Annotated in this window: 418 protein-coding genes, 1 other RNA gene and 5 pseudogenes (1 of these 424 running past the window's edge); 239 read left to right on the top strand and 185 right to left on the bottom strand. The window is 59.9% G+C overall.

The window, feature by feature from the left end:
- Positions 1-94: 94 nt before the first annotated feature.
- The 6 genes from AOA60_RS21860 to prlC form a co-directional block, all read right to left on the bottom strand.
- Positions 95-1,153 (bottom strand): PA0069 family radical SAM protein, encoded by a 1,059-nt coding sequence (locus tag AOA60_RS21860; RefSeq protein ID WP_099586182.1) that lies wholly within the window; start codon positions 1,151-1,153, stop codon positions 95-97.
- A gap of 81 nt (positions 1,154-1,234) precedes the next feature.
- Positions 1,235-2,533 (bottom strand): cytochrome c, encoded by a 1,299-nt coding sequence (locus AOA60_RS21855; protein ID WP_099586181.1) that lies wholly within the window; start codon positions 2,531-2,533, stop codon positions 1,235-1,237.
- Positions 2,534-2,545: 12 nt separating this feature from the next.
- A complete protein-coding gene (locus AOA60_RS21850) occupies positions 2,546-4,330 on the bottom strand; it encodes a GMC family oxidoreductase (RefSeq protein WP_099586180.1) in 1,785 nt (594 codons plus the stop codon).
- 2 nt (positions 4,331-4,332) lie between these two features.
- The gene (locus tag AOA60_RS21845; RefSeq protein WP_099586179.1) at positions 4,333-5,085 is read right to left on the bottom strand and encodes a gluconate 2-dehydrogenase subunit 3 family protein; all 753 of its coding nucleotides are present in this window, start codon (positions 5,083-5,085) and stop codon (positions 4,333-4,335) included.
- Positions 5,086-5,346: 261 nt separating this feature from the next.
- A complete protein-coding gene (locus tag AOA60_RS21840) occupies positions 5,347-5,622 on the bottom strand; it encodes a YheV family putative zinc ribbon protein (RefSeq protein WP_010207776.1) in 276 nt (91 codons plus the stop codon).
- Positions 5,619-7,718, bottom strand: a complete 2,100-nt coding sequence (gene prlC, locus AOA60_RS21835) for an oligopeptidase A (protein ID WP_178075385.1) — start codon at positions 7,716-7,718, stop codon at positions 5,619-5,621. Before prlC ends, AOA60_RS21840 begins: the two co-directional genes overlap by 4 nt.
- Before the next feature lie 54 nt (positions 7,719-7,772).
- On the opposite strand from prlC, the gene AOA60_RS21830 reads away from it, so the two are divergent.
- Both AOA60_RS21830 and AOA60_RS21825 read left to right on the top strand, forming a co-directional pair.
- A complete protein-coding gene (locus AOA60_RS21830; protein ID WP_099586177.1) occupies positions 7,773-8,315 on the top strand; it encodes a gamma carbonic anhydrase family protein in 543 nt (180 codons plus the stop codon).
- The gene (locus AOA60_RS21825) at positions 8,312-8,971 is read left to right on the top strand and encodes an HAD family hydrolase (protein WP_099586176.1); all 660 of its coding nucleotides are present in this window, start codon (positions 8,312-8,314) and stop codon (positions 8,969-8,971) included. Before AOA60_RS21830 ends, AOA60_RS21825 begins: the two co-directional genes overlap by 4 nt.
- Here AOA60_RS21825 and AOA60_RS21820 read toward each other — a convergent pair.
- Positions 8,947-10,089 (bottom strand): aminopeptidase, encoded by a 1,143-nt coding sequence (locus AOA60_RS21820; RefSeq protein WP_099586175.1) that lies wholly within the window; start codon positions 10,087-10,089, stop codon positions 8,947-8,949. The two genes, AOA60_RS21825 and AOA60_RS21820, sit on opposite strands and share 25 nt — an antisense overlap.
- A gap of 73 nt (positions 10,090-10,162) precedes the next feature.
- On the opposite strand from AOA60_RS21820, the gene AOA60_RS21815 reads away from it, so the two are divergent.
- A complete protein-coding gene (locus AOA60_RS21815; RefSeq protein ID WP_099586174.1) occupies positions 10,163-10,585 on the top strand; it encodes a hypothetical protein in 423 nt (140 codons plus the stop codon).
- On the opposite strand, the gene AOA60_RS21810 is transcribed toward AOA60_RS21815, so the two are convergent.
- Positions 10,586-10,825, bottom strand: a complete 240-nt coding sequence (locus tag AOA60_RS21810; protein WP_034110558.1) for a DUF1161 domain-containing protein — start codon at positions 10,823-10,825, stop codon at positions 10,586-10,588.
- 207 nt (positions 10,826-11,032) lie between these two features.
- Entirely contained in the window at positions 11,033-11,464 is a 432-nt protein-coding gene (locus tag AOA60_RS21805; protein ID WP_099586173.1) for an OsmC family protein, read from the bottom strand.
- A 220-nt stretch (positions 11,465-11,684) separates the two neighbouring features.
- On the opposite strand from AOA60_RS21805, the gene AOA60_RS21800 reads away from it, so the two are divergent.
- Positions 11,685-12,686: an LLM class flavin-dependent oxidoreductase gene (locus tag AOA60_RS21800; RefSeq protein ID WP_099586172.1), complete on the top strand. Its 1,002-nt coding sequence runs from the start codon at positions 11,685-11,687 to the stop codon at positions 12,684-12,686.
- 60 nt (positions 12,687-12,746) lie between these two features.
- Here AOA60_RS21800 and AOA60_RS21795 read toward each other — a convergent pair whose 3' ends face one another.
- Positions 12,747-12,971 carry a DUF1161 domain-containing protein gene (locus AOA60_RS21795; RefSeq protein WP_032885104.1) on the bottom strand — a complete coding sequence of 75 codons (225 nt, stop codon included), beginning with the start codon at positions 12,969-12,971 and terminating at the stop codon, positions 12,747-12,749.
- Between the two features lie 116 nt (positions 12,972-13,087).
- Complete coding sequence (locus tag AOA60_RS21790) at positions 13,088-13,303, bottom strand: dodecin (RefSeq protein WP_032885105.1); 216 nt, start codon at positions 13,301-13,303, stop codon at positions 13,088-13,090.
- Between the two features lie 155 nt (positions 13,304-13,458).
- On the opposite strand from AOA60_RS21790, the gene AOA60_RS21785 reads away from it, so the two are divergent.
- Positions 13,459-13,785 (top strand): YqjD family protein, encoded by a 327-nt coding sequence (locus AOA60_RS21785; RefSeq protein ID WP_003170746.1) that lies wholly within the window; start codon positions 13,459-13,461, stop codon positions 13,783-13,785.
- On the opposite strand, the gene AOA60_RS21780 is transcribed toward AOA60_RS21785, so the two are convergent.
- A complete protein-coding gene (locus tag AOA60_RS21780) occupies positions 13,782-14,693 on the bottom strand; it encodes a LysR family transcriptional regulator (RefSeq protein ID WP_099586171.1) in 912 nt (303 codons plus the stop codon). The two genes, AOA60_RS21785 and AOA60_RS21780, sit on opposite strands and share 4 nt — an antisense overlap.
- 110 nt (positions 14,694-14,803) lie before the next feature.
- On the opposite strand from AOA60_RS21780, the gene trpB reads away from it, so the two are divergent.
- The 4 genes from trpB to AOA60_RS21760 all read left to right on the top strand — a co-directional run bounded on the left by trpB (position 14,804) and on the right by AOA60_RS21760 (position 19,244).
- Positions 14,804-16,030 (top strand): tryptophan synthase subunit beta, encoded by a 1,227-nt coding sequence (trpB, locus tag AOA60_RS21775; RefSeq protein WP_099586170.1) that lies wholly within the window; start codon positions 14,804-14,806, stop codon positions 16,028-16,030.
- Positions 16,030-16,839 carry a tryptophan synthase subunit alpha gene (trpA, locus tag AOA60_RS21770; RefSeq protein ID WP_099586169.1) on the top strand — a complete coding sequence of 270 codons (810 nt, stop codon included), beginning with the start codon at positions 16,030-16,032 and terminating at the stop codon, positions 16,837-16,839. Before trpB ends, trpA begins: the two co-directional genes overlap by 1 nt.
- Before the next feature lie 135 nt (positions 16,840-16,974).
- Entirely contained in the window at positions 16,975-17,415 is a 441-nt protein-coding gene (locus AOA60_RS21765; protein WP_099586168.1) for an anti-virulence regulator CigR family protein, read from the top strand.
- Positions 17,416-17,585: 170 nt separating this feature from the next.
- Entirely contained in the window at positions 17,586-19,244 is a 1,659-nt protein-coding gene (locus tag AOA60_RS21760) for a BBE domain-containing protein (RefSeq protein WP_099586167.1), read from the top strand.
- A 37-nt stretch (positions 19,245-19,281) separates the two neighbouring features.
- Here the strand turns inward: AOA60_RS21760 and AOA60_RS21755 are convergent, their stop codons facing one another.
- The 6 genes from AOA60_RS21755 to AOA60_RS21730 form a co-directional block, all read right to left on the bottom strand.
- A complete protein-coding gene (locus tag AOA60_RS21755) occupies positions 19,282-20,586 on the bottom strand; it encodes an MFS transporter (protein ID WP_099586166.1) in 1,305 nt (434 codons plus the stop codon).
- A gap of 113 nt (positions 20,587-20,699) precedes the next feature.
- Entirely contained in the window at positions 20,700-21,848 is a 1,149-nt protein-coding gene (gene dgoD, locus AOA60_RS21750) for a galactonate dehydratase (RefSeq protein ID WP_099586165.1), read from the bottom strand.
- A 48-nt stretch (positions 21,849-21,896) separates the two neighbouring features.
- Positions 21,897-22,517: a 2-dehydro-3-deoxy-6-phosphogalactonate aldolase gene (locus tag AOA60_RS21745; protein ID WP_099586164.1), complete on the bottom strand. Its 621-nt coding sequence runs from the start codon at positions 22,515-22,517 to the stop codon at positions 21,897-21,899.
- A 1-nt stretch (position 22,518) separates the two neighbouring features.
- A complete protein-coding gene (locus tag AOA60_RS21740; protein WP_099586163.1) occupies positions 22,519-23,478 on the bottom strand; it encodes a 2-dehydro-3-deoxygalactonokinase in 960 nt (319 codons plus the stop codon).
- A gap of 96 nt (positions 23,479-23,574) precedes the next feature.
- Complete coding sequence (locus AOA60_RS21735) at positions 23,575-23,904, bottom strand: DOPA 4,5-dioxygenase family protein (protein ID WP_099586162.1); 330 nt, start codon at positions 23,902-23,904, stop codon at positions 23,575-23,577.
- Positions 23,905-23,935: 31 nt separating this feature from the next.
- A complete protein-coding gene (locus AOA60_RS21730; protein ID WP_099586161.1) occupies positions 23,936-24,886 on the bottom strand; it encodes a LysR family transcriptional regulator in 951 nt (316 codons plus the stop codon).
- 103 nt (positions 24,887-24,989) lie between these two features.
- Between AOA60_RS21730 and betC the strand changes: the two genes are divergently transcribed.
- The 3 genes from betC to AOA60_RS21715 all read left to right on the top strand — a co-directional run bounded on the left by betC (position 24,990) and on the right by AOA60_RS21715 (position 29,291).
- Positions 24,990-26,504 carry a choline-sulfatase gene (gene betC, locus AOA60_RS21725; protein ID WP_099586160.1) on the top strand — a complete coding sequence of 505 codons (1,515 nt, stop codon included), beginning with the start codon at positions 24,990-24,992 and terminating at the stop codon, positions 26,502-26,504.
- A 16-nt stretch (positions 26,505-26,520) separates the two neighbouring features.
- Positions 26,521-27,435, top strand: a complete 915-nt coding sequence (gene choX, locus AOA60_RS21720; protein WP_099586159.1) for a choline ABC transporter substrate-binding protein — start codon at positions 26,521-26,523, stop codon at positions 27,433-27,435.
- A gap of 287 nt (positions 27,436-27,722) precedes the next feature.
- The gene (locus AOA60_RS21715; protein WP_099586158.1) at positions 27,723-29,291 is read left to right on the top strand and encodes a SulP family inorganic anion transporter; all 1,569 of its coding nucleotides are present in this window, start codon (positions 27,723-27,725) and stop codon (positions 29,289-29,291) included.
- A 16-nt stretch (positions 29,292-29,307) separates the two neighbouring features.
- Here AOA60_RS21715 and aroE read toward each other — a convergent pair whose 3' ends face one another.
- Positions 29,308-30,126: a shikimate dehydrogenase gene (gene aroE, locus AOA60_RS21710; RefSeq protein ID WP_099586157.1), complete on the bottom strand. Its 819-nt coding sequence runs from the start codon at positions 30,124-30,126 to the stop codon at positions 29,308-29,310.
- The gene (gene hemF / locus AOA60_RS21705) at positions 30,126-31,058 is read right to left on the bottom strand and encodes an oxygen-dependent coproporphyrinogen oxidase (RefSeq protein ID WP_099586156.1); all 933 of its coding nucleotides are present in this window, start codon (positions 31,056-31,058) and stop codon (positions 30,126-30,128) included. Before hemF ends, aroE begins: the two co-directional genes overlap by 1 nt.
- A gap of 159 nt (positions 31,059-31,217) precedes the next feature.
- Between hemF and AOA60_RS21700 the strand changes: the two genes are divergently transcribed.
- Entirely contained in the window at positions 31,218-32,195 is a 978-nt protein-coding gene (locus tag AOA60_RS21700; protein ID WP_099586155.1) for a quinone oxidoreductase, read from the top strand.
- A gap of 99 nt (positions 32,196-32,294) precedes the next feature.
- Here AOA60_RS21700 and AOA60_RS21695 read toward each other — a convergent pair whose 3' ends face one another.
- From AOA60_RS21695 to AOA60_RS21685, 3 genes are all read right to left on the bottom strand, one after another.
- On the bottom strand, positions 32,295-32,852 hold the full coding sequence (locus tag AOA60_RS21695; RefSeq protein WP_099586154.1) for an L-threonylcarbamoyladenylate synthase: 558 nt from the start codon (positions 32,850-32,852) through the stop codon (positions 32,295-32,297).
- 54 nt (positions 32,853-32,906) lie between these two features.
- Complete coding sequence (gene dprA, locus AOA60_RS21690; RefSeq protein WP_099586153.1) at positions 32,907-34,001, bottom strand: DNA-processing protein DprA; 1,095 nt, start codon at positions 33,999-34,001, stop codon at positions 32,907-32,909.
- A gap of 63 nt (positions 34,002-34,064) precedes the next feature.
- Positions 34,065-34,832 carry a peptidoglycan-binding protein gene (locus AOA60_RS21685; protein ID WP_099586152.1) on the bottom strand — a complete coding sequence of 256 codons (768 nt, stop codon included), beginning with the start codon at positions 34,830-34,832 and terminating at the stop codon, positions 34,065-34,067.
- A gap of 135 nt (positions 34,833-34,967) precedes the next feature.
- Between AOA60_RS21685 and def the strand changes: the two genes are divergently transcribed.
- The 5 genes from def (at position 34,968) to AOA60_RS21660 (ending at position 39,531) form a co-directional block, all read left to right on the top strand.
- Positions 34,968-35,474 carry a peptide deformylase gene (def, locus tag AOA60_RS21680; RefSeq protein ID WP_099586151.1) on the top strand — a complete coding sequence of 169 codons (507 nt, stop codon included), beginning with the start codon at positions 34,968-34,970 and terminating at the stop codon, positions 35,472-35,474.
- A gap of 69 nt (positions 35,475-35,543) precedes the next feature.
- Positions 35,544-36,497, top strand: a complete 954-nt coding sequence (gene fmt, locus AOA60_RS21675) for a methionyl-tRNA formyltransferase (protein WP_099586150.1) — start codon at positions 35,544-35,546, stop codon at positions 36,495-36,497.
- Entirely contained in the window at positions 36,494-37,804 is a 1,311-nt protein-coding gene (gene rsmB, locus AOA60_RS21670; RefSeq protein ID WP_099586149.1) for a 16S rRNA (cytosine(967)-C(5))-methyltransferase RsmB, read from the top strand. Before fmt ends, rsmB begins: the two co-directional genes overlap by 4 nt.
- 23 nt (positions 37,805-37,827) lie before the next feature.
- A complete protein-coding gene (gene trkA / locus AOA60_RS21665; protein ID WP_099586148.1) occupies positions 37,828-39,201 on the top strand; it encodes a Trk system potassium transporter TrkA in 1,374 nt (457 codons plus the stop codon).
- An 18-nt stretch (positions 39,202-39,219) separates the two neighbouring features.
- Positions 39,220-39,531, top strand: coding sequence for a lipopolysaccharide assembly protein LapB (locus tag AOA60_RS21660; RefSeq protein WP_099586147.1), 312 nt, complete (start codon positions 39,220-39,222; stop codon positions 39,529-39,531).
- 135 nt (positions 39,532-39,666) lie between these two features.
- Here the strand turns inward: AOA60_RS21660 and AOA60_RS21655 are convergent, their stop codons facing one another.
- Entirely contained in the window at positions 39,667-40,554 is an 888-nt protein-coding gene (locus AOA60_RS21655; protein WP_099586146.1) for a lysophospholipid acyltransferase, read from the bottom strand.
- Between the two features lie 40 nt (positions 40,555-40,594).
- On the bottom strand, positions 40,595-41,152 hold the full coding sequence (locus AOA60_RS21650; protein WP_099586145.1) for a DNA-3-methyladenine glycosylase I: 558 nt from the start codon (positions 41,150-41,152) through the stop codon (positions 40,595-40,597).
- 81 nt (positions 41,153-41,233) lie between these two features.
- Between AOA60_RS21650 and glyQ the strand changes: the two genes are divergently transcribed.
- The 4 genes from glyQ (at position 41,234) to AOA60_RS21630 (ending at position 45,631) form a co-directional block, all read left to right on the top strand.
- Positions 41,234-42,187 carry a glycine--tRNA ligase subunit alpha gene (gene glyQ, locus AOA60_RS21645; RefSeq protein WP_003213601.1) on the top strand — a complete coding sequence of 318 codons (954 nt, stop codon included), beginning with the start codon at positions 41,234-41,236 and terminating at the stop codon, positions 42,185-42,187.
- Complete coding sequence (gene glyS / locus AOA60_RS21640) at positions 42,184-44,238, top strand: glycine--tRNA ligase subunit beta (protein WP_099586144.1); 2,055 nt, start codon at positions 42,184-42,186, stop codon at positions 44,236-44,238. The genes glyQ and glyS overlap by 4 nt, the downstream gene beginning before the upstream one ends.
- A 2-nt stretch (positions 44,239-44,240) precedes the next feature.
- Entirely contained in the window at positions 44,241-44,777 is a 537-nt protein-coding gene (gene gmhB, locus AOA60_RS21635; RefSeq protein ID WP_178075384.1) for a D-glycero-beta-D-manno-heptose 1,7-bisphosphate 7-phosphatase, read from the top strand.
- Between the two features lie 83 nt (positions 44,778-44,860).
- On the top strand, positions 44,861-45,631 hold the full coding sequence (locus AOA60_RS21630) for a 1-acyl-sn-glycerol-3-phosphate acyltransferase (RefSeq protein ID WP_017528685.1): 771 nt from the start codon (positions 44,861-44,863) through the stop codon (positions 45,629-45,631).
- 179 nt (positions 45,632-45,810) lie between these two features.
- On the opposite strand, the gene AOA60_RS21625 is transcribed toward AOA60_RS21630, so the two are convergent.
- A complete protein-coding gene (locus tag AOA60_RS21625; RefSeq protein ID WP_099586143.1) occupies positions 45,811-48,093 on the bottom strand; it encodes a CHASE2 domain-containing protein in 2,283 nt (760 codons plus the stop codon).
- A gap of 377 nt (positions 48,094-48,470) precedes the next feature.
- Between AOA60_RS21625 and AOA60_RS21620 the strand changes: the two genes are divergently transcribed.
- Positions 48,471-49,193, top strand: a complete 723-nt coding sequence (locus AOA60_RS21620; RefSeq protein WP_099586142.1) for a response regulator transcription factor — start codon at positions 48,471-48,473, stop codon at positions 49,191-49,193.
- Positions 49,194-49,298: 105 nt separating this feature from the next.
- On the opposite strand, the gene gyrB is transcribed toward AOA60_RS21620, so the two are convergent.
- Genes gyrB through dnaA form a run of 4 tightly spaced genes read right to left on the bottom strand, consistent with a single transcriptional unit; the run spans position 49,299 to position 55,507 of the window.
- A complete protein-coding gene (gene gyrB / locus AOA60_RS21615) occupies positions 49,299-51,716 on the bottom strand; it encodes a DNA topoisomerase (ATP-hydrolyzing) subunit B (protein ID WP_099586141.1) in 2,418 nt (805 codons plus the stop codon).
- Positions 51,717-51,720: 4 nt separating this feature from the next.
- On the bottom strand, positions 51,721-52,824 hold the full coding sequence (gene recF / locus AOA60_RS21610) for a DNA replication/repair protein RecF (protein WP_099586140.1): 1,104 nt from the start codon (positions 52,822-52,824) through the stop codon (positions 51,721-51,723).
- Between the two features lie 20 nt (positions 52,825-52,844).
- Positions 52,845-53,948 (bottom strand): DNA polymerase III subunit beta, encoded by a 1,104-nt coding sequence (gene dnaN, locus AOA60_RS21605; protein WP_005783345.1) that lies wholly within the window; start codon positions 53,946-53,948, stop codon positions 52,845-52,847.
- 38 nt (positions 53,949-53,986) lie between these two features.
- Positions 53,987-55,507: a chromosomal replication initiator protein DnaA gene (gene dnaA, locus AOA60_RS21600; protein ID WP_099586139.1), complete on the bottom strand. Its 1,521-nt coding sequence runs from the start codon at positions 55,505-55,507 to the stop codon at positions 53,987-53,989.
- A gap of 586 nt (positions 55,508-56,093) precedes the next feature.
- On the opposite strand from dnaA, the gene rpmH reads away from it, so the two are divergent.
- The 5 genes from rpmH (at position 56,094) to mnmE (ending at position 60,022) form a co-directional block, all read left to right on the top strand.
- Positions 56,094-56,228: a 50S ribosomal protein L34 gene (gene rpmH, locus AOA60_RS21595; protein WP_003213577.1), complete on the top strand. Its 135-nt coding sequence runs from the start codon at positions 56,094-56,096 to the stop codon at positions 56,226-56,228.
- A gap of 16 nt (positions 56,229-56,244) precedes the next feature.
- Complete coding sequence (rnpA, locus tag AOA60_RS21590; protein WP_053128141.1) at positions 56,245-56,649, top strand: ribonuclease P protein component; 405 nt, start codon at positions 56,245-56,247, stop codon at positions 56,647-56,649.
- A complete protein-coding gene (gene yidD / locus AOA60_RS21585) occupies positions 56,642-56,887 on the top strand; it encodes a membrane protein insertion efficiency factor YidD (RefSeq protein ID WP_010207715.1) in 246 nt (81 codons plus the stop codon). Before rnpA ends, yidD begins: the two co-directional genes overlap by 8 nt.
- A gap of 2 nt (positions 56,888-56,889) precedes the next feature.
- Positions 56,890-58,572: a membrane protein insertase YidC gene (gene yidC / locus AOA60_RS21580; protein WP_099586138.1), complete on the top strand. Its 1,683-nt coding sequence runs from the start codon at positions 56,890-56,892 to the stop codon at positions 58,570-58,572.
- Between the two features lie 79 nt (positions 58,573-58,651).
- The gene (mnmE, locus tag AOA60_RS21575; protein WP_099586137.1) at positions 58,652-60,022 is read left to right on the top strand and encodes a tRNA uridine-5-carboxymethylaminomethyl(34) synthesis GTPase MnmE; all 1,371 of its coding nucleotides are present in this window, start codon (positions 58,652-58,654) and stop codon (positions 60,020-60,022) included.
- A gap of 19 nt (positions 60,023-60,041) precedes the next feature.
- Here the strand turns inward: mnmE and AOA60_RS21570 are convergent, their stop codons facing one another.
- The 3 genes from AOA60_RS21570 to AOA60_RS21560 all read right to left on the bottom strand — a co-directional run bounded on the left by AOA60_RS21570 (position 60,042) and on the right by AOA60_RS21560 (position 64,027).
- On the bottom strand, positions 60,042-62,483 hold the full coding sequence (locus AOA60_RS21570) for a TonB-dependent siderophore receptor (protein ID WP_099586136.1): 2,442 nt from the start codon (positions 62,481-62,483) through the stop codon (positions 60,042-60,044).
- Positions 62,484-62,576: 93 nt separating this feature from the next.
- A complete protein-coding gene (locus AOA60_RS21565; RefSeq protein ID WP_099586135.1) occupies positions 62,577-63,521 on the bottom strand; it encodes a FecR domain-containing protein in 945 nt (314 codons plus the stop codon).
- Positions 63,521-64,027, bottom strand: a complete 507-nt coding sequence (locus AOA60_RS21560) for a sigma-70 family RNA polymerase sigma factor (protein ID WP_099586134.1) — start codon at positions 64,025-64,027, stop codon at positions 63,521-63,523. The genes AOA60_RS21565 and AOA60_RS21560 overlap by 1 nt, the downstream gene beginning before the upstream one ends.
- 566 nt (positions 64,028-64,593) lie before the next feature.
- Between AOA60_RS21560 and mnmG the strand changes: the two genes are divergently transcribed.
- The 22 genes from mnmG to AOA60_RS21450 all read left to right on the top strand — a co-directional run bounded on the left by mnmG (position 64,594) and on the right by AOA60_RS21450 (position 89,357).
- Complete coding sequence (gene mnmG / locus AOA60_RS21555) at positions 64,594-66,486, top strand: tRNA uridine-5-carboxymethylaminomethyl(34) synthesis enzyme MnmG (protein ID WP_099586248.1); 1,893 nt, start codon at positions 64,594-64,596, stop codon at positions 66,484-66,486.
- The gene (rsmG, locus tag AOA60_RS21550) at positions 66,483-67,127 is read left to right on the top strand and encodes a 16S rRNA (guanine(527)-N(7))-methyltransferase RsmG (RefSeq protein WP_099586133.1); all 645 of its coding nucleotides are present in this window, start codon (positions 66,483-66,485) and stop codon (positions 67,125-67,127) included. The genes mnmG and rsmG overlap by 4 nt, the downstream gene beginning before the upstream one ends.
- 18 nt (positions 67,128-67,145) lie before the next feature.
- On the top strand, positions 67,146-67,943 hold the full coding sequence (locus tag AOA60_RS21545) for a ParA family protein (RefSeq protein WP_032885161.1): 798 nt from the start codon (positions 67,146-67,148) through the stop codon (positions 67,941-67,943).
- Positions 67,944-67,952: 9 nt separating this feature from the next.
- Positions 67,953-68,825 (top strand): ParB/RepB/Spo0J family partition protein, encoded by an 873-nt coding sequence (locus tag AOA60_RS21540; protein ID WP_017135124.1) that lies wholly within the window; start codon positions 67,953-67,955, stop codon positions 68,823-68,825.
- A gap of 148 nt (positions 68,826-68,973) precedes the next feature.
- Positions 68,974-69,381, top strand: a complete 408-nt coding sequence (locus AOA60_RS21535) for a F0F1 ATP synthase subunit I (RefSeq protein ID WP_010565865.1) — start codon at positions 68,974-68,976, stop codon at positions 69,379-69,381.
- Between the two features lie 16 nt (positions 69,382-69,397).
- Entirely contained in the window at positions 69,398-70,267 is an 870-nt protein-coding gene (gene atpB, locus AOA60_RS21530) for a F0F1 ATP synthase subunit A (RefSeq protein WP_099586132.1), read from the top strand.
- A gap of 133 nt (positions 70,268-70,400) precedes the next feature.
- On the top strand, positions 70,401-70,658 hold the full coding sequence (gene atpE, locus AOA60_RS21525; protein WP_002555987.1) for a F0F1 ATP synthase subunit C: 258 nt from the start codon (positions 70,401-70,403) through the stop codon (positions 70,656-70,658).
- A 56-nt stretch (positions 70,659-70,714) separates the two neighbouring features.
- Positions 70,715-71,185, top strand: coding sequence for a F0F1 ATP synthase subunit B (locus AOA60_RS21520; protein WP_008439543.1), 471 nt, complete (start codon positions 70,715-70,717; stop codon positions 71,183-71,185).
- Positions 71,186-71,197: 12 nt separating this feature from the next.
- Positions 71,198-71,734, top strand: a complete 537-nt coding sequence (locus AOA60_RS21515; RefSeq protein WP_017528669.1) for a F0F1 ATP synthase subunit delta — start codon at positions 71,198-71,200, stop codon at positions 71,732-71,734.
- 21 nt (positions 71,735-71,755) lie between these two features.
- Positions 71,756-73,300 (top strand): F0F1 ATP synthase subunit alpha, encoded by a 1,545-nt coding sequence (gene atpA / locus AOA60_RS21510; RefSeq protein WP_003177064.1) that lies wholly within the window; start codon positions 71,756-71,758, stop codon positions 73,298-73,300.
- Between the two features lie 50 nt (positions 73,301-73,350).
- Positions 73,351-74,211 carry a F0F1 ATP synthase subunit gamma gene (gene atpG, locus AOA60_RS21505; protein ID WP_010565870.1) on the top strand — a complete coding sequence of 287 codons (861 nt, stop codon included), beginning with the start codon at positions 73,351-73,353 and terminating at the stop codon, positions 74,209-74,211.
- Between the two features lie 27 nt (positions 74,212-74,238).
- Positions 74,239-75,615 (top strand): F0F1 ATP synthase subunit beta, encoded by a 1,377-nt coding sequence (gene atpD / locus AOA60_RS21500; RefSeq protein ID WP_003177062.1) that lies wholly within the window; start codon positions 74,239-74,241, stop codon positions 75,613-75,615.
- A 44-nt stretch (positions 75,616-75,659) separates the two neighbouring features.
- Positions 75,660-76,076 carry a F0F1 ATP synthase subunit epsilon gene (locus tag AOA60_RS21495; RefSeq protein WP_032885166.1) on the top strand — a complete coding sequence of 139 codons (417 nt, stop codon included), beginning with the start codon at positions 75,660-75,662 and terminating at the stop codon, positions 76,074-76,076.
- Between the two features lie 123 nt (positions 76,077-76,199).
- The gene (gene glmU / locus AOA60_RS21490; protein ID WP_099586131.1) at positions 76,200-77,567 is read left to right on the top strand and encodes a bifunctional UDP-N-acetylglucosamine diphosphorylase/glucosamine-1-phosphate N-acetyltransferase GlmU; all 1,368 of its coding nucleotides are present in this window, start codon (positions 76,200-76,202) and stop codon (positions 77,565-77,567) included.
- 226 nt (positions 77,568-77,793) lie between these two features.
- Entirely contained in the window at positions 77,794-78,561 is a 768-nt protein-coding gene (locus AOA60_RS21485; protein ID WP_099586130.1) for a DeoR/GlpR family DNA-binding transcription regulator, read from the top strand.
- Positions 78,562-78,571: 10 nt separating this feature from the next.
- A complete protein-coding gene (gene glmS / locus AOA60_RS21480) occupies positions 78,572-80,404 on the top strand; it encodes a glutamine--fructose-6-phosphate transaminase (isomerizing) (RefSeq protein ID WP_099586129.1) in 1,833 nt (610 codons plus the stop codon).
- 283 nt (positions 80,405-80,687) lie between these two features.
- Positions 80,688-81,542, top strand: a complete 855-nt coding sequence (locus AOA60_RS21475; RefSeq protein WP_099586128.1) for a TnsA endonuclease N-terminal domain-containing protein — start codon at positions 80,688-80,690, stop codon at positions 81,540-81,542.
- Positions 81,539-83,707 (top strand): Mu transposase C-terminal domain-containing protein, encoded by a 2,169-nt coding sequence (locus tag AOA60_RS21470; protein WP_099586127.1) that lies wholly within the window; start codon positions 81,539-81,541, stop codon positions 83,705-83,707. Before AOA60_RS21475 ends, AOA60_RS21470 begins: the two co-directional genes overlap by 4 nt.
- Positions 83,704-85,164, top strand: coding sequence for an ATP-binding protein (locus AOA60_RS21465; protein ID WP_083182132.1), 1,461 nt, complete (start codon positions 83,704-83,706; stop codon positions 85,162-85,164). Before AOA60_RS21470 ends, AOA60_RS21465 begins: the two co-directional genes overlap by 4 nt.
- Before the next feature lie 15 nt (positions 85,165-85,179).
- Complete coding sequence (locus AOA60_RS21460; RefSeq protein ID WP_099586126.1) at positions 85,180-86,847, top strand: TnsD family Tn7-like transposition protein; 1,668 nt, start codon at positions 85,180-85,182, stop codon at positions 86,845-86,847.
- Between the two features lie 358 nt (positions 86,848-87,205).
- Positions 87,206-88,837 (top strand): TniQ family protein, encoded by a 1,632-nt coding sequence (locus AOA60_RS21455; protein ID WP_256592859.1) that lies wholly within the window; start codon positions 87,206-87,208, stop codon positions 88,835-88,837.
- Positions 88,838-89,024: 187 nt separating this feature from the next.
- Entirely contained in the window at positions 89,025-89,357 is a 333-nt protein-coding gene (locus tag AOA60_RS21450) for a DUF2790 domain-containing protein (protein WP_039593249.1), read from the top strand.
- Positions 89,358-89,662: 305 nt separating this feature from the next.
- On the opposite strand, the gene AOA60_RS21440 is transcribed toward AOA60_RS21450, so the two are convergent.
- From AOA60_RS21440 to AOA60_RS21420, 6 genes are all read right to left on the bottom strand, one after another.
- Positions 89,663-90,130 carry a DUF411 domain-containing protein gene (locus AOA60_RS21440; protein ID WP_039593193.1) on the bottom strand — a complete coding sequence of 156 codons (468 nt, stop codon included), beginning with the start codon at positions 90,128-90,130 and terminating at the stop codon, positions 89,663-89,665.
- Positions 90,120-90,923 (bottom strand): cytochrome c, encoded by an 804-nt coding sequence (locus AOA60_RS21435; RefSeq protein WP_099586124.1) that lies wholly within the window; start codon positions 90,921-90,923, stop codon positions 90,120-90,122. The genes AOA60_RS21440 and AOA60_RS21435 overlap by 11 nt, the downstream gene beginning before the upstream one ends.
- A 9-nt stretch (positions 90,924-90,932) precedes the next feature.
- Entirely contained in the window at positions 90,933-91,907 is a 975-nt protein-coding gene (locus AOA60_RS21430) for a copper resistance protein B (protein WP_178075383.1), read from the bottom strand.
- Positions 91,879-92,127: a hypothetical protein gene (locus tag AOA60_RS32300; protein WP_143522470.1), complete on the bottom strand. Its 249-nt coding sequence runs from the start codon at positions 92,125-92,127 to the stop codon at positions 91,879-91,881. The genes AOA60_RS21430 and AOA60_RS32300 overlap by 29 nt, the downstream gene beginning before the upstream one ends.
- A gap of 12 nt (positions 92,128-92,139) precedes the next feature.
- Positions 92,140-94,125 (bottom strand): copper resistance system multicopper oxidase, encoded by a 1,986-nt coding sequence (locus AOA60_RS21425; RefSeq protein ID WP_099586123.1) that lies wholly within the window; start codon positions 94,123-94,125, stop codon positions 92,140-92,142.
- A gap of 177 nt (positions 94,126-94,302) precedes the next feature.
- The gene (locus AOA60_RS21420; protein ID WP_019816895.1) at positions 94,303-94,509 is read right to left on the bottom strand and encodes a co-regulatory protein PtrA N-terminal domain-containing protein; all 207 of its coding nucleotides are present in this window, start codon (positions 94,507-94,509) and stop codon (positions 94,303-94,305) included.
- A gap of 324 nt (positions 94,510-94,833) precedes the next feature.
- Between AOA60_RS21420 and flgB the strand changes: the two genes are divergently transcribed.
- Complete coding sequence (flgB, locus tag AOA60_RS21415; RefSeq protein ID WP_099586122.1) at positions 94,834-95,247, top strand: flagellar basal body rod protein FlgB; 414 nt, start codon at positions 94,834-94,836, stop codon at positions 95,245-95,247.
- A 110-nt stretch (positions 95,248-95,357) separates the two neighbouring features.
- On the opposite strand, the gene AOA60_RS21410 is transcribed toward flgB, so the two are convergent.
- The 4 genes from AOA60_RS21410 to AOA60_RS21395 all read right to left on the bottom strand — a co-directional run bounded on the left by AOA60_RS21410 (position 95,358) and on the right by AOA60_RS21395 (position 99,252).
- On the bottom strand, positions 95,358-95,558 hold the full coding sequence (locus AOA60_RS21410) for a heavy-metal-associated domain-containing protein (protein ID WP_099586121.1): 201 nt from the start codon (positions 95,556-95,558) through the stop codon (positions 95,358-95,360).
- A gap of 111 nt (positions 95,559-95,669) precedes the next feature.
- Positions 95,670-98,027, bottom strand: coding sequence for a heavy metal translocating P-type ATPase (locus AOA60_RS21405; RefSeq protein ID WP_099586120.1), 2,358 nt, complete (start codon positions 98,025-98,027; stop codon positions 95,670-95,672).
- Positions 98,028-98,208: 181 nt separating this feature from the next.
- Complete coding sequence (locus AOA60_RS21400; protein ID WP_099586119.1) at positions 98,209-98,742, bottom strand: plastocyanin/azurin family copper-binding protein; 534 nt, start codon at positions 98,740-98,742, stop codon at positions 98,209-98,211.
- A gap of 156 nt (positions 98,743-98,898) precedes the next feature.
- Positions 98,899-99,252: a co-regulatory protein PtrA N-terminal domain-containing protein gene (locus AOA60_RS21395; RefSeq protein ID WP_099586118.1), complete on the bottom strand. Its 354-nt coding sequence runs from the start codon at positions 99,250-99,252 to the stop codon at positions 98,899-98,901.
- Between the two features lie 204 nt (positions 99,253-99,456).
- Between AOA60_RS21395 and AOA60_RS21390 the strand changes: the two genes are divergently transcribed.
- The 12 genes from AOA60_RS21390 (at position 99,457) to AOA60_RS21335 (ending at position 114,625) form a co-directional block, all read left to right on the top strand.
- Positions 99,457-100,143: a heavy metal response regulator transcription factor gene (locus tag AOA60_RS21390; RefSeq protein WP_019816984.1), complete on the top strand. Its 687-nt coding sequence runs from the start codon at positions 99,457-99,459 to the stop codon at positions 100,141-100,143.
- Entirely contained in the window at positions 100,143-101,531 is a 1,389-nt protein-coding gene (locus AOA60_RS21385) for a heavy metal sensor histidine kinase (protein ID WP_099586117.1), read from the top strand. Before AOA60_RS21390 ends, AOA60_RS21385 begins: the two co-directional genes overlap by 1 nt.
- A gap of 360 nt (positions 101,532-101,891) precedes the next feature.
- Positions 101,892-102,275 (top strand): copper homeostasis periplasmic binding protein CopC, encoded by a 384-nt coding sequence (copC, locus tag AOA60_RS21380; RefSeq protein WP_024014909.1) that lies wholly within the window; start codon positions 101,892-101,894, stop codon positions 102,273-102,275.
- Between the two features lie 3 nt (positions 102,276-102,278).
- Complete coding sequence (gene copD, locus AOA60_RS21375) at positions 102,279-103,217, top strand: copper homeostasis membrane protein CopD (RefSeq protein WP_024014908.1); 939 nt, start codon at positions 102,279-102,281, stop codon at positions 103,215-103,217.
- Between the two features lie 73 nt (positions 103,218-103,290).
- Positions 103,291-103,632, top strand: coding sequence for a hypothetical protein (locus AOA60_RS21370; protein ID WP_080377434.1), 342 nt, complete (start codon positions 103,291-103,293; stop codon positions 103,630-103,632).
- A 100-nt stretch (positions 103,633-103,732) separates the two neighbouring features.
- The gene (locus AOA60_RS21365) at positions 103,733-104,989 is read left to right on the top strand and encodes a TolC family protein (RefSeq protein ID WP_099586116.1); all 1,257 of its coding nucleotides are present in this window, start codon (positions 103,733-103,735) and stop codon (positions 104,987-104,989) included.
- Positions 104,986-106,467 (top strand): efflux RND transporter periplasmic adaptor subunit, encoded by a 1,482-nt coding sequence (locus tag AOA60_RS21360; RefSeq protein WP_099586115.1) that lies wholly within the window; start codon positions 104,986-104,988, stop codon positions 106,465-106,467. The genes AOA60_RS21365 and AOA60_RS21360 overlap by 4 nt, the downstream gene beginning before the upstream one ends.
- Entirely contained in the window at positions 106,464-109,607 is a 3,144-nt protein-coding gene (locus AOA60_RS21355; protein ID WP_099586114.1) for an efflux RND transporter permease subunit, read from the top strand. The genes AOA60_RS21360 and AOA60_RS21355 overlap by 4 nt, the downstream gene beginning before the upstream one ends.
- 353 nt (positions 109,608-109,960) lie before the next feature.
- Positions 109,961-111,127: an SAVED domain-containing protein gene (locus AOA60_RS21350; RefSeq protein ID WP_099586113.1), complete on the top strand. Its 1,167-nt coding sequence runs from the start codon at positions 109,961-109,963 to the stop codon at positions 111,125-111,127.
- A complete protein-coding gene (locus tag AOA60_RS21345; RefSeq protein WP_033897209.1) occupies positions 111,128-112,378 on the top strand; it encodes a nucleotidyltransferase in 1,251 nt (416 codons plus the stop codon).
- Complete coding sequence (locus tag AOA60_RS21340) at positions 112,362-114,146, top strand: ThiF family adenylyltransferase (protein WP_099586112.1); 1,785 nt, start codon at positions 112,362-112,364, stop codon at positions 114,144-114,146. Before AOA60_RS21345 ends, AOA60_RS21340 begins: the two co-directional genes overlap by 17 nt.
- On the top strand, positions 114,143-114,625 hold the full coding sequence (locus tag AOA60_RS21335) for a Mov34/MPN/PAD-1 family protein (RefSeq protein WP_034115605.1): 483 nt from the start codon (positions 114,143-114,145) through the stop codon (positions 114,623-114,625). Before AOA60_RS21340 ends, AOA60_RS21335 begins: the two co-directional genes overlap by 4 nt.
- Positions 114,626-114,653: 28 nt before the next feature.
- Here the strand turns inward: AOA60_RS21335 and AOA60_RS21330 are convergent, their stop codons facing one another.
- A complete protein-coding gene (locus AOA60_RS21330; RefSeq protein ID WP_034115604.1) occupies positions 114,654-115,202 on the bottom strand; it encodes a 3'-5' exonuclease in 549 nt (182 codons plus the stop codon).
- A gap of 218 nt (positions 115,203-115,420) precedes the next feature.
- Here AOA60_RS21330 and AOA60_RS21325 point away from each other — a divergent pair, with 218 nt between their 5' ends.
- The 4 genes from AOA60_RS21325 to AOA60_RS21310 all read left to right on the top strand — a co-directional run bounded on the left by AOA60_RS21325 (position 115,421) and on the right by AOA60_RS21310 (position 117,885).
- A complete protein-coding gene (locus AOA60_RS21325) occupies positions 115,421-116,059 on the top strand; it encodes an antitoxin Xre/MbcA/ParS toxin-binding domain-containing protein (protein ID WP_256592858.1) in 639 nt (212 codons plus the stop codon).
- Positions 116,060-116,428: 369 nt separating this feature from the next.
- Positions 116,429-116,821: a hypothetical protein gene (locus AOA60_RS21320; RefSeq protein WP_070411934.1), complete on the top strand. Its 393-nt coding sequence runs from the start codon at positions 116,429-116,431 to the stop codon at positions 116,819-116,821.
- Positions 116,822-117,084: 263 nt separating this feature from the next.
- The gene (locus AOA60_RS21315; RefSeq protein WP_099586245.1) at positions 117,085-117,450 is read left to right on the top strand and encodes a hypothetical protein; all 366 of its coding nucleotides are present in this window, start codon (positions 117,085-117,087) and stop codon (positions 117,448-117,450) included.
- A gap of 210 nt (positions 117,451-117,660) precedes the next feature.
- On the top strand, positions 117,661-117,885 hold the full coding sequence (locus tag AOA60_RS21310) for a hypothetical protein (protein WP_178075382.1): 225 nt from the start codon (positions 117,661-117,663) through the stop codon (positions 117,883-117,885).
- A 7-nt stretch (positions 117,886-117,892) separates the two neighbouring features.
- On the opposite strand, the gene pbpC is transcribed toward AOA60_RS21310, so the two are convergent.
- From pbpC to AOA60_RS21270, 8 genes are all read right to left on the bottom strand, one after another.
- Positions 117,893-120,190, bottom strand: coding sequence for a penicillin-binding protein 1C (gene pbpC / locus AOA60_RS21305; RefSeq protein ID WP_099586111.1), 2,298 nt, complete (start codon positions 120,188-120,190; stop codon positions 117,893-117,895).
- Entirely contained in the window at positions 120,171-125,975 is a 5,805-nt protein-coding gene (locus tag AOA60_RS21300; RefSeq protein ID WP_099586244.1) for an alpha-2-macroglobulin, read from the bottom strand. Before AOA60_RS21300 ends, pbpC begins: the two co-directional genes overlap by 20 nt.
- A gap of 203 nt (positions 125,976-126,178) precedes the next feature.
- Positions 126,179-127,111, bottom strand: a complete 933-nt coding sequence (locus tag AOA60_RS21295; RefSeq protein WP_032885177.1) for a phosphatidate cytidylyltransferase — start codon at positions 127,109-127,111, stop codon at positions 126,179-126,181.
- A 1-nt stretch (position 127,112) separates the two neighbouring features.
- The gene (locus tag AOA60_RS21290; protein WP_099586110.1) at positions 127,113-127,733 is read right to left on the bottom strand and encodes a 1-acyl-sn-glycerol-3-phosphate acyltransferase; all 621 of its coding nucleotides are present in this window, start codon (positions 127,731-127,733) and stop codon (positions 127,113-127,115) included.
- 9 nt (positions 127,734-127,742) lie between these two features.
- Entirely contained in the window at positions 127,743-128,186 is a 444-nt protein-coding gene (locus tag AOA60_RS21285; RefSeq protein WP_099586109.1) for a hypothetical protein, read from the bottom strand.
- Complete coding sequence (locus AOA60_RS21280; protein ID WP_099586108.1) at positions 128,176-129,474, bottom strand: phosphatase PAP2/dual specificity phosphatase family protein; 1,299 nt, start codon at positions 129,472-129,474, stop codon at positions 128,176-128,178. The genes AOA60_RS21285 and AOA60_RS21280 overlap by 11 nt, the downstream gene beginning before the upstream one ends.
- A gap of 2 nt (positions 129,475-129,476) precedes the next feature.
- Entirely contained in the window at positions 129,477-131,231 is a 1,755-nt protein-coding gene (locus AOA60_RS21275) for a bifunctional alpha/beta hydrolase/class I SAM-dependent methyltransferase (protein ID WP_099586107.1), read from the bottom strand.
- 10 nt (positions 131,232-131,241) lie between these two features.
- The gene (locus AOA60_RS21270; protein ID WP_099586106.1) at positions 131,242-131,859 is read right to left on the bottom strand and encodes a CDP-alcohol phosphatidyltransferase family protein; all 618 of its coding nucleotides are present in this window, start codon (positions 131,857-131,859) and stop codon (positions 131,242-131,244) included.
- 227 nt (positions 131,860-132,086) lie between these two features.
- On the opposite strand from AOA60_RS21270, the gene hflK (AOA60_RS21265) reads away from it, so the two are divergent.
- The 8 genes from hflK (AOA60_RS21265) to cfaB all read left to right on the top strand — a co-directional run bounded on the left by hflK (AOA60_RS21265) (position 132,087) and on the right by cfaB (position 141,234).
- The gene (gene hflK, locus AOA60_RS21265; RefSeq protein ID WP_099586105.1) at positions 132,087-133,991 is read left to right on the top strand and encodes a protease modulator HflK; all 1,905 of its coding nucleotides are present in this window, start codon (positions 132,087-132,089) and stop codon (positions 133,989-133,991) included.
- Between the two features lie 12 nt (positions 133,992-134,003).
- Positions 134,004-134,990, top strand: a complete 987-nt coding sequence (gene hflC / locus AOA60_RS21260; RefSeq protein WP_099586104.1) for a protease modulator HflC — start codon at positions 134,004-134,006, stop codon at positions 134,988-134,990.
- On the top strand, positions 134,987-136,021 hold the full coding sequence (gene hflK, locus AOA60_RS21255) for a protease modulator HflK (protein WP_099586103.1): 1,035 nt from the start codon (positions 134,987-134,989) through the stop codon (positions 136,019-136,021). The genes hflC and hflK (AOA60_RS21255) overlap by 4 nt, the downstream gene beginning before the upstream one ends.
- A complete protein-coding gene (locus tag AOA60_RS21250) occupies positions 136,018-137,904 on the top strand; it encodes a cation-translocating P-type ATPase (protein ID WP_099586102.1) in 1,887 nt (628 codons plus the stop codon). Before hflK (AOA60_RS21255) ends, AOA60_RS21250 begins: the two co-directional genes overlap by 4 nt.
- 117 nt (positions 137,905-138,021) lie before the next feature.
- On the top strand, positions 138,022-138,273 hold the full coding sequence (locus tag AOA60_RS21245; protein WP_099586101.1) for a hypothetical protein: 252 nt from the start codon (positions 138,022-138,024) through the stop codon (positions 138,271-138,273).
- Between the two features lie 65 nt (positions 138,274-138,338).
- Complete coding sequence (locus AOA60_RS21240) at positions 138,339-139,184, top strand: DUF692 domain-containing protein (RefSeq protein ID WP_099586100.1); 846 nt, start codon at positions 138,339-138,341, stop codon at positions 139,182-139,184.
- Entirely contained in the window at positions 139,175-139,963 is a 789-nt protein-coding gene (locus AOA60_RS21235; protein WP_099586099.1) for a DNA-binding domain-containing protein, read from the top strand. Before AOA60_RS21240 ends, AOA60_RS21235 begins: the two co-directional genes overlap by 10 nt.
- 86 nt (positions 139,964-140,049) lie before the next feature.
- On the top strand, positions 140,050-141,234 hold the full coding sequence (cfaB, locus tag AOA60_RS21230; RefSeq protein ID WP_099586098.1) for a C17 cyclopropane fatty acid synthase CfaB: 1,185 nt from the start codon (positions 140,050-140,052) through the stop codon (positions 141,232-141,234).
- 46 nt (positions 141,235-141,280) lie between these two features.
- On the opposite strand, the gene cls is transcribed toward cfaB, so the two are convergent.
- On the bottom strand, positions 141,281-142,720 hold the full coding sequence (gene cls, locus AOA60_RS21225) for a cardiolipin synthase (protein ID WP_099586097.1): 1,440 nt from the start codon (positions 142,718-142,720) through the stop codon (positions 141,281-141,283).
- 130 nt (positions 142,721-142,850) lie between these two features.
- Here cls and AOA60_RS21220 point away from each other — a divergent pair, with 130 nt between their 5' ends.
- Positions 142,851-143,372 (top strand): DUF3617 domain-containing protein, encoded by a 522-nt coding sequence (locus tag AOA60_RS21220; protein WP_099586096.1) that lies wholly within the window; start codon positions 142,851-142,853, stop codon positions 143,370-143,372.
- Here the strand turns inward: AOA60_RS21220 and AOA60_RS21215 are convergent.
- The 7 genes from AOA60_RS21215 to folE2 are packed head-to-tail and all read right to left on the bottom strand — an operon-like array spanning position 143,369 to position 148,988.
- A complete protein-coding gene (locus tag AOA60_RS21215) occupies positions 143,369-144,706 on the bottom strand; it encodes a dihydroorotase (protein ID WP_099586095.1) in 1,338 nt (445 codons plus the stop codon). The two genes, AOA60_RS21220 and AOA60_RS21215, sit on opposite strands and share 4 nt — an antisense overlap.
- A gap of 3 nt (positions 144,707-144,709) precedes the next feature.
- Entirely contained in the window at positions 144,710-145,270 is a 561-nt protein-coding gene (locus AOA60_RS21210) for a DapH/DapD/GlmU-related protein (RefSeq protein WP_048721911.1), read from the bottom strand.
- Positions 145,267-145,680, bottom strand: a complete 414-nt coding sequence (gene hisI, locus AOA60_RS21205; protein ID WP_099586094.1) for a phosphoribosyl-AMP cyclohydrolase — start codon at positions 145,678-145,680, stop codon at positions 145,267-145,269. The genes AOA60_RS21210 and hisI overlap by 4 nt, the downstream gene beginning before the upstream one ends.
- Positions 145,677-146,555 carry a metal ABC transporter substrate-binding protein gene (locus AOA60_RS21200; RefSeq protein WP_099586093.1) on the bottom strand — a complete coding sequence of 293 codons (879 nt, stop codon included), beginning with the start codon at positions 146,553-146,555 and terminating at the stop codon, positions 145,677-145,679. The genes hisI and AOA60_RS21200 overlap by 4 nt, the downstream gene beginning before the upstream one ends.
- Before the next feature lie 11 nt (positions 146,556-146,566).
- The gene (locus tag AOA60_RS21195) at positions 146,567-147,433 is read right to left on the bottom strand and encodes a metal ABC transporter permease (RefSeq protein ID WP_099586092.1); all 867 of its coding nucleotides are present in this window, start codon (positions 147,431-147,433) and stop codon (positions 146,567-146,569) included.
- Positions 147,433-148,101, bottom strand: coding sequence for a metal ABC transporter ATP-binding protein (locus AOA60_RS21190; protein WP_099586091.1), 669 nt, complete (start codon positions 148,099-148,101; stop codon positions 147,433-147,435). The genes AOA60_RS21195 and AOA60_RS21190 overlap by 1 nt, the downstream gene beginning before the upstream one ends.
- On the bottom strand, positions 148,098-148,988 hold the full coding sequence (gene folE2, locus AOA60_RS21185) for a GTP cyclohydrolase FolE2 (RefSeq protein WP_099586090.1): 891 nt from the start codon (positions 148,986-148,988) through the stop codon (positions 148,098-148,100). The genes AOA60_RS21190 and folE2 overlap by 4 nt, the downstream gene beginning before the upstream one ends.
- 128 nt (positions 148,989-149,116) lie before the next feature.
- Here folE2 and AOA60_RS21180 point away from each other — a divergent pair, with 128 nt between their 5' ends.
- On the top strand, positions 149,117-150,328 hold the full coding sequence (locus AOA60_RS21180; RefSeq protein WP_099586089.1) for an N-acetylmuramoyl-L-alanine amidase: 1,212 nt from the start codon (positions 149,117-149,119) through the stop codon (positions 150,326-150,328).
- Here AOA60_RS21180 and AOA60_RS21175 read toward each other — a convergent pair.
- Positions 150,325-150,693 (bottom strand): glutamine synthetase, encoded by a 369-nt coding sequence (locus AOA60_RS21175; RefSeq protein WP_099586088.1) that lies wholly within the window; start codon positions 150,691-150,693, stop codon positions 150,325-150,327. The two genes, AOA60_RS21180 and AOA60_RS21175, sit on opposite strands and share 4 nt — an antisense overlap.
- A gap of 126 nt (positions 150,694-150,819) precedes the next feature.
- Here AOA60_RS21175 and AOA60_RS33075 point away from each other — a divergent pair, with 126 nt between their 5' ends.
- The 4 genes from AOA60_RS33075 to AOA60_RS21160 are packed head-to-tail and all read left to right on the top strand — an operon-like array spanning position 150,820 to position 153,843.
- Entirely contained in the window at positions 150,820-150,987 is a 168-nt protein-coding gene (locus AOA60_RS33075) for a hypothetical protein (protein WP_178075380.1), read from the top strand.
- Positions 150,987-152,192: a zinc metallochaperone GTPase ZigA gene (gene zigA / locus AOA60_RS21170; RefSeq protein ID WP_099586087.1), complete on the top strand. Its 1,206-nt coding sequence runs from the start codon at positions 150,987-150,989 to the stop codon at positions 152,190-152,192. Before AOA60_RS33075 ends, zigA begins: the two co-directional genes overlap by 1 nt.
- A complete protein-coding gene (locus AOA60_RS21165) occupies positions 152,192-152,836 on the top strand; it encodes a DUF1826 domain-containing protein (protein ID WP_099586086.1) in 645 nt (214 codons plus the stop codon). The genes zigA and AOA60_RS21165 overlap by 1 nt, the downstream gene beginning before the upstream one ends.
- 44 nt (positions 152,837-152,880) lie before the next feature.
- Complete coding sequence (locus AOA60_RS21160; protein ID WP_099586243.1) at positions 152,881-153,843, top strand: GTP-binding protein; 963 nt, start codon at positions 152,881-152,883, stop codon at positions 153,841-153,843.
- On the opposite strand, the gene AOA60_RS21155 is transcribed toward AOA60_RS21160, so the two are convergent.
- Complete coding sequence (locus tag AOA60_RS21155) at positions 153,837-154,232, bottom strand: DUF3301 domain-containing protein (protein ID WP_099586085.1); 396 nt, start codon at positions 154,230-154,232, stop codon at positions 153,837-153,839. The two genes, AOA60_RS21160 and AOA60_RS21155, sit on opposite strands and share 7 nt — an antisense overlap.
- Before the next feature lie 117 nt (positions 154,233-154,349).
- On the opposite strand from AOA60_RS21155, the gene pdxY reads away from it, so the two are divergent.
- Positions 154,350-155,222, top strand: coding sequence for a pyridoxal kinase PdxY (pdxY, locus tag AOA60_RS21150; RefSeq protein WP_099586084.1), 873 nt, complete (start codon positions 154,350-154,352; stop codon positions 155,220-155,222).
- Positions 155,223-155,301: 79 nt separating this feature from the next.
- On the opposite strand, the gene AOA60_RS21145 is transcribed toward pdxY, so the two are convergent.
- A complete protein-coding gene (locus AOA60_RS21145) occupies positions 155,302-155,778 on the bottom strand; it encodes an acyl-CoA thioesterase (protein WP_028618540.1) in 477 nt (158 codons plus the stop codon).
- 291 nt (positions 155,779-156,069) lie between these two features.
- Here AOA60_RS21145 and AOA60_RS21140 point away from each other — a divergent pair, with 291 nt between their 5' ends.
- A complete protein-coding gene (locus AOA60_RS21140) occupies positions 156,070-157,833 on the top strand; it encodes a cation:proton antiporter (protein WP_099586083.1) in 1,764 nt (587 codons plus the stop codon).
- 57 nt (positions 157,834-157,890) lie between these two features.
- Here the strand turns inward: AOA60_RS21140 and AOA60_RS21135 are convergent, their stop codons facing one another.
- The 3 genes from AOA60_RS21135 to uvrD form a co-directional block, all read right to left on the bottom strand.
- Positions 157,891-158,298: an SMI1/KNR4 family protein gene (locus tag AOA60_RS21135; RefSeq protein ID WP_099586082.1), complete on the bottom strand. Its 408-nt coding sequence runs from the start codon at positions 158,296-158,298 to the stop codon at positions 157,891-157,893.
- Positions 158,299-158,439: 141 nt separating this feature from the next.
- On the bottom strand, positions 158,440-159,309 hold the full coding sequence (locus AOA60_RS21130) for a Tim44 domain-containing protein (protein WP_099586081.1): 870 nt from the start codon (positions 159,307-159,309) through the stop codon (positions 158,440-158,442).
- 189 nt (positions 159,310-159,498) lie between these two features.
- On the bottom strand, positions 159,499-161,682 hold the full coding sequence (uvrD, locus tag AOA60_RS21125; protein ID WP_099586080.1) for a DNA helicase II: 2,184 nt from the start codon (positions 161,680-161,682) through the stop codon (positions 159,499-159,501).
- Between the two features lie 278 nt (positions 161,683-161,960).
- Here uvrD and AOA60_RS21120 point away from each other — a divergent pair, with 278 nt between their 5' ends.
- The 3 genes from AOA60_RS21120 to AOA60_RS21110 all read left to right on the top strand — a co-directional run bounded on the left by AOA60_RS21120 (position 161,961) and on the right by AOA60_RS21110 (position 166,208).
- Entirely contained in the window at positions 161,961-164,834 is a 2,874-nt protein-coding gene (locus tag AOA60_RS21120) for an EAL domain-containing protein (RefSeq protein WP_099586079.1), read from the top strand.
- A 161-nt stretch (positions 164,835-164,995) separates the two neighbouring features.
- Positions 164,996-165,862, top strand: coding sequence for a transcriptional regulator HexR (gene hexR, locus AOA60_RS21115; protein WP_003177007.1), 867 nt, complete (start codon positions 164,996-164,998; stop codon positions 165,860-165,862).
- Positions 165,863-166,010: 148 nt separating this feature from the next.
- Positions 166,011-166,208, top strand: coding sequence for a PA3496 family putative envelope integrity protein (locus tag AOA60_RS21110; protein WP_099586078.1), 198 nt, complete (start codon positions 166,011-166,013; stop codon positions 166,206-166,208).
- On the opposite strand, the gene AOA60_RS21105 is transcribed toward AOA60_RS21110, so the two are convergent.
- Positions 166,138-167,112 carry a LysR family transcriptional regulator gene (locus tag AOA60_RS21105; RefSeq protein ID WP_099586077.1) on the bottom strand — a complete coding sequence of 325 codons (975 nt, stop codon included), beginning with the start codon at positions 167,110-167,112 and terminating at the stop codon, positions 166,138-166,140. The genes AOA60_RS21110 and AOA60_RS21105 overlap by 71 nt on opposite strands.
- Before the next feature lie 195 nt (positions 167,113-167,307).
- Here AOA60_RS21105 and AOA60_RS21100 point away from each other — a divergent pair, with 195 nt between their 5' ends.
- Positions 167,308-168,723: an acetyl-CoA carboxylase biotin carboxylase subunit gene (locus tag AOA60_RS21100; RefSeq protein WP_003213442.1), complete on the top strand. Its 1,416-nt coding sequence runs from the start codon at positions 167,308-167,310 to the stop codon at positions 168,721-168,723.
- Positions 168,724-168,734: 11 nt separating this feature from the next.
- Entirely contained in the window at positions 168,735-170,543 is a 1,809-nt protein-coding gene (gene oadA, locus AOA60_RS21095) for a sodium-extruding oxaloacetate decarboxylase subunit alpha (RefSeq protein ID WP_099586076.1), read from the top strand.
- An 84-nt stretch (positions 170,544-170,627) separates the two neighbouring features.
- Here the strand turns inward: oadA and AOA60_RS21090 are convergent, their stop codons facing one another.
- From AOA60_RS21090 to AOA60_RS21080, 3 genes are all read right to left on the bottom strand, one after another.
- Positions 170,628-171,938 (bottom strand): autotransporter domain-containing protein, encoded by a 1,311-nt coding sequence (locus tag AOA60_RS21090; protein ID WP_099586075.1) that lies wholly within the window; start codon positions 171,936-171,938, stop codon positions 170,628-170,630.
- A 145-nt stretch (positions 171,939-172,083) separates the two neighbouring features.
- Entirely contained in the window at positions 172,084-172,854 is a 771-nt protein-coding gene (locus AOA60_RS21085; protein ID WP_099586074.1) for an amino acid ABC transporter permease, read from the bottom strand.
- Positions 172,851-173,672, bottom strand: a complete 822-nt coding sequence (locus AOA60_RS21080) for an ABC transporter substrate-binding protein (protein ID WP_099586073.1) — start codon at positions 173,670-173,672, stop codon at positions 172,851-172,853. The genes AOA60_RS21085 and AOA60_RS21080 overlap by 4 nt, the downstream gene beginning before the upstream one ends.
- Before the next feature lie 112 nt (positions 173,673-173,784).
- On the opposite strand from AOA60_RS21080, the gene AOA60_RS21075 reads away from it, so the two are divergent.
- The gene (locus AOA60_RS21075; protein ID WP_099586072.1) at positions 173,785-174,681 is read left to right on the top strand and encodes a homocysteine S-methyltransferase family protein; all 897 of its coding nucleotides are present in this window, start codon (positions 173,785-173,787) and stop codon (positions 174,679-174,681) included.
- 3 nt (positions 174,682-174,684) lie between these two features.
- On the opposite strand, the gene AOA60_RS21070 is transcribed toward AOA60_RS21075, so the two are convergent.
- From AOA60_RS21070 to AOA60_RS21060, 3 genes are read right to left on the bottom strand one after another with little or no spacing between them, the layout of a single operon-like run.
- Complete coding sequence (locus AOA60_RS21070; RefSeq protein ID WP_099586071.1) at positions 174,685-175,359, bottom strand: GNAT family N-acetyltransferase; 675 nt, start codon at positions 175,357-175,359, stop codon at positions 174,685-174,687.
- A 10-nt stretch (positions 175,360-175,369) separates the two neighbouring features.
- Complete coding sequence (locus tag AOA60_RS21065) at positions 175,370-175,816, bottom strand: GNAT family N-acetyltransferase (RefSeq protein ID WP_099586070.1); 447 nt, start codon at positions 175,814-175,816, stop codon at positions 175,370-175,372.
- Positions 175,813-176,451: an FMN-binding negative transcriptional regulator gene (locus AOA60_RS21060; protein WP_099586069.1), complete on the bottom strand. Its 639-nt coding sequence runs from the start codon at positions 176,449-176,451 to the stop codon at positions 175,813-175,815. The genes AOA60_RS21065 and AOA60_RS21060 overlap by 4 nt, the downstream gene beginning before the upstream one ends.
- A gap of 90 nt (positions 176,452-176,541) precedes the next feature.
- Here AOA60_RS21060 and AOA60_RS21055 point away from each other — a divergent pair, with 90 nt between their 5' ends.
- Positions 176,542-178,089: a PLP-dependent aminotransferase family protein gene (locus AOA60_RS21055; RefSeq protein ID WP_099586068.1), complete on the top strand. Its 1,548-nt coding sequence runs from the start codon at positions 176,542-176,544 to the stop codon at positions 178,087-178,089.
- 40 nt (positions 178,090-178,129) lie between these two features.
- Here the strand turns inward: AOA60_RS21055 and AOA60_RS21050 are convergent, their stop codons facing one another.
- From AOA60_RS21050 to aspA, 3 genes are all read right to left on the bottom strand, one after another.
- The gene (locus AOA60_RS21050; protein ID WP_099586067.1) at positions 178,130-179,116 is read right to left on the bottom strand and encodes an asparaginase; all 987 of its coding nucleotides are present in this window, start codon (positions 179,114-179,116) and stop codon (positions 178,130-178,132) included.
- A 77-nt stretch (positions 179,117-179,193) separates the two neighbouring features.
- Positions 179,194-180,639 carry a sodium:alanine symporter family protein gene (locus tag AOA60_RS21045; RefSeq protein ID WP_099586066.1) on the bottom strand — a complete coding sequence of 482 codons (1,446 nt, stop codon included), beginning with the start codon at positions 180,637-180,639 and terminating at the stop codon, positions 179,194-179,196.
- 390 nt (positions 180,640-181,029) lie between these two features.
- Positions 181,030-182,454 carry an aspartate ammonia-lyase gene (gene aspA / locus AOA60_RS21040; RefSeq protein ID WP_032884466.1) on the bottom strand — a complete coding sequence of 475 codons (1,425 nt, stop codon included), beginning with the start codon at positions 182,452-182,454 and terminating at the stop codon, positions 181,030-181,032.
- Between the two features lie 182 nt (positions 182,455-182,636).
- Between aspA and AOA60_RS21035 the strand changes: the two genes are divergently transcribed.
- The 5 genes from AOA60_RS21035 (at position 182,637) to AOA60_RS21015 (ending at position 186,814) form a co-directional block, all read left to right on the top strand.
- Positions 182,637-183,545, top strand: coding sequence for a LysR substrate-binding domain-containing protein (locus tag AOA60_RS21035; RefSeq protein WP_053127569.1), 909 nt, complete (start codon positions 182,637-182,639; stop codon positions 183,543-183,545).
- Between the two features lie 716 nt (positions 183,546-184,261).
- Positions 184,262-184,753, top strand: coding sequence for a 5-(carboxyamino)imidazole ribonucleotide mutase (gene purE / locus AOA60_RS21030; protein ID WP_003176980.1), 492 nt, complete (start codon positions 184,262-184,264; stop codon positions 184,751-184,753).
- Between the two features lie 11 nt (positions 184,754-184,764).
- The gene (locus AOA60_RS21025) at positions 184,765-185,850 is read left to right on the top strand and encodes a 5-(carboxyamino)imidazole ribonucleotide synthase (RefSeq protein WP_099586065.1); all 1,086 of its coding nucleotides are present in this window, start codon (positions 184,765-184,767) and stop codon (positions 185,848-185,850) included.
- A 104-nt stretch (positions 185,851-185,954) separates the two neighbouring features.
- Complete coding sequence (locus AOA60_RS21020; RefSeq protein ID WP_099586064.1) at positions 185,955-186,200, top strand: GlsB/YeaQ/YmgE family stress response membrane protein; 246 nt, start codon at positions 185,955-185,957, stop codon at positions 186,198-186,200.
- A gap of 77 nt (positions 186,201-186,277) precedes the next feature.
- A complete protein-coding gene (locus tag AOA60_RS21015; RefSeq protein ID WP_099586063.1) occupies positions 186,278-186,814 on the top strand; it encodes a DUF3299 domain-containing protein in 537 nt (178 codons plus the stop codon).
- Between the two features lie 55 nt (positions 186,815-186,869).
- Here AOA60_RS21015 and AOA60_RS21010 read toward each other — a convergent pair whose 3' ends face one another.
- Both AOA60_RS21010 and AOA60_RS21005 read right to left on the bottom strand, forming a co-directional pair.
- Positions 186,870-187,769, bottom strand: a complete 900-nt coding sequence (locus AOA60_RS21010; RefSeq protein WP_099586062.1) for a D-hexose-6-phosphate mutarotase — start codon at positions 187,767-187,769, stop codon at positions 186,870-186,872.
- Positions 187,770-187,826: 57 nt separating this feature from the next.
- On the bottom strand, positions 187,827-188,231 hold the full coding sequence (locus tag AOA60_RS21005) for an acyl-CoA thioesterase (RefSeq protein ID WP_003176975.1): 405 nt from the start codon (positions 188,229-188,231) through the stop codon (positions 187,827-187,829).
- 241 nt (positions 188,232-188,472) lie between these two features.
- Here AOA60_RS21005 and AOA60_RS21000 point away from each other — a divergent pair, with 241 nt between their 5' ends.
- From AOA60_RS21000 to AOA60_RS20955, 10 genes are all read left to right on the top strand, one after another.
- The gene (locus AOA60_RS21000; RefSeq protein WP_099586061.1) at positions 188,473-189,762 is read left to right on the top strand and encodes an MFS transporter; all 1,290 of its coding nucleotides are present in this window, start codon (positions 188,473-188,475) and stop codon (positions 189,760-189,762) included.
- Between the two features lie 246 nt (positions 189,763-190,008).
- The gene (locus AOA60_RS20995; protein ID WP_099586060.1) at positions 190,009-190,995 is read left to right on the top strand and encodes a phosphate ABC transporter substrate-binding protein PstS; all 987 of its coding nucleotides are present in this window, start codon (positions 190,009-190,011) and stop codon (positions 190,993-190,995) included.
- Between the two features lie 384 nt (positions 190,996-191,379).
- Positions 191,380-193,413: an ABC transporter permease subunit gene (locus AOA60_RS20990; protein ID WP_178075390.1), complete on the top strand. Its 2,034-nt coding sequence runs from the start codon at positions 191,380-191,382 to the stop codon at positions 193,411-193,413.
- Between the two features lie 15 nt (positions 193,414-193,428).
- Positions 193,429-195,099 (top strand): phosphate ABC transporter permease PstA, encoded by a 1,671-nt coding sequence (pstA, locus tag AOA60_RS20985; protein ID WP_099586058.1) that lies wholly within the window; start codon positions 193,429-193,431, stop codon positions 195,097-195,099.
- Positions 195,100-195,217: 118 nt separating this feature from the next.
- On the top strand, positions 195,218-196,051 hold the full coding sequence (pstB, locus tag AOA60_RS20980) for a phosphate ABC transporter ATP-binding protein PstB (protein ID WP_027608247.1): 834 nt from the start codon (positions 195,218-195,220) through the stop codon (positions 196,049-196,051).
- Between the two features lie 70 nt (positions 196,052-196,121).
- Positions 196,122-196,883 carry a phosphate signaling complex protein PhoU gene (phoU, locus tag AOA60_RS20975; protein WP_053127580.1) on the top strand — a complete coding sequence of 254 codons (762 nt, stop codon included), beginning with the start codon at positions 196,122-196,124 and terminating at the stop codon, positions 196,881-196,883.
- A gap of 168 nt (positions 196,884-197,051) precedes the next feature.
- Positions 197,052-197,960 (top strand): response regulator, encoded by a 909-nt coding sequence (locus tag AOA60_RS20970; RefSeq protein WP_099586057.1) that lies wholly within the window; start codon positions 197,052-197,054, stop codon positions 197,958-197,960.
- Between the two features lie 187 nt (positions 197,961-198,147).
- Entirely contained in the window at positions 198,148-198,471 is a 324-nt protein-coding gene (locus AOA60_RS20965) for a type II toxin-antitoxin system RelE/ParE family toxin (protein ID WP_099586056.1), read from the top strand.
- A 3-nt stretch (positions 198,472-198,474) separates the two neighbouring features.
- Entirely contained in the window at positions 198,475-198,774 is a 300-nt protein-coding gene (locus tag AOA60_RS20960; protein WP_099586055.1) for a helix-turn-helix domain-containing protein, read from the top strand.
- Between the two features lie 55 nt (positions 198,775-198,829).
- Positions 198,830-199,501 (top strand): peptidoglycan DD-metalloendopeptidase family protein, encoded by a 672-nt coding sequence (locus tag AOA60_RS20955; protein ID WP_099586054.1) that lies wholly within the window; start codon positions 198,830-198,832, stop codon positions 199,499-199,501.
- 3 nt (positions 199,502-199,504) lie between these two features.
- Here AOA60_RS20955 and AOA60_RS20950 read toward each other — a convergent pair whose 3' ends face one another.
- From AOA60_RS20950 to phoB, 3 genes are all read right to left on the bottom strand, one after another.
- The gene (locus tag AOA60_RS20950) at positions 199,505-200,845 is read right to left on the bottom strand and encodes a hemolysin family protein (RefSeq protein WP_099586053.1); all 1,341 of its coding nucleotides are present in this window, start codon (positions 200,843-200,845) and stop codon (positions 199,505-199,507) included.
- Positions 200,846-201,053: 208 nt separating this feature from the next.
- Positions 201,054-202,340, bottom strand: coding sequence for a phosphate regulon sensor histidine kinase PhoR (gene phoR, locus AOA60_RS20945; protein ID WP_178117271.1), 1,287 nt, complete (start codon positions 202,338-202,340; stop codon positions 201,054-201,056).
- Positions 202,341-202,422: 82 nt separating this feature from the next.
- The gene (gene phoB / locus AOA60_RS20940) at positions 202,423-203,112 is read right to left on the bottom strand and encodes a phosphate regulon transcriptional regulator PhoB (RefSeq protein WP_003231714.1); all 690 of its coding nucleotides are present in this window, start codon (positions 203,110-203,112) and stop codon (positions 202,423-202,425) included.
- Between the two features lie 155 nt (positions 203,113-203,267).
- Here phoB and AOA60_RS20935 point away from each other — a divergent pair, with 155 nt between their 5' ends.
- A complete protein-coding gene (locus AOA60_RS20935) occupies positions 203,268-203,648 on the top strand; it encodes a hypothetical protein (RefSeq protein ID WP_099586051.1) in 381 nt (126 codons plus the stop codon).
- 113 nt (positions 203,649-203,761) lie between these two features.
- Here AOA60_RS20935 and ubiA read toward each other — a convergent pair whose 3' ends face one another.
- Together ubiA and AOA60_RS20925 are read right to left on the bottom strand one after the other, a co-directional pair.
- Positions 203,762-204,652 (bottom strand): 4-hydroxybenzoate octaprenyltransferase, encoded by an 891-nt coding sequence (gene ubiA, locus AOA60_RS20930; protein ID WP_099586050.1) that lies wholly within the window; start codon positions 204,650-204,652, stop codon positions 203,762-203,764.
- Complete coding sequence (locus tag AOA60_RS20925) at positions 204,652-205,215, bottom strand: chorismate lyase (RefSeq protein WP_099586049.1); 564 nt, start codon at positions 205,213-205,215, stop codon at positions 204,652-204,654. The genes ubiA and AOA60_RS20925 overlap by 1 nt, the downstream gene beginning before the upstream one ends.
- Positions 205,216-205,411: 196 nt before the next feature.
- On the opposite strand from AOA60_RS20925, the gene AOA60_RS20920 reads away from it, so the two are divergent.
- The 3 genes from AOA60_RS20920 (at position 205,412) to AOA60_RS20910 (ending at position 207,232) form a co-directional block, all read left to right on the top strand.
- Positions 205,412-205,579, top strand: coding sequence for a rubredoxin (locus AOA60_RS20920; RefSeq protein ID WP_003213373.1), 168 nt, complete (start codon positions 205,412-205,414; stop codon positions 205,577-205,579).
- Positions 205,580-205,616: 37 nt separating this feature from the next.
- Positions 205,617-206,765, top strand: coding sequence for an NAD(P)/FAD-dependent oxidoreductase (locus AOA60_RS20915; protein WP_099586048.1), 1,149 nt, complete (start codon positions 205,617-205,619; stop codon positions 206,763-206,765).
- 191 nt (positions 206,766-206,956) lie between these two features.
- A complete protein-coding gene (locus AOA60_RS20910; RefSeq protein WP_003176958.1) occupies positions 206,957-207,232 on the top strand; it encodes an HU family DNA-binding protein in 276 nt (91 codons plus the stop codon).
- A gap of 100 nt (positions 207,233-207,332) precedes the next feature.
- Here AOA60_RS20910 and AOA60_RS20905 read toward each other — a convergent pair whose 3' ends face one another.
- The 14 genes from AOA60_RS20905 to tssA all read right to left on the bottom strand — a co-directional run bounded on the left by AOA60_RS20905 (position 207,333) and on the right by tssA (position 229,754).
- On the bottom strand, positions 207,333-207,932 hold the full coding sequence (locus tag AOA60_RS20905) for a hypothetical protein (RefSeq protein WP_099586047.1): 600 nt from the start codon (positions 207,930-207,932) through the stop codon (positions 207,333-207,335).
- A gap of 19 nt (positions 207,933-207,951) precedes the next feature.
- The gene (locus tag AOA60_RS20900) at positions 207,952-212,406 is read right to left on the bottom strand and encodes an RHS repeat-associated core domain-containing protein (protein ID WP_256592857.1); all 4,455 of its coding nucleotides are present in this window, start codon (positions 212,404-212,406) and stop codon (positions 207,952-207,954) included.
- 201 nt (positions 212,407-212,607) lie between these two features.
- Complete coding sequence (locus AOA60_RS20895) at positions 212,608-213,066, bottom strand: hypothetical protein (RefSeq protein WP_099586046.1); 459 nt, start codon at positions 213,064-213,066, stop codon at positions 212,608-212,610.
- Positions 213,060-217,421: an RHS repeat-associated core domain-containing protein gene (locus tag AOA60_RS20890; protein ID WP_099586045.1), complete on the bottom strand. Its 4,362-nt coding sequence runs from the start codon at positions 217,419-217,421 to the stop codon at positions 213,060-213,062. Before AOA60_RS20890 ends, AOA60_RS20895 begins: the two co-directional genes overlap by 7 nt.
- A 12-nt stretch (positions 217,422-217,433) precedes the next feature.
- A complete protein-coding gene (locus AOA60_RS20885) occupies positions 217,434-217,868 on the bottom strand; it encodes a DcrB-related protein (protein WP_099586044.1) in 435 nt (144 codons plus the stop codon).
- Between the two features lie 15 nt (positions 217,869-217,883).
- Complete coding sequence (locus tag AOA60_RS20880) at positions 217,884-219,824, bottom strand: type VI secretion system Vgr family protein (protein WP_099586043.1); 1,941 nt, start codon at positions 219,822-219,824, stop codon at positions 217,884-217,886.
- Positions 219,825-219,910: 86 nt separating this feature from the next.
- Positions 219,911-222,565, bottom strand: coding sequence for a type VI secretion system ATPase TssH (gene tssH / locus AOA60_RS20875; protein ID WP_099586042.1), 2,655 nt, complete (start codon positions 222,563-222,565; stop codon positions 219,911-219,913).
- Entirely contained in the window at positions 222,558-223,601 is a 1,044-nt protein-coding gene (gene tssG / locus AOA60_RS20870; RefSeq protein WP_099586041.1) for a type VI secretion system baseplate subunit TssG, read from the bottom strand. The genes tssH and tssG overlap by 8 nt, the downstream gene beginning before the upstream one ends.
- On the bottom strand, positions 223,565-225,424 hold the full coding sequence (gene tssF / locus AOA60_RS20865; protein WP_099586040.1) for a type VI secretion system baseplate subunit TssF: 1,860 nt from the start codon (positions 225,422-225,424) through the stop codon (positions 223,565-223,567). The genes tssG and tssF overlap by 37 nt, the downstream gene beginning before the upstream one ends.
- A complete protein-coding gene (gene tssE / locus AOA60_RS20860; protein ID WP_005792513.1) occupies positions 225,421-225,936 on the bottom strand; it encodes a type VI secretion system baseplate subunit TssE in 516 nt (171 codons plus the stop codon). Before tssE ends, tssF begins: the two co-directional genes overlap by 4 nt.
- A gap of 78 nt (positions 225,937-226,014) precedes the next feature.
- Positions 226,015-226,503: a type VI secretion system tube protein Hcp gene (locus tag AOA60_RS20855; RefSeq protein ID WP_017735732.1), complete on the bottom strand. Its 489-nt coding sequence runs from the start codon at positions 226,501-226,503 to the stop codon at positions 226,015-226,017.
- A gap of 171 nt (positions 226,504-226,674) precedes the next feature.
- Complete coding sequence (gene tssC, locus AOA60_RS20850) at positions 226,675-228,171, bottom strand: type VI secretion system contractile sheath large subunit (RefSeq protein WP_099586039.1); 1,497 nt, start codon at positions 228,169-228,171, stop codon at positions 226,675-226,677.
- A gap of 2 nt (positions 228,172-228,173) precedes the next feature.
- Positions 228,174-228,680: a type VI secretion system contractile sheath small subunit gene (gene tssB, locus AOA60_RS20845; protein ID WP_017135823.1), complete on the bottom strand. Its 507-nt coding sequence runs from the start codon at positions 228,678-228,680 to the stop codon at positions 228,174-228,176.
- Between the two features lie 54 nt (positions 228,681-228,734).
- Positions 228,735-229,754, bottom strand: a complete 1,020-nt coding sequence (tssA, locus tag AOA60_RS20840) for a type VI secretion system protein TssA (RefSeq protein ID WP_099586038.1) — start codon at positions 229,752-229,754, stop codon at positions 228,735-228,737.
- A gap of 394 nt (positions 229,755-230,148) precedes the next feature.
- Between tssA and tagH the strand changes: the two genes are divergently transcribed.
- The 13 genes from tagH (at position 230,149) to AOA60_RS20775 (ending at position 247,684) form a co-directional block, all read left to right on the top strand.
- The gene (tagH, locus tag AOA60_RS20835) at positions 230,149-231,519 is read left to right on the top strand and encodes a type VI secretion system-associated FHA domain protein TagH (RefSeq protein ID WP_099586037.1); all 1,371 of its coding nucleotides are present in this window, start codon (positions 230,149-230,151) and stop codon (positions 231,517-231,519) included.
- 56 nt (positions 231,520-231,575) lie between these two features.
- The gene (gene tssJ, locus AOA60_RS20830) at positions 231,576-232,085 is read left to right on the top strand and encodes a type VI secretion system lipoprotein TssJ (RefSeq protein ID WP_099586036.1); all 510 of its coding nucleotides are present in this window, start codon (positions 231,576-231,578) and stop codon (positions 232,083-232,085) included.
- 18 nt (positions 232,086-232,103) lie between these two features.
- Positions 232,104-233,438, top strand: coding sequence for a type VI secretion system baseplate subunit TssK (gene tssK, locus AOA60_RS20825; protein WP_099586035.1), 1,335 nt, complete (start codon positions 232,104-232,106; stop codon positions 233,436-233,438).
- Between the two features lie 6 nt (positions 233,439-233,444).
- On the top strand, positions 233,445-234,734 hold the full coding sequence (locus AOA60_RS20820; RefSeq protein ID WP_099586034.1) for a DotU family type VI secretion system protein: 1,290 nt from the start codon (positions 233,445-233,447) through the stop codon (positions 234,732-234,734).
- Entirely contained in the window at positions 234,731-238,231 is a 3,501-nt protein-coding gene (tssM, locus tag AOA60_RS20815) for a type VI secretion system membrane subunit TssM (RefSeq protein ID WP_099586033.1), read from the top strand. Before AOA60_RS20820 ends, tssM begins: the two co-directional genes overlap by 4 nt.
- Positions 238,228-238,881 carry a type VI secretion system-associated protein TagF gene (gene tagF / locus AOA60_RS20810; protein ID WP_099586032.1) on the top strand — a complete coding sequence of 218 codons (654 nt, stop codon included), beginning with the start codon at positions 238,228-238,230 and terminating at the stop codon, positions 238,879-238,881. Before tssM ends, tagF begins: the two co-directional genes overlap by 4 nt.
- Positions 238,882-239,601, top strand: a complete 720-nt coding sequence (locus tag AOA60_RS20805) for a PP2C family serine/threonine-protein phosphatase (RefSeq protein ID WP_099586031.1) — start codon at positions 238,882-238,884, stop codon at positions 239,599-239,601. It abuts the gene before it with no gap.
- Positions 239,598-242,576, top strand: a complete 2,979-nt coding sequence (locus tag AOA60_RS20800) for a serine/threonine-protein kinase (protein WP_099586030.1) — start codon at positions 239,598-239,600, stop codon at positions 242,574-242,576. The genes AOA60_RS20805 and AOA60_RS20800 overlap by 4 nt, the downstream gene beginning before the upstream one ends.
- Complete coding sequence (locus tag AOA60_RS20795) at positions 242,576-243,280, top strand: ABC transporter ATP-binding protein (RefSeq protein WP_099586029.1); 705 nt, start codon at positions 242,576-242,578, stop codon at positions 243,278-243,280. Before AOA60_RS20800 ends, AOA60_RS20795 begins: the two co-directional genes overlap by 1 nt.
- On the top strand, positions 243,280-244,464 hold the full coding sequence (locus AOA60_RS20790) for an ABC transporter permease (protein WP_099586028.1): 1,185 nt from the start codon (positions 243,280-243,282) through the stop codon (positions 244,462-244,464). Before AOA60_RS20795 ends, AOA60_RS20790 begins: the two co-directional genes overlap by 1 nt.
- On the top strand, positions 244,457-246,169 hold the full coding sequence (locus AOA60_RS20785) for an SUMF1/EgtB/PvdO family nonheme iron enzyme (protein WP_099586027.1): 1,713 nt from the start codon (positions 244,457-244,459) through the stop codon (positions 246,167-246,169). The genes AOA60_RS20790 and AOA60_RS20785 overlap by 8 nt, the downstream gene beginning before the upstream one ends.
- A gap of 83 nt (positions 246,170-246,252) precedes the next feature.
- On the top strand, positions 246,253-247,182 hold the full coding sequence (tagQ, locus tag AOA60_RS20780) for a type VI secretion system-associated lipoprotein TagQ (protein ID WP_099586026.1): 930 nt from the start codon (positions 246,253-246,255) through the stop codon (positions 247,180-247,182).
- Positions 247,183-247,306: 124 nt separating this feature from the next.
- On the top strand, positions 247,307-247,684 hold the full coding sequence (locus AOA60_RS20775; RefSeq protein WP_099586242.1) for a helicase: 378 nt from the start codon (positions 247,307-247,309) through the stop codon (positions 247,682-247,684).
- 115 nt (positions 247,685-247,799) lie between these two features.
- On the opposite strand, the gene AOA60_RS20770 is transcribed toward AOA60_RS20775, so the two are convergent.
- The 6 genes from AOA60_RS20770 to exbB form a co-directional block, all read right to left on the bottom strand.
- Positions 247,800-249,200, bottom strand: a complete 1,401-nt coding sequence (locus AOA60_RS20770) for an aminoacyl-tRNA deacylase and HDOD domain-containing protein (RefSeq protein ID WP_099586025.1) — start codon at positions 249,198-249,200, stop codon at positions 247,800-247,802.
- Between the two features lie 77 nt (positions 249,201-249,277).
- Complete coding sequence (gene recG, locus AOA60_RS20765) at positions 249,278-251,353, bottom strand: ATP-dependent DNA helicase RecG (protein WP_099586241.1); 2,076 nt, start codon at positions 251,351-251,353, stop codon at positions 249,278-249,280.
- A gap of 8 nt (positions 251,354-251,361) precedes the next feature.
- Entirely contained in the window at positions 251,362-252,282 is a 921-nt protein-coding gene (locus tag AOA60_RS20760; protein ID WP_003213305.1) for a hydrogen peroxide-inducible genes activator, read from the bottom strand.
- A gap of 142 nt (positions 252,283-252,424) precedes the next feature.
- A complete protein-coding gene (locus tag AOA60_RS20755) occupies positions 252,425-253,174 on the bottom strand; it encodes an energy transducer TonB (protein WP_099586024.1) in 750 nt (249 codons plus the stop codon).
- Positions 253,171-253,596, bottom strand: a complete 426-nt coding sequence (exbD, locus tag AOA60_RS20750; protein ID WP_032884416.1) for a TonB system transport protein ExbD — start codon at positions 253,594-253,596, stop codon at positions 253,171-253,173. Before exbD ends, AOA60_RS20755 begins: the two co-directional genes overlap by 4 nt.
- Before the next feature lie 6 nt (positions 253,597-253,602).
- Positions 253,603-254,571, bottom strand: coding sequence for a tonB-system energizer ExbB (exbB, locus tag AOA60_RS20745; protein WP_099586023.1), 969 nt, complete (start codon positions 254,569-254,571; stop codon positions 253,603-253,605).
- Positions 254,572-254,759: 188 nt separating this feature from the next.
- Here exbB and AOA60_RS20740 point away from each other — a divergent pair, with 188 nt between their 5' ends.
- Positions 254,760-255,617 (top strand): SDR family oxidoreductase, encoded by an 858-nt coding sequence (locus AOA60_RS20740; RefSeq protein WP_099586022.1) that lies wholly within the window; start codon positions 254,760-254,762, stop codon positions 255,615-255,617.
- Between the two features lie 115 nt (positions 255,618-255,732).
- Here the strand turns inward: AOA60_RS20740 and AOA60_RS20735 are convergent.
- From AOA60_RS20735 to AOA60_RS20705, 7 genes and pseudogenes are all read right to left on the bottom strand, one after another.
- A pseudogene (locus AOA60_RS20735) lies at positions 255,733-256,304 on the bottom strand (transposase).
- Between the two features lie 94 nt (positions 256,305-256,398).
- Positions 256,399-257,142 carry a hypothetical protein gene (locus AOA60_RS20730; RefSeq protein WP_099586021.1) on the bottom strand — a complete coding sequence of 248 codons (744 nt, stop codon included), beginning with the start codon at positions 257,140-257,142 and terminating at the stop codon, positions 256,399-256,401.
- Positions 257,143-257,198: 56 nt separating this feature from the next.
- Entirely contained in the window at positions 257,199-257,579 is a 381-nt protein-coding gene (locus AOA60_RS20725) for a RidA family protein (protein WP_003176922.1), read from the bottom strand.
- A gap of 25 nt (positions 257,580-257,604) precedes the next feature.
- Positions 257,605-259,710 (bottom strand): bifunctional GTP diphosphokinase/guanosine-3',5'-bis pyrophosphate 3'-pyrophosphohydrolase, encoded by a 2,106-nt coding sequence (spoT, locus tag AOA60_RS20720; protein WP_032884411.1) that lies wholly within the window; start codon positions 259,708-259,710, stop codon positions 257,605-257,607.
- Between the two features lie 60 nt (positions 259,711-259,770).
- Entirely contained in the window at positions 259,771-260,034 is a 264-nt protein-coding gene (gene rpoZ, locus AOA60_RS20715; RefSeq protein ID WP_017735757.1) for a DNA-directed RNA polymerase subunit omega, read from the bottom strand.
- A 167-nt stretch (positions 260,035-260,201) separates the two neighbouring features.
- On the bottom strand, positions 260,202-260,822 hold the full coding sequence (gene gmk / locus AOA60_RS20710; protein WP_092355860.1) for a guanylate kinase: 621 nt from the start codon (positions 260,820-260,822) through the stop codon (positions 260,202-260,204).
- Between the two features lie 10 nt (positions 260,823-260,832).
- Entirely contained in the window at positions 260,833-261,696 is an 864-nt protein-coding gene (locus AOA60_RS20705; RefSeq protein ID WP_099586020.1) for a YicC/YloC family endoribonuclease, read from the bottom strand.
- Between the two features lie 198 nt (positions 261,697-261,894).
- Here AOA60_RS20705 and rph point away from each other — a divergent pair, with 198 nt between their 5' ends.
- Together rph and AOA60_RS20695 are read left to right on the top strand one after the other, a co-directional pair.
- Positions 261,895-262,617 (top strand): ribonuclease PH, encoded by a 723-nt coding sequence (gene rph / locus AOA60_RS20700; protein WP_016975928.1) that lies wholly within the window; start codon positions 261,895-261,897, stop codon positions 262,615-262,617.
- A 22-nt stretch (positions 262,618-262,639) separates the two neighbouring features.
- Positions 262,640-263,008 (top strand): DUF4870 domain-containing protein, encoded by a 369-nt coding sequence (locus AOA60_RS20695; protein ID WP_032884406.1) that lies wholly within the window; start codon positions 262,640-262,642, stop codon positions 263,006-263,008.
- 59 nt (positions 263,009-263,067) lie between these two features.
- On the opposite strand, the gene AOA60_RS20690 is transcribed toward AOA60_RS20695, so the two are convergent.
- Positions 263,068-263,847: an exodeoxyribonuclease III gene (locus tag AOA60_RS20690; protein WP_003195493.1), complete on the bottom strand. Its 780-nt coding sequence runs from the start codon at positions 263,845-263,847 to the stop codon at positions 263,068-263,070.
- 82 nt (positions 263,848-263,929) lie between these two features.
- Between AOA60_RS20690 and pyrE the strand changes: the two genes are divergently transcribed.
- The gene (gene pyrE, locus AOA60_RS20685) at positions 263,930-264,574 is read left to right on the top strand and encodes an orotate phosphoribosyltransferase (protein ID WP_099586019.1); all 645 of its coding nucleotides are present in this window, start codon (positions 263,930-263,932) and stop codon (positions 264,572-264,574) included.
- Between the two features lie 56 nt (positions 264,575-264,630).
- Here pyrE and argB read toward each other — a convergent pair whose 3' ends face one another.
- The 5 genes and pseudogenes from argB to coaBC all read right to left on the bottom strand — a co-directional run bounded on the left by argB (position 264,631) and on the right by coaBC (position 268,887).
- Entirely contained in the window at positions 264,631-265,536 is a 906-nt protein-coding gene (gene argB, locus AOA60_RS20680; protein WP_015886532.1) for an acetylglutamate kinase, read from the bottom strand.
- 19 nt (positions 265,537-265,555) lie between these two features.
- Positions 265,556-266,977: pseudogene (locus AOA60_RS20675) on the bottom strand (phosphomannomutase/phosphoglucomutase); the annotation flags it as partial.
- Entirely contained in the window at positions 266,950-267,150 is a 201-nt protein-coding gene (locus tag AOA60_RS20670; protein WP_099586017.1) for a hypothetical protein, read from the bottom strand. The pseudogene AOA60_RS20675 and the gene AOA60_RS20670, both read right to left, overlap by 28 nt.
- 67 nt (positions 267,151-267,217) lie before the next feature.
- On the bottom strand, positions 267,218-267,673 hold the full coding sequence (gene dut / locus AOA60_RS20665; protein ID WP_032884403.1) for a dUTP diphosphatase: 456 nt from the start codon (positions 267,671-267,673) through the stop codon (positions 267,218-267,220).
- A 5-nt stretch (positions 267,674-267,678) separates the two neighbouring features.
- A complete protein-coding gene (coaBC, locus tag AOA60_RS20660; RefSeq protein ID WP_099586016.1) occupies positions 267,679-268,887 on the bottom strand; it encodes a bifunctional phosphopantothenoylcysteine decarboxylase/phosphopantothenate--cysteine ligase CoaBC in 1,209 nt (402 codons plus the stop codon).
- Between the two features lie 143 nt (positions 268,888-269,030).
- Between coaBC and radC the strand changes: the two genes are divergently transcribed.
- Positions 269,031-269,705 (top strand): DNA repair protein RadC, encoded by a 675-nt coding sequence (radC, locus tag AOA60_RS20655; RefSeq protein WP_099586015.1) that lies wholly within the window; start codon positions 269,031-269,033, stop codon positions 269,703-269,705.
- 29 nt (positions 269,706-269,734) lie between these two features.
- Here the strand turns inward: radC and AOA60_RS20650 are convergent, their stop codons facing one another.
- Positions 269,735-271,327, bottom strand: a complete 1,593-nt coding sequence (locus AOA60_RS20650) for an ABC transporter substrate-binding protein (protein ID WP_099586014.1) — start codon at positions 271,325-271,327, stop codon at positions 269,735-269,737.
- A 458-nt stretch (positions 271,328-271,785) separates the two neighbouring features.
- On the opposite strand from AOA60_RS20650, the gene rpmB reads away from it, so the two are divergent.
- Together rpmB and rpmG are read left to right on the top strand one after the other, a co-directional pair.
- Entirely contained in the window at positions 271,786-272,019 is a 234-nt protein-coding gene (rpmB, locus tag AOA60_RS20645) for a 50S ribosomal protein L28 (RefSeq protein WP_003176907.1), read from the top strand.
- Between the two features lie 11 nt (positions 272,020-272,030).
- Positions 272,031-272,186, top strand: a complete 156-nt coding sequence (rpmG, locus tag AOA60_RS20640; RefSeq protein ID WP_003176906.1) for a 50S ribosomal protein L33 — start codon at positions 272,031-272,033, stop codon at positions 272,184-272,186.
- Positions 272,187-272,258: 72 nt separating this feature from the next.
- Here rpmG and AOA60_RS20635 read toward each other — a convergent pair whose 3' ends face one another.
- A complete protein-coding gene (locus tag AOA60_RS20635) occupies positions 272,259-272,621 on the bottom strand; it encodes a cupin domain-containing protein (protein WP_099586013.1) in 363 nt (120 codons plus the stop codon).
- 230 nt (positions 272,622-272,851) lie between these two features.
- Here AOA60_RS20635 and AOA60_RS20630 point away from each other — a divergent pair, with 230 nt between their 5' ends.
- Both AOA60_RS20630 and AOA60_RS20625 read left to right on the top strand, forming a co-directional pair.
- Entirely contained in the window at positions 272,852-274,345 is a 1,494-nt protein-coding gene (locus tag AOA60_RS20630) for an aldehyde dehydrogenase (RefSeq protein ID WP_099586012.1), read from the top strand.
- Positions 274,346-274,494: 149 nt separating this feature from the next.
- Entirely contained in the window at positions 274,495-275,637 is a 1,143-nt protein-coding gene (locus tag AOA60_RS20625; protein WP_099586011.1) for an MFS transporter, read from the top strand.
- A 60-nt stretch (positions 275,638-275,697) separates the two neighbouring features.
- Here AOA60_RS20625 and AOA60_RS20620 read toward each other — a convergent pair whose 3' ends face one another.
- Together AOA60_RS20620 and AOA60_RS20615 are read right to left on the bottom strand one after the other, a co-directional pair.
- A complete protein-coding gene (locus AOA60_RS20620; protein WP_099586010.1) occupies positions 275,698-277,263 on the bottom strand; it encodes a phospholipase D family protein in 1,566 nt (521 codons plus the stop codon).
- A 62-nt stretch (positions 277,264-277,325) separates the two neighbouring features.
- Entirely contained in the window at positions 277,326-278,750 is a 1,425-nt protein-coding gene (locus AOA60_RS20615; RefSeq protein WP_099586009.1) for a PLP-dependent aminotransferase family protein, read from the bottom strand.
- A 166-nt stretch (positions 278,751-278,916) separates the two neighbouring features.
- Between AOA60_RS20615 and AOA60_RS20610 the strand changes: the two genes are divergently transcribed.
- A complete protein-coding gene (locus tag AOA60_RS20610; RefSeq protein WP_099586008.1) occupies positions 278,917-279,141 on the top strand; it encodes a DUF1127 domain-containing protein in 225 nt (74 codons plus the stop codon).
- Here the strand turns inward: AOA60_RS20610 and AOA60_RS20605 are convergent, their stop codons facing one another.
- On the bottom strand, positions 279,142-280,434 hold the full coding sequence (locus AOA60_RS20605; protein ID WP_099586007.1) for an FAD-binding oxidoreductase: 1,293 nt from the start codon (positions 280,432-280,434) through the stop codon (positions 279,142-279,144).
- Between the two features lie 115 nt (positions 280,435-280,549).
- Here AOA60_RS20605 and AOA60_RS20600 point away from each other — a divergent pair, with 115 nt between their 5' ends.
- Complete coding sequence (locus AOA60_RS20600; RefSeq protein ID WP_099586006.1) at positions 280,550-280,903, top strand: YkgJ family cysteine cluster protein; 354 nt, start codon at positions 280,550-280,552, stop codon at positions 280,901-280,903.
- 26 nt (positions 280,904-280,929) lie between these two features.
- Here the strand turns inward: AOA60_RS20600 and AOA60_RS20595 are convergent, their stop codons facing one another.
- Positions 280,930-281,418 carry an Lrp/AsnC ligand binding domain-containing protein gene (locus tag AOA60_RS20595; protein ID WP_003176896.1) on the bottom strand — a complete coding sequence of 163 codons (489 nt, stop codon included), beginning with the start codon at positions 281,416-281,418 and terminating at the stop codon, positions 280,930-280,932.
- Positions 281,419-281,573: 155 nt separating this feature from the next.
- Here AOA60_RS20595 and dadA point away from each other — a divergent pair, with 155 nt between their 5' ends.
- The 6 genes from dadA (at position 281,574) to AOA60_RS20565 (ending at position 287,672) form a co-directional block, all read left to right on the top strand.
- Complete coding sequence (gene dadA / locus AOA60_RS20590; protein ID WP_099586005.1) at positions 281,574-282,875, top strand: D-amino acid dehydrogenase; 1,302 nt, start codon at positions 281,574-281,576, stop codon at positions 282,873-282,875.
- Entirely contained in the window at positions 282,847-283,200 is a 354-nt protein-coding gene (locus AOA60_RS20585) for a RidA family protein (RefSeq protein WP_099586004.1), read from the top strand. Before dadA ends, AOA60_RS20585 begins: the two co-directional genes overlap by 29 nt.
- 79 nt (positions 283,201-283,279) lie before the next feature.
- Entirely contained in the window at positions 283,280-284,353 is a 1,074-nt protein-coding gene (alr, locus tag AOA60_RS20580; RefSeq protein WP_099586003.1) for an alanine racemase, read from the top strand.
- A gap of 116 nt (positions 284,354-284,469) precedes the next feature.
- Positions 284,470-285,018 carry a cupin domain-containing protein gene (locus AOA60_RS20575; RefSeq protein ID WP_005792468.1) on the top strand — a complete coding sequence of 183 codons (549 nt, stop codon included), beginning with the start codon at positions 284,470-284,472 and terminating at the stop codon, positions 285,016-285,018.
- Between the two features lie 181 nt (positions 285,019-285,199).
- Complete coding sequence (locus AOA60_RS20570) at positions 285,200-285,613, top strand: cytochrome c5 family protein (protein ID WP_099586002.1); 414 nt, start codon at positions 285,200-285,202, stop codon at positions 285,611-285,613.
- Between the two features lie 136 nt (positions 285,614-285,749).
- Positions 285,750-287,672 carry an acetyl-CoA hydrolase/transferase C-terminal domain-containing protein gene (locus tag AOA60_RS20565; RefSeq protein WP_099586001.1) on the top strand — a complete coding sequence of 641 codons (1,923 nt, stop codon included), beginning with the start codon at positions 285,750-285,752 and terminating at the stop codon, positions 287,670-287,672.
- 59 nt (positions 287,673-287,731) lie between these two features.
- Here the strand turns inward: AOA60_RS20565 and AOA60_RS20560 are convergent, their stop codons facing one another.
- Positions 287,732-288,304, bottom strand: coding sequence for a xanthine phosphoribosyltransferase (locus AOA60_RS20560; RefSeq protein ID WP_071485175.1), 573 nt, complete (start codon positions 288,302-288,304; stop codon positions 287,732-287,734).
- Between the two features lie 58 nt (positions 288,305-288,362).
- Entirely contained in the window at positions 288,363-290,372 is a 2,010-nt protein-coding gene (gene rep, locus AOA60_RS20555) for a DNA helicase Rep (protein ID WP_099586000.1), read from the bottom strand.
- Positions 290,373-290,639: 267 nt separating this feature from the next.
- Between rep and AOA60_RS20550 the strand changes: the two genes are divergently transcribed.
- On the top strand, positions 290,640-292,307 hold the full coding sequence (locus tag AOA60_RS20550; RefSeq protein ID WP_099585999.1) for a bifunctional diguanylate cyclase/phosphodiesterase: 1,668 nt from the start codon (positions 290,640-290,642) through the stop codon (positions 292,305-292,307).
- A gap of 35 nt (positions 292,308-292,342) precedes the next feature.
- Here AOA60_RS20550 and AOA60_RS20545 read toward each other — a convergent pair whose 3' ends face one another.
- Complete coding sequence (locus AOA60_RS20545; protein ID WP_099585998.1) at positions 292,343-293,746, bottom strand: NorM family multidrug efflux MATE transporter; 1,404 nt, start codon at positions 293,744-293,746, stop codon at positions 292,343-292,345.
- Between the two features lie 151 nt (positions 293,747-293,897).
- Between AOA60_RS20545 and AOA60_RS20540 the strand changes: the two genes are divergently transcribed.
- Together AOA60_RS20540 and AOA60_RS20535 are read left to right on the top strand one after the other, a co-directional pair.
- Positions 293,898-294,818 (top strand): LysR substrate-binding domain-containing protein, encoded by a 921-nt coding sequence (locus tag AOA60_RS20540; protein WP_099585997.1) that lies wholly within the window; start codon positions 293,898-293,900, stop codon positions 294,816-294,818.
- A gap of 177 nt (positions 294,819-294,995) precedes the next feature.
- Positions 294,996-296,972, top strand: coding sequence for a methyl-accepting chemotaxis protein (locus AOA60_RS20535; RefSeq protein WP_099585996.1), 1,977 nt, complete (start codon positions 294,996-294,998; stop codon positions 296,970-296,972).
- 36 nt (positions 296,973-297,008) lie between these two features.
- Here AOA60_RS20535 and AOA60_RS20530 read toward each other — a convergent pair.
- Positions 297,009-297,866: pseudogene (locus AOA60_RS20530) on the bottom strand (YifB family Mg chelatase-like AAA ATPase); the annotation flags it as partial.
- 43 nt (positions 297,867-297,909) lie between these two features.
- Here AOA60_RS20530 and AOA60_RS20525 point away from each other — a divergent pair.
- From AOA60_RS20525 to AOA60_RS20510, 4 genes are all read left to right on the top strand, one after another.
- On the top strand, positions 297,910-299,670 hold the full coding sequence (locus AOA60_RS20525; protein ID WP_158235043.1) for a recombinase family protein: 1,761 nt from the start codon (positions 297,910-297,912) through the stop codon (positions 299,668-299,670).
- Positions 299,671-299,886: 216 nt separating this feature from the next.
- Positions 299,887-300,273: a DUF1778 domain-containing protein gene (locus AOA60_RS20520; protein ID WP_099585994.1), complete on the top strand. Its 387-nt coding sequence runs from the start codon at positions 299,887-299,889 to the stop codon at positions 300,271-300,273.
- On the top strand, positions 300,270-301,274 hold the full coding sequence (locus AOA60_RS20515) for a relaxase/mobilization nuclease domain-containing protein (RefSeq protein ID WP_099585993.1): 1,005 nt from the start codon (positions 300,270-300,272) through the stop codon (positions 301,272-301,274). The genes AOA60_RS20520 and AOA60_RS20515 overlap by 4 nt, the downstream gene beginning before the upstream one ends.
- 153 nt (positions 301,275-301,427) lie before the next feature.
- A complete protein-coding gene (locus tag AOA60_RS20510; protein WP_158235042.1) occupies positions 301,428-302,384 on the top strand; it encodes a replication initiation protein in 957 nt (318 codons plus the stop codon).
- A 140-nt stretch (positions 302,385-302,524) separates the two neighbouring features.
- Here AOA60_RS20510 and AOA60_RS20505 read toward each other — a convergent pair whose 3' ends face one another.
- The 4 genes and pseudogenes from AOA60_RS20505 to AOA60_RS20490 form a co-directional block, all read right to left on the bottom strand.
- Positions 302,525-303,955, bottom strand: a complete 1,431-nt coding sequence (locus AOA60_RS20505) for a hypothetical protein (RefSeq protein WP_099585991.1) — start codon at positions 303,953-303,955, stop codon at positions 302,525-302,527.
- A gap of 142 nt (positions 303,956-304,097) precedes the next feature.
- Positions 304,098-306,425 (bottom strand): AAA family ATPase, encoded by a 2,328-nt coding sequence (locus AOA60_RS20500; protein WP_099585990.1) that lies wholly within the window; start codon positions 306,423-306,425, stop codon positions 304,098-304,100.
- 183 nt (positions 306,426-306,608) lie between these two features.
- Positions 306,609-307,253 (bottom strand): annotated as a pseudogene (locus AOA60_RS20495) (magnesium chelatase domain-containing protein); the annotation flags it as partial.
- 141 nt (positions 307,254-307,394) lie between these two features.
- Positions 307,395-307,655, bottom strand: coding sequence for an accessory factor UbiK family protein (locus tag AOA60_RS20490; protein ID WP_099585989.1), 261 nt, complete (start codon positions 307,653-307,655; stop codon positions 307,395-307,397).
- A 422-nt stretch (positions 307,656-308,077) separates the two neighbouring features.
- Between AOA60_RS20490 and glnK the strand changes: the two genes are divergently transcribed.
- The 4 genes from glnK to sutA all read left to right on the top strand — a co-directional run bounded on the left by glnK (position 308,078) and on the right by sutA (position 310,855).
- On the top strand, positions 308,078-308,416 hold the full coding sequence (gene glnK, locus AOA60_RS20485) for a P-II family nitrogen regulator (protein ID WP_002555808.1): 339 nt from the start codon (positions 308,078-308,080) through the stop codon (positions 308,414-308,416).
- Between the two features lie 34 nt (positions 308,417-308,450).
- Entirely contained in the window at positions 308,451-309,788 is a 1,338-nt protein-coding gene (locus AOA60_RS20480) for an ammonium transporter (RefSeq protein WP_032884369.1), read from the top strand.
- Positions 309,789-310,000: 212 nt separating this feature from the next.
- Positions 310,001-310,426: a secondary thiamine-phosphate synthase enzyme YjbQ gene (locus tag AOA60_RS20475; protein WP_099585988.1), complete on the top strand. Its 426-nt coding sequence runs from the start codon at positions 310,001-310,003 to the stop codon at positions 310,424-310,426.
- 102 nt (positions 310,427-310,528) lie between these two features.
- On the top strand, positions 310,529-310,855 hold the full coding sequence (gene sutA / locus AOA60_RS20470; RefSeq protein ID WP_032884367.1) for a transcriptional regulator SutA: 327 nt from the start codon (positions 310,529-310,531) through the stop codon (positions 310,853-310,855).
- A 122-nt stretch (positions 310,856-310,977) separates the two neighbouring features.
- On the opposite strand, the gene AOA60_RS20465 is transcribed toward sutA, so the two are convergent.
- Genes AOA60_RS20465 through AOA60_RS20440 form a run of 6 tightly spaced genes read right to left on the bottom strand, consistent with a single transcriptional unit; the run spans position 310,978 to position 315,563 of the window.
- Positions 310,978-311,673 (bottom strand): HAD family hydrolase, encoded by a 696-nt coding sequence (locus AOA60_RS20465; RefSeq protein ID WP_099585987.1) that lies wholly within the window; start codon positions 311,671-311,673, stop codon positions 310,978-310,980.
- Positions 311,670-312,569, bottom strand: a complete 900-nt coding sequence (gene xerC, locus AOA60_RS20460; RefSeq protein WP_099585986.1) for a tyrosine recombinase XerC — start codon at positions 312,567-312,569, stop codon at positions 311,670-311,672. Before xerC ends, AOA60_RS20465 begins: the two co-directional genes overlap by 4 nt.
- Positions 312,570-312,571: 2 nt before the next feature.
- Complete coding sequence (locus tag AOA60_RS20455) at positions 312,572-313,288, bottom strand: DUF484 family protein (RefSeq protein ID WP_099585985.1); 717 nt, start codon at positions 313,286-313,288, stop codon at positions 312,572-312,574.
- A gap of 13 nt (positions 313,289-313,301) precedes the next feature.
- Positions 313,302-314,132: a diaminopimelate epimerase gene (gene dapF, locus AOA60_RS20450; RefSeq protein ID WP_099585984.1), complete on the bottom strand. Its 831-nt coding sequence runs from the start codon at positions 314,130-314,132 to the stop codon at positions 313,302-313,304.
- 3 nt (positions 314,133-314,135) lie between these two features.
- Positions 314,136-315,383, bottom strand: a complete 1,248-nt coding sequence (gene lysA, locus AOA60_RS20445; protein ID WP_099585983.1) for a diaminopimelate decarboxylase — start codon at positions 315,381-315,383, stop codon at positions 314,136-314,138.
- Positions 315,384-315,392: 9 nt separating this feature from the next.
- Positions 315,393-315,563, bottom strand: coding sequence for a lipoprotein (locus AOA60_RS20440; protein ID WP_010207449.1), 171 nt, complete (start codon positions 315,561-315,563; stop codon positions 315,393-315,395).
- A gap of 238 nt (positions 315,564-315,801) precedes the next feature.
- Here AOA60_RS20440 and cyaY point away from each other — a divergent pair, with 238 nt between their 5' ends.
- From cyaY to rnk, 3 genes are all read left to right on the top strand, one after another.
- Complete coding sequence (gene cyaY, locus AOA60_RS20435; RefSeq protein WP_099585982.1) at positions 315,802-316,134, top strand: iron donor protein CyaY; 333 nt, start codon at positions 315,802-315,804, stop codon at positions 316,132-316,134.
- Between the two features lie 2 nt (positions 316,135-316,136).
- Positions 316,137-316,355 carry a DUF1289 domain-containing protein gene (locus AOA60_RS20430; protein WP_099586240.1) on the top strand — a complete coding sequence of 73 codons (219 nt, stop codon included), beginning with the start codon at positions 316,137-316,139 and terminating at the stop codon, positions 316,353-316,355.
- 131 nt (positions 316,356-316,486) lie between these two features.
- The gene (gene rnk / locus AOA60_RS20425) at positions 316,487-316,900 is read left to right on the top strand and encodes a nucleoside diphosphate kinase regulator (RefSeq protein WP_099585981.1); all 414 of its coding nucleotides are present in this window, start codon (positions 316,487-316,489) and stop codon (positions 316,898-316,900) included.
- Here rnk and AOA60_RS20420 read toward each other — a convergent pair.
- The 3 genes from AOA60_RS20420 to AOA60_RS20410 all read right to left on the bottom strand — a co-directional run bounded on the left by AOA60_RS20420 (position 316,897) and on the right by AOA60_RS20410 (position 320,540).
- A complete protein-coding gene (locus AOA60_RS20420; protein ID WP_099585980.1) occupies positions 316,897-319,737 on the bottom strand; it encodes a class I adenylate cyclase in 2,841 nt (946 codons plus the stop codon). The two genes, rnk and AOA60_RS20420, sit on opposite strands and share 4 nt — an antisense overlap.
- Positions 319,738-319,905: 168 nt before the next feature.
- Positions 319,906-320,160, bottom strand: coding sequence for a TIGR02647 family protein (locus AOA60_RS20415; protein ID WP_099585979.1), 255 nt, complete (start codon positions 320,158-320,160; stop codon positions 319,906-319,908).
- A gap of 95 nt (positions 320,161-320,255) precedes the next feature.
- Complete coding sequence (locus AOA60_RS20410; protein WP_099585978.1) at positions 320,256-320,540, bottom strand: hypothetical protein; 285 nt, start codon at positions 320,538-320,540, stop codon at positions 320,256-320,258.
- A gap of 125 nt (positions 320,541-320,665) precedes the next feature.
- Here AOA60_RS20410 and AOA60_RS20405 point away from each other — a divergent pair, with 125 nt between their 5' ends.
- Positions 320,666-321,325 (top strand): glutathione S-transferase family protein, encoded by a 660-nt coding sequence (locus AOA60_RS20405; RefSeq protein WP_099585977.1) that lies wholly within the window; start codon positions 320,666-320,668, stop codon positions 321,323-321,325.
- Positions 321,326-321,417: 92 nt separating this feature from the next.
- Here the strand turns inward: AOA60_RS20405 and argH are convergent, their stop codons facing one another.
- Entirely contained in the window at positions 321,418-322,812 is a 1,395-nt protein-coding gene (gene argH, locus AOA60_RS20400; protein ID WP_099585976.1) for an argininosuccinate lyase, read from the bottom strand.
- 503 nt (positions 322,813-323,315) lie between these two features.
- On the opposite strand from argH, the gene AOA60_RS20395 reads away from it, so the two are divergent.
- From AOA60_RS20395 to rsd, 7 genes are all read left to right on the top strand, one after another.
- Positions 323,316-324,062, top strand: a complete 747-nt coding sequence (locus tag AOA60_RS20395; protein ID WP_099585975.1) for a LytTR family DNA-binding domain-containing protein — start codon at positions 323,316-323,318, stop codon at positions 324,060-324,062.
- A 138-nt stretch (positions 324,063-324,200) separates the two neighbouring features.
- Complete coding sequence (gene hemC / locus AOA60_RS20390; RefSeq protein ID WP_099585974.1) at positions 324,201-325,142, top strand: hydroxymethylbilane synthase; 942 nt, start codon at positions 324,201-324,203, stop codon at positions 325,140-325,142.
- Positions 325,139-325,900: a uroporphyrinogen-III synthase gene (locus AOA60_RS34005; RefSeq protein WP_256592856.1), complete on the top strand. Its 762-nt coding sequence runs from the start codon at positions 325,139-325,141 to the stop codon at positions 325,898-325,900. Before hemC ends, AOA60_RS34005 begins: the two co-directional genes overlap by 4 nt.
- Before the next feature lie 18 nt (positions 325,901-325,918).
- The gene (locus AOA60_RS34000) at positions 325,919-327,046 is read left to right on the top strand and encodes a uroporphyrinogen-III C-methyltransferase (protein WP_256592855.1); all 1,128 of its coding nucleotides are present in this window, start codon (positions 325,919-325,921) and stop codon (positions 327,044-327,046) included.
- 5 nt (positions 327,047-327,051) lie between these two features.
- Positions 327,052-328,293, top strand: a complete 1,242-nt coding sequence (locus AOA60_RS20380; protein ID WP_099585973.1) for a heme biosynthesis protein HemY — start codon at positions 327,052-327,054, stop codon at positions 328,291-328,293.
- Between the two features lie 235 nt (positions 328,294-328,528).
- Entirely contained in the window at positions 328,529-329,050 is a 522-nt protein-coding gene (locus tag AOA60_RS20375) for a disulfide bond formation protein B (protein WP_099585972.1), read from the top strand.
- Between the two features lie 213 nt (positions 329,051-329,263).
- Complete coding sequence (gene rsd, locus AOA60_RS20370; protein WP_099585971.1) at positions 329,264-329,722, top strand: sigma D regulator; 459 nt, start codon at positions 329,264-329,266, stop codon at positions 329,720-329,722.
- Positions 329,723-329,775: 53 nt separating this feature from the next.
- Here the strand turns inward: rsd and AOA60_RS20365 are convergent, their stop codons facing one another.
- Entirely contained in the window at positions 329,776-330,453 is a 678-nt protein-coding gene (locus AOA60_RS20365; protein WP_099585970.1) for an FKBP-type peptidyl-prolyl cis-trans isomerase, read from the bottom strand.
- A 192-nt stretch (positions 330,454-330,645) separates the two neighbouring features.
- Here AOA60_RS20365 and AOA60_RS20360 point away from each other — a divergent pair, with 192 nt between their 5' ends.
- The gene (locus AOA60_RS20360; RefSeq protein ID WP_099585969.1) at positions 330,646-331,542 is read left to right on the top strand and encodes an AlgP family protein; all 897 of its coding nucleotides are present in this window, start codon (positions 330,646-330,648) and stop codon (positions 331,540-331,542) included.
- On the opposite strand, the gene AOA60_RS20355 is transcribed toward AOA60_RS20360, so the two are convergent.
- Positions 331,539-332,006, bottom strand: coding sequence for a TIGR02444 family protein (locus AOA60_RS20355; RefSeq protein WP_099585968.1), 468 nt, complete (start codon positions 332,004-332,006; stop codon positions 331,539-331,541). The genes AOA60_RS20360 and AOA60_RS20355 overlap by 4 nt on opposite strands.
- Before the next feature lie 50 nt (positions 332,007-332,056).
- Here AOA60_RS20355 and AOA60_RS20350 point away from each other — a divergent pair, with 50 nt between their 5' ends.
- From AOA60_RS20350 to AOA60_RS20340, 3 genes are all read left to right on the top strand, one after another.
- Positions 332,057-333,967, top strand: coding sequence for an ATP-binding cassette domain-containing protein (locus AOA60_RS20350; RefSeq protein WP_099585967.1), 1,911 nt, complete (start codon positions 332,057-332,059; stop codon positions 333,965-333,967).
- Complete coding sequence (locus AOA60_RS20345) at positions 333,967-334,539, top strand: mechanosensitive ion channel family protein (RefSeq protein WP_099585966.1); 573 nt, start codon at positions 333,967-333,969, stop codon at positions 334,537-334,539. The genes AOA60_RS20350 and AOA60_RS20345 overlap by 1 nt, the downstream gene beginning before the upstream one ends.
- 88 nt (positions 334,540-334,627) lie before the next feature.
- Positions 334,628-335,260: a LysE family transporter gene (locus tag AOA60_RS20340; protein WP_099585965.1), complete on the top strand. Its 633-nt coding sequence runs from the start codon at positions 334,628-334,630 to the stop codon at positions 335,258-335,260.
- An 80-nt stretch (positions 335,261-335,340) separates the two neighbouring features.
- Here the strand turns inward: AOA60_RS20340 and AOA60_RS20335 are convergent, their stop codons facing one another.
- The 4 genes from AOA60_RS20335 to AOA60_RS20320 are packed head-to-tail and all read right to left on the bottom strand — an operon-like array spanning position 335,341 to position 338,481.
- Positions 335,341-336,081: a penicillin-binding protein activator LpoB gene (locus tag AOA60_RS20335; protein ID WP_099585964.1), complete on the bottom strand. Its 741-nt coding sequence runs from the start codon at positions 336,079-336,081 to the stop codon at positions 335,341-335,343.
- Between the two features lie 3 nt (positions 336,082-336,084).
- A complete protein-coding gene (gene lpoB, locus AOA60_RS20330; RefSeq protein WP_099585963.1) occupies positions 336,085-336,672 on the bottom strand; it encodes a penicillin-binding protein activator LpoB in 588 nt (195 codons plus the stop codon).
- A 29-nt stretch (positions 336,673-336,701) separates the two neighbouring features.
- Positions 336,702-337,073, bottom strand: a complete 372-nt coding sequence (locus tag AOA60_RS20325; RefSeq protein ID WP_099585962.1) for a YcfL family protein — start codon at positions 337,071-337,073, stop codon at positions 336,702-336,704.
- Positions 337,074-337,083: 10 nt separating this feature from the next.
- Positions 337,084-338,481: a COG3014 family protein gene (locus AOA60_RS20320; RefSeq protein WP_099585961.1), complete on the bottom strand. Its 1,398-nt coding sequence runs from the start codon at positions 338,479-338,481 to the stop codon at positions 337,084-337,086.
- 266 nt (positions 338,482-338,747) lie between these two features.
- Here AOA60_RS20320 and AOA60_RS20315 point away from each other — a divergent pair, with 266 nt between their 5' ends.
- The gene (locus AOA60_RS20315) at positions 338,748-340,643 is read left to right on the top strand and encodes a cytochrome c/FTR1 family iron permease (protein ID WP_099585960.1); all 1,896 of its coding nucleotides are present in this window, start codon (positions 338,748-338,750) and stop codon (positions 340,641-340,643) included.
- A gap of 2 nt (positions 340,644-340,645) precedes the next feature.
- On the top strand, positions 340,646-341,101 hold the full coding sequence (locus AOA60_RS20310) for a YaiI/YqxD family protein (RefSeq protein WP_099585959.1): 456 nt from the start codon (positions 340,646-340,648) through the stop codon (positions 341,099-341,101).
- Positions 341,102-341,173: 72 nt separating this feature from the next.
- Here the strand turns inward: AOA60_RS20310 and elbB are convergent, their stop codons facing one another.
- Positions 341,174-341,839, bottom strand: a complete 666-nt coding sequence (elbB, locus tag AOA60_RS20305) for an isoprenoid biosynthesis glyoxalase ElbB (protein ID WP_099585958.1) — start codon at positions 341,837-341,839, stop codon at positions 341,174-341,176.
- Positions 341,840-341,955: 116 nt separating this feature from the next.
- On the opposite strand from elbB, the gene AOA60_RS20300 reads away from it, so the two are divergent.
- Positions 341,956-343,191, top strand: a complete 1,236-nt coding sequence (locus AOA60_RS20300) for a sterol desaturase family protein (protein ID WP_099585957.1) — start codon at positions 341,956-341,958, stop codon at positions 343,189-343,191.
- On the opposite strand, the gene AOA60_RS20295 is transcribed toward AOA60_RS20300, so the two are convergent.
- Positions 343,172-343,807, bottom strand: coding sequence for a DedA family protein (locus AOA60_RS20295; RefSeq protein ID WP_099585956.1), 636 nt, complete (start codon positions 343,805-343,807; stop codon positions 343,172-343,174). The genes AOA60_RS20300 and AOA60_RS20295 overlap by 20 nt on opposite strands.
- Positions 343,808-344,014: 207 nt before the next feature.
- On the opposite strand from AOA60_RS20295, the gene hemB reads away from it, so the two are divergent.
- Complete coding sequence (gene hemB / locus AOA60_RS20290) at positions 344,015-345,028, top strand: porphobilinogen synthase (protein ID WP_099585955.1); 1,014 nt, start codon at positions 344,015-344,017, stop codon at positions 345,026-345,028.
- A gap of 18 nt (positions 345,029-345,046) precedes the next feature.
- Entirely contained in the window at positions 345,047-347,269 is a 2,223-nt protein-coding gene (gene ppk1, locus AOA60_RS20285) for a polyphosphate kinase 1 (RefSeq protein ID WP_099585954.1), read from the top strand.
- 90 nt (positions 347,270-347,359) lie between these two features.
- On the opposite strand, the gene ppx is transcribed toward ppk1, so the two are convergent.
- Positions 347,360-348,862, bottom strand: coding sequence for an exopolyphosphatase (ppx, locus tag AOA60_RS20280; protein WP_160385030.1), 1,503 nt, complete (start codon positions 348,860-348,862; stop codon positions 347,360-347,362).
- A 446-nt stretch (positions 348,863-349,308) separates the two neighbouring features.
- Here ppx and AOA60_RS20275 point away from each other — a divergent pair, with 446 nt between their 5' ends.
- The 4 genes from AOA60_RS20275 to AOA60_RS20260 all read left to right on the top strand — a co-directional run bounded on the left by AOA60_RS20275 (position 349,309) and on the right by AOA60_RS20260 (position 353,810).
- Entirely contained in the window at positions 349,309-349,965 is a 657-nt protein-coding gene (locus tag AOA60_RS20275) for a DUF1120 domain-containing protein (protein ID WP_099585952.1), read from the top strand.
- A gap of 123 nt (positions 349,966-350,088) precedes the next feature.
- Positions 350,089-350,778 (top strand): fimbria/pilus chaperone family protein, encoded by a 690-nt coding sequence (locus AOA60_RS20270; RefSeq protein WP_256592861.1) that lies wholly within the window; start codon positions 350,089-350,091, stop codon positions 350,776-350,778.
- Positions 350,779-350,785: 7 nt separating this feature from the next.
- Complete coding sequence (locus AOA60_RS20265; protein ID WP_099585950.1) at positions 350,786-353,287, top strand: fimbria/pilus outer membrane usher protein; 2,502 nt, start codon at positions 350,786-350,788, stop codon at positions 353,285-353,287.
- Positions 353,277-353,810 (top strand): hypothetical protein, encoded by a 534-nt coding sequence (locus tag AOA60_RS20260; protein WP_099585949.1) that lies wholly within the window; start codon positions 353,277-353,279, stop codon positions 353,808-353,810. The genes AOA60_RS20265 and AOA60_RS20260 overlap by 11 nt, the downstream gene beginning before the upstream one ends.
- Here the strand turns inward: AOA60_RS20260 and AOA60_RS20255 are convergent.
- Genes AOA60_RS20255 through AOA60_RS20240 form a run of 4 tightly spaced genes read right to left on the bottom strand, consistent with a single transcriptional unit; the run spans position 353,782 to position 356,625 of the window.
- Positions 353,782-354,519 (bottom strand): amino acid ABC transporter ATP-binding protein, encoded by a 738-nt coding sequence (locus tag AOA60_RS20255; RefSeq protein WP_099585948.1) that lies wholly within the window; start codon positions 354,517-354,519, stop codon positions 353,782-353,784. The genes AOA60_RS20260 and AOA60_RS20255 overlap by 29 nt on opposite strands.
- Entirely contained in the window at positions 354,506-355,156 is a 651-nt protein-coding gene (locus tag AOA60_RS20250) for an amino acid ABC transporter permease (RefSeq protein WP_099585947.1), read from the bottom strand. Before AOA60_RS20250 ends, AOA60_RS20255 begins: the two co-directional genes overlap by 14 nt.
- Positions 355,153-355,821, bottom strand: coding sequence for an amino acid ABC transporter permease (locus tag AOA60_RS20245; RefSeq protein WP_017736949.1), 669 nt, complete (start codon positions 355,819-355,821; stop codon positions 355,153-355,155). Before AOA60_RS20245 ends, AOA60_RS20250 begins: the two co-directional genes overlap by 4 nt.
- A gap of 18 nt (positions 355,822-355,839) precedes the next feature.
- Complete coding sequence (locus tag AOA60_RS20240) at positions 355,840-356,625, bottom strand: transporter substrate-binding domain-containing protein (RefSeq protein WP_099585946.1); 786 nt, start codon at positions 356,623-356,625, stop codon at positions 355,840-355,842.
- A 255-nt stretch (positions 356,626-356,880) separates the two neighbouring features.
- On the opposite strand from AOA60_RS20240, the gene AOA60_RS20235 reads away from it, so the two are divergent.
- From AOA60_RS20235 to AOA60_RS20215, 5 genes are all read left to right on the top strand, one after another.
- A complete protein-coding gene (locus AOA60_RS20235; protein WP_099585945.1) occupies positions 356,881-357,576 on the top strand; it encodes a FadR/GntR family transcriptional regulator in 696 nt (231 codons plus the stop codon).
- Positions 357,577-357,697: 121 nt separating this feature from the next.
- Positions 357,698-358,027, top strand: a complete 330-nt coding sequence (gene trxA, locus AOA60_RS20230; RefSeq protein ID WP_099585944.1) for a thioredoxin TrxA — start codon at positions 357,698-357,700, stop codon at positions 358,025-358,027.
- Between the two features lie 235 nt (positions 358,028-358,262).
- Entirely contained in the window at positions 358,263-359,522 is a 1,260-nt protein-coding gene (rho, locus tag AOA60_RS20225; RefSeq protein ID WP_003176825.1) for a transcription termination factor Rho, read from the top strand.
- Between the two features lie 156 nt (positions 359,523-359,678).
- Positions 359,679-361,145, top strand: coding sequence for a 4-hydroxy-3-polyprenylbenzoate decarboxylase (gene ubiD / locus AOA60_RS20220; protein ID WP_038444369.1), 1,467 nt, complete (start codon positions 359,679-359,681; stop codon positions 361,143-361,145).
- A complete protein-coding gene (locus AOA60_RS20215; protein WP_099585943.1) occupies positions 361,145-362,113 on the top strand; it encodes a CDP-6-deoxy-delta-3,4-glucoseen reductase in 969 nt (322 codons plus the stop codon). The genes ubiD and AOA60_RS20215 overlap by 1 nt, the downstream gene beginning before the upstream one ends.
- Here AOA60_RS20215 and AOA60_RS20210 read toward each other — a convergent pair.
- Positions 362,110-362,592 (bottom strand): sn-glycerol-3-phosphate transporter, encoded by a 483-nt coding sequence (locus AOA60_RS20210; protein WP_099585942.1) that lies wholly within the window; start codon positions 362,590-362,592, stop codon positions 362,110-362,112. The two genes, AOA60_RS20215 and AOA60_RS20210, sit on opposite strands and share 4 nt — an antisense overlap.
- 328 nt (positions 362,593-362,920) lie before the next feature.
- On the opposite strand from AOA60_RS20210, the gene AOA60_RS20205 reads away from it, so the two are divergent.
- Positions 362,921-365,308 (top strand): TonB-dependent siderophore receptor, encoded by a 2,388-nt coding sequence (locus AOA60_RS20205; RefSeq protein WP_099585941.1) that lies wholly within the window; start codon positions 362,921-362,923, stop codon positions 365,306-365,308.
- Between the two features lie 27 nt (positions 365,309-365,335).
- Positions 365,336-365,989, top strand: coding sequence for a gamma-glutamylcyclotransferase (locus AOA60_RS20200; RefSeq protein ID WP_099585940.1), 654 nt, complete (start codon positions 365,336-365,338; stop codon positions 365,987-365,989).
- Here AOA60_RS20200 and glpT read toward each other — a convergent pair.
- Together glpT and AOA60_RS20190 are read right to left on the bottom strand one after the other, a co-directional pair.
- Positions 365,986-367,323 carry a glycerol-3-phosphate transporter gene (gene glpT / locus AOA60_RS20195; RefSeq protein WP_099585939.1) on the bottom strand — a complete coding sequence of 446 codons (1,338 nt, stop codon included), beginning with the start codon at positions 367,321-367,323 and terminating at the stop codon, positions 365,986-365,988. The genes AOA60_RS20200 and glpT overlap by 4 nt on opposite strands.
- A 294-nt stretch (positions 367,324-367,617) precedes the next feature.
- Positions 367,618-368,595 (bottom strand): NADPH:quinone oxidoreductase family protein, encoded by a 978-nt coding sequence (locus tag AOA60_RS20190; RefSeq protein ID WP_099585938.1) that lies wholly within the window; start codon positions 368,593-368,595, stop codon positions 367,618-367,620.
- 149 nt (positions 368,596-368,744) lie between these two features.
- On the opposite strand from AOA60_RS20190, the gene AOA60_RS20185 reads away from it, so the two are divergent.
- Positions 368,745-369,152, top strand: a complete 408-nt coding sequence (locus AOA60_RS20185; protein WP_099585937.1) for a flagellar basal body-associated protein FliL — start codon at positions 368,745-368,747, stop codon at positions 369,150-369,152.
- On the opposite strand, the gene AOA60_RS20180 is transcribed toward AOA60_RS20185, so the two are convergent.
- A complete protein-coding gene (locus AOA60_RS20180; protein WP_099585936.1) occupies positions 369,142-371,121 on the bottom strand; it encodes an acyltransferase family protein in 1,980 nt (659 codons plus the stop codon). The genes AOA60_RS20185 and AOA60_RS20180 overlap by 11 nt on opposite strands.
- A gap of 102 nt (positions 371,122-371,223) precedes the next feature.
- The gene (locus AOA60_RS20175) at positions 371,224-371,673 is read right to left on the bottom strand and encodes an EVE domain-containing protein (protein ID WP_099585935.1); all 450 of its coding nucleotides are present in this window, start codon (positions 371,671-371,673) and stop codon (positions 371,224-371,226) included.
- A gap of 194 nt (positions 371,674-371,867) precedes the next feature.
- On the opposite strand from AOA60_RS20175, the gene AOA60_RS33070 reads away from it, so the two are divergent.
- Complete coding sequence (locus AOA60_RS33070; protein WP_010207387.1) at positions 371,868-372,017, top strand: hypothetical protein; 150 nt, start codon at positions 371,868-371,870, stop codon at positions 372,015-372,017.
- A gap of 7 nt (positions 372,018-372,024) precedes the next feature.
- Here AOA60_RS33070 and AOA60_RS20165 read toward each other — a convergent pair whose 3' ends face one another.
- From AOA60_RS20165 to AOA60_RS20150, 4 genes are all read right to left on the bottom strand, one after another.
- On the bottom strand, positions 372,025-372,654 hold the full coding sequence (locus AOA60_RS20165) for a 5-formyltetrahydrofolate cyclo-ligase (RefSeq protein WP_099585934.1): 630 nt from the start codon (positions 372,652-372,654) through the stop codon (positions 372,025-372,027).
- Positions 372,655-372,712: 58 nt separating this feature from the next.
- Positions 372,713-372,891, bottom strand: a non-coding RNA gene (ssrS, locus tag AOA60_RS20160) — 6S RNA.
- Positions 372,892-372,921: 30 nt separating this feature from the next.
- Positions 372,922-373,239, bottom strand: coding sequence for a cell division protein ZapA (locus AOA60_RS20155; RefSeq protein WP_027608375.1), 318 nt, complete (start codon positions 373,237-373,239; stop codon positions 372,922-372,924).
- Positions 373,236-373,445, bottom strand: a complete 210-nt coding sequence (locus AOA60_RS20150) for a TIGR02449 family protein (protein ID WP_007982902.1) — start codon at positions 373,443-373,445, stop codon at positions 373,236-373,238. The genes AOA60_RS20155 and AOA60_RS20150 overlap by 4 nt, the downstream gene beginning before the upstream one ends.
- 139 nt (positions 373,446-373,584) lie before the next feature.
- Between AOA60_RS20150 and AOA60_RS20145 the strand changes: the two genes are divergently transcribed.
- The 9 genes from AOA60_RS20145 (at position 373,585) to gcvH (ending at position 383,009) form a co-directional block, all read left to right on the top strand.
- On the top strand, positions 373,585-374,142 hold the full coding sequence (locus tag AOA60_RS20145; RefSeq protein WP_099585933.1) for a YecA family protein: 558 nt from the start codon (positions 373,585-373,587) through the stop codon (positions 374,140-374,142).
- Positions 374,143-374,179: 37 nt separating this feature from the next.
- Positions 374,180-375,502, top strand: a complete 1,323-nt coding sequence (gene pepP, locus AOA60_RS20140; protein ID WP_099585932.1) for a Xaa-Pro aminopeptidase — start codon at positions 374,180-374,182, stop codon at positions 375,500-375,502.
- Positions 375,499-376,686 carry a 2-octaprenyl-6-methoxyphenyl hydroxylase gene (gene ubiH, locus AOA60_RS20135; RefSeq protein WP_099585931.1) on the top strand — a complete coding sequence of 396 codons (1,188 nt, stop codon included), beginning with the start codon at positions 375,499-375,501 and terminating at the stop codon, positions 376,684-376,686. Before pepP ends, ubiH begins: the two co-directional genes overlap by 4 nt.
- A complete protein-coding gene (locus AOA60_RS20130) occupies positions 376,679-377,164 on the top strand; it encodes a DUF4442 domain-containing protein (protein WP_099585930.1) in 486 nt (161 codons plus the stop codon). Before ubiH ends, AOA60_RS20130 begins: the two co-directional genes overlap by 8 nt.
- Before the next feature lie 9 nt (positions 377,165-377,173).
- Positions 377,174-378,397 (top strand): 2-octaprenyl-3-methyl-6-methoxy-1,4-benzoquinol hydroxylase, encoded by a 1,224-nt coding sequence (locus AOA60_RS20125; RefSeq protein WP_178075389.1) that lies wholly within the window; start codon positions 377,174-377,176, stop codon positions 378,395-378,397.
- Between the two features lie 170 nt (positions 378,398-378,567).
- On the top strand, positions 378,568-379,572 hold the full coding sequence (locus AOA60_RS20120) for an extracellular solute-binding protein (RefSeq protein WP_099585928.1): 1,005 nt from the start codon (positions 378,568-378,570) through the stop codon (positions 379,570-379,572).
- A gap of 164 nt (positions 379,573-379,736) precedes the next feature.
- The gene (locus AOA60_RS20115; RefSeq protein ID WP_099585927.1) at positions 379,737-381,335 is read left to right on the top strand and encodes an iron ABC transporter permease; all 1,599 of its coding nucleotides are present in this window, start codon (positions 379,737-379,739) and stop codon (positions 381,333-381,335) included.
- 156 nt (positions 381,336-381,491) lie between these two features.
- The gene (gene gcvT, locus AOA60_RS20110; RefSeq protein ID WP_099585926.1) at positions 381,492-382,574 is read left to right on the top strand and encodes a glycine cleavage system aminomethyltransferase GcvT; all 1,083 of its coding nucleotides are present in this window, start codon (positions 381,492-381,494) and stop codon (positions 382,572-382,574) included.
- Between the two features lie 51 nt (positions 382,575-382,625).
- Complete coding sequence (gene gcvH / locus AOA60_RS20105; RefSeq protein ID WP_099585925.1) at positions 382,626-383,009, top strand: glycine cleavage system protein GcvH; 384 nt, start codon at positions 382,626-382,628, stop codon at positions 383,007-383,009.
- A 53-nt stretch (positions 383,010-383,062) separates the two neighbouring features.
- Here gcvH and AOA60_RS20100 read toward each other — a convergent pair whose 3' ends face one another.
- The 6 genes from AOA60_RS20100 to AOA60_RS20075 all read right to left on the bottom strand — a co-directional run bounded on the left by AOA60_RS20100 (position 383,063) and on the right by AOA60_RS20075 (position 388,310).
- Positions 383,063-384,205, bottom strand: a complete 1,143-nt coding sequence (locus AOA60_RS20100) for a DegT/DnrJ/EryC1/StrS aminotransferase family protein (RefSeq protein ID WP_099585924.1) — start codon at positions 384,203-384,205, stop codon at positions 383,063-383,065.
- A gap of 164 nt (positions 384,206-384,369) precedes the next feature.
- Positions 384,370-384,684 carry a DUF2388 domain-containing protein gene (locus tag AOA60_RS20095; RefSeq protein ID WP_003176799.1) on the bottom strand — a complete coding sequence of 105 codons (315 nt, stop codon included), beginning with the start codon at positions 384,682-384,684 and terminating at the stop codon, positions 384,370-384,372.
- Positions 384,685-384,753: 69 nt separating this feature from the next.
- Positions 384,754-385,200, bottom strand: coding sequence for an NfeD family protein (locus AOA60_RS20090; RefSeq protein WP_099585923.1), 447 nt, complete (start codon positions 385,198-385,200; stop codon positions 384,754-384,756).
- Between the two features lie 10 nt (positions 385,201-385,210).
- Entirely contained in the window at positions 385,211-386,131 is a 921-nt protein-coding gene (locus tag AOA60_RS20085; protein ID WP_032884271.1) for an SPFH domain-containing protein, read from the bottom strand.
- Positions 386,132-386,208: 77 nt separating this feature from the next.
- Complete coding sequence (locus AOA60_RS20080) at positions 386,209-387,888, bottom strand: GspE/PulE family protein (RefSeq protein WP_099585922.1); 1,680 nt, start codon at positions 387,886-387,888, stop codon at positions 386,209-386,211.
- An 83-nt stretch (positions 387,889-387,971) separates the two neighbouring features.
- The gene (locus AOA60_RS20075) at positions 387,972-388,310 is read right to left on the bottom strand and encodes a hypothetical protein (RefSeq protein WP_099585921.1); all 339 of its coding nucleotides are present in this window, start codon (positions 388,308-388,310) and stop codon (positions 387,972-387,974) included.
- 127 nt (positions 388,311-388,437) lie between these two features.
- Between AOA60_RS20075 and AOA60_RS20070 the strand changes: the two genes are divergently transcribed.
- Positions 388,438-388,908, top strand: a complete 471-nt coding sequence (locus AOA60_RS20070; protein WP_033897555.1) for an Lrp/AsnC family transcriptional regulator — start codon at positions 388,438-388,440, stop codon at positions 388,906-388,908.
- 84 nt (positions 388,909-388,992) lie between these two features.
- Here AOA60_RS20070 and AOA60_RS20065 read toward each other — a convergent pair whose 3' ends face one another.
- Entirely contained in the window at positions 388,993-390,360 is a 1,368-nt protein-coding gene (locus tag AOA60_RS20065) for an inorganic triphosphatase (RefSeq protein ID WP_099585920.1), read from the bottom strand.
- A 158-nt stretch (positions 390,361-390,518) separates the two neighbouring features.
- Here AOA60_RS20065 and argE point away from each other — a divergent pair, with 158 nt between their 5' ends.
- Positions 390,519-391,667 carry an acetylornithine deacetylase gene (gene argE, locus AOA60_RS20060; RefSeq protein ID WP_099585919.1) on the top strand — a complete coding sequence of 383 codons (1,149 nt, stop codon included), beginning with the start codon at positions 390,519-390,521 and terminating at the stop codon, positions 391,665-391,667.
- A 135-nt stretch (positions 391,668-391,802) separates the two neighbouring features.
- The gene (gene argA, locus AOA60_RS20055) at positions 391,803-393,104 is read left to right on the top strand and encodes an amino-acid N-acetyltransferase (RefSeq protein ID WP_099585918.1); all 1,302 of its coding nucleotides are present in this window, start codon (positions 391,803-391,805) and stop codon (positions 393,102-393,104) included.
- Between the two features lie 172 nt (positions 393,105-393,276).
- Here argA and tauA read toward each other — a convergent pair.
- Positions 393,277-393,450 (bottom strand): annotated as a pseudogene (gene tauA / locus AOA60_RS20050) (taurine ABC transporter substrate-binding protein); the annotation flags it as partial.
- A gap of 370 nt (positions 393,451-393,820) precedes the next feature.
- Here tauA and AOA60_RS20045 point away from each other — a divergent pair.
- The 8 genes from AOA60_RS20045 (at position 393,821) to AOA60_RS20010 (ending at position 401,118) form a co-directional block, all read left to right on the top strand.
- Positions 393,821-395,227: an OprD family porin gene (locus AOA60_RS20045; RefSeq protein ID WP_099585917.1), complete on the top strand. Its 1,407-nt coding sequence runs from the start codon at positions 393,821-393,823 to the stop codon at positions 395,225-395,227.
- A gap of 273 nt (positions 395,228-395,500) precedes the next feature.
- Positions 395,501-396,139 carry a peroxiredoxin gene (locus AOA60_RS20040; protein WP_016978988.1) on the top strand — a complete coding sequence of 213 codons (639 nt, stop codon included), beginning with the start codon at positions 395,501-395,503 and terminating at the stop codon, positions 396,137-396,139.
- Between the two features lie 304 nt (positions 396,140-396,443).
- On the top strand, positions 396,444-397,037 hold the full coding sequence (gene ssuE / locus AOA60_RS20035; protein WP_099585916.1) for an NADPH-dependent FMN reductase: 594 nt from the start codon (positions 396,444-396,446) through the stop codon (positions 397,035-397,037).
- Positions 397,038-397,130: 93 nt separating this feature from the next.
- Positions 397,131-398,099 carry a sulfonate ABC transporter substrate-binding protein gene (locus tag AOA60_RS20030; RefSeq protein ID WP_099585915.1) on the top strand — a complete coding sequence of 323 codons (969 nt, stop codon included), beginning with the start codon at positions 397,131-397,133 and terminating at the stop codon, positions 398,097-398,099.
- 25 nt (positions 398,100-398,124) lie between these two features.
- Entirely contained in the window at positions 398,125-399,273 is a 1,149-nt protein-coding gene (gene ssuD / locus AOA60_RS20025; RefSeq protein ID WP_099585914.1) for an FMNH2-dependent alkanesulfonate monooxygenase, read from the top strand.
- A 9-nt stretch (positions 399,274-399,282) separates the two neighbouring features.
- Positions 399,283-400,071 (top strand): aliphatic sulfonate ABC transporter permease SsuC, encoded by a 789-nt coding sequence (ssuC, locus tag AOA60_RS20020; protein WP_099585913.1) that lies wholly within the window; start codon positions 399,283-399,285, stop codon positions 400,069-400,071.
- Complete coding sequence (gene ssuB / locus AOA60_RS20015) at positions 400,068-400,874, top strand: aliphatic sulfonates ABC transporter ATP-binding protein (RefSeq protein WP_032884247.1); 807 nt, start codon at positions 400,068-400,070, stop codon at positions 400,872-400,874. The genes ssuC and ssuB overlap by 4 nt, the downstream gene beginning before the upstream one ends.
- A gap of 28 nt (positions 400,875-400,902) precedes the next feature.
- The gene (locus AOA60_RS20010; RefSeq protein WP_003176783.1) at positions 400,903-401,118 is read left to right on the top strand and encodes a molybdopterin-binding protein; all 216 of its coding nucleotides are present in this window, start codon (positions 400,903-400,905) and stop codon (positions 401,116-401,118) included.
- A 115-nt stretch (positions 401,119-401,233) separates the two neighbouring features.
- On the opposite strand, the gene AOA60_RS20005 is transcribed toward AOA60_RS20010, so the two are convergent.
- Positions 401,234-401,863 carry a TetR/AcrR family transcriptional regulator gene (locus AOA60_RS20005; RefSeq protein ID WP_099585912.1) on the bottom strand — a complete coding sequence of 210 codons (630 nt, stop codon included), beginning with the start codon at positions 401,861-401,863 and terminating at the stop codon, positions 401,234-401,236.
- Between the two features lie 461 nt (positions 401,864-402,324).
- Entirely contained in the window at positions 402,325-403,701 is a 1,377-nt protein-coding gene (locus tag AOA60_RS20000) for a glutamine synthetase family protein (protein ID WP_003213894.1), read from the bottom strand.
- 278 nt (positions 403,702-403,979) lie between these two features.
- On the opposite strand from AOA60_RS20000, the gene AOA60_RS19995 reads away from it, so the two are divergent.
- The 8 genes from AOA60_RS19995 to AOA60_RS19960 all read left to right on the top strand — a co-directional run bounded on the left by AOA60_RS19995 (position 403,980) and on the right by AOA60_RS19960 (position 412,508).
- Positions 403,980-404,219, top strand: coding sequence for a hypothetical protein (locus AOA60_RS19995; protein ID WP_099585911.1), 240 nt, complete (start codon positions 403,980-403,982; stop codon positions 404,217-404,219).
- 79 nt (positions 404,220-404,298) lie between these two features.
- A complete protein-coding gene (locus tag AOA60_RS19990) occupies positions 404,299-405,657 on the top strand; it encodes a glutamine synthetase family protein (RefSeq protein ID WP_099585910.1) in 1,359 nt (452 codons plus the stop codon).
- Between the two features lie 57 nt (positions 405,658-405,714).
- Entirely contained in the window at positions 405,715-407,079 is a 1,365-nt protein-coding gene (locus tag AOA60_RS19985; RefSeq protein WP_099585909.1) for an aspartate aminotransferase family protein, read from the top strand.
- 83 nt (positions 407,080-407,162) lie between these two features.
- The gene (locus AOA60_RS19980; protein ID WP_099586239.1) at positions 407,163-408,257 is read left to right on the top strand and encodes a polyamine ABC transporter substrate-binding protein; all 1,095 of its coding nucleotides are present in this window, start codon (positions 407,163-407,165) and stop codon (positions 408,255-408,257) included.
- Between the two features lie 148 nt (positions 408,258-408,405).
- Positions 408,406-409,500, top strand: coding sequence for a polyamine ABC transporter substrate-binding protein (locus AOA60_RS19975; protein ID WP_099585908.1), 1,095 nt, complete (start codon positions 408,406-408,408; stop codon positions 409,498-409,500).
- Positions 409,501-409,567: 67 nt separating this feature from the next.
- A complete protein-coding gene (locus tag AOA60_RS19970; protein WP_003195240.1) occupies positions 409,568-410,710 on the top strand; it encodes an ABC transporter ATP-binding protein in 1,143 nt (380 codons plus the stop codon).
- Positions 410,707-411,627 (top strand): ABC transporter permease subunit, encoded by a 921-nt coding sequence (locus AOA60_RS19965; RefSeq protein ID WP_099585907.1) that lies wholly within the window; start codon positions 410,707-410,709, stop codon positions 411,625-411,627. Before AOA60_RS19970 ends, AOA60_RS19965 begins: the two co-directional genes overlap by 4 nt.
- Entirely contained in the window at positions 411,624-412,508 is an 885-nt protein-coding gene (locus tag AOA60_RS19960; protein WP_099585906.1) for an ABC transporter permease subunit, read from the top strand. The genes AOA60_RS19965 and AOA60_RS19960 overlap by 4 nt, the downstream gene beginning before the upstream one ends.
- 121 nt (positions 412,509-412,629) lie before the next feature.
- Here the strand turns inward: AOA60_RS19960 and AOA60_RS19955 are convergent, their stop codons facing one another.
- Entirely contained in the window at positions 412,630-413,268 is a 639-nt protein-coding gene (locus tag AOA60_RS19955) for an HD domain-containing protein (RefSeq protein ID WP_099585905.1), read from the bottom strand.
- Positions 413,269-413,509: 241 nt separating this feature from the next.
- Here AOA60_RS19955 and AOA60_RS19945 point away from each other — a divergent pair, with 241 nt between their 5' ends.
- A complete protein-coding gene (locus AOA60_RS19945; RefSeq protein ID WP_099585904.1) occupies positions 413,510-414,520 on the top strand; it encodes a GlxA family transcriptional regulator in 1,011 nt (336 codons plus the stop codon).
- Between the two features lie 15 nt (positions 414,521-414,535).
- On the opposite strand, the gene AOA60_RS19940 is transcribed toward AOA60_RS19945, so the two are convergent.
- Both AOA60_RS19940 and AOA60_RS19935 read right to left on the bottom strand, forming a co-directional pair.
- Positions 414,536-416,890, bottom strand: a complete 2,355-nt coding sequence (locus AOA60_RS19940; RefSeq protein ID WP_099585903.1) for a penicillin acylase family protein — start codon at positions 416,888-416,890, stop codon at positions 414,536-414,538.
- 27 nt (positions 416,891-416,917) lie between these two features.
- Entirely contained in the window at positions 416,918-417,493 is a 576-nt protein-coding gene (locus AOA60_RS19935; RefSeq protein WP_099585902.1) for a DUF6436 domain-containing protein, read from the bottom strand.
- A gap of 104 nt (positions 417,494-417,597) precedes the next feature.
- Between AOA60_RS19935 and AOA60_RS19930 the strand changes: the two genes are divergently transcribed.
- Positions 417,598-418,539, top strand: coding sequence for an alpha/beta hydrolase (locus AOA60_RS19930; protein ID WP_099585901.1), 942 nt, complete (start codon positions 417,598-417,600; stop codon positions 418,537-418,539).
- Between the two features lie 43 nt (positions 418,540-418,582).
- On the opposite strand, the gene AOA60_RS19925 is transcribed toward AOA60_RS19930, so the two are convergent.
- The gene (locus AOA60_RS19925; RefSeq protein WP_099585900.1) at positions 418,583-419,335 is read right to left on the bottom strand and encodes a DUF2059 domain-containing protein; all 753 of its coding nucleotides are present in this window, start codon (positions 419,333-419,335) and stop codon (positions 418,583-418,585) included.
- Positions 419,336-419,466: 131 nt separating this feature from the next.
- Here AOA60_RS19925 and AOA60_RS19920 point away from each other — a divergent pair, with 131 nt between their 5' ends.
- Positions 419,467-420,099: a 2OG-Fe(II) oxygenase gene (locus AOA60_RS19920; protein WP_099585899.1), complete on the top strand. Its 633-nt coding sequence runs from the start codon at positions 419,467-419,469 to the stop codon at positions 420,097-420,099.
- 2 nt (positions 420,100-420,101) lie between these two features.
- Positions 420,102-420,584: a DUF523 domain-containing protein gene (locus AOA60_RS19915; protein WP_099585898.1), complete on the top strand. Its 483-nt coding sequence runs from the start codon at positions 420,102-420,104 to the stop codon at positions 420,582-420,584.
- Here AOA60_RS19915 and AOA60_RS19910 read toward each other — a convergent pair.
- Complete coding sequence (locus AOA60_RS19910) at positions 420,535-421,059, bottom strand: transporter substrate-binding domain-containing protein (RefSeq protein ID WP_099585897.1); 525 nt, start codon at positions 421,057-421,059, stop codon at positions 420,535-420,537. The genes AOA60_RS19915 and AOA60_RS19910 overlap by 50 nt on opposite strands.
- Before the next feature lie 134 nt (positions 421,060-421,193).
- Between AOA60_RS19910 and AOA60_RS19905 the strand changes: the two genes are divergently transcribed.
- Positions 421,194-421,634: a DUF4399 domain-containing protein gene (locus AOA60_RS19905; protein ID WP_099585896.1), complete on the top strand. Its 441-nt coding sequence runs from the start codon at positions 421,194-421,196 to the stop codon at positions 421,632-421,634.
- Between the two features lie 67 nt (positions 421,635-421,701).
- Here the strand turns inward: AOA60_RS19905 and serA are convergent, their stop codons facing one another.
- Complete coding sequence (gene serA / locus AOA60_RS19900; RefSeq protein ID WP_003176761.1) at positions 421,702-422,931, bottom strand: phosphoglycerate dehydrogenase; 1,230 nt, start codon at positions 422,929-422,931, stop codon at positions 421,702-421,704.
- A 204-nt stretch (positions 422,932-423,135) separates the two neighbouring features.
- Here serA and AOA60_RS19890 point away from each other — a divergent pair, with 204 nt between their 5' ends.
- The 4 genes from AOA60_RS19890 to AOA60_RS19875 all read left to right on the top strand — a co-directional run bounded on the left by AOA60_RS19890 (position 423,136) and on the right by AOA60_RS19875 (position 427,325).
- Positions 423,136-424,530, top strand: a complete 1,395-nt coding sequence (locus tag AOA60_RS19890; RefSeq protein ID WP_099585895.1) for an FAD-binding oxidoreductase — start codon at positions 423,136-423,138, stop codon at positions 424,528-424,530.
- A gap of 11 nt (positions 424,531-424,541) precedes the next feature.
- The gene (locus AOA60_RS19885) at positions 424,542-425,207 is read left to right on the top strand and encodes a fumarylacetoacetate hydrolase family protein (RefSeq protein WP_099585894.1); all 666 of its coding nucleotides are present in this window, start codon (positions 424,542-424,544) and stop codon (positions 425,205-425,207) included.
- A 155-nt stretch (positions 425,208-425,362) separates the two neighbouring features.
- Entirely contained in the window at positions 425,363-426,289 is a 927-nt protein-coding gene (locus AOA60_RS19880; RefSeq protein WP_099585893.1) for an SdiA-regulated domain-containing protein, read from the top strand.
- A 121-nt stretch (positions 426,290-426,410) separates the two neighbouring features.
- Positions 426,411-427,325, top strand: a complete 915-nt coding sequence (locus tag AOA60_RS19875; RefSeq protein WP_099585892.1) for an SdiA-regulated domain-containing protein — start codon at positions 426,411-426,413, stop codon at positions 427,323-427,325.
- A 27-nt stretch (positions 427,326-427,352) separates the two neighbouring features.
- Here AOA60_RS19875 and rpiA read toward each other — a convergent pair whose 3' ends face one another.
- Positions 427,353-428,024 (bottom strand): ribose-5-phosphate isomerase RpiA, encoded by a 672-nt coding sequence (rpiA, locus tag AOA60_RS19870; RefSeq protein WP_099585891.1) that lies wholly within the window; start codon positions 428,022-428,024, stop codon positions 427,353-427,355.
- A gap of 136 nt (positions 428,025-428,160) precedes the next feature.
- On the opposite strand from rpiA, the gene ilvA reads away from it, so the two are divergent.
- Positions 428,161-429,675 (top strand): threonine ammonia-lyase, biosynthetic, encoded by a 1,515-nt coding sequence (gene ilvA / locus AOA60_RS19865; RefSeq protein WP_099585890.1) that lies wholly within the window; start codon positions 428,161-428,163, stop codon positions 429,673-429,675.
- A gap of 42 nt (positions 429,676-429,717) precedes the next feature.
- A complete protein-coding gene (locus AOA60_RS19860; protein WP_099585889.1) occupies positions 429,718-430,131 on the top strand; it encodes a DUF2269 family protein in 414 nt (137 codons plus the stop codon).
- A gap of 100 nt (positions 430,132-430,231) precedes the next feature.
- On the opposite strand, the gene AOA60_RS19855 is transcribed toward AOA60_RS19860, so the two are convergent.
- The gene (locus tag AOA60_RS19855; RefSeq protein ID WP_099585888.1) at positions 430,232-430,888 is read right to left on the bottom strand and encodes an HAD family phosphatase; all 657 of its coding nucleotides are present in this window, start codon (positions 430,886-430,888) and stop codon (positions 430,232-430,234) included.
- A 143-nt stretch (positions 430,889-431,031) separates the two neighbouring features.
- On the opposite strand from AOA60_RS19855, the gene AOA60_RS19850 reads away from it, so the two are divergent.
- Positions 431,032-431,511 carry an RNA pyrophosphohydrolase gene (locus AOA60_RS19850; RefSeq protein ID WP_049713461.1) on the top strand — a complete coding sequence of 160 codons (480 nt, stop codon included), beginning with the start codon at positions 431,032-431,034 and terminating at the stop codon, positions 431,509-431,511.
- Between the two features lie 22 nt (positions 431,512-431,533).
- Positions 431,534-433,813: a phosphoenolpyruvate--protein phosphotransferase gene (gene ptsP / locus AOA60_RS19845; RefSeq protein ID WP_032884201.1), complete on the top strand. Its 2,280-nt coding sequence runs from the start codon at positions 431,534-431,536 to the stop codon at positions 433,811-433,813.
- A gap of 99 nt (positions 433,814-433,912) precedes the next feature.
- On the opposite strand, the gene AOA60_RS19840 is transcribed toward ptsP, so the two are convergent.
- A complete protein-coding gene (locus AOA60_RS19840) occupies positions 433,913-434,659 on the bottom strand; it encodes an NRDE family protein (RefSeq protein ID WP_099585887.1) in 747 nt (248 codons plus the stop codon).
- A gap of 122 nt (positions 434,660-434,781) precedes the next feature.
- Between AOA60_RS19840 and AOA60_RS19835 the strand changes: the two genes are divergently transcribed.
- The 3 genes from AOA60_RS19835 to AOA60_RS19825 all read left to right on the top strand — a co-directional run bounded on the left by AOA60_RS19835 (position 434,782) and on the right by AOA60_RS19825 (position 437,329).
- Entirely contained in the window at positions 434,782-435,564 is a 783-nt protein-coding gene (locus tag AOA60_RS19835) for a sulfite exporter TauE/SafE family protein (RefSeq protein ID WP_032884198.1), read from the top strand.
- A 65-nt stretch (positions 435,565-435,629) separates the two neighbouring features.
- Entirely contained in the window at positions 435,630-436,442 is an 813-nt protein-coding gene (gene lgt / locus AOA60_RS19830) for a prolipoprotein diacylglyceryl transferase (RefSeq protein WP_099585886.1), read from the top strand.
- Positions 436,443-436,495: 53 nt separating this feature from the next.
- Entirely contained in the window at positions 436,496-437,329 is an 834-nt protein-coding gene (locus tag AOA60_RS19825; RefSeq protein WP_099585885.1) for a thymidylate synthase, read from the top strand.
- A 142-nt stretch (positions 437,330-437,471) separates the two neighbouring features.
- Here AOA60_RS19825 and cadR read toward each other — a convergent pair whose 3' ends face one another.
- Positions 437,472-437,912, bottom strand: a complete 441-nt coding sequence (gene cadR, locus AOA60_RS19820; protein ID WP_099585884.1) for a Cd(II)/Pb(II)-responsive transcriptional regulator — start codon at positions 437,910-437,912, stop codon at positions 437,472-437,474.
- Positions 437,913-437,997: 85 nt separating this feature from the next.
- Here cadR and AOA60_RS19815 point away from each other — a divergent pair, with 85 nt between their 5' ends.
- The 7 genes from AOA60_RS19815 to AOA60_RS19785 all read left to right on the top strand — a co-directional run bounded on the left by AOA60_RS19815 (position 437,998) and on the right by AOA60_RS19785 (position 446,945).
- Positions 437,998-440,244, top strand: a complete 2,247-nt coding sequence (locus AOA60_RS19815; RefSeq protein ID WP_099585883.1) for a heavy metal translocating P-type ATPase — start codon at positions 437,998-438,000, stop codon at positions 440,242-440,244.
- A 16-nt stretch (positions 440,245-440,260) separates the two neighbouring features.
- The gene (locus AOA60_RS19810) at positions 440,261-441,124 is read left to right on the top strand and encodes a LysR family transcriptional regulator (RefSeq protein WP_099585882.1); all 864 of its coding nucleotides are present in this window, start codon (positions 440,261-440,263) and stop codon (positions 441,122-441,124) included.
- 186 nt (positions 441,125-441,310) lie between these two features.
- Entirely contained in the window at positions 441,311-442,375 is a 1,065-nt protein-coding gene (locus AOA60_RS19805; RefSeq protein WP_099585881.1) for a putative 2-aminoethylphosphonate ABC transporter ATP-binding protein, read from the top strand.
- A gap of 1 nt (position 442,376) precedes the next feature.
- On the top strand, positions 442,377-444,083 hold the full coding sequence (locus tag AOA60_RS19800; protein WP_099585880.1) for a putative 2-aminoethylphosphonate ABC transporter permease subunit: 1,707 nt from the start codon (positions 442,377-442,379) through the stop codon (positions 444,081-444,083).
- A gap of 19 nt (positions 444,084-444,102) precedes the next feature.
- Positions 444,103-445,125 carry a putative 2-aminoethylphosphonate ABC transporter substrate-binding protein gene (locus AOA60_RS19795; RefSeq protein WP_099585879.1) on the top strand — a complete coding sequence of 341 codons (1,023 nt, stop codon included), beginning with the start codon at positions 444,103-444,105 and terminating at the stop codon, positions 445,123-445,125.
- Between the two features lie 123 nt (positions 445,126-445,248).
- Positions 445,249-446,373 (top strand): TIGR03364 family FAD-dependent oxidoreductase, encoded by a 1,125-nt coding sequence (locus AOA60_RS19790; RefSeq protein WP_099585878.1) that lies wholly within the window; start codon positions 445,249-445,251, stop codon positions 446,371-446,373.
- Positions 446,373-446,945 carry a phosphonate degradation HD-domain oxygenase gene (locus AOA60_RS19785; RefSeq protein ID WP_099586238.1) on the top strand — a complete coding sequence of 191 codons (573 nt, stop codon included), beginning with the start codon at positions 446,373-446,375 and terminating at the stop codon, positions 446,943-446,945. The genes AOA60_RS19790 and AOA60_RS19785 overlap by 1 nt, the downstream gene beginning before the upstream one ends.
- Here AOA60_RS19785 and AOA60_RS19780 read toward each other — a convergent pair.
- Together AOA60_RS19780 and AOA60_RS19775 are read right to left on the bottom strand one after the other, a co-directional pair.
- Positions 446,924-448,291, bottom strand: a complete 1,368-nt coding sequence (locus AOA60_RS19780) for a DUF3482 domain-containing protein (protein ID WP_099585877.1) — start codon at positions 448,289-448,291, stop codon at positions 446,924-446,926. The genes AOA60_RS19785 and AOA60_RS19780 overlap by 22 nt on opposite strands.
- Entirely contained in the window at positions 448,284-449,654 is a 1,371-nt protein-coding gene (locus tag AOA60_RS19775; protein WP_099585876.1) for a DUF2868 domain-containing protein, read from the bottom strand. Before AOA60_RS19775 ends, AOA60_RS19780 begins: the two co-directional genes overlap by 8 nt.
- Positions 449,655-449,723: 69 nt before the next feature.
- Between AOA60_RS19775 and AOA60_RS19770 the strand changes: the two genes are divergently transcribed.
- Positions 449,724-450,236, top strand: a complete 513-nt coding sequence (locus tag AOA60_RS19770; RefSeq protein ID WP_099585875.1) for a dihydrofolate reductase — start codon at positions 449,724-449,726, stop codon at positions 450,234-450,236.
- A gap of 77 nt (positions 450,237-450,313) precedes the next feature.
- Here the strand turns inward: AOA60_RS19770 and AOA60_RS19765 are convergent, their stop codons facing one another.
- Positions 450,314-451,705: an L-cystine transporter gene (locus AOA60_RS19765; RefSeq protein ID WP_099585874.1), complete on the bottom strand. Its 1,392-nt coding sequence runs from the start codon at positions 451,703-451,705 to the stop codon at positions 450,314-450,316.
- A gap of 242 nt (positions 451,706-451,947) precedes the next feature.
- On the opposite strand from AOA60_RS19765, the gene AOA60_RS19760 reads away from it, so the two are divergent.
- The 4 genes from AOA60_RS19760 to AOA60_RS19745 form a co-directional block, all read left to right on the top strand.
- The gene (locus AOA60_RS19760) at positions 451,948-453,009 is read left to right on the top strand and encodes a phosphorylcholine phosphatase (RefSeq protein ID WP_099585873.1); all 1,062 of its coding nucleotides are present in this window, start codon (positions 451,948-451,950) and stop codon (positions 453,007-453,009) included.
- A gap of 206 nt (positions 453,010-453,215) precedes the next feature.
- The gene (locus tag AOA60_RS19755; RefSeq protein WP_099585872.1) at positions 453,216-453,749 is read left to right on the top strand and encodes an RNA polymerase sigma factor; all 534 of its coding nucleotides are present in this window, start codon (positions 453,216-453,218) and stop codon (positions 453,747-453,749) included.
- Positions 453,746-454,693 (top strand): FecR family protein, encoded by a 948-nt coding sequence (locus AOA60_RS19750; protein ID WP_099585871.1) that lies wholly within the window; start codon positions 453,746-453,748, stop codon positions 454,691-454,693. Before AOA60_RS19755 ends, AOA60_RS19750 begins: the two co-directional genes overlap by 4 nt.
- Positions 454,694-454,825: 132 nt before the next feature.
- Positions 454,826-455,877, top strand: partial view of a TonB-dependent siderophore receptor gene (locus tag AOA60_RS19745; RefSeq protein ID WP_099585870.1) — the beginning only. It continues 1,390 nt past the right edge of the window; 1,052 of the gene's 2,442 nt are visible here — the first part of the coding sequence; it begins with the start codon at positions 454,826-454,828; its stop codon lies off the right edge, out of view.

Raw genomic sequence — 455,877 nt, 5'->3', positions numbered from 1 at the left:
TAACTCAAACTGAATGAACCGCTCTAGATCGCGGGTTTCAGTGATGTCAAAACGCGACTATTCCTACAAGCAAGGTGCATTCTTGCTGATCAGTCTACAACAATGCCATCTGTCTGCCCGGTGGACAGAACGCCGTGCAATCCAGGTTGAATCCTTCACGGCGATTGAGCCCCAGGCGTTTGATCGCCTTGCTGAAACGCTGGGCCAGCAAATCGGCGAACGGCCCTTCGCCCCGCATGCGCACGCCGAAGCGGCTGTCATACACCTCACCACCGCGCACCTGCCGAACCAGGCTCATTACATGGGCCGCACGCTGCGGATAATGGGCTGCCAGCCACTCTTCAAACAGCGGCGCCACCTCCAGCGGCAAGCGCAGCATCATGTACGCCGCACTCTGCGCACCAGCGGCGTGCGCTTCGGTCAGCAGGCTTTCCAGTTCACTGTCGTTGATCATCGGGATCATCGGCGAGCACAGCACGCCCACCGGAATCCCCGCCTCACGCATCACCCGGATCGCTCGCAACCGCGCCTTGGGCGCGGCGGTGCGCGGTTCCAGGATGCGCTTGAGCTCATCGTCCAGGCTGGTGAGGCTGATCATCACCGCCACCAGGCGCTGGCGGGCCAACTCGGTGAGCAGGTCGAGATCACGCAGGATCAGCGAACCCTTGGTGATGATGGTCACCGGGTGTCGGTAGCGCAGCAACACTTCGAGGGTCTGCCGCGTGATGTTGTATTCGCGCTCGATGGGCTGGTACGGGTCGGTATTGGAACCCAGGTTGATCGGCGCACACACGTAGCCGGGCTTGGACAGCTGCTGCTCCAGCACATCGGCCGCATTGCTCTTGGCGATCAGTCTGGTTTCGAAATCCAGCCCCGGTGACATGTCCCAATAGGCATGGCTGGGCCGCGCATAGCAGTAGATGCAGCCATGCTCGCAACCGCGATACGGGTTGATCGAGCGATCAAACGGCAGGTCCGGCGAGGTATTGCGGGTGATGATGGTCTTGGCCGTCTCAATACGCACTTCGGTGCCCTGGGTCGGCGGCACTTCCTGGTACCAGCCGTCGTCCTCGGCCACGCTGACCGTTGGCGCAAAGCGGTTGTGCAGGTTGGTGGCCGTGCCCCGGCCACGGGGCGGCAACGGCGTAGACATAAAAGCGCCTCGATACTGTTTTTATATACAGTATCGAGGCGCGAGGTGTCTGACCAGTGCCGTTTGGCGGCCAGCCAGGATTTAGTGCTTTTGCGTGGCCTGCCCCAAATCATCGCCCGAAGTGGTGCGCATATCGTTCTTGCGCAGGTCGGCGACGTCGCTGGCGTTCACTGGCGCACCTTTGTTGCCCCAGCTGCCACGGATGAAACTGACCACGTCGGCGACTTCCTGGTCCGACAGGCGCCAGGCAAACGCCGGCATGGTGAAGGTCGACGGCGCCGCGTGCGTAGCCGGCAAAGTGCCGCCGTTCAACACAATGTTGATCAACGAGGTGGCATCCGCCGTCTGCACTACCGGGTTACCCGCCAGGGCCGGGAACACCCGTGTATAGCCATGGCCATCGGTTCGGTGGCAGGCCGCGCAGTTGTCGATATACACCGAGGCACCCCGCTGGCTGTCATCGCCTTTCCACAGCGCCTGGGCTACCTGCTTGTCGTACACATGGGGCTGATCCTGGGGATCGACCGCCGGCAGGCTCTTGAGGTAACGGGCGATAGCGGTCAGGTCGTCTTGCGACATGTACTGCATGCTGTGGACGACCACGTCGCTCATGCCACCAAACACCGCGCTGCGATCACTGCGACCGGTCTTGAGGAATTGCACCAGCTGCTCCTCGCTCCAGCTGCCGAGGCCGTCCTTGTGGTCGCCACGCAAGCTCTTGGCGATCCAACCTTCCAACGGCGCACTGCCGGACAGGAACGCGGTGCCATCGGTAGCACTCAGGGCTTTTTCCTGCATGGTCAGGGCACGCGGTGTATGGCACGCGCCGCAGTGGCCTAAACCTTCCACCAGGTAGGCGCCACGGCCGATAACCGGGTCAATCGCTGCCTCAGCCGGTGTATCCGCCACTTCAGGGGCAAACATCCAACGCCACGCCGCCAACGGCCAACGCATGCTCAAGGGCCACGGAATGTCGCTGTCCTTGTTGTCTTGGGCAACGGGTTCCACACCCTTCATGAAGTACGCATACAGCGCCTGCATATCGCTGTCGCTGACACGCGCATAAGACGGATAGGGCATCGCCGGGTAAAGCGTACTACCGCTTTTGGCGACACCATGGCGCACGGCCTTGTCGAAGTCGTCGAAGCTGTAGTCGCCCAGGCCGGTCTTGTCCGGGGTGATATTGGTGGAGTAGATCACGCCAATCGGGGTTTCCATCGGCAGCCCACCCGCAAAGGGTTTGCCACCCTTGGCAGTGTGGCAGGCCACGCAGTCACCGGCGCGGGCCAGGTATTCGCCCTGCTGGATCAGGTCGGTTTCGGCAGCGCTTATGGAGCAACTGCTGAGCAGCGCCAACGTCGCGATAACAAATGCTTTCATGGTCATCGCTCCTTATGCCTGAACCAGTGGGCCGGGGTTTTTCAGGTACTGCTCACGGATCGCCCGAGCCGACCAGTAGGTCAGCGCCGCCACCAGGCCAGTAGGGTTGTAGCCCAGGCCCTGTGGGAAAGCGGACGCGCCTGGGACAAACACGTTGTGTACATCCCAGCTCTGCAGGTAACGGTTCAACGCACTGGTTTTCGGGTCGGTGCCCATGATCGCGCCACCGTTGAGGTGGGTGGTCTGGTAGGACGCAGTGTTGAAATGCTCACCGACTTTTTTACCAAGTACCGCAATGGCCTTGGGGTTCATCGCTTGGGCGACCTTGCCCATTTTCTCGACCATGAAGCGGTTCATCTTGATGTCGTTTTCCTGCCAATCGAACGTCATCCGCAGCAGCGGCAAGCCGTAGGCATCGCGGTAAACCGGGTCCAGATCCAGGTAGTTGCCACGGTAGGATTGATGGGCGCCGTGGGCATCCATCGACACCTGATGGGTGTAGTAATCGGCGGTGGCGCGCTTCCACGCACTGCCCCAGGCCGGGGTGCCAGGCGGGTTGGACGTCCCGGCAATCGGCCGGCTGCCGGCCTGGTTGACCCACATCGGCGAACCGCCCACAAAGCCATGGGGCCCATGGTCGAAGTTGTCCGCGTTGAAGTCGTCCATCGCCACGCCATTACCGCCCGCGCCGATGAAGTTGTTGGTGTGAGTGTCTTTGTCGAAAAAGGCTTTGATGGTGGCCATGTTCTGGTAGGCGAAGTTGCGGCCCACCACGCCTTCATTGGTGATCGGGTCGTACGGCTTGCCGATGCCCGACAGCAGCATCAGCCGCACGTTGTGGAACTGGAACGCGCCGAGGATCACCAAGTCCGCCGGCTGCTCGATTTCGCGTCCTTGGGCGTCGATATAGGTCACGCCCGTGGCTTTCTTCTTGGTGCTGTCGAGGTTGACCTTGAGCACGTGGGAATTGGGGCGCAGTTCGAAGTTCGGCACCTGGCGCAAGGCCGGCAGGATGTTCACGTTCGGCGAGGCCTTGGAGTACATGTAGCACACGTAGCCACTGCAAAAACCGCAGAAGTTGCACGGCCCCATTTGCGCGCCGTAAGGGTTGGTGTAAGGCCCCGAGGTGTTGGCCGAGGGCAGGTTGTAGGGTTTGTAACCCACGTCGGCAGCCGCTTTCTGAAACAGCTGTGCGGAGACGGTGTTTTTCTGCGCCTGCAACGGAAACGGGTTGGAGCGATCTGGCGCGTAAGGGTTGCCGCCACGGCCTTCGCCCACCAGTTGGCCTTTGACGGTCCAGGCTTGGCCGGAGGTGCCGAAGACCTTTTCCGCGTAGTCGAAGAACGGCTCCAGTTCTTCATAGCTGACGCCGAAGTCCTGGATGGTCATGTCCTTGGGAATGAAATTTTTCCCGTAGCGTTCTTCGTAATGGCTGCGCATGCGCAGCTCGATCGGGTCGACACGAAAGTGCACACCCGACCAGTGCAAACCCGCGCCGCCCACGCCATTACCCGGCAAAAAAGCACCGAGCTGACGGTTAGGCAGGGCGACGTCATTCACGCTGTGGCGAATGGTCACCGTTTCCTTGGAGATGTCCTGGAAGAGTTTCTTGCGCACGCTGTAGGTCAATTCGTCGATGACCTGGGGATAGTTGCCGTCCGGGTACGTGTCCTGCATCGGGCCGCGCTCCAGCGCCAGCACGTTGAGGCCCGCCTCCGTCAGCTCCTTGGCCATGATCGCGCCAGTCCAGCCGAAGCCTACGATCACTGCATCCACTTTCTTCATGATGGTCGCCACGGTTATGCCCTCTCGCCACGGATGGAAACAGCCGGGAAGGGGTATTGCTCGTTGCGTTCCACCCAATCCATAAAGTCGGCGCGGGCGCCGGGGAAGCCGATCATGGTCCAGCCGACCATGCCTTTATTGCCCCCGTGGATCGGGTCGCAGAAGAAGCCTTCCTTGGTGTTTTGCAGTAACAGGTTGAAGAACATCTTTGGCGGCACCGCCTCGAAATGCGCCGTTACTTCACTGCCGCCAGCCTCTAGACGGCGCAGCATATCGTCTCGGGTAGCGCTGTCTTGCGCAGCAAAAGCTTTACCGTTGAAGGCTTTCGACCAGGCATCCGTCGCAGCAATGCCCAGGCGATAGATCTCTTTGGGTACCAACTTGCTCTGCCAGCCCATCTCTGGCGCAGCGTCGGCGTTGAACGGACCTTGCATGAACCACAGCGCGCCACTGGCATACGGCGTGTTCATCTGACGGTCGATGTATTCCGGCGCACCGGCTTCCAGGGCACCTGGGCCTTGGGCGTCGGCGGGGATCAAGCGCTCGACGGCGGCGTTGATAAACGCCCATTCTTCTGCGGTGAAATAGCTTGGCTCGTAGGCCTTGTCGCTCGCCGCAGGCTTGGCCGGCGCGGCCTGGGCAGGCTCAGGCGTGGCCATCAATATCGAGCCGCCAAGGCCGGTACTGGCAACCGTGACCACCGGGATCAAGGTCAAGGATTTGCGCAAAAAGTCACGCCGGGGGTTGTCTTGATCTTGATCAGACATGGGTGCACCTCATCATGTGGTCACGGGTTTATTCGGTCGCTTCTGGGGAGCGGCTCGTCTATTTTTGGCAATCAATGGTTACAAATGATAGCAGGCTAAGGATGTGGAGAACGGATTCAACGACCTAAGTCGAATAAACGCAGGCAAAAAAATGTGGAAGGGGGCTTGGCTCCGATAGCGGTGGGTCAGCCGATACATAGGCTGCCTGACACTGCGCTATCGGGGGCAAGCCCCCTCCCACATTAGGTGTGCGTGAAACTTTTAGTCTTTTTTCAGCTTCGGGTTCGGAAAGAATTGCACTGCCTGAACCTTGGGATCCGCCGGCGCTTTGAGTGCCGAGGTATTGACCCGCGTCCCCAGCTCCTTAGGCACTGACAGCCCTTGATCATTCAAGGTGTCGGTATAGCCACAGGCCACGCATTCGCGGTGCGGCACGTTGTCCTCGGTCCACATTTTCAGCTTGTCCGGCTCGCTGCACGCCGGGCAGACCGCCCCGGCGATGAATTGTTTTTTGGTAATCACAGGCCCTTCACTCATGCTGCCGCGTCCTCACTCAGGCCGCTGTGGCGCAAGAGTGCGTCAATCGACGGTTCGCGTCCGCGGAAGTCGACGAACAGCACCATCGGCGCCTGTGAACCACCACGGGCCAGGATCGCCTCGCGGAATGCACGACCGGTGTCAGCGTTGAGTACGCCGTCCTCTTCGAACTTGGAAAAGGCATCCGCCGACAGCACTTCTGCCCACTTGTAGCTGTAGTAACCAGCCGCATAACCACCGGCGAAGATGTGCGCAAAGCTGTTGGGGAAGCGGTTGTAGGCCGGCGGACGCATGACCGACACCTCGTCGCGTACGCCTTCCAACACCTGCGCCACGCTGCGGCCATCACCATGGGTGGCGTGCATTTCGAAGTCAAATAACGAAAACTCCAGCTGGCGCACCATCATCAGGCCGGACTGGAAATTCTTCGCCGCGAGCATTTTTTGCAGCAGGTCCTGGGGCAGCGGCTCACCGCTTTCATAATGGCCGGAGATCAGCGCCAGGCCTTCTGGCTCCCAGCACCAGTTCTCCATGAATTGGCTCGGCAACTCCACCGCATCCCAGGCCACCCCGTTGATGCCGGACACGCCGGCGTGTTCGACGCGGGTCAGCAGGTGATGCAGGCCGTGGCCGAATTCGTGGAACAGCGTGGTGACTTCATCGTGGGTCAGCAGGGCAGGCTTGCCGCTGTCAGCCGGGGTGAAGTTGCACACCAGATTGGCCACCGGGCTTTGCAGCACACCGTCAACGGTGCGACGACGGTCGCGGGCGCCGTCCATCCAGGCACCGCCACGCTTGTTGGCGCGGGCGTAAAGGTCAAAGAAGAAGCGGCCGACGTGCTGGCCGTTTTCCTTGATTTCAAACAGGCGAACATCCGGGTGCCAGGTGTCGAAGCCTTTCTGCTCGGCGATCTCGATGCCATACAGGCGCTGCACAATGGCGAATAGGCCGCCCAGCACTTTGTCGATCGGAAAGTAGGCGCGCAGGGCTTCCTGGGACACGCTGTAGCGCTGCTCGCGCAGTTTTTCGCCGTAGAAACCGCTGTCCCAGCTTTGCAGGTCGGCGCAACCTTGTTCGGCGGCGTAGGCCTTGAGCTGTTGCAGATCCTGGGCGGCAAACGGCTTGCTGCGCTTGGCCAGGTCGCGCAGGAAACTCAGGACCTGATCGCTGGATTCAGCCATTTTGGTGGCCAGGCTCAGTTCGGAGAACGACGCGAAACCGAGCAGTTGCGCCAGTTCCTGACGCAGGTCGAGGATCTGTTCCATCACCGGGCCGTTATCGTTCTGACCGGCATTCGGGCCTTGGTCCGACGCACGAGTGCAATAGGCCGCGTAGATTTCTTCACGCAGGGCCCGGTCGTGGGCGTAGGTCATCACCGCGTAGTAGCTGGGAAATTCCAGGGTGATCAGCCAGCCGTCGAGGCCTTTGGCCTGTGCGGCAGCAGCCATTTGCGCCTTGGCCGAGTCGGTCAGGCCGGCGAGCGTAGCCTCATCGGTGACATGTTTGGTCCAGGCCTGGGTGGCGTCCAACAGTTGGTTGGAGAACTTGCTGCCCAGCTCGGAAAGTTTGCTCTGCACTTCGGCATAACGCTTCTGCTGCTCAGGTGGCAGGTCAATGCCCGACAGGCGGAAATCGCGCAGGGAGTGCTCAAGAATGGTTTTTTGCGCCACGTCGAAACCGGCGGCTTCGGGGCTGTTAGCCAAGGCTTCGAAGGCCTGGAACAGCTCGCGGTTCTGGCCCATTTCGGTGGAATACGCGCTCAATGCGGGCAGGCAGCTTTCATAGGCCTCGCGCAATTCGGCGCTGTTGCACACCGCGTTGAGATGGCTGACCGGGCTCCAGGCGGCGCCCAGGCGGTCATTCAGTTCGTCCATGGCCAGTACCAGCCCGGCCCATGTCGGATTTTTACCCTGGCTTTGCAGGATGCCTGCGATGGCAACGCGGTTGTCGGCGAGGATCTGTTCGATGGCCGGCTGCACGTGCTCGGCACGGATCGCCGAGAACGGCGGCAGGTCGTAGGACTGCAGAAGAGGGTTGTTCGCGCTCACGGTTGGCACCTTGGCTGAAGAAACATGTAAGAACAAAGATGGGGCCATCTTAATTACAATCAACGCCCACCGCAGCTATCAGCAGAAGAGAGAGAGGCTATCGTGACCCTTCGCACCTATCAGAACCACACGCCAACCCTGGGCGCCGGGGCTTTTGTCGATATTTCGGCGGTGGTGATCGGCGATGTCGAAATCGGCACCGACAGCTCGGTTTGGCCGCTGACCGTGATTCGCGGCGACATGCACCGCATCCGCATCGGTGCGCGCACCAGCGTGCAGGATGGCTGCGTGCTGCACATCACCCACGCCGGCCCCTTCAATCCTGATGGTTTCCCGCTGCTGATCGGCGACGACGTGACCATCGCTCACAAAGTCATGCTGCATGGTTGCACCGTGGGCAACCGCATCCTGATCGGCATGGGCAGTATCGTGATGGACGGCGCCGTGGTGGAAGACGACGTGATCATAGGCGCCGGCAGCCTGGTGCCGCCAGGCAAGAAACTCGACAGCGGCTTCTTGTATGTGGGCAGCCCGGTTAAACAGGTCCGGGCGCTGACTGACAAGGAGCGCGCCTTTTTCACCTACAGCGCCGCGAACTACGTGAAGCTCAAAGACCTGCACCTGGCTGAAGGATTTGACCAATGAGCCTGCCTTACCAAACCGTGTTGTTCGACCTGGACGGCACCCTCACCGATCCACGCGAGGGCATCACCCGCTCGATCCAGTATGCCCTCGGCAAACTGGGCATCGACGAGCCGGACCTGACCAAACTCGAACACTTCATCGGCCCGCCGTTGCTGCAAGCGTTCATGCAGTTCTACGCCTTCGATGAAGCCAAGGCCTGGGAGGCGGTGAATTTTTACCGCGAGCGCTTCAAAGCCACGGGGCTGTATGAAAACCGCGTGTTCGACGGGGTGACGCCGCTGCTGGAAGACTTGAGCAGCCAGGGCCGCCAGCTGTACGTAGCCACCTCCAAGCCGTGGGAATTTGCCCGTGAAATCGCCCGACATTTCGACTTTGCCAAGCACTTCAAGGTGATCTACGGCAGCGAATTGGACGGGACGCGGACCAACAAGGTCGAGCTGATCGCGCATCTGATGTGCGAGGAAGACCTGGACCCGGCCACGACCTTGATGATTGGTGATCGCAAGCACGACCTGATCGGAGCGCGTAGCAATGGGCTGGATTCGGCGGCCGTCGGTTATGGGTTTGGCAGCTTTGAAGAGTTGAATGCCGAAGCGCCGACCTGGCACTTTGAGACGTTGGCAGAGATGCATCAGGCGTTTTTGCAGCGGGCTTGAGGCCGCCGCCCCCTCCCACATTTTTGAAAGGTGTACGCCGGACAAGGTGGGAGGGGGCTTGCCCGATGAGTCCCTAAAGATCCCCCCCCCGCCAACTGCCTCAACGCCGCCTTGCGCTGCGCCACCGGCAATCCACCCAACGTCTCCACCGCCGCATAGAACTTCACCCAATCCCCGCCTTCGCGCGCAAACAACGCCGCAAACGCCGGCACCCACTGGTCATACAGCCCGAACGGCAGCAGCCGCGCGTTGTTCATCGGCAGGTTGATCCAGGCGTCATAACGCTTGTCGCCACTCCACTGGCTGTCGCGCATCTGCCGGTACTCACGGCGCAAGTGCTCGAATTCGGCCGCCTTGGCCCGGCGCATCGACTCGGCAGACAGCGGCTGCGCGTAGAGTTTTTCCAGGCGTTTGCGCGTGTCGAGGATCAGTTGGATAAACTGGTCACGCTGCTTCAACGTCAAATTGCTCAGAGGCCCCAAACCACGGGCGGCGCGCCATTGTCGGGTACCTTCCTGCTCGACAAAGCTGGCAAATGATTCGTTGAACTCCGTGTCGTCCTTCACATAAAAACGCTGGTGCGCGAGCTCATGAAAAATCAGCGTGGCCAGGCGTTCATCACCCCAATGCATCATCGAACTGATGATCGGGTCATTGAACCAACCCAGCGTGGAATAGGCTTCGACCCCGCCAATCGACACATCCATGCCTTGCTGACGCAACAACGCCGCCTCACCCCGTGCGGCACCTTGGCTGTAATAACCGCGATAAGCCACGCAACCGGCAATGGGGAAGCAGTGATTTTCAGGAGACAGGGAAAATTCCTGCGTGGCGAAGACATTCCAGACCACATAAGGCCGGCCAATATCGGCGTACAGCCGGTAACTCTGGTTGTCAGGCAGGTGCAGGTGCTCGCTGGCGAAGGTTCGCGCTTTTTGGGATTGGGTGAGATGCTCGCGCAGTTGCTGCGGGCGGGATGGGTCAGCGACGACCTCTGAAACGGGCTCTCGAGCCTGCAACAGCTGCCACTGGCCACCCGCCAATTGGCTGTAGTAGCTGACACTGGAACAGCCACTGAGCAGCAACACCATCAACCCTGGAAGAAAACGCCTGACCATACCTGACTGCTCTTGGCTGATGGGTTCGTGTTTATACTGACCGAGATACCCGTCCTGTCATCGAGTGCCTGTCATGCGTCAGCTCTTGCTTTGCGTCGCCGCCTTGTTCATCAGCGCCTGTACGTCAACCCCGATGCCTCCCGCCGATCCGCAACAAGCATGGGTTGATTTTGCCACGCCAACGCCGGGCGCCAAGCTGGTGATGGCACAGCGCCTGGACGGCAAGAACCTTAACGACGGACGCTACTTCCAAGTCCCGCCTGGCGGCCACGAGCTGATGGTACGTTTTGATTTTGAAGTGCCTACGGGCGGAAATTTCAGCAGTTTTGGCCAAACGACCGAGCGAACCTGCTTCATTACGCTGCAGTACGACCATTTCGAAGCAGGCCAACGTTATCGCCTGGAAGGACGCTCGTTGGGCTACACGCCGAATATCCGCCTGTATAACGCCGCCCGCCAGTTACTGGCTGAAGAGCGCAGCGTGAACTGCCTCTGATCAGTCGTTATTTTTTTGGTAGACGATCGCCTTGGTGCCGTTCTCACAACTGCCGACGACCATGGCTACGTCGTGCTTATCAGCTTCTTCTTTGCTGACGATCTCCAGGGTGTAGGACGGCACCGCGTTAGCCTGGATCTTGACCTCGATCTCTTTCCTGAGCTCTTCACAATCTTTCGGCGCGGCCACGGCCGAAGTGGCCAACACACCGCAGATGATCGCCAAGGCAAAACGTTTCATGTGTGAAGCTCCCTGAATGCACTGCGCACGGGTGTGCGCCTAGGCTGCATATGGCTATTCGACCACAGTTTGGAATCACGAGTTCTGATTTAACGCAGAACTGAATGTAGGAGGGGGCTTGCTTCCGATAACGGTGGATCAGTCGACATTTATATGACTGAAAGACCGCTATCGGGGCAAGCCCCCTCCCACAGTGGACCTACGCGGTCAGTTGACCAGCGTGGCGTCCAGGCTGATTGTTGCATTCAACACTTTGGACACCGGGCAGCCTTCCTTCGCCTTCTTGCTTAGCTCATCGAACTGCGCCTGGCTCGCGCCTGGGATCTTGGCTTTCAGGATCAGGTGCACAGCCGTAATAGCAAAGCCGCCATCGACCTGGTCCAGCGTCACTTCGGCCTGGGTGTCGATGCTGTCAGCCTTGAGCCCCGCATCGCCCAGAATCATGGAAAACGCCATGGAGAAACAGCCGGCATGCGCCGCACCAATCAGTTCTTCCGGGTTAGTACCCTTGCCGCCTTCAAAACGTGCCTTGAAGCCGTAGGGCGCTTCGCGCAACACGCCGGTTTCCGTGGAGATAGACCCCAGGCCCGTCTTCAGGTCACCTTCCCAATGCGCGGATGCTTTTTTAACGATACTCATAGCGGTCTCCTCGAACGGTGGTTTTGCGTCAGTAAGGGTTCTGAGGATAGACCGCTTGGCAAAGTTCATCTTCTTGTCGGAGAAACCTAGCAATCCAGTAGGAAATTTCTACTCAGCTATTGAATCTCGGGTATATGCCCTCATTGCATAGAGCATGCACATGAAGCGGCAGGTTTTGGATCGTCTAAAAAGCCTGCGCCCCTATTGGAGAAGCAGGCTTATGAAATCGCTGTCCGACGTGAAGTTCTCGACCCTCGACCTGGTGCCCGTGCGGGCCAATGGCAGCGTGGCGCAGTCGCTGCGCAATTCCCTGGACCTGGCCCAGCACGTGGAAAAGTTTGGCTACAACCGTTTTTGGGTGGCTGAACACCACAATATGGACGGCATCGCCAGCTCGGCCACCTCGGTGTTGCTGGGTTATCTGGCGGGCGGTACGTCGACGATCCGCGTCGGCTCCGGTGGCGTGATGCTGCCCAACCACGCGCCGCTGGTGATCGCCGAACAGTTCGGCACCCTGGAAAGCCTCTACCCCGGCCGTATCGATCTGGGCCTGGGCCGTGCGCCGGGTTCCGATCAAATGACCGCGCGCGCTCTGCGCAGAGAACGCTCCGGCAGCGCCGATGAGTTCCCTGAAGATGTTGCCGAGCTGATGGCCTACCTGGGCCCACGGACACCCGACCAACGCATCATTGCCGTACCCGGCACCGGCACCAACGTGCCGGTCTGGTTGCTCGGTTCCAGCCTGTTCAGCGCACAACTGGCAGGCGAGCGGGGTTTGCCCTACGCCTTCGCCTCCCATTTCGCACCTCGCCTGATGCACGAAGCGATTCGCGTGTACCGCAATCACTTCAAACCATCGGCGGTGCTGGACAAGCCCTATGTGATGCTCGGCATTCCGCTGGTGGCCGCTGACACCGATGAACAGGCCGACTACCTGGCCACCTCGGTGTACCAACGCATCCTCGCGTTGATGCGCGGGCAAAGCCTGGTGCAGCGCCCGCCGGTCGATACCATGGACGGCCTGTGGCTGCCCCATGAGAAAGATGCGGTGGGAAGCTTCCTCGGCCTGGCAATGGTCGGCAGCCCGGCGAAGATCCGCGCCAAACTGGAGGTGTTGATCGAGCAAACCGGCGCCGACGAGCTGATCTTTACCAGCGACCTGTATGAACACGCCGACCGGATTCATTCCTACGAGCTGCTGGCGCAGTTGATGAAGGGCTAAAACCCAGGCGAAAAAAAAACCGACGCACCTGCGTCGGTTTTTTATGTCTGAAACACGCAATCACCCGCGTTTGTAGACGATTTCCTTGGTGCCGCCTTCACAGCTACCGACCACTTTAGCGTCGGTCGAGGCGCCTTTATCCACCACTTCCAGCGAATAACCCGAAGCGCCCTTGGCGTCGATTTTCGCGGCAATTTCGCTTTTCAGCTCGTCACAAGGCTTGCCTGCCGCCAGGGCTGTGCCGGCAATGCTCAACAAACCTACCGCTAACAGGAACTTCTTCATCCGTTACTTTCCTTGCGCTGATCAAAAAGAGCGTGCCGACGCTTGTGGCGTCGGCACCCATTGGTTGTAGCGCAGGTTATGGCAATCGGCCAGCGGGCAAAGTTCAACTCGCCCGATCAACTACTGGCAATTCGGAACCCCACCTTGAGGGTGACCTGGTAGTGGGCCACCTTGCCGTTTTCGATATGCCCGCGGGTTTCAGTCACCTCAAACCACTCCAGATGCTTGATGCTCTTGTTGGCTTCAGCAATGGCATTGTTGATGGCGTCCTCGATACTCGTGGTCGATGAGCCAACCAATTCGACTTTCTTGTAGGTGTGGTGATCACTCATGGCAGTTCTCCTAGGGTCGTTAAGCAAGCGTAGCAGTCAATGTTCGTACTGCTTCTGGCGGCCATTCCTACTCGAAAGTTCAGATTTACTGCACTTTCTGAAACCGCTGGAGTCGGTATCTACACACGCCACTCAATCACTTCAGGAGAGTCCACATGGCCAACACTTCTTTACGCAAAGCGTCGCTGGAAAGCATGGAAGCCGAGATTTCGAGCCTGCTCAAGTCCCTTGAAAGCCTCAAGGACGATGCGTCGGATGAGTCGCGCAAAACCTTGAAGGCCCTGAAAAGCAATGCCGAGAATGCCCTCAAGCACTCCCGCCACCTGATCAGCGACGCCTATGAAGAAAGCAAAGTCAAAATCCGTGAAACCGGTGTCGCTACCCGGGATTACGCGCAAGAGCACCCATGGACTACAGCCGGTGTGGCTGTCGGTGCATTGGGCCTGCTCGCCGCTTATCTGCTGTGCAAGCGTGGTGACTAACTTCCCGGCTGGCTCCCCGGCTGGCGCGAAAGCTCAGCCTTGAGCCACTGCGCCAGTTGCCCGGCGCGCCCGTCTGCGGCGCGTTTGGGCAGCCACAATGCCAGGTGCGCCGGGGTTTCACTGAAACCCCACGGCGCCACCAGCCGACCTGCACGCACGTCCTCGGCCACCAACGGCTGCGGCGCGATCGCCACACCCAGCCCGGCCACTGCTGCTTCCAGCAAATAATACAAATGCTCAAAACCCTGGCCGTGTTTCAACGCGCCGGGTTCGATGCCGTGTTGCTGCGCCCAACTGGGCCAGGCTTGGGGGCGCGAGGTCGTGTGCAGCAGCGCTTCGCCACATAAAGACGAGGCGGGCGCCTGGCGCAGCCGTTCGTAACCGTTGAAGCGCGGGCTCATCACCGGGCCGATGCGCTCACTGGTCAGCTCATACACCTGCATGTCCGCCGGCCACGGTGGCTCGGCGAAAACCAGCAGGGCATCCAGGCCGGGGCGCCGAGGATCAAGGTCGCCGTCACCTGCTGACAGGTGCAGGCGCAAGTCCGGCAAGTCTGAGTTCAAACGCCCCAAGCGCGGGATCAGCCAGCGCGCCAGCAAACTCCCCGAGCAGCCGAGCACAAACGGCGCGTCGGCGCTGGCCTGGGTCAGTTCGGCGCATACATCCCTCAACCGCTCGAATGCCTCGAAGCTGGCATCCCGTAGCCGAACGCCGGAATCTGTGAGTTTAAGGCCGCGCCCGTCTTTGATGAACAGACTGACCCCCAAGTGTTCCTCAAGCACCTTCAACTGTCGGCTGACTGCTCCGTGAGTCACGTGCAACTGCTCAGCCGCTTGGCTGACACTGTTGAGCCGCGCGGTGGCTTCAAACGCGCGCAGGGCATTGAGGGGTGGAAGGTCTCGGCTCATCTGTGAGTTTTCCTGACAGGTTACGGCGATCTTATCGGTTTTCAGTCGGGAGCGTCAGGGGTAGAGTGGCCCTCATTGTCAGTTACACACCTTTTTTCCTGGAGCGTCCCATGACTCAGTCCCAGACCGATCTACGCAACGGCCCTGACGCCAGCGGCCTGTTTGGCGCATTCGGCGGCCGCTACGTTGCCGAAACCCTGATGCCGTTGATCCTCGACCTGGCCCGCGAATACGAAGCGGCCAAGATCGATCCGGCATTCAACGAGGAATTGGCCTACTTCCAGCGCGACTATGTGGGCCGTCCAAGCCCGCTGTATTTCGCCGAGCGCCTGACTGAGTTCTGCGGCGGCGCCAAGATCTACCTCAAGCGCGAAGAGCTCAACCACACCGGCGCGCACAAGATCAACAACTGCATCGGCCAGATCCTGCTGGCGCGGCGCATGGGCAAAAAACGCATCATTGCCGAGACCGGCGCCGGCATGCACGGTGTGGCCACCGCCACCGTCGCCGCGCGTTTCGGCCTGCAATGCGTGATCTACATGGGCACCACCGACATCGAGCGCCAGCAGGCCAACGTGTTCCGCATGAAGCTGCTGGGCGCCGAAGTGATCCCGGTGGTTGCCGGCACCGGCACCCTGAAAGACGCCATGAACGAAGCGCTGCGTGACTGGGTGACCAACGTCGACGACACCTTCTACCTGATCGGCACCGTGGCCGGTCCACACCCGTACCCGGCGATGGTGCGCGACTTCCAGGCCGTGATCGGCAAGGAAACCCGCACCCAGCTGCAAGCCCAGGAAGGCCGCCTGCCGGACAGCCTCGTGGCGTGCATCGGCGGCGGTTCCAACGCCATGGGCCTGTTCCACCCGTTCCTGGACGACACCAGCGTCGAGATCATCGGCGTGGAAGCCGCCGGCCACGGCATCGAAACCGGCAAGCACGCGGCCAGCCTCAACGGTGGCGTACCGGGTGTACTGCACGGTAACCGTACCTTCCTGCTGCAGGACGACGACGGCCAGATCATCGACGCCCACTCGATTTCCGCCGGCCTGGATTACCCTGGCATCGGCCCGGAACACGCCTGGTTGCACGACATCGGCCGCGTCCAGTACACCTCGGTGACCGACGACGAAGCGCTGGATGCCTTCCACAAATGCTGCCGCCTGGAAGGGATTATCCCTGCCCTGGAAAGCGCCCATGCCCTGGCCGAAGTGTTCAAACGCGCACCGGCCCTGCCCAAGGATCACCTGATGGTGGTCAACCTGTCCGGCCGTGGCGACAAAGACATGCAGACCGTGATGCACCATATGGAACAGTCCCAGCAGGAGAAACACTGATGAGCCGCCTGCAAACGCGCTTTGACCAACTCAAAGAACAAAACCGCGCCGCCCTGGTGACCTTCGTCACCGCTGGCGACCCTGGCTATGACACGTCCCTGGCAATCCTCAAGGGCCTGCCGGCCGCCGGCGCCGATGTGATCGAGCTGGGCATGCCCTTCACCGATCCGATGGCCGACGGCCCAGCCATCCAGTTGGCCAACATCCGGGCGTTGGAAGCCAAGCAGAACCTGCTGAAAACCCTGCAGATGGTTCGCGAGTTCCGCAAAGACAACAACGACACCCCGCTGGTGTTGATGGGCTACTTCAACCCGATCCACAAATACGGCGTGCCCACGTTCATCGCCGACGCCAAGGAAGCCGGTGTCGACGGCCTGATCGTGGTCGACATGCCCCCGGAACATAACGGCGAGCTGTGCGACCCGGCCCAGGCGGCAGGTATCGACTTTATCCGCCTGACCACGCCGACCACCGACGACGTGCGCCTGCCGACCGTCCTCAACGGCAGCTCCGGTTTTGTGTACTACGTCTCGGTGGCCGGTGTGACCGGCGCCGGTGCAGCCACCCTGGAGCACGTCGAAGAAGCCGTGGCCCGCCTGCGCCGCCATACCGACCTGCCGATTAGCATCGGTTTTGGTATCCGCACGCCGGAACAAGCCGCGGCCATCGCTCGCCTGGCGGACGGTGTGGTAGTGGGATCAGCGTTGATCGATCACATCGCCAATGCCAGCAACAACCAGCAAGCCATCGACGGGGTGTTGAGCCATTGCGCGGCGCTGTCGGAAGGTGTGCGTAACGCCCGTAAGTAAGCGCCATGTAGCCAGAGGTAAAGTTCCTGATACAGAGGAATCAACTCGGCGCTTCACGGCCTAAACAGCAAGACCAAGGGATTTCGAACTGCGTTCGACGTCCCTTTTTTGTTTGTGTGCCCTGAGGAATACCCGATGAAAATGCCCAAAACCGTGATTGCAGGTCTTGGCGTGCTGGTGCTTGGCGCCAGCGCTCTGGTGCAAGCCGCGCCGCCTGACCAGCGAGGTGATGACCGTGGCGGCCCGCAAGGCCAGCACGAGCAACGGGGCGACGACCATCGTGGCCCACAGGCCAACCGTCGCGGCGGCCCACCCCAGGACTTCGGCCCGGTGCGCCAGATCATCCACGACAACCATGGCCAGTTCTCCCGGGGCGTACCGCCGCCGCCAAATGTGCGCCTGGTTCGCGGCGAGCCACTGCCTCGCGGCTATTACGGCGAACGCCTGGACAACCGCGCCCTGGCCCGCCTGCCGGTGTACCAGGGTTACGAATGGCGCCGTTCGGGACCGGATGTGGTGTTGATTGCTGTGGGTACAGGCATCGTCTACGAGATTCTGGACGGTGTGCTGAACTGACCGAATAACCTCTCGAATGTCCGCTAGGCTTGAAGGGTGAGCGTTTTGCTCACCCTTCAACGCACTTCATGCCTCTTGCCGTCTAACCACCTCGCAAGCCCCACATTCCTTGCCTCCCGGTCGTTAAGTTAGCTGCATCAGAAGTCATCCTTGGCTCTCAGGAGTACATCATGGCATTTGATCTCATCACCGCTTCGGACCGCCGCCACACCACTCTGCAGAAAGGCTTCAACCTGCGCTGGCCACTGGGCAACGTTCAGGGCCAATCGTCACCCAATGGCGCCAACCTGATTTACCTCTGCTACAGCCCCCAGGACATCATCGACGCTGCAGCACAGGCGTTGGCGGTTCCCAACGGGCGGATTACCGTGCGCAGCGGCGGCCACTGCTACGAGGGATTTGTCGCCAACAAAATGCCCGATTCCCCCGGCGAAGTGTTGTCGATTCTGGATATCGGGCAGATGAACCAACTGGCCTATGACCCGAATGGGCAAATCGAGTCTCAACTGGTGACGGGCTTGCCCTATCGCTATGCCTTTCGCCTGGAAGCCGGCGGCCAGAACTGGGATGCCTATGTCGCGCTGTACAAACTGGCGGGCAAGACGCTGCCGGGCGGCTCGTGTTATTCGGTCGGGCTGGGCGGGCATATTTGCGGGGGCGGCTACGGGCTGTTGTCACGCAAACACGGGCTGGTCTGCGACTGGCTGGACGGCGTCGACATGCTGGTACCCAATACCCAGGGCAACGGACTGATACCGCTGCACGTCTGCCGTGACAGCACGGATCCAGACGAACTCAACCTGTTCGCCGCATGCTGCGGTGCGGGGGGCGGCCAGTTCGGCATCATTACCAGCTATTACTTCAAGGCATTGCCGGACGCCCCCAAAGAGGTGCTTTGGCTGGTGCTGGAATGGGACTGGGCGCTATTGACCAAGCCGGCACTCGACAACCTGTTGGCCGCCTATCAGCTGTGGTTTGCCAACAATCAGAGCAACCCGGACACCTGGGGGCTGGCGACCAAGCTAGAGATGCGCCATCAGCACACGGGCAACCTGACGCTGGGCATCCACTACGTGGACAAGGATGGCGAACTCAACGACCAGGCACCTTTCGACGATTTCGTCACCCGGATGCTCGCCGCCATTGCACTGCCCGCCACCGAATCTCTGGTGCCGTTTCACGTAATCCACCTGCCGCGCGGCAGTGCCGGCGGGCGCACCATCAATGCCTTACCCGCTGCGCGGGACGCTGCTCGGCGCCTGGATTGGCTGCCGTGTCAGCAGGCATTGAATGGCTCGGGGGATAACCAACGTGGCCGGTATAAGTCGGCCTACCAAAAAGGAGGGTTTACACCCCAGGTGCTGCAAGCCATATGGGACACGTTAACCCTGGACGACCCCGATAACGACCTGACCCAGAGCCTGATCCAGATCCAATCCTTTGGAGGGCGCATCAATGATCCCGCTCCGGGAGTACGTCGAGAATCGTCGGCGGCGCAGCGCTCCTCTTATTTGAAGTGGCAACCGCAATGTTATTGGCGCGATGCCAGCGCCGCCTCGGACCAGGCTCACGCACGTTGGATCCAGGGGCTTTATTTCAGCGCTTTTGCCAATGACGGCGGCGTGCCGATCAACAGCGAGTTCGAGGGTTGCTACATCAATTACCCGGACCTGGACATGACGCACCTTGGTGGCAACCCCGCCAATGCCAAAAACCCCCATTGGTACCGCATCTTCTTTCCGAATCTGATCATCGAAAGCCGCCTGCGGCGTACCAAACAGCGCTGGGACCCGTTGAATGTGTTCCGCAACGAGATGTCGGTGCCGTAATCCAAAAAAGAAGGGCGACCCTGGGGTCGCCCTTCTTTTACAACTGGATCCGTTCGACCTTGCCCACCAGCAGGATGTAGGACAACGCCCCAAGCAACGCCAGCACCGCAATATAGGTAATCGCTGGCGCGAACGAATCGCCGCTGGCCAGAAAACCAATCACGATCGGCGTGGCAATCGCGGACAGGTTGCCGATGAAGTTGAACACGCCCCCCGTCAGGCCCAGCAACCGTGCCGGTGCCAGGGTCGACACCAGTGACCAGGTAATCGACGCCAGGCCGTTACCAAAGAACGCCACCGCCAGGAACGCGATCACCCATGCGGTTGAGTCCACATAGTTGGCGCCGATGATTGCTGTGGAAATCAACAACCCGCCAATGATCGGCAACTTACGCGCAAAGCCTACCGACGCACCCCGGCGAATCAGCCAGTCGGAAAAAATCCCCGAGCACAGCACACCCACGAACGCAGCCAGGAACGGCAGCGATGCCAGCAAACCGGACTTGATGAAGTCCATGCCGCGATATTTCACCAGGTAGGTTGGGAACCAGGTCAGGAAGAACCACAGGGTAGAGTTGAGGCAGAACTGCCCCAGGTAGATACCCCAGAGTTTGCGCTTGCTCAGCACGATGCCCAGGTCGACCCAGCTGAACGGCGCCTTGACGGTTTGCGCCTGCATATCCACCAGGCCACCACCGTCGCGGATCAGTTGGATTTCAGCCTCGTTGGCGCCTTTGAAGTCCTTTGGCTCGCGGTACACCGCGTACCAGATCGCCGCCCACAAAATACCGACGCCACCGGTGACGACAAACACCATGTGCCAGCCGTAATAGTGTTGCAGCCAGGCCAGTACGGGCGTGAGGAACGCCAGCCCGACAAACTGCCCGGAGGTGTAGAAACCGATCGCCGTCGCGCGCTCGCGCTCAGGGAACCAGGTGGTGACCACGCGGCTGTTGATCGGGTAGGCCGGGGCTTCCAGCGCACCCACAGCCATGCGCAGTACAAACAGCGCAATGAAGCTGGCGGCGAAACCGAGCATCACGGTCGCGATGGACCACAACAGCAAGGCGGCGGTGTAGAGGATGCGCGGCGGCACGCGGTCCACCAGCCAGCCGCCGGGGATCTGCATGGCAGCGTAGGTCCAGCCGAACGCGGAGAAAATCAGGCCGACGTGCACCGGGTCGATCCCCAACTCACTGGTCAACGCCGGCGCGGCAATCGACAGGTTGCTGCGATCGAGGTAGTTGATAACCACGGTGATAAACAGCAACACCATGATGAAGTAGCGCTTTCGGGTAGGCGTGACTAAAGGCGCCTGTCCGGTGAGGGATTCAGGGTGCATGGGGGTTGCCTCTTCTTATGTTTATTGAGGTGGGCCTTCTGAAGAAACCGGATCAAGTGTGGGAGGGGGCAAGCCCCCTCCCACATTCTTGAGCGTGTTCTTTCAGGCAGAAATCACCACTCGGCAAAGCTGCCGTCGGCATGGCGCCAGATCGGGTTGCGCCAGCGGTGGCCGATAGCCGCGCGTTCGATCACGTATTCCTCGTTGATCTCAATGCCCAGGCCCGGCCCGTTGGGGATCTTCACGAAGCCCTTGTCGTAGTCGAACACGCCTGGATCACGCACGTAGTCGAGCAAGTCGTTGCTCTCGTTGTAGTGAATGCCCAGGCTTTGCTCCTGGATAAACGCGTTGTAGCAAACCGCGTCCAGTTGCAGGCAAGCCGCCAGGGCGATCGGGCCCAGCGGGCAGTGCAGGGCCAGGGCCACGTCGTAGGCTTCGGCCATGTTGGCGATCTTGCGGGTTTCGGTGATGCCGCCGGCGTGGGAGGCGTCCGGCTGGATGATGTCGACGTAGCCTTCGCTGAGCACGCGCTTGAAGTCCCACCGTGAGAACAGGCGCTCGCCCAGGGCAATCGGCGTGCTGGTCAGCGGTGCGAGTTCCTTGAGCGCTTCGTAGTTTTCGCTGAGCACCGGTTCTTCGATAAACATCAGTTTGTACGGGTCCAGTTCTTTCATCAGGACCTTGGCCATGGGCTTGTGCACCCGGCCATGGAAGTCGACGCCGATACCCACGTTAGGGCCGACCGCATCTCGCACGGCCGCCACGTTGGCCAAGGCAAGGTCGACTTTTTCGAAGCTGTCGACGAACTGCAGTTCTTCGGTGCCGTTCATTTTCACGGCGGTAAAACCGCGAGCCACGGCCTCTTTGGCAGCGCGAGCGGTGTCGGCCGGACGGTCGCCGCCGATCCACGAGTACACGCGGATCTTGTCGCGCACCTGGCCGCCCAGCAGGTCGCTGACGGACACACCGAGGGCCTTGCCCTTGATGTCCCACAGCGCCTGGTCGATACCGGCGAGGGCGCTCATGTGCACGGCGCCGCCACGGTAAAAGCCGCCGCGATAGAGCACGGTCCAGATGTCTTCGATATTGCGTGGGTCTTTGCCGATCAGGTAGTCAGACAATTCTTCAACCGCAGCCGCCACGGTGTGTGCGCGGCCTTCGACCACGGGCTCACCCCAGCCGGTCACGCCCTGGTCGGTCTCGACCTTGAGGAAGCACCAGCGCGGCGGGACGATATAGGTCGTCAGTTTGGTGATTTTCATCTGTTATCTCTCTTATAGATGCGGCGCCTGTGGGCGCGGAACTTGATATCAGCTCAGGGCTTTCCAGGCGGCGACATAAGCCTGGGCACGGCTCGCTACCTGATCCACTGTCATACCCGGCTTGAACAACCCGGAACCCAGCCCGAACCCCTTGGCGCCGGCGTCGGTAAACACCTGCATGTTGTCCGGGGTAATGCCGCCTACCGGCAACAGCAGCGTGCCCGCCGGCAGTACCGCCAACCACGCCTTGATCACCGCCGGGCCCATTTGCTCGGCTGGGAACAACTTCAACACGTCGGCGCCTTCGGCGAGGGCCGCAAAGGCTTCGGTCGGCGTGGCCACACCCGGCGACAGGTAAAGGCCCGCCGCTTTGGCGGCGCGCAACACCTTGGCATCGCTGTGGGGCATGACGATCACTTGGCCGCCAGCCGCTTTGACCTGCCCGACCTGTTCGGGTGTCAACACCGTGCCGGCACCGATCAGGCAATCGGCGGGCAGGCTGTCGCGCAGGGTGCGGATGCTGGTGTACGGGTCCGGCGAATTCAGCGGGACTTCGATCACGCGGAAACCGGCGTCATACAACACCCGGCCGACCGCCTGGGCTTCATCCGGGCGCAGGCCGCGCAGGATTGCGATCAAACCGTTTTGTGCGAGTGCTTGCTTGAGCATGTCAGGCCTCCGATACAGGTTGAACCAGCCCGGCCGCCACGGCCAGTTGCCACAGGCCGCGCTCGGTGGCTTCCTGCGCCAGGCTGACGTGGGCGAAGCCGCAAAGGGCGAGGGCGCGTTGATAGCGGGCGCACAGCGGTGCGGCGCCCACCAGAATGATGGGGGTCTTGCGGGCACTGGCCGGCAGGCCGGCGAGTTCGTGGCCGATCAACAGGCCAGACAGATAATCGGGCTGCTGGTCGCCAGCGAGTTCCCTGGTGAGCCCCAGGGTGCGGGCGCTGAACAAGGTCGACAGCACGCCGCGCTGGCCGTCTTGGGACAACGCCACGTGCACGCCGCGGTCAAAGGCGTCGGCCTGGAAGGCTTCGGGGGTCTTTTGGGTGCGGCCGAGGATGCTGTGCTTGCTCAGCACGGCGAAGACTTCACCGGTCATGAACGTATCGAAGTGAGTGATACGGCCATCGACGACCTCGACCCACTTGGAGTGGCTGCCCGGCAGGCCAATCAACACTTCAGCGCCCAGACCCTGCAGCACGCCCAGCACTTGGGTTTCTTCGCCGCGCATCACATTGGGCAAACCGACCTGCTCGATCACACCCGGCACGATGTGCACATCGACACCGCGCAGGCTGCGCACGGTATGCAGAGCCTGGCCGAGGCTGGCGACATCGACCGGAGTATTGCGATAAGCCGCTTCGCTCCAGCCTTGGGCGCTGCCGACCATACCGCAAGCAATCACCGGCAAGCCGGGTTGGGCGTCGAGCCAGTCACCGCATGCCGCGTCGAAGGCCAATTCAAAACCGTCACTGCAACGCACGCCGGCGATGTCCCGGGGCTCACTGGGCAAATGCATGATGCCCGACGCCAGCGAGCGTTGTTCCAACACCACGCCAGCGGGGCCGAGTTTGTAAGCACGAAGGGAGCTGGTCCCCCAATCGAGCGCGATCAATTGCGCCTGCATCGCTTCACCTGAGTTCAGAGCGGATGCGGCGAATATAAACCTATGGGCGAGAAAGTCTCAATATATAAATATCAATCCCACATTCAGGGACAAAATTTAAGAAAAGGCTGACAAGTTCAGGTCACGCATGGCGCCCATCCAGATCGCGTAGTCGGTGTGATCCTTCAAATCGTCGCCGGTATCCGGGTGCAGGAACACCACCAAGCCGTCGCGATGGATCACCAGCCACGGCAGCACGACGCCGATGTATTCGGCGTCGAATGCCAATTGGCAACTCCAGTCCGGGTGCGGGCCGACGGGCTTTTCGTGTACACGCCCCATGCGCAGCGGGAAGAGTTTGGCAGCGTCTTCGCACAGGGTGCGCGCCTGCTCAAGGGTGTTTGCGTCAAAGTAGATATGGGCGTGATAGCCCTTGATACGTTGCATGACGGACTCCGGATCCAATATGCGCCAAATCCTAGACCGCAATCGACGGCAGGGCCAGCCCGGTCAACGACTGCGCGCTGCTGGCCTGCTCGGCCACCAGCCACTCGACAAAACGCTCGACCAACTGCCCCCGGCGTTTGCGCTGGGGCTGTACCACGTAGTAGCCGAAACGTGAGATCACGGTGTCGCTGATCGGTCGGCACAGCCAGTTCTGCTCCAGCAGGTTATCCACCAAATGGCGCCAGCCGATGGCCACGCCCTGGCCGGCAATCGCCGCCTGGATCAGCAGGGTGTAGTTGTCGAAGCGCAGCTGGCCGGGGGTGGGCGCCGCGGTGATGCCCAGCTCGCGGAACACGCCGCTCCAGTCGAACCACTGGCTGTTGTTTTCCTGGCGCAGGTGCAGCAGCGGCACATCGTGCAAGTTCTGCAGGGTCAGTGGTGCGGGTTGCGCCTTGAGCCACTGCGGGCTGCACACCGGAAACACTTCCTCATTGAACAGCCACAGGCTGTCGCCCTGCTTGAAACGGCCGTCGCCAAACAGCACCGCCACGTCAATGTCGCTGCGCAGGGTCGCGTGGTTGCGTTCACTGGTCACCAGGCTCACATCGACCTGAGGATTGGCCTGGTGGAAGCGGTGCAGGCGCGGCATCAGCCAGTAGGCGGCGAAGGCGAAGTCGGTGGCCACTTGCAGCACTTCGTGCTGGTCCTGCTGGGTGATGGCGCTGAGGCCCTGATTGATGCTCTGCAGGCCACCTTGCACGTGCTCGAACAGCAGGGCGCCGGCGTCCGTCAGTTCGATACCGCGATAGATGCGATCAAACAGGCGCACCGCCAGCTGTTCTTCGAGGCGCTTGATCTGCTGGCTGATCGCGGGCTGGGTGGTGCCCAGCTCCATCGCGGCGGCGGTAAAACTGCGATGGCGTGCCGCCGCTTCAAATGCGCGCAGCAGGTCGAGAGACAGGTCACCCAGGGACTCATACATAAGCTGTGCTTATCCTAGACATTGCTTTTTATGGGCTTTACCCCATTTTCAATGGGCCGCATGCTCATTCGCATAAACACCGCCTATGGAATGCCGAGAACCCATGAAGCGCAAGAACATTCTTTTCATCATGGCCGATCAAATGGCCGCGCCGATGCTGCCGTTCTACGGATCTTCCCCGATCAAGCTGCCAAATCTCAGCCGCCTCGCCGAACAAGGCGTGGTGTTCGACGCTGCCTATTGCAATAGCCCACTGTGCGCGCCGTCGCGCTTCACCTTGGTCAGCGGCCAATTGCCGAGCAAGATCGGCGCCTACGATAATGCGGCGGATTTGCCCGCCGATGTACCGACTTATGCCCACTACCTGCGGCGCCTCGGCTACCGCACGGCGCTGTCGGGCAAGATGCACTTCTGCGGGCCGGACCAGTTGCACGGCTATGAAGAACGCCTGACCAGCGACATCTACCCCGCTGACTACGGCTGGGCGGTGAACTGGGATGAGCCGGACGTGCGCCCAAGTTGGTATCACAATATGTCCTCGGTACTGCAAGCCGGTCCCTGCGTGCGCACCAATCAGCTGGATTTCGACGAAGAGGTGGTGTTCAAGGCTCAACAGTACCTGTTCGACCATATTCGTGAAGACGGCGACCAGCCGTTCTGCCTGACCGTGTCGATGACCCATCCCCACGACCCGTACACGATTCCCAAGCCATTCTGGGATCTGTACGACGACAACGACATCCCGTTGCCTGCAACACCCGCGCAAGCTGATCTCGACCCGCATTCCCAACGCCTACTCAAGGTCTACGACCTATGGGACAAGCCGCTGCCTGTGGATAAGATCCGGGATGCGCGCCGGGCTTACTTCGGTGCCTGCAGCTACATCGACAGCAATGTCGGCAAGCTGCTGCAAACCCTGCAAGACACCGGCCTGGCCGACGACACCATCATCGTGTTCTCCGGTGACCACGGCGACATGCTCGGCGAGCGCGGCCTCTGGTACAAAATGCACTGGTTTGAAATGGCCGCCCGCGTGCCGCTGCTGGTCTGTGCACCGGGGCAGTTTGCGGCGGGCCGCGTTTCCCACGCGGTGTCCACCGCCGACCTGCTGCCGACCCTGGTGGAACTGGCCGGCGGCGAACTCGACCCACACCTGCCACTGGATGGCCGCTCACTGGTCCCGCACTTGCAAGGGCAGGGCGGGCACGACGAAGTGTTTGGCGAGTACATGGCCGAAGGCACCATCAGCCCGCTGATGATGATTCGCCGGGGCGCCTATAAATTCATCTACAGCGAAGACGATCCCTGCCTGCTGTTCGATGTGCACAACGACCCGCACGAGCAGGAAGATCTCAGCCAGTCACCGCAGCATCGGTCACTGTTCGAGGCGTTTTTAAGTGAAGCGCGGGCCAAATGGGACATCCCGGCGATCCACCAGCAGGTGCTCGCCAGCCAACGCCGTCGGCGCCTGGTATTCGAGGCGCTGACCCAAGGCAAGCTGAAGAGCTGGGATCACCAGCCACTGGTAGACGCCAGTCAGCAGTACATGCGCAACCATATCGACCTCGATGACCTGGAGCGCAAGGCACGTTATCCACAACCCTGCCAAAACCAATAAATACAGAGGGAAGGCCATGCAAAAGTTATCTGTGATAGTGGGCATGCTGGTGCTGGGCAGCGCCAATGTGTATGCAGACACCAGCTGTGAAACCGTGAAAATGGCCGATCCAGGCTGGAGCGATATCGCGGCCACCAACGCCATCACCGGTTTTCTGCTGACGGGCATGGGCTACAAACCCAAGGTCGACACCCTCGCGGTGCCGATTACCTTTGGCGGGCTCAAGGACGGCCAGGTGGATGTCTTCATGGGCAACTGGATGCCCGCGCAGCAGGGGTTTTACGACAAGTTCGTGGCCAACGGCGATGTGGTGCAACTGGCAAAAAACCTCGACGGCACCGAGTTCACCCTCGCCGTGCCGGATTACGTGTGGGACGCGGGCGTGCATGACTTTGCCGACCTGAACAAATTCGCCGACAAGTTCGACAAGAAGATCTACGGCATCGGCTCCGGCGCGCCGGCAAATATCTCGTTGCAGGAAATCATCAAGAAGAACGACTTCGAGCTCGGCCAATGGAAACTGATCGAGTCCAGCGAACAGGCGATGCTGGCTGAAGTGTCACGGGCGGTGAAAAAACAACGCTTCGTCACCTTCCTCGGCTGGACCCCGCACCCAATGAACGTGCAGTTGAAAATGCACTACCTCAAAGGCGGGGAAAAGTACTTTGGTGACACAGGCAGCGTGTACACCCTGACTCGCAAGGGTTATGCACAGGCCTGCCCGAACGTAGGAAAACTGCTGACCAACTTGAGTTTTACCCAGGAAATGGAGAACAGCATCATGGCCGAGGTGGCCAACAACAAGGTCAGCAATGCCGAGGCTGCGAAGGCGTGGATCAAGGCCAATCCGGCTGTGCTGGATAAGTGGCTTGATGGGGTTAAAACCGTGGATGGCCAGGATGCATTGGCCGCAGTCAAAGCCAAACTCTAACGCCTGCTGCCTTCCCCTGTAGATCCCGTCTTCAAGTTTCGGGTCGTAGATACCGTCTTCACCCTCACCGGGCAAGCGCACATTTCGCCTTGTAGCAGCTGTCGAGCGCAAGCGAGGCTGCGTTGGCGCCCCGCAGATCGCGGGGTGTCAATACGTCCGCTACGCAGCCTCGCCAAGGCTCGACAGCTGCTACGATCCGAAGCTTGCGCTTGCCCGGTGAGGCTCTAGACGGTATCTACGTGCAGCCCAATGTTATTCTGGTTTAACCCTTTAAATCCGAGCCTCTGATGCCACGGCCCAACCGCCACACACTGTTCCCCTTCCTCAGCTGGCTCCCACGCCAAACCCGTGCCAGTGTCGGCCGGGATGCGCTGGTGGGCCTCAGTGGCGCCGTGCTTGCCCTGCCGCAGTCGATTGCCTACGCCCTGATCGCCGGTCTCCCACCGGAGTACGGCCTGTATGCCGCCATCATTCCGGTGCTGATCGCCTGCCTGTGGGGCTCGTCCTGGCATTTGATCTGCGGCCCTACGGCGGCGATTTCCATCGTGCTGTATGCCAGTGTCAGTCCACTGGCCGTACCGGGCTCACAGGACTACATCACCTTGATCCTATTGCTGACGTTCCTCGCGGGGGTGTTCCAGTGGTTGCTGGGCATGCTGCGCTTTGGCGCGCTGGTGAACTTTGTCTCTCATTCGGTAGTGCTGGGCTTCACCTTGGGCGCCGCCGTCGTGATCGCGCTCGGTCAGCTGCCCAATCTGCTGGGGCTGGACTTGCCGAGCCAGGCCACGGCGATCAATAGCCTGCTGGCGTTGATCGAGCATGGCGGCCAATGGGACCACGCCTCGCTCGCCTTGGGCTTGAGTACATTGCTGGTGGGCGCAGTGCTCAAGTACCTGGTGCCGCGCTGGCCGACACTGTTGATCGCACTGGCCTTAAGCAGCGTCGCCGCATGGCTGTGGCCGGCGATGTTCGGGCATGTGGCATTGGTCAGTTCGTTTATCGGCAAACTGCCGCCGTTCAGCCCGTTACCGTTGGACCTGGACATGATCCTGCGCCTGCTACCCAGCGCCGTGGCGGTGGGCATGCTGGGGCTGGTGACCAGCCTGTCGATTGCCCGCTCGTTGTCGGCACGTTCGCAACAGTTGCTCGACGCGAATCAAGAAGTTCGCGCGCAGGGTTTGTCCAATATCATCGGCGGATTTTTCTCCGGCTACTTGTCGGCCGGGTCCTTTACCCGCTCGGGCCTCAGCTATGAGGCGGGTGCCTGCTCGCCGTTGGCCGGGATGTTTTCCGCGTTGTGGGTGGCGCTGTTTGCGTTATTTGGCGCTGCGCTGATCGCGCATATTCCGATCCCGAGCATGGCGGCGAGCATCCTGCTGATTTGCTGGGGTCTGGTGGATCACCGCGGGATTCGCGCATTGTTCCGGGTCAGCCGCGCCGAGTTTGTGGTGATGAGCCTGACCTTCGTCGCCACCTTGCTGCTGGAGCTGCAAACGGCGATCTATGCGGGGGTGCTGGCGTCACTGTTTTTCTATCTCAAACGCACGTCGCAGCCACGGGTTCAGCAATGGCGCGACGGTCGCGACGACGTATTGCGCGTCGGCGGCTCGATCTTTTTCGGCGCCAGCCACTACCTGCAAGTGCGCCTGCAACGTTTGCAGGGCGAGCGGGTGGTGATCGAAGCGCAGCAGATCAACTTTATCGACTATTCCGGGGTGGAGATGCTGCACCAGGAGGCGCGGCGATTGAAGGGGCTGGGGCGTAGCCTGACATTGCGCGGGGCGCGGCCGCAGGTAGTGGAAGAACTGAAGAAGCTGGAAGGGGCCGACAAATGCCCCCTCCATTTCGAGAACTGAACGCGGTTCAAATGTATCAGGCTAACTGACGACGTAGCTCAGCCAACACCGGCGCCGACTCCGGGCGCACACCGCGCCACAGGAAAAACGCTTCGGCCGCCTGCTCAACCAGCATGCCCAGGCCATCCATCGCCACCGCAGCATCTTGCTCGGACGCCCAACGGCAAAACGCGGTCGGCTCCTTGGCGTACATCATGTCGTAGCAAAAGGTCTTACCCGGTTCGATCAGGCTGCCGGCAATGGGCGGTACATCGCCTGACAGACTGGCAGACGTGGCATTGATGATCACGTCCACCGGCTCACGCAGCCAGTCGAAACCACTGGCAGACACCGGGCCCAAGTCGTCGAACAGTTCAGCGAGCAACTCGGCCTTTGCCACGGTGCGGTTGGCGATGATCAAGGAAGCAGGTCGCTCAGCCAGCAACGGCTCCAACACCCCGCGTACCGCGCCACCGGCACCCAGCAACAGGATGCGTTTGCCTTGCAGGCTCAACCCGGCGTTGACCGTCAGGTCGCGCACCAGGCCGGCGCCGTCGGTGTTATCACCCAGCAGCGTGCCATCGGCCAACTTGCTCAGCGTGTTCACCGCCCCGGCGCGTTGGGCGCGTTGGGTGAGGTTGTTGGCCAGGCGGTAGGCGTCTTCCTTGAACGGTACAGTGACGTTGGCGCCACGCCCTTGCAGGAAAAACTCACGGGCACACCCGGTGAAATCCTCCAGGGGAGCAAGCAAGGTGCTGTAGTCCAATTGTTCGCCGGTCTGCTCGGCGAACATGTGGTGAATCAGCGGCGACTTGCTGTGGCCGATGGGGTTGCCGAATACGACATAACGATCCATCAGACGGTCGCCTTAGGCGCGGCAAGGCCGAGCCAGTCGCGGTCTTGCAGGAAGTAATCGGTGAGGCGCGCTTCTTCGCTGCCGGCCTCGGCTTTCCAGTCATAGCCCCAGCGCACTTGCGGCGGCAACGACATCAGGATCGACTCGGTACGCCCGCCCGATTGCAGGCCGAACAGCGTGCCACGGTCGTAGACCAGGTTGAATTCAACATAGCGGCCACGCCGGAATTCCTGGAACTGGCGCTGCTGCTCGGTATAGGCCGTGGCCTTGCGGCGCTGCACGATCGGCAGATAGGCATCGATATAGGCATCGCCGATGGCGCGGATGAAGGCGAAGCAGGTGTCGAAGTCCCACTCGTTCAAGTCATCGAAAAACAGCCCGCCGATGCCACGGGGCTCGTTGCGGTGCTTGATGTGGAAATAGGTATCGCACCAGGCCTTGTAGCGCGAGTACACGTCCGGCCCGAACGGCGCACAGGCCTGCTCGGCCACGCGGTGCCAGTGGATGCAGTCTTCTTCGTTGCCGTAATACGGGGTGAGGTCAAAGCCGCCGCCGAACCACCACACCGGCTCTTCGCCCTCTTTTTCGGCGATGAAAAAGCGCACGTTGGCGTGGGACGTCGGCACATGGGGGTTGTGCGGGTGGATCACCAGCGACACGCCGAGGGCTTCAAAGCCGCGACCGGCCAGTTCAGGGCGGTGTGCGCTGGCGGAGGGTGGGAGGCCGCTGCCGAAGACGTGGGAAAAGTTAACGCCGCCTTTTTCGATCACCGCGCCGTTTTCGATCACACGGGTGCGACCGCCGCCGCCGGCAGGCCGGGTCCAGGCGTCTTCGATAAAGCGAGTGTCCGTCTCGAAGGTTTCCAGGGCGCTGCAAATGCGGTCTTGCAGGTCAAGCAGGTAGGCCTTTACAGCCTCGGTGCGGGTAGTCATGGCATCACCTTGAATCGGGCAAAGCTACGCGAGGCCATTGGGCGTCGGCGGCAAATGGGCGCACAGGATAACACCGCACCCTATGCCCTCGCAGTTGACGAAGATCAAGCTTAGGAGTTCGATAGGCGGCTACGCGAGTTCGAACCAAGGAGAAGGCAGATGGCAAAACGTATCCAGTTCAGCGCCCATGGCGGCCCCGATGTACTTGAATATGTCGACTACACGCCGGCGGAGCCGGGCCCGCAGCAGGTTCGGGTGCGTAACGAGGCCATTGGCCTGAACTTCATCGACACCTATTTCCGCAGCGGCCTGTATGCGCCGCCTGCCTTGCCGTCCAGCCTGGGTGCAGAAGGCGCCGGCGTGGTTGACGCCGTTGGCAGCGAAGTCAGCCAATTCAAGGTCGGCGACCGCGTGGCCTATGGCAGCGGCCCGCTTGGCGCCTACAGCGAACTGCACGTATTGCCCGCCGCCAACCTGGTGCACCTGCCGGACGATATCAGCTTCGAGCAAGCCGCCGGGGCCATGCTTAAAGGTCTGACTGTGCAGTACCTGCTGTGCCAGACCTATGAACTGAAGGGCGGCGAAACCATCCTGTTCCACGCCGCTGCCGGGGGTGTGGGCTCCCTGGCCTGCCAATGGGCCAAGGCGCTGGGCGTGAAGTTGATCGGTACCGTGAGTTCGCCAGAAAAGGCCGCTTTGGCCAAATCCCTCGGCGCCTGGGAAACCATTGATTACAGCAAGGAAGACGTGGCAAAGCGCGTGCTGGAATTGACCGACGGCAAAAAGGTCCCGGTGGTGTACGACGGCGTCGGCAAGGATACGTGGCTGACGTCCCTGGACAGCGTGGCGCCACGTGGATTGGTGGTGAGCTTCGGGAACGCGTCGGGCGCGGTGGATGGCGTGAACCTGGGGATACTGTCGGCCAAAGGCTCGCTGTACGTCACCCGTCCGACCTTGGCGACCTACGCCAACAACCCGACGAACTTGCAGGCGATGGCGGATGATCTGTTTTTGATGATTAAAAGCGGCAAGGTGCGCATTGATATCAACCAGCGGTATTCGCTGGCGGAGGCGGCGAAGGCGCAGACGGAGTTGTCGGGGCGGCGTACCACGGGGTCGACCATTCTGTTGCCTTGAGGGCCCCATCGGGGGCAAGCCCCCTCCCACAGTTGACCGTGTTGTCATGACGGACACGGTTCAAATGTGGGAGGGGCGGTTCGACGATTCGACGCGGTCTCAGGAAGGCCGCACCACCTCACCCGTCGCCAGGTTGCGAATCAGGCTGGGGTTCTTGCGCCCGCCCAAGGCGCCACCCAACACCAAGTCAACCTGGCCACGGAAATACTGCTCCACACGAATCCGCGTGCGGGCAGCCGGGCGGCCTTGCGGGTTGGCCGAGGTGGAAATCAACGGCCCCACCTGCGCGCATAAATCACGCACCAAGGGGTGATCGCTGACCCGCAGCGCCACGGTGTCATGCACACCGGTAACCCATTGCGGCAGTAAATCCTGATGCGGCACCAACCAGGTATTCGGCCCAGGCCAGGTGCTGGCCATGCGGTCGATCCAGGTATCCGGGAAGTCTTCGAACAGGAAGTCGAACTGTCGGATATTGTCGGCAACCAGGATCAGGCCCTTGTCCACCGAGCGATTCTTGATCGCCAGCAGCCGGTCCACCGCTTCTTCGTTCCAAGGGTCGCAACCCAGGCCCCAGACCGCCTCGGTTGGATAGGCAATCACCGCGCCTGCGCGAATTTCCCGTGCGGCTTCCAGCACACGCCACCTGTTGACCATTGTTTACTCTCCGGACTAAAGCTCTGCGCAGTTTACCGATCTTCGTTACAAAACCTAGCAGCGTGCAAGCCAGCGCCCGCTTTCGCAGATGACCAGGCCTTCCAGTTCCAACTCGGTAAGGGTCGCCAGCACCTGGGACAAAGGTCGGCCGCTGGCAATCGCCAGGGCTTCGCTAGTGTGAGGTGCCGCGTGCAGCAACGCCACCAACGGATGGGTCACCGGCATCGGCGTGGGGCGCGACAATGCCTGCCAGCCCCGCAAGCCTTCAAGGATGTGCTCGATGGTTTCCACCAGCGTCGCACCCTCGCGGATCAACTGATGACAACCCTTGGCCCCAGGGTGATGGATGGAGCCAGGGATCGCGTACACCTCACGGCCCTGCTCGGCGGCCAGCTTCGCGGTGATCAGCGAGCCACTAGCCACGCTGGCCTCCACCACCAGTACGCCCAACGACAGGCCACTGATGATGCGATTGCGCCGAGGAAAGTTGTTCGCCTGGGGCCCGGCATCCAGCGGAAACTCGGACACCACGGCACTGCCTTGGGCAATCATCGCCTCGGCGAGCCGCCGGTGGCGCTGTGGATAAAAATTTTCCAGGCCCGTGCCAAGCACGCCGATGGTATGTCCACCCACATCCAATGCCGCTTGATGCGCCGCGCCATCGATACCCAACGCAAGGCCACTGGTGATGACAAAACCGGCACTGGCCAAACTGCGAGAAAACGCCGCGGCAGTGTCCATGCCAGGGCGCGACGCGCGCCGGCTGCCGACCATCGCCAGTTGCGGTTTTTCGAGGATTGAAGGGTCGCCAGCGACGAATAACAGCGGTGGCGCATCGTCGATCTGGGCGAGCAGAGCGGGGTACTCCGGTTGGTCCCACATCAGCAAATGCTGGGCCGGGCGCCCTAACCAGGCCAATGCTTGACTGGCGCCGTCACGGATTTGCGGACTGCGCCGGGCGTCGGCGCTGACGGGGGGCAACCCCAGCGCACGCCAGGCACTGGCCGGTGCACTGATAGCCTTTGAAGCGCAGCCGAACGCTTCGATCAACAACCTGAAACGCTTCGGCCCTACCTCCGGCAGCCTGTGCAAGCGTAGTCGGGCCTCCAGTTCTGACGGGGAAATTTCACTGCGGTTTATCGGAAACATCTGATCATCCTTGACCGGAACAAGCTGTGGATAACTCTGTTGGTAACTTATTTAGCAGGCTATTTATTGCGTTTGCTCAGCAGTCTCGAAACGGTCCATCACGGCCAGTGGGCGCGAGGCGTTGAGAACCAGGCCATAACTGAGTTTTTCGTAGGTGCGGAACACCAGCAGCGTGCCGGCGCGCTCATCGGGTAGCTTCGTGGGGGCGCCGGTTAGCGGGTCACGGACGGTGGCGCCGGTTTTGATGACGGCCAGCAATTGGCCCTCGACCATCCCGTCGCGCCGGCCCTTGTTCAGGGTGACGGCGTCCAGCACGCCGATCTGGGTCACGCCCCTCGGGATATCGATGATTTTTCCTTCAATGAAAGGCGCTGATTTCTGAGGCTCCAGCGCCGTGGGCAATTGCGCGCGGAGCAGACGGTCCCCAGGACGCACCTCCTGGGTGGCCCGTTGCACGGCGAGAGTGCTGAGGTCCCCCGCCATCACAAAACGAGCAGTACCGATGTCATCGGCATTGATACCCAGCAGTTCCTGGGTCTGGGGGTCGGTATAGACCTTGCCTCGGCGAAAGATCCCATAGCTCGGCTGGGCCGGGTCCAGGTCGCCCCTGGCGTGCACACGCTCGCCCTGGGTGCCCAGCACGCGCCCGGCCTCGGCCGCGACAATGTAAGGCGCTGTGTCCAGATCCCGGGGCGTATCCAGAATGCGGTTGTGCAATAAAAAGCGCTGGATGGCCTGTTGCGTCGGTAGATCCAGACGCGGGCCAGGTTGGGGAACCAGGGCTGCGGCAAACGGAACCCACAGCAGCAAGACGAGTAGCGATTTCCTCATGGGGTGAATCTCCTTTATTATGTGCGTTCGCGTGAAATGCCAGAGCCTTCGCGGCTTTCAAGCCTTTCACACCGGCCGTATGGGTCCATCCCACCGCCGATTTGCCTTTACCTCACATGTGCAGCAATTACGCTTATGGCTATTTTGAACATCCTCGAATTCCCCGACTCGCGCCTGCGCACGATCGCCAAACCGGTGGCCGTAGTGGACGACAAGGTTCGTCAGTTGGTCGATGACATGTTTGAAACAATGTATGAAGCCCCGGGTATCGGCCTTGCCGCCACCCAGGTCAACGTGCATCAGCGCATCGTGGTCATGGACCTGTCGGAAGACCGCAGCGAACCGATGGTGTACATCAACCCAGAGTTCGAACCGCTGACCGAAGAGATGGGCGAATACCAGGAAGGCTGCCTGTCGGTGCCGGAGTTCTACGAGAACGTCGAGCGCCCGCTGCGCGTCAAGATCAAGGCCCTGGACCGCGACGGCAAGCCGTTCGAGCTGATTGCCGAAGGCCTGCTGGCGGTGTGCATCCAACACGAATGCGACCACCTCAACGGCAAGTTGTTTGTCGATTACCTGTCCACGCTCAAGCGTGATCGGATCAAGAAGAAGCTGGAAAAAAAGCATCGCCAGCAAGCTTGATGCCCTCCTTCCAAAGGCTTGCTGCGGCAAGCCTTTTTCTTTTGTGACTGCTTTTAACCGAGACCTCCCATGACCGAGCCACTGCGCATTGTTTTTGCTGGCACCCCCGAATTCGCCGCCGAACACCTCAAGGCGCTGCTTGCCAGCCCTTACGATGTCATTGCGGTGTATACCCAGCCGGATCGCCCGGCCGGTCGCGGGCAAAAACTGATGCCGAGCCCGGTCAAGCAGTTGGCGCTGGAGCACAACATTGCTGTGCTGCAGCCGCCGACCCTGCGCAACGCCGAGGCACAGGCCGAGCTGGCTGCGCTCAAGCCTGACCTGCTGGTGGTGGTGGCTTACGGCTTGATCCTGCCGCAAGTGGTGCTGGATATCCCGCGCCTGGGCTGCATCAACAGTCATGCGTCACTGCTGCCACGCTGGCGCGGTGCGGCGCCAATCCAGCGCGCGGTGCAAGCCGGTGATGCTCAAAGCGGTGTAACCGTGATGCGCATGGAGGCGGGTTTGGACACCGGCCCGATGCTGCTCAAAGTGGTGACGCCGATCACCGCCGCAGACACTGGCGGCAGCCTGCACGACCGCCTGGCCGAAATGGGCCCGCCCGCCGTAATCCAAGCGATCGCTGGCCTCGCTGCCGGCACCCTGGAAGGCGAAGTGCAGGACGACAACCTGGCCACCTACGCCCACAAATTGAACAAAGACGAAGCGCGCATCGACTGGAGCCGTCCGGCCGTGGAGCTGGAGCGCCTGGTGCGTGCCTTCAACCCGTGGCCGGTCTGCCACAGCACCCTCAATGGCGAAGCCTTGAAAGTGTTGGCCGCCACGTTATCCGACGGCAAAGGCACACCCGGTGAAATCATTGGCGCCAGCAAAGACGGCCTGTTGGTCGCCTGTGGCGAGCAGGCCCTGTGCCTGACCCGTCTGCAATTGCCCGGCGGCAAGGCGCTGAATTTCAGCGATTTGTTCAACAGCCGTCGTGAGAAATTTTCCCTGGGCACCGTACTTGGGGTGGCCGCGCAATGAACCCACGTCTGGCCGCCGCCAAGGCTCTCGCCGCCGTACTCAACGGCAAGGCTTCGCTGAACAGTTCACTGCCGACGCAGTTGGATAAGGTCGAGGACCGCGATCGCGGCTTTACCCAGGACCTGGCCTTTGGCACCGCCCGTTGGCAGCCGCGCTTATCGGCGCTGGCGGCCAAGCTGCTGCAAAAGCCATTCAAGGCGGCCGATGCTGACGTCGAAGCGCTGCTGCTGGTGGGGCTTTATCAGTTGCTCTACACCCGCGTGCCGGCCCATGCCGCCATCGGTGAAACCGTCGGTTGCGCCGACAAGCTGAAAAAACCCTGGGCCAAGGCCTTGCTCAATGCCGTACTGCGCCGCGCCCAGCGCGAAAGCGAAGCGCTGCTGGCAGAGCTGGAACATGACCCGGTGGTGCGTACCGCCCACCCGCGCTGGCTGCAAAAATCCCTGAAGGCGTTCTGGCCCGAGCAGTGGGAAGCCATTTGCGCGGCCAACAATGCGCATCCACCGATGATTTTGCGGGTCAACCGTCGTCATCACGCGCGTGACGCCTACCTGCAATTGCTCACAGACGCGGGCATCAACGCCACGCCGTGCGTGTACAGCGTCGATGGCATTGTGCTTGAAGCCGCCACTGACGTGCGCAGCCTGCCGGGTTTTGCCGAGGGTTGGATCAGCGTGCAGGACGAAGCCGCGCAATTGGCAGCCGATTTGCTCGACCTGGCGCCCGGCCAACGCGTGCTCGACGCCTGCTGCGCCCCGGGCGGCAAGACCTGTCACATCCTGGAAGTCGAAAAAGACCTGGCCGGTGTCGTCGCTGTCGACCTGGAAGCCAAGCGCCTGGTGCGCGTACGAGAAAACCTCGCACGCCTGGGCCTGAGTGCCGACCTGATCGCCGCCGACGGCCGCGACACCGCCACCTGGTGGGACGGCAAACCATTCCAGCGCATCCTGCTCGACGCGCCATGCTCGGCCACCGGCGTGATCCGCCGACACCCGGACATCAAGCTCACCCGCCAACCCGACGACATCGTCGCCCTGGCCACCCTGCAAGGTGAGCTGCTGGACGCCATGTGGCCAACCCTGGAAGTCGGCGGCATCCTGCTCTACGCCACCTGCTCCACCTTGCCTACCGAAAACACCGAGGTGATCGAAGCCTTCCTCGCCCGCACCAGCGGCGCCCGGGAGCTGGACCTCGCCACGACGGCTGGCATCAAGCAGCCGCACGGTCGCCAATTGCTCGCGCAAGAAGGCGGACACGACGGCTTCTACTACGCCAAACTGATCAAGATTGCCGCCGCACGCGGCTGAATGGTTTTTGAGGGAGTGACCGGATGAAAATCATCATCCTTGGGGCAGGGCAGGTGGGCGGCACACTGGCGGAACATTTGGCCAGCGAAGCCAATGACATCACCGTGGTGGACACTGACGCTGAGCGCCTGCGCGACTTGGGCGATCGCCTGGACATCCGCACCGTACAAGGTCGTGCGTCGTTTCCTACGGTGCTGCGTCAGGCCGGGGCCGACGATGCCGACATGCTGGTGGCCGTGACCAACAGCGACGAGACCAACATGGTCGCGTGCCAGGTCGCCCACACTCTGTTCCACACCCCGACCAAGATCGCCCGTGTCCGCGAAGCCGCCTACCTGACCCGCGCCGGCCTGTTCGATAACGACGCCATCCCGGTCGACGTGCTGATCAGCCCGGAGCAGGTGGTGACCCACTACATCAAGCGCCTGATCGAAATTCCGGGCGCCCTGCAGGTGATCGACTTCGCGGGCGGCAAAGCGCAGTTGGTCGCAGTGAAGGCCTATTATGGCGGCCCACTGGTCGGCCAGCAGCTGCGCCAGCTGCGCGAACACATGCCCAATGTGGAAACCCGCGTAGCAGCGATTTTCCGGCGTGACCGGCCGATCCTGCCCCAGGGCGATACGGTGATCGAGGCCGACGACGAAGTGTTTTTCATCGCGGCTAAAGCGAATATTCGCGCCGTGATGAGCGAAATGCGCCGGCTTGACGAAAACTATAAACGCATCGTCATCGCCGGCGGCGGGCAGATCGGTGAGCGCCTGGCCGAGGCCATCGAAAGCCGCTATCAAGTGAAGATCATCGAGATGAACTCGGCGCGCTGCCGGCATTTGTCCGACACCCTCGACAGCACGGTCGTCCTGCAAGGCAGCGCCTCGGACCGCGACCTGTTGATGGAAGAAAACATCGCCGACGCCGACATCTTCCTGGCCCTGACCAACGATGACGAAGCCAACATCATGTCCTCGCTGCTGGCCAAGCGGCTGGGGGCCAAGAAGGTGATGACCATCATCAACAACCCGGCTTATGTCGACTTGATCCAGGGCGGCGATATCGACATCGCTATCAGCCCGCAACTGGCGACTATCGGCACCTTGCTGGCCCACGTACGCCGTGGCGATATCGTCAGCGTGCACTCCCTGCGCCGTGGCGCGGCGGAAGCCATCGAAGCGATCGCACACGGCGATGCGAAGTCGAGCAAAGTGATCGGCAAGGCCATCCGCGATATTGGCCTGCCACCGGGCACCACCATTGGCGCGATTATTCGCGATGAAGAAGTGATCATTGCCCACGACGATACAGTGATCGCTACCGGCGACCACGTCATCCTGTTCCTGGTGGATAAAAAACATATCCGCGATGTGGAGAAGTTGTTCCACGTGGGTTTGAGCTTTTTCTGATCAACCGGAGTGACCGACATGCTCGAATCCCTGGAAAAAATGCTCGCCAAGGGTGTGGATAATTCGCTGCTGCGCTTTGGGCTGGGCAAGGGTTATCTGGATCTGAAGGACAATGCCAAGGCGGCCGAGCATTTGCGCAAGTGCGTTGAGTTTGATCCGAAGTATTCAGCGGCGTGGAAGTTGTTGGGTAAGGCGCAACTTGGCTTGAATGATCTGACCGCCGCACGGCTGGCATGGGAAAAGGGCATAGAAGCGGCCCAGGCCCATGGCGACAAACAGGCGGAAAAAGAAATGACGGTGTTCCTGAAGAAACTCGACCGCCAAGCCTAAGCGCAAATCAAATGTGGGAGGGGGCTTGCCCCCGATAGCGGTGTATCAGCCAAATATCAGTAGCTGACAGACTGCAATCGGGGGGCAAGCCCCCTCCCACATTTGGTTTGTGTTGTTCTTTAGATCAGCGGTGAATCAGTACCACCGCGCTTCACCCGGCGGGCGTTTCTTGAAGCGTTTCATGCTCCACATGTACTGGCTCGGGTAGGCGCCGACATAGCGCTCCACCACCTTGCTCATCGCCGCGCAGGACGTGGCCGTGTCGGTGCTGTACATGTCTTCCGGCGCCGCTTCGAGGATTACTTTGTAGCCAGAACCGTCCGGCAGTCGCAGGGCGTGCAGGAACACACCAACAGCCTTGTGGCCCGCGAGCATGTTTGGCACGAACTTGCTGGTCAGCGCCTGGGTGGCAAAGAACGGCACGAAGATCCCTGCCGATTCCGCCGGCTCCGGGTCAGCGGGAATACCCACCTGGCCACCTTTGCGCACTTCCTTGATCACACTGAGAATGCCTTCCTTGGTGGACGCCGCCACGCGGTTGCCCAACTGCACGCGCTGTTTGCGCAGCAACTCATCCACCGCCTTGAGCTTGGGCGGGCGATAGAAAATGATCGGTTTGCACTGGTTGCAATAGAAGTGGTTCAACACCTCCCAGTTACCCAGGTGGCTGGTGATGCCGACCACGCCTTTGCCCGAGGCCAATGCTTCGTGCAGCACTTCGAGGCCTTCGACTTCACGCACCAGGTCGATGGAGCGTTGCGCCGGCCAGATCCAGGCACAGGCGCTTTCGGTCAGGGACTTACCGATGTCCATCAGGCTCTGGCCAACCAGGCGTTCGCGAGCGGCCGGGTCCATGTCCGGGAAACATTTGGAGAGGTTGATCCGCACCGTCTCGCGAGAGCGGTTGGGGGTTTTCCACATGATCCAGCCAATCGCCGTGCCGACGGCCTGGACGGCACGCCAGGGCAGCAGGGCAAACAACCGAAGAGCGCCTACCAGCAAGGCGCCTTTAAACTTTTCCACAGGTCACTCCCATTCGTGTGTGGTGCGCAAAGCACGCATTCTAACCGGCGTTGACCAAGTCCGCGTAACGGTCGCAGTCCTGGGTGTGATCCATGACCATGCCCGAGGCCTGCATGAACGCGTAGCAAATGGTCGGTCCGACAAAGGTGAAGCCGGCCTTTTTCAGGGCTTTGCTCATGGCTTCAGCCTCGGGGGTGATCGCCGGGACTTCGCTGCGATCCTTGAAGTGATTGACCTTGGGCACGCCGCCGACAAACGACCAGAGCAAGCCCACCGGATCTTCCAGCGCCAGCCAGGCCGCGGCGTTGCGGCGAGTGGCGTTGAGCTTGAGGCGGTTGCGCACGATACCAGGGTCGAGCATCAGCGCTTCGATCTCGTCGTCGCTCAAGTGCGCCAGGCGCTGCGCATCAAAACCAAACAAGACCTTTCGGTAATGCTCGCGTTTGCGTAAAACGGTGATCCAGGAAAGGCCCGCCTGGAACCCTTCGAGTAAAAGCAACTCGAACAAGCCCTGCGCATCGCGCAGCGGCGTTCCCCACTCCTGATCGTGATAAGCCATGTACAGCGGATCTTCAGAACACCAAAAGCAGCGTGGCATAAGGCTCCAGGGGATGGTGGCGCGGCCGAATCGGGTATACTCCCGCTCTTTAAATCGCAGCCCAAGTAACAGGTGAATTTCGTGAGCCAGCCTACGCCAGCCGTGCGTACCTTCCAAGACTTGATCCTCGCCCTCCAGCAATACTGGGCCGAGCAAGGTTGTGTGGTACTTCAGCCCTACGATATGGAAGTAGGCGCCGGCACTTTCCACACCGCTACCTTCCTGCGGGCCATTGGCCCGGAAACCTGGAACGCCGCTTATGTGCAGCCCAGTCGTCGCCCGACTGACGGCCGCTACGGCGAAAACCCGAACCGTCTGCAGCACTACTACCAATTCCAGGTGGTATTGAAGCCGAACCCGGACAACTTCCAGGAACTGTACTTGGGCTCGCTCAAGCATGTTGGCCTGGACCCGCTGGTCCACGATATCCGTTTCGTCGAAGACAACTGGGAATCGCCGACGCTGGGCGCCTGGGGCCTGGGCTGGGAAGTCTGGCTCAACGGCATGGAAGTGACGCAATTCACTTACTTCCAGCAAGCGGGCGGCATCGAGTGCTACCCGGTGACCGGCGAGATCACCTACGGCCTGGAACGCTTGGCCATGTACCTGCAGGGCGTGGACTCGGTCTACGACCTGGTATGGGCGGACGGCCCGTTCGGCAAGGTGACCTACGGCGACGTGTTCCACCAGAACGAAGTGGAGCAGTCGACCTACAACTTCGAACACGCCAACGTCGAGAAGCTGTTCGAACTGTTCGACTTCTATGAAAGCGAAGCCAAGCGCCTGATCGAACTCGACCAGCCGCTGCCGTTGCCAAGCTATGAAATGGTCCTGAAGGCATCCCACACCTTCAACCTGCTGGACGCCCGCCGTGCCATTTCGGTAACCGCGCGCCAGCAATACATCCTGCGTGTACGCACCCTGGCGCGTTCCGTCGCCCAAGCCTACCTGTTGGCTCGCGCCAAGCTGGGCTTCCCGATGGCCACCCCGGACCTGCGTGATGAAGTGTTGGCTAAGCTGGAGGCTGCACAATGAGTGCTCAAGATTTCCTGGTTGAACTGGGCACCGAAGAGCTGCCACCCAAGGCCCTCAACACCCTGGCCGACGCATTTTTGGCCGGTATCGAAAAAGGCCTGCAGACTGCCGGCCTGAAGTTTGAAGCCAAGAAAGTCTACGCCGCGCCACGTCGCCTGGCCGTGTTGCTGACCGCGCTGGAAACCCAGCAACCGGACCGCAGCATCAACCTCGACGGCCCGCCGCGCCAGGCAGCTTTCGACGCTGAAGGCAACCCTACCCAGGCCGCCCTTGGTTTTGCCAAGAAGTGTGGCGTGGAGCTGAGCGAGATCGATCAGAGCGGTCCGAAACTGCGTTTCAGCCAGGTCATCACCGGCAAGCCGACTGCCAGCCTGCTGCCGACCATCGTTGAAGACTCCCTGAACGACCTGCCGATCCCCAAGCGCATGCGCTGGGGTGCACGCAAAGAAGAATTCGTCCGCCCAACCCAATGGCTGGTGATGCTGCTCGGTGACCAGGTCATCGACTGCACCATCCTCGCCCAGAAGGCTGGCCGCGATTCCCGTGGTCACCGCTTCCATCATCCTGAAGCCGTACGCATCACCTCGCCGGCGAACTATGCCGCCGACCTGCGTGCCGCTTACGTGCTGGCCGATGCCAATGAGCGTCGCGAGCTGATCAGCAAGCGCACTGAAGAGCTGGCCCGCCTGCAGGAAGGCACCGCCATCGTGCCGCCAAGCCTGCTCGACGAAGTAACCGCGCTGGTTGAATGGCCAGTGCCGCTGGTGTGTTCGTTCGAAGAACGCTTCCTCGACGTGCCGCAAGAAGCCCTGATCACCACCATGCAGGACAACCAGAAGTACTTCTGCCTGCTGGATGTGGACGGCAAGTTGCTGCCGCGCTTCATTACCGTGGCCAACATCGAAAGCAAAGACCCGCAGCAGATCATCGCCGGTAACGAGAAAGTCGTCCGCCCGCGCCTGACCGACGCCGAGTTCTTCTTCAAGCAAGACAAGAAGTCGAAGCTTGAAGACTTCAACCTGCGCCTGCAAAACGTGGTGTTCCAGGAAAAGCTCGGCAGCGTCTACGACAAGGCTGCGCGCGTTTCCAAGCTCGCTGCCTATATCGCACCCCGCATTGGCGGCGATGCGGCCTCGGCCGCCCGCGCCGGTATGCTGTCCAAGTGCGACCTGGCCACCGAGATGGTCGGCGAATTCCCTGAGATGCAAGGCGTTGCCGGCTACTACTACGCCCTCAACGATGGCGAGGCCGAAGACGTTGCCCTGGCACTGAACGAGCAGTACATGCCACGCGGTGCCGGTGCAGAGCTGCCAACCACCCTGACCGGCGCGGCCGTGGCCATCGCCGACAAGCTGGATACCCTGGTGGGTATCTTCGGTATCGGCATGCTGCCTACCGGTAGCAAAGACCCGTATGCCCTGCGCCGTGCAGCCCTGGGTGTGCTGCGTATCCTGATCGACAAGAAGCTCGACCTCGACCTGACCCAAGCCGTGGTGTTCGCGGTCGGCCAGTTCGGTACCAAGGTCAAGCAAGCCGGCCTGGCCGAGCAAGTGCTGGAGTTTGTGTTCGACCGCCTGCGTGCGCGCTACGAAGACGAAGGCGTGGACGTTTCCGTCTACCTGTCGGTACGTGCCCTGCAACCGGGTTCGGCGCTGGACTTCGATCAGCGCGTACAAGCTGTGCAGGCCTTCCGCAAATTGCCGGAAGCCGATGCCCTGGCCGCTGTGAACAAGCGCGTGTCGAACCTGCTGAGCAAGGCCGAAGGCCTGGGCAACGGCGATGTCGACCCTGGCCTGTTTGCCGATGCCAAGGAGTTCTCGCTGAACTCGGCCATCGCCAAGGCAGAAAACGCCGTGAAGCCGCTGATCGCCGAGCGTAACTACGCCGAAGCACTGGCGCGCCTGGCCACCTTGCGTGAGCCGGTGGATGCGTTCTTCGAGGCGGTGATGATCAATGCCGAAGATGCCGGCGTGCGGAAAAACCGCTACGCCATGCTGGCGCGTCTGCGCGGCTTGTTCGTCAACATCGCCGACATTTCGACCCTGAGCTGACCATGGTGAAACTGCTGATTCTCGATCGGGACGGGGTGATCAACTACGACTCCGACGCTTACATCAAGTCAGTGGCGGAGTGGATACCGCTGCCCGGTTCGATCGAGGCCATCGCGCAGTTGAGCAAAGCCGGCTGGACAGTGGCGATTGCCACCAACCAGTCCGGCATTGCCCGTGGCTACTACGACATCGCTACCCTGGACGCCATGCACGCGCGCTTGCGCACGTTAGTGGCGGAGCAGGGCGGTGAGGTGGGGTTGGTGACGTACTGCCCCCACGGGCCGGATGAGGGCTGCGATTGCCGTAAACCCAAGCCTGGCATGTTGAAAACCATTGCAGAACATTACAAGGTGCCGTTAGCTGGGATATGGTTCGTCGGGGACAGCCTCGGTGACCTGGAGGCGGCCAAAGCCGTCGACTCTCAGCCAGTTTTGGTAAAGACCGGGAAAGGCGAAAAGACCCAGGCGAAAAACCTGCCGGTAGGCACTTTGATTTTTGACGATCTGGCGGCCGTTGCCGCAGAACTTATCAACAACTAGCCGCCCTCGACATCCTGGCCAAGGAGTGTTCGGGAGTGCGCTTTTCAACAGGCGGGCCGTGTCCCGCAACGGTAAATGCCGCCATGTCGATCTTGCAGGCCATCAGAACCTTTTTCTTTTACCTGCTGCTGGGCACCAGTTCGCTTCTCTGGTGCACCCTGAGCTTTTTTATTGCGCCCTTCCTGCCGTTCAAGGCGCGCTATCGCTTTATCAACGTCTATTGGTGCCGCTGCGCGTTGTGGCTGACCAAGGTGTTCCTGAACATCCGTTTTGAGATCAAGGGCGCTGAAAACGTCCCGGACCAGCCCTGCGTGATTTTGTCTAACCATCAGAGCACCTGGGAGACGTTCTTCCTCTCCGCGTACTTCTCGCCGTTGAGCCAGGTGCTCAAGCGCGAATTGCTGTACGTACCGTTCTTTGGCTGGGCCATGGCCATGTTGCGCCCGATCGCCATCGACCGTGACAACCCCAAGGCGGCGCTCAAGCACGTGGCCAAGAAGGGCGACGAGCTGCTCAAGGACGGCGTTTGGGTGCTGATCTTCCCGGAAGGTACGCGGGTGCCCTTTGGCACCGTGGGTAAATTCTCCCGAGGTGGTACGGCCCTGGCGGTCAACGCCCATCTGCCGGTGTTGCCGATTGCGCATAACGCCGGCAAGTTCTGGCCGAAGACTGGTTGGGCAAAACGCGAAGGCACCATCACCGTGGTGATTGGCGAACCTATGTACGCAGAAGGCGAAGGCCCACGCGCCATTGCCGCGCTGAATGAACGCGCGCAGGCGTGGAATGAAGCGCAGCAACGGGCCATGGGTTCCCTGCCGCCGGAGCCGGTTGTGGTAGACACTCCGGTGGTATGAGCATCTGTGGATAACCTGTGCACGGATTGTTGGCGAATTGGCTTTTTTGCTTCATAACAAGCTGATTTACTTACATATTTCCAGAGACCTAAAAATCCCTAAAAACGTGCATAAGTTTTTTCCGCATAAAAAAACCGGTCCTTGTGACCGGTTTTTTATGCACAGCGCAAAAGCACGTTTTAGCACTCGTCCAGCAAGGGCAATTGCAGGCTGAATGTGGTGCCTTTGCCCACACTGCTTTCACATTCGATACGTCCTCCATGACGCTCCACGACCGCTTTGACCATGGTCAGCCCGAGTCCCAACCCATCGCTGCCTTGGGCTGAATCAAAGCGTTTGTACTGGCTGAATAACTCCGGTAAATCTTCGGCAGCTATACCCAGGCCCTGGTCACTGATCCGGCATTCCAACCAGCCTTGCGTGCTGCTGTGTCTCAACCGGACGGTGGTGCCGGACGGCGAGTATTTGATCGCGTTCTCCAGCACGTTGAATAACGCACGGGTGAGCAGCGACTGATCGGCTGACACCATCCCCTCATCTGCCTCATCCAGATCGTGGACCAGGTGAATGCCCTTGAGCTGTGCGATCAGCGCCACTTGGTCAAAAGCATCCATAACCAGCATGGCGAACAGCGTTGGCTGGAAGTGGTAACCGTCGGCCTCGGCTTTTGCCAACTGAACAAAAGATTCAGTCAGGCTCAAGGCGCGGCGTACCTGCTGCTCTATCTGCGCAAACACTGGCGACTCGGCGCTGTGTACGTCGAGCAGTGCAAGAATCGCCGAGTGCGGCGCACGAAGATCATGGGACAGGAAACGCAACATGGTTTCTCGGTGCTGCTGGGCCTCACGTTCCTTGCTGAGGTCAGTGAGGCTCAGCAGCCAACCCAGCGCCACATCCCCTTCGGCCGGTAGCAGAGGTGCAAGCTCCATGCGCAGGCTACGTTGGTGGATATCCCGAAACTCAACCAACTCCAATGCCGAAAGGGCAGGGCGCACGCCGTTGTGCAGCGGTGGATAACCCAGATCAACCAGCTGGTCCAACAGGTTTTGGTTGACCAGATCATTACCGAACACGTCGCGGGCAATCCGGTTAGCCAGCAATATATTGCCTTGGGTGTCCGTGATCAGCGTCGCCACCGGCAGGCACTCAAGGCCGTCGGCCATAAAGCGCCGGGTGTCCCGCGTGCGGCTCACCGCTTGCTCCAGGGCAAAGATGCGCCCCTGCAACACATCACCTTTGCTGGCCGGCGCTCGGCGGCGTTCGGGCAAGACTTTGGGTTCGTTATCCAACCGCGCCAACTCCCAGCCAAAGTAGGCCAGGATCACGCTCAGACGCCGCCAGTTCCAGATCAGGTAGCTGAGCAGCAAACCGATCAGGCAGGCCGCAGGCGACCACCAGTAGCCCAAACGCAATAGGGCAAATGAGCCGAGCAAGGCCGTGAACATACACCCCAGCGTCATCCATAGTGCATAGCGTGGGCGATAGAGCAGCAGGCCCAGCAGCAGCGCCACCCAGGACGTTGCCATCACGGCTGACAGCCATTGGGGCAGATCCACGACGCTACGTCCTTGCAGTAGGCCGTTGAGCACGTTGGCCTGGATCTCTACACCCGCTGTAGTGCCCATCATGGGGGAAAGCGGTGTGACAAAACGATCGCCCATGCCCGAACCTGGGGCGCCTACCAAAATAAGGCGGTTACGCAACCGCTCAGGAGCGACTTCGCCGCGTAATACGCTGACATAAGACACACTCGGAAAACGGCTGTCGGGGTCGATATACGGGATGCGAACTGCATGTTCCTGATGCCAGCCCTGGGAGTTCGAATCGCGAGGCTCACCTGGCATCTCTGAGGGTTGGCCACTCATCGTGAACGCTAGCCATGCCAACTGAGGCGCCGTGGCATCGGGTGGGCCCTCGCGCAAATACAGCCTGCGCACCACGCCATCGCTGTCCGCTTCCACGTTGATATGCCCTATGCCTTTGGCACATTTAAGCAGTGGCTGCAGTTCTCCTCTGGGCTGGCTATCGCTGGCAGAATCATCACGCGCCAGGGGCAACAATACGTTGCCGGCGTTGCACACCGCGTCGGCCAAGCGTTTGTCAGTAGCGAGATCGGCAGGATCGCTGAATATCACGTCGAACAGGATGGCGGTGGGTTGTGCAGCACTCAGGCGGTCGATCAGGTCGGCGTGCAAACTACGGGGCCAAGGCCACTGCCCGAGCTTTTTCAAGCTGGCGTCATCGATGGTCACCAATAAGATACGTGGGTCCACCGGCAGCGGCGTCAGACGGCGAAGGCTGTCGTACAGCGGATTGTTCAACGCCAGGCCAGCGCTCGTCGAAAGGTACGCCGTGATCGGCAACAACAGCAAACCGATCCACAACCACTCACGAACCAAACCGTGGAACAGCCGTTGGGCATGGGTGGGTTGACGTTTTTCAGCCTTGCCCCAGAGCATCATTGATCAGCGTGTCCCTGTTGTTGGCATACGAAAGGAAGTGGCATAGAGCCCAGTGAAGCTCATTTTCGCGGCAGTGGAAAAGTTTTCCAGCGTGAGGCTCATAAAGGTAGAAGCATCAAGGTATCTACCATCGGGGCACAGAAGTCTACGACAGCGCACGCGTCGGCTGATCCTTTTCCTTACGGCCTGGAGCCGGTATCTTTCCCACATCGGTACCGAGGACTTTAACTGGGTTGATCACTCATTGAACCCAGCCTACCGAGAGATCCAAGGGGCTAACGAATCTGCGCACAATTCTTCAGATTCGATGGCTGGCATCTGCGCAGTACGTGCCCTCACTACGACTGCCGTACTCTTCAAAATGAAAGGACCCACCCATGCGTGTCGCAATACTGGATGACGAACCCGCTGAATTGCGAAGGGTGGAACAGACACTGCGACAAATCCCCAGCACCGCCGAACAGCCCTGGACCCTGCATTGCTTCGAGCGTGGTGAGGACCTGCTACGTCAGTTGCGGCGGGAAACCTTTGACCTGCTGATACTCGATTGGCAACTGCCCGATATCACCGGCATTGCGTTGCTGCGCTGGACCCGTGAGCACATGGAGTCGCCACCCGCCGTGATCATGCTCACCAGCAGGGATGCTGAAAGCGATATCGTCACCGCGTTGAACAGTGGCGCCGATGACTACGTCAGCAAACCCTTTCGTCCCAACGAACTCAAGGCTCGGGTTACCGCCGTTCTACGTCGCCATGGCCTGCAGAAGTCGGCGACCCAGGAAGTACAAAGTTTCAACGATCTGACCTTCGACGACGCCGAGTTGACCGTCACCCGCGCGGGAAAACCGATCAACCTTACTGAACGCGAATACCGCCTGGCGAGTTGCTTGTTCGCCAACTTAGCGCGACCGTTGTCTCGCGAGTACCTTTATGAGCGGTTCTGGACCCATGAAGAAATGGTGTCCTCACGGCCATTGGATACGCATATCTATCGACTGCGCAACAAGCTCGGCCTTACCGCTGATAGAGGTTGGCAGCTGTTGACGATTTATGGGTATGGGTACCGGTTGGAGAGCGTGGCGACTGCTTCCCATGGTTGAAAAGGGTGATGTTCCACGTGGAGCATTCAAAAAATACTGATTTCCACGTAATAAAAAAGGCCAACGCATAACGTTGGCCTTTTTGTTTTGCGGGTCCCGCCTGGATCAGAAGTCCAGGTTAGACACTGCCAGAGCGTTGCTTTCGATGAAGTCACGGCGAGGCTCGACCGCATCACCCATCAGGGTGTTGAAGATCTGATCCGCACCAATGGCGTCTTCGATGGTCACGCGCAGCATGCGACGCTGGGCAGGGTCCATGGTGGTTTCCCACAGTTGATCCGGGTTCATCTCGCCCAGACCTTTGTATCGCTGGATGGTGTGACGTTTGGTGCTTTCGGCCATCAACCAGTCCAGAGCCTCTTTGAACTCCTTGACTGCTTTCTTACGCTCGCCACGCTGAATGTAAGCGCCGTCGTCCAACAGGGTGCTGAGTTGGGCACCCAAGGTAACCACGGTCTTGTAGTCGTTGCTGCCGAAGAAGTCGCGGTTGAAGGTGACGTAGTTCGACAGGCCGTGGGAGATCAGTTCAACCTCTGGCAGCCACACGTTACGTTCACGGTCTTCACGCAGACTGGCTTTGTACACCAGGCCAGACTTCTCGACGGTGCGCAGACGTACTTCGTACTGGGCCAGCCAATCCTGCATGTGTGCATGATCGCCCAACTGTTCCAGGGTGATGGCCGGAAGGTAAATGAAGTGCTCGGTCAGCTCCTGAGGGTACAGGCGCGACAGGCGCTTGAGGGTCTTCATCACCATGCGGAAGTCGTTAACCAGACGCTCCAATGCTTCGCCGGAAATACCCGGGGCTTCATCGTTCAAGTGCAGGCTCGCATCTTCCAGAGCCGACTGCGTCATGTACTCTTCCATGGCGTCGTCGTCTTTGATGTATTGCTCTTGCTTACCCTTTTTCACTTTGTACAACGGTGGCTGGGCGATGTAGATGTAGCCGCGCTCGATCAACTCCGGCAACTGACGGAAGAAGAAGGTCAGCAGCAGGGTACGGATGTGCGAACCGTCGACGTCAGCATCGGTCATGATGATGATGTTGTGATAGCGCAGCTTGTCGATGTTGTATTCATCGCGGCCGATACCGCAGCCCAGCGCCGTGATCAAGGTGCCGACTTCCTGGGAGGAAATCATCTTGTCAAAGCGGGCCTTTTCAACGTTGAGGATCTTGCCCTTTAACGGAAGAATGGCCTGGGTGCGACGGTTACGACCCTGCTTGGCGGAACCGCCAGCAGAGTCACCTTCCACCAAGTACAGTTCGGAGAGGGCAGGGTCCTTCTCCTGGCAGTCAGCCAGTTTCCCCGGCAGGCCGGCGATATCCAGCGCGCCTTTGCGGCGGGTCATCTCACGAGCCTTACGTGCGGCTTCACGGGCACGCGCGGCATCGATCATCTTACCGACGACCAACTTGGCTTCGTTCGGATTCTCCAGCAGGAAGTCGGAGAAGTACTTACCCATCTCCTGTTCCACAGCTGTCTTCACTTCGGAAGACACCAGCTTGTCTTTAGTCTGGGAGCTGAACTTGGGATCCGGCACTTTTACCGAGATGATCGCGGTCAGGCCTTCGCGTGCATCGTCACCCGTGGTGGCGACTTTATGCTTCTTGGCCAAGCCTTCGGCTTCGATGTAGGTGTTCAGGTTGCGCGTCAGTGCGGAACGGAAACCCACCAGGTGAGTACCGCCGTCGCGCTGTGGAATGTTGTTGGTGAAGCACAACAGGTTCTCGTTGAAGCTGTCGTTCCACTGCAGGGCGATTTCTACGCCGATGCCGTCTTCACGCTGGATGTTGAAGTGGAACACCTGGTTGACCGCAGTCTTGTTGGTGTTCAGGTATTCAACGAATGCCCGCAGACCGCCTTCGTACTTGAACAGCTCTTCCTTTCCGCTGCGCTCGTCTTTGAGGACGATACCCACACCGGAATTGAGGAAGGACAGTTCACGGATACGCTTGGCCAGAATGTCCCAGCTGAAGTGGATATTCTTGAAAGTTTCAGCCGATGGCTTGAAGTGAATCTGCGTGCCGGTCGATTCACTGTCGCCGACGATTTTCATCGGCTCCTGTGGAACGCCGTGGACGTAAGTCTGTTCCCAGATCTTTCCGCTACGGCGGACGGTCAGGATCAACTCTTCGGACAGCGCGTTCACTACCGAAACACCTACACCGTGCAAACCGCCGGATACTTTATAGGAGTTATCGTCGAACTTACCGCCAGCGTGGAGCACGGTCATGATGACCTCTGCCGCCGAAACGCCTTCTTCTTTGTGCACATCTACCGGAATGCCACGACCGTTGTCGCGCACGGTAATGGATTCATCCGGGTGGATGATGATGCTGATGTCGTCGCAGTGACCGGCCAAAGCTTCGTCGATGGAGTTGTCGACCACCTCGAACACCATGTGGTGCAGACCGCTACCGTCATCAGTGTCGCCAATGTACATACCGGGACGTTTGCGTACGGCATCCAAACCTTTCAGCACTTTAATGCTGGTCGAGTCGTACGTGTTTTCTTCGCTCATGCCTTCACTCCCGATGGTCGTGGGTCTGGGTGATACGGCCTTGTTCCACGTGGAACAAAGCGACTGGCGTTTCCGTCTGCCAGCCTTCCCTCAATAATTCATGGTCTACACAAGTGATAAACACCTGGCAGCGTAAGTCTTCCAATAAGCGGCATAGCGCGCGGCGGTGTTGCTCGTCGAGTTCAGACGGCAAGTCATCCACCAGATAAATACACTGGCCGCGTCGGGCTTGGCTAACCAAGTGGCCTTGAGCGATACGCAGCGCACACACCACCAACTTCTGCTGGCCGCGGGACAAGATATCCGCAGCGTTATGAGCGCCTAATCTAAGACGCAAATCTGCCCGTTGGGGTCCGGCCTGGGTATGGCCAATTTGCTGATCCCGCTGCAGGGACGTGGCGAGCACTGCGCTCAGTTCACGCTCTTTGTCCCAACCACGGTAGTAGCTCAGCGTCAGCCCTTCGAGATCCAACAACTCACTCAAAGTCTGCTCAAAGACTGGTTTCAAGGCTTTGATATAGGCGCGGCGGTATTCATCTATTTCGTCGCTGGCCAGGCACAGTTCCCGGTCCCAGGCCGCTTGCGAAGCGGCGTCAAGTGTACCATGCCGCAGCCACGAGTTCCGCTGCCGCAGGGCCTTCTGCAGGCGCTGCCAAGTGGCCATGAAGCGCGGTTCCACGTGGAACACTCCCCAATCGAGGAATTGCCTGCGGATTTTGGGTGCGCCTTCCAACAGCCGAAAGCTGTCAGGGTTGATCAACTGCAATGGCAGGATCTCTGCCAATTGCGCAGCACTGCGCGCATTTTGCCCGTCGATACGAATCTGAAATTCACCGCCACGATCACGTGATATCCCCAGGCTGCTGTATCCGCCCTCCGCCAGTTCAACCTGGCCAAAGACAGTACACGCCAATTGTTCGTACTGGATAACCGGTAACAAGCGCGCACTGCGAAAGGAACGGGCGAGCCCCAGCAAGTGGATAGCTTCCAGCACGCTGGTTTTTCCACTGCCGTTGGCACCGTGGAGGATATTAATGCGGGGGGAGGGGGAGAAGGTCACCGGGTGCAGGTTGCGCACCGCGGTGACTGAAACGCGACTGAGGGACATCTAGCGTCTGCTGAGCATGATTACAGGCGCATCGGCATAACAACATAAGCCGAATCGTCGTTGTCGGATTCCTGCACCAAGGCGCTGCTGTTGGAGTCCGACAGGATCAGGCGCACCTGTTCAGTGGTCATCACGCCAAGTACGTCCAGCAGGTAGCTCACGTTGAAGCCGATTTCCAACGAACCGCCGTTGTAGTCAACGCCTACTTCTTCTTCCGCCTCTTCCTGCTCCGGGTTATTGGCCTGAATTTTCAGCTGACCGTTGGCCAGTTGCAGACGAATACCACGGTATTTTTCGTTGGACAGAATCGCTGTGCGGCTGAACGCTTCACGCAGTGCCTGACGATCGCCGATCACCAACTTGTCACCGCCTTTAGGCAGCACGCGCTCGTAATCCGGGAATTTACCGTCGACCAGCTTGGACGTGAAGGTGAACTCGCCGGTGGTGGCGCGAATGTGGTGCTGACCCAATACGATGCTGACATTGCCATCCGGCTCAGTGAGCAGGCGCGCCAGCTCAAGAATACCTTTACGCGGCACGATCACCTGGTGACGGTCTGGCTGACCGATATCGGCACGCATCGAGCACATCGCCAGACGATGACCATCGGTGGCCACTGCACGGATAATGCCTTCGGATACTTCCAGCAACATACCATTGAGGTAGTAACGCACGTCCTGCTGGGCCATGGCGAAGCTGGTGCGCTCGATCAAACGACGCAGTTTGCTTTGCTCCAGGCTGCACGTCAGCGAGCCGGGGCCTTCTTCCACGGTCGGGAAGTCATTGGCTGGCAAGGTCGACAACGTGAAACGGCTGCGACCGGCCTTGACCACCAGCTTTTGCTCATCAACCTTGATGTCGATCAGCGCGTCGTTCGGCAGGCTTTTGCAGATATCCATCAGCTTGCGCGCGGGCACGGTGATCTCGCCAGGTTCGGCGGGCTCTTCCAGTTGCACGCGGCCAACCAGTTCGACTTCCAGGTCGGTGCCAGTCAGGGACAACTGCTGGCCTTCGACAACCAGCAATACGTTGGAGAGCACCGGCAAGGTCTGTCGGCGCTCGACGACGCCTGCGACCAGTTGCAGGGGTTTCAACAGGGCTTCGCGTTGAATGGTGAAATGCATGGTCTAGTCCCTTGCCTTAATAAGCTGCGCTGGTGTCATCAAGTGGTCAGTGTACGCAGCAGGTTCTTGTAGTCCTCGCGAATATCCGCGTCGGATTCCTTAAGTTCGTTGATCTTGCGGCATGCGTGCAAGACCGTAGTGTGGTCGCGACCACCAAACACATCGCCGATTTCCGGCAGGCTATGGTTGGTCAACTCCTTGGAGAGAGCCATGGCCACCTGGCGCGGACGAGCCACCGAGCGCGAACGGCGCTTGGACAGCAGATCGGAAATCTTGATCTTGTAGTACTCGGCCACGGTGCGCTGGATGTTATCCACACTCACCAGTTTGTCCTGCAGTGCCAGCAAGTCTTTCAGGGATTCGCGGATCAGTTCGATGGTGATGTCGCGCCCCATGAAGTGCGAGTGAGCGATGACCCGCTTGAGCGCGCCTTCCAGCTCACGCACATTGGAGCGAATGCGTTGGGCGATAAAGAACGCAGCGTCGTGCGGTAGATCGACCTTAGCCTGATCAGCTTTTTTCATCAGGATCGCAACGCGGGTTTCGAGTTCCGGCGGCTCGACCGCAACGGTCAGACCCCAGCCGAAGCGCGACTTCAAGCGCTCTTCCAGGCCTTCGATTTCCTTCGGATAACGGTCACTGGTCAAGATGACCTGTTGGCCGCCTTCGAGCAGGGCGTTGAACGTATGGAAAAACTCTTCCTGGGAACGCTCTTTGCGCGCGAAGAATTGGATGTCATCGATCAGCAAGGCGTCAACGGAGCGATAGAAGCGCTTGAACTCGTTGATGGCATTGAGCTGTAAGGCCTTGACCATGTCAGCTACGAAGCGCTCCGAGTGCAGGTACACGACCTTGGCATTCGGGTTCTTCTTTAATAGGTGGTTACCCACAGCGTGCATCAAGTGAGTCTTACCCAAGCCAACGCCACCATAAAGGAAGAGCGGGTTGTAACCGTGCTTGGGGTTATCCGCCACTTGCCAGGCCGCGGCGCGAGCAAGCTGGTTGGATTTACCTTCGACGAAATTCTCGAAGGTAAAGGTGCGGTTCAGGTAACTGGTGTGCTTGAGCGCGCCTTCTACCTGCACGGTGCGCTGTTCGGCGCGAACCGGTGCCTGTTGCGAGCTGGCGCCAGCCATTGGGTCGAAGCTGTCGCGAGACGGCTCTTCATTAATAGGCGCATTTTTCTGCGACGCTGATTTCGAAGGCGTCTGGGCAAGCGGCGCGGGTGAATTGTTAACAGGTGCCACTGCGGCCTGGGCCTGCGAGGCACTCGCCGCCAACGGCGCATTCGGCGCAGCGCGAGGCGCCGAGCTACGTTTGCTGCCTATTAACAAGGAGAGAACGGGCGCGAGACCGTTGCCATGTTCGTCGAGCAATTCGAGAACGCGGCTCAGGTACTTCTCGTTGACCCAGTCGAGAACGAAACGGTTGGGCGCATAAACGCGCAACTCGTCGCCTTCGGCTTCGACCTGTAGCGGACGGATCCAGGTGTTGAATTGCTGGGCAGGCAGCTCATCGCGCAAAAGCTCCACGCACTGCTGCCAAAGTTCCACTGACACGGATATCCCCTAAGTTGAAAGCCGGTGAGGCAAAAACAGCCGCCATTGTAGCGGCGAGCCGCCCACTTATCCACATGTAGGTTGCCCACAGGGCACCCAAAATCAACGTCTTATCGGGGAAAAAGGCGACCAATGGTCTGTGCATAAGCTCTGTGGATAAGCGCCCCTGAGCTCGTTGCACAAGTGGGGGTGAAAGTCTGTGGGTAACTGGCCTGTGGATAACATGCCATTCCACACACAGCTTATCCGACAGCGCAGCACAGGCAGAGCACTGCTTCTCCCCCGTGTTGTCATCCTCTGTACACCACGTGCAATATGGCCTTAACGCAGTTATCCACAGAGGATGGCCTGCCTAGCTTTTATAAGCTTTACAGAAAAGCTTTAAATAACTTCCTTCTTTATTTTTATATCTATGACATTGCTCGTGGAAGGCCGGCGGATAGAAAAGGGCGTTTTGCCCTATAGCGATCTAATTGAAGGAAAAGCTGGTTGGAAATTGACCTAGAGGCTTGCTTTCTCTAGAATCGCCGGTCTCTTAAAACGGGGGCCATTCCGGCCCGTTGTGGACGAACCAGGTAACAACGCCATGAAACGTACTTTCCAACCAAGCACCATCAAACGCGCCCGTACTCACGGCTTCCGTGCTCGCATGGCTACCAAGAACGGCCGTGCTGTCCTGTCGCGTCGCCGCGCCAAAGGTCGTGCGCGTCTGGCAGTTTGATAATCCGGTACTGGTGGTGAGTCAGGACTTCAGTCGGGAAAAGCGTTTGCTAACCCCCCGGCACTTCAAGGCAGTCTTTGACTCCCCCACCGGCAAGGTTCCGGGGAAAAATCTCCTGCTCCTTGCGCGTAACAACGATCTTGATCACCCCCGTCTCGGGTTGGTGATCGGCAAGAAGAGCGTAAAGCTCTCCGTTGAGCGCAATCGCCTCAAGCGTCTGATGCGCGAATCGTTTCGCCTCCACCAGGACACTCTGGTTGGTTGGGATATTGTTATCGTCGCGCGCAAAGGCTTGGGGGATGTAGAAAACCCCGAATTGATTCAGCATTTCGGCAAGCTCTGGAAACGTCTGGCGCGTACCAACAAGCCAGCACCAGCAGTCAGCACCGAAACTGTAGGGGTAGACAGCACCGATGCGTAAACTGGCACTCGTTCCGATCCAGTTTTATCGCTATGCCATTAGTCCTCTGATGGCCAGTCACTGTCGTTTCTACCCCAGTTGTTCCTGCTACGCGTTAGAGGCCATAGAAAATCATGGTCTTCTGCGCGGTGGCTGGCTGACCTTTCGTCGTTTAGGTCGCTGTCATCCGTGGAATCCCGGTGGTTATGACCCGGTTCCACCTATCCCTACCTCCCGTTCTTCTTCGATGGCCGAGTAATCATGGATATTAAACGCACGATCCTGATCGTCGCCCTGGCAATCGTGTCCTATGTCATGGTTCTTAAGTGGAACCAGGATTATGGCCAAGCTGCCCTGCCGACTCAGAATGTTGCTACCAATCAGGCTGCGCCGGCTATTCCGGACACTCCGTTGGGTACCAATGCGTCCGCGAGTGCCGATGTTCCCAGCGCGAATGGCGAGACAACCGCCCCTTTAGAAACGCCAGTGGTCACCAATAAAGACCTCATCCTTGTGAAAACGGATGTGCTCGACCTGGCTATCGACCCACAAGGTGGTGATATCGCGCAGTTGAAACTGCCGCTTTATCCACGTCGCCAAGATCATCCAGATGTACCGTTCCAACTGTTCGATAATGGCGGTGAACGTACTTATCTGGCGCAAAGCGGCCTGACCGGCACCAATGGTCCGGATGCGCGTGCTACCGGTCGTCCGGTTTATTCGACCGAAAAGAAGACTTATCAACTGGCTGATGGCCAAAATCAGTTGAACGTCGACCTGAAATTCAGTCTCGACGGCGTCAATTACATCAAGCGCTTCAGTTTCACTCGCGGTTTGTACGACTTGAAGGTCACTTACCTGATCGACAACACCAGCGAAAAACCGTGGAGCGGCAACCTGTTTGCCCAACTCAAGCGTGATGGCAGCTCCGATCCTTCTTCCAGCACCGCCACCGGCACCGCGACTTACCTGGGCGCAGCCCTGTGGACAAGTAGCGAGCCGTACAAAAAAGTGTCGATGAAAGATATCGACAAGGGCGCGCTGAAAGAAACCGTCCAAGGCGGCTGGGTCGCCTGGTTGCAACACTACTTCGTGACCGCATGGATCCCGAACAAAGGTGAAGCCAACCTGGTTCAAACCCGTAAAGACAGCCAAGGCAACTACATCATCGGCTTTACTGGCCCGGTGCTGAACGTCGCACCAGGTGCCAAGGCTGAAACCAGCGCTACCCTTTACGCCGGCCCGAAAAGCCAAGCGGTACTGAAAGAGTTGTCCCCAGGTCTGGAACTGACTGTGGATTACGGCATTCTGTGGTTCATTGCCCAGCCGATCTTCTGGCTGCTGCAACATATCCACAGCATTGTGGGTAACTGGGGCTTCTCGATCATCTTCCTGACCATGCTGATCAAGGGGATCTTCTTCCCACTGTCGGCTGCCAGCTACAAGTCGATGGCGCGTATGCGTGCCGTTGCCCCGAAGCTGGCTGCGTTGAAAGAGCAACATGGTGATGACCGGCAGAAAATGTCGCAGGCCATGATGGAGCTGTACAAGAAAGAGAAGATCAACCCGCTGGGTGGATGCTTGCCTATCCTCGTGCAGATGCCAGTGTTCCTTTCGTTGTACTGGGTACTCCTGGAAAGCGTAGAAATGCGCCAGGCACCGTTCATGCTGTGGATAACTGACCTGTCGATTAAAGACCCGTTCTTTATCCTGCCGATCATCATGGGCGCGACCATGTTCATCCAGCAGCGTCTGAACCCAACACCGCCGGATCCGATGCAGGCAAAAGTGATGAAAATGATGCCTATCATCTTCACCTTCTTCTTCCTGTGGTTCCCAGCTGGTCTGGTTCTGTACTGGGTGGTCAACAACGTATTGTCGATCTCTCAACAGTGGTACATCACACGTAAAATCGAAGCGGCCACCAAAAAAGCCGAGGCGTAATTTACTCTGTGGATAACCACTCAAGACGCCCCCTAGTGGGGCGTTTTGCTTTCCGTCACTTTTGTTCTGGAACCTGCTGATGAGCGCTCCTCGTGAAACCATCGCTGCTGTCGCTACCGCTCAAGGTCGCGGCGGCGTGGGCATCGTTCGAATTTCAGGGCCGCTCGCCGGCGTGGCTGCACAGGCCATCAGTGGTCGGGAATTAAAACCGCGTTATGCCCATTACGGCCCGTTTCTGGATGCAGACCAAAGCGTGCTGGATGAGGGCCTGGCCCTTTATTTCCCAGGGCCGAACTCGTTCACCGGTGAAGATGTTCTGGAATTGCAGGGCCACGGTGGTCCTGTAGTCCTCGATATGCTGCTGCAGCGCTGCCTGCAACTCGGCTGCCGGCTGGCCCGCCCAGGTGAATTCAGCGAGCGGGCATTCCTCAACGACAAACTTGACCTGGCCCAGGCCGAAGCCATTGCCGACTTGATCGAAGCCAGTTCTGCACAGGCGGCACGCAATGCGCTGCGCTCGCTGCAAGGCGCGTTTTCCTTGCGTGTGCATAACCTGACGGAGCAATTGATCAGCTTGCGCATCTACGTGGAGGCGGCGATTGATTTCCCGGAAGAAGAAATCGACTTCCTGGCCGATGGCCACGTACTGGCGATGCTGGATAAAGTCCGTGAAGAGTTATCCACAGTACTGCGCGAAGCCGGGCAGGGCGCCTTGCTCCGCGACGGTATGACCGTGGTGATCGCAGGTCGCCCGAATGCCGGCAAATCCAGTTTGCTCAATGCACTGGCCGGCCGTGAAGCGGCTATCGTTACCGAGATTGCGGGGACCACCCGGGATATCCTGCGAGAACATATCCACATCGACGGCATGCCTCTGCATGTGGTCGACACCGCAGGGCTGCGTGACACCGATGACCAGGTGGAAAAGATCGGCGTGGAACGAGCGCTCAAGGCGATCGCCGAGGCCGATCGCGTGCTGCTCGTGGTAGACGCCACCGCGCCTGAGGCTGTGGACCCTTTTGCACTCTGGCCAGAATTCCTGGAGCAACGGCCGGACCCGGCCAAGGTCACCTTGATCCGCAACAAGGCCGACCTGACGGGCGAAGCCATTGCCATGGAAACCAGCGAGGATGGCCACGTCACGATCAGCCTGAGTGCCAAGTCGGCAGGTAATGGACTGGAATTGCTGCGTGACCATCTCAAGGCCTGCATGGGCTACGAGCAGACCTCCGAAAGCAGCTTCAGTGCCCGTCGCAGGCACTTGGAGGCACTGCGCCATGCCAGCGCAGCCTTGGAGCACGGACGTGCTCAGCTGACCTTGGCGGGGGCAGGGGAGCTGCTGGCCGAAGATCTGCGTCAGGCACAGCAGCTGCTGGGGGAAATCACTGGCGCGTTCAGCTCCGATGATTTGCTGGGGCGGATCTTTTCCAGTTTCTGTATCGGCAAATAACCGAGTTATCCACAGCGTCTCACCAGTTGTAAGACACCGTACCGAGCAAGGTACGGCTGTCACCCCAGTAGCAGCGCCCTGCGTCGTTGCAACCAGATACATATTCCTTGTCGAAGAGGTTCTTGGCATTCAGGTCGATCGACCAGTGGGTATCAATCTGGTAACCAATCGCGGCATCCACCAACGTGACACTGCCGGGGTCGAGCTTCCCGTAGAGAGTCGGCTTGGTGTAGGAATAGGCGCTATCGAAGTAGCGCACGCCACCGCCCAGGGAAAGGCCTTTGAGTTGGCCATCCAAGAATCGGTATTTGCCCCACACCGAGGCCTGGTTGCGTGGAACACCTGTCATCTGGTGCCCTTCGACCAACGAACCGGCCGTGTCCTTGGTAATCCGTGCGTCGGTATAGGTATAGGCCGCCGTCAGATTCAGGTTCGGTGTGATGTTGCTATTGATTTCGAGTTCCGCACCTTTGGCGCGGCTTTCTCCCACTTGGCGATAGGTATTGGTGGTGCTGTCGAGATAGGTATCGTCTTGTTTGCGCAAGTCGTACACCGACAACGTCATCGCTGTGTCCCAACCGATCGGTTCGTATTTCAAGCCCACTTCGTATTGCCGGCTGGTGATGGGCTTGAGCGGTGAGCCCGCCACCGAGATCTGCTGCACCGGGACAAATGCGGTGGAGTAGCTGACATACGGCGTCAGGCCGTTGTCGAACTGGTACATCACACCACCCTGGTAGGTGAATTTCTGCTCGGTGGTGCTGGAGTCCGTGGCGCTTTTTACCTTGTCCCGGAAATCACTGTCGACCCAATCTTGGCGCCCACCGAGCAGGAACAACCAATGGTCGTACTTGCTTTGGATCTGTGCATAAACGCCTTTCATCTGTTGCGCGAGCAAGGTGTTTTGCACCGCCTGCGGGGTGGTCGGGTCACGCAGATACACCGGGTCATACACATTGATCGTGCCGGCGAACCCCGCATCCCAGTCCTGGTTAAACGAAGTACGGTCGTAGCTCGCGCCGAACAGCAGCGTGTTTTCCAGGCTGCCCAGCTGGAATTTGCCTTCCAGCTGGTTATCCAGGGAGTAAACCATCGACTTGTTGTAGCGGTCGTAGGCATTCATGTTCAGTTGCGTGCCGAAGCCTTGGTTGTTCAAGTCGCCCGGCCAGGTTTCATGACGGGTGATACGTGACTGCATGTAGCGGGAGTTCTGGCGAAACTGCCAATCGTCATTGAAGCTGTGGCTGAATTCGTAACCGGTGTTCCAGGCTTCGCGCTCAAAGGTATTCCAATCCGGGTCACCGAGCATGGTGCGTTTGGACAGCTTGCCGTTGGGATTGGTGAGCAAGGTGCCGGCCGCCGGTAGGCCGAGTTCAAGGTTGGTGTGGTCTTTCTGGTAGTTGGCCAGCAGAGTCAGGGTGTTGAAGTCATCGAAGTTAAGGGTCAGGGAGGGCGCAATGTAGAGCCGATCATCCGGGACATGGTCAGTTTGCGTATCGGATTTACGCCCAAGCATCACCATCCGGCCGAGGATATTCCCGTTTTCATTGAGCGGGCCGGAGATATCCACACCCACCTGGCGACGGTTGTGGGAGCCATAACCCAACTGCACCTCACCCTGTGGCGTCGCAGTAGGGTGTTTACTCACCAGGTTCACCAGCCCACCTGGGGCATTTTCGCCGTACAGCAGTGAAGAGGGCCCACGGAAGATTTCCACACGCTCTAAGCCGTAGGGTTCGCTAGTGGTGTCGTACCGATTCCCTTGTACACGTAGGCCATCGCGCAGCAGGCCGTAGCCGTAATCGGTGGCGTTGAAACCGCGAATGAAGAACAAATCCCCTGCCAGGCTATCGCCGGCAGCAAAGGGCGGCGCAAAAATACCGGGCACATAACCCAATACTTCGGTCAGCGTCTGGGATTTCTGGTCCTTGATGCGTTGGCCGGTGACCACCGATACCGAGCGCGGTGTTTCCGACAAGGGCGTACTGGTCTTGGTGCCGATGCGGCTGTTTAGCGCCTTGTAGCCTACATCCCCGGCAATCTCTTGATTAAAACCGTCCTGTTGATAAGTACTCACGGTGGTCGGTGAGAGCGTGAGTTGCCCGGATGGCACGGCTTGCAGCACATAGCTTCCAGGGGCCTGGACGACAGCCAGCAGGCCTGAGGTTTGCAGTAATAGCGCAAAACCCTGTTCCACCGAATAGTCACCTTCCAACCCTGGCGTACTCAAACTCGCGGTCTGCTGAGGCGAGAACGACAGAATCACATTGGCCTTGGCGGCAAATTGGCTTAAGGCATTGTCCAGCCGCCCGGCAGCAATGGTGTAGTGCTGCACCGTAACGGCTGCAAAGGCGCCGCCGGTCGAGAGCAAAGCAACCGTGGTGGCGACAGTGCCCCTCAGCAGGCCGTAGGTTATGCCGTGGTAAGAAAGTCGCTGGCGAAGCTTGGTGGGAAGGCGCATAGGTGGGTAAGCCCTGAAGGTAGCATCGTGATTACCTGTAGGGCCGCGCCACGTAAAAAAAAGATAACCCCCCCCCGTAGATTATTTTTGCGATCAGCCGGTTCGACTCACCGATACCCAATACCGAGTGAAGTATTTCACCTGGATAGGCAGGGTCGCTTGCAGGTTGGAAAGCACGGCATCGGTGGAATCCAGGCGGAACGTTCCGGAGACGCGCAGACGTGCAGAGGCTGCGTCGCACTGCAAGACGCCCGGCCGATAGCGGGCAAGCTCGTCGATCACATCACCCAGCCGAGCATCCAGCACAATTAATTGCCCGTCGACCCAGGCGGCTTGAGTGCTGCGATACGGATGGTTATCCCCAACCTTGTGGCGGTCGAAGTCGACGCTTTCACCCGCACTGAGGATTTGGCTGTGGTCAGGTTGATCTGCGGGCGACACGCTGACCCGATCTTCCAGTACCCCAACGCGTGTGGAATCCGACAGCTGGCGTACCGTAAACCGCGTGCCTAATGCCTGAACCCGGCCTTGGCGGGTTTCGACGTAAAACGGTGTCTGCCCGCCAGACTTGCCCGTGTGGATAAGTACTTCCCCCTCACGCAGGCGGATCAATCGCTGGCGCGCATCGAACGCCACGTCTATCGAGGTGTGGGTATTGAGATCGACCTGCGTGCCGTCGGCCAACGCGATGCGCCGGTGTTCACCTACGCCGGTGCGGTAGTCTGCCCACACGTTGCCCAGGGATGTATGTTGCTGAACATTCCACCCCAAATACCCGGTGCCACCCAGCAGCAACATCCACTTCAGTACCTGGCGGCGTTGTTGCGTGTTGGACAGCGCACGGCGCGTCAAATCCGCAGGCAGTGCGCCAAGGCTGCGCTGCACTTGCTCCATCTGGTTCCACGCGGCCTGGTGGGAAGGATCTCCATTGAGCCATTGCTGCCAGGCATGGTGTTCGGCCGGAGTGGGTGGTTGGGCTTGAAACTGCACATACCAACTGGCAGCCGCTTCGAAGATTTTGCGATCAGGGGCCGCCATTACAAGGTGGCCATGATCAGCGAGCATTCCGTCAGTGCGCGGATCATGTGCTTTTTCACCGTGGTCAGTGAAACCTGCAGTTGATCAGCGATCTGTTGATAAGTCAGCCCGTCGATCTGCGAGAGCATGAAGATTCGCCGCGCCCGGTCACCGAGGCCGCAAAGCGCTTTGTCCACAGCCACCAGCGTTTCAATGATGATTGCCTTGTCTTCTTCACTGATGGCCATGACTTCAGGGCGTTCGGCCAAAGTCTGCCTATAGGCTTGTTCAATGGCGTGGCGGCGATACCGATCAATCACCAACCCCCTGGCAACGGTCGCCAAGTAATCGCGCGGTTCCAGGATCTGCGATGCATGACGACCGCCCAGGATACGCACGAACGTATCGTGGGCCACATCGGCCGCATCGCAGGTGTTATGCAACTTGCCTTTGAGCCACCCGTGCAGCCAGGAATGGTGTTGCTCGTAGATGTGCTGGACTACAGCTGTGTGCGAAGGAGCAGACATAGGAGCGAGACAAGGTGGCTTAATGATAATCGCTATTATTAACTGCCCTATCGTTTTCTCACAATAGCCCTCTTTCTACCGCCCGCTCCAACGGACTGATGAGTTTGGATGGCCTCATCGTGGGTGAAATACAGCCCAATTCAACAATTTCTGTGGATTAAGCCCTGTGAATAACCGCCCCTGTGCCCAGTTGATAACAGGGCCTGAAACCTGAGCAAAAACCCATCTGTGGATAACAACCTGTTTAATCCACAGGCTTAAAGCACTTATCCAAGGGCCTCATTGGCACATGACCACAGACTTTTGAATCGCTGTACACAACGGAAATAAAGGGCTGTATAGATCTATCCACAGAAAACCTGCTCAGTAAAAATAAACATAAAAACAAAGATCTTATAAATTTCTTTCTTTTTAATTTCTATTGTCAGTGATTCATCCACAGCTGGTTAAATTTTGTGCAAAGGGTTCTTTAGGAAGGGCTAAGTCCCTATACTTGCCGCCAAAGCTCTAAAACTCTTTCAACAATCAATTCCTGATTACCTACATAAGCAGGCACGAGGTGCGTGGTGGATTTCCCTTCCCGTTTTGAAGTGATCGTCATCGGCGGCGGTCATGCCGGTACCGAGGCAGCACTGGCGTCAGCACGCATGGGCGTAAAAACCCTGTTGCTCACGCATAACGTGGAAACCCTCGGTGCAATGAGTTGCAACCCCGCCATTGGTGGGATCGGCAAAAGCCATCTGGTCAAGGAAATCGACGCCCTTGGCGGCGTCATGGCCATGGCGACCGACAAAGGTGGTATTCAATTTCGCGTGCTCAACAGCCGCAAAGGCCCCGCCGTGCGGGCTACTCGGGCACAAGCCGACCGCATCCTGTACAAGGCTGCGGTACGTGAAACCCTGGAAAACCAACCGAACCTGTGGATATTTCAACAGGCAGCCGATGACCTGATCGTCGAACAAGACGTGGTGAAAGGTGTTGTTACCCAAATGGGTCTGCGTTTCTTCGCTGAATCCGTGGTGTTGACCACCGGTACGTTCCTTGGCGGACTTATCCACATCGGCATGCAAAATTATTCCGGTGGCCGAGCCGGTGATCCGCCGTCGATTGCCCTGGCAAAACGCCTGCGTGAATTGCCGCTGCGCGTCGGTCGCCTGAAAACCGGGACCCCGCCGCGTATCGATGGGCGTTCTGTGGATTTCTCGATGATGACCGAGCAAGCCGGCGATACGCCGATCCCGGTGATGTCGTTCATGGGCTCCAAAGAGCAGCATCCAAAACAGGTGAGCTGCTGGATTACCCACACCAATGCCAGGACTCACGAGATCATTGCCGCGAACCTCGACCGTTCGCCAATGTATTCCGGCGTGATCGAAGGGATTGGCCCGCGTTATTGCCCGTCGATCGAAGACAAGATCCACCGCTTTGCCGACAAGGACAGTCACCAGGTCTTCATCGAGCCCGAAGGCTTGACCACTCATGAGCTGTACCCGAACGGGATTTCCACTTCCCTGCCGTTCGACGTGCAAATCCAGATCGTGCAATCGATTCGCGGCATGGAAAATGCGCACATCGTGCGCCCCGGTTATGCCATCGAGTACGACTACTTCGATCCGCGGGATCTGAAGTACAGCCTGGAAACCAAAGTGATCGGCGGGTTGTTCTTCGCCGGCCAAATCAACGGCACAACCGGTTACGAAGAGGCCGGCGCCCAAGGTTTGCTGGCCGGAACCAACGCGGCACTGCGTGCTCAGGGCAAAGACAGCTGGTGCCCGCGCCGCGATGAAGCCTACATCGGCGTGTTGGTCGACGACCTGATTACCCTGGGTACCCAGGAACCGTATCGGATGTTTACGTCTCGCGCCGAATATCGCCTGATCCTGCGTGAAGACAATGCCGACTTGCGCTTGACCGAAAAAGGTCGCGAACTGGGTCTGGTCGATGACGCGCGCTGGGCAGCCTTCTGCAAAAAACGCGAAAGCATTGCACTGGAAGAGCAGCGCCTGAAAAGCACCTGGGTTCGCCCAGGCACTGAGCAGGGCGACGCAATTGCCGAAAAATTCGGCACGCCGCTGACCCACGAGTACAACTTGCTGAATCTGCTTTCCCGTCCGGAAATCGACTACGCTGGCTTGGTCGAAGTGACGGGGGGCGGCGCAGAAGATCCACAGGTCGCCGAGCAGGTCGAAATCAAGACCAAATATGCCGGTTACATTGATCGCCAGCAGGACGAGATTGCTCGACTGCGCGCCAGTGAAGACACCAAGTTGCCTGTGGATATCGACTACACCGGGATTTCCGGTCTATCGAAAGAAATTCAAAGCAAGCTGGGGATAACTCGACCAGAAACCCTGGGCCAGGCTTCACGTATCCCCGGCGTCACTCCGGCAGCCATTTCGCTGTTGATGATTCATTTGAAAAAACGCGGCGCGGGCCGTCAGTTGGAGCAAAGCGCTTGAGTTCGTTGGTCACCTCGCAACATGCCGAAGAGTTATCCACAGGTGCACGCCAGTTGGGCGTTGATCTGACCGCAGTCCAGCACGAGTTGCTGCTGGGCTATCTGGCCCTGTTGATCAAATGGAACAAGGCTTACAACCTTACCGCGGTGCGAAATCCCGACGAGATGGTGTCCCGGCATTTGCTCGACAGTCTGAGCGTGATGCCGTTTATCGAAAACGGTCGCTGGTTGGACGTGGGCAGTGGCGGCGGCATGCCGGGTATTCCCCTGGCCATCCTGTTTCCCGAGTCCCAAGTGACTTGCCTGGACAGCAACGGCAAGAAAACCCGCTTCCTGACCCAGGTCAAACTCGAACTCAAGCTGGATAACCTCCATGTTATCCACAGCCGTGTCGAAGAATTCACGCCTGAACTGCCTTTCAACGGAATTGTTTCCCGGGCGTTCAGCAGCATGGAGAACTTCAGCAACTGGACACGCCACCTGGGTGACCGCGATACCAGCTGGCTGGCAATGAAGGGCGTCCATCCAAGCGATGAGCTGTTAGCATTGCCGACAGACTTCCACCTCGATAGCGAACACGCCTTGGCCGTACCCGGTTGCCAAGGCCAACGCCATCTGCTGATACTGCGCCGCACGGCATGATTGGGAACACAAGCAAGAATGGCTAAGGTATTCGCGATAGCGAACCAGAAAGGTGGCGTGGGCAAAACCACCACCTGCATCAACCTCGCAGCATCCCTGGTCGCGACCAAGCGCCGGGTGCTGTTGATCGATCTCGATCCACAGGGCAACGCCACCATGGGTAGCGGTGTGGATAAACACGGCCTGGAAAACTCGGTCTATGACTTGCTGATCGGTGAGTGCGACCTGGCCCAGGCCATGCACTATTCCGAACACGGCGGTTATCAACTGCTGCCGGCCAACCGCGATTTGACCGCGGCGGAAGTGGTGCTGTTGGAAATGCAGATGAAAGAAAGCCGTCTGCGCAGCGCCTTGGCGCCGATCCGCGAGAACTACGATTACATCTTGATCGACTGCCCACCGTCGCTGTCGATGCTGACACTCAACGCGTTGGTGGCGGCCGATGGGGTGATTATCCCCATGCAGTGCGAGTACTACGCGCTGGAAGGTTTGAGCGACCTTGTGGATAACATCAAGCGGATCGCCGAGTTGCTCAACCCGAACCTGCAGATCGAAGGCTTGCTGCGCACCATGTTCGACCCGCGCCTGAGCCTGATGAACGATGTGTCGGCACAGCTCAAGGAACACTTCGGCGAGCAGCTTTACGACACCGTGATCCCGCGCAACATTCGTTTGGCCGAAGCGCCAAGCTATGGGATGCCCGCGTTGGCGTACGACAAATCGTCCCGTGGCGCCATTGCCTACCTGGCTCTGGCCGGCGAGATGGTTCGCCGCCAACGCCGCAACTCTCGCACCGCTGCAGCCCAGCCAACTTAAGGAATCCCCATGGCCGTCAAGAAACGAGGTCTCGGACGTGGACTGGATGCACTGTTGAGTGGTCCGACCGTCACATCGCTTGAAGAACAAGCGGTGCAGGCCGACGAGCGCGAGCTGCAGCACTTGCCCCTGGACCTGATCCAGCGCGGCAAATACCAGCCACGCCGGGACATGGATCCACAGGCGCTGGAAGAACTGGCCAACTCGATCAAGGCCCAGGGCGTGATGCAGCCGATCGTGGTGCGTCCGATTGGCGGCGGTCGTTTTGAAATTATTGCCGGTGAACGTCGCTGGCGTGCCAGCCAGCAGGCCGGCAAAGAGACCATCCCTGCGATGGTGCGTGATGTGCCGGATGAAACCGCCATCGCCATGGCGTTGATCGAGAACATCCAGCGTGAAGATCTCAATCCGGTCGAAGAGGCGATCGCATTGCAGCGTCTGCAGCAGGAATTCCAGTTGACCCAGCAGCAAGTGGCCGATGCGGTGGGCAAATCCCGCGTCACCGTGTCTAACTTGCTGCGCCTGATCGCATTGCCGGAAGTCATCAAGACCATGTTGTCCCATGGCGATCTGGAAATGGGTCATGCCCGTGCTTTGCTCGGTTTGCCGGAAAATCAACAAGTTGAAGGGGCGCGACACGTTGTCGCACGAGGGCTCACCGTTCGTCAGACTGAAGCGCTGGTTCGCCAGTGGCTCAGTGGCAAACCTGCACCGGTCGAAACCGCCAAACCTGATCCGGATATCGCGCGTCTTGAGCAACGCCTGGCCGAACGCCTGGGCTCTGCGGTGCAGATTCGCCACGGCAAGAAGGGCAAAGGCCAATTGGTGATCGGATATAACTCCCTCGATGAGCTTCAGGGCGTCCTTGCCCACATCCGCTGAAACATTTGCTTATGTAGCGCGTGATCGGAAATCACTACCCGGCAGTTGAATAGGGGCAGAACCGCCCCTATACTCTGCGCGCATTTTGTCGGCACAAATTATGCCAAGTTATTGATTTCCGGCAGCCGACCATTGAGGAGCAAGAGTGATGGAAACCCGCACGCCAAACACGTTGCCGTTCCATCGCTTGGCCGTTTTTCCGGTTTTATTGGCTCAATTTGTCATCTTGCTGATCGCCGCATTGGCGCTTTGGTACTGGCATGGAGTCGTAGCCGGATATTCAGGACTCTGCGGAGGCCTGATAGCCTTGCTGCCCAATATGTATTTTGCTCACAGGGCCTTTCGGTTTTCCGGCGCCCGAGCAGCCCAGGCTATCGTCCGGTCTTTTTATGCTGGCGAGGCAGGGAAACTGATTTTGACGGCAGTGCTGTTTGCACTGACCTTTGCAGGTGTGAAGCCATTGGCGCCGCTGGCTGTATTCGGCGTCTTCGTGTTGACCCAACTGGTCAGCTGGTTCGCTCCCCTGCTAATGAAAACAAGACTTTCGAAACCTTAGGGCGTTTGAGGCAACCATGGCAGAAACAACCGCTTCGGGCTATATCCAGCACCACTTGCAGAACCTGACCTTCGGTCAGCTTCCCAACGGCGGCTGGGGCTTTGCCCACTCCGCAGCAGAAGCCAAAGAAATGGGCTTCTGGGCTTTCCACCTGGACACTCTGGGTTGGTCGGTCGCACTGGGTCTGATCTTCGTCCTGATTTTCCGCATGGCGGCAAAGAAGGCGACTTCGGGTCAGCCAGGTGCTTTGCAGAACTTCGTTGAAGTATTGGTCGAATTCGTCGATGGCAGCGTGAAAGACAGCTTCCATGGCCGTAGCCCGGTGATTGCACCGCTGGCGCTGACCATATTCGTCTGGGTGTTCCTGATGAACGCCGTCGACCTGATCCCGGTTGACTGGATTCCTCAGTTGGCCATGGCGATCTCCGGCGACCCACACATTCCATTCCGCGCCGTATCCACCACTGACCCGAACGCCACACTGGGCATGGCTCTGTCGGTATTCGCGCTGATCATTTTCTACAGCATCAAGGTCAAGGGCATCGGCGGCTTCATCGGCGAACTGACCCTGCACCCGTTCGGCAGCAAGAACATCTTCGTTCAAGCCCTGCTGATCCCGGTGAACTTCCTGCTGGAATTCGTGACCCTGATCGCCAAGCCGATTTCCCTGGCTCTGCGACTGTTCGGCAACATGTATGCCGGCGAGCTGGTGTTCATTCTGATCGCTGTGATGTTCGGCAGCGGCCTGCTCTGGCTTAGCGGCCTGGGCATTGTTCTGCAGTGGGCGTGGGCTGTGTTCCACATCCTGATCATCACCCTGCAGGCCTTCATCTTCATGATGCTGACCATCGTCTACCTGTCGATGGCGCACGAAGAGAACCATTAAGACCAGTCTCGACTAGTCTGATGTCCTTCCCGGTGAAACGGGAAGGTGGCCCAACAGGGCTATGAAACGATTTGTTTTACCGCTTTAAAATCTAAAAAACCTAAACCATACGACGTAAAAGTCGGGAGGAAAGATGGAAACTGTAGTTGGTCTAACCGCTATCGCTGTTGCACTGTTGATCGGCCTGGGCGCCCTGGGTACTGCCATTGGTTTCGGCCTGCTGGGCGGCAAGTTCCTGGAAGGCGCAGCGCGTCAGCCAGAAATGGTTCCAATGCTGCAAGTTAAAATGTTCATCGTCGCCGGCCTGCTCGACGCCGTGACCATGATCGGTGTTGGTATCGCTCTGTTCTTCACCTTCGCGAACCCTTTCGTTGGTCAACTCGCCGGTTAATCACTCGTCTTTTCGAGTGATTGGTGTGTTGTGCAACGAATGAGCGAGGTATTGGCGTGAACATTAATGCAACCATTATTGGTCAGTCCTTAGCGTTCTTGATTTTTGTCGTTTTCTGCATGAAGTTCGTATGGCCTCCGGTCATCGCAGCTCTGCACGAACGTCAGAAGAAGATCGCGGATGGACTGGACGCTGCAGCACGAGCAGCTCGCGACCTGGAGTTGGCCCAAGATAAAGCGGGTCAACAACTGCGCGAAGCGAAAGCTCAAGCAGCCGAAATCATTGAGCAAGCCAAGAAACGCGGTAACCAGATCGTTGAAGAGGCTGTTGAAAAAGCCCGTATCGACGCTGACCGTGTGAAGGTTCAGGCTCAGGCCGAGATCGAGCAGGAACTGAACGGTGTCAAAGACGCGCTGCGTGCCCAACTGGGTGCTCTGGCCGTTGGCGGTGCTGAGAAGATCCTGGGTGCCACAATCGATCAAAACGCGCACGCGGAGCTGGTTAACAAACTGGCTGCTGAAATTTAAGCGAGGGCGATCATGGCAGAATTGACCACGTTGGCCCGACCTTACGCTAAGGCAGCCTTCGAGCACGCCCAGGCCCACCAGCAGCTGGCCTCTTGGTCAGCCATGCTCGGCCTGGCTGCAGCAGTGTCGCAAGACGACACCATGCAGCGCGTGCTCAAGGCCCCGCGACTGACGAGCGCAGACAAGGCCGCCACTTTTATTGAAGTGTGCGGCGACAAGTTTGATGTGAAGGCACAGAACTTCATCAACGTCATTGCCGAAAACGACCGTCTCCTGCTTCTGCCGGAGATTGCCGCTCTGTTCGACCTGTACAAGGCCGAGCAAGAGAAATCGGTAGACGTTGAAGTGACCAGTGCTTTTGCATTGAACCAAGAACAGCAAGACAAACTCGCCAAGGTTCTCAGTGCACGACTCGACCGGGAAGTGCGCCTGCAAGTTGCGGAAGACCCATCCCTCATTGGGGGTGTTGTCATTCGCGCCGGCGACCTGGTTATCGATGGCTCGATTCGCGGCAAACTCGCGAATCTTGCCGAAGCATTGAAATCTTGAGTTTGAAGGGGCAGCAGAGCAATGCAGCAACTCAATCCTTCCGAAATAAGTGAAATTATCAAGGGCCGCATCGACAAGCTCGATGTGACCTCCCAAGCCCGTAACGAAGGCACTGTCGTCAGCGTATCTGACGGCATCGTGCGGATTCACGGTCTGGCCGACGTAATGTACGGCGAGATGATCGAGTTTCCGGGCGGCGTCTACGGTATGGCCCTCAACCTGGAGCAAGACTCCGTAGGTGCCGTTGTATTGGGCGCGTACACCAGTCTGGCTGAAGGCATGAGCGCCAAGTGCACAGGCCGCATCCTGGAAGTTCCGGTTGGTAAGGAACTGCTGGGTCGCGTAGTCGACGCACTGGGTAACCCTGTTGACGGCAAAGGTCCACTGGGCAACACCGAGACCGACGCGGTCGAGAAAGTTGCTCCGGGCGTGATCTGGCGTAAGTCGGTAGACCAGCCTGTACAGACTGGCTATAAGGCTGTCGATGCCATGATTCCTGTCGGCCGTGGCCAGCGTGAGCTGATCATCGGTGACCGTCAGATCGGTAAAACCGCTCTGGCAATCGACGCGATCATCAACCAGAAGAACAGCGGCATTTTCTGCGTCTACGTAGCTATTGGTCAGAAACAATCGACCATCGCCAACGTGGTTCGCAAGCTGGAAGAAAACGGCGCCCTGGCCAACACGATCATCGTGGCTGCCAGTGCTTCGGAATCTCCTGCGCTGCAATTCCTGGCACCGTACTCCGGTTGCACCATGGGTGAATTCTTCCGCGACCGCGGTGAAGACGCGCTGATCGTTTATGACGATCTGTCCAAGCAGGCAGTGGCTTATCGCCAAATCTCCCTGCTGCTGCGCCGTCCACCAGGCCGTGAAGCTTACCCAGGCGACGTGTTCTATCTCCACTCCCGTCTGCTGGAGCGCGCATCCCGCGTTTCGGAAGAGTACGTAGAGAAGTTCACCAACGGCGCAGTGACCGGCAAAACCGGTTCCCTGACCGCACTGCCGATCATCGAAACCCAGGCTGGCGACGTTTCCGCGTTCGTTCCGACCAACGTGATTTCCATCACCGACGGTCAGATCTTCCTGGAATCGGCCATGTTCAACTCGGGCATCCGTCCTGCAGTGAACGCCGGTGTTTCGGTATCCCGTGTGGGTGGTGCCGCTCAGACCAAGATCATCAAGAAGCTCTCCGGTGGTATCCGTACCGCTCTGGCTCAGTACCGTGAACTGGCGGCATTCGCCCAGTTCGCTTCTGACCTGGACGAAGCGACCCGTAAGCAACTTGAGCATGGTCAGCGCGTTACCGAGCTGATGAAGCAGAAGCAATACGCCCCAATGTCGATCGCTGACATGGCGTTGTCGCTGTATGCCGCTGAGCGTGGGTTCCTGACCGACGTTGAAATCGCCAAGGTCGGCAGCTTTGAACAAGCGCTGATTGCTTACTTCAACCGCGATCACGCCGAATTGATGGCGAAGATCAACGTGAAGGGTGACTTCAATGACGATATCGACGCTGGCATGAAAGCCGGTATCGAGAAGTTCAAGGCCACCCAAACCTGGTAAGCCGCAGCGGGAGCCGCAAGGCTCCCGCTTGCTAACCTGATAGGTGTTACATGGCAGGCGCAAAAGAGATTCGCAGTAAGATTGCGAGCATCAAAAGCACGCAAAAAATTACCAGCGCCATGGAAAAAGTGGCGGTCAGCAAAATGCGCAAGGCACAAATGCGCATGGCTGCTAGCCGTCCTTATGCGGAGCGTATCCGCCAGGTAATTGGGCATCTGGCCAACGCCAACCCGGAATACCGCCACCCGTTCATGATCGACCGCGAAGTTAAGCGTGTGGGTTATGTGGTAGTGAGCAGTGACCGTGGTTTGTGCGGTGGTTTGAATACCAACCTGTTCAAGGCCCTGGTCAAGGACATGGCGGTAAACCGCGAAAACGGCGTCGAGATCGATCTGTGTGTCGTTGGTAGCAAGGGTGCGGCCTTTTTCCGCAACTTCGGCGGTAACGTCGTTGCAGCTATCAGCCACCTGGGTGAAGAGCCGTCGATCAATGATTTGATCGGCAGTGTGAAGGTGATGCTGGATGCGTACCTGGAAGGCCGGATTGACCGCCTGTCCGTGGTATCCAACAAGTTCATCAACACCATGACCCAGCAGCCAACCGTGGAGCAATTGATTCCACTGGTGGCGACTCCGGATCAGGAACTCAAGCACCACTGGGACTACCTCTACGAACCAGACGCCAAAGAGCTGCTTGACGGCTTGATGGTGCGCTACGTGGAGTCGCAGGTGTACCAGGCGGTGGTCGAGAACAACGCAGCTGAACAAGCGGCGCGGATGATCGCGATGAAAAACGCTACCGATAACGCCGGTGATCTGATCAGCGATTTGCAGCTGATCTACAACAAGGCGCGTCAGGCTGCGATCACCCAAGAGATCTCGGAAATCGTCGGCGGCGCTGCCGCGGTTTAACGGTTCAAATATTCAGAGGATCCAGCTATGAGTAGCGGACGTATCGTTCAAATCATCGGCGCCGTTATCGACGTGGAATTTCCACGCGACAGCGTACCGAGCATCTACAACGCGCTGAAAGTACAAGGCGCGGAAACTACTCTGGAAGTTCAGCAGCAGCTGGGCGACGGCGTAGTTCGTACCATTGCGATGGGTTCCACCGAAGGCTTGAAGCGCGGTCTGGACGTTATCGACTCTGGCGCTGCCATTTCCGTACCGGTCGGTAAAGCGACCCTGGGCCGGATCATGGACGTACTGGGCAACCCGATTGACGAAGCGGGTCCGATCGACACCGAAGAGCGTTGGGGCATTCACCGTCCAGCACCTTCGTTCGCGGAACAAGCTGGCGGCAACGACCTGCTGGAAACCGGCATCAAGGTTATCGACCTGGTTTGCCCGTTCGCCAAAGGCGGTAAAGTCGGTCTGTTCGGTGGTGCCGGTGTAGGCAAGACCGTAAACATGATGGAACTGATCCGTAACATCGCCATCGAGCACAGCGGTTATTCCGTGTTCGCCGGTGTGGGTGAGCGTACCCGTGAGGGTAACGACTTCTACCACGAGATGAAGGACTCCAACGTTCTGGACAAAGTGGCACTGGTTTACGGTCAGATGAACGAGCCGCCGGGTAACCGTCTGCGCGTAGCACTGACTGGCCTGACCATGGCCGAGAAGTTCCGTGACGAAGGTAACGACGTTCTGCTGTTCGTCGACAACATCTACCGTTACACCTTGGCCGGTACTGAAGTATCCGCACTGCTGGGCCGTATGCCTTCTGCAGTAGGTTACCAGCCGACCCTGGCTGAAGAGATGGGCGTTCTGCAAGAACGTATCACTTCGACCAAGGAAGGTTCGATCACTTCGATCCAAGCGGTATACGTACCTGCGGATGACTTGACCGACCCGTCGCCAGCGACCACCTTCGCCCACTTGGACGCCACCGTCGTTCTGTCCCGTGACATCGCTTCCCTGGGTATCTACCCAGCGGTCGACCCACTGGACTCGACTTCGCGCCAGCTGGACCCGAACGTGATCGGCCAGGAGCACTACGACACCGCTCGCGGCGTTCAGTACGTGCTGCAGCGTTACAAAGAACTGAAGGACATCATTGCGATCCTGGGTATGGACGAGCTGTCGGAAGCCGACAAGCAGTTGGTAAACCGTGCTCGTAAGATCCAGCGCTTCTTGTCGCAGCCGTTCTTCGTGGCTGAAGTCTTCACCGGTGCTTCGGGTAAATACGTTTCCCTGAAAGACACCATTGCTGGCTTCAAAGGCATCCTCAACGGTGACTACGACCACTTGCCAGAACAAGCGTTCTACATGGTCGGCGGCATCGAAGAAGCGATCGAGAAAGCCAAGAAACTGTAATCCAGGCGCCCGGAAACGGGCGCTCATCAGGTTGAGGCAATCAGATGGCTATGACAGTCCATTGCGATATCGTCAGCGCGGAAGGGGAAATCTTCTCCGGTCTGGTAGAAATGGTGATTGCACACGGCGAACTCGGTGACCTGGGTATTGCCATGGGCCACGCGCCGTTGATCACCAGCTTGAAGCCAGGTCCGATCACTCTGACCAAGCAAGGCGGGGAACGTGAGGTGTTTTACATCTCCGGTGGTTTCCTTGAGGTTCAGCCGAACATGGTCAAGGTACTTGCCGACACTGTGCAACGTGCTGGCGACCTGGATGAAGCCTCCGCTCAGGAAGCCGTCAAGGCTGCCGAGAAGGCCCTGAACGAAAAGGGTGCGGACTTCGACTACAGCGCTGCTGCTGTACGTCTGGCCGAGGCTGCAGCCCAGCTGCGCACGCTCCAGCAGATCCGCAAGAAGTAAGCGGCCTAGCCGCAATGCTTCAAGCGCGATTGATTAAAAAGGGTAGCCTCGGCTACCCTTTTTCTTTTTTAGCAAAACACTTCTCTGGTCTGAACCCGGACCGCCCAGGATTGGTAGCCATTCATGTCTCTTGAAATCGTCATTCTCGCCGCAGGCCAGGGCACCCGCATGCGTTCAGCCCTGCCCAAGGTGCTGCACCCGGTGGCCGGCAACTCCATGCTTGGCCATGTTATCCACAGCGCCCGGCAGTTGGACCCGCAACGCATCCACGTGGTGATCGGCCACGGTGCCGATGCCGTGCGTGAGCGCCTGGCCGCGGACGACCTGAATTTCGTATTGCAGGACAAGCAACTGGGCACCGGCCACGCCACCGCGCAAGCCGTACCGTTCATCACCGCCGATACGGTACTGATCCTCTATGGCGACGTGCCGCTGATCGAAGTGGAAACCCTGCAACGCCTGCTCAAGCACGTAGTGCCTGGCCAGATGGGCCTGCTCACCGTTGAACTGGACGACCCCACCGGCTACGGGCGCATCGTGCGCAATGCTGACGGCAAGGTCGCCGCCATCGTTGAACACAAGGACGCCAGCGAAGCCCAACGCGCCATCACCGAAGGCAATACCGGGATTCTCGCCGTCCCTGCGAACAAGCTTGCTGACTGGATGAGCCGCCTGTCCAACAACAACGCCCAGAGCGAGTACTACCTCACCGACGTCATCGAGATGGCCGTGAGTGATGGCCTGCTGGTCGCCACCGAACAGCCCCACGACCCGATGGAAGTGCAGGGCGCCAACGACCGCAAGCAGCTTGCAGAGCTTGAGCGTCACTATCAATTGCGCGAAGGCCGTCGCCTGATGGCGCTCGGCGTAACCCTGCGTGATCCGGCTCGCTTTGACGTGCGCGGTGAAGTGACTGTGGGCCGAGATGTGCTGATCGACATCAACGTGATCCTGGAAGGTCGCGTGATCATCGAAGACGACGTGGTGATTGGCCCGAACTGTGTGATCAAGGACAGCACCTTGCGTAAAGGCGTGGTGGTCAAGGCCAACAGTCATATCGACGGGGCCTTGATGGGCGAGGGCAGCGATGCCGGCCCGTTTGCACGGTTGCGTCCGGGTACGGTGATGGGCGCCAGGGCGCATGTCGGCAATTTCGTCGAACTGAAAAACGCGCAAATGGGCGACGACGCAAAGGCCGGCCACCTGGCCTACCTGGGTGATGCGGTGATCGGTGCTCGCAGCAACATTGGCGCCGGCGCGATCACCTGCAACTACGATGGCGCCAACAAGTACCAGACGACGATTGGTGAGGACGTATTCATCGGCTCGAATAATTCGCTGATTGCACCCGTGACAATCGGCGATGGTTCGAACACTGCCGCGGGCTCAACCATCAACCAGGATGTGGATAAGTCCCAATTGGCCGTAGCACGCGCCCGCCAACGAAATATCGACGGCTGGAAACGCCCGGTCAAAGTCAAAAAGACCTGAGTTATCCACATCCCCCAGGTAACTTAGCTCCAATGTGGGAGGGGGCTTGCCCCCGATCGCGGCGCATCAGTCAGCTTATGTACCGACTGACACACTGCTATCGGGGGCAAGCCCCCTCCCACATTTGTCGTGTGTTGTTCGAAAAATTTGGTCTCGACGCTTGACGCTACCTTCTCAATAGGTTTTGATTGCCTTCGTTATCTTTCGAAACGAAACTTATCTCACCATGTCGAAACGAAATACACCCCAACGACGCCACAACATCCTGGCCTTGCTCAATGAACAGGGCGAAGTCAGCGTGGACGAACTGGCCAAACGTTTCGAAACCTCGGAAGTGACCATCCGCAAGGACCTGGCCGCCCTCGAAAGCAACGGCCTGCTGCTGCGCCGCTACGGTGGCGCAATCACCATGCCCCAGGAACTGGTCGGCGATGCCGCTCAACCGGTCTCGGCCCATAAGCGGGCCATTGCCCGTGCGGCGGTGATGCGTCTGCGCGAACACGCCCGCATCATCATCGACAGCGGCAGTACTACCGCCGCCATGATTCCGGAACTCGGCCACCAGCCCGGCCTGGTGGTGATGACCAACTCCCTGCACGTGGCCAGCGCCTTGAGCGAACTGGAACATGAGCCAGTGCTGTTGATGACCGGCGGCACCTGGGACCCCCACTCGGACTCGTTCCAGGGCCAGGTTGCCGAGCAGGTTTTGCGTTCCTACGACTTTGATCAACTGTTCATCGGGGCCGACGGCATCGATCTGCAGCGCGGTACGACCACCTTCAACGAACTGCTGGGCCTGAGCCGCGTGATGGCCGAGGTCGCCCGTGAAGTGGTGGTGATGGTCGAATCCGACAAGATCGGCCGCAAGATTCCCAACCTGGAACTGCCCTGGAGCAGCGTCCATACCCTTATCACCGATGATCGCCTGCCGCTTGAGGCCCGCGACCAGATCCAAGCCCGCGGCATTACGCTGATATGTGCGGCAATCATCTAGGAGAAGCACCATGTGTGGAATTGTAGGCGCAGTCGCCGAACGTAACGTGACCGCGATTTTGATCGAAGGCCTCAAGCGCCTGGAATACCGTGGCTACGACAGCGCCGGTGTGGCCGTCTTCAGCAACGCCGGCAAGCTTGAGCGCATGCGTCGCCCAGGCAAGGTCAGCGAGCTGGAACAGGCCCTGGCCGGCGAGCCGCTGGTCGGCCGCCTGGGTATTGCCCACACCCGTTGGGCCACCCACGGTGCGCCGTGCGAACGCAACGCCCACCCGCACTTCTCCGGCGACCTGGCCGTGGTGCACAACGGCATCATCGAAAACCACGAAGTGTTGCGTGAGCAACTCAAGAGCCTGGGCTACGTGTTCACCTCCGACACCGACACCGAAGTCATCGCCCACCTGCTCAACCACAAGCTCAAGGACCACAGCGACCTGACCACCGCCCTCAAGGCCACGGTCAAGGAACTGCACGGCGCCTATGGCCTGGCCGTGGTCAGCGCCAGCCAACCCGACCGCGTGGTTGCCGCCCGCAGTGGCAGCCCGCTGGTGATCGGCCTGGGCCTGGGGGAAAACTTCCTCGCTTCCGATCAACTGGCCCTGCGCCAGGTGACTGACCGCTTCATGTACCTGGAAGAGGGCGATATTGCCGACATCCGCCGCGAAAGCGTGGCGATCTGGGACGTGAACGGCAACTCCGTCGAACGCGAAGCCGTGCAATACCGTGACGGTGCCGAAGCCGCCGACAAAGGCGAATATCGTCACTTCATGCTCAAGGAAATCCACGAACAACCGGCCGTGGTCCAACGCACATTGGAAGGTCGACTGAGCCAGCACCAAGTGCTGGTCAACGCATTCGGCCCACAAGCCGCCGAGCTGTTCGCCAAAGTGCGCAATGTGCAGATCGTCGCCTGCGGCACCAGCTACCACGCGGGTATGGTTGCCCGTTACTGGTTGGAAGAACTGGCCGGCATCCCTTGCCAGGTCGAAGTCGCCAGCGAATTCCGCTACCGCAAGGTGGTGGTGCAGCCCGACACCCTGTTCGTGACCATCTCCCAGTCCGGCGAAACCGCTGACACCCTGGCCGCCCTGCGCAACGCCAAGGAGCTGGGGTTCCTCGCCAGCCTGGCGATCTGCAACGTCAGCATCAGCTCGCTGGTGCGTGAGTCCGACCTGACCCTGCTGACCCAGGCTGGTCGCGAAATCGGCGTGGCTTCCACCAAAGCCTTCACCACCCAGTTGGTCGGCCTGTTGCTGCTGACCCTGTCCCTGGGCCAAGTGCGCGGCACCCTGGCCGAAGGCGTCGAAGCCACCTTGGTGGAAGAACTGCGCCGCCTGCCGACCCGCCTGGGCGAAGCCCTGGCCATGGACAGCGTGGTAGAGAAAGTCGCCGAGCTATTCGCCGACAAGAACCACACCCTGTTCCTCGGCCGTGGCGCGCAATACCCGGTGGCGATGGAAGGCGCCCTCAAGCTCAAGGAAATCTCGTACATCCACGCCGAAGCCTACCCGGCCGGTGAGCTCAAACACGGCCCCCTGGCCCTGGTGGATGACGACATGCCAGTGGTAACCGTGGCGCCGAACAACGAACTGCTGGAAAAACTCAAATCCAACCTGCAGGAAGTACGCGCCCGTGGCGGCCAACTGGTGGTATTCGCCGACGAGAAAGCTGGCATGACCAACGCTGAAGGCACCCACGTCATCAACATGCCGCACATCAACGACACCCTGTCGCCGATCCTCTACACCATCCCGCTGCAACTGCTGTCGTACTACGTGGCCGTGCTCAAGGGCACCGACGTTGACCAGCCGCGCAACCTGGCCAAATCGGTGACAGTCGAGTAACACCCCACGTACCTGGAGGCCCCCGCTGGTTTTCAACAATAAAGATTGACACAAAACAATAAAGTTTGACACGCACGAACATAGATTGACACAAGGCTCAAACCCCCGTATCTACGGGGGTTTTCCTTTCCAGGCTTTCCCTTTGGTCTGGATTCATCGCTTCAACTTTCAGCGGGTGTAGTCTGGAAAATGTTTTGAATGCGGCCGCTTTGGCGGTCGTGTCCTTCTACGACTTTTTCTCGACGCGAGGTGAAGCGGTCCGCATCGACTGAGGAGGCGTGGGTTGCGAGGTCGTAAATTTGCATCACAGCAGGACATTGAACGGCACATTGCAAATGGATTTGGCGAAGGCGCCGGGGCAAGCTACGTGCCTTGGCTGCGGGTACAAGATGTCCCGTCGATAGGTCGTTCGCACAAGATTCAAGGTGTGAAGATCGAGAGGATTCATCACCTCCTGTCAGATCTCGAGCGTTCCTACTTCCTTGTGTGTGAATTTTCTGAAGACGTCGTGGATATCCGGGAGCAATACCCTTTACTACCCACAGAGCGTGCGCAAGCGATAGCGTCGGCGATCGATGTACGCTATCCAAGATACCCTAGAACAACACTGCCTTATGTGATGACAACAGACTTCCTGTTAACTGTTAAGGACCCGAGCGGAAAATTCAAATCGGTAGCTAGGACGGTGAAGTATCGTTCCGATTTAATTGGCAACGGAAGTAAAAGAACGCTTGAAAAACTTGAAATTGAAAAGCGTTTTTGGGAAAGCCAAGGTGTTGATTGGAAAATCGTAACAGACGAGTTTTTTACACGAGATTTGATTAAAAATCTTGGACTAATCAGGAGGTACTCGAAGCTCTCTCGTGATTTAATGAAAGCGCCGTTGCATTCGAATTTTATCGAGTGCCTTGTAAACAGCCGGGAATATTCGTGGACCTTGGCCACCTGTCTAAGAAAAACAGCATCACTTTTGTCCATTTCCTATATAGACGCTCAAGCGATTTTCTTTCATCTGGTTTGGAACAAGATACTGAAAATCGATTTGGTTAACACTCCTCTCCACCTTACTGGTCTAGTTCCTGGCTTCGAAGTTTCACCGAGCCCTGTCCAAGTATCGTTGAAGGAGAAAATGTCATGACTGTTCTCGTTAATGACGTTTTCGAACCTGTAACCGATCTGTCGGTCATTGCTACGATAGCCAGGCTCCTTTATCAGGATGAAACGCATGACTTAGCAGTTTTGATGGATCTAGCTGACCCACCCCGGCAGCCGTACGCGGTTGGTCTGGAGGAGCTGCGTCGCTCGATAGCGTCTGGTCACACCAAACCAGCAGCCATCACCACGCCCGAGTTTATGCTTGTGCTTGAGGAACAGTTGGATGAGAGAGCCAAGCAAGGCCGGGACGAAAAGTGGGCCGTCATCGCCCCTCTATTAGATCCTGAATACCCGGGACAAATATTTGTACGAGGTGAGTTAGGCCGGCTTGTTAGCAGACGGGCGTCAGAGCTCGGAATCCAGCGGAAAACGATCTATCGGCTTCTTTACCGATATTGGTTTTATGGTCAAGTTCGCAACTCATTGCTTAATAATTATACGGCGGTAGGTGTTGCCGATAGAAAATATGATCCGAGCAGGCCACCAGGGCGAAAGCCTAAATTTCAAGGCGTTCTTACTTCGCCTTCCAAGATGCTCAGTGCGGTTGATAAACGATGCATCCGTGTTGGATATGCTCTTTATGTAAGAGATAAGAAATCTTCCATTTCGAGCGCATATGACGAAATGTTGAGACGATTTTACTCAGTCCGAGACATCTCTAAAAACAGTGAAGAAGAGCTTCGTTTGTTGCCTGGTTCAGAACTCCCCAGCTTGAGGCAGTTCCAATATTGGGGACAGATTTTTTTCGACGAGATTGCAACCGAGCGTGGCCGTAAAGGATTGAGGAGATGGTTAAAGGACTGCCGTCCGCTTTCAGGTACCGTTCGCGATTGGCTGCGTGGACCCTGTCATCAGTTCGAGATCGACGCGACTATTGCCGATATTTATTTGGTCAACAGCTACTCCAGGCGGATGCTCATTGGCCGGCCCGTAGTGTATATCGTTGTGGATAGCTTCTCCGGAATGATTGCTGGTCTCTATGTAGGATTGGAGGGCCCTAGTTGGAATGGGGCCAGGCAAGCGCTGTTCAACGCGTTTACCTCCAAAGTCGAGTTCTGCGCTCAGAACGGCGTCGAAATCAATGCAGATGATTGGAATTGTCACCACCTGCCCCACCAGATTTACGCCGACCGAGGAGAGATGCTGTCACTCGCAGCAGAGGGGCTATCGTCAGGATTGGGAATTGAGATGGGCACTGCTCCGCCTTATCGGCCGGATTGGAAGCCTATGGTGGAAAGTCGGTTTGGCATTTTGAATGATTTGACGGGTATCAGATGGCTACCTGGCGGGGTAGCAGCGCGAGACAAAGAGCGAGGCGAGCGAGATTACCGGCTCGATGCCACGCTGAATCTCAAAGAGTTCACCCAAATTCTCATCAAGTGCGTACTCCACTATAACGGGCACCATCGACAGCCTGAACGACTGACGCAGGCGATGATGAATGACGGCGTTGAACCTACACCCAACGGGATATGGAATTGGGCCTGCGACAAGGACGTGATCGAATCCAACAAACGTCCTGACGAGCTGGTTTACCTCCATCTCTTGCCTCGCGAGCGCGCGACCGTTCAAAAGGGTGGGGTTATGTTTCGCGGCATGCACTACGTGTGTGATATGGCCATAGAAAAAGATTGGTTTGCCAAGGCTCGCAAAGGGGGCGTTTGGTCAATAGAGTGTTGGTTCGATCCGAACTCGGCGGCACACATTTGGATTCAGGGAGAGGCCAAGCAGTTTATCCGTTGTGATCTTCGACGATCGGATGCCGGTTACGCGAATTACCGCTCGGACGAGATTTTTGATCTGCTCGAAGCCTATCGCCAAAAACCGCCTACTCGCCGGCGAGCCGAGCTGGAAAGCCGTGTGCAGCTTAGCGATCAGGTCCACCAGATCATCAGTCATGCACTCGCAGAACGAAAACTGGAACCTGCTCCGCCCACCAAGGCAGAGGCCACTGGAAACATCCGCGAGAACCGCGCAGAAGAACGTCTCCGTGAGCGTGAAAATGCGGTTGTTCCTGAAGGCGTTAGGGCGGAGCCAGCTTCATTTCAATCTGAATTGACACCGAAAGCGCATGATTCATATGCCGGCGAGCGGACTGCGCAGGTTATCGATTTGCTCAAAAGAATTCGGCCAGGACAGGCAAAATGAAAGGTGCACAGACGTTTGCCAATTACGTCAGACAGGACATTAGTGAGTATGCGGGTAACCCGCTTATCGAAGCTTTGCCTCCGATATTGTCGGAGGCCGCGGCTGTTGAGCTGATCTCGAATTTTCCTCAGCCGGTGGATCCGAAAGAGCTGACGCTCGAAGGAGCCACTCGAATTCACTGTATCGACCGGCTAAGAACCGTGGTACAGCCGTTTTTGCTACATCTGGAACTGGAGGCCCTGTTCTCACTGCTCATTCGTCGAGGGTATGTTGGGCGTAACCCGATGTCGCCCGCTACCGTCCGGCATTTGCATTCTTTATCGGGAGCTCAGCGTTACCACGATGCGTTCAAGTCCACTGCAGAAACGTTTACCGTCGTCGGCCTGAGCGGCATTGGCAAGTCGACGGCGCTCCACGCCATCTTGAGCCTTTATCCACAGACAATCCGTCATGAGCGCTATGAGGGAAAGCAGTTTGTTCATACCCAAATCACATGGCTGAAGCTTGACTGCCCTCGGGATGGATCGCTGGCTGGGTTTTGCCAGCAGTTTTTTTATGCGGTTGGTGACGCTCTAGGAGATAAGGACTACCACAAGCGCTACAGGCATCGAAACATCAATGATGCGCTGCAACAGATGGAGCAGGTGGCCAGCACGTTTTTCATCGGCGCCTTGTTGATCGACGAGCTGCAAAACCTCCACTTGGCGAAAACCGGTGGTAAAGAGAGCATGCTGAATTTTTTCCTGCACTTGGTAAACAACATCGGTATCCCGGTGGTTTTCAGTGGCACGAACTCGACGATCAGCCTGTTCTCAGAAGCCATGCGGACTGCTCGCCGAGTCTGTGGTGCCGGTACGCTCGAATTCAAACGATTCGAAAAGGATGATGAGGAGTGGCGGTTGTTAGTCGAAAATCTCTGGAGCTATCAGTGGTGCAAGCAGACGGCTGAGCTGACCGACGAGATTTTTGACTCGCTGTATGAGCACACTCAAGGCGTCACGGATTTCCTGGTCAAGCTGCTGGTATTGAGTCAGCGTTATGCGGTCCAGAGTGGCTCGGAGTGTTTGACTGCCGAGATCCTGGTGAAGGTAAGCAACTCAAAAATGCAGATTCTAAAGCCAGCCCTTTCAGCTCTGCGTAGCCGTGATCCGAAGCGAATGCGACAGTTTGACGATTTGCTGCCGATTGAGGATCAGCTGAGCGAAATGATGGTTTTCGATGGATTGGCACGAGAGGATCGCCTCACCTTGCTTCGAAGCGTTGTATCCCGTGAGAAGCCGGCAGACCCATCTCCGACCATTTTTGCGAAAGATCACCCATCGCCGATTGCTACTGCTGTGGAAAACTCAGAGGCTAAAGCGCTTAGCGAACATGACTCTCCCCTCGACGCTCTGCGCGCTGCGGGCTGGCTCAACGAGGACCTGTTTGAGTTCTCACCGATGTATCACAAAGCGTGAGTAGGAGGGGGTGAAGTGCACGTTAAACTCCATTTCTTCCCCGCCGCGTTTCCCGACGAGACGCTGCACAGCGTGATTTCTCGTTATGCCCGTCTTTGCGGTGTTCGTAATTGCCAAGCAGCATTTGCCGGACTGAAATCGGCGGCAGCTTTTTCGCAAAATGTGGCATTCCCGAGTCACTTAGGGGATTTTGTCGACGCGCTACCCAGCGGTACCGAGCTATCGGTAGCCGAGGTCCTGATGCGCCACACATTACTACCCTATTACGCGCCGTTTTTGAGGGTGAGCCAGGTTGAACACGCTCGGACGCTGATGACCGCTGATGGTAAAGGCTTGATGTTAAAGCTGGGCGTCAACGCGAGCCGTATTGGATTCGCCTCCCGAGTGCGGTTATGCCCAGAATGTATCGCCCAAGATCAGGCTCAACGGGGAGTCGCTTACTGGCACAGGGTCCACATGCTTCCAGGCGTGCTTGTATGTCCGCATCACGGCACGTCACTCAGGATCCTTGATCCTCGCTGGTCCAGCCGCAGCTCTCGACAACTCAATCTGCCCAGTGATGAGAATGTGCAAGCACACACGGTACTTCTCGACACCCCGTTGCGGTGTATGCCGCCGCTTCACGAAATAGCGTTGCGTTCGCTTCAGGTCATCGAGTCTGAAGTCAATGCTTTGTCGGCGGAGGCGGTGCGCTACACGCTTTTACAAAGGGCAACGCAGCTCAACCTTGCCTCTGATAACCATCGCTTGCACCTGCACATGCTGGCGCAGCACATGGCCGATTTTTTTGCCGCACTCCCGCGAGAATGGGAATTTTCTATACTCGGAGATGTTCGTGCAGGTATACCCGCCTCATGGGTCACGAAGCTGCTTCGTACGCCTATAACCTCCCACCATCCGCTCAAATACATTTTATTGGCTGGCGCTTTGGGCATTGACATGGCGAGCTTGCTGCATGGTCAATGCCCAGTGAAACAGGCGGTGGCATGTGATCCGAAAGCTCACATTCGACTTCACACGCGCCTTTCTCCGGTGATGCCTGGTGAAGGCCTGGACTGTTCGTCAGCCGCTGTGTGGAAACTTGCTCTTGAGGGAGCTGATGCCAAAAAGATCGCTGGTGTTCTAGGCGTTTCATTGGCGTATGTCTATCGGCACATCCGAAATGTACCCGGCGGGCAAGATGCTTGGAGGGAGGCACGATTTCACATTGCGCTATGCGCAAGACGCGCGGCTTTCGAGGCTGATTATCGTTTTCACAAAGCACATGCCTGCAGGGGGTATGCGTGGCTGTATCACCACGATAGGCATTGGCTTTCGGAGTCCACTGTAAACCCAAGCCCCCATCGTACGCCCCGTCTAAAAAGCACCGAAATGTTCGCTGCCCTCGATGCGAGACTGGCCGGCGAAGTCCGTCAGTGTGCTGACGCGCTTTATGCTCTTGCGGGTAAGCCTGTTCGCATTTCGCGTACCAGAATTGGCCGGGAGCTTCATGTTCTGTCTCGCTTCGAAAAGCAGCTCTGCAAGCTTCCTCTCTGTGCAGCAATGCTCGACAAAGTATGTGAACCAATTGAAGGCTTTCACGATAGGCGTCTGCGATGGGCTAGGCGCAAATTGCTCTCGGAGGGCAAGCCTGTATCACGTTCTTCGCTCTACAGGGTCGCGAGCATTCGGCCCACGCTCTAATCCAGCCAGGCATTCCCTCCATCTAAAAAGTTCTAAATCAATTCACAATGAAACATTGTTTTTCTGTAAATGAAAAATTGCACCCTCCAGAATAGGTCCGGCATACGCTGGATCATCACGATCAGCATGTAACCGAATTAGTTTTGCAATCGCCATTGGCTGACCTATCCGGGTTATCGATACGTGTTCTGTATTTCAAGGAGTACGGGCGCGGCGGGGTTTAGATGAATTCACTGCGATTAAAAGTTGAGCGGCTGTGTCATTTCCAAATCCAGATCGGATACAGAATTTTACGGGTTGCATATATACTGCCCCCGGATGCACGTTCTCTTCGACCCCTACCTTTAATTGGTAAATGATGTCTGATCTATTATTTTTTCCCGTGTCGATGCCGGATGAAATGCTGCACTCTCGTGTCACCCGCTATCACTATCTGTCAGGTAACAGAACCGCGACGGAAACCTATCGCGATTTGTTCGCATCGAAACCCTTTTGCATCGGTGGCATCGTACCCAAGCAGATCGAGAGGCTCGCGCACAGGCTGCCGGGGCAATCGGAGAGCAATCTCGCAGAGTTGATCAGTAGCAATACTACTTTTCCTGCTTACCGGCCGTTTCTTGGCGTTAAGCAGGGGCCGGAGAACGACGTAGGGCCACTGGGTTATGACGGGGTGGTACGGGTGCCCCGCAGAGAAGAGTCCACCCATGGCAAGGCTAAGCTTTGTCCTACCTGCGTTCAGGAAGATCTGATTGAGCGGGGTTCTGCCTACTGGCATCGATCTCACCAGATACCCGGTGTTGCCGTCTGTTGGCGTCATGGCGACGCATTGATCCATGCCTGCCCCGAGTGCTCTCGCCCGTTCTACCGTAAATTGAAGCTGCTTCCCAATCTGACTGAGCCATGTGCATGCGGCTGGAGCCCGTTAAACAGCGCAGCAATACACAAGGGGTCAAAGATGGAACAGAAAGTCGCTCTGTTCGCACACGATATCCTGCAACGCAATATCCCTCCGATAGGCAGTACGGTATTGAGTTCGTGCTACGTCCGCCAATGCAAGAAGCGCGGATTCATTTTCGGAAAAAATGCGGGTATTGCAAAACTGTTCGACAGCATCCAAAGCGCTTACGGCGACGAGCTTTTGGCGCAAATTGATCCGGCCTATAACACCGGGAAGCATGAGCAATGGATCCGGCTCAAATCAGACAAAGGTCAGCTAAATATGCCGCTCGCGCGGCATTTGATCATTGCTCTTCACTTGTTTTCCAGTGCAGATGGCTTTGAAGAGGCTCTGAAAAATGAGTCTATCCTGCTGAGTGCCGCTGTTTCTCCGCGAGCGCCCAAAGTCGAAGAATCGCGTCTAAGCCAAAAAACTAGATATCGCCAAAAAATCGAGTTGCTTTTAGCGCTACGTACCGATGCCGATATCGAGTACCTCTGGAAGAAGGCGTACAAACCTACGCAATGGATTCTAGAAAATGATAACGCATGGTTAATGGCAAAACTCCATGCACCTAAAAAAGCTACAGTTAAGGTCGAAAAGTCCATCGACTCAAGAGACGACGCCTATGCAGCCCTTATCGAAGCGGGCGTAGATGAGCTGTATAAAGTTACGAAAGATCCGAAGAGAGTGAACATTCGGAATTTACAATCGCTGCTCCCAGGTTCGTTACCTCATGAGCTGGATCTACGCAAGCAGAGGTTCCCTCTTACTTATCAACAGATCAAGATTCATCAGGAGTCAGTATGGCATTTCCGTCTAAGAACTTTAGTGTGGACTGTCTCTGAACTCATCAGGATGAAGCTCCCCGTGAATTACTCGACGGTAAGATTGACCTCAGCGGTATCAAGCAAGGTTTTCCTGGCTTTTTGCAGTTTCTTCGAGTGGGATCTGGAAAGCCTGGCAAGAACCGGGGTCGACGCGGAGGTCCTGCTCAGGTCTACCGGCGTATCGAGGAATTGGGAGGGACCACCGGTTCAAATAAGCTTTTGAGGGCATCTTTGTTCCGTCACCGTCTGCCAACCTTGGGTGTTAACAAAAATCCTATCTGGCTTGAAAGCGTAAATGCGGGGTAGCGTCCACCTTTCACATTAGTAACCTTCGCGGCAGCTTTCTGAAAGCTTTCACTTGTTACTCTTTAACTCAGTAAATTGAGCTTTAGGAGAAAATCATGAAAGCAATGACAGCAGTGAAAGCGTTTTGCGCCGCTTCGATTTTGACCTTATCTTCATTAGCCATGGCTGAAGGAGGCGGTGACCGCGTGTATGGTCGAATGATGCAAGAGAACCAACAAGCAATGGAGCAATATGCCTCAAGGAACGGCAAGACTCCTCCTGAAGTTGTTCATTATGAATATGGTATGAACCTCGATATCCAGAAGGTCGTCAGTGTCACGCAAGCCAATAAAACCTGTGGGGTTGCTCCTTCACGCATGACCTATGAAGACTCTACGGGCAAGCTTAACACCGTGGAATATAAGGTCATGGCCGACAACTGCCCCCATGGAAGCTAGACAATGAAAATTATTTAAGAACTGCATAATTTTCCTTTGTCCGAAACTAGCTTACTGCTCGCTGACGTAGAAGTAATTTTCAGGAAAGCCTGAAGTTATCCACTTTATGAAATCATGTCCGTCAGTCGAGGGGTTTCTAACGTGCAGTAAACAATTGCTCGACCACCTGATACATCCCGCCTCCTTGTTTTTCCTTTGGTTTGGGAGGTGGCTTAGGCGCCCTAGTGGCGCCTTTTTTACGTTCGAAATGAGCTATGTCCTCTGCACGGCCATGACCTTCACCATGCAGGAGCGAGATTAGAAGATCAGTTTTCGGGGTATTCAGCGACGACGTGGTCTGTGCCTGCCTTTGACAAGCCGATTACCTTATACGCGTCATGTTTCCCGTCCACTTCCATTCCTGGGGAGCCGGCCGGCATGCCTGGAACGGCAATCCCGAGCAGGTCATCACGTTTGCTCATCGCAATGATTTGCTCGGCGGGCACGTGACCTTCAACAAACTTTCCGTTGATGGTTGCTGTGTGACAGGACGAGAGCTCAGGAGAAATTCCGAAACCGCGCTTGATCGCGCTCATGTTGGTTTCCACGTGATCAACGACGGTAAAGCCGCTGGCTTCAAGGTGCTGGACCCATTTCTTGCAGCACCCGCAATTAGCGTCGCGATGTACATCGATCGTCAATGGCTCTGCTGCGTGACTGGCTGAACTGATGAACAGAGCCACGAAAGCAGCGAGACGAAGTGCCCGTCTGCGACGAAGAGAATTATTTCGCATGGGTATGTTCCTTCCCATCAGTATGTGTATGTGATTTGGGCTGTACGGTTGGAGTCGGGGCCGCGTCATCTGAAGCTTCCCCACCCTTATGATCGGCGTGGTCAGCAGGCTCATTTGCAGACAGCGCTGCGGAGGGGCCATGGGCATGTGCCGTGTTTTTCTCGTCATCATGAGCGCGGACTTCCGCCCTTTGGTTGGCAGCACCTGCGCCACTTTGCCCCTGGGTCGTTCCATGCTGACCCTCATGGTTGTGCATCACGCTTTCGCCACCACCGTGTTGATGGCCACCGCTACTCGTGATCAGAGCTTTATATTGCTCTGCATCCAGTGACGGGAGTTGCTGGAGAAATGCGACCATCCCCCATATGTAGGGATCGGCCATGCTTTTGCCCCACGCGGGCATGCCGGTGGATTTAATGCCGTGCTTGATGATCCAAAAAGCTGCGGCTGGGTGCCCATCGACGCCCAGTTTCGAAAGGTTCGGAGGTGCGGGGTAAAGGCTGTTGCTCAGTTCGGTGCCTGTAAGGCCCGGAGCCAAATGGCAACCGACACACATCGAGTTGTAGTTGCCAGCACCTTCACGGATGAGGGCTTTTTGGCTCAGGTCGGGGACCTGAATGTCGCGCGAGCGCACTTCGATCGAGCGATCCCGAGCAATAGAAAGTAGTGCGTAGACGGGGGCAGAGTGGGGATCATCTGCCCCGACATTGATCACGCCGAAATACACCACGCCGGCAGCCGCTGCTACGGTGGCCAGACCAGCAGCTATCAGCGCCTTCAGTGTAATCTTCATGCCCGGTTCTCAGAACCACATCCGGATACCGGCGACAAAGCGTGCCTCGCTGGCATCTTCACCTTCCTCACGTGCAAAGTCTGCCGTATTGCCATAAGAACGGCTCCAACTCACCCCGATATAAGGGGCAAATTGGCGGACAATCTCATAACGCAATCGGAGCCCCACTTCGGTGTTGGCTAGTCCGGACCCGATGCCGCGCTGAGGGTCATTCTTCCCATAAAAATTGACCTCGGCCGTCGGCTGCAAGATCAATCGATTCGTCAGCAGAATGTCGTAATCGCCTTCCAGCCGAGCAGCCGATTGACCGTTCTCACCGATGTAGGCAGTCGCTTCGGCCTCGAAGTTATAGAGGGCCATGCCCTGAATGCCAAGTGCGGCCCAGGTTTGAGGGGACCCTGGTTTGAAATCCTGTCGTACACCGGTGACGACGTCCCACCACGGTCCGATGGAGTGCCCCCAGAGCGCGGATAATTCAGCGCTTTCCGTCACGCCATTGGTACGTTCGCCTTCCGAGCGCAACCACAGCCGATCAATGTCACCGCCGATCCATCCTTTCGCATCCCAGGCCAACGCACTACCGTTGTCAGCATCCTGGTATTCAAACTTATCCAGCAGCATGAAAGAGTTGATTGTTTTGTCGTGGACACCATGACCAGCGACATCTGGAAAGGCGGCTGCACGGTCAGCATCGGTAAGTACGGGGACAGGGGTTCGACTGGTTGTCGGCGTCCCTTCATCCATACTTTCCATGCCGGTCATTTGACCGTCGTCCATTTTCATCTTGCTGTGGTCCATAGCCCCCATGTTGCTATGGTCCATCGCTCCCATGGAGCCATGGTTCATCTTGGAGTGATCCATCTCTTCAGCGGCGTGAGCCACGGCAAAGAAGACAGGACTCGTAGAAACTGCCAATACCATCAACGTTGGGCGTAAAAAATTCCTGGTCATGATCTCAATCCGCCTTCTTGTTTTCTTGGTCATGATCCATCGACTCATGGCGCATCTTGGTATGAGGCATCGTCGCGTGATTCGGCGTTGCCTCGTTTGACGTGGTCGCAGTCTTGTTCGGCGCATCCGCAGAAGTAGCAGGTAAATGATCACCACGTTCTTCGACTGCCAATGCTACGCAGGAGAATCCAGCCATCAGGCCAAAGGCAAAGAGGCAACCGACCAGCGATTTACGATTTAGGTGTGTGCTCACAGATCGTCTCCGTTACTCATCAACCCGTACTTCACGGAACATGCCCATTTCCATATGGAAAAGCAGGTGGCAGTGATAGGCCCAGCGACCTAAAGCATCGGCGGTGACTCGATAGCTGCGCTTGGTACCCGGTGGCATGTCGATTGTGTGCTTACGTACCATGAACTTGCCGTTTTCATCTTCAAGGTCGCTCCACATTCCATGAAGGTGGATGGGGTGCGTCATCATGGTGTCGTTTACCAAGGTGATGCGAAGACGCTCCCCGTACTTGAGACGAAGGGGTTCAGCATCAGAAAATTTGATGCCGTTGAAGGACCAGGAAAACTTTTCCATGTGACCGGTCAGATGCAGCTCAATGGTGCGATTGGGCTCTCGGCCATCAGGGTCTTGAAAAGTGCTCTTGAGATCTGAGTAAGTGAGCACTCGTCGACCGTTGTTCCGCAACCCGATACCTGGATCGTTCAGTTTTGGCGTTGGGTTCATGGCCTGCATGTCAACCAACGGGTTGTTGGTTTCGGACGCTGGGTGAGACTGCATCTCGCCTCCCATACCGCCCATCCCTGCCATCTGGCTGTGATCCATGCCGGCCATGCCGGCCATGTTGGACATGTCGCCTTTGTCCATCCCCGCCATCTTGCTGTGGTCCATGCCGGCCATGTTGGACATGTCACCTTTGTCCATACCTGCCATCTTGCTATGGTCCATGCCGGCCATGTTGGTCATGTCACCGCTGCCCATGCCGGTCATCCCGGTCATGTCACCTTGGTCCATTCCCTGCATCTTGCTGTGATCCATGCCAGCCATACCTGACATGTCACCCTGTTTCATATCGCCGCCGCCCATGCCAGCCATGCTGCCATGGTCCATGCCAGCCATACCGCCCATGCCCATGTCATCCATGGTCAACAGCGGACGCGGATCGATCGCCGGTACCGGTGCTTTCAGTCCTTCACGAACTGCCAAGGTCCCCCGCGCATAGCCGGTTCTATCCATAGACTGGGCAAAGATTGTGTAAGCCTCCTCGGTGACAGGCTCAACAATCACATCATAGGTTTCTGCCACGGCGATTCGGAATTCATCGACACTGACTGGTTGGACATATTGGCCGTCGGCCGCCACCACGGTCATTTTCAAACCCGGAATGCGAACATCGAAATAGCTCATCGCTGAGCCATTGATAAAGCGCAGGCGTAGCTTCTCGCCAGGCTTAAAAATACCGGTCCAGTTGCCGTTCGGCGCTTGGCCATTCATGAGGTAGGTGTAGGTATCCCCGCTGACGTCTGCCAGATCAGTTGGGTTCATTTTCATTTCGGCCCACATTTTCCGGTCGGCGACGGCAGCAGACCAACCTTGCTTGCTGACGTCGTCGATGAAGTCGCCCACGGTACGTTTGTGGTGGTTGTAGTAGTCCGATTGTTTCTTGAGTTTGGCCATGACGCGACCAGGATCCTCATCGGTCCAGTCAGTCAGCATAACCACATAGTCGCGATTGTATTGAAACGGCTCAGGCTCTTTCGAATCGATGACTATTGGCCCGTAAACACCTGCCTGCTCTTGCAACCCAGAATGGCTGTGGTACCAGTACGTGCCGTTTTGATGGACCTTGAACTTGTATTCGTACATGCCGTCGGGCGCGATGCCGTGGAAGCTCAAACCCGGTACGCCATCCATGTTGGCAGGCAAAATAATGCCGTGCCAGTGGATGGAGGTGTCTTGGTCCAGACGGTTCTTCACGCGCAGAGTGACCGTCTCCCCTTCGCGCCATCGCAGCAAAGGCCCCGGTAACGAGCCATTGATGGTCATGGCTGTGCGCGGCGAGCCAGTGATGTTTACCGGCGTTTCACCAATAAACAGATCGAATTCGTTGCCGGTGAGGACGCTCGGCAGGCCTGGACTGGTCACTGCCCATACAGGAGTGCGCCACAGACCAAAGCCGCCAAGGATGCCGCCGGCGGCCAGGCCTTTAACGAATGTCCGTCTAGAGGGTTTGGAATGCATGCCGTTTATTTCCGATCAGTCAAAAGGGAGCCGTTCAAATCAACCCGTGAGTTGGCAAGATGAGCTTCGCTTGCCGAAAAAAAGACGAATTTTTCATTGCAAGCGAGCTCAGAAATTGCCACATCTAAACCACCTTCGTGATTACATTTCTGTCAGCTTGGCCGCGTGCCCAATCGTTCAGCAGTTTTTATGATCCATCGCTTTGGCTTTGCTTTCAGCGACAGGCGGTTGAGCGCTCTGCGTTTGAGCTACTTGGTACGATTCCATCGAATTCGTCCTGGCCACTTCCATACGTGCGAAAGTCCGGTCACCGCCGCCTTCAGCCATGGCCAGAGTGGAAACAGTCAGCGCTGCGACGACGAACAAGGTTTTGATGGTGTTCATATGGGCTATCTCAGGTGTGTGAAAATATCCCCTCTGAATCACATCATGGATTGGACTCTTTGGGGGTGAGCAATAGGCTCAGTTGGACTATAAGAGACATCCCCTGTCAGGAAGCTTAGGCCAAGATTACAGTTGTGTCAGTTTGGGATATTTTTCTTGATCGAATATGAGATTGAAGTGTAATCATTGCTTGGTTTTCGTTAGCTCTTACGGAGGCGATGCTTTTAGGTCTCTGCATTAAAATTAATAGAAGACTTGTATGCGCTGCTGCAAGCTGAGTGTCGATGAGCAAAAAGATAGTAATACCACCGAGGGTAATTAATTGTGAGTATTAATTTTGAGAAAGCATTAGGCTTCGCAGAAAGAGCGTTAGTTTATCGCGGCCAAAGAGCTGAGATCTTGAGTAACAATATCGCCAACGCTGACACTCCGAACTTCAAAGCCCAGGACTTGGATTTTTCTGCTGTGCTCGCCAGCCAAACAAAAGAACCTGCTACCACTGCGTTTTCTTTGAAAACAACAAACGCAAAGCATTTTCTTAAGAAAGAATCGGCAGTGGCTGTGTACGGGCGCGACTTGCTTTACAGCACACCGGCTCAACCTGCCTTGGACCAAAATACTGTCGATCAGCAGGTCGAGGTCGCAAAATACACGGAAAACGCGATACGTTTCGATGCCGCTTTTACTCGGTTAAATGGAGCATTCAAGGGTTTGCTCAAAGCTCTGCGCGGTGACTAGCAGCGTAGGCGCATGCGAGCCAACTTTGGCTGATACAGCGGCTCAGGTACTTTCGGATTCAAAGGTATTCACCTCCAGACGACGCTCTACTCAGGAACAGGAGTCTCCGTTCAACGGCTGATCTTGGAAGGAAAACCAACCGCCTCCACAGCTTTACGAAGCTGTTCCGCGTTTTCGCTACTTTCAACACTCACCTTCCCGGTTGATCGATCGACGGAGACCGTAGCGTTGTTGTCCAGTGCCTGGATCGCTCTGGTGATTTTGCCGACGCAGCTGCCGCAACCAATGCCTGATACATCTAAGACGACCATGTTAATTACCCTCGTGCTGAGCGGTGTCTTTTCCCCGCAACGACAGCATCGACGTTGACACCATGGCAAGGTCAACGATTATCTGATTAAGTTCGTGAGCGTCATCGACGCTCAGTCAATTCGACTATTCCTCAACCTCAATGCATTGAATACTACAGATGCAGAACTGACGCTCATGGCTATAGCAGCGATCATTGGCGACAGGAGGTGCCCCGTCAATGGATAGAGCAAACCAGCGGCAAGAGGTATACCCATTGAGTTGTAGAGAAAAGCGAAGCCCAAATTCTGGCGCATGTTTTTAACTGTGGCGACTGAAAGAGCTCGTGCTCGTAAGATCCCCATCAGGTCACCTTTTACCAGCGTGAGTTGCGCGCTATTCATCGCCACGTCAGTCCCCGTTCCCATGGCTATCCCGACATTTGCTCGCGCTAGGGCCGGAGCATCGTTGATCCCGTCACCCGCCATGGCCACTTTTCGCCCGTGTTGCTGTAGATCTGCCACCAGGCGCTCCTTGTCATGGGGTTTGACTTCACCGTGGACCTCTTCAATCCCCATTTCCCTGGCGACAGCCCGAGCGGTAGTAAGCCCGTCCCCAGTAGCCATGATGATTTTCACGTTGTGAGCCTTAAGCTTGGTGACGGCCTCTTTTGAGGTTGGCTTGATCGGATCTGATACGGCCAACAGTCCTGCCAATGCGCCGTCGACTGCGAGGTAGATAATACTAATGCCGTCAAGTCGCAACACCTCAGCGCGCTCTTGTAGGGAGTTGGTGCTCACGCCTGCGGCTTCCATCAACGCTGTGTTCCCCAGCTGGAGCTTTTTGCCATCGACAACGCCACTGACCCCGATACCCGAATCAGACTCAAAGGATTCGGGCTTGGTGAGCTTGATGTTCTCGGCTCGGGCGTGATCGACGATCGCATGTGCTAAAGGATGCTCGCTACCTTGATCAAGGCTGGCAGCCAAGTGAAGGACGTCGTCGGGATTGAAGGTGGGAGTGGCTTCCACGCTGTGAAACACGGGCCGTCCCTCTGTCAGGGTGCCTGTCTTGTCAACAATCAGCGTGTCGATTCTGCAAAGGCTTTCAATTGCACTGGCATCTCTGAACAAAACACCCATGCTGGCTGCCTTACCTGTCGACACCATGATCGACATAGGCGTAGCAAGTCCCAACGCACAGGGACAAGCGATGATCAGCACGGCGACAGCGTTGATTAGACCAAACACCCAACTGGGCTCAGGACCGAAAAGCCCCCAACCGATAAATGTCATTATCGCAATCGTGATAACACCCATCACGAAGTAGCCGGCAATCGAGTCGGCCATTCGTTGCATCGGCGCCTTGGAACGCTGAGCTCTCGCGACCATCTGTACGATCTGAGACAACATGGTTTCGGCACCGACCTTCTGCGCCTCCATTACCAGGCTTCCATGCGTATTAAGCGTGGCGCCGATCAGGCTATCTCCAGCTTTCTTCATTACCGGGACTGGCTCGCCAGTGAGCATCGACTCATCCACCGCACTTTCACCCTCAAGTACCGAACCATCAACTGGCACCTTTTCACCTGGTCTCACCCGTAAGTGGTCTCCCAGGTGCACATGGGTGAGAGGAATGTCTTCCTCCTGGCCATTGGCATTGATCCGACGTGCAGTTTTGGGCGAAAGGCCGAGAAGAGACTTAATGGCGGCGGAAGTTTGTGATCGGGCTTTGAGCTCAAGGATCTGGCCAAGCAACGTGAGCGAGATGATGACCGCTGCCGCTTCGAAGTAAACGCCGATACGTCCATCTTGTATGAAATTGGCGGGAAAACTTTCGGGGAAGAGCGTTGCTATGACGCTGTACAGATAAGCTGCGGCGGTGCCCAACCCAATCAGAGTCCACATGTTGGGACTGCGATTTTTAACCGAGGCCAGTCCCCTTACAAAAAAAGGCCATCCTGCCCACAAGGTCACGGGTGTCGCCAGAGCGAACTCAATCCAGTTTTGAGTCGAACCATGAAGAAGTTGTAACGAGTGACCCGCCATCGCGAGCACGGTTACGACCACGGTTAAGGGCAGCGACCACCAGAAGCGGCGATTGAAATCCCGGAGTTCAGGATTTTCTTCTTCATCAAGCGCCGGCATGACAGGCTCTAGTGCCATGCCACATTTAGGACAGTTACCGGGTCCGGTCTGCCGTATTTCAGGATGCATCGGGCACGTAAATTCAGCGCCCGTTTGTACCGCAGACTCGGGCGTTGTGCTGCCTGACTCGTCGCGCACCACGTGGCCACTGTAGCGCTCAGGGTCCGCTCGAAACTTCTCCTGGCATTTCAGGCTACAGAACCGATACGTCTGTCCCTGGTAAGTCTCAGCAAATTTACTCGACGAAGTGACTGCCATTCCACACACCGGGTCATGTAGATCAGCATCATCCCGGGAAGCAGCATGGGTGTGATTATGGTCGTGATGGCCAGATGTGGTAGGCATGTCTATTCCCCTTGTAAGGTGCTACTAGAAATGAGCATATTCAGTACAACGGTGATTTGCGGCGCCACAGTGGTGCGGTGATGTTTGCGCCCGGACCCAGGCTGAGTAAGCGTTGCTATGTTCCTTGCGACATAGCGTAGCCAACTCTTGCGTTGGGCCGGCAGAAACAGCCGACTCCGGTTTATTTCAGATCAAACTCGCCGACCATTCCCGATTGGTAATGCCCCGGCACGTTGCACGCAAACTGAAGCCCTGCACTGTCGTTGAAGGTCCAGATCAGCTCTTGGGTTGCGCCAGGCTCAATCAGGACACTGTTAGGGTCGTCATGCTCCATTGCCACCATCTTCATTCCGCCCATGCCGTGGCTCATGCCGCTCATCTTCCCGGTACCGGTAGGGCTCAGTGTTCCGTTCTCGAACATACTTGCCATTTCTTTCTGGTGTGCTACATGAGCAGCGGCTTTGCCGATGTTGAACTCATGCAGCAGCGAACCCTCGTTGTGTAGGACAAAGCGGACTGTTTCACCAGGTTTTACGTCGATGCTTTTAGGCTTGAAAAAAATGTCGCCCATCTCGACCTCTACCGTGCGGGTAACGTCAGAGGCCACACCAGGCTGACCTATGTCGTCTTGTTCATGCCCTGCATTGGCCATAGCCGTGGCAGCGAAAAACAGGGTCATAGCTGCGATGAACGGGGTAGCGAGCGTAGTTTTCATGGTGACCTCAGGAATACGTGGGAACATTGGCTATGCTAATGATGCTCAGCTGCCAGCTAACTGACTTGGGCATTACTTCTTTGTCAGTTTTATAAACAGATACGGCGTCCAATTGACGCCGCAACAAGATGCTGACAAGTACTTATCCAGGGGCGTTTATTGATGGTTTCCTGAAAGCATCAATTTGTGCTCGCGCTGCATCTGGCGCAAAACGTCATCGACGATTTTGTCGTGCTTCTCCATCCAGGCTAGATGCTGCTGCGGTGACATTGAGGCATCTGGGTGATCGTTGTGGAGTTGGCTCATGATGTCTCCAAGCATCTTCATGTGCTCTGCCATGTGGATGTGACGCTCTCCTTCAGGGGCTTGTTCAGCTTTCATCAACGTGGCTTCGGCCTTTTCGCGCAAACCTTCCATACGCTCAATCACACGATCTCCACCGCTTTCAGCCCACACAGAAGCCGAGACGAGTATCGAGCTTACAAAAAACAGCATTTTCAGGCGGTTCATAGGGTTAGCTCCTCATGAGGGAATCCGACTTCCATACGATTCATCGCTCAGAGGTCGGTCGAGCACCAATGAAATGCTCATGTCTGAACCCTAGCCAGCACTCGCTGACATCTACCTGAAGCCAAGATTACTTTTCTGTCAGTTGCTGGTTGGCTGCCAGTTTTCGTTGCAGACTTCGCTTAACCATTATCTGAGAACGACCTCATGAGACTTCTTGTCGCTGAAGACGAACCAAAAATAGGTATCTATTTGCAGCAAGGGCTCAACGAGGCCGGGTTCAATGTCGACCGGTTCACGAATGGAAAAGAGGCGCTTCAGCACGCTTTGAGCGAAGCCTATGATCTGCTGATTCTCGACGTCATGATGCCGGGTTTGGATGGCTGGGAAGTCCTGCAGAAGGTTCGCGCTTCCGGGAAAGACGTCCCGGTGCTTTTTCTCACTGCCAGAGACCGCGTTGAAGACCGAGTGAAGGGACTTGAACTCGGTGCGGATGACTATCTGATCAAACCCTTCGCGTTTTCTGAATTGCTTGCTCGAGTCAGAACGTTGCTGCGTCGAGGTAGCAGCGCACCTTCGCAAACCTTTATGAAACTGGCTGACCTTGAAGTGGACCTGCTCAAGCGTCGAGCCATCCGAGGAGGCAAACGCATAGACCTTACGGCCAAAGAGTTCGCGTTGCTTGAGCTTCTGCTGCGTCGTCGAGGGGAGGTGCTGCCAAAATCACTTATCGCCTCCCAGGTTTGGGATATGAACTTCGACAGCGATACCAATGTTATCGAGGTTGCAGTGAGACGGCTCAGGGCCAAGATAGACGACGATTTTGAGGTCAAGTTGATTCATACCTCAAGGGGAATGGGTTACATGCTCGATGCACCAGATTCGGAGTCGTGATGAACCGGATGTCCCTGACGACTCGTATGAGCCTGATGTTTATGCTCGCGGTAACGGCCGTGCTCACGGTCGCCGGACTCAGTTTCAATAACCTCAGCCGGCATCATTTCAAGATGCTGGATCAGCAGGCGTTGTACGAAAAACTCCATTCGACCCAGCGGATCTTGTCCGGGCTGAGCAACATCGATCAATTCAGCGAGGCTAAACCGGAGTTAGAAGCGCTGCTGGGCGCACACCGTGATTTGACTGCGCTTATCATCGATGGCGACGGCAAGGTGCTGTTTGCGGATCCCGGCCCGGTCGACGTTCCGAAGGCCTTTCGCACAACCACAAACACAACCGTCTGGGAATGGCGGGAGCAAGAGCAGATGTTCCGTGGTGTGACTGCGCAATCCGTAGTGACGGGACAAGAAAAGCCATTAACTGTCATGTTGATTTTTGACGTGACGCAGCATATGTCCTTTTTCGAGACGCTCGAACGATGGTTTTGGATAGGGTTGGTGATCAGCGCATTGGTCAGTGCTGCACTCGGCTGGATGGTCGCTAGCAGTGGCATGCGGCCTATCCGCCAGGTCACACGGGTTGCTGCCTCCATGTCAGCAAAATCACTCAAGGAGCGTATTCCCCTGGCACCCGTTCCGAAAGAGCTTCAACAGATGGTGTTGTCGTTCAACGCCATGTTATCCAGGCTCGACGATGCGTTTGTCCGGTTATCCAACTTTTCGGCAGACATTGCCCACGAACTACGGACCCCCGTGAGCAACTTGATGACCCACACTGAAGTGGTGCTTTCAAGAAAAAGAAACATCGAGGACTACGAAGACAATTTGTACTCCAATCTTGATGACTTGAAGCGCATGAGCCGGATGATTGATGACATGCTTTTTCTGGCGAAGTCAGACAACGGTCTAATTACCCACGAGAACAAGCCAATAGACCTGGTGGCGGTCGTGGAAAAATTGCTTGAGTACTATCGCCTCTTGGCGGATGAACGCGGGATCGAGCTCAAGGTTTCAGGACGGGGGAGCGTGCGAGGTGATGCCCTTATGCTAGACCGGGCTATTTCAAATCTGCTCTCAAATGCGCTGCGCTATACCTATGAAGGGACGTCAATCAGTGTCGATATTCAGCACAAGGACGCGTCGGTAACGGTTGTCGTGGAAAACCATGGTCAGCCCATTGCCCCCGAACACCTTGAAAAGCTGTTTGATCGTTTTTATCGCGTGGACCCAGCGCGGCGAGAAGGAAGTCCAAGCAACGCAGGGCTAGGTCTGTCGATTACCCGATCAATTGTCGAGGCGCACAATGGCAAGATCTGGTGTACGTCAGGCGACGGAAAAACGGCTTTTCATCTTGAGTTTCCGGCCGTCGATTCAACGGTTAGCTGAGCGACGAACATTTGTGATCATCGGCGGGTTGGCGTTCTGCGCTTAGCTACGCCTCTGCGGATTTTGTAGATCGATTTAACTCCCCGGTCCTGCGGTATGCCGTCTCTTTTCCAGGCCTTGCTACGCTCAACGACTCGATGCCAAACATCGGATCAAGCTGACTGAAATGTAATCGAACAGTTTGTGATCGTGTGGCATCGTGTTCTCGCACTGTAACGTTAGGGCTAGCGAGTTTCTCCTGTTCAACCTGGCGAAGAGGACGGGGGCTCCGAGTTAATCAACAGTGGTTTTTAAAGAAATTAAAAACTAGTTCCTCCCAAAAAACCTCGAATCAACAGCGCTTGCTGTGAGGAGTCTTGCATGTCATTCCTTAAAACTACGTCCGTGGCCGTTGCAATCACTGCTGGTTTGCTTCTGAGTGCAGTGGCCCAGGCACATCCGAAACTACTTTCTTCCACTCCGGCAGAAGGCTCGGATGCGGCGGCTCCGTCGAAAATCGAACTGCATTTTTCTGAGAATCTCACCACTCAGTTTTCCGGTGCAAAGCTGATCATGACCGACATGCCTGGCATGCCTAACTCCCCCATGGGTGTAAAGGCCGCTGTCGCTGCTGGTGGTGATCCGAAAACGATGGTGATTACGCCGGCTGCACCGCTGACCACCGGTACCTACAAAGTTGAATGGCGTGCAGTGTCTTCGGACACCCACCCGATCACCGGCAACTTTTCATTCAAAGTGAAATGATCCATGAGCGACTCATTAAATATCGTGGTTCGCTTTGCTCTCTATTTTGACCTGATGTTGTTATTTGGACTGGCCATATTCGGCTTGTACAGTCTCAGGGGAAAGGAAAGGGTATCGGGCACGGTCTTGAACTTTGAGTCGCTTCTTTACGGTACTTCTATTGCAGGTGTAGCTCTGTCCCTTGCTGCGATGTTGTTGCTTGCAAAAGCAATGAGCGGTGTATCGGAGCTTATGGAGCTACATCACCACATTTTTGAAATGGTCATCATGGGCACCGATGTTGGGTTGACCTGGATGGTTCGGATAGCCGCCTTGGTGGGGGCAATTCTGGGCGTCGCGTTGAATAAACGATATCCGACACCCAGCCTCTGGATCGTCACCGCCTGTGGAGCAATCGCGTTGGCCACGCTAGCCTGGACAGGGCATGGTGCCATGGACGAAGGCAGCCGCCGCTACTGGCATTTTCTCAGCGACATTTTCCATTTATTAGCGGCAGGTGGCTGGTTGGGTGCTCTAGCGGCCTTCGCTCTACTGCTGCGGTTGAAATCGCTGAAGGGTGAGGAGGAAGCACGTATTCTTGCCCGCGTGCTGACTGGCTTTGAGTCGGCCGGCGGTGTGATTGTTGCGATCATAAGCGTTACGGGAGTTGTAAATTATCTTTTCATCGTCGGTCCCAACCTTGATGAGGTCATGCTCAGTACCTATGGTCAGTTGCTGTTTTTGAAGATCCTGCTCTTTGCCGGGATGATCGTTTTAGCGACGCTGAACCGCTTTCACTTAAGCCCGCTATTGGAGCGCTCGGTTCGCAATGGTCAATACTCTGTAGCGGTCAATGCCTTGCGCCGCAGCATGAAATTCGAATTCCTGATGGCAATCCTCATCATCTGTCTTGTCGCATGGTTAGGCACGCTAAGTCCTGAAATGGAAATGAGCGCGCAATAGAGGTTTCTGGCAGCTAACCAAGAAGCCTAGAACGTGATTGTTAGCACCATTTCTACTGGCTACACTTCAGCCCATGACACGCTATCTACGGCTTTGCCTGATTTTCCTGATTAGCCTGGCGCTTCCCTTCAGCGGGATGGCGGGTGTTCAGGCGCCGACAGAGCCGTGCCCCATGCAAACCATGGGCATGGCGATGATGGACGGCATGGGCCAAGACTGCTGCCATGACATGAAAAGCCCAACCGAGCACGGTAAACCCTGTAAGCCGGGCCAGGAGTGCAAGACCGGCGGCATGCTGCAAGTCTCCATCATCAAGCCTCCGGTGACCCTGTCGAGCCCCCTCGCAGCGTCCATCTCCATAGATTCCCATCCTGTGCAAACCCCATCAGGGGTATGGCGACCTCCCCGCATTTGATTCCTGTACCACACTGAGCCTCATTCCGCGTCAGGCGGTATGGGATATCTGCGTGCATCTCTCATGAAGCACGCAGTGGATCATCACAGGAATCGTGAACATGAAATCCAAGTGCTATTGCACAGGGCGGCCCCTCGTGGCCATCTTGGCGGCAAGCGTATTGGCCACGCCGAGTTTCGCTGCTGCGTTGACACTCGATGATGCTTTGCAACTGGCTGAAACCAATGCGCCGTCGCTGACTGCACAAGATGCAAAAATTCGTGCCGCCACTAGCGCAGCCATCCCAGCCGGGGAACTACCCGATCCCAAGTTGCTGGTAGGTATACAGAACTATCCCATTGGGGGGCCGGATCGCTGGAGCATCGATCAGGACTTCATGACCATGCAAATGGTCGGTGTCAGTCAGGAAATGCCCAACAGCGCCAAACGAAAAGCCCGAATTGAGGTTGCTGATGCAGCCATTGAGCGCGCTGCCGCTGAGCGTCAGGTCGAACGTCTAAAGGTTCGTCAGGCCACGGCGCTGGCCTGGATCAGCAGCTATTCCGTTGAGCGTAAAGACGCGCTGTTCCAGGACTTCTATAGGGAAAACCGCCTGCTGGCCGATACCGTCCGCGCGCAGATTGCCGGTGGCCGCGCTCAACCTGCTGATGCCGTCACGCCCAAACAGGAGGCGGCACAACTGGAAGAGCAGCAGGACGATCTGATTCGCCAGCGATCGCAAGCCCGAGCAGCTTTGAAGCGCTGGATTGGACCAGCCGCAAACGATAAACCCGTGGGCAGCTTGCCTGAATGGCCTGTAGAAGCCTCTGGTTACTCTCATAAGGTTCAACATCACCCAGAATTGGCTGCGTTTGCCCCAATGACCCGCGAAGCGCAGGCCAGGGTCCGCGAGGCCGAAGCGGAAAAGCGGTCTGATTGGAGCTGGGAAGTCGACTATCAGCATCGCGGCCGAGAGTTCGGCGACATGGTCAGCGTGCAGTTTTCATGGGATCTACCACTGTTTCCTGACTCGCGACAAAACCCAAAAATCGCAGCCAAGCATGCGGAACTCAATCAGCTTGAGGCTGAGCGTGAAGTCCTTTCACGCGAGCACACCCAGCAATTGGAGGATGAGTTAGCGGACTATGAGCGCCTGAACCGCGCCGTTCATCGAGCCCAGACCAGCCTGCTCCCTTTGGCTAAAGAAAAGGTCGAGCTCACTATGGCCAGCTATCGCGCCGGCAAAGGCGATCTGAACTCCGTCGTGGCCGCTCGGCGCGAGCTTATCGAAGCCCGTCTCAAGCAGATTGATGTTGAAGAGCAGCGTGCTCTCACCAGCGCTCGCCTGTATTTCGCCTATGGGGAGTCCGCTCAATGATCTCTCGAACATGGAAAGGGGTTTTTGTTGTCAGCATCTCAATTGCCTTGGGCGTTGCCGGTGGTTACTGGTTGGCCCAACCGAGGGTGAGCGCAGTACCGGATGCAGCATCGGAGCCGAAGCCGGAGCCATCAGTCGATCGCAAGGTTCTGTATTGGTACGACCCCATGTACCCACAACAGAAATTCGATAAGCCGGGTAAGTCGCCCTTCATGGACATGGAGATGGTCCCTCAGTACGCGGATAGCAAGGGGGACAGCGCCACTGTTCGCATTGATCCAAGCCTGACCCAGAATCTTGGTGTGCGACTGGCTACGGTCAATCGAGGTGTGTTTGCTTCGAGTCTGGACGTTGTCGGTGTATTGACCTTCAACGAGCGTGACGTCGCCGTCATCCAGGCCCGTACGGCGGGTTTCGTCGAGCGCGTGTATGCCCATGCTCCTGGCGATGTGATCAAAGCCAACGCCGCCTTGGCGGATATTCTTGTCCCGGAGTGGGCTGCGGCTCAGGAGGAGTTTCTCGCACTCAAGCGTAGCGGCGATGCGGGCTTGCTGGCAGCGGCTCGCCAGCGTTTGCGGCTTACCGGGATGCCGGCGGCATCGATTACTCAAGTAGAGCGCAGTGGCAAAGTCCAACCGAACCTGACCCTCACCAGCCCTATCAGTGGGGTGTTGCAAGAACTCGATGTGCGCGAAGGTATGACAGTGGCTGCCGGCCAAACGCTGGCACGCGTGAATGGGTTGAGTAACGTCTGGCTGGCTCTGGCGGTCCCGGAGACTGAATCCGGGTCGATCCAGCTGGGCCAAGTGGCTGAGGCGCGTTTGGCCGCGTTCCCAGGCGTCGTGCTCAACGGCGTGGTAAGCGCGATTCTTCCAGAAACCAATTCCGATAGTCGCACCCTTCGCGTGCGCGTCGAATTGCCTAATCCGCAAGGCCGTCTCAGGCCGGGCATGACCGCACGCGTGAGCCTTAATCGCGCGACGGAGCAAAGTGTGCTGTGGGTGCCGAGCGAGGCGGTCATTCGCACCGGTCGACGTGCTCTGGTGATGCTCGCTGAAGACGCCGGTCGCTATCGTCCCGTGGAGGTGCAACTTGGGCAGGAAAGCGATGGCAAGACGGCGATATTGAAAGGCTTGGAAGAGGGCCAAAAAGTGGTTAGCTCTGGCCAGTTCCTGCTCGACTCAGAGGCCAGTCTTAAAGGCATCGTTGCCAAATCAGCGGAACCTTCACCCACCAGTGCCGCCGCCGGTTTGCATGAAGCGGATGGGAAAATCGTTGAGATCAACGATAAAGAAGTCACTCTCGCTCACGGCCCTTTTAAGACGCTGGGCATGCCTGGCATGACGATGACGTTCCCGCTCGCCAATCCCGCTCTGATGCAGGGCCTTAAAACGGGCGACAAGGTCCGGATAGGTGTGAATCAGACCGACGACGGCTTGCGCGTTGAGCGTCTGGACAAATCAGGGGGCCAGCCATGATTGCCGCCCTGATTCGTTGGTCAGTAACCAACCGATTCCTGGTGCTACTGGCGACGCTGTTCATCACGGCCTGGGGCATTTGGTCGGTGCAGAGCACGCCCATTGATGCGCTACCAGACTTGTCCGATGTGCAGGTGATCATCCGCACCCCGTATCCTGGACAAGCACCCCAGATTGTCGAGAACCAGGTCACCTATCCGTTGGCCACCACCATGCTCTCAGTACCAGGTGCCAAGACGGTGCGTGGTTATTCCTTTTTCGGTGACAGCTTTGTCTATGTGCTGTTCGAAGACGGCACTGACTTGTACTGGGCTCGCTCGCGGGTGTTGGAGTACTTGAGCCAAGTACAAAGCCGCTTGCCGGCCAGCGCCAAGCCAGCGTTGGGGCCAGATGCGACAGGCGTAGGATGGATCTTCCAGTACGCGCTGGTGGATCGCACTGGCGGGCATGATCTGGCGCAGCTACGCGCCCTTCAGGACTGGTTTCTCAAGTTTGAACTCAAGACCCTGCCCAATGTGGCGGAAGTGGCCACTGTGGGCGGCATGGTCAAGCAGTACCAGGTACAGCTAGATCCGCTCAAATTGGCCAGCCTTCGTATTACGCAGGCCGAGGTGAGCGAAGCGATCGGCAAGGCTAACCAGGAAACTGGTGGTGCAGTGCTGGAGATGGCAGAGACCGAGTTCATTGTGCGGGCTTCCGGCTACTTGAAAACGCTCAATGATTTTCGGGCGATCCCCCTCAAGCTGGGATCGGGCGGTGTGCCGGTGAACTTGGGCGATGTCGCCACGATCCAGTTGGGGCCGGAGATGCGCCGTGGCATCACCGAACTCGACGGCGAAGGCGAGACGGTTGGCGGCGTGGTGATTTTGCGCAGCGGTAAGAATGCTCGCGAGACCATTGCGGCGGTCAAAACCAAACTCGACGAACTCAAAAGCAGCCTGCCGGCCGGGGTGGAAATCGTCACCACCTACGATCGCAGCAAGCTGATCGACCGTGCTGTGGAAAATCTCAGCCACAAGCTCATCGAAGAGTTCATCGTTGTCGCATTGGTTTGCGGGATCTTTCTTTGGCACCTGCGCTCGTCCCTGGTGGCGATCATTTCCCTGCCGGTCGGTGTGCTGATGGCCTTTATTGTCATGCGCTACCAAGGGATTAACGCGAACATCATGTCCTTGGGCGGGATAGCCATCGCCATCGGCGCCATGGTCGATGCTGCTGTGGTAATGATCGAAAACGCACACAAGAAGATTGAGGCCTGGCACGTCGCCAATCCTGGTGAGGAACTGAAGGGTGAGCGTCATTGGCATGTAATGACCGAAGCAGCGGCTGAAGTTGGACCAGCTCTATTCTTCTGTTTGTTGATCATCACCCTTTCGTTCATTCCGGTGTTCACCCTGCAAGCGCAAGAGGGGCGGTTGTTCGGCCCGCTGGCTTTTACCAAAACCTACGCCATGGCCGCAGCAGCAGGATTGTCAGTGACCTTGGTGCCGGTGTTGATGGGCTATTGGATTCGGGGACGGATTCCTAGTGAAAAAAACAACCCGCTGAACCGCTGGCTCATCCGGATCTACCAGCCGGCTCTGGATGCAGTGCTGCGGCGACCGAGGGTCACGCTGCTGGTGGCGGCGTTGGTGTTTTTTAGTGCGCTATGGCCACTGTCGCGCTTGGGTGGCGAGTTTCTTCCGCCTTTGAATGAGGGCGACCTGCTCTATATGCCTTCGGCCCTGCCCGGATTATCCGCACAGAAAGCGGCGCAACTGCTGCAACAAACCGACCGTCTGATAAAAACCGTGCCGGAGGTCGAACATGTCTTCGGTAAAGCGGGACGTGCCGAAACTGCCACCGACCCGGCGCCGCTGGAGATGTTCGAAACCACTATCCAGTTCAAGCCGCAGGAGCAATGGCGCCCAGGCATGACTCAGGAAAAACTGGTGGAGGAGCTGGACCGAGTGGTGCGGGTTCCTGGGCTGACCAATATCTGGATACCACCGATTCGCAACCGAATCGACATGCTGGCTACGGGGATCAAAAGTCCGATTGGTGTAAAGATTGCCGGCACCAATCTGACGGAGATTGATTCCGCGACTCAAGCGGTCGAGCGAGTGGCCAAGGGCGTACCCGGTGTCAGTTCGGCTCTGGCCGAGCGATTAACCGGTGGACGTTACATCGACGTGGATATCGACCGAGAAGCCGCCGCCCGATACGGACTGAATATCGCCGATGTGCAGTCAATCGTGGCCGGCGCTATCGGCGGTGAAAATGTCGGCGAGACCATTGAAGGGCTTGCACGCTTCCCTATCAACGTCCGTTACCCTCGGGAGTGGCGGGATTCGCTTGGCGCTTTGGAGCAGTTGCCAATTTACACCCCGCTAGGCAGCCAGATCACCCTTGGCACAGTGGCGAAGATCAAGGTCAACGACGGGCCGCCGATGCTCAAAAGTGAAAACGCACGGCCTTCAGGCTGGGTGTACATCGACGTGCGCGGCCGGGACATTGCCTCCGTAGTCGCCGATTTGCGCCGGCTCGTCAGCGAGCAGGTCAAGTTGCAGCCCGGCATGAGCCTGAGCTACTCAGGTCAGTTCGAATTTCTTGAGAGGGCCAACGCACGACTAAAACTGGTGGTCCCTGCCACGCTGCTGATCATCTTCGTGCTGCTTTACCTGACATTTGCCCGCTTTGACGAGGCCCTGCTGATTATGGCCACGCTGCCATTTGCCCTCACGGGCGGTGCATGGTTTCTTTATCTTTTGGGATTCAACCTGTCGGTTGCCACCGGGGTCGGCTTTATCGCCTTGGCCGGCGTTTCTGCCGAATTTGGCGTGATCATGCTGCTCTACCTGAAAAATGCCTGGGCCGAGCGTCAAGACCTCGGTGACGACACAGAACGCGAGTTAATGGCCGCGATTCGTGAAGGCGCTGTGCAGCGCGTTCGACCCAAGGCCATGACCGTGGCGGTGATTATCGCTGGTTTGTTACCTATACTTCTGGGAAGCGGTACCGGCAGCGAGGTGATGAGCCGCATTGCCGCCCCGATGATTGGCGGTATGGTCACGGCGCCCTTGCTGTCGCTGTTTGTCATTCCAGCGGCCTATCAGCTCATGCGCCGCCGAAACCTATCCGCTGAGCTTGGCAGGGACTGACGCGTAGAAAATGTACAAAAGGGGCTGCACTTGCAGCCTCGTTTGCTCTGCACAGCTCGTTTTCATCAGTCCTGTTCGCGATGTGTATTGAAATTAGCGAGTTTATGTCTTTTGCATAAACTCGCTAATTTCGATACATACGCTGTGGTCAGTGCCATGACCCACCAGCACTTGCCTGAGAACGAACGCTGCCACCACTGTGTTTCGATGACCCAGAAAAGCATTCTGACTCAAAGCCGACTCAGCATTCGTCACCCACAGATCTCTCTTGAAATTGAGGCAAATGACCTTAATATGATCTTATCTTGCCATCATCGTTTTCAATCATGGATGTTTCTCGGGGGTAGGTCGGAATGGCAGAACAAGAAGACGCTAAGCCCGCAAGCGGGCGCTTCAACACAAATGATGAGACGAAGCGGATCGTATGGACACAGACCGCTGGTCATTGTGAACTGTGCGGTACGGATCTGACGTTCGACTATCGTGCCGGCAAGCCAATGAGATGGGGCGAAGTGGCGCATATTCTGCCCGCCAGTCCCAAAGGCCCTCGGGGACGCGCCGATCATGATGCTGAGGCGCACACAAACGATACCGCTAATCTGATGCTCCTGTGCCCAGGTTGTCATGACAAAATTGATCGTGACGCAGATGGGTATCCTGAAAATGATTTGAGTGGTTTACACCAAGCGTACCTGGAACGCATCCGACTCGCCGCAACGACCCCCGATGGTGGTAGAGCCATTCCTCTCATCGTCCAAAGTCAGCATTTTCAGACAATCAACGATATTCCCGTTCGCGATCTGTTGACTGCGATGTCCGCCGAGGGATTAACCGCCTTCGATCAAGGCATCAAAATCACTTTCCCTGCGCCCGGACCACGCGGCCGCGACGCTACCTATTGGCAAAACGTCAAAGACAGCATCCAGTATGAGCTGGAACAGCAACTCAAGCGTCGCGGCGGCACCTACGGCGATTCGCCTGCGCTGGCAGTAGTCGGCTTGGCCGACATCCCGGCTTTGATGATGCTGGGCCAGAGTATCGGCGACCGTTCCAAGCGCTTGATCTTCTCCTTTCACCGCGAACATCGTTTGCGCTGGCCCGATCAGTCCGCCGAGCCGCCCGCTTTTTTGTTTACACCTCCCCCCGAAGGCGACGGGCCACTGGCGCTGGTGCTTTCTATTTCTGCGCAAGTCCCAGTTCGCGACGTGACTGACGCTCTGCCCGGTGCACGTATTGCAGAGCTGGCGATCCCAGAACCAAGCTATGCGATGGTACAGAACCGTCGAGTGATTCATGCCTTTCGCGACGCACTTCAAATACGGCTGAGCCAGCTTGAAGCTCTGACTCCTGACCCTATCCACGTCTTCGCCGCAATTCCTGCGGCATTGGCCATCGAGTTTGGCGCGTTGCTCACAACGCAGCATCAACATACGTACCTGATCTTCGATCGGGACAAAGAAAACCATGATCGGTTTACGCAAACACTGCAATTGGGCTCGGTGGCCCAGGAGGCTAGGTAAATGCTATTGAGCAACGAACAGACCAAGCGCAGCAGTTGGGAATATTTTCTGCTTCGCGCCGCGCGGGAGATCTCGCTGTCGGAAGCGCAGTACGAAAAAATCAATGACCGCTACTCCCAACTGGAAAAAATCCTCTCGGCTTCCGACAACCCGCTGCTCGCAGAGGCCCACATCTTTGTTCAAGGCTCGATGCGGCTGAAAACGACCATCAAGCCAATCCCGGGCGCGCCTGCGGATCTGGACACCATTGATGCGGACGCGATTATCTGGCTCCCTCACGCTCAAGGCGCTAGTGCGAAGGAAGTTTTAGAAGCGATTGAGCAGCGTTTTAGGGAAGGCTCCCGCGTTCAGGAAGAAGTTAAACAGTTACGTCGTGGCATCCGCATCGTTTATGCCGACGAAAATCCAGGCTTCCACATCGACGTCACGCCTGCCCGCGCAATCAACGGAAATGGCGAAGCAAACGGCGAGGGAAAGCTGGAGGTTCCAGATCGGGTCACAGGGTGGAAAGCAAGCAGCCCTATCCCGTACTCGAATTGGTTACAGGTTGCCTCCGCCCAGGAAATCTCTCTGGAAAGCTTGGTAGTTGCCAAAAGCCAGCGAATGCTCGATGCCGCGACACAAGATCCTTTGCCGCATTATCAGGATTACATCGATCAAGATCCCCTGCGTGCAACCATTAAGCTGCTCAAGCGGCATCGCGATGAGTGGGCCATCAACACAAGGAGCGCTGATACACGCCCCATATCTGCGGTCATCACCACCCTGGCCACTCACGCATATCTGGATGTCGTGAAGGAATCGCAGTCGAAGCCTTTGGCTCCGCTTGATGCAATTTTGGAAATCGTCCGCAGAATGCCGCAGCACATCGCGCATAGAGGAAACGATTGCTTTGTCTGCAACCCTGCCGATAACGGCGAAAACTTTGCAGAAAAGTGGAATCGACCAGGCGAAGGGCAAGGCTATCGCCAAGCATTTGCCAAGTGGCATGCGGACGCCAGTGCATCCGTATCACTGGGTTTGGAAAGTTTTGAATCCAATGATTCCTTTGCCGAGGCAGTGAAAAAGAATTTCGGTATTGCACCGGCACTCATTACGGCAGTGAACAATGAGATCCCTGCGAATTGGACCATGCCCGGCCGACCGGATGGCACTACTCGAAACTCTGCTTCGATGGGTTCGCTCTTCGGAGGGGCCAGCGGTGGCGCAACCTCTCAGTCGAGCGTAAAGCCAGTTGGACGCCTTGGTTGATCCTATTACGACGCCATTGCAGCGCGGAATCGCCGCACTGCGAAATACCCTAGGTCAGGACGCTGCCGATGCATTGCTCCAGCCCGCACCCATGCGGGCTGACGAAGCGGCGTCCTTTTACTTTCCCTTGCCCATCGATTACACGGGGCAGGAGCGGCGACTGCGTATTGGTTTCCCCTCCAATTTTCCCCGTGGGCTCTTGCGGCTGAACGTCGAACCCTCTCCATGGCTGGTTTGGCCGCATGCCACCAGGTCGGGGCTTTGCCTTCATGGCTTTCAGGAACGCCCCATCATGGGCTCCCCGGAGGTTGTGGTAGAGGACAGCCTTGCTCGCTTGGCACAGATCGTTTCGTTGTCCAAGATGGGATCAAGCCAGGCAACGCGCGATATCGAATTTCAGAACGAGATCACTACCTACTGGTCTTTTCAGCACGGTCAGTCATTCCAGAACCTTTTACTGTTGGATCGACCTCAGGCTGCCTCGCAGTTGTTTGCACTCAGCGATCCGCGCCGGGCTGTGCCATCCGGTCAGGAAACGGTTTGGTTAGCATCGAACGTAGCTGCACTCAAAGGGCATTACCGACGGGTTGTCGGGCGTTCCGCTGTTATTCGCGCGGCCGAAACTCCCGGTTTTTACGTCAAGCTTCAGACTTATCCGGATATCCGCACCCCGGATCCAGAAGATTTATTGCCGTGGCTAACGCCCCACCTTAAACCCGACGATGCCGAGCAATTGCTGGCATGGTTTGAGCAGAATGGAACGTTGGCGAGTCGATGGATTGTTCTGGAGCTTCCAGGAGGGGCAGATGCTCCAACATATTGTCTGAATGTGCGCTCGCTTGGCGTACAGCAGGAGCGGGGGGCAAAGTTCGGCTTGCGTACAGCGCGCCGCCGGCCAGCTATCGCAAATGCACATCCTCCGGCGCTCGTCCGGGCAACTGCCCTGGACGTGCTTGATCGAGCGTCCATTCTGTCCCGCGATATAAGCGGCACTGCCCAGCACCTTGAAAGTGCTCGGGTAGTTTGCGTTGGTGTTGGCTCGTTAGGCAGTGCGGTGGCAATACAGTTGGCACGATCCGGTGTCGGCCACCTCACCCTCATCGATCCTGACACCTTGGTATCAGCCAATCTGGGGAGGCATGTTCTTGGAGCGGATAGCCTAGGGAGACTGAAAGCCTCAGCGTTGAGGGACAAGATTTTGTTAGATCTTCCGACGACAGAATGCACCGCTTATTCGACTTTTGCCGAAGTGGTGATGAGCAGCAAACCAGAAGTGTTCGATAACGCAGATCTGGTGGTGATCACGACAGCAGATTGGCAGTCGGAGGTCACTGTATGGCGAGCGAAATCCAGCGGCGCTCCTTGGGGGCTCTTACAAGCCTGGAGCGAACCGCATACCCAGGTAGGTCATGCGCTATTCGCACCAGCCGGTACGTTTGATGGCCGTCATCTATTCACGAACGTCGGCGATTTCTTGAATAGATTTACAGAGTGGCCGGGAGGAGGTGTTGTTCCACTACCCGCCTGTGGGGAGAGCTTTATCCCAGGCGGCTCGCTGGGGATGACCAATATCGCCTCTATGGTGTCGCACACGGCCCTTCGCGCATTGACTGGCAACATCGCCACTGCATCTTGGGTCAGCAGCATTTACAGACCTGAAGATGTGCTGAGCCTGGGAGGCCAATACCTTGGGCCCAAACTGCCAGAGGGGGCGCAGCAAATCCTACTCGAGCGTGGATGGCCGGAAGATAAGGACGAAACGGTATGACGGATATCGCATGGCGCTGGCGATGGCCGGAGGTGAATACCGAGCTATTGGTGTCCCAAGCTGTCGCGAACATCTTCGATAGTCATCGGCAGGGCCTTTTTGGCGTGGAGCGAGGGGGACAGTTATTCGTCAATCCGGTTGATCCGAAAGGTCTGCTGTTGGCCTTGGCCACGGTGCCTCATCGCGCCGATCGGTCAGGTTGGTCTTGGCTAGAGTTGGATGCGGAGCGGTGCCGTCAGGAGATTAGGGCTGCCAACGAACAAGGGTTACGTCTGGTGGGCTACTGGCATACACACCCCCAATCCGTTCCGGTGATCTCTCCGGCAGATATCGGAAGTTTCTCCAAATTTGCCGCACGTTACACGCAGGATTTGCCGCACCCGATAGCCGTTATTGTCGGCAAGTCCGAAAAACCTGAAGGTATCAAGGCGTGGTCGTTCAGGGACGGCAGATATGTTGAGGCAGCCTGGGTCAGATGAGCTTTAAGTCCGTGAGGTGGAAGGCAGGTCAGCGTTTATCTTTACCCGCTAGCATCAGGGCGAAGAGCTCTGCCTGAAAGCGGGCATCATCCAATGCGTTATGGTTCGGCTCGCTGAGTGGCTTCAGCGCAGCGGTCATTTTGGATGATTTTGTTTCCTGCCAGCTGCAACCTAAAGCGCCCATAAAGTAGGCCTTCATGTCGATGGCGGTAAAACCAAAGGGGTTGGTTTCCAGGTATTTGTGGAAGTAGTAATTGACGAATGACCAGTCAAACGGCGCATTGAGTCCTACGAAAATGACCTTTTGCCCCGTTTGGCAGGACGATTTCAGCCACTGATCAAATGTCAGCATCGCCTGTTGCGGAGCGAGGCCATCACGCTCCAGATTCTCCAGACTCAGCCCCGATACTGCCAGCGCTTCGGGGTCGTGTTTCGGACTGTCAGGTCGTAGTTCAAGATAGATGGACGTTTCAGGTTGGGCTACAAGACAAGCTCCAATGGAAAGCAGACTGTATTCGCCTGGTATAGGTCCAGACGTCTCGACATCGACGGAAACATAAAGCTCATCAGGGTGCATGTCATATCCTTTCGTGTAGTTACCTGATCACGCTCAGGCTTAGCCATGTGAAGGTGGAAAGGCAGGTATAGCCGTTGACCCATTTTTTGCCCTTTCACTCGTTATCCGGCGTTCGAGCAGCGGCAGTGTCTGTCAGCGGTTGCCCATTCCTTTGGTCAGCTCTGCGCCCAGGCATAATGATGTGTGTCATTCTGATGGCGGATGAGGGCCGGACGATCATGAGTGAAACCGAGCGTTGGATAGTCAAGTGCCAAAAAACTGAGGACGGTACTGGCGACATCATCATCGATCTGCCTCAAGAGTTGCTTGACCAAATGAGGTTAGGTGTTGGGGACGACCTGGAGCTAACCGTAGCGAATGGCACACTAGTGCTTACGCCCGTGCACAACGCAACATCATTGCGGACCATGGTTTCTGGCGTCCTGCGTCAGGATGTCTATCATGCTTACCGCATGCGTCTGGAGAGGCTTCTTCATATCTCTGTCAATGCCTCGGATCTGAACATTCACGACATGATAGTAGCTGGCTTCTCGGTCAGCCTGATCAAAATGCTTTGTGATGATGGAACCTTAAGCGACGAAGAGCGCGACAGAATCATTCAACCCAAAACGCTAAAAACAAAACTGTCAGCCAATCAGCTCTTAACCCTGCCTGAGAGCGATCGCCTTTTCCGGTTTGTACATATTACCGCCATGGCCGAGGTGATCTTCGGTGACAAAGTTAAGGCCAAACAATGGCTTTCCAAACCCAAAGCCCGCTTTTTGGGAGAAAGCCCATCGTCGATGGTTGCTACAACCTTTGGCACACATCTAGTCGAAGAAATGCTGATTCAAGTGTCGGAGGGCATGTCATTTTGATTCAGCCGCAGCCAAACGGCGTCTACCGCCCCTTGAGTAACATGGATTTCAGGCGCCTATACCGGCGTCGCCTTGCCGATACGGCATCCACGGGCATCCATTGAAGCACTAGGTTTCACTCACATCGGCACGTACCGTTGAGAAAGATACACGCACGGCAATGGCATAGCTGGGTACTGGCGCAAACCACTTTATCGGGTGGCAGCTCGATAGAAATCATCCCGTTCAGTGAGATGAAGGGAGAAGACGAAACAGCCATGAGGTCACCCTGCTGCTATCCGTCGGCATCGGAACCTGGTGATCCGCTAGCAGCTAAGCTGAGTGATGCTTCTCGTTCGAATCGGTTTTTTTGATCGGCAGGAGGTAGTCATGAATTTGGCAGATTATATTTCAGTGCTTTCTGATGGTGAGAAAATAGACGGATGCCAACTCACCACACCAGATGCTGTAGCGCTCGCCCGCCTGCATTTCCCTTCCCGTGCCTATTGTCTTGTTGCTGATTGGGCAATATTGGATCTCGACGTCACAACAAGTCAGCTGAAAGCCATTAAGGACAGGGAGCTAATTCCTGCTCTCGTTTACGCTTCGACCGTTATCCAAGATAGTAAAGGTCGCTTCGCACCTGGTGATTGGGTCAAAACAACACTGGGTGTTTCTTTCACCCACAACTGCCTGTTTCCAACAAAAAACACAGTTTATGTGCTGATGGGGGCGGGTCGAAGGTTGCGTACAGATTTAGACATCGCACTGAGCCTGTGCTGAAAAACTCACTCCCACACAGGTGAGTGGCAAGTCGCGCTCGCATAGCGTTTCGGCATTAATGAACGCCGCCGCTATTGTGTCAATCTATGTTGTTACCAATCGAGCACCGTATTTGAAATGTGACGCGCCTGTGTCAGTCTATGTTGCTGTTGTGTGGACCCCGGATCATCCTAAAGGCCCCGGTTTACTTGAGGGCCTGTGTCAAACTATGTTGTTGGTAACCACCCGCGGCCTCCAGGTTTCAACGCAAGGACGCTACGTTGATCCCCTCTTCCTTTCACCAACCCGGCGAGCTTTTGCACAATCGCCGGTTTGCCGTCGCCAGCAACACCCATGGCCTTTCCGGTACCGGCACGGTGTTTCATTACCTTGTCGACGGCGATGCTATTTCCAGCACCTACCAAGGCGGCCGAATCCGCACGGGGACGCAAGTCGGTCGCGTCACCGGTGCCGACACCATTGAGCTGCTGTTTCAATGCCTGACGCTGGACGGTGAGCTGCTGTCCGGATGGTCGCGAGGCACGGTGGCTGTGGATAAGTCCGGGCTTACCAGACTGAGCTTTGTATGGGGTTGGTTGTCGGGTGCTACCGGAGGCGGGGAGTCGAGCTACCTTGAATTAGCCGGTTAGAAAAAAACAGAAAATAAATCGGAAAAATCTTGAGGAAAGAGATGTATAAAACTCTCTATTAATCCCGCTAGTATTGGACTTACAGGAAAAATAGATCCGAAAATAAATCGGAAAAGATGAGCGAAATGACGCATAAATTCATGTCTGGAAACCACTGGCTGGAGCCTGTCTGGCCGTCCCCCGGTTTCCCTGCGTCGATTCAAGCAAGAAATGGCCAAGGCAATCCATATCTTGCTTACGCAGGGAGAGATCGCCCGTGCGGACTTCAAAGTGTTCTCCGGTCTGCATGACCGCGTGGCGAGCGACCAGCTTAAGAAATTGATTGATATGGGGGTGGTCGAAGCGCCGTCGGCGAAATCACGCTCAATTTTTCCTGGGTTGCCCGTCTGGTTCGCCCAGATGATGTTCCCGGATCTGCACCGGCGCTTTTACTGAACCAGGCTCACGGCACAAACTCCACCCGCAACCCCCGGCTCGCACTGCGCCCCTGATCATCACTGACCCGCAACCGATATTCACCCGACTTGCCCGGCCGCCAGTTCAGCGTGGCTTGCGGTGGGCCCTGGCCGATGAGGGTCTGGTCGGCAAACCAATACAGGGTCGCCGCATCGCTGGCGGCGTTGGCGTTCAGCGGGATGCTTTCCTGGGGTTGGGACAGGCGCAGTTGGTAGCTCACCTGGGTCAGCGGTGAGCGAATCTGCGGCGCTTCGCTCTGGTCGGTGATGCGGTTGGGTTGGCAGTTTTTCATCACGCTGGGCGGCGTGCGGCGGGGCAGGCCGGCAGCGCGGTACAGGCGTTGCACGTCGCTGGGCCAGAATTCGAAGATTTCCTCTCGCGTGTATTGCGGATCGAATGGCGGGCATGCGGCCTTGCCGGTACGCGTGTCGATCAGCACCGGGCGGTGCAGGTTGGACACACGAATCGGCGAGACGCCGGGGATGTACCAGGTTTTGCGGGTTTGCGGGCACCAGCGGTTGGGCAGCTCGCCGGAGGCGGCGCAGATATCGATGCGCACCAGCCCGGCGGGCGGCTTGTCGGCTTTGATCGCGACGTTGGGCAAGGCCAGGGGCAACGCGTCCGCAATGCGGAAGAACAACGGCGCGGCCGTCTTGGCGCCAATAAACGCCGGGTTCGGCCGACCATCGAAATTACCCACCCACACCACCAGCACATACGGGCCGACCAGACCGGCGCTCCACGCATCATGAAAACCCCATGACGTGCCCGTTTTCCAGGCGGTGCGCCAATGGCGGCCTGGCAGACCATCGGGACGCGGGTTGCGCCGCAGCATGTCGCGTACCATAAAGGCCGCCTGGGGCGTGAGCAGTTGCGCGCCGGTGGTTTGCGGCTGTTCCTGCAAGTAGCGCAACGGCCGTAAATGCCCGTCTCCCGCTAACATCACATACAGCCGCGCCAGCTCCTCCGGGGTCATCTCGCCACCACCCAGTGCCAGGGCCAGGCCGTAATGGCCTTCGTCGCGCAGGCCTTTGATGCCGGCGCGTTGCAGCAAACCGTACAGAGACGGCGACTTGACCTGGCTGGCCAGCCACACGGCCGGAATATTGCGACTACGGATCAACGCATCCCGCGCCGTCAGTGGCCCGACAAAACTGCCGTCGAAGTTTTCCGGTTGGAAGTAGCCGAAGTTACTCGGTAAGTCCTTGAGGATGCTCATGGGGTGGATCACCCCTTGGTCCAACGCCAGCCCGTAGAGAAACGGCTTGAGCGTTGACCCCGGCGAGCGCCGTGACAGCACGCCATTGACCTGCCCATGGATGCTTGTGGATAAGTAGTCCGCCGAGCCCACCAACGCCTTCACGCTCTGGTCGCGGCTGTCGATCAGGATCGCCGTGGCGTTTTCCACACCGGTGCTGCGCCGTTCGGCGATAAACCCGCTGATCAGACGCTCCAGCAATTGCTGCAAAGGCAGATTGAGGGTGCTGTTCAATTCGTTACCGGCTTGGGATGCCAGCAGTTGTTCGCTCACGTGCGGCGCCAAAAAAGGAATTTGCTGGCGATTGCGCGCTTCCAGGGGCAAGTCCAGCAGACTGTCATTGCGCAGGTCTTGTGGATAAGTCTCGCGCCAGTCAGCCATCAGGCGCAGCCGGGCGTTTTGCAGCGAAGGCCCGAAGCGCGCCCGCCGGCCCGGCTGTTGCGGGATCACTGCCAACGCCAAGGCTTCGGACAACGATAACTGCGCCGCTGCTTTACCGAAGTAAATGCGGCTGGCCGCTTCGGCACCTTCAATATTGCCGCCCATGGGCGCCAGGTTCAGGTACGCCTCAAGGATGTCGTGCTTGCTGTAGCGCGCCTCCAGCCACAGCGCCAACGCCATTTGCTGCAATTTTCCGGGCACCTGGCGGGTGTTGAGGCCCCACAGGCGCCGCGCCAGTTGCATGCTCAAGGTCGAGCCGCCCTGGCGCTGGCCGCCGCTGTAGGTGGCCATGGCCGCCCGCAGCAACGCCGGGGGATTGATCCCAGGGTGCCAGTAGAAATTGCGGTCTTCCTTGAGCAGCAGGGCCTCAATCAATGAAGGCGAAATGCGCTCCAGCGGTAGCCACAGGCGATATTGGCCGTCCTGGGCCAAGGTCATGCGCAGTAGCGAGCCGTCGTCGGCCAATACCACTCTGGAGGACGTGACGGCCTGTTCCAGCGGCGCATGGGGCCACAGCCGCAACCCCGCCAGTAGCGCCGCTGCGGCCAGCAGCGGCGCCAGGCGTTTAAGGCTTGGTAATTTCAAGCTGGCCTACTTTGCCACGCCCTTGCAGGGTGGTTTCGTACATACCTTCGGCGTAGGCCGGTGGCGTGTTGAACGTCCCTGCATTGGTGGCGCGCACGCGGTACACGAAAGTGCCTACATCACGTAGCGCAGTGCCGTACAACACCACCCGATCATCCCGCACATCCACGTAGTCCGGCTGCCAGTTGCTCAACTCGGTCTCGCCGATGGGGGCTTGCCAGGTGTCGGCTTCTTCTTCGCTGGCTTCTACGTACTCGGATTCCTCGCCCTCGCTTTCCTCGCTGCTCGCGGCTTCCGGCTCCGGCGGCAAGTTATACACAGGCTCGACGCCACCCGGCAGTAGGTCAACCACAGCCACTTGCTGCACTTGATCACGGTCGGTGGCGCGCAGGCGCAGGCGCACCAGGAACTCGTCGCCCACTGCCACCTTGCTCACCGGCTCGCCTTTGAGGTCGAGGTATTCGTGGATGATTTCCAGGCCATTGCTGATGGCTTTGAGCTTGGTGCCCTTATCAAAACCGGCTTCGCTGAGCATGTAGAACGCCGCAGGGCCGTCGGATTTTTCCATGACCAGCTTCTGCGTGGCGCCCGGTACGGCGGCGCGCGGTGGCTGGCCGGCCATCTCCAGCAATTGTTGCTGCTTGTCGCCCAGCCAGGCGGTGGCCTTGAGGGTCATGTCGCTTTGCGCACGCTGGCCATAGTTGTCCAGGGCGCGCAGCAACAAGGCTGCCGACAGTGAGTTGTAGCGCTGCTCATTGAGGCGTTTGCCAAGCTTGTCCAGCAGCGCCGTGGGCACGTCATCCATCAGTTCAGGGAAGTGGCGCGCCAGCAGGTGCAAGTGTTCGGCGTCGTGCACGAGTGGGTCGTAGTACAGACCGTCGCTGTCCCACTTATCCACCAGCGAACGCCATGGGATTTTGCGAAACAGCGTGTCGGCCTGGCGATCCTGCTTGAGCAGCTTGTAGCTGGCTGCCAGATAGGCGGCGCCCAGGTCGTTCTGCCAGCTGTCCTTGAAGTAACTTTCGTAGCGCTCGCGGATGTCGCTCAGCGCGCCGCTCACCAGAATCCCCTGACGGCTCAGCAGGTAACTGGCGTAGGCGCGGTTGCGCAATTCCGACAAGCCTTCGCTCGGGCCGTTGGCCAGGTCTGTCAGATACGCATTCGACCGTACCAGCAGATCTTCCGGTACCGGCAGCCCGCGCTCCTTGGCTTCGATCAGGAAGTCGGTTGCGTACAGGCTGGCGTACGGCGCCACGTCCGGGTTGGCCGCCCACAAACCAAAGCCACCGGCCTGGTTCTGACGCTGGCGCAACATGCGTACCGCGCTGTTGAAGGCTTGCTCAGCCTCGGGTGCGGTGCCGCCCCAGATCAAGGCCGGCATGGCCTTGGACACCAACTGCTCGGTGCACGCATAGCCGTAGTCATCCAGGTAATGCTTGAGGCCGTTGGCCCATACCAGCGGCGAGGCGGCCACGCCCAGTTGCACATCACGCAGTTGGCTGAACAGTTCACGTGTGGGCTTGAGCTCTTTGCTGGCGCTGTCGAAACGCCCCAGGCTCAGGGCCACGCGGTGTTCGCTCAAGGGCCGGATCGAGGTGGTTTCTGCCACTTGGATCCGCTTGCCATCCGGCAGCACCGCAACAAAGCGCAGGTCCGCCGACCCGAGCGTGTCGCCGACCTTGATCTTGAACTCGGCAGTGCCTTCCTTGCGTGGTTGCAGCGACAACGTGCTGCCCTTGTCGCCCTGCACCACGAGGCCGGCGCTGGTCTGTACCTCAAACTTCACCTGCGCTGCGGCGTCGAGGTTGCTGAACACCCCGGTGCTGACAGTGAACACATCCCCTGGCGCCACAAAGGCCGGTACGTTGGGCGTGATCACGATCGGCCCGCGCACGTCGGTCGTCGCCTCGCTGACGCCCACACTGTCGGTATCCACCGCAACGGAAAACAGGTGCAACTTGCCGTTGAAGCTGTCCGGTACCTGGTAATGCAGCACGGTCTCACCGGCCGGCAAATCCACCAGCCCGGACCACCAGGCCACCGGCGGCTGATGTTTACGCTTGAACGGGTTGAGATGGTTGGCCAGGGCGCCTTCCGTATCGCCACCGGGCGCTGCCCCACTGAGCAGGCGGCTGAATTCCGGCAAGATCAGGTCAAGAATCTGACTGGTGCCGACCTCCAGTGCACGTTTCTGGAAGAAGAAACCCAGCGGATCCGGCGTCTGATAGCGCGCTACTTGCAGGATGCCTTCGTCCACCGCGTAGACCACTGCGCGACCCGGCCGGTCGGCGTTGACCTTGATATCCAGGGTCTGCCCCGGCTCGATCTTCGCCGGGCCTTCGACCTTCAGCGCCATGCGCCGCGCATCCAGGTTGATGCTGAACGGCACCACGCCATAGGACAGCGGGCTCATATAAACCTCGGACGAGCCGATGTCCCGCACGAACTGCACGTTAACGTAGGCATTGCCCTCAAGCCCTGCAGGCACGCGGATATGTTGCACGCTGTTGGTGCTGTCAGCCTTGAACCACTGCTGGGTGTAGACCTTATCGCGCTCGATGGTGATCAAGCCCGCGCCGGTGTACGGCGCGCGAATGCTGATGGCGATCTCATCACCGGTGGCGTAGCTGCGTTTATCCAGGCGCAGCTGCAGCTCGGCGTTACGCTCCAGGGAGCGCGAGGTGTTGCCGCGCCCGGCCACGCTGTAGTCGATCTGGTTGAGCAGGTTGCCGTTGGCGTCCTTCACTTGCAGGGTGAAATCCCCTGGTGTGCCGGTGTTCAGGGTCTGCTTGGCGCCGTCCTTGGTCATCACCAGCGGTGAGGCCGGTTGGCTGATGTTCTTGATGCGCGACTCGTACTTGTAGGTACCGTTGGATTGCTTCACCAGCACCGACACATAACGGTGCTCGACCACTTCGCTGGTCAGGCCATCCACCGCCAGCGGCGAAAGGTCTGGCGCGACGGCCATCCACTGCACCTGGCGTGGCGCATCCTTGGCAACGTACGACAGCGAGTCCTGACTTTTCACACCCACCAGGTAGGGCGCGGACGACACCAGCAAGGCACTTTGCGCTGCGACGTTGCGGCCACCTTCGGCCTCAAACACCTGGGTCATCACTTGCAGGCGATACGTGCTGTTGGCGAAACGTTGCAGGTTGAGGTCGAGCACCGCCTGGCCGTTATCGTCGACGGTGGTTTCGGCCAGGTCTTCGGTGCTGGCGTCTTCCAGGGAATCATTGAGGCGGAAGCGGTAATCGGGGTAACGGTCAAAGGCCGCAAGCGTCGGGCTCAGGGACATTTTTGCCGTGACGCGACGGCCCGAGGCCGGGGCGCCGAACAGGTGCATGGCGGTGACTTTGGCCACCACCTGGTCCGGCGCAATCCAGCCCGGTACCGGCGTGTCATGCAGGCTCAGGCTGACTTTCATGCGGTCCGGCTCGAAGTCGCGGACCTTGAAGCTGACACTGCCCAGGTCGGTGCGGGTCTGTTTCTGGCCAATCAACTGCAAAGTCGCGGTGTAGTCCCCGGCGGGGGCGACTTCGCTGCTGGGGAAATCAAAGGTTTCAAACCCGCTGGCGGACAGCTTCAGCGGCTGGCGAATCACTTCCAGACCCCGTGGATCGGTGATTTGCAGCTCCACCGGCAGGCCTTGCAGAGCGCCTTTCCAGTTGCCGCTGCGCACGATCATGCCCAAGTGAGCAGTTTCGCCAGGCCGGTACAGGCCGCGGTCGGTAAACAGGTAGGCGCTGAGGCGATCAATCGCACCGTCTTCTTCCAAACCGCCTACATCGAAGCGCGACAAATCCAGCTGCTGGGACTGACGGGCAATCGGCAGGAACGACTGGTCATTGCCGCGACTGACTACATACATCAGCGGCGTTTTCTCACGGCGCAGTTCATCCAGCTTGGCGAAATGCACATGGCCTTCGCCGTCGGTGTGGCCGCTGCTAACCGGCAAGCCGTTGCGCCCGATGATGTCGACCTGCGCGTCGGCCACCGGAGAACCATTGCCGATGGACTGCACATACACGTCATGGCTGCCATCGCTGGAGCGTTTGGCGATGATGCCGAGGTCGGTCACCACGATAAACCGCAGGTCACTGGTGCTGCTGCGGTCGTAGTCGAAGGTACGCTCGGCCGGCTCATCCTGTGGGCTGAGCTTGAGCACAAAAATGCCGCGACGGCCGCCGTTGGCGGTGAGGTAGTGGCTCAAGTCCACGTTGTCGTAGACGGTTTTGGCCGGGTCATTGGATGACAGCGCAATGTCCAGGGACTGACGCTCGACCATGCGATCGAAGTACTCATTGCCGAAGTTCGGTCGCGCAAAGCTGCCGCTGCTCTGGTCCACCAGGTGCTGCAACTGGTTGGGCAACAGGCGGGCGATTTCCACGTGGGCGCCGGGCACGCCACGGGCCATGAAGCCCAAGCGTTTTTCACCGGTAAGGCTGAGCAGGGCGCCGTCAGACAGGAACTGCAAGGTGCGCGGATACGCCGGCATGCTCACCAGCGACGCCGTAGGATTTTTTGCCAGATAACCACCAATGGCTTCCAGGTTGGCGGGCACGCGCACATACAGCGCACGACCGGCCGGAGCCTTGAACTTGAAGGCATGCAGGGTGTTCAGCGGTTCGACGCTGGGCACGTGGGTCAGGTTGACCTTGGTGCTGCGGGCGAGCAGGGCGTCGTCGATCTCATTGGTGGTGTAAGGGCGCGTGTCGTCCTGGGCTTTTTCTGGCAACAACCAGGCCTGGACCTTACCGGCGATGGTGTCATCGGCTACCGCGCTGGAACTGCTGAACATCAGCACCGGTTCTGGCTCGGCGCGTTCGTTATCCACAAAGCGGACTTCGGCGCCGGAAAAGGTCAGGCGATAGCGGCCGGGTACGGTGACTTCGGCCACCAATGGCGCGGCGCTGGCATTGCCGCCGTCGCGGGCCTTGATGCCTTCGTCGAGCTTGGCGCTGACCGGTGTGCTTTCCAGCGGGGTGGCCAGGGCGGCGGAGCGTACGTAGGCGTTGAGCTTCTTCTCGTCGAAGGTGATTTCCGGGCGATTGGGCAACTGGGCGTCGCGGTAGGCCAGGCCTTTGCCGAGGGTCACGGTTACACGCTTGCGTAGGTTGTCTTCATCCACCGGGTGGGAAAACCGGAAGGTCGCCACCAGCTGTTTCAGCGTCGGGTTGGATGGATCCTGGTACAACTCGTTGGCGGCCAGGGTGGCGCGGAACGGTTGCGTGGAGAACTGGGTGCTGTACTGATCCAGCAATACGCCGTCTGCCAGCAGGTTTTTCTTGGCCAGATCGAGGGTGTAATGGGCGTCGATGGGCCAGTCTTTTTCCGGCACGAACAACAGGCTGCAGTCATCTGCCCAGCGCCAGGTGCCCGCGACCTCAGGCTTGAGGGTAATGCCCTCGGTAACAGGCTTGCCAATGGCGGCAAGCGGCGCCACGGATTCGGCGAAACGCACCTGCAAGTTATCCACAACCGGCGTGGGCTGGGTGTAGTCAGTCAGGTTGGGTTTGTGCAACGAGTAGCTCGCGGTGTGTGGCTGCGGCAGGTTGGAATACCAGTGCCAGCCGTAGAAGCCAGCCGCTGCGAGCAATACCAGCCCGAGCAACCCGGCACCCGTCTGGCGCGGGTAAGCACGGGCTTTAGCGCCCAGTTTCGCCACGCCACGGCCGATAGCCCGCAGCCACAGCGGCGGATGCCATTGGCCGAAAACGGCCCCCACCACGGTCAGAAACACGCCGACAACACGACGGCTGATGGCTTTGAGCGAATCGAACATGATGAGCATCCCTGGCTAAGTGCGGCGTATCTTACAGGGTCTTTGATACAAAAGATGACGCCGATACACGCCGCACGCCGGGATCCTTCTGTTGGAACTCAGCGTCTGGTTAGGGGCTGCTGCGCAGCCCAGCGCGGGCAAGCCCGCTCACCACAAGGGTTATCGGTCAGCCTTTAAGCTCGTTGGTGCTGCGAACGGTGGGGTCACGTCCACCAGTAGCGCACCAGGTGGAAGAAGATCGGCGCCGCAAAACACACCGAATCCAACCGATCCAGCATCCCGCCATGGCCTTCGATCATGTGACCCCAGTCTTTCACGCCCCGGTCGCGCTTGATTGCCGACATCACAATCCCACCGGCAAACCCCAGCAGGTTGATCAGCAGCGCAATCAAAAACGACTGCCACGGGTTGAACGGTGTGGTCCACCACAGCGCCGCACCGATCAGCGATGACAGCAAAATCCCGCCGACAAAGCCTTCCACGGTTTTAGACGGCGACAGGTTGGGCGCGATCTTGTGTTTGCCGAACAATTTCCCACACACGTACTGGAGCACGTCTGACAGTTGCACCACGATCACCAGGTAGGCGATCAGTAGCAGGTTGCGGCCTTCGTAGCCGGGGATGTCCAGCGTCAGCAACGCCGGGACGAAGGACACGCAGAACACCGCGATCATCAGGCCCCATTGCACTTTTGAGGCACGTTCCAGGAAGTGCGTGGTGTCGCCGCCCAGCGAGGCGAGGATCGGCAGCAGCAAAAACACGTACACCGGGATGAAGATCGAGAACAGCCCGTACCAGTCCGAATAAATCAGCAGGTATTGCAGTGGCAACGCCAGGTAAAACGCCGCCACCAGCGCCGGGTAGTCGCTGCGCCGGGTCGGCGTGAGGGTGAGGAATTCGCGCAGGGCGTAGAACGACACCGCGTAGAACAACAGGATCACCGCGCCGGTGCCGAGCCAGAAGGCGATGCCGATCACCACCACCATCACCCACCAGGCGTTGATGCGGGCGTTGAGGTTGTCGATCACCGCGTTTGGCGTGCCACGGGTGCGCAGTTTGAGGATCAGGCCGATCAGCGAGGCGAGCACCAGGATCGCGCCGATCCCGCCGAATAACATCAGGGTTTGGCTATCCATGTCAGACATGCTCCGGGGCGAGGGCGAGCAAGGCGTCGCGGGTACGGGCCAGGAACAGCGCCTTATCTTCACCGTCCTCCAGTTGCAGTGGCGCACCAAAGCTGGTTGTGCATAACAACGGCAGCGGCAAGACCCGCCCCTTGGGCATGACCCGGTTGAGGTTGGCGATCCACACCGGGATCAATTCGGCCTGTGGGTAACTTTTTGCCAGGTGGTACAGCCCGCTTTTGAACGGCAGCAAGCCGTCCTCCGGATTGCGCGTGCCTTCAGGGAAGATGATCAACGAATCGCCGCCTTCCAGGGCGGCGAGCATCGGCTGCAAAGGGTTATCCACAGGCTCTTTGCGTTCGCGATCGATCAGCACGCCGTTGAACACCCGGTTGATGATGTAGCGACGCAGCGCGCTTTTATTCCAGTAATCGCTGCCGGCCACCGGGCGCGTGAATTTGCGCAGGTTTTGCGGCAACGAGGCCCACAGCAGCACAAAGTCGCCGTGGCTGCTGTGGTTGGCGAAATAGATGCGTTGCACCGGCACCGGCGCACACCCCAGCCACAGGCTGCGGGCCCCGGTGACGGTGCGGGCCATGGAGGTAATCAGCGTGGCGACCACGGGTTCGAACATGGGGATTCCTTATCCGGCGAAAGGCAGCCAAGGGCTGGCGAGGATCACGCCCAGGGTCAGCAGCGCTTGCGCGCTCAGCAGCCAGGCTTGTTTGCGCAACAGTTTGAGGGCGCCGCGACGGCGCTCGGTCCAGGGGCGGCCGGCACGCTTGGGCGATTGCAGGCCGAGGGTTTGCAGCGCCTGGTCGAGGTCGGCGGTGCGCTCAGTATCACGGGCCAGCAACGCGAACAGGTCGGCGTCGAAGGCCACACGCAGCGCCCAGTACTTTTGCAGCAGCCCGAGGATGATCATCCACAGGCTGAGCAACAGGCAGATCGGCGTAACACTCGGCATCAGCAATTGCGCCAGGCCGAACAACACACCGGCCACGGTCAGGCCTGTGGATAACTGATCCAGCGAGCGGCCGCGACGCAGCAGGCTGGCGACGACCTGGAGTTCCATATCAGCGGGCATGGGGCAAACCCTCCAACGCTTCACGGTGAGCGGGGTGCAGGACCACATCGGTCCGCGCTGTACGAATAATAGTCAGCGCTTGGTCCACCGTGGTGGCTCGCCCACTGTGCAACAACCACGCGGCGACAGCAGTGGCGCTGCGTGAGTAGCCCAGGGCGCAGCACACCAGCAACGAGCCGCTTGCACGCAGGCGTTCGATGGCCTCAGCCGCTTGCAGGCATTCGGCGGGTGTCGGTGCGATCAGGTCCAGCACGGGAATGCATTGATAGGCGCGGCCCTGTGGATTAATCGGCAGTTCGGCGCAGAGATCGACGATGGCGCTGAACGAACCCTGCTCCTTTGCGGTAGGAATCCGCCCCAGCCAAACGTTATCCACAACCCGGTCAGGCTGTGGATGTTTGCGTGTCCACAGCCGGGAGTTGATCCAGGCGCCCGCCAGATAGGGCGCATACAACCAGCGAGCGGCGGGAGTGAGCCGGCCATCGGCGCGCTTCTGGAAACCCGCAGCCCCCAGCACGCAGTAATTCGCCGTGACCAACCCCAGGGAAACCGCTGGCCACAGCAGCCACAGCCACCACCCGCCAAGGCTAAAGGCCGGGATGATCAACGCCAGCGCGCCCAAGCCGTAACGCACGCCCAGCCGCCAGCGCTTCGCATCTCGGGCAAGTCGTGCATTCAGCAGCGGGCTCGGATGTTCCAGCGGCCACAACCACACGCACAGCCAGCCGGCGAGGGCGCCTGTGGGTAAGTCGATAAAGTGATGTTGATAAGTGGTCAGCACCGAAATCCCGATGAGCGCGAACCAGCCATGCACCAGCCAGCGCCAGAAACCTTGGGTATGACGTTGGAACATGACCCACAAGATCACCAGCAGCGCGATATGCAGCGACGGTGCCTGGTTGAACGGCTTGTCGAAGCCCGCCAGCACCGCAAACAGCCAACCAAACACGCCATCCAGCTCCGGCCGTTCGAAGGTGAAGCGCAGCGGCCAGATCAGGAAGCAGCTCACCGCAATCACTTGGGCACTCAGCAGGCGCAGCGCATGCTGCTTGAGTTCGTGACGGGTGCTCGGCAGCAGCAGCGAGAAACCATACAGCAGGTCGATGGACCAGTAGGGCACGATGGTCCAGGCCCAGAACGGCATATGGGTTTCCCAGCCGAACACCAGCGTGCCCACGTCGCTGCGCTGGCTGGTGACCCACGTGGCAAAGCCGTAGGTGCTGAAAAACAGCGGTGCCAGCAGTAGCAGCCACAGCACTGCGGGTTTCAACAAACCGGGTTCGCGCATGTTCAGATCTTCTGTGCCAGGGACACGGTAAAGATGCCCCACTCATCCACACGCTGGGTGATCTTGCGGAAACCTGCGGCCTCCACCAATTGATCCATTTCTGCCTGGCTGCGGCGGCGCATCACCCAGGCCTGACCTTGGCGGTGGCTGGTCAATGCGCGGGCGATCAGTTCCAGTTGCGGGTGCCACGGTTGGCCGGTGTACACCAGGTAACCACCGGGCTCCACGGCTTCGGCAAGGCCGGCCAGGGAACCGCCGACCATGGCGTTATCGGCAAACAATTCATACAACCCGGACACCACGGCCAAGGTCGGCTTGGGGTCCAGAGCGGCCAGATCGGCGCGGTCGAACGCATCGCCTTTGACGAATTGTGCGATGTCTCCCAGGCCTTTCTCGCGGATCAGCGCGCCACCGTCGCGCACGTTGATGTCACTGTAGTCGCGCAGCAGGATCGATTCCGGCAGCGGCGACACGCCCTGCAAGGCTTCCAGGATGTAACGCCCGTGGCCGGCGGCGATATCGACGATACGCACTTCGCGATCATCGCCACGCAGCTTGGCCATGGCCAGGCGCAGCAGTTCCTCGACGTTGAGCTTGCGCTGGCGGATGCCGCGCCAGCCGATGGAATTGAGGTAGTTGGTGTCGATCATCCGCCCCAGGCCGCCCTTGCCGGTGGGCGTATTGCGGTACACGTAGTCCAGGGTGCTGCCGGAGTCGAAACCGGTGTCGAAGCCCAGTTTCACCCCATCCGACAGGTTCTTGCCCAGGCCCATGCTGGCGCGGGTCGTGCGCCAGTACAGGTCGCGCAGGGAATTGCGCGGCAGCGGCGCGGCGAGGGATTCGGACTCGGCGCAGGTGGCGCCGAGTTTATCGGCGTCGAGCAGGGAGGCGCGGTCCAGCGGGTGTGCAAAGTTTTGCAGGATAAAGCGCCGGGCGCTGCTCACCGCCACGGCGCGGTCACGTTCGCCAAGGGTGTCGTGGAAGAAACCGGGCAGGATGTGCAGCTCTTTTTTCAGGCTGCCAAGGCGGTCGAAAAATTGTTGTTGGGGCTTTCGATGCACCACGAAGTCGGAGCCGGAGATGAGCAGTTGAGTCGGTACCTGGATCGCCTGGGCGTCGGCTACAACCCGGTCGGCCGCTTCGTACAGGCCCAGCAGAACATTCACCGAGATGGCCTTGGTGATCAGCGGATCGCTGTCGTAGGACGCCACCCGCTCCGGATCATGGCTGAGGAACTTGGCCTTGACGTAGCTGTTGACGAAAAAGTTGCCGCGAAACTTGCGCATCAGTGCCAGGCCTGGACGGGCGAACGGCACGTACAGCTTGACCTTGAACGCTGGCGAGGCGAGCACCAGCGCACGGATTTTCGGCGCGTAATCGTGGACCCAAGTGGCCGCAATCACCGCGCCGACGCTTTGGGCGATGACGGCGAAGTTTTCCTCTTCGATGCCATAGGTGGCGCCGATATGGTCGCAGAAGGTCTGCACGTCGCGGGCGCTGGTGGCGAAGCTGGGGCTGTCGCCACGCTCGCCGGGGGATTGGCCGTGGCCGCGGGCGTCCCAGGCGAAGAAGTCGAATTGGGGCAGGTTCAGCTCATCGACCAGATGGGCGATGCGCCCCGAGTGCTCGTGGCCGCGATGGAACAGCACGATCGCCTGGCGTGGCTCGCCCTCCGCAGGGGAAGTGGCCGGCCAGTGTCGGTAAAAAAGCTCGACGCCATCATGGGTGCTGAAAGTGTGTGCTTGCTGTTCGCGCATCGCAAAATCCTTATGCAGAAGGGGAAGGGGTTTCTTTCAGGCCTTGGCGTACGCGGTTGACCAGGGTGTAGGCGAGCAGGGCGGCGACCAGCCACATCACCGTGTCGACCCAACCCGCGCCGAGCCAGCCCAGCGCTACACCGGTGGCCAGCACGCCGAGTACAAAGGCCCGATCACTCTTGCCCATCGGCCCGTCGTAGCGCCGCGATGCACCGACCATCGGCCCGAGCACACCGGCGTATTCGCTGAACACCGCGAGCAAGGCCACCAGCAACACCGGCGCCAGGCTCACGCCGGGGATCAGTGCAAAGGGCAGGATCAGCGCACTGTCGGCGATCACGTCGCACAGTTCGTTGAGGTAGGCGCCCAGGCGCGACTGCTGGCCGAATTCACGGGCGAGCATGCCGTCGATGGCGTTGAGGGCCATGCGCGCAATCATCCACAGCGGGATCAGCGCAAACAGCCACAGGTGGTGGGCGAAGCTGGCGATCAGCAGGCCCACCAGCAGGGAAATCACCCCGGCCAGCACGGTGATCTGGTTGGCGGTGGTGCCGTTGTCGTAGAGGCGCTGCACGAGGGGGCGCAGCAGGTTTTGAAAACGCGGTTTGAGCTGATAGATCGAAATCATGGGGGGTGACGCTTCCTTGTCCGTGAGCCCGCGAAAAACTGGCTTGGAGTGTGCCGATTAATCACGGCGTTCACCAGTGATGGCGCGTGTTTATGGGGGTTTAGTCACGATCTGGCAAGCCCCCTCCCACATTGGATCGATGTACCGCTTAAAACGCTGTTCATCGAACAAAAATTTCACGCTCCGTGTTATATCGTAACGAATTATGTGCAAGCGGGCGTGTCGGGATGCAAGTGGATCTAGAAGCTGACGGCGCTTCGGTTGAAGGCCTGCCGCGTTTTCAGCAGGGGCTGTTCCATGCCCGTCGGTTGCGCCAGGCCGGTATCGGCCTGACGGTCCTGGCCGTCGGCGGTTGGGTGCTGGCGTTGTTTGTCGCGCTGTTTGCGCCGGTGTCGATCTGGCCGGTGGTGCTGATCAACTGCGCCTCGGCGTTGCTGGTGCTGTTGGCCTGCCTGCAGTCGGCGTGGTGGGTAGCCGATTGGCGCGCCCAGGCGCTTGAAGCGCCGACGGTTGAATTGAAGCAGGAAGAAACAAGTCGCTATGCACGCCTGGCAGGGCGCTTGGTCGGACAGATCGGCACGCCCGTGCTTTGGCTCGCGGGTTGGTCGCTGCTGGCGCTGGTCAGCATCGTCGAGTTCTGGAACCTGGCGTTGCCGGCTGCAGCTGTCGGTCAATCCGCCAGCATCGGCGCCGCGCTGGCCTTGGCCCTGGCGTTTGGCTTGCTGGTGTTCGAACGACGCCTGGCCCAGGAAACCGCCGCGCAATGGCCGGAAGCTTCGCAGCTGGCGCAGGTGAGCCGGGTGGCGATCAGTTGCCTGGTGGTCAGCGCGATGTGCCTGCTGTTTGCTGGCGCCGAGTCTGTGTGGCCGTTGCGCCTGGCGGTATTGATGGGGCTGCTGCCGGCGCTGGTGGCGGTGGAGTTTCTGTTCAGAGGCGCGCTGTCACTGTTCAGCCCGCGCCAACCGCACCTCGAACCGCGGCTGATGGCGCAAAGTTTTATCGCCGGGTTGCTGCGCTGGCCGCCACAACCTTTGCTGGCGTTGCAGCACGAATTGCACAACCGCTTCGGCATCGACCTGCGGCAAATCTGGGCCTTTACCTACATGCGCCGCGCATTTTGGCCGGTGCTGCTGGTGGTGCTGGCGGTCGGCTGGGCGCTGACCGGCGTGCATGAAGTGCCCCTGCAAGGCCGTGGGATTTATGAGCGCTTCGGCAAACCGGTGCAGGTCTTCGGCCCTGGCCTGCATGCCGGATTGCCGTGGCCGTTGGGTCGTGTGATCAATGTGGAAAACGGCGTGGTGCACGAACTGGCCACCAGCGTCAGCGAAGCCGCCTCGCCCGAGTTGGCCGCAGCGGAAGGCCCGGCGCCGTTGATTGCCAATCGCTTGTGGGACGCCAGCCACGTGAACGACAAATCCCAGGTCATCGCCAGCAGTAGCGGCGACAAACAGGGCTTCCAGATCGTCAATATGGATGTGCGCTTCGTCTACCGCATCGGCCTGACCGACGAGGCCGCGCTGGCCGCCACCTATAACAGCGCGGACGTGCCGAGCCTGATCCGCAGCACCGCCAGCCGCATCCTCGTGCACGATTTTGCTTCGCGCACCCTCGACGAATTGCTCGGCGAGCAACGCACCAGCCTGGCTGACGAAGTGGGCCGCGCCGTGCAGGCGGATTTGCGCAAACTCCACAGTGGTGTGGAAATCCTCGCCACCGTGGTCGAAGCCATCCACCCACCGGCCGGCGCCGCCAATGCCTATCACGGCGTGCAAGCCGCGCAGATCGGCGCCCAGGCCCTGATCTCCCGCGAACGTGGCGCGGCCAGCGAGCAGACCAACCAAGCCCTGCTGCAAGCCAGCACCGCCCGCGATCAAGCCACGGCGACTGCCCACGAAGTGAATGCCGGCGCCCAGGTGGCCAACCTGCGTTTCACCGCCGAACAAAAAGCCTACGCCAGCGCCGGCCAAGCCTTCGTGCTGGAACAGTACTTCGGCCAACTCAGCCAAGGTCTGGCCCACGCCAGGCTGCTGATTCTGGATCATCGCCTGGGCGCCGATGGTGCACCGACGATCGATCTGCGTTCTTTTACCTTGCCGGCCGATCCCTCGCTGCCGCGTAAAGCCGTTCAATAAGGAGTCTGTCTGTTGAGCGCTCATTCTCACGATCACGGTCATCACCATCATCATGGCCACCACCACCACGGTGACGTGCACGCTGCTGGTCCTTTCCCTTGGCGGCGCATGGCCTGGGCCGCGTTGCTGGTGTTGTTTGCGGTCGCAGCGGCCAGCCTGGTGCAGGTGCGTTCCGGCGAAGCCACGGTGATCACGCGGTTCGGCAACCCGTCGCGGGTGCTGCTGGAGCCGGGTCTGGGCTGGCGCTGGCCGGCGCCGTTCGAGGCGGCGATCCCGGTGGACCTGCGCCTGCGCACGACCTCCAGCGGCTTGCAGGACGTAGGCACCCGCGACGGCCTGCGCATCATCGTGCAGGCCTATGTGGCGTGGCAGGTGCAAGGCGATGCCGACAATGTGCAGCGCTTTATGCGTGCAGTACAAAATCAGCCGGATGAGGCGGCGCGGCAGATCCGCACCTTCGTCGGCTCGGCGCTGGAAACCACGGCAGCCAGTTTTGATCTGTCCAGCCTGATCAATACGGATGCCAGCCAAGTGCGCATCGCCGATTTCGAAGCGCAATTACGCCAGCAGATTGATCAACAATTGCTCACCACCTACGGCGTGCGCGTCGCCCAGGTCGGCATCGAGCGCCTGACGCTGCCGTCGGTGACCCTCACCGCCACCGTCGACCGCATGCGTGCCGAGCGCGAAACCATCGCCACCGAACGCACCGCCGTGGGCAAGCGCGAAGCAGCGCAGATCCGCTCCGCCGCCGAGCGCGACGCGCGGATCGTGCAGGCTGACGCCACAGTCAAAGCCGCCGATATCGAAGCCCAATCGCGAGTCGAGGCCGCGCAGATTTACGGGCGGGCCTACGCCGGTAATCCTCAGCTGTACAACTTGCTGCGCTCGCTGGATACCTTGGGCACCGTGGTGACGCCGGGCACCAAGATCATCCTGCGCACCGACGCCGCGCCGTTTCGCGCACTGGTGGACGGGCCGAAGGACGTCCAGCCATGACCGAGCGTGACAGCCCGGACAGCCCCTGGATCCAGGCCGGGCGCCTGACCTTCATGGCGCTGTACGCGGTGACCGTGTTGGCGGCCTTGGCCTGGGCATTTTCCAATGTGCGCCAGATCGACCCGCAGAACCGCGCCGTGGTGCTGCACTTCGGCGCCCTTGACCGCATCCAGAATGCTGGCTTGCTGTTGGCCTGGCCGCAGCCCTTTGAGCAAGTGGTGTTGCTGCCGGCTGCCGACCGCGTGATCGAGCGGCGGGTGGAAAACCTGCTGCGTTCGGAGGCGGCGGTGCAGGCTGACCGCGTGGCCAGCTTCGCCACGCCGCTGAGCGATGCGCTGGCCGGTTCCGGTTATCTGCTGACCGGCGATGCCGGCGTGGTGCAGTTGGATGTGCGGGTGTTCTACAAGGTCACCGAACCGTATTCCTTTGTGTTGCAGGGCGAGCATGTGTTGCCGGCCTTGGATCGGCTGGTCACGCGCAGCGCCGTGGCCCTGACGGCGGCGCGGGATCTGGACACGATTCTGGTGGCGCGTCCGGAACTGATCGGCACCGACAATAGCGCCGCCGAACGGCGGGAACGCTTGCGCGGTGACCTGGTGCAAGGCATCAATAAGCGGCTGTCGGAGTTGACCTCCAGCGGCCTGGGCCTGGGCATCGAAGTCACTCGCGTTGATGTGCAATCGAGCCTGCCGAGCCCGGCGGTGAATGCGTTCAATGCGGTGCTGACGGCCAGTCAGCAAGCCGATAAAGCGGTGGCCAATGCGCGCACCGAAGCGGAAAAACTCACCCAAACCGCCAATCAGCAAGCGGATCGTGTGGTGCAGGTTGCCCACGCCCAGGCCAGCGAGCGCCTGGCCAGTGCCAAGGCGCAAACCGCCACGGTCGCCAGCCTCGCCCAGGTCAAAGACCCGGGTTTGCTGCTGCGACTGTACCGCGAGCGCCTGCCGAGGATTCTCGGCCAGGCGGGTTCCGTGACCACGGTCGACCCTAAAGACGACTCCCGCTTGATCATCCAGGGAGCCGAGCAATGAGCGCACCTATGTTGACCTCCGCCGAGCAGCGCAGCGCTGCCCGGCAATTGACCCTGGCCATGCTGGCGCTGGGCTTGCTCGTACTGGGCCTGGTGTGGCGCTGGCTGGCGCCGGACCAGACGGGCGTCAGTCAGCTGCTGCTGGGCGTGGCTTCGCTGCTGGTGGCCGTGCCGGTGATGCGTTCGGCGTGGTACAGCCTGCGGTTCCCCAGTTTGCATGGGATCACCGATCAACTTATCGCCTTGGCCATGCTCGGCGCCTGGGCCACCGGCGATCTGCTGACGGCGGCGTTGCTGCCGATCATTATGATCTTCGGCCATGTACTGGAAGAGCGCAGCGTGATCGGCTCTCAGGAAGCGATCCATGCTCTGGGCAAGCTGACCCGCAGCCATGCGCGGTTGGTGCAGGCCGACGGCAGCATTGTCGAGGTGGATAACGGCACGTTGAACACCGGCGATATCGTCGAAGTGCGTGCCGGTGACCGCGTGCCCGCCGACGGGGTGGTGTTGTCCGGCCAGGCGAGCCTGGACACGGCGCCGATCACCGGTGAGTCGGTGCCCTTGGAGGCGAGCGTGGGTGTGCAGGTATTTGGCGGGGCGATCAATCTCGACGGCCTGCTGCGTCTTGAAGTGACGCGCACCGGCAACGAGTCGACCTTGGGCAAGGTCATCGCGCTGATGCAGAACGCCGAGCGGTCCAAGCCACCGATCACGCGGCTGCTGGAGCGCTACGCGGGCAGCTATATGGTGCTGGTGCTGCTGCTGGCGGCGGTTACCTGGTTTGTGACCAACGATGCGCAGGCGATGCTCGCCGTGTTGGTGGCGGCGTGTCCGTGTGCGTTGGTGCTGTCGGCACCGGCCACGGCGATTGCCGGGATCGCGGTGGCGGCGCGTCATGGGATTCTGATTCGCAGCTCGGCGTTCCTGGAAGAGCTGGCGGACTTGACCTCACTGGTGGTCGACAAGACCGGCACGCTGACCTATGGCACGCTGCGATTGCAGTCCATCGAGACATCCTCGACCGATCGCCAGGCGCTGCTAAACCTTGCGGCCAGCCTTGGTTCGGCCAGTAGCCACCCGGTCAGCCGCGCGTTGGCGGGGTTGGCGACTCAGGCCCAAATGCTGGCGCTCACGGATATTCGCGAACGCCAGGGCCTGGGCGTCGTGGCACACACAGAGCAGGGCGAAGCGGCCCTTGGGCGGCCGGAGTTGTTCGCGCAGTTGGGCATTGCCACCACGGGCGTGCCCAACCATGACGGCCCGATTGCCGGGCTGGCGCTGAACGGGCAATTTCTCGCCTGGCTGCTGTTGGCCGACAGCGTCAAGCCGGAAGCCCGCCAGGCCCTGCAAGAACTGCGCGAGCTGGGCCTGGGCCGCCAATTGCTGCTGACGGGCGACCGCCAAAGCGTGGCCGACAGCCTGGCCCTGGACGTGGGCATCAGCGATGTCGAAGCCCAGGCGTTGCCCGAGGACAAGCTCAACCGCGTGCTGGGGGAGATCGGCAGCGGCTTCCGGCCGATGGTGGTGGGCGATGGGATCAACGATTCCCTGGCGCTCAAGGCTGGGGTGGTTGGCGTAGCGATGGGGGCGGGCGGGGCAGACATCGCGCTGGCCTCGGCGGACGTGGTGCTGATCGGCAGCGACCTGCGCCGTCTGGGCACCTGTGTGCGCTTGAGTCGCCAATGCCGGCACACGTTGCAGGTCAATGTGATCATCGGTCTGGGCTGGACGCTGGCGATTGTGGTGTTCGCCGCGTTTGGCTGGCTGGGTGCCGCAGGCGCGATGATCGCGGCGGTGCTGCACAACCTCAGCACGTTGCTGGTGTTGGGAAACGCCGGGCGTTTGCTGCGCTTCCACGAGCCTCTGTTGAAGCTCGACGAATAATTTTCAGAAATCTTTGCACACTGCTGTAACGCCGTCGGGGGGCCTCACTCTAGTGGTGTGTCGAGACTGAGCAATCCGTTCAGACCGACACCCCTACCGATCATGAGGACTACAACAATGAACATTAAATCCGCTGCTGCTGGTGCTGCTCTGGCGATGGCCGCCGCTACCATGTTTGCCGGTGTTGCCACTCAGGTACAAGCGGCTGACGCGCCAGTGCACTGCTACGGTGTGACCTCCTGCAAAGGCATGAACGACTGCAAGACCGCTGAAAACGCCTGCAAAGGCCAAGCGGTCTGCAAGGGCCACGGCTTCAAGTCCATGACCAAGGCAGCGTGTGACGCGGCTGGCGGCAAAGTCGGCGAATAACCGGCAACGAGTGCAACCGCAGCGGCAAACCCTTGCGCTGCGGACACTTTCCCCAGGAGTCAGTCATGTCCGCTTCCCTTCCAAGTCTGGGTTACGGCCTGGGTTTACGCAGTGAGTACTACCAGCAGATCCTTGAACAATCGCCGGCCGTGGATTGGTTCGAAGTGATCTCCGAAAATTATCTGGTGCAGGGTGGTAAAGCCTTGTACTTCCTGGACGCGATAGCCGAGCGCTATCCCTTGGTCATGCACGGCGTGTCCCTGTCCATCGGCGGGCCGCACGCCCTCGATATCGATTACCTGAAACAAATCAAACAGCTCGCCGAGCGCATCCAGCCGGCGTGGGTTTCCGATCACCTGTGCTGGAGCCGCGGCAGTGCGCACCAGTTGCATGACCTGCTGCCCCTGCCTTACACCGAAGAAAGCCTTTATCACGTCGCCAGCCGCGTTCGCCAAGTGCAGGACGTACTGCAGCGCCCGCTGGTGTTGGAAAACGTCTCCAGTTATGTGCGCGCCAAGTCGGATGAGTTCACCGAGTGGGAATTCCTCAACGCCCTGGCCCATCTGTCGGGCTGCCAGTTGCTGTTGGACGTGAACAATGTGTACGTCAGTTCGCGCAACCATGGCTTCGATGCCTGGACCTTTATCCGCAACTTGCCGCCCGACAGCATTCGCCAGCTGCATCTGGCGGGGCATATGGACTATGGCGACTACGTAGTCGATACCCACGACCACCCGGTATGTGATCCGGTGTGGGCGCTGTATCAACAGACGCTGGAGCATTTGGGGCCGATCTCGACATTGTTGGAGCGCGATGACCATTTTCCGCCATTCGAGGAGCTGCTTACCGAGTTGAGCAAAGCCCGCGAACTGGGCGCCACGGCCTTGGCCAGGAGAGCGCTATGCGCCTGACCGATTGGCAGTTGGCCTTCGAACAGCATTTATTAGCGCAAACGCCGGATGCCAACAGTGGCTTCGCCGCGACCTTACTCGGCGGGCCGACGCTGGATGTGGACACGGGCCTGGCGATCTACCACAACGCCTATATCGCACGGTTGCAGGAGGTGTTGCGGCATGACTTCAGCGCCATCCTGTATTGGCTGGGGGATGATGAGTTTGCGGCGCTGACCCACGCGTATGTACGCCGTTATCCGTCGGCCCATTACAGCCTGCGTTGGCTCGGCGAGCGCTTGCCGGCGTTTATCCACGAGCATCTGGTGGCCGAGCAAAGTGCACCGTTGGCGGAGCTGGCCCAGTTGGAGTGGGCCTTCACCCTGGCGTTCGATGCGCTGGAAGGCCAACCGCTGACCCTGAATGACATGGCGCTGCTACCGCCTGAGGATTGGCCGGGTTTGCAAGTCACCCTGGTGCCGTCCGTGCAACAGCGACTGTGCCACTTCAACAGCGTCGCCATCTGGCGTGCCAGCAAGGATGGCGCGGACTTCCCCGACAGCCACAGTTTGGACCTCGCACAGATTTGCCTGGTGTGGCGTCATCAGCATGTGTGCCATTACCGCAGCCTGGAACCCGCAGAGGCCTTTGCATTGTCCGGCATGGTGACGACCGGTTGGACCTTCGCAGAACTGTGCGAGCAACTGGCAGTCACTTATGCAGAGGGTGCGCCGCTGCAGGCTGTTACATGGCTGAAACAGTGGGTCCAGGACGGTTTGCTCCAGCGCCGAGCTCCATAGAAGCGGGCTATCAAATCGATAGCCTCCTACTTTTATTGGGATGGTCTACCCTCATTTCAGACGTCTGAAACAAGGGGGGGCTACTCATGCTCGCGCAACTTCCACCGGCCTTACAGAATCTTCAGCTACCGCTGCGTCTGCGACTCTGGGACGGCCATGAATTCAACTTGGGCCCCGAGCCCAGTGTGACCATCGTGGTGAAGGACCCCACGGTCGTCTCGCAACTGACCCATCCCACGCTCGACTCATTGGGCGAAGCCTTCGTCGAGGGCAAACTGGAACTGGAAGGCTCTATCAGCGAAGTGATCCGGGTGTGTGATGAGCTCAGTCATGCTCTAGTCGAGGACGACGGTGGCAGTCATCCGGTGCGCTCGATCCACGACAAGGCCACCGACGCCGCGGCCATTTCCTACCATTACGACCTGTCCAACGCGTTCTACCAGCTGTGGCTGGACCAGGACATGGCGTACTCCTGCGGTTATTTCGAAACCGGCAGCGAATCCATCGACCAGGCCCAACAAGACAAATTCCGCCACCTGTGCCGCAAGCTGCGCTTGCAGCCGGGCGAATATTTGCTCGACGTCGGGTGCGGATGGGGCGGGCTTGCGCGTTTTGCGGCGCGGGAATTCGGGGTGAAGGTGTTTGGTATCACCTTGAGCAAGGAGCAGTTGGCATTGGCTCGGGAGCGGGTGAGCGCCGAGGGCCTGGACGACCAGATCGACCTGCAACTGCTGGACTACCGCGACCTGCCCCAGGATGGCCGTTTCGACAAAGTGGTGAGCGTGGGCATGTTCGAACACGTCGGCCACGCCAACCTGGCGCAGTACTGCCAGACCCTGTTCGGCGCCGTGCGTGAAGGCGGCCTGGTGATGAACCATGGCATCACCGCCAAGCACACCGACGGCCGCCCGGTGGGCCGTGGCGCAGGTGAGTTTATCGAGCGCTACGTGTTCCCCAACGGTGAGCTGCCACACTTGGCGATGATGACCGCCGAAATCAGCGAAGTCGGGCTGGAAGTAGTCGACGTCGAAAGCCTGCGCCTGCATTACGCCCGCACCCTGGACCATTGGAGCGAGCGGCTGGAAGACAACCTGGAGGCAGCGGCGAAGATGGTGCCGGAGCAGGCGTTGCGTATCTGGCGCTTGTACTTGGCCGGTTGCGCCTATGCGTTTGCACGGGGTTGGATCAACCTGCACCAGATCCTGGCGGTCAAGCCCCATGCCGATGGCAGCCATGAACTGCCGTGGACGCGGGAGGATCTGTACCGCTGAGTGGGAGGGGGCTTGCCCCCTCCCACATTTTTTTTGTGTTATCTGGTTAAAGGATGGGTGAGATCAAGCGCGCCACTCGCATCCCCAGTTGTTGCAGGCGCCGGGTTTCGCGGCTTTCTTCCTGGCTGACTTCATGGGCCTGTGCGAAGTCATCCAGCAGCATCTGTTCCACCTCTTTGGCAAAGGCTTCATCGACGGTCAGCAACATCACTTCAAAATTCAGCCGGAACGAGCGGTTGTCCATATTCGCACTGCCGATGGCGCTGATTTCGCTGTCCACCAAAACCACCTTCTGATGCAGAAACCCCGGCGTGTAGCGGAACACTCGCACCCCGGCGCGCACGGCTTCGATGGCGTAGAGGCTGGAGGCGGCATACACAATGCGGTGATCCGGCCGCGACGGCAGCAGCAGGCGGACGTCCACACCGCGCAGTACCGCCAGGCGCAGGGCGGCAAACACGGCTTCGTCGGGGACGAAATACGGGCTGGTGATCCACACCCGTTCGGTCGCTGCGTGAATGGCCTCGACGAAAAACAGCGAGCAGGTTTCATACGGATCGGCCGGGCCGCTGGCGAGCAATTGGCAGAGCACACCGTCTTCGGGGTAGGCGTCCGGCAGAATCAGCGGCGGCAGTTCCCGCGCCGCCCAGAACCAGTCTTCGGCAAACGACTCCTGCAGGCACGCCACCACCGGGCCCTTCACCTGCACATGGGTATCGCGCCACGGCGCCAACGGCGGTTTTTTGCCCAGGTATTCATCCCCCACGTTATGGCCGCCGACAAACCCGGTGATGCCATCCACCACCACGATTTTGCGATGGTTGCGGAAGTTGACCTGGAAGCGGTTGAGCCAGCCACTGCGGGTCGCGAAAGCCTTGACCTGCACCCCGGCGTCGCGCAGCGATTGCACGTAGCGATGGGGCAGGGCGTGGCTGCCGATGCGGTCGTAGAGCACGTAGATGCTCACGCCTTGGGCGGCTTTTTCCTTCAGCAGCGCGTGAAGTTGCCGGCCAAGTTGGTCGTCATGAATGATGAAAAATTGGAACAGCACGGCCGTCCTGGCGGTACGGATCGCGTCGAAGATCGCGCTGAAGGTGGCGTCGCCATTCACCAGCAGGCGTACTTCATTGTTGGCCAGGCACGGCATACGGCCCAGTTTGGGCATGGCGCGCAAAGAAGCGTAGGCACTGGAGTTACGCGCGGCCAGGGCTTCTTCGACCCAGGGGCGCCAGTTCAGCTCGGTGATGGCGGTGTGCATTTCCTGGTTGGCCTGGCGACGGGCCTGGATGTAGGCGTCGAAGGTGCTGCGGCCGAAGATCAGGTAGGGAATGAGCGTGAGGTAGGGCATGAACATCAGCGACAAGGCCCAGGCGATCGAGCCTTGGGCGGTCCTGACGGTCAACACCGCGTGGATCGCGGCGAGAGTCCCGAGAAAGTGCAGTGTGGCGATGACGTAGGCGAGCAGGTGCGGGCCGAAGAAATCCATGGACGTCGGTACTCCAGGCAATCCAATGCCTAACAGACCATGTTCGGCTGTGAATGTCGCTATTTTATTTGGCGTGCAACACTGGCGCCTTTGCAGCGTCTAACGCCCACAATTGCTCAGGAGTTACCCGATGAATGCTCGTCTGCTCTGCTTGTCCTTGGTTGTTGGTTTGTCGCTGCCGGTGGCAGCGCAGGCGCAGGTGCTGGCGCCGGGCTTGTGGGAATTGACCACCAGCAATATGAAAGTCGATAACCAGGACCTGCCGGACTTGTCCCTGATCCTCGGTCAGCTCAAGCAACAAATGACCCCTGAACAACGTGCCATGCTCGAAAAACAGGGCATCACCATGGCCGGCAAAGGCGTGCAAGTGTGCCTGACGCCGGCGCAGGTCGCGTCTGACTCGATCCCCCTGACCGACCCGCAATCGGGCTGCAAACAGGAGGTGACCGACAAGACCGGCAACCAGTGGAAATTCCGTTTCAGTTGCCCGAAAGCCCAGGGCACCGGTGTCGCCACTTTCCAGAGCCAGAAAGAATTCACCACCACCGTCAACGGCACCTTCAATGCCACCGGCATTCAGCAGAAGGGCAGCCTGGACACCCACGCGCAGTGGTTGGGCAACGACTGCGGCACGGTCAAACCCCGCGCCTAACGCAAGAAATGCAGCGGCAAACCCTGGCAGCTGTCGACCACCTGGCCGTTGTGCCAGGCCAGGTGGCCGGAGACCAGGGTGGTGCTGACGCTGTGGCGAAAGCTGCGTTCGGCAAAAGGCGTCCAGCCGCAGCGGGCGAGGATCGGTTCTTCGCTCACCGGCTTGCCTTCGGGCTCGGGTTTGATGAGCGCCAGGTCGGCCCAATACCCTTCGCGTAGATAACCGCGGTCCGGGATAGCAAACAGGTCGGCGACCCGGTGGCTGGTCTTGGCGACCAGCGTAGTCAGCGGCAGCAGGCCGTCTGCCACCAACTCCAGTAACGCCGGCAGCGCATGTTGCACCAGCGGTAACCCTGACGGCGCTTCACGATACGCCAGCTGTTTTTGCGCCCAGGTATGCGGCGCATGGTCAGTGCCAATCACATCCAGGCGATCACTCAATAACGCCTGGCGCAGCGCGTCGCGGTCGGCGCGGGTCTTGATCGCCGGGTTGCATTTGATCTGATGGCCGAGGCGGTGATAGTCGCGGTCATCGAACAGCAAGTGATGGATGCAGACTTCAGCGGTGATGCGTTTTTGTGCCAGGGGCTTGTCGTCGAACAGTGCCAGTTCCCGGGCGCTGGTGAGGTGCAGCACATGCAAGCGTGTGTCGTGGCGCTTTGCCAACTCCACCGCGAAAGACGACGAGCGATAGCAGGCCTCGGCATCGCGGATCAGCGGGTGGGCGACGGCGGGGATGTTGTCGCCGAAACGCTCGCGCAAGCGCAGTTCGTTGGCCTGGATACTTGGCGTGTGTTCGCAGTGGGCCAGCAGGATGGTCGGCACTTCGGCAAACAGGCGCTCCAGAATCCGTGGATCGTCCACCAACATATTGCCGGTGGAAGCGCCCATGAACACTTTGACCCCGGCCACCTCACAGGGGTCGAGGGCCGCGACGGTGTCGAGATTGTCGTTACTCACCCCAAAGTGAAAGCCGTAGTTGGCCACCGAGTGCAGGGCCGCACGACGCTTTTTATCGGCCAGGGCTTCCAGGTTAAGGGTGGCCGGGTTGGTGTTGGGCATGTCCATCACGCTGGTGATGCCGCCAGCCACCGCCGCACGGGACTCGCTGTAAAAGCTGCCTTTGTCCGGCGCGCCGGGGTCGCGAAAGTGCACCTGGTCGTCGATCATGCCCGGCAGCAGCCATTGGCCCTTGGCGTCGATGGCCAGCGGCGCATTGCAGCCGGCGATGCTGCTGGCGATCTTCTCGATACGGCCATTGGCGACCAGCACATCGGCGTCGAAAATCTGGCCTTCATTGACCAGGCGGGCGTTGCGGATCAGCAGGCGGCTCATGGTTCAGAACTCGTTTTGCAGGGCTTTGTAGCCGCGCACCAAATCAACGTTGGTGCGCGCCACGTCTTCGGAAAACTCCGAGGCACTGACGCTCACCGGCGGAAATTGCGACAGGTCGGTGTTGGGCCCGATGCGGGTGGTGGAGGGCACGTAGAACGCGGCCGGCAAGTCGCGGCCATCGACCACCGAGTTGTGGCGCACCACGCAACCGTCGCCCACGGCGCAATTGAACAGCACGCTGTTGAAGCCGATGAACACGCGATCGCCCACCGAGCACGGGCCGTGGACGATGGAGCGGTGGGCAATGGAGGTGAATTCACCGATGGTGACTGCCGCGCCGGATTTGGAGTGAATCACCACGCCGTCCTGGATATTGGAATTGGCGCCGATGGTGATCGGGTCCATGGCGCCGCTGGCGTCGACTTCGTCGGCGCGGATCACCGCGTATGGGCCAACGAAGACGTTCTCGCCGATGATGACCTTGCCGCAGATGATGGCTGTTTTGTCGACGTAGGCCGATTCGGCAATCACTGGCAGATCGCCGGAAGGGTTCTTGCGGATCATGCGCTGGGCTCCGTGATGATGTGGACGTGGTCGCCATCGATGGCGTTGTAGAAACAGGTGGGCCGGCCGGTATGGCAGGCAGGGCCGAGTTGGTTGACGATCAGCAGCACCGCGTCGCCGTCGCAATCCAGGCGCGCTTCTACCAACTGTTGCCAGTGACCGGAGCTTTCGCCTTTGCGCCACAGTTGCTGGCGCGAGCGCGACCAATAGCAGACTTGCCCGGTAGCGAGGGTTTCGTTGAGGGCCTGGCGGTTCATCCAGGCCAGCATCAACACCGCGCCGCTGCCGTGTTGCTGGGCGATGGCGGCGATCAAGCCATCGCTGTTCCACGCCAGCGCATCGAGCACCGGTTTGAGTGGAAAGCGGCTGCCGATGGCCGCCCCTTCCAGTTCGAGCATGCTCAGGTTCATGGCTTGCTCAGGGCAGCGCACAAGGTGTTGAGGTTGTATTCGAACAGTCCGGTAAACGTGCTGGCGGGGCCTTCGGCGGCGAGGGCGTCGGAGTACAGCGTGCCGCCGATCTGCGCGCCGCTTTCGTCAGCGATCTGCTTGAGCAGGCGCGAGTCCTTGATGTTTTCCATGAACACGGCCTTGACCTTGTCTTTGCGAATCTGGGTGATCAGCGCAGCGACTTCAGCGGCAGAGGGTTCCCGTTCGGTAGACAGGCCTTGAGGTGCAAGGAACTGAATGCCATAGGCCTGGCCCAGGTAACCGAAGGCGTCATGGGAGGTGACAATGCGGCGGTTGCCGGGTGGCAGGGTGCCGAACTTGGTCTTGGCTTCGGCCAGCAGGCGATAGATTTCCTTCAGGTAGGTTTGGCTGTTGCGCTGGTAATCGGCGGTATTGGCCGGGTCGGCGGCCACCAGCGCCTTGGTGATGTTGTTCACGTAGATTTCAGCGTTGGCCAGGTTGTGCCAGGCGTGCGGGTCGGGGATGGTTTCGCCGTCTTCTTCCATGGTGTGGGAGATCACGCCCTTACTGGCGGTGACTACTGTGGCTTTGGTTTCGGTGCTGGTGACCAGGCGGTCGAGCCAGGGTTCGAAGCCAAGGCCATTCTTGATGATCAGCTTGGCCTTGAGCAGCGCCTTGGCGTCGTCCGGCGTGGGCTCGTAGGTGTGGGCGTCGGCATCCGGGCCGACCATGTTGCTGATCTGGATGTGATCGCCACCGATCTGGTGAGTGATGTCATCGAGAATACTGAAGCTGGTGACCACCTTGAGTTTGTCGGCGGCCTGGGCCAACGACAGCGGCAGCAGCAGACTGAACAGCACGAGTAGAGCGCGCATCGGGAAACACCTCATTGGGATGTAAGCAGGGGCGGGCGGCGCAGCAAACCGTGCACCGGACCGAAGACCACGGACAGCAGGTACCCCGCGCCAGCCACCAGCACAATCGCCGGGCCGCTGGGCAGTGAGTAGTAGAACGACAACAACAAGCCAAGCCACACCGACAGGCATCCCAGCACCGCCGATACCGCAATCAACACCGGCAGGCGCCGGCTCCAGAAACGTGAAGCGATGGCCGGCAACATCATCAAACCCACCACCATCAACGCGCCGATGGCCTGGAAGCCGATCACCAGGTTCAGTACCACCAGGGTCAAAAACAGCCCATGGGCCAGCGGGCCGAGACGGCTGACGGTTTGCAGGAACAGCGGGTCGAGGGTATCGAGCAGCAGCGGTTTGTAGATCAGCCCCATGGCGAGCAGGCTGAACCCGGACACCCAGAGCATGCCGGTGAGGGTGGTGGCGTCGACGGCCAGGGCGGAGCCGAACAACAGGTGCAAGAGGTCCAGGCGCTTGCCGGCGATGCCGAGGATCAGTACGCCGGCGGCGAGTGAAATCGGGTAGATGGCGGCGAGGCTGGCGTCTTCGCGCAGACCGGTGCGCCGGGTGATCCAAGCGGACAGGCCGGCCATGCTCAAGCCGGCACCGAGGCCGCCGATGGTCAGCGCCGGCAGGCTGAGCCCGGCGAACCAGAAGCCCAGCGCAGCGCCGGGCAGTATGCCGTGGGCCACGGCGTCACCGATCAGGCTCATGCGGCGCAAGATCAGGAAAACGCCCAGCGGCGCGGTGCTGCATGCGAGCACCAGCCCGCCGATCAGGGCGCGGCGCATAAACACGAAATCGACGAAGGGCATCCACAGGTGGGCGGCGAAGTGCATCAGGCCACCTGCATCTGGGGCTGCGGGCGGATCAGCTCTTTGCTATTGCCGAACACACAGCCGGTGCTTTTGATATGCAGCACGTGCTCGGTGTGGTGGCGTACGGACGTCAAGTCGTGGCAAACGATGACCAGCGTGCGGCCTTCGGCATGCCAGGCGTGGATATGTTTCCAGCACAGCGCCTGGCCCTCTTCATCGAGGGCCGCGTGGGGTTCATCCAGCAACAACACCGGCGACTCGGCCAGGCTCATACGGGCCAGCAGCGCGCGTTGCAATTGGCCGCCGGACAACGCCATCAATGGGCGCTGTTCCAGGCCACTGAGGCACCAGTCTTCCAGCACCGTGTGCAGGCGCTGGCTGCGTTGCTGCGAGGTGAGTTGGGTGCCCCAGAAACCTGCGGCGACTAACTCTTGCAGGCTGATGGGGAACTGACGGTCGAGGTGTTGCTGCTGAGGCAGGAACGCCAGGCCGCCACGGCGTGGAACATCCACGATCACCTTGCCGGCCAGCGGCTTTTGCAGCCCGGCGATCACTTTCAGCAAGCTGCTTTTACCGCAGCCGTTGGGACCGATAACGCCCGTGAGGCTGCCTTTTTCCAAGGTGAAATCCACGGCGGGCGTGAGCGGTTGGCCGGGGGCGCCCCAGCGTAACGTGGTGCAGGTGATCATTCAGGCTGTCTCGTCCAGCGGCTTTCAGCCACGGCATCGTGCGCGTGCAGGCTTTCGGCGTGGATCACTTTCAGGTGGAAGGCTTTGACGGCATCCGAGCGTTTCAAGGCGAGGTTCAGGCGGCGGGCGGCGTCTTCGCAGAACATCAGGTTCTGCCCGTTGGCCAGGGCGAAGGCTTGTTCGTCCGCACGTTTCACGGCGGTTTGTACGGCGGTGCCGAGGGCAGCTTCGGCGTCGTTGATCAGATCAGTCAGCGCCAGATGATCGCCTTGCAGGCGTACGTGAAGCTGGGCGCTGCTGCGCTGGCTGTGGGGCGTGGCGATGATCCCATTGGCGCTGCCGAGCCAAGTCAGCACAGCTTCATGCTGCAACGGCTTGTCGGCAAAATCTTCGAGAAACTGCTGCTGAATCAACTGCCTGGCAAGGGCTGCGGAACAGGGGCAAGTCGAGGAGTAAGTCACGTGAATTTTTTGTTCCACGTGGAACATCTGATTTTCAAGGCGGGCTTCGATGCTGACCGGATAGCTCTTCCAGCCGGCCAAAAGGCTCACCAGCGCCGGGCGTTTCAGCAGCAAATTCGTATGGATACGCAGGTAGGCGTTCTTAGATAAATCTTCATGACTGTCGAGAAAGCGCTGCAGTACATTGCGCAGAAGTGCAGGCGTAAGGGGCTGCTGGTCGAGCATTTCCAGCGCCAGGTACAAGCGTGACATATGAATGCCACGGGCGGTGCCGTCGTCCAGGCTCACACCGGCATCGGCGGTGGCGGTCAGACGCTGACCGTCGATGAGGATTGGCAGGGCGATGCCGCACATGCCCACCCAGTCGAGTGGCAAGGCTTGGCGTGAAGCCTGCGCGGCGATATCCGGCAGAGTCAGCGCGTTCATGAGCAGGTCCATCGTTGGAAATAATTCGACATGTTATAGTATAACAATAGAGTCGACGATGAATTTTCTGTCCTAGCCTTTTTTCAGTCATGTCGAGTACGGACGCTCCTTTATTTGCGGTATTTGTCATGCACAGACGTCAGCTTCTCAATCTGCTCCTGGCCAGCCCCTTTTTTGTGTTGCCGTTCACGGCCCACGCCACGCAGATTCGTAATGCGCGTTTATGGCGCTCAAACGACAAGCTGCGGCTGGTGTTCGACCTCAGCGGTCCGGTGCAGTACAAGACCTTCTCCCTGACCGCGCCGGAGCGCCTGATCATCGACCTCAGTGGTGCGGGGCTCAGTGGTGATTTTTCTCAACTTGAGTTGAAGAACAGTGGGATAACCTCGATTCGTTCGGGGCATTTCGGCAAGGCGGATACGCGCATCGTGCTCGACCTGGCCGCACCGATGCAGCTCAACAGCTTTATATTGCCGCCGCAGGAAGGTCAGGGGCATCGCTTGGTACTCGATCTCACCAGTGCCACTCAGGCGCCTCGTCAAATCGCTGCTGAACCTGCGCCCTTGGCGGCGCCGGTGGACAAGGCGCATCCCAAGCGCGACATCATGGTGGTGGTCGACCCCGGCCACGGCGGCAAAGACCCGGGCGCCATCGGCTCCAAGGGCCAGCGCGAAAAAGACGTGGTGTTGTCCATCGCCCAACTGCTCGCCAAGCGCCTGAAACGCGAGAAGGGCTTTGACGTGAAACTGGTGCGCAACGACGACTTCTTCGTACCGCTGCGCAAGCGCGTGGACATCGCCCGCCAGCACAAGGCCGATATGTTTATCTCGGTGCACGCCGATGCCGCGCCACGGCTTACGGCATCGGGGGCCTCGGTGTATGCGCTGTCGGAGGGCGGCGCCACTTCGGCCACGGCGCGTTTTATGGCCCAGCGTGAAAACGGCGCGGACCTGCTGGGCGCCACCACGTTGCTCAATCTCAAGGACAAGGACCCGATGCTGGCCGGGGTGATTCTCGACATGTCGATGAACGCCACCATTGCCTCCAGCCTGCAACTGGGCAGCTCGGTGTTGGGCAGTCTGCAAAGCATCACCAGCCTGCATCAGAAGCGCGTGGAACAGGCCGGGTTCGCGGTGCTCAAGTCACCGGATGTGCCATCGATCCTGGTGGAGACGGGCTTTATCTCCAACACCCGGGACGCCCAGCGCCTAGTGACGGCGCGCCATCAACAGGCGGTGGCGGATGGTTTGTTCGATGGCCTGAAAAACTACTTCCAGAAGAACCCGCCAATGAACAGCTACATGGCGTGGGTTCAGGAACAGAAGAATCCTCGGACCTAGCAGCCGGTGATCCGGCTACAGGTGAACTTGGCGCTGGCCCCTCCGGAGCTGGAGAACCGATTGATCGTGGTCCAGCCCACGCGGCGTGTGTAGCCGACCCACGCCTCCCCATCCGAGGCCAGGCCAGTGAAAAACGTCAGTTGTCCATACCGGCTGTTGGTCTGTGCCCAATAGCGTTTGCCGGCCACTTCGAAGCCGCGCAAATACGTGGTGTTGCCCACCGTCGCCACACTGTAGGCGTTGCCCAGCGGGTCGACACAGGCCAGCACGTAGGCGCTGCGCGTGCAGTTGGCCAGCGGACTCGGCGCTTGTGCACAAGCAGGCCCTGCCGCTGCCAATAACAGGGCGCACACCAGGTATTTCATAAGGTTTCTCGGGGCTGGGAGGTGTTCAAGCATTGCGCCCTTCGTCGCTGCGAGCAAGGGGGATTGGCTTATTTGTATTGTTATACTATAACATAAAAACACAGCCTGACCCGTGACCCGCTCCCCATGACCGAACAAGACCTGCTGACCCAACCGCCTGCCGACGACATGAATGAAGCCCAGCAGGGCTTCTTCCCCGAACCACCCTGTGTATCGAAGCCAAAGAACGTGAAGAGCTGCGCGAACGCCATAAACGGGCGATTTGACCGGCCGACCCTGATGAGGAATACCTGATGCCCAATCGTCTCCCCGTTACCGTGTTGTCCGGCTTTCTCGGCGCCGGTAAAAGCACATTGCTCAACTATGTGCTGCGTAACCGCGAAAATCTGCGTGTGGCAGTGATCGTCAACGATATGAGTGAAATCAACATCGACGGCAGCGAGGTGCAGCGCGACGTCACGCTTAATCGCTCCGAAGAAAAACTGGTGGAGATGAGCAACGGCTGTATCTGCTGCACCCTGCGTGAAGACTTGCTGGAAGAGGTCGGAAAGCTCGCCAAGGAAGGTCGGTTCGATTACCTGTTGATTGAATCCACCGGTATCTCGGAACCGTTGCCCGTGGCCGAAACCTTCACCTTTCGCGATGAAAACGACCAGAGCCTGGCCGATGTCGCACGCCTGGACACCATGGTCACGGTAGTCGACGGCATGAACTTCCTGCTCGACTACCAGGCCGCCGAAAGCCTGGCCTCACGGGGCGAAACCCTTGGCGAAGAGGACGAGCGCTCGATCACCGACCTGTTGATCGAGCAGATCGAATTCGCCGATGTGATCTTGATCAGCAAGATCGACCTGATCAGTAGCAGCGAACGCGAAGAGTTGATTGCCATCCTTGAGCGCCTCAACGCCCAGGCACAAATCATCCCGATGGTCATGGGCGAGGTGCCGCTGCACAAGATCCTCAACACCGGCCGCTTTGACTTTGAACGCGCCGCCCAAGCGCCAGGCTGGCTACAAGAGTTGCGCGGTGAGCATGTGCCGGAAACCGAAGAATATGGCATCGCATCCACCGCCTATCGCGCACGCCGCCCGTTCCATCCGCAACGCTTCTTCGACTTTATCGACCGGCCTTGGGTGAACGGCAAATTGCTGCGCTCCAAAGGCTTTTTCTGGCTGGCCAGCAAACATCAGGACGCCGGCAGCTGGTCCCAGGCCGGCGGCCTGATGCGTCACGGGTTTGCCGGGCGCTGGTGGCGTTTCGTGCCGAAAAGCCAATGGCCCCAGGACGAAGAAAGCGTCGCGGCAATCATGGGCAACTGGCAACTCAGCACCGGCGACTGCCGTCAGGAACTGGTGTTTATCGGGCAGAACATCGACTTCGCCCACATGCGCGCCGAGTTGGATGCGTGCCTGCTCAACGATGAAGAAATGGCCCTGGGCGTCGAAGGTTGGCGCCTGCTGGCTGATCCGTTTGGTCCCTGGTATGAAGAGGCAGCCTGATGCTGGCACCGGTTATCCCCTTGCGCCCCGTGATTCGCCAGACCCGTGGTGAAACCCCGCTGGCGCTGTCCGACATCCTTGAGGACGGCGTGAACCTGGCGCTGTGGCAGCGTCAGTTGCCGCTGCATATTGCCGAGTTCGGCGCCTTGCTGGTGGCACTTAACGAGCCGTTGGCTGATTCGATGGTGATTGAGCTCAACAGCGAAGACGCCGAGCCGAACTTGCAGGGATTGGCGTCCAGTTGCCGTGATCTGGAGGGTTATGAAGGCTTTGTCGCCGATGTGTCATGGCTGGTCAGTGCCTTCGCCTGCCTGCTCGGCGCCAAGCGCATCGGCGTGCGCCTGCGGCTGTTGGATAAAGCCATGTGCCCACGTTTTCACGTCGATCATGTGCCGGTACGGTTGATCACCACCTATGCGGGTGTCGGCAGCCAGTGGTTGCGTGAAGGCGTGATGGACCGGCGCAAGCTCAGCCAAGCGGACGCCGAACCCAGCGAGCGCATCGAGCAGATTCAGTGCGGTGAAGTGGCGCTGCTCAAGGGCACCAAATGGCATGGCAACGAAGGCCACGGCCTGATCCATCGCTCACCCGGCCTGAAAGCGGATGAGCGCCGATTGATTCTGACGCTGGATTGGCTCGCGTAACCGCGTAGGATCAAACGCTCTACACGGTCTGAACGATGCCCCTGATGCTGCAGAACATTCCCACCCACGTGATCGCCGGCCCCTTGGGCGCCGGCAAGACCAGCTTGATCAAGCACCTGCTCGCCCAACGCCCGGCCAACGAGCGCTGGGCGGTGTTGATCAACGAGTTCGGGCAGATCGGCCTGGATGCTGCGCTGCTGACCCGGGACGACGACGGCATTGCCCTCGGCGAAGTTGCCGGTGGCTGCCTGTGCTGTGTGAATGGAGCACCGTTCCAGGTAGGCCTGGGCCGCTTGCTGCGTAAGGCCAAGCCGGATCGTTTGTTTATCGAACCCTCGGGCCTGGGCCATCCTGCGCAGTTGCTCAAGCAGTTGCGCGAAGCGCCGTGGCAAGCGGTGCTGGCGGTCCAGCCCTGTGTGCTGGTGCTGGATGCCCAAGCACTGGCGGCGGGCAAGCCTTTGCCGGTGGCGCAGCAGGAGGCGCTGGCCAGTGCCGGGCTGTTGGTGTTGAACAAGGATGAGGCGCTGGATGCCACGCAGCGCCATGCGATCCAACGGCAGTTACCGGATTGTGCGATTTACTGGACACGCCAGGCGCAGTTGCCGCTGGCCCAGCTACCTGGCTTGAACGCAATTGCAGGCGCGGCTGTGGATAACTTCGCAGTGCCCAAGGGGCTGGCCCAACTGCCGGCGATCTGGAGCGATCCCGCGCAGCCCATTTGTTTGAGCCAGGCCCAGGAGGGCGGCTGGAGCATTGGTTGGCGCTGGCATCCAAGCCAGCTATTTGATCCTGAGCGTCTGGCGCTGTGGCTCAAAAGTCTTGAATGGCGCCGCGCCAAACTGGTTATCCACAGCCGTGATCGCTGGATTTCCGTTAATGCTGTGGATAACAGCTCGTTCACCTGGCAGCCCAGTGAATGGCGCCGCGACTCTCGTGTCGAACTGATCTTCAGCGCCCCACAGGACGTGGTCGCATTACAGGCCGCGCTCGCAGCCTGCCGTTACTGACGGTTCTTGGCCGCGTGGTCCTGCCGCCATTGGCTCAGCTCAATGACTTCAGCGCTGGGCAGCGCCTCCTTGGCCTCGAACGGGTAGGGCGCCAGTTCGATTTGCGCGCTGTGGGCGCCGAATTGGGTGATAGTCCCGCTGTGACGGGTCTCGCCCGTGACGGTGAACTCGAAATTGTAGATACGCGCCAGACGCCGCCGGCCATTGGCGTCTTTCACAAAACCGATGCGCTTCAACGCGACGGCACCGTCGAGCAATTCGATATCGAGCTTGGCGCAATGCTGCTTGACCCGCGCCAGCGCCCGCTCGCGTAGGCCGTGGTTGTGCCACACCCAGGCGGCGCCGGTCGCCAGCAGCATTAACACAAACATGTTTCCCAGGGTCAGCATGCGAAAAACTCCAACAAAGTGAGAGCAGCTTAACTGTGTCGCCGGTCTGTCGTACAGGCTGCGTTTAGTCGCATACTGCGCGGCCAGAATTTCAATGGCTTTACGGAAATCCCCTGCATGAAACGCACACCTCATCTGCTTGCGATCCAGTCTCATGTGGTCTTTGGCCACGCCGGAAACAGCGCCGCCGTGTTCCCCATGCAGCGGGTCGGGGTGAATGTCTGGCCGCTGAACACGGTGCAGTTCTCCAACCACACCCAGTATGGACAGTGGGCGGGCGAAGTGTTGGCACCGCAGCAAATTCCTGCGTTGGTGGAAGGCATTGCCGCCATCGGTGAGCTGGGCAATTGCGATGCAGTGCTGTCCGGCTACCTGGGCAGCGCGGACCAGGGCCGGGCGATTCTCACCGGCGTGGCGCGGATCAAAGCCATCAATCCCAAGGCCCTGTACCTGTGCGACCCGGTCATGGGCCATCCGGAAAAAGGCTGCATCGTGCCCCAGGACGTCAGCGATTTTCTGCTCGACGAAGCCGTTGCCATGGCCGATTTCCTGTGCCCCAACCAACTGGAACTGGACAGCTTTGCCGGGCGCAAGCCGCAGTCGCTGTTCGATTGCCTGGCGATGGCCAAGGCGTTGCTGGCACGCGGGCCAAAGGCCGTGCTGGTCAAACATTTGGATTACCCGGGCAAGTTGCCGGACGGCTTCGAGATGTTGTTGGTGACCGCCGACGGCAGTTGGCACCTGCGTCGGCCGCTGCTGGCCTTCCCGCGCCAACCGGTGGGCGTGGGCGACCTGACGTCGGGGTTGTTCCTGGCGCGAGTGTTGTTGGGCGACAGCCTGTTGGCCGCCTTTGAGTTCACCGCGGCGGCTGTGCACGAAGTGCTGCTGGAAACCCAGGCCTGCGCCAGTTATGAACTGGAGTTGGTGCGGGCTCAGGATCGTATCGCCCACCCACGCGTACGTTTTGAAGCCACGCCGATAGATCTATAAACACACAAAACCCAATGTGGGAGCAGGCAAGCCAGCTCCCACATTTTGATTGGGTTTACAGGTCGGGCTTTGCCGTGTCTCAGCCTTTGATTTCCTGGTAGCGCTTTTCCAGCTCCTGACGAATCTGCCGACGCTGTTGGGCCTGTACAAACCGGCGCTTGTCTTCGCTGTTCTGCGGTTGCAGCGGCGGCACGGCGGCCGGTTTGCGTTGGTCGTCGACGGCTACCATGGTGAAGAAGCAGCTGTTGGTGTGGCGCACAGAGCGTTCACGGATGTTCTCGGTCACCACTTTGATGCCCACTTCCATCGACGTATTGCCGGTGTAGTTGACCGACGCAAGGAACGTCACCAGTTCGCCGACATGGATCGGCTCGCGAAAAATCACCTGATCCACCGACAGCGTCACCACATAGCGACCGGCATAACGGCTTGCGCAGGCGTAGGCCACTTCGTCGAGGTACTTGAGCAGGGTGCCGCCGTGGACATTGCCTGAGAAGTTGGCCATGTCAGGGGTCATCAATACCGTCATCGACAGCTGGGCGTTTCCGGGTTCCATAGCACACTCACGGTTGTAGGCATTGGTTGGGGGCGCACCTCTGCGGGTGCTGGAATCTTTGCAGCGCCATCCTTTACGGGACGCCGGTGGTCGGCTTGCCGTCACGCCTGCACCGATCTGTTTCCATATATTGCACCGGCTTTCTGCGGGAAGTCGCGGTGTTAACCTCCAAAAGCCCATCCCAGGGCATTTCTTACGATAAAGGCAGACTTTTCCTTCCGAACTTTGCGACGTTTCATGTGCGCGAGCGGAAGTGGGAAAAGCGCCGGTACCCTCAAGGAGCCCCTCGCCATGCACGCCATCAGCTTTATCCAGGACTTGGCCGTGATCATGCTGGTGGCAGGGGTAGTCACTGTCCTGTTTCATCGCCTCAAGCAGCCGGTGGTGCTGGGTTACATCGTTGCCGGCTTCATCATCGGCCCCCACACCCCACCGTTCGGCCTGATCCACGACGAGGACACCATCAAGACCCTCGCCGAGCTCGGGGTGATCTTCCTGATGTTCTGCCTGGGCCTGGAGTTCAGCCTGCGCAAGTTGTTCAAGGTGGGTGCCACGGCGTTTATCGCGGCCTTCCTGGAAATCATCCTGATGATCTGGATCGGCTACGAGATCGGCCGCTGGTTTGACTGGAACACCATGGACTCGCTGTTCCTCGGCGCGATTCTGGCGATTTCCTCGACCACCATCATCGTCAAAGCCCTCAATGATTTGAAGATGAAGAACCAGCGTTTCGCGCAGCTGATTTTCGGCGTGCTGATCGTCGAGGACATTCTTGGCATTGGCATCATTGCCTTGCTGTCGAGCATCGCCGTCAGCGGTACGGTCAGCTCCGGCGAGGTGTTCTCCACGGTCGGCAAGCTCTCGCTGTTCATGATCGTTGCCTTGGTGATCGGCATCTTGCTGGTGCCGCGTCTGCTGGCTTATGTGGCCAAGTTCGAAAGCAACGAGATGCTGCTGATCACCGTGCTGGGCCTATGCTTCGGTTTCTGCCTGCTGGTGGTCAAGCTGGAATACAGCATGGTGTTGGGCGCGTTTTTGATTGGCGCGATCATGGCCGAGTCCAAGCAATTGATTAAGATCGAGCGCCTGATCGAGCCGGTTCGCGACATGTTCAGCGCGATCTTCTTTGTTGCGATTGGCCTGATGATCGACCCGCAGATCCTGTTGCAATACGCCTGGCCCATCGCGGTAATCACCGTGGCAGTGGTGCTCGGCAAGATGTTGTCCTGCGGCCTCGGCGCATTTATCGCCGGTAATGACGGCCGCACCTCACTGCGCGTGGGCATGGGGCTGTCACAGATTGGCGAGTTTTCCTTCATCATCGCCGCGCTGGGCATGACCTTGCAGGTGACCAGTGACTTCCTGTATCCGGTGGCGGTCGCCGTTTCGGCGATCACCACGCTGCTGACGCCTTACCTGATACGCGGTGCTGATCCGCTGTCGCTGAAGATCGCGGCGGTGATGCCCAAGCGCATGAGCCGGGTATTCGGTATGTACGGCGAGTGGCTGCGCAGCATTCAGCCTCAGGGCGAGGGCGCGATGCTGGCGTCGATGATCCGCAGAATCATCCTGCAAGTCGGCGTGAACCTGGCGCTGGTAATCGCGATTTTCTTCGCCGGCAGTTTTTTTGCGGCGCGCATTGGTGGGTATCTGGAAGGTTGGATCAATGATCCGAGCTGGCAGAAGGCATTGATCTGGGGCGGGGCGTTGCTGTTGTCGCTGCCGTTTTTGATTGCGGCTTACCGCAAGCTCAAGGCGCTGTCGATGTTGCTGGCGGAGATGAGCGTCAAGCCGGAAATGGCCGGGCGGCATACCCAGCGGGTGCGGCGTGTGATTGCCGAGCTGATCCCGATTCTGTCGCTGCTGGTGATCTTCCTGCTACTGGCAGCCTTGTCGGCCAGTATTCTGCCGACCAACAAGTTGCTGCTCCTGATTGCCGTAGTCACGGCGGCGGTGGCGGCGGTGCTCTGGCGCTGGTTCATCCGCGTGCATACGCGGATGCAGGTGGCTTTGCTGGAGACGCTGGATAACCACAAGGATACGCCGGAGCACTGATGGGGGCCGCACCGCGGCCCGGCGCGGGACAAGCCTGCTCACCACGGGGATCAGGTCTCAGCTTTCGAGCCAGACGTCCCGCGCCCAGTGCCAGACCGATTCCCACGTCTCTTCGGTGACGAGCTCTTCTTCGGCGGACCACAGCACCACGGTGCCGTCTTCTTCGACGCAGTAGTAGTCGTCGCCGTCCTGGCAGATCGGGATCAGGCTGCGGTCAACGCCCGCATCCCAGGCGTTAGCGGCCACGTCCGGCAGGTAGGTGTGGGATTGCGGGTCGGTGACGGTCACCGGCTCCAGGCTGCCGTATACAACATCGCTGACGGTCAGCAGGAATTCACGGAAGACAAACGGGATGTCGATGAACAGTTGTTCTTCGATTTCCACCAGTTGATCTTCGTCAGGCAGTTCCAGAGGAACCGGGACCGGTTCGTTGGCTTCACGCAATTGTTCGATGATTTCTTCCACGGCCGGGATCCTCTTGCTAGATGGCGCGGTTTATAGGGGCGTTTTATACAGTAGCTCGCTATAAGTGCAACCGTGAAATAGAAAACCCCGGACATGAGACATGTCCGGGGTTTTTTGTTACGGCTTGCAAGCGCGGGGGTATCAGCCGTTCTGGCGGATACCGGCGACCAGCCAAGGCTGGTTTTCGCCTTGAGGGCGTTCCATGTTCCAGCTTTCGCTGAACACTTCGCCCTGGTCGAAGCGCGAGGTCTTCGACACACCACTGAAGGTCAGGGTGGCGATGGTCTTGTCGGCGCGATCATCCACACCGTCCAGCTGTACGCGCAGGTCGTCGATGTAGGTCGACTGGAACGCGTCGCCGATCTCGGCGCGTTCGCGCTTGAGGAACTCCAGCAGTTGCGGGGTCACGAACTCGGCGATCTTGTCCATTTCGTTGGCGTCCCAGTGTTGCTGCAGGGACTGGAAGTGGCTACGGGCCGCTTCGACGAAACGCTCTTCGTTGAACCAGGCCGGTGCGTTGATCACCGGACGGGCCGCAGCAGGTGCTGCCGAACCACCGAAGATCGAACCCATGGCTGGCTTCTGCTCGAACACTTCACGCTGCATCGGCGCGCCGGCTGGAGCCATGTGCTCCTGCTGCTTGCGACGACGGGCGGCGATAAAACGGAAGACCAGGAAGGCGATGACGGCCATGATCAGGATGTCGAAGATCTGCATGCCCTGGAAGCCGCCGCCCATGAACATGGAAGCGAGCAGGCCACCGGCCGCGATGCCGGCCAGAGGGCCCAACCAGCGCGACGCACCGCCGGCCTTGGCCGCGGCGCCTGCAGCACCGGCTGCGCCTGCAGTAGCGGCAGCACCGCCTGCACCGGCGGATGGAGCCATTTGGCTGGTCTGGTGAGTCGGCGCCGCGCCCGAGCTTTTGCCGCCACCGAAGCGTTTGGCGTTGGCGTCGAGGCTCATCGTCAGGCCGATGCACAACGCCATGGCGATGCTAAGAAAACGTTTCATAAAGGGAATTCCCATTTGTGGATTGCACGCGCGCCATGTTGCACAGGTGTAGTGACAGTGGCTAGCGGCATAATGTTTCGGGCTTTTGCGTAAGACCGATTCCGAAAGGTCTGTAGGACTAATGGAAGATATTGGCCCGCGCTCGTTAAAAACAAGGGCGGGCCAATAAGCTTCATGTAGGCAAATGTTTCAGACGGCTTCGAGCTTCGCGTAACCCATCATCAGCCACTTGCTGCCTTCGGCGAAGTTCACCTGCACCCGTGCCTGGGCGCCGGCACCCTCGAAGTTGAGGATGACGCCTTCGCCGAACACGGAATGCCGGACCTGCTGGCCAAGGCTGAACTGGGTTTCCGGAATTTCGGAACCGGCAAACATGCTGCTGGAGTTCTGCTGCTGGCCACCGCCGAACGGGCGGCTGACGCTGTTGGACAGGCGCACTTCCTGGATCAGGCCCTTCGGCACTTCACGTACGAAGCGCGACACCTTGTTGTAGGTCTCGCTGCCGTACAGGCGTCGGGTCTCGGCGTAGGTCATTACCAGGTTCTGCATCGCCCGGGTGATGCCCACGTAGGCCAGGCGCCGTTCTTCTTCAAGGCGGCCGGGCTCTTCCAGGCTCATCTTGTGCGGGAACAGGCCTTCTTCCATGCCCACCAGGAATACATACGGGAACTCCAGGCCCTTGGCGCTGTGCAAGGTCATCAGCTGGATGCTGTCTTCATGCTCATCGGCCTGGGTGTCGCCGGCTTCCAGGGAGGCATGGCCGAGGAAAGCGGCGAGCGGTGTCAGCTCTTCGTCTTCCTCGGTGTTTTCGAACGCACGGGCGGCGCTGACCAGTTCCTCAAGGTTTTCTACCCGTGCCTGGCCTTTTTCGCCTTTTTCCGCTTCGTGATAGGCGATCAGCCCGGACTGCTCGATCACGGTCTGAGTCATCAAGTGCAGTGGCATTTCCATGCACTTGGCGGCCAGGTTCTCGATCAGCTCGACAAATACGCCCAGCGCACCGGCGGCACGGCCGGTCAGGCCTTTGTTGGCGATCAGCAAGCGCATCGCTTCCCACATCGACACATCGGCGTGGCGCGCATGGTCGCGGATCGCTTCGACGGTTTTTTCGCCGATGCCACGGGCCGGGATATTGATCACCCGCTCCAGCGCCGCATCGTTGCCGCGACCTTCCAGCAAGCGCAGGTAGGCCATGGCGTTCTTGATTTCGGCGCGCTCGAAGAAGCGCTGGCCGCCATAGATGCGGTACGGGATACGTTCGCGCAACAAGGCTTCTTCCAGTACCCGCGATTGGGCGTTGGAGCGATACAGGATGGCGATGTCGCTGCGTGAGAGGCCAGTTTTCAACGCGCTTTCGATGGTTTCCACCACGTAGCGCGCTTCATCATGCTCGTTGAAGGCGGCGTACAGGTTGATCGCTTCGCCTTCGCCGCCGTCGGTCCACAGTTCTTTACCCATGCGCCCGGTGTTGTTGGCGATCAAGGCGTTGGCGGCCTTGAGGATACCGGCGGTAGAGCGGTAGTTCTGCTCCAGGCGGATGGTGATCGCGTCCGGGAAGTCGTCGGAGTACTGGTAGATGTTCTCGATTTTCGCGCCGCGCCAGCCATAGATCGACTGGTCGTCGTCACCCACCACCATCAGGCTGTCGCCGCCCTTGGCCAGCAGGCGCAACCAGGCGTACTGCACGGCGTTGGTGTCCTGGAACTCATCCACCAGAATGTGGCGGAAGCGTTTCTGGTAATGGGCCAGCAAACCGGGGTTGTCGCGCCACAGGTCGAGGGCGCGCAGCAGCAACTCGGAGAAGTCGATCACGCCAGCGCGTGCGCAGGCAGCCTCGTAGGCTTCATAGATGCTGCGCATGGTCGCCAGGAACAAGTCGCCGCTGGCCTGGATATGCTGCGGGCGCAGGCCTTCGTCTTTCTGCCCGTTGATAAACCACTGCGCCTGGCGCACGGGCCAACGCTGTTCGTCGAGGCCCAGCTCGCGGATCACGCGCTTGACCAGGCGTTGCTGGTCATCGCTGTCGAGGATCTGGAAGGTCTGGGCGAGGCCTGCCTCCTGCCAATGGGCCCGCAGCAGGCGGTGCGCCAGGCCGTGGAAGGTGCCCACCCACATGCCGGCCGGGCTGATGCCCATCAGCTGTTCGATGCGGTGACGCATCTCGGCAGCGGCCTTGTTGGTGAACGTCACCGACAGGATGGAATGCGGGGACGCGTTTTCGACCTGGATCAACCAGGCGATACGGTGCACCAGCACTCGGGTTTTACCGGAGCCAGCACCGGCCAGGACCAACTGACGGCCAACGGGGGCCGCTACGGCCTGGCGTTGGGCATCGTTGAGGGAGTTAAGCAAAAGAGAGAGATCATCGCGCATCGGCGCATTCTAGGGTGCTGGGGGGAGTCGGGCAAATCCCAATGCCGGGTGGTCGATGGAAAATATCCGGCGCAGTCTGGGGCGGCTCAACATTCTGCCCAGGGTGATGACCGGTCGGTCAATGGCCACAGCCCGCGCAGGGTCTCGCTGAAGCTGTCTGGCGCCGAGCTTTGCGCCGTGTGACCGCGCAGTTTTATGACATGGAGCAGTTTGGCCCGGGCGCTTGCTTGTGTATGCTCCGTCGACGTTTCGGGCTCACCATTATAAGAACATTGCCTATGACCCTCAGCACCGACCTGCTTGGCCCCTCGATGGCGCCCGCGCAGGTTATCCGCAAACATTACGCCACTGAGATGGCGGTTGAGCGCACGCGCCTGCTGTATCAGGGCTCGCTGCTGCCGACCCTATTAATGTTGGTGAACGGCCTGGTCTGCGCCTGGCTGCTGTGGAATCCCAAGCAATACCTGTTGGACAGCATCTGGTTGGTCTGGCTACTGGCCCTGGTGGCCATGCGCGTTATCCAGGTGGCGGCCTTTGATTCAGCCATGCCCAGCCGTCAGGCCCAGCCAATCTGGCGGCGCATGTTCATGCTCGGCTCGGCGGTCAGTGGCCTGACGCTGGCAACTGCGGCCATCGCCCTGGCACCGGTGAACAGCTTCATGCAGCAAGCCTGGGTGTTCGGCCTGATCGGCGCTGCGACGTTGTCGGCCAGCGTGGCCTACGCCGTGAGCCTGCCGGCGTTTCTATCCTTCGCCGTGCCGTGCCTGGTGCCGTCCATTGTCTACTTGTTGTGGGATGGCAGCCCGCAGCAACAAGGCTGGGGTGTACTCGGCCTGATCCTGCTGGTGTCGCTGAACCTGGTGGCCTGGCAGGTCAACCGCCTGATCCAGCGTGAACTCCTGCGGCGTTTCCAGAACCAGGCCTTGATCGAGCATCTCCAGCAGGCGCAGCAGCGCAGCGAGCAGTTGAATCAGGACTTGGTGCGTGAAGTCGAGCAGCGTCGTCAGGTCGAGCAGGAGCTTCGTGAAGCTCAGATCGGCCTGCAGGACCGCGTGGCGCAACGCAGCCAGGAACTGGACGTCGCCAGCCTTGCGCTGAATAAGAGCGAAGCGCGCCTGGCCATGGCCCTGCAAGCCAGCGAACTCGGCCTGTGGGACTGGAACCTGCAAACCGACGAAGTCCACCACACCCAGCTTAAAGAGTTGTTCGGCCTGGAGCCGGAGTACGTCACGGCCATGCTCGGCCACCTCAAGCCGCGCCTGCATCCGGATGACTTGCCGCTGCTCAAGCGTGCGCTGGTGGAACACCTCAAGGGGCGCACCGAGGATTACCAGGTGGAATACCGCGTGCGCCATGGCGATGGGCACTGGGTGTGGATCGAAGACCGTGGCCGCGCGGTGGAGCGTGCGCCCAGTGGGCGCGTGATTCGAATGCTCGGCACGCGGCGTGACATCAGCGCCGGCAAGGCCCTTGAAGAACAACAACGGCTGGCCTCGACCGTATTTGAAGCCGCCAGCGAAGGCATCGTGATCCTCGATCCGAATTACGCGCTGATCGCGGTCAACCAGGCTTTCAGTCGCGTCACCGGCTTTGACATCGACGACATGCTCGGTCGCAACGTGGTAGAGCTACCCAGCAGCCGCGATGCCCGGCGTCACTTCCCGGTGATCCGCCAAGCCTTGCTCAGCCACGGCACCTGGCAGGGCGAACTGGTGGAAACACGCAAGAACGGCGAGCTTTATCCGCAGTGGCTGCAACTGAATGTGGTGCGCGATGTTCGCGGAAACGTCAGTCATATCGTGGGCTTCTTCGCTGATCTGTCGGCGCGGCGCGAGTCCGAGGAGCGCATGCGCTACCTCACCCATTACGACGAGTTGACCGGGTTGGCGAACCGCTCGCTGTTCCGCGAACGCTTGCGCGAAGCCCACCAGCGCGTGCGCCAGGGCGGGCGCAGCCTGGCGTTGCTGCATATCAATCTGGATCGCTTCAAGCTGCTCAATGACAGCCTGGGCCATGAAGTGGCGGACCAGTTGCTGCAAAAAATGGCGCGCCGGTTGATCAACGCCTTGCCCGAAGCCGACACCATTGCACGCCTGTCCGGCGATGAATTTGCCGTGTTGTTCGACGCCTACGGCAGCCTGTCGAGCCTGGCGCGGGTAGCCACGCGGCTGCTGGCCAAGCTGCGGGTACCCGTGACGGTGGAGGGGCATGAGCTGGTGGTCAGTGCCTCAATGGGCGTCAGCCTGCTGCCCGACAATGCGCGGGAAATTTCCGAGCTGGTCAGCCAATCAAACATGGCCATGCAACACGCCAAGCACTTGGGCGGCAACAACTTCCAGTTCTACACCGACAGCCTGCAAGCCAGCACCCTAGAGCGTCTGCAGTTGGAAAACCATCTGCGTAAAGCCATTGATGAGCGCCAGCTTTCGGTGTTCTACCAACCGAAGCTGTGCCTGGTCACGGGCAGGCTGAACGCTGCCGAGGCGTTGGTTCGTTGGGAGCACCCGCAGTGGGGGATGGTGCCGCCCTGCGACTTTATCGGCCTGGCCGAAGAAACGGGTCTGATCGTGCCGCTGGGCGAATTCGTGTTGCGCCAGGCTTGTTGGCAAGCCTGTGAATGGCAGCGCCAGGGGTTGGCGCCGATTCGGGTGTCGGTGAACCTGTCGGTGCACCAGTTACGCCAGGGCAAGCTGGTCAGCCTGGTGCGTCAGGTGCTGGAAGAAACCGGCCTGGACCCGCAATACCTGGAGCTGGAACTGACTGAGAGCCAACTGCTCGACAGCGTCGAACACATCATCGCCACCTTCCAGCAGCTGCGGGACCTGGGGGTGAAGCTGGCCATCGACGACTTTGGCACGGGTTATTCGTCCCTCAGCTACCTCAAGCGCATCCCTGTGGACTACGTAAAGATCGACCAGACCTTTATTCGTGGGCTTGGGCAAGGGCGCGAGGATGCAGCCATCACCCGAGCCATCATCGCCATGGCCCACGGCTTGGCACTCAAGGTCGTGGCCGAAGGCGTGGAAGATCAGCAGCAGTTGGATTTCCTGCGGGCGGAGCGTTGTGACGAAGTGCAGGGCTATTTGATCAGCCGCCCCATGCAGGCTGACGGGCTGGCGGATTTGTTACGGAAAAATGCAGATTTTCCTTAGCGACGCCAAGGGCGCCCGAGTGGCTACAAAGCTCCTGGCCTTTGAATATCAGGGGGTCAGGGCAATTTAGTGATGCGTCGGACGGGCAAAACGACAATTCTTGTAGTATAACTACAAGCTTGCTACATCCCCTGGCCCTGCCAATAACAAGAGTCCGTCCTTTGAACCTGTTGCAACATATCGCCCAGTCGCGCCACCTGTTACGCAAATCGGAACTCAAGGTTGCCGATCACGTGCTGCTTGACCCTGCGGCTGTGATGCACAGTTCCATGGCCGACCTGGCCCACAGCGTGGGTATCAGCGAACCGACCATCGTGCGCTTCTGCCGAGCCATCGGTTGCTCCGGGTTCCAGGACTTGAAACTCAAGCTGGCCCAGAGCCTGGCCGCCGGTGCCAGCTTCGGGCAGTTTGCGATTCACGAAGACGACTCCGTCGCCGACTACAGCCTCAAGATCTTCGACACCACCTTGCACACCCTCATGGAAGTGCGTGAGAAACTCGACCCGGTGGAGCTGCAAAAGGCTGTGACGGCCATGTCCCAGGCCCAGCGTGTGGAGTTCTACGGTTTTGGTGCGTCCGGCGCGGTGGCGGCAGATGCCCAGCACAAATTCTTTCGCTTGCTGCTGACGGCGGCGGCCTACAGCGACCCGCACATGCAGGCGATGTCGGCGGTGACCTTGAAGCCGACCGACGTAGCGATCTGTATTTCCCAGTCCGGCCGTTCCAAAGACCTGCTGATCACCGCCAACCTGGTGCGTGAAAGCGGCGCGTCGTTGATCACCTTGTGCCCGAGCCAGACACCATTGGCCGAACTGTCCACGGTCAACCTGGCGATTGACGTGCATGAAGACACCGAAATCTACACCCCGCTGACCTCGCGCATTGCCCACCTGGTAGTGATCGACGTGCTGGCGATGGGCGTGGCCATGGCGCGCGGGCCGAGCCTGGTCAACCACCTCAAGAGTGTGAAGCGCAGCTTGCGCAGCCTGCGGTTGTCGCCCAAGTCCGTCAAAGCCCTCGACGACTAAAAACTGTACACAGATCCAAATGTGGGAGGGGGTTTGCCCCCTCCCACATTGGCATCTCCTGTGTATCCAGAATCTTCATCAGGTTGTCATCGCCACGTCATCCGCCAACGCCATTCTGAACTCCCGTACTCGCATTGGGAGATTCCAAATGGCCCGTCCCTACGAAGACAGCAACAGCGCCGTAAAAACCCGTCGTCAGCAGGAAGACCAGCGCCGCATGGCGTTCCGTCGCGCAATTGAAGACCGTTGCCAGGAGCGCCAACTGCTCCAGAGCATCAGTGATTACCCGGAACTCCACTGGCAGGCACCCGCGGCTGCCCAGCGAAGCGTTCAGCCAGCGCGCTGATCTGCACCCGCTCGCTGCGGATAAAGCCCAGGAACGCATGGGCCACCGGTGACAGGCGCTTGGCCTTGGCCTGCACCAGGCACCAGCTGCGGTACAGCGGCAGCTCCTCCACCGGCAGCTCCTTGAGCCCGCCGGTGGCCAGTTCCATATTCACCGCATGCCGCGTCAGCAAGGCCACACCCAGGCCTGCGCAGACGCATTCGCGCTGAGCCTCGGCCGAGGCCACTTCCACCGTCTGGGTGAAGTGCACACGTTTCTCCTTGAAGTATTCCTCGCAGGCCATTCGCGTGCCGGAGCCCGGTTCACGGATGAGCAGGGTGTAGGGTTCCAGGTCTTGCAGACGCAGCGGTCCTTGCAGGCTCAAGGGATGATCCGGCAGTGCCACCGCGACAATCGGGTTGTTGAGAAACGGCAGGAATTCCAGGCCCATGTCCTGGGGCACCATGGACATGATCACCAGGTCGTCGCGGTTGTCGGAAAGCCGCCGGATCACCTGGGCGCGGTTGACCACCGTCAGGTGCAGTTGCACTTCTGGATGCTGGCGCTTGAACGCGGCAAACAGATGCGGCACGAAGTACTTGGCGCTGGACTCAATCGCGAGCTTCAGTTGGCCTTGCAGTGAACCTTGCATGTCCGACAGCTGCATATCGAGGTTTTCCAGGCGCCCGAAAATGTCGCGGCTGGCCCGTTGCAGCGCTTCAGCAGCCTCGGTCATGTAGAGTTTTTTGCCGACATAATCGAACAACGGCTGGCCGATCAGCTCCTCCAGCTGCCGAATTTGCAGGCTCACGGCTGGTTGCGTGAGGGACATTTCCTCGGCGGCGCGGCTGTATGAACGCAAATCGCACACTTCGTTGAAAACCTGCAATTGACGCAATGTCATACGCATCAATGACTTACGCATAATTCAAATACCTATCCCGGCCGTAATGCGCTGACTATAAGTCTTTACTTATACACAACCCAATAATTATTGATTTTTGTTAATCCCTGTTGGGGCTTAGTGTGTGTCTCGCGACTGTCATGAAACATTTAGTCACGCGCCGACCCGGCTCCAGCGGGTCGAAGAACGCAGCAATCGGCTCAAGGGAATTTCCAAGTGATAAAAAAGATCCTGATCGCCAACCGTGGTGAAATTGCCGTACGCATCGTGCGTGCCTGCGCCGAGATGGGCATTCGCTCGGTCGCGGTCTATTCCGACGCCGACCGCCACGCGTTGCACGTTAAACGTGCCGACGAAGCCCACAGCATCGGTGCCGAGCCTCTAGCCGGTTACCTGAACCCGCGCAAGCTGGTGAACCTGGCCGTGGAAACCGGTTGTGATGCGCTGCACCCCGGCTACGGCTTCCTGTCGGAAAACGCCGAACTGGCAGACATCTGCGCCGAACGTGGGATCAAGTTCATCGGCCCGTCCGCTGAAGTGATTCGCCGCATGGGCGACAAGACCGAAGCGCGCCGCAGCATGATCAAGGCCGGTGTACCGGTGACTCCGGGTACCGAAGGCAACGTCGCCGACATCGCCGAAGCCCTCACCGAAGGCGACCGCATTGGTTACCCGGTGATGCTCAAGGCCACTTCCGGTGGTGGCGGTCGCGGGATTCGGCGTTGCAACAGTCGCGAAGAACTTGAACAAGCCTTCCCCCGCGTTATCTCCGAAGCCACCAAGGCGTTCGGTTCGGCGGAAGTGTTCCTGGAAAAATGCATCGTCAATCCCAAGCACATCGAGGCGCAGATCCTCGGTGACAGCTTTGGCAACGTGGTGCACCTGTTCGAGCGTGATTGCTCGATCCAGCGCCGCAACCAGAAGCTTATCGAAATTGCCCCAAGCCCACAGTTGACCCCTGAACAGCGCGCCTACATCGGCGACCTGTCGGTGCGTGCCGCCAAGGCCGTGGGCTACGAGAACGCCGGTACCGTGGAGTTCCTGCTCGCCGAGGGCGAGGTGTACTTCATGGAGATGAACACCCGGGTGCAGGTGGAACACACCATCACCGAGGAAATCACAGGGATCGACATCGTTCGTGAGCAGATCCGCATTGCCTCGGGCCTGCCGCTGTCGGTGAAGCAGGAAGACATCCAGCACCGTGGCTTTGCGTTGCAGTTCCGTATCAACGCCGAAGACCCGAAGAACAACTTCCTCCCCAGCTTCGGCAAGATCACCCGTTATTACGCGCCCGGCGGCCCCGGCGTGCGCACCGACACAGCGATCTACACCGGCTACACCATCCCGCCGTTCTACGATTCCATGTGCCTCAAATTGGTGGTGTGGGCGTTGACCTGGGAAGAAGCCATGGACCGCGGCCTGCGTGCCCTGGACGACATGCGCCTGCAAGGCGTGAAGACCACCGCCGCCTACTACCAGGAAATTCTGCGCAATCCGGAATTCCGCAGCGGCCAGTTCAACACCAGCTTTGTGGAAAGCCACCCTGAGCTGACCAACTACTCGATCAAGCGCAAACCCGAAGAGCTGGCCCTGGCCATCGCCGCCGCCATCGCCGCCCACGCAGGCCTGTGAGGAATACAACAATGTCCAAGAAAATCTTTGTCACCGACACCATCCTGCGCGACGCTCATCAATCGTTGCTGGCGACCCGCATGCGCACTGACGACATGCTGCCGATCTGCGACAAGCTCGACAAAGTCGGCTACTGGTCCCTGGAAGTCTGGGGCGGCGCGACCTTCGACGCCTGCGTACGCTTTTTGAAAGAAGACCCGTGGGAGCGCCTGCGCCAACTGCGCGCCGCGTTGCCTAACACCCGCCTGCAAATGCTGCTGCGTGGCCAGAACCTGCTGGGCTACCGCCACTACAGCGACGATGTGGTCAAGGCCTTCGTCGCCAAAGCCGCCGTGAATGGCATCGACGTGTTCCGCATCTTCGATGCCATGAACGACGTGCGGAACCTGCGCGTGGCCATCGAAGCGGTGAAAGCCGCCGGCAAACATGCCCAGGGCACCATCGCCTACACCACCAGCCCGGTGCACACCATTGATGCGTTTGTGGCCCAGGCCAAGCAGTTGGAATCCATGGGGTGCGACTCGATCGCGATCAAGGACATGGCCGGCCTGCTGACGCCGTACGCCACCGGCGAACTGGTCAAGGCGCTGAAGGCCGAGCAGAACCTGCCGATCTTCATCCACTCCCACGACACCGCCGGCCTGGCTGCGATGTGCCAACTCAAGGCCATCGAAAACGGTGCCGACCATATCGACACCGCCATCTCCAGCTTCGCCTGGGGCACCAGCCACCCGGGTACCGAGTCGATGGTCGCCGCCCTTAAAGGCAGCGAATTCGACACCGGCCTCGACCTGGAGCTGCTGCAAGAGATCGGCCTGTACTTCTATGCCGTGCGCAAAAAGTACCACCAGTTCGAAAGTGAATTCACCGCGGTCGACACCCGTGTGCAAGTCAACCAGGTACCGGGCGGGATGATCTCCAACCTGGCCAACCAGTTGAAAGAGCAGGGCGCCCTCAACCGTATGAGCGAAGTGCTGGCCGAAATCCCGCGTGTGCGTGAAGACCTCGGCTTCCCGCCGCTGGTGACGCCAACGTCGCAGATCGTCGGCACCCAGGCGTTCTTCAACGTGCTGGCCGGTGAGCGCTACAAGACCATCACCAACGAAGTGAAGCTCTACCTGCAAGGCGGCTACGGCAAAGCGCCGGGCACCGTTAACGAGAAGCTGCGTCGCCAGGCCATCGGCAGCGAAGAAGTGATCGACGTGCGCCCGGCCGACCTGCTCAAGCCGGAAATGACCAAGCTGCGCGGTGAAATCGGCGCACTGGCCAAGTCCGAAGAAGACGTGCTGACCTACGCGATGTTCCCGGATATCGGGCGCAAGTTCCTCGAAGAGCGCGATGCCGGCACCTTGGCCCCCGAAGTGCTGCTGCCGATCCCTGAAGCCGGCGGCGTAGCCCGTGCCGGTGGTGAAGGTGTGCCGACCGAGTTCGTCATTGATGTGCACGGCGAAAGCTACCGCGTGGACATTACCGGTGTCGGCGTGAAAGCCGAAGGCAAGCGTCACTTCTACCTGTCCATCGACGGCATGCCGGAAGAAGTGGTGTTCGAACCGCTCAACGAATTTGTCGGCGGCGGCAGCAGCAAGCGCAAGCAGGCCAGCGAGCCGGGCCATGTCAGCACGGCGATGCCGGGCAATATCGTCGACGTGCTGGTCAAGGAAGGCGACGTGGTCAAGGCCGGTCAGGCTGTGTTGATCACCGAAGCCATGAAGATGGAAACCGAAGTGCAGGCATCGATTGCCGGCAAGGTAACCGCCGTTCATGTGGCCAAGGGCGACCGGGTGAACCCTGGCGAAATCCTGATTGAAATCGAAGGCTGATACAGCCTTCGACACTACCGTTTAATCCTCGGGGGGGCATGTGCCCCCCTTTTTTTTCGCCTGATGATCAGGCGATTGTGCGTCTTAGAACGTCATCGCCCATTGGCCCATCAGCCCCTGGTTGCGGCTGTTGCTGCCGAACTCGGCGGAATAGGTGAGGCCCACGCTATGTTCGGCTGACAGCGCCATGTCCAGGCCAGTACGCATCGCCAGGCTGTTGCGGTCCAGGGAGGTGCCGTCGATGGTGAAGTCGCTGCTGAAGTCTTCGCGTCTTTCTCCGGCGAAGGACTGGCGCACACGGCTGTCGACGGTGCCATACAGGTGTTTCCACTGGGTGCTCAGGTGCGGTTTGAGGGTCATCTGGTTGTCCAGCCTGAAGTCGCGGGCCAGGCGCAGGCCGAAGGTGCTGCTGAGGTTTTGCTGGGTTTGTGTTCCGACGTTCAGGGCACTGTAGCCACCTTTCTCCTGGAACCGGTCGCGCTGATAACGCTGGAAACCCAAACCGGCAAAGGGCTCGACGCGCAAGCCGCCCGTGTCCCACTGGTAGCCCATTTCGGTGAACGCGTTTTGGCTCTGGGCTTTGTACTTGCCCGTGAGGTGCTCGCGATAATCGATGAAGTCAAAGTCGACACCGCGTTTGTTTCGACCGGCATGGCTGCTGTAAAGCGCACCCAGGCGCAACGCCAGCGGCCCGTCCTGGCGCACCGCATAGGCGCCCATGTGCCAGCTGTCCAATTCGCCCTTGAAACGCTTGGCGCTCAGTTCACTGCCAGACTTGCCACCCACCACGCCGATCCGCCACGCCGGGTCGATTGACCAGTCGGCCCCCAGCAACAGACCTTGGTTGCGTTGTTTCAAACCGGCGCTGCCGTGTTGCCCATCGAGCCTGCCGCTGTTGCCCAGGCCTTGGACCCAAACGCGGCCCGTCTCGCCAGTGTCGTTATCCAACTGGCGTATTGCCGAATGCAGGCTGGCATTCAGCTGTTTCATGCTGTTTTGGGTGGCGGTGCCCAGGTTGGCGTTTTGGCTACCGGCCACTTGTTCCAGCACGGCACCTAGCCGGCCCGGCTCCAGGCTGCCCAAGTACTGGAGGTAATCCTCCAGTTCGTATTTCGTCCAATAGCCCAGTTCGTCCGACGCCAGCAGGTCATGGACTGCGGAGTCCAGCATGCGGGCGACACTCAGGCCGTTTCGACTGGTGGCGTGGTCGGCGAGGTAGACGTCTTCGGGCGCTGGAATGGCAGGCTCTGGATAAGCTTTTTCGTTGCCTGTCACGAGCTGGTCGAGCCATTCGCTGTCGGGCTCCATGTCGCCGCGTGCCTGTGCGTTTTGAGCGCCGACGGCCCCCAGCACCAGGGTCATGGCCAGCGCGAATTGTTTCCGTAATAACCGCATGTAAACCCACCTCTTGATATATGAGGCGGGGAATTTAGCGAGGTACAGGGAGGATAAATGTCAGGCTCGCAGCCACTGGTTTGCGGGAGATGTCTCTCGTCTGCTGCGATTTGAAACGCTGGGCGATAGGGCGAATGGCGGCGGTTTACCGACGCCGAACGTAACCCTTGCCATAGTGACGCTCCATCCGCGCCTGGATCAGCTCCAGCCCTAGGGACATCACCCAATAGATGATCGCCGCGGTGGTGAGCATCTCGATGTAGCGATAGCTCGAACGGCCATAGGATTGCGCCAGGAACATCACCTCCCACACGCCCATCACCGAGATCAGGGACGAGTCCTTGAGCATCGAAATGAACTGGTTGGTGGCCGGCGGAACGATGGTACGCATGGCTTGGGGCAGGGTGACGTGCCAAAAGATCGCGTTGTCGCGCATGCCCAGCGCGAGGGCGGCTTCGCGTTGGCCGTGGGGCACGCCGAGGATGCCGGCGCGGAAGATTTCGCTCAGGTAGGCGCCATAGTTCAGCGACAGCGCAATGATCCCGGCCGTGATCGCCCCAGGTACCAAGCCCAGTTGCGGCAGGCCCAGGTAGATCAGCAGGATTTGGATCAGCAGCGGCGTACCGCGAAAAAATGAGGCGTAGAAGGTCGCGATGCCGAACGCCACCGCACTGCGGGACAGGCGCCCCAGCGCCGTGACGAAACCCAGCGCCGACGACACCAGAATCGAACACAGGCACAGGAACAGCGTCAACGCCGCGCCCTGCAGGAAGCCATTGGGCGCCAGATGCAGGCCGACCAGGTTCGGCAGCTTGTCGAGAATGATCGAGAACTTCAGGTCAAAGCTCAGGAAGAAACTGGCAAACAGGGCGAACAGCGCCGCCCAGGTCAGGTAAAGCCGTGTGCGAAAACTCATCGGCTGATATCAGCGCCGATCCATTTTTGCGACAGCTTGCTCAAGGTGCCGTCCTGCTTGAGCTGGGCAAACACCTCACGCACTTTGCTGTCCCACGCGGCGTCGCCTTTTTCGATGGCCACTGAGTTGGGCTCCGAGTACAGCGGTTCGCCAGCCAGCTTGAAGCGCTTGTCCTGGGTCAGGCGCGGTTGGGCGGTGACCAGGTTGGTGAGGATCGCATCCAGGCGCACGCCGACACCCAGGCCGAGGTCCTGGAAGGCGACGTTATCGGTGTCGTACGGGGCGATCTGCACGTTCTCGAATGGGTACTGCAACTGCGTGTCTTCGGCGCCTTCGATCACCAGGTTCTTGTTCAGGTAGCTCTCATAGCTGGAGGCGCTGGTGAGGCCGACTTTCTTGCCGCTCAGATCCTTGGCGGCGTGGATGCGGTCATCCTTGGCATTGACCACGATCACGGCCGGGGAAGCGTAGTACTCCACCGGGAAATCAAACACTTCGGCGCGGGCCTTGCTCGGGGTCATCGAGCAGATGCAGATATCGTAGCGCCCGCTCCAGCGGCCGGCGGCGATAACGTCCCAGGACGGCGTTTCCAGGCGCAGCTTTACGCCCAACTTTTGTGCCACGGCCTTGGCCACATCGACGTCGAAGCCGTCGAGTTGGTTCTGGTCATTGAGGAACGAGAACGGCGGATAGCTTTCCATCAGCACGCCCACCAGCTCTTTTTTCTGCTCAATCCGCTCCAGCGTGGCCCCGCCGAAGGCTTGGGTCGAGGCAGCCAGTATCATCAGGCCCAGGGCCAGCAGGGGTTTAAGTTTCACGAAGGACACCTTTAGAAAAAAGAGTTGGTACGAACCGGATTGAACGTATTAAATAGTTATAAGAACGACTCTCATAGTGAGTTATTTTCATAAGCTTATGAGTAAAAAGCATATGGGCGCAGAAACAGTAATCCTCGATGGTGGCATGGGCCGTGAACTGCAACGCCGTGGCGCGCCGTTCCGCCAGCCGGAGTGGTCGGCGTTGGCCTTGAGCGAAGCGCCGCAGGCGGTGGAGGCGGTGCACGCGGCCTATATCGACAGCGGTGCCAACGTGATCACCAGCAACAGCTACGCGGTGGTGCCGTTTCATATCGGTGAAGCGCGGTTTGCGGCTGAAGGCCAAGCCCTGGCGGCGTTGGCGGGTGAGTTGGCGCGTCGTGCGGTGACGGCCTCGGGCAAAAACGTGCGGGTGGCCGGTTCGCTGCCGCCGCTGTTTGGCTCGTATCGCCCCGATCTGTTCGAGGCTGAGCGGGTGACCGAACTGCTGACGCCTCTGGTACAGGGCCTGGCGCCCCACGTTGATCTGTGGCTGGCGGAAACCCAGAGTTCGATCATTGAGGCGAAGGCGATCAAGGCCGGCCTGCCGCAGGATGGCAAGCCGTTCTGGCTGTCGTTTACCTTGAAAGACGAAGACACCGACGACGTGCCGCGCCTGCGCTCCGGCGAGCCGGTGGCAGACGCCGCCGAAGCGGCGGCGCAGTTGGGTGTGCAGGTGCTGTTGTTCAATTGCAGCCAGCCGGAAGTGATTGGCGCGGCCATCGACGCGGCGCGTCAGACCTTCGCGCGCCTTGGCGTGGCGATCCAGATCGGCGCCTACGCCAATGCCTTCCCGCCACAACCCAAGGAAGCCACGGCCAATGATGGCCTGGACCCGTTGCGCGACGACCTCGACCCGCCGGGCTACCTGCATTGGGCTGCGGACTGGCAGAAACGCGGTGCCAGCCACTTGGGCGGTTGCTGCGGGATCGGGCCGGAGCATATTGCGGTGCTGGCCCAAAAGCTGAAGTAAGGCTTAAGCCTGGCGGCACTCCGCCAGGCCTTTCAACTGACCCGAAGCGCTCTGGTTGGACTCCGACAACCACGCCTCAAACCCTGCGCCTACCTTCGGCCACTCCCCATCCAGAATCGAATACCACGCGGTATCGCGGTTCTGCCCCTTGACCACCATGTGCTGGCGGAACACTCCCTCGAAACTGAACCCCAACCGCTCGGCCGCGTATTTGGAGCGGGCATTGCCGTTGTTGCACTTCCATTCCAGGCGGCGGTAGCCCTGTTCGAATGCGTACTTGGCCAGCAGGTAAACGGCTTCGGTGCTTTTCGGCGAGCGTTGCATCGGCGCGCCAAAAGTGACGTGGCCGATCTCGATGCGGCCCTGGGCCGGGACGATGGACATCAGGCTGAGGATGCCCTGTACTTCGCCGCTGGCGCGGTCAACCACGCTGAAGAAATACGGGTCGCTGTTGGCGGCGTGGTTGTTCAGCCAGGCATCGAATGCGGCACGCTCGGTAAACGGCCCGTAAGGCAGGTAATCCCAAAGCTTCGGATCGGCGCCGGGGCCATCGAGGGCTTGCCACAGCTGATCGGCGTGGCGTGCCGGGTCGAGTTTTTCCAGGCGAATAAAGCGCCCTTCAAGCAGGTGGGTGCTGGGTGCCGGGACGCCTTTCCAGTCGGCGGGGGAAATGGACATGCTGCGCTCCTTAAAGGCCTTTGCGAAATTGGATAAAGCCAGGGCGTTCGGCGATGCGTTCGTACAACTGAATCGCCGTGGCATTGGTCTCATGGGTCAACCAGTGGACCTTGCAGCAGCCGTCCGCTTTGGCGGTGGTGTAGACGAATTCGATCAGTTTGCGACCCACGCCGGTAGCGCGCTGGCTCGGGTCCACAAACAGGTCCTGCAGGTAGCAGGAGTTCTCGATGCTCCAGTTGGAGCGGTGGTAGATGAAGTTAACCATGCCCACTGCCTTGCCGTCCTGCCAGGCCAGGGCCGAGTAGGTCGGTTCCTGGGGGTTGATCAGGCGTTGCCAGGTGCTCTGGCTCACTGCGTCAGGCAGCTCGGTGTTGTAGAAGGTCAAATAGGCCTGCCACAGCGGCAGCCACGCGGCGTGGTCGGCGGCGGTGACGGGGCGGATGTCGATCTGGCTCATTCTGAAACTCCTTGGCGAATAAAGCGCGCGAGGGCCTGGTCGCGCACGTCGGGGCTGGCGGCCAGGCCTTCGCGCATGCCGGCCATATCTGCCGCGCTGCGGTTCTGGCCGAGTTTGCGTTTGCCGATCACACGCTTGATCGGCAGGGCGAAGCCGACGATGGCCTTGAGCATGCCGTCAATGTAGTCGGCCGGAGCGTCGCTGACGGCCCAGGGTTGGGCGCGGCCGGTTTCGTGGCGTTCGGTCAGGGCGCTGACCAGCGCGAGCAGGCGCTCGGCGTCGGTGAACACTTCAGCTTTGCCGTAAGCGTGGACGGCGATGTAGTTCCAGGTCGGCACCACTTTGCCGTGCTCGGCCTTGGCCGGGTAGAACGCCGGGCTGATATAGGCGTCGGCGCCTGCGAAAATCACTAGCGCGTCGCTGCCATTTTGCAAGTCGCGCCACTGCGGATTGGCCTTGGCCAGGTGTCCATAGAGCGTGCCGTTGGGGCCTTCATCGGGGTTGAGCAACAGTGGCAGGTGACTGGCCTGCAGGCCTTGCTCGCCAAAGGTCACCACCTGCGCCAGGCGTGTGTGCTGGATCAGTTGCTGGATTTCAGGCAAGTCGTCGATGGCGAAGGCGCGAGGTGTGTACATAAATATTTTCCTTGGCGAATGCCTGCATCCTAGGCAGGCTAATGGTTCGTTGTAAGAGCCATCTACTGCTTATTTCATAGGTCCAATTGCGTGCCAGCCATCGAACCTCCGCTGTCCTTCAACCCCGCCGGTATTGAGCTGGATCGCCGCCAGGGCCTTAGCCGTCAGCTTTATCAAGCGTTGCGCCAACGGGTGTTGGACGGGCGATTGGCCAGCGGCACACGTTTGCCGGCCAGCCGCGATCTGGCGGCCGCGCTGGCGATCTCCCGCAACAGCGTGGTGCGGGCGTACGATCAGCTGTACGCCGAAGGTTTTATCGAAGGGCGGGTGGGTGATGGCACGTATGTGGCGCAATTGACGCCTGCGCCGAGTCCGACAAAAAAATTATCCACAAAACTGTCCACAGGGTTTTCAACAGGCTTATCCCCAGCCTTATCCACAATTTGCGCCGAATCAGCAGAAAATTTCCCGGCGCAGGTTATCCACAGCCCGGCTATTGAGCGGATGGAAAAGAACCATCTGCCGCTGCCGCCAACGGGGCCTCCACGAGCTTTTCGCGTGGGCGTGCCGGCTTTTGATCTGTTCCCTTTCGACGTGTGGGCCAAGCTGAACGCGGCATTCTGGCGCAAGCCGGACTTTCAGCAGCTGTGTTACGGCGACCCGGCGGGTGATGGCCGCTTGCGTGGCTTGATCGCTGCTTATCTGCGCAGTTCCCGGGGTATGCATTGCAGTGCTGAGCAAATAGTGATCACCAGTGGTGCGCAGCAGGCAATCAGCCTTTGTGCACAGCTGTTGGTTGAGCCCGGTACGGGGGTGGCCATTGAAAACCCAGGCTACCGCGCCGCCGGCCATGCCTTCGCCGTTGCCGGGGCAACCTTGCATGGCGTAGCCGTAGACCAGGAAGGCATCGACTGCACGGCGCTGTCGGCGCTGGATGACTGTCATTTGGCGTACGTCACCCCATCCCACCAGTACCCGTTGGGCGTGGTGATGAGCCTGACGCGGCGCCTGGAACTGTTGGCCTGGGCCGAACGACGTGGCTGTTGGATCATCGAGGACGACTACGATGGCGAGTACCGCTACAGCGGCGCGCCGCTGGCACCTTTGGCGGCGCTGGATCGCAGTGGACGGGTGTTGTACGTCGGCACTTTTGGCAAGGTCGCGTTCCCGGCGCTGCGCCTCGGGTATCTGGTACTGCCGCCAGGCTTGGTGCAGGCATTCGCTCAGCGCCGGGCAGTGGATGTGCGGCACTCGGAGATCAGCACCCAGGCGGTAATGGCCGAGTTCATGGCGACGGGGCATTTCCAGCGGCACATTCGCCGCATGCGCCGCGCCGCGTTGAGTCGGCGTAACACCTTGCTGGCAGGATGGCCGCACGCACTGCCGGGGGTTGGCGAATTGCCCGGCGTCGCCGCCGGCCTGCACTTGACCGTACGCGTGGACAGCCTCGCCCGGGAGCGTGAGCTGCTGGCCCAGGCGCGTTCCGCCGATGTCGAGATCAATGGCCTGAGCACTTATTGGCTGCCGAACTCTGTCACCGCGCCCGACCAACGTGCCGGCCTCGTCCTGGGGTTCGCAGCGGTGCCCGAAGCCGCAATTGCCCAGGCGCTTATGCGCTTGCGTAAAGCCTGGTCATGAGGGTCCATGCAAGGGACCGACAGGTCAGCGGCGGAGGTGATTATGTATAGGCGATCAGCTCACCGCACAGGTCCAGCTCCACCAGGCGGCGAACCTCGGCGGTGGCGAGGCCGGCGCCGATCAGCGCGTTGAGCTTGCCGAACGCCGCCTCACGGGTCATCCCACCGCCCGACAACACGCCTACGCCACGCAGGCGGCTGCCCGCTTCGTACACATCCAGTTCTACACCGCCTTCATGGCATTGCGTGATTGCCACCACGACCACACCCTGCTCCTGGGCCCGTTTGAGGCTGTCGAGGAAGGCCGGGTTGTCGCTGGGGCCGGTGCCGCTGCCATAACACTCCAGGACCACCGCCTGGATACCGCTGTCGATCATGGCATCCAATTGCACGGCGCTCATGCCCGGCACCAGCGGCAGCACACCGATGTTGGCCAGCGCCTTGGGCTCACGGTAGTCCAGGGCTGCCGGGGTTGTATCGGCCTTGCTCGCGCTGCTGCTGCGCTGCAGTGCTGCAAACGGATGGCGACCAAAGCTGCGGATCTTCGCGCAACGGGTCGGGGCCATCAGCGCGCCGTGGAAATACAAATGCACGCCGGGCGCCAGGCCTTGATCCAACGCCGCCAGTGCTCCGCTGACGTTTTCCCAGGCATCGCTGTCCGGCACGCCCGCCGGCAACATCGAGCCGGTAAACACCACCGGCGCCGGCAGGCCCAGCAGTTGGAAGCTCATGGCGGCTGCGCTGTAGGCCAGGGTGTCGGTGCCGTGCAGGATCAACACCGCGTCGCAACCCTCGTTCACGGCGTCGATCACGGCGCTGTGCAGGCGCTGCCAATAAGCGGGCGTCATGTTGGCGCTGTCGATCAGCGGCGCCATTTCCCGGAAGCGCCACTTGGGCACTGGCTGGTTGGCGAGCTGCTCGCGCATGCGCGCTTCAAAGCCGGATGCCGGGGCCAGGCCATTGGCGCTGGCCTGCATGCCGATGGTGCCGCCGGTGTAGAGCACCATCACGTTGTTAGCTGGTTGCATCGAAGAATCTCCTGAACGAAAAACGCCGCCGGGCCCAGAGCATGCCCAAGGCCGGGCGGCGTGTCATCTAGCTGCGATTAACGTTGCGCTTGAGCGCTCAGTTCCGCCGCCGGGGCCGCTTCGGATTTCACCGGGTTTGCCGGCCAAGCCGAGCGGTCCAGGTCCAGGTCAGGGAACTGGCTGGAGTCGAACACCGGGGTCTTGATGCCTGCGGCGCGCTGGTTGTCGTAGTCGTTCAGGATGCGCATGGCGATCTTGAACAGGAACGCCAGGGCGAACAGGTTAACGAAGGCCAGCAGGGTCATGGTGATGTCGGCAAACGCGAACACCGTGCTCAGGTTCTCGATGGAGCCCCAGAAAATCAGCGCCAGTACCAATGCGCGGTAGCCCATCAGCACCTTGCGGTTATTGCCCACCAGGAAGCGCAGGTTGCTCTCGCCGAGGTAGTAGTTGTACATGATCGAGGTGAACACGAACAACGCCAGGGCCACCGAGATGAACATGCGGCCCCAGTCACCGACCACTGCCGCCAGGGAGTTCTGGGTCAGGGCAATGCCGTCGCCTTCAAAACCTGGGGTATAGAAGCCGGAAAGCAGGATCAGCAGCGCGGTGCAGGTGCAGATCACGAAGGTGTCGAGGAACACGCTGAACGCCTGGACCACGCCCTGGGCGATCGGGTGTTCTACGGAGGCCACCGCTGCCACGTTAGGCGCACTGCCCAAACCGGCTTCGTTGGCGAACACGCCGCGCTTCACACCCATGATGATTGCGCTGCCCACCAGGCCACCGAAGGCCTGGTCGAGGCCGAACGCGCTCTTGACGATGGTCGCGAGCATGGCCGGTACGTGGTCGAATTGCAGCACGATCACGTACAGGGTCACGGCGATATAGATCAGGGTCTTGACCGGCACCAGCAGGTCGGCGATCGAGGCGATGCGCTTGATCCCGCCGATGAACACCAGGCCCAGCAATGCCGCCAGGGCCAGGCCGGTATAGGTGGTGTCGAGGCCGAAGGCGTTGTTGAGCGAGTGGGTCACCGCGTGGGCTTGCAGGCCGTTGAACGCGAAGCCGAAGGTCACCAGCAGCAGGAACGCCATCACCATACCCAGCCAGCGTTTTTGCAGGCCATGCTGGATGTAATAGGCCGGGCCGCCACGGTAGGTGCCCTCTGCGTCAGTGCGCTTGTACAGCTGGCCGAGGGAGCACTCGATAAAGCTCGACGACATGCCCACCAACGCGGTGACCCACATCCAGAACACGGCACCTGGGCCGCCAAGGGTAACGGCAATGCCGACACCGGCGATGTTACCGGCGCCTACGCGGCCGGCCAGGCTGAGCATCAGCGCCTGGAACGAGCTGAGTTGGCCGGAGCTGCTCTTCAGGCTGTCTTTGAACACCGAGAACATATGGAAAAAGTGACGCAGTTGTACGAAACGCGAGCGGATCGTGAAATAACCGCCGAGCCCGACAATGAGCACGATCAGTACTTTCCCTGAGAGGAAGTCGTTGATGACTTCGAGCATGGAGTGTTCCTCGCTGATTTTTCTAATGGCAAACGCAGGACGGTTCGACGCAATCGCTAAGCACCAGGCAGTGCACGACCGTTCGACCCCAATCCTTTTGCGGGTTGTTATTCATGCGGTTTCGCGCTGTACCGGGCCTCGTTACCGACGGCCGCAGACGCGAGAGGGGCGGCACTATACCTAGGCGAACGTGATCCGTCTGCTCGGGCTGATTAAAGGTTTCAGCCAAGCTGTTGCAGGCAAGGTGGGTTTGCAGGGCGATATTGGATTTTTTATGGGCGTCATTTCACAACCTTGAGGCAAAAAAAAGGGCCTGAAGAACGAGCCTTCGGGCCCTCAAAAGGTGAGAGGTGTCTAGTCCCTCAACCTGGTGAGCAGTGCAACAAACGCTTAGGCCTTCAACGGGACCAAGCGTGGAGCGATCATGTTTTCGGGGCGCAGGATGTCGTCGAGCATGGCGTCGTCGAGCAAGCCTTCTTCGCGCACCAGTTCCAGCACGCCGCGGCCGCTTTCGAGAGCGATACGCGCGATGCGGGTGGCGTTTTCATAGCCGATGTACGGGTTCAGCGCGGTGACCAGGCCGATGGAATGCTCCACCAGTTCGCGGCAGCGCGCTTCGTTGGCGGTGATGCCGACGATGCAGTGTTCGCGCAGCATGTCCATGGCGCGTTGCAGCAGGCGGATCGAGTCGAAGATCTTGAAAGCGATCAACGGCTCCATCACGTTCAGTTGCAACTGGCCGCCTTCGGCCGCCATGGTCAGGGCCAGGTCGTTGCCGATCACTTGGAACGCGACTTGGTTCACGGCTTCCGGGATCACCGGGTTGACCTTGCCAGGCATGATCGAGCTGCCTGGCTGACGCGCCGGCAGGTTGATCTCGTTGATCCCGGTGCGTGGGCCGCTGGACAGCAGGCGCAGGTCGTTGCAGATCTTCGACAGCTTCACGGCGGTACGCTTGAGCATGCCGGAGAACAGCACGAAGGCGCCCATGTCGGAGGTGGCTTCGATCAAGTCGGCAGCCGGTACCAGCGGCTGGCCGCTGATGGTGGCCAGGCGTTGTACGGCCAGGGCCTGGTAACGCGGGTCGGCGTTGATGCCGGTGCCGATGGCGGTGCCGCCCAGGTTCACTTCGGTCAGCAACTCTGGCGCTAGGGTTTTCAGGCGGGCCAGGTCTTCGCTGAGGGTGGTGGCGAAGGCGCGGAATTCCTGGCCGAGGGTCATCGGCACGGCGTCTTGCAGTTGGGTGCGGCCCATTTTGAGCACATGGCCGAACTCGACGCCTTTGGCGGCGAAGGCTTGGATCAGGCTGTCGAGGCTGGCCAGAAGCGCGTCATGGCCCAGCAGCAGACCCAGGCGGATCGCGGTCGGGTAGGCGTCGTTGGTCGACTGCGCCATGTTCACGTCGTTGTTGGGGTGCAGGTATTGGTATTCGCCCTTCTGGTGACCCATGGCCTCCAGCGCGATGTTGGCGATGACTTCGTTGGCATTCATGTTGGTTGAAGTGCCGGCGCCGCCTTGAATCATGTCCACCACGAACTCTTCGTGGAAATCGCCGCGGATCAGACGGGCACAGGCTTCGCTGATGGCAGCGTGCTTGGCTTCGCTGAGCTGGCCCAACTCGCGGTTGGCATCAGCGGCTGCTTGCTTGACCATTGCCAGGCCGACCACCAATTTCGGGTAATGCGAAATCGGAACGCCCGAGAGGCGGAAGTTATTCACCGCTCGCAGGGTCTGGATGCCGTAATACGCTTGGGCGGGTACTTCGAGTACGCCAAGCAGGTCTTTTTCTGTGCGGAATGATGCAGCGGAGGACATGACGGAAATCATCTCGATAGGGACCCGGAACAGGCCGGAACACCGCGAATGCTAGGCTTGTAGGAAAATTTGGGCCAATGCTGTTCAGCACTGGCCTATGCATAAACGGCATAATGCAGATGTGACCCGGCTATGATGGCGGGCGTGTGTGCCAAAATGGTGCGTACCCGTGGGAGGCAGTGATGAACCTTGAGAGCAAATGGCTGGAAGACTTCAGCGCCTTGGCGGCGACGCGCAGCTTTTCCCAGGCGGCGGAGCGGCGCTTTGTCACCCAGCCGGCGTTCAGTCGACGTATCCGCAGCCTTGAGGCCGCGCTCGGGCTGACTCTGGTCAATCGCTCACGCACCCCGGTGGAGCTGACGGCGGCGGGGCAACTGTTTCTGGTCACCGCGCGCACCGTGGTCGAGCAGCTTGGTGAAGTGCTGCGCCATTTGCATCATTTGGAAGGCGGGCAGGGCGAAGTCATGCAAGTGGCCGCCGCCCACTCCCTGGCGCTGGGTTTCTTCCCGCGCTGGATCGCGCAGTTGCGCAACGAGGGTTTGAACATCGCCACGCGGCTGGTCGCCACCAACGTCGGCGATGCTGTGCACGCCCTGCGCGAAGGTGGCTGCGACCTGATGCTGGCGTTCTACGACCCGGACGCGGCGATGCAGATGGACGCGGAAATCTTCCCGTCGCTGCATTTGGGCAACACCGAAATGCTCCCGGTGTGCGCCGCCGATGCCGACGGCAAACCGCTGTTTGACCTGGAAGGCGAGGGCAGCGTGCCGTTGCTGGCCTACAGCGCGGGTGCCTTCCTCGGGCGTTCGGTGCATTTACTGCTGCGCCAGCGCGCACTGCGTTTTACCACCGTGTACGAAACCGCCATGGCCGACAGCCTCAAAAGCATGGCCCTGGAAGGCCTGGGCATCGCCTGGGTGCCGCAACTGAGTGTGCGGGCGGAATTGGCCCGTGGCGAACTGGTGGTGTGCGGCGGGCCGCAATGGCATGTGCCGCTGGAGATTCGTCTGTATCGGTGTGCGTTGGTGCGCAAGGCGAATGTGCGGTTGTTGTGGCGCAAGTTGGAAGGTGGCGCTGCCCAAAGTACCTGAGCCAAACACGAATCGAATGTGGGAGGGGGCTTGCCCTAATGCCAGTCAGTTAAGGGCGAACACCGTACCTGTGGCGAGGGAGCTTGCTCCCGCTGGGCCGCGAAGCGGCCCCAAAAATGGGACTGCTGCGCAGTCCAACGGGAGCAAGCTCCCTCGCCACAGGTTACTTTTTGCCCTTTTATCTCTTAACTGACCGGCATTAGGGCTTGCCCCCGATGGCGGTGTATCAGCACAACTTCCGGTGGATGCTGAATCTATGGCAAATGGGCTGTTGTGGTGAGCGGGCTTGTCCCGCGCTGGGCTGCGAAGCAGCCCCAATAAGGTCACCGCAGAGTGCCAGAATCAATCGAGGTGAACGTTTTGGGGCTGCTTCGCAGCCCAGCGCGGGACAAGCCCGCTCACCACAGGGTTATGTGTCAGCCTTTAAGAGTTGTGTAGATACCCATGCTCATCGGGGGCAAGTCGAATCGTCGAACCGCCCCTCCCACAGGGTTTTGCGGTGTTTTGTACTGACTCTTGAGTCAATAAAACCGCCGGTTTGGGCGGTAAGACAGATGGTCATCCCAGGGGCTGTTTATCTGGATTATTACGGTATACTGCGCGGCCTTCGGCCGGTCCAACCGGCCTTAATTCGTACACCAAGCCACGCCGGATTTCCCGCGTGGCTTGTTGTTTTTTGACGCGCCTGCGGGCGCCCAGAGAGAAGAGGCACGACGATGAGTGCATTGGTTGGCGTGATCATGGGCTCCAAGTCCGATTGGTCCACCCTTAGCCACACCGCCGATATGCTGGAAAAACTCGGCATTCCGTATGAAGTGAAAGTGGTCTCTGCCCACCGCACCCCGGATTTGCTGTTCCAGTATGCCGATGAAGCAGAATCCCGTGGCATCGAGGTAATCATCGCCGGTGCCGGCGGCGCAGCGCACCTGCCGGGCATGTGTGCAGCCAAGACTCACCTGCCAGTGCTGGGCGTACCGGTGCAGTCGGCAATGCTCTCGGGCGTGGATTCGCTGTTGTCCATCGTGCAGATGCCGGCCGGTATCCCGGTGGCTACCCTGGCGATCGGCAAGGCTGGTGCGATCAACGCTGCCCTGCTGTCCGCCAGCATCCTGGGCGCCAAGCATCCGCAGTTCCACGCGGTGCTGAAAAAATTCCGTGCTGAGCAGACAGACAGCGTGCTGGACAATCCAGACCCACGTATCGCCTGAGGTTGTTGACGATGAAAATCGGTGTAATCGGTGGCGGCCAACTGGGCCGCATGCTGGCTTTGGCGGGTACCCCGCTGGGGATGAACTTCGCTTTCCTGGACCCGGCGCCGGACGCCTGCGCTGCGGCCCTGGGTGAACACCTGCGTGCTGACTACAGCGACCCGGACCACCTGCGCCAACTGGCCGATGAGGTCGACCTGGTGACCTTCGAGTTCGAAAGCGTCCCGGCCGAAACCGTGGCCTTCCTGTCGCAGTTCGTGCCGGTGTACCCGAGCGCCGAAGCCCTGCGCATTGCTCGCGACCGCTGGTTCGAAAAGAGCATGTTCAAGGACCTGGGCATTCCGACTCCCGCCTTCGCCGACATCCAGTCCCAGGCGGACCTGGACGCCGCTGTCGCCAGCATCGGCCTGCCAGCCGTGTTGAAAACCCGTACCCTGGGTTACGACGGCAAGGGCCAGAAGGTCCTGCGCACCGCTGCCGATGTGGTCGGCACCTTCGCCGAACTGGGCAGCGTCGCCTGCCTGCTGGAAGGCTTCGTGCCGTTCACCGGTGAAGTCTCGCTGATTGCCGTGCGGGCCCGTGATGGCGAGACCCGCTTTTACCCATTGGTGCACAACACCCACGACAGCGGCATTCTCAAGCTGTCCGTGGCCAGTACCGAGCACCCGTTGCAGGCGCTGGCCGAAGACTATTCCAGCCGTGTGCTCAAGCAACTGGATTATGTCGGCGTGATGGCGTTCGAATTCTTTGAAGTCGACGGCGGCCTCAAGGCCAACGAAATCGCCCCGCGCGTGCACAACTCCGGGCACTGGACTACTGAAGGCGCCGAGTGCAGCCAGTTCGAAAACCACCTGCGGGCGGTAGCGGGCTTGCCCCTGGGCTCCACGGCCAAGATCGGCGAGAGCGCCATGCTCAACTTCATCGGTGTGGTGCCGCCGGTTGAGCGTGTGATGGCGATTGACGATTGCCACGTGCATCACTACGGCAAAGCCTTCAAGGCCGGGCGCAAGGTCGGCCACGCCAACCTGCGCTGCAAGGACCGCGCGACGCTGCAAGCGCAGATCCTCAAGGTTGAAGCGCTGATCGCCGAGCAATAAGCCAAGCCCGACGGGAACCATTGGTGGCCGTCGTCTCTCTGATTGCAGGATGCCAAAGCCTGACTAGGCTTTGGCATAGCTCACTTCATTCAGAGGGAAATGCCATGGGTATCATCGGAACCATCTTTATCGGCTTGATCGTCGGCCTGCTCGCGCGTTTCCTCAAGCCAGGCGACGACAGCATGGGCTGGATCATGACCATCCTGCTGGGTATCGCCGGCTCCCTGGCCGCGACCTACGGTGGTCAGGCACTGGGTATCTACCAAGCAGGTCAGGGCGCAGGCTTTCTGGGCGCGCTGGTCGGGGCGATCATCCTGCTGGTGATCTACGGCCTGATCAAAAAGAAGTAATCAGCCGACAAAGTCCTCTGCGCTGCGCAGGCGCAGAGGGCTAGAATGCTCGGCACTTGTAATTGCCGAGCCTCTCCATGCGCCGTCTTCTGTTGACTCTCCTCCTGCTGGGCTCTGGCCTGGCGCACGCCAGTGAATTGCCGGAAACCGACTGGCTCGACCTGATGCCGATGTCGGACCAAAAGGCCCTCGAAGCCATGCCCGAGATCGACCACAACTCCCCGGAAGCTCAAGGCACCTTTACCGACAAGGGTGGTTTGAAGCAGAGCAAAGGCTTGCCCGCGGTGATGTATTCGACCAAGACCGTGGCGGCCATGAACGGCAAGAACATCCGTATCGGCGGCTACCCGGTGCCGTTGGAAACCGATGCCAAGGGCCGTAGCACGCTGTTCTTCCTGGTGCCGTACCCAGGCGCGTGCATCCACGTGCCGCCACCGCCGCCTAATCAATTGGTGCTGGTGCGTTATCCCAAGGGGCTGAAGCTGGATGATATCTACACGCCGCTGTGGGTGACGGGCACGTTGAAGGTGGAGAAGGTTAACAATGACTTGGCGGATGCGGCGTATGCGCTGGATGCGGGGAAGGTGCGGGTGGTGAAGGAGTCAGACCTCTAGAACCCGACACATAACCATGTGGGAGGGGGCTTGCCCCTCCCACATTTGATTGGGTTTACAGAGCTATACCGCAGATGCTCACGCCCAACGTGTGATGTTCACCCGGCGCCAGCGCCACCACATCCTTCAGCACATTCGCCGTCTCGATGCACAGCATGCCTGTCCAGCCATCGTCGGCCATGTCGTCGAAGGCCTTGGCGCGTTCGGTCCAGGGGTTCCAGATCACGGTGGATTTCGAGCCTTCGCTGATGAGCTGGATACGGCGCCGCCAATCCTTGTCGATGATGGTCAGCTCTGCAGGCGTGTCGAGATAGATGCGGTCGGTCTCGGCACTGAAGTGCAGCAGGCCGGATTGCTTCTTCTCGCTCCAGCCATCGGCGGTGTCGATGTACGCCGAGCCGTCCAGGCCGTCGACCTGCACGTTGCGCACATCGCTGACGGCGAAGTAGGTGTGCAGCGCCTGGCTCAGGGTGACGGTGTCGGTGCCCCGGTTATGGCTGGTCAGGCGGATGTGCAGTTGGTCGTCCAGCCGCAGGCTCAGTGTCAGGTCAACCTGATGGGGCCAGCCGGGGAAGCCGCCTGCCGGTACGGGCAGTGTCAGGTCCACGCGCAGGGCTTCGCCTTCCAGTTCGCTCCCCGCCAATTCCCAGCGTGCCGTACGCGCAAAACCGTGGGCGCCGGCAGGTTGGTCACTCTGGCGCATCGCCTTTACGCTTTGCGGGTTACGGTCGAACACGCCAAACCATGGCCAGCACACCGGTACACCGGTTCGGATGCCTTTGCCTTGCTTGAACACCGCCGCCGGGTTAGACCAGATCAGCGGCTGCTCGCCCTCACGCCCGTAACTGAAGATATGCGCGCCCTGCTGGGCGACCATCAATTGCGCGCCGTTGTGGCGGATACGCCAGCAGTCCAGCTCGTCGATTTTCAGGGTTTCAACGTGGGGCGTAGGCATACACAGCACTCTTCATGGCAGGCAATGGGGCAATGGACCGTCAAAACCCGGCGAGGTTTAACGTGCGCGCGACGGCACCGAACGCGTGCGGCCACTGCCGTCGATGGCGACGAACACAAACACCGCCTCGGTGACCTTGCGCCATTCGCTGGACAGCGGGTCGTCGCTCCACACTTCGACCATCATCTGGATCGAGCTGCGGCCGATTTCCAGGGCCTGAGTATAGAAGGACAACTGCGCGCCCACTGCCACCGGCACCAGAAACGCCATGCGATCAATCGCCACGGTGGCCACGCGACCGCCCGCGACCTTGCTGGCCATTGCCGTGCCGGCCAGGTCCATCTGCGCGACCAGCCAGCCGCCGAAGATATCGCCAAAGCCGTTGGTCTCGCGCGGAAGCGCGGTGATTTGCAGGGCGAGGTCGCCTTGCGGGATAGGGTCTTCTTGTTCGAGTTCGATCATGCCGGAGATGCCTCTCAAGACTGCGGGTTCTTGCGCGTGCGTGGGCCGAGTATATCGACACCCTTGCGCCGCGACGACCTTCTGTGGCTGATTTGGTCGGCAATTGGCCGCTGTATCGCGGCTTTTTGCGGCAACTGTGCTTGTGATGTGCTTTTGCAAGCGATTTGCTATCTTGCCCAACCCGTCCTGGCTCAGCCAGCACACCGGATCTGCCGTCCTGACTAATAAGAGAAGCCTTGCCATGTCCTCCGTGCCCGCAAGCAGTGCGCAGCCTTCGCGCCCGCTGACCCGCAACGACTACAAAACCCTGTCGCTGTCTGCCTTGGGCGGGGCGCTGGAGTTCTACGATTTCATCATTTTCGTGTTTTTCGCCACCGTGGTCGGAAAACTGTTCTTCCCTGCCGACATGCCTGAATGGCTGCGCATGATGCAAACCTTCGGCATCTTCGCCGCCGGTTACCTGGCCCGCCCACTGGGCGGCATCATCATGGCGCACTTCGGCGACCTGCTGGGCCGCAAGAAAATGTTCACCCTGAGCATCTTCATGATGGCCGTACCGACCCTGATCATGGGCCTGCTGCCGACCTACGCGCAGATCGGCCTGTGGGCACCGATCCTGTTGCTGCTGATGCGCGTCATCCAGGGCGCGGCGATTGGCGGCGAAGTGCCGGGCGCGTGGGTGTTCGTCTCCGAACACGTACCGCCACGCCATATCGGCTACGCCTGCGGTACCCTGACCAGCGGCCTTACGGCCGGTATCCTGCTGGGTTCGCTGGTGGCCACCGCAATCAACACGCTTTACACCCCTGAGCAGGTCTCGGATTACGCCTGGCGTGTTCCGTTCCTGTTGGGTGGCGTGTTCGGCCTGCTGTCGGTGTACCTGCGTCGCTGGCTGCACGAAACGCCGATCTTCGCCGAAATGCAGCAACGCAAGACGTTGGCCGCCGAGCTGCCATTGCGCGCGGTACTGCGCGACCACCGTGGCGCCATCGTGCTGTCGATGCTGCTGACCTGGTTGCTGTCGGCCGGCGTGGTGGTGGTTATCCTCATGACCCCGACCGTGCTGCAAACCATCTACCACTTCAGCCCGACCGTAGCGCTGCAAGCCAACAGCCTGGCCATCGTGACCCTGAGCCTGGGCTGCATCGCCTCCGGCGCCTTGGCTGACCGCTTCGGTGCGGGCCGCGTGCTCATTAGCGGTTGCGCGCTGCTGCTGGCCACTTCTTGGACGCTCTACCACAGCCTGTTGGCCCACCCGGACTGGCTGTTCCCGCTGTACGCCTTGACCGGCCTGTTTGTCGGCACAATCGGCGTGGTGCCGTACGTGATGGTCAAAGCCTTCCCACCCGTGGTGCGTTTCAGCGGCTTGTCGTTTTCCTACAACGTGGCCTATGCCGTGTTCGGCGGTCTGACGCCACTGGCGGTCTCGCTGCTGATGAAAGAAAGCCCGATGGGCCCGTCTTACTACGTGGCTGCCCTGTGTGTGATGGGGATGGGAGTAGGCGTGTATCTGTGGAAACGCGGGCGTTAAAATCACCCGGTTCCCCTGTGGCGAGCAAGCTCGCTCGCCACAGGCTCTATAGGGGTTTGCGAACCCCCCGCTTCAAGCGCTCCAACCTCCTCGCAAGTCCCTTATTCATTGGCCTTCTCCCTTCCTGTCAGGAAATTCTTAAATAGTGGCCTTTCATCTAACTGTCACATTGCAGACATAGAGTGTTCACACGGCCTACCGATACTTGGCCCCGATCCAACTATCCCTATCTGCTAGGAGCAAGGCATGAAACTGAAACGTTTGATGGCGGCAATGACTTTTGTCGCTGCTGGCGTTGCGACCGCCAACGCGGTGGCCGCTGGTGTTGATCCGGCAATCCCGGCGTACGTTAAGACCACTGGTGTGTCGGGCAACTTGTCCAGCGTCGGTTCCGATACCCTGGCTAACCTGATGACCCTGTGGGCCGAGGGTTACAAAAAGGAATACCCGAACGTCAACATCCAGATTCAAGCTGCCGGCTCCGCTACTGCGCCACCTGCGCTGACTGAAGGCACCTCCAACCTGGGCCCGATGAGCCGCAAGATGAAGGACACCGAACTGGCTGCCTTCGAGCAGAAGTACGGCTACAAGCCAACCGCTATCCCGGTGGCCGTGGATGCCCTGGCCGTGTTCGTGCACAAGGACAACCCGATCCAGCACCTGACCATGGAGCAAGTGGACGCGATCTTCTCCTCGACGCGTCTGTGCGGCGGCAAAGCCGACGTGAAAACCTGGGGCGAGCTGGGCGTGACCGGCGACCTGGCCAACAAGCCAGTGCAGCTGTTCGGTCGTAACTCGGTGTCCGGCACCTACGGCTACTTCAAGGAAGAAGCCCTGTGCAAAGGCGATTACAAGCCTAACGTGAATGAACAACCAGGCTCGGCTTCGGTCGTGCAGTCGATCAGCTCCTCGCTGAACGGCATCGGTTACTCGGGCATCGGTTACAAGACCGCCAGCGTGAAAACCGTGCCTCTGGCCAAGAAAGGCAGCACTGACTACATCGAAGACACCGAAGAAAACGCCCTGAACGGCAAGTACCCGCTGTCGCGTTTCCTCTACGTGTATGTCAACAAAGCCCCGAACAAGCCTCTGGCTCCGCTGGAAGCTGAGTTCGTGAAACTGGTTCTGTCCAAACAGGGCCAGGAAGTTGTAGTGAAAGATGGCTACATCCCACTGCCAGCCAAAGTGGCCGCCAAGGCCCTGGCTGACCTGGGTCTGAAAGAAGGCAACTGATTGCCTTCGCGGGGCCGGCATACCGGCCCCGCATCCGAATTTTCTAGTCCGCTGCCAGCTATGCTTCGCGGCGGATTTGTTGCGTCACTGCACTGTCATCTTTCTGTCATACAGGATCGCTAGGGTGTGCGCATGAATGATCTGGCCAATTCCACCATGACGACGACTTCTCCTCCCAAGCGCATTGATTTCAATACGCCTGAGCTGCAACGCAAGCGCCGCATTCGCGCGCTCAAAGATCGCCTGACCCGTTGGTACGTGCTGGTGGGCGGCCTCGCCGTCCTCGGTGCTATCACCCTGATCTTCTTCTTCCTCGCCTACGTCGTCGCGCCGTTGTTCCAGGGTGCCTCGTTGACCAAGGAAGAGGCGCTCACCCCGGCCTGGATCCAGGACGCCGGCAAGCCGCTGATGATCTCCCTCGAAGAGCAGAACCAGGTCGGCATGCGGGTTTCCGACAAGGGCCAGGCGCTGTTCTTTAATGTAGAGACTGGCGCCGAGCTCAAACGCGTCGACCTGGCGCTTCCCGTGGGGACCAGCGTCGCGTCCATCGGTGAAGACCAGCCAGGCAGCCCGCTGGTGATCCTTGGTTTGTCCAATGGCCAATCGTTGGTGTTCCGCCACACCTACAAAGTGTCCTACCCGGACGGCAAGAAAACCATCACGCCAGCGATTGAATACCCTTACGGTGAAACGCCGATCGTGCTGGATGACGCCGGTCGCCCGTTGGAGCATGTAGCCCTCAACGCCACTGACACCTCCCTAGTGGTGGCAGGTTCGGCCGGTTCGCACCTGAGCGTGCTGACCCTGAGCCGCGAAGAGAACATGATGACTGGCGAAGTCACCAGCGAGCAGAAGCGTGTCGAGCTGCCGCAAATGACCGAGCCGGTGAAGGCGATCTTCATCGACCCGCGCCAGCAGTGGCTGTATGTGATCAACGGCCGTGCCCTGGCCGATGTGTTCAGCCTGCGCGACAAGAGCCTCAACGGCCGCTACAAACTGTTGGAAGATGGCAACGCCGAAATCACCGCCAGTACCCAACTGGTCGGCGGTATCTCGCTGATCATCGGTAACTCCAAAGGCGGCCTGGCCCAGTGGTTCATGGCCCGCGATCCGGATGGCGAGCAGCGCTTCAAGCAGATCCGTACCTTCCAGATGGGCACGGCGCCCATCGTTGAAATCACCGCCGAAGAACGCCGCAAGGGCTTCACCGCCCTCGACGCTTCCGGCCAGTTCGGTGTGTTCCACAGCACCGCCCATCGCACTTTGCTGGTCGACCCGGTGGTCGACGGCCAGGGCGTGTTCGGCCTGTCGCCACGGGCCAACCGCGTAATCGTGGAAGCCGGCGGCAAGCTGCAACCGTTGCTGCTCGACAACCCGCACCCGGAAGTGTCCTGGAGCGCGTTGTGGAGCAAGGTCTGGTACGAAAACTACGACGAACCTAAATACGTCTGGCAATCGACCGCTGCCAACACCGACTTCGAACCCAAGATGAGCCTGGCCCCGCTGACCTTCGGTACCTTGAAGGCCGCGTTCTACGCCATGCTGCTGGCCGCACCGCTGGCCGTCGCCGCTGCGATCTACACCGCCTATTTCATGGCCCCGAGCCTGCGCCGCAAGGTCAAGCCGGTGATCGAGTTGATGGAGGCGATGCCGACCGTGATCCTCGGCTTCTTCGCCGGCCTGTTCCTGGCGCCATACGTGGAAGGGCATCTACCGGGGATTTTCAGCCTGCTGATGCTGCTGCCGATTGGCATCCTGGTGGCGGGCTTTGTGTTCAGCCGCTTGCCGGAGTCGATTCGCCTGCGCGTCCCCGATGGCTGGGAAAGCGCGATCCTGATCCCGGTGATCCTGTTTGTGGGCTGGCTCTCGCTGTACATGAGCCCGTACCTGGAAACCTGGTTCTTCGGCGGCGACATGCGCATGTGGATCTCCCACGACCTGGGAATCACCTACGACCAGCGCAACGCGCTGGTGGTCGGCCTGGCCATGGGGTTCGCGGTGATCCCGAACATCTACTCCATCGCCGAAGACGCCGTGTTCAGCGTGCCGCGCGGCCTGACCCTGGGCTCGCTGGCCCTGGGTGCCACGCCGTGGCAGACCATGACGCGGGTGGTGATCCTGACCGCCAGCCCGGGCATCTTCTCCGCCCTGATGATCGGCATGGGCCGTGCAGTCGGCGAGACCATGATCGTGCTGATGGCCACCGGCAACACGCCGGTGATGGAGATGAACCTGTTCGAAGGCCTGCGAACGCTCGCGGCCAACGTCGCGGTGGAAATGCCGGAGTCGGAAGTGGGCGGCAGTCACTACCGCGTGCTGTTCCTCTCGGCACTGGTGCTGCTGCTGTTCACCTTCATCATGAACACCCTCGCCGAGCTGATCCGTCAGCGTCTGCGCAAGAAATACTCGTCGCTTTAAGAAAGGTAGAAGTCTGTGAAACAGAACTCCCTGAATGGATGGTTCAAGAGCGGCGCCCCCGGCGTCTGGATCAGCGGTGGCGCGGTGTCCATCGCGGTCATCATGACCATTGGGTTGCTGGCCGTGATTGCGGTGCGTGGTTTGGGCCACTTCTGGCCGGCTGACCTGATCCAGGCCAACTACAGCGTGCCGGGCCAGGAAAACCATATCGTCATCGGCGAAGTGGTGCAGAAAGAAGAAGTGCCCCGCGAGCGCCTGAAAAGTGCTGGCCTGCCGGTGCCCGATGAAGGCCCGGAATTCATGACCCGCGAGCTGATCAAGGTCGGCAACCGGGACTTGAATGGCAACGACTTCACCTGGATCGTCGGCGAATGGCTGAAGGACCAGACCACGCCGAAAAACCTGATGGCGATCGAGCGGCGTGAGTGGGGCAACTTCTACGGCACCCTGGTCAACGTCAAGCAGGATGGCAAGGTCATCGCTGAAGGCGAGGCCGCGTGGCCGGAACTGCAAGCCCGCGTCGACCGCGTCAACAAGCTGGCCGCCCAGCTCAAGAGCCTGGAAAAAACCGATATCGGCGCGATCAACGCCGGCCTCGAACGCATCCGCCTGCACGGTCGTAAACTGGAGCTGGAAGGCAAGCTCGATGCCACCGCCCAGGCTGATATGGATGCTGACCGCGCCGAGCTGAATGCCCGTTACCAGGACATCGAAGCGCGTCTGGCCGACCTGCACGCCCAGTTCAACCGCGATGCGCTGACTGCTCGCGATGGCAACGGCAAGGAAATCGAAATCGGCATCGGCAAAGTGGTGCACGCCTACCAGCCGAATGCCATGGGCACGCTGACCAAGATCGGCTTCTACTTCAGCAAAGTCTGGGAATTTTTGAGCGATGACCCACGGGAAGCCAACACTGAAGGCGGGATCTTCCCGGCCATCTTCGGCACTGTGATGATGACCCTGATCATGGCGATGATCGTGACCCCGTTCGGCGTACTGGCGGCGGTGTACCTGCGTGAATACGCCAAGCAGAACACCCTGACCCGCATCATCCGCATCGCTGTGAACAACCTGGCCGGTGTACCGGCCATCGTCTACGGCGTGTTCGGCCTGGGCTTCTTCGTGTATGTACTGGGTGGCTCGGTTGACCGCCTGTTCTTCGCCGAAGCCCTGCCGGCACCGACCTTCGGTACGCCTGGCCTGCTGTGGGCCTCGCTGACCCTGGCGCTGCTGGCGGTGCCGGTGGTGATCGTGGCCACCGAAGAAGGCCTGGCGCGGATTCCCCGCACTGTGCGTGAAGGTTCCCTGGCGCTGGGCGCGACCAAGGCGGAAACGCTGTGGAAGATCGTGCTGCCGATGGCCAGCCCGGCCATGATGACCGGCATGATCCTCGCCGTGGCCCGTGCCGCCGGCGAAGTGGCGCCGCTGATGCTGGTAGGCGTGGTGAAACTGGCCCCGTCGCTGCCGCTGGACGGCAACTACCCGTACCTGCACCTGGACCAGAAGATCATGCACTTGGGCTTCCACATTTATGACGTCGGCTTCCAGAGCCCCAACGTCGAAGCCGCACGGCCACTGGTGTACGCCACCGCCTTGCTGCTGGTACTGGTGATCGCCACGCTCAACTTGTCGGCGGTGTGGATACGTAACCACCTGCGCGAGAAATACAAAGCGTTGGACAGCTGACACGATCCAATGTGGGAGGGGGCTTGCCCCCTCCCACACTGGACCGCGCCATACACAGAATTTGAGTAAACCGCTCCGGCGGTTCAACGAACTGAATTGGTAGCACAGGGAGCATCCCATGCAACACGACACCCATTCCCACGGCATCAACATGTCTGCCCTGGGTCGCGACAAGCAGAGCCTGAGCCTGGCCCAGGAAACCGTGGCCATCGAAGTGCCAGGCCTGAGCCTGTACTACGGTGACAAGCAGGCGCTGTTCGACGTCAGCATGAACATCCCCAAGCAGCGCGTGACTGCCTTCATCGGCCCGTCGGGCTGCGGCAAGTCCACGCTGTTGCGCACCTTCAACCGCATGAACGACCTGGTCGACGGTTGCCGTGTGGACGGTGCGATCAACCTCTACGGCACCAACATCTACCGCAAAGGCGAAGACGTGGCCGAGTTGCGTCGCCGCGTGGGCATGGTGTTCCAGAAGCCCAACCCGTTCCCCAAGACCATCTACGAAAACGTGGTCTACGGCCTGCGTATCCAGGGCATCAACAAGAAGCGCATCCTCGACGAAGCCGTGGAGTGGGCCTTGAAAGGCGCGGCGCTGTGGGATGAGGTCAAGGACCGCCTGCACGAGTCGGCACTGGGCTTGTCCGGCGGTCAGCAGCAACGTCTGGTGATCGCCCGTACCATCGCCGTGGAGCCGGAAGTGCTGCTGCTCGACGAACCCTGCTCGGCACTCGACCCCATCTCGACCCTGAAAGTGGAAGAGCTGATCTACGAGCTCAAGTCCAAGTTCACCATCGTCATCGTGACCCACAACATGCAACAGGCGGCGCGAGTTTCCGACTACACCGCGTTCATGTACATGGGCAAGCTGGTGGAATTCGGCGATACCGATACCCTGTTCACCAATCCGGCGAAAAAGCAGACCGAAGACTACATCACCGGTCGCTACGGCTAGGAAGCTGTGGTTCTGATTGCATTGACGCTGCGGTTCTCCGCACCTTACCGGACGCTCCAAGGACGCCAACATGATTAGCAAAGAAGGCCTTACCCATCACATCTCCGCGCAGTTCAACGCCGAGCTTGAGGAAGTGCGCAGCCACCTCCTGGCGATGGGCGGCTTGGTGGAGAAGCAAGTCAACGACGCCGTGACCGCGCTGATCGAGGCCGACTCGGGCCTGGCCCAGCAGGTGCGTGAGATCGACGACCAGATCAATCAGATGGAACGCAATATCGACGAGGAATGCCTGCGCATTCTCGCCCGTCGCCAGCCGGCGGCCTCGGACCTGCGTTTGATCATCAGCATCTCCAAGTCGGTGATCGACCTGGAGCGCATCGGCGACGAAGCCACCAAGATCGCCCGCCGCGCCATCCAGCTGTGCGAAGAAGGCGAAGCGCCACGCGGCTACGTGGAAGTGCGCCACATCGGCGACCAGGTGCGCAACATGGTGCGCGATGCCCTAGATGCGTTTGCGCGCTTCGATGCCGACCTGGCGCTCTCGGTGGCGCAATACGACAAGGTCATCGACCGCGAATACAAGACCGCCCTGCGTGAGCTGGCGACCTACATGATGGAAGACCCGCGCTCTATCTCGCGGGTCTTGAGCATTATCTGGGTGCTGCGTTCCCTGGAGCGGATCGGCGATCATGCGCGCAATATCTCGGAACTGGTGATCTACCTGGTGCGCGGTACCGACGTACGGCACATGGGCCTCAAGCGTATGAAGGCCGAAGTTGAAGGTTCTGCCGACCAAATCCCTAATGTTCCGGGCGAACCTGACGATAAGTAAGGTTGCCCGAGAAATTAACGCCCGGCCTTTGGCCGGGCGTTTTCGTTTCTGGCATCTGAATTTTTTGCGCAGCGGAAGAAATAAAGTCCAGCTGTGACTACCGAGTTTTGGCAAAATGCCATTAGTCAGGCGTTCTGCGTGCCGAAGTTTTTATAGGATGAAGGGTCAATGAGTAAAGTCAGTGTATTGGTGGTGGATGACGCCTCGTTTATCCGCGATCTGGTGAAGAAGTGCCTGCGCAATTACTTCCCCGGGATCAAGCTTGAAGATGCGGTGAACGGAAAAAAGGCCCAGGCCATCCTGATGCGCGAAACCTTCGACCTGGTGCTGTGCGACTGGGAAATGCCGGAGATGTCCGGCCTGGAGCTGTTGACCTGGTGCCGCGAGCAACCGCACCTCAAGGCAATGCCATTCGTGATGGTGACCAGCCGTGGCGACAAAGAGAACGTGGTGCAGGCGATTCAGGCCGGCGTTTCCGGGTATGTCAGCAAGCCGTTCACCAACGAACAGCTGCTGAACAAGGTCAAGCAGGCCTTGCACAAGGTCGGCCGCCTCGACGCGCTGGTCGCCAGCGCGCCGACCAAAATGAACTCGGCCTTCGGCAACGACTCCCTGAGCGCCCTGACAGGCGGCAAGCCTGAAGCGTTGCGTTCGGCCCCCGTTGCAGCTGCGGCGCCGGCGCCCAGCAAAGGCCTGCTCAGCAGCCCGGCGGTGCAAGCCCCTTCCGCCGCACCGGCCGCCGGTCGTGGCCAGGGCCAGCTGCGTCTGTCCAGCGGCACCCAGCAATGCGTCATCAAAGCGTTGAGCATCAAGGAAGCGCTGCTGGTGGTGCGTCGCACGGAAGTCCTGCCGCAGGTACTGGAAAGTGCCGTACTCGACCTGGAACAAGGTGACAACGCCGAAGTGGCCCGCCTCAACGGCTACCTGCACGCCATCGTCGCCTTCGAGCCCAAGCCCGACAGCGACTGGCTGCAACTGACCTTCCGGTTTATCGACCAGGATGCGCAGAAGCTCGACTACATCTCCCGCTTGATTGCACGGGGCACGGCGCAGAAGCATTTCGTGCCGGGTGCGTAAGCGCCTGAATATCGGGAATCGACCGGCTGTCTGACTCCCCATTTCTGGTTTGATTTATATCTGTTTCGATATAGTCTCTCGATAACGCTTCAGCGTTATCGAGACTTTGCTATGCCTTGAAACAAACGTCCACCGCTTAGGCCCGAATCGTCGATTTGGCTTTTTCTTTCCAGGAAAGGAGAGGCCAATGCCAAGGCACAAGGACGTAGTGTTTTTAGGAAGCTCGCTCAAGGATCTCAAAGCGTTCCCACTCGATGCCCTTAGGGCCGTGGGTTTTCAGTTGGACCTCTTGCAGCAGGGCGAACAGCCTTTTGATTGCAAGCCGATGAGAACCATAGGGCGGGGCGTCAGTGAGATTAGAGTTACTCAGGAGTCGGGAGCGTTTCGGGTGTTCTATGTGGTCAACCGGCCTGAGGCTGTTTATGTGCTGCATGCACTGCGCAAGACCACACAGAAAACCGAATGGCGGGATATCGAACTGGCTCGCGCCAGATTGCAGGAGTTAGGTTAAGCCATGACAACTCAAAACATTCACGGTGAACGTTTCAGCTCCGTTTGGGACGCGTTGGAAGATACCCCTCAGCAAGCCGCCAATATGCGGCTACGTTCAAAACTGTTGTTGGAACTGTGCAAAACCATCCGCGGCTGGGAGCTTTCTCAAAAAGAAGCCGCCCAAAGACTGGGTATCAGTCAGCCCCGCCTCAACGACGTACTCACCGGCAAGATCGACAAACTTTCGCTGGATGCTTTGGTCAATTTGTCGGCAGCCGCGCAGATGAACGTGGATATTTGTTTTAATGGGCTGCCAGCATAGAGCTGTCATCCACACTTGCTAACCTGCCGCTCAGTCATCTCGGAAGGTTCACACCATGCTCCTTCGCCTTTTACTGTGCTGCGGGCTGGCCACGGTCACTACCTCGACCTTGGCCATGACCGTCTACAAATCCACCGACGCCAATGGTGTGGTGTTTTTCAGCGACCGGCACACCCCGGGCGCTCAAGCGTTTGAGCTGCATGAGCGCCGAGTCGAGCGTGTAAGACGACCGGTGCTCGATATGCCCAAACCCCTCTACCGACCGCAAGCCTACCGCTATCCCTTACCCTGGCGCGGCGGCCCGTTCCGCCTGACCCAAGGCCCCAACGGCAGCTTCAGCCACACCGACGCCAAGAGTCGCTACGCCATGGACATCGCCATGCCCGAAGGCACGCCGATCATCGCCGCGCGCAGTGGCGTGGTGGTGAAGACCGAGAACGGGCAGGCCGGGCGCGGCAATGATGCGTCGGGGAATTTTGTGCGGGTGCAGCATGATGACGGCACACAGGGCGTGTACCTGCATCTCAAGCAAGGGTCGGTCAGTGTGAGGGCGGGGCAGCGTGTGGCGGTGGGGAGCCCGCTGGCGTTGTCGGGCAATACCGGCAACAGCAGCGGGCCGCACCTGCACTTTGTGGTACAGCGCGCCACCGAGGCAGGGCTGGTGTCGATCCCGTATGAGTTCAACCAGCCGGTGGGCGCCTTGCCCAACTTTGCGTTGGGCAATTGAGGCTCAGTCGAGCATCAACACCTTGGCCAGTACGATCTTCGGCCCTTTCATCTTCTTGATGATAATCCGCAGGCCTTCAACCTCCAGCACTTCTTCCTCTTCCGGCACCCGTTTCAGGGTTTCGTAGATCAGGCCAGCCAGGGTTTCGGCTTCGATATGGTCCAGGTCGACGCCCAGCAGGCGTTCCACCTTGAACAGCGGGGTGTCGCCGCGTACCAGCAGCTTGCCCGGCTGGTAGGCCAGGATGCCGCGCTCGGCCTTGCGGTGTTCGTCCTGGATATCGCCAACCAGCACTTCGAGCACGTCTTCCATGGTCAGGTAGCCGATGATGTTGCCGTCGGCCTCTTCGACCACGGCGAAGTGCGAGCCGCCCTTGCGGAACTGTTCCAGCAATTGCGACAGCGGCATGTGGCGCGACACGCGCTCCAGTGGGCGCGTCAGCTCGGCCAGGTTGAACGACTCGGGGATATGGTCGAGTTCGGCCAGTTCCAGCAGCAGGTCCTTGATGTGCAGCAGACCGACGAACTCCTGGCGGACGCTGTCGTACACCGGGTAGCGGCTGAACTTGTGGCGGCGAAACAGCGCGAGGATTTCCTTGAGCGGTGCGTTGAACTCAAGGGTCACCAGGTCTTCGCGGGAGTTGGCCCAGTCGACGACTTCCAGTTCGCCCATTTCCACGGCTGAGGCCAGTACGCGCATGCCTTGGTCGCTCGGGTCCTGGCCACGGCTGGAGTGCAGGATCAACTTGAGTTCTTCGCGGCTGTAATGATGCTCATGGTGCGGGCCCGGCTCGCCTTGGCCGGCGATGCGCAGGATCGCGTTGGCGCTGGCGTTGAGCAGGTAGATCGCCGGGTACATGGCCCAGTAGAACAGGTACAGCGGCACAGCCGTCCACAGCGACAGCAACTCGGGTTTGCGAATCGCCCAGGATTTGGGCGCCAACTCACCGACCACGATGTGCAGGTAGGAAATCACGAAGAACGCCGCAAAGAACGACACTCCCTTGATCACTTCCGGCGATTCGACGCCCACGGCGGCCAACAGCGGTTCGAGGATGTGCGCAAACGCCGGCTCACCGACCCAACCCAGGCCCAGGGAGGCGAGGGTGATACCCAGCTGGCAGGCCGACAGGTAAGCGTCGAGCTGGCTGTGCACGGTGCGCAGAATCTGCCCGCGCCAGCCGTTGGTATGGGCGATGGCCTCGACCCGGGTGGAGCGCAGTTTGACCATGGCAAATTCTGCGGCAACGAAAAAACCGTTGAGCAGTACCAGGATCAGAGCAAAAAGAATCATGCCGAAGTCGGCGAAGAGTGTGGCGAGGGTGATACCAGGGGAAGGGTCCATGATTGGGTTTTGCAGGTTCCGTGTGTTCAAGAAGGGGTGACAGGCAGGCCTGAAAGGCAGGCGCAAGTCGGCCAATGTAGCGGCTGACGGGGCGCTTGCCTAGTGGTTGCTGCCGGGTGGGACGTGGAATGTATTGTCCAAAACACTGGAGATCCACTGTGGGAGGGGGCAAGCCCCCTCCCACAGTTGGTTTCGTGCTGTATTCGAGTTATTCGTCATTCCCGACGAGCCGCGAACGCGTCACCTGCGCCGGCGGAAAATGGCAGGTAAAGGTGCTGCCATGCCCCAGCACGCTGCTGATTTCCAGGCGCGCACGGTGGCGCAGCAGCACATGCTTGACGATCGCCAGGCCCAGCCCGGTGCCGCCGGTATTGGAGTTGCGGCTGGAGTCGACGCGGTAGAAGCGCTCGGTCAGGCGCGGCAGGTGCTTGGCGTCGATGCCGATGCCGGAGTCCTGCACGCTCAGGTGGGCGCCTTGCTCGTCGGCCCACCAGCGGATGCGGATGGTGCCCTTGTCCTGGGTGTACTTCACGGCGTTGAACACCAGGTTGGAGAACGCGCTGCGCAATTCGCCCTCGCTGCCCTTGAGCAACACCTGTGGGTCGGCTTCCAGGCTGATCTGCTGCCCGCGTTCGCCTGAAAGGGCCTGGGCGTCATTCTTGATGGTCTGCAACAGGCTTTGCACCCCCACCGGATGATTGTCCGAGGGGTAATCGGTGGCCTCAAGCTTGGCCAGCAACAGCAGGTCGTTGAGCAGCGTCTGCATGCGCGAACCTTGTTGCTGCATCTGCTGCAGGGCACGGCTCCAGCGCGGGTTGATCTCGTCGACGTTGTCGAGCAGCGTCTCCAGGTAGCCGCAGATCACCGTCAGCGGCGTGCGCAACTCGTGGGAGACGTTGGCGACGAAGTCTTTGCGCATCTGCTCCAGTTGGTGGATGCGCGTCACGTCGCGCACCAGCATCAGGTGCTCGTTGTTGCCGTAGCGCGTCAGGTAAAGCTGGATACGCACCCGGTCGTTGGTCGGCGAGGGGATTTCCAAGGCTTCTTCGTAATTGTCCTGCTCAAAGTATTCCTTGAAGCGCGGGTGGCGCACCAGGTTGGTCACCGGCTGGCCGCTGTCCTGGGGCGTCTTGAGGCCCAGCAGGGTCTCGGCGGCGCGGTTCCACCATTCCAGGTTGCCGTCGCTGTCGAGCATGATCACCGCGTCCTTGAGCGCGGCGGTAGACTCCTGCACCCGGTCGATCACCGCTTGCAGGCGCCCGCGCACCCGTTGGTCGCGGCGTTGCAGGTGGTAGATGCTGTCGAACACCTCGCCCCACAGGCCGTAGCCGTCGGGTGGTGCTTCGTCGGGCTTATGCTGGCGCAGCCATTCATGCAGGCGCAGCAGTTGCTTGAGGGTCCAGCCCAGGTAGAGGCCGATGCCGATGGCCAGGCTCCAGCCGTAGTAGCCGCTGATCAGCCCGACCAACAAGCAGCCGGTGATCAACAGGAGCATGTGGCGGATCAGGGTGCCATGCCAGTTCTGGTTCACTTAAACATGCGTCCTTGTCAGCTGTTAAGGAAGGAGAAGGGTTGGCTCAGCCTTTGGTGGAGAACCGGTAGCCGGTGCCGCGCACGGTTTGTACCAGATTCTCGTAGGCATCGCCCAAGGCTTTGCGCAAGCGGCGGATATGCACGTCGACGGTGCGCTCCTCCACATACACGTTGCCGCCCCACACCTGGTCCAGCAACTGGCCACGGGTGTAGGCGCGTTCCTGGTGGGTCATGAAAAATTGCAGCAGGCGGTATTCGGTAGGGCCCATCTCGGCCGGCGTGCCGTCGATGGTGACGCGGTGGCTGATCGGGTCGAGGATCAGGCCGCCGACTTCAATCGGCGCTTCGCCGTCGGTCGGGCCGGCGCGGCGTAAGACGGCCTTCAGACGCGCTACCAACTCCCGTGGGGAAAAGGGTTTGGTGATGTAGTCATCCGCGCCGACTTCCAGGCCCTGGATCTTGTTGTCCTCTTCGCCCTTGGCGGTGAGCATGATGATCGGGATGTCCCCGGTCAGCTCATCACGCTTGAGGCGACGGGCCAGTTCAATGCCGGAGGTGCCGGGCAGCATCCAGTCCAGCAGGATCAGGTCCGGCTTGCGGTCGACGATAATGGCATGGGCCTGCTGGGAGTTCTCCGCCTCCAGGCAGTCGTAGCCGGCCATTTCCAACGCAACGGCGATCATCTCGCGGATGGGCGCTTCGTCGTCAACAATCAGAATGCTCCTGCCAACCATGCTCAAAAATCCTCTTGTCATTTAACTGTCTTGCGCCGCATTAGATAACGGAATTATTGCAGTCGTGTGACAGTAATTTAGTCGCTCGGGCAAATCACGGCACTCTGGACTACCCTTTGGGTCCGAATCCTGACAACCACAAAAGGAAGGTTCCGATGACTTACCGTACTGTTTCCTGGAAAGCCCTGCTGGTAACGGCCGCGTTGACGCTGCCAGGCCTGGCGTTTGCGGGGGAGCCTGCGATGCCCCAAGGCGGCATGTTGGTGGATCACAAGGGCATGACGCTCTACACCTTCGATAAGGATGCCGAGGGCAAGTCGGTGTGCAAGGACCAGTGCGCGACCAACTGGCCGCCGCTGAAAGCTGAATCCACAGACACAAAGACGGGCGATTGGACGGTTATTACCCGTGATGACCAGACCAGCCAGTGGGCCTACAAAGGCAAGCCGGTGTACACCTACAAGGACGACAAGAAGGCCGGTGACAAGACCGGAGATGGCAAGGGCGGTGCGTGGCACATCATCATCAAGCCATAAGCCTGCGGCGCTGCTGAAAGCATCGGGGGCAAGCCCCCTCCCACAGTGGGAATGCGTACCCCTGTGGGAGGGGGCTTGCCCCCGATGGCGCCGGTACAGCCACCACAAAAAACTCAGCGAAACCCGTAGTCCGCCACAATCCCCACAAAAATCGCCAACCCGGCCCAGTGGTTGTGCAAAAACGCCTTGAAGCACTTCATGCGGTCCCGGTCACGGGTGTACCAGAACTCCCAGGCAAAGCAGCCCGCAGCGGCCAGCAACCCCAGATGGAACCAGCCGCCCAGCTCGAACTGCGCCCCTGCCAACAACAGACACACCAGCGCCAGGCTCTGCAGGGTCAGGATGATCACGCGGTCGGCATCGCCGAACAGGATCGCGGTGGACTTCACGCCGATCTTCAAGTCGTCGTCCCGGTCGGTCATCGCGTAATAGGTGTCATAGCCCACCGTCCACACCAGGTTGGCGATGTACAACAACCACGCCGTGGCTGGCAGGTGGCCCGTTTCGGCGGTGAACGCCATCGGCATACCCCAGGAGAACGCGGCGCCTAATACCACCTGCGGGTAATAGGTGTAGCGCTTCATGAACGGGTAACTCGCCGCCAGCGCCAATCCGCCAAGGGATAACAGGATGGTGGTGGCGTTGGTCAGCAGCACCAGCAGGAAACTGATGCCCATCAACACCGCAAAAAACACCAGCGCCTCTTTGGAACTGATCCTGCCGCTCACCAACGGGCGTTGCTCGGTGCGTTTCACATGGCCGTCAACCTTACGGTCGGCCCAGTCATTGATCACGCAGCCACCGGCCCGAGTCAGCACCACGCCCAGTACGAAAATCACGATATTGATAAATGAAGGCGAACCCTTGCCGGCAATCCACAGCGCCCACAGCGTCGGCCACAGCAGCAGGTAGATGCCGATGGGCTTGTCCAGGCGGGTCAGTTGGATGAAGTCCCAGGCCCTGGGGTTCAGGCGGTTCAGGGATTTGAGCAGACGTTGGTACATCAGCGGTTCTCCGGATTGTCATGCAGCGCGTGCCAGAAGCTCGGCAGGAAGATTTCCGCCACCAGCACGCTCAGCGACCCACGATCAAAACGTGAGCGGCGCGCCCACAGCTCATCGGCCTGATCTGCAGTCGGCAGCCATGGCCGTGGGTAATGGCACACCTCGATGGCCTGGCGCGTGAACGCTTGATCGCAGAACAGCAACTCGCCCAGTGAGCGGCTGCCCAACTCATCCATGTGCAGCCCGTCGCCCTGCAAGGCACTGCGCGCCGCCACGCTGCGGGCAAACACCCACGGTTGGCCGTGCCCGCGCAGATACACCTCGCGCACCCAGCCAACAGTGGCCGGGGCCAGGTCAAGGGCCACGCACTCATCGTCCCGCAACGGCTGCCAGCCTTCGAACAGCGGCGTCACGCTGAAAGCCTCGTCGGACAGCCATGTCAGCCGTCGCGTCAGCGAGCCTTCATCGAACAGCCAATTGAGGGTCAAGGGCCTGGGCAGAGGGCTCAAACGGCTCTGGATCAGCCATTGGCAAGCATCGGGGTGAGCGGTTGAGTGCGGCACGGAGAGTCAGTAATTGGCAGCAAAAGAGGCGGCGAGCTTACCATGGCACCCTGGACTTTTGCCGGGCTCAACCGGCACCTTGCGTCGATCGCGCTTGCATCTGCCGGCCCCGATCAGTACAAAACGCCCTGAGCCGCGCGGCAATGCGAGTCTATCGACCGTCGGCCAAGATGCCTGGACCCTGAGGAAGTAAGTAATGAAGAAGTGGCAATGTGTAGTCTGTGGCCTGATTTATGACGAGAAAGACGGCTGGCCGGATGACGGAATCGCTCCGGGTACCCTGTGGCAGGACGTCCCGGAAGACTGGCTGTGCCCGGACTGCGGCGTGGGCAAAATGGATTTCGAAATGATCGAAATCGGCTAATTTTCAGCTTTCAGAAAAGTACTACAAGGAGAAAGGAATGAACGCACCTGTCGTGATCATCGGCACAGGATTGGCCGGTTACAACGTAGCCAGGGAGTTTCGCAAACTCGACAGCGAAACCCCCTTGTTGCTGATCACCGCAGATGACGGGCGCTCCTACTCCAAGCCCATGCTCTCCACCGGCTTTGGCAAAAACAAGGAAGCCGATGGCCTGAGCATGGCCGAACCGGGCACCATGGCCGAGCAACTCAAGGCCCAAGTGCGTACCCACACCCGCGTCAGCGGCATCGATCCGGGCCACAAGCGCCTGTGGATCGGCGAGGAAGCTGTGGCTTACCGCGACCTGATCCTGGCGTGGGGTGCAGAAACCGTGCGCGTGCCGGTTGAAGGCGACGCTGCAGAACTGATTTTCCCGATCAACGACCTTGAAGACTACGCGCGCTTTCGCACTGCCGCGGCCGGCAAACGCCGCGTGCTACTGCTGGGCGCCGGCCTGATCGGCTGTGAATTCGCCAACGACCTGATCCTCGGCGGCTATGAAATCGACCTGGTCGCCCCGTGCGAACAAGTGATGCCAACCCTGCTGCATCCGGCGGCCGCTGCCGCTGTACAGGCTGGCCTGGAAGGCCTGGGTGCGCGGTTCCACCTGGGCCCGGTGCTCAACCGCCTGCAGCGCACGGCGGATGGGCTTGAAGCGCATCTGTCGGACGGTGAAGTGATCCCCTGTGACCTGGTGGTCTCGGCCATCGGCCTGCGTCCGCGTGTGGACCTGGCGGCCGCTGCCGGCCTGCAAATCAACCGTGGGATCATGGTGGACCGCCACCTCAAGACCTCCCACGCCAATATCTACGCCCTGGGCGACTGCGCCGAGGTCGACGGCCTGAACCTGCTGTACGTCATGCCCCTGATGACCTGCGCCCGCGCCCTGGCCCAGACGCTGGCAGGCAACGCGACAGCCGTCAGTTACGGCCCGATGCCCGTCACCGTGAAAACCCCGGTCTGCCCGCTGGTGGTTTCGCCGCCCCCACGGGGCACCGAAGGTGTATGGAGCGTCGAGGGCCAGGGCGCCGACATCAAGGCCCTGTGCCGCGACGCCAGCGGTCGTCTGCTGGGTTACGCACTGACGGGCACAGCCGTGATGGAAAAACTGGCCCTCAACAAAGAACTTCCGCCGCTACTGGCGTAAATGCTGGTCGTTCTGTCGGAATAAGCACGTTTTTCACCCCAGAAAGGTCGCCGCGAGGCTGGCGGAGCGTGCGAGGGCATGCCATCCTCACTTCCGTCTGCCGCAGAGTAGAGCCTGCGGCGCTTTGGGCGCCGTTCCGTCAGAGAGCGGCACGGACATAACAACAAAAAACCGTCAAAGAGGCTTCACACATGCGTAAACCAGAACTCGCAGCCGCAATCGCTGAAAAAGCGGATCTCACCAAAGAACAGGCCAACCGCGTCCTCAACGCCGTTCTCGAAGAAATCACCGGCGCCCTGCACCGCAAGGACAGCGTCACCCTGGTTGGCTTCGGCACCTTCCTGCAACGCCATCGCGGCGCCCGCACCGGCAAAAACCCGCAAACTGGCGAGCCAGTGAAAATCAAGGCGAGCAACACCGTTGCGTTCAAACCGGGTAAATCGCTGAAAGATACCGTTAACGCTTAACGCGCAGTACCGTCTCGAAGGGAGGCGGGGCGGTAAGAAGAATGGGCACGCCGACTGGGTTGGGTGCCCATTTTTGTTGGGGCTGATTATGGGCTTGGGCTCAACCGTAGAAATAGTCAAAAAAGCGTTCGTAGTTATCCTCGCCCAACAAGGGGCTGACTTCCTTTTTGAGTAACTTCACGAACGTGCTAGAAAGCTCATCATCGTCGTTGTAGATATCAAAGATGTCGAATTTTCCATGGACGATCTCGACAGTCTTGGCGAATGCCAGCAGGAAATCAGCGAGAGAGTCGGCAATCTTGAACGGTGCTACGGCATCGTAGCTCGCCAGTACGGGTGTGCCTGGCATATCGGTCACCGCGATAACGGGCTTGCCACCGCCTATGTCATCCATGAAAACCAAGTGTTGCGCAGGCCAGTTCCCATTCAACTCAGTCTTGTTGGATTCGCCTGCCCACTTGAAGCCGACTTGACCGTCTTCCAATGCGTCCAAGTTGAAAAAGCAGATGGGGGTCAAGCCCGTTTCGACTTCCACATCGACCGGCTCGCAAAGTTCGTAGAAGGAGTCCATCTCAGCGGACCGAGGCAGGGTTTGCGGCCATTTGGCGTTTGCCTGGCCGTTGTTTTCGAAGCGACCTTCGATGTCAAATTTCTTGTGGACGCGGCGCAGTTCTTTAAATGCGTTATCAAGGGCGCTCATATTCTTCTCCAATGGAAACCTATTTACCGCAGCCGGGTTTTGTAGCCGGTGTCCTGGCTCGGTCGATCAATCGGCCTTTGCCTGCATTACCGTAATTCTTCCTGTGCCCTTGGGGGCTGTTCAAGTGTTCGTCAATGCCACTTGGATGGTTCGCGTTTTGCAAGAATACAATGTTCCGTGGGTCACCTTTCCAGGCCTTGCCCAGTGCACCGTTACCTTCGACACTGTTGATATGGTGGCCGGTGTAACCCGCTTTGGACATCAAAGAGTTCAAGCGGGCATTGCTCTTGGTATTTTCGATCAAGTCTCGCTCATGGGGCGCCCAGTCTCTTGAACCACCACCGCGGCTCACGAGTTCCCGCTCTTCTCCCCAGGCCCGATTAATGGCTGTCCCACGGCCGCCGGCCTTGGGTGTAACGGAATTCTTGGGCTTGTACCGTACCAAATCCTTCGGGTTCAGGCCGTAGGGGTCGATCCACGTCAGTGGATTCGTTGAATACAGGTAAAGATTCAGTCCCCCGGCAAGGCCAATGGGGTCAGGCGTAGTGAAGCGGCCGATGTCCGGATCGTAGTAGCGAAAAATATTGTGATGTAGGCCGGTTTCCCGGTCCAGGTACTGCCCCTGGAATCTCAGGTTCTGTTCTTCGATGTAGTAGGGTTCACGCGTTTCCCGAACGGTGTTTCCCCATACCTGATAGCTGGCTTGCCAAACTGTCTGGCCATCATTTTCCGAAAGCAGCTCGGGCAGCCCGTTCAGGTCATTATGGTAATAGCGCACTTTTTGCTGGGCGCCTGTTCCATCAACCCGAGCCAGGGGTTCGTGGCTTTCGTCACCATAGATATAAAGACTTGTCTGCGCATGTTTGTGCTCTTGCACCAACCGTAACCCGTCCCAAGTGAATCGAGTCTCGCTCAGCAGTTGGCCATTTGCGTCGTGGGTTGTCTTGGATGTTCGTCGGCCCAGCGGGTCATAGGTCATGTGCACGACCGATTGCTGCCCGCCCTGTTCATTTCGTACTTCGATCAGACGATGTTCGGCGTCATAGGCGAAACGCTGGACGCCGCGCTTGGCACTGCGCTTCTCGATCATCCGGCCGAAACCGTCGTAGCGATAGCGTTTGTCCTGGAAAGTCAGGAGCTTGTTGTGCACCACCAGCCCGGCCCCGGGTTGTGGGCCATCGAGCAGGTTGGCAGCGGCGTCGTAGGAATAGGTTTCGTGTCGTGCTGCAAAATTGTCCTGGCTGGCGATGACTCGGTCGGTTGCATCGTAATGCAGCAATTGACGGTGCTGGCCATCGGTCTGTTGCTCAAGCTTGCCCACCAAGTTATCGGCGGTGTCGTACTCGAACTGTTTTTGTACTGCGCCAGGCAGTACAGATGCCCGGGTGATGTGGCCGCGTTCGCGGGAGCGCAGACGGCCACAGCGATCATAATGCTGGCGTGTACTCAGATACCCCTGAGTACGCAGTACTTCACGGTGTAGACGGTCGCGCTCGAAATCGCTGATGACACGTCCGTCTAGGTTTATCTGATGGAGGTGCCCGCTGCCGTAATAGAGGCGATTGAGCCAGCGCCCATCGGGTAAGCGCGTCTGGTTGAGGTTTCCCAGCTCGTCGTAGTGATGCTGTAACGCACCTGCTGCGGTTTTCTCCTCTACAGCTCGACCCAGGGCGTCATAGCTGAAGCAGACGGTTTGTTGCTGGCCTGTCTTATGGGTAAAGGTGACAGCCTTGAGTTGGTCCAGTAAGTCGTAGGTGTACTCAGTACGGCCATCATCGGTGACCTTGCCCACCAGTCGCCCTGCCGCGTCGCGCTCAAAGTCATGCACGACAGTCGGTTCGAGCACGGCCGTGACTACTGCCATCCCGCTACCGTACGGTGCTGCAACCGCTTCCATGCGCGAAATATTGTTCAGTACGTCGTAGTGATAGCGGCGGATACTCCCATCCAAATCCTGCTGTTCGGTCACACGATCATTGGCGTCCCATTCGAAGCGATATCGTTCGCCGTTCTCGTTTGTCAACGTGCGCAGCCGGCCATAGCTGTCATAGGCAAAGTTGACCTCGCGATTGTGCGCGTCGACGCGCTGGCGGACTTGCCCCTTTCGATTTCGCAGGTAGTGTGTAGAGTGCCCGGCGAAGTCGGTATGAGCCGTTAGTTGGCCGATGGTGTCGCGTTGGAAATACTCAATACGCCCATCCGGAAGTTGAGTGCTCAGCACTCGACCCTGGACGTCGTGTACGAATGTCGTACGCTCACCCAGTGCATCAGTGATGACCTGCAAATAACCTCTTTCGTCGTAGCTGAACCGCGTCGGGTAGCCGGAGCAGTCAATATGCTCAATGAGTTGACCGAACGGGTTCCAACGCAGCCGTTTACTTTTCCCCGTTGCATCGATGATCTCTACCGGTTGTCCGCTGCTGTCGTAGCGATACCGTGTGATATGACCCAGCGGGTCGGTCTCGACAATACAGTTGCCCCGCGAGTCGTAGCGTGAGTGCCAGGTGTTGCCCTCGCTATCAGTCACCGAAACCGGCAACGCCCAATGCTCCAACCACACTATTGAATTATTGCGCCCTAATGGATCGCTCTCGCCGATCAGGTTGCCGGGGTCATCGTAGCTGTACGCATAGCGGCCACCCTGCGGGTTAGTGGCACTGAGCAGTTGGCGCTCGTCGTTCCACTCAAAAAGCCAGGTCTGACCGAGATTGTCGTTGTACTCAATGATTTGGTGCTGTGCGTTCCAATACCGGGAACTGACGCGCTGTAAGCCGTCGCTGATGCGCGTGAGACCGGCTTGCAAGTCGTAGTCGAACTGATAGGCGTCGCCGTCGTCGGTCCAATGTCGAACCACACGCCATTCCATGTCTTCAACCAACGCCCACTCATAAAAGCAGCGCAATCCGGTGGGCAGTTGGTGCTCCACCATCCGGCGACCGTTGTCGTAAACAAAGCGACGCTGTATCTGGCCGGTCGCGTCGCGTACTTCGGCTAGGCTTGCGGCTGCGTCGTAGGCATAGCTGACGAGCACTTCACGACGCTGGTCGGGGTACACACGCTCGATTCGCGCCAATAGACCTTGATCGCGGATCAGCTCCACCTGCACAAGGTCGAACGTGTCGCGCAGCCGCACCAGGCGTCCGGTTTCGTCGTAGTCGATATGGATTCGGTTGTCATTGCGGTCGCCGAGCTGGCTCAGGCGCAACTGCGACGGGCTGGCAGTGGGTTCGAACAAGCGGTACAGACCATCATCACTTTCGATCAGCAACTGCCCATTGAGGTGTCGCCGCACGGCGAGCCCTTCACCGGCGCTGAATACTGCGCCGCCCAACGGGATCGAACCCATGTCAATCGGGCGTCCCTGCTCGTCGGTGTACACCAACGTCTCGCCGCCTTCGGGATGCGCACGGATCTCTACGCACACTTCATAGGGCACGCTCCAGCCAGCACCAAACAGGCTGCCCGAGCGTTCGTCGCGGCTGTTGTAGAAGCGTTGCCAGTCAATCGGCAGGATGCCGGGCAGCACAAAATCCAGTTCCTCGACATCGCCCAGTACCTTCGCGCCCGTCGCCGCATGCACCGGATTCGATGAGCCCATCGCCGCGTTGGCCATTGCGCCCATCGCACTGCTGACAGCCATCGAAGTCGCGCCGCCGATCAACATGCACGGCAGCTTGCTGAAGAACTTGCCCTTGCCGCCCTTGAGCATCAGCAACGCCGTCACCGCCAGCCCGACGCCCGGTGTCTTGCCGCTGCGAACCTCACGCACCACCACCGAGCCGCCGCCAATGGTCACGTTGGAGGAGATCAGCCCCGACGACACCACCGTTGCATCGCAGGTGCTGCGATCACCGCTGCGCACCGCCGGCTGGCCGTTGATCGTGACCTTGTCCGAACCCTCGGCCAGAAACTGCGGTGGCATCGGCGGGGGCTTCATGCACACGACCACGTCCAGCGGCTTGGGCACGGCGCCGGGAGCCGGTGTCGCAACGGTCGGACGCCACATCTGCGAGAAGAAACTCTCGGCCATGTCCAGATAGCTGGCTTCGGCTTCAGGCGCGGGCTCTTCCAGCTCGGTACCGGCTGGCGCGACGTGGGAACTGATCGCCCCGGCGGCACGGGCTGCGGGGATGCTGTTGGTCAGTGTGTCGGTGGAACCGGTGAGAATGTTGGCCTGCACCGTGGGCGGAAACAGCGCGTTGCTGAAGCTGTCGCATAAATTCGTCAGGCCTTTGTCCGCGCCCGTCTTGCTCATGGCCAGGCCGACAATCGTGCCCACAACTGCGCCCAACAGGAAGCAGCCGAGCCCGCCGGTGGCGACGGTAATGCCGGTGGCCGCGACCACGGCAGCGGTCGCCACGGCGGTGATCGCGATATTAGCCGCCACCTCCAGCACACCGCCGAGGATATCGGCCATCATGGAAGTGTGGGTCAGCGCATCGCCCATGCGGGCAGCCCAGAGTGCGTCAGGCACGCGTTTTGTCCAGCGTCACGGCATTCACTTGAGATTTTCCAATGCCAGTTGGTCTCTTGGTCTGGTTACGACATGCTCATCAAAGCAGTTCTGACGCGCCATTCACCACAGCTTGTCTTTCAAGCCCTCGCTTGCCAGGCAGCAGCGTGGTAGTGAAAATGGCACGCCGACTGAGTTGGGACGCCCACCTTAATATGGGTTTCAATGGTCCAGTGCTGCATGGATTTTCACTAGTTGCTCTTTGTATTTCTTACTGTTGGGTATGCGTATGCCTTTCAGATAAGCATCCAGTTGTTCAGGTGCGTTCTCAAGGAAGAACAGCTCAAGCAAATAGATGATCAGGAAATTTTTATAGAAAGGGAGGGTTTTGACTATTTTATCCTCGTCCTGATTTCCCTCTTGCTCGTGAGCGGTCGACATAAGTGTCGATAGCTTTGCTCTTACGAACGGTACAAGCCCGACTTTACGGTGCTCTAAAAGCTGTTCAAGCGCGTCGATATCTACTTTGGCGATATTGATTTTATTGGCGTCGTGTTGGAAAAGTATGTCCGAGGGCTGACTCTCGTTAATGTCGAGATTCAACTGCTCCTGAACCGCCAGCAACATGGCCTGATAGTGATCGCTCTCTATGAACGCCTTAACGTCGTCAATATTTACCATTTGTCGATACCCGTGATTATTTTGGAAAGATCATATCCGGTATGTCTATAAGGATCCGCGGCCTCATGGTCCCACGGGGTCAGTGCATCGAGGTTTTTTGAATCATGGACGCCCGTACCGCCTGTACGCTGAGGTATATCACGGTGGTGCAGCTCCATCGAAACCACTCTCTCCTCAACCGCGCCCGTCTTGCGGTTGACGACTTCCACTTTCATTTGCGGAGCCAAGCCGTCTTTCATACGCGCCAGGTTATTTTTTGAGTAGCGCGATGCGTTATTGGTCGCCTCCTCCTTCCAGAATTTTTTCCGCGAAGTGCTCCAGCAGGACCAGCCCCATGGGTCGATCCAGCCAAAGGGGTTCGGCGCATAGGTATATAGATTCAACCCCCCGCTCAGGCCAATCGGGTCAGGGGTGGCGAACCTTCCGATATCCGGGTCGTAAAAACGAAAGGTGTTGTAGTGCAGTCCGGTCTCCCGGTCCAGATACTGCCCCTGGAATCTCAGGTTTTGCTCTTCTATGTAGTAAGGTTCACGTACCTCTTTCAAGGTATTTCCCCACACTCGGTAATGGGCCTGCCAAACGCTGGAGCCATCCGCCTCAGTCAACAGCTCCGGCATGCCATTAAGGTCGCTGTGGTAGTACCGGACCTTTTGCAGCGGGCCTGTTCCATCCACCCGCGCCAGCGCTTCATAGCCACTATCACCATAGATATAGAGACTGGTTTGCTGATGACGGTGCTCTTGCAGCAGTTGCGCCGCGTCCCATATGAAGCACGTGTTGCCCAATAAGTGTCCTTTATGGTCCCGCTCGGCTTTCTCTATGCGCCGGCCGAGTGGGTCGTAGGTCATCGTGACGGTATGGCCGCGTTCGTTAAGCACTTCTATCAATCGATTTTCCGCGTCGTAGCGAAAGCGTTGTACGCCATGGCGACCGCTGCGCTTTTCGATCATCCGACCCCAGCCGTCGTAGCGGTAACGTTTATCCTGATAGGTGATCACTTGGTTATGAACGACGAACCCGGTGCCGGCATCTGGTCCATCCAGCAAGTTTGCCGCAGCGTCGTACGCGAAAGTCTCCTGCTGGCCATCCGTACTGTCCTGACTGGCAATAATGCGTCCGGTGGAATCGTAATGGAACAACTGACGGTGTTGGCCGGAGAGATGTTGATCCAACTTGCCGACAAGGTTATCTGCCGGGTCGTATTCGAAATGTTTCTGTATCGCGCCGGGTCGCCTGTAGAGTGGGCCTGTCTGTTGCCGTGAGCGCGAGCGCAAGCGACCGTTGCGGTCGTATTCGCTGCACGTACTGATCTGGCCTTGGGTGCGTAACACTTCACGGTGCAGACGGTCACGTTCGAAATCAGTTATCACCTGGCCGTCCAGATTGATCTGATGCAGGTGGCCACTGCCGTAGCGCAAACGACTGAGCCAGCGACCATCGGGCAATTGGGTCTGGATCAGATTACCCAGTTCGTCATAGTGATGTTCAAGCGTGCCTGAGTGGCTAGCTTCTTTCAGCAGTTGCCCAAGGCCATTATAGGCAAACGTCAACTCCTGGCGTCGCCCGTGCCTGTCGGTGAATGTAGCCGCCACCAATTGGTCTGTAGGTGCGTAGGTATAGTCAGTGATGCCATCCACGGTCTCTTTTTGGGTGAGCCGTCCCACTGCATCCCGTGAAAGCTGATAAACGAGGGGGGCCGTGGGGGTTGATGGCATAAGGTCGAGCCTGTTCCCGTAAGGTGCGGGTACGAGGCTGACTGTCACTATGTTGTTCAGCGAGTCATATTCATATCGTTTGCTACTGCCATCGAGGTTGTACTGCTCTGCCAATCGGTCCCCATCGTCCCAGGCGAACCGGTAGCTCTCGCCATTCTCGTTGGCCAGCGTTTGCAATCGTCCGTAGGCGTCATACCCAAACTGAACCTGCCGGCCATGTGCATCGATGCGCAGGCGTACTTGGCCTCGGCGATTATGTTGATAGAGCGTGGTATGTCCCGCAGTATCAATGTAATTTACCAGTTGCCCGCTGGCGTCACGTTGAAGGTGCTCTGTTCGTCCGTCCGGAAACTGAGTCATGAGCAACCGACCACGCGGGTCATGGCCGAATTGAGTTCGCTCACCCGAGGCATCGGCGATGACTGCCAGATAGCCCCGACTGTCATAGCTCAAGCGCGTCGGGTAGCCGGAGCAGTCAATATGCTCGATCAGCTGTCCCAGAGAGCTCCAACGCAGCTTTTTGCTCTTGCCCATCGCGTCGACGATCTCCACGACCTGGCCGTGTACGTCGTAACGGTAGTGGGTGCTATGCCCCAGTGGGTCGGTTGCACAAATACAGTTTCCGCGTGCGTCATATCGGTAGTGCCAGCTGTTTCCAGCGGGATCCGTCTGTATCAGCGGCAAAGCCCAATGCGCCAGCCACAGGGTTGAGTCAATACGCCCCAGGGGGTCTTGCTCACTGATCAGGTTTCCGGTTTCGTCATAGTTGAACGAGTACCGCCCGCCTTGAGGATCGGTCGCACTCAGCATCTGACGTTCGTCATTCCACTCGAACCGCCACGTTTGGCCAAGGTTGTCCGTGGACGAAATGATCTGGTGCTGCAGATTCCACAGACGCATGCTCACGCGCTGCAAATTGTCGGTGATACGTGTCACCCCTGCGCTCAAGTCGTAATCGAATCGGTACTCATCGCCCTCATCGGTCCAGTGCCGAACGACACGCCATTCGCGCCCTTCAACCAAGCCCCAATCGTAAAAACACCGCAACCCAGTGGGCAGTTGATGCTCGGTCATCCGCAGGCCAGCGTCGTAGGCGAAGCGCCGTTGGACATGACCGGTCGCATCAGTAACGGTGGCTAAGCTGCCGTTCAGGTCATAGCTATAACTGGCGAGCGTTTCCCGGCGTTGATCGGAGTGAATACGCTCGACCCGGATTACCCGATCAAGCTCGCGGACCAGCTCAATCTGCACCAGTGTGAAGGTATCTCGCAGGCCGACCAGGCGCCCTTGTGGGTCATACTCGAGGAAAATACGGTTGTCATTTCGGTCGCCCAACTGGCTCAGGCGTAGCACTGATCGGGCTGTCGGGGTTGGATCAAACAAGCGATAGAGACCGTCATCTCGCTCGATCAACAATTGACCGTTACGATGACGCCGAACACTCAAACCCTCGCCTGGACTGAACATCGCGCTGCCCAGCGCCACCGAACCCAGGTTGATACGCCGACCCTGTTCGTCGGTGTAGATAAGTTCTTCGCCGCCATCCGGATGCGCCAGGATTTCTACGCTTACCTCATACGAAACGCTCCAGCCCGCGCCAAACATGCCGTCGCGGCGCTCATCCCGACTGTTGTAGAAGCGCTGCCAATCGATCGGCAAGATACCTGGCAATACGAAGTCCAGTTCGGTATCGCCTCCCAACACTTTCGCCCCTGTCGCCGCATGCACCGGGTTGGGTGAACCCATCGTCGCATTGGCGGCAGCGCCCATGGCCTGGCTGACCGCATAGGATGAGACGCCGCTGAGCAACATGCAGGGCAAGTCGCTTAGCGCCTTGCCTTTCGCTCCTTTGAGCATCATCAGCGCTTCAATCGCCAGCCCAACGCCTGGCGTCTTGCCGCTACGAATCTCTTGCACCACCACCGTTCCGCCACCAATCGTGACGTTCGGCGAGATCAAACCCGACGACACCACCGTCGCGTCGCACATGCTGCGGTCGCCGCTGCGCACGGCGGGTTGGCCGTTGATGGTGACCTTGTCCGAACCTTCGGCGAGAAGCTGGGGCGGCATCGGCGGGGGACGGGCGCACAGCACCATGTCGGTAAGCGCAGGCACAACGCCTGGAGCTGGCGTTGCGACGGTTGGTCGCCAGAGTTGGGAGAAGAAGCCCTCGGCCATATCCAGAAAGCCTGGTTCTGCTTGTGGCATAGAGTCGGGCTCAGGTGGCGCTTGTTCGAGTTCAGTGCCCGCAGGCGCAACATGAGAAGGAATTGAACCTGCCGCTCGGGCCGCCGGAATGCTGTTGACGAAAGTATTGGTTGAACCCACCGCAATCGTCGCTTCCACCACGGGCGGAAACAGTGCGTTGCTGAAATCCTCGCACATCTTACTGAGGCCCTTATCGGCCCCCGTCTTGCTCATTGCCATGCCGACGACGATGCCCACCACCGCGCCGAGGATGCAGCCGCCAATACCGGCGGTTGCGACCGTCACACCTATTGCCGCCGCCACCGCAGCGGTTGCGAGTGCCGTAATCGCCACGTTGGCCGCCACCTCCAATACACCGCCGAGGATATCGGCCATCATGGAAGTGTGGGTCAGCGCATCGCCTAGCCGGGCAGCCCATAACGCGTCAGACATGCAATTGGCTCATCAAGAAATAGCGTCAAACGACAGCGAGTTTTTTATCAGCGCCCAATGCGCCGCCTCGGTATCTCCAAGCTTGTCCGCCTTCACGTAACTCAACGCGAGCATTTTGCGCGTGCCCGGTATCACCAACGCCAGCTGATACTGGAACACCTTGTCATTGCCCTTGTTGAATTGGCTGCGCAGTTCGATGCCTTCGACTTCCTGCGCGGCACCCAGGCGCACGTCGACGCCCGGTTGGTAACGCAAGTCCTGCACCTGTTTTTCCAGGCGCTGGAGCTGGTCGTTGAAGTTGCTGTGCAGGGTTTCGCCATCGGCCAGCAAGCTGCGGCTGATGATCAAGGAGGTGCCCAGTTCGGGGAACTTGAGGATGTTGATCGTCGCGTCCTGAAGCTCGCCGGCCGGCAGTTGAAGCTGGAATTCGTTGATTCGGTACGTCATGGCAAACAGATCTCGTCAGGAGCCTTTAGGCGCTGGAAAAGCGGCTTTGATATTGGCGTCGATGCTGGCTTTCACGCCCTGGCCATCGGGTGTCGCTCCCGCGCCGCCGCCATTGTTCAGGTGCAGCACGCCGCCGGTGTTGAACTCGGCATCGCCGCTGGCGTAGAAGCTGATCTGCACGCCAGTGAGGTTGATCTGCCCGCTGGCGTTGAGCTCCAGGATGCTTTCGCCGCAGACCAGACGCAGGTTTTCACCCACTTCGATCACGTAGCTCTGGCTGATGCTGTCGGTCTTGCGCTGGCCCACCGAGAGGATGTCTTCCTGCTTGACGACGCGCAGGCGGTTGTTGCCGATGGTCACCGTCTCGTTGTGCCCAATGCTTTTATTACGGTCATGCCCCACCGAATGGCTCTCATCCACCTCCACCACGATGTCCTGATTACGCTCGGCATGGATATACAACTGCTCCAACCCCTTCTTGTCCTCCATGCGGATTTCATTGAAGTTGGCCGGTGTGCCGCCCTTGCTGGAGCGGCTTTTCATGCCGCTTTGGGTGGCGTTTTCCGGCAAGTCGTAGGGCACCGTCTGCTCAGCGTTGTAGACGCGGCCGGTGATGATCGGCCGGTCGGGGTCGCCTTCGAGGAAGCTGACAATCACTTCCTGGCCGATCCGTGGGATCTGCATCGAGCCCCAGTTCTTGCCGGCCCAGGATTGCGACACGCGAATCCAGCACGAGCTGTTTTCGTTGGATTGGTCGTGACGGTCCCAGTAGAAGTGCACCTTCACGCGGCCGTACTGGTCGGTCCAGATTTCCTCGCCTTTGGGGCCCACCACCAACGCGGTCTGCGGGCCTTTGACGATGGGGCGATAGGTGCTCGCCAGGGGGCGGAAGCTTTGTTGGGCGTCGATGCAGGTCAGGCTGCTTTCGAACTGCGCCGAGCCTGAGCCGCCGCCGCTTTCCAGGCTTTCCTGGACGATGAGATAGCGACAGCCGACGATCAGGTATTCGCGGTTCTGGTCCTGGCGACTGAAGCCGGTGAGGCTGAACAGGTGGCCCGAACCGAGGCCGCGGGCATTGCCGTTGAACTCGATCTGCTCATGCAGGGTTTGCAGGGCTTCGATGCGGGTGCGCGCGTAGTGTTCGCCGTCGGCGCTTTGCACATAGGTGCCGGGGTAGTCGTACAGCGGGTAATCGCCGGCAGTGTGCGGGCGCGGCATGGCCGAGCGCACGTCGATGCTGGCGCTGGGGCGCTGGAAGTCGTAGTCGTTGAGTTCCAGGGAGCCTGGCTGCACTTCCTGCGCCAGGTGCCAATTGTGCATGTGGTCGCGTTCGCGCTGCTGCTCATCCTTGGGGTAATACGGGATCGACGCATAGCCCGGCACGGTGGTGTGGGCGCCATAGGCGTCGGCCAGCACCAGCACGTGGCGGTCCTGTTCATGGCGGAAGAAGTAGTAGATGCCTTCCTGTTCCATCAGGCGGCTGACGAAATCGAAGCTGGTCTCGCGGTACTGCACGCAGTATTCCCACTCGCGGTACGGCCGGCTCAGGGCGTCTTCGAAGTCGGAAAAGCCCAGGTCGCGGAACACCTGCTTGATGATCTGCGGGATGCTCTGGTTCTGGAAAATCCGGCAGTCCGAGGTGCGGCTCAGCAGCCAGAACCACGGGCGCAGCGTCACTTGGTAACTGGCGAACTGGCCCCGGTCGATGTTCTGGCTGCAGCGCGCAACGATGCCGTTGAAGTGCCGCTCGCCGCCGTCCGCCAGTTGCACACTGACGCTCATCGACTTGCCCAGCAACTGGTTGAGATCGATGTTGGCGTCCAGGGACGTCAGTTGCAGCTCATAGTTGAACAGCCGCCCCAGTTCTTCACCGCCGCCCATTTCATTGAGCAACAGCACATCCGGCCCGAGGGGGCTGGTGATCTTGGCCAGGCGTGAGGCTTGGTTAAAAAGCATCGAAGTACCCTAATAGCTGAAGGAACCCAATCCAAATGTGGGAGGGGGCAAGCCCCCTCCCACATTTTTTTCCGCGTTCCGTCAGGTCAATCGTTGAACTGGTAGTGCAGCTCGTTATCCCGGCTGCTGATCCGCACCCCCGCCAACGCCTTGCCTTCGAGCATGCGCGTGAGGAATTCACGGCTCATGTCCGGCAACAGGCTGTTGGTGAGGATGGTGTCGATCATGCGCCCGCCGCTTTCGGTTTCGGTGCAGCGCGAGACGATCAGGTCGACCACCGCGTCGTCGTAGTCGAAGGCGACTTTGTGGGTGCTCTCCACACGCTTCTTGATGCGCCCCAATTGCAGGCGGGTAATCGCCTTGAGCATCGTGTCACTCAGCGGGTAGTACGGAATCGTCACCAGGCGACCCAGCAGCGCCGGCGGGAAAATCTCCAGCAGCGGCTGGCGCAGGGCCTTGGCGATTTCTTCGGGCTCGGGGATGTTCGCCGGGTCTTTGCAGACCTGGGAAATCAGCTCCGTGCCGGCGTTGGTGGTCAGCAGGATCAGGGTGTTCTTGAAGTCGATCACCCGGCCTTCGCCGTCCTCCATCACGCCCTTGTCGAACACCTGGAAGAAGATCTCATGCACGTCCGGGTGGGCTTTTTCCACCTCGTCCAGCAGCACCACGCTGTAGGGCTTGCGCCGCACCGCTTCGGTCAGCACGCCGCCTTCGCCGTAGCCGATATAGCCCGGTGGCGCGCCCTTGAGGGTCGATACCGTGTGGGCTTCCTGGAATTCGCTCATGTTGATGGTGATCACGTTCTGCTCACCGCCGTACATGGCTTCGGCCAGGGCCAGGGCGGTTTCGGTCTTGCCCACGCCGGAGGTGCCGGCGAGCATGAACACGCCAATCGGCTTGCTCGGGTTGTCGAGGCCGGCGCGGGAGGTCTGGATGCGCTTGGCGATCATCTGCAAGGCATGGTCCTGGCCGATGATGCGTTTCTTCAGGTGCTGGTCGAGGTTGAGCACGGTTTCCAGTTCGTTGCGCGCCATGCGGCCCACCGGAATACCGGTCCAGTCAGCGACCACCGAGGCCACGGCCTGGTAATCCACGGTCGGCAGGATCAGCGGGGTTTCGCCTTGCAGCGCGGTGAGGCGCTGTTGCAAGTCGATTAATTGCGCACGCAATTCATCGTTGCCGCTGTCCACCACCCCGGCTTTTTCACGCAGGGTTGCGCGGGTGGCGAGCAACTCGTCCACCAGGGTTTTCTCTTCGGCCCAACGGCTTTCCAGTGTCGCCAAGCGTTCACGTTCGCTCGTCAGCAAGGCTTCGCTGTTGCTCTGGCGTGCACCAATGTCGATGCCGATGGCATGCTCGCGGGCGATGATTTGCAGCTCGGTTTCCAGGGCTTCGATGCGGCGGCGGCTGTCGTCTACTTCGGCCGGTACGGCGTGCAGGCTGATGGCGACGCGGGCGCAGGCGGTGTCCAGCAGGCTCACGGATTTGTCCGGCAACTGGCGCGCCGGGATGTAGCGGTGCGACAGCTTCACCGACGCTTCCAGCGCTTCGTCGAGGATCTGCACCTGGTGGTGTTTTTCCATGGTCGAGGCCACGCCGCGCATCATCAGCAGGGCTTTGTCTTCCGACGGCTCGGCGACTTGCACCACCTGGAAACGGCGGGTCAGGGCCGGGTCTTTCTCGATGTGCTTCTTGTACTCGGCCCAGGTAGTGGCGGCCACGGTACGCAAGGTGCCACGGGCGAGGGCGGGCTTGAGCAGGTTGGCCGCATCGCCCGTTCCGGCGGCGCCACCGGCACCCACCAGCGTATGGGCTTCGTCGATGAACAGGATGATCGGCTTGGGTGACGCCTGAACGTCTTCGATGACCTGGCGCAGGCGCTGTTCGAACTCGCCTTTCATGCTGGCGCCGGCTTGCAGCAGGCCCACGTCGAGGCTGCGCAGTTCCACGTCTTTCAGTGCCGGCGGCACATCACCGGCGACGATGCGCAGGGCAAAACCTTCGACTACGGCGGTCTTGCCTACCCCGGCTTCACCGGTAAGGATTGGGTTGTTCTGGCGTCGGCGCATGAGGATGTCGACCAACTGGCGAATTTCTTCATCGCGGCCAACAATCGGGTCTAGCTTGCCGCTGCGCGCCTGTTCGGTGAGGTCCACGGTGAAACGCTTGAGCGCTTCCTGCTTGCCCATCGCGCTCGGCGCCATCGCGCCACTGGCTTCGCCTGGCACCCCGGCGTTGAAGCCGTCGCTGGCGCTCAGGGCATTTTCCGGGGAGTCGCCGACGTACTCGTCAAAGCGTTCGCTCAGGGCCTCGGCCTTGATCTTGTCGAACTCCGACGACAAGCCCAGCAACCCATGGCGCAAGCTTGGCGTCTTGAGGATGCCCAGCACCAGGTAACCGGTGCGCACCTGGCTTTCGCCGAACATCAGGCTGCCGTAGACCCAGCCGCGTTCCACGGCTTCTTCCACATGGGAGGACAGGTCGGTGATCGACGTCGAGCCACGCGGCAGGCGGTCCAGGGCTTCGGTCAGGTCACGGGCCAGGCGCGCCGGCTCCACGTTGAACTGGCGGATGATGCGGTGCAGGTCCGAGTCCTGCAGTTGCAGCAACTGGTGAAACCAGTGGGCCAGTTCCACATACGGGTTACCGCGCAATTTGCAGAACACCGTGGCGGCTTCGATGGCCTTGTAGGCCACGCTGTTGAGTTTGCCGAACAACGCGGCGCGACTGATTTCACCCATGCTCTGGATTCCTTGAGGTGGTGGCGTGATCGGCGTAATGCCGGGCCAGGATTAGGTCGTTGGCGTCAACCGCAGGGCGGCCGAGCCAGGTGTTGAAGCCCAGGCGGAACTGACCGTTGAGTTGCAGCGCCGGTACTTCGGGTTGTTGCAAAACCAGGTTCAGATCCCAGTCCAATTCATGGCCCAGGTACTCGGCGACCCACGCCACCAGCTCGTTGAACGGCTGTTGGCCGGGCAGCATGCCCATGTAGTCATCCAGCGTGAGCGGGCCGAGGCGAATACGAAATTTATGCTGGCGGTCCCACACATGGCTGCCCAGGCAGAAGTCCACGCCCAACCGGTTGGCGCTGACACTCACGCGGCTGCGCTCGGGCAGTTCCAGCCATTGGCCGACGTATTCTTCAATCGCCACGGGCAGGCCGAAATACTCGCTGAGGATCGCCTTCAAGCCGTCCGGATAACGGGTCTGTGCGGATAAATGGCCGCTGTAATGCAGCTTCGCGGTGTCGGGAATCAGCCCTTGGTTGAGCAGGCTTGGCATGCCCCGGCCACTCAGGGCGGCGAGGCGTGCAGACCAGTAGTCATCGTCCGGGCGGTCATGGCTGACCGTCGGCCGGGCCTCGGCCCAGGCGCGGTAAAACAGGCTGAGCAGACGGTGATGGAACACGTCCAGGAACTGCTTGCTGGTGCTGTCGGCGTTGTTGCGCTGGCGCTCACGCACATACTCGGTGATGTGCAGCGGCAGCGGGCCGTTGGGGCCGCCGAGGCCGAAAAAGAACTGCTCCAGCCGCGCCGGCTTGCCGTCGCCACCGGGATCGACCGAGGCCAGCGTGGCCGGGGCGAAGGTGCAATCGGCCTGTTGCCCAAGACGCAGCGGGTCATCGGCCAGGCGCAGGGAATGGCCCAGGCGCGGCAGCTCGGGCGATTCGCACTCGATACGCCGCAATGCCTGGAAGAAATCGTATTCCCAGGGCTCCTGATGCATCGCATCCAGGGTACTCACAGGGTCGGACGCCGCCCGGGCTTGGCTTTCCATCGCATGATCTCGCCGCGTTCGGTGGTACGGATCACCGTCTCGGTAAAGCTGTTGATCGACACGTAGCGTGCCAGGAAGCGTTCCAGCACCGCACCGAGCAGGAACACGCCGGTGCCGCGAAACGCGTTTTCATCGAATTCCAATGTGATCTCAAGGCCACGGCCAAACACAATCGGGCCGGGCATCGGCAGGCGGCGGGTCACGGCTTTGCTGCTGACGTCGCGCAGGCCTTCGATCTGCAATTGCAGCGCCGCATCGTTGCTGTCGCCGTACAGGCGCAGCAGTTCGCGCAAGGCGCCGGCGCCCTGGCCTTGCTCGCTCAAAGACAGGTAGTTGAGTGACAACTGGCTGATCAGGCGCCAGGCCTTGGCGTCATGGGCATGGCTGGCACGCGGGCGACTCGGGCCCGCCACGCAGCGCACGGCCAGCACCGGGGCGCTGTCGGCCAGGGTGAAGTCGGTCTTGCCATTGCCCACGCTCATGAACAGCGGCAAATCGCGGTTGGTGCACAGCGCCGTCACGCCCAACTGGCGCAAGTCGTGGCCGTAGGGTGCCTGGCGGCTGTCCACCAGGCTGACGAAGGTTTCGCTGCCCACGTAGGTGGAGCGCGGGCCGTTGCGACGTTGGTCGCTGGACAGCACGCGGGGCTCGCGACGCACCGTGTAGTAGGCCTGGTCACGGCCGTAACGGGACGGGTCACGCACCGCGTAGAACGGCAAAAACGGCTGCTCCGGCCCGGTGCCGTGGCCGGTGATGCCGCTGAGCGAGTGAATCTCGAAATCCATCGGCCGCGTGCGGTCGGCGATCACATGGTGTTCGTTGACGCGGTCGGACAAGTGGATACGGTCCACGCGCTTGGGGAACAGGTTGATCGCCGGCGTGCAGAACGGCAGGAACTGCGCCGCGCCGACGCTGCCTTCCAGGCTCGGTTCGTGGCGGTCGAACAGCACGATCAGCTCCAGTTCCTGGCCATCGCAGCGTTTGACCGCACGGCTCAGCTCGGCGAATTCGACGAACAGGAAGCGATGGGGCAGGGCGAAGTACTCCTGCAACAACCGATAGCCCTGGAACGCCCGCGCTACCACTGGCATGGCCGCGTCGGCATCGTCAAAACCCCGGGAGCGCAGTGCGTCCTGGGGCAAGCGCTCAACCCAATCGCCGCCGGGCTTGCGCGCGAACACCGCACAGGCGTTGCCCAGCAGTTGCTCGTAGAGGCGGAACGGTTGCTCGTCGGCGCCGCTGAGGTAGAGCGGCAGGTTGTCCAGGTCGAGACTGTTGAACGGCAATTCGGCGCCGGTGCGCAGGGTCAGGCGCAAACCGGCCTTGGCCTTGGGTTCGCTGGCGGCCAGGCGGCCGAGCACGGCGGCGGGGTTGCCGAAGTATTCGGCGTTGCTGACCTGCAACGGCCACAACGTCACCGGGTGGGCGGTGCGGTACTCGCAGCAGGTCTGGGTTTCGCGGCCCAGGGCTGCGCGCAACACGGTGTCGCGGGGCAGGGGGAAACCACTGGCCAGTGAGCCTTCGTCGGGATCGGTCTGCAACTGCACCACGGTCATCGACGGGGTTGGCGCCAGGTAATGCGGGTAGGCGATTTCCAGCAGGTTGTGGGTGAAGGTCGGGTACTCGGCGTCGAGCTTGAGCTGTACGCGGGCCGTGAGGTAGGCAAAGCCTTCGAGCAGACGTTCCACGTACGGGTCGGCGCAGTCCATACCGGACAACGTCAGCCGACTGGCGATCTTCGGGTATTCCTTGGCGAACTCGGCGGCGCTTTCGCGCACGTGGTGCAGTTCCTGGTTGTACAGCTCCAGCAGGCGCGGGTTCATGGGCGTCTCCGCTGGTCGGCATTGACCACGCGCACGTGGCCGGATTCCAGGTCGAGGTCGGTTTGCAGCAACAGGCGCAACGGCACCGGCTGCGCCCACAGGTCGCCTTCGATCTCGAAACTCAGGGCGTTGTGGTTCATTTCGCCATGGCCGACACGGGCTTTGACCCGCAGGGTGTGGCGCAGAATGCGTGGCTCAAAGGTGGCGATGGCCTGGTAGATCAGGGCTTCCAGGGCCTTGATATCGACACTGGAAACGCTGTTGCCGGCGAGCGCCGGCAGCCCGTAATTGACCACCGAAGTGCCGGCCGGGGTGTGCAGCGTGGCATCGGCATCGAGCAACGACGTGGTGTTGAGCAGCCACGCCAGGTCGCGCAAGACCGAAGCTTTCAATTGGGTCAGGGACAGCACGCGTTTGTCGGCGCTTTCCTTCGGGTTGGTTGGATCGTCGTCGGTCAGCCGGTCCAGCAAGGACGGCTGCAAACGGTCGCGGGAAGCGATTTCAGTTACCACCAAAGCAGCTCCACGGACGGGTTGCGAGAGAAACAAAATGTCTTGGGCCATGGCGCGAAGCCATGGCCACAAGGGCTATCAGCGCTTGGTGTTGGAACGGATGTTCCAGCCAAACTTGATCGCGCCGCCGTCTTTGGTGCCGTCGGCTTTCTGCGGCTGGTAGTCGACCATCACTTGGGCGAAGTTCAGGGTGACGTTCTCGGTCAGGCGGTCATCGGAACCCGAACCACCGGTGCTCAGGGAAGTGACCAGCACTTCTTCCAGGTTGATCACCATGTACTCGACCTGGCTTTCACCACCGGCCTTGCGCACGGTCAGCTTGACCTTGTCGATGTGCTTGCCGCTGGCGCAGTGCATCATCAGGTTCGGCGACGCTTTGTCGACGTACTTGGTCAGCGACAGGTCCTGGATATTCACCTTGCCCGCGCCGCCACCGCCGCCCACGTGCATGTTGCCGGACTGGGCCATGCCCCAGCTCCAGTTCAGTACGTCGATTTCGTCCTTGTGGGCCTTGTCCATGGACTCGCCCTTGATGTCGCCGATCTTGATGAAAATATCAACAGCCATGTTTTCTCCCTGTGTGGCGCTTGCCACTGAATTTGAGTTACTCCAAATGGGCAGTGCTTTTGTGTGGGAGGGCGCTTGCCCCCGATGCAGGCACCTCGGTGTGTCAGTCACACCCCAGTGATGCTATCGGGGGCAAGCCCCCTCCCACACAAGAGCCAGCTCATCCGTGGGTTAGGCGCTCTTGGCCGAAGGCAGCTTCGATACCAGGCGCAGCGACACGGTCAGCCCTTCAAGCTGATAGTGCGGGCGCAGGTAGAACTTGGAGTTGTAGTAACCCGGGTTGCCTTCGACGTCTTCCACGATCACTTCGGCGGCAGCCAATGGGTGCTGGGCCTTGGTGGTTTCGGTGGAGTGCGCCGGGTCGCCGTCGACGTAGTTGAGGATCCAGTCCTGCAACCAGCGCTGCATCTCGTCCTTCTCTTTGAAGGAACCGATCTTGTCGCGCACGATGCACTTCAAGTAGTGCGCGAAACGGCAGGTGGCGAACAGGTACGGCAGGCGCGCAGCCAGGTTGGCGTTGGCGGTGGCGTCCGGGTCGTCGTATTCGGCCGGTTTCTGCAACGACTGGGCGCCGATGAACGCGGCGAAGTCGGTGTTTTTCTTGTGCAGCAGTGGCATGAAACCGTTCTTCGCCAGCTCCGCTTCACGGCGGTCGCTGATGGCGATTTCGGTCGGGCACTTCATGTCCACGCCACCGTCATCGGTAGGGAACGTGTGGGCCGGCAGGTTTTCCACTTCACCACCGGACTCCACGCCACGGATGCGCGAGCACCAGCCGTAGTGCTTGAACGAACGGTTGATGTTCACCGCCATCGCGTACGCGGCGTTGGCCCAGGTGTACTTGGAGCTGTCGGCACCGTCGGTGTTTTCTTCGAAGGCGAAAGCTTCCACCGGGTCGGTCTTGGCGCCATACGGCAGGCGCGCCAGGAAGCGCGGCATGGTCAGGCCGATGTAGCGCGAGTCTTCCGACTCACGCAGCGAGCGCCAGCCGGCGTATTCCGGGGTGGTGAAGATCTTGGTCAGGTCGCGCGGGTTCGACAGTTCCTGCCACGAGCCCATGCCCATCACGGTCGGCGAGGCCGCAGCGATGAACGGGGAGTGCATGGCGGCGCAGACTTTCGACAGCTCGCCCAGCAGCTCGACATCCGGAGGCGACTGGTCGAAGTAGTAGTCGCCTACCAGGCAACCGTACGGTTCGCCGCCGAACTGGCCGTATTCTTCTTCGTACATCTTCTTGAAGATCGGGCTCTGGTCCCACGCGGTGCCCTTGAATTTCTTCAGGGTCTTGTGCAGGTCCGGCTTGGAGATGTTGAGCACGCGGATCTTGAGTTGCTCATCGCTCTCGGTGTTGTTGACCAGGTAGTGCAGGCCACGCCAGGCACTTTCCAGCTGCTGGAAATCCTGGTGATGGATGATCTGGTTGACCTGGGCGGTGAGCTTGGCGTCGATGGCGGCGATGATTGATTCGATCGACTTGATCGCGTCGTTGGACACCAGGTCAGTCTGGGCCAGTGCCTGTTCAGCCAAGGTGCGCACGGCGGTTTCCACGGCTTCGCGGGCACGCTCGGTCTTGGGCTTGAATTCTTGCATCAACAGCGAGGCGAACTCGCTGGTTTCTTCGGTGGCGCCGAGGTTGAGCGCGCCTTCGCGGGCGGTATTGTCAGTCATGATTATTGGTCCCCTGCAGGCTTGGGCGCGCTGGCAAGTGCTTGAAGCAGTGCCGGGTCCTTGATTGCCTTCATGATGATTTCTTCAGCGCCGGTCTTGCCGTCCATGTAGGTCAGCAGGTTGGCCAACTGGGTGCGGGCTTCGAGCAGTTGCTTGAGCGAGTCGACCTTGCGGGCCACGGCGGCCGGGCTGAAGTCGTCCATGCTTTCGAACGTGATATCCAGGCTCAGGTTGCCTTCGCCGGTCAGCTCGTTCGGTACGTGGAACGCTACGCGCGGCTGCATGGCCTTGAGGCGCGAGTCGAAGTTGTCGACGTCCACTTCAAGGAACTTGCGATCAGCCACTGGCGCCAGAGGCTCGGCAGGTTTGCCGGCGAGGTCGGCCATCACACCCATTACGAAGGGCAGCTGGACCTTTTTCTCGGCGCCGTAGAGCTCGACGTCGTACTCGATCTGCACCCGAGGCGCGCGGTTGCGCGCGATGAATTTCTGAGAACTTTGCTTCGCCACGTTGCTGCTCCTGGTCGCTTGAGCGACGGTGTTGTTACTGCGCAGTCGGCCGGCTTACTCGCCGTCCGGGCCACGCAGGTTTTCAAATTGGGACATGCCATCGGGAATCAGATTGCGCACGATCGCCGCAAAGTCGGCATGCACCAGGTTCTTCGCCCGGTTCAACAGCACCGGCAGCGGGCTCGAAGGCTCGTGACGGGTGTAGTACGCAAGGATCTTGTCGAGGCTGCGCAGCACCTCATCGCGGCTGGCGATGTCGCCGGCCGGGCGGGGTGCGGCAGGGGCAGCGGCGTACTCGACCGAGGGGGCATTGTCGTCACTGACGGCCTCGGGTTCGCTGCTGCCTTGGGTGTCTGGAACCGCTTGGTTGAGCACTTGCAGCGCTTGCTTGAGCGGTTGCTTCAAGAGGGTCAGGTCCACGCCCTGGGCGGAACCGACCTGGTCGCTGACCTGCTGCTCGATGGCTTCGCAGGCTGCACGGGCGGCACTCAAGGCGTCGCGGGTGGCTTGCAGGTGTTCGGGGTCGCTGTCGAGGAACGCGGCGTGCAGTTGCTGGGCGCCGAGTTGTTCATCGGGGAAACTCATCAGGCCGCTGGCGTTCAGTGCAGCGCGCAGGCTCACGGGGCCGAAGGTGCGCGAGCGCGTGAGGATGCTTTCGCGCAGCAGGCGAATGGTCGCGTCGCTGGTCAGGCCGGACAGGGCGTTGATGCGCACAGTCGGGTCGTTATCGTCGTCGGCATCCAGGCGCGGGTGCAGATCGGTCCAGTATTCGCGCAGCAGGGCGTTGATCAGCGTCAGGACGTCGGCCAGCCCGGCCACACCCTGGAGGGCGAGGGAGCTTTGCAGGAGGAAATGGGTGATGCGCAGGTCTTTGCTGCGCTGCAGCAAGTCGAGGCTCTGCTGCTGGATGCTGCGCCATTCCGGCGGTTCAGCGGGCAGGATGGAGTCACCCATGCTGCGCTCAGGCTGGCCCTTGGCATCACGCTCCAGTTGGAGAAATTGCGCGTCATACTCCATGTCTTCGCCACAGGGCGAAGTCGCGGAAACGGCGGTGAGCAGCAACGGCACATCCACTGAAATTGATCTCCCTATCAGCCCGTTAGATGTCGGGCAATTCATGCATTAGTTGCGCAAGGAACTTTGCATGGTTTCTTGGTCATATAAGCACGATGCTATTAATGTGCCATCATTGGTGTTCAAGAAGTTGTGCATTTTTGGTGTAGTACTTATGCCTTGTCAAGGTAAGCTATTCGCCCTCTGTGACAGATGTGCGGTGCTTAACAACCTGCGCGACCGGTGGGTCGAACGGCGCACCGGGACAGGATTTTTGTCATAGAGCCCAGTTAAGATCAGCGATCATGCTGGCATCAGCAGGTTGTAGACGGTCGGATGCACGACCTGATGGGGCTCTCTCGGGAAACGCTGTCCCGGGAATCGCCCGCGCGCGAAGTATCAGCAAGGAGGCAAGATGTCGCTGTGTTTGACTATCACTAGTTATCACAAGATCACCCCAGGGCAGTGCGCCGAAAAGTCCATGAATCAGGGCTCGATGGCGATCGGCCGCAGTTCGGATAATGACTGGGTACTGCCTGATCCTGAGCGGCTGGTGTCTTCGCAACACTGCGTTATTCAATACAAGGACGGCCGTTATTATTTAACCGATAACAGCACCAACGGTGTGGAGTTGGTTAACGCCGGTGTGCGCATGCGCCGGGGCAATAGCGAGCTGCTGCAAAATGGCGAGCTGATCCGCATCGGCGACTACGAGATTCAGGCGCGTATCGATTTCAATGTGCAGGCCGTCGATAACCAGCCGTTTGCCGGTGAGTCGCCGAACAGCTTTGAAGCGCTGATGGGCGCCGTGGTCAGTGCGCCGGTAGCCACGCCCGTGATCGCGCCGCAGTTCCAGGGCGCCTCGGCGATGGACACCCTGCCGGACCTGTTCGACTTCCTCAGCCCCACCGCCGTACCGCCGCCGACCGTGCCGGACCACGTGCCCTCCGAGCAACATGACTTCCGCCCGCCGACGCCAGTGGCTGCGCCTGTCGTTGCAGCGCCCGTGGCGTCGGGCTCGGTGATTCCTGAAGACTGGGACTTGTTCGGTGACGCGCCCGCGCCAGCGCCAGCGCCGGTGGCCAGCACGCCGCCGCCCAGCACGCCGCCGCCTCTGGCACCGACTCCACCGCCCACTGCGCCGGTCATCGCGCCGCCACCTGTGGTCGAGCCCGTGCTCCCCGTGGCCGACAGCCAGCAACCCGACCTCTTGCAAGCCTTCCTGCGTGGCGCCGGCCTTGACCAGTTGCGTCTGGACAACGCCCAGGCCGAAGCCCAGATGGAAAGCATCGGTCGCAGCTACCGGCTGATGGTGGAGGGCCTGATCGACGTGTTGCGCGCCCGCGCCAGCCTCAAGGGCGAGTTCCGCATGCAGCAGACGATGATCCAGCCTGCTGAAAACAATCCGTTGAAATTTGCCCCGAATGCCGAGGAAGCGTTACTGCTTTTGCTTCGCCATGGCAACCAAGCGTTTATGGCGCCGGACCTTGCCGTGCGGGACAGTTTCGACGACTTGCGGGCCCACCAGCTGGCCGTGATGGCCGGGGTGGAAGCCGCGATCAAGCACTTGCTCACGCGCTTCGAACCAACCCAGCTGGAGGAACGCATGGGCAAGCCCGGCGGGCTGTCGAGCCTTTTCAATGGCTCGCGCCAGGCCCAGTACTGGCAGCAGTTCACCGAGCTTTACGGCAATATTTCCCGCGAGGCCCAGGAAGACTTCCAGGACCTGTTCGGCCGCGAATTCAGCCGAGCCTACGAAGAACACAGCGCGCGACAGCGTCGCTAACGCCACGCCGCAACAACGGATCAACGGATAGCTAAGTACGTCATTGAGGACGCAGGATGATTCCCAGGTTTTTACTCGCAGTCGCCACCGCGCTGCTGCTGACGGCGTGTGCCAACGACGCGGTCAAACCCGAAGCGGCGGTCGAGGAGCAGGCGGATACCGCTGCCGTCGAATTGCACTTCCACGCAATTTCCGGGCTTAACCCCGGCGCCAACGGCCAGGCCGCTCCAGTGCGCGTGCGCATTTTCGAACTGAAAAACGCCGCCACCTTCGGCCGTTCCGACTACTTCGCCTTGGCGGACCGTGCCCAATCGACCCTCGGCCTGGACCTGCTGGACCAGGACGAAGTGATGGTCCAGCCCGGCCAGCAACTGAGCATCCAGCGCGACCTCGACCCGTCCACGCGCCAGATCGGCTTGCTGGTGGGTTACCGCGAGTTGGACCGTGCGCAATGGCGTGCGGTAATCAACGTGCCAGCGCGCCAATACACCGAATACCAGATCAGCCTCGATGTGCGTGCCGTGCGCGCCGACGTCGTGGTTTCCCCATCCAGCCCTGCCCAATAACAAGCAATCGGAGCCCCCATGTCCTGGAACAATCGCGTGGTCTGGTCGGAAGGCATGTTCATCGGAACGCAGCACTTCCAGCAGCATGACCGTTACCTGGAGAACCTGATCGACGCCCGCAGCCGCCCATTGGCCGCCGGTGCCTGGGGGTTTTCCGAGTTGCTGATCGACCAGGGCCTGCTGGCCCAGGGCAAGCTGGCCATCGTCTCGGCACGGGGCCTGTTGCCTGACGGCACGCCGTTCAATATCCCCCAGGATGACCTGGCGCCGAGCCCGCTGAACATCGACGACAACCTGCGCGACGGCCTGGTGTACCTGGCCTTGCCGCTCAAGCGCGCCGGTGCGCGGGACACGGTTGATGAAGGCGAAGCCCTGGAGGCTGCGCGCTACGTAAGCCAGGTGCGCGAAGTGCGCGACGACAACGCGCCGTTCGAAAACCGCGCGCCAGTGGCCGTGGGTTCCCGTGCGTTGCGCCTATTGACCGCCCAGGACGGCATCAGCGACTACGCCGCCATCGGCCTGGTGCGCATCAAGGAAAAGCGCGCCGACCGCGCCCTGGTGCTCGATGACACCTACATTCCACCGGTATTGGACGTGGCCGCGAGCAAACCGCTGACGGCGTTTCGCAGCGAACTGCTGGGCCTGTTGCACCAGCGCGGCGAGGCCCTGGCCGGCCGCGTGGTCGCGTCGGGCGCCGGTGGTGCATCGGAGATTGCTGATTTCATGCTGCTGCAACTGGTCAACCGCGCCCAGCCGTTGATCCAGCATTTTAGCCAGTTGAGTCCGCTGCACCCGGAGCGCTTCTTCAGCGAACTGGTGAGCCTGGCCGGTGAGTTCTCGACCTTTTCCACTGCGGGCCGTCGTCCCCAGGAATACCCGCAGTACCAGCACGATGACCTGGCCCTGAGCTACGCCCCGGTGATGGCTGCCTTGCGTGAAGCGCTGTCGATGCTGATCGACAGCAAGGCCACGCCGATTCCGATTGTCGAGAAAGCCTACGGCATTCACGTGGCGATGCTTGCCGACAAGACCCTGCTCGACAACGCCAGTTTCATCCTGGTGGTGCGTGCCGATGTGCCCGGAGAAACCCTGCGCGGCCGCTTCGGCCAGCAGAGCAAGGTCGGCGCCGTGGAGCACATTCGCGACATGGTCAACCTGCAACTGCCGGGCATCGGCCTGGTGCCCTTGCCGGTGGCGCCGCGCCAACTGCCGTATCACGCGGGCAGCACCTATTACGAGCTGGACCGCGGCAGTGAGCATTGGCAGCAACTGAGCAACTCCGGCGGTTTTGCTTTCCACATCGCCGGGCAGTTCCCGGGCTTGAACCTGGCCTTCTGGGCGATCCGAGGATAATCCGCGATGCATCCCAATGATGACGACCGCACCCAGTTCATGCCGCGCCCAGGTGGCCGTGCGCCGGAACCTGCACGGGCAGAACCGGCCCCGCTGTCGATGCCGGCTGCACCGATGCTCACCGGCAAAAGCCAGGGGCTGAACCCACTGGAAAGCGCCGCTGGCCCGCTGCTGGCCTTGCTGACGCGCCTGCGCAATACCATCGCCCACCCGGCGCCAGCCAGCCTGCGCGCGCAGTTGCTGGCCTACCTGCGCCAGTTCGAAGAGCGCGCCGAAGCCGCCGGTGTGGCGCGCAACGAAGTGCTGCTGGCCCGTTACGCGCTGTGCACCGCCCTCGATGAAGCCGTGTTGAGCACGCCGTGGGGCAGCACCAGCGATTGGGGCAAGCAAAGCCTGCTGATCACCGTGCACAACGAAGCCTGGGGCGGCGAGAAAGTCTTCCAGTTGCTCGACCACTGCCTGCAAAGCCCACGGGAGCGCCTGTACCTGCTGGAACTGTTGTACCTGTGCATGTGCCTGGGTTTTGAAGGCCGCTACCGCGTGATGAACGACGGTCGCAGCCAGTTGGAAGCCTTGCGCGAGCGCACCGCTGCCGCGATTCGCAGTGCCCGTGGCGAGCATGAGCGTGAGCTGTCGCCGCACTGGCGCGGCGTGACCGTGGCGCGGGACCGCCTGGCGCAATTCATGCCGCCGTGGATCGCCGTGGCCATTGGCGTGGCGCTGCTGCTGGCGTTGCTGTTCACCTTGCGCATGCTGCTGGCGTCGCAGGCGGAGCCGGTGTTCAAGAATATCCATGCCCTGGGCGAGATCCCGGTGCAGGCCATCGACCGTCCAGTGGCGCAGCCCAAGGTCATCGAACGGCCGCGTCTGGCCGGGTTCCTGGCCGAAGACATCAAGGCCGGTCGCGTGGCCGTGGAAGATAAAGTCGACCGTTCGGTGGTCACCATTCGTGGCGATGAACTGTTCGCATCGGCCAGCTCCAGCATTGTCGACGACTACCAGCCGCTGATGCTGCGCATCGCCGATGCCATCCGCAAGGTCAAGGGGCAGGTGCGCGTCACCGGCCACAGCGACAATCGCCCGATTGCCACGCTGCGTTTCCCGTCCAACTGGGCGCTGTCCGAAGCGCGGGCCAAGTCGGTGCTGGAGATCCTCGCGGCCAAGACCGGCCAGGCGGATCGCTTCAGTGCCGAGGGCAGAAGCGACACCGAGCCGTTGGCCACCAACAGCACAGCCGAAGGCCGCGCCCGCAATCGTCGGGTTGAAATCACCGTATTGGCGGAGGGCGTCGAGTGAAGGCGTTTTTCAGTTTCATGATTCGCTGGGTGATCCCGGTATTGGGCCTGATCGCCCTGAGCCTGATCATCTGGTTTGTCGGGCCGTTGCTCGACGTGCTGGTGCCGCAAGGGCGCCGCTGGGCGCTGATCATCCTGATGTTCGGGGTGTGGATCGCCTACCGCGTGTTCCGCATCATCCAGGCCCGCCGTCAGGCCGCCGAAGTGATGCGCAGCCTGGCCGCCGAAACCCCGGCCGACCCCAACAGCGTGGCCACCGCCGAAGAGTTATCGACCCTGCGCCAGCGCATGGACGAAGCCCTCGCGCTGTTGAAAAAAGCCAAGCTCGGCGGTGACGAGCGGCGCAATCTCTACGAGTTGCCGTGGTATGTGATCATCGGCCCGCCGGGTTCGGGCAAGACCACCGCGCTGGTCAATTCCGGCCTGCACTTTCCGTTGGCCGCGCAATTGGGCGCCGGTGCGGTGCGTGGCGTCGGCGGTACGCGCAATTGCGATTGGTGGTTCACCGATCAGGCCGTCTTGCTCGACACCGCTGGCCGCTACACCACCCAGGACAGCAACTCCACGGTGGATAAAGCCGCGTGGCTGGGCTTTCTCGACCTGCTGAAAAAGCAGCGTTCACGCCGGCCCATCGACGGCGCGTTTATCGCCATCAGCCTCTCGGATCTGCTGCTCGGCACCGACGCCGAGCGCGCCGCCCATGCGGCTGCGATTCGCCTGCGTATCCAGGAGCTGTACACCCAATTGGGCGTACGTTTCCCGATCTACCTGATGCTGACCAAGCTCGATCTGGTGCCGGGTTTCATGGAGTACTTCGATAACCTGAGCAAGGAAGACCGCGCCCAGGTGTGGGGTATGACCTTTGCCTTGGACGACGGCAAAAACAGCGACAGCCCGTTGGCCCATCTGCAAAGCGAATTCGCAGGATTAGAGCAACGCCTCAACGAGCGTCTGGTGGAGCGCCTGCAACAGGAACGCGACCCGGCGCGGCGCGACCTGATCTACGGCTTCCCGCAGCAGTTCGGCGCGTTGAAGGATTGCCTGCAAAGCTTTCTCGAAGGCGTGTTCAAACCCAATGCCTTTGAAGAGCGCGTGCTGTTGCGCGGTGTGTATTTCACCAGCGGCACCCAGGAAGGCAGCCCGATTGACCGCCTGATCGGCGCCATGGCCCAGAGCATGAACCTGGACCGCCAGCATCTGGCACGCCAGAGCGGCACCGGGCGCAGCTACTTCATCGAAAAGTTGTTCACTGCCGTGGCGTTTGCCGAGCGTGGCCTGGTGGGTGTGAACCCGAAGGTTGAACGCCGGCGCAAGTGGATCGCACGCGGTGTACTCGCGGCTACGGTGGCGTTGGTGGTGGTGGTCAGTGGCCTGTGGTGGGTGAGTTATCGCGCCAACCAGGCGTATATCGCACAGGTCGACCAAAAGGTCGCGCCGCTTGGCCAGACTGTGCAGAACCTGAGCCCGGCGCAGCGTGAAGTCCTTGCGGTGCTGCCGTTGCTCAACGCAGTTAAGAACCTTGCTGGGGATTCGCCGAGCTGGTCCGAAGGCCTCGGCTTGTATCAGGGCGACATGCTCGAAGCCGAATCCGCCAGCGTGTACCGCAAGCTGCTGATCGCGGTGTTCGCGCCGCGTCTGGTGACGCGCATCGAAGAGCAACTGCACGGCGGCGGCAACTCGGATTTCCTCTACGAAGGCCTCAAGGCCTACCTGATGCTGGCCGACAGCGAGCATTACGATCCGGACTTCATCAAGGCCTGGATCGCCCTCGACTGGGATCGCAACCTGCCCCGCGACCTGCCGGCCGACCAGCGTCAGGCGTTGACCGGGCACTTGCAGGCGCTGTTCGATCGTCACCCGCCGAACGCACGCCTTGATCCGCGCCTGATCGATGACCTGCGCCGCCAACTGCAACAGCTGCCGGTGGCCCAGCGTGTCTACGACCGGGTCAAACGCCAGAAACTGCCCGAAGGCATCCCGGACTTTCGCATCAACGAAGCCGCTGGCCGTGATGCCGCGCTGGTGTTCAGCCGCAAAAGCGGCAAGCCGTTGGGCGAGCCGTTGAGTGGGTTTTTTACCGCCAAGGGCTATCGTCAGGCCTTCCTGCTGAGCAGCCTGAACCAGACCGGCACCCTCGCTGAAGAGCAGTGGGTGCTGGGCCACGAGCAGGCCGATCAACAGAACGTGGTGAGCCTGGCCGCCGATGTGCGTCGCCTGTATTTCCAGGACTACCAGCGCCAGTGGGATGCCTTGCTCGCCGATATCGACTTTGTGCCAATCACCAGCGTGGCCCAGGCGGCCGATGTGCTGCGGGTGATTTCCGGGCCGACGTCACCGCTGAAAAAGCTGCTGGTGGCGGTGGCCAGGGAAACGGACCTGCAAGCCGAAGAACGTCAGCTGGCCGCCAAAGGCGTACCGGTTGAAGGCGGTGTCGACAAGCTCAAGGAGCGCCTGGGCAGTCTGCTCGGCCAGGAACAACCGACCGGCAATGCACCGCAGGCGGCGGATGATCCGGTGACCGCGCATTTTGCCGAACTCAACAGCATCGTCAGCAAGAATGAAGGCGAGCCGGCGGCGATCGATGGCCTGCTGTCGGACATGAACGCGCTGTATGTGCAGGTCAGCGCCATGGTCGGCGCCAGCGGCGATGCGCTGCTCGGCGAAGCCAAGAATCAGGCGGCGGCTGCGGCCACGCGGGTCAGCCTGAATGCCGAACGCCAGCCGCCGCTGGTGCAGGGCATGGTCAAGTCGGTGGTCAATTCCACCACCAACAGCATGATGGGTGGGGTGCGTAACCAGCTGAACGCGGCCTGGGTCAGCGAAGTGGTCAACGTGTATCGCCAGTCCCTGGCAGGGCGTTACCCGATGTCGCCGGGCAGTGCGCGGGACGCCACGCTGGATGACTTCGGGCAGTTCTTCGGCGTGGGCGGGGTGATGGACAACTACTTCCGCAAATACCTGCAACCCTACGTGGACACGTCTGCGCAGACCTGGCGCTGGCAGCCGGGCGCTGCGCAGAAGCTGGGGATCGCGCCGGGGGTGCTGCAAACCTTCCAGCGCGCCGCGACGATTCGTGATGCGTTCTTCCGGTCGGGGGGCACCCAGCCCATCGTGCGTTTCGAACTCAAGCCGGTGTCGATGGACCCGACGATTACCCAGTTCCTGCTCGATCTCGACGGCCAGCAACTGAGCTACGACCACGGCCCAAGCCGCCCGGTAGCGATGCAATGGCCGAACCCCGGCAGCATTGGCGTGGTGCGGATTTCCATCATGCCGCCATCGGCCAGTGGCCGCTCGGGCGTGACCCTCGACGGCCCGTGGGCGTGGTTCCGCCTGCTGGAGCAATCGGACCTTACTGCCGGCAACTCGCCGGACCGCTTCAACCTGCGCCTGCGGGTCGACGGCGCGAGCATCGCCTACGAGTTGCGCGCCAACAGTGCTTTCAACCCGTTCAAGAGCCGTGTGCTAAACGGCTTCAGCCTGCCGGAGCGGCTATGACGACCCTGGGTTTCTACGGCAAGTTAGCCAGTCGCGGGGATTTTGTCAGCCGCGCCTTGCCCCAGAGTTTTGTTGGCCCGTGGGACAGCTGGCTGGCGGCGGGTTTGCTCGCCAGCCAGAACAGCCTGGGCGGTGATTGGCTCAACGTGTACCTTGTCAGCCCGCTGTGGCGCTTTGTGCTGGCGCCGGGCGTGTGCGGGCCGGACGCAGTGGCGGGCGTGGTGATGCCGAGCATTGATCGGGTCGGACGCTACTTCCCATTGGCGGTGGTGGCCTTGCTTGATCACGACACCAATCCCGCCTCGCTGGTGGGCGGGCCGGACACGTGGTTCGAACAGGCCGAAGAGCTGTTGCTCAGCACCCTGGACAGCGGCGCGACTTTCGAAAGCTTCAACGACGGCCTCGACAGCCTGGGCTTGCCAGCGACTGAGCCGCGTGCGGTCGACAGCCGTTTCGCGGGCCTGCAACGGGTGTCCGCCACCGTGCCTCATGGGCGCATGACCGCGCTTGCCGAACAGGCCTGCGAGGGCGCAAGCCTATGGTGGGGCCGAGGCTCGGAACGTATTTCCCCTGGTTTATTACGGTGTCAGGGCTTGCCCGCCGCCAGCGATTTTGCGCAGTTTCTGCTCGGACAAGAAGGTGTGGTGTAGATGGGCGCGACGTACAAATCCGCGAGCAAAAGCCATGTGGGCATGGTGCGCCAGGTCAACGAAGATGCGTGCCTGGACCTGTCGAAAAACCGCCTGTGGGTGGTCGCCGATGGCATGGGCGGGCATGCGGCCGGCGACTATGTCAGCAGCCTGATCGTCGACAGCCTGCGCAGTGTGCCGTTGGGCCGCTCCCTCGACGAATACTCGGCCGCCCTGCGCAATGACCTGATCCGCATCAACGCCGCCGTACGCGAAGAAACCGCCAACCGTGGCGTGACCATGATGGGCAGCACCGTGGTAGTACTGGCTGCCCGTGGCTTGCGCGGCGTCTGCCTGTGGGCCGGCGACAGTCGCCTGTATCGCCTGCGTGACGGTGTGCTTGAAGGCATCTCCCGCGACCACAGCTACGTGCAAGACCTGCAAGACAGCGGCCTGCTCAGCGAAGCCGACGCCCGCACACATCCGCGCGCCAATATCGTCACCCGCGCCGTGGGCGTGGAAGCCCAGCTCGAAGTGGCGGTGGTCGACCTGTTGATTGCCCCCGGCGACAGCTACCTGTTGTGCAGCGACGGGCTGAACAAGACCGTCGAAGACTGCGAAATCCGCGAAGTACTCAGCCATGACGCGCCGGATGAAATCGTGCGCAGCCTGGTGCACCTGGGGCTCAATCGCGGCGCGCCGGACAACATCACCGCCATCGTTGTGAAGGTATCGGCATGAATATCGTGATTCCTGGCTACGACATCGAAGGCGAGATCGGCGAAGGCGCCATGGCCAGCGTGTACCTGGCGACCCAGCGCTCGCTGGAGCGCAAGGTGGCGCTGAAGGTGATGGCGGCGGCACTGGCCGCCGACCCGAGCTTCTGCGAGCGCTTCCTGCGTGAGGGCAAGACCCTGGCGCGGCTGTCGCACCCGCATACCGTGACCATCCATGACATCGGCAATGTCGGTGAGCTGTATTACATGGCCATGGAGTTTTTGCCCAACGGCACGCTCAAGGAGCGCATCGCTGCCGGTATGACGCCGGAGCAGGGCGTGACGCTGATCCGCCAGATCGCCTCTGCACTGGGCTATGCCCACGGGCAAGGCTTGGTGCACCGCGACGTCAAGCCCGCGAACATCCTCTTCCGCGCTGACGGCACGGCGGTGTTGTCGGACTTTGGCATCGCCAAGTCCCTGGACGACCGCACCCAGTTCACCCAGGCCGGTTTTGCCGTGGGCACGCCGAGCTACATGAGCCCCGAACAGGCGCGGGGCCAGGAGATCGATGGCCGCGCCGATCTGTATGCGCTGGGCGTCGTGCTCTACGAAATTCTCGTCGGCAAGCTGCCGTACAGCGGCACCGACGCGCTGTCCACCGCGCTGGCGCACCTGACCGAACCGTTGCCGGAATTGCCGGTGCACCACGGTCGTTATCAGGGCGTGTTGCGCAAGTTGTTGGCCAAGGATCCGGCCGAGCGGTTCCCGGATGCGGCGGCGTTGTTATTGGCGCTGGATCAATTACCGATGGAATCGCCCGAGGCCACCCTGGTGCGCCCGATTCCGCTGAGCTTCGACCTGGGCGGCATCACGCCGGAGTCCATCGAAATCCCCACGGCCAAACCCGAGCCGGTGCGTCAACCGGTGGTGCCGCCGACGCAGCACAGCGAGCAGCGACGCGGGCCGGTGTTGGCGCTGGCGGCGGTGGCTGTGGCGGTTGCCCTGGCGATTGGCGGTGCTTCCTATTGGTGGCTGAGTGGCGATGATGAGCCCGCCAAGCCGCCGGCCGCTGCAGTGCCTGCGGCAACGCCGGCAGCAACGCCCGCAGCAACACCCGCGGCGGCAGCGGTTGAGGCGGATGGCGGTCAGCGTCCGTTGCTGATGGCGGGCAAGAAAACCCTGTTCCAGCGCGTCCTCAGCAAGCCGGGCGCGAAGCTTGCGGATGAGGCCGGCAGCGCGCCAGGTAAAGCCCTGCCGGCGTTTTCGGTGCTCTACGTGTACCAACGCAAGGACGTCGACGGCCAGCCGTGGGTGCGCGTCGGCACCGCCACCGACGGGCGCAGCGACGGTTGGCTGCAGGCCGCCCAGGTCAGCGACTGGAAGCAGAGCCTGGTGCTCAAGTTCACGGAGCGCTCGGGCCGTGCGCCGGTGATGTTCCTGCGCCAATCCGGCGAAGTGGAAAAGCTGCTCGCCGACCCGGCCGCCGCCAAGGGGGCGTTGGCCAAGGCGCAGAAAAACAGCGAAGACAACGCGCAAATCCTCGCCCTGGAACCCACCGCCAGCGCGGTGCCGCAGAACCAGTTCTACCTGTTGCCGATCTTCGACTCCAAGGAGAGCTTCGACGAAAACGGCCAGCCGGTGCAGTTGCTCAATGTCGCTTCGATCGATCCCGGCAGCAGCCCAGCGGCCAAGCCCGCCACGCCGGTGATCAACGCCAATGCCGATGCCTTCCGCACCGCCGTGGTGCTGGTGGTGGACACCACGGTGTCGATGCAGCCGTATATCGACCAGATTCGCGACGTAGTCCATGAGCTGCAAACCCGCATCGGCGAGCGCGGCGAGTTGGACAGCGTCAGCTTTGGCATGGTGGGTTTTCGCAGCAGCATCAAGAAAACCCCTGGCCTGGAATACGTGGCCAAAACCCTGATCAGCCTCGACCAGGGCCGCGACCCGCAACGCTTCCTGGACATGGCGCGGCAGGTCAAAGCCTCCAGCGTGTCGAGCCATTCGTTCAACGAAGACGCATTTGCCGGGGTGATGCAGGCGGTGGACGGCATGGATTGGTCCGGCTATGGCGGGCGCATCATCCTGCTGGTCACCGATGCGGGTGCGCTGCGCAAGAACGACCCGTTTGCCGCCACCCAGATGAACGAAGCCGAAGTGCGCCAGGCGGCGCTGGGCAAGCAGATCAAGATCTACGCCCTGCACCTGCGCACCGACGCCGGCAAGAAAACCCACGCCGGCGCCGAGAGCCAGTACCGCATCCTCACCGCCGACGCCAACCCGCAGATCGGCGACCTATACACACCGGTGCCCGGTGGCGATGTGCGCAAGCTGGGTGAGCGTGTCGACGAGATCGGCAGCGTGTTCGCCAACCTGGTGCACCAGGTGCGCAGCAACACGCCGCAGCCTGTGCCGATGCTCAGTTCGGCGCCGACCCTGGCGGACAAATCTGCCGCTGTGGGTTACGCCATGCACATGGACTTCCTCGGCCGCAAAACCGCGAGCCAGGCGCCGCAACTGGTGAGTGCCTGGACCGCCGACCGCGACCTGACCAACCCGGCGCTGCCGGCTTTCCAGGTGTGCGTGATGCTGACCAAGTTGCAGCTCAACGACTTGCAGCAGTCGTTGAAACTGATCGTCGACGCGGCGCGCAAGACCCAGACCTCACCCAAGGATTTCTTCCAGGAAATCGCCAGCGCCTCGGCTTACATGAGCCGCGACCCGCAAGCGCTGCGCAAGGGCGGCAACCTGGCAGACGGCGGCATCCTCGGCGAATACCTGGAAGGCCTGCCGTACCGCAGCAAGTCGCTGAACATGACCCAGGATTTGTGGTTGTCGCTGAGCGTGGCTGAGCAGGAAGACTTTATCGACGAGCTGGATTCGAAAATCCGCCTCTACGAAACCTTCCATAACGACGTCGCCAACTGGGTCCGTTTCGGCGATGCCGAGCCGGGCGATGCGTTGTACCGCGTGCCGTTGTCGACGCTGCCGTGATGCTGAACCTGAGCGCGGTGCACAAGAGCCGGGGCGTCGGGAGCCAGCGCTACAGCCTGGTGATCCCGGCGCTGCACCTGCGTGCCGGGGAGCAGTTAGCGATTGTCGGGCCCAGCGGTTGCGGCAAGAGCACCTTGCTGGACTTGCTGGCGCTGGTCCTGGCGCCGGATCAGGTCGGGCAGTTCGACTTCAATGCTGTCGACATCGGCGGCCTGTGGCGTGCCGATCAGCAATCGCGCTTGGCGCAGTTGCGCAGCCAACACCTGGGTTATGTGCTGCAAACCGGCGGGCTGCTGGGGTTTCTTGATGTGCGCGGCAATATCGCCTTGCCCCGGCAACTGCTGGGCTTGAAGGACGATGGCAGTGTGACGCGCCTGGCTGAACAGCTGGAAATCAGCGACCAGTTGGCGAAGAAGCCCTCGGCGCTGTCGGTGGGCCAGCGCCAGCGTGTGAGCTGCGCCCGCGCCCTGGCCCATGCACCGCAACTGGTGCTGGCGGATGAGCCGACCGCCTCCCTCGACCCGCTGAACGCCGAGCGTGTGATGCACGCGCTGCTGACCCAGGCCCGCGAGCACCGCGCCGCTTGCGTCATCGCTACTCATGACGAGCCCCTGGCCCGCGCCAGTGGCTTGCTGATACGGCGTATCAGTTGCCGCCGCGATGCCGACGGTGGCGTCACCGCCACCCTTGGGGAGGCGTGCTGATGCGCATCCCCTTGATCGCTTCGCTGGCCTGGCAGGATTACCGCAACGACGCCTGGCTGTCGGCCTGTTCGGTGTTGGCATTGGTGGCGGTGATCGCGCCGTTGCTGGTGTTATTCGGCCTGAAATTTGGACTGGTTAGCAGTTTGACCGAACGTTTGCAGACCGACCCGGCCACCCGTGAAATTATTCCGCTGGGCGGTGGTCGATTCAGCAGCGTATTTATCGAGCAGCTTGGCCAGCGCAGCGATGTGGCGTTCGCCGTGCCGCGCACGCGGCAGATTGCGGCGACGGCGCAGGTGGGCGCGCTGACCTTGGAAATGCTGCCGACGGCGCCGGGTGATCCGTTGTTGGGTGCTGTGGCGCTGCCGCAGGGCTTGGGTCAGATCGTGCTGAGCCACACCGCTTCCGAGAAACTGGCGGCGCGGCCTGGGGATTTATTGGAAACCCGCTTTGCCCGCCAGATCGCAGGGCGTGTCGAGGAGCAGCGCACACGGGTGCAAGTGGTGGGGGTGCTGCCGCTGGAAGCGTTCGCCCGTGATGGCCTGTTCGCCGCGCCGGGCTTGCTGGAAGCGGCGGAAGATTACCGCGACGGCCGTGCTGTACCGGCGCTGGGATGGGCAGGTGATGAGGTGGCGGTGACTGAGCAGCGGGTCTATCCGGCGTTTCGCTTGTATGCGCGCAGCCTCGGCGATGTGGAGCCGTTACGGGTGTATTTCGCTGGGCAGAACCTGTTGGTGTCGACCCAGGCAAACACTATCGCCCAGGTGCAGTCGTTGAGCCGCAACCTGTCGATCGTATTCTGGGTCATCGCTGGGTTGGCGTTGGCGGGGGCATTTGCGGCGATCTTCGCCGGTGCCTTGGCCGCCGTGGCGCGCAAGCGTCGGGAATTGTCGGTGTTGCGTCTGTTGGGGTTTTCCACCGGCGCGTTGCTGTTGTTCGTGGTGGTGCAGGCGCTCTACAGCGCAGGGTTTGCCGCCGTGCTCAGTGCCGGGCTGTATGGCCTGGCCGAGGCGGCGTTAAACACGTTATTTGTGCAGGTGCCGGGCGAACACGCCAGTCACCTGCTGGCGCGTCATTACGGCCTGGCCCTGGTTGCAGTCCTCGGCGTCAGCGCCGTGGCGGCGGCGTGTGGGGGTTGGCGAGTGGCGCGTATCCAGGCTTCTGAAGGAATCAGAGATGTATAAGTTACTGGGCGCCGCCCTGGCGCTGAGCCTGGCCTCGATGGCCTGGGCCGATGAAGCAAGCGATAAACTGGACAACCCCAAACCGTTGCCGGATGACGTGAGTCTGCCGCTGCCGTGCGAGGGCAATATGGTGTTCCGCTACGCCTACGTGCTGGCCCAGGGCACCCTGGACGACCGCGAGATCAGCCTCGGCTACCCCTTCGCCGAGGGCGAGGCCGGTTACCAGCAGTCGTTTATTTCCGGCTACCGCCGCGATTTTATCAACGGCCAGTTCACCCTCAAGGATTTGCCGAAAGACTGGAACAAAGTCATCGCGCCGTTGATGCCCAAGACCGACGCCAAGACGCCACTCAAGCCGATGCTGTACTTCATCGGCAAGTACGAAGTGACCGCGCGCCAATACGCCCAGGTCATGGCCCAGGCGCAGTCCCTGGCCAGCGGTGAACCGGCCCCCGCCTGCGATGCGCCGACTGGCATGGCCGGGCGTTTGCCCAAGGTGAAACTGTCGCGTTTTGAGGCTGAGCGCTTCTCGGCGGTGTACAGCGCGTGGCTGATGAAATACCACCGCGAGTTGCTGCCGGTCAGTGGTCGCGGTTCGTCGGCAGAAGACGGCGGCCTGGGTTTTGTGCGCCTGCCCACCGAAGTGGAGTGGGAGTTTGCCGCACGCGGTGGCCAGGCGGTGAGCCGTCAGGATCTGGAAGGGCGCCTGTTCCCGCGTCGCGTCGAAGGCAGCGAAAGTGATGGCCCGCTGGGTGACTACGCTGTGTTCAACCAAGTCGCCGGCGGTACTGGCCAGGCGGCGCGCCTGATGCCCATCGGCACCAAATTGCCCAATCCGATTGGCATGTTCGACGTGATCGGCAATGCGGCGGAGATGGTCCAGGAGTCTTTTCAATTGGTCCATGCCGGGCGACGTCAGGGCACCTATGGCGGCTTTGTGGTCAAGGGCGGCAACTACCTGGAAGGCGAGGGTACGCTGTTCACCGGCATGCGCCGCGAATACCCGCTGTTCGCCGCCGATGGCACTGAGCAAAGCAACGAAACCACGGGTTTTCGCGTAGCGATTGGCGCGCTGTCGGCGCCACGTTCGCGTTACAAGGAGCTGTTTGTGCAGTGGCAAAAAGAAGGGCGCCTTGCCGCGCTGACCGATGCCATCGACGACGCCCAGGACCCGACCAAACGCCTGGACAGCATCATCGCCGCCAGCGTTGACCCCAAGCTGCAAGCCGAACTGGGGCTGGTCAACGAAGAGCTCAAGCGCAATGTCTCGCTGATCGCCCAGCAACGCGAAGAAGCTGCGGGCAATCTGATCCAGTCGGCCGCCTTGGTGGCCGAGACCATCAGCAACTACAACATCCGCCTGGCCAACCTGCAGAAGAGTCGCCAACAGTCTCTGGACAACAAGGACGAGGCCAGTGCGAAGCTGTTTGATATGGCCATTGCCAACGGCCGCAGCGCCCTCGACGGCGCGGTGGCGATTTACATCGACAACCTGGCCACCGGCACGCGCTACACCGATGCTGTGATCCAGGCGCAGTTTCAACGGATCAAGGAAGAGTTGGATCGCAAGCCCGTGCTCGGCAAGAGCCTGGTGACGCGCGCAACACTGTTCGTCCGCCATGTCGGCAACTACCGCAAGCAACAGCGGGCCGACCCGGCGACGATCTTGAAGGAACTGCTCGCAGCGAGCGGTCAGCGGTCTTGACCGTTGGTTGTGCGGCGAGCTTGGAAGGGACTCAGGCGGCAGTTGCCGGCTGGGCAAGTCAAACTTAGAAGAGAACACAACTTATGCTTTTTTCCCGTAAGGCGGTTTCCAAGCGTCACTTACTGCTGATTGCCGCTGGCTTCAGCACCGTGCTGACAGGTTGCGCCACATCGCCGGCCTCCAAGGTCGCGTCCAGCACCAAGGTCGAGTACTACCCCAACTGCTACGAGCCGGTGCAGCACTTGCGTGCCACCGATTCGAACATGACCAAGTCGGTCGTCACCGGTGCGGCCATCGGCGCAGCCGGCGGTGCCCTGCTCGGCGCCCTGACCGGTGACAAGGAAAAACGTGGCCGTAATGCCGCCATTGGCGCAGCCGGCGGCGCCCTGGCGGGCGGCGCGGCGGGTTATTACACCGAGCGTCAGAAGCAGATCGCCGATGACAACCAGCGTATTGCCTCGTACGCGGCTGACGTCAACAAAAGCGCCTCCGACATCGATCGCAGCACCGCGTACGCCAAGGCGTCCCAGCAGTGCTACCAGAGCGCATTCACCAAATTGGTGTCTGATCGCAAGGCCAAGACCGTCAACGACACCGAAGGCCGCAAACGCCTGGCGGAAATCGTCTCGGGCCTGAAGGAGTCCAATGACCTGATCGTTGCGGTCAACGGCAAAGCTGCCGAAGACCTGAACAACTACACCCAGGCCTACGAGAAAGACCTGCAACAAGTGGGCGTGCAGCGTGCCGACGTGGTCACCGTGGCCAAGGCCGATGCAGCACCTGCCGTGACGCCGGCCAACAAGAAGAAAGGCACCGGTACCAAGCCGCCGAAGAAGCCACCGCTGCCAACCGTACCGACTGAAGCGGTTTCCACCGAGAAAACCTTCCAGACCGCCCAAACCAAGCAAGATGAAAGCAAGAAGGTCGCCAGCGCCGGTAAGACTCAGATCGAAGGCACCTGCCGCGATCCAAACCTGGCCGACTGGGCGCCGGTACCTTGCCCGAACGTTTAACTAACATGCTGCTATAAGCGTCAAACGCCAGCCGATCTTCCGCTAATGCGCTAGATCGGTGGCGTTCTTTTTGCAAATCGTTAAACTGCTGCGGCCACTTAATAATTACACCGAGGCCGTGTGCATGAAATTTCGTCTTCTGCTGTGGGTGCTGGGCCTGATGATGGGCAAAGCCAGTCGCACCAATCCTGCCTTCCAGCAACAGTTGGGTGATAAAGACCTGGCGTTCCAGTTGCAGACCCTCGACGGCAAGGTTGCCCGTCACTTCATTGTCAAAGACCAGCGCATCACCAGCCGCTCAGGGGTTCATGCTGCGCCGGCGTTCGCGATTGCGTTTAAAGATGCGGCCTACGGCTTTGCCACGATGCAGGCGAAGAACAAGCAACTGGCGTTCATGACGGGGATTCAGGACGAGTCGATCCAGATCAAGGGCAACCCGGCGCTGGTGATCTGGTTCCAGGGGTTGACCAAGTATCTGAAGCCGAAGAAAAAGAAGAGTTGAGGTTTTTCAGTAAAATCGAGTTGGATTCATCGGGGGCAAGCCCCCTCCCACAGGGGAATGTATTCCAAATGTGGGAGGGGGCTTGCCCCCGATAGCTATCTGACAGGCGCCAGATTCAGCCCTGGCTGAACTGCGAGGCCAACTCGCGCAACAGCACCTCGGCATCCAGCACCTTGCCGACCACTTCCTCAGCCTTGTCGCGGCTCAGGCCCAGGCGCTCCAGCAGCGCATCCGGAATGGCCTCGTCCGGCCCGGAGCCAATCCCCCGGCTGCGCAACAAACGCACCGCCAGACACACCAGGTTCGGATACTCGGCGTACTGCCCGTCGTAGGTCGGGTCGTGCTGGAAGCGCAGGGCGGTGGACAGTTCGTCCGGCATGTCCCAGTAGCGCATCAGCCAGGCGCCGATCTGCTCACGGCTGATGCCCAGCAGGTGTTGTTCCACGTAGCTATGGCACAGGTGCGGGTTGACCTCCAGGTGACGGCAGATCAGCGAGAAGTGCGGCGGGAACACGTGAGCCAGCAGCAGGTAACCGAAGTTGTGCAGCAGGCCGGCCAGGTAGGTCAGGCCGGCTTCGGGGCGCTGGGCGCGGGGCATGGCGCGGGTCAGGCCTTCGATCACGGCGGCGGTGTAGATTGACTGGTGCCAGTACGGCGTGGCCTGGTGCGGGTTGTCCTTGGGCAGGCTCAAGGTCTTGCCCAGGGCCAGGCCCAGTGCCAGGTTGATCACCAGGTCAAAGCCCAGCACGCGCACGATGGCGTCTTCCACCGAGCGGATTTTGCCGGGTGACGCGTAGTAGGGCGACGCCGCCCAACTGACCACTTGGGCGGCCAGGGCTGGGTCGGTTTCGACCACGCCGGTGATGTCGTCGATGGTTGCATTCGGATCGACGCGCAGCTTGATGATCTTTTGCGCGGTATCGGCCAGCGGCGGAATCTCGATGGTCGCTTCCAGGCGCTGCTGGATACGGCGGGCGGTGAACGCCTGCATCGCCTGGGTGATTTCCTCGCGGTCATCATTGGGGCGGTCGAGGTTCGGGCGGATTTTGCTCAGCGGCTCGCCGAACTGCGCGGCGCTGGCCTTGGTGAGCATGGTCTTGAAAGCGTCACTGGCGATTTCCAGCAGCAGGCCGGCTTCGCCGGAGTGCACCAGCAGGCTTGGCTCATTGAGCAGGCTGTCTTCGTACAGGCACGGCGAACTGGTGAGTGCCGGCAGGCCCGGCAGCAGGTTCAGCTCATGCTTGTCCAGCATGCGTTTGACGCGATCCGGCGACACAGCGATGAGGCGGCGACCGGTGAGTTCGGTGAGGCGGTTGAGGTCGAGCAACTGGTTCTGAGGGAACAGCACCATCAGTGCGCCCACCGCGTCTTCCAGCAGCACGGCCTGCACCTTGCGCGCAGGATTCAGGCCAGGGTGTTCTGCGACTTCCGTGTAGGGGATGGCGAGTTTTGCGAGCAGAGCCCGAATGACCGGCGGGGCGGTCAGTGGGGCTGTGGCGAGGGCAACTTCTGACATGGCCTGATCCAATTTCGTACAGTCACCGAAGTATAACCAGCTTGATACACCTGTAGGTCGCTTAAGTGAGTCAGGCGTCACACTTGGCCGTATTGCTGCCCATGGCGTAGCCAGCGATCGAGCAGCGGGCTGACGTGATCCGGCCAGCGTTCCATGAGGGCTTGCGCCGCATCGCGCACGGCGGGGAGCAAGTCGGCGTCGCGCATCAGGTCGGCGACTTTGAATTGCAGCAGGCCGGTCTGGCGGGTGCCGAGCATTTCGCCTGGGCCGCGCAGTTCAAGGTCTTTTTCGGCAATGACAAACCCGTCGTTGGTCTCGCGCATGATGCCCAGGCGCTGGCGGCCGATCTGTGACAGCGGCGGGTGATACAGCAGCACGCAGTGGCTGGCGGCGCTGCCCCGACCGACGCGGCCGCGCAGTTGGTGCAGTTGCGCCAGGCCCAGGCGCTCGGGGTTTTCAATAATCATCAGGCTGGCGTTGGGCACGTCTACGCCGACTTCGATCACCGTGGTGGCCACCAGCAGTTGCAGGTTGCCGGCCTTGAATTCAGCCATCACGGCGGCTTTTTCGGCGGGCTTCATGCGCCCGTGGATCAGGCCCACCTTGAGTTCACCCAAGGCGCTGGTGAGGTCTTCGTAGGTGGTCTCGGCAGCCTGGCAGGTGAGTTCTTCGGACTCTTCGATCAGCGTGCACACCCAGTAAGCCTGGCGCCCTTCGGCACAGGCGCCGCGTACCCGCTCGATCACTTCGACACGCCGGGTGTCGGTGACCAGCACGGTGTTGACCGGGGTGCGGCCGGGCGGCAGTTCGTCGAGGATCGAGGTATCGAGGTCGGCGTAGGCACTCATGGCCAGGGTGCGCGGGATCGGCGTGGCGGTCATGATCAGCTGGTGCGGGTTCATCCGGCCGCCCACGCCTTTCTGGCGCAGGGCCAGGCGCTGCTGCACGCCGAAGCGGTGTTGTTCGTCGATGATCACCAAGGCCAGGTTCTTGAACTTCACTTCGTCCTGGAACAGCGCGTGGGTGCCCACCACCATCGGTGCGCCGCCGGCGATCTGCTCCAGGGACGCTGCGCGGTTCTTGCCCTTGAGTTTGCCGGCCAGCCACGCGACTTCCAGGCCCAGCGGTTCGAGCCAGCGCTTGAAGGTGATGAAGTGCTGCTCGGCGAGGATCTCGGTGGGTGCCATCAATGCGACCTGGTAACCGGCTTCCAGCGCCTGCAAGGCGGCGAGGGCGGCGACCACGGTTTTGCCTGCGCCCACATCGCCCTGAATCAACCGGAGCATGGGTTCTTTCTGGCTGAGGTCGTAGGCGATTTCATTGCCGACACGTTGCTGGGCGCCGGTTGGCGCAAACCCGAGGTTGGCCAGGTACTGCGCAGGCAGGCGCGTGGCCTTGGGCATCGCCGGGGCGCGCAGGGAACGCATGCTTTCGCGCAGGCGTTGCTGGGACAGCTGATGAGTGAGCAATTCTTCGAAGGCCAGGCGGTGTTGGGCCCAGTGGTGACCCAGGGCCAATTCGTCGACATCGGCATCGGCCGGCGGGTGATGCAGGTAGCGAATCGCATCGTCCAGTGGTGCCAGTTGATAGTCGCGAGCCAGCTCCAGTGGCAGCCAGTCGGGCAGGCTTTGCGGGCCAAGCATCGTCAGGGTCTGCGTGCACAGCTGGCGCAGGCGTTGCTGGGTCAGGCCTTCGGTGAGCGGGTAGATGGGCGTGAGGGTGGTGTCCACCGGCGGCGGTTCGTCGCCGGTAATCGCGCGGTATTCCGGGTGGTAGATTTCCAGGCCTGAGGCGCCGGGCCGGGCTTCGCCATAGCAGCGCACGCGCGTGCCGCGCTTGAGGCATTCCTTCTGCGCGTTGCTGAAATGGTAGAAGCGCAGGCTCAGGCCGCCGGTGCCGTCCTGCAGGCGCACGACCAGGCTGCGGCGCTTGCCCATGACCACGTCGGCGCCGCTGACGGTGCCTTCGACTACCGCATCTTGCCCTGGGCGCAAGTGGCCGATGGGCACCACGCGGGTACGGTCCTGATAACGCAGGGGCAGGTGAAACAATACGTCCTGGAGGTTTTCCAGGCCGACCTTGGCCAGTTTCTCGGCCATGGCTTCACCGACACCCTTGAGTGCCGTCACCGACACCTGCGACAGCTCTGTCATACCGTTGCTTAGCTCGCAGCAGGCGGCTTGGCCACCGAACACAGGCGGATCGAGTCGGCGAGGATCTCAATCGCTTTAGGCCGTGGGAAGCTCGCACGCCAGGCGATTGCCACCGTGCGGAACGGCACCGGCGGTGTGAGCGGGCGCACTGCGATCACGCCGGGGGCGTAGTGATGGCTGTCCACCGCCGACAACGGCAGGATCGAAATGCCCAGGCCGGACGCAACCATGTGGCGAATGGTTTCCAGGGAGCTGGATTCCACGGTGGTGTGCTTGGCGCCGTCGTTGCCTTTGGTCAGCGTCGGGCAGGCTTCCAGCACCTGGTCGCGGAAGCAGTGGCCTTCGCCGAGCAGCAACAGGCTCTTGTCGTTGAGCAGGCCGGCGTCGATGGTGTCTTTCTGCGTCCACGGGTGGGAGGCGGGCATGAGCACGTAGAACGGCTCGTCGTAGAGCGGCAGCGTCAGCACGTCGGCCTCGTTGAACGGCAGCGCGATAATGATCGCGTCCAGCTCGCCGTTGCGCAGTTTGTCGCGCAGCACGTGGGTGAAGTTCTCTTCGATATACAGCGGCATCTGCGGCGCGACGCGGTGCAGTTGCGGGATCAAGTGCGGGAACAGGTAAGGGCCGACGGTGTAGATGGCGCCGACTTTCAGCGGTGCGGTCAGCTGGTTTTTGCCGGCTTGGGCCAGCTCGCGAATGCTTTGCGCTTGTTCCAGGACTTTCTGGGCCTGGGCAACGATGCCTTCGCCCACGGGCGTAAGGCGCACGGCGCTTTTGCTGCGCTCGAAAATCAGCACACCGAGTTCGTCTTCAAGCTTTTTCACGCCCACCGACAGCGTCGGCTGGCTGACGTGGCAACGCTCGGCCGCGTGGCCGAAGTGCTGCTCTTGGGCGAGGGTAACGATGTAGCGTAATTCTGTAAGAGTCATAGCGGGCGTCCATGAGGTTGCGGGCCAAGCATACCGGCTGCAATCGATAGACGCACGTTATCAGAAGTTTGTTGGGGATTGAGCGGGGAATGCAGAGGATTTTGCTGAGTGTGGCAAGGGTTGCCCCTTGCCACAGTCATTTTCAGCGGCGACGTTTCTCGATGTTGTACACAAACGGTGCAACGATCTCGACACTGCCGCTTTTCACCATATCGGCCGGTGGCTTGGGCAGTGGCTGGGCACGACGGATCATGTCCAGGGTTGCACGGTCCAGGTCGGCGTTGCCGGAGCGGCCCACCAACTCGTAGGACAGCACGTTGCCTTCGGCATCGACCACGAAGCGCAGGCGGTTCAGGCCTTCCTTGCCACGCGCCTGGGCTCCTGGCGGGTACTTCTTGTACTTCTGCAGATGCGCCAGCAGCGTGCCTTCCCAGGATGCCTTGGCTGCAATCTGCTGCGGCGACGGGCCTGGAACCGGCTGGGCCGATTTTTCGGCTGGCGCTTGGGTCGGTGGAGCATCGCTCGGCGGGTCCTCGGAAGGTTTCTCCTTGGGCGGCTCGATCTTTTTCTCTACCGGCTTGGGCGGCTGAGGTTTGGGCTTGGGCTTGACCGGCTTGGGCACCTGGATCGTTGGCTTGGGTGCCTCTGCCAGTTTCGGCAAAGGCAACTCTTCCACCGGTGCAGGCGGTTGCGGTGGCGTGACCACTTTCGGCGGGGCCGGCGGCGGCGGCGCAGGCATCGGCGCCAGGTCAATGACCATGGCGGCCGGTGGCAACTGCACGGTGTGCGGCGCCGACCAATGAAGCGCGATAGCAATCGCGACGGCATGCACGCCCAGCACGACGGCAAGGCTGGTGCCATAACGCGTCAGTTTGTGGCGCGTCGTGATCATTTCTTGGCTGCCGTCTCAAGTCCGACCAGGCCTACCTTGAGGTAGCCGGCTGCCCGCAGGGCATCCATCACGCTCATCAGGTCGCCGTAGTCCACGCCCTTGTCGGCCTGGAAGAAGATCGTCGTGTCTTTCTTGCCTTGGGTCTTGGCGTCGAGCACCTGGCCCAGGGTTTCAGCTTTGACTTCTTCTTCGCCCAGGAACAGGCGTTGGTCTGCCTTGACGCTGAGGAACACCGGCTTCTCAGGCCGCGGCGCAGGCTTTGCGCTGGACGCGGGCAGATCGACCTTGATGTCCACAGTGGCCAAGGGTGCGGCGACCATGAAGATGATCAGCAGTACCAGCATGACGTCGATAAACGGCGTGACGTTGATTTCGTGGTTCTCGACGAGTTCATCGTCGCCTTGATTCAAATGCAGGCCCATGGCCGATTACCCCACTTTCACCATGTGCGGTTGCGAGCTGCGCTCGGTAGGCAGGTGATCGAGGTCGCGGCTGACCAGCAGCAGGACTTCTGCCGACGCGTCCGATACCTGGGCTTTGTAGCCGGCAATCGAACGGGCGAAGACGTTGTAGATCACCACCGCAGGAATTGCCGCAACCAGGCCCAGGGCGGTTGCCAGCAGGGCTTCGGCGATGCCTGGGGCAACGACGGCGAGGTTGGTGGTCTGGGTTTTGGCGATGCCGATAAAGCTGTTCATGATGCCCCACACGGTACCGAACAGACCGACGAACGGTGCGGTAGAACCGATGGTGGCGAGGACGCCGGTGCCGCTGCTCATGTTACGGCCACAGGCTGCAACCAGGCGCTCAAGGCGGAATGCAACGCGCTCCTTGATGCCTTCTTTTTCGCGGGTATTGGCCGACAGGCGCATTTCTTCCAGCGCGTCGTGCACCAGCGTGTTGGCCAGGGTGCCCTTCTTGGTCGCGCTTTCGCTCGCTTCCTTGAGGGTGGCGGCTTTTTTCAGGTGGACGATTTCAGTACGCAGACGACGCTTGGCACCCAGCAGCTCGAAGCCTTTGGCGATCCAGATGGTCCAGGTGATGATCGAGGCGATGGCCAGGCCGATCATCACGGCTTTCACCACGACGTCTGCGTTCTGGTACATGCCCCATGGGGAAAGGTCGTGGGCCATGCCCAGCGTGTTGTCTTCTTCCAGTACTACGCCGGTTTCGTCGGCGGCAGCAGGGGCTGCAGCCAGGGCCGGGTCGTTGGCGGCTGGCGCAGCAGCGGGAGCGGCCGGGGCTGTAGCGTTGTGCTCGGCGGCAGCCTGGGTGGCCGGGGCGGTGGCATCAGCGAATGCGGCGGTCGGTGCCAGCAATACGCTGAACACCAGCGCTGCAATCGCGCGCCAGGCGCGGGACGGGGTTGGCGAAGCGGGGGTTGTATTACGTGTCATGCTGGCCGGACCTGAGAGGAAAAATGAGTGATCGTCCTACCAGACCCTAAACGGCCGAGGACAAATGGGTGGTCATTATTGCAAGTAATTCTTGTTAACAGAAGTAATACAGTAACTTTATTTGGACTTTTTCTGGCCGCTGGTCAGCCGAGAAGGCTAATCTAGACCTTTGAGAATGGAGTTTTGTGATGTCCGCACCTTCTGTTGTGATTGCCGGATGCGGCGATGTGGGTAGTCGCCTGGCTAGCCAATTGCTGGCCTGGGAATGGGAGGTTCATGGCCTGCGCCGCGATATTTCGCGTCTGCCCGACGGCGTGATTGGGATTGCCGGCGACCTGTTCAACAAAGATTGTCCTGACACCTGGCCCATCGGCGGAGTGGATTACCTGGTGTATTGCGCTGCCGCCACGGATCACGACGAAGCCGGTTATCGCGCCGCTTACGTACAAGGACTGAAACATGTGTTGGAGTGGCTGGATGATTACGGCCAAGTGCCGAAGCACCTGCTGTTTGTATCCAGCAGCAGTGTTTACGGACAGCAGAATGGCGAGTGGGTCGACGAAACGTCGCAGACTCAAGCGAAGGGGTATTCCGGGCAGGTGATGCTGGAGGCTGAGCAGGTCGCGCTCAATAGCGGCATCCCAGCCAGCATTGTGCGCCTGACCGGCATTTATGGCCCCGGCCGCGAGTGGCTGCTGACCCAGGTTCGCCAAGGCTATCGCGTAGCAATCGACCCACCTTTATATGGCAACCGCATTCACGCGGATGATGCGGCGGGCTTGCTGGCGTTTTTGTTGCGTCATGTGGAACAGGGTGGGTCGTTGGACAAGGTCTATATCGGTGTCGACGACGCGCCTGCGCCACTGGCCGAAGTGGTGGGCTGGTTGCGCGAGCACCTGGGTGTGACCGAATGGTCCGAAGACGCCAGCGTGCGGCGTGCGGGCAGCAAGCAGTGCAGCAATGCCCTGGTCAAGGCCTTGGGATGGACACCGACCTATCCAAGCTTTCGTGAAGGCTATGCTGCAATCCTTGAAGGAAAGCGCTAACTGAAAAAGGACCCTTCGCAGACTGTGTGAAAACGCACTGAAGGCCGGCCCAACAAACGCCCCGACTCGTTCGGGGCGTTTGTTTTTATGCCGGCGACAGGCGAAAGAAGGCCTTCTAGCCCATTAGCGCCATCAGTTGGCGGGCCCCGAGCACGTTAATCGCTCGTTTCAGGTTGTAGGCATTCACCGCCAAGGCCATTTCAGCTTTCGTCCCCTCAAGTTGCCGCAGCAAGAAACGACCATTACCCAATAGCCACTGTTTGAGGTTGCCGAAGGGGTGCTCAACGATGGATCTTCGGTTGGCCATCATCTCAGGATGCGCCTGCATCCTTTGCTCCATCCGCTCGAAAGCCTCTTCATGGGCATGTCGTGAGACATAACGACGCTGGGCTCCAGTGCATTGCGCTTTCAGCGCGCAGTTGGCGCAGTCGTCGACGGCGGCCTGATAGATCCGATCACCTTTCGCTGGAAATAGCCGTAGAGATAGAGTTTTAGCTGATCGGCAGGATCATAAGAGGGGCGACCGGTGCCTTTGGGCAACGCCTTATCGAACCCCAACTGCACCAGATCCAGCTTGGCCACGTAGAGGTCTATGACTCGAACGAGGTGATCCTCGGGGATCAGTTCTTCCAGCGAGACCGGGAACAGGCTGGTCTGGCTGCGAGATTCGCCCTGGATGTACGCCATAACGAAAAATGCTCCGTATCTTTCGATACGGAGCATTTTCTTTGAGCTCTGCGCAGATTGCTAGGTTTTCAAACAGTCTGCGAGGGCTCCTTTTTTACGGTTTTTCCAGCAGCCACTGTCGTGGCCCAGGTGTAAACGAAGGTACTTCGTCGGCCTGTGCGGTGTTGACTGCCTGGAAAATTTCCAGCTGTTTGCCTTTGCGGACAAAAATCCATGGATTGCCCACGCCGTTGAGTTGCAGCCACATACTGTCGTAGCCGCCGCTCATTGAAGCGCAATCACCTGCCAGGCACAGCGAGTACCGGTCGACACCCGGTAAGCCTGCGACTTTGCCGTCAGCCTGAAACTGCACCGTGGCGCCGTTGCCGAAGCCGTCAGTGATTTTCCAGTCGCCGCCCATATAGGCCGCATACAGTGCGCGTTCGAAGTTCGCGCCCAGTGGCGCACCTTCAGGGGCGGGGTCTTTGGCGCGGGCAAATAGCTGTTCGGGCTCGTTGTCGTTGGCCACTTGCAGCAGCTGCTTGCCTTTGCGCTTGAGTTCAGTGGCGGAGCTGCCGTAGAAATCCACGCTCCAGGCGCCGGATTGTTCACCGAGCAGCTTGCCTTCGGCAACTTCAAAACCGTTGTAGTAGCGCGCCTGCGCAGCCTTGGAATTGACCTCCCATTCGAGGTTCGGGCCAAAACTCTGCAGTGCTTCACGCAAAGGGCCGCCCTTGGCTGCCGCATCGATGGCGACCTGGTTGATCCAGGTGCCGCTCACATCCAGGTCGGCCGGGTTGCTGGCGCAGCCGCCGAGCATCAGGGCGAGCAACGAAGTGGCTACAAGCGCTTTGCGCATCATGAAATCCTTTTAAAACGAAGTCGGCGCGGCCTGTGAAGGCTGCGCCGGGTGTTTTACTCGATGACCAGGATCGCGTCCATCTCAACCTGTGCGCCCTTTGGCAGGGCCGCAACGCCGATGGCGGCGCGGGCTGGGTAAGGCTGTTCGAAGTATTTGCCCATGATCTCGTTGACCTTGGCGAAGTGGCTCAGGTCGGTGAGGAAGATGTTCAGCTTGACGATGTCCTTGAACGAACCGCCCGCCGCTTCGGCTACAGACTTGAGGTTTTCGAAGACCTGCACGGTCTGTGCTTCGAAGCCCTCCACCAGTTCCATGGTCTTCGGGTCCAGCGGGATCTGGCCGGACATGTAGACAGTGTTGCCCGCCTTGATCGCCTGGGAATAAGTGCCGATGGCCGCCGGGGCCTTGTCGCTGGTGATAACAGTCTTGGTCATGAATGACTCCTTGTAAGAGGGTGGGTTATGCACGCATGCGGGTGATGCGGATCACACCGGTCAAGGCGCGCAGCTTCTTGATCACGCGGGCCAGGTGCACGCGGTCGTGAACGCTGACCACCAGTTGGACCACGCTGATGCGACCATCGCGTTCGTCCATGCTGATTTTTTCGATATTGCCGTCGGCCGCGTTGACGCTGCTGGCCAGCAGGGCGATCAGGCCGCGCTGGTGTTCCAGCTCCACGCGCAGCTCGACGTTGAATTCGCCGGTGACATCCTTGGCCCATGAGAGCTGGATGCATTTTTCCGGGTTGTGACGGATTTCGGTGATGTTGCGGCAGTTGTCCAGGTGCACGACCATGCCCTTGCCTGCGGACAGGTGGCCGACAATCGGGTCGCCCGGGATTGGCGTGCAGCACTTGGCATAGCTGAGCACCAGGCCCTCGGTGCCGCGAATCGCCAGCGGGCCTTCGGGGCTTGGCAACTGCTCGCCTTCGCCCAGCAGGCGGCGAGCGACCACATAGGCCATGCGGTTGCCCAGGCCGATATCTTCCAGCAGGTCCTCGACGGTTTCCTGGCGATACTCGTGGAGCATCGCTTGCACGCGCTCCTGCGGGATTTTGTCCAGGGCGCTGTCGAAGCCGTTGAGTACCTTGTTCAGCAGGCGTTCGCCTAGGCTGATGGACTCGGAGCGACGCTGCAGTTTGAGGGCGTGACGAATGTGCGTGCGCGCCTTGCCGGTAACCACGAAGTTGAGCCATGCCGGGTTCGGGCGTGCACCCGGTGCGCTGACGATCTCCACGGTGGAGCCGCTTTGCAGCGGCTCAGACAGCGGGGCGAGACGACGATTGATCCGACAGGCGATGCAGCTGTTGCCCACGTCGGTATGCACCGCGTAAGCGAAGTCGACCGCCGTGGAGCCTTTGGGCAGCTCCATGATCCGGCCTTTGGGCGTGAACACATAGACCTCGTCCGGGAACAGGTCGATCTTCACGCTTTCGATAAATTCCAGCGAGTTGCCGGCACGTTGCTGCATTTCCAGCACGCCTTTGACCCACTGGCGAGCGCGGGCATGGGTGCCTTTTGGCTGCTCGTCGCCGCTGGATTTGTACAGCCAGTGGGCGGCGATGCCGTTGTTGGCCATCTCTTCCATTTCGCGGGTGCGGATCTGGATCTCGATCGGCACGCCGTGCATACCGAACAGCGTGGTATGCAGTGACTGATAGCCGTTGGCCTTGGGAATCGCGATGTAGTCCTTGAAGCGGCCCGGCAGGGGTTTGTACAAATTATGTACAGCGCCCAACACGCGGTAGCAGGTATCGACCTTGTCGACGATGATCCGGAATGCGTACACATCCATGATTTCGTTGAAGGCCCGACGCTTGCCGCGCATCTTCTTGTAGATGCCGTAGATGTGCTTCTGCCGGCCGCTGACCTCGCCCTCAATCTCGTCGATCGCCAGGCAGTGGCTTAGCGACTCTTCGATCTTGTTGACGATTTCCTTGCGATTGCCACGGGCGCGCTTGACCGCCTGGTAGATGCGCGCCGAACGCATCGGGTGCATGGCCTTGAAGCCGAGGTCTTCGAACTCGATACGAATGGCGTGCATGCCCAGCCGGTTGGCGATGGGCGCGTAGATTTCCAGGGTTTCCTTGGCGATGCGCCGGCGTTTTTCGCCGGACAGCACTTCCAGCGTGCGCATGTTGTGCAGCCGGTCGGCCAGCTTGACCAGGATCACCCGGATATCCCGGGCCATGGCCATGGCCATCTTCTGGAAGTTTTCCGCCTGGGCTTCGGCCTTGGTCTCGAAGTTCATCTGGGTCAGTTTGCTGACCCCATCGACCAGTTCGGCCACGGTTTCGCCAAATTGCGCGCTGAGCGCTTCCTTGGCGATGCCGGTGTCTTCGATCACGTCATGCAGCATCGCGGCCATCAGGCTCTGATGGTCCATGTGCATGTCAGCGAGAATATTTGCCACCGCAAGAGGATGGGTGACATACGCCTCACCGCTACGGCGGCGTTGGCCGTCGTGGGCTTGTTCGGCGTAGAAATACGCTCGGCGGACCAGGTTGACCTGGTCGGGGCCGAGGTAGGTCGATAAGCGATCGGCGAGGGCGTCTATGCTCGGCAAGATGTGAACTCCTGCCGAAGGCTTTGACCCCGCGCCGTGCTACGTCGACCAGGCATAGGCTTAGACGGCCTCGTTGGACTCGTCCTCGAACGCTGCAAACAGCGGTTCGTCTTCAACGATTTCAGCGTTGGCGATGAACTCGTAGCTCATCAGGCCTTCAGCGATTTCACGCAGGGCTACAACGGTAGGCTTGTCGTTTTCCCACTGGACCAGAGGCTCTTTGCCGCCAGTGGCCAGTTGACGGGCACGCTTGGTAGAGAGCATGACCAGCTCAAAGCGGTTTGCCACGTGGTCTAGGCAGTCTTCAACGGTTACGCGGGCCATGATATTCCTCGGAGCGGATGCAAGATGCGCGCTGCCCGGTTGGGCGAGCGGACTAAACAGTTTAAAAAATCACCAGCGTTTAGGGAAGCGCTGATTTTTCGCAAGCCCTCGCAAAACCGCTGCAAGTGCCAATGTAAAGCCCTTGCAGCGGTTTTGGGAAGCGCTAATCAGCCGAGTAATTCGGCCAGTAACTTACCGAAACGCTGCTGTTGACGCTTTTGCTGGAGCTGATTAGTGCGGAAAATCGCCTTCAGATCATCCAGTGCGTGGGAAAAATCGTCGTTGATGATCAGGTAATCGTAGTCGACGTAGTGGCTCATTTCGCTGACGGCTTCACGCATGCGCCCTTCGATGATCTCGTCGCTGTCCTGCCCGCGGTTGGTCAGGCGCTGGTGCAAGGCTTCAAGCGAAGGCGGCAGGATGAAGATCGAGCGCGCCTGGGGCATCAGCTTGCGTACTTGCTCGGCGCCCTGCCAGTCGATTTCCAGGATCAGGTCGTGGCCTTCGTCCAGGGTCTGCTGCAGGTGGCTTTGCGAGGTGCCGTAGAGGTTGCCGAATACCTCGGCGCGCTCCAGGAAGTCGCCGTGTTCGATCATCTTGACGAACTCGGTGCGCTCGACGAAGTGATAGTGCACGCCGTTCACCTCGCCCGGGCGCATGGCGCGGGTGGTGTGGGAGACCGAGATGCGGATCTGTTCGTCAGCGTCGGTCAGGGCCTTGACCAGGCTGCTCTTGCCCGCGCCCGAAGGGGCGGAAATGATGTAAAGGGTGCCGGTGCTGTGGGTCATGAAGGTTGCCTTACTCAATATTCTGTACTTGTTCGCGCATCTGCTCGATCAACACTTTGAGGTTGACCGCAGCCGTAGTGCTGCGCGGGTCGAAAGCTTTGGAGCCGAGTGTATTGGCTTCGCGGTTGAGTTCCTGCATCAGGAAGTCCAGGCGCCGACCGGCGGCGCCGCCGGATTTGAGTACGCGGCGCACTTCGAGGATGTGGGTGCTCAGGCGATCCAGCTCTTCGGCGACGTCGCTCTTCTGGGCCAGCAGGACCATTTCCTGCTCCAAACGCGTCGGGTCGAGGTCGGCCTTCATGTCGGTGAAGCGGTCGAGGACCTTCTGGCGCTGGGTGGCGAGCATCTGCGGCACCAGCTCGCGCAAGGTGATCACGTCGGCTTCTATCGAGGTCAGGCGCTCGTTGATGAGGCGGGCCAGTTCGCTGCCTTCGCGTTCGCGGCCGGCCTTGAGTTCCTTCAAGCCCTGGGTGAACAGGGCGAGGGCTTCGGCGTTGAGGGCTTGCGGGTCGGTGGCATCGGCCACCAGCACGCCTGGCCAGGCCAGCACTTCCAGGGGGTTCAATGCGGCGGGTTGCTTGATCAGCCCGGCGATGGTCTCGGCAGCGGCGACCAGTTGCGCAGCGCGCTCGCGATCCACTTGCAGTGGTTTGCCGGTGGTCTCTTCGGTATAGCGCAGGGTGCATTCCAGCTTGCCGCGGGAGATGCCCTGGCGCAGGGCTTCACGGACGGCGCCTTCGAGGTCGCGGAATGATTCCGGCAGGCGCAGGTGCGGCTCCAGGTAGCGGCTGTTGACCGAGCGCAGCTCCCAGCTCAAGGTGCCTTGGGCGCCGGCTTTTTCGACGCGGGCGAAGGCGGTCATGCTGTGCACCATGGAGGTACCTCGCGATGCAGCCCCGAAAACACGGGCTGATGGTTAAGAAGGCGCAGGATTGTAGCGCAGTGGGGCGAGCGCGCCCAAACAATGGGCGATAGGCTGTCCATTCGTAACCGGATTTTTTAGCAGTGCCCCGAATCGGTTCGCGGCTCTATAATGCCCGGCAGTTTTTCGTCCTCAGTACAGGTATCCCCTATGAAACGTCCAAGTGGTCGCGCTGCCGATCAGCTCCGCTCGATCCGCATCACCCGCAACTACACCAAACACGCCGAGGGATCTGTACTGGTCGAGTTTGGCGATACCAAGGTGATTTGCACCGTCAGCGTCGAAAATGGCGTGCCGCGCTTCCTCAAGGGCCAGGGCCAGGGTTGGTTGACCGCCGAGTACGGCATGCTGCCGCGTGCCACTGGCGAGCGTAACCAGCGTGAAGCCAGCCGTGGCAAGCAGGGCGGCCGCACCCTGGAAATCCAGCGCCTGATCGGTCGTTCCCTGCGTGCAGCCCTGGACATGTCCAAGCTGGGCGACGTGACCCTGTACGTCGACTGCGACGTGATCCAGGCCGATGGCGGCACCCGTACCGCGTCCATCACCGGCGCGATGGTGGCCCTGGTCGACGCACTGAAAGTGATCAAGAAACGTGGCGGCCTGAAAGGCGGCGACCCGCTCAAGCAGATGATCGCTGCCGTATCGGTTGGCATGTACCAGGGCGAGCCTGTGCTGGACCTGGACTACCTGGAAGACTCGGCTGCCGAGACTGACCTGAACGTCGTGATGACCAGCACCGGTGGTTTCATCGAAGTGCAGGGCACCGCCGAAGGCGCGCCATTCCAGCCGGCCGAACTGAATGCAATGCTGGCCCTGGCCCAGAAAGGCATGACCGAAATCTTCGAACTGCAGAACGCCGCACTGGCTGACTAAGCCGCCTTCAAGGAGAAGCGCCATGAGTGACAGTCAATTGCCGGTCCCGGCACCGACCAAGGAAGTTCGCCAGTGGGCGATGTTGTGTCACTTCGCGGCGTTTCTGGGGTTGGTATTCCCCTTTGGCAGCCTGTTGGGGCCGCTGATCGTGTGGCAGATCAAGAAGGATATGGACCCGCTTATCGATGATCAGGGCAAGGAAGCCCTGAATTTCCAGATTACCGTGGCCATCGCCTGGCTGGTCTGCATGGTGCTGGGTTTTGTGGTGATCGGCTTTGTGCTGATGTTGGTGCTGGTGGTTGCAGCGCTGGTGCTGACCATCATTGGTGGCGTTAAAGCCAATAACGGCACGGCTTACCGATACCCCTGGACCTGGCGTCTGGTCAAATAATGATCGCCCACAAAAAAAACCGACAGCGATGTCGGTTTTTTTGTGCCTGGAGAAAGACCTTAGATGGTCAGTGTCCAGTCGTAGTCCACGATCAGCGGCGCATGTTGCGAGAAGCGCGGCTGGCGTGGCAAGCGTGCGCTGCGAACAAAGCGGCGCAGACCTGGGGTCAGCAACTGGTAGTCGAAACGCCAGCCCAGATTAAGCATCTCGGCCTGTTCGTTATCCGGCCACCAGCTGTACTGGTCGCCTTCACGGCTGACTTCGCGCAGGGCATCCACATAGCCCATATTGCCGACAATCTCGTCCATCCAGGCCCGTTCCGGCGCCAGGAAGCCTGGGGATTGCTGGCTGTCGCGCCAGTTCTTGATATCCAGCTTCTGTTGCGCCACGTACAGCGAGCCACAGTAAATGTACTCGCGACGTTTACGCCGCTGCTTATCCAGATAACGGGCGAAATCGTCCATTAGCTTGAACTTCTGGTTCAAGTCTTCATCGCCGTTCTGCCCCGAAGGAAGCAGCAAGGTCGCGATGCTGACCTTGTCGAAATCGGCTTGCAGGTAGCGCCCGTAGCGGTCGGCTGTCTCGAAGCCGAGGCCGCTGATGACCGCCTTGGGTTGCAACCGCGAGTACAAAGCCACGCCACCTTGGGTGGGCACTTCGGCATCGCAGGCATAAAGGAAGTAGCCATCCAGTTGGAAGGCTGGGTCGTCCAGTTCAAAGGCGGAGGCGCGGGTGTCCTGCAGGCAGATGACGTCGGCATTCTGAGCTTGCAGCCAACTGAGCAAACCACGCTCGACTGCAGCCTGAATACCATTAACGTTCACACTGATGATCCGCATAAATGGCCCCAAAAATCGCGTGCGTGTATGATACACGCCGTCTACCTAATTAGCTAAATCCGTGGTATCTGAGGCTTTTTTCATGCAGGCGTATCAACGCGATTTCATTCGTTTTGCCATCGATCGCGGCGTTTTGCGCTTCGGTGAGTTCACTCTCAAGTCCGGGCGCACCAGCCCGTACTTCTTCAATGCGGGCCTGTTCAACTCGGGTTCGGCCCTGGCTCAGCTGGGTCGTTTCTACGCGGCAGCCATCGTTGAAAGCGGTATTTCCTTCGACGTGCTGTTTGGCCCGGCCTACAAGGGTATCCCCCTGGCGGCCACAACGGCAGTGGCTTTGGCTGAGCATCACGGGCGGGATCTGCCTTGGTGCTTCAACCGCAAGGAAGCCAAGGCTCACGGCGAAGGCGGCAGCCTGGTGGGCGCGCCGCTGACCGGCGACGTGCTCATCATCGACGATGTGATCACCGCGGGCACTGCAATCCGTGAAGTGATGCAGATCATCGCTTCCCAGGACGGCGCCAAGGCCGCTGGCGTGTTGATCGCACTGAACCGCCAGGAGCGCGGCAACGGTGAATTGTCGGCGATCCAGGAAGTGGAGCGCGATTTCGGCATTCCGGTCGTGAGTATCGTGTCGTTGAACCAGGTGTTGCAGTTCCTGGAAGATGATCCGCAGCTCAAGCAGCATCTGCCGGCGGTGCGTGCGTACCGCGAGCAATTCGGCGTCTGATACAGCAAGTAATGTGGGAGGGGGCTTGCCCCCTCCCACATTTGTTTTCTGCGTTTTTAAGGACGCTTGCGGTTGCTGATCAGCGTGCCCACACCGGTGTCGGTGAAGATTTCCAGCAGGATCGCGTTCGGCACGCGGCCATCCAGGATCAGCGAGCTACCGACGCCGCCTTGCACCGCTTCCAGCGCGCAACGGATCTTCGGCAGCATGCCGCCGTAGATGGTGCCGTCGGCGATCAACTCGTCCACCTGTTGGGTGGTCAAGCCGGTCAGCACCTTGCCTTCCTTGTCCATCAGGCCGGCGATGTTGGTCAGCAGCATCAGCTTTTCAGCTTTCAGCGCTTCGGCAACCTTGCCCGCTACCAGGTCGGCGTTGATGTTGTAGGACTCGCCATTGGCGCCCACGCCGATGGGTGCGATCACCGGGATGAAGTCGCCTTTGACCAGCAGGTTCAGCAGGTCGGTGTTGATGCCGATCACTTCGCCCACTTGGCCGATGTCGATGATTTCCGGCTGGGTCATTTCCGGCGTCTGACGGGTGACGGTCAGTTTTTTCGCGCGGATCAACTCAGCGTCCTTGCCGGTCAGGCCGATGGCGCTGCCGCCGTGGCGGTTGATCAGGTTGACGATGTCTTTGTTCACCTGGCCGCCGAGGACCATCTCCACCACGTCCATGGTCTGCGCGTCAGTGACGCGCATGCCATCGATGAAGTGACTCTCGATCGACAAACGCTTGAGCAGGTCGCCGATTTGCGGGCCGCCACCGTGTACTACCACGGGGTTGATCCCGACGGCTTTCATCAACACGATGTCGCGGGCAAAGCCGGTTTTCAGCTCGTCGCTTTCCATGGCATTGCCGCCGTACTTGATCACCAACGTCTTGCCGACGTAGCGTCGAATGTAAGGCAACGCTTCGGACAGGACCTTGGCGGTGTTGGCAGCGGCTTCGCGTTCGAGGGTCATTCAGGGCTCCGGAAAAAAATCAGAACGGTAATTGGAGATCAGGGGCAACACGTTTCAACTGGGCGTGGAACACGTCCTTGATGCGCTGCAACTCCGCTTCGGTATCCGCCTCGAAACGCAGGACCAGCACCGGTGTGGTGTTGGACGCGCGAACCAGGCCCCAGCCTTTGGCGTAATCGACTCGCACACCATCAATGGTGGTCAGGTTGGCGCCTTCGCCCCATTGCGCATCGTGCAGTGCGTCAATGATGCTGAATTTGCTCTCCTCGGTCACATGGATATTGATCTCTGGCGTAGAAATATCATTCGGGAAGGTCTGGAACAGTTCTTCGGCGGTGGATTCTTCCTTGCTGAGGATCTCCAGCAGACGAGCGGCGCTGTAAATGCCGTCATCAAAGCCGAACCAGCGCTCCTTGAAGAACACGTGACCGCTCATTTCGCCGGCCAACAGGGCGCCGGTTTCCTTCATTTTCTTTTTGATCAACGAGTGACCGGTCTTCCACATTAGCGGACGGCCGCCGTATTCCTTGATCAGCGGCGTCAGGCGACGGGTGCACTTCACGTCGAAAATGATTTCGGCGTTGGGGTTGCGCGCCACTACGTCACGGGCGAACAGCATCAGCAAGCGGTCGGGGAAGACGATCTCGCCGGTTTCAGTCACCACACCGACGCGGTCGCCGTCACCGTCGAAGGCCAGGCCGACGTCGGCGCCGGTTTCCTTGACCTTGGCGATCAGGTCCACCAGGTTCTCAGGTTTGCCCGGATCCGGGTGATGGTTCGGGAAGTTGCCGTCGACCTCGCAAAACAACGGAATCACTTCGCAGTTCAGCGCTTCGAGCAGTTGCGGCGCGATCACGCCGGCCGCGCCGTTGCCGCAGTCCACCACCACTTTGAGGCGGCGGGCGAGCTTGACGTCGCGGGTGATTTCATCGGAGTAGCGCTGCAGGATGTCGACCTTGGTGATGCTGCCTTTGCCGCTGGTCAGGTCGTTGGTCTTCAGGCGGGTATGCAGGGCTTGGATCTGTTCGTTGGCCAGGGTGTCGCCAGCAATGACGATCTTGAAGCCGTTGTAGTCCGACGGGTTATGGCTGCCGGTGAGCATCACCCCGGACTTGCCGGCCAGGACATTGGCGGCGTAGTACAGCGCCGGCGTTGGTACCAAGCCGACGTCGCTGACGTGGCAGCCGGCGTCGGCCAGGCCCTGGATCAGTTGTTCCACCAGTTCCGGGCCGGACAAGCGACCGTCGCGGCCGACCGAAACGTTGGGCTCATCCTGGGCGAGGCTCTGGGCGCCGATGGCGCGGCCAATCCAGTAGGCCGTTTCGGCGGTCAGGGTCTTGGGCACCACGCCACGGATGTCATAGGCGCGAAAAATGCTGTCGGGGAATGTCGGGGCTACTCGGGCTGCGGTACTCATCGCGGGGGGAAACTCCATCTGAAGGGGGCAAGGCTGGCCTTAATGTGGCTGACCGGCAGGCTCAAACTGAAGGGTATGACGGTGTTTTCGGCAGAGAGTTCGTGGTGCAAAAATGCCATCGGCGTTTGGCGGCGTGGCTCTTTTTTGCGTAATGCATTGATTTCACTATGGAAATCTCGCTGATAAATTCCGCGCATTCTTCATCCTGAAAAGCCATGCGGTGGCGTCTGGTCGGGCAGAAGCACCCGGCCAGGTTCAGCTTAGTCAGAGACTGCCGGAATGCCCGAAGCCGCCTGCGCCGCGTTGGGTTTCGTCGAACTCCTGCACCAGTTCGAAGTGCGCCTGCACCACCGGCACAAGAACCAGCTGGGCGATGCGCTCGCCGACCACGATGTTGAAGGCAGTCTGGCCACGGTTCCAGCACGACACCATCAACTCGCCCTGGTAGTCCGAGTCGATCAGGCCGACCAGATTGCCCAGCACGATGCCGTGTTTGTGACCCAGGCCGGAGCGCGGCAGGATCAGCGCCGCCAGGCCAGGGTCGCCCACGTAGATCGACAGGCCGGTCGGAATCAGGACGGTCTGGCCCGGCTCAAGCAGGGTGTCCTGCTTGAGCATGGCGCGCAGGTCCAGGCCGGCGGAGCCAGGGGTGGCGTAGGCCGGCAGTGGGAATTCGGTGCCGATGCGTGGGTCGAGGATCTTGGCTTGCAAAGCATGCATGGAAATTAAACCTGGTTCAGCCGTTGGGCGATAAAAGAGATCAACTGGCGGGCAATCTTGCCCTTGCTGGTCTGGGCGAAAAGGGTGGCGTGCAGGTCGCGGTCAATCACGCTGCAGGCGTTTTCCTCGCTGTTGAAGCCGATGCTCGGGTTGGCGACATCGTTGGCAACGATCAGGTCGAGGTTTTTGTCTTTCAATTTGCGTGCGGCGTAGTCCAGCAAGTGCTCGGTCTCGGCCGCGAAGCCGACGCTGAACGGGCGGTCTGGACGGGTGGCGATGGTGGCCAGGATGTCCGGGTTGCGCACCATTTGCAGGAGCAGGCCGTCGCCGCTTGTAGGGTCTTTCTTGAGCTTTTGCGGGGCGACGACTTCCGGGCGGTAGTCCGCAACCGCTGCCGAGGCGATAAACAGGTCGCAGGGAATGGCCGCTTCGCAGGCCGCGAGCATGTCCCGGGCGCTGACTACGTCGATTCGCGTGACGCGATCAGGGGTCGGCAAATGCACCGGTCCGGTGATCAAGGTGACACGTGCGCCTGCCTCGACCGCCGCTTCTGCCAGCGCAAAGCCCATTTTTCCTGAGCTATGGTTGGTGATGTAGCGCACCGGGTCGATGTTCTCCTGGGTCGGGCCAGCGGTGATCAGCACGTGCTTGCCGGTCAGGGCCAGATGCTGGAAGCACTCGGCGGCGCACTGGGCCAGATCGGTGGCTTCGAGCATGCGGCCCATGCCCACGTCGCCGCAGGCCTGGCTGCCGGACGCCGGGCCGAACACCTTGAGGCCACGACTTTGCAGGAGTTGAGTGTTGGCCTGGGTGGCCGGATCGCGCCACATGGCCTGGTTCATGGCCGGGGCGATGGCTACGGTGGCGTCGGTGGCCAGTACCAGCGTGGTCAGCAGGTCGTCGGCAATGCCTTGGGCGAGGCGGGCGATCAGGTCCGCGGTGGCTGGGGCGATCAGCACCAGGTCGGCCCATTTGGCCAGTTCGATGTGGCCCATGGCGGCTTCCGCCGCCGGGTCCAGCAGGTCCAGGTGAACCGGATGGCCGGACAAGGCCTGCATGGTCAGGGGAGTGATGAACTCACTGCCGCCACGAGTCATGACCACGCGCACTTCGGCGCCTTGGTCCAGGAGCCTGCGAACCAACTCTGCGCTCTTGTAGGCGGCAATGCCGCCGCCGACGCCGAGAACGATGCGTTTCCGATACAGACGCTGCATTGGTTTGCCTTTCCAGTTCAGTGAAGCCAGTTCAGTGACGCCTGCGATCTCCCCTCCCCAGGTGAAATCGCACGCAAAAAAGAGGGCCTACGATAACACAGCGTCTGTCAGGCAGCAGCGGCGCACATGCACAGGGAGGTGGGATGAGTATTCGTGACTGGCCGGCGGCAGAGCGTCCGCGGGAGAAGCTTTTGGCATGGGGCGCGGCAAGTTTGTCAGATGCCGAGTTGTTGGCAATCTTTCTGCGCACAGGTGTAGCCGGTCGGAGTGCGGTGGACTTGGCGCGCCATCTGCTCGCCCAATTTGGTGGCTTACGCCCGCTGCTGGAGGCCAACCAGGCGCTGTTCAACCAGCAACTGGGCTTGGGGCCGGCGAAGTTTGCCCAACTGCAGGCGGTACTGGAAATGTCCCGGCGGCATATGGCCGAACACTTGCGCAGTGAGTCAGTGCTGGAAAGCCCGGAGGTCGTGCGGGGTTACCTCAAGGCGCTGTTGCGCCATGAGCCCCACGAGATCTTTGGCTGCCTGTTTCTCGATTCAAAACATCGGGTATTGGGCTTCGAGGCATTATCCGAGGGCACCATCGACGCCGCGGTGGTGTATCCCCGGCAAGTGGTCAAACGCGCACTGGCCTACAACGCGGCGGCGTTGATCTTGTGTCACAACCATCCTTCGGGAAACGTGGAGCCGAGTGCTGCTGATCGAAAATTGACCAAAGTCCTGCAGAAAGCGCTGGAGATGGTGGACGTGCGGGTGCTGGATCACATCATCGTGGGGGATGGTGATCCATTGTCGATGGCGGAGTACGGATGGATGTAGCCCCCACCCTTTGCGGTGGGGGCCATGGTTCAGGGCTTGACGCTGACCTTCGAGAAGTCCTGGCGCCCGAATGGGCTCACCTGGTATCCCTCGACATTCTTGCGGGCCAGGGCAAACGCGGTCGGATGCGCCAGCGGCAGCCACAACGCCTGCTGCTGGATCTGCGCCTGGGCCTGTTGATACAGCTTGCTGCGCACCCCTTGCTCGCAGGTGGTCTTGCCGGCACTGATCAGCTTGTCCAGCGCAGGGTCGCAGTAACGCGCGAAGTTGGTCCCGGATTTCACCGCTGCGCAGGAAAACTGCGGGGTCAGGAAGTTATCCGGATCACCGTTGTCACCGGCCCAGCCCATGAACAGCAGGTCATGCTCGCCGGCTTTGGCGCGGCGAATCAGCTCGCCCCATTCGATCACGCGGATCTCGGCCTGGATGCCGACTTTGGCCAGGTCGGCTTGCAGCAGTTGCGCGCCGAGGTTCGGGTTGGGGTTCAGCAGGCTGCCGGTGGGGCGTGTCCAAATGGTGGTCTTGAAGCCATCCTTGAGCCCGGCGCGATTGAGCAGGGCCCTGGCCTTGTCGAGGTCCTGTGGATAACCCGGCAAGTCCTTGGCGTAGCTCCATGTATTGGGCGGATAAGGGCCGTTGGCGGCTTCGGCGGTGCCTTCAAATACCGCTTTGAGGTAGCTGGCCTTGTCGAAGGCCAGGTTGATCGCCTGACGCACTTCGGGCTTGTCCAGGGGAGGGTGCTGGCTGTTGATCGCCACGAATGCGGTCATGAATGCGGCGGTTTTTTCTACTTTGAGGGCCGGGTCTTTCTCGGCCTCGCCCACATCCAGCGGCTTGGGCGACAGGGCGATCTGGCATTCATCGCGGTGCAGCTTCTGCAAGCGCACGTTGGCGTCCGGTGTGATCGCGAAGATCAAGTTATCCACAGCCGGTTTGCCGCCAAAGTAGTCCGGGTTGGCTTTGTAGCGAACCACGGCGTCTTTCTGGAAACGACTGAAAATGAACGGCCCGGTGCCAATCGGTTGGCTGTTGAGCTTCTCGGGCGTACCGGCCTTGAGCAGTTTGTCGGCGTACTCGGCCGGGTAAATCGAGGCGAAGCCCATGCTCAGGGCGGCGAGAAAGGTGGAGTCGGCATGGTCCAGGGTGAAGCGCACGGTCAGTGGGTCGAGCGCATCGATCTTCTTGACCAGTGTCGGCAGTTGCAGCGACTGGGCGTGAGGGAAGCCGCTCTGGGCGATCTTGTGCCACGGGTTGGCCGGGTCGAGCATGCGCTCGAAGCTGAAGCGCACGTCTTCGGCGGTCAGGCTGCGGCTGGGGGTGAAGTACTCGGTACGGTGGAACTTCACATTCGGGTGCAGCTTGAAGGTGTAGGTCAGGCCGTCCGGCGACACGTCCCAGCTGTCGGCCAGGCTTGGCACCAGCTTGCCGCTGGCGGCATCGAAGTCCACCAAGCGGTTCATCAATACGTCCGCGGAGGCGTTGGTGGTGGTCAGCGAGTTGTACTGCACCACATCAAACCCTTCGGGGCTGGCCTCGGTGCACACGCTCAGGTTGGTGGCGGCAGAGGCCAGCGGAGCGATAAAAAGAGGGGCAAGCAACAGCGGTAGGGCAGCGAGGCGCATATTCGGTTTCCTTTGCAGATCGAAGGCCCATCTGCGAGTGCAGTCTGGAAAAGTCCTACCGTAGTGCTCTGATTGATAAATGACTAGCCCATTTTTGCCTGTGCTTTTGGCTCAAATGCTGTTTTGATGGCGCCTCAGATAGTTTCGTCGCGCACTTCACGGTGCACGCGGGCGCTGAAAATCATTCTGTGCGACGAGCGGTCGGCTGTTGTAGCGGCCCCTCCTGGCAAAGGTTCTGGCGTCAACGGCCGAGATTTACTCCGGTAAAAACACACTCGCTGTTGTTGCGTCAGGGTCTTTCTGGTATAAAGCAGCGCTCTTTTCTAGGGGCCCGGTTCCTTCACTGTAGGTGTAGCCGGTAAGACCCTTAAAGAAACGCGGCGCCTGGCGCCAAATGACTGAGAGATTAAGCGGCCAACCCATGCCGGGTTGGGCATGTGGTTTTAGAGGGCTGAGGCATGTCGAGAGTCTGTCAAGTTACCGGTAAGGGTCCGGTGACTGGGAATAACATTTCCCACGCAAATAACAAAACCCGTCGTCGTTTCCTGCCGAACCTGCAGCATCACCGCTTCTGGGTTGAAGAAGAGAAACGTTTTGTTCGCCTGCGTGTATCTGCTAAAGGCATGCGTATCATCGACAAGCGTGGCATCACTGTCGTGCTGGCCGAAATCCGTGCCGCTGGCAAGATCTAAGGAGCTCTATCATGCGTGAATTGATTCGAATGATCTCTAGCGCCGGTACTGGTCACTTCTACACTACCGACAAGAACAAGCGTACTACCCCGGACAAGCTCGAAAAGAAAATGTTCGACCCGCGCGTTCGCAAGCACGTGATCTACAAAGAAGGCAAAATCAAGTAATTGATTTTCTTCCTTGTGAAAAAAAGCCCGTCTCTCACGAGTCGGGCTTTTTTTTGCGTGGAATTTGGTTGATCAAGCCTTCTGTTCAAACACCACGTAGATCTTGCGGCAGGGTTCCAGTACTTCCCAGGTGCCACTGAAGCCGGCGGGAATCACGAAGCGGTCGCCGGCGCGCAAGGTCTTGGCGTTGCCCTCGGTGTCGCGCAGCACGGACACACCCTGCACGATCTCGCAGTACTCATGCTCGGTGTAGCTGACCTTCCACTGCCCGACCTCACCTTCCCAGACCCCCGCACTCATCTGGCCACATGGGCTGTTGTAGTGGTTGTAGACCGTCTGCTCGGGATCGCCCTTGAGGATTTTCTCGGCGGCAGGGCGATAGCGGTCGGGGGCGGTGTTGGCTTGGCTGAAGTCGACGATGTCCTGGATGCTCATGTGCGTGTCCCGTCTGGCCTGGGGTTGGAGAGCCCAAAGTCTATGTTTATTAAAATGAACATCGCAAGGGCGTTTACCGGCGTTATGTCAAATATATTGAAACATCCCCAGCCGCTGGTTTAGGGTGGCAGCTGCCTTTGAGCCGAACAGTTGGCTGGCGGGCAAGCATTCTTTGAGGCTGCCGGGGGACATCGCCTGGCCCTTGTATTCAACAAGAGGAGGACACTCGCATGACCACCCTGACCCGTGCCGACTGGGAACAACGCGCCAAGGATCTGAAGATCGAAGGCCGCGCCTACATCAATGGCGAATACACCGCCGCTGTTTCCGGTGACACCTTCGAATGCATCAGCCCGGTCGACGGCCGTCTGCTGGCCACTGTTGCCAGCTGTGACGCCGCCGACGCCCAGCGCGCCGTCGAAAATGCCCGCGCCACCTTCAATTCCGGCGCTTGGTCGCGCCTGGCTCCGGCCAAACGCAAAGCCACCATGATCCGTTTCGCGGCGCTGCTCAAGGCCAATGCCGAAGAGCTGGCGCTGCTGGAAACCCTGGACATGGGCAAGCCGATCAGCGACTCCCTGAACATCGACGTACCCGGCGCGGCAAATGCCCTGAGCTGGAGCGGCGAGGCCATCGACAAGATTTACGACGAAGTCGCTGCCACGCCGCACGATCAACTGGGCCTGGTAACCCGCGAGCCGGTGGGTGTGGTTGGCGCCATCGTGCCGTGGAACTTCCCGCTGATGATGGCCTGCTGGAAACTCGGCCCGGCGTTGTCCACTGGTAACTCGGTGATCCTCAAGCCGTCCGAAAAATCCCCGCTGACCGCCATCCGTATCGCGGCCCTGGCGGTTGAAGCCGGTATTCCGAAAGGCGTGTTCAACGTGCTGCCGGGCTACGGCCACACCGTCGGCAATGCGCTGGCGCTGCACATGGACGTCGACACGCTGGTATTCACCGGCTCGACCAAGATCGCCAAGCAGCTGTTGATCCGCTCCGGCGAGTCGAACATGAAGCGCGTATGGCTGGAAGCCGGCGGCAAAAGCCCGAACATCGTGTTCGCCGACGCCCCGGACCTGCAAGCCGCCGCAAAATCTGCAGCCAGCGCCATTGCCTTCAACCAGGGTGAAGTCTGTACCGCCGGCTCGCGCCTGCTGGTGGAGCGCTCCATCAAGGATACATTCCTGCCGCTGGTCATCGAGGCGCTCAAGGCCTGGAAGCCCGGCAACCCGCTGGACCCTGCAACCACCGTCGGCGCGTTGGTGGACACCCAGCAGATGAACACCGTGCTGTCGTACATCGAAGCAGGTCACGCCGATGGCGCCAAACTGGTGGCCGGCGGCAAGCGCATCCTGGAAGAAACCGGCGGTACCTACGTCGAGCCAACGATTTTCGACGGCGTGACCAACGCCATGAAGATCGCCCAGGAAGAGATCTTCGGCCCGGTACTTTCGGTGATCACCTTCGACAGCGCCGAAGAGGCGATCAAGATTGCCAACGACACGGTGTATGGCCTGGCTGCCGCCGTGTGGACCGCTGACATCTCCAAAGCGCACCTGACCGCCAAGGCCCTGCGCGCCGGCAGCGTGTGGGTCAATCAATACGACGGCGGCGACATGACTGCGCCGTTTGGTGGCTTCAAGCAATCGGGTAACGGTCGCGACAAGTCGCTGCATGCGTTCGACAAATACACCGAACTGAAATCGACCTGGATCAAGCTCTAAGCAACACCGCAGGTCGAAGGTGGGAGGAGGCTTGCCTCCGATAGCAGTGTGTCAGGCACTTAACGTGCTCAATGACCCGCCGCCATCGGGGGCAAGCCCCTCCCACACTGTTTTGTGTGTTCTCAAGAATTATCCACAGGAGCGTGGCAATGCGTTGGGCGACCTATTTCGCCGTCCTGGCCTCGGTACTTAGCGTCGGCTTGGCGCTGGGTGTCAGCATGCCGCTGGTGTCCCTGCGTCTGGAAGGCTGGGGCTACGGCAGCTTCGCCATTGGCGTGATGGCGGCCATGCCGGCGTTCGGCGTATTGCTTGGCGCCAAGGTCTCCAGCCGGCTGGCCGCATGGCTCGGCACTGCCAATCTGATGCGTCTGTGTATGTGGTGCGGTGCGGTGTCCATCGGTTTACTGGCGATCCTGCCCAGCTACCCGATATGGCTGGTGCTGCGCCTGGTGATCGGGGTGATCCTGACCATCGTGTTTATCCTCGGTGAAAGCTGGATCAACCAGTTAGTGGTGGAGCAGTGGCGTGGCCGATTGGTGGCGCTGTATGGCTGCAGTTATGCCTTGAGCCAGCTGTCCGGGCCACTGCTGCTGGGCGTGATCGGCACCGACCATGACTATGGCATCTGGGTCGGCGTGGCTTTGTTGGTGATTGCCCCGCTGGCATTGCTGGGACGCTCCGGCGCACCCACCGCCGATTCGTTCAGCGTGACTTTCGTCGAGCTGTGGCGCTTTTGCCGCAGCCTGCCGGCGATTGCCTGGGCGGTGGCGCTGTTCGCCGCGTTCGAAGCGATGATCTTGACGCTGCTGCCGGTGTATTGCCTGCAACAAGGCTTTACCGCCGAGATTGCCTTGGCGATGGTCAGCACGGTGGTGGTCGGCGATGCGCTGCTGCAATTGCCCATCGGTGCGCTGGCCGACTACCTGCCACGGCGCACGTTGTTCCTGAGTTGTGCTGTGTTGTTGCTGGTGTCCAGCCTGGCGATTCCGTTGACGTTGCACACGCTGTTGATCTGGCCGATATGGGTGTTGTTCGGCGCCAGTGCCGGTGGGTTGTTTACCCTGTCGCTGATCCTGATCGGCGAGCGTTATCGCGACGATGCGCTGGTGCGCGCCAATGCCCACATCGCCCAGCTGTGGGGCATCGGTTGCCTGATCGGGCCACTGGTGGCCGGCGCGGGCAGCCAGTGGATCAACGGGCATGCCCTGCCGCTGTTGATGGCGGCGGGGGCGTTGGGGTTGGTCGTGCTATTGCTGCGCCAGGGCGCATTCGGTGCCGCACAGCCAGCCTGATTTGAAATGCGATCCTCTGTGGGAGGGGCTTGCGGCCTCCCGCAGAGGATTTGCGTTGTGTCAGAGCATGCGTTCCAGGCCGACGCGGGTGGCGAACCACGCATTGAACCGCCGCCACCAACTGCCAGGCTCGCGGGTCAGCGTGTGCAGTTGCCCGTCATCTTCGGTGACCCACACCACGTTGCCGTCCTGCAGTTTCGCCTCGTAACTCAAGGCGGGTGCCATGCCTTGCAACGCCAGGTTGCGCACGTGTTCCGCCAGTTCGGGGCTGTCCACCAAGACGCCGACTTCGGTATTCCACAACACAGAGCGGGGGTCGAAATTGAACGAGCCGATAAACGACTTCGTCCGATCAAAGATCATGGCCTTGCTGTGCAGGCTGGAATCCGAACCTCGGAAGGAGCCCCGGCGAAACAGGTGCGGGCTGCTGCCACCGCCGTCGCCGGGTTGGCGGCGCAGTTCATAGAGTTTGACCCCGTGCTCCAGCAGCGCCTTGCGATAAGGCGCATAGCCGCCGTGCACGGCCGGCACATCGGTGGCTTCAAGGGAGTTGGTCAACAGGCTCACCGATACACCCGCGTCGGCGCGCCCCGTCAGGTACACCAGCCCAGGCTGCCCCGGTACGAAGTACGCCGAGATCATTATCAGCTCATGGTTGACGCCTTCCAGCTCCGGCGCGAGTTGGGTGGTCAGCAGCAGGCGTGGGTCCGGGTCGGCCTTGGCCAGCACCTTGCTCGGTGCGTCCCACAACGCCTGGTTCCAGGCCCAGATCAGCTCGCGGCGCCAGATGTCCATGCGCGGTTGGGTCTGGTAGGTGCGCAGGCGGTTGTACAGCGCGTGATTCTGCTGGCGTGACTCGGCCAACGACGCCTCCAGGCGCACGCGCGCGGCAGCCAGGTCGCCTTTGGAGGGGCTGTTTGAGACAAAATCGTCAATCGGTTTGCTCAGGGCGCTGTTCCAGTACTGATCGAAACTGTGCCCGAGCTGCTCGGCCACCGGCCCTACGCTGAGCATGTCGATATCGGTGAAATTCAGGTTTGGCTCGGCGTCGAAATATTCATCCCCCAGGTTTCGCCCGCCGACGATGGCCACACTGTTGTCCGCCAGCCACAGCTTGTTGTGCATGCGCCGGTGTTGCAGCGACAGGTCGAACAGACGGCCCATGGCCCGCGTCACACCGGTGCTGCGCCCCAAGTGCAGGGGATTGAACAGGCGAATCTCGATCTTGGGGTGGGCGGCGAGGGTGGCGATGATCTGGTCGAGGCCGTCGCTGGTGGTGTCGTCCAGCAGGATGCGCACACGCACGCCACGGTCGGCGGCCTTGAGCAGTTCATCCACCAGCATGCGCGTGCTGATGCCGTCGTGGACGATGTAGTACTGCAGATCGAGGCTGGTCTGGGCGTTCCGGATCAGCTCGGCGCGGGCCATGAAGGCTTCGCTGCTGTTGGGCAACAGGCGGAAACCGGAGCGGCCCTGGTAAGGCGCGGCCTGGGCCTGGATCGAGCGGCCGAACGACGACTGTGCTGCCGGCAGTGCGTCGCTGGGGATACGCGGTGTGCTCACTGTGGCGCAGCCACCCAGGGTCAGGGCTCCCAACAGGCAAAACGGTAAAAGCCGTCGAATCATCAAGGGAGGCACTTCCAGTTCAGGGCGGTTGTCGGCATATGACGGCGATTTCTCGTGAAAGGTCAGTCCGCCGACTCGGCCAACATCTTTATCGCCGCGACACCGACCTTGCGCACCGCTTCTTCAATCTGCGGGGTTGGCTTGGCACCGTAGTTCATACGCAGGCAGTTCCGATACTTGCCCGATGCAGAAAAGATGCTTCCCACGGCGACCTGGACACCTTGTTCTATGAGCACCCGGTTGAGTTTCAGAGTATCGAAGCCCTCCGGCAGTTCTATCCACAGCATGAAGCTGCCCTGGGGGCGGCTGGCGCGCGTGCCCGCCGGGAAATAGCGGCTGACCCAATCGAGCATCAAGTCGCGATTGCGCTGGTATTGGGTGCGCATGCGCCGCAAATGCGGCTCGAAATGCCCACCCTTGAGAAATTCGGCAATTGCGATCTGCGGTTGGGTCGCGGTGGAGCCGGTGCTGATGTATTTCATGTGCAGCACCCGTTCCAAGTAGCGCCCCGGTGCCACCCAGCCAATGCGCAGGCCCGGCGCCAGGGTTTTCGAGAAGGAACTGCAGAGCAGCACGCGGCCATCTTCGTCGAAGGATTTGATGGTGCGCGGGCGTGGGTAACTGTAGGCCAATTCGCCATACACATCGTCTTCGATGATCGCCACGTCAAAACGCTGTGCCAGGGTCAACAAAGCGCGTTTGCGTGCCTCCGGCATGATGTAGCCCAACGGGTTGTTGCAGTTGGGGGTCAACTGAATGACTTTGATCGGCCACTGCTCCAGGGCCAACTCCAAGGCTTCGAGGCTGATGCCGGTGATGGGGTCAGTGGGGATTTCCAGGGCTTTCATGCCCAGTCCCTTGAGGGTCTGCATGGCGCCGTGGAAGCTCGGCGAGTCCACCGCGACGATATCGCCGGGGTCACAGATGGCGTGGATGCTGGCGGACAGCGCCTCATGGCAGCCGGTGGTGATCACGATGTCTTCGGCGGTCAACTGGCAGCCGGAATCCAACGACAGCCGGGCGATTTGCTCACGCAGTTCCATACAGCCGAGGATGTTGTCGTAATACAGCCCCGGCAGATCCTGGCGCCGGCTGACGCGGGCAAGGCTTCGCAGCAGGGGTTTGAGGGTGGGTGACAATACATCCGGCATGCCCCGGCCCATCTGTATGACGTCTTTTCGCGGCACAGCGCGAATCAGTTCCAGCACTTGGTCCCACTGGGAGATTTCTACCGGGCGTTGGGCGGGGCGGCCTATTTCCGGCAGGGCCGGCAGCTCGCGGCCAACGGGAACGAAGTAGCCGGACTTGGGCTTGGGCATCGCCAGGCCGTTGTCTTCCAGCAGGCGATAAGCCTGTTGCACGGTGCTGAGGCTGACCCCATGTTCGACGCTCAAGGCCCGCACGGACGGCAATCGATCACCGGGGCGATAGAAGCCCTGTTCGATGCGGGTGCCCAGCAATTCGGCGAGATTGACATAAAGGGTCATGACGGTCGCTCCCAGTGGACCAGTACAGATAGAGAGAAAATACAGGATTCACTGGCCCATAGGCAGTGTCTGTATGGATTTAATAAAGGTAGGTTGAATCTGTAATGGTTTTTGCCGTTCGCCCATGCTTGTCACTCAAGGCAACACGCCACTGAGGGGCAACAACATGAACGGCATGAGCGATGTGCGGCTGGCGCTACACAGTCAGGAACTGGAAGCAGGGCAGGAGCGGGCACTGTCTGCGCTCACGGGTAACCGCTGGAGCCTGTTCTGGCACCGTCGCCACACGCGCAAGGCTTTGCTGACCCTGACCTGCGAGCAATTGCAGGATATCGGACTGACTGCCGAGCAGGCGCGCCAGGAAGGCTTGAAGCCTTTCTGGCGCGGTTGATCACACCAGCTCTTTGAGGCGGTGCCAGAGCATCCCCAGCGCCAGCAGCGGCGAGCGCAGGTGCTGGCCGCCGGGGAAGGTGATGTGCGGCACCTTTGCGAACAGATCGAAACGCCCCTGCTGCTGGCCGCTGATGGCTTCGGCCAGCAGCTTGCCCGCCAGGTGTGTGGCGTTGAGGCCATGGCCCGCATAAGCCTGGGCGTAATACACGTTGGGTTGATCCGCCAACCGACCGATCTGCGGCAAGCGGTTGGCGCCGATGCCGATCATGCCGCCCCACTGGTAGTCGATTTTTGCGTCGGCCAACTGCGGGAACACCTTCAGCATTTTCGGCCGCATGTAGGCGCCGATGTCCTGGGGATCACGGCCGGAGTAGTGGCAGGCGCCGCCGAACAACAGGCGACGGTCGGCGGACAAGCGGAAATAGTCCACCGTCACCCGTTGATCGCACACCGCCATGTTCTGCGGCAACAGGTTGGCGGCCTGCGCTTCGCTCAAGGGTTCGGTGGCGATGATGTAGCTGCCGGCGGGCAGCACTTTGCCGCTCAGGTGCGGGTTGAGGCCGTTGAGGTAGGCGTTGCAGGCCAGTACCAGGGTCCTGGCACGCACGTGGCCGTGGGCGGTGTGCACCTTGACCTCGGGGCCGTAGTCGATGCGTGTCACTTCGGACTGCTCAAACAACTGCGCGCCCAACTGCTGCGCGGCGGCCGCTTCGCCGAGCGCCAGGTTCAGCGGGTGCAGGTGGCCTGACCCCATGTCGATCATGCCGCCCACATAGCGGTCGGAACCGATGACGCTGCTCATCTCGGTAGCTTGCAGCAGGCGCACTTCATGGCGATAGCCGAGGCTGCGCAGTTCTTCGGCGTCTTCGGCGAGCCCGTGCAGGTCGCGAGGCTTGTTGGCGAGGTCGCAGTAGCCCCAGGTCAGGTCGCAGGGGATCTGGTAGCGCTCGACGCGCTCACGCACGATCTCGACGGCTTCCAGGCCCATCAGCTTAATCTCGCGCACGCCATCGCTGCCGATCACATTGGTGAACTGGTCCAGGCCGTGGCCGACGCCGCGAATCAGTTGCCCGCCATTACGCCCGCTGGCGCCCCAGGCGATCTTGCGCGCCTCCAGCAACACCACGCGCAAACCACGCTCGGCCAGTTCCAGTGCCGTGTTAAGCCCGGAAAACCCCCCGCCGATCACGCACACGTCGGCAGTCACTTCGCCGGTCAACACCGGGTAATCGGGCTGCGGCAGGCTGCTGGCGGCGTAGTAGGAAGCGGTGTGCCGGGCGCTGGCGGTCATGGGGAGCATCCCTGTTTGGAAAATTTGACGCAGGATACAGCGGTCGGACGAAGCTGTCTGTGCGGTGCGTTTTGCGTCAGAATCCACGCCTATTCGCCGTTTGGTACCTGCTTCGATGAGTTGCAACAGTCAGAAAGTCAGCGCATTGCGCCGCCAGATTCCTTCGTTCGAGTGCGTCCCCGGTTGCCACGACTGCTGTGGGCCAGTGACTACATCGCCCGAGGAAATGTCGCGACTGCCGCGTAAGACTGCTGCCGAACAGGACGCGGCAATGGACGAGCTGAACTGTGTGCACCTGGGGCCCAACGGTTGCACGGTGTATGACGAGCGGCCGTTGATCTGCCGCTTGTTTGGCACGACCAAAACCTTGCCATGTCCCAATGGGCGGGGGCCGGTGGAGCTGATTCACCCGAGGGTGGAGAAGCAGATCCACGAGTACATGGCGAGTACCCGGCAGGTGCTGGTGTAGCGGCTTTACTCGATCAACTGTGTCAGTCAGTCGGGGATCGGCAGGTTCAGGCTCTCTTTCACCTCTTCCATCACGATGTAGCTCTTGGATTCGCGCACGTGGGGCAGCTTGAGCAGAATGTCGCCCAGCAATTTGCGGTACGACGCCATCTCGGAAATCCGCGCTTTTACCAGGTAGTCAAAGTCGCCGGACACCAAATGACACTCCAGCACATGGGGCAGTTTCAGCACGGCCCGGCGGAATTCCTCAAAGGTGTCGCCGGATTTGTAATCGAGGCTGATCTCGACAAATACCAGCAGACTGCCCTTCAAATGCTGGGGATTGAGCCGCGCGTTGTAGCCCATGATGATCCCTTCGCGCTCCAGCCGGCGGACCCGTTCGGTGCACGGCGTGGTCGACAGCCCGACCTTTTCACCCAGCTCTGTGAACGAGATACGCCCGTCGGTTTGCAGGATGCGCAGGATATTGCGGTCGATCTTGTCCAGCTCCCGCTTGGTCTGGGTGTTGGTACGCATAGGGGATACGCCTCTGTGAAAAGGGTTTCTGCCGAGAATTGTCGCCAAATATAGGCATTTATATAGTGAAATGCACTGGTGATTGCTTTTTATACTGCGCTCATCATTGCTCGAACAACACACGTCGGCGGCCAAGCCGCGATGAGGATATAAAAATGCGCGTTCTGGTCTTGGGTAGCGGCGTCATTGGTGTGACCAGTGCCTACTATTTGGCTCGGGCCGGTTTCGAGGTGGTCGTGGTCGACCGCCAGCCAGCCGCTGCCATGGAAACCAGCTTCGCCAACGCTGGCCAGGTGTCGCCGGGCTATGCCTCGCCATGGGCCGCACCGGGCGTGCCGCTCAAGGCAATCAAGTGGCTGCTGCAACGCCACGCGCCGCTGGCGATCAAGGCCACGGCCGATATCGATCAATACCTGTGGATGGCGCAGATGCTGCGCAACTGCACCGCCAGCCGGTATGCAGTGAACAAGGAGCGCATGGTGCGCCTGTCCGAGTACAGCCGCGACTGCCTCGACGAATTGCGCGCCGAGACCGGCATTGCCTACGAAGGCCGCAGCCTGGGGACTACCCAGCTGTTCCGCACCCAGGCCCAGTTGGATGGCGCCGCCAAAGACATCGCCGTATTGAAAGAATCCGGCGTGCCCTTCGAACTGCTCGACCGCGCCGGCATTGCCCGCGTTGAACCGGCCCTGGCCAGCGTCACCGATATTCTCGCCGGTGCCCTGCGTCTACCTAACGACCAGACCGGCGATTGCCAGATGTTCACCACTCGCCTGGTCGACATGTGCAAGCAGTTGGGCGTGGAGTTCCGCTTCGAACAGGATATCCAGCGCCTCGACCATGCCGGTGATCGTATCAACGGCGTGTGGATCGACGGCAAGCTGGAAACCGCCGACCGCTACGTGCTCGCCCTCGGCAGCTACTCGCCGAAGCTGCTCAAGCCGCTGGGGATCAAGGCGCCGGTGTACCCGCTCAAGGGTTACTCGCTGACCGTGCCGATCACCAACCCGGCGATGGCGCCGACTTCGACCATCCTTGACGAGACCTACAAGGTCGCGATCACCCGTTTCGACAACCGCATCCGTGTCGGTGGCATGGCTGAAATAGCCGGTTTTGACCTGTCGCTCAACCCGCGTCGGCGCGAAACCCTGGAGATGATCGTCAACGACCTTTATCCTCAGGGCGGCGATCTGGCTGCTGCCGAGTTCTGGACCGGCCTGCGCCCGACCACACCCGACGGCACACCGATTGTCGGTGCCACTCCCTTCAAGAATCTGTTCCTGAACACTGGCCATGGCACCCTCGGTTGGACGATGGCCTGCGGCTCCGGCCGCTTGCTGGCTGATCTGATGGCCAGGAAAACCCCGCAAATCAGTGCCGCGGGCCTCGATATTTCCCGTTACGGCAACCACCAGGAGTCCGCACAACATGTCAATCCAGCGCCAGCTCACCAATGAGCGCATGAGCCAGATCGTCGTCCACAGCGGTACCGTGTACCTGGCCGGGCAAGTCGGTGACGACATGAACGCCGCAATTGAACAGCAGACCCGTGAAACCCTGGCCAATATCGAGCGCTTGCTGGACCTGGCCGGCACCGACAAGACCAGGCTTTTGTCCGTGACGATCTACCTGAAAGACATCGACGCCGATTTCGCCGGCATGAACGCGGTGTGGGACACGTGGCTTCCAAAGGGCGTCGCTCCGGCCCGCGCCACGGTTGAAGCCAAACTGTGTGAGCCAGAAATCCTGGTAGAGCTGTCCGTCGTGGCCGCGCTGCCTTAAACCAAGATCCCTCTCCCGGTGCCGAAGCAGTTGGTCGGTGCCGGTTTTTCTTCACTTTGCCGCCTAGAAGCCTGCCGCCATGCGTCCAGCCCGTGCCCTGATCGACCTCCAAGCCCTGCGCCACAACTACCAATTGGCCCGTGAAGTCACGGGGGCCAAGGCCCTTGCCGTGGTCAAGGCCGACGCCTATGGCCATGGTGCCGTGCGGGTGGCCCAGGCGCTGGAAGCCGAGGCTGATGGGTTTGCCGTCGCGTGTATCGAGGAAGCCCTGGAGCTGCGCGCTGCCGGGATTCGTGCGCCGGTGCTGCTGCTGGAAGGTTTTTTTGAAGCCGACGAACTGCCGCTGATCATCGAGCATGATCTGTGGTGCGTGGTGCATTCGCTTTGGCAGCTGGAGGCGATCGAACAGGCCAGGCTGGGCAAACCCCTGACGATCTGGCTCAAGCTGGACTCGGGCATGCATCGCGTCGGCCTGCACCCCAAGGATTATCACGAGGCCTACCAGCGCCTGCTGGCCAGCGGCAAAGTCGCGAAAATTGTCTTGATGAGCCACTTCGCTCGCGCCGACGAACTCGATTGCGTCAGCAGCAATGAGCAAGTCGCCGTGTTTGAGGCGGCGCGCCAAGGCTTGGCGGCTGAGGTCAGCCTGCGCAATTCACCGTCGGTGCTGGGCTGGCCGAGCATGTCCAGCGACTGGGTGCGCCCCGGCATCATGCTTTACGGCGCGACGCCATTTGGCGAAGACCACGCCATTGCCGCACGTCTGCAGCCGGTGATGACCCTGGAATCGAAAGTGATCTGCGTACGCGAACTGCCGGCCGGCGAGCCTGTGGGCTACGGCGCCCGGTTCATCACGCCCAAACCGATGCGCATCGGCGTGGTTGCCATGGGGTATGCCGACGGCTACCCGCGCCACGCGCCCACCGGCACGCCGGTGCTGGTGGCCGGGCAGCGCAGCCAATTGCTGGGGCGTGTGTCCATGGACATGCTATGTGTCGACCTGACGGACGTGCCCCAGGCCGGTCTGGGTTCCACGGTGGAGTTGTGGGGCAAGCACATCCTTGCCAGTGACGTCGCAGTTGCCGCCGAGACCATTCCCTACCAGATCTTCTGCAACCTGCGTCGAGTGCCAAGGCTCTATTGCGAGGCTTGAGCGTCAGGCACGAACACCGCGCCCTGGGATTTAGGCCCAAGTGTTGTAAATACTGAACGCTGTCGCCATGATAACGCTCAATTACAACAAAGCCTGAATCCTAGGAGGCTCCTGCATTGGACGTCGGCGAACGACTGCAATCCATCCGTAAACTGAAGGGTCTTTCCCAGCGCGAGCTCGCCAAGCGTGCGGGTGTCACCAACAGCACCATTTCGATGATCGAAAAAAACAGTGTCAGCCCCTCGATCAGCTCCTTGCGCAAGGTGCTGGGCGGCATTCCCATGTCGATGGTCGAGTTCTTTTCCGAAGAGATCCTCCAGGAAATACCGACCCAGATCGTCTATAAAGCCAATGAGCTGATCGACATCTCTGACGGCGCCGTCACCATGAAACTGGTAGGTCGGGCGCACCCGAGTCGGGCCATCGCGTTTCTCAACGAGATCTACCCGCCTGGCGCCGACACCGGTGAAGAAATGCTCACCCACGAAGGCGAAGAAACCGGGATTCTGTTGGAAGGTCGCCTGGAGTTGGTGGTCGGTCTTGAAACTTTTGTGCTCGAAGCCGGCGATAGCTACTACTTTGAAAGTACCAAGCCTCATCGTTTTCGCAATCCGTTCGACGTACCGGCGCGACTAATCAGCGCAGCCACACCCGCGAACTTTTAAGAGTAGAGGCGTCCTGCCAGCGTTGCAGAGACACCCTGGCTGTATTCCGCAAGGTTGAATCTCCCTTTATTTAATAGGGTTGTTTCAGCCCGGCGGGCTAACCGTTATACTTTCGCCGCCTGCGAAACCGTGGCCGCAGGCGTGAATAGCCACCATTGAGGGTGAACGCGTGAACCTAATTATGAAAATGCTGGCTGCACCAGCAACCGTACTGGCCCTATGGGCTGTGAGCGCACAAGCTGCGACCAATGATGACATTGCCAAGCGCCTGGAGCCCGTGGGCCAGGTCTGCGTCCAGGGCCAGGAATGCAAAGGCATGGAAGTCGCCGTGGCCGCAGGCGGTGGTGGTGGTGCGAAAACCCCGGATGACATCATCGCCAAACACTGCAACGCGTGCCATGGCACCGGCCTGCTGAACGCGCCGAAAATCGGCGACACCGCCGCCTGGAAAGAACGCGCCGACCACCAGGGCGGCCTTGATGGCATCCTGGCCAAGGCCATCACCGGCATCAACGCCATGCCGCCTAAAGGCACATGTGCGGATTGCTCGGATGAAGAGCTTAAAGGGGCGATCAAGAAGATGTCCGGCCTGTAATTAGCCGATCTTCGCCAAAAAAGCCGCTTACGAGCGGCTTTTTTGTGCCTGTGATTTAGGTTTCGGGCTGGTGATTGCAGCAAAGACCCGGCAAGCTCGGTCCAACCCCTAATCATGGAATGTTCAGGAGGGTCGGATGGTGCAGTTGTGTTCAATCGAGCAAGCAGTTGACGACGTACTGGCGCGTTTGCCGGCGCATATCCACATGGGCATGCCGCTGGGCCTGGGCAAGCCCAATCTGTTCGTCAATGCGCTGTACCGGCGTGTCGCCAAGCTGCCGGAGCGGGCGCTGACGATTTACACCGCGCTGAGCCTGGGCCGGCCAACGATGGGCGATGGCTTGCAGAAGCGCTTTCTCGAACCCTTTATCGAGCGGGTGTTTGGGGATTACCCCGAGTTGGAGTTTCTCGCTGCCCTGCATTCAGACAGCCTGCCGAAGAACATCCACGTGCAGCAGTTCTTCATGCAGCCCGGCAGTCTGCTGCACAGTACGTCGGCCCAACAGGATTACGTCAGCAGCAACTACAGCCACGCCGCCCGCGATATCAATGCCGCAGGCCTGAACCTGGTGGCGCAGTTGGTCGCGAGCAGCGCCGAGCACCCAGACCGCCTGAGCCTGAGCTGCAACCCGGATATCACCCTCGACCTGTTACCGATGATCGCCAAGCGCCGTGACGCGGGGGAAACCATCCTGATCGTCGGCCAGGTTCACACCGATTTGCCCTACATGCCGGGCGATTCCGAGTTGGGCATGGATGCGTTCGACTACCTGATCGATGCAAAGGACAGCACCACGCTGTTCTCCACACCGAACATGCCGGTGGGGTTCCAGGACCATTTCATCGGCCTGCATGCCAGCACGCTGGTGCGCGATGGCGGCACCTTGCAGATTGGTATCGGTTCCATGGGCGATGCGCTGACCGCCGCCTTACTGGCGCGCCAGGCCGATAATGAAGCGTACCGCCTGCTGCTGACCGACCTGGATGTGTACCAATGGGCACCGCTGATCAGCCACGAAGGCGGTGTCGACCCCTTCGCCCGTGGCCTTTACGGGTGCAGCGAAATGTTCGTCAACGGCCTGTTGGTACTGGCGGATGCGGGAATTGTGCGGCGCAAGGTATACCCGGATATCGCGACCCAGGAACAAGCCAATGCCGGCTTGCTGGACGATGCGGCGCAGCCTGACGGCGTGTCCATCCACGGTGGTTTCTTCCTCGGGCCACGCAGTTTTTACCAGCGCTTGCAGGAAATGACCCACGCCAAGCGCCTTGAATTCAACATGACCCGCATCAGCTACATCAACGAGCTGTACGGCCAGGAAGAACTTAAGCGTTTGCAGCGCCTGGATGCTCGGTTTATCAACAGCGCGATCATGGTGACGTTGCTCGGCGCGGGTGTGGCGGACCAGTTGGAAGACGGCCGCGTGCTCAGCGGCGTAGGCGGGCAGTACAACTTTGTGGCCCAAGGCCATGCGCTGGAAGGTGCGCGGTCGATCCTGATTTTGCGCAGCTGGCGCGAATCGGGCGGAGAGGTCAGCTCCAATATCGTCTGGGATTATGGGCACTGCACTATTCCTCGGCACCTGCGGGATATCGTCATCACCGAGTATGGAATCGCCGATCTGCGCGGTCAGACGGATGCCAAGGTGATTGAGGCATTACTCAATATCACCGACTCCAGGTTCCAGGATGACCTGATCGAAGAGGCACAGAAGGCGGGCAAGTTGCCCAAGGATTTCCAGCTCGATCCGCGATTTATCGACAACACACCGGAGCGGCTCAAGGGGATTCAGGCGCGGCATCGGCGTTTGTTTCCGGAGTACCCGCTGGGCAGCGATTTCACGGATGAAGAGCGGGATCTGTTGCGCGCATTGAACTGGCTCAAGAGCAAATTCAAGCTGACGGAAATTCTGGAGTTGGGTAAGGCGGCGCTGGATGCACCGGAGCCGCAAGCGTTTCCCGAGCATTTGAAGCGGATGCGGTTGGATAAACCGGAGGGGCTGAAAGAAGACTTATACCAGCGCCTGCTACTGGCCGGCCTCCAAGCCACCGCGCACTAACAAGCAACACAAGGCAAATATGGGAGGGGGCAAGCCCCCTCCCACATTTTGAATCGAGGTTACTCGATGAACGTAACTACGCCACCGGCCAACGACTTCACCCGCGCCAGCGACTCAACCCGATAACCCTGCGCATCCAGTTCCGCACGGCCACCCTGGAACGATTTCTCGATCACGATCCCCAGGCCGGCAACGGTTGCACCGGCCTGCTTGATGATCGAAATCAGCGCCTGGGACGCTTTGCCATTGGCCAGGAAGTCGTCGATCACCAACACGCGGTCGCTGCTGGTGAGGTGGCGCGGCGAGATGGCCACGGTGCTTTCGGTTTGCTTGGTGAACGAGTAAACGGTCGCCGACAGCAGGTTTTCAGTCAGGGTCAGGGACTGGTGCTTGCGGGCGAAGATCACCGGCACACCGAGGTTCAGCCCGGTCATGATCGCCGGTGCAATACCCGAGGCTTCGATGGTGACGATCTTGGTGATGCCCGAGTCCTTGAACAACGCGGCGAATTCATCACCGATCAGTTTCATCAGCGCCGGGTCGATCTGGTGGTTCAAAAAGGCGTCGACCTTGAGTACCTGATCGGAAAGCACGATGCCTTCTTCGCGAATTTTCTTGTGCAGTGCTTCCACGGAAAGCTTCCTCTAATGGCGCGATCTGCGCCGAAAGTAGATTGAAAAGTAGTCGATTCTAGCGCTTTAACATCGCGCGTATGTCCGCCAGGGCGGTGTTGCCGCGCACGGCCTTTACCTCGGTCGGGGTGTCGTCATTGCCTTCCCAGGCCAGGTCATCCGGCGGCAGTTCATCCAGGAACCGGCTGGGGGCGCAATCGATGATCTCGCCGTATTGCTTGCGCTTGGCAGCAAAGGTGAAGGCCAGGGTCTGACGCGCGCGGGTAATGCCGACGTAGGCCAGGCGCCGTTCTTCCTCGATGGTGTCGGCTTCGATGCTGGAGCGGTGCGGGAGGATTTCCTCTTCCATGCCCATGATGAACACGTAGGGAAATTCCAGGCCCTTGGAGGCATGCAAAGTCATCATCTGTACACCTTCGGCGCCGTCTTCCTCTTCCTGCTGACGTTCGAGCATGTCGCGCAGCACCAGCTTGCCGATGGCGTCTTCGACGGTCATCTCGCCGTCTTCGTCTTTTTCCAGGGTGTTCTTCAGCGCTTCGATCAGGAACCAGACGTTGCCCATGCGGTAATCCGCGGCCTTGTCGCTGGAACTGTTGGTGCGCAGCCAGTTTTCATAGTCGATGTCCATGACCATGCTGCGCAGGGCGCTGATCGGGTCTTCGCCGGCGCATTGCTCGCGCACCTTGTCCATGAAGCGCTTGAAGCGCGCCAGGCGATCGGTGAAACGCGTGTCCAGGTGCTCGCCCAGGCCGATCTCGTCGGTGGCGGCGTACATCGAAATCTTGCGTTCGGTGGCGTAGTTGCCGAGCTTTTCCAGAGTCGTCGAGCCGATTTCCCGGCGCGGCACGTTGATCACGCGCAGGAAGGCGTTGTCGTCGTCCGGGTTCACGATCAGGCGGAAGTAGGCCATCAGGTCTTTTACTTCCTGGCGTCCGAAAAAGCTGTTGCCCCCCGACAGGCGATACGGAATCTGGTGGTGCTGCAACTTCAACTCGATCAGTTTGGCCTGGTAGTTGCCGCGATACAGAATCGCAAAGTCGCTGTAGGGCCGATCGGTACGCAGGTGCAAGGTGAGCAACTCGACGGCCACGCGCTCGGCTTCGGCATCTTCATTGCGACAGCGGATCACGCGGATTTCGTCGCCGTGGCCCATCTCACTCCACAGCTGTTTTTCAAACTCGTGGGGGTTGTTCGAGATCAGCACGTTGGCGCAGCGCAGAATACGGCTGGTGGAGCGGTAGTTCTGCTCCAGCATGACCACTTTCAAGGACGGGTAATCGACCTTGAGCAGCATCAGGTTTTCCGGACGGGCGCCGCGCCAGGCATAGATCGACTGGTCGTCGTCACCCACCACGGTGAACTGGTTGCGCTTGCCAATCAGCAACTTCACCAGCAAGTACTGGCTGGCGTTGGTGTCCTGGTATTCGTCCACCAGCAGGTAGCGCACCTTGTTCTGCCACTTTTCGAGGATGTCGGCGTGTTCCTGGAACAGCTTGACCGGCTGCAGGATCAAGTCGTCGAAATCCACCGCGTTGAACGCCTTGAGCGTGCGCTGATAGTGGGTGTAGACGATGGCGGCGGTCTGTTCCTTGGGGTTGCGCGCGTTTTCCAGGGCTTCGGGCGGCAGGATGAGGTCGTTTTTCCAGGCTCCGATCATGTTCTTGATCTCGTCGACGCCGTCGTCGCCCGCGTATTCCTTCTGCATGATGTCGGTCATCAAGGCCTTGACGTCGGTCTCGTCAAAGATCGAGAAGCCCGGCTTGTAGCCCAGCCGCGCATGCTCCTTGCGGATGATGTTCAGCCCCAGGTTGTGGAAGGTACACACCGTGAGGCCACGGCCTTCGCCACCCTTGAGCAGGGTGCCGACCCGCTCCTTCATCTCGCGCGCGGCCTTGTTGGTAAAGGTCATGGCGACGATGTACTGGGCGCGGATGCCACAGCTCTGGATCAGGTGCGCGATCTTGCGGGTGATCACGCTGGTCTTGCCGGAACCGGCACCGGCGAGCACCAATAGAGGGCCGCCGACGTAGTTCACGGCTTCTTGCTGCCGGGGATTGAGTCGGGACATACAGAATTTCGGGAGTCGTTGTTCAAAAGGGCGGGCATTTTAACAGGCTGGCAAGATTCTGCTGCCCTGGATCGACGGTGTGACGTACCACTCGATCTAAATTTGCCGGTTTTGCTACTTTGCCGCAGGATGTCGAGGCTTTTTACGCTTAAAACAGCGACAAATGCTTACACCTGCGCATTTGATAACCCCTATCATTGGTGATTATCAGGCCGCACGTCATAATGCCCGCCGCCAACGAAATTTTGCAGAGTCTAGGGAGCTAGCTTGTCTACGCCTGTCGAACCCTTGCGTTTGCTGCTACTGGCCGATACGCCTGAGTGGGCAGCGTTGTTGCGCGAGTGCCTGGCGCCGATGGGCGATGGGGCTGTGCTGATCAGCGCGCCAAACTGGGACTCGGTGAGTCGTCTGTTCGACGATGACGCCAGCGCCGTGCTGTTGACCACGTCCAGCCTGCAACCCGGCCCTGGCCAGTGCAGCTTGCCGTGCGTATTGCTGTTGGAGCAGGAGCCGCTGGTTTCGCCGCTTGGCGTCAGTGACTGGCTGATCCGTGATGCACTGGACGCCGACATACTGCGCCGCTGCCTGCGTCATGTGCGTGAGCGCGGCGTGCTGGAAAACACCCTGCAACGCCTGGCCGAGCAAGACCCGCTCACCGGTATCGCCAACCGCCAGGGCTTCCAGACCCTCCTTGCGGCGCGGCTGGCCGAGAACGAAGGCCGCGGTCTGGCCCTCGGTCATCTGGACCTCGACAACTTCCGCCACGCCAACGATGCCCTCGGCCACCAGGCTGGCGACCGCTTGATCCTGCAGGTGGTTTCGCGGCTCAAGAGCCAACTTGAAATCGGCGACCAACTGGCACGCCTGGGCAGCGACGAGTTCGCCTTGCTGATTGACACCCGCCGCGCACCGCAACGCGCAGAGTGGATGGCCGAGCGCATCACCGAAGCCATGGCCGAGCCGTACTGGGTGGATGGCGAAAGCCTGCTGATCGGTTGCAGCCTGGGCGTGGCCCATGCCCGCGCCCGCGCTGGCGCCGACCCATTGATGTGGCACGCCCATATCGCCATGCAGCAAGCCAAGAGCACCCAAGGCTGTACCTTCCATATCTTCAACGAACGCATCAACCGCAACGCGCGCAGCCTCGCCGATCTGGAAAGTGAACTGCGCCGCGCCTTGCGCCGCGATGAACTGGAGCTGCACTACCAGCCCCGCCTGGACCTGGATGACGGCCACATCGTTGGCCTCGAAGCCCTGGTGCGCTGGCGCCACGGCGAGCGCGGCCTGTTGCCGCCCAGCGAGTTCGTGCCTTTGGCCGAACAGAGCGGCCTGATCGTACCGTTGGGCTACTGGGTAATCTCCCGCGCCCTGCGCGACATGCAAGACCTGCGTGAGCGCGGCCTGCCGCCGTTGCACATGGCGGTCAACCTGTCGTTCCGCCAGTTCCAGGACAGCCAGTTGCTCTCAACCCTCAGCCGATTGATCGCTGAGCGCGGCGTAGAGGCGCAATGGCTGGAGTTCGAACTGACCGAAACCGCCGTAATGCGCCGTAGCGATCTGGTCAAGCAGACCATGGACGCCCTCGGCCGGCTCGGTGTGCGGTTTTCTCTGGACGACTTTGGCACCGGTTTCTCCTCGTTCGTGCACCTCAACAGCCTGCCGATTGCCTTGTTGAAGATCGACAAGAGTTTTGTCGGCGGCATGGAAGAGCGCGAAGAGAACCGCAAGCTGGTGCACGCGATGATCAACCTGGCCCACAACCTCAACCTGGAAGTGGTGGCCGAGGGCGTGGAAACCCCGGAGCAGCTCGCGTTGCTGAGGCTGTTCGGTTGCGACCAGGCCCAGGGTTACCTGATCAGCAAACCGCTGCCCCTGCCGGAGTTGGTGGATTACCTCACATTCGGCAAGGGCCAGCAGGCGCTGTTGGGCTGCTGACCTGCAAACCCAATCAACGGTGGAAGGGTAGGGGTTTACTCTGTTTGTGCAGCCTGAAACGAGGCTTGAACCTCAGGCTCCTGGCGAATCATCCGCTTCATCTTCGCCTCGAACGCCCAGGTCAGGCTTACCGCCGCACAGGCCAGGCCGAGTGCCAAACCCCACCATACACCGATTGGCCCCCAGCCCAGCGTGAACGCCATCAACCACGCTGAAGGCGCGCCGATCAACCAGTAGCAGCCCAGCCCCACCAGGAAGGTGGTCTTGGCGTCCTTGAGCCCCCGGATGCAGCCCATGGCGATGGTTTGCACGCCGTCGAACAACTCGAACCAGGCCGCGACGGCCAGCAGGCTGACGGCGAGCACGATCACCTCGTGGAACGCCGGGTCGTCATGGTCGAGGAACAGGCCGATCAGCGGGTCGGAAAACAGCCACAAGACCACGGCAAATCCCAACATTATCGTCGCCCCAAAGCTGATGCCGACGCGACCGGCCATGCGCGCCTGCAACAATTGCCCGGCTCCATAGTGCTGGCCGATGCGCATGGTCACCGCGTAGGACATACCCGCAGGGACCATGAATGCCACCGAGACGATCTGCAGGGCGATCTGATGCGCCGCCAGTTGCGTACTGCCCATGGTGCCCATGCACAGCGCGGCAAAGGCAAACAGCCCGACTTCGACCGCGTAGGTGCCGCCAATCGGCAGGCCCAGGCGCCACAACTCGCGCAAGTATTGGGTATTGAGGCGCAGCAGGCCGGCGCTTAGCGGGTAGGCGGCGTAAGCGCGGTTGCTGCGGATGTACCACATCAATGTCAGGGCCATGCCATTGGCGACGATGGCGGTGACCAGGCCAATACCCATCAAGCCGAGTTTCGGCAGGCCGAACATGCCTTCGATCAACGCGTGATTGAGCAGGTAGTTCAGCACCGTGCCGCCGAGGCTGATCACCATCACCGGGGTGGCCTTGCCGATGGCGCTGGTGAAGCCGCGTAAGGCCATGAAACTCAGGTAGCCGGGCAGGGCAAATGGCAGCATGGTCAGGAATTGCCCCGCCGACTGCACGTTGGTGTCGGTCTGGCCGAACATCAGCAGCACCGGCTTGAGGTTCCACAGCAGCAGCGCCGCGGCCAGCGCCATCAGCCAGGCGAGCCACAGCCCGGCCTGGGTCAGGCGGGTAGCACCTTCGATGTCGCCAGCGCCGTGACGGATCGCCACCAAGGTGCCCACGGCGGCGATTACCCCAATGCAGAAGATCGACACGAACGAATAGCTAGCCGCGCCCAGGCCTCCACCGGCCAAGGCTTCGGGGCTCAGGCGCGCCATCATCAGGGTGTCGGTCAGCACCATCAGCATGTGCGCCAACTGGGAAGCAATCAACGGCCCTGACAGCCGCAGGATGGCCCAGAGTTCGGTACGTGCAGGATGCTGCATGATCATCACACTCAGAAAGTCGGAGGGTCGGGAGGGTTCGATTCTCGGCCCTCTCAGCCCATTGCACAAAGGGATAAAAGCGATCATTCGCATGATTAAAACTCATGCCAGATTGATTCTGGTAGGGTTTAGGCGTCCTGCTGTCGGAGCTTTCCTTATGTCGCGTCGTCTTCCTCCTCTTTATGCGTTACGGGCATTTGAAGCAGCCTCCCGGCATAACTCCTTTACCCGTGCCGCCGAAGAACTGTCGATTACCCAGAGTGCGGTGAGCCGACATATCCGCACGCTGGAAGAGCATTTCGCCTGCCGCCTGTTCCAGCGAAGTGGCCGTAACCTTCAGCTCACCGAATCAGCGCGCCTGCTGTTGCCCGGTGTGCGCGAGGGGTTCGCGGCGCTGGAACGGGCCTGCCATACCCTGAACGCCGAGGATGACATCCTGCGCATGAAGGCGCCGTCCACCCTGACCATGCGCTGGTTGTTGGCGCGGCTCAGCCGCTTTCGGGCGTTACAACCGGGCAATGAAGTGCAACTGACCAGCGCCTGGATGAATGTGGATGAAGTGGATTTCAATCAAGAGCCTTTCGACTGTGCGGTGCTGTTGAGCTATGGGCACTTTCCGGCGGACTGGGAAGCCAGCTACTTGTTTCCTGAGTTGTTAATACCCGTGGGCGCGCCGAACCTGTTGAACGATGGCCCTTGGGACGTAAATCGCCTGGCAGCTACCGAGTTGCTGCACCCCACGCCCGACCGCAGGGACTGGCGCAAATGGCTGGAGCGCATGGGGCTGTCGAACCAGGTATCGCTCAAGGGCGGGCAGGTGTTCGATACGCTTGAACTGGGCATGATTGCTGCCGCTCGTGGTTATGGCGTGTCCATGGGCGATCTGCTGATGGTGGCCGAAGATGTCGCGCAGGGACGCTTGAGTCTGCCGTGGCCAACGGCGGTTGCGAGTGGGGAAAGTTACTATCTGGTGTGGCCGAAAACCCGTCCGGGTGGTGAACGCTTGCGGCGCCTGGCGGATTTCCTCCAGAGCGAGGTGCATTCCATGGTTTTACCTGCCGTCGAACGCCTCAATTGAAGGGTTCGCGCCTTATCACGCAACCGTTTGCGTGATACCCCTGCGATTCGCTCAAGTATTGCCAGGCGCAGCCGAAGTAGGTGTGTTGGAACCATCGTGCTCCAACGTTTCCCACCAGATAATTTGCCGAGCAGCGCTATGAGATCAGGATGATCCTGGCCTCGGCCAGGAGCTGTCATGTCTCAACCCCGCGCCCGGATCGCCTCGCAGTTAGGCCTCGCATTAGCCGTGATTCTGGCTGTCGCCATCGGCGGCAGTACCGTGTTCGCCTTGCGTTCCCTTGATTCCGCCAACCTCGATACCCGCGAAGAGCACCTGGCCAGCGAAGCGCGATTGCTCGCCGACCAACTCAATACGTTCCACAGCACGTTGCGCGAGAGCACCCAGCGTCTGACCGGACTGTTTGAGAAGCGCTTCAGCGCCGGGTTGCGGGTGCAGGCAGACCAGATGGTCGCGGTGGCCGGGGTCCAGACGCCGAGCTTGTTGCTGGGCAGCGAAGTGCTCAACAACAACTTCACTGAAGTGGATGAGTTCAAGCAGATGTCCGGCGGCGTGGCCACCGTGTTCGTGCGCAGCGGCGATGACTTTGTCCGCGTCAGCACCTCCCTGACCAAGCAGGACGGCAGCCGCGCCATTGGCACTGTGCTTGACCGCCAGGGCCCTGCTTACCAGCGTGTGCTCGGTGGCCAGGCGTATATCGGCCGCGCGGTGTTGTTCGACCGCTCCTACATGACTCAGTACAGCCCCGTGCGCGACACCAGCGGCAAAGTGATCGCCGTGCTGTTCATCGGTTTTGACTACACCGACGCCCAGGCCGCGCAGTTCGAGAACCTCAAGCGCTTCCGCATCGGCCATACCGGTTCCCTGGCGTTGCTCGACGAGCAGAAGCGCTGGCTGGTGCCGCCAGCCGGTGTGCAGGCGTTGGATCAAGCGGTTCCTGTGATGTTGGACTTGGCCAAGACCCCAGGCAAAGGCCGCTTCTGGAGCGACAAGAACGAAGACTTCTACAGCGTTTCGGTGCCCTTCGATGGCGGCCCATGGGCCGTGGTCGCGAGCATGCCGAAGGCTGAAATCCGCGCGGTGACCTGGGCAGTAGGCATTCGCCTGGTGATCGGCAGCGTGCTGGCGATGCTGCTGGCGGTAGGCGCTACGGTGTGGCTGCTGCGCAGCAAACTGCAACCGTTGAGCGACCTGGTGCGCCAGGCCGAAGCCTTGGGCGCGGGCGACTTGAGTGCGCGTCTCAACGTGTCCAGCCATGATGAAATCGGCCAACTGGCCCGCGCCTTCAATCAGATGGGTGAAGCGCTGTCGACCATGGTTTCCCACATCCGCAAGGCGGCCGAAGAGGTCAACAGCCGTGCCCAGGCGCTGTCCGGGTTGTCCGGCGGGGCTTATGACGGCATGGAGCAGCAGTCCGGCGAAATCACCAGCATGGCTGGCGCGGTGGAAGAGTTCAGTGCAACGTCGCTGAATATCGCCGACAACATGGGCAACACCGAGCGTCTGGCCCAAGAGAATGCCCAGCAAACCCGTATCGGCCGCACCTCGATGCAAGAGGCGTCGTCGTCGCTGGAGCATATCGCGACCGCGCTGAACAGCACGGCCACGGTGATCAATACCCTCGGCCAGCGCTCCCAGGAAATCGGCGGCATCGTCGGTGTGATCACCTCCATCGCCGAGCAGACCAACCTGCTGGCGCTCAACGCCGCCATCGAGGCGGCTCGCGCCGGTGAGCAGGGGCGTGGGTTTGCCGTGGTGGCTGACGAAGTACGTAACCTGGCCTCGCGTACCCGCGAAGCCACCGATGAAATTTCCGGGATGATCCAGAGCATCCAGCGGGAGACCGGTAACGCCATCAGCATCATGGAACACGGCAACACGCTGATGCAGGAAGGCCTGTCGCGCAACGCCGACGTAGCCTCGGCCCTGGCGCGTATCGACGAGCAGAGCCGTTCGGCCGGTCAGCAGTTCGCGGCGATTACCACGGCAACGCAAGAGCAAAGCAGCACCGCGACGTTGCTCAGCAGCAACTTGCAGAGCATCGCGCTGGCCAACAGCGAGCAGCGGGAAGTGGTGTCGAACCTGGCGATTACAGCCAAGGAACTGGAGACGTTGGCGGCTGGCTTGCGGCATGAAGTGGATCGTTTCCGCTGAAGCCATTGCGGTACAAAAATGTGGGAGGCGCCAGGCTCAATTGATCGCAGCCGGGCGGTATTGCAGCGCCTCCTTCAGATGGTCCCGGCTGATATTGTCCACTTGATCCAGATCCGCCAGGGTGCGCGCTACTTTGAGCAACCGATGAGCCGCCCGCAGCGACAAAGTCAGCCGCTCGCAGGCGCTCTCCAGCCAGCTTTCATCGGCTTTCGCCAACTGACAGTGCTCACGCAGCCTCGGCAGATCAAGAAAGGCGTTGGCGCAGCCCTGGCGCTGTTGCTGACGCTCCCGCGCATCGGCCACCAGGGCTGAGGCCGTTGCCGTGGTCTCTCCAGCCTGCTGGGTGGGATTGAGCGCAGTGGTTTCACGCGCCACGGTAAGGTGCAGGTCGATCCGATCCAGCAAGGGGCCAGACAGCTTGTTGCGATACCGCTGGATCTGTTCCGGCGTGCAGCGACAACGCCCAGTGGGCTCACCCATGTAACCGCAAGGGCAGGGGTTCATCGCCGCTACCAGCTGAAAGCGCGCCGGGAAACTCACGCGGTCGCGGGCGCGGGAAATCACGATATGGCCCGACTCCAATGGCTCGCGCAGAACTTCCAGCACCTTGCGATCAAACTCCGGCAATTCGTCCAGGAAGAGCACGCCATGGTGCGCCAGGGTGATTTCCCCTGGCTGCGGTTTCGACCCACCGCCCACCAATGCCGGCCCTGACGCCGAGTGGTGCGGCTGGCGGAACGGCCGGTGCGGCCAGTGGCTCAGTGGGGCGAGACTGACCACCGACTGAATGGCCGCCACTTCGAGGGCCTCCTGTTCGCTCAGCGGTGGCAGCAAACCGGGCAGGCGGCTGGCGAGCAAGGTCTTGCCGGTACCCGGTGGCCCACTGAACAGGATTTCAGCTAGCATTGGACCTACACAAATTTCAGGCTCAAGAACGATGGCAAAGATATGGCCTTACATCCGATTCAGCAGCGAAGAGCAAAAGCATGGTGATAGCCGCCGAAGGCAGCGGGAGCTTGTGGAGAGCTTTGCTCGTCGGCATGAGATCGTTGCCGAAGGCTCTGTCATCGACGACAGCCTTGACCTTAATGACCTAGGAGTTTCTGGGTATCGGGGTAAAAATTTGCTTACAGGACGCTTCAAGGCCTTTCTGGACGCTGTGGAAGCAGGGATTGTAAAACCCGGTGATTATCTCGCTGTAGAGGCCTTGAATCGGATTACACGATTAGACCCAATGGAAAGCCTTCCTATAATACTCAACTTGATACAGGAAAAAGGGATAAAAATTGCAATAACTTCAGGAAGTCAAATTTATAAGAAAGGCGATGATATTAGCTCTCTTTATATAGCGGTTGGAGAGTTGCAACGTGGATTTAAGGAGTCACAGGAAAAAGGGGTGAGGGTTAAGGAAGCTTGGAATAGCAAGAAGAAGAGAGCGGCAGATCTTGGGGAAATAGCTACATCGAGAGTGCCTTTATGGTTGGCAGTAGATACAACTAGGTTGGATAGCGGCACGATTAAAAGAACTATTCGAGAGATAGAAGAACGAGTTGCTGTAGTTAGGGAGATATTCCGTCTTTCAGACATTAACATCGGAGCTGTTGCTACTGCCCGGATGTTAACAGATAGAGGCGTTCCTACATTCACGCGGAAAAATGCAAGAAAAAACAGTAATTATGGTGACTTTTGGCAAGTGACGTATATCAGGAAGATTCTTGCAAATAGAGCTGTCCTAGGACATTACCAGCCTATGCAGTGGTTGGAGGTAGATGGTAAACGATCAAGAGTTAACCATGGCGCTGAAATAAAAAATTATTTCCCTCAGATAATCAGCTCAGAACTTTTTGATCGAGTTCAACTTAAGAAAGACTCGCGAAAAAATGAAGGTCAGGGAAACAAGGGGCTAAAATTTAGTAATCTGTTTACCAAAATGGCATTTTGCTCTGAGTGCGGAGCTGTTGCGCACCATGTGAATAAAGGCAAAGACCCTAAAAAAGGTGGGCGATATCTAGTATGTTACAGGGCTAAATATGGCTCTTGTGCATATAAGTCATGGCGATATGAAAAAGTCGAATCTATGATTCTAAGCTATCTTGCTGAGGCAGATATCAAAAGCATAATGCGCGACGACAATAAGGTAGATGTGCTGATTAACGAAAGATATAAGATCGAGAGCGAGCTTATATCAGTAGGCGAGATGCTTGAAAATTTCAGAAAAGATTTCAAAGCCTTAAATGGACGGATATCTAATATAGAAAGAGAGCTGGCAATAGAAAACGAAGCCCGACTTGTTGAGTTCAAGTCCAAACTACAAAGTTTGGATGCGGAGATTCTAGACGCAATCGAACAACAAAAAGCGGACATAAAACAAGAAGTGAAAGCGCTTCAAGAAATGGAAAGTGTCGCTGACGAGAATACAGTTTTCGAAATTCGCTCGAAAATTAATGCACGTTTAAAGTTAGTGGTCGATAGGATAGTGCTAAATTTTGCATTGCAGGTTGCGGAGGTTAGGTTTAAAAATGGTGTAGTACGCTATATCCACGAGGGCGGCGTCTTTGGAAATATAATGCCCCCGCCGACTCCTGAACAGAGTCTGGAGGATCTCAGGCAAATTGAAGAATGGTCTAAGTTGAGTGACGATGAAAAGAGATCAACATGGGCAGATTCCACATTTCCTATTGTGCCTCTCAAGATATAGTTCAGGTGTCGTTACCAATTTAGGCTATCCATAACTCTTGATGACTTTAAAAGCTATGGTAAAGTTATATAGTGAGCATCAAAGGCAGGCGAGCAATGGTAATGGGTAGCCAAATTCTTCGAATTTCTCTACGCGAAAAAGTCCTTCGGACATTTTTCTCCATTACCAACTCGGTTTGTTGCACAAACAAAAACAAAACCAACCAGAAGAGGGCTTATGAATGACAGAGCAAGAAGCAAGCAGATTAGTATAAGAGTTAATGATGTAGAACATGCCTTAATAAAAAACACAGCAGCAATTAGTGGTTTAGATTTGAATTGCTTCATCTTGCACCTTATCACCTCTAAAGTAACTAAGGTTATAGAGGTGAGGAATGACAAATTTGTAGATGTGTGCGAAAGGCACTACGAGGCTCTAAAGAAGCAAGCTAACAACCTCAACCAAATAGCAAAAGTTGTTAACTCGACAAAGATGTTAACTGATGAGCAGTTTTCAACTCTCGCCTCCATTGGGCGAAACATTGAAAAGCTCATACACCTTCTTGAGGCGCACACTCAAAGAACTGAGCTAGTAAATAATCAACATCCCATTAAAAAATCATGATTATCAAGAAGTTGTCAGTCGCTAAAACTGGCCCGGAGGTTAAGCGAACTTTATTATATGTGTTAAAAAAAAGCGCGCTTTCAGACACTTCTAAAAAAATCACCCAAGGAAATGAGCCGTTTGCTGCATTCTTAGCTGATAAAATCGAAGCTCGGCGCGTTTCTCGCCAAAAAAACTTGGCTGCTCACTTCACGGTATCTTTCCACCCCAGCGATAAGGTGGACGAACTTAAGGCCTTAGAGATCGCTAAGTCTGTATTCGAAAGTCAGATGGGCTTAAATAGAAACTATACATTTGCTGTTCATACCGATACTTCAAATATTCATGTACATGCTGTGTTGGAGCTAAGAGATAATACCAAAAAGGTTTATAACAAGCTCAATGATTTTAGAGAGCTGGAGGCTTTAGCTGCCAAGGCGGAGGTTAAGCATAATCTTTATCGTGTCGAGCGAAAGGCGTGCTCTAGCCATGAAGTTGAAAAGCCAAACCCGAATCCGCTCAATAGCGTCAGAAGGCTTGAGCAGCGGACAGGAAAAGATTCAAATAAGCGTAAGTTGATGCTACAGCTTAAGCCAGAAAATTTTAGCAGCTCAGATGATTTCTTAGCCGCACTAGTATTAAACGATTTCAAGATTAGAGTTAAGTCGAATAATGAAAAGCACTTTGGATATACATTAGAAAAGGATAATCAGGTATTCAAAGCTTCAGAGCTGGGCGTTTCATCCGCGCAACTATCAAGAAGATACGGAGAAGATATTAAAAGCGTTATGGCTAAAGTTTTCGCCTACTCGCAAGTGGTAATTTCAGCAGTTGAGAAAATAGTGCAGTCGTATTCCAAGCCAAGAAAAGAAAGTCTTGTCGATTCGTATGGATTTGAGTATGAGTCCTCTAACAGCATAGAGCCGCAAAGAAATAATGACCAGAGAGAAGAGTGGTTAGATAGCGTTAGTAAAACAAGAGCAAAACGGGTGAAAAAGTATTCACATAATCACTGGCAATAATGGATCGTGAGGCGGTTCTGTTTGACTTATTTAAACTGCATGGTACAAATAATAAGAGCCGAAATAATCGGCTCTTAAAAAATAAACAAAGCACTCTCCCCAGACTGCCCTATTAATATGTTATCGCAACTTGGTTATATGTCAATAGTCTTCATGAGTTATTTGTTTATAAGCAAATTAACTTATGAGGATTTTATGTTATGTATAGACAAAGCGTTTGAGAAATATATTGATCGCCTTCCGCCCAAACCCTACCACGTTAATGATTTTCATTGCCCGAAAATGATTTCGAAGAAGGCATCAGCATTACGATCTGTTTACCTTCAGCCAAACTCGCTAACGCATCAATATTTTATGCTATTCGACGTGGATAGACCGACTGCTGTGTTTGATTGGTCCGACAGAGGCCTACCCTCACCCCACCTAGTTGTAAAGAATCCAGATAATGGGCATGTACATCTGACCTATATTTTGACCAAAAGTATAAAGTCTGACTTTTCTGGGAGCTACAAGGCTCAAAAATATTGCTCTGACATCGAACTTGGACTATCGCTCAAGTTGGGTGCTGATGCTGCATACAATCGAGTGCTGACTAAGACCCCAGCTCATGCTAAATGGCAAACGTACAGCTTTGAGTCAGAGACCTATGATCTAGACTATCTATGTGAGTTCATATGTAAGGAAAAAATTGCTGCTCTTAAGGCTGACTTAAAGGCCACGAAGAGTTCGCATGGTGTTCGTAGAAACTGTGATGTATTTGAAGAACTGAGACAATTTGCGTACTCCGAACGATGCAAACACGTATGTTATGAGGCTTTTTACAGTAGCCTTGAAACCTATGCAGGAGCTTTTAATGGTTCGATGTATCCACACAACCCGGTTAGCTTTCTAGAGCTTCGCGGTATCGTAAAGAGTGTTGCTCGCTGGACTTGGAAAAGGTTTAGTTTAGATGTGCTTAATGAGCTGAAGTCTAAAAGGGCCCGAGAATCTGGCCTTAAAGGAGGGCGGCCGAAAACAACTACATTAGAAGGTAAGCCTTGGGAGATGGAAGGGGTAAGTAGGGCGACGTGGTATCGTAAAAAAGACCTGTCAAATATTACAGTGGCGTGAGACAAAAGCTATATCAGGATAATAGCCAATAAGAAAAAAGCATCAGAGCTAAGTTAAACCCACAATTTTGTTTTTTCTTGTTGGTCCTTTTACATGCAGAGGTAAAAAGCCACCTCCACATGTAAAACGACCTCGACTCATCATGTTTTAGCTGCCATGATTTTTTCTATAGCGCTGTTCATCGTTTCATATTGCATTTTGATCGCGCTTAGAGGTTTGATAAAGTCGAATATGATTCGATCTGCTAGACCTTTGCCGACTAAGCCCTTGGCTTCACCAATTCTATAACCTAGAGCTAATCCATTCAGAGACAAGAATTGGTAATACCCCTCTAGTGCTCGCTTGCTCTCATCTTTAGTTTCCAAGTATAGAAAATCTGGATAGATTTCGTTACTTTTTTCTATTAGTTTTTGTATGTTAAGACACATTACAACTATTGTTCTGTCTAGCGCTATTTCGTTTAAGAACTTGATCGATAAGTCTAGTATCGGCAATGGCCTGCAATGTGGGTTTTTTATAAAATCTAGTATGTTGTAGATCTTGCTGGTGCAATTATTGGCTTTCATCCAGCTGTTGAAGTGTGTTATTGCCAAATTTCGATCTGTGTATATTCCTATATGCAGACATTCGTCTATAGTACCTATCACGCCTTTGCGATTATCGTTAAGCTTTTTGTATAGCTCCGACATTGTTTTCGCATAACCTTCTGGGGCCGACTCTATCTCTGAGATTGTGACTGTGGCACCAGTATTATGATCTTTGCCCTTGCCTGTGTTTATAACGCCGATGATTGTATCCGCTCGATCTAGCTGCCTTTTTGATCGTTCAAAATGCTTTTTGTCCTTGTCAGACAAGTCGCTAGTGTATAGCTCTGTAAACTTTTCGCACTTGGACTTCACGGCAAATTGAGCGGCCTTGCTCATTTCAAAGTTTTTGTTACCACTTTTCAACTCGATAAAATTAGTGCCCTTTGCAGGGTTGAATGTGATTATGTCGCAAGTATGGATAAATGTTGTTGCATCGGTTACAAGAGCCATCGTCAGAGGATCTTCATTTACTGAGTCTGCGTATTCTAATCCCTCTTTTAAAGTCGCAATTGACATGTTGTCAGTTGCGCCTTTGTTCGAAAGTCGTCGAATAGTTGAATGTTCACATTTAAGCATTGACCAAGCAATTGCATCGATGAATCTACGTAACAAAAAATTTTGCAGCCCTATTGACTCTATATGGTCAATAATCTCATCTTTTAAAGCTTTATTCTTAGACTGGTGTGCACTCTTCTTTTCAATTTCCAAGCGCTTTATTTCTTCAATGCCTTCTATAAGTTTTTCTATTATGAGCCGCTGCGCACTCTTCCAACCCTCGTGGACGAAGCCAACAAATTTTAGGTATTCATCCGGCCCTTTTGTGAGATCGGGATTCAGCTTATTAATTCCGTGCTCACGGATGAGGGAAATCAAATCACTGACAAGCAATTTAAATTGCTCATCAAAATTTATGCTCAGGGAGCCAAATGGTTTCGACCACTGCTTGGCCTCTGCCTGTGACAGGGGGGGTTCGTCCATTGACATATACAGTCCCTCGGTGATCAAAACCTTAAAGTGAATTCACCAACCTCACCGTGCAAGCTCATTTTTTGATTAGGGGTCCAAGGCTTTTTCAATTCGAGCAAATTAAACCAGCCCGTCACTAAGAAATGACAGGCTGATCTCGTCAAACTACCACAGGTTTAGGAGGGGCGACAACCTCCACCATTTCGTTGTAGTGGACTAAATCAATTTCTTCAATCCATTTAAATATGTCTTCAATTACGCTATGGCTTTCCCCCGCCAAGTTTTCAGCCGACTCCTCGTTGATTTCAATTACATCGCTGTGAGAGTACTTGTTAATAAAGCGATAGATTTTTTCTTTTGTTTCGGCCGTGGTTACTGTGCAGTTCTTTAACCCGCTTTCCAATAGGGCGTTGACGTCTGAACGTCCTTTAGGGAATTTAAAAGTGAAAAACGACTCTACTAATTTTCTGGATAGGTTCGCTGTTAAAAAAGCTTCGTCTCTATCGAGAGTCTTGCGCTCTTTATACAAATATAATTTTGAAAAAATGTAATGGTACTCTGAGTTGTAGTCTGTCAGAGAAGAGTCAGCATTCATTAATAGGGACTCTCTTGGCAGCGCTGCTGTAGTGTCAATCCTGAAAAAGAATGCTACTGGCGGCTTGGGCGGTGTTTTTTTACTTCTATTTTTATTAGTCCCGTTGAACCAGTCTCGAACCAGTTTGTAGTATGTGAAGTTGTGAGTGAGCACGAAAAGCTGCTTAGCATCGATACATCTGGTTTTTAGAAAAGAGTATGCGTGAAATAAATGATTTGAGTCAAAGCTTGATACCGGATCATCCACTACGATAATCGTATCTTGTATTCGATTGTTATTTTCTTCCAGCTTAGTTATGAAGTATATAAATGCGATTGCAGTTTTTTCACCCTCGCTGAGATTGCCGTCATGTGTGCCCACATTGTTTCTTATTATCTCGTAACCTTTTCGAGCGCTGTTGAACTTTAAGCACAGTTCGCTACGGCCTATAAATTTATGCAAAGAGTCATTGAATTTGTCCGCACCTATTGTTTCGTTTGATAGAGATGCTTCGATAGTCTTTATTTCTTGTTTGGCTTTTTTTATTGTCTCATCTAAAGCGTTAAGTTCCGCTGTCTTGGTTTCGATAGTTTTTGCTTTACTTTCGAAACTAAATGCTTTGATTTCACTTGCTGCGTAGTGAAGCTCTAACGCTTCTTTGCTTTTTTTTGTTTCTTTTTCAAAGTTGTCGGTTTTATTATCATGTTGTTCGGTGATGTTTTGGACTTCAGCTAGAGTGCTGTTGAATGCATCAATTGAAGTCGCAGCTATCTCTTCAATGTTGATTTCGACATCAAAAGGATTTTCTATTTTTTTATCTAAAGCGATTTGCCACTTTTTGATTTGCTCATTGATTTCGTTCACCGCCGCTGAATTGCGTTGAGTCGCCGCATTTAAAGCTGTGGAAAACTCTTTATATAGTGTCGCTGGGAATGGCAGCATAGGTTGAGTGATGCTTTGGTTAATAAGCCACTCGTGAGCTTTGGCTAACCTAGATTGGAAGTTTTTAAATTCTTCACTGAAGTGGCTTTCTATTTCCTTAGCTCTTTGTTCCGATACTTGGTTTCCACAAAACTCACAGCAGCTTGAATTGTGCCGGTGATGTATCTCTATACCATCCTGCACCCATTTCTGAATGTCGCTGTTCTGACTTAACCTTTCCAAGGTTTTGCTAACTGCTGTAGTTTTTAGCAAGTCTCTGAGCCTAGTAGAAGCTTGTTTGTAATACTCGTTGTCAAGAGCGGTTTTGACGAATCGTATAGCCGGAAGCTGTGCCGATTTAGCTGAGTTGGTAAGCTCAACTATCTTGTCTTTTTGTAATATAGAAGTCGGGTTGTCAATTTTTTCTTTATTTCGAGCTATGAAACTCTCTAGTTTTCGTTTGTCATAATTTAAGTAGTAACTATCACTCGTATCAATTGACTGTAATCCAGTCTTAACATGCCTTGCACTATCCGTCATGAATTTGGCTTGGTCAGTGACAAGTCGGCCGAGCGACGTATTTTCAATAGCATATTTTGCGTCTTTTTCTTTTACTGTTTTCTTAAGCTCTTCAAGTTTTTTAATTTCGTCTATCTTTTCTTTAGCCACTAGCAGTATGCTTTTAACAGAGCTGTTCCAATCTATGTTGTCTTGCACAAATTTCTGATTGAAAACTTGAATGTTAAGGTTGCTGGCAGCTAGATTTTTTTCTGTTACTGTCGACCCAGCATCTGTCGTAATAGTGAACTCTGAGCCTGTGAAACTCGGATTAGTCGTCCGCTTTTCAAGGGAGGAGAAAAGGCCTGAAAGTGTTGATTTTCCTGTGCCATTCCAACCATATACAAGATTGTATCGCCCGAAGTTCTGAGTCGCCTTGTTATTATAGTTTTTAAATATTCCGAAGTTCTTGAGTTTTTGAATATTACTTATCATTGCTGCGCTCCGTGCTGACAGTTGAATTTTTATATGTCGGTTGATACCCAGCCTGCATTATTTTGTAGTAGTGGCAGGATGATGGTAGACCAGAACCGAGGATTGCGTATTCACACGCGGCCTGAGCCCCACGATTAGTCCCCGCTTTGATGAAATAAGTGAGGTCCAATGCTTCCGTAATTGAAGCAGGTTATGTGCGCCCGCTGCGGCAATCAGCAATGCCCGCTTGGCGGCCAGCTGACCCTGCACTTCGCTCAAATCCGGGTACGGCTTGTTCAGGTACTGCAAGCCATCGGACTTGTAGGGCTCAATCGGCACATGCCCATTGAGGTGCGCCACCACCTGCAGGAGGTGATCCACTGCAATCACTTTCAAACCCGACGCCAGGCATGCTTCCTCCGCGTTCGCCCGCGGCACTATCACCGTGCGCCCGGCCTTGCGCGCCGCTAAAGCCGCTGGCAACACACCTTTGACTGCGCGCACTTCACCGGACAACGCCAACTCACCCAGGCATTCAACGTCATCGAGCATCAACGCCGGCACTTGCACACTGGCGGCGAGGATCCCCAATGCAATCGCCAAATCAAAACGCCCGCCGTCCTTGGGCAGGTCGGCGGGCGCGAGGTTGAGGGTGATACGGCGCGAGGGGTATTGCAGGGCGCAGTTGAGAATGGCGCTGCGAACGCGGTCCTTGCTTTCCTTGACGGCGGTTTCGGGTAAACCCACCAGGGTCAAGGACGGCAAACCATTGGCCATGTGCACCTCGACGGTGACGGCGGGGGCTTCTACGCCGACCTGGGCGCGGCTGTGGACGATGGCGAGGGACATGCTCGTTCCTTGAAATGGGAGGCCGCTTCCTGCGGTTTTTCAAGGGTAGACGAGGTGGAGAAGGGCGAGGCGGGGAGGTTTTACAGAACGTATCCAGAGCAAAGGTGGGAGAGGACTGGCCCCATCCCACACTGATCGCATTTATTCAGCCGCAGGTGTCAACCGCGCTTCCAGCTCTGCGACTTTGGCCTCCAGACTCTCCAGTCGCGCACGGGTGCGGGCGAGCACCACCATCTGGCTGTCAAATTCTTCCCGGCTGACCAGATCAAGCTTGCTGAAACCACTTTGCAGCAAAGCCTTGAACTGACTTTCGATTTCATTGCGGGGCAGCGGGGTTTCGCCGCTGAACAGGCGAGAGGCGTGGCCGCTCAGGGCGTCGAGGAGGTCTTTGGGCGCGAGCATGGGAAATATTCCGGAAAACTGTTGGCGGGCAGTGTATCACGCAGCGTCTATAGTCTTTTTCACGGCCTGCGGCGCACGCTTTTCGCGCATCGGGCCGGGCGGCGTCGCACTGTTTTCGTGCGCATTGCAGCCGCCAAGTAGCCCCGTGGGTGGGGTTAAGCGGGCAAGGGACTGATTTCAGTGATTTTTACGGAGCTGGCAAGGTTTCTGCTTAGACGATCATGACCCATGCACTGATGCAGTCGCTGTGACGAATGCAGTGCGCCGACGGATCAGGGGTACAGGTTTCGTCACCAGTGGTTCGCTGGCGTCCCAATGGCAACTGCCCTTGCGACGATGCGTTACAAAGCCAGGCACTGCGCTTAGACTTGAGACGGGTTTGTTTTCCTGGGGCAAGTCCACCAATTCGGGAGAGAGTTTTCATGAAGCTAGTCACTGCCATCATCAAGCCGTTCAAGTTGGACGATGTACGCGAGTCGTTGTCCGAGATCGGCGTGCAGGGCATTACCGTTACTGAGGTCAAGGGCTTCGGTCGGCAGAAGGGTCACACCGAGCTGTATCGCGGCGCGGAATACGTAGTCGATTTCCTGCCGAAGGTGAAGATTGATGTCGCCATTGACGACAAGGATCTTGACCGGGTTATCGAGGCGATAACCAAGGCCGCCAACACCGGCAAGATTGGTGACGGCAAGATCTTCGTGGTCAATCTGGAACAGGCTATTCGCATCCGTACCGGCGAAACCGATACCGACGCAATCTAAGCCGCCAAACCCCAACGCCCCAGGAGAAAACAATATGACTCTGCGTAAATTCGCAGGGCTCGGAGCCCTGTTGTCCATCGTAATGCCAAGCCTGGCCATGGCGGCAGACGAAGTGGCTGCTCCAGTCCTCAACTCCGGCGACACCGCCTGGATGCTGACCGCCACCGCACTGGTGCTGTTCATGACCATCCCCGGCCTGGCGCTGTTCTATGGCGGCATGGTCCGCTCCAAAAATATTCTGTCGGTGATGATGCAGTGCTTCGCCATCACTGGCCTAATCAGCATCCTGTGGGTCGTCTACGGCTACAGCATTGCGTTCGATACCACCGGTATGGAACAGGGTGTGGTCAATTTCAATTCCTTCTTCGGCGGCATGGGCAAGGCGTTCCTGGCGGGCGTGACCCCGGCCAGCATCACCGGGCCTGCGGCGTTGTTCCCGGAAGCGGTGTTCATCACCTTCCAGATGACCTTCGCCATCATCACCCCGGCGCTGATCGTGGGTGCCTTTGCTGAGCGCATGAAGTTCTCCGCGATGCTGATCTTCATGGGCATCTGGTTCACCCTGGTCTATGCGCCCATCGCGCACATGGTCTGGAGCGGCAACGGCGGCCTGATGTGGGACTGGGGCGTGCTGGACTTCGCCGGCGGCACCGTGGTGCACATCAACGCTGGTGTGGCTGGTCTGGTGGCGTGCATCGTGCTCGGCAAGCGTAAAGGCTTCCCGACCACCCCAATGGCACCGCACAACCTGGGTTACACCCTGGTGGGCGCGGCAATGCTGTGGATCGGCTGGTTCGGCTTCAACGCCGGTTCTGCTGCTGCCGCCAACGGCACCGCCGGCATGGCGATGCTGGTGACTCAGATCGCTACCGCTGCAGCGGCGCTGGGCTGGATGTTCGCCGAGTGGATCACTCACGGTAAGCCAAGCGCACTGGGCATCGCCTCGGGCGTGGTGGCTGGCCTGGTGGCCGTTACACCGGCCGCCGGCACCGTTGGCCCAATGGGCGCCCTGGTGATCGGTCTGGTGGCGGGCGTAGTCTGCTTCTTCTGCGCGACCAGCCTCAAGCGCAAGCTCGGCTACGATGACTCCCTGGACGCATTCGGCGTGCACGGTATCGGCGGTATCGTCGGTGCGATCCTCACCGGTGTGTTCGCAGCCCCCGCATTGGGCGGCTTCGGCACCGTGACTGACATCGCGGCTCAAGTCTGGATCCAGTGCAAAGGTGTCGGCTTCACCGTGATCTACACGGCTATCGTCACCTACGTCATCCTCAAGGTACTCGACATGGTCATTGGCCTGCGTGTTACCGAAGAGGAAGAGGCTGTCGGCCTCGACCTGGCGCAACACAACGAACGCGGCTACAACTTGTAAGTACGTGTTAAAAAAGATGCCCGGCTTGCCGGGCATTTTTTTGCCTGGCGTTTGTCAGTCGTAAGAGGCTGTGCGGTTTTTTGCGCTGACTTTGTGATCGGGCGCGCACGGCACTTTTCACCGTGCGAATGTCTTACAGGCATGTAGGCGTATTCGACACTTTGTTTTTTCCCTGAGCGCGCTAGAATGCGCGCCGATGGGCGGAGAACTGTATGTGGCAACAGACCCTGATTACCCTGCGGGCCAAGCCCCGGGGCTTTCACCTGGTGACTGATGAGTTGCTCGCCGGCTTGCCTGAATTGAAGGCGTGTCGTGTGGGCCTGTTGCACCTGTGGTTGCAGCACACCTCGGCCTCGTTGACCGTCAACGAGAATGCCGACCCGGCGGTTCGCCGTGACTTCGAACGTTTTTTCAACGCGCTGGTGCCGCAAGGCCGTGCCGGGTTCGAACACAACGACGAAGGTCCGGATGACCTGCCGGCGCACTTCAAGGCCAGTCTCCTGGGCTGCCAGCTGAGTTTGCCGGTCAAGGCCGGCCGCTTGGCGATGGGGACCTGGCAAGGTGTTTATCTGGGCGAGCACCGTGATCATGGCGGTGCTCGTAAAGTCCTCGCCACCTTGCACGGTGATGGGGCATAAGCCACTGGTTATCCAGTGGATGTTGATTTTTCCCCGGCGACCTCGACAGAGGGCGAAGCTGGGCTATAACTAATCTGCTTTTCGCAAGTCATGAGGTAGAACATGAGCGACGATGATCTGGAAAACGACGAACTCGAAGTAGGTGACGAAGACGACACCGAAGAAGGTCTTGAAGCTGCAGCGGAAGACGTTGCGGACGACGACGGTGGCGATGATGCACCTGCCCCGGCGGCCAAAGGCAAAGCCAAGGCAGCTGTTTCGGTAGATGAATTGCCGAGCGTTGAGGCCAAGAACAAAGAGCGCGATGCCCTGGCCCGTGCGATGGAAGAATTCCTCGCTAAAGGCGGCAGAGTGCAGGAAGTCGAGGCTAACGTGGTGGCAGACCCACCCAAGAAGCCGGATAACAAGTACGGCAGCCGACCTATCTGAGGTCAGTCACCTGCTTGTAAGAAAAAGCCCGCCGTCGCTGCGGGCTTTTTCATGCCTGTGAGCTGTGTGATCATCCAAATGTGGGAGGGGTTTTGCCCCCTCCCACATTTGGATCTCCAGTGTTATTGCCAGCTGCGTAGCAGTGCTGGCAATTCGGTCAGGCTGCGAATCTGCGCATCCGGGTGCTTATCGCCTTCCCACACCTTGCCTGTCGGGTTGAACCACACCGCCCGCAACCCAGCCTGCTGCGCCCCGGCGATGTCATCGCCCGGATGGTCGCCAACATGCACCGCCGCACTGGCGTCCACGCCACCACGCTGCAACGCCTCTTGAAACAATCGCGCATCCGGTTTGGCAATCCCGATATCTTCAGCGCGCAGGGCGAAATGGAAATAATCCGCCAGGCCAACGCGCTGCACATCGGCATTGCCGTTGGTGATCACGCCGAGCAGGAAGTGCTGGCGCAGGGCCTTGAGCATCGGCTCGGCTTCCGGAAACACGCTGATCTGGTGGCGGGCGTGAATGAACGCTTCGAAGCACACATCCGCCATCTCCGTGGCTTGCGGCTGTGGATATCCGGCCTCCTCGAAGGCGTGCATCAGCACCCGGTGGCGCAACACGCTGATGCGGTGCTTTAGCTCCGGATGACGTTGCAATACCTGTTGGCGCAGGCTGGCGAAATACTCCAGCGGCAGATCACCGACCTTGGAGGCATGCACGGCCAGCCATTCGCGCATCGACGCTTCGGCGCTGATGATGACGGGTACGTTGTCCCAGAGCGTGTCGTCCAGGTCGAAGGTGATCAGCTTGATACTCATGAGTCGCCGCCCTTGATGCGTTTGGCCCGTGGATGGGCGCTGTCGTACACCGTTGCCAGGTGTTGGAAGTCCAGATGGGTGTAGATCTGCGTGGTCTTGATATCGGAGTGGCCGAGCAGCTCCTGCACGGCGCGCAGGTCCTGGGATGACTCCAGCATATGGCTGGCAAAGGAGTGCCGCAGCATATGCGGGTGCAGGTTCTGCCCCAGTTCGCGCTCGCCGGCGGCCTTGACCCGCACCTGAATCGCCCGTGGCCCCAGGCGCCGGCCTTGCTGGCTGATAAACACGGCGTCGTCCGCCGGGTTGGCCAGCGCCCGCAGCGGCAGCCAAAGTTGCAGGGCTTCGCGGGCCTTTCTGCCCACTGGCAGCACGCGGGTTTTGCTGCCCTTGCCGAGGACTTGCACCAGTCCGTCCGCCAGGTCCAACTGGTCCAGGTTCAGGCCGGTCAGTTCCGACAGGCGCAGGCCCGAGGAGTAGAAAAGCTCCAGGATCGCCTGGTCGCGGTGGGCGAGGAAGTCGTCTTCCACGGCGCCGTCGAGCAATTGCAGGGCGCGGTCGGTGTCCAGGGTCTTGGGCAGGCGCCGTTCGCCCTTGGGCGCAGACAGGCCGTTGGCCGGGTCGTGATCGCACAGGCCTTCGCGGTTGAGGTAGTGATAGAGCCCGCGTACAGCCGACAGCAGGCGCGCCAGGCTGCGCGAGGACTGGCCGGCGTGGTGCAGGCGTGCGATCAGGCTGCGCAGGTTCTGGATATCCAGGGCCTTCCAACTGGTGACCTGCTGTTTTTCGCAGTAGGCCAGGACCTTGTTCAAGTCCCGTCGGTAGGCTTCCAGCGTGTGGGGCGACACCTGGCGCTCGTTGCGCAGGTGAGCGCAGTAAGCGTCCAGTTGCCGTTCCATGGCTAGCGCACCGCGCGCAGGGCGGTGGTGAAGCGCGGCAGAACGCGGCCCAGCACTTCGGCGATATAGGTCAGGAACAGCGTGCCCACCGAGCTTTTGTAGTGCGCGGGATCACGGCTCGCGATGGCCAGCACGCCATGCAAACCTTGATGGCTGAGGGCGACCACTGCAGTGGAACCGATCTCCTTGCGCTGTTCGGCGCCAAACAGGAAGTCCAGCTCGTGCTCGCGCAGGGTGCCGCTGATGCTCTTGCCCTCGGACAACAGGCCGCCAATCGCGGTCTGCGCGTCGCTGCCGCTGACCCAACGGCCCACCGGCATCGGGTTGTCGCTGAACAGGATCAGGCTGACAAATGGCACCTGGAAGTCCTGGCGCAGGCTGTCTTCTACCGCGATCACGGTTTCTTCCAGGCTGGTGGCGTCCATCAGGGCAAGAATCAGGCGACGGGTCTTGTCGAACAGGCGGTCGTTGTCGCGGGCGACGTCCATCAGGTGCGAGAGCTTGTGACGCATCTCGATGTTGCGCTCGCGCAGGATCTTCATCTGTCGTTCCACCAGCGACACGGTGTCGCCGCGCTGGTGGGGGATGCGCAACGCCGGCAGCAGTTCTTCGTGCTCGACGAAGAAATCCGGGTTCGCCTCAAGGTACGCCGCGACAGCAGCGGCCTCCAGACTTTCGCTCGGGGTTGCGGGTGCGGGTACTTGAGGCTTATCGGTCATTAGCTGGGCTCACTCATAGACGGACCTGTCCTTCGTATACACGCGAGGCCGGCCCGGTCATCAGCACCGGGTGGCCAGGGCCTGCCCATTCGATGGACAGGCGTCCACCGGGCAGGTCGATCAGCAGCGGCGAATCCATCCACCCCTGGCTGATCGCGGCGACGGCAGCGGCGCAAGCACCGGTGCCGCACGCCTGGGTTTCGCCGGCGCCGCGTTCCCATACACGCAATTGCGCGCGGGAACGGTCGATCACCTGCAGGAAACCCACGTTGACCCGCGCCGGAAAGCGCGGGTGGTGTTCGATCTTCGGCCCCAGTTCATGCACGGGCGCATTGTTGATGTCGTTGACCCGCAGTACGGCATGGGGGTTGCCCATGGACACGGCGGCGATGTCCACCAACTGGCCGTCCACATCCAGCGCGTAGCTGACGGCCTGCTCGGTGGCCTGGAACGGAATATCCGCCGGCACCAGGCGTGGCGCGCCCATGTTGACGCTGATCTGGCCGTCGCTGCGGATATCCAGTTCGATCACGCCGCTCTTGGTCTCGACGCGGATCTGGCGCTTGGCAGTCAGGCGCTTGTCCAGCACGAAGCGCGCGAAGCAGCGCGCACCGTTGCCACACTGCTCAACTTCGGAGCCGTCGGAGTTGAAGATCCGATAGCGGAAATCCACCTCCGGGTTGCTCGGCGCTTCGACAAGCAGCAATTGGTCGAAACCAATCCCGGTATGCCGGTCGCCCCACTGTTTAGCGTGCTTGGGCAGGATGTGCGCGTGCTGGCTGACCAGGTCCAGGACCATGAAATCATTGCCCAACCCGTGCATCTTGGTAAAACGCAGCAGCATGGCTTACTCCGGCAGCAGGCTTTCGCCAGCATACAACTCGGCTACCGTCTCGCGGCGACGCACTTCAAACGCTTGATCACCGTCCACCAGCACCTCGGCGGCACGGCCGCGGGTGTTGTAGTTGGAACTCATGACAAACCCGTAGGCACCGGCCGAATGCACGGCCAGCAGATCGCCTTCTTCCAGGGCCAACTGACGATCCTTGGCCAGGAAGTCACCGGTTTCGCAGATCGGGCCGACGATGTCATAGGCGCGGGCTTCGCTGTCGCGAGGCGTCACTGCGGTGACATTCATCCAGGCCTGATACAGCGCCGGGCGGATCAGGTCGTTCATCGCCGCGTCGACGATGGCGAAATCCTTGTGTTCGGTGTGCTTGAGGTACTCGACCTGGGTCAGCAGCACGCCGGCGTTGGCGACGATATAGCGACCGGGCTCGAACATCAGTGTCAGGTCGCGGCCTTCAATGCGCTTACGCACGGCTGCGATGTAGTCGGCAATCAGCGGTGGCTCTTCATCGCGATAGCGCACGCCCACGCCTCCACCGAGGTCGATATGGTGCAGGTAGATGCCGCACTCGCCGAGGCGATCGATCAACGCCAGCAAGCGGTCGAGGGCATCAAGGAACGGCGGGAGGCTGGTCAGTTGCGAGCCGATATGGCAGTCGACACCCAGCACTTCCAGGTTTGGCAGTTGGGCGGCGCGGATGTACACATCTTCGGCGTCGGCAATGGCGATGCCGAACTTGTTCTCTTTGAGACCGGTGGAAATGTACGGGTGGGTGCCGGCATCGACGTCCGGGTTGACGCGCAGGGAGATCGGCGCACGAACGCCCATCTCGGCGGCTACGACTTGCAGGCGCTCCAGCTCGTCGGTGGATTCGATATTGAAGCAATGCACACCGACTTCGAGGGCGCGGCGCATGTCTTCGCGGCTCTTGCCGACGCCGGAGAACACGATCTTGTCAGCCTGACCGCCAGCCGCCAGTACTCGCTCCAGCTCGCCACGGGACACGATGTCAAAACCAGCGCCCAGACGCGCCAGGACATTCAGTACACCCAGGTTGGAGTTGGCCTTGACTGCGTAGCACACCAGGTGCGGTACGCCGTCCAGTGCGTCGGTGAAGGAGCGGTATTGCGCTTCGATGTGAGCGCGGGAGTACACGTACGTCGGGGTGCCAAAGCGCTGGGCAATCGCGGACAGCGCCACGCCTTCCGCGAACAGCTCGCCGTCCCGGTAGTTAAAAGCGTCCATGGAGTTCCCTTATTCGTAGGTGTCGTGCTTATGCGCTTTGGATGGCTTTTGCGACGATTGCGCCTGTTCATTCGGGTCTTTGCTGTCATCGGGCAGGTACAGCGGGCCTTTTTGACCACAGGCACTAACGAGGCAAGCGACCGCGACGAGCGCAGCAAGGGAAGAGATCAGGCGCTTCATGGCGAAATCCTTGAATATGCATTAATTGCGCCCGAGTATACCGACCACCCGCCAGCTTGCCTATGCGCTGAAATACCCGTCCGGCGGGGGTTTGCCGACACGAAGGTGAAGCAGGCTACGCTGGCAGAGGATATTTCGTACCGTCATCGGTAGCGAAATCGGTATCCTTTGCAATCGGCGAAGCTCGCCCGTATCGTGCGGCGCTTGAGCAAAACCAGACACTTTTGAGGTTGCCACAATGAGTTTGACCGAAGCCCGTTTTCACGACCTGGTGGATTCGACCCAGCAGGCGCTGGAAGATATTTTCGACGACAGCGGCCTGGACGTGGACCTGGAAAACTCGGCGGGCGTGCTGACCGTCAAGTTCGACAGCGGCCAACAGTTGATCTTCAGCCGTCAGGAACCGCTGCGTCAGTTGTGGTTGGCGGCGCGTTCCGGTGGCGTTCACTTCGACTACGACGAAGAAAGCGGCAAATGGCAATGCGACAAGAGTGAAGAGCTGCTGGGCGAGATGCTCACGCGCCTGGTCCAGGAATATACCGGCGAAGAGCTGGATTTCGACGAGATTTGACTGTGACCCAGCCTGTACCTGTCCGCCCGCCCAAGCCGCTGTTCAGCAATGTGAGCCCAGCGGTGCCGTCACCTTGTATCAGTTTGTGTCGCCTGGACGAGCAAAAAGTCTGCCTCGGCTGCTTTCGCCACGTCGAAGACATCCGCGAATGGCGCTCCGCCGACGATGCGCGGCGCCGGGTGATCTGTGCCGAGGCCGAGCAGCGCAGGGCGAACACCTGAGGCTGTCTTGTTTATTTGTGACGCTGTGGTAGTGTCCGGGTACGCCTCAACTCACCGAGGCCCGTGAGAACCCCGCCTTTTTTTGGCGGGGTTTTGCTTTTTTGTGCAGAAAAAAGGAGTCTGCCTGAATCATGACCACCGCACCGTCCATCATCCTCACCCGTCTTGACGTGCAGCGTCTGGAGCAATTGATCGACCGCTTGGGCGACGCAACTCCCGGCGTCGAAGCGTTGCAAGCCGAACTCGACCGCGCCGAAGACGTGGTCGGTCACGATGAAGTGCCTGCGGGTGTCGTGACCATGAACTCCAGCGTGCATTGCCGTGAGCAAGGCAGCGGCAAGGACTACCACCTGACCCTGGTCTACCCGAAAGACGCCAATGCCGATGAAGGCAAAATCTCGGTCCTGGCGCCAGTGGGCAGCGCATTGCTCGGCCTGCAAGTGGGCCAGCACATCGACTGGCCTGCACCGGGCGGCAAGACGCTGAAGCTTGAATTGCTCAGCGTTGAAGGCCAACCCAAGGATGGCGGAGCGTTCCCGCTTTAAATCTGGCTCAGCGCCGCATTCAGCGACAGCTCCAGCTCGGCCTTGTAACGCAGGTAAAGGTTGCTCGGGCTCTGCACATCGCCGAGCAGGCCCGATAGATCAAGGTCGGTGATGTAGCAGCGGTAGCGTTCGGTTTCCCGGCGCTGCCCGACGATCTCCTGGGCGACCACGGCAAATAGCTGGTCGCCGAACTCCAATTCGCAAAACTCCCGTTGATTACAGTACAGCGTGATGCCCACCTGGCCGGGTGCAGCCTTGCCGATAATCGCCTGCACGTCGTAAAACGGTTTGTTCGTCGGGTTGTGCGGCGTCGGGCGGGGTTCGATGCCGCGTGCGCGGCCGTTGCCTGACGGCAATAATTGGTAATACAAGGTCTGCGCCGCGCCCAGCGGCTGTTGCGTGTCCAGCGGCGACAACGCCTCGCGACGATAGATGATTGATTGCAGGAAGCGCTGCAACGGCGCCAACAGGCTCTGCTCATCATGAAACGGCAGGCGCTGTTGCCACAGTGCGTTGAACTCATCCAGCACATACAGCTCGGCGAAACCTTCATTGACCCGGTAGAACACCTGCACGCAATCGGCCATGCCCATGGGCAACAGCAGCGCCAAGTCGTGGTCTTCCAGCGCCATGGAATCCAGATGCAATGGGCTGTAGCTGGCCAGCTCTTCACTGAGGTAGGCGATCAACGCGTCCTGGGTTGCCAGTGACACGTGGGTGGCCTGGCCCGGCGTCAACTCCATCACGTGGTAGTGCTGCTGGACTTGCAGCAAGTACCGGTGATTGGACTGACCCAGCAGCAGGTTCTGCGCGGTGTCGAAGATTTCTTCCACGCGCTGGGCAATGAATTGCGCACGGTTGTGACAGAAGCAGCGCACCCGCAGCCGTGGCAGGTGGTCCGGCGGCAGTTGATTGAGGTAGTCGCGCAGGCAGTCGAGCAAGGCGTGCGGGCCGTCGTAACGGCTGACCATTACCTCGTTCCAGCTGTTGAGCGTGACCTGGTCCAGGGTCAGCACCAGGTTATCGCGCACCCCGGCATAGCTCAGGGAATCGGTGCGCTCGGTGGTCATCAGGATATTCAGGTCGCGGTGATGCTTGAGCGGGTCGACGCCGACGTTGATCAGCAGCAACACCTCCTCGGGCACCGCCGAGCGCAGCAGGCTGATTTCATCGACGCTGGTCAGGGGCAAGGCGACGGTCTGCTGCAGGCTGCCCAGCAGGTTGAACAGCTCGAATTCGGTCATGTCGCTGGTGCCGGGGTGCAGCGCCAGGCGCGTGCTGCTGTCGATCACGCCATTGCGATGGCACCAGGTGAGCATCTCCAGCAGATCGCGGCTGCGCTTGATCGGCGCGAAGTGCTCCCATTCCAGCGCGGTGAGGTTGCCGTTGTACAGGCCCCAATGGTGCTGGCCCGGTTCCTTGCGGTTGGGCGACTGCACCAGGGTCAGGGTGTCTTCGGCCAGGTCCGGGGCGATGCCGGGGTTGATGAACTCGACCTTGCCGGCCTTGCGCTCGAAGGCGGCGTACAGACGCCGGCCCAGCACATTGAGATCGCGCTTGTTGATCAGGCTGACGGTCTGTTCGGTACGGGCAAACTGGGTCAGGAAGCGATAGCTGTAGTTCAGCTCGCTGACCAGCGCACGACGCTCTGACGCCACCTGGCGCACTTTCCATTGGCTGCGGCTGTCCAGCAGGGCCAGTTGACGCTGGTCCCAGCCCCACTCGTGGGCGAGGCGCTCCAGCAACAGTCGCTGCCAACTGGTGCTGCGTTGGCCGGCGGTGAGTTTGCGATTGACCTTCAGGTACAGCGCACGGCGCACCAGCTCCAGGCGTTCCGGCTCGTTGCGGGCCTGGAGGTATTCCTCGATGCGGCGGTACACCACGATGTACGGGTCCAGCTCATCCAGGTCCATCTGGTTGGCGAACACCGCGCGCTTGAAGCGCAGGCTCAGGCAGTGCACGTTCGGGTGCTCGCTCGCGTAGACCTCAGTCAGCAGCAGCTTGAGCACCGATTTGTAAGGCGACTCGATGCCTTTGAACAGTTGCCACAGCCCCGCGCCAATGAATTCGCCGGGGGGAATATGCGCGAGGTGGCCCAGGTCGAGGGTTTCATCGGCGCGAATAAACCGCTTGGAAAGCAGCGTATGGGTGAATTCGGCGTAACGGGTTTCTTCGTATACCGGCACCAGCCACCAGATCGGCGTGCGCCCGGCCAGCCAGATGGCGGTGCGGTAAAACTCGTCCAGCAGCAGATAATGCTGGGTGGTGCCGCAGTCGTCGGAGCTCAGCTGGGTGTCGCGTTCACCGAGCACAAAGCGCGTCGGCTCGATCAGAAAGAAGTGCGCCTCGGCGCCCATGGTCAGGGCCCAGGCTTCCAGCATCTGGCATTTCTTACGCAGTTCGGCCTGCTCGTTTTCGCTCAGGTCGGGAGCGTGGCAGACCCACACGTCCATGTCGCTCTGATCCGCCTGGGCCAGGGTGCCAAGGCTGCCCATCAGGAACAGGCCATGGATCGGCTTGGGCTGATTGACCGGCCGCGGCTTGTAAGAGAACGAGCGGGTCAGGCGTTGGGCTTCGGCCAGGGCCTGGGCGTCAGGTTCGAAGTTCGACAGCCCGGCCGGCGTGCTGCCCGATACATAGCCGGGCAACAGCGGATGATTGACGTGGAAAAACAGCGGCAGCAGGGTCAACACGCTTTGTTGGCGCGGCGTCAGACCTTCGACGGCACGGGCCATGCGGCCTTCGTTGAGGGCCATGAAGCGCGCGCGCAGTTGGGCCAGCACCTTGCGGTCGATGCCTTCGTCCAGGTCCGGGCGGATTTCATGGGTGCGGGTCATGTCGAACTCGTGGCTCGCAGAGCCCGACGTGGGCGGCCGTGTAGGAGTTTACAGTCAGTGGCGTAGGAGTTTTAGAGGGAAAGCAGCGTTTGATGCCAGAATTTTCTCACGTGCACAGCAAAGCCCTCGGAATCCGCGATGGGCGGACTCCATGGGCGGTAGTCGGTATCAGGCGGCTTCTTTGGTGTTGGCAGTGGTCAAAATGGTCAGCAGGGTTTGGGCCTGCTCCGCAGCGTCCCGGCCAAGGCTGGTGAGGTAGCCTCCGTCCGGCTGGTCGATCAGTCCTTTTGCATGGAGTCGCTTGGCAGCGGCGATAGCAGTGGCAGCGGCGGTCTGGTGGACTTTCAGACCTTCCTTGGTGCTGTCCAAGGGAAAGAGTACAAGGATTTCCAGTTCGGCAACCAATTCAGGGGTATACGACATAAGGACTCCAGACTTTCTAAAATTTATTAGAGGCTAGCAGACCATAAGGTGAACGCACTTTGCCGAACTGTCCAGCGTGTTGCGGTGTGCCGGGGTTATTCCTTTTCCGGCGGCAACTCAGGCAACGCCCGCAGCGCGGTTTCATACCATTCGGTATTGAAGGCGCGGTCTTCTTCCAGCATTGCGTCAATCTCGAATGCGAGCACGTGGGCCATGAGATTCAGGATCTCTTCACGCTCATAACCCACCAACGTCAACTTGTTGAAGGTAGCTTTGGCGGCAGGCGGGTTGTCGCTTTCGATCTGGTTCTCGATTGCTTCGATCAGGGTCTCTTCGGTGAATTCTTCTTCGTCGTTGTCGATATCGGTCGGCTCGCTCATGGCAGGCTCCTCAAGGAAAGGGCGCCAGTCTACCCCCATTCAGGGAGGTGATGCTGCTGGTCAGGCCGCGCCCCAGGATCTATAACTCCTGCAGCCAACCCCGCACACGGCCTGGAGGCTTTGCGATGCTCAAGCTTTACGGGTTTTCGGTCAGTAACTACTACAACATGGTGAAACTGGCGCTGCTGGAGAAAGGGCTGCTATTTGAAGAGGTGCCTTTCTACGCTGGCCAGACCCCGCAAGCCTTGGCAATCAGCCCGCGTGGCAAGGTGCCGGCGCTGGGCGTGAAGCAGGGGTTTATCAACGAAACCAGTGTGATCCTCGAATACATCGAGCAAACCCAGGAAGGTCCGTCGCTGTTGCCAGCCGAGCCATTCCAGCGCGCCCAGGTGCTTGCGCTGTGCCGTGAAATCGAGCTGTACATCGAGCTGCCTGCCCGCGCGTGTTTTGCCGAAGCGTTCTTCGGCATGCCGGTGCCCGAGGCGATCAAGGAGAAATCCAAAGCGGAGTTGCTGCTGGGGATTGGTGCTTTAGGCAGGCACGGCAAATTTGCGCCTTATGTGGCGGGGGAGAGCTTTACGCTTGCAGACCTGTATTTCATGTACAGCGTGAACCTCGCCTGTGGCGTGGGCGAAAAGCTGTTTGGCCTGGACTTGCTGGCTGAGATGCCGAAGGCGAAGGCGTTGCTGGAAAAGTTGCACGCCATGCCCAACGCTCAGAAAGTGGCGGCGGACAGAGAGGCGGCGATGCCGGCGTTTATGGCGATGATCGCGGCTAAGAAATAGATTTTGGCGTCTGGCAGGACGCTAACGCGGGCAAGCCCGGCTCCCACATTGGAATGCGATTTCCTGTGGGAGCTGGCTTGCCTGCGATGCTTTTAGCGGCTGGCGAGCAATTCCTGGCCGCGCAACACAGCTGCCTTCACCTGCGCCGGCGCAGTGCCGCCGACGTGGTTACGGGCATTCACCGAGCCTTCCAGGGTCAGCACGGCAAACACGTCCTGCTCGATCTGGTCGCTGAATGTGCGCAATTCTTCCAGGCTCATTTCCGCCAGGTCCTTGCCGGTGTCCACGCCGTATTTCACGGCATGGCCGACGATTTCGTGGCAGTCACGGAACGGCAGGCCACGGCGCACCAGGTAGTCCGCCAGGTCAGTCGCGGTGGAGAACCCACGCAAGGCCGCTTCGCGCATGATCGCGTGTTTTGGCTTGATCGCCGGGATCATGTCGGCAAAGGCACGCAGCGAGTCGCGCAGGGTGTCGGCTGCGTCGAACAGCGGCTCCTTGTCTTCCTGGTTGTCTTTGTTATAGGCCAGCGGCTGGCCTTTCATCAGGGTCAGCAAGCCCATCAGCGCGCCGAACACACGGCCGCTCTTGCCACGTACCAGCTCTGGCACGTCGGGGTTTTTCTTTTGCGGCATGATCGAACTGCCGGTGCAGAAACGGTCCGGCAGGTCGATGAACTGGAATTGCGCGCTGGTCCACAGCACCAGCTCTTCGGAGAAGCGCGACAGATGCATCATCGCGATGCTGGCGGCGGCGCAGAATTCGATGGCGAAGTCACGGTCCGACACGCCATCCAGGGAGTTGCCCCCTACGGCGTCGAAGCCCAGCAATTGCGCGGTGTACTCGCGGTCGATCGGGTAAGTGGTGCCGGCCAGCGCGGCGCTGCCCAACGGCATGCGGTTGGCGCGCTTGCGGCAATCCACCAGGCGCTCGTAGTCGCGGCTGAGCATTTCGAACCAGGCCAGCAGGTGGTGGCCGAACGTCACAGGCTGGGCGGTTTGCAGGTGAGTGAAGCCGGGCATGATGGTGCCCGACTCGCGCTCGGCCTGCTCCAGCAGACCTTTTTGCAGGCGAGTGATTTCGGACAGGATCAGATCGATTTCGTCGCGCAGCCACAGGCGGATATCCGTGGCCACCTGGTCGTTACGGCTACGACCGGTGTGCAGCTTCTTGCCGGTCACACCGATACGGTCGGTAAGGCGGGCCTCGATATTCATGTGCACGTCTTCCAGGTCGACGCGCCAGTCGAACGTACCGGCCTCGATCTCACCGCGGATGGTGGTCAGGCCGTCGATGATGCTGTCGCGTTCGGCGTCGGTCAGTACGCCGACTTTGGCGAGCATCGTCGCGTGGGCGATGGAGCCCATGATGTCGTGGCGGTACAGGCGCTGGTCGAAGGTGACGGAGGCGGTGAAGCGGGCGACGAAGGCGTCGACGGGTTCACTGAAGCGGCCGCCCCAGGACTGGTTGGTCTTGTCGGTGCTCATGGATTCGCTCGTGGTCTGCTTAATAAAGAGGCGTGGAAGTCTGCCGGCGATAATAACAGGGTTGCCCGTGGAGGCGGTGCTGCGGGTCGTCGGCATTTTTATTTGTGCAAAGGATGGCTAAGTGCCTTGCCGCCGACCGCGTCCGGGAAGAGACTGGAGGCAGGTGTTTATTGAAACGATATTTGACGATTGAGCAATATCGTTCAAGTGAGCGTCTACAGTTGGACTGATAGTGTGTGAATGCACCAAAGTCGGGTATTGCGGTCAGAGCCTGACTATCCATTTAAAAGGGGGGTATTCGGATTGTGTATCAGCAAACCCTACGACGATGGCCGATGGCAGCAGGTTTTGGGCGCTATTGAACAGGTCCGGGTAAATATGGGTGCCGCTGTCGGGGCACTTTTTGCCGCTCGCGCTAGTCTTAGCGTGGATCGCTGTGACGCAAGTCACCGCACCTGTCTACGCTATCCTTGTGCGAGACTCACGCAGGAATCCAGCGCTATATGAATGTCCTGATCGTTGATGACGAACCCCAAGCCCGCGAGCGACTGACCCGCTTGGTCAGTGAGCTTGAGGGTTATACAGTCCTTGAGCCGAGTGCCTCCAACGGGGAGGAGGCGTTGACGCTGATCGACAGCCTCAAGCCGGACCTGGTGTTGCTCGATATCCGCATGCCGGGCCTCGATGGCCTGCAAGTTGCCGCCCGGCTGAGCGAGCGGGAATCGCCGCCTGCCGTGGTGTTGTGCGCCGCGCAGGAAGAGTTTGCCGAACAGACACTGGAAGCCAGTGGCGTCAGCTTTGTGATCAAGCCAGTGACTGGCGACGCCTTGCTCAAGGCCCTGAAGAAAGCCGAGCGCCCCAACCGCGCTCAACTGGCCGCCTTGACCCAGCCTGCCGCCCAAAGTGGTAACGGGCCGCGCAGCCACATCAGCGCACGTACACGCAAAGGCATTGAGCTGATTCCGCTGAGCCAGGTGGTTTACTTCATTGCCGATCACAAGTACGTGACCCTGCGACATGAGGCCGGCGAAGTGTTACTCGATGAGCCGCTCAAGGCCCTTGAGGATGAGTTCGGTGACCGCTTCGTGCGTATCCACCGCAACGCACTGGTGGCCCGCGAGCGCATCGAGCGCCTGCAACGCACACCTCTTGGGCACTTCCAGTTGTTCCTCAAAGGGCTTAACGGCGATGCGTTGATTGTCAGCCGACGCCATGTCGCCGGCGTGCGCAAAATGATGCAGCAGCTTTAGTCCGAGGGCTCCAGTGAGGTCTGCATTCCTTATCCCGGTGCGACGTGGCCAGGGAGGCCCCGCACTTGCTGATTCAAATCAAAGCGCATTTGCCTGAGCTGTTATTATCTGCCGTATCTACCCAGTACGGATTGATCCATGTCCTCTCGCGAAATCCGCATCGCCACCCGTAAAAGTGCCCTGGCCCTATGGCAGGCCGAATACGTCAAAGCACGCCTTGAGCAGGCCCATCCCGGCCTCACGGTGTCCCTGGTGCCCATGGTCAGTCGCGGCGACAAGCTGCTCGACTCGCCGCTGTCGAAGATCGGTGGCAAGGGCCTGTTCGTCAAGGAACTGGAGACGGCGCTGCTGGAAAACGAAGCCGACATCGCAGTGCATTCGATGAAAGACGTGCCCATGGACTTCCCCGAAGGCCTGGGCCTTTTTTGTATCTGCGAGCGCGAAGACCCGCGTGATGCCTTCGTTTCCAACACCTATGCGTCCCTGGATGAGCTGCCGCTGGGTAGCATCGTCGGCACCTCCAGCTTGCGTCGCCAGGCCCAGTTGCTGACCCGTCGCCCGGACCTGCAGATCCGTTTTTTGCGCGGCAACGTCAACACCCGTCTGGCCAAGCTGGATGCCGGCGAATATGACGCGATCATCCTCGCCGCTGCCGGTCTGATCCGCCTGGGCTTCGAAGACCGTATCACCTCGGCCATCAGCGTCGAAGACAGCTTGCCTGCTGGCGGGCAGGGCGCCGTGGGCATCGAATGCCGCACCGCCGACCGTGAAATCCACGCGCTGCTCAAGCCTCTCGATCACCACGATACCGAAGTGCGCGTCACGGCCGAGCGTGCCCTGAACAAACACCTCAATGGCGGCTGCCAGGTGCCCATCGCCTGCTACGCCGTGCTTGAAGGTGAAAACCTGTGGCTGCGTGGACTGGTCGGCGACCCCGACGGCGGCACCTTGCTGACGGCAGAGGTGCGCGGGCCGCAGCGTGATGCCACGGCCCTGGGCATCCAGGTCGCTGAAGAACTGCTGGATAAAGGCGCCGGTGCCATCCTGCAAAAAGTCTACGGTGAGGCCGGCCCGCAGTGAGCGGATGGCGAGTGCTGCTGACGCGGCCTGCCGAGGAGTCGACAGCCCTGGCGGCGTCGTTGTCTGAAGCCTGCATTTTCAGCAGCAGCTTGCCCTTGCTCGACACTGAGCCTTTACCCATCACGCCCGGACAGTTGGCTGTATGGCGCGACCTGGATCGCTATTGCGCGGTGATCGTGGTGAGCAAGCCCGCTGCGCGCCTAGCCGTGCAGCAATTGGCTTTTCGTCCCGCGCCGCCAATGCCTTGGTTCAGCGTCGGCGCGGCAACAGCGCAGGTACTGGCCGATCATGGCCTGAACGTTCACTATCCCCAAACCGGCGACGACAGCGAGGCCTTGCTTCAGCTGCCGGCGTTGCGCGAGGCTGCTGCACGCCCTGGTTCGCGGGTGTTGATCCTGCGGGGCGAGGGCGGTCGAGAGCTGCTGGCGGAGCGTTTGCGCGAGCAAGGTGCTAGTGTCGACTATCTGGAGTTGTACCGCCGTTTTCTTCCAGACTATGACGCCGGTGTGCTGGTGCAACGTATCCAGTTGGAACGCTTGAACGGGCTGGTGGTCAGCAGTGGGCAGGGTTTTTTGCACCTGCAAGCCTTGGCCGGCTCCCATTGGCCACAGGTGGCACAGCTGCCGTTGTTCGTGCCCAGCCCACGCGTCGCCGAGATGGCGCGGGCTGCTGGCGCAGAAAAAGTTGTGGATTGTCGCGGCGCGAGTGCCGCGGCTTTGTTAGTGGCGTTACGGAGTCATGCCGTTCCCACTCTCTGATACGCAAAGGACGGATACGTGAGCGAAACAGCCTTGCCTAAAGATGAAACCCAACCCGCACTCGATGCGCCGGTTGAGTCACCGGTCACCACGCCGCGCCGTGGCAATGGCCTGGCAGTTGTCGCGCTGCTACTTGGCGCCGCTGGCGTTGCCGCCGGCGCCTGGGGGATCTGGCAGGTCCGCGCCCTGCAAGCCAGCAGCCAGCAGCAGTTGGGTCAGGTGCAGACCCTGGGCGACCAATCCCAATCCCTCAAGCAAAGCCAGCAGCAACTGGCTGCACGTCTTGCCCAGTTGCCGGGTGCGGACGAACTGGAAGAGCGCCGCCGTCTGGTCGCCCAGCTGCAAGGTGATCAGCAGCGCCTGAACCAGCGCCTGGAAACCGTGCTCGGGGCGAGCCGCAAGGACTGGCGCCTCGCCGAGGCCGAGCACTTGATCCGTCTGGCGAGCCTGCGGTTGTCCGCCCTGCAAGATATCAACAGTGCCCAAGCGCTGGTCCAGGGCGCCGATGAGATTCTTCGCGAGCAGAGCGATCCAGGTTCCTACGCCGCCCGTGAACAATTGGCCAAGAGCCTGGCCGCGTTGCGCAGTACCGAGCAGCCGGACCGTACCGGGTTGTACCTGCAATTGGCAGCCTTGCGTGACCAGGTTGTTCAGCTGGCGGCCATTGCCCCCGAATATCAGCTCACCGAGCCCGCTTCCCAGGGGCGTCCAAGCACGGATACGGATAACCGCTGGAGCCAGTGGTGGGAACAGATTTCCCGCTACTTCCGCATCGACTTCAACCCCGACGACAACATCCGGCCGCTGCTTGCCGGCCAGGGCTTGAACCAAGTTCGCCTGGCCCTGAGCCTGGCGTTGGAGCAAGCCCAATGGGCGGCGCTCAATGGCGAGTCGGCGGTGTACAGCCGATCGCTGGGCGAAGCGCGCAGCGTGTTGCAGGACAACTTCAACCAGGACAACCCGCAAAGCAAAGCGATGCTGGCGCGTATCGCCGAACTTGAGCCCAAAGCCGTGTCGGTGGTGACACCGGATCTGGCGGCGAGCCTGGCCGCAGTGCAGGCGTACCTCGAACGTCGTCATCTGTCTGCTGATGAAGCCAAGGCGGCGGCTGGCAACCCGGCGGCCTCGTCGGCGAAGCAGGAGTAGACCCGATGAAGCGTTTCTATGTGATCCTGGTGCTGGCGATTGCGATCGCCCTGGCACTCGCTGTGGGCATTTCGAAACACACCGGCTACGTGCTGATTACCTACCCTCATGTGCTGCATTACGAGTCGAGCTTATGGGCGACCGTGGTGGCCGTGTTTGCCATCGGCCTCGCCATCTACCTGATCCGCGTGTTGCTGAGCCTGGTGACCACCTCCGGTGGCGTGGTCAACCCGTGGTCTCGGCGTAACCGCAGTCGCCGTGTGCAGATCGCTATCGAGCAGGGTCAGATGGACCTTGCCGAAGGCCGCTGGGCCAGTGCTGAGCGGCACCTGCACCGTGCCGCCGAAGCTGAGCGCCAACCGCTGCTTTACTACCTCGGCGCTGCCCGGGCGGCGAATGAGCTGGGGCGTTATGAAGAGTCCGACGGGTTGCTGGAGCGTGCGCTGGAGCGTCAGCCCCAAGCAGAACTGGCGGTCGCTTTGAGCCATGCGCAATTGCAATTGGACCGTGGTGACACTGATGGTGCGCTGATCACTTTGCAGGCCATGCACGAGCGTCATCCCCATAACGCCCAGGTGCTGCGCCAATTGCAGCGCCTGCACCAGCAACGAGGCGACTGGTCGTCGGTCATCCGACTGTTGCCGGAACTGCGCAAGGACAAAGTGCTGCCTGCCAGCGAACTGGCCGAGCTGGAGCGCCGTGCCTGGGGTGAGAACCTGAGTCTGGCAGCCCAGCGCGAAGAACAGGGCGAAGCGGGTTTGCAGTCCCTTGAACGGGCCTGGCAACAACTCACTTCGGCCCAGCGCCAGGAGCCGCAGTTGGTTCTGGCCTACGCCGAGCAACTGCGCCAGCTGGGCGCCGATGCCAAGGCGGAGGAGGCGTTGCGCAGTGCTATCAAGCGTGATTACGACAGCCACCTGATTCGTCTCTACGGCCTGCTGCGTGGCAGTGATCCGGCCCGGCAATTGAAGTTTGCCGAGGGGTGGCTCAAGGATCACCCAGGTGATGCCAGCCTGCTGCTGACATTGGGGCGTCTGTGCCTGCAAAACAGCCTTTGGGGCAAGGCGCGGGACTATCTGGAAAGCAGCCTGCACGTGCAGCGCAATCCGGAGGCGTGTGCCGAGCTGGCGCGGTTGTTGGCCCAGCTGGGTGATACCGAGCGCAGCAATCAACTGTTTCAGGAAGGTCTGGGCTTGTTGGATAACCGCTTGCTGGCGTCTCCACTGCCAGTTGCCGCCCGCGTTTGATGTAGGAAAGGAGAGAGGGTTGGCTCGGATTCGTCTGAGAGCTAACCCTTCATGTCCTGCGGATGTAGGCTCTGGAGCGCTTTATTGCAAACTCCTACGCCTGGATGCTCGAAGTCTTCCATCCTTTTGCGGGATGTCCCTAGGCCCTCACAGAATTGTCTGCTCTATCGCGTATTGAAAGCGGTCAGGCCTTTCCTCTACCGTAACCACCTATCTCTCGCGGTGCGGATAAAGCATGTCTTTGGCCCCTTCACGCTCCTTGTTTTTTATTGCGTTCATCGCAGGCGCACTGACGTTGGGCGCGTCCTTCTATCTTGAGTTCGGTGCATCGTTGCGTCCGTGCTTCCTGTGCCAGATACAACGGGTATTTCTGGCCGCATTCCTGCTCGTCAATCTGGTCGCGGTTGTCCATAACCCCAGGCGTTCCACTTATTACCTGTATGGGCTGGCGAGCATGGTGTGTGCGTTGTTGGGCGCCATCACCGCAGTGCGCCAGGTGCTGCTGCAAAATGCCGCACCGGATCAGGCGACCCATTGCTGGCCCAGCCTGAGCCATATGGTCCAAGATCTGTCCATGTGGCAGGCATTGAAATTGGTGGTTGAAGGCACTGCCGATTGTGTGGAAATCAGCTGGACGCTGTTTGACTTGAGCGTTCCCGAGTGGAGCCTGCTGTTCTTCCTGGGCATGTTGACCCTTGGGGCCATACAGTTTTCTCGGCTGTTTTTGAGCCGTCCATTGCATCAGGTAGAGCGCTGAATGGAGGTCGTGGTTTGTAGGACGGGATTAAACACTTGTATGAACTTTCTCTCCTGCGTACCTTGAAGCCATAGTCGTGCGGGCATAATCTGGCCCGCACGCGTTATCAAAACCGTTTGTTTGTCAGATGCGGCTTTGTCCCGCTGCAGCTTGATCCTTGAAGTTTTGCGTGGGCATCAGGCGGCAGCGCCCCTATAGGGAAGAGAGATCATCATGCTGGAAAGTTGTCAGAATGCTCAGGAACGCTGGGGTGGGGTGCACAAGCTGATCGACAGCTGGCTGGAGGCACGTCACGAACTGGTTCGCTCCTTTGATGCGCTTGGCGCCAAGCCTGAGGCGTTGGCTGAGAATGGCAAGCCGTTGCAGGAATTCTGCGGTGTGTTGATGGACTACGTGTCAGCCGGTCATTTCGGCGTCTACGATCAACTAACCAAGGAGGCAGAGGCCTTTGGTGATGCTCGGGGGTTGGAGCTGGCTGATACTATTTATCCGCGCCTTGATGCCATCACCGAAAAGCTCGTCGCCTTCAACGACCTCTGTGACAAGGGGCAGTGTGTTGCCGAAAAATTCAAAGAGTTGGGCGCACTGCTTCACGAGCGTTTCGAACTGGAAGACTGCCTGATCGAAGTGCTGCACAACGCCCACAAGGAAGAGTCAGCCACTCAGGCTTGATCCTCAACGGCAGTTGGAAAAACGGTGCGCATGGCGCACCGTTTTTTATTGGGTCAGTGGCGAGTGCCGAGCAATTCGATCTCGAATACCAATGGCGTGTAAGGCGGGATCAACTCACCTGCACCGTCGGCGCCATAGGCTTGGGCGGATGGAATCACCAGGCGCCATTTCGCTCCCACGGGCATCTGTTGCAACGCGCTGCTCCAGCCGTCGATCACGCTGTCCAGGCGAAACCACTGGAGCTGTGTGCTCTGATCGAAGACCGTGCCATCGGGCAAGCGGCCCACGTATTTCACTTGAACCTGATCATTCGCGCCGGGCTTGCTACCGCTGCCAGGTGCCAGTTCGGTGAGCAGGATTCCATCGGCCAATTCGCGCACCCCTTTCGCGGTTTTTTCCTTGGCCAGAAACTGCTGTTCAGCGGCAAGGGCTTTTTCGCTTTTGGGGGCGTGAGCGTCGGCTTCGGCCTGCGCTTCGTGCAGGGCAAGAATCTGTTCGATGCGTGCATTATCCAGCGCCAGCGGCTTGCCTTGATAGGCTTGCTTGAGGCCGTCGATCAAGGCCTGGATCTGCAGGTCCGGTACTTCCTGACGCAGGCGTTCACCGAGGCTGGCGCCAAGGCTGTAGGCAAGGTCGTGCTGGTCTTGGTCTGCCGTTTTGGCAGGTGATTGCTCGCTCGCATTGGCCACGGAAATTGCCAAGCCCAGCACAAGAAAAAGGTAACGCGACATGGGCATTCTCCCGCCTGAAGTGCGACGGATTATGCCAGTGTGAATGGGTAAAAAGTGCCGCGTATTTTCGTTATATCAATAAGAATTTTCGTACCGTGCAACGCATGGCAAACGATACTGTCAACATGCCCTAGCGGCGGTAAGAGCAGAGGGCTAGTATGAGCCGCACCCACGTCAGCCAGGAGGTAAACCATGTCGGCCAAACAGAAGCCTGTTAATACCCCGTTGCACTTACTCCAACAACTGTCGAGCAGCCTGCTCGAACATCTGGAAAGCGCGTGCTCCCAAGCGTTGGCCGATGCAGAAAAACTGCTCGCCAAATTGGAAAAACAACGCGGTAAGGCGCAAGAAAAACTGCACAAATCCCGCACCAAACTGCAGGGCGCCGCTACTGCCGGCAAGGCCAAGGCACAAGCCAAAGCCAAAGACGCTGTCAAAGAACTTGAGGACCTGCTGGACGCCCTCAAGGATCGCCAGGCTCAAACCCGCGCCTACATTTCCCAACTCAAGAAAGATGCTCAGGAAAGCCTGAAACTGGCCCAGGGCGTCGGTCGTGTGAAAGAAGCTGTAGCGAAGGCACTGGGCGCGCGCGCACCTGCTAAAGCGATCGCCAAGCCAACTACTAAAACCGCTGCTGCAAAGCCAGCCGCCAAGCCAGCTGCCAAGACTGCCGCTGCAAAACCAGCCGCCAAACCAGCTGCTAAAACCGCTGCTGCAAAACCAGCCGCCAAGCCAGCTGCCAAGACTGCCGCTGCAAAACCGGCCGCCAAACCAGCTGCTAAAACTGCTGCTGCAAAACCAGCCGCCAAGCCAGCTGCTAAAACTGCTGCTGCGAAACCAGCCGCCAAGCCAGCTGCTAAAACCGCTGCTGCAAAACCAGCCGCCAAGCCAGCTGCTAAAACTGCTGCTGCGAAACCAGCCGCCAAGCCAGCTGCTAAAACCGCTGCTGCAAAACCAGCCGCCAAGCCAGCACCCGCCAAGCCAGCAGCACCTGCGGCTACTTCGGCTGCCTCCACCGCTCCAAGCGCCCCGGCCAGCAGCACCCCTGCACCGGCAGCACCAAGCACCACTCCAACCAGCGCTTCCTAAGTGTCGGTGGCCACGACGCGCAAGTGTTGCAGCGCGTCGTGGTCAAGGTTGGTGGCAGCCTCAGCCACCAGTCCTTCCAACCATTTCTGATGCTCCATCACTTCTGCGCTCGACCATGTCTTTGCCAGCGCTTCCAGGCGTGACAGCAGCTCGCGTTCCGCCTCCAACTCCAGGGCCTTGACCCGCTCCCGTAACGCCGACAGCTGTTCATCCTGCTGCGCCAACACCCGCCATTGCACGCGCACCTTTCGCAACGGGTCGATGACGTGTGCCTGCCAGGGTCCGGCGATCTGTTTCAATGCCTGCACGCGCTCGCAGGTCAGCGCCGCCCCGCGATGTTCCAGCCACGCCCCACACAGCAGCAGGCACACATCCGCTCCTTGTTCCTGCAAACGCAGACACGCCGACTCCACACCCGGACGGGCGTAAGTCGAGAGGGCAAAGCTCCACAGGTCAGCACACATATTCACACCCAAGCCATTGGCCAACGAAGCTGGTAGACTCCGCCGCCATTATGATCCGACTTCAAAGCCTAACATTACAGCGTGGCCCGCAACGTCTTCTCGAAGACGCCGAGCTGACCCTGCACGCCGGTCACAAAGCCGGCCTGATCGGTGCCAACGGCGCCGGCAAATCCACGTTGTTTGCCCTGTTGCTGGGTGAGCTGACCCCGGATTCCGGGGATTGCCTGCTGCCGGCCGACTGGCGCATCGCCCATATGCGCCAGGAGATCGACACCCTGGACCGCATCGCGATCGACTACGTGCTCGATGGCGACCTGCGTCTGCGCCAGGTGCAACACGACCTGGCCGAGGCCGAGAAAGCCCAGGACGGCGCCGCTCAGGCCCGCCTGCACTCGGAACTCGACAGCGCCGACGGCTACACCGCCGATGCCCGCGCCCGCAAGATGCTTGCCGGCCTTGGCTTTACCAACGAGCAAATGGACCGCCCGGTCGCCGACTTCTCCGGCGGCTGGCGCATGCGCCTCAATCTGGCCCAGGCGCTGATGTGCCCCTCGGACCTTTTGCTGCTCGACGAGCCGACCAACCACTTGGACCTTGATGCGATCCTGTGGCTGGAAGATTTCCTCAAGAGCTACCAGGGCACCTTGCTGCTGATTTCCCACGACCGGGACTTCCTCGACGCCGTGGTCGACAACATCGCCCACGTCGAACAGAAGAAAATCACCCTCTACCGGGGCGGCTACACTGCGTTCGAGCGTGCCCGTGCCGAGCGCCTGGCCCAGCAACAGCAGGCGTTCGAGAAGCAGCAAGCGCAACGTGCGCACATGGAAAGCTACATCGCCCGGTTCAAGGCCCAGGCCACCAAGGCCCGTCAGGCCCAGAGCCGGATCAAAGCCCTGGAGCGCATGGAAGAACTGTCGGCAGCCCACGTCGATTCGCCGTTCGACTTTGTATTCCGCGAATCGGTGAAGATCTCCAGCCCCCTGTTGGACCTCTCGGATGCCCGCCTGGGTTATGGCGACAAAACCATCCTGGAGAAGGTCAAGCTGCAGCTCACGCCAGGTGCGCGCATCGGTTTGCTCGGCCCTAACGGTGCGGGCAAGTCGACGCTGATCAAGAACCTTTCAGGTGAGCTGCAACCCCTGGCCGGCCGCCTGACCCGTGGTGAGAACCTGGTGGTGGGCTACTTCGCCCAGCATCAGTTGGACTCCCTGGACTCCAAAGCCAGCCCGCTGCTGCACCTGCAACGCCTGGCACCGACCGAGCGCGAGCAGACCCTGCGGGATTTCCTCGGTGGTTTCGACTTCCGTGGCGCGCGCATCGATGAGCCGGTGCTGAACTTCTCCGGTGGTGAAAAGGCGCGCCTGGCGCTGGCGCTGATCGCCTGGGACCGTCCGAACCTGCTGCTGCTCGATGAGCCCACCAACCACCTTGACCTGGAAATGCGCCTGGCGCTGACCATGGCCCTGCAGGAATTCAGTGGTGCGGTACTGGTGGTGTCTCACGATCGCCACTTGCTCAAGAGCACCACCGACAACTTCCTGCTGGTGGCCGATGGCAAAGTCGAAGAGTTCGACGGCGACCTGGATGACTACGCACGCTGGCTGACGGATTACCGTCTGCGCAACGCACCGGTCAGCAACACGCCGATCAACCCGGACAAAACCGACAAGAAGGCTCAACGTCAGGCTGCTGCAGCCTTGCGCCAACAGTTGGCACCGCACAAGCGCGAAGCCGACAAGCTGGAAGCCGAGCTGGGCAAGCTGCACGAGCGCCTGGCCAAGATCGAAGCCAGCCTGGGCGACAGTGCGGTGTACGAGGCTGCGCGCAAGGATGAGTTGCGCGACCTGCTGGCCGAACAGGCCAAGCTCAAGGTGCGTGAAGGGCAATTGGAGGAAACCTGGATGGAAGCCCTCGAACTGCTCGAAACCCTGCAAGCGGAGCTGGAGGCGCTGTCCTGATGGAAGCGTTGCAATTGCCGATCCCGACGCAATGGGTCGAGCCTGTGTGGATCGGTGTGCAAATCCTGCTGATCCTGCTGGGCGCTTACCTCGCCCAGCGTTTCGTTGCCAAAGGCCTGACTCGCCTGGGTGAGCGCTACCCGTTCCCGCCGCAACTGTTGATGCCACTGCGCGGCGGCCTGCGCTGGCTGATCATGGGCAGTGCGCTGATCTTCGTGCTGGGTCGCCTGGGCGTGTCGGCCACGGTGCTGTGGACCGCGTTGTCGGGGTTTGTTGCGGTTGCCGCCGTGGCGTTCTTCGCGATGTGGTCGGTGCTGTCGAACCTGCTGTGCGCGATCCTGATCTTCACGGTCGGGCCGTTCCGCATTGGTGACATCGTCGAGCTGGTGGATACCGTCGACAAGCCGGGTGTGAAAGGCCGTGTGGTAGCAATCAACCTGCTCTACACCACGTTGGTCGAGGTCGCAGAGGCCGGGACTGACAGCGCGATGGTGCAAGTGCCCAACAGCCTGTTCTTCCAACGTTCCGTGCGGCGCTGGCCAGGCACCCATGTGTTTCCGGGCGACCGCTAGTACTCACATCTTGTAAAAATCTATAGCCAGCCTTCGGCCTGCGGAGTTAGCTTAAGACACAATCGCTAATTCCTTCCCGAGGTGTGCAATGGCACTCGATACGTGGCTGGCCTTTTTCCTGGCCAGTTGGATCATCTCCCTTTCCCCTGGCGCCGGTGCCATCGCCTCGATGTCCAGCGGCCTGCAATATGGTTTTGTGCGCGGTTACTGGAACGCCATTGGCCTGCAACTGGGCCTGGCGATGCAGATTGCCGTGGTGGCGGGTGGTCTGGGTGCGATTCTGGCGGCGTCGTCCACCGCGTTTTATGCGATCAAATGGTTCGGCGTGGCCTACCTGGTGTACTTGGCCGTCAAGCAATGGCGCGCCTTGCCAATGGACATGAGCGATGACGCCGCGCCACGCGCGATCGGCAAACCGATGGCGATGATGTTCCGCGGTTTTCTGGTCAACGCCAGCAACCCTAAAGCCCTGGTGTTCATGCTGGCGGTACTGCCGCAGTTCGTGAACCCGCAGGCACCGTTGCTGATCCAGTACCTGATCCTGGGTGCGACGATGATCAGCGTCGATATGATTGTGATGGCGGGGTACACGGGGCTGGCGTCCAAGGTGCTGCGCCTGTTGCGCACGCCGAAGCAGCAGAAGCGTGTGAACCGCACGTTTGCGGGGTTGTTTGTGGGGGCAGCGGGCTTCCTCGCCAGCCTGCATCGCGCAACGGCTTGAGCTGACGAAACGCAATCAAAGTGTGGGAGGAGGCAAGCCCCCGCCCACATTGATTTTGTGGTTGGTTGTGAAGCTTGGGCTCAGCGCAGGATTTTCGGCGCTTCATCCCTTGGCAGGTTATTACGCAACACCGGCTGGCCAGGCGCTTGATAGCCGCCACCCAACTGCTCCGCCAACTGCCGCGCCACATCCTCACCCAACGTCTTCGACACTTCTTTCACCACCCGTGGCCGGTTCAGGCTTATGCGTTGGTCACGGCTGCTCACCAGTTTGGTGTCCTGGCCTTCGCCCATGGCGGTAAACGCCGAGGTGATTTCAAAGGTGCGGGTGTTGATCAGGCTGAAATCCGCCACCAGCGTCAGGCCCAGCACCGCCGAGTAGCTGTTGGTGTGGTCCAGCGCGTTGATGTCCTGGGTGAAGTCGATGTCTGACAGCGTGCCGAACAGCACGTAGTCCGCGCCCTTGAAGTGGCCGGCCTTGATGCGCTTGATCACGTCGTAGACGTCGCCCTTGGCATCGGCGGTGTAAGGCGTGCCCTGCACCAGTTGAAACTGGCGGGACTTGAGGATCTCGCCTTTGATGTCGCCACTGAATTTGCGCAGCTCGGTCTGCTCGATGTAGCTGTTGCGGCTTTCGTACTCGCTGTAGCTCGCCGCGCCGCTGGCCTGGTAGCTGCTGGCTTGGAAATTGTTACTGGCCGAGACCTGGTGGATGTATTCCTCAACCCGCGCCTCGTAGGCCAGGTCGGTCACCGCGATCTTCGGCGCGGCCGACGCGCCAAAGGCGCACAGCAGGCCGATCAAACCGATCCATGCACGCATTGCTTAGCGCTCCGTGGTCTTGCGGATTTCTTTTTCGTCCATCCATTCGGCCAGGCCACTCTCGACGTCGATCAGTTGCAGGCTGAACTTGTAGAACACGTCTTTGTAGTCCGCGCTGCGCTTGACGATGGAACTGATGGAGCCTTCCAGCCGGTACTTGGCCGCGATCATGTTGCCGGTCTTGCTCACGGTGGACTTCTTGTACAGGCCGCTCTGGTTCTGCAGTTTCAGCTGGTCGACCTGGCTTTGCATGTCGGTGTTGTCGCTGGCGAAGCGCGCGGTACCGGTCTTCATCAGTTGGGTCTTGATCGACGTGGTGATCTCGCGGGTGTCGATGTACTCGCTGGTCTTGTTCTTCACGTCATACACCTGCACCACCGGGCGGCCTTGCAGGATGCCGGACTGGGCCAGGGAGCGGGTCATGCTTTCGGCGATCATCTGCAGGTCGGTGGAACCGAACTCGTTGGTGACCGTTTCCACGGCCTTGGTATCGCCGTAGTTGATGTTCTTGCTACCCAACACGGGCGAAGTATTGGAGCAACCGCTGGCCAGGACGGCCACCACGGCGAGCATCGAAACGCGTGCAAACATGGAAAAATCTCTCAAGAAGGGTGGACGGCTCAAGGGGTTTTGACTTCGAGGCGAAAGTCCGCTGCCTGGGGCAGATTGGCGATGGCCGGCAGGAAGGTGGCCTGATTGGCGTACAGGTTCAGCACCTTCCAAGTGTCTTCATCGCCCACTGGGAAACCGTCGGCACCCAGCCAGGCGAAGCGGTAATACAGGGTCTGGTTACTGCTGGTGATATTGCTCAACTGCACCTTGGCGGTGAGAAAGCCGTTCTCGCGGGCGACGCGAATGGCGCCGACGGCGACGCCCTTGAACTTGCCCATCACCACGATTTTGCTCGCGGCACTGCCGGGTTCCGGCGGCGGCGGGGTGGCGCAGCCGGCGAGCAGGATCAGCGCCAGGGCGCCGAGGATGAAACGACGCATAGCGTGCTCCTTAAGGTTGTTTGAGGGTGGCGATGGCCTGGGGCGGCGTGCTCGGCACCACATGCGCCGCAAGACCGCCGGCAAACACCTGGTTACCGACCACGCGCAGGGTGATGACCTGGTAGCGCTGGTCGGCCTTGACCATCACTCGCGTGCCGCCCAGGGCGTTGGGCAGGCTGACCTGATGCTCGCCGTGCTTGAGGCGCAGGCGGGTGACTTGGGTCATGTCCGGCAGGGTGCGCCAGGTGCGGGTGTCGGCGCCTTCGGTCACGGCCGAGGCGATGCCCAGCACCAGGCCCGCCATGGGGTTGGTCCTGTTCAGGTTGTTTTGTGCCACGCCACGGGTGACCGCACGCACGGTGGTGCGCAGGATGATGCCGGGCATGTCATCGCGCAGGGCTCGGCGCGACATGGCTGTGGTGCTATTGAGGGCCGTGAGGTTCTGTTGCTGGCCGTCGACGCCAATCTGGGTGAAGGTCGCGGTGGAGCGGTCGGCCTTGATCACCGGGAAAGACAGCGGGGTGATCACCAGGTTGCCGTTGATCGGGATTGGCAGCGGCAGGCGGATCGAATCGCGGGCCGGCGCCAGGCCGCTCTGGACCACGATCAGCACGTCGGTTTCATCGGCGCCGACCTTGGACTTGTCGAGATCCAGCAGGGCCTTTTCCAGCAGCGGGGTGTCAGGGCGCAGCTCCGCAGCCTTGCGATAACCAGGCGCGGCCAGGTCTTTTTCACCCAGGGCTTCGTAGACGAAACCGGCCAGGTAATGGCTGAAGGCGCTCTGGTAGCTGTTTTTCAGGCCGACCACTTCCGGCGCGTTGAGGGCTTCCACCGGGTAACCGCTCAGGTCTTTCATCTGGGTGGTCACACCTTGGCGCTCGGCTTCATCCTCGCGCTTGAGGTATTCCTTGTCGCGCAGGTCGGCGATCACGGCTTCGCGTTCGTGGGTTTTCTTGATTTCGGTGCGTGCACCATCGAAGTCATTCAGGGCCAGCAGGTTCAGGGCCATCTGGGTGGTCAGCATGACTTTTTCGTAGTCGTAGCCTTCGTAGCGACGCACTTTGTCGTTGGCCAGCAAGCTGCCGAACTGGGAAAGGTACCGTGCGCTGTCGAACTTGACCGATTCTTCCCACGTGTAGACTTGCAGGTCGGCCCTGCGCCAGGCGGTCTGGCTACCGGTCAGGTCGCCCTTGGCTCGCAGCAACTCGCCTTTCTCGAAGTAATACAGAAGGTCCTTGTCTTCGCCAGTGTTGTTCTTTTCCAGCAGGGTCAAGGCGCTGTCGACATTGCCACTGGCCAGTTGCTGGTTGGTGGCTTGCAGCTCGGAGTCGTAGCTGCGGAACATCGAACAGCCGGAGAGCAAGGTGACCGCCACGAGCGCGAGCGGAGGTAAGGCGCGAAGTGCCATGCAACTTCTTCCCTGAAAGTAGTCAACCGGTGTGGTAATTCCTCATAAAAACGAGGAATGAAATTCCCTTTCGCACTAACAGGGCGCGGCATTATAGGCGCCGTTACTGGCAAAACAATGGCTTTTTGCCGTGATGCTACCCACAAAAATGCCACCACTTCGCGTTAAAGTCGCCGTGCTTGACCACGCCAGATCACTTACGGCTTGAGTCAAACCCCTGAAGCCCTAACAATGTGTTACTTCGTATTTCCCTTTGAGATTCATTCATGACTGCCCCCTTCCGTTTTCTCGCCTGGCTGTTGTTGCCGGCGTTGATGTCGTGCAGCTTCAACCTGTTGGCCGCGACTGCCGAAGGCGCGCCACAAGCCCTGCATTTACTGGACTACATTGGCGCTGACTACCCGCCGACGGTGGAGGCGGGCAAGGTGGTGGATGATTCGGAATACCGCGAGCAGGTGGAGTTTCTCGGGGTGTTGCAGGGGCTGGTGGCGGACTTGCCGCAAAAGCCTGAGCGCGCCGAGTTGGTCAAGGATGTTGATGAGTTACTGTCAGCCGTCAAAGCGCACGAGGACGGCGCGATTGTCGCTCGTCAGGCCCGTCAGTTGGGCGCGAAGCTGGCTGTGGCGTATGAAGTCAGCCAGGCCCCGGTCATCACGCCGGACCCGACACGCGGCGCACCGCTCTATGCCCAGCATTGCTCGGTATGCCACGGCACGGCCGGCGCCGGTGATGGCCCGGCGAGCGTGGGCATGACGCCGCCGCCTGCCAACCTGCGGGATGCCACGCGGCTGGATCGCCTGAGCCTCTACGCGATCTACAACACCCTGGGCCTGGGCGTCGAAGGCACCGATATGCCGTCCTTCGCCGACCAGTTGGACGACCGTCAGCGCTGGGACCTGGCCACTTACATCGCCAGCTTCACCGCTGACCCCGCGGCGGCAAAAAGTGAGCAGCCCTTCAACCTCGCCGATCTGGCACGCCAAACCCCCAACGAAGTGTTGGCCGCCGACGGCCCGGCCGCTGCCGCCACCTTCCGCGCCCAGCGGGCGCAGCCGCCGCAGGTCAAGCGTGGCCCGGCGCAGTTGCTCGACTACACCGCGACGACGTTGGACAAGAGCCTCGCCGCGTTCCGTAATGGCGACCACGAACAAGCCTACGACCTGTCCGTAGCGGCTTATCTGGAAGGCTTCGAGCTGGTGGAAAGCTCCCTGGACAACGTCGACGCCAACGTGCGCAAGGACACCGAGAAGGCCCTGATGGCCTATCGGCAGTCGCTGCAGGACGGCTTGCCGCTTGAGCAGGTGCAGCAGCGCCTGGACGTCGCCAAAGGCAAACTCACCGAATCCGCCGGGTTGTTGGGCAGCGACGGCTTGAGTTGGTCGTTGAGCTACATCTCGGGTCTGCTGATTCTGCTGCGCGAAGGCCTGGAAGCGATTCTGGTGCTGGCGGCGATCCTCGCCTTCCTGCGTAACACCGGCCAGCAATCGGCGGTGCGCAGCGTTAACGTCGGCTGGGGCCTGGCGCTGCTGGCGGGCTTGGCCACCTGGGCCTTGGCGGCGTACGTGATTGATGTGAGCGGCGCCCAGCGCGAATTGCTTGAAGGCTGCACGGCCCTGTTCGCCAGTGTGATGGTGCTGTGGCTGGGCGTGTGGATGCACGACCGCCGCCATGCAGCGGCGTGGCAGGACTACATCAAGAGCAGCCTGGTGGGCGGTGGTGGGCGTTTCGGTTTCGCCGTGCTGGCGTTTTTCTCGGTATACCGCGAGTTGTTCGAAGTGATCCTGTTCTACGAAACCCTGTGGCTGCAAGCCGGGCCGGCCGGGCACAACGCTGTGCTGGCGGGCGGTGCCACGGCGCTGGTGCTGCTGGTGGGCCTGGCCTGGGTGATCCTGCGCGGTTCGGCAAGGTTGCCGCTGGCGCTGTTCTTCGGCATCAACGCAGCGCTGTTGTGCGCACTCTCGGTGGTGTTCGCCGGGCATGGCGTCAAGGCGTTGCAGGAAGCCGGCATCTTCGGCACGCGGCCGGTGGCGTTCTTTGACTTCGACTGGCTGGGCATCCACGCCGACGCCTATTCGTTGAGCGCGCAGGCGGTGGCGATCCTGGCAATTGTGGTGCTGTATGGCCGCAGCCGTTTGGCCGAAAAACGCCGCGTGGCGGCTTGATCATGCGGGTATGGATCGACGCCGACGCCTGCCCTCGGGCGGCCAAGGACCAGGTGGTCAAGTTTGCCCTCAAGCGCCAGTTCGAGGTGGTGCTGGTGGCCGGGCAGAGTCAGATCAAGCCGAGCTTTGCCTGTGTGAAGCTGATTGTGGTGCCCAGCGGCCCGGACGCGGCGGATGATTACCTGGTGGAACATGCCGTGCCCGGCGAACTGGTGATCTGCAGCGATGTGCCGTTGGCCGATCGCCTGGTCAAGAAGGGCGTCACGGCGCTTGACCCACGGGGCAAGGAGTTCAGCCCCGCGAACATGAGTGAGCGCCTGGCGGTGCGTAACCTGTTCACCGATCTGCGTGAGCAAGGCCAGATGGGCGGCGGGCCACCGGCCCATAGTGAGAAGGATAAGCAGGCGTTCGCCAATGCCCTGGACCGCATCCTCACTAAGTTGATGCGCCCGGCCTGACTCCTGTGGTGAGCGAGCTTGCCTCGCGCGGGTGCAAGCCCGCTCACCACAATTGAGTGCTGTGTGAGCGGGTCAGTCGTTTTCGTGGGTCAGCTCCAGCACCCGATCCACCAGTTTGTTGATGCCCGAGGCCACTTCACTGATGCTCTTGCCGAGCATGTAAGCCGGAGTGCTCACCAGCTTGCGCGCCTTGTCTTCGACGATGTCTTCAACCGCGCACTCCTGGTGGATGGCGCCCATCTTGTCCAGTGCGGCGGCAGTGTCGGCACAGTTGCCAATGGTGCAGGTCACACCGGGGCCGTAGATCTTGGCAGCCAGGGCCGGTGAAATACAGATCAGCCCCACCGGCTTGCCGGCCTCGGCAAAGGCTTCGGCCAGTGCCAACACCTGTGGATTGACGCTGCACTCGGCGCCTTTCACCGCAAAGTCCGACAGGTTCTTGGCCGCGCCAAACCCGCCGGGCACGATCAGCGCATCGAAGTCTTCGGCATTGGCCTCTTTGATGTCTTTCACCTCGCCTCGGGCAATGCGCGCCGATTCCACCAGCACATTGCGCGACTCGGGTATCTCTTCGCCGGTGAGGTGGTTGATCACGTGCAACTGTGGCATGTCGGGGGCAAAGCATTGGACCTGAGCGCCGCGCTGGTCCAGGCGCAGCAAGGTGATCACGCTTTCGTGGATCTCTGCGCCGTCATACACGCCGCAGCCGGAAAGGATCACTGCAATCTTTTTGCTCATGGGCATTTCTCCTGGAGTCTTGGCGTTAAATGTCTACTAATTTGTAACCTGTTGCCAATGGGATCTCACGCCTCTGCACCTAATCTTGATGTAACAAAAATAGACCGGACTAGCCCATGGACTTCGTGCCTTACGCGGTACCGTTTTTCATTGCCTTGATCGTAGTGGAGCTGCTCGCCGACCGTTGGCGTGGTCAGCGCAACTACCGGGTGGCGGACGCCATCAACAGCCTCAGCACCGGCGTGCTGTCCACCACTACCGGGCTGTTGACCAAGGGCGTAGGGCTGTTGACCTACGCATTCGCCCTCAAGCACCTGGCCGTGATCGAGCTGCCGACCCAGAGCGTCTGGTCCTGGGTCTTCGCCTTTGTGCTCTACGACTTCTGCTACTACTGGCTGCATCGCATGGGCCACGAGCGCAACATCCTGTGGGCCGCGCACTCGGTGCACCACCAGAGCGAGGACTACAACCTCAGCACCGCCCTGCGCCAGACCAGCACGGGTTTCCTGTTGAGCTGGGTCTTCTACCTGCCTCTGGCCGTGCTCGGCGTGCCGCTGGTGGTGTTCATCAGCGTGGCGTCCCTCAACCTGCTCTATCAATTCTGGGTGCACACCCGCCATGTGCCCAAGCTCGGCTGGTTCGAGTGGTGCTTCGTCACGCCGTCCAATCATCGGGCCCACCATGCACAGAACGCTCTCTACATGGATCGCAACTATGGCGGGGTGTTCATTTTTTGGGACCGGCTGTTCGGCACCTTCCAGGAAGAAGACGACAACGAACCGGTGGTTTTCGGCGTGACCACGCCCCTGGCCAGTTGGAACCCGCTGTGGGCCAACCTGCAGTTTTATGCGCAGCTGTGGAGCGATGCACGGCGTACCGAGAGCCAGTGGGACAAGCTGCGCATCTGGTTCATGCGCACCGGCTGGCGCCCGGCGGACGTGCAGGCCAAATACCCCCTGGCCAAGCCCGACTTGAGCCAGTTCCGAAAATTCGAAGTGCCGCTGGACGTGCGCCAACAGGTGTACATCGCCCTGCAGTTTGCGGCATATGTGGGGTTTGGCAGCTATTTGATGAATGTCGGCGAGGGTTTGCCCACGGCAGCGTTGGTCTTGGGCTGGAGTGGGATGGCGCTGGGGTTGTTTACTTTGGGCGTGGCCCTGGAGAATCGCCCGTGGGCCTTGAAGGCCGAGCTGGCGCGCCTGGCGCTGAATGTGCCGCTGGTGTGGCTGGCGCCGCAGGTCGGGCTGTGGCCGGCCAGCCACCTTGGCTGGCTGGGGCTGCTGAGTTACAGCCTGCTCAGCGTGATCGGCCTCTACTGCTGTAGAAGCCGGCTTACTCGACTGGTGTCTTAGGCGCTTCGACCGAGGCCGGCTCGGCTGCGAGCCTGGCCTTGGCGTCGGCACAGGCCTGGCGGGCAATGCGGGCGTTCTTGAAGCGGCGGCGCAGCCACAGGGCAAAGCCCAGCAGCAACAATGCGCCGAGGACCCACAATTCGTACTTTTTGACGCTGCCGAGCATGCCTTCCAGCACCGCGCCGAAGTGGTAAGCCGCCGCACCCAAGGCCGCGGCCCAGATGGCAGCACCAATCCCGTTGAGGATCAGGTAGCGCAGTGGCGGGTAGCCTGACAGGCCAATCGCCACCGGCATCACTGTGCGCAATCCATAGACGAAGCGAAAGCTCAGCACCCAGATATCCGGGTGTTTGCGGATATGTTCCAGCGCCTTGTCGCCCATCAATTGCCAGCGCGGTTTGCGTGCCAGCAGCTTGCGGCCGTGCTTGCGCCCCATGTAATACCAGAGCTGGTCGCCGGCGTAGCTGCCAAAGAAGGCAACGACCACCACCAGGTTAATATCCATGTAGCCACGGAACGCCAGGAAGCCTGCGAGCACCAGAATGGTCTCGCCTTCAAAGAAGGTCCCGAGGAAGAGGGCAAAGTAGCCGAAGTCATGCAGAAATTGTTGAAGCATGGTCTGGGTGCTGGCGAAATGAACGCGCAGCCTACGCCTTCGTGAACATTCATGAAAGTATCGAGATGTGTCACGAAGTGAACAATTCCTACATAAACGACGAATGCGACTACAGGTCGCATCGATAAGCACAACTGTCATACCTTCGTCATAATGGCCGCTTATAACTGCAACGCTCGCCCGTAAACCCGGGCTCAGGAGTCTGTCGTGAGCTTTACCCCTGCCAATCGCCTGTTCCCCGCCACTCGTCTGCGTCGCAATCGCCGTGATGATTTTTCACGCCGTCTGGTTCGTGAAAACGTCCTGACGACGAATGATCTGATCCTGCCGGTGTTTGTGCTCGACGGCGAAAATCGTCGGGAAGCGGTGGCGTCGATGCCGGGTGTAGAGCGCCTGACTATTGACCTGTTGCTTGAAGAGGCGGCGGGTTGGGTCGAATTGGGGATTCCGGCGTTGGCGCTGTTCCCGGTCACGCCAGCCGAACTCAAGTCCCTCGACGCTGCCGAAGCCTGGAACCCGGACGGGATTGCCCAGCGCGCTACCCGCGCCTTGCGCGAGCGTTTCCCCGAGCTGGGCGTGATCACCGACGTGGCGTTGGACCCGTTCACCACCCACGGCCAGGATGGCATTCTGGACGAAGAGGGTTATGTCCAGAACGACATCACCGTCGATGCGTTGGTCAAGCAGGCCTTGTCCCACGCTGCGGCAGGCGCCCAGGTGGTTGCACCGTCGGACATGATGGACGGACGTATCCAGGCGATTCGCGAAGCCCTGGAGCTGGCCGGCCATGTCAATGTGCGGATCATGGCGTACTCGGCCAAGTACGCAAGCGCCTACTACGGCCCGTTCCGCGATGCGGTGGGCTCGGCGCTGAATCTGGGCAAGGCCAATAAGGCCTCGTACCAGATGGACCCGGCCAACAGCCATGAAGCCTTGCACGAAGTGGCGGCCGATCTGGCCGAAGGCGCCGACATGGTGATGGTCAAGCCGGGGATGCCGTACCTGGACATCCTTTGGCGGGTCAAAGATGAATTCAAGGTGCCGACCTTTGTCTATCAGGTCAGCGGCGAATACGCGATGCACATGGCTGCAATACAGAACGGATGGTTGAGTGAAGGGGTGATTCTGGAATCCCTGACGGCCTTTAAACGCGCGGGGGCTGATGGCATTCTGACCTACTTTGCCGCCCGCGCCGCCCAATTGCTTAGAGAGCAACAATAGCCCTCACAGGAACATTCGATGAATACCGAAGGACTCTCCGAAGTTGCAGTAAAAGACGCTCACCCGGTGGTTGAACAAGTCACCGAGACACCTCCCGAGCTGGAGCCGGCCCCGCCTGCCGTGGTGGCCGAAGTGCCAGCGCCGGCGCCGGTGCCCCTGGTGACCAACCTGGATGACAGCAGCCTGTATATCCATCGCGAGCTGTCGCAACTGCAATTCAACATCCGCGTGCTGGAACAGGCGCTGGATGAGTCCTACCCGTTGCTGGAGCGCCTGAAATTCCTGCTGATTTTCTCCAGCAACCTGGACGAGTTCTTCGAGATCCGCGTCGCCGGCCTCAAAAAGCAGATCACGTTCGCCCGTGAACAAGCCGGTGCCGACGGACTGCAACCGCACCAGGCACTGGCGCGCATCAGCGAGCTGGTGCACGGCCATGTGGACCGCCAATACGCGATCCTCAACGATATTTTGCTGCCGGAGCTGGAAAAACATCAGGTCCGCTTCATCCGCCGCCGTCACTGGACCACCAAGATCAAGACGTGGGTGCGCCGCTATTTCCGCGACGAGATCGCGCCGATCATCACTCCTATCGGCCTCGACCCGACGCACCCGTTCCCGTTGCTGGTGAACAAAAGCCTCAACTTTATCGTCGAGCTGGAAGGTATCGACGCCTTCGGTCGCGATTCCGGCCTGGCGATCATCCCGGCCCCGCGCCTGTTGCCACGGATCATCAAGGTACCGGAAGAGGTGGGGGGCGCTGGCGACAACTATGTATTCCTCTCGTCGATGATCCACGCCCACGCCGATGACCTGTTCCAAGGCATGAAGGTCAAGGGCTGCTACCAGTTCCGCCTGACCCGTAACGCCGACCTGGCGCTGGACTCCGAAGACGTCGAAGACTTGGCCCGTGCCCTGCGCGGTGAGCTGTTCTCGCGGCGCTACGGCGATGCAGTGCGCCTGGAAGTGGCCGACACCTGCCCCAAACACCTGTCTGACTACCTGCTCAAGCAATTCAACCTCAGCGAGACCGAGCTGTACCAGGTCAACGGCCCGGTGAACCTGACGCGCCTGTTCAGCATCACTGGCCTGGACAGCCATCCGGAGCTGCAATACACGCCGTTCACTCCGCAGATTCCGAAACTGCTGCAAAACAGCGAGAACATCTTCAGCGTCGTGAGCAAGCAGGACATCCTGCTGCTGCACCCGTTCGAGTCCTTCACCCCGGTGGTCGACCTGCTGCGCCAGGCCGCCAAGGACCCACACGTCCTGGCCGTACGCCAGACCCTGTATCGCTCGGGTGCCAACTCGGAAATCGTCGATGCGCTGGTGGACGCCGCGCGTAACGGCAAGGAAGTCACGGCCGTGATCGAATTGCGTGCGCGGTTTGACGAAGAATCCAACCTGCAACTGGCCAGCCGTCTGCAAGCGGCCGGCGCGGTGGTGATCTACGGCGTAGTCGGCTTCAAGACCCACGCCAAGATGATGCTGATCCTGCGCCGCGAAGCCGGCGAAATTGTGCGTTACGCCCACTTGGGCACCGGCAACTACCACGCCGGCAACGCCAAGCTCTACACCGATTACAGCCTGCTGACCTCCGACGACGCCTTGTGTGAAGACGTCGGCAAGTTGTTCAGCCAGTTGATCGGCATGGGCAAGACATTGCGCATGAAGAAGCTGCTGCACGCGCCGTTCACCCTCAAGAAGGGCATGCTCGACATGATTGCCCGCGAGACCCAGTTCGCCCTCGATGGCAAACCGGCGCACATCATTGCCAAGTTCAACTCACTGACCGATCCGAAGATCATCCGCGCGCTGTACAAGGCCAGCCAGTCCGGCGTGCGCATCGACCTGGTGGTGCGTGGCATGTGCTGCCTGCGTCCGGGCATTGTCGGGGTGTCGCACAACATCCATGTGCGCTCGATCATCGGCCGCTTCCTGGAGCACACGCGGGTCTTCTACTTCCTCAACGGCGGCGAAGAGCAGATGTTCCTCTCCAGTGCCGACTGGATGGAGCGCAACCTCGACAAGCGTGTTGAGACCTGCTTCCCGGTGGAAGGCAAGAAGCTGATCATGCGAGTGAAGAAGGAGCTGGAAAGCTACCTGACCGACAATACCCACAGCTGGAGCCTGCAGTCGGACGGGCGTTACGTGCGCAACACGCCAACCGGCAACCAGAACCCGCGCAGCGCGCAGGCGACGTTGCTGGAGAAGTTGGGCAGCCCGATTCTTGCGGTGAACTGACACGCAATAAGGTCTGAAAATGTGGGAGGGGCGGTGCGACGATTCGACTTGCCCCCCCACATTTGTTTTTGCGGTGTTCTTTGGATCGAGTCAGCGCAGGTTCAGGCTGAACCCCACCCGCGTCAGCCACTCCGCTTCCTGGGCAAAGTCCGCCTGGGTCAGCTGGTTTTCATCCAGCCAGCCTTTGGGGAACATCACTTCCAGGCTGTCGCCATCGGCACGCAGTTTGACCTGGGGCATTTCCTGGGTGCCACGGATGTGGTGGAACAGGATCGCGAAGCGCAGCAGCACGCACAGGCGGATCAGCTTGATGCCTTCATCACCGAACTCGGCGAATTTATCCTTGGGGATGTTTCGGCGATGGCCGCGTACCAGCAGCGCAAGCATCTGCTGGTCTTCCCGGGAAAAACCGGCCAGGTCGGAGTGCTCGATCAGGTAGGCGCCGTGCTTGTGGTAATGGTAGTGGGCGATATCCAGGCCCACTTCATGCACCTTGGCGGCCCAGCCCAGCAGCTCACGCCATACACCGTCTTCCAGGTCCCAATCCTCGGCCACCTGGTCGAAGGCATGCAGGGCTTTGCGCTCTACACGTGCCGCTTGTTCCAGGTCAACGTGATAGCGCTCCATCAGCGAGCTGAGGGTGCGTTCACGCACGTCTTCGTGGTGATGGCGGCCCAGCAGGTCGTAGAGCACGCCTTCACGCAGGGCACCGTCGCAGTGGTCCATGCGTTGCAGTTCAAGGGCGTCGAAGATGGCTTCGAGAATCGCCAGGCCGGCCGGGAAAATGGTGCGGCGGTCGGGCTTGATGCCGTCGAAGTCGATTTTCTCCGCATCCCCGAGTTTGAACAGCTTGCGCTTGAGCCAGGCCAGGCCTTCGGCGTTGACCTCGCCCGTGCCATGCCCACCGGCCTTGAGGGCCAGGCCGATGGCCCGGATGGTGCCGGATGAGCCGATGGCTTCATCCCAGGTCAGGCGGTGCAGGGCGTGCTCGATGCTCATGATCTCCAGCCGCGCTGCGGTGTAGGCCTGGGCGTAACGCGCCGGGGTGATCTTGCCGTCCTTGAAATAACGCTGGGTATAGCTGACGCAACCCATCTGCAGGCTTTCGCGCAGCAGTGGTTCGAAACGCTGGCCGATGATGAACTCGGTGCTGCCGCCGCCGATGTCCGCCACCAGGCGCTTGCCGGGGGTGTCGGCCAGGGTGTGGGACACGCCGAGGTAGATCAGGCGCGCTTCTTCACGACCGGAGATGACTTCTACCGGGTGCCCGAGGATTTCCTCGGCGCGGCGGATGAATTCGCCACGGTTGCGCGCTTCGCGCAGGGCGTTGGTGCCGACGATCCGCACCGCGCCCAGGGGCATGCCGTTGATCAGTTGGGCAAAACGCTTGAGGCAATCGAGCCCGCGTTGCATGGATTCTTCATTGAGCTGGCGCGCGTCGTCGATCCCGGCAGCCAGTTGCACTTTCTCTCCGAGCCGCTCAAGGATGCGGATTTCGCCGTTCTGGGCCTTGGCCACGACCATGTGAAAGCTGTTCGAGCCCAGGTCGATGGCGGCGATCAGGGACAGATTCTTGGCTTGGGATTGCGGCATGGTTTGGGGGTCTCGGTCGATAACCTGACCATCGTGCCACGATCGACCGCTGACGCCAACGCGTTGTGCTTCGGGAATGTCGCCGGCGACGTCTGTAGGTGTTGTTTGTAGGAAGTGTAGGCTGTCGTCTTAAGCTGCTGCTCGCAAGTGCGCGAGCCACTGTAGGGGATTTTAACTTAGGGGCCTTTTACGCTTAGCTTTGATTTGGCCTACAGCCTGTGAGTCAGAGTTCTATTCATTATTTTGCTCAAGCCTACTGATGGGGCAGGCACGGACGACAGTTTATTTTTATCGCTCCGACACCAATTAAAGGGTTGTCTTATTCTTTAGGTAAGTGCCAAAGAGACAGACTGTCACTCGGCAATTTTGCCGTGGTGTTATTTATTTATGGTTTGAATTCAAGGCAAAAATAAATACGCCTGAAAACTTTCAGTGACAGGTCGAATATGAAGAAAATTGTTGGATTGACTCTTGGTATTGCTTATCTGGCTGCGGCCTTTAACGCTCAGGCATCCACCAGTGCAGAACTGATCGTCAGGGGTACGATCAAACCTGCCGCCTGCAACCTCAGCATGACCGGCGGCGGCATTATCAACTACGGCACCATCCCTTCGGGCAAACTGCTTCCGACGGCGTTCAACCCGCTCGCGGAAATGACCACTCCCCTGAGTATCAACTGTGGCACCACGGCTGCTCAGTTCGGGCTGAAGTTTGTCGACCTGCAGGCTGGCAGCAAAGTGCCAGGCATCCTCAATGCGCTGGGGGCAGGTTATACCGAGGCTCATAACTACGGCTTGGGGAGCGCCTCTGGCCGCAGGACCGGCGGCTTTGCGGTTACCCTCAAGGACCTCCGGTCGTCGTCCACAGTGCTCAGTCCCATCGTGCGTGTGAGCACCGGCGCGTGGCAGAACAGCGACGGCAAAGTTGCCCAGTCGCCTAGTCAACATTCGTGGCGCAGCAGTACAACTGCGGTTCCCGCCATGATCACTCAGTTGACCGGAACTATTGCTGTGAGGGCGGTGATCAACAAAGGTCAGGATCTGGACCTGAGCCGTGACATTACCCTTGATGGGCGTGCAACGCTTGAGTTGAATTACATCTAAGCGACTGAACTACAGCCGGCCTGAAACCCTATGTTTCTTGTCGGCTGTTTTTATGTGGGCGTCAATCGTCAACTTAAATGTTGCGGGGAGTACTGAGTGCCTAGTTTTTCAGCAATAAGTAATGTGCGGTTGCTGTGTGCAGGTGTGTGTTTGTATTTCGCAAGTTTTGCAATGGCGGACGGCATGTTGCCGGAAACTACCCTGGTTGTGCTCTATGAAGAGCAGGGCGAAGCCACAATAAACATCAAGAATACCGATGCGGCACCGGCGCTGCTTCATTCTGTCGTCGAGAACGTGCCCGAGGACGTGGAGCCGCTGCTGATTGTGACGCCGCCCATTACGCGCGTAGAGGCAGGTGAAACCCAGTTGGTGCGTTTCATCAGCACGTTGAAAGAGCCCTTGAAGACCCAGCGGTTGAAACGCGTTTCCTTCGAGGGCATTCCCCAGGCTAAAGCCCCTGGCGGTACGACCATCGGCATCACCCTGCGACAGAACTTGCCGCTGATCCTGCACCCACGAGGTTTACCTCTGCATCACACCCCTTGGGAGCTGCTGAAGTGGAAGCAGGTGGGGGAGCGCCTAACGGTGCATAACGACAGCGCTTACGTGGTGCGCCTGGCGCCGGAGGTGCAGTTGCTGCCTCAACAAATCGTTGCAACGCTGCCGCGCACCTATCTATTGCCGGGGGAAGCGCTGGCGTTGAGCGTTGATGGGCCGTTGGCGGGTGTGACTGCCGTCAATATCCAGCCGGCCACGGTCTACGGGTTTGCGGCGGACAACTACCGCGCCCCGATCAATGCCAATGGGGATTGATCGTTCCATGACAAACCTGTCGAGTAACAAACGTATGACGTCGTTGTGGCCCCGCCGACCCACGCTGCTTATGGGATTTGCGACGTTATGGAGTTTGCCTGGCCTTGCTCCCGCGCTGGAGCTGGGCGAGGGGTTCGATCTGGCGGCGCTCACCACCCATGGCATTGATCCGAAAGTGTCTGACTACTTCCGTAGTGCGGCGCGTTTTCGCGAGGGTGTTCAGGTGGTGGGGCTGCGGGTTAACGGGAACCCCCTGGGCTTGGTGGATGCGCGGTTCGATTCACACGGGCAGCTGTGCTTTACCCCTGGGCTGCTGGAGAAAGCCGGGTTGGTAACGCCCAGCGGCATGCTTGGCAAGGGGACTGATGCGGACCAGGCCTGCCATGACTTCCTCGGCGCTTTCCCGACGACGATGGTGCGACTGCGCCCCGGCAGCGACGAGGTGGCGCTGGTGGTACCGACCGGATCACTGCGTGCGCCGCAATGGGAGGCCGGACAATTTGCCCGAGGCGGTACGGCGGCGTTGTTCAACTATGACGTGCAGGGTTTCGACAGCCATTCGCGCAGTGGGCCCAGCCGGTTCGTCTCGGCCCATACCGAGGCGGGCTTCAACGTGGGTGACTGGATTGTTCGTAGTCGTCAATTCTATGTATCTGACAATGGTGTGGCCCGTACCGAGCACCTGTATGCCTATGCCCAGCGAGACCTCGCTGCGTTGCAGTCGACTTTCCAGGTAGGCCAACTCGCCAGTAACAACCCGTTGTTCAGTGGGATTCAATTGTCCGGTGTGCAGTTTTCCCCCGATGGCCAGTCGCGGGCGCCGGCGGGCAGCAACAATGCCGTGGTTGAAGGGTTGGCCCAAAGCCAGTCACGCATTGAAGTACGCCAGGCAGGCGTGCTGATTCACAGCACGCTGGTGCCTGAAGGCCCTTTCAGGCTGACGGGCCTGCCCTTGCTCAATGGCACCAGCGACCTGGAGGTCAGCGTCATCGATGTACGGGGCGCCAGACGCAGTTTCGTGGTGCCTGCCGCCTCTTTCGCAGGAGCTGCGCCAGCGGCACCGGGCTTTTACTTCTCCCTTGGCAAGGTGCGTGAAAACGAGCAAGAGCAGGCCCCGTCGCCGGTAGTCGCCATGGCCAGCGGCACGTGGGGCCTGGGCCGCGACTCCTCGGCCGGCGTTGGCCTGTTGAATACCGACGAATACTGGTCGGCAGGCGGCACCCTCAGCAGCGTGTTTTTCCAGCGGGTTTCCGTGGGCGCACGTCATAACGTGTCCCGGGACAGTCGCAACGCGGTATCCGGGTCTCGCAGCAGTGTGTCGGTGAGCAGCCCGGTGTACGGCAATCTCGACCTCAATCTCAGCGCAACCACCCAGACCCGTGGGTATCGCGAGGTGCTGGAAGCGGGTCGCCCGAGTAACGCCGACGAACTGGGGTCGCGCTTCAGTCATCAGTACACGGCAGGCCTGAGCTGGGTCGATAACACGCTGGGGGCATTTTCCCTGGGCTACACCCGCAGCGCGCAGCTTGACGGGCACGCTACAGACCATGTGTTCGCTTCATGGAACAAGTCGTTTCGCCACGCCGATGTCGCGTTGATCGCCGACTCGCAAGTGGGCGGTAGCCAGGTACGCCGTGATGCTGCGAGTGGAGGCCGGCGGCGCGACACCGCCCAGGACGATGACCTGTCCGTGCGTTTGCAGGTCAGCGTGCCCTTGGGCAGTGATCGTCGCCTGAACAGCTATACCAGTCATCGTGGAAAGCAGGCCAGTGCAGGCGTCGCGCTCAGTGAACGGGTCAATGAGTATGTGAATTACGACGTGGGTATCGAACGTGACCTCAGTGCCAGGGAGCAATCGGTTCGGGGTCAGGTGGACCTGATGCCGCGATACACCCGCGTCGGCCTGGGGGTCAATCGGGACCCGCTGGGTACAAGCTATACCGGGCAGTTGCAAGGCGGCATGGTGGCTCACGAAGGTGGGTTGACGTTCTCGCCGTATGCCGTGCAGGACACGTTTGGCATCGCATCGGTGGGCAAGCTCAGCGCTGCGAAAATCGACACCCCACACGGACCGGTATGGACCGACTTCAGTGGGCAAGCCGTGATTCCCGGCTTGCCGGCCTACACCAATAGTCGCATCGAAGTGCAAACCCAGTCCCTGCCCAAGCGTGTTGACCTGAAGAACGGCACCCAGGTGCTCGCCGCGGGCCGAGGGTCGGTCAACAGCGTGGCGTTTGATGTGGTGACAGTGCGCCGCATGTTGCTCTCCGCCGTTGATCAACAGGGTCAACCGCTGCCTCAGGGCGCTTCGGTGTTCGACAATAACAATCGCTTCCTGACCAGCGTGGTGGGCGAGGGCATGATTTTCCTGAACGACGCCAATAACGAGCAAAGCCTGCGGGTTTCATTGCCGGACTCTTCTACCTGCCTGCTGAATCTGGCCACCGAGACCCCGCGTGACAATGACACGTTCTACGAGACAGCATCGGCGGTGTGCCATGGCCGCTGATCGCAAAGGTATGGGCTTTGCACTGATGTGCACATTGTTGATGGTCCAGGGTGTACGGGCTGAAAATTGCCGGGTGTCCGTCAGTCAGCCCCGTATCGACTATGGCGTTATTCGCAAGGAGACACTGGCCCCAAGCGCATCCTTCCCGCTGGGAACGCGCACGGTGCACCTGAGCGTACTCTGTGCAGAGCCTTCGGCGATGGCATTGCGGTTTGTCGGGGCGGCCGATGGGCAAGGTTTTCGCTTTGGTCGTGAGGGGCGCTTTCGTCTGACCCTCAAGCATGCCCAGGTGGATGGGCAGCCCGTCACGTGGGGGGTGGCACATCTGCCCGGTGAAGCTGTCAACGGGCAGTTATTGCCGGGCCAGGTCCTTGTGGCACCGGTGGCCGGAAAGCGACTGACCGCCCAGGTCGACATCGACACCGAGCTGCCCTCCGACGTTTTGCAGGTGCACAGCCAGACCTTGCTGGAAGGGCAGGGTCATTTCGAACTGGTCAGCCCGGCTGCTCCACTGAACCGATGAAGTTGGCGAGCTCTGGGGTTTGCGGGTTGGCGAACAGTATTCTGGGGTCGCCAACTTCATGCACCTTGCCCTGGTGCATGAACACCAGCTTGTCGCCAACCTCTCGGGCGAAACGCATCTCGTGGGTCACCATGATCAAGGTCATGCCGTCCTTGGCCAACTGACGGACGACGCTGAGTACCTCATTGACCAGCTCCGGGTCCAGGGCCGAGGTGATCTCGTCGCACAGCAGCACTTTGGGTGACATGGCCAGGGCGCGGGCAATGGCGACGCGCTGTTGCTGGCCGCCGGACAGGCGATCAGGAAAGGCGTCGAACTTCTCCCCCAGTCCCACGCGCTCAAGCATTTGTCTTGCCAGTTGCGCGGCCTTGGCCTTGGGCACTTTCTGCACCACTTGTGGGGCGAGCATCACGTTTTCGCCCACCGTAAGGTGCGGGAACAGGTTGAACTGCTGGAATACCATGCCGACTTTCTGCCGCAGGCTGCGCAGGTCGGCGCGGGCGGCGTCGAGGTATTCGCCATCGACTTCGATCACGCCGTCGTTGATCGATTCCAGGCCGTTGAGGGTGCGCAGCAAGGTGGACTTGCCCGAGCCACTGCGGCCGATGATCGCCACCACCTGGCCTTCTTCAACGGTCAGGTCGATGCCTTTGAGGACGTGGTGATCGCCGTAGTACTTATGCAGGGCGGAAATTCTAAGCAGAGGCATGCAGTCTCCTTTCCAGATAGCGCGCACTGAGGGACAAGGGGTAGCAGAGCAGGAAGTAACCGAGGGCCACCAGGCCGTAGACCATGAAGGGCTCGAAGGTAGCGTTGGCGAGCATGCCGCCGGTCTTGGTCAATTCGGTGAAGCCGATGATCGAGGTGACTGCGGTGCCTTTGACCACCTGCACCGAGAACCCCACCGTTGGCGCGACGGCAATGCGCAGCGCCTGGGGCAGGATCACATAGCGCAGTTGCTCCAGCGGATTAAGCGCCAGGCTGGCCGAGGCTTCCCACTGCCCGTGGGCGATGGAGTCGACGCAGCCGCGCCAGATTTCGGCGAGGTAGGCGCTGGTAAATAAAGTGAGGGCAATCGCTGCCGCCAGCCAGGGCGAAATATCAATCCCCAGCAAGGCGATGCCGAAGAACACCAGGAACAGTTGCATCAGCAGCGGCGTGCCCTGGAACAGTTCGATATAGGTGCGCGCAACATTGCGCGCGAACGCCTTGTTGCTGATGCGCATGGTCATCACCAGCAAGCCGATCAGGCCGCCGCCGATAAACGCCACCAGCGACAGCAACAGTGTCCACTGCAAGCCGGTCAGCAGATTGCGCACGATGTCCCAGAAGGAAAAATCACTCATCGGCTGTTCCTCATCACAAAGCGGCGGCCGATCCAATTGAGCAACTGGCGAATCATCAGCGCCATGCACAGGTACACCAGGGTGGTCAGGGCATAGGTTTCAAATGCGCGGAAATTGCGCGATTGGATAAAGTTGGCGGCGAAGCTCAGCTCTTCGGTGGCGATTTGCGAGCACACCGCTGAGCCGAGCATCACGATGATGATCTGGCTGCTCAGGGCCGGCCACACCTTGCCCAGCGCCGGTAGCAGCACCACGTGGCGGAACGCCTCGAAGCGCGTCATCGCCAACGCTGCTGCAGCTTCCAGCTGCCCACGGGGAATGGCCTGGATGCCGGCGCGGATAATCTCCGTGGAGTAGGCCCCCAGGTTGATTACCATCGCCAATACGGCCGCCTGCCACTCGGTAATCTTCAGCCCCAGGGACGGCAGGCCGAAGAAGATGAAGAACAGTTGCACCAGGAACGGCGTGTTGCGGATCAACTCGACATAGACGCCGAAGAACCAGGCAAACGGCTGGATCTTCCATGCCCGCACCACCGCGCCGACGGTACCCAGGGCCACGCCGAGGATCGCGCCGATGGCCGTCAGCTCAAGGGTGAACAGCGCGCCGCGCAGCAGCAGGTCGGTATTGGCCAGCACGGGTACAAAGTCAAATTGATACGCCATGAAGTCAGCTCCGTCGTATCAGAGATCAGCAGGCAGCGGCTCTTTGAGCCACTGCATCGCGTTCTTTTGCAGGCTGCCGTCAGCCTTGCCCGCGACCAGGATCTGGTTGACCTTCTCCAGCAGCGCCGGCTCGTTTTTGTTCACGCCGACGTACACCGGCGAATCCTTGAGTTTTACCTTCAGCGCCGGCACGCGTTTTGGGTTGCGTTCGCTGATCGCGACCATCACCACGTTGCCGCTGGCGATCAGGTCAACTTGGCCGGCCAGGTAGGCGGCGATGGTCGAGTTGTTGTCTTCGAAGCGCTTGATGGTGGCTTCCTTGGGCGCTACGGCGGTCAGCTCGATGTCTTCGATGGCGCCACGGGTCACGCTGATGGTCTTGCCCTTGAGGTCGTCGAGGCTGCTGATGGCGGCATCCGGTGGGCCGAACACCGCCAGGTAGAACGGCGCGTAAGCCTTGGAGAAGTCGATGACCTTTTCCCGCTCAGGGTTCTTGCCCAGGCTTGAGATCACCAGGTCGACCTTGCCGGTGGTGAGGAACGGGATGCGGTTGGTGCTGTTGACCGGGGTCAGCTCCAGTTTGACCTTGAGTTGGTCGGCCAGCAGCTTGGCGGTGTCGATATCCAGGCCGCGTGGCTTCATGTCCGGGCCGACCGAGCCGAATGGCGGGAAGTCCTGGGGCACGGCGACCTTGAGGGTGCCACGGGCGACAATATCGTCCAGACCGTTGGCCTGGGCGGGTGCCTGGATGAGCATCAGGCTGGCAAACAGGGCAGTGAGCAGGGCGCTGTAGCGCTTGGTCATGGCAACTCTCCGAGAAGGGCGAAGGAATTTTCTGAATTTGCTCAGTGCACAGCCCATGCCAGCACGCTGGGAATGGCGTGCAGGGCTGGGATTTGTTGAGGTGCTGTGGTCTTACTGGTCTGAACAGTGAGTGAGCTTTTCGCACTCTTTTCGAGCGCCGATAAAACCCCGCGAGCCCCTTTGGGGCGTGGCTTGCCGCCGGCCGCGATTAGCTTTACAACTAGCCACTCAGTTGTCTGGAACCTTGAGTTTTTTATGAATTCCATCGCCCAAGCCGTACCGGAAGCGGCCCTGCAGGCCATCCGCAAACTGATCAAGGAACAGGGTTTTGTGCCGGGCGACGCATTGCCGTCCCAGCGCGACCTGGCGGTGCAGTTGGGCGTGAGTCGGGCGTCGTTGCGCGAGGCATTGTCGTCCTTGAGTGCTTTGGGCTTGGTCAGCGTGCAGCCGGGCAAAGGTGTATTCGTGCAGGCGGCTGAGGAGGCGCCGGGATTTGCCTGGCCGTTCGCGGCCCAGGCCACGCCGCTGGACATCTTCCAGTTGCGCTATGCCCTGGAGGGCTTTGCGGCGGGGCTGGCGGCGGTGACGCTGACCATTGATGAATTGGACAGTCTTGAGGATAACGTCGAGGCGATGCGCAAGGTGCTCAAGGCCGGCGACTTCGAAGCGGCGGCGCGATTGGACTTCGAATTCCACCAGCGCATCCTGCTGGCCAGCGGCAACCAGGCAATGGTGAGTATCCTGAGTGCCAGCGCCGAGGTGTTCCTGGAGAGCCAGAAACTACCGTTCATCCGGCCAGAGCGGGCCATGGAAACCTGGCAGGAACATCGCAAGATACTGCGCGCACTGGCCCGCCGCGCCAGTGCGGCGGCACAGAAAACCATGCAGGAGCACGTACGGAACGCGGCGTTGCGTACGGGCATTGCCTTCGTGACGCCTGTCACGCCGTGAGTCGGGCCATACCCAAACTCATGCACCACCATAGCAAGACTCAATCAGAGGCGGCTTCCTGAACGGGGGAAGGGCGGCTATGATGGGCAACGTTTTTTTTGCTTACAATCCGGAGACATCCATGAGCAACGATCTTATCAAGCACGTCACCGACGCGACCTTTGAGGCCGAAGTACTCAAGGCTGACGGCCCGGTGCTGGTTGACTACTGGGCTGAGTGGTGTGGCCCTTGCAAAATGATCGCTCCGGTCCTGGACGACATTGCAACCACTTACGAAGGCAAGCTGACCATCGCCAAGCTGAACATCGACGATAACCAGGAAACCCCGGCCAAGCACGGCGTGCGCGGTATTCCTACGCTGATGCTGTTCAAGAACGGCAACGTCGAAGCCACTAAAGTGGGTGCGCTGTCGAAGTCCCAGCTGCAAGCTTTCCTCGACGCCAACATCTAAGCGTCGTCAAAAAGGCCCCGCAAATCGCGGGGCTTTTTCGTTAAGCAGGGCTAGACGCTCCGAAATTCAGGTGGTACATTCGGCCCCGCACTGGTTTCTCCACTGCCCCCTGCAAGCCGTCGCCGACGCATTCCTTTTCGATTAGTACGCGATCCTGTCGCCTTCTCTGCGGCGCGGCCTCATTAAGCCAAAAGCTTAATTTCCCCCCCTCCATAAATGATTACGTCATTCCTATATGAATCTGACTGAACTCAAGCAAAAGCCGATTACCGACCTGCTCCAACTGGCCGAAGAAATGGGCATAGAAAATATGGCCCGTTCGCGCAAGCAGGACGTGATTTTCTCCCTGCTCAAGAAGCACGCGAAAAGCGGCGAGGAAATCTCCGGTGATGGCGTGCTGGAGATTCTCCAGGACGGCTTCGGCTTCCTCCGCTCTGCAGACGCCTCCTATCTCGCCGGCCCAGACGATATCTACGTCTCGCCGAGCCAGATCCGTCGCTTCAACTTGCGCACCGGTGACACCATCGTTGGCAAGATCCGCCCTCCGAAGGAAGGCGAGCGTTACTTCGCCCTGCTCAAGGTCGATACGATCAACTTCGATCGTCCAGAGAACGCGAAAAACAAGATTCTCTTCGAGAACCTGACCCCGCTGTTCCCGACCGTGCGCATGAAGATGGAAGCCGGTAACGGTTCCACCGAAGACTTGACCGGTCGTGTAATCGACCTGTGCGCCCCGATCGGCAAAGGCCAGCGTGGCCTGATCGTCGCACCGCCGAAAGCCGGTAAAACGATCATGCTGCAGAACATTGCAGCGAACATCGCACGTAACAACCCTGAAGTTCACCTGATCGTATTGCTGATCGATGAGCGTCCGGAAGAAGTAACCGAAATGCAGCGCACCGTGCGCGGCGAAGTGGTTGCCTCGACGTTCGATGAGCCGCCAACCCGCCACGTGCAGGTTGCCGAAATGGTGATCGAGAAGGCCAAGCGCCTGGTCGAACACAAGAAGGACGTGGTGATCCTGCTCGATTCCATCACCCGTCTGGCCCGTGCCTACAACACCGTGATCCCGAGCTCCGGCAAGGTATTGACCGGTGGTGTCGATGCCCACGCCCTGGAGAAACCGAAGCGTTTCTTCGGCGCTGCGCGGAACATCGAAGAAGGCGGCTCGCTGACCATCATCGCCACCGCACTGGTTGAAACCGGTTCGAAGATGGACGAAGTGATCTACGAAGAGTTCAAGGGTACCGGCAACATGGAACTGCCTTTGGACCGTCGCATCGCAGAAAAGCGTGTGTTCCCGGCGATCAACATCAACCGTTCCGGCACCCGCCGCGAAGAGTTGCTGACAGCCGACGACGAACTGCAGCGCATGTGGATCCTGCGCAAGCTGCTGCACCCGATGGATGAAGTTGCCGCCATCGAGTTCCTGATCGACAAGCTGAAAACCACCAAGACCAACGACGAGTTCTTCCTGTCGATGAAGCGTAAGTAATACGACGTTTCAGGTCCGAAAAAATGGCGCCCTCAGGGGCGCCATTTTTTTTCGCCTGCTTTTTAAGCACCGTTGGCACCCAAAAGCACCGCGATAGGCTGCCAGCCAGCCTCAGAGCAGGTAGGATGTACGCCTATTTTACGGGTGGCATGGTTAATGAAATTCAAGGATCTTCGGGATTTCGTGCAGCAACTTGAGCAGCGCGGAGAGTTGAAACGTATCCAGGTGCCGGTGTCCCCGGTGCTGGAAATGACTGAGATTTGCGACCGCACCCTGCGTAACAAGGGCCCGGCGCTGCTGTTCGAAAACCCGACCGGCTTTGATATTCCGGTGCTCGGCAACCTGTTCGGCACGCCCGACCGCGTGGCGTTCGGCATGGGCGCCGAGTCGGTCAGCGAACTGCGCGAGATCGGCAAGCTGCTGGCCTTCCTCAAGGAGCCCGAGCCGCCCAAGGGCTTGAAGGACGCCTGGTCGAAGTTGCCGATCTTCCGCAAGATCATTGCCATGGCGCCCAAGGTGGTCAAGGACGCGGTGTGCCAGGAAGTGGTCATTGAGGGCGATGACGTCGACCTGGCCATGCTCCCGGTGCAAACCTGCTGGCCTGGCGATGTCGGCCCGCTGATCACCTGGGGCCTGACCGTCACCAAAGGCCCGAACAAGGACCGTCAGAACCTCGGCATCTACCGTCAGCAAGTGATCGGCCGCAACAAGGTGATCATGCGTTGGCTGAGCCACCGTGGCGGCGCGCTGGACTTCCGTGAGTGGTGCGAAAAACACCCTGGCCAGCCGTTCCCGGTCTCCGTGGCCCTGGGCGCCGACCCGGCCACCATCCTCGGCGCCGTGACCCCGGTGCCGGACAGCCTGTCCGAATACGCCTTCGCCGGTCTGCTGCGCGGCAACCGCACCGAGCTGGTGAAGTGCCGTGGCAACGACCTGCAAGTGCCGGCCACTGCTGAAATCATCCTCGAAGGCGTGATCCACCCTGGCGAGATGGCCGACGAAGGCCCTTACGGCGACCACACCGGCTACTACAACGAAGTCGACAGCTTCCCGGTGTTCACCGTCGAGCGCATCACCCACCGGATCAAGCCGATCTACCACAGCACCTACACCGGCCGTCCACCGGATGAGCCGGCGATTCTCGGCGTGGCACTCAACGAAGTGTTCGTGCCGATCCTGCAAAAACAATTCCCGGAAATCACCGACTTCTACCTGCCGCCGGAAGGCTGTTCGTATCGCATGGCCATCGTGACCATGAAGAAGTCGTATCCGGGCCATGCCAAGCGCGTCATGCTGGGTGTGTGGTCGTTTTTGCGACAGTTCATGTACACCAAGTTCGTTATTGTCACCGACGACGACATCAACGCCCGCGACTGGAACGACGTGATCTGGGCCATCACCACGCGCATGGACCCCAAGCGCGATACGGTGATGATCGACAACACGCCGATCGACTACCTCGACTTCGCGTCGCCGGTATCTGGCCTTGGCTCCAAGATGGGCCTGGATGCCACCCACAAATGGCCGGGTGAAACCACCCGCGAATGGGGTCGGGTGATCGTCAAGGATGAAGCCGTGACCGCGCGCGTCGATGCGATGTGGAAAGAATTGGGAATAGATTGATGCGTGTAACCCTGCAACCTTCCGGCGCTGTGCTGGAGCTGGTCCCCGGCGAGCGAATCCTCGAAGGCGCGCGCCGCCTGGGCTACGAATGCCCCCAGGCCTGTCGCAACGGCGTGTGCCATGTGTGTGCCGCGCTGCTGGTGGAAGGTCGGGTGCAGCAAGCCGGTGAGGTACGCGATCACGGTGAGTTCTACACCTGCATCGCCGAACCGCTGGAAGATTGCATTGTGTTGTGGGATGGCGTGCTGGCGCCGGGAGAGTTGCCGTTGCGCAAGTTGTCGTGTCAATTGAGTGAATGCGTAGAGGTCGGTGGTGATGTGTGGCGCGTGCGCCTGCGGGCTCCGGCCGGCAAGGCGGTGCGTTACCACGCCGGGCAGTACCTGATGATCGAACGGGAAAATGGCGAGAAATCAGCCTTTTCCCTGGCATCGGCGCCTCACGCCGGACGCGAGCTGGAACTGCATGTGCTGGCCCGCGAGGACAGTGCGCGCAGCCTGCTGGAACAACTGCAACGTAACCGGATGGCCCGCGTAGAACTGCCGTTTGGTGACACTCATCTGGCCGAGTTGCCGGACGGTCCGCTGGTGTTGATCGCCGCCGGTACCGGCATGGCGCAGATGCACAGCCTGATCGAACATTGCCGCGCCTCCGGCTTCAAGCACCCGGTGCACCTGTACTGGGGCGTGCGTCGCCCGGAAGACTTTTACGATATCGAGCACTGGGACCAGTGGCTGCAATTGCCTAACCTGTTCCTGCACAAAGTCGTCAGCGATTTGTGCGGCTGGGAAGGGCGCTGCGGTTTGCTCCATGAAGCCGTGTGCGAGGACATCGTCGACCTCAAGGCTGTACACGTCTACGCCAGCGGTTCACCGGCGATGATCTACGGCACCTTGGATGCGCTGGTCGACGCTGGCATGGATGCGCACCAGATGCGCGCCGACGTATTCGCCTACGCGCCGCGCCCTTAAAAGCGCACGCCGGTCGTCACCATCGCCGCATTGAACCCCAGCAACACCAACTCCGCCGCCACCGGCCCGTAATAGGTGCCTACTGACGGAATGATCACCGGCGCCACGCCGAAACGGTTCAAGGGGATCTTGTCGCGGTACTTGCCGCGATAGCCCTGGATCGCCCCGCCCGTAACCTTCAGGTACACCGGATAGTCGTTCATGTCATAGCGCTTGCCCGCGTAAGCGTAGTACGAGCGCTGGCTGAACGAGTTGCGAAAGGTCGCCCCGCCATACACCCACCCTGATGCCTCATTGCGCTCCAGGCCAATCAGGTCCTGGTTGTTGTTGTGGTCCTTATCCGGCGCGAAGTGGCGGGTATAGACGCTGGTCTGCGCGTACCAGAAGCCTTTGTCGTCTTCGGTAACGGGCGCTTCGCTGGCCAGCGCGGTGGTGGCCTGGGCCAGCAATAACAGGCCAGGCAGTCGGAATCTTTTCATGGGTGCGACCTCGGTAGTCGGTTTGATGGGCGGCTAAGTGGGTCGTGATGTGCGCACTATTTTGACGGTTTGACGCGAGCCCAGGCTGAACCGGGGCTGAAACTAGCGGGATTGCTGCACATAATCCTGACGAAAGGGTGCCGGGCTTATGCATTCGCTTATTCTTTAAAGGTATTTAATTTGTTACATGAATATCTTTAAGCTATATCGCAACGGACTACCGATTTTCTGCCAATAACCAACAACTGACCGCCACCGCCCGCCAGCCGGATCGATCGTATGCACTCAGCGCATTGAAGCGCCGGGTCTTGATTCCAAGGGGAGCGGTATGGGGAGTTACAACAAACACGCGCTGTACATGGCGATTTTGTCGGCCAATTTGCTGACCGCTGTGGGTTTCAATCCAGTCTTTGCGGCCGAAACGTCCGCCACCGATGCACCCAGACTCGACACGGTAATCGTCACCGGCACCCGTGCTCAGGAGCGCACGGCCAGTGCGTCGCTGTCACCCATTGATGTGATCTCCGGCGAAAGCCTGCGCAGCACCGGCTCCGATGAGCTGGGCGCGGTGCTGGCGCGCCTGATTCCATCCATCAATTTCCCGCGCCCAAGCCTGGTGGATGGCGCCGAGCTGGTGCGACCTGCGCAATTGCGTGGCCTGTCACCCGATCAGGTGCTGGTGCTGGTCAACGGCAAGCGCCGCCACACCAGTGCCTTCGTCAATCTGGGCGGTGCGGTGGGGCGTGGCTCGGCGCCGGCGGACCTGAATGCGATCCCGCTGTCGGCGGTGGACCATATCGAAGTGCTGCGCGACGGTGCCTCGGCGCGCTACGGCTCGGATGCGATTGCCGGGGTGATCAACGTGATCCTCAAGCACGCCGACCACGGCGGCTCGATCTCCACCAAGTTCGGCGAATACAAGAAGGGCGACGGTATCCAGCGTAATGTCAGCGGCAACACCGGCTTGGCATTGGGCGACAACGGCTTTATCAACCTCTCTGCCGAAGGCGCCGACAACGATTACACCAACCGCGCCGGCGATGACTACCGTGCGGGCAGTGTCGGTTCTACCACCTACGGCCAGCGTGTTTTCCGTCAGGGCGAGCCGGCTACCAATGAAGGCAAGTTCCAGTTCAACTCCGAATATTCCTTCAACGACTCGGCCGAGTTCTACACCTTCGGCGGCTACAGCAAGCGGCGCGGCGAGACTGCGGCGTTCTACCGGGCGAGCAATGCGGCCAACAATATCCCTGCGCTCAACCCCAACGGTTACCTGCCGTTGATCAAGGGCAACCTCGAAGACACCTCGCTGGTGGTGGGCTTGCGCGGCTTGCTGGCCTACGACTGGCATTACGACTTGTCGGCCAACTACGGCAAGAACCAGTACGCACTCAGCACCGAAACCATCAACACCTCCCTGGGCCTGGCCACGCCGCGCAAGTTCGACAACGGCACCCTGAGTAACGACCAGAAACAAGTCAGCCTGGACCTGTCCCGTGAGTTTGATGTGGGTTGGCTGCCGTACCCGGTGTCCGTGGCGTTTGGTGGCGAATACCTGCACCAGGGCTATGAAATCGAAGCCGGCGAGCCGGCATCCTACTTCCAGAGCGGCAGCTCCGGGCTGGGCGGTTTCCGGGATGCCGATGCCGGCACCAGCTCGCGTCACAATTGGGCCCAGTACCTGGACCTGGAAACCAACTTCACCGAAAAACTCAGCGCCTCGGCCGCCGTGCGTCATGAGGATTACAGTGATTTCGGCTCCAATGTCAGCGGCTCGCTGTCAGCCCGCTATGACTTCACCCCGCAAGTGGCCTTGCGCGGCAGTGTTTCCAACGGTTTCCGCGCGCCCTCCCTGGCGCAGCAGAACTTTGCCTACACCTCGTCGCAATTGATCGGCAGTACCATCCAGGAAGCCGGCACCTTCCCAGCCAACAGCCAGGTGGCGCGCTTGCTCGGCGCCGAGGACCTCAAGGCCGAGAAGTCGCGCAACTACAGCCTGGGCCTGGTGCTTGAGCCGGCCGATGACCTGACGGTGACGGTGGATGTGTACCGCATCGACATCCGTGACCGTATCAGCCTGTCCTCCAACCTTGGCATAAACGCGGCGACGCGGGCCTATCTGCAGGCCAACGGCGTGGGCAACATCGACTACACCACCGCCCGCTACTTCACCAACGCCACCGACACCAGCACCGATGGCGTGGACCTGGTGGCCAACTATCGCTACCTGTTCGACAGCGGCGTGCGTTGGAACAGCACCGTAGGCTACAACTACAACCACACCAAAGTGACCGATGTGAAACCCAACCCGGCCATCCTCGACAGCCTTGGTGCGAACCTGGTGCGGGTGGACCGCCGCGAACGCATCGGTTTGCTCGGCGATACCACGCCCCAGCACAAGCTGAGTCTGGGTAACGACTTCACGTTCGGTAATTGGGCACTGCACAGCAATCTGGTGCGCTATGGTGAATTCACCAGCTACCAGGCGGACAAGGTCAACGACCAGACCTTCAAGGCAGCCTGGGTGCTGGATTTGTCGGCCGACTACAAGTTGAAGAACTGGACCTTAACCCTGGGCGGCGACAACGTCACCGATAAATACCCGGAGAAGGTCAACGCCTTCGCTAGCAGCGGTGGCAATTTGGCCTATAGCACTTTTTCGCCGTACGGTTACAGCGGCGCGTTTTATTACGGTAAAGTTGCTTACAACTGGTAACACACAGGAGGCGTACCGCTTTTCGCCATGACCGCCATTGAAACCGATCTTCAGCAATTGGCTTACCCTCCGCGGCTCGATCTGGGGCCGCAACTCACTCACGAACAGTTGATGAGCTCGATGCAGGCCACCATGGGCCGGCACAAGGGTGGGCCGGTCTGGTTATTTGCGTACGGTTCGCTTATCTGGCGTCCTGAGTGCTCGTCCGCCGAGCGGCTGCGGGCACGGGTCCACGGTTATCACCGGGGCCTGTATCTGTGGTCCCACGAGCATCGGGGTACGCCGGAAACGCCGGGGTTGGTGTTCGGGCTGGATCGCGGTGGCTCGTGCAGCGGGTTCGCCTACCGCTTGCCGGAGGATCAGCTGGAGGCCTCGCTTTACGCCTTGTGGCAGCGCGAGATGCCATACCCGTCGTACCGGCCACACTGGCTCAGCTGCCGTCTGGAAGATGGCAGTCAGGTGCAGGCATTGGGGTTTGTGTTGGAACGGCATTTGCCCAGTTACGCAGGCAATTTACCCGACGTCATCCTTAATCACGTGTTGCAGAGCGCTTGCGGGCGTTACGGCACTACGCGCGATTATGTCGAGCAGACCGTGAACGCCCTGCGTAGCCACGCCATGCCAGATAAGAATCTGGAGGCGCGGCTCAAGCGGTGTGCAAAGGGTTGCTCAGGCGATTAACGCGCCGAGCTGACGCTGTTGGTGTGCCACAGCGTTGGGATCAGGAATGCGATCGCCAGCAGGCACGCGCCGATCAGCAGTACGAAACCACCGTCCCAGCCGAAGTGGTCCACGGTGTAGCCCATCGCCGCACTCGCGGCCACCGAACCACCCAGGTAACCGAACAGACCGGTGAAGCCCGCAGCCGTACCGGCGGCTTTCTTCGGGGCCAGTTCCAGCGCCTGCAGGCCGATCAGCATCACCGGGCCATAGATCAGGAAGCCGATGGAGAACAGCGCAATCATGTCGATCATCGGGTTGCCCGGCGGATTGAGCCAGTAAACCAGGGTTGCCACGATCACCAGTGCCATGAACACCACGCCCGTCAGGCCACGGTTGCCACGGAAGATCTTGTCCGACATCCAGCCGCATAACAGCGTGCCTGGAATGCCTGCCCACTCGTAGAAGAAGTACGCCCAGGACGTTTTATCCACGTCGAAGTGCTTGGCTTCCTTCAGGTAGGTTGGCGCCCAGTCCAGCACGCCGTAGCGCAGCAGGTAAACGAACACGTTGGCGAAGGCGATGTACCACAGCATTTTGTTGCGCAGCACGTATTTGACGAAGATTTCCTTGGCGCTGAATTCTTCTTCATGGCTGGCGTCGTAGCCTTCCGGGTAGTCGTTCTTGTACTTCTCGATGGGCGGCAGGCCGACCGATTGCGGGGTATCGCGCATGGTGATGAAGGCAAAGGCTGCTACCGCCAAGGCCACAGTGGCCGGCACGTAGAAGGCAGCGTGCCAGTCGTTGAACAAGGCCATGCCCAGCAGGAACAACGGGCCGATCAGGCCGCCGCCGACGTTGTGCGCCACGTTCCACACCGAAACCACGCCGCCGCGTTCTTTCTGCGACCACCAGTGCACCATGGTCCGCCCACTTGGCGGCCAGCCCATGCCCTGGGCCCAGCCGTTGATGAACAGCAGAATGAACATCATGGTCACGCTGGACGTTGCCCAGGGCGCGAAACCGAAAATGAACATCACGCCTGCCGACACCAGTAGACCGAAAGGCAGGAAGTAGCGAGGGTTGGAACGGTCGGACACCAGGCCCATGAGGAACTTGGACAGGCCGTAGGCAATCGCAATGGCCGACATTGCCAGGCCCAGTTGACCGCGGGTGTAACCCTCGTCGATCAGATAAGGCATGGCCAGGGAGAAGTTTTTACGCAGCAGGTAATAACCGGCGTAACCAAAGAAAATACCGGCGAAGATCTGCCAGCGCAGTCGTCGGTAGGTACTGTCTATTTTTTCTTCAGGCAGGGGTGCCTGGTGCGCGGCAGGACGAAAGAAAGCAAACATTCAAGAGCTCCAAATTTCTTGTTTTGACTGCGGATGCGAATGTTACAGTTTCGTTACCGAAAATAGCATTGCATCTTGGCGGCAAACACGGGAAATGAGCGCAAGTGCATGTTCTCTTACGAACATGTCGCGAATAGATAAGTGGTGGTCGCAAACAGTTTCTGAGGCGGGTGGAGATCCAAATGTGGGAGGGGGCTTGCTCCCGATAGCGGTGATTCAGTCAACAGATGTGTCAACTGATCCACTGCAATCGGGGGCAAGCCCCCTCCCACATTTGATTGCATTGCAGGTCGGTCAGCGGGTCTGGACGACGACCTTGCCTACCGCCCGGCGCTGGCCGAGGTCATTGATCGCCTGGGCGGCCTGTTCGAGCGGATACACCTGCGACACCAGTGGCTTGAGCTTGCCCTCGCCATACCAGGTGAACAATTGCTGGAAGTTCGCCGCATTATCCTGCGGCTGGCGCTGGGCAAAAGAGCCCCAGAACACCCCGACTACCGCCGCGCCCTTGAGCAGCGCCAGGTTCACCGGCAGCTCTGGAATGCGTCCGCTGGCAAAACCCACCACCAGCAAGCGGCCGTTCCAGGCGATCGCGCGGATGGCTTGGTCAAACAGGTCGCCGCCCACCGGGTCGTAGATCACATCGGCGCCGTTGCCGTCGGTGAGGCGCTTGATCTCATCTTTCAGGCTGGTTTCGCTGTAGTTGATCAGCTCATCGGCGCCGGCGGCCTTGGCCACGGCAAGTTTGTCGGCACTGCTGGCGGCGGCGATTACGCGGGCGCCCATGGCCTTGCCGATTTCCACGGCGGCCAGGCCTACACCGCCGGACGCGCCGAGCACCAGCAAGGTTTCGCCAGGTTGCAGGTTGGCGCGTTGTTTAAGCGCATGCATCGAGGTGCCGTAGGTCATGCTGAAGGCGGCGGCGGTGTTGAAGTCCATGCTTGGCGGGATCGGCAGCACGTTATAGCCCGGCACCGCGACCTGCTCGGCAAAGCTGCCCCAGCCGGTGAGGGCCATGACCCGGTCGCCGACTTTCAAATGGCTGACTTTCTCACCCACTTCGCTGACCACGCCGGCCGCCTCGCCACCCGGCGAAAACGGAAAGGGCGGCTTGAACTGGTACTTGCCCTCGATGATCAAGGTGTCCGGGAAATTCCCCCCCGCCGCATGCACCTCCAACAGGATTTCGTTCTTCTTGATCGCCGGGCTGGCGATTTCTTCCAGCACCAGGGTTTCGGCGGGGCCGAAGGCTTTGCACAGCACAGCTTTCATCGGGCTATTCCTTTTGGTGTCGTGGCCGATAAGTGTAGGAGGGTAGGCCCGTGGGTCAACGAGCATGCCCGGCCCTGATAAGTCGCCATAAGCTTGTGCTCAGCCTTACTAGCGTTATGCTACTCGGCACCGAATTTGAGGAATGAACTGTGAAAGCGTGGATCCTGTTGATGCTGGCCCTGACCTTGCCCATGGCAGCCCAGGCCGAAGAAGCCAAAGAAGGCGAGGCGCCGAAGGTCAGCTATATCAGCCTGAGCCCGCCGTTCGTGGGTAACTACGGCCTGGACGGTACGGCGAAGCTCAAGGTGTTCAAGGCTGATATCGCCCTGCGCGTGACCGGCACCGAAGCCGCCGCAGCGGTCAAAGCCAACGACGCGTTGATTCGTAACCAGTTGGTGGCGCTGTTTACCCAGCAGACCAACGAGACCATGAGCACCGTTGAGGGCAAGGAGAAACTGCGCCAGGAGGCCCTGAAACAAACCCAGCAAGTGATGAACGACGAGACCGGCAAACCGGTGGTCGAAGACCTGTTGTTCAACAACCTGATCATTCAGTAGGCGGCACTTCCCACAGCTTCAGCAGGGCTTCAGTGAATGCGGGTTCCAGGACACGGTTGCCGTGCCCGCTGAGGTGGTTGGAGTCGAAAAACAGCGGCTTGGCATCGTCGTCATAGGCTGAGCAGGTGGAGCCTGGGCATAGCGGCGGCAGTGGGTCCCACACCCTCAGGCCCGGATAGGCCGCCGTCAGTTGCTTGAGGAGCTTCATTTGCGGTGCACGCAGGCGTTCCAGTTGCTCGCGCTGCAGGGTCAGGCCTGGCGCGCACACCGGGTTCATGCGGTTGAACCAGTCCGAGCAACGGTTGGGCGCGGCTTTGAAAAGCGGTTTGGGGGCGTCAATCAGCACAGTGAGCCGTGCCGCCTGCAATCGGCTCAGCACCTTGTCGGCGGACGCTCGTGCGGCGTCGATGTTCTCGGCGCTCAGTTCGCTCAATGCGTCATCGACCAGTTTTGTTTCACCCTCGCGCCACTCACGTCCGGTGAGTTCCGGCATGCGCAGCGAGGCCAGGAACACCACGTCTCCCGGCTTGGCGCGTGCTTCGATCTGCTGGAGTTGGGCTTCGCGCGAAGCTGAACAGTGCGCAGGGTCGGGGCCGATAAGGCTGACGACACCGCAACCGCCCATTTCATATTCCACCACCGTGACGCCGAGCTTGAGCGAGACCAGCTTCAACAGGGTGCGGTATGCCGCCGTATGGGAATCTCCGATAACAAACAACGTACGTCCCTTCAGGCGCGGGTCGTCGACGGTTTCAAAGTCTTCCTGGGGGTAATGTTTGTAGGCATACCAGGTGTAGGTATCGCGAGTCTGGCTGAGTGACAGGGTCGACGGGTTCAACGACACCCATTGCGCGCCGAGCCACAGCAGCCCGGTGACGGCCGCCCCGCCGGTAAACGTGAGCCAGGCCTTGCGTTGCAGCGCGCAGCGGCCGCTGCGGATCGGTGCTTCGATACAGTGGTAAGAGGCGGCCGCGAGTGCGAGTACCAGCACGGGGTAAAGCAGTTGAACCGCTGACAGCTCAAGCCCGACGGTCCAGCGCAGGAACACGAGGAGCGGCCAATGCCACAGGTAAAGCGAATAAGACAGTCGACCGATGTAAGTCGCTAACCCGCTTTGCAACAGGCGTTGCAGCGCGCCGGCTGGTTGATCGGCCTGTAACACGATGCCGGCGATCATGAACAATGAACCGGCCACAGTCACTATCGCCCAGGGAAAGGGGAATTGATTCGGGTTGGCGAACACAAAACCACTGATGAGCAGCCCCATGCCAACCGTGAGCATGGCCGGCGCCCATTGATTCATGCGAGGCGCGCCTATCAGTTGGAACAGGATTGCTCCGGCGGCAAGCTCCCAGAAGCGCCCTGGCAGCAGATAAAACGCTGACAGCGGCTCGGTATTCACCTGGTAGGCGCCGATAATCAGCGACGCAACGGCCATCAGCGGCAGCAGTCCCCAAATGATTGCTACGCCTTGCCGGCAGCGCAGCCATATAAAGAACAGCACGGGAAAGATCACGTAGAACTGTTCTTCTACCCCCAATGACCAGGTGTGCAGGTAGGGGTTGAGTTCGGCGCCGGGTGAAAAGTAGGTGTCGGTGCTCCACGCCAGCACGAAGTTGCTCAAGCCAAAAAAAGCCGCCAGCCCCGTGCTGTTGATCATTTCGCTGAGCCAGAACTGTGGCATGAACATCGCCGACAGCACCACGCTCACACTGAGCATTACCAGTAGCGCGGGCAGGATGCGCAGCAAGCGGCGTCGGTAAAAATCTTTCAGGTAGGCGCCCAGGCCCAGTTCGCGACGGTCCCACAGCGACTGGCTGATCACGTACCCGGAAATCACGAAAAACATGTCCACGCCGGTGAAACCACCCGGCAGCAGGTCGATGTAATCCATGTGGTAGATGATCACGCTGAGCACGGCGATGGCACGCAGGCCGTCGATAGCAGGCAGGTAGGGGGCGCGAGTCACGGGGCCTTCCTCCTTGATAAAAGGGATCGACGATTTTGCCAAACCCAAGGCCCCGCGACGACTAGCCGTTCGGACAGGTGTGTCTGCGCTTGTTTCGAAGTTTCAGTGCAGTGCCAGTACCGCGGCCCATTGTTCAGCGGTGACTGGCATCACCGACAACCGGCTGCCCTTTTGCACCAGCGGCAACTCGGCGAGGGCGGTCTGCTGTTTCAGGTAGCCCAGGCCCAGCACCTTTGGAAAAGTCCGGACGTGCGCGACGTTGATCGCCGTCCACGGGTTTTTCTCCGAGGTGGCCTTGGCGTCGAAATAGTGGCTGTCCTGCTCCAGCGCGGTCGGGTCCGGATAGGCTGCCTCGACAATCTTGCCGATACCGGCGATGCCTGGCTCGGGGCAACTGGAGTGGTAGAAGAAAAACTCATCGCCGACGGCCATGGCGCGCAGGAAATTGCGCGCCTGGTAATTGCGCACGCCGTCCCAGCGCGCTTCGCCGAGCTTTTCCAGGCCTTTGATGGACAGTTCGTCGGGCTCGGATTTCATCAGCCAGTAGGCCATTTTTGGGCTCCTGAAAAAGGCAGTGGGCAAGTTGTCAGGCAATTTGATGACAAACCGACAGTCGGTTGGCGCCAAGGTTTGCGTGTTGGTTCACGTTACCGCAAAATGCCGGCCTTTAAGCTTGACGCCGCTGCAACGGACTACTTTGGAACGTTGTTGTCATCGTGTACGAGGTGCCTGAAGGGGGGCAATCGATGCAACGTAAACCGGATTTACTATGGATTTTGGTGATTTTGTTTGGTCTGGGCGTCGTGACCACCGGGTATGCCCAAAGCTTGTGGTCGAACAAGACCGATGCTCCCGTTGAACTGGCTCAACAGCAGCCGCAACCGTTCAAGCGTTAACCCTTCTTCAAGACGCCGCTGCTCCAAGCGGCGTTTTTGCGACATACCACTGCTTGTCCGTGACGGTGCCAGCCAATGGCACATCCCAACTGGCCTGTGCCAATCGATCGACCTTCTGACATTCATGGGCCAGGCCCAGCAGCGTCGGCTTGCGCCAGTTTTGGCGGCGCGCCAGATACGCCAGGCTGCGGTCGTAGAACCCGCCGCCCATGCCCAGGCGGCCGCCGGCGTCATCGAACCCCACCAACGGCAGCAACACCAGGTCCAGCGCCCACACCTTGCGCTGGCGCTTGGCATTGACCCGTGGCTCCAGGATCCGAAAACGGTTGGGTAGCAGCTTTTCTCCAGGCTTCACGCGCTGGAACACCATCTTGGTGCGCGGCCAGGCGCTGAGCACCGGCAGGTACGTGGCCTTGCCCCGGCGCTGAGCGGCACGCAGCAGCAGGCGCGGATCGATTTCACCGTCCGTCGGTAGATATAAGGAAATATGTTTGGCCCGGCGAAACAGCGGGTGCTGTGCCAGTTGCCGATACAGGCCGTGGGCGGCTTGGCGCTGCTCGCTCGGCGTGAGGGCGCGGCGGGCTGTGCGCAACATGCGTCGAAGTTGCGGACGGGAAAGCGGCGCAGGTTCGGTCATGGATTTTCGGCTCATAAAACAATGCCAGTCCGGGGACTGGCATTGAGTTTGGGAATTCAGGCTCCCCGACAGAACCGCTGTCGACTAAGCCCTTGAACCCGAAAGTTCAAGGTGGAAGAAGCAGTAGGCTTTAAGGCTTTCCGTCTAGCGGACATGCACACCAGCCCAACGTGCAACTTCCAGGGTAGTGCGAATCGGCTCCGGGACATCGCCGACTGGCAAGCACGCCAGGGAGTGGGGCGAGTATACCTTAAACAGTCGCGGGGATCAGCCCTTGGGTTGCTCTGTGTCGCTGGAAAGCACCAGGTCGACACGTTCAAGCAGGTCACGCACCTGCTCGCGGGTCGAGCCGCTGGCCTGTACGTCAGGGCGTTCCTGCTTATGCAGCAGATCGTGGGTAATGTTCAGCGCGGCCATCACGGCGATACGATCGGCGCCGATCACTTTGCCGCTGCTGCGGATTTCACGCATCTTGCCATCCAGGTAGCGGGCGGCGCTCACCAGGTTATTGCGCTCTTCCTGGGGGCAGATGATCGAATATTCTTTGTCGAGGATCTGCACGGTGACGCTATTGCTTGAACTCATGAGTCTTGCTCCAGGGCCTTCAGGCGCGAAATCATCGATTCGACCTTACGCCGGGCGATTTCGTTTTTTTCAATGAGGTGAGCGCGTTCCTCGCGCCAGGTCTTTTCCTGAGCTAATAGGAGTCCGTTTTGACTCTTAAGTTGCTCGACCCGAGTAATTAGCAATTCGAGTCTGGCCATCAGCGCTTGCAGGTCGGTGTCTTCCATTGGGTTCCACTGGATTTTGTCTGATGAATGGCAACTGCAGGATAAACGATCTGACGCCCTTGATAGTCTTGGTACGTCTGCCGGTGCTAGGATACAGCGCTCCATTCTAGACATTGCGCCGTCTGGCGCCTAGCTCACCATGCCCATTAAGAACTCCCCGTACGACGCTTTTTCCACACTGTTGAGCACCAGCGGCCACCCTTGCTCGCCTGCCGAACTGCACGGCGTGTTGTTGGGCCGCAGCTGCACTGGCGTTGGCTTTGATGCCGACAACTGGCTGGCTGACGTGGCCGAGCTGCTGGAAACCGAACCGACCGACAACGTGCGCAACGCGCTGATCGGCCTGCAAGAGATGGTCAAGGGCGAGCTGACCGGTGATGACGTCACCGTGGTCCTGCTGCTGCCGACCGACGACGCGTCGCTTACCGAACGCGCCGCCGCACTGGGCCAATGGTGCCAGGGTTTCCTCCACGGTTTCGGCGTCAACGCCGGCGGCCTGGACCTGAGCATCGACGCCAAGGAAGTGCTGCAGGACCTCGCCGCGATCTCCCAAGTGCAAGACGCGCTGGAAGAATCCGAAGACGGCGAAGGCGACTACATGGAAGTCATGGAATACCTGCGCGTCGCGCCGTTGCTGCTGTTCACCGAGACCCGAAAGTCCGCTGAACCCGCCGCTCTTAAACCGTCGTTGCACTAAGGCCTTCGCCGCACTAAGAAAGGAAGTCCATCTGCCCATGATCCATATCCCCAAAGCGGAATACACCCGCCGCCGCAAGGCGCTCATGGCGCAGATGGAACCCAACAGCATTGCGATCCTGCCGGCCGCCGCCGTGGCCATCCGCAACCGTGATGTCGAGCACGTCTACCGCCAGGACAGCGACTTTCAGTACCTGAGCGGCTTCCCCGAACCGGAAGCGGTGATCGTGCTGATGCCCGGTCGCCAGCATGGCGAATACGTGCTGTTCTGCCGCGAACGCAACGCCGAGCGCGAACTGTGGGACGGCCTGCGCGCCGGCACCGAAGGCGCAATTCGCGAATTTGGCGCTGACGATGCGTTTCCCATCACCGATATCGACGACATCCTGCCCGGCCTGATCGAAGGCCGCGACCGGGTCTATTCAGCGATGGGCAGCAATGCTGAGTTCGACCGGCACGTGATGGAGTGGATCAACGTGATCCGCTCTAAAGCGCACCTGGGCGCCCAGCCGCCGAACGAATTTGTTGCCCTGGATCATCTGCTCCACGACATGCGCCTGTATAAATCGGCGGCAGAAGTGAAGGTGATGCGCGAGGCTGCGCGGATTTCCTGCGCCGCCCACGTCAAGGCGATGCAGGCCAGCCGCGCCGGTTTGCATGAGTTCAGCCTTGAAGCCGAGCTGGATTACGAGTTCCGCAAAGGCGGCGCGAAAATGCCCGCCTACGGCTCCATCGTCGCCGCCGGGCGCAACAGCTGCATCCTGCATTACCAGCAGAATGACGCGCTGCTCAAGGACGGCGACCTGGTATTGATCGACGCCGGTTGCGAGATCGATTGCTACGCCAGCGACATCACCCGCACCTGGCCGGTCAACGGCAGGTTTTCACCCGAGCAAAAAGCGATCTACGAGATTGTGCTGGCCTCCCAGGAAGCCGCCTTTGCCGAGATCGCGCCGAACAAACACTGGAACCAGGCCCATGAGGCCACCGTGCAGGTCATCACCGCCGGGCTGGTGAAGCTGGGATTGCTGCAAGGTGAGGTTGGTGAACTGATCGCCAGCGAAGCCTACAAGCCTTTCTATATGCACCGTGCCGGCCACTGGCTGGGCATGGATGTGCATGATGTGGGCGAGTACAAGGTGGGCGGTGAATGGCGGGTGCTGGAAGTCGGCATGGCGTTGACCGTGGAGCCGGGGATCTATATTTCGCCGGACAACCAGACCGTGGCGAAGAAATGGCGTGGCATTGGCGTGCGCATCGAGGACGACGTGGTAGTGACCAAGCAAGGCTGTGAAATCCTGACCGGCGGCGTGCCCAAGACCGTCGCCGAGATCGAAGCGTTGATGGCGGCCGCCCGATGAGCCGGGTCAACCTGGCCATTATCGGCGGTGGTCTGGTGGGCGCCAGCCTGGCGCTGGCGTTGCAGGCCGGGGCCAAGGCGCGGGGCTGGAAGATCGTGCTGATCGAACCTTTCGCACCGGGCGACAGCTACCAGCCAAGCTACGATGCGCGGTCGTCGGCGCTGTCGTTTGGCGCGCGGCAGATTTATCAGCGGTTGGGCATCTGGCAGGACATCTCCCGCCGCGCCGAGCCGATCAAGCAGATCCACGTGTCTGACCGTGGGCGGTTCTCTACTGCACGCTTGTCCGCCATGGAAGAGGGCGTGCCGGCCCTCGGCTATGTGGTGGAAAACGCCTGGCTCGGCCAATGCCTGTGGCAAGGCCTGGACAAAGACGTGGTCAGCTGGCGCTGCCCGGCGGAAGTCACGCGCATGGAACCGCTGCCCGACGGCTATCGCCTGATCCTCAACGATGAAACCGTGTTGGAATGCGACCTCGCCGTGCTCGCCGATGGCGGCCGTTCCGGGTTGCGCGAGCAATTGGGCATCGGCGTGAAGACCCGTCCGTATAACCAGAGCGCGCTCATCGCCAACATCACGCCCAGCGAAGCCCACAACGGCGAAGCCTTCGAGCGCTTCACCGACGATGGCCCGATGGCCTTGCTGCCGCTGCCGGACAACCGCTGCGCGCTGGTCTGGACCCGCATCGGCATGGACGCCCAGCGCCTGGCGGCACTCGACGAGCGCAGTTTCCTGAGTGAGTTGCAGGGCGTGTTTGGCTATCGCCTGGGCACCTTGAAGCAGGTTGGCGCACGCCATCTGTATCCGCTGACCCTGGTGGAAGCCGAAGAACAGGTGCGTTCCCACCTGGCGATCCTCGGCAACGCCGCCCACAGCCTGCACCCGATTGCCGGGCAGGGCTTCAACCTGTCCCTGCGCGATGCGAGCGCCTTGGCCGAGGCCTTGCTGGCCGGACCTGCGGTGCCGGGCGACCTGGCGACCTTGCAGGCCTACCGCGAGCGCCAGCGTATGGACCAGAAGCTGACCGTGGGATTCTCCGATCAGGTCACGCGCCTGTTTGGCAGTGCACAACCGTTGGTGGCGCTGGGCCGCAACATGGGCCTGCTGGGCCTGGATCTGTTGCCGCCGGCCAAGCGCTGGTTCGCCCGTCAGGCCATGGGCCTGGGCACGCGTCCCGATGCGTAAGTGGCTGGTGGCGCGGCTGGGCAAGGCACGCTTGCTGCGTTGGGTCATGACCCTGTATCCGCCATACCTGGGCGCTGGCGTCAGCGTGCAGCACATGAGCGCGGATTTTCGCCACGTCAAAGTGCGCATGGGCCTGGGCTGGTACAACCGTAATTACGTCGGCACGCAGTTCGGCGGTAGCCTGTATTCGATGGTCGACCCGTTCTACATGCTGATGTTGATGGAGAACCTGGGCCGCAATTACATCGTCTGGGACAAGGCCGCGAGCATCGACTTCATTTCGCCGGGCAAAGGCCCGGTGTATGCCGAATTTTTCATCGACGAGGCCTTGCTGGATGAGGTGCGTCGACAGACCGCTGGCGGCGAGAAATACCTGCCTCACCTCAAGGTCGAGATTCATGACGGCTCCGGCACCCTGGTGGCGCGGGTCGACAAAACCCTTTACGTGCGGCGCAAGCCGCCAGCGAGACAGGCTTAAAGCATGGACATGCGCGCAGATGTGCTGATTGTCGGGGCCGGAATGGTCGGAAGCGCCTTGGCGCTGGCGTTGCAGGGCAGTGGCCTGCAAGTGCTGCTGCTCGATGGCAGCCCGCTGAGCGTCAAGCCGTTCGACCGTGACGCGGCCTTTGAACCCCGCGTGAGCGCCTTGTCGGCCGCCAGCCAGCGCATCCTTGAGCGCCTGGGCGTGTGGGACGGCATTGTGTCGCGCCGCGCCAGCCCTTACGGCGAGATGCAAGTGTGGGACGGCAGCGGCACCGGGCAGATCCACTTTTCGGCCGCCAGCGTGCACGCCGAAGTGCTCGGGCACATCGTCGAAAACCGCGTGGTGCAGGATGCCTTGCTTGATCGCCTGCACGACTGCGACCTGGGCCTGCTGGCCAATGCGCGCCTGGAGCAGATGCGCCGCTCCGGCGATGACTGGCTGCTGACCCTGGCCGATGGCCGCACCTTGCGTGCGCCGCTGGTGGTGGCCGCCGACGGTGCCAACTCTGCGGTGCGTCGCCTGACCGGCACCGCCACCCGTGAATGGGATTACCTGCACAACGCCATCGTCACCAGCGTGCGCAGCAGCCAGCCGCACCAGCGCACGGCCTGGCAACGCTTTACCGATACCGGCCCGCTGGCGTTCTTGCCGCTGGTGCGCGATGGGCAGGAGGACTGGTGTTCGATCGTCTGGTCGACCACGCCGACTGAATCCGAACGCCTGATGACGTTGGATGATGAAAGCTTCTGCCGTGAACTGGAGCGCGCGTTTGAAGGACGCCTGGGCACGGTGGTCAGCGCCGATCCACGGGTTTGCGTGCCGTTGCGTCAACGTCACGCCAAGCGCTACGTGGCCGAAGGCCTGGCGTTGATCGGCGATGCAGCCCACGTGATCCATCCGCTGGCCGGGCAGGGCGTAAACCTGGGTTTCCTGGATGCGGCGGTGCTGGCCGACGTGTTGTTGTCGTCGACTGAACGCGGTGAGCGTCTGGCGGATGTGAAAGTGCTGAGCCGTTACGAGCGTCGGCGCATGCCCCACAACCTGGCGCTGATGGCCGCGATGGAAGGGTTTGAGCGTTTGTTCCAGGCCGACCAGCTGCCACTGCGCTGGCTGCGCAATGCCGGTTTGAAGTTGGTCGACCAGATGCCCGAAGCCAAGGCAGTGTTCGTGCGCCAAGCCCTCGGCCTGACCGGCGACCTCCCAGACCTCGCCAAAACCTTGAATTGAAATACGCCCACCTGTGGGAGGGGCGGTGCGACGACTCGACTTGCCCCCGATGAGGCCGTCCAGCCCAACTCAAATTCCAGCCATGCAACATCTGGTAACGCCTCCGCCGAGCGTTACCAAATGCCAGTCCCTATCATTTGCGCTCACTTTGCAAATGAGAGACCGCACCCATGTTGGCACCCAAGCGCCTCCTGACTGCCCTGGCACTCACCCTGATCGGCAGCACCACCGTGCAGGCAGCCGACGAAGTGGTGGTCTACTCCTCGCGCATCGACGAACTGATCAAGCCGGTGTTCGACGCCTACACCCAAAAGACCGGCGTCCAGGTCAAGTTCATCACCGACAAGGAAGCCCCGCTGATGCAGCGCATCAAGGCCGAGGGCGAAAACGCCACCGCCGACCTGTTGCTCACCGTGGATGCCGGCAACCTCTGGCAGGCCGAGCAAATGGGCATCCTGCAACCCTTCACCTCCAAGGTGATCGACAAGAACATTCCTTTGCAATACCGCTCGTCCACTCACGCCTGGACCGGCTTGAGCCTGCGTGCGCGGACCATCGCCTATTCCACTGACCGGGTAAAACCGGGCGACTTGACCACGTACGAAGCCTTGGCCGACAAGCAGTGGGAAGGCCGCCTGTGCCTGCGCACGGCGAAAAAGGTCTACAACCAGTCGCTGACCGCAACCCTGATCGAAACCCACGGCGCGGCCAAGACCGAAGAAATCGTCAAGGGCTGGGTGAATAACCTGTCTACCGACGTGTTCTCCGATGATATCGCGGTGCTGGAAGCCATTAATGCCGGCCAGTGCGACGTGGGCGTCGTCAACACCTACTACTACGGCCGCCTGCACAAGCAGAAGCCGGACCTGGCGGTGAAGCTGTTCTGGCCGAACCAGGGCGACCGTGGCGTGCATGTGAACCTGTCGGGCATTGGCTTGACCAAGCACGCGCCGCACCCGGAAGCCGCCAAGGCACTGGTGGAGTGGATGACCACGCCTGAAGCACAGAAGATCTTTGCCGATGTGAACCAGGAATTCCCGGCCAACCCGGCAGTGCCGCCGTCGGCTGAAGTCGCTGCCTGGGGCAAGTTCGTGGCCGACACCTTGCCGGTGGAAGTGGCGGGCAAGCGTCAGGCAGAAGCCATTCGCCTGATGGATCGCGCCGGTTGGAACTAAGTACAATTTGTAGGACGCCGTAGATCAAAATGTGGGAGGGGGCTTGCCCCCGATGGCGAAGTGTCAGTCTACTCATCATTGACTGGTCCACCGCTATCGGGGCAAGCCCCCTCCCACATTGGCATGTGCTGTTTTCAAGTTATTCATCTGACGAGAGCTGACCTTTGGCCCACCCCGCCCAACGCCGCTGGTACCTGCCGGTCTTCAGCGTCGCCGCTTTGGTGCTGCTGCCGCTGAGCGTGCTGTTGCTGTCCTGGCAAAGCATCGACCAGCAGATCTGGTCCCACCTCTGGGAAACCCAGATGCCCCGCCTGCTGGGCAATACCCTGACGCTGGTACTGGGCGTCGGCGTCGGCGTAACCCTGCTGGGCGTCAGCCTCGCCTGGCTTACCAGCCTTTGCGAATTCCCCGGACGGCGCTGGCTCGACTGGGCGCTGATGCTGCCGTTTGCCATTCCCGCCTATGTGCTGGCGTTCGTGTTTGTCGGCCTGCTGGATTTCGCAGGCCCCGTGCAGACCCTGTTGCGGGAATGGTTTGGCACAGGCCTGCGCCTGCCTCGCGTGCGCTCCACGAGTGGCGTGATCATCGTGTTGGTGCTGGTGTTCTACCCTTACGTCTACTTGCTGGCGCGCACGGCGTTCCTGGCTCAGGGCAAAGGCTTGATGGAAGCGGCGCGTGTACTTGGGCAATCACCGTGGCAAGCGTTCTGGCGCGTGGCACTGCCGATGGCGCGGCCGGCGATTGGCGCGGGTGTGGCTCTGGCGCTGATGGAAACCCTGGCGGATTTCGGTGCGGTTTCGGTGTTCAACTTCGATACATTCACCACTGCGATCTATAAAACCTGGTACGGCTTTTTCAGTCTTTCCAGCGCAGCCCAACTGGCCAGTCTGTTGCTGCTGGTGGTGATGCTGGTGCTGTACGGCGAGCGGCGCGCCCGTGGCGCGAGTCGTTCCGGTAATGAGCGGCCTCGGAGCAAGGCGCTATACCACTTGCGCGGGTTTAAGGCCGCTGCCGCCAGCGCGTGGTGCGGGCTGGTGTTTGCGTGTGCCTTTGTCATTCCGGTGCTGCAGTTGATCGTCTGGTTCTGGCAGCGCGGCCGGTTCGACCTGGATGAGCGTTATTCGGGCCTGATCGTCCATACGCTTTATCTCGGAGGCATTGCGGCACTGATCACGGTCAGCGTGGCGTTGGTGTTGGCTTTCGCCAACCGTCTGGCGCCAACTCGGGTGATTCGCTCCGGTATCAGCCTGGCCAATGTTGGCTATGCGTTGCCGGGTTCGGTGCTGGCGGTGTCCATCATGCTGGCGTTCAGCTATCTGGACCGGGAACTGGTAGTCCCGCTTGCCGGCAAGCCGTTGCTGCTGGGCAGCCTGTCTGCGCTGGTGTTGGCGTATCTGGTGCGTTTTCTGGCGGTGGCCTATGGGCCGCTGGAAAACAGCCTGGCGCGGATCCGGCCTTCATTGCCGGAAGCGGCGCGTAGTTTGGGGGTGAGTGGGCCGCGACTGTTTTGCAAAGTGTATCTGCCGCTGTTGCTGCCCGGCACCCTGAGTGCCGCGCTGCTGGTGTTTGTGGATGTGCTCAAGGAAATGCCCGCGACTCTGCTGATGCGCCCGTTCGGCTGGGACACCCTGGCGGTACGGATCTTTGAAATGACCAGCGAAGGCGAGTGGGCACGGGCTTCGCTGCCGGCATTGACATTGGTGCTGGTGGGCCTGTTGCCAGTGATCGGGTTGATCCGACGCTCCGCCCGACCAATCGGCTAGGTGTCAGTCCTACGGCTTGAGGCTACAATGCGCGGCATTCGGTGCGCTCCGCCTTTCGGATCGGGTCGCTGTACGTGGCTGAAGCCCTTGTAATTCAAGGTCTTCAGCACGAATAGCAACGCTGCGCACCTTCGCCAAGCCCGGAAGGAGAAACCCATGGGACAGCGTACGCCTCTGTATGACCTGCATCTCGCCCTCGGCGCGAAAATGGTCGATTTTGGCGGTTGGGATATGCCTTTGCATTACGGCTCGCAAGTTGAAGAACACCATCAGGTGCGACGCGACTGCGGGGTGTTCGATGTATCTCATATGACCGTGATCGACGTCACCGGCCCCCAGGCCAAGGAATGGCTCCAGTACCTGCTGGCCAATGATGTCGAACGATTGCATGGCTGTGGCCGTGCGTTGTACAGCGCCATGCTCAACGAGCAGGGTGGCGTGGTGGACGACATGATCGTCTATCGCATTGAAGCCGGGTACCGACTGGTGGTCAACGCCGCCACCCGTGACCAGGACATGGCCTGGATGCAGGCGCAAGTGGGCAGCCATCAAGTGCAATTGGCCGAGCGGCCCGAGTTGGCCATGCTAGCCATTCAAGGCCCCCATGCCCGGCAGAAGATTGCCGAGTTGGTTACCCAGTCCCGCAGCACCCTGATTCACCAGCTCAAGCCTTTTGAAGGCCAGGCCGACGGCGATTGGTTTATTGCCCGCACGGGTTATACCGGCGAAGACGGTCTGGAGATTGTCCTGCCTGCCGATCAGGCACCGGGATTTTTCAACGATCTGGTAGGGGCCGGTATCTCGCCTATCGGCCTCGGCGCACGGGATACCCTGCGTCTGGAAGCCGGTATGAACCTGTACGGCCAGGATATCCACCAGGACGTTTCACCCCTGGCGGCCAACATGGCCTGGAGCATCGCCTGGGAACCGGCCGGGCGTGATTTCATCGGCCGTGCGGCGCTGGAGGCCGAGTTGGCTGAAGGTGTGCAGTTCAAACTGGTGGGGCTGGTGCTGGAAGAACGCGGAGTTTTACGCGCTCACCAGGTGGTTCGTATCGCCAATGTTGGCGAAGGAGAGATCACCAGTGGTAGTTTCTCCCCTACGCTGAGCAAATCCATTGCCTTGGCGCGTGTACCGACGGCGACGGCCGATCGGGCCGAAGTGGAAATCCGCGGCAAGTGGTACCCGGTTCGAGTGGTCAAACCGACCTTCGTGCGCCATGGCAAAACCTTGATCTAACTATTTCCGGCAGGCCGATGGCCGCTGACACTACTTCTGAGGACACAGACTATGAGCGATATCCCTGCGGACCTGCGTTTTGCCGAAAGTCATGAATGGGCCCGTCTGGAAGCTGACGGCACCGTGACCGTCGGGATCTCCGACCATGCCCAGGAAGCGTTGGGGGATGTGGTGTTTGTTGAGCTGGCCGAAGTCGGCGCCACGTTCGAGGCTCAAGGCCAGGCAGGCGTGGTTGAGTCGGTGAAGGCCGCTTCGGATATCTACTCTCCGATTGCCGGTGAAGTGATTGCGGTCAACGAAGCGCTGGGTGGCAGCCCTGAGCTGCTGAACTCCGACCCTTACGGCGCCTGGATCTTCAAGCTCAAGCCAAACGACAAGGCTGATCTGGATAAACTGCTGGATGCCGCCGGCTACGCAAAAGCCATCGGCGAGTAAGGCAAGACCCATGCGGGAGGGGCCAAGCCCCTCCCGCATTGATTGGTGAGTGCCTAGTTCGCTTTCAGAACTGTCTTGACTGCCGCCACCGACCGCTCCACATCTGCCTCTGTCATTGCCGTAAACATCGGCAGCGACACGATCAAACGCCCGACTTTCTCCGCCACCGGGAACATGCCTTCCTTGAAACCCTGCGCCCGATACAGGCTCAGCAGGTGAATCGGTGGGTAGTGATAGCCAATGCCGACACCATGAGCCTGCATCCGCTCCATGAAGGTTGCGCGGGCCGGCTGGCCGTCCTGACGCTCCGGCAATACCAGTTGGAACAGGTGCCAATTGCTGTTTTCGAAGTCGGCGGGTGGCAGTTGTGCGCCGTATTGCTCTTCAAAGTCACTGCCGAAACACTTGAAGTAGTGCCGCGCCAGGTTTTGGCGGTGGGCAGTGATCTTCTCAATATTGGCAAACTGCCCCAGGCCGATGGCCGCAGCGATATCGGTCATATTGAACTTGCCGCCCAGTACATCCACATCCAAGCCGTCGAAGCCGGTACGGGTGACGCCCTGCAGGCGGTATTTTTCTGCCAGGCGTGCTTCTTCGGCATTATTCAACACCAGGCAACCGCCCTCGGACGAGGTGATGTTCTTGTTGGCCTGGAAGCTGAACGACACGAAGTCCCCGGTGGCGCCGATGCGCTCGCCGTCCCAGCTGGAGCCCAGCGCCTGGGCGGCGTCTTCGACGATGCGCAGGTTGTACTTTTTGGCCAGCGCGTACAGCATCGGCATATCCAACGGCAGCCCGGCCAGGTACACGGGGATGATGGCCTTGGTGCGCGGGGTGATCGCGGCTTCAACCTGGCCCAGGTCGATATTGCGGGTGATGGGGTCGATATCGGCGAACACCGGCGTGGCCCCCACTTCCAAAATCACGTTGGCAGTCGCCACCCAGGAGATCGGTGTGGTGATGACTTCATCCCCTGGCCCTATACCCGCGATGCGCAAGGCAATCTCCATGGTGCAGGTGCCCGAGTTGAAGGTGCGCACGGGGCGCCCGCCAAAGTATTCCGACAGTTGCGCCTCGAACGCCTGCACTTTTGGCCCGCTGGTGATCCAGCCCGAACGCAATACATCGCCCACCGCCGAAATGGTGGCTTCATCAATGGTGGGTTTGGAGAACGGCAGAAAGGGCAGTTGGCTCATAACGACGAAGGCATCCGTTTCAGGTTGGCGATGAGTACAGGAGGTATCAGTACCGGCATGGTTGCACGGCCTGACTGAATATAGCCTGTCGCCTGTGAATGAATCGTCATGCAGCGGGCAAAAAAAATGCCGCTTCGAAAGCGGCATTTTTCAGAGTGTGGATATCACTCGGTGACAGCGTTTTTAGCGAGGATAGCGTTAGCCAGCTCCATATCCGTGGCCTGCAGGCCAGGGTTGTCGGCGCGGACTTTCTGCATGGCGGCTTCCAGGTACGGGCCGCGGATGCCGCCATCGCTGGCAACAAAGCTGCCGGCGTCGTCTTGTGCGGCAACGACCAGTTTGTGGTCCTTGAAGGTCAGGTACGTCGAGCCGGTGGTGGCGCCCGACGAGATGACATTGCGCCAGAAACTGTCGGCCATGGCTGAACCGACAGGAAGGGAAAGCACAGCGAGGGTAGCGACAGCATATTTGAGACGCATGATGAGTGACTCCGGGTGGGTGATCTGTACCGTTTGATTGTAGTTAGCCCAACCGAGTTCCATCACTGACTAAACAGTTTCTACCTTCAAAATCACGCCATCCAGGCCAACCACCCGGACTTGAGCGCCCACAGGGCTGTCAGGCCCGGTCACCATCCATACACCATCACCGATCCTTACCTTGCCCCGACCGCCCACGATCGCCTCATGCACCACGAATACGCGGCCGACCAGCTCCGAGCCGCGCTCGTTGAGCCCTGGTTGGTCGCTGGCCTTGGCGCTGCTGCGCTGGCGTTTCCACCAGTACACCGCCGTCAATATCGACAATACGGCGAACAGCAGCAGTTGCCACTCCAGCCCCAGTGGTGGCACCAGGAACTTGATCACGCCCACCGCAGCCGCTGCGATACCCATCCACAGCAGGTAACCACCGGCGCCGAATACCTCAAGAATCAACAGCACTGTACCCAGCGCCAGCCAATCCCAGAATGAAAGGTGCTGCAGGAAATCCCACATGGCGAGTGCCTCAGCCTTTCTTGTTATCGAATGTGGCCTTGACGATCTCGCCGATGCCGCCGACCGCGCCGATCACTTGGCTGGCTTCAAGCGGCATCAGGATGACCTTGCTGTTATTGGCCGAGGCCAGTTTGCCGAGGGCGTCGATGTATTTTTGCGCAACGAAGTAGTTGATGGCCTGCACGTTACCGGTAGCGATGGCCTCGGAAACAACCTGTGTCGCACGGGCCTCAGCCTCTGCTTGACGCTCACGGGCTTCAGACTCCAGGAACGCGGCTTGGCGTCCACCTTCAGCTTCAAGAATCTGTGCCTGCTTCTTGCCTTCGGCAGTCAGGATCGCCGACGCCCGCAGGCCCTCGGCCTCAAGGATTTGTGCACGTTTGATCCGCTCGGCTTTCATCTGTCCGGACATGGCAGCCATCAGGTCGGCGGGCGGGCTGATGTCCTTGATCTCGATACGGGTGATCTTGATGCCCCACGGAGCAGTGGCTTCATCCACGGTTCGCAGCAGTTTTTCGTTGATGCCGTCACGCTGGCTGAGCATGGCATCCAGCTCCATGGAGCCCAGGACGGTACGGATATTGGTTTGCAGCAGGTTGCGGATGGCGTGTTCGAGGTTGTTGACCTCGTAGGCGGCCTGGGCGGTATTGACCACCTGGAAGAAGCACACAGCGTCGATCTGCACGGTGGCGTTGTCGGCGGTGATGACTTCCTGGGGTGGAATATCCAGCACGCTTTCCATCACGTTGATCTTGCGACCGATGCGGTCCATGACCGGGATGATGATGTTCAGGCCGGGCTTGAGGGTGTTGGTATAACGGCCGAAACGCTCGACCGTCCATTGGTAGCCCTGAGGTACCACCTTGAAGCCCATGAATAATATGGCGGCGGCCAAACCTACGAAAAGAAGCAGTACGGTTCCGATCTGCATAGCGATTCCCTATCTGATGGTGTCAGTTAAACGGCGTTCGGCCGATTGTAACGGGGTTGTCACCGATAAGAACGCTTTCAGCGAGCTGTAATCAAAGGATTTGTTACCGAGTCCCCAGGCGTTACTCGCAACACTTCGGCCATTGTGGTCAGCCCCGCTTGCGCCTTGCTCACTCCGGCCATGCGCAGGCTGCGCATGCCCTGCGCAACAGCTGCCCGGCGCAGGGTCTGCACGTCGGCGCCGGGAGTGATCAGTGCCTTGATCGACTCATCCAATACCATGACTTCGTAGACCCCTGCGCGTCCCCGATACCCGCTGTTGCGGCATTCCCCACACCCAATGGCCTCGTGGACATCGCCCGTCGAGTGCTTGCAATGAGGACACAGCACTCGCACCAAGCGCTGCGCCATGACGCCCAACAGGGTGGCCTTGATCAAATAATGAGCGATACCCAGCTCCTGCAAGCGGCTGATAGCGCTGGGCGCATCGTTGGTGTGCAGCGTCGATAGCACCAAGTGCCCGGTAAGCGCGGCCTGGATCGCCATTTCTGCGGTTTCCTGGTCGCGAATCTCGCCGATCATGATGATGTCCGGGTCCTGGCGCAGCAGGGCGCGGATACCGCTGGCGAAGGTCAGGTCGATGTTGTGCTGCACCTGCATCTGGTTGAACGCCGGCTCGACCATCTCGATCGGGTCTTCCACCGTGCACAGGTTGAGTTCCCGTGTCGCCAGTTGCTTGAGCGTGGTGTAAAGGGTGCTGGTTTTGCCTGAGCCGGTAGGGCCGGTGACCAGGATGATGCCGTTGCTCTGGCTCGTCATGGCGTGCCAGCGCTGCTGGTCCTCGGTGGACAAACCCAGCCGGTCAAAATCCTTGAGCAGCACTTGGGGGTCGAAAATCCGCATCACCAGTTTTTCGCCGAAGGCCGTCGGCAACGTCGACAGACGCAACTCAACTTCCGCACCGGCCGGGCTTTTGGTTTTGACCCGGCCGTCCTGGGGTTTGCGCTTTTCTGCCACGTTCATCCGGCCCAGGCTTTTCAGGCGGCTGACCACTGCCATCGTCACCTGGGGTGGAAATTGGTAGACGTCGTGCAGCAGCCCATCAATGCGAAAACGCACCCGGCCCTGCTCACTGCCAGGCTCGATATGAATATCACTGGCCCTTTGGGCGAAGGCGTATTGCAACAGCCAGTCGACGATATTGACGATATGCGCGTCATTGGCGTCCGGCTCCTGTTCGCTGGCGCCCAGGTTGAGCAACTCGAAATTCCCAGGCACTGCGACCTTTTGATCCGCACCGCTGACGGACTTCGCCAACCGGTAAAACTCGCTGATACACCGCTGAATGTCCTGGGGGTTGGCAACCACGCGCTGGATCGACCGCTTGAGCACTTGCGCCAGCCCGGACTCCCAACTGCTGACGTGGGGCTGGGCACTGGCGACGGTGACGGTGTGCTTATCCACAGCCACGGCCAGAATGGCGTGGCGCTGGGCGAACGCGTGGGACATCAGCGGCACCACCGTTGCGACATCGATCTTCAGCGGGTCGATACGCAGGTAAGGTTGCCCGACATGCCGGGCCAGCCATTGGGTCAGGGTTTCCAGGGACGGCCCATGGGCAGAGATGCACTCTAACGGGTGCTGGGTGTCGCTGGCCGGCATCGCCGATAACCGCTGCGCGGTGTCGGGGGTTATCAAACCGTTCGCTACCAAGTCCGGCAGCAACGCATGCAGTTCCAATCGCTGATCAACAGCCATGTAGGGAATCCTGGGTAGCCTTGGATGAAATTTCAGGCTAGCCAGCCCCTGGATTTCCTCCTCCCAGCGTGTGTTGCAGGTCTTTACTGAGCGGCTGCAACCATCGCCGCAGGCCCCACGCAATCAGCCGGCCACAGGTCCAGCGCGCACACGCTGATCAGGTTTCGAATCTTTTCACCGATGACCTGGGCCCGATGCCAGCTCAAGCCATCGATCACGATATCGATGCTCAGCAGGTCGTCTTCCCGGTTCACGCTGACGTGCCGAGGGGTCAGAAATTGCAGCGCAAAGTAGTTGAGTACCCGGCACAACACATCGGGCTCCGCCTCGGCGACGATCTGGTAATGCGCCTCGCAATGAGCGCTGGTGACAGCCCACGCATCGACGCGGGCAGCAGGGTGAGTGGTTTCAACGGCGTGCATGCTGACTCTCCAGATTCGACTGGAGGAATTTTTACATTCGCCAACGGAGATTTCTTATCTAAGATTGGCTTTATATGCGCAAAATCGAATAGATCAATTCAATATTACGAAAGTGAAAGGTATTTTTATGCACAGCGAGTTGGACGTCTACGACCGTCGCATCCTGGCCCTGTTGCAAGAGGACGCTTCGCTCTCCAGCGCACAGATCGCCGAACAGGTGGGATTGTCCCAGTCGCCATGCTGGCGGCGTATTCAGCGGCTCAAGGAGGAGGGCGTTATCCGCGGCCAGGTGACGCTGTTGGATCGCAAGAAGATTGGCCTCAACACGCAGATTTTTGCCGAGGTCAAACTCAACGCCCACGGCCGATCCAACTTCACTGAGTTCACCGACGCGATTCGCGGCTTTCCAGAAGTATTGGAGTGTTATGTGCTGATGGGGGCGGTGGATTTTCTGCTGCGCATCGTGACGTCGGACATCGAGGCGTACGAGCGGTTTTTCTTTGAGAAGTTGTCGATGGTGCCGGGGATTCAGGAGGTCAACTCGATTGTGGCGTTGTCGGAGATCAAGTCCACCACCAGCCTGCCAGTATTGCGCTGACAGGGAAGGCCTCATCGCGGGCAAGCCCGGCTCCCACAGGAGAATGCACTCCATCGTGGGAGCGGGCTTGCCGCGATAGCGATCTTACAGACGCAGCAGGGTCTTCCAGGCCCGGTTCTGATACACCGCAATTGCCTGGTGCATCCGCGCATCCAGCGACTCATCGGTAATCGGCTGGTTGGCCAGTTGCGCCAACTTGTTCAGCTCGCCGTACAAGCGGTCCAGCTCCGGAATGTCCACCACCTGGCGTGCATGGTGCAGCCACGCCTGGATGCGTTCGATACGCGGCAGTTGCTCGGCCAGGTCTTCCGGCTGCTGCTGGTAGCGTGGCAGTTGCAGGGCGACGGCGTCCTCGGCCAGCAGGCGCGGCAGCCAGTTGGTGATTTGCGCAGCGCCCTGGCGGTTGCCACGCACGTTGCGATCGGCAGTCCAGGTGCGAGCCAGCAGCCAGCGCGACAGGTTCAGTGAGAACAGGCCCCAGCGCACGTCGTCCAATTCTTCGACGAACTGCTCCGGCGCAGCTTTGCGGATGTCTTCATCGTCGTCACCGGCCTGGACCAGCGGGCGCCAGTCTTCCAGCAACGCATCGAGTACGCTGCGCAGTTCGCTGGTGGATTGACGCGGTGCGGCCTGGCCGAGGCTGCCGATCAGGGCGCGCAGTTCGCCGAGGTTGTCGACCCAGTCTTGCAGCAGGCGCCAGTGGCCATTGAAACGGTATTGCTCAGCCAGGCGCTGGCTGCTGCCCAGCAGGTGCCACATGATCGCGGCGAAGGCATCGTCCAGCGGCATTTCGGCGTGGATCTGCGGCGCCGGCAGGCTCAGGGAGTAGCTGCTGGCGTCATAAAGACGGTAGCCGCGCTCGGCCTTGCTGATATCGCAGGGCATCAGGGCCAGGGTCGCGGCCAGCTCGGCGGCCAGCTCCAGCAGGGCCGCCGGTTCGCCTTCGCGCAGTTCCAGTTCCAGCTCGCAGATTTCTTCTTTCTGCTTGCCGACCACCACGTGGCCCAGGTCCAGGGCGGCTTCGATCACAACTTTGGCCTTGCCGCGACCCCAGGCGATTTCGGCGCGTTCACGCACGAAGTCGGTGGTGAAGATCGGCTTGAGGGTCTTTTTGTCCAGCTCGGACAGTTGCTCGGGCCAGCATTCGCCGTCGAGCTTCTTCACGTCGAGCTTGGCTTTGGGCAGGTCCCAGTTGTACTCGTTGCGCTCCGACAAGCCGGCGATGCTCTGACCACGGGTCTTGAGGGTCTGGATAATCTCGTCACCGTCCTTGCGCAGGCGCAGGGCGACTTTGGCCTGGGCCAGGTCGCGCTCGGGGGTGTCGAAGTATTGGTTCATCAACTCACGGCGTTCCCAGCCACTTTTGTTGCGTTTTTTCAGTAACGGGTGCTCACGCAGCGCGGCGAGTGTTTCGCGGCTGACGCGGAGCTTGATTTCGGTTTCTTTCTGCATGGCCGGAAAATCCAGGATCGGGAGCGCAGCCGGGGAAAAGTGTGGCTGCCAAGGTCGTGCAGTGTACAGGACTGAGCCCGGCAACGTGCCGCAACGGTTTATTGTGTCGTGCAGATGGCTCTATAGTGGGGCTCATCCGGGAAGTTGAGAGACCGCGCATGCCGTTACCGTCCATGAAAGAGCAGTTCGCCGCCTTGATTGCCGCGCCCTCGGTCAGTTGCACCCAAGCGTCTCTCGACCAGACCAACCGCCCGGTGATCGATTTGCTCGCCAGTTGGCTGGGAGACCTGGGTTTTGCCATCGACATCCAGCAAGTCAGCCCCGGCAAGTTCAACTTGCTGGCCAGCTTCGGCAGTGGCCCTGGTGGGCTGGTGCTGGCCGGTCATAGCGACACGGTCCCTTATGACGCCGCGCTGTGGAAAACCGATCCGCTCAAACTGACGGAAGTCGACGGCCGCTGGGTAGGATTGGGCAGTTGTGACATGAAGGGCTTTTTCGCCCTGGCCATCGAGGCGGTGTTGCCGTTGCTGGACCAACCCTTCAAGCAACCGTTGCTGATCCTCGCCACCTGCGATGAAGAAAGCTCCATGTCCGGTGCCCGTGCGCTGGCCGAAGCGGGGCGCCCGCTGGGCCGTGCGGCGGTGATCGGCGAGCCCACGGGGCTCAAGCCGATCCGTCTGCACAAAGGCGTGATGATGGAGCGCATCGACATTCTTGGGCGTAGTGGCCATTCGTCGGACCCCAGCCTGGGCCACAGCGCCCTTGAAGCCATGCACGATGCCATCGGCGAACTGCGTGGCCTGCGTCTGCTCTGGCAGCGCGAGTACCGCAACCCGCAGTTCAGCGTGCCGCAACCGACCATGAACTTCGGTTGTATCCACGGCGGCGACAACCCCAACCGCATTTGCGGCCAGTGCTCCCTGGAGTTTGACCTGCGGCCCTTGCCGGGTATGGATCCCGAGGTGTTGCGCGCCGCCATCCGGCAGAAGCTCGAACCCCTGGCCGAACGGCATCAGGTGAAGATTGACTACGCGCCGCTGTTCCCCGAAGTGCCGCCGTTTGAACAACCGGAAGATGCCGAGCTGGTGCGGGTTGCGCAACGATTGACCGGTCATCTTGCCGAAGCAGTGGCGTTCGGCACCGAAGCGCCTTATCTTCAGCGCCTTGGTTGTGAAACCCTGGTGCTCGGCCCCGGCGATATCGCCTGCGCCCACCAGCCGGGCGAATACCTCGAAATGTCACGCTTGACGCCTACAGTGCGTCTATTGCGGGAACTGATCGAACATTACTGCCTGAAACCTGCATAAATTAACCCCTGCCTGTTCGTACATAGAAGGAGAGCGAGCGTGTCGCCAAGCCTGTTCCGACGATAACCATCAGCCCGCTGTGCGTTTTCACGATCCTTCCTTTTTTGGCTGCTTTTTATTACAGGCCCAGGTGTTATGCCCGAATACGTCAATTGGCTTCGTCACGCTTCGCCCTACATCAACGCCCACCGCGACTGCACCTTTGTAGTCATGCTGCCTGGCGACGGTGTGGACCATCCCAACTTCGGCAATATCGTCCACGACCTGGTGCTGCTCCACAGCCTGGGCGTGCGGCTAGTGCTGGTTCATGGCTCGCGCCCACAAATCGAAGCGCGCCTTGAAGCACGTGGCCTGGTCCCGGCTTATCACGAAGGCATGCGCATCACCGACGCGCCGACGCTGGAGTGTGTGATTGACGCGGTCGGCCACTTGCGTATCGCTATTGAAGCGCGCTTGTCGATGGACATGGCCTCATCGCCGATGCAGGGTTCGCGCCTGCGGGTGGCCAGCGGCAACCTCGTCACGGCGCGTCCGATCGGCGTGCTCGAAGGCGTGGATTACCACCACACCGGCGAAGTGCGTCGGGTCGACCGCAAGGGCATCAACCGCTTGCTGGACGAGCGATCCATCGTGCTGCTATCGCCATTGGGTTACTCGCCCACCGGTGAGATCTTCAACCTGGCCTGCGAAGACGTCGCCACCCGCGCCGCCATCGACCTGGGTGCCGACAAACTGCTGCTGTTCGGCGCCGACCTGGGCCTGATCGATGAAAATGGCCGGTTGGTGCGCGAACTGCGTCCGCAACAAGTGCCGGCTCACCTGCAACGCCTGGGTAGCAGCAACTACCAGGCCGAGTTGCTTGACGCGGCGGCCGAGGCTTGCCGGGGCGGGGTAGGGCGCAGCCATATCGTCAGCTACGCCGAAGATGGCGCGCTGCTCACCGAGCTGTTTACCCGCGATGGCGGCGGCACCTTGGTGGCCCAGGAGCAATTCGAACTGGTGCGCGAGGCGGCGATTGAAGACGTCGGTGGTTTGCTCGACCTGATCAGCCCGCTGGAAGAACAAGGCATCCTGGTACGCCGTTCGCGGGAAGTGCTGGAGCGTGAGATCGAGCAGTTCAGCGTGGTCGAGCGCGAAGGCATGATCATCGCCTGTGCGGCGCTGTATCAGATTGCCGATTCGGATGCGGGTGAGTTGGCGTGCCTGGCGGTGAACCCGGAGTATCGCCATGGCGGGCGTGGTGATGAGTTGCTCGAACGCATTGAAACGCGTGCCCGGGCCCAAGGCTTGAAAACCTTGTTCGTCCTCACCACCCGTACCGCTCACTGGTTCCGTGAGCGTGGTTTTGTACCAAGCACCGTCGACCGGCTGCCGTCGGCGCGGGCGTCGCTGTACAACTACCAGCGTAATTCGAAGATCTTCGAAAAGGCGCTGTAAGCCTGATCTTCAACGCGCTGAGGATCCAAATGTGGGAGGGGGCTTGTCCCCGATGAGGGAGTGTCAGTCACCTAATGAGCGACTGATACACCGCCATCGGGGGCAAGCCCCCTCCCACATGTTTGAGCGCATTTATTCCTTGGCGAATTTGTCGGTCACGAAGGCCGAATATATTGATTTGCGCCGATACGATGAACGCGACAATGGGGAGATTGCGCGAGGCAGCTGCTGCCAGCGGGCTGGAACCGAGGTTGCCGATGGTCAAATCGGCGGCTTGGACAGCACAAGAAATTATTAGTGACACAAAAACTGTAACAAATTGACGGGAGGATATGCGTTTGGCCATGATGGCGTCGCCTTTTTGATCGTGGGTGACGTATGCAACAGGGCGATCACACTAATCGATCTAAAAAAGCGCTAACAAATACCCTTTAGGAATTAGCTTATGGAGCGGCTGGTCTACCCTGACCTGTCCGAATCATGCAAAGGCTTATTCCTGGATCGTATGAAAAAGAATGAAATAATTCTTTTTGGGTGTATGAAAAACTCATTACCCTGCAGGGACCAAATCAACTGCGATTAGACGAAGGTAGTAGACACACAAGGTTACGATTGACTTGTCAGTCACTATCCGGTGGTAATCGCGCATCTGTGGATCGAGGGCGTCAGACCCGAGACCGAAGAAATACAAAAATTAGAAATGAGAGGAGCGGTACATGAATAAGTCCACCTTGGCTTTGGCTGTAGCTTTGGGCGCGATCGCCCAGCAAGCAGGCGCTGCCGGTTTTATCGAAGACAGCAAGGCCACACTGGGGCTGCGTAACTTCTATATCAATACTGATAACCGTGATGGCGCTACCAAAGCGGCCGGCGCGCAGAACAAGTCGGAAGAGTGGGGCCAAGCTTTCGACCTGCGCTTCATCTCCGGTTACACCCAAGGCACCGTGGGCTTCGGTCTTGACGCCATCGGCCTGCTGGGCGTGCGTCTGGATTCGGGCGGCGGCACCAACGGCGCCAGCGCCAAGACCGCTACCAACTACGGTTCGTACGGCGGCACGGTTTTCCCGAGCAAGTCCAACGGCGAAGCCGTTGATAACTATTCCAGCCTGGGCCTGACTGCCAAAGCCAAGATCTCCCAGACAGAACTGAAGCTCGGTACCCTGCAACCTAAGCTACCGGTCATCGTGACCAACGACGGTCGCCTGCTGCCTCAGACCTTCCAAGGTGGCCAGATCACTTCTGGCGACATCAAGGACCTGACACTCGTTGCCGGTCAGATTGAAAAGGCCAAGGGTCGTAACTCCAGCAACGTTGAAAACCTGTCCATCGCAGGTGCCAACGGTCGTACCGCCAGCGGTCGCGACAGCAACAAGTTCTACTATGCCGGTGGTGACTACAAAATCACCAAAGATCTGACTGCCCAGTACTACTATGGCAATCTGGATCAGTTCTACAAACAGCACTTCCTGGGTCTGCTGCACAACTGGGCGATCGGTCCTGGCGTGTTGAAGACCGACTTGCGCTACTTCAACAGCCGTGCTGATGGTAACAACAGCAACGACGCCAACTACTTCACCACTGGTGACTACGGCACTAACGCCGCAGGCAATAACATCGTCAAAGGTAAAGTCGACAACAACTTGTACAGCGGCTTGTTCCTGTACTCGGTGGCAGGGCACACCTTCGGTGGCGGTTACCAGGTCAGCAACGGCGACAGCGACTTCCCATGGCTGAACCAGGGCGACGGTTCGTCTGCTTACCTGACCACTGACTCGCAGATCTCCAAGTTCGCCCGTGCCGGTGAGCGTACCTGGCAGGTTCGCTACGCTTACGATTTCGCCAAGGTTGGCGTACCTGGTTTGACCGCTGGTGTGGTCTACCTGCGTGGCGACGACATCGATACCCGCGGTGCCGTCGGCGCTACAAGGCCGCAACCGACTGTGAACTCCAATGGCGCGAACGAGTGGGAACGTGACATCACTGTTGCCTACGTTGTACCGGAAGGCACGTTCAAGAACGTTGGTGTGGCGTGGAAAAACGCCATGTGGCGCAACGACATCGCTGGCCAGCGTAATCAGGACGAAAACCGCCTGATCGTCAGCTACTCGCTGCCACTGTTGTAAGACTGTAAAAACCTTGCCCGGCGCAACGCCGGGCAAGGTGTCTTGCTTTCAAGTCGGGCTAAACCCCCGCAAGCCCTTCCTGAACCCCTCTTTGTACAGCGTCTCAAGGCCTTCTCGAACCTTGGAGCCGATGGTGCGCCTCACTCTTTGCCGCGTCCAATGAACCCTTTTTTAATATTCCTATATCGTCTAGATAAATCGATATTTATTCTTTTTAAATCATCCACAATCCATGCACAGTGGGCTCCATAAGCACTCACCAGGAGCCACACCATGAGCCTAAGACTGGGCGATATCGCCCCCGACTTCGAACAGGATTCCAGCGCCGGCAAGATTCGTTTCCACGAATGGTTGGGCGATAGCTGGGGTGTGTTGTTTTCCCACCCGGCGGACTTCACCCCGGTGTGCACCACCGAGCTGGGTTTTACCGCCAAGCTCAAGGACGAGTTCGCCCAGCGCGGCGTCAAGGCCATCGCCCTGTCGGTCGACCCGGTGGATTCGCACCACAAGTGGATCGAAGACATCAACGAAACCCAGAACACTATCGTCAACTTCCCGATCCTGGCCGACGCCGACCGCAAGGTCTCGGACCTCTACGACCTGATCCACCCGAACGCCAGTGACACCCTCACCGTGCGCTCCTTGTTCGTGATCGACCCGAACAAAAAGATTCGCCTGACCATCACATACCCGGCCAGCACCGGGCGTAACTTCCACGAAATCCTGCGGGTCATCGACTCGCTGCAGCTGACCGACAACCACAAGGTCGCCACCCCCGCCAACTGGCAGGACGGTGATGAAGTGGTGATTGTGCCGTCGCTCAAGGATGAGGAAGAGATCAAGAAGCGCTTTCCCAAGGGCTATCGCGCTGTGAAGCCGTACCTGCGGCTCACCCCGCAACCCAATCGTTGAAGCGGATATAGCCATCGGGGGCAAGCCCCCTCCCACAGTTGACCGCGTTCTCCTGTGGGAGGGGGCTTGCCCCCGATGGTGTCGGTCAATGCAACACCTTCGAAAGTGAATCACAGCAGGGGTTTTCAGGCCGTTTCGACGGCCTTTTTTTTCGCCTGGCGGTTTATAACTCGCATATGCATTTAAAGAATAAACAAATGAAAAAATAAGATTTATAGATATATAAATCTGCTGATAAGGTCTGTCACATATTGGCGCCATCGCCACACAGCGAACCGCCGGCACTAGCTCAAGGAATTCCTGCATGTTGGTCGTAACACTTGGAGGCAGTCCCAGCCAGCGTTCCCGCTCCGGGGTCTTGCTGGAAAAAACCCGTCAATGGTTGCAAGACAAAGGCGTTGAAGTGGTGAGTTACCAGATACGGGACTTCCCGGCCGAAGACTTGCTGCATGCGCGCTTCGACAGCCCCAAGGTCATCGACCTGCTGCAACAGGTGGCTAATGCGGATGGCCTGGTGATCGCCACGCCGGTGTACAAGGCGTCGTTCTCGGGTGCATTGAAAACCGTGCTCGACCTGCTGCCTGAACGCGCCCTGGCCCACAAGATCGTGTTGCCGATGGCCACCGGTGGCAGCATCGCCCATATGCTGGCCGTGGACTACGCGCTCAAACCGGTGCTGTCGGCGTTGAAAGCCCAGGAATTGCTCCACGGCATTTTTGCCGAAGACAGCCAGATCGCCTACGCCGAAGGCAGCGCTCAGGCGCAACTGGTGCCTGTGCTCGAACACCGTTTGCATGAGTCGCTGGAGCAGCTCTACAGCGCCATGGCCCGTCGCCCGAAACCGCTGGACCCCCATGTGTTGAATGACCGTTTGTTGGCTGCTCGCTGGAGCATCTGAGCCTTACCCCTTTAAGAAACACTCACCTTACTCAGCCGCCAACGGCCAAGCAGGTGCAGCCAAAACCCTAATCGCATATTTGGAGAGAGCGCCATGCGCACTGTCATCTTGCGTCGTGGTCTGGTCGCACTGTTTGCTGCGGCTGTGTCCTTCGGCGCCATTGTTCAAGCTCAAGCCGCCGAGACCCTGCGGATCGGTTATCAGAAGTACGGCACTCTGGTGCTGCTCAAGGCCAAGGGCACCCTGGAAAAACGCCTGGCCGCCCAAGGCGTGCAGGTGCAATGGACCGAGTTTCCGGGCGGCCCGCAATTGCTTGAGGGCCTGAACGTCGGCTCCATCGACTTCGGCGTTACCGGCGAAACCCCACCGGTGTTCGCCCAGGCGGCAGGTGCCGATCTGCTCTACGTGGCCTACGAGCCGCCAGCGCCGACCAGTGAAGCGATCCTGGTGCCGAAAGACTCGACGATCAAATCGGTGGCCGAGCTCAAGGGCAAGAAAATCGTGCTCAACAAAGGCTCCAACGTGCACTACCTGCTGGTGCGTGCACTGGAAGACGCCGGCCTCAAATACACCGACGTGCAGACGGTGTTCCTGCCGCCCGCCGATGCCCGCGCCGCATTCGAACGTGGCAGCGTAGATGCCTGGGTGATCTGGGACCCATACCAGGCTGCCGCCGAGAAACAACTGCAAGCCCGCACCCTGCGCGACGGCAGCGGCATCGCCGACAACCATCAGTTCTACCTGGCGACCAAACCCTACGCCGAGCAGCACCCTGAAGTGGTCAAGGCGCTGATTGAAGAAGTGCGTGCCGTGGGCGAATGGTCCAAGGCCAACCCACAGGAAGTGACTGAACAAGTTGCGCCCCTGCTTGGCCTGCCGGCGGACATCACCCTGACCTCGGTGAAACGCCAAGGCTACGGCGCGCTGTTTCTGACTCCTGAGGTGGTCGCCGCCCAGCAGAAAATCGCCGATACCTTCTACCAACTCAAATTGATCCCCAAGCCCTTGAGCATCAAGGACGTGATCTGGACGCCACCCGCCGCTGTGGCCAAAGCGCCGTAATTCGACTTCTTCAGGAGACAACTCCATGAGCCTCAATATTTTCTGGTTCCTGCCTACCCACGGCGACGGCCATTACCTTGGCACCGCCGAAGGCGCTCGCGCCGTCGACCACGGTTATTTGCAGCAAGTGGCCCAGGCCGCTGATCGCCTGGGCTTCGGCGGGGTGTTGATCCCCACTGGACGCTCCTGCGAAGACTCGTGGCTGGTGGCCGCCTCGCTGATCCCGGTGACCCAGCGTCTGAAATTCCTTGTTGCCCTGCGCCCCGGGATCATTTCCCCGACGGTGGCGGCGCGTCAGGCTGCGACCCTGGATCGCCTGTCCGGCGGCCGTGCGTTGTTCAACCTGGTCACCGGTGGTGATCCGGAAGAATTGGCCGGCGATGGCTTGTTTCTCACTCACGAGGAACGCTACCAGGCGTCGGTGGAATTCACCCGCATCTGGCGCCGTGTGCTGGAAGGCGAAACCGTGGATTACGACGGCGAGCACATCAGCGTCAAAGGCGCCAAATTGCTCTATCCGCCGATCCAGCAACCGCGTCCGCCGCTGTACTTCGGCGGTTCTTCCGAAGCCGCCCAGGACCTCGCCGCCGAACAGGTGGAAATGGTGCTGACCTGGGGCGAGCCCCCGGCCGCCGTCGCAGAAAAGATTGAACAGGTACGCGCCAAGGCCGCGAAACTCGGGCGCACCGTGCGCTTCGGCATTCGCCTGCATGTGATCGTGCGCGAAACCAACGATGAAGCCTGGAAAGCCGCCGACAAACTGATCTCCCATCTGGATGACGACACCATCGCCCGCGCCCAGGCTTCCCTGGCGCGCTTCGATTCGGTCGGCCAGCAACGCATGGCCGCCTTGCACGGCGGCAACCGCGACAACCTCGAAGTCAGCCCCAACCTGTGGGCCGGTGTCGGCCTGGTACGCGGTGGTGCGGGCACTGCTTTGGTGGGCGATGGCCCAACGGTTGCGGCGCGGGTCAAGGAGTACGCCGCGCTGGGCATCGATACCTTTATCTTCTCCGGCTACCCACACCTGGAAGAGTCGTATCGCGTGGCTGAACTGCTGTTTCCGCACCTGGACATCGAACGTCCCGAGCTGCCGAAAAGCGCCGGTTACGTGAGCCCATTCGGCGAAATGGTCGCCAACGACATCCTTCCCAAAGCTGCGTCACAGAGCTGAGGCGGCGTTATGAACCTTGAAAAATTGAGCCATCGCGTAGCGCCCTGGGTGCTGCCGATTCTATTGCTGGCGGTGTGGCAGTTGTCGGTGTCGGCGGGTTGGTTGTCGACGCGCATTCTGCCGGCGCCCAGTGCGGTGATTGAAGCCGGTGTCCACTTGGTTGCCAGTGGCGAAATCTGGACGCACCTGGCCATCAGTGGCTGGCGCGCCGGCCTGGGCTTTGTGATCGGCGGCAGCATCGGCCTGGCGCTGGGGTTTATCACCGGCCTGTCAAAGTGGGGCGAACGCCTGCTGGACAGCTCGGTGCAGATGATCCGCAACGTGCCGCACCTGGCGCTGACTCCGCTGGTGATCCTGTGGTTCGGGATTGACGAGACCGCGAAGATTTTCCTGGTCGCCCTCGGCACATTGTTCCCGATCTACCTGAACACCTATCACGGCATCCGCAACGTCGATCCGGCGCTGGTGGAAATGTCGCGCAGTTACGGTTTGTCCGGTTTCAGCCTGTTCTGGCAAGTGATCCTGCCGGGCGCGCTGCCTTCGATTTTGGTGGGTGTGCGTTTTGCCCTGGGCTTTATGTGGTTGACGCTGATCGTGGCGGAAACCATCTCTGCCAGCTCGGGCATCGGCTACCTGGCAATGAACGCCCGTGAATTCCTGCAAACCGACGTGGTGGTGCTGGCCATCGTGATGTACGCGATCCTCGGCAAACTGGCCGACCTGGCGGCGCGCGGTCTGGAGCGGGTGTGGTTGCGCTGGCATCCGGCGTATCAAGTGAATAAAGGAGGTGCGGCATGACGGCTCAACAACCTCCGCGCCTGCTCAAGGGGATACCCCTGGCGGTGCGCAAATTGCGCAAATCGTTCGGCGCACGGGAAGTGCTCAAAGAGATTGACCTGCACATTCCGGCGGGCCAGTTCGTGGCTGTGGTCGGCCGCAGCGGGTGCGGCAAAAGTACCTTGCTGCGCCTGCTGGCTGGCTTGGACAAAGCCAGTGGCGGCGAGCTGCTGGCCGGCTCCGCGCCGCTGAGCGAAGCGATTGAAGACACGCGGTTGATGTTCCAGGAAGCACGTTTGCTGCCGTGGAAAAAGATCATCGACAACGTGGGCCTGGGTCTCACTGGCAACTGGCGCCCCAAAGCGCTCGAAGCACTGGAAGCGGTCGGCCTGGCCGAGCGTGCCAATGAGTGGCCAGCAGCGCTGTCCGGGGGCCAGAAACAACGTGTTGCCCTGGCGCGTGCGCTGATCCATCAACCGCGCCTGCTGCTGCTCGATGAGCCATTGGGGGCACTGGATGCCCTGACTCGCATCGAGATGCAGCAACTGATCGAAAACCTCTGGCAGAAGCACGGCTTCACCGTGTTGCTGGTGACCCACGACGTCAGCGAAGCCGTGGCGATTGCCGACCGGGTGATCCTGATCGAAGACGGCGAAATCGGCCTCGATTTGATCGTCGACCTGCCACGTCCGCGTGCCCGTGGTTCACACCGCTTGGCCGCGTTGGAAGCCGAAGTGCTCAACCGTGTGCTGTCGTTGCCCGGCACGCCGCCGGAACCCGAACCTGTTTCACCGCTGCCTACGCAATTGCGTTGGGCTCAATAACTCACTTGTCCCGCGAAGGAAAAACACCATGACTATCAAAGCCATCAACGTGCGTAACCAGTTCAAAGGCACCATCAAGGAAATCGTAGTCGGCGACGTGCTGTCGGAAATCGACGTGCAGACCGCCTCCGGGATCGTCACTTCGGTGATCACCACGCGCTCGGTCAAAGAGTTGGAGCTGGTGATCGGCAGTGAAGTGATTGCGTTTGTGAAGTCGACTGAGGTGTCGATCGCGAAGTTGTGATTGGTCTTGAGGCCGCCATCGGGGGCAAGCCCCCTCCCACATGTTGAACTGTGAACACACTCATAATGTGGGAGGGGGCTTGCCCCCGATGAGGCCAGATCAGCCAATACAAGACTCAACGCTTGGGCAGGTACGCCGGCAAATACAGCCCCACGTAAGCATCAAACACACGCATTCCTTCCTCCGCCATGCGCGGCGTAATCAGCCCATGCTGATGCACTGAGCGCGCATACACGCGATCACTCAATTCCAACGCCAGCGCGAACACATCCACATCGGTGGGCAGGGTCGGCACTTCGAAGTGACGGCTGAACACCGCCAACATCAAATCCCCCAACTCCAGATCGTGCTGGCGATCTGCCTGGGTCACTTCGGTCAATCCGTGCTGGGCCAGGATCAACTGCCGAGCGGCGGCGTCGTTGCTGTAGATGGTGAGCATGCGCTGCTCGATCACGGAGGACAGGTCGCGCCAGTGCTTGAGCGGCTCATGCTCGATAGGCGCCTCAATGGCTGCCCGGAACGCCGCGTGCACATCGGCCGTCAAGGCTTGCAGCAACGCCGGTACGCTGGCGAAAAAGTGGTACACCGACGACGGCGGAATCTGTGCACGTTCGGCCACGCTGTAGATCGACAAACTGGCCACGCCTTCGGCGGCCAGCAGGGTGCGGGCGGCGTCGAGGATCGCGTCGATCCGGGCCTGGCTGCGGGCACGGGGTTTACGCGGGGTGGCGGGGCGGGTGGTCATGGAAGTCTCCTACAAGGCAGCGGGCATTGTATGAGCCCTGAGGTGGGTTGTCTGCCAGACCGCCATCCGGGGCAAGCCCCCTCCCACATTTTGATCTGTGAACACACTCAAAGTGTTGGAGGGGGCTTGCCCCCGATAAGCATGAGTATCTACGCAACTCTTAAAGGCTGACACAGAATCCTGTGGTGAGCGGGCTTGTCCCGCGCTGGGCTGCGAAGCAGCCCCAATAAGGTCACCGCAGAGTGCCAGAACCAATCGAGGTGAAGGTTTTGGGGCTGCTGCGCAGCCCAGCGCGGGACAAGCCCGCTCACCACAAAAGCCCATTTGCCATAGATTGAGCATCCTCCGGAAGTTGTGTAGATGCCCATGCCCCGATAAGGCCGACTCGGTCCCCCGGAACAAACCCATAAAAAAACGCCACAGACCAAAGGCCTGTGGCGTTTTTTCAATGCAACCGCCGCTTACACGGTATGCAGATACCAGTTGTACTCAAGGTCGGAGATGGAGTGTTCAAACTCTTCCAGCTCACTTTCCTTACAGGCGACGAAGATATCGATGTATTTAGGATCGATGTACTTGGCCATCACCTCGCTGTCGTCCAACTCGCGCAGGGCATCACGCAGGTTGTTCGGCAGGCTTTGCTCGTTCTGCTCGTAGCTGTTGCCTTCCACGGGTGCGCCAGGCTCGATTTTGTTGGTCAGACCGTGGTGCACGCCTGCCAGGACCGAAGCCATCAGCAGGTAAGGGTTGGCGTCGGCGCCGGCCACACGGTGTTCGATACGTACGGCATCGGACGAGCCGGTCGGTACGCGAATCGCCACGGTGCGGTTGTCCAGGCCCCAGCACGGCGAGTTCGGCACGTAGAACTGTGCGCCGAAACGACGGTAGGAGTTGACGTTGGGGCACAGGAACGCCATTTGGGCGGGCAGGGTCTCCAGCACACCGCCGATCGCATGACGCAATGCGGCGTTCTGCTCGGGATCCTCGCTGGCAAAGATGTTCTTGCCGTCTTTGTCCAGGATCGAAATGTGAACGTGCAGCCCGTTGCCTGCCTGGCCTGGGTAAGGCTTGGCCATGAAGGTGGTGTCCATCTCATGGTCGTAGGCGATGTTCTTGATCAGGCGCTTGAGCAGTACCGCGTAATCGCACGCTTTGATCGGGTCGGCGACATGGTGCAGGTTCACTTCGAACTGCGCCGGGGCACTTTCCTTGACGATGGCGTCGGCCGGGATGCCTTGCTCTTTGGCACCTTCCAGAATGTCCTGGAGGCAGTCGACGTATTCGTCGAGGTCGTCGATCAGGTAGACCTGTGTCGAGTGCGGGCGTTTGCCGGAGATCGGCGAGCGGGGCGGTTGTGGGCGGCCGTTCACGTTCTCCTGGTCGATCAGGTAGAACTCAAGCTCGAAGGCAGCGCAGATGGTCAGACCGAGGTCGTCAAATTTGCTTACAACCTGGCGGAGCACTTCGCGGGGATCGGCGAAGAAAGGTTCACCTTCAAGTTCGTGCATGGTCATCAGCAGTTGCGCGGTAGGGCGCTTTTGCCAAGGCTCATTGCACAGGGTATCGGGGATTGGATAACAGATTCGGTCAGCATCACCGATGTCCAGACCCAGGCCGGTGCTTTCCACCGTCGAGCCATTGATATCCAGGGCAAATAAAGAGGCAGGCAGGTTAATGCCCTTCTCGTAAACCTTGTGGAGGCTGGTGCGTTCGATGCGCTTGCCGCGCACCACACCATTCATATCCGCAATTAGAAGGTCTACGTACAGAACCTCAGGATGATCCTTAAGGAACGCGTTCGCTTCGTTAAGCTGAACGGCACGCGGGGGTACCGACATGATGCAACACCTTTGTTGTTAAAAATATCAATCATTGATCTTTTCTGGTTTCAGTCAACCCGAACGGCATGCCGAAGTCAAGCGAGGCCTTTTTTGCCCTAAAAAAGCGCCGCGAAGCCTTTTTTGGGGCTTTTTGGGGCGGTTTTTTGCATTTGACCGGCTTGGGAATCGCAGGCTTGAGCGGGCCGTGTTGTATTTTTTACGGGGGTGTTGTGTAAAAAAATGAACAAGGCTAAGCTCGATTCAAACCCATAACAGCAATAATACCGGGGTGCTTCATGTTTCACCTGCCGCCACTCGGCGTCTATGCCTGCTTCTGCCAGGCGTTGTCCGCAGTCCGTTCGCCCCGCGTGAATGCCCCGGCACCGGCCAATATTCTTGACGGCCCGTCCGACCTTTTCTTTGCCCCCTCAACTGCCCCTGACCGGCGCCTTTTCAAGGAACCGATCAAGATTGTGCACGACTTTGGCGTGAGGAATGCAACGCTGCAGCAAATGGCAGGTAAGCTCCTACCCTGAATGAACAAACGACGCGGATGCTGCGTCAACCAACGCCTGGCCTTTAATGGATGCCAGGAAACCCAGCCCAGAGGCATTTATGAGTAACAACCTCGACCAGCTCACCGATTGGTTGAAAGACCACAAGATCACAGAAGTCGAATGCATGATTGGCGACCTCACCGGCATCACCCGGGGCAAGATCTCGCCGACCAACAAGTTCATCGCCGAAAAAGGCATGCGCCTGCCCGAGAGCGTTCTGTTGCAGACCGTGACCGGCGACTATGTCGAAGACGACATCTATTACGAATTGCTCGACCCGGCCGACATCGACATGATCTGCCGCCCCGACCAGAACGCGGTGTTCCTGGTGCCGTGGGCCATCGAGCCGACCGCCCAGGTGATCCACGACACCTACGACAAGCAAGGCAACCCGATCGAGCTGTCGCCGCGCAACGTGCTCAAGAAAGTCCTCCAGCTCTACGCCGACAAAGGCTGGCAGCCCATCGTGGCGCCGGAGATGGAGTTCTACCTGACCAAACGCTGCGAAGACCCGGACTTCCCGTTGCAACCGCCGATCGGTCGTTCCGGGCGCCCGGAGACCGGTCGCCAATCCTTCTCTATAGAAGCGGCCAACGAATTCGATCCACTGTTCGAAGACGTCTACGACTGGTGCGAACTGCAGGAGCTGGACCTCGACACCCTGATCCACGAAGACGGCACCGCGCAGATGGAAATCAACTTCCGTCACGGCGACGCGCTGTCCCTGGCCGACCAGATCCTGGTGTTCAAGCGCACCATGCGCGAAGCCGCGCTCAAGCACAACGTGGCGGCCACCTTCATGGCCAAGCCGATGACCGGCGAGCCCGGCAGCGCGATGCACCTGCACCAGAGCATCATCGACATCGCCACCGGCAAGAACGTCTTCTCCAATGAAGACGGGAGCATGAGCCAGCTGTTCCTCAACCACATTGGCGGCCTGCAGAAATTCATCCCCGAATTGCTGCCACTGTTTGCCCCTAACGTGAACTCGTTCCGCCGCTTCCTGCCCGACACCTCGGCGCCGGTCAACGTGGAATGGGGCGAAGAAAACCGCACCGTCGGCCTGCGCGTACCGGATGCCGGCCCGCAGAACCGTCGTGTGGAAAACCGCCTGCCGGGCGCCGACGCCAACCCGTACCTGGCGATTGCCGCCAGTCTGCTGTGCGGCTACATCGGCATGGTTGAAGGCCATAACCCGAGCGCGCCGGTGGTGGGTCGTGGTTACGAGCGGCGCAACCTGCGTTTGCCGTTGACCATTGAAGACGCCCTGGAACGCATGGAAAACAGCAAGACCATCGAGAAATACCTGGGTCAGAAATTCATCACAGGCTACGTCGCGGTCAAGCGGGCCGAGCATGAAAACTTCAAGCGCGTGATCAGTTCGTGGGAGCGGGAATTCCTGCTCTTCGCCGTCTGATGCGCCGGGCGCGCGGCTCGCGCCGTGCGCCCTTCACTGAAATTTCAGGAGATTGGTATGTCCAGCAACAACCCGCAAACCCGTGAATGGCAAGCCTTGAGCAACGATCACCACCTGGCGCCGTTCAGCGACTTCAAGCAATTGAAAGAGAAAGGCCCACGGATCATCACCAAAGCCCACGGCGTGTATTTGTGGGACAGCGAAGGCAACAAGATCCTCGACGGCATGGCCGGCCTGTGGTGCGTGGCGATCGGTTACGGTCGCGATGAACTGGCCGACGCCGCCGCCAAACAAATGAAAGAACTGCCGTACTACAACCTGTTCTTCCAGACCGCTCACCCGCCGGTGCTGGAGCTGGCCAAGGCCATTTCCGACATCGCGCCTGCCGGCATGAACCACGTGTTCTTCACCGGGTCCGGCTCCGAAGGCAACGACACCATGTTGCGCATGGTCCGCCACTACTGGGCGATCAAGGGCCAGCCGAACAAGAAAACCATCATCAGCCGCAAGAATGGCTACCACGGCTCAACCGTGGCTGGCGCCAGCCTTGGCGGCATGACGTATATGCACGAACAGGGCGACTTGCCGATCCCGGGCATCACCCACATCGCCCAGCCGTACTGGTTCGGCGAAGGCGGCGACATGAGCCCTGAGGAGTTCGGGATCTGGGCCGCCAACCAGCTGGAAGAAAAGATCCTCGAACTGGGCGTGGACACCGTCGGTGCCTTTATTGCCGAACCGATCCAGGGTGCCGGTGGTGTGATCGTCCCGCCCGCCACCTACTGGCCGCGCATCAAGGAAATCCTCGCCAAGTACGACATCCTGTTTGTGGCCGACGAAGTGATCTGCGGGTTTGGCCGTACCGGTGAGTGGTTTGGTAGCGACTTCTACGACCTCAAGCCAGACATGATGACCATCGCCAAAGGCCTGACCTCAGGCTATATCCCTATGGGCGGCCTCATCGTGCGTGACGAAGTGGTCGAGGTGCTGAACGAAGGCGGCGATTTCAACCACGGTTTCACCTATTCCGGTCATCCGGTGGCCGCCGCAGTGGCCCTGGAAAACATCCGCATCCTGCGTGATGAAAAAATCATCGAGCAGGTCAACAGCGAAACGGCACCCTATTTGCAGCGTCGTCTGCGCGAGCTCAATGATCACCCGTTGGTGGGCGAAGTGCGCGGTGTGGGTCTGTTGGGCGCTATTGAACTGGTGCAGGACAAGGCCACTCGCAAGCGCTATGAAGGCAAGGGCGTCGGCATGATTTGCCGCAACTTCTGCTTCAACAACGGCCTGATCATGCGCGCCGTGGGCGACACCATGATCATTTCGCCGCCGCTGGTGATCAGCAAGGCCGAGATCGACGAGTTGGTGACCAAGGCGCGCAAGTGTCTGGACCTGACTTTGGCGGCATTGCAGGGCTAAGTGCTAGTCTCCGCCTGCGGCAGATAACGCAGGCTGCGGCTCAAAAGAAAAAATTGGAGCATCACCAAATGAAGGCATTAGGTTTGAAGAACGCTGGCAAGACCCTCCTCGCCTTGTCCCTGATGGGCGCAATGGCGGGCGCGGCCCAGGCAGACGATAAAGTGCTGCACGTCTACAACTGGTCCGACTACATTGCACCGGACACCATCGCCAACTTCGAAAAAGAGTCGGGCATCAAAGTGGTGTACGACGTTTTTGACAGCAACGAGACCCTGGAAGCCAAGTTGCTGGCGGGCAAGTCCGGTTACGACATCGTCGTGCCGTCGAACAACTTCCTCGCCAAGCAGATCAAGGCCGGTGTCTACCAAGAGCTGGACACATCCAAGCTGTCCAACTACAGCAACCTGAACAAGTCCCTGCTCAAAGCCGTGTCGGTCAGCGACCCGGACAACAAGCACGCCTTCCCGTACATGTGGGGTTCGATCGGCATCGGCTACAACCCGGAGAAGGTCAAGGCCGCACTGGGCGTGGACAAGATCGATTCGTGGGACGTGCTGCTCAAGCCTGAGAACATCGCCAAGCTCAAAAGCTGCGGCGTGAGCTTCCTCGATTCGCCAACCGAAATGCTGCCGATCGCGCTGCATTACCTGGGCCTGCCGACCGACAGCCAGAAGAAAGACGATCTCAAGCAAGCCGAAGCGCTGTTCCTCAAGATCCGCCCATCGATTGGCTACTTCCACTCCTCCAAGTACATCTCGGACCTCGCCAACGGCAACATCTGCGTAGCCGTGGGTTACTCGGGTGACATCCAGCAGGCCAAATCCCGCGCGGCTGAAGCCGGTGGCAAGATCAAGGTTGCCTACGACATTCCGAAAGAAGGCGCTGGCAGCTTCTTCGACATGGTCGCCATCCCTAAAGATGCCGAAAACGTCGACGCCGCTTACAAATTCATGAACTACCTGCTCAAGCCGGAAGTCATGGCTTCGATCACCGACAGCGTGCGTTTCCCGAACGGTAACGAGAAGGCCACGGCATTGGTCGACAAGGACATCACCAGCGACCCGGGCATCTACCCGCCAGCCGATGTGCAAGCCAAGCTCTACGCCATTGCTGACTTGCCAGCCGCAACCCAGCGTGAAATGACGCGCAGCTGGACCAAGATCAAGTCCGGCAAGTAAGCCTCAACACCTGTGGGAGAGGGCTTGCCCCTCTCCCACACATTAAATGACAAAAAGTTTTGCCGGATCGGTTTATCGAGGGTAAGTTGCGCGCCGGTTTTGTTGCCGGGCAACAACTTCAGGCCCAACTATTTAAGAGGACCTCCACTTGCCAATTTCTTTATTTCGCAAAGCCATGCTGGTGGGTGCAGGTATCACGCTGGCTGTCAGCGTGCAGGCCGCATCGACGGTGCATATTTATAACTGGTCGGACTACATCGGTACCGACACCCTGGCCAACTTCGAAAAGGCCACCGGCATCAAGCCCGTGTATGACGTGTTTGATTCCAACGAAACCCTGGAAGGCAAGCTGCTGGCCGGGCGTACGGGCTACGACGTGGTCGTGCCGTCCAACCACTTCCTCGGCAAGCAGATCAAGGCCGGGGCGTTCCAGAAACTCGACAAGTCGTTGCTGACGAATTACGCAAATCTTGATCCAGCGCTGCTCAAGCGCCTGGAAAAGAACGACCCAGGCAACCAGTACGCCGTGCCGTACCTGTGGGGCACCAACGGCATCGGTTACAACGTCGACAAAGTGAAGGAAGTGCTGGGCGTCGACAAGATCGACTCCTGGGCCGTGCTGTTCGAGCCGGAAAACATGAAGAAGCTGGCCACTTGCGGCGTGTCCTTCATGGATTCGGCAGATGAAATGCTGCCGGCGGTGCTCAACTACATGGGCCTGGATCCCAACAGCACCAACCCGGACGACTACAAAAAGGCCGAAGAAAAGCTGCTCAAAGTGCGGCCCTACGTGACCTACTTCCATTCCTCCAAATACATCTCCGACCTGGCCAACGGCAACATCTGCGTGGCGGCCGGTTTCTCCGGTGATGTGTTCCAGGCCAAGGCCCGTGCGGCTGAGGCTGGCAAAGGCGTGAACATCGCCTACGCAATTCCGAAAGAAGGCGGCAACCTGTGGTTTGACGTGCTGGCGATCCCCAAGGACGCCGCCAACGTCAAAGAGGCCCACGCCTACATCAACTATTTGCTGCAACCTGAGGTCATCGCCCAGGTCAGTGATTACGTCGGTTACGCCAACCCTAACCCAGGGGCGGACACACTGATGAAGCAATCGATACGCACCGACGAAGCGGTTTACCCACCGCAGGCGGTTCTCGATCGGACATTCGTCAACTTCGAGCTACCCCCGAAAGTGCAACGTTTAATGACCCGTAGCTGGACCAAGGTCAAGACGGGCAAGTAAGGCTCAACCTATCCAAGGTTCGTCCGTATTGGACGTTCTGCACTCTTTTTTTCTGGGAGTTTCGTAAATGGCAGTTGCCTCCGGCGCCTATAAGAAAGCCCTCGAAGGGGACCAGACACCGAAGAAGGTGCTGGTCAAAATCGACCGGGTCACGAAGAAGTTCGACGAGACGATTGCCGTGGACGATGTGTCCCTGGAAATCAAGAAAGGCGAGATCTTCGCCCTGCTCGGCGGTTCGGGTTCGGGCAAGTCCACCTTGCTGCGCATGCTCGCAGGTTTCGAGCGCCCGACTGAAGGGCGCATCTACCTCGACGGTGTGGACATCACCGACATGCCGCCCTACGAGCGGCCGATCAACATGATGTTCCAGTCCTACGCCCTGTTCCCACACATGACGGTGGCACAGAACATCGCTTTCGGCCTGCAACAGGACAAGATCCCCAAGGCCGAAGTCGACGCCCGCGTGGCCGAGATGCTCAAGCTGGTGCAGATGAGCCAGTACGCCAAGCGCAAGCCACACCAGTTGTCCGGTGGCCAGCGTCAGCGTGTGGCCCTGGCCCGTTCCCTGGCCAAGCGCCCGAAACTGCTGCTGCTCGATGAGCCCATGGGGGCGCTGGACAAGAAATTGCGTTCGCAGATGCAGCTTGAGCTGGTCGAAATCATCGAGCGCGTCGGCGTGACCTGCGTGATGGTGACCCACGACCAGGAAGAGGCCATGACCATGGCCGAACGCATCGCGATCATGCACCTGGGCTGGATCGCGCAGATCGGCAGCCCGATCGACATCTACGAAACGCCTACCAGCCGTCTGGTGTGCGAGTTCATCGGCAACGTCAACATTTTCGACACCCAAGTGGTGGACGACGCCGAAGGCCACGCGGTGCTCAAGTGCCCGGACCTGGACCGCGACATCTACGTGGGCTACGGCATCGCCACCTCGGTGGAAGACAAGTCGGTGACCTACGCGATTCGCCCGGAAAAACTGCTGGTGACCACCGAAATGCCGACCTGCGAGCACAACTGGTCCAGCGGCAAGGTGCACGACATCGCCTACCTGGGCGGCCACTCGGTGTTCTACGTGGAGCTGCCGAGCGGCAAGTTGGTGCAGTCCTTCGTGGCCAACGCCGAGCGCCGTGGCCAGCGGCCGACCTGGGGTGATCAGGTGTACGTGTGGTGGGAAGACGACAGCGGCGTGGTACTTCGCTCATGAACACAAAAAAGCTCAAGCGGCGCTTGAACCGCCTCGTCCCCAGTGGCAAGCAGGTGGTCATCGGGATTCCGTTCCTGTGGCTGTTCCTGTTTTTCGCCCTGCCGTTTTTCATCGTGCTGAAAATCAGTTTTGCCGAAGCCGACGTGGCGATCCCGCCGTACACCGAGATCTACACCTACGTTGAGCAGAAGCTGCAAGTGGTGCTGAACCTGGCCAACTACAGCTTGCTGGCGGGCGACGAGTTGTACATCGCCGCGTACCTGGGCTCGCTGAAGATGGCGTTTTTCAGCACGCTGCTGTGCCTGCTGATCGGCTACCCGATGGCCTACGCCATTGCCACCGCGCGCAAAGAGATGCAGACCGTGCTGGTGCTGCTGATCATGATGCCGACCTGGACTGCGATCCTGATCCGCGTGTATGCGTGGATGGGCATCCTCAGCAACAACGGGCTGCTCAATGGCTTCCTGATGTCCATGGGGCTGATCAACGAACCGCTGCAGATCCTCAATACCAACATCGCGGTGTATATCGGCGTGGTCTATTCGTACCTGCCGTTCATGATCCTGCCGCTGTATGCGAACCTGGTGAAGCATGACCAGAGCCTGCTGGAGGCCGCGTCGGACCTGGGTTCGAGCACCTTCAACAGCTTCTGGAAAATCACCGTGCCGCTGTCCAAGAACGGCATCATCGCGGGCTGCATGCTGGTGTTTATCCCGGTGGTGGGCGAGTTCGTGATTCCGGAACTGCTGGGCGGCCCGGAAACCCTGATGATTGGTAAAGTGTTGTGGCAAGAATTCTTCAACAACCGTGACTGGCCGGTGGCGTCTGCCCTGGCGGTAGTGATGCTGGCGATCCTGATCGTGCCGATCATTCTGTTTAACCGCAGCCAAGCCAAAGAATTGGAGGGCAAGATATGAAGCGCGTCAGTTTCTCAAGCTTCATGCTGGTGGCGGGGTTGCTGTTCATCTACCTGCCAATGCTGATCCTGGTGATCTACTCGTTCAACGAATCCAAGCTGGTGACGGTGTGGGGCGGTTGGTCGATCAAGTGGTACGTGGGCCTGCTGGACAACACCCAGTTGATGGGGTCGGTGGCCCGCTCCCTGGAAATCGCCTGCTACACGGCGGTTGCCGCAGTGGCGTTGGGTACGTTGGCGGCGTTTGTGCTGACGCGCATCAGCCAGTTCAAGGGCCGTACGCTGTTCGGTGGCCTGGTGACGGCGCCTCTGGTGATGCCGGAAGTGATCACGGGTCTGTCGCTGTTGCTGCTGTTCGTGGCCATGGCGCAGATGATCGGTTGGCCCCAGGAACGTGGCATCGTCACCATCTGGATCGCCCACACCACGTTCTGTGCGGCGTATGTGGCGGTGGTGGTGTCGGCGCGCTTGCGTGAGTTGGACCTGTCGATCGAAGAGGCAGCCATGGACCTCGGCGCGCGGCCGTGGAAGGTGTTCTTCCTGATCACCATCCCGATGATCGCGCCGTCGCTGGCGGCGGGCGGCATGATGTCGTTTGCGCTGTCGCTGGATGACCTGGTATTGGCCAGCTTCGTATCGGGCCCGGGCTCGACGACCTTGCCGATGGAAGTGTTCTCGGCCGTGCGTCTTGGGGTTAAACCCGAGATCAACGCCGTGGCCAGCCTGATCTTACTGGCGGTGTCGCTGGTGACCTTCCTGGTGTGGTTCTTCAGCCGTCGCGCCGAAGAACACCGCAAGAAAGCCATTCAGCAAGCCATCGAAGAAGCAGCAGCAGATGGCTGGAAACAGCCGGACAAGCGCCGGGCGCCTGCACCGGTCTAAAGCCTGGTGTAATACAAAATGTGGGAGGGGGCTTGCCCCCGATAGCGGTGTATCAGTCAACAGATGCAGTGACTGGCAGTCAGCAATCGGGGGCAAGCCCCCTCCCACAGTTGATTGCATTTCAAGCCCAAGGCGACGTGCGAATCACCTCCACAAAATTCATCGGCTTGAACCCCGGCTCCTGATCCACCAGCACATCGGTCTTCACGTTGCCAAACGTGGTCTGCGGGCGATGGCGCAAGCCGTCGGCAAAGGCGCAGATGATGCACTCCTTGAACCCTTCACCCCGTGGATGCGCATGCACCACGGCTTCGCGCTGCACGCTGGTAAACGCGGCGTAATCCATGCCCAGCACGTCCATCTCCACACCGGCCGTCACCAGCGCCACGGTAGGGCGCAGATGTTGCGGCACACCTGGCGTGGTGTGCAGGGCAATGGACAGCCACACCTGTTCGATATCGTCATCGCTCAGCCCATAAGGCTTTAGAAAGGCGGCGGCCGCATTGGCACCGTCCACTTCGAAACGCTCGTTATCGCTGCGATGACCTTCCACCAGCCCGAGGTCGTGGAACATCGCGCCGACGTAAAGTAGCTCCGGGTTGTAGGTCAACTGCTTGCGCTCACCGCTCAACGCGCCGAACAGAAACACCCGGCGCGAGTGGTGGTAGAGCAGGTCGGATTCGATGTCGCGGATATACTCGGTAGTGGCCTTGGCCAGGGCGCTGTCGGGGATCTTGATGCCGGCGATGGAAGTGGTCATGGTGGCTCTCCTTTGGAAAGCATCCAGTCTGGTCGCGCGCCCACGAAGCGGCCAGGGTGACGAGGGTGCGATCCCGGCCAATCTGGCGCGACATCGTGCCAAGGGTGTACGCGATCAAATGTGGGAGCTGGCTTGCCTGCGATAGCATCACCTCGGTATACCTGATGGACCGAGTCGTCTGCATCGCAGGCAAGCCAGCTCCCACAGCGTTTTTCGTCAGCCCGAGATATAAGGTTTGCCCATGCACAAAACCGTCGCCATCCTGATCTTCCCCGGCGTCCAGTCCCTGGACGTGACCGGCCCCATGGACGTGTTCTGCGAGGCCAACCGTTTCCTCGCGCCCGACGACCATTACCAACTGGAAGTGATCGGTGTCGGCCACGGCACGATGGCAGCCTCCAATGGCTTGTCACTTCAGGCTCACAGGCATTACAGCGAAGCCCTGCAAGCCTATGACCTGCTGCTGGTTGCCGGCGGCCCGCAGTTGCCGTTCGAGGATTTCGGGCCGCCGTTCAGTGAGTGGCTACGCGGCGCTACCGCCCGTGCGCAGCGCTTTGGCTCAATCTGCAACGGCGCTTTCATGCTGGCCCGTGCCGGTCTGCTGGACGGCAAAACCGTCACCACCCATTGGGGCGACGCCGCTGACCTGGCGCGCCTGTGCCCCTCGGCCCAGGTCGAAGCCGACCGCCTTTACGTACAGGACGGCAATCTCTACACCTCCGCCGGGGTCACGGCGGGCATCGACTTGTCGTTGTACCTGCTGTCTCAGGACCACGGCCCTCAGGTGGCCTTGAGCGTGGCCAAGCGCCTGGTGGTGTTCACCCAGCGCTCAGGCGGGCAGTCGCAGTTCAGCCCGTTTCTTACGCCCCATGCCGAAACCACCTCGGCCGTAGCGTTGGTGCAGCTGTATGTATTGGCGAATTTGACCGGGGATCTGACCATCGCCGACCTGGCCAAGGCCGCGCATATGAGCGCGCGCAATTTCTCTCGGGTGTTTGCCCGTGAAGCGCAGGTTACGCCGGCGGAGTTTGTCGAGCGGGCGCGGGTGGATGCGGCGCGGGTGCTGCTTGAAAGTACTCACGCACCGCTGAAAACCGTGGCTTACCAATGCGGTTTTCGCGATGCCCAGCACATGCGCAGTGTGTTCAACCGCCGGTTGGGGGTGACGCCGCAACAGTTCAGGCTCAACTTTGCGGCGCCATCGCTATCGGGGCGGTGCGACGACTCGACAAGCCCCCTCCCACGGTTTTGATCGTGTTTGCGGCTGCTATCGGGCGGGCAGCAGTTTCAGGGTGCCACGGGTGTTGGCGGTGACTTCTTCATTACTGAAGTGCGCCTGCTCGTAGCCGCCTTCGATATATGTCTGCGCCTGGTCGCTGTAGTGGCGGTCAAACGGCACGCCGCTTTGCCCGACCGGGTTGATCGTCAAGGCGTGGGCCACATCGGCAAAGTCGATCAGGCGGCGGGTCGACGGGCCGTAGGTCACCGGCCACGGCGCCGGGCCGATGGCAGCCGACTGGTTGTTCGGCACTTCGTGGCTGCCGGGCGCCGGGAAGGGGCCGACGTTGACGATCAGGTCCAGCGGTTTCTGCGAGCCCAGCGGATGGCCGTGGGTCAGGGTATGCGCCTTGCCCCACTGCCATTGCGTTGGGTCATCGCCGAAGGTGGCTTTCAGGTGCACGAGGCTGTTATCCCACGCGAGCTTGACGGTGTCGGCGCGCTTGCCGTCCCACCAAGGCGAGGCCGGGTCAGCGGCCAGGCGTGGCAAGGCGGCGTCGACGACCCGTGTGGTGAGCAGGGTCTTGAACATGGCGTCGCCGAGTTTTGGGCGAAAGGTCGCGTCGGCGAGGTTGTAGAGAAGTTGGTTGAACAGCGTGGCGCTGGTGGAGTCGAGCGGGTAGTCACCTTTCCAACTGGCCAGTTGTTCCACCAGCTTCAACTGTGCCGGGTCCTTGACCACCTCACGCAGCACCGGCAACAGCGGCGCCAGCAAGCGCGGGCCAAAGGCAGTGGTGGTGCCCAGTTGCAGGGCCTGGCTGTTGTTCACATCCCACTTCACGCTCTTGTCGCTCAACTGCGCGTTCAACTGTTGGCCACGGTCGGCGAGGTTGTAATAGCCGGGGATCTCCATGCCGGTGGGCGATGCCGGCTGGGCATTGGCCGACACCACATAACCGCGAGCCGGGTTTTCTTCCTGGGGGTTGGCGCTGAACGGATAGAAGCCCAGCTTGTCGGCCTGGGCGGTGCTGCCGTCGAGGATGAACCCAGGGTTGACGCCAGCCGGACGGATCGGCAACTGCGCCGCTGCCCACCAGCCGATATCGCCCTTGGCATTGGCCCACACGATATTCAGCCCCGGTGCCGACACCTTGGCCGCCGCCGCACGGGCCTTGGCCAGGGTGTCGGCGCGGTTGAGCTGGTAAAAGCCGTCGAGGATCGGGTTCTGGGTATCGAGGAAGGCCCACCACAGGGCGATGGGCGTCTTGCCGGCGCTCTCGCCAAGCACGTCATTGATAATCGGCCCGTGGGGCGACTGGCGCAGGGTGAGGGTGACCGGCGCCTGGCCTTTCACCGCGATCTGTTGTTCGCTGCTGGTCATGTCGACCCATTGGCCGTGGTACCAGACCTGGTTGGGATTGTCCGGGTTGATCTTCTCGGCGACCAGGTCGACGTCGTCGTTCTGGAACATGGTCAGGCTCCAGCCAAAATCCAGGTTGTGCCCCAGGAACGCCACCGGCACCAGCGCGTTGTGATAGCCATACAGCTCAAAGCCCGGCGCGGACAGGTGCGCCTCATACCACACCGAGGGCACCGAGAAGCGGATATGCGGGTCACCTGCCAGCAACGGCTTGCCGCTCTTGGTGCGGCTGCCGCTGATGGCCCAGGCGTTGCTGCCTTCGAACTGCGGCAGGCCGTTGTCGGCCAGGGCCTGCTCGCTCAAGGACGCGATGGCGCCGAGGGTTTGCCAATCGCTGGCGGCCAGGTTGAGCGCGCCTTTGGGTTGCCAGTCGAGGTCGAAGACTTTCAGGTACTCGCCGCCCAATTGGTCGCGGACGTAGGTCAGCAAGGGTTCGGTACGAAATGCGGCGGCAAAGCTGTAGGCCATATACCCGGCGACGCTGATGGTGTCTTCGGCGGTGAACCGGCGCTTGGGGATCCCCAGCACGTCGAACTCCATCGGGCTGGCGTGAGTGTCCTGATACTGATTGATCCCGTCCAGATAGGCTTGCAGGGCCTTCCACGAGGCGGACTCGTGATCCATCTGTTCCACGTAGCTCAAGGCTCGCTCACGGATGCGCAGGCTGCGAAACAGTTTGTCGGTCTCCAGCAGCTTGGGGCCCAGCACCTCGGCCAGTTCGCCACGGGACAGGCGCCGCATGATCTCCATCTGGAACAACCGGTCCTGGGCGTGCACATAGCCGAGGGCGCGATACAGGTCGGTCTCGTTCTCGGCACGGATATGCGGCACGCCACGGTCGTCGTAGCGCACCGTGACCGTGCCTTGCAGGTCGGTCAGCGTGACCGTGCCCTGGCGGGTGGGCTGCTTGCTGTACACATACCAGCCGCCGCCGAGGGCGATCAGCACTATCAGAACCGCGAGAACCCGCAAGACGCGCTTCATGGACTTTCCTTACCGGGAGTGGAGTGACTAACGATCTTCAGGCCACGAACAATAGCAGCCCACTGCCAGGGTGTGAGTGGCACTCACTTCACGGCCTGCTTGGAGTGCCTTCAGGATCGGTTCGATAAAACTGTTGCTGGCGTTGCACGTCAGGCCTTCACTGTACGGCCCGAAATACGCGAGCTTTCCTGTGCGATCCCAGATGCCCACGGCTGGGCTGGCCGGTACCTGGTCGGCGCCGGGCAGGGCGGTGAGGATTTTCATGTTGCGCAGGTTGTCGGGCAACCGGCCGTGGCTGCCGGTTTTTTGCAGGGCGTAGAACTCTACGCCCTGGGGCGCGTAGTGCTCGATCAACTCGCCCAGGTGCTGCTGGTTGCCAACGTTGCACGGGCAGGCCGGGTCCCAGAAGTGCACCAGGCGGATCGGACCTGGGCCACTCAGTTCGGCAGGCAGGCGCAGTGCATCGCCGGAAAACACCGCGGTGTGTTCGCTGAAGGCGCGCAGGTAGCGGCCCTGGAACCAGTCATACGCGGCCCACAGCACGCCCGCGCAGATGATCAGGATCAGGCTGGCAAACAGGGTGGTGCGGTAGGGTCGTCGCATTCAGATCAATCCTCGAAGGTCGCGTAGCTTGCCATGCCTGCCCTGACAGATGAATATCGCAGCTCGATATTCATCTGCGCTGTACGTTTAGTCTGGAACCTCCTATGCCCGTTACCTTTGACCCCGATCATCTGCGCGATAGCTTGCGACCCCTGGTGGATGCGCAACCGCTCAGCGCCGAAGCGCGGGTGTACCAGCGTTTTTATGGGTTGGACCTGGCCGCGCGCAAAGTGCCGGCTGTGAGCCGTCTGGGACGCTTTGAAGTGCGCGGGTTCGAGGTGGTGGGGCAGGTGTGGTCGCCGCCACAACCGGTGGCAACGATGTTTATGTTCCACGGCTTCTACGACCATATGGGCCTGTATCGCCACGTGGTGGACTGGGCGCTGGACCAGGGCTTCGTGGTGATCGCCTGCGACCTGCCGGGACACGGCCTGTCCAGCGGGGTGCGCGCCAGCATTGATGATTTCGCGGTGTACCAAGACGTGGTGCAGGCACTGTTCGCCCAGGCCCAAGCGCTGCAACTGCCGCAACCCTGGCACCTGTTCGGGCAAAGTACCGGCGGCGCGGTAGTGGTGGATCACCTGCTTCACCACGGTGCCGACAGCCCGGCCCAGGGCAAGACCTTCCTGTTGTCGCCGTTGGTACGGCCGCGGGCGTGGGGGTGGTCGCAGCTCAGCTATTACCTGCTGCGTCCGTTCGTCAAAGGCATCGCCCGGCGATTCAGCGAGAACACCAACGACCCGCAATTCAAGCCGTTCCTGGAGGCTGACCCGCTGCAGCCGCGCCAACTGCCCACCGCCTGGGTGGGCGCACTGTCACGCTGGATCAAGCGTATCGAAGCCGCACCGCACAGCTCGCGGAGGCCGGTGATTGTGCAGGGTGAGGAAGATATGACGGTGGACTGGCAGCACAACTTGCAGGTGCTGCGGGGCAAGTTTGATGCGCCTGAGGTGTTGATGCTGCCCCGTGGCCGGCATCACTTGGCGAATGAGATTCCGGAGATTCGTGAAGAGTACTTCCGGTATTTGACAGACCATTTGAAATAACACAATCCCAATGTGGGAGGGGGATTGCTCCCTCCCACATTGGTTAAGGTGCCAGGCTTGAGGTGCTCTGGCCCACCGCCAGCCCGGCGCGGATCGCTGCCAGCGCCGCCTGGTAATACGCCTTACCCTGCGGCGACTCCGCAAACGTCGCGAATTCTTCCAGCTCCGGGTCAGACAAATCCCGATAGACATACAGCAGCGTATTGTTCAGATCATTCCCAATCTGCTGCATCAACCGCTCACGCTGGCCATTCAACATGCCTTGGGCCTGACCCCCACCCAGCAGGCCAGGGATCATCTGGCTCAAGCTGTCAGCCGCGACACCGGCAATCGCCAAGCTGACTTCTGCACCAGCCTCGCGGGCGGGGAGCGCCTGGGCCAGGTGGCCGATGATCAGGCTGCGCGTGGCGTCGGCTTCGATTTTAGGCAGGCCCTGGGCATTTTTCGCCAGTTGATCGCGGCGGGTGGCCAGCAGCTCGGCGGCGACAATCTTGCGGCCCAGCGGTGATTGGAAAAACGCCAGTGCAGGCTTTGGGTCTGCCAGGTTCTTGCGCAACTGCGCCTCGGCGCGTTGGTCCATGGGTTGGGCGGCAAAGCGTTTATTGCTGTTGTCCACCAACGCCTGGTAAACCGCTGGCGGCAGGCTGTTGCGGTAGCGCTGCTGGGCAGCACTGAGGGCGTCATTGAAATGCGCACGTTGTTCGGCCCAGCCGGCGACCTTGTACAACTGGTCATGGCCGTCTGCCCAAGCGGGCAAAACGCAGAACATCAGCAAGGAAAAAAACAAACGACGCATATGGACTCCTGTCAGTCGGCCACTATTGTCCGTGTCGGGCGTAGGATTTGTCGAGAAGTCCTATCAGTCACCTGACTAAAGTGTGGTGAGACGCTCGACGGCGCTGTCGGATTTGAAGACGTATGGATACTATGCGCGCCATGCAAATACCCCTCGATCACCCCCTGCTGCAACGCATTGTCGACGACCTGGCCGAAAAAGGTTGGTCGCAGCAGAACGGCTTCCTGCCCCAGGCTCTGACCCTGGAACTGGCGGCTGAGTGCCGTAAACGTGCGGCCGAGGGTGAACTGGCGCCGGCGGCGGTGGGGCGCGGACCGTCCCAGGAAATTCGCGAGGGCATTCGTGGCGACCATATCCAGTGGCTGGAGGAGGGCGATGCTGCCGTCTGCGACAGCTACATGGCGGTGATGGACAGCGTGCGCCTGGCGATGAACCGGGGCTTGTTCCTGGGCCTGGAAGATTTCGAAAGCCACTTCGCGATGTACCCGCCAGGAGCGTTTTACCTCAAGCACCTGGACCGTTTTCGCGACGACGACCGGCGCATGGTCTCGGCGGTGATCTACTTGAACGACGCCTGGCTGCCCGAGCATGGCGGTCAGTTGCGCATGTACCTCAAAGGCGGCGTCGAATACGATGTGGTGCCCACCGGCGGTTGCCTGGTGGTGTTCCTGTCGGGCGAAGTGCCCCACGAAGTCATGCCCGCCACGCGCGAACGCCTGTCCCTCACCGGCTGGTTTCGCCGGCGGGGCAACGAGCCGTTTTAACCATGCAAAAGATTCTGATCAGCCGCTGCCTGCTGGGGCACAAGGTGCGTTACGACGGCGGTGCCAGCGGGCCGTTTGACCAACTGGCGGCGTGGCAGGCCGAAGGCCGGGTGGTAGCTATCTGCCCGGAAGTGTCGGGCGGTTTGCCGACGCCCAGACCCTCTGCCGAGATTCCCGGTGGGCAAGGCATTGATGTCTGGGAAGGCCGGGCCAAAGTGCTCACGGCCGAAGGTGAAGATTTCAGCGCCGCCTTTCTCGATGGCGCCCGTCAGGCCCTGGCGTTGGTGCAGCGCCACGGCATCCGCATCGCCATCCTCAAGGCCAACAGCCCGTCCTGCGGCAACCTGCTGACCTATGACGGCACCTTCACGGGCGTGAAGGTGAGTGGCGAGGGCGTCACGGCGGCGCTGCTCAAGCGCCACGGCGTACAGGTGTTCAGTGAGCTGGAGTTACCTGAGGCGGCGCAGGCGTTGGCGCTACTGTAGGGGCGTCGCCCTCGAACCACTTCTGTGACAGCGCCTTCAACCGGCCGTCGTCCTTCACCCGCTTCAATGCGCCGTCCAAACTCGTCTTGAATGCCGGGTTGCCCTTCTGGAACGGGATTGCCAGCTCAGGCTTCTCGCTATAAGCCTCGCTGAAATCGAACTGATCCTTAAGCTCGGCAGTCATAGCGATATGGTTGATGGCCACGTCATACTTGCCGGTGGCGACCCCCGGCAGCAGGTCGGCGTCATCGGTGGTGATGAACGAGGAGCGCACGTCCATTTCCTTCGCCAGCAGTTCTCCCAGCTCGACTTCGAAGCCGGTGAGCTTGTCGCCTTCCTTGAAGTTATAGGGTGGAGTGTCGGCTTCAAGGGCGATGCGCAGTTCGCCGCGATCATTCACGTCGTCGATCAGTTCGGCATGCGCCAAAGGGCTCAGAAGGGGAAGCAAAAGTAACAGGCCAGGCGAAAAGCGCATGGTCACTCCTAAAGAATTCGAATGTGCGAGGCGCCGTTCAGCATCGCTTTGCTATGGTGGTGAGTGCCTTGGACAGCAATTTGTCGCGAAGTTGTCATAACCCTACAGATTTCACAGAAAAACTGGAGAAGCGAATGAAAGCCCTTTTGTCCCGTGCAACGATAGCCAGCCTGTTGCTGGGCGCCTCGATGTTGGCCAATGCCGCCGATGTGCCTCGTACCCCCGCGCCCAAAGGTGCCGAGGTGTTTATCGTCTCGCCCAAAGATGGTGCCACTGTCGACAAGACCTTCACCGTCAAATTCGGCGTCAAGGGCCTGGACCTGGAGCCGATCGACAAGCAAGTGCCCAACGCCGGTCATCACCACTTGCTCGTAGACCAGGACGTGAAGTCGCTGAAAGCTGACGAAGCCATTCCGGCCACCGCCACCTCGATCCACTTCGGCAAGGCGCAAACCGAAACCGAGCTGACCCTGACTCCAGGCAAGCACACCCTGCAATTGGTGGCTGGCGACAACGTTCACCGCCAGTTTGAACCCACTGTAGCCTCGAAAGTCATCACGGTTAACGTCAAGTAAGATTTGTTCAGACAAAAAAATGGGAGACCCCTGCGGGTCTCCCATTTTTTGTGCAGCGTTTAAAGCGTTAGAACAACACGCGGCTACGGATGGTGCCGTTGATGTGCTGCAGCTTCTCTTGCGCCAGGTCCGAGTACTCGGCGTCGACGTCGATCACCACGTAGCCAACCTTCTCGTTGGTCTGCAGGAACTGACCGGAGATGTTGATGCCGTTTTCCGCGAAGACCTTGTTGATCTCCATCATCACGCCAGGGATGTTCTGGTGGATGTGCAGCAGACGGTGCTTGCCAGGGTGAGCCGGCAGGGCCACTTCCGGGAAGTTCACGGACGATACGGAAGTACCGTTGTCGCTGTACTTGACCAGTTTTTCCGAGACTTCCAGGCCGATGTTGGCCTGGGCTTCAGCGGTGGAACCGCCGATGTGCGGGGTCAGGATCACGTTGTCCAGGCCACGCAGCGGGCTTTCGAAGATATCGTCGTTGGAGCGTGGCTCCACCGGGAACACGTCGATGGCGGCGCCGATCAGGTGCTTGTCCTTGATCGCGTCGGCCAGGGCGTCCAGCTCGACCACGGTGCCGCGTGCAGCGTTGATCAGGATGCCGCCTTTCTTGATGGCGCGGATTTCCTTCTCGCCGATCATCCACTGGGTCTCAGCGGTTTCCGGAACGTGCAGGGTCACGATATCGGACATGCCCAGCAGCTCGGTCAGGCTCGACACCTGGGTCGCGTTGCCCAATGGCAGCTTGGTCAGCGTGTCGTAGAAGAACACCTGCATGCCAAGGCCTTCAGCCAGTACCGACAGCTGAGTGCCGATCGAGCCGTAACCGACGATACCCAGCTTCTTGCCGCGGATTTCGAAGGAGTTGGCCGCACTTTTGATCCAGCCGCCACGGTGGCAGGAAGCGTTTTTCTCTGGGATGCCACGCAGCAGCAGGATGGCCTCGGCCAGCACCAGCTCCGCGACGGAACGGGTGTTGGAGTACGGAGCGTTGAACACGGCGATGCCGCGCTCGCGGGCTGCGTTGAGGTCGACCTGGTTGGTGCCGATGCAGAAACAGCCAACTGCCACGAGTTTCTTGGCGTGATCGAAGATCTCTTCGGTCAGTTGAGTGCGGGAGCGAATGCCGATGAAGTGCGCGTCGGCGATCTTTTCCTTGAGCTGGGCTTCCGGCAGAGAACTGGTGATGTACTCAATGCTGGTGTACCCGGCGGCTTTCAGAACGTCGACAGCCGATGGGTGGACGCCTTCCAGAAGAAGGAACTTGATCTTGCTCTTATCGAGAGAAGTCTTGCTCATCTGCGTAAACCTGTATCCCGGAGAAAAATGGCAGGGAATCGGATCGTTAAGCTGACCCGGACGGCAGGAAAGCCGTCACCGCAGAAACGCCCTTGGGCTCTGTCCTGCGGGGGCGGTATGCTAGCATACGTGCCCCGCTAAACACCCATTCCTGCGACGTGAAGCGTTCTCAGGATGACCATGAATTGTTCGAGAGTTCTGTCGATGACCCATCCTGCCCTGATTGATGAGCTAAAGACCCTGGTTGAGCCCGGCAAAGTGCTGACCGACGCCGACTCCCTGGAGGCTTACGGCAAGGATTGGACCAAGCACTTCGCACCTGCGCCCACCGCCATCGTCTTCCCCAAGACCATCGAGCAGGTTCAGGCCATTGTGCGCTGGGCCAATGAACACAAGGTGGCGCTGGTGCCGTCCGGTGGTCGTACCGGCCTGTCGGCAGCGGCCGTGGCGGCCAATGGTGAAGTGGTTGTGTCGTTCGATTATATGAACCAGATTCTCGACGTGAACCTCACCGACCGCACTGCCGTGTGCCAGCCGGGCGTGGTCACCAAGCAATTGCAGAACGTCGCCGAAGAAAAAGGTCTGTACTACCCGGTGGACTTCGCCTCGTCCGGTTCGAGCCAGATTGGCGGCAATATCGGCACCAATGCCGGCGGGATCAAGGTGATTCGCTACGGCATGACCCGTAACTGGGTGGCCGGCATGAAAGTCGTCACCGGCAAGGGCGACGTGCTGGAGCTGAACCGCGACCTGATCAAGAACGCCACCGGCTACGACATGCGCCAGCTGTTTATCGGCGCGGAAGGCACCCTGGGCTTTGTAGTCGAAGCCACCATGCGCCTGGACCGGGCGCCGAAGAACCTCACCGCCATGGTGCTCGGCACTACTGATTTCGACTCGATCATGCCGGTGCTGCACGCGTTCCAGAACAAGCTGGACCTGACCGCGTTCGAATTTTTCTCCGACAAAGCCCTGGCCAAGGTCATGGGCCGTGGCGACGTGCCGGCGCCGTTCGAAACCGAGTGCCCGTTCTACGCGCTGCTGGAATTCGAAGCCACCACCGAAGAAGTCGCCAACCACGCCCTGGAAACCTTCGAGCACTGCGTCGAGCAGGGCTGGGTGCTGGACGGCGTGATGAGCCAGAGCGAAACCCAACTGCACAACCTGTGGAAACTGCGCGAGTACATCTCCGAGACCATTTCCCACTGGACGCCGTACAAGAACGACATCTCGGTCACCGTCTCCAAGGTTCCGGCGTTCTTGAAGGAAATTGACGCGATCGTCGGCGAACACTACCCCGATTTCGAAATTGTCTGGTTCGGCCATATCGGCGACGGCAACCTGCACCTGAACATCCTCAAGCCGGAAAACCTGAGCAAGGACGAATTCTTCGCCAAGTGCGCCACAGTGAACAAGTGGGTGTTCGAAACCGTCGAGAAGTACAACGGATCGATCTCCGCCGAACACGGCGTGGGCATGACCAAGCGCGATTACCTGACCTACAGCCGCTCGCCGGTTGAAATCGAATACATGAAGGCCGTGAAAGCGGTATTCGACCCTAACGGGATCATGAACCCTGGCAAGATCTTCGCTGTTTAAGGAGTCGTTCCATGAGCTACCAGCACAAGTATGTCGACGGCACCAACATCCATTTCCCGGTGGGTAAAGTGGTGTGCATTGGGCGTAACTACGTCGAACATGCCAAGGAACTGGACAACCCGGTGCCGACCGAGCCGTTGCTGTTCATCAAGCCCGGCAGCTGCGTAGTGCCGCTGGAAGGCGGTTTTGCCATCCCTGCCGAGCGTGGCTCGGTGCACTACGAAGCGGAAATCGCGGTATTGATCGGCAAGCCACTGTCGAACAAGCCAAGCCGTGAAGAAGTGCTGGATGCCATCTCCGGCTTCGCCCCGGCCCTGGATTTGACCCTGCGTGACAAGCAGGCCGAGCTGAAAGCCAAGGGCCTGCCGTGGGAAATCGCCAAATCCTTCGACGGCGCGGCAGTGATTGCCCCCTTTGTGGTGAGCAGTACCTTTGCGGATGTGACCGATATCGGCATTCGCCTGGCCATCAACGGCGAAGTGCGCCAGGACGGCAATAGCGCGCAGATGCTCAACCCGATCATCCCGATGATCCAGCACATGGCCGGCTGCTTCTCGCTGCAGGCCGGTGATGTGATCCTCACCGGCACTCCGGCGGGTGTAGGCCCGTTGAATGTGGGTGATGAACTTGTGTTGGAACTGACCGGCGTGAACCGCTTCGAAAGCAGCGTTCGATAAACACCTGGTCAAACCTGTGGGAGGGGGCAAGCCCCTCCCATATTGATTTGTGTGGGTCCACTTAATCTGGGTTTTTGCATTTTTTTCACACACTATCCGGATAATCCTTGGCCTTGTGCTATCCCCTAACGCTGACTTTCCGGAAAAAGCGCCCCATGGCCGTGTCCCTGCCTTCCGCCACACCCAAGCCGCGTTCTCGTTTTGCCCTGCGCTGGTATTCCTGGCTGTTTTTGGCAGGCGTCATCGTTTATGGCGTTGCCTGGGCCATGCATTGGGACGATCGCGGCATGCTGTGGGTGTCGGAGCGCTTTGAAACATCGGCTGAGCGCAATGAAAGTGTGTGGTTGCCGGACTACCACGCCGTCATCGACGCGAAAGTCTTGCCAGGCATGGAGAAGGACGAGGCCTCGGACGTCTCCTACAACCCGCAGACCAAAACCCTGTTTTCCGTCATGGGAAAAAACCCTTTCCTCGTTGAGTTGAGCCTGCAAGGCGATGTGCTGCGCAAGATGCCGCTTAACGGCTGGAGCAACCCGGAAGGTGTTACGGTCATGGAAAATGGCCTGCTGGCGGTGGTCGATGAACGCGACCACAGCCTGACCATCGTCAAGGTCGATGCCTCTACCCAGCAACTGAACAAAGCTGATTTTCAGAGTTATGACCTGGGTCCCTCCAAAGACCAGAACAAAGCCTTTGAGGCGATCACCTGGGACAAGCTAGGCCAGCAGCTTGTACTGGGCGAGGAGCGCCCGCCGGCGTTGTTCACCTGGAAAAGCGACGGCAGCCAGACCCTGGTTGGCGACAAGCAAAAACTCGCCAGCAAAGAACTGGATATGCGCAACCTTTCGGCGTTGGCTGTCGACCCGCGCACCGGCCACCTCCTGGTGCTTTCGGCCGATTCCCACCTGTTGCTGGAGTTGGACGAGAAGGGCGAACAGGTCAGCTTCATGACCTTGCTGGGCGGCTTCAATGGCCTGGGCAAAACCATTCCCCGGGCGGAAGGGGTGACCATGGATGAGGATGGCACGCTGTACATGGTCAGTGAGCCGAACCTGTTCTATCGTTTCGAAAGGCAGAAATAGACGGCCAGTTACGTCGGATATTTCTCTATCTGCGGCATGTCGCCAGACATCCGGGCGCGTTTAAGTTTAAATTCAGACAGGCGTGATATTCATTCGCCACTTTTGATTTTGAGCCCGCCCAATGCGCCGACTTGCCCGCCCCAAACCCATTCTGTTTCTCCTGGCGCTGATCGCCCTGATCTGCGCCGGAGTCGCTGGGCAGCACTTTCGCCTGTTCGAGCGCGCCTGGTTCAACTGGCAGGTGTGGCGCCAACCCGCCGATGAGCGCTCCATTGGCCTGGCCGAATACCGGGTAACGCTGGAGGCCCGGGTCATTGAGGGTCTGGACGACGATGTCTCGGCCCTCACCTATGATCCGGTGCGCAAAAGCCTGTTTACCGTCACCAATCAAAATGCCGAACTGATCGAGTTGTCTTTGGACGGCAAGATCCTGCGGCGCATCCCTTTGGTGGGGTTCGGCGATGCCGAAGCCGTGGAATTTATCAGCGACAACATCTATGTCATCACCGACGAACGCCAGCAGCGGTTGATCAAGGTGCATGTGGACGACGAGACCCAGTTCCTCGATGCCGCCGATGCGGAGCAGATGACCCTGGGCTTGCACGTAGGTGGCAACAAGGGCTTTGAGGGCTTGGCCTATGACTCGGTGGGCAAGCGCCTGTTCGTGGCCAAGGAGCGCGACCCGATGCTGATCTACGAGGTCCACGGTTTTCCCCATTTCAAGCCGGAAAAAACCTACTCGGTGCACGTGATCAACAACCCCAAGCGCGACGCCGGGCTGTTTGTGCGTGACCTGTCGAGCCTTCAATACGACGAGCGCAGCGGCCACCTGCTGGCACTGTCGGATGAGTCGTTTTTGGTATTGGAGCTGGATATCGACGGTCGCCCGTTGAGCAGTCTTTCTCTGCTCAACGGCCGTCACGGCCTGAAAAAACGTGTGCCTCAGGCCGAAGGGATCGCCATGGATGACGAAGGTACGTTGTATCTGGTCAGCGAGCCGAACCTGTTCTACGTGTTCAAGAAACCCAGTCCCTGAAAACACCGCCAAACCAATGTAGTGTTCTCAGGCCTTGAGGGTTTTGACGCCTTCCGGGGTGCCGAGCAGCAGCACATCCGCCGGACGCGCCGCGAACAAACCGTTGGTGACCACGCCGACAATCGCATTGATCTGGGTTTCCAGCTCCACCGGGTTGGTGATCTGCATATTGAACACGTCGAGGATGATGTTGCCGTTGTCGGTCAACACGCCTTCGCGGTACACCGGGTCGCCGCCCAGTTTCACCAGCTCGCGGGCTACGTGGCTGCGGGCCATCGGGATCACTTCCACTGGCAGCGGGAACGCGCCGAGGACTGGCACCAGCTTGCTGGCGTCGGCGATGCAGATAAAGGTCTTGGCCACGGCCGCGACGATCTTCTCGCGGGTCAGGGCTGCGCCGCCGCCCTTGATCAGGTTCAGGTGCTCGTCGCTCTCATCGGCGCCGTCGACGTAGAACTCCAGGTCGCTCACGGTGTTGAGCTCGTACACTGGAATGCCATGGCCCTTCAGGCGTGCGGCGGTGGCTTCGGAGCTGGCCACGGCGCCGTCGAACGCGCCTTTGTGCTGGGCCAGTGCGTCGATAAAGCAGTTGGCAGTGGAGCCGGTGCCGACACCGACGATGCTTTTGTCGTCGAGTTTAGGAAGGATTAAATCGACGGCGGCCTGGGCCACTGCCTGTTTGAGTTGATCCTGGGTCATGCGGGCTCCGGAACGGGCGGGGAGTAAAGAGGGGCGCGAGTATAACCCAACAAAACCTCGGGATTCGTGTGGTCGCCCGCCCAAACGCTGGGTTAGACTCCTTGGCCCTGCCCAACCTGCTCAGTGATTCCCGCCGATGCTTGAACAGTACGTCAAAAAGATCCTCACCTCGCGCGTTTACGACGTTGCCGTAGAAACCCCGCTGCAGACCGCCCGCCAGCTCTCCGAGCGCCTGGGTAACAAGGTCTGGCTCAAGCGCGAGGATTTGCAGCCGGTGTTCTCGTTCAAGATTCGCGGCGCTTATAACAAGCTGACGCAACTGAGCGCCGAAGAGCGTGCGCGAGGCGTGGTGACGGCGTCGGCGGGCAACCATGCGCAAGGCCTGGCCCTGGCGGCCAAGGTGCTGGGGGTCAAGGCCACGATTGTGATGCCCAAGACCACCCCTGAAATCAAAGTCGAAGGCGTGCGCTCTCGCGGCGGCAAAGTGGTGCTGCACGGCGACTCCTTCCCGGAAGCGCTGGCCTACTCGCTGAAACTGGTCGACGAAAAAGGCTACGTCTACATTCACCCCTACGATGATCCGCACACCATTGCCGGGCAGGGCACCGTGGCGATGGAAATTTTGCGCCAGCATCCAGGCCCGCTGGATGCGATTTTCGTCCCGGTGGGCGGGGGTGGCCTGATCGCAGGCATCGCGGCGTATGTGAAATACCTACGACCGGAAATCAAGATCATCGGCGTCGAGCCGGATGACTCCAACTGCCTGCAAGCCGCCATGGCGGCGGGTGAGCGCGTGGTGTTGCCGACGGTCGGGATCTTTGCCGACGGCGTTGCGGTGGCACAGATCGGCCAGCACACCTTTGATATCTGCAAAGACTATGTCGACGAAGTGATCACCGTGAGCACCGATGAAATCTGTGCGGCGATCAAGGATATCTACGACGACACCCGTTCCATTACCGAGCCGGCAGGCGCGTTGGGCGTGGCGGGCATCAAGAAGTACGTCGAGACCCGTGGTGTCAGTGGCCAGACCTTCGTCGCCATCGACTCCGGGGCCAACGTCAACTTCGACCGCCTGCGCCACGTGGCCGAGCGCGCCGAACTGGGTGAAGGCCGCGAAGCCATCATCGCCGTGACCATTCCCGAGCAACCGGGCAGCTTCAAGGCGTTCTGCGAGGCCGTGGGCAAGCGCCAGATCACCGAATTCAACTACCGCTACCACTCCGGCAGCGAGGCGCACATCTTCGTTGGCGTGCAAACGCACCCGGAAACCGACCCGCGCAGTGCGCTGATCGCCAGCCTCACCGAGCAGGGCTTCCCGGTGCTGGACTTGACCGAGAACGAACTGGCCAAGCTGCACATCCGCCACATGGTCGGCGGGCATGCGGCCCACGTCAGCAATGAAGTGGTGTTCCGTTTCGAATTCCCGGAGCGTCCGGGGGCGCTGTTCAACTTTCTTAACAAATTAGGCGGGCGCTGGAACATCTCGATGTTCCACTATCGCAACCACGGCGCGGCGGACGGCCGTGTGGTCGCCGGCCTGCAAGTGCCGGCGAGCGAGCGTCACCTGGTGCCGGCGGCCCTCGAAGCCATTGGCTACCCGTACTGGGATGAAAGCGATAACCCGGCCTATAAACTGTTCCTCGGTTGAGCGACTACGCTGATTGGGGGCGGCCTCTAAGGAATACGAAACATGGAAACCCTGATCACCCTGAAAGTTATCCACATTGCAGCCACCGTGGTGTTGTTGCTCAGCGGCCTCGGCCTGGCGTTGCTGGCGTGGCGTAAACGCAGCGCCGGCGCGGCGGTGACCGTGCAGCGCCCGTGGGCGTTCGTGTGGTTGCTGATGGGCATTTGCGTGGTGAGCATGCCGTTTACGGGCTGGTGGCTGGTGCACCTGACTGGCTGGCCGTTGGGGCAGACCTGGATTCTGGGCTCCAGCATTCTCTATACCGTGGCGGCGCTGGCGTGGTTCTGGCTGGTGGCGCGGCTTAATCGCCTGCGCAAGGGGGAGGGAGGTAGTCTGAATTTCACCCTGGTGCTGGCGGTGGTCAGCCTGGTGGGGTTTGTGGCGATTGCGGGGTTGATGGGTGCCAAGCCGGTTTAAGGCTTGAGACCTTGTCGACCTTATCGGGGGCAAGCCCCCTCCCACATTTGACTGTGTTCACAAATCAAGTGTGGGAGGGGGCTTGCCCCCGATAGGGCCATCAGCTGCGCAGCGTAATCACCGGCCACCCGCGCTTCTCGGCTTCGGCGCGCAAGTTCGGGTCCGGATCCACCGCTACCGGGTGGGTAACCTGCTCCAGCAGCGGCAGGTCATTCATCGAGTCGCTATAGAAATAGCTGTCTTGCAGGCTATACCCCGTCTCTTCCAGCCAACGATTCAAGCGCGTCACCTTGCCTTCACGAAAGCACGGCACATCGGTGCTGCGCCCGGTGTAGCGGCCGTTTTCCATCTCGCACTCGGTCGCAATCAGCGTCTCGACGCCCAGGCGTGCAGCAATGGGCGCGGTGACGAATCGGTTGGTGGCGGTGATGATCACCAGTTTGTCACCGGCGGCACGGTGCTTGGCCAGCAGTTCCACGGCCAGTGGCAGCATGATCGGCTCGATGCAGTCGCGCATATAGTCGTTGTGCCACTCATCCAGTTGGGCCATCTCGGTGCGGCCGAGGATTTCCAGGCAAAAGTTCAGGTAGGCGGCGTTATCCAGCTTGCCGGCCAGATAATCCTGATAGAACTCATCGTTACGGGCTTTGTAGGCTACCCGGTCAAGAATCCCGCGTTCGCACAGGTAATCGCCCCAGGCGTGGTCGCTGTCACCGCCAAGAAGGGTGTTGTCCAAGTCGAATAAAGCCAGGCGCATTGCAGTTACTCGCTGAAAAGTCTGTAAAAAGGCGTCCAGAATACGGTCTTTTCACAAGAGTGCACATAAGGTAAGAAGCCTCGTTGCCGCTGGAACAACCTTTGTGGAACAATGCGGCGACATGCGTTTGCGAGGTTGTTGCCGTGATCGACCCCGATGGTTTCCGTCCTAATGTCGGGATTATTCTTACGAATGATGCCGGACAGGTGCTATGGGCTCGCCGAATCAACCAAGATGCCTGGCAGTTTCCTCAAGGCGGAATCAACCCCGACGAAACCCCTGAAGACGCCTTGTACCGTGAGTTGAATGAAGAAGTCGGCCTTGAGCGCGAAGATGTGCAAATTCTGGCCTGTACCCGCGGCTGGTTGCGCTATCGTCTGCCGCAGCGCCTGGTGCGTACTCACAGCCAACCGCTGTGTATCGGCCAGAAGCAGAAATGGTTTCTCCTGCGCCTGATCTCCGACGAGCAGCGGGTGCGGATGGATTTGACCGGTAAGCCGGAGTTCGATGGCTGGCGTTGGGTCAGCTATTGGTACCCGCTGGGCCAGGTGGTGACATTCAAGCGCGAGGTTTATCGTCGCGCTCTCAAAGAGCTTGCCCCGCGCCTTTTAGCGCGCGACTGACGACGGAGTTCGACCCCGAGCCATGCTCAATACGCTGCGCAAGATCGTCCAGGAAGTTAACTCCGCCAAGGATCTCAAGGCGGCGTTGGGGATTATTGTGTTGCGCGTCAAGGAAGCCATGGGCAGCCAGGTCTGCTCGGTTTACCTGCTGGACCCAGAGACCAACCGTTTTGTGCTGATGGCCACGGAGGGCTTGAACAAGCGCTCCATCGGCAAGGTCAGCATGGCGCCCAATGAAGGTCTGGTGGGCCTGGTGGGGACGCGTGAAGAACCCCTGAACCTTGAAAACGCGGCCGATCACCCGCGTTATCGTTACTTTGCCGAAACCGGCGAAGAGCGCTACGCGTCATTCCTCGGCGCACCGATCATTCACCACCGCCGCGTTGTCGGCGTGTTGGTCATCCAGCAGAAAGAACGCCGCCAGTTCGACGAAGGTGAAGAAGCCTTCCTCGTGACCATGAGCGCGCAGCTCGCCGGGGTTATTGCCCACGCCGAGGCCACGGGCTCGATTCGCGGCCTGGGCCGTCAGGGCAAGGGCATCCAGGAAGCCAAGTTCGTCGGCGTGCCGGGTTCGCCGGGTGCTGCCGTCGGTACGGCGGTGGTCATGCTGCCACCGGCCGACCTCGATGTAGTGCCGGACAAGACCGTCAACGACATCGACGCCGAAATCAAACTGTTCAAGACCGCCCTGGAAGGTGTGCGCGCCGACATGCGCAACCTGTCGACCAAGCTGGCCACTCAACTGCGCCCCGAAGAGCGTGCGTTGTTTGACGTGTACCAGATGATGCTCGACGACGCGTCCCTCGGGAATGAAGTCAAAACCGTGATCAAGACCGGCCAATGGGCCCAGGGCGCCCTGCGTCAGGTGGTCACCGATCACGTCAACCGTTTCGAATTGATGGACGACGCCTACCTGCGCGAGCGCGCCTCGGACGTGCGCGACCTCGGTCGCCGTCTGCTGGCTTACCTGCAGGAAGACCGCACCACCAACCTGGTCTACCCCGACAACACCATCCTGATCAGTGAAGAACTGACCGCCACCATGCTCGGCGAAGTGCCGGAAGGCAAATTGGTGGGCCTGGTCTCGGTACTCGGTTCGGGTAACTCCCACGTCGCGATCCTGGCTCGGGCTATGGGCATCCCGACAGTGATGGGCCTGGTGGACCTGCCGTATTCCAAGGTCGACGGCATCGACATGATCGTCGATGGCCATCGCGGTGAAGTCTTCACCAACCCCAGCGACGTGCTGCGCAAGCAATACGCCGAAGTGGTGGAAGAAGAGAAACAACTGGCCCTGGGCCTGGATTCATTGCGCGAGCTGCCGTGCGTGACCACCGATGGTCACCGCGTACCGCTGCTGGTCAATACCGGCCTGCTGGCTGACGTGGCCCGTGCGCAACAGCGAGGCGCCGAAGGCGTAGGGCTGTACCGCACCGAAGTGCCGTTCATGATCAACCAGCGTTTCCCGAGTGAGAAGGAGCAGCTGGCGATCTACCGCGAGCAACTGCAAGCCTTTCACCCGTTGCCGGTGACCATGCGCAGCCTGGACATCGGCGGCGACAAGTCACTGTCGTATTTCCCGATCAAGGAAGACAACCCCTTCCTCGGCTGGCGCGGCATTCGCGTGACCCTCGACCATCCGGAAATTTTCCTGGTACAGACCCGCGCCATGCTCAAGGCCAGCGAAGGCCTGAACAACCTGCGCATCCTGTTGCCGATGATCTCCGGTACCCATGAGCTGGAAGAGGCGTTGCACCTGATCCACCGTGCCTGGGGCGAAGTGCGCGACGAGGGCGCCGACGTACCGATGCCGCCGATTGGCGTGATGATCGAAATCCCGGCAGCGGTGTACCAGGCCAAAGAGCTGGCGCGGCAGGTGGACTTCCTGTCGGTGGGTTCCAACGACCTGACCCAATACCTGCTGGCCGTGGACCGCAACAACCCACGGGTGGCCGACCTCTACGACTACCTGCACCCGGCGGTGCTGCAAGCGCTGCAACACGTGGTGCGCGATGCCCATGCCGAAGGCAAGCCGGTGAGCATCTGCGGTGAAATGGCCGGTGACCCGGCGGCGGCCGTGCTGTTGATGGCGATGGGCTTTGACAGCCTGTCGATGAACGCCACCAACTTGCCGAAGGTCAAGTGGATGTTGCGCCAGGTTGAGCTGAGCATGGCCAAGGATCTGCTGGCCGAGTTGATGACTATCGACAACCCGCAAGTTATCCACAGCTCGCTGCAGTTGGCGCTGAAGAACCTGGGGCTGACGCGGATGATCAACCCGGCCTCCGCTAAAACCCTCTAGACCGAGTCGCCTTTTTCGCAGGCAAGCCAGCTCCCACATTGGAATGCATTTCAACTGTGGGAGCCGGGCTTGCCCGCGATAGCGCTCGCTCAAGCACCGCTAAATCTTCAGTTCGACCTCGCCAAGTCGGCCACCATGCGGCCCAAAACTACGCTCCACTATCTGCCGCGTCCCGTTGGCATTTACAATCAGCGCCGTACTCGCCCGCGTCCCATAACTTGGGCTGGCAATAAACACGCTGGATAAAAGACTTTCCGTCGCCAAGCCCACTCCGGTATCTGGCAGGTCTGCAAACGGCGCCGTTTGAGGATCACTCAAAATCCCCAACAAGGCTTCCGGCTGTGGATCATCCAATACCGCGCTCAACGCCTTCTTGGCTTTGAGCAACTTTGGCCACGGCGTATCCAGGCCGGCGTTGGATAAGCCGTACACGCCAGCCTCCAATCGTGTGGGCCTGGTCTGGTTGGCGTTGTAATGCCACAGCTCATCCCGCGTGCCCACCAGCAGGTTAAACCCGGCATATTCAATCGAACGGCCATTAACGTCGGCCAAATACTGATCAATGGGCAGCGAACCACTGAGAAACCGCGCCACCAGCTCCCCGCGTGACTTACGTGCCGGCGGCTGGTGGGGATCACGGATATTGGTCAGGGCCGCAAATCGCCCATCGGCGTTCACTCCCAGCCAGGTACCGCCCGCTTCCTGATCGCGACCGGCATAGACTTCGGGCACATCCGACCACTGGGCCAGCCGCAGGCTGGGGCGGGCGTAGAACTCGTCACGGTTGGCCGCGACGATCAGCGGTTGGGCGTGGCCCGGCCGCCAGGCGAAAACAATCAGGCACATCAGGCGATTCCCTTTTGTGTTTTTTTGCCACTGTACCCACACCAGCAGCGGTGTTCCATCGTATCCAGTTGGGCCGCATGCCTTCCATCCGTTAACATGCCGGACTTGCTTCGGGGGCTCCCATGGAATTTCTGCTGTATTTGCTGCTGGGCGCCTGCGCGGGCGTGCTCGCCGGGCTGTTTGGCGTGGGCGGCGGGATCATTATCGTGCCGGTGCTGGTGTTCAGCTTCACCTTGCAGGGCTTCGACCCGCAGGTGTTGACGCACCTGGCCGTGGGCACGTCCCTGGCAACGATCATCTTTACCTCGGTCAATGCCGTGCGTGAGCACCACCGACGTGGCGCGGTGCGTTGGCCGATTTTTGTGTGGATGACCGTTGGCATCCTCATCGGAGCTGGTTTTGGCGCACTGACTGCCGAGGCGATTTCCGGCCCGCATTTGCAGAAGATCATTGGCGTGTTCGCGCTGATCATCGCCGTACAACTGGCCCTGGAGGTCAAGCCCAAGGCCAGCCGGACGGTGCCCGGTAAAGTCGGCCTGACGCTTGCAGGCACGGTGATTGGCTGGGCGTCGGCGATATTCGGGATTGGTGGCGGTTCGCTGACCGTGCCGTTCCTGACCTGGCGCAGCGTGCCGATGCAGCAGGCGGTGGCCACATCTTCGGCCTGTGGCCTGCCGATTGCCTTGGCCAGTGCATTAAGTTTCATGATTCTGGGCTGGCATGACCCGCTGCTGCCCGCGCATAGTCTAGGGTTCGTGTATTTGCCGGCGCTGCTGGGCATTGCCCTGACCAGCATGGTGTTTGCCCGCTTCGGCGCACGCCTGGCGCATCGGTTGTCGCCGCGCTTGCTCAAGCGGTTGTTCGCCGGCCTGCTGTTTTGCGTGGGTTTGAATTTTTTGCTGTAACGCAGACTTAATCGCGTCCGGGCATGGTCCGGTCGCCATAACGCATGATTTAACGAGGAGTCGCAATGCTGCCTTACCCGCAGATCGACCCGGTGGCCCTGGCCATCGGTCCGCTGAAAATCCACTGGTACGGGTTGATGTACCTGATCGGCATCGGCGGCGCCTGGCTGCTGGCCTCCCGGCGCCTGAACCGTTTCGACCCGACCTGGACCAAGGAAAAACTCTCCGATATGGTCTTCTGGCTGTCGATGGGGGTCATCGTGGGCGGGCGTCTTGGGTATGTGCTGTTCTACGATCTGTCCGCCTACCTCGCCAACCCGACACTGATTTTCGAAGTGTGGAAGGGCGGCATGGCGTTCCACGGTGGGTTTATCGGCGTGATGATCGCCGCCTGGTGGTTTGGCCGGCGCAATGGCAAGTCATTCTTCCAACTGATGGATTTCGTCGCGCCGCTGGTGCCGATCGGCCTGGGCGCCGGGCGCATCGGTAACTTCATCAACGCTGAGCTGTGGGGCAAGCCGACCGACGTGCCGTGGGCCATGGTGTTCCCGCCGTTCAGCGATCCTGCGCAACTGCCGCGTCACCCGTCGCAGCTGTACCAGTTCGCGCTGGAAGGCGTGGCACTGTTCCTCATTTTGTACATTTTCTCGCGTAAACCCCGCCCAACCATGGCCGTTTCCGGCATGTTCGCGCTGTTTTACGGGATCTTCCGTTTCATCGTCGAATTCGTGCGCGTGCCGGATGCGCAGTTGGGCTACCTGGCATGGGGCTGGTTGACCATGGGCCAGGTGCTCAGTGTTCCAATGATCCTGGTCGGCCTCGGCCTGCTGTGGTGGGCGTACAATCGCCCGCAGCCGCTGAAGAACGCTGCGCTTTAAATTCGAATGCCGGGGCCTGCGCGGGCCCCGACTTCAACGATACGGGTACTTACATGAAGCAATATCTCGAACTACTGAACGACGTCGTGACCAATGGCCTGACCAAGGGCGATCGCACCGGCACCGGCACCAAGGCTGTGTTCGCCCGTCAGTATCGGCATAACTTGGCCGACGGCTTCCCGCTGCTGACCACCAAGAAGCTTCACTTCAAAAGCATCGCCAACGAGCTGATCTGGATGTTGAGCGGCAACACCAATATCAAGTGGCTCAACGAAAACGGCGTGAAGATCTGGGACGAATGGGCCACCGAAGACGGCGACCTGGGCCCGGTCTACGGCGAGCAATGGACCGCCTGGCCAACCAAGGACGGTGGCACGATCAACCAGATCGACTACATGGTCCACACGCTCAAGACCAACCCCAACAGCCGCCGCATCCTGTTCCACGGCTGGAACGTCGAGTACCTGCCCGACGAAACCAAGAGCCCCCAGGAAAACGCGCGTGACGGCAAACAAGCCCTGCCACCTTGCCACCTGCTGTACCAGGCATTCGTGCATGACGGCCATCTGTCGATGCAGTTGTACATCCGCAGCTCCGACGTATTCCTCGGCCTGCCGTACAACACTGCTGCGCTGGCGCTGCTGACCCACATGCTGGCCCAACAGTGCGACTTGATCCCTCATGAGATCATCGTCACCACTGGCGATACCCATGCCTATAGCAACCATATGGAACAAATCCGCACTCAGCTGGCGCGTACGCCGAAGAAGCTGCCGGAGTTGGTGATCAAGCGTAAGCCTGCGTCGATCTACGACTACAAGTTCGAAGACTTCGAGATTGTGGGTTACGACGCCGACCCAAGCATCAAGGCCGACGTGGCTATCTAGAGCCCACCTTCGTCTTCAGATGTGGGCTTTTGTGTGGGAGGGGGCTTGCCCCCGATAGCGGTGGATCAGCTAAATATTGGTTGGCTGAAACTCTGTCATCGGGGGCAAGCCCCCTCCCACATTTGAACTGTGTTTGCTTGAGTTAATGGCCGTGGCTTCTGCCCACATGTGAGTGCTCAGCCTCGCTGGCCGCAACACTCCCGCTGACCTCCAGCCGCTGCAAAATCCCACACTCCGGCCCGCCGCCGCAGCGCTGGCGCAAGTCCAGCAACTGCACCTGCAACGCCAACAACCCATCGATCCGCGCTTTCACATGGTGGATATGTTCGTCGATCAACGCATTCACACTTTCACACTGGTCCTGAGGACTGTCCCGTAGACCCAGCAGGCTGCGAATTTCTTCGAGGGTCATGTCGAGGCTGCGGCAATTGCGGATAAAGATCAGCCGCTCGGTATGCGCCTGGGTGTACACCCGGTAGTTGGCGTCGGTGCGCGCCGGAGGCGGCAGCAGGCCTTCTTTCTCGTAATAACGGATGGTTTCCACCTGACAGTCGGTCAGTTTGGCCAATTCGCCGATCTTCATCGCAGCAATCTCCAAATGGGTGCTTGACCCTATAGTGGCTACAGGGTCTTTACTTGGCAACAGGCACCTTTACGGACGCGACAGAATGAGCGATTCCATCCACACCCCGCATAAACACGACCATGATCATGACCATGGTCCCCAGAAACTGACGCCAGTGCACAACCATGCTGGCTCCTGCTGTGCAAGCAAGGCAGCACCTGCCGTGGTCACGTTGAGTGAAGCGCCCACTGCGGGCTCGCGCCTGAGCACCTTCCGCATCGAAGCCATGGACTGTCCCACCGAGCAAACGCTGATCCAGAACAAACTGGGCAAGCTCGCCGGTGTGCAGCAACTGGAATTCAACCTGATCAACCGCATCCTTGGCGTCACCCACGACCTGCCTAGCACTGCGCCGATCATTGATGCCATCAAGTCCCTGGGCATGCAGGCCGATCCGATCGAGGAGGGCACCCCCGCCGCCGAGCCGCCTGCCAGGAAACACTGGTGGCCGCTGGCCTTGTCCGGCGTCGGCGCGTTGGGCGCCGAAGTGCTGCACTTCACGGATGCGGCCCCGACCTGGGTGATAGCCATCGTGGCGCTGGTGTCGATCTTCAGCGGTGGCCTCACTACCTATAAAAAGGGCTGGATCGCCCTGAAAAACCTCAACCTGAACATCAACGCCTTGATGAGCATCGCTGTGACCGGCGCGATCCTGATCGGCCAGTGGCCGGAAGCCGCCATGGTGATGTTCCTGTTCACCGTGGCCGAGTTGATTGAAGCCAAGTCCCTGGACCGTGCGCGCAATGCCATCAGCGGCTTGATGCAGATGGCCCCGGAACAGGCCACGGTGCAGCAGGCGGATGGAAGCTGGGTTGAACAGGAAGTCAAAAGTATCGAATTGGGCGCCATCGTGCGGGTTAAACCCGGCGAGCGCATTGGCCTGGACGGTGAAGTCACCGCTGGGCAATCCACCATCGACCAGGCACCGATCACCGGGGAAAGCCTGCCGATTGAAAAAACCGTGGGCGATAAAGTCTTCGCCGGCACCATCAACCAGGCGGGCTCCCTGGAATACAGCGTCACGGCAGCGGCCAATAACTCCACGCTGGCGCGGATCATCCACGCCGTCGAGCAGGCGCAAGGTTCACGGGCGCCGACCCAGCGTTTCGTTGATAGTTTTTCGAAGATCTACACCCCGGCCGTCTTTCTGTTTGCCTTGGGCGTGGCGATTATTCCGCCGCTGTTCATGGCCGGCCTGTGGTTCGACTGGATCTACCGCGCCCTGGTGCTGCTGGTGGTCGCCTGCCCCTGCGCATTGGTGATCTCCACCCCGGTGACCATCGTCAGCGGCCTGGCGGCGGCGGCGCGCAAAGGCATACTGATCAAGGGCGGCGTGTACCTGGAGGGCGGTTACAAACTCGACTACCTGGCGCTGGACAAGACCGGCACGATCACCCACGGCAAACCGGTGCAAACCGATTACCTGGCGTTGTTCCCCAACGTTGCGGACAGCGCACCGGCCCTGGCTGCCAGTTTGGCCGGGCGTTCCGACCACCCGGTGTCCCTGGCAATCGCCAATGCGGCTGTGGATAAAAAGCTGCCGACGCATGTTGTGGATAACTTCGCAGCCCTGGCCGGTCGTGGTGTGCGCGGCGACATCAACGGTGAGACCTACCACTTGGGCAACCACCGCCTGGTGGAAGACCTCGGCCTGTGTTCCCCCGAGCTGGAAGAGAAACTCTTCGCCCTGGAGAAGCAGGGCAAGTCCGTGGTGTTGCTGCTCGACAAATCCGGCCCCCTGGCACTGTTCGCCGTGGCCGATACGGTCAAGGACAGCAGCCGCGAAGCCATCCAGCAACTGCACGATTTGGGCATCAAGACCCTGATGCTCACGGGCGACAACACCCACACCGCTCAGGCGATTGCGGCCCAGGTGGGCATCGACCAGGCCCGGGGCGATCTGCTGCCCACCGACAAATTGCAGGCCATCGAAGCGCTTTATGGTCAAGGTCGTCGGGTGGGCATGGTCGGTGACGGCATCAACGACGCTCCGGCGCTGGCTCGCGCCGAGATCGGTTTCGCTATGGCCGCTGCCGGCACCGACACCGCCATCGAGACCGCCGACGTGGCGCTGATGGACGATGATTTGCGCAAGATCCCGGCATTCATTCGTTTGTCGCGGCAAACGTCGAGTATCCTCAAGCAGAACATCGCCCTGGCGCTGGTGATCAAGGCGATCTTCCTCGCAGTCACCTTCCTGGGCATGGCCACCATGTGGATGGCGGTGTTTGCGGATATGGGCGTGAGCCTGCTGGTGGTGTTCAATGGCCTGCGCCTGCTGCGCAAATAAACGATGAGAGGGCGGTGTGCTGAGTGCTGAGCTGAAGGCGTTTTTTATGGTCGCCCGCCTGGGCAGCATTACCCAGGCGGCGAAAAAACTCGGCCTGAGCCAGCCCACCGTGACCACCCAGATCCGCAACCTGGAAAGCCAGTATGGCGTGGAGCTGTTCTATCGCGGTGGCCGCCGCCTCACGGTCAGCGACGATGGCGCGCGGTTGCTGCCGATGGTCAAGGCGCTGTTGCAACAGGAAGCGGACATCGAGTTCTTCCTGCGCAACAGCGGCCAACTCCAGGGCGCCTTGCGCATAGCTGCGACGGCGCCGTATTACATCCTCGATCTGGTCAAAGCCTTTCGCGAACGCTTGCCCCATGTGGAAGTGTCAGTGGACATCGGCAACTCCCAGCAGGTGCTTGAAGCATTGGATGAGTACCGTGTCGACGTGGCCGCTTCCTCCCAGTTGCTGGAAGACCCGCGCTTGATCCGCCGCGTACTCGGCACCGACCCCCTGGTGCTGGCGGTGCATCGCAATCATCCCTTGGCCAAGCTTGATCATGTGCCACTGACCGCCCTGGCCGGGCACACCTTGTTGATGCGAGAAGCGGGCTCCACTACACGCAGGCTGACGGAAGAAATGCTCCAAGGCGCCGGCGTAAGTTACGGCCCACTGTTGGAAATCGGCAGCCGCGAGTCCATCCGGGAGGCAGTGCTGCGCAGTATCGGCATCAGCATCATCGCCCGCCAGGAAGTGCCCCATGACCCGCAACTGCGGGTACTGACCATCGAAAATGCGCCGCAGATTCCGGAGTATTTGTACTGCCTCAAGGAGCGCAAAGGCGCGCGGCTGCCGGCGGCGTTTCTGGGGTTGGCGCAGGAAATGTCGCCGATCTGAGATTTTGTGGCGGCTTTCAGGGCCTCATCGGGGGCTTGCCCCCCAATAGCAGTAGTCCAGACACCACACCTATATGACCCCTACCCAAATCCACCAATACCACTATCGCCACGTTTTGCCTTCCTGCCACACGAGCGACGCATTGCCCTCCTAGCATGGCCTTCATCCGTTCGATGAGGTGCCACCATGCACACAGCCCTGACCCAACCCGGCGCGCCCATGAAGGTGCGCGGTATCCAGAAACGCTTCGGCGCCTTTACCGCGTTGGACCACGTGTCCTTGGACGTCGCCGCTGGTGAGCTGGTGTGCCTGCTGGGTCCGTCCGGCTGCGGCAAGACCACCCTGCTGCGTTGCATCGCCGGCCTGGAGCGTCAGGACAGTGGTGAACTTTACCTGGGTGATCGTGACGTTTCCCTGCTGCCGCCCCAGGCACGGGACTACGGCATTTTGTTCCAGTCCTACGCGCTGTTTCCCAACCTGACCATCGAAGCGAACATCGGCTACGGCCTCACCGGCAGCGGCCGTGATGAAGTGCGCCAGCGTGTTGGGCAGATGCTCGAACTGGTCGGTCTGGTGGGCAGCGAGAAGAAATACCCCGGCCAGCTCTCCGGCGGCCAACAGCAGCGCGTGGCCCTGGCCCGTGCCTTGGCGCCGGCGCCTTCGTTGCTGCTGCTGGACGAACCCATGTCCGCCCTCGACGCCCGCGTACGCGAGCACCTGTGCACCGAGTTGCGCCAACTGCAACGACGCCTGGGCATTACCACATTGATGGTCACCCACAACCAGGACGAAGCCATGTTGATGGCCGACCGCATTGCCGTGATGAACAACGGCAAGGTCGAGCAATACGCCACGCCCCAGGAGATTTACGACCGCCCGGCCACGCCGTTCGTGGCGGAGTTTGTCGGCCAGGGCAATTGGCTGCCCTTCAGCCGTAACAGCGTGAGCCATGCCCAGGTCGGCGGGATGAACATGCGCCTGGCCGACGATGCCGGCGCGGCCAGGTCCGGTCGCCTGTTCTGTCGTCCGGAAGCCATCAGCGTCAATCCGCCTGTGCACGAGGAAAACCTGTTCCCGGCCAAGGTCCGCGAGATCACCTTCCTCGGCAACCGCTGCCGCATGAGCTTTGAGCTGGAGCAGTTGCCCGGCCATCCGCTGCTGGCCGAACTGGCCCCGGAAGCCATGCCGCGCCTGGGCGCCCAGGATATCTGGGTGGCCTTGCCACCACGCAGCCTGCAGGTGTTTGCCTGAGATGGCCGCTGTTATGACCCTGCCGCGTCAGATATCCCGTGCCGAAATCGGCGACCGCTTCTTCGTGCTCGGCGGCAAACTGCTATGGCTGCTTTTACTCGGCGTTGCGGTGTTGATGCCATTGCTGGCGATCTTCTGGCGTGGCTTTAGCAGCGAGGCCGGGCAAGGTGGCGGGCTGGTGGCTGCGCGGGAATTGCTCACCAGCGTCAACTTCCATTGGCTGCTGGGCAATAGCCTGAAAGTCTCTCTCAGCGTTGCGGCGATTGTCGTACCGCTGGCCTATCTGTTTGCCTACGCCCTGCAACGCACGTTGATTCCGGGCAAAGCGATCTGGCGTGGCCTGTCGCTGCTGCCGCTGATGGCGCCTTCGATGCTGCCGGGGATTGCGTTGGTTTACCTGTTCGGCAACCAGGGCATGTTGCGCGGGCTGCTCTCGGAGAATATCTACGGGTTCTGGGGGATTGTTCTGGGGGAGGTGATCTACACCTTCCCACATGCGCTGATGATTCTGCTCTCGGCGCTCTCCTTGGCCGATGCGCGGCTGTTCGACGCGGCCTCCAGCATGGGCGCCAGCCCCGCCCGGGCATTTCGCAGCATCACCTGGCCAGCTACGCGCCAGGCGGTGTTCGCCGCGTTCTGTCTGGTGTTCACCCTGACCATCACCGACTTCGGCGTGCCCGTGGTGGTTGGCGGTGATTATCAGGTGCTGGCGCTGGAAGCCTACAAAGCGGTGGTCGGCCAGCAACAATTTGGTCGCGGCGCCTTGATCGGTATGGTGCTGTTGCTGCCAGCGCTGTTCAGCTTTGGCGTGGATGCCTGGTTGCGCCGGCGTCATGGCGATTCCATGAGCGGTCGCGCCCAGGTGTTCCGGCCGGCGCCATCGCGGCTGAGGGATGGCTGCTACCTGGCCATCGTCCTATTGATCTGCGCCGTATTGCTGCTGGTGTTCGGCATGGCGGTGTATTCCTCGCTGGTGAAATTCTGGCCGTACAACCTGTCGCTGTCGCTCAATCACTATCAGTTTGAAGACACGGCGGGTGGCGGCTGGCTGGCCTATCGCAACAGCCTGGCCATGGCCCTGTGCACGGCACTGATCGGCAGCGTGCTGATCTTCACCGGCGCCTACCTGATGGAAAAAACCAAAGGCCAGAAGGGTTTGAACCTGGCGCTGCGCCTGCTCAGCTTTGTGCCGATGGCCGTGCCGGGCTTGGTGCTGGGCCTGGGCTACGTGTTTTTCTTCAACCTCAACGGCAACCCGCTGCATGTGTTCTACGGCTCCATGACCCTGCTGGTGGTGTGCACCATTGCGCACTATCTGACCACTGCACAGATGACTGCCACCACCGCACTGCGCCAGTTGGACGCTGAGTTTGAAGCCGCTGCGCTGTCGCTCAAGGCGCCGCTGTACCGCCATTACCTGCGCGTCACGGTGCCGATCTGCCTGCCGGCGTTGCTGGACATCGTGCGCTACCTGTTTGTCTCGGCGATGACCACCGTGTCCGCCGCGATCTTCCTCTACAGCCCCGACACCATTCTCGCCGCCGTCGCCGTGCTGAACATGGACGACGCCGGCAATGTGGGCGGCGCGGCGGCCATGTCGACCTTGATCCTGTTCACCTCGGCCAGCGTCTCGCTGCTGCTGGCGTGGGCCTCACGTGGCGCGTTGCGCCGCTCCCAAGCCTGGCGCCAGACCGCGCCCGGCCAATAATCCCTGAAGGAGGTGTTCCATGTTCAAGCCCCTGGCGCTGGTCGCTGCCGTACTCACTGCATTCAGCCTGAATGCCTTCGCCAAGACCGAGCTGACCGTGTACACGGCCCTCGAAGCCGAGCAGTTGAAGACCTACAAAAAGGCCTTCGAGCAAGCCAACCCTGATGTTGAGATCAAGTGGGTCCGCGACTCCACCGGCATCATCACCGCCAAGCTGCTGGCCGAGAAAGACCGCCCGCAAGCCGACGTGGTGTGGGGCCTGGCGGCCTCCAGCCTGGCGATCCTCGATCAGCAGGGCATGCTCGACAATTACGCACCGAAAGACCTGGACAAGATCGGCAAAAACTACCGCGACGCCGCCAACCCACCGGCCTGGGTCGGCATGGACGTGTGGGCCGCGACGATTTGCTTCAACACCGTCGAAGCCGAGAAACAAGGCCTGAGCAAACCAGTGAGCTGGCAAGACCTGACCAAGCCCGAGTACAAGGGCAAGATCGTCATGCCCAACCCGGCTTCTTCCGGCACGGGCTTTCTGGACGTCAGCGCGTGGCTGCAGACCTTCGGCGAGAAGCAGGGCTGGCAGTACATGGACGACCTGCACCAGAACATCGGCCAGTACGTTCACTCCGGTTCCAAGCCGTGCAAGCTGGCCGCTTCGGGGGAATTCCCGATTGGTATTTCGTTTGAATACCCGGCGGTGCAGCTCAAGCGCCAGGGCGCGCCGCTGGACATCATCCTGCCTAAAGAAGGCCTGGGCTGGGACATCGAAGCCACGGCCGTGATCAAGGGCAGCGCCCACGCCGATGCGGCGAAAAAACTCGCCGACTTCTCCGCCAGCCCTGCGGCGATGGAGTTGTACAAGGACAACTTCGCCGTGCTCGCCCAGCCGGGTATCGCCAAGCCGCAGACCGAATTGCCGGCGGACTATGAGCAGCGTCTGATCAAGAATGACTTTGGCTGGGCATCGAAGAACCGCGACAGCATCCTGACGGAATGGCGCAAGCGGTATGACGGGAAGTCGGAGAAGGTGGCTGCTCAGTAAGTTTTCGTTAGGGCTGATGGCCACATCGAGGGCAAGCCCCCTCCCACCAGATCAAATGTGGGAGGGGCGGTGCGACGATTCGACTTGCCCCCGATGGCGGCCTTGAAAACAGGACATCACTTCATGACACAACTACTGATCATCGGCGCCGGCATCCTCGGCCTGTCCCACGCCTATGCGGCCGCCAAGCGCGGCCTCAAGGTCAAGGTGTTCGAGCGCAGCGCCACGCCGTTGGGCGCTTCGGTGCGCAACTTCGGCCAGGCCCTGGTCACCGGCCAACCACCGGGCCCGATGCTCGACCTGGCGCGGGAAAGCCGCGAGATCTGGGGCCACTGGGCACAAGTTGCCGGCCTGCAACTCAAGCGCAATGGCTCGTATCTGTTTGCCCGCACCGAAGCCGAAGAACACTTGTTGGAAGCCTTCTGTGAGGGGCGTGCACAAGAGCACGGCTACAACGTCGAACTGCTGCAAGGCGCGGCGATGAAGGACCTGTATGGCGGCCAGTTTCGCCATCACCGCGCCGCGCTGCACGGCAAGGACGATCAGCAGCTGTATTCCCGCGAGGCGATCCCGGCGCTGATCAACTACCTGGCTCAGGAATTGAAGGTGGAGTTTCACTTTTCAACCCTGGTGCGCGACATAGAGCCAGGCCAACTCCACAGCACGGCGGGGAGCTTTCGCGGCGAGCAGATCATCGTCTGCTCCGGCCACGATTACCAAACCCTGCTGGCCGAATCGATCGCCGAACTCAACCCGAGCATCTGCCGCCTGCAAATGCTCCGTGCGCGGCCCGCGGTGAATCTGAACCTGCAACACGCCTTGCTCACCGGTTTGAGCTGCGTGCATTACGGCGCTTTCGCCGACTTGCCAGAAGCCGCGCCAGTCCAGGCACAAATCCTGCGCGAAGCCCCTTACCTGCATGAGCACGGTATTCACCTGCTGATCAGCCCGACGCCTCATGGCGAACTGATCATCGGTGATTCCCACGACTACGGCAGCGATGCGTCACCGTTCAACGCCGAACAGGTCGATGACTGGATGATCGAATTGGCCGAGCAGACCCTCGGTTGCAATATCCAAGTGGTGGAGCGTTGGCAGGGTGTGTACGGCTCGCGGGGGCCGGGGCCGTTTTCATTCCTGCGCGTGGCACCAGGCGTGAGTGCAGCGTTGATGCACACCGGTGTGGGCATGAGCGTGGGGCCGGCAATGGCCGAGCGCAATATCCGCACGTTATGGGGGCCGGCGTGATGAGCCGGGAACAGGTGATCGCCGAGGTCTTCGGCTTGTATGAGCGGCACGGCGCGGCGGATTACATCGGCGAGCCGGTGTCGCAGATAGAGCACATGTCCCAGGCCGCTCAACTCGCCATGGCCGAAGGCTTTGATGATGAAGTGGTGCTGGCGGCGTTTTTCCACGACATCGGGCATCTCTGCGGCCAGGGCGAGGAAAACATGGGGGGTTATGGCGTGGTCAGCCATGAACGGCTGGGGGCGGATTATTTGCGTCGGGCGGGGTTCAGCGAGCGCATGGCCACGTTGGTGGAGTCTCACGTGCAGGCCAAGCGCTACCTGACCTTCAGCCAGCCGGACTACTACGCGCGCCTGAGCGAAGCCAGCCGTCGTACCTTGGCCTACCAGGGTGGCGTGATGACCGCCGAGGAAACCCAAGCCTTTGAGCAAGACCCGTTGTGCGCAGTGAGTGTGCGCATGCGCCACTGGGACGAGCAGGCCAAGGAGATGCATGTAGCGCTGCTGGACCTTGAGGTGCTCAAAGCCAAGGCCCTGCAGCTACTGGTTGATCAGGATTCGTCCAACCGCTGAGCCAAGGCTTCGACCTGCTCCTGGCGCTCGGCCTGGCTCAGCCTGGCGTTGGGGTTGAGCGACGACCATTGCGGGTGTGCGCGGGCTTTGTGCAGCGCGTCCGGCAACTTGCCTTCGCGCCAGGTTTTGTCCTGGGGCGTGTCGACCTTGATGCTGTGCATCGCCGCATGGCCGCGCAGGTCCAGCGCCTTGAGTAGCTGGCGTTGGCGCAGGGCCAGCAGGCGCAGCACGCTGTCGTCGACGGTCAACTCGCGGTGGCCCTTGATCTTGCCCAGCAGGCGACTGCCATAGCTGCGCGCGGTTTGCAGCGCGCCGCCGGCGATGGCGCCGGCCAGGGCGGCGGCGCCCAGTGTCAGCCCGCCGACCAGCAGATCCACCCCGGCACCCGCCGCCGCACCGGCAGCGATCCCGCCACCGACGCGCACGCCGAGTTGCTTGAGGGTTTCCGGGTTGAACAGGTCATCGCCCCAGCGCCCATCCAGCAACGGCAAGTCGCTGGCGGCTGCATCTTGTGGGCGGAAACCAAACAGTTTGAGCAGGGCTTCCACGCATTTTTGTTCGCGCTGGCGCACGGCCTTGCGCAACTCGCCGATGGCTTGCTGCTCATCTTCGGTGACCACGCTGCGCCGGCACGCGGCGCAATCGATCAATAATTCGGCGATCAAACGAGCGGCGCTTTGCTGGCGGGCCTTGCGTTGGGCTTGCTGATCCAGGATCAGCCGTTCCAATTGCGGCCGTGCGTTTTCCAGCAGCAGGGCCAGGCTTTCATACAGACGACGCTCGCCGTCTTCCGGCGGCGCGACACTGTCAAAACGCACCAGCGCATGCAGGCCAAGGCGGGCCAGGGCTTCGCGCCAGTCTGGCTCGCGGTGCTCGCTGCTGCTGACGAAATTGAGCACGGGCAGCAACGGCTTGCCGCAACTGGCCAGCACTTGTAGCTCGTCGCGGTACTTGGCCAGCACCGGCTCGCGGGCGTCGATCACATACAAGCCGGCATCGGAGGCCAGCAGTTGGCGCAGCACCTTGGCTTCCTGTTCGAAACGCTGGCGCGCTTCGCTGCCTTCCAGGAAGCGCGTCAGGCGGGCCGGCCCATCGAGGCGTTCGCCGGGGCGATCCAGGCGTTCCAGGTAATCGAGCAGCGCGATGGCGTCTTCCAGGCCGGGTGTGTCGTACAGCTCCAGCAAGGCTTCGCCGTCCACCGACAGGCGTGCGCCTTCCACATGCCGTGTCGTGCTGGGGCGATGGGAGACTTCACCGAAGCCAACATCACGCGTGAGGGTGCGCAGCAACGAGGTCTTGCCGACATTGGTGTGGCCGACCACGGCGAGTTTCAGCGGTTTAGTCATGACCGGTCTCCAGCCAGTTCAGCGGCGCGCAGTCGGCGAAGGGCAGCTCCAGCTGTTGCAACGCGGTGTGCCAATCGCCCAGGCGTTCGGCATCCAGCGCCTGGCCCGGCGGTGCTTGCAGCAACCAGACGCGGGTGGCTGCGGCACTGCGGGCGAGTTCGGCGATCAGCGCCAGGCTGCCGCGATCCGGCGAACGGCGCGGGTCGCAGGCGATGGCCAGGCGTGCGGGCGGGAAGCGGGTGAGCTGTTCCAGCAGCTTGTTGCGCGACTCACGGCTATCGAGGATGCCGGCGTTTTTCACCTGGGCCGGCAGCTTGGGCGGCCAGGGGTGCTGGTCGTCCAGTTCGATGGCCACCAGCAGGGCGCCGTCGCTTTCCAGTTCACTGACGCCACCGGTGACGTGGTGCAATTGTTCGGGCGCGGCATCGTTGACCCCAAGGCGTTCGCTGCTCGGCATCAGACGCTCGCGCAGTTGGCTGTAGCCCGGCAGGTTCAGGTCCAGGCGCAAGGCTGTGCGCCCGCGTTTCCAGCGCCACAGGCACAGCAACGCGAGGATCAGGCGGGGCAGCAGGCCATAGACCAGCAGCACGCCGACCAGCCAGGCGGCCCAGGCTTGGCGGGCGCTTTCGATATTCAGGGCGGAGTCGCCGCTGGCGCGGATCATCTCGACGGTCGGCACATTGAAGCCCAACAGAGCAGGCAAGGTGCCGATTGCCTGGGTGACGGCGACAAAGGTGTCGGCACCGAGAATGGTGGTTTCCCACACGAAGCCGTAGCGGCGGGTAGCGAGTAGCGTAAGCAGAATCACCATGGCGCTGAGCAACGCCAGCAACCATAGACTGTTGACCAGCACGCCTACGGCCCAGCGATTGAGTTTCTGCCGTTGCAGTAGCAGTAACAGTGCTGGTGCCAGTTGGGCGGCTTTGGCATCACGGGCGAATTTTTCGCTGAGCCACAACCATAGTCGCCCGAGGCTTGCACTGTGCTCACCGGCAAACAGCAGGCCTAACGCCCAACTGATCAGCAGGATCAGGTTCAAGCCAAGCAGGCTGCCCAGGGCCCAGAACACATTCACCGGGGTCAGGCCGTTGCCCAGTGCAGCAAACGCCAGCCCTGCGCCGCTGATGACCGCGACGATTGCCAGCAGCACCAGCGCCAGACGCGCACCTTGCAGCCAGCGGGTGAGGGCCGCCGCTAGCCCATCGCGTTCGGCCAGGTGCAAGGCGCGCTGCTGGATACGTGTCGGCAGGTCGCCCCCGGCCGTGCGGGCCAGGCGGTTGGCTTCCAGGTCTTCCAGCGGGCCTGCGTGTTCTTCGCGCAGGCGCACGGTTTCTGTCAGCCAAAGTGTGTGCAGTGGAGTCACGCGTAGTCCTGTTGTGTTTGTGAGCCTGGAGCATAACCCCTGGCTCGGGGCTCTGGTATTCTCGTCGCCATGAAAAAAACTCTCCCTTTAAGCCTGATCGCAGCCCTCGGTGAAAACCGTGTGATCGGCGTCGACAACAGCATGCCCTGGCATTTGCCGGGGGATTTCAAATATTTCAAGGCCACCACCCTGGGCAAGCCGATCATCATGGGGCGCAAGACCTGGGATTCCCTGGGCCGACCGTTGCCGGGGCGCTTGAACCTGGTGGTTAGCCGTCAGACCGACCTGGCGCTGGAAGGTGCGGAAGTTTTTCCGTCACTCGATGCCGCCGTAGCGCGGGCTGAAGCCTGGGCGCTGGAGCAGGGCGTGGATGAGCTGATGCTGATCGGCGGTGCGCAGTTGTATGCGCAGGGGCTGGAGCAGGCGGATCGCCTGTATCTGACGCGGGTGGCGCTGAGCCCTGAGGGCGATGCGTGGTTTCCGGCGTTTGATATGAGCCAGTGGAAGCTGGTTTCAAATCTGGAGAATCCGGCTGAAGGGGATAAGCCGGCTTACAACTTTGAGGTCTGGGAGAGGGCCTGAAAGCATCGGGGGCAAGCCCCCTCCCACATTGAAATGCATTCCAAATGTGGGAGGGGCTTGCCCCCGATAGCGGTCTATCAGGCCTGCGCCAATTCCCCATGCTCATCGGCATCCAACAGCGCTTTATCCGTCTGCCCCATGATCTGGCTCGTAATCGCGCCCGCCGTCATCGAGCCGTTCACGTTCAGCGCCGTACGGCCCATGTCGATCAGCGGTTCAACGGAAATCAGCAGCGCCACCAGTGATACCGGCAAGCCCATGGCCGGCAGCACGATCAGCGCGGCAAAGGTCGCTCCGCCGCCCACGCCCGCCACACCGGCCGAACTCAGGGTCACAATCGCCACCAGGGTCGCAATCCACAACGGGTCCAGCGGGTTGATGCCCACGGTCGGCGCTACCATCACCGCCAACATCGCAGGATAAAGACCGGCACAACCGTTCTGGCCGATGGTCGCGCCAAACGAGGCGGCGAACCCGGCGATGGATTGCGGGATGCCCAGGCGGCGGGTCTGCGCCTCAATGCTCAACGGGATGGCTGCTGCGCTGGAGCGGCTGGTGAAGGCGAAGGTCAGCACCGGCCAGACCTTGCGGAAAAACCGCAGCGGGTTGATCCCGGCCAGCGACAGCAGCAGGCCATGCACCACGAACATCAAGCCCAGGGCCAGGTACGACACCAGCACAAAACTGCCGAGCTTGATGATGTCTTGCAGGTTGGAACCGGCGACCACCTTGGTCATCAGCGCCAATACGCCGTACGGCGTCAGCTTCATCACCAGGCGCACCAGGCGCATCACCCAGGCTTGCAGGGTGTCGATGGCGTTGAGCACTTTCTGGCCTTTTTCCACGTCATCCTTGAGCAGTTGCAGCGCGGCGACCCCCAGGAATGCAGCGAAAATCACCACGCTGATGATCGACGTCGGCTTGGCCCGGGCCAGATCGGCGAACGGGTTCGACGGCACGAACGAGAGCAGCAGTTGCGGGATGTTCAGGTCGGCGACCTTGCCCGCGTAATCACTCTGGATCACTTGCAGGCGCGCCATTTCCTGGGTGCCGGCCACCAGGCCATCGGCGGTGAGGCCGAACAGGTTGGTCAGGCCGATACCGATCAGCGCCGCAATCGCGGTGGTGAACAGCAGCGTGCCGATGGTCAGGAAGCTGATCTTGCCCAGGGACGCCGCGTTATGCAGACGCGCCACAGCGCTGAGGATCGAGGCAAATACCAGCGGGATCACGATCATTTGCAGCAATTGCACGTAGCCGTTGCCGACCAGGTCAAACCAGCCGATGGAGGCCTTGAGCACCGGGTTGCCGGCACCGTAAATGCTGTGCAGCGCCACACCGAACGCCACGCCCAGTACCAGAGCGAACAGGACCTTCTTGGCGAGGCTCCAGTTCGTGCGGCGGGTTTGTGCCAGGCCCAACAGCAGGGCCACGAACACCAGTAAGTTGAGAATCAGGGGCAGATTCATTGAAGCTCCGTTGAGAAGGCAGCCAATCGCGAGAGCCTGCGATTGCGAACCGGAAAGCCTAACAGCTTGATATTTATTGATTTAATACCGATATGGAATGGCAACTGTCGTTTTTGGAATAAGCCGTTGACGCTCAGGTGTATGCCGCTGGCGGGATCAGGACGTGCGCAGTCGTGCTCAACATGGGAACTGTCACGTGGATTTGTTAGCGTCGACGTCTTTCACTCAGGGAGACAACGCCGATGAAGCTCGCGCCGAAACTACTGGTATCCGCCGCACTGTGCCTGGGACTCGCCAGCCAGGCGTTTGCCGCCACCGAGTTGAAACACTGGCCCGCGCCTGCCGCCAAGCAACTGAACGACATGATCGCCGCCAACGCCAACAAGGGTAACTACGCGGTGTTCGACATGGACAACACCAGCTACCGCTACGACCTTGAAGAGTCCTTGCTGCCCTACATGGAAAACAAGGGCCTGATCACCCGCGACAGCCTCGATCCTTCGCTCAAGCTTATGCCGTTCAAAGACACCGCCGACCATAAGGAAAGTCTGTTCAGTTACTACTATCGTCTGTGCGAAGTGGACGACATGGTCTGCTACCCGTGGGTTGCCCAGGTGTTTTCCGGCTTCACCCTCAAGGAACTCAAGGTCCAGGTGGATGAGCTGATGGCGTCCGGCAAGCCCGTGCCGGTCAGCTATTTCGAAGGCGATGTGGTGAAGAAGTCCGAGGTGCAGCCGCCGAAAGTCTTTACCGGCCAGACCGAGTTGTACAACAAGCTGATGGAAAACGGCATCGAGGTGTACGTGATGACCGCCGCTTCCGAGGAACTGGTGCGCATGGTCGCGGCGGATCCGAAGTACGGCTACAACGTCAAACCCGAAAACGTTATCGGCGTGAGCACGCTGCTCAAGGACCGCAAGACCGGCGAGCTGACCACGGCGCGCAAACAGATCACCGCCGGCAAGTATGACGAGAAAGCCAACCTTGGCCTGGAACTCACGCCGTACCTGTGGACCCCGGCAACCTGGATGGCCGGCAAACACGCGGCGATCCTCACCTACATCGACGAATGGAAAAAACCGGTGATCGTCGGCGGCGACACACCGACCAGCGACGGCTACATGCTGTTCCACGATGTGGATGTGGCCAAGGGCGGCGTGCACCTGTGGATCAACCGCAAGGACAAATACATGACCCAACTCAACGGCATGATGGCCAAGCACGCGGCGGCGCAGGCCAAGGAAGGGTTGCCGGTGACGGCGGACAAGAACTGGGTGATCGTCAAGCCGGAGGAGATTCAGTAAGACCGAGTTGCCTGCTAATCGGGGGCAGCCCCTCCCACACTTGACTGTATTCACAAACCGAAATGTGGGAGGGGCGGTGCGACGATTCGACTTGCCCCCGATGGCTAGCTGAAGAACTGCAAGAAATAGATATCAATTGCGAACCAATCTCATCCTCTGCTAGCGTGCGCACTTCCTGAACCCTCCGTTCTTCTCAAGGTAGTGCTGTGTCCTCCTGGAATTCGCAGATCGCGCGCCTGTTCGCGGAGCAGAAGAAAGCTCTCGAAGCCTTCGTCACCCGCCGCACCGGCAGTGCCCAAGTGGCTGCCGATCTGACGCAGGAGTCGTTCCTGCGCCTGGCGCGCCTGGAGTCCGGCGAGAAGATCGACAACCTCCCAGCCTTCCTCTTCACCATCGCCAGCAACCTGGTGCGCGACCACCAGCGCCAGGCCATTCGCCGTGAGCGCCTGGACGCCGGCGAGCCCAGCGAAGAACTGCCGTGCAGCAACCCCGGTGCCGATGAACAATTGGCCGCCTACCAGCAAGAGCAACTGATGCAGGACGCGATCCTGGCGCTGCCCGAAGCGACTCGGCAGATCTTCCTGCTCTATCATGTTGACGAACTTTCCTACCGCGATATTGGTGAACGCCTGTCGATCACCCCGCGCAGTGTGGAATACCAATTGCGTCGCGCCTTGATTGAATGCCGCGCCTACATCAAGACGCGGCTTGCCTGCGATGCACAAGGACGTCGGTCATGACTGCCACACCCACTGCTGACGAGCTGTTCGCCGAAGCGTCCGGCTGGTATTTCCGCTTGCAGGCCGATGACGTCACGCCCGCTGAGCTGGACGCTTTTGCCGTCTGGCTGGGGCAGGGCAATGGACAGGATGAAGCCTGGCAGGAAGTGCAGGCGATGCTTGGCGGCCTGCGCGAACCGGCGCGTCGGGTTCGCCGGGCGGAGCAAGTCGCCTGGCGCAGACCGGTACACCGTTGGGCCGCCGCTGCTGCCGTGCTGCTGGCGCTGGGTCTGACCGTGCAAAACACCCCCTGGCTTGACCGCCTGCACGCCGACTATGCCACCGGCACCGGTGAGACGCGCACCATCGAACTGGCCGACGGCTCGCACCTGCAACTCAACACCGACAGCGCGGTGCAGATCCGCATGAGCGCGGGCGAACGGCAGATTCGTTTGTTGCGCGGTGAAGGTTTCTTCGACGTGAGCAAGGACCCGGCGCGGCCCTTTGTGGTGCAGTCCGGCGATGGTTGGGTGAAGGTGGTCGGCACCCAGTTCAGCGTGGCGCGCCGTGATGCGCAGACGCGGGTGCAAGTGGCGCAGGGCAAGGTCGAGGTCAGCGCCGGAAACGGCGCGCCGGTGTACTTGGAACCAGGTCGTGCGGTGGAGTATCAGGGCCAGCAACTGGCCGCCGTGCAGGGTTTCGACCCGGCCAGCGGCTTTGCCTGGCGTCAGCGGCAACTGGTGTTTCGCCAGCAGCCGTTGTCCGAGGTGGTCAGCGAGTTGAACCGTTACTGGCCTGGCAAAACCCTGGTACTCGGTGATGCACTGCGCAACCGTGTGGTGTCCGGTGTATTTGAAATCGACAAACCCGAGGCCGTGATCAAGGCGCTGGAGTTCACCCTCAACCTGCACGCTGAACACTACACCCCGTATTTACTGGTGCTGCGCGAAGGCCGGGCGTCTTGAACGCAACTTTTTGAAAAAACTTTCAGGGTTTCTCCCCAAGCGGTCGTCCTTGATCACTGAGGCGTAAATAGTAAGCACTCTCAAGTAGTGCGGCGCCGATCACAGACTTTTTTGCACCGGGGAGCACCATCCATGGCACACCGATTCGCCGCACGGCCCTTGCTGGCATTGGCTATCTCACTGGCCAGCGGCACCGCGCCGCTGTATTTGCACGCCGCCGAGACTGTCCAGGCCCAGACGTACCGTTTTGATATTCCAGGGCAAAGCCTGGATCGTGCGTTGGCGGCGTTTTCGGCGGTGACGCGGGTGCAGGTGCTGGTGTCCGGGGAGTTGACCCAAGCGGTGATGTCGCCGGGTGTAAAAGGCACCGTGGATCAACGCGAAGCCTTGGGACAACTGCTCGGTGGAACTGGCTTGAGGGCGGCGTTCATCAATGCCGATACCGTGACCCTGGAAAAACCCGTGGCCACAGGCTCCGCCATCGAAGTCGGCGCCACCACCATCAGCGCCGAACGCCTTGGCGTGACCACTGAAGACAGCGGTTCCTACACCACAGGCGCCGTAACCCTGGGCAAGGGCGAGCAAAAGCTCAAGGACATCCCGCAATCGGTCAGCGTCATGACCCGCAAGCAGATGGATGACCAGAACACCACCAAGCTCTCCGAGGTGGTCAAACGCACGCCTGGCCTGACCGCGACCAAATCTCCCGGCCCCGGCATGTTTATCTTCTCCCGCGGTTTTGAGGTCGGCACCCTGCAATACGACGGCGTGGGCATCCCGCGTAATACCTACACGCTGGGCAGCTACCTCACCGAGAACATGGCGATCTACGACCGTGTCGAAACCCTGCGCGGCCCGGCTGCCTTGCTGCAAGGCGCCAACAGCCCCGGCGGCACCATGAACCTGGTGCGCAAGCGCGGCCAGCAGGCACCGACCGTGACCATCACCGCCAAAGCGGGGTCCTGGGACCACTACGGCACCCAAGTGGATGCCGGCGGCCCGCTGAACGCCGAAGGCACGTTGCGTGGCCGCTTTGTGGCTGACTACGACACCACGGATTCGTTTGTCGATTACGTCGGTGGCTGGAATCAGACGGTCTATGGCGCTGTCGACTATGACTTCACGCCGGACACCACCGTCGGCGTAGGCATCAGCAACCAGAAAGGCCATTCGCGCCCCAACTT

Origin of the sequence: Pseudomonas sp. 2822-17 (assembly GCF_002742485.1) — a bacterium.
GTDB classification, from domain to species: Bacteria; Pseudomonadota; Gammaproteobacteria; order Pseudomonadales; family Pseudomonadaceae; genus Aquipseudomonas; species Aquipseudomonas cyclaminis.
The sequence above is the reverse complement of the archived record's forward strand: the minus strand, read 5'-3'. Positions and strand labels throughout refer to the sequence as shown.

Coding starts and splice junctions, on each gene's coding strand:
- AOA60_RS21860 (WP_099586182.1), bottom strand. CDS start 1,153: ATGTCTACGCCGTTGCCGCCCCGTGGCCGGGGCACGGCCACCAACCTG.
- AOA60_RS21855 (WP_099586181.1), bottom strand. CDS start 2,533: ATGAAAGCATTTGTTATCGCGACGTTGGCGCTGCTCAGCAGTTGCTCC.
- AOA60_RS21845 (WP_099586179.1), bottom strand. CDS start 5,085: ATGTCTGATCAAGATCAAGACAACCCCCGGCGTGACTTTTTGCGCAAA.
- AOA60_RS21840 (WP_010207776.1), bottom strand. CDS start 5,622: ATGAGTGAAGGGCCTGTGATTACCAAAAAACAATTCATCGCCGGGGCG.
- prlC (WP_178075385.1), bottom strand. CDS start 7,718: ATGGCCCCATCTTTGTTCTTACATGTTTCTTCAGCCAAGGTGCCAACC.
- AOA60_RS21825 (WP_099586176.1), top strand. CDS start 8,312: ATGAGCCTGCCTTACCAAACCGTGTTGTTCGACCTGGACGGCACCCTC.
- AOA60_RS21820 (WP_099586175.1), bottom strand. CDS start 10,089: ATGGTCAGGCGTTTTCTTCCAGGGTTGATGGTGTTGCTGCTCAGTGGC.
- AOA60_RS21815 (WP_099586174.1), top strand. CDS start 10,163: ATGCGTCAGCTCTTGCTTTGCGTCGCCGCCTTGTTCATCAGCGCCTGT.
- AOA60_RS21810 (WP_034110558.1), bottom strand. CDS start 10,825: ATGAAACGTTTTGCCTTGGCGATCATCTGCGGTGTGTTGGCCACTTCG.
- AOA60_RS21805 (WP_099586173.1), bottom strand. CDS start 11,464: ATGAGTATCGTTAAAAAAGCATCCGCGCATTGGGAAGGTGACCTGAAG.
- AOA60_RS21800 (WP_099586172.1), top strand. CDS start 11,685: ATGAAATCGCTGTCCGACGTGAAGTTCTCGACCCTCGACCTGGTGCCC.
- AOA60_RS21795 (WP_032885104.1), bottom strand. CDS start 12,971: ATGAAGAAGTTCCTGTTAGCGGTAGGTTTGTTGAGCATTGCCGGCACA.
- AOA60_RS21790 (WP_032885105.1), bottom strand. CDS start 13,303: ATGAGTGATCACCACACCTACAAGAAAGTCGAATTGGTTGGCTCATCG.
- AOA60_RS21785 (WP_003170746.1), top strand. CDS start 13,459: ATGGCCAACACTTCTTTACGCAAAGCGTCGCTGGAAAGCATGGAAGCC.
- AOA60_RS21780 (WP_099586171.1), bottom strand. CDS start 14,693: ATGAGCCGAGACCTTCCACCCCTCAATGCCCTGCGCGCGTTTGAAGCC.
- trpB (WP_099586170.1), top strand. CDS start 14,804: ATGACTCAGTCCCAGACCGATCTACGCAACGGCCCTGACGCCAGCGGC.
- trpA (WP_099586169.1), top strand. CDS start 16,030: ATGAGCCGCCTGCAAACGCGCTTTGACCAACTCAAAGAACAAAACCGC.
- AOA60_RS21765 (WP_099586168.1), top strand. CDS start 16,975: ATGAAAATGCCCAAAACCGTGATTGCAGGTCTTGGCGTGCTGGTGCTT.
- AOA60_RS21760 (WP_099586167.1), top strand. CDS start 17,586: ATGGCATTTGATCTCATCACCGCTTCGGACCGCCGCCACACCACTCTG.
- AOA60_RS21755 (WP_099586166.1), bottom strand. CDS start 20,586: ATGCACCCTGAATCCCTCACCGGACAGGCGCCTTTAGTCACGCCTACC.
- dgoD (WP_099586165.1), bottom strand. CDS start 21,848: ATGAAAATCACCAAACTGACGACCTATATCGTCCCGCCGCGCTGGTGC.
- AOA60_RS21745 (WP_099586164.1), bottom strand. CDS start 22,517: ATGCTCAAGCAAGCACTCGCACAAAACGGTTTGATCGCAATCCTGCGC.
- AOA60_RS21740 (WP_099586163.1), bottom strand. CDS start 23,478: ATGCAGGCGCAATTGATCGCGCTCGATTGGGGGACCAGCTCCCTTCGT.
- AOA60_RS21735 (WP_099586162.1), bottom strand. CDS start 23,904: ATGCAACGTATCAAGGGCTATCACGCCCATATCTACTTTGACGCAAAC.
- AOA60_RS21730 (WP_099586161.1), bottom strand. CDS start 24,886: ATGTATGAGTCCCTGGGTGACCTGTCTCTCGACCTGCTGCGCGCATTT.
- betC (WP_099586160.1), top strand. CDS start 24,990: ATGAAGCGCAAGAACATTCTTTTCATCATGGCCGATCAAATGGCCGCG.
- choX (WP_099586159.1), top strand. CDS start 26,521: ATGCAAAAGTTATCTGTGATAGTGGGCATGCTGGTGCTGGGCAGCGCC.
- AOA60_RS21715 (WP_099586158.1), top strand. CDS start 27,723: ATGCCACGGCCCAACCGCCACACACTGTTCCCCTTCCTCAGCTGGCTC.
- aroE (WP_099586157.1), bottom strand. CDS start 30,126: ATGGATCGTTATGTCGTATTCGGCAACCCCATCGGCCACAGCAAGTCG.
- hemF (WP_099586156.1), bottom strand. CDS start 31,058: ATGACTACCCGCACCGAGGCTGTAAAGGCCTACCTGCTTGACCTGCAA.
- AOA60_RS21700 (WP_099586155.1), top strand. CDS start 31,218: ATGGCAAAACGTATCCAGTTCAGCGCCCATGGCGGCCCCGATGTACTT.
- AOA60_RS21695 (WP_099586154.1), bottom strand. CDS start 32,852: ATGGTCAACAGGTGGCGTGTGCTGGAAGCCGCACGGGAAATTCGCGCA.
- dprA (WP_099586153.1), bottom strand. CDS start 34,001: ATGTTTCCGATAAACCGCAGTGAAATTTCCCCGTCAGAACTGGAGGCC.
- AOA60_RS21685 (WP_099586152.1), bottom strand. CDS start 34,832: ATGAGGAAATCGCTACTCGTCTTGCTGCTGTGGGTTCCGTTTGCCGCA.
- def (WP_099586151.1), top strand. CDS start 34,968: ATGGCTATTTTGAACATCCTCGAATTCCCCGACTCGCGCCTGCGCACG.
- fmt (WP_099586150.1), top strand. CDS start 35,544: ATGACCGAGCCACTGCGCATTGTTTTTGCTGGCACCCCCGAATTCGCC.
- rsmB (WP_099586149.1), top strand. CDS start 36,494: ATGAACCCACGTCTGGCCGCCGCCAAGGCTCTCGCCGCCGTACTCAAC.
- trkA (WP_099586148.1), top strand. CDS start 37,828: ATGAAAATCATCATCCTTGGGGCAGGGCAGGTGGGCGGCACACTGGCG.
- AOA60_RS21660 (WP_099586147.1), top strand. CDS start 39,220: ATGCTCGAATCCCTGGAAAAAATGCTCGCCAAGGGTGTGGATAATTCG.
- AOA60_RS21650 (WP_099586145.1), bottom strand. CDS start 41,152: ATGCCACGCTGCTTTTGGTGTTCTGAAGATCCGCTGTACATGGCTTAT.
- glyS (WP_099586144.1), top strand. CDS start 42,184: ATGAGTGCTCAAGATTTCCTGGTTGAACTGGGCACCGAAGAGCTGCCA.
- gmhB (WP_178075384.1), top strand. CDS start 44,241: ATGGTGAAACTGCTGATTCTCGATCGGGACGGGGTGATCAACTACGAC.
- AOA60_RS21630 (WP_017528685.1), top strand. CDS start 44,861: ATGTCGATCTTGCAGGCCATCAGAACCTTTTTCTTTTACCTGCTGCTG.
- AOA60_RS21625 (WP_099586143.1), bottom strand. CDS start 48,093: ATGATGCTCTGGGGCAAGGCTGAAAAACGTCAACCCACCCATGCCCAA.
- AOA60_RS21620 (WP_099586142.1), top strand. CDS start 48,471: ATGCGTGTCGCAATACTGGATGACGAACCCGCTGAATTGCGAAGGGTG.
- gyrB (WP_099586141.1), bottom strand. CDS start 51,716: ATGAGCGAAGAAAACACGTACGACTCGACCAGCATTAAAGTGCTGAAA.
- recF (WP_099586140.1), bottom strand. CDS start 52,824: ATGTCCCTCAGTCGCGTTTCAGTCACCGCGGTGCGCAACCTGCACCCG.
- dnaN (WP_005783345.1), bottom strand. CDS start 53,948: ATGCATTTCACCATTCAACGCGAAGCCCTGTTGAAACCCCTGCAACTG.
- rpmH (WP_003213577.1), top strand. CDS start 56,094: ATGAAACGTACTTTCCAACCAAGCACCATCAAACGCGCCCGTACTCAC.
- yidD (WP_010207715.1), top strand. CDS start 56,642: ATGCGTAAACTGGCACTCGTTCCGATCCAGTTTTATCGCTATGCCATT.
- yidC (WP_099586138.1), top strand. CDS start 56,890: ATGGATATTAAACGCACGATCCTGATCGTCGCCCTGGCAATCGTGTCC.
- mnmE (WP_099586137.1), top strand. CDS start 58,652: ATGAGCGCTCCTCGTGAAACCATCGCTGCTGTCGCTACCGCTCAAGGT.
- AOA60_RS21570 (WP_099586136.1), bottom strand. CDS start 62,483: ATGCGCCTTCCCACCAAGCTTCGCCAGCGACTTTCTTACCACGGCATA.
- AOA60_RS21565 (WP_099586135.1), bottom strand. CDS start 63,521: ATGGCGGCCCCTGATCGCAAAATCTTCGAAGCGGCTGCCAGTTGGTAT.
- AOA60_RS21560 (WP_099586134.1), bottom strand. CDS start 64,027: ATGTCTGCTCCTTCGCACACAGCTGTAGTCCAGCACATCTACGAGCAA.
- AOA60_RS21545 (WP_032885161.1), top strand. CDS start 67,146: ATGGCTAAGGTATTCGCGATAGCGAACCAGAAAGGTGGCGTGGGCAAA.
- AOA60_RS21540 (WP_017135124.1), top strand. CDS start 67,953: ATGGCCGTCAAGAAACGAGGTCTCGGACGTGGACTGGATGCACTGTTG.
- AOA60_RS21535 (WP_010565865.1), top strand. CDS start 68,974: ATGGAAACCCGCACGCCAAACACGTTGCCGTTCCATCGCTTGGCCGTT.
- atpB (WP_099586132.1), top strand. CDS start 69,398: ATGGCAGAAACAACCGCTTCGGGCTATATCCAGCACCACTTGCAGAAC.
- atpE (WP_002555987.1), top strand. CDS start 70,401: ATGGAAACTGTAGTTGGTCTAACCGCTATCGCTGTTGCACTGTTGATC.
- AOA60_RS21515 (WP_017528669.1), top strand. CDS start 71,198: ATGGCAGAATTGACCACGTTGGCCCGACCTTACGCTAAGGCAGCCTTC.
- atpA (WP_003177064.1), top strand. CDS start 71,756: ATGCAGCAACTCAATCCTTCCGAAATAAGTGAAATTATCAAGGGCCGC.
- atpG (WP_010565870.1), top strand. CDS start 73,351: ATGGCAGGCGCAAAAGAGATTCGCAGTAAGATTGCGAGCATCAAAAGC.
- atpD (WP_003177062.1), top strand. CDS start 74,239: ATGAGTAGCGGACGTATCGTTCAAATCATCGGCGCCGTTATCGACGTG.
- AOA60_RS21495 (WP_032885166.1), top strand. CDS start 75,660: ATGGCTATGACAGTCCATTGCGATATCGTCAGCGCGGAAGGGGAAATC.
- glmU (WP_099586131.1), top strand. CDS start 76,200: ATGTCTCTTGAAATCGTCATTCTCGCCGCAGGCCAGGGCACCCGCATG.
- AOA60_RS21485 (WP_099586130.1), top strand. CDS start 77,794: ATGTCGAAACGAAATACACCCCAACGACGCCACAACATCCTGGCCTTG.
- glmS (WP_099586129.1), top strand. CDS start 78,572: ATGTGTGGAATTGTAGGCGCAGTCGCCGAACGTAACGTGACCGCGATT.
- AOA60_RS21470 (WP_099586127.1), top strand. CDS start 81,539: ATGACTGTTCTCGTTAATGACGTTTTCGAACCTGTAACCGATCTGTCG.
- AOA60_RS21465 (WP_083182132.1), top strand. CDS start 83,704: ATGAAAGGTGCACAGACGTTTGCCAATTACGTCAGACAGGACATTAGT.
- AOA60_RS21455 (WP_256592859.1), top strand. CDS start 87,206: ATGTCTGATCTATTATTTTTTCCCGTGTCGATGCCGGATGAAATGCTG.
- AOA60_RS21450 (WP_039593249.1), top strand. CDS start 89,025: ATGACAGCAGTGAAAGCGTTTTGCGCCGCTTCGATTTTGACCTTATCT.
- AOA60_RS21440 (WP_039593193.1), bottom strand. CDS start 90,130: ATGCGAAATAATTCTCTTCGTCGCAGACGGGCACTTCGTCTCGCTGCT.
- AOA60_RS21435 (WP_099586124.1), bottom strand. CDS start 90,923: ATGAAGATTACACTGAAGGCGCTGATAGCTGCTGGTCTGGCCACCGTA.
- AOA60_RS21430 (WP_178075383.1), bottom strand. CDS start 91,907: ATGACCAAGAAAACAAGAAGGCGGATTGAGATCATGACCAGGAATTTT.
- AOA60_RS21425 (WP_099586123.1), bottom strand. CDS start 94,125: ATGCATTCCAAACCCTCTAGACGGACATTCGTTAAAGGCCTGGCCGCC.
- AOA60_RS21420 (WP_019816895.1), bottom strand. CDS start 94,509: ATGAACACCATCAAAACCTTGTTCGTCGTCGCAGCGCTGACTGTTTCC.
- AOA60_RS21410 (WP_099586121.1), bottom strand. CDS start 95,558: ATGGTCGTCTTAGATGTATCAGGCATTGGTTGCGGCAGCTGCGTCGGC.
- AOA60_RS21405 (WP_099586120.1), bottom strand. CDS start 98,027: ATGCCTACCACATCTGGCCATCACGACCATAATCACACCCATGCTGCT.
- AOA60_RS21400 (WP_099586119.1), bottom strand. CDS start 98,742: ATGAAAACTACGCTCGCTACCCCGTTCATCGCAGCTATGACCCTGTTT.
- AOA60_RS21395 (WP_099586118.1), bottom strand. CDS start 99,252: ATGAACCGCCTGAAAATGCTGTTTTTTGTAAGCTCGATACTCGTCTCG.
- AOA60_RS21390 (WP_019816984.1), top strand. CDS start 99,457: ATGAGACTTCTTGTCGCTGAAGACGAACCAAAAATAGGTATCTATTTG.
- AOA60_RS21385 (WP_099586117.1), top strand. CDS start 100,143: ATGAACCGGATGTCCCTGACGACTCGTATGAGCCTGATGTTTATGCTC.
- copC (WP_024014909.1), top strand. CDS start 101,892: ATGTCATTCCTTAAAACTACGTCCGTGGCCGTTGCAATCACTGCTGGT.
- copD (WP_024014908.1), top strand. CDS start 102,279: ATGAGCGACTCATTAAATATCGTGGTTCGCTTTGCTCTCTATTTTGAC.
- AOA60_RS21370 (WP_080377434.1), top strand. CDS start 103,291: ATGACACGCTATCTACGGCTTTGCCTGATTTTCCTGATTAGCCTGGCG.
- AOA60_RS21365 (WP_099586116.1), top strand. CDS start 103,733: ATGAAATCCAAGTGCTATTGCACAGGGCGGCCCCTCGTGGCCATCTTG.
- AOA60_RS21360 (WP_099586115.1), top strand. CDS start 104,986: ATGATCTCTCGAACATGGAAAGGGGTTTTTGTTGTCAGCATCTCAATT.
- AOA60_RS21355 (WP_099586114.1), top strand. CDS start 106,464: ATGATTGCCGCCCTGATTCGTTGGTCAGTAACCAACCGATTCCTGGTG.
- AOA60_RS21350 (WP_099586113.1), top strand. CDS start 109,961: ATGGCAGAACAAGAAGACGCTAAGCCCGCAAGCGGGCGCTTCAACACA.
- AOA60_RS21345 (WP_033897209.1), top strand. CDS start 111,128: ATGCTATTGAGCAACGAACAGACCAAGCGCAGCAGTTGGGAATATTTT.
- AOA60_RS21335 (WP_034115605.1), top strand. CDS start 114,143: ATGACGGATATCGCATGGCGCTGGCGATGGCCGGAGGTGAATACCGAG.
- AOA60_RS21330 (WP_034115604.1), bottom strand. CDS start 115,202: ATGCACCCTGATGAGCTTTATGTTTCCGTCGATGTCGAGACGTCTGGA.
- AOA60_RS21325 (WP_256592858.1), top strand. CDS start 115,421: ATGAGTGAAACCGAGCGTTGGATAGTCAAGTGCCAAAAAACTGAGGAC.
- AOA60_RS21320 (WP_070411934.1), top strand. CDS start 116,429: ATGAATTTGGCAGATTATATTTCAGTGCTTTCTGATGGTGAGAAAATA.
- AOA60_RS21310 (WP_178075382.1), top strand. CDS start 117,661: ATGGCCAAGGCAATCCATATCTTGCTTACGCAGGGAGAGATCGCCCGT.
- AOA60_RS21300 (WP_099586244.1), bottom strand. CDS start 125,975: ATGTTCGATTCGCTCAAAGCCATCAGCCGTCGTGTTGTCGGCGTGTTT.
- AOA60_RS21295 (WP_032885177.1), bottom strand. CDS start 127,111: ATGGATAGCCAAACCCTGATGTTATTCGGCGGGATCGGCGCGATCCTG.
- AOA60_RS21290 (WP_099586110.1), bottom strand. CDS start 127,733: ATGTTCGAACCCGTGGTCGCCACGCTGATTACCTCCATGGCCCGCACC.
- AOA60_RS21285 (WP_099586109.1), bottom strand. CDS start 128,186: ATGCCCGCTGATATGGAACTCCAGGTCGTCGCCAGCCTGCTGCGTCGC.
- AOA60_RS21280 (WP_099586108.1), bottom strand. CDS start 129,474: ATGCGCGAACCCGGTTTGTTGAAACCCGCAGTGCTGTGGCTGCTACTG.
- AOA60_RS21275 (WP_099586107.1), bottom strand. CDS start 131,231: ATGCGCGAACAGCAAGCACACACTTTCAGCACCCATGATGGCGTCGAG.
- AOA60_RS21270 (WP_099586106.1), bottom strand. CDS start 131,859: ATGATTTCGATCTATCAGCTCAAACCGCGTTTTCAAAACCTGCTGCGC.
- hflK (WP_099586105.1), top strand. CDS start 132,087: ATGCAAGTGGATCTAGAAGCTGACGGCGCTTCGGTTGAAGGCCTGCCG.
- hflK (WP_099586103.1), top strand. CDS start 134,987: ATGACCGAGCGTGACAGCCCGGACAGCCCCTGGATCCAGGCCGGGCGC.
- AOA60_RS21250 (WP_099586102.1), top strand. CDS start 136,018: ATGAGCGCACCTATGTTGACCTCCGCCGAGCAGCGCAGCGCTGCCCGG.
- AOA60_RS21245 (WP_099586101.1), top strand. CDS start 138,022: ATGAACATTAAATCCGCTGCTGCTGGTGCTGCTCTGGCGATGGCCGCC.
- AOA60_RS21240 (WP_099586100.1), top strand. CDS start 138,339: ATGTCCGCTTCCCTTCCAAGTCTGGGTTACGGCCTGGGTTTACGCAGT.
- AOA60_RS21235 (WP_099586099.1), top strand. CDS start 139,175: ATGCGCCTGACCGATTGGCAGTTGGCCTTCGAACAGCATTTATTAGCG.
- cfaB (WP_099586098.1), top strand. CDS start 140,050: ATGCTCGCGCAACTTCCACCGGCCTTACAGAATCTTCAGCTACCGCTG.
- cls (WP_099586097.1), bottom strand. CDS start 142,720: ATGGATTTCTTCGGCCCGCACCTGCTCGCCTACGTCATCGCCACACTG.
- AOA60_RS21220 (WP_099586096.1), top strand. CDS start 142,851: ATGAATGCTCGTCTGCTCTGCTTGTCCTTGGTTGTTGGTTTGTCGCTG.
- AOA60_RS21215 (WP_099586095.1), bottom strand. CDS start 144,706: ATGAGCCGCCTGCTGATCCGCAACGCCCGCCTGGTCAATGAAGGCCAG.
- AOA60_RS21210 (WP_048721911.1), bottom strand. CDS start 145,270: ATGATCCGCAAGAACCCTTCCGGCGATCTGCCAGTGATTGCCGAATCG.
- hisI (WP_099586094.1), bottom strand. CDS start 145,680: ATGAACCTGAGCATGCTCGAACTGGAAGGGGCGGCCATCGGCAGCCGC.
- AOA60_RS21200 (WP_099586093.1), bottom strand. CDS start 146,555: ATGCGCGCTCTACTCGTGCTGTTCAGTCTGCTGCTGCCGCTGTCGTTG.
- AOA60_RS21195 (WP_099586092.1), bottom strand. CDS start 147,433: ATGCACTTCGCCGCCCACCTGTGGATGCCCTTCGTCGATTTCGTGTTT.
- AOA60_RS21190 (WP_099586091.1), bottom strand. CDS start 148,101: ATGATCACCTGCACCACGTTACGCTGGGGCGCCCCCGGCCAACCGCTC.
- folE2 (WP_099586090.1), bottom strand. CDS start 148,988: ATGAACGCGCTGACTCTGCCGGATATCGCCGCGCAGGCTTCACGCCAA.
- AOA60_RS21180 (WP_099586089.1), top strand. CDS start 149,117: ATGCACAGACGTCAGCTTCTCAATCTGCTCCTGGCCAGCCCCTTTTTT.
- AOA60_RS21175 (WP_099586088.1), bottom strand. CDS start 150,693: ATGAAATACCTGGTGTGCGCCCTGTTATTGGCAGCGGCAGGGCCTGCT.
- AOA60_RS33075 (WP_178075380.1), top strand. CDS start 150,820: ATGACCGAACAAGACCTGCTGACCCAACCGCCTGCCGACGACATGAAT.
- zigA (WP_099586087.1), top strand. CDS start 150,987: ATGCCCAATCGTCTCCCCGTTACCGTGTTGTCCGGCTTTCTCGGCGCC.
- AOA60_RS21165 (WP_099586086.1), top strand. CDS start 152,192: ATGCTGGCACCGGTTATCCCCTTGCGCCCCGTGATTCGCCAGACCCGT.
- AOA60_RS21160 (WP_099586243.1), top strand. CDS start 152,881: ATGCTGCAGAACATTCCCACCCACGTGATCGCCGGCCCCTTGGGCGCC.
- AOA60_RS21155 (WP_099586085.1), bottom strand. CDS start 154,232: ATGCTGACCCTGGGAAACATGTTTGTGTTAATGCTGCTGGCGACCGGC.
- pdxY (WP_099586084.1), top strand. CDS start 154,350: ATGAAACGCACACCTCATCTGCTTGCGATCCAGTCTCATGTGGTCTTT.
- AOA60_RS21145 (WP_028618540.1), bottom strand. CDS start 155,778: ATGGAACCCGGAAACGCCCAGCTGTCGATGACGGTATTGATGACCCCT.
- AOA60_RS21140 (WP_099586083.1), top strand. CDS start 156,070: ATGCACGCCATCAGCTTTATCCAGGACTTGGCCGTGATCATGCTGGTG.
- AOA60_RS21130 (WP_099586081.1), bottom strand. CDS start 159,309: ATGAAACGTTTTCTTAGCATCGCCATGGCGTTGTGCATCGGCCTGACG.
- uvrD (WP_099586080.1), bottom strand. CDS start 161,682: ATGCGCGATGATCTCTCTCTTTTGCTTAACTCCCTCAACGATGCCCAA.
- AOA60_RS21120 (WP_099586079.1), top strand. CDS start 161,961: ATGACCCTCAGCACCGACCTGCTTGGCCCCTCGATGGCGCCCGCGCAG.
- AOA60_RS21110 (WP_099586078.1), top strand. CDS start 166,011: ATGGCCCGTCCCTACGAAGACAGCAACAGCGCCGTAAAAACCCGTCGT.
- AOA60_RS21105 (WP_099586077.1), bottom strand. CDS start 167,112: ATGCGTAAGTCATTGATGCGTATGACATTGCGTCAATTGCAGGTTTTC.
- oadA (WP_099586076.1), top strand. CDS start 168,735: ATGTCCAAGAAAATCTTTGTCACCGACACCATCCTGCGCGACGCTCAT.
- AOA60_RS21090 (WP_099586075.1), bottom strand. CDS start 171,938: ATGCGGTTATTACGGAAACAATTCGCGCTGGCCATGACCCTGGTGCTG.
- AOA60_RS21085 (WP_099586074.1), bottom strand. CDS start 172,854: ATGAGTTTTCGCACACGGCTTTACCTGACCTGGGCGGCGCTGTTCGCC.
- AOA60_RS21075 (WP_099586072.1), top strand. CDS start 173,785: ATGGGCGCAGAAACAGTAATCCTCGATGGTGGCATGGGCCGTGAACTG.
- AOA60_RS21070 (WP_099586071.1), bottom strand. CDS start 175,359: ATGTCCATTTCCCCCGCCGACTGGAAAGGCGTCCCGGCACCCAGCACC.
- AOA60_RS21065 (WP_099586070.1), bottom strand. CDS start 175,816: ATGAGCCAGATCGACATCCGCCCCGTCACCGCCGCCGACCACGCCGCG.
- AOA60_RS21060 (WP_099586069.1), bottom strand. CDS start 176,451: ATGTACACACCTCGCGCCTTCGCCATCGACGACTTGCCTGAAATCCAG.
- AOA60_RS21050 (WP_099586067.1), bottom strand. CDS start 179,116: ATGCAACCAGCTAACAACGTGATGGTGCTCTACACCGGCGGCACCATC.
- AOA60_RS21045 (WP_099586066.1), bottom strand. CDS start 180,639: ATGCTCGAAGTCATCAACGACTTCCTCTCAGGGAAAGTACTGATCGTG.
- aspA (WP_032884466.1), bottom strand. CDS start 182,454: ATGTCCTCCGCTGCATCATTCCGCACAGAAAAAGACCTGCTTGGCGTA.
- AOA60_RS21035 (WP_053127569.1), top strand. CDS start 182,637: ATGAACCTTGAGAGCAAATGGCTGGAAGACTTCAGCGCCTTGGCGGCG.
- purE (WP_003176980.1), top strand. CDS start 184,262: ATGAGTGCATTGGTTGGCGTGATCATGGGCTCCAAGTCCGATTGGTCC.
- AOA60_RS21025 (WP_099586065.1), top strand. CDS start 184,765: ATGAAAATCGGTGTAATCGGTGGCGGCCAACTGGGCCGCATGCTGGCT.
- AOA60_RS21020 (WP_099586064.1), top strand. CDS start 185,955: ATGGGTATCATCGGAACCATCTTTATCGGCTTGATCGTCGGCCTGCTC.
- AOA60_RS21015 (WP_099586063.1), top strand. CDS start 186,278: ATGCGCCGTCTTCTGTTGACTCTCCTCCTGCTGGGCTCTGGCCTGGCG.
- AOA60_RS21010 (WP_099586062.1), bottom strand. CDS start 187,769: ATGCCTACGCCCCACGTTGAAACCCTGAAAATCGACGAGCTGGACTGC.
- AOA60_RS21005 (WP_003176975.1), bottom strand. CDS start 188,231: ATGATCGAACTCGAACAAGAAGACCCTATCCCGCAAGGCGACCTCGCC.
- AOA60_RS21000 (WP_099586061.1), top strand. CDS start 188,473: ATGTCCTCCGTGCCCGCAAGCAGTGCGCAGCCTTCGCGCCCGCTGACC.
- AOA60_RS20995 (WP_099586060.1), top strand. CDS start 190,009: ATGAAACTGAAACGTTTGATGGCGGCAATGACTTTTGTCGCTGCTGGC.
- pstB (WP_027608247.1), top strand. CDS start 195,218: ATGCAACACGACACCCATTCCCACGGCATCAACATGTCTGCCCTGGGT.
- phoU (WP_053127580.1), top strand. CDS start 196,122: ATGATTAGCAAAGAAGGCCTTACCCATCACATCTCCGCGCAGTTCAAC.
- AOA60_RS20970 (WP_099586057.1), top strand. CDS start 197,052: ATGAGTAAAGTCAGTGTATTGGTGGTGGATGACGCCTCGTTTATCCGC.
- AOA60_RS20965 (WP_099586056.1), top strand. CDS start 198,148: ATGCCAAGGCACAAGGACGTAGTGTTTTTAGGAAGCTCGCTCAAGGAT.
- AOA60_RS20960 (WP_099586055.1), top strand. CDS start 198,475: ATGACAACTCAAAACATTCACGGTGAACGTTTCAGCTCCGTTTGGGAC.
- AOA60_RS20955 (WP_099586054.1), top strand. CDS start 198,830: ATGCTCCTTCGCCTTTTACTGTGCTGCGGGCTGGCCACGGTCACTACC.
- AOA60_RS20950 (WP_099586053.1), bottom strand. CDS start 200,845: ATGGACCCTTCCCCTGGTATCACCCTCGCCACACTCTTCGCCGACTTC.
- phoR (WP_178117271.1), bottom strand. CDS start 202,340: ATGCTCCTGTTGATCACCGGCTGCTTGTTGGTCGGGCTGATCAGCGGC.
- phoB (WP_003231714.1), bottom strand. CDS start 203,112: ATGGTTGGCAGGAGCATTCTGATTGTTGACGACGAAGCGCCCATCCGC.
- AOA60_RS20935 (WP_099586051.1), top strand. CDS start 203,268: ATGACTTACCGTACTGTTTCCTGGAAAGCCCTGCTGGTAACGGCCGCG.
- ubiA (WP_099586050.1), bottom strand. CDS start 204,652: ATGTACCAACGTCTGCTCAAATCCCTGAACCGCCTGAACCCCAGGGCC.
- AOA60_RS20920 (WP_003213373.1), top strand. CDS start 205,412: ATGAAGAAGTGGCAATGTGTAGTCTGTGGCCTGATTTATGACGAGAAA.
- AOA60_RS20915 (WP_099586048.1), top strand. CDS start 205,617: ATGAACGCACCTGTCGTGATCATCGGCACAGGATTGGCCGGTTACAAC.
- AOA60_RS20910 (WP_003176958.1), top strand. CDS start 206,957: ATGCGTAAACCAGAACTCGCAGCCGCAATCGCTGAAAAAGCGGATCTC.
- AOA60_RS20905 (WP_099586047.1), bottom strand. CDS start 207,932: ATGAGCGCCCTTGATAACGCATTTAAAGAACTGCGCCGCGTCCACAAG.
- AOA60_RS20895 (WP_099586046.1), bottom strand. CDS start 213,066: ATGGTAAATATTGACGACGTTAAGGCGTTCATAGAGAGCGATCACTAT.
- AOA60_RS20890 (WP_099586045.1), bottom strand. CDS start 217,421: ATGTCTGACGCGTTATGGGCTGCCCGGCTAGGCGATGCGCTGACCCAC.
- AOA60_RS20885 (WP_099586044.1), bottom strand. CDS start 217,868: ATGACGTACCGAATCAACGAATTCCAGCTTCAACTGCCGGCCGGCGAG.
- AOA60_RS20880 (WP_099586043.1), bottom strand. CDS start 219,824: ATGCTTTTTAACCAAGCCTCACGCCTGGCCAAGATCACCAGCCCCCTC.
- tssH (WP_099586042.1), bottom strand. CDS start 222,565: ATGGGTGAAATCAGTCGCGCCGCGTTGTTCGGCAAACTCAACAGCGTG.
- tssG (WP_099586041.1), bottom strand. CDS start 223,601: ATGGAAAGCCAAGCCCGGGCGGCGTCCGACCCTGTGAGTACCCTGGAT.
- tssF (WP_099586040.1), bottom strand. CDS start 225,424: ATGAACCCGCGCCTGCTGGAGCTGTACAACCAGGAACTGCACCACGTG.
- AOA60_RS20855 (WP_017735732.1), bottom strand. CDS start 226,503: ATGGCTGTTGATATTTTCATCAAGATCGGCGACATCAAGGGCGAGTCC.
- tssC (WP_099586039.1), bottom strand. CDS start 228,171: ATGACTGACAATACCGCCCGCGAAGGCGCGCTCAACCTCGGCGCCACC.
- tagH (WP_099586037.1), top strand. CDS start 230,149: ATGTCGCTGTGTTTGACTATCACTAGTTATCACAAGATCACCCCAGGG.
- tssJ (WP_099586036.1), top strand. CDS start 231,576: ATGATTCCCAGGTTTTTACTCGCAGTCGCCACCGCGCTGCTGCTGACG.
- tssK (WP_099586035.1), top strand. CDS start 232,104: ATGTCCTGGAACAATCGCGTGGTCTGGTCGGAAGGCATGTTCATCGGA.
- AOA60_RS20820 (WP_099586034.1), top strand. CDS start 233,445: ATGCATCCCAATGATGACGACCGCACCCAGTTCATGCCGCGCCCAGGT.
- tagF (WP_099586032.1), top strand. CDS start 238,228: ATGACGACCCTGGGTTTCTACGGCAAGTTAGCCAGTCGCGGGGATTTT.
- AOA60_RS20805 (WP_099586031.1), top strand. CDS start 238,882: ATGGGCGCGACGTACAAATCCGCGAGCAAAAGCCATGTGGGCATGGTG.
- AOA60_RS20800 (WP_099586030.1), top strand. CDS start 239,598: ATGAATATCGTGATTCCTGGCTACGACATCGAAGGCGAGATCGGCGAA.
- AOA60_RS20795 (WP_099586029.1), top strand. CDS start 242,576: ATGCTGAACCTGAGCGCGGTGCACAAGAGCCGGGGCGTCGGGAGCCAG.
- AOA60_RS20790 (WP_099586028.1), top strand. CDS start 243,280: ATGCGCATCCCCTTGATCGCTTCGCTGGCCTGGCAGGATTACCGCAAC.
- AOA60_RS20785 (WP_099586027.1), top strand. CDS start 244,457: ATGTATAAGTTACTGGGCGCCGCCCTGGCGCTGAGCCTGGCCTCGATG.
- tagQ (WP_099586026.1), top strand. CDS start 246,253: ATGCTTTTTTCCCGTAAGGCGGTTTCCAAGCGTCACTTACTGCTGATT.
- AOA60_RS20775 (WP_099586242.1), top strand. CDS start 247,307: ATGAAATTTCGTCTTCTGCTGTGGGTGCTGGGCCTGATGATGGGCAAA.
- AOA60_RS20770 (WP_099586025.1), bottom strand. CDS start 249,200: ATGTCAGAAGTTGCCCTCGCCACAGCCCCACTGACCGCCCCGCCGGTC.
- recG (WP_099586241.1), bottom strand. CDS start 251,353: ATGACAGAGCTGTCGCAGGTGTCGGTGACGGCACTCAAGGGTGTCGGT.
- AOA60_RS20760 (WP_003213305.1), bottom strand. CDS start 252,282: ATGACTCTTACAGAATTACGCTACATCGTTACCCTCGCCCAAGAGCAG.
- AOA60_RS20755 (WP_099586024.1), bottom strand. CDS start 253,174: ATGATCACGACGCGCCACAAACTGACGCGTTATGGCACCAGCCTTGCC.
- exbD (WP_032884416.1), bottom strand. CDS start 253,596: ATGGGCCTGCATTTGAATCAAGGCGACGATGAACTCGTCGAGAACCAC.
- exbB (WP_099586023.1), bottom strand. CDS start 254,571: ATGACACGTAATACAACCCCCGCTTCGCCAACCCCGTCCCGCGCCTGG.
- AOA60_RS20740 (WP_099586022.1), top strand. CDS start 254,760: ATGTCCGCACCTTCTGTTGTGATTGCCGGATGCGGCGATGTGGGTAGT.
- AOA60_RS20730 (WP_099586021.1), bottom strand. CDS start 257,142: ATGCGCAAAGCGCTTGTAGCCACTTCGTTGCTCGCCCTGATGCTCGGC.
- AOA60_RS20725 (WP_003176922.1), bottom strand. CDS start 257,579: ATGACCAAGACTGTTATCACCAGCGACAAGGCCCCGGCGGCCATCGGC.
- rpoZ (WP_017735757.1), bottom strand. CDS start 260,034: ATGGCCCGCGTAACCGTTGAAGACTGCCTAGACCACGTGGCAAACCGC.
- gmk (WP_092355860.1), bottom strand. CDS start 260,822: ATGACCCACAGCACCGGCACCCTTTACATCATTTCCGCCCCTTCGGGC.
- AOA60_RS20705 (WP_099586020.1), bottom strand. CDS start 261,696: ATGGTGCACAGCATGACCGCCTTCGCCCGCGTCGAAAAAGCCGGCGCC.
- rph (WP_016975928.1), top strand. CDS start 261,895: ATGAAACGTCCAAGTGGTCGCGCTGCCGATCAGCTCCGCTCGATCCGC.
- AOA60_RS20695 (WP_032884406.1), top strand. CDS start 262,640: ATGAGTGACAGTCAATTGCCGGTCCCGGCACCGACCAAGGAAGTTCGC.
- AOA60_RS20690 (WP_003195493.1), bottom strand. CDS start 263,847: ATGCGGATCATCAGTGTGAACGTTAATGGTATTCAGGCTGCAGTCGAG.
- pyrE (WP_099586019.1), top strand. CDS start 263,930: ATGCAGGCGTATCAACGCGATTTCATTCGTTTTGCCATCGATCGCGGC.
- argB (WP_015886532.1), bottom strand. CDS start 265,536: ATGACCCTCGAACGCGAAGCCGCTGCCAACACCGCCAAGGTCCTGTCC.
- AOA60_RS20670 (WP_099586017.1), bottom strand. CDS start 267,150: ATGCGCGGAATTTATCAGCGAGATTTCCATAGTGAAATCAATGCATTA.
- dut (WP_032884403.1), bottom strand. CDS start 267,673: ATGCATGCTTTGCAAGCCAAGATCCTCGACCCACGCATCGGCACCGAA.
- coaBC (WP_099586016.1), bottom strand. CDS start 268,887: ATGCAGCGTCTGTATCGGAAACGCATCGTTCTCGGCGTCGGCGGCGGC.
- radC (WP_099586015.1), top strand. CDS start 269,031: ATGAGTATTCGTGACTGGCCGGCGGCAGAGCGTCCGCGGGAGAAGCTT.
- AOA60_RS20650 (WP_099586014.1), bottom strand. CDS start 271,327: ATGCGCCTCGCTGCCCTACCGCTGTTGCTTGCCCCTCTTTTTATCGCT.
- rpmB (WP_003176907.1), top strand. CDS start 271,786: ATGTCGAGAGTCTGTCAAGTTACCGGTAAGGGTCCGGTGACTGGGAAT.
- rpmG (WP_003176906.1), top strand. CDS start 272,031: ATGCGTGAATTGATTCGAATGATCTCTAGCGCCGGTACTGGTCACTTC.
- AOA60_RS20635 (WP_099586013.1), bottom strand. CDS start 272,621: ATGAGCATCCAGGACATCGTCGACTTCAGCCAAGCCAACACCGCCCCC.
- AOA60_RS20630 (WP_099586012.1), top strand. CDS start 272,852: ATGACCACCCTGACCCGTGCCGACTGGGAACAACGCGCCAAGGATCTG.
- AOA60_RS20625 (WP_099586011.1), top strand. CDS start 274,495: ATGCGTTGGGCGACCTATTTCGCCGTCCTGGCCTCGGTACTTAGCGTC.
- AOA60_RS20620 (WP_099586010.1), bottom strand. CDS start 277,263: ATGATTCGACGGCTTTTACCGTTTTGCCTGTTGGGAGCCCTGACCCTG.
- AOA60_RS20615 (WP_099586009.1), bottom strand. CDS start 278,750: ATGACCCTTTATGTCAATCTCGCCGAATTGCTGGGCACCCGCATCGAA.
- AOA60_RS20610 (WP_099586008.1), top strand. CDS start 278,917: ATGAACGGCATGAGCGATGTGCGGCTGGCGCTACACAGTCAGGAACTG.
- AOA60_RS20605 (WP_099586007.1), bottom strand. CDS start 280,434: ATGACCGCCAGCGCCCGGCACACCGCTTCCTACTACGCCGCCAGCAGC.
- AOA60_RS20600 (WP_099586006.1), top strand. CDS start 280,550: ATGAGTTGCAACAGTCAGAAAGTCAGCGCATTGCGCCGCCAGATTCCT.
- AOA60_RS20595 (WP_003176896.1), bottom strand. CDS start 281,418: ATGCGTACCAACACCCAGACCAAGCGGGAGCTGGACAAGATCGACCGC.
- dadA (WP_099586005.1), top strand. CDS start 281,574: ATGCGCGTTCTGGTCTTGGGTAGCGGCGTCATTGGTGTGACCAGTGCC.
- AOA60_RS20585 (WP_099586004.1), top strand. CDS start 282,847: ATGTCAATCCAGCGCCAGCTCACCAATGAGCGCATGAGCCAGATCGTC.
- alr (WP_099586003.1), top strand. CDS start 283,280: ATGCGTCCAGCCCGTGCCCTGATCGACCTCCAAGCCCTGCGCCACAAC.
- AOA60_RS20570 (WP_099586002.1), top strand. CDS start 285,200: ATGAAAATGCTGGCTGCACCAGCAACCGTACTGGCCCTATGGGCTGTG.
- AOA60_RS20565 (WP_099586001.1), top strand. CDS start 285,750: ATGGTGCAGTTGTGTTCAATCGAGCAAGCAGTTGACGACGTACTGGCG.
- rep (WP_099586000.1), bottom strand. CDS start 290,372: ATGTCCCGACTCAATCCCCGGCAGCAAGAAGCCGTGAACTACGTCGGC.
- AOA60_RS20545 (WP_099585998.1), bottom strand. CDS start 293,746: ATGATCATGCAGCATCCTGCACGTACCGAACTCTGGGCCATCCTGCGG.
- AOA60_RS20540 (WP_099585997.1), top strand. CDS start 293,898: ATGTCGCGTCGTCTTCCTCCTCTTTATGCGTTACGGGCATTTGAAGCA.
- AOA60_RS20535 (WP_099585996.1), top strand. CDS start 294,996: ATGTCTCAACCCCGCGCCCGGATCGCCTCGCAGTTAGGCCTCGCATTA.
- AOA60_RS20525 (WP_158235043.1), top strand. CDS start 297,910: ATGGCAAAGATATGGCCTTACATCCGATTCAGCAGCGAAGAGCAAAAG.
- AOA60_RS20520 (WP_099585994.1), top strand. CDS start 299,887: ATGAATGACAGAGCAAGAAGCAAGCAGATTAGTATAAGAGTTAATGAT.
- AOA60_RS20515 (WP_099585993.1), top strand. CDS start 300,270: ATGATTATCAAGAAGTTGTCAGTCGCTAAAACTGGCCCGGAGGTTAAG.
- AOA60_RS20510 (WP_158235042.1), top strand. CDS start 301,428: ATGAGTTATTTGTTTATAAGCAAATTAACTTATGAGGATTTTATGTTA.
- AOA60_RS20505 (WP_099585991.1), bottom strand. CDS start 303,955: ATGTCAATGGACGAACCCCCCCTGTCACAGGCAGAGGCCAAGCAGTGG.
- AOA60_RS20500 (WP_099585990.1), bottom strand. CDS start 306,425: ATGATAAGTAATATTCAAAAACTCAAGAACTTCGGAATATTTAAAAAC.
- AOA60_RS20490 (WP_099585989.1), bottom strand. CDS start 307,655: ATGCTCGCGCCCAAAGACCTCCTCGACGCCCTGAGCGGCCACGCCTCT.
- glnK (WP_002555808.1), top strand. CDS start 308,078: ATGAAGCTAGTCACTGCCATCATCAAGCCGTTCAAGTTGGACGATGTA.
- AOA60_RS20480 (WP_032884369.1), top strand. CDS start 308,451: ATGACTCTGCGTAAATTCGCAGGGCTCGGAGCCCTGTTGTCCATCGTA.
- AOA60_RS20475 (WP_099585988.1), top strand. CDS start 310,001: ATGTGGCAACAGACCCTGATTACCCTGCGGGCCAAGCCCCGGGGCTTT.
- sutA (WP_032884367.1), top strand. CDS start 310,529: ATGAGCGACGATGATCTGGAAAACGACGAACTCGAAGTAGGTGACGAA.
- AOA60_RS20465 (WP_099585987.1), bottom strand. CDS start 311,673: ATGAGTATCAAGCTGATCACCTTCGACCTGGACGACACGCTCTGGGAC.
- xerC (WP_099585986.1), bottom strand. CDS start 312,569: ATGGAACGGCAACTGGACGCTTACTGCGCTCACCTGCGCAACGAGCGC.
- AOA60_RS20455 (WP_099585985.1), bottom strand. CDS start 313,288: ATGACCGATAAGCCTCAAGTACCCGCACCCGCAACCCCGAGCGAAAGT.
- dapF (WP_099585984.1), bottom strand. CDS start 314,132: ATGCTGCTGCGTTTTACCAAGATGCACGGGTTGGGCAATGATTTCATG.
- lysA (WP_099585983.1), bottom strand. CDS start 315,383: ATGGACGCTTTTAACTACCGGGACGGCGAGCTGTTCGCGGAAGGCGTG.
- AOA60_RS20440 (WP_010207449.1), bottom strand. CDS start 315,563: ATGAAGCGCCTGATCTCTTCCCTTGCTGCGCTCGTCGCGGTCGCTTGC.
- cyaY (WP_099585982.1), top strand. CDS start 315,802: ATGAGTTTGACCGAAGCCCGTTTTCACGACCTGGTGGATTCGACCCAG.
- rnk (WP_099585981.1), top strand. CDS start 316,487: ATGACCACCGCACCGTCCATCATCCTCACCCGTCTTGACGTGCAGCGT.
- AOA60_RS20420 (WP_099585980.1), bottom strand. CDS start 319,737: ATGACCCGCACCCATGAAATCCGCCCGGACCTGGACGAAGGCATCGAC.
- AOA60_RS20415 (WP_099585979.1), bottom strand. CDS start 320,160: ATGTCGTATACCCCTGAATTGGTTGCCGAACTGGAAATCCTTGTACTC.
- AOA60_RS20410 (WP_099585978.1), bottom strand. CDS start 320,540: ATGAGCGAGCCGACCGATATCGACAACGACGAAGAAGAATTCACCGAA.
- AOA60_RS20405 (WP_099585977.1), top strand. CDS start 320,666: ATGCTCAAGCTTTACGGGTTTTCGGTCAGTAACTACTACAACATGGTG.
- argH (WP_099585976.1), bottom strand. CDS start 322,812: ATGAGCACCGACAAGACCAACCAGTCCTGGGGCGGCCGCTTCAGTGAA.
- AOA60_RS20395 (WP_099585975.1), top strand. CDS start 323,316: ATGAATGTCCTGATCGTTGATGACGAACCCCAAGCCCGCGAGCGACTG.
- hemC (WP_099585974.1), top strand. CDS start 324,201: ATGTCCTCTCGCGAAATCCGCATCGCCACCCGTAAAAGTGCCCTGGCC.
- AOA60_RS20380 (WP_099585973.1), top strand. CDS start 327,052: ATGAAGCGTTTCTATGTGATCCTGGTGCTGGCGATTGCGATCGCCCTG.
- AOA60_RS20375 (WP_099585972.1), top strand. CDS start 328,529: ATGTCTTTGGCCCCTTCACGCTCCTTGTTTTTTATTGCGTTCATCGCA.
- rsd (WP_099585971.1), top strand. CDS start 329,264: ATGCTGGAAAGTTGTCAGAATGCTCAGGAACGCTGGGGTGGGGTGCAC.
- AOA60_RS20365 (WP_099585970.1), bottom strand. CDS start 330,453: ATGTCGCGTTACCTTTTTCTTGTGCTGGGCTTGGCAATTTCCGTGGCC.
- AOA60_RS20360 (WP_099585969.1), top strand. CDS start 330,646: ATGTCGGCCAAACAGAAGCCTGTTAATACCCCGTTGCACTTACTCCAA.
- AOA60_RS20355 (WP_099585968.1), bottom strand. CDS start 332,006: ATGTGTGCTGACCTGTGGAGCTTTGCCCTCTCGACTTACGCCCGTCCG.
- AOA60_RS20350 (WP_099585967.1), top strand. CDS start 332,057: ATGATCCGACTTCAAAGCCTAACATTACAGCGTGGCCCGCAACGTCTT.
- AOA60_RS20345 (WP_099585966.1), top strand. CDS start 333,967: ATGGAAGCGTTGCAATTGCCGATCCCGACGCAATGGGTCGAGCCTGTG.
- AOA60_RS20340 (WP_099585965.1), top strand. CDS start 334,628: ATGGCACTCGATACGTGGCTGGCCTTTTTCCTGGCCAGTTGGATCATC.
- AOA60_RS20335 (WP_099585964.1), bottom strand. CDS start 336,081: ATGCGTGCATGGATCGGTTTGATCGGCCTGCTGTGCGCCTTTGGCGCG.
- lpoB (WP_099585963.1), bottom strand. CDS start 336,672: ATGTTTGCACGCGTTTCGATGCTCGCCGTGGTGGCCGTCCTGGCCAGC.
- AOA60_RS20325 (WP_099585962.1), bottom strand. CDS start 337,073: ATGCGTCGTTTCATCCTCGGCGCCCTGGCGCTGATCCTGCTCGCCGGC.
- AOA60_RS20320 (WP_099585961.1), bottom strand. CDS start 338,481: ATGGCACTTCGCGCCTTACCTCCGCTCGCGCTCGTGGCGGTCACCTTG.
- AOA60_RS20315 (WP_099585960.1), top strand. CDS start 338,748: ATGACTGCCCCCTTCCGTTTTCTCGCCTGGCTGTTGTTGCCGGCGTTG.
- AOA60_RS20310 (WP_099585959.1), top strand. CDS start 340,646: ATGCGGGTATGGATCGACGCCGACGCCTGCCCTCGGGCGGCCAAGGAC.
- elbB (WP_099585958.1), bottom strand. CDS start 341,839: ATGAGCAAAAAGATTGCAGTGATCCTTTCCGGCTGCGGCGTGTATGAC.
- AOA60_RS20300 (WP_099585957.1), top strand. CDS start 341,956: ATGGACTTCGTGCCTTACGCGGTACCGTTTTTCATTGCCTTGATCGTA.
- AOA60_RS20295 (WP_099585956.1), bottom strand. CDS start 343,807: ATGCTTCAACAATTTCTGCATGACTTCGGCTACTTTGCCCTCTTCCTC.
- ppk1 (WP_099585954.1), top strand. CDS start 345,047: ATGAATACCGAAGGACTCTCCGAAGTTGCAGTAAAAGACGCTCACCCG.
- ppx (WP_160385030.1), bottom strand. CDS start 348,862: ATGCCGCAATCCCAAGCCAAGAATCTGTCCCTGATCGCCGCCATCGAC.
- AOA60_RS20275 (WP_099585952.1), top strand. CDS start 349,309: ATGAAGAAAATTGTTGGATTGACTCTTGGTATTGCTTATCTGGCTGCG.
- AOA60_RS20265 (WP_099585950.1), top strand. CDS start 350,786: ATGACAAACCTGTCGAGTAACAAACGTATGACGTCGTTGTGGCCCCGC.
- AOA60_RS20260 (WP_099585949.1), top strand. CDS start 353,277: ATGGCCGCTGATCGCAAAGGTATGGGCTTTGCACTGATGTGCACATTG.
- AOA60_RS20255 (WP_099585948.1), bottom strand. CDS start 354,519: ATGCCTCTGCTTAGAATTTCCGCCCTGCATAAGTACTACGGCGATCAC.
- AOA60_RS20250 (WP_099585947.1), bottom strand. CDS start 355,156: ATGAGTGATTTTTCCTTCTGGGACATCGTGCGCAATCTGCTGACCGGC.
- AOA60_RS20245 (WP_017736949.1), bottom strand. CDS start 355,821: ATGGCGTATCAATTTGACTTTGTACCCGTGCTGGCCAATACCGACCTG.
- AOA60_RS20240 (WP_099585946.1), bottom strand. CDS start 356,625: ATGACCAAGCGCTACAGCGCCCTGCTCACTGCCCTGTTTGCCAGCCTG.
- AOA60_RS20235 (WP_099585945.1), top strand. CDS start 356,881: ATGAATTCCATCGCCCAAGCCGTACCGGAAGCGGCCCTGCAGGCCATC.
- trxA (WP_099585944.1), top strand. CDS start 357,698: ATGAGCAACGATCTTATCAAGCACGTCACCGACGCGACCTTTGAGGCC.
- rho (WP_003176825.1), top strand. CDS start 358,263: ATGAATCTGACTGAACTCAAGCAAAAGCCGATTACCGACCTGCTCCAA.
- ubiD (WP_038444369.1), top strand. CDS start 359,679: ATGAAATTCAAGGATCTTCGGGATTTCGTGCAGCAACTTGAGCAGCGC.
- AOA60_RS20215 (WP_099585943.1), top strand. CDS start 361,145: ATGCGTGTAACCCTGCAACCTTCCGGCGCTGTGCTGGAGCTGGTCCCC.
- AOA60_RS20210 (WP_099585942.1), bottom strand. CDS start 362,592: ATGAAAAGATTCCGACTGCCTGGCCTGTTATTGCTGGCCCAGGCCACC.
- AOA60_RS20205 (WP_099585941.1), top strand. CDS start 362,921: ATGGGGAGTTACAACAAACACGCGCTGTACATGGCGATTTTGTCGGCC.
- AOA60_RS20200 (WP_099585940.1), top strand. CDS start 365,336: ATGACCGCCATTGAAACCGATCTTCAGCAATTGGCTTACCCTCCGCGG.
- glpT (WP_099585939.1), bottom strand. CDS start 367,323: ATGTTTGCTTTCTTTCGTCCTGCCGCGCACCAGGCACCCCTGCCTGAA.
- AOA60_RS20190 (WP_099585938.1), bottom strand. CDS start 368,595: ATGAAAGCTGTGCTGTGCAAAGCCTTCGGCCCCGCCGAAACCCTGGTG.
- AOA60_RS20175 (WP_099585935.1), bottom strand. CDS start 371,673: ATGGCCTACTGGCTGATGAAATCCGAGCCCGACGAACTGTCCATCAAA.
- AOA60_RS33070 (WP_010207387.1), top strand. CDS start 371,868: ATGCAACGTAAACCGGATTTACTATGGATTTTGGTGATTTTGTTTGGT.
- AOA60_RS20165 (WP_099585934.1), bottom strand. CDS start 372,654: ATGACCGAACCTGCGCCGCTTTCCCGTCCGCAACTTCGACGCATGTTG.
- AOA60_RS20155 (WP_027608375.1), bottom strand. CDS start 373,239: ATGAGTTCAAGCAATAGCGTCACCGTGCAGATCCTCGACAAAGAATAT.
- AOA60_RS20150 (WP_007982902.1), bottom strand. CDS start 373,445: ATGGAAGACACCGACCTGCAAGCGCTGATGGCCAGACTCGAATTGCTA.
- AOA60_RS20145 (WP_099585933.1), top strand. CDS start 373,585: ATGCCCATTAAGAACTCCCCGTACGACGCTTTTTCCACACTGTTGAGC.
- pepP (WP_099585932.1), top strand. CDS start 374,180: ATGATCCATATCCCCAAAGCGGAATACACCCGCCGCCGCAAGGCGCTC.
- ubiH (WP_099585931.1), top strand. CDS start 375,499: ATGAGCCGGGTCAACCTGGCCATTATCGGCGGTGGTCTGGTGGGCGCC.
- AOA60_RS20130 (WP_099585930.1), top strand. CDS start 376,679: ATGCGTAAGTGGCTGGTGGCGCGGCTGGGCAAGGCACGCTTGCTGCGT.
- AOA60_RS20125 (WP_178075389.1), top strand. CDS start 377,174: ATGCGCGCAGATGTGCTGATTGTCGGGGCCGGAATGGTCGGAAGCGCC.
- AOA60_RS20120 (WP_099585928.1), top strand. CDS start 378,568: ATGTTGGCACCCAAGCGCCTCCTGACTGCCCTGGCACTCACCCTGATC.
- gcvT (WP_099585926.1), top strand. CDS start 381,492: ATGGGACAGCGTACGCCTCTGTATGACCTGCATCTCGCCCTCGGCGCG.
- gcvH (WP_099585925.1), top strand. CDS start 382,626: ATGAGCGATATCCCTGCGGACCTGCGTTTTGCCGAAAGTCATGAATGG.
- AOA60_RS20100 (WP_099585924.1), bottom strand. CDS start 384,205: ATGAGCCAACTGCCCTTTCTGCCGTTCTCCAAACCCACCATTGATGAA.
- AOA60_RS20095 (WP_003176799.1), bottom strand. CDS start 384,684: ATGCGTCTCAAATATGCTGTCGCTACCCTCGCTGTGCTTTCCCTTCCT.
- AOA60_RS20090 (WP_099585923.1), bottom strand. CDS start 385,200: ATGTGGGATTTCCTGCAGCACCTTTCATTCTGGGATTGGCTGGCGCTG.
- AOA60_RS20085 (WP_032884271.1), bottom strand. CDS start 386,131: ATGCAGATCGGAACCGTACTGCTTCTTTTCGTAGGTTTGGCCGCCGCC.
- AOA60_RS20080 (WP_099585922.1), bottom strand. CDS start 387,888: ATGGCTGTTGATCAGCGATTGGAACTGCATGCGTTGCTGCCGGACTTG.
- AOA60_RS20075 (WP_099585921.1), bottom strand. CDS start 388,310: ATGCACGCCGTTGAAACCACTCACCCTGCTGCCCGCGTCGATGCGTGG.
- AOA60_RS20070 (WP_033897555.1), top strand. CDS start 388,438: ATGCACAGCGAGTTGGACGTCTACGACCGTCGCATCCTGGCCCTGTTG.
- AOA60_RS20065 (WP_099585920.1), bottom strand. CDS start 390,360: ATGCAGAAAGAAACCGAAATCAAGCTCCGCGTCAGCCGCGAAACACTC.
- argE (WP_099585919.1), top strand. CDS start 390,519: ATGCCGTTACCGTCCATGAAAGAGCAGTTCGCCGCCTTGATTGCCGCG.
- argA (WP_099585918.1), top strand. CDS start 391,803: ATGCCCGAATACGTCAATTGGCTTCGTCACGCTTCGCCCTACATCAAC.
- AOA60_RS20045 (WP_099585917.1), top strand. CDS start 393,821: ATGAATAAGTCCACCTTGGCTTTGGCTGTAGCTTTGGGCGCGATCGCC.
- AOA60_RS20040 (WP_016978988.1), top strand. CDS start 395,501: ATGAGCCTAAGACTGGGCGATATCGCCCCCGACTTCGAACAGGATTCC.
- ssuE (WP_099585916.1), top strand. CDS start 396,444: ATGTTGGTCGTAACACTTGGAGGCAGTCCCAGCCAGCGTTCCCGCTCC.
- AOA60_RS20030 (WP_099585915.1), top strand. CDS start 397,131: ATGCGCACTGTCATCTTGCGTCGTGGTCTGGTCGCACTGTTTGCTGCG.
- ssuD (WP_099585914.1), top strand. CDS start 398,125: ATGAGCCTCAATATTTTCTGGTTCCTGCCTACCCACGGCGACGGCCAT.
- ssuC (WP_099585913.1), top strand. CDS start 399,283: ATGAACCTTGAAAAATTGAGCCATCGCGTAGCGCCCTGGGTGCTGCCG.
- ssuB (WP_032884247.1), top strand. CDS start 400,068: ATGACGGCTCAACAACCTCCGCGCCTGCTCAAGGGGATACCCCTGGCG.
- AOA60_RS20010 (WP_003176783.1), top strand. CDS start 400,903: ATGACTATCAAAGCCATCAACGTGCGTAACCAGTTCAAAGGCACCATC.
- AOA60_RS20005 (WP_099585912.1), bottom strand. CDS start 401,863: ATGACCACCCGCCCCGCCACCCCGCGTAAACCCCGTGCCCGCAGCCAG.
- AOA60_RS20000 (WP_003213894.1), bottom strand. CDS start 403,701: ATGTCGGTACCCCCGCGTGCCGTTCAGCTTAACGAAGCGAACGCGTTC.
- AOA60_RS19995 (WP_099585911.1), top strand. CDS start 403,980: ATGTTTCACCTGCCGCCACTCGGCGTCTATGCCTGCTTCTGCCAGGCG.
- AOA60_RS19990 (WP_099585910.1), top strand. CDS start 404,299: ATGAGTAACAACCTCGACCAGCTCACCGATTGGTTGAAAGACCACAAG.
- AOA60_RS19985 (WP_099585909.1), top strand. CDS start 405,715: ATGTCCAGCAACAACCCGCAAACCCGTGAATGGCAAGCCTTGAGCAAC.
- AOA60_RS19970 (WP_003195240.1), top strand. CDS start 409,568: ATGGCAGTTGCCTCCGGCGCCTATAAGAAAGCCCTCGAAGGGGACCAG.
- AOA60_RS19965 (WP_099585907.1), top strand. CDS start 410,707: ATGAACACAAAAAAGCTCAAGCGGCGCTTGAACCGCCTCGTCCCCAGT.
- AOA60_RS19960 (WP_099585906.1), top strand. CDS start 411,624: ATGAAGCGCGTCAGTTTCTCAAGCTTCATGCTGGTGGCGGGGTTGCTG.
- AOA60_RS19955 (WP_099585905.1), bottom strand. CDS start 413,268: ATGACCACTTCCATCGCCGGCATCAAGATCCCCGACAGCGCCCTGGCC.
- AOA60_RS19945 (WP_099585904.1), top strand. CDS start 413,510: ATGCACAAAACCGTCGCCATCCTGATCTTCCCCGGCGTCCAGTCCCTG.
- AOA60_RS19940 (WP_099585903.1), bottom strand. CDS start 416,890: ATGAAGCGCGTCTTGCGGGTTCTCGCGGTTCTGATAGTGCTGATCGCC.
- AOA60_RS19935 (WP_099585902.1), bottom strand. CDS start 417,493: ATGCGACGACCCTACCGCACCACCCTGTTTGCCAGCCTGATCCTGATC.
- AOA60_RS19930 (WP_099585901.1), top strand. CDS start 417,598: ATGCCCGTTACCTTTGACCCCGATCATCTGCGCGATAGCTTGCGACCC.
- AOA60_RS19925 (WP_099585900.1), bottom strand. CDS start 419,335: ATGCGTCGTTTGTTTTTTTCCTTGCTGATGTTCTGCGTTTTGCCCGCT.
- AOA60_RS19920 (WP_099585899.1), top strand. CDS start 419,467: ATGCGCGCCATGCAAATACCCCTCGATCACCCCCTGCTGCAACGCATT.
- AOA60_RS19915 (WP_099585898.1), top strand. CDS start 420,102: ATGCAAAAGATTCTGATCAGCCGCTGCCTGCTGGGGCACAAGGTGCGT.
- AOA60_RS19910 (WP_099585897.1), bottom strand. CDS start 421,059: ATGCGCTTTTCGCCTGGCCTGTTACTTTTGCTTCCCCTTCTGAGCCCT.
- AOA60_RS19905 (WP_099585896.1), top strand. CDS start 421,194: ATGAAAGCCCTTTTGTCCCGTGCAACGATAGCCAGCCTGTTGCTGGGC.
- serA (WP_003176761.1), bottom strand. CDS start 422,931: ATGAGCAAGACTTCTCTCGATAAGAGCAAGATCAAGTTCCTTCTTCTG.
- AOA60_RS19890 (WP_099585895.1), top strand. CDS start 423,136: ATGACCCATCCTGCCCTGATTGATGAGCTAAAGACCCTGGTTGAGCCC.
- AOA60_RS19885 (WP_099585894.1), top strand. CDS start 424,542: ATGAGCTACCAGCACAAGTATGTCGACGGCACCAACATCCATTTCCCG.
- AOA60_RS19880 (WP_099585893.1), top strand. CDS start 425,363: ATGGCCGTGTCCCTGCCTTCCGCCACACCCAAGCCGCGTTCTCGTTTT.
- AOA60_RS19875 (WP_099585892.1), top strand. CDS start 426,411: ATGCGCCGACTTGCCCGCCCCAAACCCATTCTGTTTCTCCTGGCGCTG.
- rpiA (WP_099585891.1), bottom strand. CDS start 428,024: ATGACCCAGGATCAACTCAAACAGGCAGTGGCCCAGGCCGCCGTCGAT.
- ilvA (WP_099585890.1), top strand. CDS start 428,161: ATGCTTGAACAGTACGTCAAAAAGATCCTCACCTCGCGCGTTTACGAC.
- AOA60_RS19860 (WP_099585889.1), top strand. CDS start 429,718: ATGGAAACCCTGATCACCCTGAAAGTTATCCACATTGCAGCCACCGTG.
- AOA60_RS19855 (WP_099585888.1), bottom strand. CDS start 430,888: ATGCGCCTGGCTTTATTCGACTTGGACAACACCCTTCTTGGCGGTGAC.
- ptsP (WP_032884201.1), top strand. CDS start 431,534: ATGCTCAATACGCTGCGCAAGATCGTCCAGGAAGTTAACTCCGCCAAG.
- AOA60_RS19840 (WP_099585887.1), bottom strand. CDS start 434,659: ATGTGCCTGATTGTTTTCGCCTGGCGGCCGGGCCACGCCCAACCGCTG.
- AOA60_RS19835 (WP_032884198.1), top strand. CDS start 434,782: ATGGAATTTCTGCTGTATTTGCTGCTGGGCGCCTGCGCGGGCGTGCTC.
- lgt (WP_099585886.1), top strand. CDS start 435,630: ATGCTGCCTTACCCGCAGATCGACCCGGTGGCCCTGGCCATCGGTCCG.
- AOA60_RS19825 (WP_099585885.1), top strand. CDS start 436,496: ATGAAGCAATATCTCGAACTACTGAACGACGTCGTGACCAATGGCCTG.
- cadR (WP_099585884.1), bottom strand. CDS start 437,912: ATGAAGATCGGCGAATTGGCCAAACTGACCGACTGTCAGGTGGAAACC.
- AOA60_RS19815 (WP_099585883.1), top strand. CDS start 437,998: ATGAGCGATTCCATCCACACCCCGCATAAACACGACCATGATCATGAC.
- AOA60_RS19805 (WP_099585881.1), top strand. CDS start 441,311: ATGCACACAGCCCTGACCCAACCCGGCGCGCCCATGAAGGTGCGCGGT.
- AOA60_RS19800 (WP_099585880.1), top strand. CDS start 442,377: ATGGCCGCTGTTATGACCCTGCCGCGTCAGATATCCCGTGCCGAAATC.
- AOA60_RS19795 (WP_099585879.1), top strand. CDS start 444,103: ATGTTCAAGCCCCTGGCGCTGGTCGCTGCCGTACTCACTGCATTCAGC.
- AOA60_RS19790 (WP_099585878.1), top strand. CDS start 445,249: ATGACACAACTACTGATCATCGGCGCCGGCATCCTCGGCCTGTCCCAC.
- AOA60_RS19785 (WP_099586238.1), top strand. CDS start 446,373: ATGAGCCGGGAACAGGTGATCGCCGAGGTCTTCGGCTTGTATGAGCGG.
- AOA60_RS19780 (WP_099585877.1), bottom strand. CDS start 448,291: ATGACTAAACCGCTGAAACTCGCCGTGGTCGGCCACACCAATGTCGGC.
- AOA60_RS19770 (WP_099585875.1), top strand. CDS start 449,724: ATGAAAAAAACTCTCCCTTTAAGCCTGATCGCAGCCCTCGGTGAAAAC.
- AOA60_RS19765 (WP_099585874.1), bottom strand. CDS start 451,705: ATGAATCTGCCCCTGATTCTCAACTTACTGGTGTTCGTGGCCCTGCTG.
- AOA60_RS19760 (WP_099585873.1), top strand. CDS start 451,948: ATGAAGCTCGCGCCGAAACTACTGGTATCCGCCGCACTGTGCCTGGGA.
- AOA60_RS19750 (WP_099585871.1), top strand. CDS start 453,746: ATGACTGCCACACCCACTGCTGACGAGCTGTTCGCCGAAGCGTCCGGC.